The organism is Mesorhizobium sp. M1365, from assembly GCF_040317865.1.
GTDB lineage: Bacteria > Pseudomonadota > Alphaproteobacteria > Rhizobiales > Rhizobiaceae > Mesorhizobium.
In genome coordinates this window covers 1-411988 of the sequence record NZ_JAMYLG010000002.1, presented here as the reverse complement: position 1 = coordinate 411988, position 411988 = coordinate 1, and the positions used below count along the sequence as shown (strand labels likewise).

The window sequence follows — 411988 nt, the reverse complement described above, 5'->3', positions numbered from 1 at the left end:
CGGCGGCAGGCGCCTGGTTCGGCTCGTATTTGCCGGTCAGCACGCCGCGCGCCAGCGGGCTGTAGGAGACGACGCCAAGACCGTAGTAGGCGGCCGCCGGCAGCTGTTCGGCCTCGGCGGTGCGGTTGACGATGTTATAGAGCGGCTGGCTGGCTACCGGCCGGTCGATGCCGAGTTCATCGGCCAGATGCGCGACTTCGGCGATGCGCCAGCCACGAAAGTTGGAGACGCCGAAATAGCGCAGCTTGCCCTGGCGGATCAGGTCGGCGATCGCCCGCACCGGCTCTTCCAGCGGCGCATCGAAGACGGCGCGGTGGAAGTAGAACAGGTCGATATAGTCTGTTCCCAGGCGCCGCAGGCTGTTCTCGACCGTCTGGATCACCCATTTGCGCGAATGGCCGCCGAGATTAGGCCCCTTGTCATGCGAGTTGACGAACTTGGTCGCCACGACCCAATGATCGCGCGTCACCTTGATACCGCGACCGACGACTTCCTCGGACTTGCCGTTGTGGTAGACGTCGGCGGTGTCGATGAAGTTGATGCCTTGCTCGCGCGCCTTGTCGATGATGCGATGCGCGACCGTCTCCTCGGTCGGCCCGCCGAACATCATCGTGCCCAGGCTGAGCGGCGAAACCTTCAGGGCGCTGCGGCCAAGATAGCGGTAGTCGGACATTTTTCTGCTCCGTTGAATTTCAGTTGATGGTTGGTTCGGCGTAGTGGCAGGCGACATGGTGTCCCGGCGCGATCGCTCGGAACGCCGGTTCCTGCGAACGGCACAGATCGGTCGCCAGCGGGCAGCGGGTATGGAAACGGCAGCCGCTGGGGATGTTCTGCGGGCTTGGCAGATCGCCATGGATCGGCGCGGCCTGACGTCGGCGCGCCGGGTCCGGCACGGCATCCATCAGCGCGCGCGTGTAGGGATGCTTTGGCGAGGTCCACAGCGCCGCATTGTCGGCGCTTTCGACAATGCGTCCGAGATACATCACCAGCACCCGGTCGGCGAAATAGCGAACGACTGATAGATCGTGCGAAATGAAGAGATAGGACAGGCCGAGCTGACGTTTCATGTCGACCAGCAGGTTCAGAATCTGCGCCTGGATCGAAAGGTCGAGCGCCGACACCGGCTCGTCGCACACAACCAGTTCCGGATTGAGGATCAGCGCCCGGGCGATGCCGATGCGCTGGCGTTGCCCGCCGGAAAATTCATGCGGGTAGCGGCCAAGCGAATCCCTCGGCAGACCGACACGCTCGATGATGTCCTCGACGATGGTGCGCCGCTCGGCCGTGTTGCCGATGCCATGGACCTTCAGTGGTGCTGTCAGGATGTCGCCGATCGTGTGGCGCGGATTGAGCGATGCGAACGGATCCTGGAAGATCATCTGGATATTACGGCGCGCCGCCTTCAGCCGGCGCGTGTCGAGAACGGTGATGTCGGTGCCGTTGAACTCGATCCTGCCGCTAGTCGGGTCGACCAGCCGCATGATGGTCTTGCCTAGCGTCGATTTTCCGCAACCGCTTTCGCCGACGAGACCAACCGTCTCGCCGCGTCCGACTTCGAGGGATACGCCATCGACGGCGCGCAGCGTGCCGCCCTGGGCGTGGAAATGGGTGGAAAGGTCAGAGACCGAGAGCAGCGCCATGCGCAACCTCCGGAATGAAGCTGTAGGGGCAGGCGACTAGACGATCCTCGCTCACCTCGACGAGGTCGGGTACGAAATGGGCGCAGCTGTCGCGCGCCACCGCGCAGCGCGGGCGGAACGGGCAGCCCTTTTCGCCGGCGGCCGAGACGATACTGCCGGGAATCTCCGTCAGCCTGGCGTCGCGGTAGTGGAGATTGGTCTTCAGCCGCGGCGACGCCGCCAGCAGGCCGCGCGTATAGGGGTGAAGGGGTGTTCTGAACAGTGCGTCCGGCAGCGCCTGTTCAACCTTGCGGCCGGCATACATGACGACGACCTTGTCGGCCCATTGTGCCACGACACCAAGATCGTGGGTGATGAGCATGACAGCCATCGACAGTTCGCGGCGCAGCGTATCGAGCAGGTCGAGCACCTGCGCCTGGATGGTCACGTCGAGCGCCGTCGTCGGTTCGTCGGCAATCAGCAGGCGCGGCCGGCAGGCGACGGCGATGGCAATCATGATGCGCTGGCGCATGCCGCCGGAAAGCTGGTGCGGATAGTCATCGATGCGCCGCTGCGGATCGGGAATGCGAACCAGATTGAGAAGCTCGATGGCACGGTTCCGCGCTGCCTTGCCGCGTATGCCTTCGTGCAGCGTCAGCACCTCGGTGATCTGCCGGCCGATGGTCAGCACCGGATTGAGCGACGTCATCGGCTCCTGGAAGATCATGGCGATCTCGCGTCCGCGCAGGCTCCGCATAGCCTTCTGGTCGAGACCAAGCAGATCCTTGCCGGCGAATTCGATCCTGCCATTGGGTATTTTCGCCGAGCGCGGCAGAAGCTGCATCAGGGCGAGCGCGGTCAGCGACTTGCCGGAGCCTGATTCACCAACGATCGCCAGCGTCTCGCCCTCACCGACCTCGAAGCTCAGCCGGCTGACCGGCTCGGCGGTCGGGAAGCGAACCGTCAGATTGTCGATCCTGAGCAAAGGAGCCGCCATCTCTATCGCTCCTGTGAGAAGCGCGGGTTGAGCGCGTCGTTGAGGCCGTCACCGATCAGGTTCAGCGCCAGCACGGTAAAGACGATCGCCAATCCCGGAAGCGCTGTCAGATACCAAGCGGTGCGGATCAATTCCCTGCCCGCTCCGATCATCGAGCCCCAGCTGACGACGTTGGGATCGCCGAGGCCCATGAAGGACAGCGCCGATTCCATCAGGATCGCGGTCGCCACCATCACCGACGAGGTCACGATCAACGGCGGCAGCGCATTGGGCAGGATCTCGCGGAAGATAATGCGGACATGGCCGTAGCCGAGGCTGCGGGCGGCCATGACGAAATCCTTCTCGCGGATGGCCCGGAACTCGGCGCGGGTCAACCGCGCCACCGTCGGCCAGGTGATGACGGCGATCGCCACTGTCACGACAGGCGCGGTCGGCTGCGCGATCGCCACCATGACGACCAGCAGCACGAAGCTCGGTATGGTCTGAAAGATCTCGATCAGGCGCACCAGCAGGTCGTCGATCCAGCCGCCGAAGTAGCCGGCGGCGGCGCCGACCAGGATGCCGAAGCTGAGGCCGAGCGCGGTCGCCACCAGGCCGACGAACAGCGAAATCCGTGCGCCATGCAGAATGCCCGAAAGCACATCGCGGCCCATGGAGTCCGTGCCCAGTGGGAAGGCTGGGTTCTGGCCCGGCCACAGGAAGGGCCGCGCCACCATCGATAGCGGATCGGCCGGATAGAGGACTGGTGCCAGCAGTGCGGCCAGCACGACCAGTGACAGGAACACAACGCCGAACATGGCGTTGGGATTGCGCAGGAAAACCTTCAGCGCACGCCCGCCAGCGGCTATCGGCACCGACGCTGCCGAAGCGGAGCGTGCGTCGGGCGCGTGGAGATTGCTCCAACTCTTTGCCTCGGGTTCAGGCGGTGCCGCGGGCCCGCGGGCATCGGCATGGAGACGGCGGGAACGGGCATCGCCCGCGGCGAAATCGGTGGAAGCCATCAGCGTACTCCGATGCGGGGATCGAGCCAGGCGTGCAGAAGATCGACGGTCGCGTTGGCGATGATCACCAGCAGCGACGACAACAGAAGGATGCCGAGCAGCACGGTGAAATCGCGGCCCATGACCGCTTCGAAGGCGAGACGCCCGAGGCCGGGCCAGGAATAGACAGTCTCGACAACCACGGCGCCGCCGAGCATGCCGCCGACATGCATGCCGGCCATGGTGGTAATGGGGATCAGCGCGTTGCGCAGGACATGGCGAATGGTGATGATGGCCGGCGGCAGGCCCTTGGCTGCGGCGGTGCGCACGTAGTCCTGCGACTGGACCTCCAGCATCGCCGCTCGTGTCAGCCGCGCATAGATCGCCACGTAGAACAGCGCCAGCGACAGTGCCGGCAGGATCATGTAGCGCGCCCTGTCCCAGAGCCCGGCAAGGCCGGTCAGGTTGCTGCCGATGGTTCCCGAGCCGCCGCTCGGCAGCCAGCCGAGCTTGACCGAAAACAGCACGATCAGCATCAAGCCGATCCAGAAACCCGGGATTGAATAGAACAGCAGCGAAATAACGGAGAGCACACGATCCGGCAGGCGCCCGGCAAACACCGCCATCACCGATCCAAGGGCGAGGCCGAGCACAATGGCGACGGCCAGAGCCACCGCCATCAGCACTAGCGTGCCGGGCAGCCGCTGGCCGATCAGGTCGGCGACCGGCATGCCGTAGCGCGGCGAAAAGCCGAGGCTGAAATGCGCCAGATTGTAGAGATAGTTGAACAGCTGGACGAGAAGCGGATTGTCGAGCCCGAAGCGCTGGCGAAGCGCCGCCATCGTTTCGACAGTGGCCGAGCCAGCCTCGCCGGCCATGACATCGGCGGCATCGCCGGGCGCGAGCTGCAGCAGGAAGAAGTTCAGGATGACGATGCCCAGAACGGTCGGCACCGCCTGGATGGCGGTGCGCCGGAAGGTTCTGCCAATGCGCGTCAGGGTCGACATCGTTTTCGCTATCCCGGCTGTGGCTGACGATGCGGGTTTGCTGTTTCCCGGAAAGTTCCGCGCTTTTTAGTTGACAAGATTTATAGACATTGTCAAACCTGATTTAAGAAATTTTATCCTGCAAATGGCTTCATTGCAGAATAGAATTTTATTTCATACTACAAACTTAGCTGTTTGAAGTATGAAATCTTAAGCGCGGGAGCAGGTCGGCCAAATCTTTTCGCAAACGGGCCCGCTCTTGGAACGACGGATTTTTAGCCTGGCGGCCGACGATCGGCCGATCGGGTCCGGCAGCAAAAAAGGACCAGGACGCTATGTCTCATTTCCTCAGTCCGAACCGCCGCAGGTTCCTCGGCATCTCGGCGGCCGCGCTCGGAGCGACCCTGTTGCCTGCATCGCGCAGCGCCTACGCCGCCGAGCCGAAACAGGGTGGAACGGCGACGCTGGTGCTCTCGGCTGAGCCGCCTGTGCTGACGACCATCGCCCACACGGCATTCAATTCGGTCTACGTCTCGGCAAAGACCACCGAGGGCCTGCTGACCTATGATTTCGATCTCACGCCGCGCCCATCCCTGGCCAGACAATGGTCAGTCAGTGGCGATGGGCTGCAATACACCTTCAAGCTGCGCGAAGGCGTGAAGTGGCATGATGGCCAGCCGTTCACCGCCGCCGACGTCGCCTATTCGATCACCACGATCAGAGAGGTTCATCCGCGCGGCCGCAACACCTTCCTCAACCTTGTAGACATCCAGACGCCGGATCCGCTGACCGTAGCGCTGGTTCTGTCGAGGCCGGCGCCTTACTTGATCACGGCCCTGGCTGCGGCCGAAACGCCAATCGTGCCGAAGCACCTCTATGACGGCACAAAGGCAGCCGAAAATCCGGTCAACGTCGCTCCGGTCGGCACCGGCCCGTTCGTCTTCAAAGAATGGGTGCGCGGCAGCCACATCGTTTACGAACGCAATCCTGACTACTGGGACGCACCGCGCCCCTATCTCGACCGGTTGATCGTGCGCTTCATCCCGGACGCTTCGGCGCGCGCGCTGGCGCTGGAGACCGGCGAGATCGATCTGGCGCCGGCAACGCCGATTCCGTACAGCGATTTGCAGCGTTTTGAGACGCTGCCGCATATCGGCTTCGAGAAGCAGGGCTACCAATATTCCAATGGCATCAGCCGGGTCGAATTCAACCTGGAGAAAGCCTATTTCCAGGATGTTCGCGTCCGCCGTGCCTTCGCCCATGTCATCGACCGCAACGTCATCCGCGAGACGATCAACTATGGCTATGGCGAAACCATTCCAGGCCCGATCAACCCCAATCTGAAGAAGTGGTTCGTCGCCGACCTGAAGACCTATCCGGTCGACACGGCCGCCGCCGATAAACTGCTCGATGAAGCAGGCTTGCCGCGCGACGCCAACGGTACCCGGCTCAAGCTTGTCCACGACTATGTCCCGAGCGGCGAAACCTACAAGCGCGGCGCCGATTACATCAAGCGGGCATTGGCCGCGGTCGGGATCGAGGTCACCGTGCGCAGCCAGGATTTCGCCACCTACACCAAGCGCATCTACACCGACCGCGACTTCGACTTCACCTTCAACGGCATGAGCAATCTGTTCGACCCGACGGTAGGCGTACAGCGCCTCTACTGGTCGAAAAATTTCAAACCCGGCGTGCCGTTCTCCAACGGTTCGAAATACAGCAATGCCAAGGTCGACGAACTTCTTGAAGCGGCCGCCGTCGAGGTCGACCACGAAAAGCGCTTCGAGCAATGGGCCGCGATCCAGCAGATCCTTGTCGAGGACCTGCCCGATATCGGCATCGTCAGCCAACCGGAAATCACCCTCTACAACAGGCGCATAGCCGGTCACACGGTGGGCGCCGAGGGCAATGCCGGCTCCCTCGCAACCGCCCATATCGTCGCCTGAGCCTGACCCGTGCGCGGTCCTTCGCACGGGTTCCCTTCCTCCACCCGAGAAAGTTCGCCATGACGCTCGCCCACAAGCCTGGTTCCATCGTCGGCACGCCCTTCTTCAAGGCGCCGACCGACTATCCGGACAGCCCGCTGTCGAAAGCGCTTCAGCAGCCGGTGCTGCTCGGGCTATTCTTGCCGATCCAGGCCGGTGGCTGGACCAACTCGACCTTGCCGCGCTCGACCGACTGGCGCTTCGACTACAATCGCGACCTGACGTTGAAGGCCGAGGAGCTTGGCTTCGACCTCGTCTTCGCGCTCAGCCAGTGGCTGCCCAAGGGCGGTTATGGCGGTGTCTTCAACGGCCAGGCGCTGGACAGTTTCGTCTCCGTCGCGGCCATGGCCGCGATCACCAAGAAGATCATGCTGATCTCGACCATGCATGTTCTCTACGGTCCCTGGCATCCGCTGCATCTGGCGAAATTCGGCGCCACGCTCGACCACATCTCCGGCGGCCGCTGGGGCATCAACGTCGTCACCGGCCATCGCGCCGTCGAACATGAAATGTTCGGCTGGAACCGCATCGAGCACGACCGCCGCTATGAACTCGCCGCCGAGTTCGTCGAAGTGCTGCAGCGACTGTGGCAGGACGACGAGAATTTCTCATTCTCCGGAGAATCGAGCTGGAAGCTCAATGGCGGCTTCGTCACGCCCAAGCCGAATTACGGCCGGCCGATCCTGGTCAATGCCACCGGCTCCGACGCCGGCATTTCCTTTGCCGGCCGCTATTCCGACATCGTCTTCGTCACCAGCCCGGCCGGCTCCGACATCGCCAGCGCGCTGGAAGCGCTGCCGGCGCATACGAAGAAGGTGAAGGACGCAGCCCTCGGCGTCGGCCGCACCGTGCGCACGCTGCTCAACCCGCTGGTCATCAGCAGGCCGACCGAGAAGGAGGCCTGGGCGGTCGCCGATGAGATCGTCGCTCATGCCGACAGCCGCACGCCGAAAGGCTTCCAGACCTTCAACAGCGATGCCCAGGCCTGGAAAGGACGCGAGGGCCGCGACGATCCCTACGCCAAGGTCGGCGGCAACATCTATCTCATCGGCACGCCCGAACAGATCGTCGACCAGTTCGTCAAGTTGAAGGACGCCGGCATTGACGGCCTGCAGCTGTCCTTCTTCGATTTCAAGCCTGACCTCGAATTCTTCGGCGAGAACATCCTGCCGCTGATGAAGCAGGCCGGCCTGCGCAACACCTAAGGAGCCATCATGACCGCGACTGCGATCTCCGAAATCTGGTACACACGCTGCCCGGTGCCGACGCCTGTCGGGCTCGCCGCACAGCTCGGGCTTCTCGACGAGACCTTTCGCAAGGAGGGGATCGAATTGAAGTCGATCATCGATTCGCCCAATCGCGACATCCGCCAGAGCCATTTCAACCATACGCTCGACTGGTCGTTCCGCCACGGCGGCAACGTGCCGCCGATCCGCGCGCGGTCCGAAGGGCGCAAGACGCGTCTCGTCGGCATCACCTGGACCGACGAATTCCAGGCAATCATCGCCCTGCCCGGTTCCGGCATCAGGACAATCCAGGACCTGAAAGGCCGTCGCTTCGGCATCGCCCGGCGCCCCGAGGGAATCGTCGACTTCATGCGAGCGACGGCGTTGAAGGGACTGGTCTCGGCGCTCTCGCTCGAGGGCCTTGGCTATGGCGACGTCGAGATCGTCGACATAGCGCTGGCCGACAGCGTGCTCGACGGCCAGGAAGGACCGTCGCTGTTCGGCCTCAAGCGCAAGCAGCCCTATGGCGAGGAAGCCGCAGCCCTGATCCGCGGCGAGGTCGACGCCATCTATGTCAAGGGCACGGCCGGGATCAATGTCGCCAATCTGATCGGCGCCATCCAGGTCGTGGAATTCGGCTTCCACCCCGACCCGAACATCCGCATCAATTCCGGTTCGCCGCGCGTGCTGACCGTCGATGAACTGCTGGCGGAACAACGCCCCGATCTGGTCGCGCGACTGATCGAGACCATCCTGCGCGCCAGTGCCTGGGCCGAGGCGCATCCGGAAGAGACGCAGCGCTTTGTTGCCCGCGAAGCCGGGGCCACCGAGGAACAGGTGCTGGCCGCCAATGGCCCGGATGTCCATAAGCATCTCGGCCTCGGACTGCAGCCTGAGCTCGTCGCAGCGGTTTCCCACTACAAGGATTTCCTGCGCGACTGGGGCTTCCTCGCCGGCGATTTCGACGTCGAGCACTGGGTCGATCGCCGGCCGCTCGATCTGGTGAACATTCGGGCCGCCGCCTGAGAGAAAGCCAACGTCATGATGTCGACAATTGCCGAGTTTCCGCAACTCCTCGAGAAAGTGGCCGGCCTCGCCGACGACTTCGCGCTGACCGCCGCGCATCACGACGCGACCGGGGAATTCCCATTCGCCAATTTCGACCGGCTTCACCAGGCGGGGCTGCTTGGCCTGGTCACGGCGCGCGAACATGGCGGCTTCGGTGGCGGGCTGACGGAAGCACAGGCGGTGATCGCCGAGATCGGTCGTGGCGAGCCGTCGACAGCGCTGGTGCTGGCCATGCACTACAACAGCCAGTATGCGATGCGGAAATCCGGAAAATGGCCGCGCCATCTGGTTCAGCGGATTGTCGAGGCCGGGCGCCTTGGCCCTGCCCTGATCAACGCCGCCCAGGCCGAGCCCCGGATCGGCTCGCCAGCTCATGGCAAGCCGCCCGAAACCATTGCCCGGCGGGACGGCAACGTCTGGCGGATATCCGGCCACAAGAACTACGTCACCGGCATTCCTATTCTGAAATGGGTGAACTTGCTGGCGCTGACCGACGAGCCGCAGCCGCGTCTGGCTTCATTCCTGGTGCCGACCGACGCGCCTGGATTTCGCGTCGAAAAGACATGGAACGCCGCCGGCATGCGGGCGACGGCCAGCGACGACATCATTCTGGATAATGTTGCGGTTCCTGCCGAAGACATCACCGAGGCGCAGCCGGCATCCGAGCCGCTGAGGCGCGAGGAAAGCGCGACGGCGTTCTTCTTTTCGCTGATCGGCGCTGTCTACCACGGTGCCGCCCGTGCTGCCCGTGACCGGCTGGTCTCCTTTGTCAGCACGCACGCGCCGGCAAGTCTTGGTGCGCCGCTGTCGACCGTGCCGCACATCCAGTCAGGGCTGGGCGACATAGAGGTTCGGCTTGCGAGCAGCGCGCGGCTGCTGCGTTCACTCGCCGAAGATGTCGACGCCGGCCGGCCTGTGGGCACCGACGGCATGACGGTCAGGCATGTCGTCATCGACAATGCCGTTGCCGTCACCTCGCTGGCGCTGGAGCTTGCCGGCAATCCAGGCCTTAACAGAGATTTCCAGCTTGAGCGCCACCACCGTGATGCGCTGACCGCCCGTTCCCACGCACCGCAGAACCACATGATCCGCACGATCGCCGCCAAGGCGACGCTCAGCCGCCATATCGCCCGGCAGTTGGCCGAGACGCCGGCTATTGCCGCGGGCAAGCCCAAGCTCGCGGCGGTCGGTTGAGCGCCATGACAACAGAACATGTCGAAGTCGCCATCATCGGCGGAGGCCCCGGCGGCCTGACACTGGCGCAAGGCCTGAAGAAGAACGGCATCAGTGTCGCGGTCTTCGAGAAGGACCGCGCCCGCACCGACTATGTCCAGGGTTTTCGTCTGCGCATCCGCCAGCGCGGCATCGATTCCCTGATCGCCAATTTGCCGCCGGAACTCTACGACGCTTTTGTCGCCACGCTCGGCCAGGCGCCGGATCGCAACATCCTGCTCGACGAGAATTTCAACATCCTGGGCGAGGATGCCTGGGGCGGCGGCAACGCGCCGGGCGAGGCCGACGACACGCATATCGAAAAATCGGTAAGCCGTATCACGCTGCGCCAGGTGCTGTTGTCCGGCCTCGACGGCATCATGCGCTATGGCAAGGTCTTCTCTCGCTACGACGAGCAGCCGGATGGTTCGGTCGTCGCGCATTTCGAGGACGGCTCGGCAATCCATGCCGACGTGCTGGTCGGTGCCGACGGCGCCCGCTCGCGGGTGCGCCAGCAACTGGTGCCGCATGCGCGAAGCTTCGACACCGGCGTCAGGCGTCTGGCCGGCAAGATGACGCTGCATGCCGCAGCCCTTCACCAGATCTCGCCGCTGCTACTCGACTACAATGCCGGCGTCAGGCCAACCGAAGGTCATGGGCTTATGGTCACCAGCCACAGGGTCAATGTCGACGCATTCCGAAAGCATGGACTGATCGGGCTGGACGACGCCACCCACAAGGATTTTTCCGGCTTCCATTTCAACAACACCACCAGCTATGTCTGGTGGAACACCGCCTATGAAAAGGACGAACTTGCCACAGACGACGCGCTGGCAAAGCTCTCCGGTTCAGAACTGATTGACCTGCTGATCTCGAAGATCGCCCACTGGCACCCGGAAATCCTCAACCTCATCCGCTACACCGACCCATCGACGGTGGCGCTGCTTCATGTCCACAGCTCCGAACCTGTCGATCCCTGGCCGACGAAACCGGTGACGCTGCTTGGCGATGCCATCCACGCCATGACCTATTTTCGCGCGCTTGGCGGCAACACCGCGATCTACGACGCCGGGCTGCTGGTGCCAGAGCTGGTGGCCGCCAAACGCGGCGACAAGCCGCTTCTCCAGGCGCTGTCGGAGTATGAGGCCAAGATGCTGGAGCACGGCGCCAAAGCCGTGCGGTCTTCGCTGACGGCGATGCAGAAGAACGTGCTGGCGGGCCGTCGCCGCCAATCGGAAGCCGCCGAATAGTGGCCCCCGAAAAAATCGCCTGACAGTGCTCCTGCCCTACGCCGCTTCCACCAGGCTGGTCGACTGGAAGTCGTACAAGAGGATCGCGATCTCGAAGCCGCGCCGCTGCAGCCAATGCGCCGTCGTCGCCGCGCGGACACCGAGCAGATCGTCGATCAGCACGACGCGGGCGCCGCGCACGGCGATGGTGCGATAGGCGACACCGAGCAACTGCCCGCCCTCAGACGCGATCGACCCCGGAATATGCGCTTCGGCGAACTCGTCGGGCGTGCGCACGTCAAGCAGGTAGGTCGTCCGCGTTTCGTCCTTCGCCCAGTTTGCGGCCGTGGCCGCATTGATGCGGGGAAAGCTGTCGCCTTCGGCAAGCTTTGCGATGTGCTCCCCGGCGAAACGCTTGGCATCCTCGCTTGCCGGACCATAGATTGCGGTCTTGCCGGTTTCGAGTGCAAGACCGGCCTCGCGCCATGCCCTGGTGCCGTCGTGCAGATAGGCGACCCGGTTGGGCACGCCGGCATCGATCAGTGTCTGCGCCCCGATGATGGCGCGCGGCAGGCCGGCGCAGGAGACGACAACCTTCGTCTCCGGTGAACGCACCAGGTCGGCGAAGCGTAGCACCAGCTCGGCGCCCGGCACGCTGATGGCGCCCGGCACATGGTCCTTTTCGAACTCCGCCACCGTGCGGCTGTCGAGCACCACCACGTCGGCGCCTCGGCCTCTGAGCACCGCGAGCTCTTCAACGCTGACGACCGGGGTTCCCTTCTCGTCGCGGATCGCCAGCGAAAAATCGACGCCCGGCGTATCGAAGGTCGGCAGGTCTTCAACGCCGCTTTGCGTCCATTCCGGAATTCCACCGTTCAGCGAAAACAGCTGAGTACGGCCATACCCCACCAGTCGTTCGACAAGTTGCTCGGCAACGCCGCTGCCGTCGTCCGCCAGCACGGTGCGCACCGATTTGCGCGGGATGAAGCGGTCGATCTCGGCCTCGACCTGAGCCGCGGGCAGGTTGGTGGCGAACAGCGGCGATGCGTATCCGACAGTCGCGCTGTCGCGAATGTCTAGTACCGCCAGTTCTTCGCCATCCGCCAGCCATTGGCGAAACATTTTCGAATCGATCGTCCTGTCGCTCATGATGCTTTCCTCTCTTGCTGTTCAGCGGCGCCACGGATCGGACGCGCAAGGCCGAGGTTCTCGCGCAACGTCCCGCCTTCGTAAGCAGTCCGGAACAGACGCCGCCGCTGCAGCTCCGGAATGACGAGGTCGACAAAATCGGTGAGGCCCGTCGGCAGGATCGGCGGCATGACGTTGAAGCCGTCCGCCGCGCCACCGGCGAACCACTCCTCCATCATGTCGGCCACATCCTTTGGCGTGCCGACGATCTGGAAATGGCCGCGCGCGCCGGCAACGGCGAGATACAATTGGCGGATGGTCAGGTTCCGGCTCGCGGCCAATTCGGAAACGACTTTCAGGCGGCTCTTCACGGCATCGGAACTGCCCAGTTCCGGCAACGGTCCGTCGAGTGAATGGCCGGAAAGATCGACACCGCCGAGCAATCCTGAAACCAGCGCCACACCAACCACAGGATCGACCAGGCGCTGGATCGCATCGAACTTGTCCTCGGCCTCCGTGCGCGTCGGCGCGACGACCGGGAAGACACCGGGCATGATCTTCAAAGAATCGGCAGAGCGACCAAAGGAGCCCAACCGGCCTTTCAGCTCGCTGTAAAAACCTCGGGCCGATTCGATGGTCGGATGGGCGGTGAAAACCACCTCCGCCGTCTGCGCCGCCAGCTGCTGGCCGGCATCGGAAGAGCCGGCCTGAACGATGACGGGATGGCCCTGCGGCGGGCGGGCGACGTTGAGCGGCCCTTTGACGCGGAAATGCCGGCCGACATGGTCCGGGGCGTGGATGCCGCGCCGGTCGATGGCGATCCCCGAAGCCTTGTCGGCGACGAAGGCATCGTCGTCCCAGCTGTCCCAAAGCTTCTGCGCGACAGCGACGAATTCCTCGGCGCGGGCGTAACGGTCGGCATGAACGGGATGCTGGTCGAGGCTGAAATTCGCCGCCGCCGGCGCATCGGCTGAGGTGACGACATTCCAGCCTGTCCTGCCGCCGCTGAGATGATCGATCGAAGCGAACAGCCGCGCCAAGTGGAACGGCTCCCAATAGGTGGTCGAGGCGGTCGCAACGAGCCCGATCCCTTGCGTGATGGTCGAGAGCGCCGACAAAAGCGTCAGCGGCTCGAAATGCACGACATGGCCGGTGCGCTCGAAGGTCTCGATCGGCTGCTCGCCATTGCGCGCGCTGAGGCTGTCGGCCAGAAACACCATGTCGAACAGGCCACGCTCGGCAGTGCGCGCGGCGTCCGCATAGTGCTGGAAGCTCAGGCCCGGATTGGCAGGCACATCGGGATGGCGCCAGGCAGCGACATGATGGCCCGGTCCGCGAACAAAGGCTCCAAGCCTTATCTTTCGATTTTCAGTCATCAGCGGTTCTCGGGCTGGTCGCAAAGGGCGTTCCTATCTAGCGCCTGCCAAACCCGCTGAGTGAAAGAATGCCTTTCGCCAGCTGGCAATTATTGTTTTTTGACATCGGTTACGGGAAAGCACGATGATCGTTGCCGGGGCGATGGGCTGGAGCCACGACCACCGGCGTCGCAAAGGTTCTTGATGCTTCATACCCCTTCCTCCCCGCTACGCTCGATCCCTCGTTCAATCATCATCGTTGGCGGCGGCTTTGCCGGCGCGGTTACCGCGATCAAGCTGCTCGACCGTTCAACTGAGCCGCTGGCAATCACCATCATCGAGCGCCGGGCCGAGCTTGGTCGCGGCGTCGCCTATAGCACCGTCGATCCACAACACCTCGTCAACGGCGCGGCGCGCATCTTCTCGCTGCATCCGGACGATCCCGATCACCTCGTTCGCTGGCTTATGGCGAATGGGCCGGAGCACGGCTGGACACCGCCCGAGGATGTCCCGGACTCAAGCCCGCCGCGCTGGCTGTTCGGCAGCTATGTCCTGTCGGAACTGACGAGAGCGATCAGAGAAGCAGATCCGCGTTCTTCGCTGCGCCACATCAAGGCATCCGCCGTCGACATGCTGACGGGTCCGTCCGGGGTATGCGTCGGCACCAGCGATAGCCAGCAATTGCTGGCGGATGAGGCGGTACTGGCAACCGGGGTGTTCCAGAGCCAGCCGTCCACCACGGAAGCAGCCGTCGTCGGCGATCCCCGTTATATCGCCAATCCCTGGGATTCGGCGGCGCTCGATCGGCTCGCTGGCAGCAAGGAACTGCTGCTGATCGGCTCCAGCCTCAGCATGGTCGACGTCGTCGCCAGCATGGAAGCGCGCGGCTTCAAGGGCGGTTATCGCGTCGTGTCGCGGCGCGGACAGATCGTCGAACCTCGGCGCAACGTGGAAGCGTGGCGCGATTTCCTCGCCGGGCGGCCGCTGCCGAAAACCACCAGGGCGCTTCTCGCACTGGTCAAGGCCGAACGCCGGGCAATCGAACCCACCGGCCTGGACTGGCAAGGGCTGCCGCTGACGATCCGGCCGTGGATCCTGGCCTTGTGGCAAGGCGCCACCGACAAGGAGCGCTTGAAGTTCGCACGCCATCTGCGCGCCTTCTGGGATGTCACCGCGCACCGCGCGGCGCCACCGAGCTTTGAGCGCGTGGCACTGGCGCGAAGCCAAGGCCGTTGGACGGGTCGAGCGGGACGGGTGCTGGCACTCCATCCGCAGGCAAATGGCATCGTCGCTGAAATCCGCTGGCGTGATACCGGCGCGGTCGAACGGCTGCGCTTCGACGGCGTCGTCAACTGCCGCGGCCATCAGGAGCATGATTGGCGGCGGATCGCCGATCCATTCGTCCAGAACCTGCTCGAGAACGGCATCGTCAGGCCGCATGCGACCGGCTTCGGCATCGACGCGACGCATGACTGCCAGGTGATTTCCCGTGATGGCGAGACCCATGGCAATCTGTTCGCCATCGGCCATCCGCTGCGCGGCGTCGCCTGGGAATCGAGCTCGATCGGCGAACAACTGGCGCAGGCCATAGCCCTTGCCGGCCTTCTGGTCGGCGCCAGCCCAAGGCTGCGTGCTTTGGCCTGAAGTTACCAGCTTTGCGAAATGGAAGAAACGAAAACGGCCGCAGCTCTATGCGGCCCTTCTCTCATGATTGCCCGGCAGATTTAGGCGTTCGGGTCGAGATAGGCGTCGGCGAAATTCGCTGACAGGCCTTCGGCGCCAGGCGCGTAGTTCTTGACGGTTTTGCGGGCGATGATGATGGTCGGTGGCGCGATCAGATTGATGATCGGCAACTCGTCGGCGATGATCTCCTGGAACTTGAAGAAGAGCTGCTTGCGCTTGGCCTCGTCTAGCTCGACCGATGCGGCTTCCAGCAACCGGTCAACCTCCGGGTTCTCATAATGCGCGCCGTTGGAGAACGGCAGCCCTTTCTTGATGTTCTTTGACCAGTAGAGCCGCTGCGCCCCGGCGCTCGGGTCGAAGATGTTGCCGCAAGATTCGGTCGACAGGTCCCAAGTGCGGTCGGTGTAGATGGTTTTGACATAGGTGCCGAAGTCGAACTTCTGGATCTCGGCGTCGATACCGATCTTGGCCAGCGCCTGCTTGAGGAAGTCGGCATAGCCCCACGGATTGTAGGGATTGTTGGTGAGCCTTAGCTTGAAGCGGATGCCGTCCGCTCCTCGCTTGAAACCGGCCTCGTCTAACAGTTTTTCCGACAGCGCCGTATCGACGGTCGCGGCCTTCACGTCGGGATCGAAATACTTCTTGTTGACGACGCTGATCGGTGTCGGCGACACTTGGCCATAGCCGTAGAACACGATGGCGTTGACCGCATCGAGATCGATCGCATGTGCGATTGCCTGGCGGACTTTTTTCTCCTTCAGGATCGGGTTTTCGAGGTTGATGATCAGTTGGTGCAGCGGGCCGCTATAGGCGAAGACCGTGCTGTCGACGACGAATTGCGGCAGCGCCTTGAAACGCTCCAGATCGGCGAAGGCCACCGGGTTCGGTCCGATGTCGACCTCGCCCGTTTCGAGCGCCGCGGCGCGCGCGCCCGGATCGGTGATGAAGCGGAAAATGATCCGGTCGAGATAGGGTTTAGGCGCATCCCAATAGGTCGGATTCTTTTCGACGAGGATGTGGCTGCCCTTTACCCATTCCTTCAGCACGAACGGCCCGCTGCCGATGATCTGCTCGAAGGACGGATCGTCGGCCGGCTTCAGCTTCTCGTAAATGTGTTTGGGCACGACAGGCGATTCCGTCGCGGCCAGCCCCGAAATCAGGGCGGCGGACGGCTTCGACAATTTGATCTTCACGATATGCGGGTCCGACGTGTCGATGTCGGTGACGTTCTGGAAGGTGATGCGACCGCGCGGATGCGCTTCGCGCAGCCGGGAGATAGAAAAGGCCACGTCCTCGGAGGTCAAATCATGGCCATCGCTGAACTTCACTCCCTGGCGCAGCTTGAAGACGTATTCGAGCCCGTCGTCGCTGATCGACCATTCGGTGGCCAGTTGCGGTCGCGGATTGAGATCGTAGTCGTAGGCGAGCAGGCCGTCGAAAATCTTCGGACCGATGGTGGCCGGTCCGCCAGCGCTGGTGTTGATGGAAACGATCTGGTTCGGCTCGGGATAGTAGACGAAATTGAGCGTGCCGCCGGCCACCGGCTTTGCGTCTTCTGCGAATGCCCCGGCGGGAAGTGCAGCACTCGCGCCGGCCAGCAGCAGGAACTGATTGAACAGGCGTCGGTTGATGGTCATGGTCGGTACTCCGAATTGGCGCGATTTGTCTTCATGGAGAAAGTCGGGACCGGAGTTTCACGTGCCGATCCCAACCAGAGGGCTTGCAGAACGCTTAGGCGTTTGGCGCGAGCCATATCTGCGCGAAGCTGTTGTTGATCCCCTGAGCGCCTGGCGCGAAATCCCTGACCTTCTTGTTGGCAACAATCTGGGCGCCGGCGGCGACCAGATCGACCGACACCACGTCGTCATGGATGATGTGCTGGAATTTGTACCAGAGCTCGCGCCGCTTGGTCTCGTCGGGCTCGATCGCCGCCGCTTCGAGGATCTGGTCGACCTCGGGGTTTGCATAGTGGCTGGCGTTGGAGAAGACGAGGCCGATCTTGAAGTTCTTCGACCAGTAGGCGCGCTGGACACCGAGCGTCGGATCGAAGGTGTTCGACAGCGACTCGACGACCAGGTCCCAGGCGCGGTCGGTGTAGACGGTCTTCAGGAACGTCGACAGGTCAAGCTTGAGGATCTCGGCATCGATGCCGACCGTCGCCAACGACTGCTTGATGAAATCGGCATAGGACGCCGGCAGGAACGCGTTGTAGGCAAGCCGGAGCTTGAAGCGCGTCCCATCGGCGCCACGCGGATAGCCGGCGTCGTCGAGCAGCTTCTCCGCCAGTTTGGTATCGGGCTCGCGCGCCTTGATGCTGGGGTCATACCATTTGGGCAGCGCCGTGCTGATCGGGCTCGGCGATACCTGCGCATAGCCGTAGAGCGCGATGTCGACCAGCTTCTGCAGGTCGATTGCGTGGGCGATGGCAAGGCGCACATCGCGCTTGGTCAGGATTTCGTTCTCGTAATTGAAGAACAATTGCTGCTGTGGGCCGGAATAGGCGTAGGTGTTGGTGTCGACGACCAGAGCGGGGTTTGCCTTCAGCCGTTCGATGTCGGCCAGCGGCACGGGATTGGCGCCGATATCGATCTCGCCGGTTTCAAGAGCCGCCGAACGCGCGGCCGGGTCGAGGATGACGTGCAGGACGATGCGGTCGAGGTAGGGCCGAGGCGCGTCCCAATAATCCGGATTGCGGTCGAAGATCAGATGGCTGCCGGGCACCCATTCCTTGAGAATGAAGGGACCGGTGCCGATCGTCTGTTCGAGCTTCGGCTGTTCCGCCGGCTTGAACGTTTCGTAGACGTGCTTCGGCACAATCGGTGATTCCGAGCTGCTCAGTGCCGTGATCAGATAGGGCGCCGGCTTTGAAAGCACGATGATGGCGGTGTGCGGATCGGGCGTCTCGACCGCGGTCACGTTTTGGTAGGTGATGCGGCCGCGCGGATGCGCCTCCTTCAGCCGGAAGATGGTGAAGGCAACGTCTTCCGACGTGAAGTCCTTGCCGTCATGCCATTTGACGCTCTCGCGCAGCTTGAAGGTGTAGCGCAGGCCGTCATCGCTGATCGACCACTCCGTCGCCAGCAGCGGTTTCGGGCTGAGGTCATAGGCGAAATCAAGCAGACCTTCATTCACCTTGGGACCGATCGCCTGGCCGGTGCCCGACGAGGTGTTGATGGCAATCAGCGAGGTGGGGTCGGGATAGTAGGCCCAGTTGAGCGTGCCACCCTGGACCGGCGTTCCTTCGGCAGCGAAGGAAACCCCGGGCAATGCGAAGCTCGCACCGCCAAGCAACAGCAGCTGGTTGAAATGACGACGATTGACAGACATGGCCTTGAGCTCCGGAAAACGGCTACGATGGCATCCGGCGGCCGAACACACTCCGGCGCCTCGACGCGATGATCCCTGCCACGCCGCAAAACCGGAAGAATGATTTTCTATCGTCTGCCGAAAGCACTGCTTCGCACGACCGTTTCATTCCAGGATCTGGCAAAGCTGCTCGACGCCCAAATCAGCGCTCCGATCTTATTTCTACAAGAATTGTAGACATTACGATTTTTTAGATTTCCGTTCCCGCTGCCGCGACGCTGCGGCAAACGAAATTTTCCACCGGGCACTTTGGCGCAAAGCCCGCCCTCGTCGCGCCCGGCCTGAACGTGTTGAATGCGCTCCATGGTCGATCTCATTCGCGCAAAATCAAGGAAGCTGCGGCCGACGCTGGCGAGGCTTCCGCCGCTGACGTCGCTTCGAGCTTTTGTCGCAACCGCCCGCCACCTGAGCTTTACGCGGGCGGCCGAAGAACTCCATGTGACGCCTGCCGCCATCGGCCAGCAGATCCGCCTGCTCGAGGATCACCTCGGTCAACCGCTGTTCCATCGCAACCGTGGCGAGCTTCTGCTGACGTCGGCCGGCCAGGCGCTGATGCCCGGCCTCACCGAGGCTTTCGACGTCGTTGTCGAGTCGGTCGCGCGGATTTCCGGCGACGAGGAGGATGCGCCGATCAAAGTGTCGGTTGCGCCCTCCTTCGCCAGCAAATGGCTGATCCCGCGCCTCGACGCACTGCGCGACGCGGTACCCGGCCTAGAAGTGCTGGTCGACGCATCAACCAGGCTTGCCGACTTTGCCAGCGAAGACGTCGACTGCGTCATCCGCTACGGGTCGGGCGCCTATAGCGGCCTGCTGACGGAACGGCTGTTTTCGGAAGCGGTGCTGCCCGTCTGCAGCCCGGAATTTGCTCGCATGCACGGTCTCTATCGCGGGCCGGAGGGGCTGCGTGACGCACCGATCCTGCATGAGGACGGTCCGGAACGCGATCCAAGCTGCCCTGACTGGAAGGGCTGGCTGAGATCCAACGGCCTGTCCGGCCGCTTTGTCGAGGGCGGTATACGGCTTAGCCAATCGTCACTGGTGCTCGACGCAGCTGCTGCCGGCAAGGGCATCGGTCTCGGCAAATTCCGGCTGGCCGAGCCTGACCTCGCCGCGGGGCGTCTGGTCAGTCCATTCGGCTCACCGCAGCCGGTCGAGTTTTCCTATTATTTTGCGACGACGCCGCACAAGGCGAAGCTGGAGACGGTCGAGCGCTTTCATGGCTGGCTGAAGGCCGAGGCGCGCCAGCTCGGCGCTCTCGACGTCCCACCGCCGGCGGCGCTTCCGGCGCGCATCGCAATTATCGCGGCCGAATAGCCTCGCCGCGGTCTCGCGAGCAGGCGCGCGCCTATTTGAGCTTGAAGCCCAGGGCCTTCAGCACTTCGCCCAGGCGATCACGGCCTTTCAGCGCTACTTTGCTACCGATACGGTTCGAAACCAACTCTGTCCAGTCGACCACAGGCATCGCCTGCTCCTGCTGGAATGAACGAAGCCTCTGGTTGTAGGCTGCAAGATCGTCCGGATCGGGCTCTGATCGATAGCGCTCGCGGTACAGCACCGCAGCCTGCGGCAGTCTGGGCTTGATGTCAGTCGCAGCCAGGAGATCGGGATAGCCGACGGTCAGGCCGAACACCGCCACGGTTTCCGGCGGGAGGCCGAGTTCGCGCGCCACCTCCTGCGGATGATTGCGCATCGCGCCGATGTAGCAGGAGCCGAGCCCGAGCGCGTCGGTCGCCACCACGGCGTTCTGTGCGGCAAGTGCGGCGTCGATCACGGCCAGCAGAAAACTCTCCTGATAATCGAGCCCCTCGCCCACCCGGCCGTTTGCCTCGGCAATGGCGCGCAGCCGCGACAGGTCGGCCAGCCAGACCAGCAGCAGCGGCGCCTGCTCGATATGGCGATTGATCGCCGCCAGTTCGGCAAGCCGCGCCTTGCGCGCCGGATCCTCGACTGCGATGACGCTCCACGCCTGGAGATTGGAAGAAGTCGGCGCCGACTGGGCGGCGGCGACGATCAGTTCCAGCGTCCCTTCGGGAAGAGGCTTGGCGAGATAATTGCGGACCGAGCGATGCGAAAGGATCGCCTCGAGGGCTTCGTTCCAGGTTCCGGTATGCGCGCTTTGCGGCGCTCGATAACGCCGCCGTAGCGCCGCTTCACCACGCAGGTCAGCGTCGGAAGGGCGGATGCTGAAGGCGGCCGGCTGTGACATCGTCTTCCCTACTGGCAATCTGGCTTATCCGGTGTTCTGACGACCCCAGGTCATTCAAGAAGCGCGGCTTAGGCCCCGTTGCGCAAAAGCGGAAGCAACTGATCGCCTTGCCGCTTGATCTCGGAAAGATACGGCGTGTCCGAGAGCACGAAATGCGTGATGCCCAGATCCCGGTATCTGCCGAGCGAGCGGGCGACGTCGGCGGCCGAGCCGACCAGCCAGGTGGTGCCAGCGCCGCCGCCGCCATATTTGCCCGGCGCAGTATAGAGATTGTCGTCCAGCACCTCGCCGCGCGCGTGAAGATCGAGCAGACGCTGCTGGCCCACCGCTACCGCCCGACCGTGATCGTTCCAGCCGGCTCCCTGGCCCTTGGCCATCTCGTCGACCTTCGCCTCGGCGTCCGCCCAGGCCTGCCCAGCGGTGTCGCGGACCAGCGTGGTGACCCGCAACCCGAACTCCAGAGGCGGGAGGTCTCGGTCGAGTTCCCTGCTCAAGGCTTTGAGCCGCTCGATCCGCTCCCGGACACCGTCGAGCGGCTCACCCCAGAAGAGCTGGACATCCGCGTCGCTGGCCGACACCCGCTCCGCCGCCTCCGACGCGCCGCCGAAGTAGAGCTTGGGATGGCGACGATCGCCACGGACATGGATGCGGGGCATCACGGTAGAGCCAGTGACCTGGAAGTGCTCGCCCGCAAAGGTCACGTTCTCTTCAGTCCAAAGTCTGCGAACCAGGCGCATGAACTCTCTGGTACGGGCATAGCGATGTATCTGGTCACCTTCGCTGTCGCCATAAGCAGCAAGGTTGTCCTTGCCTGACACTATGTTGATACGCACGCGACCGGCGGTCAGCTGGTCGAGCGTGGCTACGGCGGATGCGAAGTGCGCCGGCCGCCAGTACCCCGGGCGGATCGCGATGAGCGGCTCGAAGGAGGTGGTCCGCGCGGCGAGCGAGGCCGCGACAGTAAAAGTGTCGGGCCGACCCCAGCCGGTACCGATCAGCGCGCCCTTCCAGCCGTATTCCTCAAGCGCCTTCGCGTGGCTGGTCAGCGTCTCCAGGCTGTTGTGGTCCTCGACGGCCGAGTCGCCGCGGTGACCGGGATCGACTTGGTTCGGGATGTACCAAAGAAACTCGGTATCAGCGCTCATTGTCGGGCCTGTATTTTGGCCGGGCATGAGGTCAATGGCAGGACCTTCCCCTCCGTTGTATTTTGATGACCATTCAATGGGTGGCCTCATGCAGCGCTGGCGCCTTGTGCGGCTGCGGTGCAAAGCGGCTTTCGGGTCTGGCAAGCCCGAGATGGTCGCGCAGCGTGCGCCCCTCATAGTCGGTGCGGAACAGGCCGCGCCGGCGCAGGATCGGCACCACCGTATCGACAAAGACCTCCAGTCCGGTCGGCAGCACGTCCGGCATCAGGTTGAAGCCGTCGGCGGCGCCGGCGACAAACCATCTTTCGATATCGTCGGCGATCTGCTCGGGCGTGCCGACGATGGTGCGGTGGCCGGTGCTGCCGTTCAGCGCCCGGATCAGCTGGCGAACGGTGAAATCGTTGCTGCGCGCGAGCGCGAGCGTGGCCTTGAAGAAGGTGTGGCCGCCATTGGGGGGCAGTTGAATCCCTTCTGGCAGCTTCTCGTCGAGCTTCAGCCGCTCGCGATCGATGCCGAGCACGCCGGACAGCCGGCCAAGGCTGTAGTCGAGCGGGATGCGGTCCCAGAGCTCTCCTTGCCGCCGCTCCGCTTCGGCCTCGGTGCCGCCGATGATGGTGGCTAGGCCGGCGAGGTTGAGCGGCACGCCGCCGGTGCGGCCATAGGCGACGGCACGCGCCTTAAGTTCCCGCGCATAGCCGAGCGCTTCCTCGAAAGACTGCGATGCGGAAAACACAGCTTCGGCGTGGCGGGCGGCGAGGTCCTTGCCGTCATCGGACCCGCCGGCCTGGACGACCACCGGATGCCCTTGCGGCGAACGCGGCACATTGTGCGGCCCGTGCACCGAGAAATGTGCGCCCTTGTGGTCGATGGCGTGAACCTTGGTGGCATCGACGAAGCGCCCGCTGGCGACATCACCGATGAAGGCATCGTCCTCCCAGCTGTCCCACAATGCCTTGACGATGTCAGCGAATTCCGCCGCCCGCTCGTAGCGCCGGCCATGATCGATGGCACCGTTGAGGCCGAAATTGCGGGCCGAGGCGGGATCGGCCGTGGTGACGATGTTCCAGCCGATGCGTCCGCCGCTGACATGGTCGAGCGTCGCGAAGCGCCTGGCGATATTGTAGGGCTCGTTGAAGCTGGTTGAAGCGGTGGCGATCAGGCCGATGCGCTCGGTTGCGGCGGCTACCGTCGCCAGCACGATGGTCGGCTCCAGCGACGTGATCGGACGATAGTCAATGCGGTCCGATATCGCCGCCTGGTCGGCAAGGAATACGGCGTCGAGCTTTGCGCGCTCTGCGATCTTCGCCACCTGCACATAGTGGTCAACGGTGAAGGCGGCATAGGGGTCGACGCCGTCCATCCGCCATGCCGCCGGCGAGAAGCCGGCATGCAGGATGTTGACGTTGAGATGGAGCTGCCGGCCGCTCATCGAAAGACGCCGGGCTCGGGATAAGCGCCGGTCAGATACCAGGTGCCGACAGTGCGGGTCTTGTATTCGGCAGGGTTGTGCAAGGTGTGAATGCGTGCGTTGCGCCAGAAGCGGTCGAAGCCGTATTTGCGCACTGCGGAGCGGGCACCCATCACCTCGAATATCTCGGTCGTGACTTCGAGCGCAACATCGCCTGCCAGCACATTGGCCGCGGCGACGGCAACCGCCGCCTCACCGCGTTCTTGCTCGGTCAGCGCCTTGCCGCGCGCGATCGCATGATCGATCGCCGCCGCCGCGCGATCGGCCAGCGCCGTCGCCGCCCGCGTCTTGACCCAGAGCTCGCCATACTGCCGCTTGATCCATGGATCGTCGATATGGCGCTCGACGCCGGAATACATCCACGGCCGCGAACTGTTGAGCGTATAATCTCGCGCCGCCAGCAGCGCGCCCTGGGCCGTGCCGACAAAGACATTGAGCAACACGCTCTGCTGCTGCAGCGGGCCGATGGTGCGGATTGGCAACGACGCGTCGACCCAACCGCGCACCAACTCGCTGTCGTGGATCCTGACGTCCTTGTAGGCGACCTTGCCGCTGCCGGTCTGCGTCTGGCCGATGCCGTCCCAGTCGTCGAGAACGGTGATGCCTTCGCGATTTGCGGGGATCGCCGCGAATTTCCTCTCGCCGCTGACCTCGTCTTCCCACGAGGTCGAAAGATAGTCGGCGACATGCGAGCCGGAGGCGAAGGGTTTGAAGCCGTTTACGATCGTCCACTCGCCATCTTTGCGGCCGAACAGCGTTTTGGAAAAACTGTTGCCGGTGTTGCCCCAGAACCAGTCGCCGGCAGCCGAACGCCGCAGCAGATCGGCTGAGCGCGGTTCGTCCGAATTGAGCCTGGCGGCGATCAGTGCGCTGAAATGGTAGCCGTAGATATGGCCGATCGAGCCGTCGACCTTGGCGAACTCGCGCCCGATCTTCAGCGCCGTCGAATAGGGTTCCCCGGCGCCACCGAATTCCTTGGGGATCACGATGGTGAGTAGGCCGCTTTGCTTGAGAAGACGTATCTGTTCGGTAGGCCTGCCGCCAAGCTGGTCGCGCTCGACCGCATCGCGGGCAAAGATGTCGCGCAGCTCGACCGCCTTGGCGATCCATGGATTGGACGTATCGGGATCGAAGGTCATCGTCTCACTCATGCAGCTGCGGGAAGCCGTGGCGCTCGGCAAGCAGTGCAAGAATGCGCCTGGTGTCATCGGCGAAGACCTTGCCCTTGGCCGTCGGCAAGTCGGCGGGCGGATCGCTGCCGATGATCAGCACCGGCAGCGACTGGTGCCGTTCGCCGAGCGCGTCGATCACCTTGCCTCTCGGCCTCGAAAACGGCACGCGCTCAACGTCGAGTCTGGCGGCGAGATCGGGAAAGGCTGCGAGCAATCCCTCAACCTGGTTGCAATAGGGGCAGACGAACGTCTGGCCCGGCTGATTTGGGTCGGCGAAACCCGGCTGGATGAGAAAGAGCGTGTCGCGCGCCATTGCCGGCCTATTCCGCAGCTGCCGCGGCATGCCGCGAAAAACGGTTTGCCGGTCGCTTCAGGCCGAGATTGTCGCGCAAGGTGCTGCCCTCATACTCGTCGCGGAACAGGCCACGGCGGCGCAGTTCCGGCACCACCAGCTCGATGAAATCCTTCAGGCCGCCGGGCATGATCGGCGCCATGATGTTGAAGCCGTCGGCGCCGTAATTCTCGAACCGCTCTTCCATGGTGTCGGCGATCTGTTGCGGCGTGCCGACCACCTGCCAGTGGCCGCGGGCGCCGGCGATGCGCAGATAAAGCTGCCGGATCGTCAGGTTCTCGCGCCACGCCAGATCGATCACCAGCGCTTGCCGGCTCTTGCCGGCATTGGTCTCCGGCAAATCCGGCACCGGCCCGTCGAGCGGATAGGCGCTGAGGTCGAAGCCGCCGGCCAGCGCCGAGACCAGACCGAGGCCGACTTCCGGCTGGATGAGATCCTGCAGCTGTTCGAACTTCCCCCGCGCCTCGGCTTCAGTGCGGCCGACGACCGGGAAAATGCCTGGCAGGACTTTCAGGTCATCCTCCGAGCGGCCATATTTGCCGAGCCTGCCCTTGACGTCGGCATAGAAGGCGGTGGCTTCGTCGAGCGTGATCTGCGCGGCGAAAATCGCTTCCGCGGTACGAGCCGCCAGCTCTTTGCCCGGACCCGACGCGCCGGCCTGGACCACGACCGGACGACCTTGCGGCGTTCGCGGCGTGTTCAGGGGACCACGCACCTTGAAGTGCTGGCCCTTGTGGTTCAGCACATGCAGTTTGTCCTTGTCGAAATAGCGCCCGCTTGCTCTGTCGCGCGGGAAGGCGTCATCCTCCCAGCTGTCCCACAGGCCGAGCACGACATCGGCGAATTCCTCGGCGCGGTCGTAGCGCTCGCCATGCTGGATATGCGTCTCGTGACCGAAATTGAACGCTGCCTCCGGATCGGAAGAGGTGACCAGATTCCAGCCTGCGCGCCCGCCGCTCAGATGGTCGAGCGACGCGAACTGGCGGGCCAGATTGTAGGGATCGGAAAAACTGGTCGACGCCGTGGCGATGAGGCCGATGTTCCTGGTCACAGCCGACAGTGCCGACAGCAGCGTGATCGGCTCGAACGGATAGACGCCGCTATGCGCCTTGCGGCTGGCGGCCTCGAGGTTGCTCAGCCGCGCCGCGACGCCATCGGCAAAGAAGATCGCGTCGAATTTGGCCGCTTCCGCCAGCCGGGCAAGTTCGACGTAGTCGCCGAGGCTGGTCCCCTCGCCTGCCGCTGGATGGCGCCAGGCCGCCACATGGTGACCGGTGAAGAGCAGAAACGCTCCCAGCTTGAGCTTGTCCTTGCGCCTGGCCATTTTTTTCGCCTCCTCAGCGGTACAGTCCGCCGGCCGGGAATTCCCCGGTCAGCAACCAGGTGCCGATCGTGCGCTTCTTGTATTCGGCCGGATTGTGCAGCGTGTGCGTGCGCACGTTGCGCCAGAACCTGTCGTAGCCGTTGGCCTTGGTGGCTGAGCGGGCGCCCATCACCTCGAAAACCTCGCTCGACGCGTCGAGGCCGACTTGTCCGGCGTAGACATTGGCGGTGGCGAGATCGATCGCCGTCTGCCCGCGCTGCTCCAGGGTCAACGCCTCGCCCTGGCCATAAGCGGCATCGAGGCTGCATGCTGCTATATCGGCCAGTTCGGCCGCGGCGAGCGTGCGGATATAGAGGTCGCCATATTTGCGTTGCACGAACGGATCGTCGGTATGTTTCTCATAGCCGGAATAGACCCAGGGGCGCGATTGCGAGACCGTATAGTCCCGGCCTTCGCTCAGCGCTCCTTGCGCGCTGCCGACGAACAGGTTGAGCAGGACCGCCTGCTGGAACAGTGACGTCAGCGTCTGGAACGGCGTCAGCGGCACCGCGGGCGAGCCAATCAGTTCGTCGTCGCCGACATGCACGTCCTTGAACGTCACCTTGCCGCTGCCGGTCTGCCGCTGGCCGACACCATCCCAGTCATCCTCGATGACGATGCCCTCACGGTCAGCCGGGATCGCTGCCGCTAGTCTATCCTGGCCGTCCTCCCAGGCAACCTGGATGTAGTCTGCGATGTGGGAACCGGAGGAGAACGGCCGAAAGCCGCTCAGGATCCAGCCCGTGCCGTTGCGCCTGGCCGTCGACGTCTTCGACATGGCGTTGCCGGAATTGCCCCAGACCCAGTTCTCCCTTGCCGAGCGTGTCAGCAGCCGGTCCCTCTGCGCCTGCGTGCCACGGAACAGCACGCCATTGAGCGGCAGATGATGGTATCCGTAGAGATGGGCGAGCGAGCCGTCGGTGCGGGCGAATTCGCGCACGACGCGAAGCACCGACAGCCAGGGTGCGCCCTTGCCGCCATAGCGCTTGGGAATCTGCGCCGACGGCAAACCACTTTCCTTCAGCAGGCGGATCTGTTCGACGGGCCGGCCGCCGGCCTTGTCGCGCGCCACGGCATCCCGATCGAAGATTTCGCGCAGTTCGACCGCCGTGGCGACGAACGGGTCGGAAAGGTCAGGGCTGAAGGTCATCGGCGTTTGTCCATGGAAATGCGTCTATTCCACCGCGATGGTCTGCGCCGGCCGCGAGACGGAAGCGGCATAGGCGTCTTCGCCGAACTCGGCCGGATGGCTCCCGGTTATGCGGCTCTCATGGCTGTCGAGATCGGCGAGGAAGAGATCGCGGCTGATGCGCGCGACAACGGCCGGCACATCGCGCCTGATCGACGGCACATCGCCGATCGGCAGGCCGAAACTGACAAAGCCGCCGGGATTGAAGACATGGATATTCCTCAGGAATGGCGCCTCCCCCGGCGCCTTCTCGAGAAATTCATGGCCGAGGCCGAGATAAGGATGGGCGCCGAAAAATTCATCCAGCTCTGCTTCCGGCGGCGCGTACTGGTCGCGCCATAGCCGGATGGTGGCGGCGAAATCGGCGAACTCAGGCTTGCGCGTCGGGTCGGCGAAATAGCCGGTGCCGGCGACGACGAAGTCGAACGCAAACGTCTCGCCTGCGATATCGGTGACGACCTTGCCGTCTTCGACATCCGCATTTGTCCAGGGGGCACCGAGATGGAGATGAAAATTCTGGTGCCGCACCGCCCGCTCCACCGCATCGAGCGGCGGCGTTGAACCGGCCTCGCGGAAGCGCAATGCCTGGCGCCAGCGCACCGCATCGGGCAGCCGAGGATAATTGTCATAGGCGCCGGGATAGCCGCGCACGCGGTTGATCGGCACACTGGCAATGCTGTTGCGGCGGGCAAAGAGACGCACCGATTTCGCGCCGGCCTCAAGGGCAGCTCCGGCCGCATCGAATGCCGAAGCCGCCGACCCGACGACAGCCATTGCCTTGCCCTTGAGCGAGGCAAAATCGATTGCCGCCGAACTGTGTGCGACAAGGCCCCGCGGCAAGGCGGCAAGTACCGCCGGTATCACTGGACCGCCGCTGCCGCCAAAGCCATTGGCCAGAATGATCTTGCGCGCCGTTTCGACCGATGGCGTGCCGTCGGCTTCGAGGTGGAGGCGAAAAAGCCCGCCGGCCGGCTCGATGCGAATGAGACGCGTGCCGTAACGGATGCCGATACCGAGGAACGCGCGATACCATTTCAGGTAGTTCGCCCAATCCGTCCGTGCGATGCGGTCGAATCCGGCATAGGCTTCCGCACCGTGGCGGGCTTCGTACCAGGACTGAAAGCTCAAGCCCGGCAAGCCGAGTTCCGGCCCCGGCAAGCCCTTTGGCGTTCGCAGCCGGTTCATCCGTGCATGAGTGAACCAGATGCCGGCCTTGCTTTCATCCGATGCCGCGTCGACGACAGTAACCTTGCCGATGCCGGCACGCCTCAACGCGAAGGCAAAGGTCGCCCCCGTCTGCCCACCGCCAACGATGAAGACATTGTGGTCGATGCCTTCCCGGTCCGGCACCCAGTTCTGCGGATCGGGGCCGATCAGCCGGAGCGTCTCCCGGGCGTGGTGATCTGGATCGGTCGGTAAGGCCATTTCGGTCCCGGCTGAAGTTGAGCCTCATCAAACTCCGCCTCGGTCGGCAAACAGTCCAGAAATGTTCGCTTTGATTGGCCGGTAGTTTTTTTCACTTGCATTGCAACGACGCGCTTTCACAGCCGACGAATGGGCGGCGCGTGTGGCCTCCCTGAAGCCGGGGCATCTTTTTGATATTGCAGCGGGCTCAAGCGCACTGGTCATTTTATTTCTTACGGCTCACGCGTAATGCGCCGACGCAGTCGGGCATTGGTGTCGAGCACATCAGCGGCGTCGCGTGGTCAGCGGGATCAAGCTTGATCTTGGTCGACCGACATGGGTGACGTCCGCCATCTGAAAGACGGCAGATCGCGGATACACCAGCAACGGTCCTCGCAGGATAGGACAGCGCAGCTACTCAACAGGCGTCCCAAGAGGCCCGTCGGCTACTCCATCGCAGGAACGAAAACCAGAAGAGTAGCGGACCTTTCGTGTGCAGTTTTTGCACACGATCTCTCATAACATATTGATTTTATGTGTTGATCTGTCCCATCCATCACCGGACATTGCGGAGTATCCTGGTGGAGGTGGGCGGCCGACACGATTCGAACTCTGGCGCGACAGGTGAAATGACTGCCGTTCTCAAAGTTTGTTGGCCGATAGTTGGTGCGGGTGGTCGGGCTCGAACCGACACTCCTTTCGGAACTGGATTTTGAATCCAGCGCGTCTACCAGTTTCACCACACCCGCAAGGCGCTAACTCATTTACCTCTCAACGCTCTCATGCTGCACCTACGCAGAGGGTGGCAGTTCGAGAATTAAGCGGCTCTTAACTCCTAACCCATTGACCTCCAATCCTATTACCCTGCGGGCTGACGGTAGACGCATCCTGATTTTGAGTCGAGCGCGTCTACCAATTCCGCCATAGGGGCTCAGGCCGGGCGGCCTGGATGGGCGCGGACTATACGGTTGGAGGCCTGTTCGTCAACTGGCCAAATCCCGACATCTGGGCTCGCTCAAGCCTCAGCCTTTCGATTTCGTGAAGCAGCTGCCATTGTGCAGCGCGGAAAATCTTTCTAGACAGGCGGCGCATGTCATTGAAGCGCACCTCGTCCGACGAGGTTGATGCTGGGCGCTTCCAAGTCTTGTTTGTACATGTCGTGATCCCAAGACCGCTTCTGGTTTGGGCGTGCATTAGGAGTGCCGATGCTTCGCGGACTTTACGACTGGACCTTGTCGCTGGCGGCGAGCAAATCCGCCGAATGGTGGCTGGCCTTCATCGCCTTCGTCGAGAGCTCGGTGTTCCTGGTGCCGGCCGACGTCCTCTATCTGCCGATGGCGCTGTCGCGGCCGGATCGCGCCTATCGTTACGCGCTGGTCGCCACCGTCGCCTCGGTGCTGGGCGGCATCGCCGGCTGGTTCATCGGCCATTATGCCTATGATGCGATGGCGCGGCCGATCCTCGAATTTTATGGCAAATATGACGAGTTCGAGGCGATGCGCGTCTCATCGGGTGTTGGCTTCATCATCCTGATGCTGGTCACCTCCGGCCTCGCCCATCTGCCGCCGATCAAGGTTGTGACGATCCTGTCGGGCGTCATCGGTGTTCCTTTGCTGCTGTTCATCGTGCTGGCAATCGTGGCGCGCGGTGCTCGCTTCCTGTTTCTCGCGTGGCTCTTGCGCCGCTATGGCGAGCCGATCCGCCACTTCATCGAAAAGCGCCTTGGCCAGATTGCAGGCGCCGCCGCCGCCGCCCTGATTTTGCTCTATATCGTCGTCAAATACGCCGTCTGAACGGCATCGAACCGAATGGACTGAGCCCGATGACAGCGACCGTGAATACCGATACCGGACGCCAGCGGCTGCGCACCGCCCTGTTCCTCGCTGTCGCCATGGCCGCCACGGTCGGCTCGGCGCTGGCCTTCCAGTATCTCGGCGGCTACATCCCCTGCAAGCTCTGCCTCGAGCAGCGCACGCCTTACTACGTCGGCGTGCCCTTGATGCTGCTGGCGGTGCTTGCGTCGGCTCTTCAGGCGCCAGCCTGGGTAAGCCGTGGCCTGCTGGCCATTGGCGGCCTGCTGATGCTCTACGGCGGCTATCTCGGCGTTTATCACTCCGGCGTCGAATGGGCGTGGTGGCCAGGCCCGACCGATTGCACCGCAGCCGCCGGGCCGGTGGACACCGGCGGCAAGGGCGTGCTCGATGCGCTCGACAAATTCGTCCCGCCCTCCTGCGACAAGGCGGCGCTCCGCATCCTCGGCCTGTCGCTGGCCGGCTGGAACGCCATCGCCAGCTTTGTCCTGGCAGTCGTAGCCTTCCGCAGCGCCTTCGCCCGCGACTGATTTAGCGCGACACGAGATCATCCAAGAATTCGGCAGGCTGAGTCGGGTGGAGTGATTGCCGAGAACCGAAGCGGAGCGGACATTGGTCCGTGAGCATCGGAAGCGCAGAAAATCGCTTCAGACGGCCAGCCTCCCGAATTATCGGATGATCTCACGGCTCGAGTTCGACATCCCAGTACAGATAATCCATCCAGCTTTCGTGTAGATGGTTGGGCGGGAACAGCCGGCCGTTATTATGCAAATCATGCACCGTCGGCTGGTAGGGCTTCTGCAGCGGCCACATCTTGGCGTGGGCCGGCATCATGCCGCCCTTCCTCAGATTGCAGGGCGAGCAGGCAGCGACGACATTCTCCCAGGTCGTGGCGCCGCCGCGATGGCGAGGAATGACATGGTCGAACGTCAGATCGTCCGGCGTGCCGCAATATTGGCATTGGAAACGGTCACGGAGGAAGACGTTGAAACGGGTAAACGCCGGATGCCTCGACGGCTTCACATAAGCCTTCAGGCTGACGACGCTCGGCAGCTTCATCGAAAAGGTCGGTGAAGAGACGGCGTGTTCGTATTCGGCGACGATGTTCACCCTCTCGAGGAACACCGCCTTGATGGCATCCTGCCAGGACCAGAGCGACAGGGGGTAATAGCTGAGCGGACGGTAATCCGCGTTCAGCACCAGCGCTGGAAGCCCATCCGGAGATACGGCAACCGTCACGTCGTTGACCTCCTTCACCCTAGAACCGGTCGGCGCGGATACTGTAAGCCCGACATGACAGGGATGTGAAGCGGATTGTCGATCATGCCGGGTCTCAAAAACGCATGATTTCAATGCTTTTTTGCGGATTCAGGCCGGAGGCGCGGCATCCCTGCCCTTCAATTCGCGATAATAAGCCCAGAAAAGCCGCGATGCGACACCGCGCCACGGGCTCCATGATTCGGCAAGCCGGATCAGCATTTTCTCCGGCGGACGCGGGTCGATGCCTAGTGCATGGCCGACCGCGCTCTGCAATGCAACGTCGCGCGCCGGAAAGATGTCCGGGTGTCCGGCGGCAAACAAAAGGTAGACTTCAGCCGTCCACGGGCCGATCCCCGGCACCCTGGTCATGGCCGCGATCGCCTCGCTTGCATCGAGCCGACAGAGGTGATCGAGGTCGAGCCCGTCGGCCACCGCCCGGGCGACGGCAAGCAGGCCGCGCTGTTTGGGTCGCGACAGCCCGGCCTCGCGAAAGATCACCTCGTCGGCGGCAAGTATCGCCTGCGGCGTCAGCGGATCGAGCAGTCTCGTCAGCCGGCCGAAGATGGCGTCGGCGCTCGCGCGGGACACTTGTTGCGAAACGACGATGGAAGCAAGGCTCCTGAACCCCGGCTCCGATAGCCTGAGCGGCACCTCGCCGGCCATGCCGCGCACTCTTTCCAGGCGTGGGTCGAGTAAGCATAGCCTATCCAGCCCTTGCGCAATGTCGTCGAGACTGGCGATGCGTTGCATGTCTGCTTGTTCCAAAATCAAAAGTGCCGCACGCTTCGTCACGTGTCCCTCTGGACGCACGACGCCACCGGCGCAAAGTAGCAATTGGCGAAAGCGCCACACAACCCGATTGCCGCCGGACAATGACACTGCTGACATTCCGCTTCGCGCCGAGCCCGAACGGCGAACTGCATCTCGGCCATGCCTATTCGGCGCTGCTCAATCAGAAATTGGCAAAGGCGACGGGCGGACGCCTGCTGCTGCGCATCGAGGATATCGACACGACACGCTGCACGCCGGAATTCGAGGCAGGCATTTTTCGCGACCTGAAATGGCTGAGGCTTGGCTGGGAGGAACCGGTGCGCCGCCAGTCCGAGCATTTTGCCGAATATCGGGCGATGCTCGAGCGGCTGATCGAGGAAGAACTTGTCTACCCGGCCTTCATGAGCAGAAGTGAGATCCGCGCCTTTATCGCCGACAGCGAGAAGCGTGGCCGCGACTGGCCGCGCGACCCGGACGGCGTGCCGCTCTATCCTGCCGCCGACAAGGCGTTGACGGCGAGCGAACGCAAGCGGCGCCAGGCCGAAAATGTGCCATTTGCCTGGCGGCTGGACGTCGATGCGGCAATAGCGCGCGCCGGCAAGGACCTGTCATGGGCCGAATACACGAACGAGACGCTCTCCGCGACGCGTCGTGTCGAAGCCCATCCGCAGGATTGGGGCGACGTGGTCGTGGCGCGCCGCGAAATCCCGACCAGCTATCACCTCGCCGTCACCATGGACGACGCGCTGCAGGGCGTCAGCCATGTCGTGCGCGGCCAGGATCTCTATTCCGCGACCAGCGTGCAGCGGCTGCTTCAGCAACTGCTTGGCCTGCCGCAGCCGGCCTATTTTCACCATCGCCTGATCCTCGGCCCGGACGGACGAAAACTGTCGAAGAGTCTTGGCGATACCGGCCTTGCCGCCCAGCGTAAGACGGGCGCATCGCCGGACGATGTGAGGCGGCTGGTCGGTCTCTAGCGGCGCCAAAGGCATTCCTTGAATGGAAATGAGCCTATGGATCAACGGTTTGGTTTTGCCTTCCGCTCGGAACGGCATTAGAGCAAGCGCGACAATCAGTCCTCACCGACGCGTGGCCTCCGGAAAAATGCACAGCCTCAAGCGGTTCATCCCCGCCTCTTTCGTCGTCCTGTGGGCGACCGGCTTCATCGGCGCGCGCTATGCCACGCCGTGGGCGGAGCCCTTTACCTTCCTGGCCGCGCGCTTTGTCCTGGCCGCAATCCTGCTTGTCGCTTTGATGGCCGCGCTTGGTTCGAGCCGTGCCACCCGCGACGAGGCGCTGCACGCGACCGGCGCCGGCATCCTGATGCATGGGGTCTATCTCGGCGGCGTGTTCTGGGCCATCCACCGGGGCATGCCCGCCGGGCTTTCAGCCCTGATCGTCGGCCTGCAGCCGCTGATCACGGCAGTGCTCGCCGGCAGGCTTCTCGGCGAGGCCATCCTGCCGCGCCACTGGGCCGGTCTCGGCCTCGGGCTGATCGGTGTGGTGATCGTGCTCTGGCCGAAGCTCGGCGCGCTCGGCGGCGGGGTGACGGCCGAAACACTGGGCGCCTCACTTGTCTCGGTGCTCGGCATGAGCGCCGGCACGATCTGGCAGAAGCGCTTTGCTTCCGGCGGCGATCTGGTGGCTGCCACGTTCTGGCAATATGTCGGCGGCGCATCTGTAATGGCCTTGGCCTCGCTAGCCTTCGAGACGCGAACGGTCATCGTCAATGGCGAACTGATCTTCGCCATGGCCTGGCTCGTGCTGGTGCTGTCGATCGGCGCCATCTTCCTGTTGATGGTGATGATCCGCGACGGCGAAATGTCGAAGGTCGCCTCGCTGTTTTACCTCGTGCCGGCCGTCACCGCGGTCATCGCCTGGGCATTGTTCGGTGAGCACTTGAGCCCGCTCCAGATCGCCGGCATGGCGATCGCGACGCTCGGCGTCGGGCTGGCGACGGCTCAGCCGCCGACGCGGGCACGCGCCTCTAAATAGCGGCTGATCGCGGCGTTGAGCTCGCCACCGAGGATGAAGATCGCTGATACGATGTAGAGGAAGACGACGGCGATCATGATCGAGGCGAGGCCGGCATAGGTCGTCACATAGGACGAGAAATGATCGAGATAGGCGGCGAAGATGGTCGACCCGATGAGCCAGCCGACCAGCGTGAAGATGATGCCAGGCACGATCGAAACGAAGCGGCGCTTGCCGGCTGGCAACCAGAAATGCACGGCGAACAGGCCGCCGATGATGACGACCGAGGCGATGACGTAACGCCACAGCGTGATCGTGCCCATGTAGGGCTTTATCCATTCGAAATGCGACTCGGCCAGCCGTGCCAGCAACGGCGCGAAGACCAGCAGCACGCTGATGGCCAAAAACCCGGCCGTCGCGATCAGCACGAAGATGATGCTCTGCACCCGCCGGTAGATGATGCCGCGCGTTTCCGAGACACGATAGGCCCGGTTGAGCGAGGTGCGCAGCGCCTCGATGCCGTTCGAGGCGAAATATCCGGCAAGCACGATACCGTAGGTCAACAGGTCACTGCGCCGGACGGTAAGCACGTTGAGTACCTCGCGCGCGATCGGTTTGGCGATCTGCTCGGGCCATGTGTCGAACACAAGGTGCACGGCGGTGTCGGCGAAAGCCTGCGCGCCGAAAAAACTCGCCAGCGTCGTGGCGAAGATCAGGAAAGGAAAAAGCGCCATCAGCGCGGTGATCGCCAGATGGCTGGCCATTGCCCAGCCGTCGTCGGTGTTGAAATGGCCGAGCGCGTCGTAGAGGACGCGTTTGAGGGCTACGATCTTCCGCAACAAGAACCGCGTTCCCTTCGATTGTCCCGACGCCGCGAATATGGGAAGGGTTTGCGGTAAATGACAACCCTAGGTCAAACCACCATTCCTCCCGGAGAAGAGTTGCGCACCATCATTGTCACAGGTGCCTCTTCCGGTATAGGCGCCTATTGCGCCCATGCTCTTAAGAGGGAAGGCTGGCGGGTGTTCGCAACGGCCCGAAAGCCCGAAGATATCGCCGCGCTCGAGGCCGACGGCATCGAGGCCTTTTATCTGGACTACACCGAGCCCGGATCGATCGAGGCGCTGGTGGCGTCGGTGCTGGAACGGACCGGCGGCCGGCTCGGTGCGCTCTTCAACAATGGCGCCTACGGACAACCCGGCGCCGTCGAGGACCTGCCGGTCGAGGCTTTACGGCAGCAGTTCGAAGCCAATGTCTTTGGCTGGCATGATCTCACTCGCCGCGTCGTACCGGTGATGCGCCGTCAGGGCCATGGTCGTCTCGTTCATTGCTCATCGATCCTCGGCCTCGCGCCGGTGCCTTTTCGCGGCGCCTACTCGGCATCGAAGCACGCTATCGAAGGGCTGATGCTGTCCCTCTATCAAGAACTCCGGGGTAGCGGCATCCATGTTTCGCTGATCGAGCCGGGGCCGGTGAAATCGAAGATCGCCAGCAACAGCCTTGCGTGGTTCCTGGCAAATATCGATCACGAGAATTCCGTTCATCGCCTTGCCTATGCGGCGCAACTCAAACGGCTGCGGGCCGGCGGCAGCACATCGCGGCTGAAGCCCGGGGCGGAGGTGGTTTATGCCGCCTTGCGCCATGCGCTTCTGTCGCGGCGCCCGCGCCCGCATTATGTGGTAACAGTGCCGGCCAGGATCGGTGTGATCCTTAAACGCATCCTGCCGGCTTCTGCACTCTACCGTCTGCTCGCCAAACGCGCCTGAACGCAATTCAACTGGAACACACCATGGCAACCGTCTTCAACATCCTCGCCGTTCTTGTCATGGTCGCAGTGGTGATCGTGCTGATCCGCGGCCTCATCAACATGATGCGCGGCGGCTCCAGCATGACCTCCAACAAGCTGATGCAGACGCGCGTGCTCTTGCAGTTCGTGGCCTTGGTGCTGATCATGCTGGCGGTGTATTTCACCCGTAAGTGACCCAGCACCAGCCGGGAGGTACCCCGTGGTCAAACTCAACAAGATCTACACCCGCACTGGCGACGATGGCACCACCGGTCTCGGCTCCGGCGAGCGGCGGCTGAAATCCGACCTTCGCATCGACGCCTACGGCACGGTCGACGAGGCCAATGCCTGCATCGGCATGGCCCGCATTCATACCGCGGCAGTAAATCCGGCGATCGATGCGATGCTCGGCCGCATCCAGAACGACCTTTTCGACCTCGGCGCCGATCTGGCAGTCCCCGATAATGGCAAGCCGCTCGACTACGAGCCGTTGCGCATCATCGCCTCGCAGACCGACCGCATCGAACAGGATATCGATCTCCTCAACAAGGACCTTGAGCCGCTCAAATCCTTCGTGCTCAACGGCGGTACGCCGGCAGCGGCTGCCCTTCACCTCGCCCGCACGGTGGCCCGCCGCGCCGAGCGCGTCATGGTTGCGCTGTCGCAAGATCCAGACGAGCAGGTCAACCGCGAGGGGATAAGATACATCAACCGTGTCTCGGACTTTCTGTTCGTCGCCGCACGCGCGGTCAATGACAACGGAAATGCCGACGTGCTATGGGTTCCCGGCAAGAACCGCTGAATCTGCCGGAACCGGGAGAGGCCTGATGTTTATCCCGCTTTACGACACCAACAGGCTGCGGCACATCAAGCTGCAATATGTGACCATCGGCCTGATCGCGCTCAATGTGTTGATCTACCTTATCACTACGCTTGGCGGTGAGGACTTCTCCAACGCCGCGGTGCTGGGCCTCGGCTTCATCCCGTCGGTCGTGCATGACAGCGTCGAGCTCGCTCCGCAATTCGTCGTCATTCCGGAGAGCCTGAGCTACCTGACCTATTCCTTCCTGCACGCAGATATCTTCCACCTCGGCGGCAACATGCTGTTCCTGTGGGTGTTCGGCGACAATGTCGAGGATGCACTCGGCCACATCCGCTACCTCGTCTTCTATCTGCTTTGCGCCATTGCCGGCGCTTTCTTCCAGGGTCTGGTTGCCTGGGATTCGCGGGTGCCGCTGATTGGCGCGTCGGGCGCCATCGCCGGTGTGGTCGCCGCCTATCTGATCCTTTATCCGCGGGTGAAGGTATGGGTGCTGGTCTTCGCGCGCATCCCGTTGCGCATCCCGGCCTTCATCCCGCTGATCCTGTGGATCCTGTTCCAGATCTTCATGTTCTCCCAGGGGGGCGAGGATCAGGTTTCCTGGGCCTGCCATATCGGCGGCATCATCGCTGGAGCCGTGCTGGTGCTTGTCTTGCGCAGCCGCGGCGTACCGCTACTCGCCGGCGCAGACGAGGAGCCGGCCGTGGTCGCCGGTCCGGCGCCCGTAGCCGGGGAGCCGGCGCCAAGCGACCCACAACCTGCGCAGCCGGCGCCGCGCTGGGGCCGGGGAAGCGTTTCCGGTCCGGACTGAACCGATTTGAGTGCTTCGCCGAGGATCCGAGTGCGCCTCGGATATTGACGCGCGGGGTCGCCGCAACTACGGAAGCGCCACCCTACTGGCGTGGCGAAGACCAGAATTCCGTCCGGAATGTCGGCTTTCGACAACTATGAAGAGGTGCACGCTGCTATAGCGCGCCCGACGAGCGTGAAAAGACTATCGTGAAAGAGGTGGCAGGCAAATGAAGATCCTTGTGCCCGTGAAGCGGGTTGTGGATGCGAACGTCAAGGTCCGGGTGAAGGCGGACGGTTCGGCGGTGGAACTCGCCAACGTCAAGATGGCGATGAACCCGTTCGACGAGATCGCGGTCGAAGAGGCGATCCGGCTGAAGGAAGCTGGCAAGGCCGAAGAGATCATCGTCGTGTCGATCGGGCCGCAGCAGGCACAGGAGACCTTGCGCACGGCGCTCGCCATGGGCGCTGACCGCGCCATCCTGGTCAAGACCGACGAGCAGACTGAGCCGCTGGGCGTCGCCAAGGTGCTGAAGGGCGTCGTCGAGGCAGAACAGCCCGGCCTTGTCATTCTCGGCAAGCAGGCGATCGACGACGATTCCAACCAGACCGGCCAGATGCTGGCCGCACTTCTCGGCTGGGCGCAGGGCACCTTCGCCTCCAAGATCGTGCTCGACGGTGACAAGGCCACGGTGACGCGCGAGGTCGATGGCGGCCTGCAGACGCTGGAACTGAAGATGCCGGCGATCGTCACGGCCGATTTGCGGCTGAACCAGCCACGCTACGCTTCTCTGCCCAATATCATGAAGGCCAAGAAGAAGCCGCTCGACGAGAAGAGCCCTGCCGATTACGGCGCCGACGTCAAGCCGCGGCTTAAAGTGATCAAGACCGAGGAGCCGGGCGGCCGCAAGGCGGGCGTCAAGGTCGAGAGCGTCGCCGAACTGGTAGACAAGCTGAAGAACGAAGCCGGCGTGCTCTAAGGAAATCCGATGAGGCCGGCCTGCAAACGGCCGGTTCTCCGCTTCCGGTGCTCACGTACTGAAGTACGCTCCGCTCCGGTTCTCGAAACCAACCGTTTTCGACTCGGCCTGACCGGATTTCAGGAGCCTCGAAGACGAAAGTCAGGAAAACATCATGGCTATTCTTCTGATTGCCGAACACGACAACGCTGCGCTTTCCGACCAGACCGCCAAGGCGCTTTCGGCGGCGCTCCAGATCGGTTCGGACGTGCATGTGCTGGTTGCCGGCAAAGGCGCCAAGCCGGCAGCGGACGCCGCCGCCAAGCTCAAGGGCGTCACCAAGGTACTGCTCGCCGACGCCGACGAACTGACCGAGCGTCTCGCCGAACCGCTGGCGGCACTCGTCGTTTCGCTTGCTGAGCCATACGAGACGATCATCGCGCCGGCGACCTCGTCGGGCAAGAACGTCGCGCCCCGCGTGGCGGCGCTGCTCGATGTCGCCCAGATATCTGAAATCATCGAAGTCGTGTCGCCCGACACCTTCAAGCGCCCGATCTATGCCGGCAACGCCATCCAGACGGTGCAGTCCAGTGACGCCAAGAAGGTCATCACGGTGCGTACCGCTTCCTTCCAGGCAGCGCCCGAGGGCGGTTCCGCGTCGGTCGAGACGGTCCAGGCGGCGGCCAATCCCGGCCTGTCGAGCTTTGTCGAGAACAAGCTCTCCGAGACCGACCGTCCAGAGCTGACCTCGGCCAAGATCATCATCTCGGGCGGCCGTGCGCTGGGCTCCTCCGAGAAGTTCCAGGAGGTCATCCTGCCGGTCGCCGACAAGCTCGGTGCGGCGGTTGGCGCATCTCGCGCCGCCGTCGATGCCGGCTATGCGCCGAACGACTGGCAGGTCGGCCAGACCGGCAAGGTGGTAGCGCCCGACCTTTATATTGCCGTCGGCATCTCCGGTGCCATCCAGCACCTTGCCGGCATGAAGGATTCGAAGGTGATCGTTGCCATCAACAAGGACGAGGAAGCGCCGATCTTCCAGGTCGCCGACTACGGTCTCGTCGGCGATCTCTTCGTCATTCTGCCGGAACTGCAAAAGGCGCTTTGACGCCTTCTGCCAAAGCGTATTAAATTCTGAGGGGTGGGGTAGACGAAGTCGCCCCGCCCTTTTAGTTTGCACTGCACAAAAAACGGGCCGCAAAGGCCTCGACGGGATCGGGTAATGAGCAAGATCGAGACGATCGGCATCATCGGCGCGGGCCAGATGGGTGGCGGCATCGCCCATGTGTCGGCGCTGGCGGGCTATAAGGTGCTGGTTTACGATATTTCGCCCGACCGCATCGAAAAGGGCATCGCTACGATCAGCGGCAACATGGCCCGTCAGGTCGGCTCCGGCAAACTCGAGGAAAAGCTGCGCAATGAGGCGATGGCGCGCATTTCGGCGGCACCGGCCATGGCCGACCTTGCGGGCGCCGATCTGGTGATCGAAGCAGCGACCGAGGACGAGACGGTCAAGCGCAAGATCTATGCCCAGCTCTGCCCGCAGCTCAACCCCGAGGCCATCCTGGCGACGAACACGTCATCGATCTCGATCACACGGCTGGCTTCGCAGACCGACCGGCCGGAACGCTTCATCGGCATACATTTCATGAATCCGGTTCCGGTGATGAAGCTGGTCGAACTGGTGCGCGGCATCGCCACCGAGGACCAGACCTTCGAGGCGGCAAAAACCTATGTGAAGCAGCTCGACAAGACGATCACCGTCTCGGAGGATTTCCCGGCCTTCATCGTCAACCGCATCCTGCTGCCGATGATCAACGAGGCGATCTACACGCTCTATGAAGGTGTCGGCTCGGTCGACGCCATCGATACCGCCATGAAGCTCGGCGCCAACCATCCGATGGGGCCGCTGCAGCTTGCCGATTTCATCGGGCTCGATACCTGCCTGTCGATCATGCAGGTGCTGCATGACGGGCTGTCGGATTCGAAATACCGCCCCTGCCCGCTGCTGGTCAAATATGTCGAGGCCGGCTGGCTCGGCCGCAAGACCGGGCGCGGCTTCTACGACTATCGCGGCGAGCATCCCGTTCCGACACGCTGATCGCCTCGCTACCAGCGCACAAAAAATCGTCCGCCGAGCGCCCCGAGCACGGCAAGGATGGCGACCGCGATCGTATACCAGGTGCCGACGAAAAGCGGCGAATCGTCAAAGCAATGAGCCGCATAGAAGGTCGCCGCCAGCCCGCCGGCAAGCAGGCCCGCGGCCGCACCGGCAAGCACCGGCCTTGTCGGCGCGCCATGGCGCAGCACCGCGAGAAAGACGGCAAGCGGGCCGATCCCGATCAACGGAATGAAGGTCAGGCAGATGACCATGTTCGTGCCGACCAGGCGCGTGCCCCAGTCGGACGCAGGCACGGCGAAGAGTTCGAGAATCACAGCCACAATCACCAGCAGCGGCGCGGCGACCATCCAGCTCACCGCCCGGCCGGTCGATGCACCGGGCGTCGACAGCCCACGCACCAGGACAAAGGCGCTGGCGGCAAGAGCAATCGTGAAGACGAATTTGGACAGGAACCGCATCGTGTGCATGGCGATCGCAATGTCGGGGCGCGGGCCGATCGTCAGCCAGAAAACCGCGGCCGCGATCACGATGGCCGCGCCGGCGGCAAGCCACCAGGCGGTGCCTAGCGGCAGCGCCTTGCTGCGGGCATCGGCGTCAAGCGCCTTGATGAAATCTTCGGTCCTCATGTTATTCCCGCCCCGCCCTGAACCGTTTGGCAATGGCGGCAAGCCCGCGGTGCAGTGACACCCGCACAGCCGTCTCGCTGATGCCGAATTTGGCCGCGGTCTCACCGATTGACCGGCCTTCGACCGATACGGCCGAGACGACGGAACGCTGTGCCGGCGGCAGGCTGTCGAGCGCCCGGTTGACGTCGCGCTCGCTCACCGTCTCCGATTCCGGCTCGGCAAAGGTCTCGGCGATTTCGTCGATCTCGATCTCGATCCGCCGACCGCGCCGCCGGAACGCATCGATCAGCTTGAAGCGGGCTATTGCATAGACCCAAGGCAGCACCGGCGCATCATGGCGCCAGGTGTGTCGTTTCACATGAATGGCCAGCAAGGTTTCCTGCACGACATCCTCGGGATCCACCCCGCCCTGCACGATCTTGCGCCGGGCAAAGCCACGAACGAGCGCGGCGATCCGGTGCAGAAAGTCGGCATAGGCCCTTTCGTCTCCGGCGATCGCGGCCCGCAGCAGCCGTGAAAGCTCGGCTTCGTCCTTGCCGCTCACAAGAGTTCACTCCCCGATATTCGCGTCTCGGCGCTGATTTGTTACGGGGCCGGCGAAATAATGTCCAAGGCAAATTAGCTGAGCATCACGAAAGTTTGCTCCTTTTGAGCGATTGAGTGGGTCAGCAATGTTGACTGCACCAGTCAGGTATTGGTAGGTGCAGCGTGCCAAGCCAAAGACCATCGAAATCGAGGACGACGCCATGAAATATGCTCTTTCCGCCCTTGCCGGCGCGACAGCACTTGCAATCAGCCTGATCGCCGGCCCGGCAATAGCAGAGGACGAGGGCATCGTCGTTTACAACGCCCAGCACGAAAACCTGACCAAGGCCTGGGCGGAGGGATTCACCAAGGAAACCGGCATCAAGGTTACCGTCCGCAATGGCGGCGACAGCGATTTCTCCAATCAGATCGTTGCGGAAGGCACCGCTTCGCCCGCCGATGTATTCCTGACGGAGAATTCGCCGGCCATGGCATTGGTCGAGGCGGCCGGCCTGTTCGCACCGGTCGACACCGAGACGCTGGCCCAGGTTCCGCAGGAGTACCAGCCGGCGAGCGGCAAATGGGTCGGCGTTGCCGCGCGCAGCACCGTCTTTGCCTACAACAAGACCAAGCTGAGCGCCGACCAGCTGCCCAAATCGCTGCTCGATCTCGCCGATCCGAGCTGGAAGGGCCGCTGGGCCGCTTCGCCCTCCGGCGCCGATTTCCAGGCGATCGTCAGCGCGCTTCTGCAGCTCAAGGGTGAGGCGGCGACGGCCGAATGGCTGAAGGCGATGAAGGAGAATTTTACCGCCTATAAGGGCAACAGCACGGTGATGAAGGCGGTCAATGCCGGCGAGGTCGAAGGCGGCGTGATCTATCACTATTACTACTACGGCGATCAGGCCAAGACCGGCGAGAACAGCAAGAACGTCGAGTTGCACTATTTCAAGCATCAGGATCCCGGTGCTTTCGTCTCGATTTCCGGCGGCGGCGTACTGGCCTCGAGCAAGCACCCGAAGGAAGCGCAGGCTTTCCTGAAATGGGTCACCGGCAATCGTGGCCAGGACGTGCTGAAAACAGGCGATTCGTTCGAATACGCAGTCGGCAAGGGCGCCGAGTCCAACCCGAAGCTGGTGCCGCTGGCCGATCTGCAGGCGCCGAAAGTCGACCCGACGACGCTGAACTCGAAAAAGGTGACCGACCTGATGACGGCGGCCGGCTTGCTTTAGCCGGCGTTCGTCCTAAAAGGGCAACCGACTGCGCTCCTGTGGGAATTCGCTTTCCACAGGAGCGCTCTGTTTTCAAGATGGCATTTGCCTATGACCACAAGCTACCCGCGAGATTATCCGCCGCCGATCGTTTCCGCCTCCGGGCGGAGCTGGCGCAACGTCTGATCTGATGCAATCCGCGATCGATCTCGCACGCCCAGGCTTGCCGGCCGACGCCACGGCCGTGCGGGCACGTCGTTGGTCGGTCTCATGGATTGCGTTGGCTGCCGTCTTTGTCTCGCTTTTCGCGCTGCTGCCGCTTGCCTTCATCGTCTGGGTGGCGGTGCAGACCGGCTGGGAAACGGTGGCGGCGCTGGTGTTCAGGCCGCGCGTCGGCGAACTTCTGGTCAACACCAGCCTGCTGGTGGTTCTGGCGGTGCCGATCTCGATCGTGCTGTCGGTCACGCTGGCCTGGCTGACCGAGCGCAGCGATCTGCCGGGTGCCCGCCTATGGTCCTGGCTGTCGGTGGCGCCGCTCGCCATTCCCGCCTTCGTCCACAGTTACGCCTGGATCACCATGGTGCCCAGACTGCACGGCCTGTGGGCCGGCGTGCTTGTGTCCGTCATCGCCTATTTCCCGTTCCTTTATCTGCCGGTGGCGGCGGCATTGCGACGGCTTGATCCCGCTCTCGAGGATGCAGCGGCAGCCCTTGGTCTCGGCCCGTGGCGTGTGTTCAGGCGTGTCGTGCTGCCGCAGCTCCGGCTCGCCATTTGCGGCGGCTCCCTGCTGGTCGGCCTGCATCTCCTGGCCGAATACGGGCTCTATGTCTTCATCCGCTTCGACACCTTCACCACCGCGATCGTCGACCAGTTCCAGTCGACCTTCAACGGTCCCGCCGCCAACATGCTGGCCGGCGTGCTGGTGACCTGCTGCCTTGTGCTGCTCGGGCTGGAGGTGCTGGTGCGCGGCGAGGAGCGCTATGCCCGCGTCGGTTCGGGTGCTGCGCGCCAGCAGCAGCGCACGGGCCTTGGGCGCGCCACCATTCCTTGCCTGCTGCTGCCTGCCATTACCACGCTGCTGGCGCTCGGCGTACCGTTCGCCACTATCGGCCGCTGGCTCATGGCCGGCGGCGCCGATGTCTGGCGGCTCGACGAGATCGGCCTGGCGCTTGGCCAAACGCTGTTCCTAGCAATTGCCGGCGCGCTGCTTGCCACCGTCGCGGCAATGCCGATGGCGTGGATTTCGATCCGCGCGCCGGGGCGGCTGCAACGCGTCCTGGAGGGCTGCAACTATATCGTCGGCGCGTTGCCCGGCGTTGTCATCGCCCTGGCGCTGGTCACCATCGCCGTGCGTATCGCTATGCCGCTCTACCAGACCCTGTTCACCATCCTGGTCGCCTATGCGCTGATGTTCCTGCCGCGCGCCCTGATTAGCCTCAGGGCGTCGATCGCACAGGCGCCGGTCGAGCTCGAACGCGCCGCCTCCAGCCTCGGCCGGTCGCCGCTCAAGGCGCTGTGGTCGACGACCATCCGCCTGTCGGCGCCGGGCGCCGCAGCCGGCATGGCGTTGGTCGCGCTGGGTATCATGAACGAATTGACCGCAACCCAGATGCTGGCGCCCAACGGCACCCGCACGCTGGCCATGGCGTTCTGGTCCTATAGCGGCGAGATCGACTATGCGTCGGCGGCGCCTTATGCCCTGATCATGGTGGCGATGTCGCTGCCTTTGACCTGGTTGCTCTACGTCCAGTCGAAGCGGATGGCCGGGCGATGAGCTTTCTCGAGCTGAGCGGCATCCACAAGCACTACGGGCCCGTGGCAGCACTTGCCGGCGTCGACCTCAGCGTGGCCAGCGGCAGCCGTACGGCAATCGTCGGGCCGTCCGGTTGCGGCAAGACCACCTTGCTGCGGCTGATCGCCGGCTTCGAGGCGCCGGACCAGGGCCGCATCGTGCTTGATGACGAGGTGCTGGCCGATGGCGACACGGCCGTGCCGGCGCATCGCCGCGGCATCGGGCTGGTGGCGCAGGACGGCGCTCTATTCCCGCATCTGAGCATCGCCGCCAATATCGGCTTCGGCATGGGGCGTCACGAGGAAAAGCGCAGTGAGCGCATCGCCGAGCTCGCCTATGTCGTCGGGCTGGACAAAGGTATCCTGAAGCGCCGTCCGCACGAACTCTCCGGTGGCCAGCAGCAGCGCGTCGCGCTCGCCCGCGCCATGGCCATGAAGCCGCGGCTGATGCTGCTCGACGAGCCGTTCTCGGCGCTCGACACCGGCCTGCGCGCCTCGATGCGCAAGGCCGTGGCCGAGCTCCTTGAAACCGCCGGCATCACCACCATCCTGGTCACCCACGACCAGGCCGAGGCGCTGTCATTCGCCAGCCAGGTCGCGGTGATGCGCGACGGCAAATTCTCGCAGGTCGGCACGCCGCGCGAGCTCTATTTCAAGCCGAAGGACAGGATGGTCGCCGAGTTCCTTGGCGACGCCATCGTCCTGCCGGCAAGGATCGCCGATGGCTTCGCCATCTCGCCGCTCGGCCGCATCGCTGTCGACAGCTCGGAGCGGCGCGACGTCGCCCGCATCATGCTGCGGCCGGAGCAGGTGTTGCTTAAGCGCACATCGCGTGAAGGCATGTCCGGCACGCCGGACATGCTGTTCGGCGAGGTGACAGAATCGGAGTTCGCCGGCTCGATGTGCACCATCGCGGTGCGTCTGTTGAACAGCCCCGATCCGCCCGACGCCGCCGCTATCGGCAATACGCCGTTGATCCTGCGCAAGCCGGGCATGGACGCGCCGGCGATCGGCGAGATCGTCCGGCTGACCGTGTCGGGCAAGGCGCATGTGTTTGCCTGAACGGTTTTGCGCAAGGCCGACTTCAATCGACCCGTTTGCCCGCCTGATCGAACCAATGCAGCTTTTCGGACCTGGCCACGACGCGCAATTGGTCGCCTGGCTTGGCGCTGGCGCGGCCTGAGACGCGCACGACGATGCGGTTGCCGGCTGCCACGCAATGGAGAAAGCTTTCGGCACCGACCGGTTCGACCGCTTCCACTGTTGCCGGCAGCGCGAGCGCGCCGGCCGGCGCCTCTGCCGCGAAGGTGATGTCGGCGTCCTCCGGGCGAAAGCCTAGTGTCACTGCCTTGCCCTGTCGAGGCGCCAAGCCAATCACAGTACCGTCCGCCAATACCGAGCTTGGGGAGGCCCCTGTGAGCGCCAGCAGATTCATCGGCGGTGCGCCTATGAACGAAGCGACGAAGGTCGAGGCCGGTTTCTCGTACACATCAAGCGGCGCGCCGGTCTGCTCGACCAGGCCGGCGTTCATGACGACGAGGATGTCGGCCAGCGTCATCGCCTCAAGCTGGTCGTGCGTGACATAAACCGAGGTGACGCCAAGCGAGCGCTGCAGATTCTTGATCTCGATGCGCATCTGCCCGCGCAATTTCGCATCGAGGTTGGACAGCGGTTCGTCGAACAGGAAGACCTTCGGGTTGCGCACGATGGCGCGACCCATGGCGACGCGTTGGCGCTGACCGCCGGAAAGCTCGCGCGGGCGCCGGTCGAGCAGCGCCGAAAGCTCCAGCACCTTGGCAGTCGAGCGTACCCTGCTGTCGATCTCGTCATTCGGCGTGCCGCGGTTGCGCAGGCCATAGGCCATGTTGTCATAGACCTTCATATGTGGGTAGAGCGCGTAGTTCTGGAACACCATTGCGATGTCGCGCTCGGTCGGGCCAATGGCGTTGACCACCTTGCCGTCGATGGCGACTGTACCGGCAGAAATCGTCTCCAGCCCGGCGATCATCCTCAGCAGCGTAGACTTGCCGCAGCCGGAGGGGCCGACCAGCACGCAAAGCTCCTTGTCGGGAATGGCGATGGAAACGCCCTTCACGGCCTCGACGCCGCTGGGATAGATTTTCCTGACATCCTTCAGATCCACGGTCGCCATCGGCTTCTCACTTTTCGGATTCGACCAGACCGCGCACGAACCAGCGTTGCATCAGCACGACCACCAGGATCGGCGGCACGATGGCCAGCATTGCCGTGACCATCACCAGGTGCCATTGGGTGTCGGCATCGGCGAAGGAAACCATCTTTCTCAGCGCGATGACGATGGTATTCATGTCGTTGCTGTTGGTGACGAGCAGCGGCCAAAGATACTGCGTCCAGCCATAGATGAAGAGGATCACGAACAGCGCGGCGATGTTTGTCCGCGACAGCGGCACCAGAATATCGAAAAAGAAGCGCCATGGCCCGGCACCGTCGACACGCGCCGCCTCCACCAATTCGCCCGGTATGGTCATGAAGAACTGGCGAAACAGCAGCGTTGCGGTGGCTGAGGCGATCAGCGGGACGATCAGGCCGGCATAGGTGTCGATCATGCCGAGATCGACCATCACCTTGTAGGTCGGCAGGATGCGCACCTCGACTGGAAGCATCAAGGTGATGAAGATCAGCCAGAAGAAGGTCATGCGCAGCGGAAAGCGAAAGAACACGATCGCGTAGGCCGACAGGATCGAGATGAAGATCTTTCCCACCGCAACGCCGAGCGCCATGATCATGGTGTTGAGGAGCAGCCTGCCGACGCTGACCCCGCCGATACGACCGATGCCGCCGAACAGCGCCTCGCTGTAATTGTTCCATAGCTGGCCGCCGGGCAAGAGCGGCAGGGGCGGCCTGAGGATCGTTTGCAGCGTGTGCGTCGAGGCAACGAAGGTGTAGTAGATCGGAAAAGCCACGATCAATATGCCGAGGATGAGCACGGCATGGGCGATGAAGGTGCGGAGCGGGGACTGGCCGATCATCGCTGCCCTCAGCCGTAATGGACTTTGCGTTCCACATAGCGGAACTGGATCGCTGTGAGCGCAATGACGATGGCCATCAGGATGACCGACTGCGCCGCCGAATCGCCCAGGATCAGATTGACGAAGCCGTCATTGTAGACCTTGTAGACCAGCGTCTCGGTCGTCTTGCCCGGCCCGCCGCCGGTGACGGCATGAACGATGCCGAACGTGTCGAACAGGGCATAGACGGTGTTGACGACCAGCAGGAAAAAGCTTGTCGGCGCAAGCAGCGGGAAGACGATGGTCCAGAAGCGCTTGGTTTCGCCGGCGCCGTCCATGGCCGCCGCTTCGATCAGCGTTTTCGGCACCGCCTGCAGGCCGGCGACGAAGAACAGGAAGTTGTAGCTGATCTGCTTCCAGGCAGCAGCCGACACCAGCAGGATCATGGCGTGGGTGCCGTTGAGCAGCGGGTCCCATACGATGCCGAGGCTTCTCAGCAAATAGGCCAACGAGCCGATCGAGGGATTGAACAGGAAAAGCCAAAGCATGCCGGCAATCGCCGGCGCCACGGCGTAAGGCCATATCAACAGTGTGCGGTAGAGGCCTTTGCCGCGCACGGCCTTCTCGGCCATGACCGCGAGCAGCAGGGCCACAACCATGGCAACGATCGCGGTCGCAAGAGAGAACACTACGGTGACCTTGATCGAGTTGAGGTAGGCCGGATCGGCCAGCACCTTCCGGAAATTGGCAAACCAGACGAACCTGCTCTTCAGCCCGAACGGGTCTTGCCTGAGCATCGACTGGTAAAGCGCCTGACCGGCCGGCCAGTAGAAGAAAACCAGGGTGATGGCGAGCTGTGGCGCCACCAGCAGGTAGGGCAGGATCTTGTTGGGAAATACGACGCGTGGAGACAGGCTGATTTCCCTCGCTATCCAGGTGTCGCCCACGCGAGCCCGCGTGGGCGATATTCCAACCGACTAACCGAGATAATCCCGTCAGTTCTCCAGCGCTTCCTTGATCGCGACGTTGCCGCGCGCAACCGCATTGTCGAGTGCCTGCTGGGCGGTTTGCTGGCCGGCCAGCATCTTCTCCAGCTCCTCGTTCTGGATATCGCGCACCTGCGGCAGATTCGGCAGGCGCACGCCCTTCGAGTTGTCGGTCGGCGCCTTGCCCGTCATCTGCAGGATGGGTGTCTCGCGGCCGGGGTTTTTGTCATAGAAGCCTGATTTCTTCGTCGCCTCATACGCGGCGAGCGTCACAGGCAGGTATCCCGACTTCTGGTGCAGATATTCCTGCACATCGGTCTTGGACAGATAGGCAAAGAAGGCGGCGACACCCTTGTATTCCTCGTCCGACTTGTTGCCGAACACCCACAGGCTGGCACCACCCGGCGTCGTGTTCTGTGGTGCGCCCTTGGCGTCGGTATCATACGGAAGCTGGCCGATGCCATAGTTCATGCCGGACTTGACGATATCGCCGAGGCCGCCCGACGATTCGGTGAAGATGCCGCATTCGCCGGCGAGGAATATCTGCTTGGCTTCGGAGGTGCGTCCGCCATATTTGAACGTGCCGTCCTTGGCCAGGCCAGCGAGCGCCTGGAAGTGGTTGACGAAAATCGGCGCATTGATCTTGAGTTCGACATCACCTCCAGCCAGGCCATTCTGCTGGGTGGCCCAAGGCACGTCATTCCACGCCGCGAAATTCTCCAGGTGGATCCAGGTCAGCCAGGTCGAGGTATAGCCGCAAGGGGCGGCGCCGCTCGTCTTGATCTTCTTGGCAGCTTCCCACACCTCGTTCCACGTCTTGGGCGGATTGTTCACGTCGAGGCCTGCCTTCTGGAAGATGTCCTTGTTGTAATAGAGGATCGGCGAGGAAGAGTTGTAGGGGAACGATAGCATGGTGCCGTCCGGCTTCGAATAATAGCCGACGATGCCGGGCAGATACTGGCTCTTGTCGAAAGTCATCCCGGCGCCGGTCATCACATCGGCCACCGGCTTTATCGCACCCTCGGCCGCCATCATCACGCCGGTGCCGACGTCGAACACCTGGAGGATATCGGGCGCTTGCCCGGCACGAAAGGCAGCGATGCCGGCATTCAGCGTCTCCGGATAGGTGCCCTTGAACACCGGAACGAGCTCATAGTCGCTCTGGCTGGCGTTGAAATCCTTGGAGATCTTGGCGACGACCTCGGCGTTGGCGCCGGTCATGGCGTGCCACCAGCTGATCTGCGTGACGGCGAAGGCGGAGGTGGTGGAAAGCAGGGTCACGGTGGCGGCGATACCGGCCGCAAAGCCGAAGAACTTCATGTTTCATCTCCCGTTTGTCATTGGCGAAAGGGGCACTTCCGCAAAGCCAATATGTGGCGCTGATGACAATCGGACAACGGTTTTATTGCGGATCAATGAACATCATTCCTTCCTAAAGTGCACTCGCTACTGAAACCGGGCGCCAGAAATCACATCACCGTCTTTTTGGGCGCAGCGGCGTCGGTTTTCCCCCGAAAAGACCCGCCGCATGGCCCACGGGTTAACCATTCGTTAAAATCTCCAAGAGCTAATCAGTCACACCTCCCCTGTTAATTTTGGCAGACCGAGTGAACCAGGATGCTGACGGTCTATAATTGTATTGTAAGTCAGCACGATCCGAGACTGGTTGCGCTTGCCGCACTCATCTGTGGAATTTCTTGCTTCTCGGCGGTTAATCTCCTTAAGCATGTCGGCCGATCGACCGAGCGAAACCGGCTTGTCTGGCTGATGATCGCCGCGGCCTCGACCGGGTTCGGCATATGGGCGACGCATTTCATCGCCATGACCGCGTTTACGCCGGGAATACCGAATGCATACAATCCGGGATTGTCCGCCTTTTCGCTTGCCGCCGCCATTATCATGACCGCGCTTGGGATGTGGGTCGCCACCTTGCGCCGCGGCATCGACCATTTCCTCGTCGGTGGCGCCATTCTGGGCGGCGCCATCGCGACGATGCACTACATCGGCATGGCAGCTTTCGAGGTCGAAGGCCGGGTCGCATGGAACCTGCTCCTTGTCGCGATATCGCTTCTGGCCGGCGTGACCCTCGCGGCACTGGCGCTCCTTGTCGTCTTGCGCCGTCCGTCAGCGCTCGCGACTTTCGGCGGCGCCGCGCTTTTGACGCTGGCGATTTGCAGCTTGCATTTCATCGCGATGGCTGCGGTGTCGATCATTCCGGATTCCTCGATTGAAATATCCGAACATTCCATCGAGCCCATTTCCCAGGCCTTTGCCGCAGCGGTCGCCAGCCTGATAATCCTTGTGCTATCGGGTGCCGCGCTGTGGATCGACCTGCGCTTTCGCCGCCAGAAGCTCGAGGCCGATCGCATGCACGATCTCGCCAATGCGGCGGTGGAAGGTCTGATCGTTTGCGATGGCACCCGCATTGTCAGCGCCAATGACAGTATGGCGAAGCTGACCGGAACAGCGACAGCCACCCTGAACACGATGCAATTCGGCGAGCTTTTCGACGGACAGAGCGCAGCCGATATGTCCGGCTTCGGCGAACAGGCGCAGGAAGCGAAGGTAAGGGGCAGCGACGGGGCGAGAATTCCTGTCGAGCTGATCGCCAGGAAAATCACCTACTGCGGCAGGCCTCATACGGTGCTTGCCGTTCGCGACATCCGTGAGCGCAAGAAGGCAGAACAAGAGATCCTCCGCCTCGCGCATTTCGATCCGCTTACCGGGCTTGCCAATCGGCGGAGCTTTTCTTCCCGGCTGGAAGCAGAATTCGCCTCAATGGATCGTGGCGGCAAGGATGGACATCTGGCGCTCCTGCTGCTTGACCTCGACCGGTTCAAGCAAGTCAACGACCTCTATGGCCACGGGGCCGGCGATGCTATGCTGCAGAAGCTGGCGCACTGCATTTCCGGCATCCCGCGCCACGGACAGATGCTCGCGCGTCTCGGCGGCGATGAATTTGCCATCATAGCTCCGAACCTCCCCGACCCCCTGGCCGCAGGCCGGATAGCCGAGGACTTGCTGGCGGCGATCCGGGAGGAAAACAGGGTTTCGGTCGGCTCCGGCCTCGTCTCGGCCAGCATCGGCATCGCCTTCTTTCCGCTGGATGCCGAAGACCAGGCCGGCCTGATCAGCCATGCCGACACGGCACTCCATCGCGCCAAAACCGAAGGCAGGGACACTTATCGGTTTTTCGAGATAGCCATGGGCACCGCGGCCCGCGACAAGCGCGTGATGGAGCATGAATTGCGCCAGGCGATCGCCCGCAAGGAGTTCCACCTCGTCTATCAGCCGCAGAAGGAGATCCGCGGCGGCAGGATGATCGGCTTCGAAGCCCTGGTCCGTTGGCAGCACCCTGAGCGGGGTGACATTTCTCCGGCCGTTTTCATCCCCGTGGCCGAGGACAGTGGCGCTATCGCGCAGATCGGCGACTGGGTGCTGACGACGGCTTGTAACGATGCTGTTCGCTGGACAAACCCGCTGATGGTCGCCGTCAACGTCTCCGCCGTGCAACTTCACAATCCGAATTTCAGCCGCAAGGTGCACGACGCATTGACGAGATCCGGCCTGGCCCCCGGCAGGCTCGAACTGGAGATCACCGAAACGGCCCTGGTGAAGGACATGCCGCGCGCGCTGGCAACCTTGAGGCAGGTCAAGGCGCTTGGCGTGCATGTGGCGATGGACGATTTTGGCACCGGCTATTCTTCGCTGTCCAACCTCAGCGCCTTTCCCTTCGACAAGATCAAGATCGACGGGTCGTTCATCAAATCGGTCGACAAGAACGCCCAGTTCGCGGCGATCGTTCGCGCCGTGCTGGGGCTTGGACGCGGTCTCGGCCTACCGGTTCTGGCAGAAGGCATCGAGACGCCGGGTGAATTGCAGTTCCTAGACGCCGAGGCTTGCGAGATCGGGCAAGGCTACTACCTCGGCAAACCGGCTCCGATCGAGACATTCGGGGAACTGACGGGCGTGGCCGCTCCGGCAATCCGCACCGCCAGCCGACGCGGCGCAAGCATTGCCGTGCTCAAGCCGCGCCTGCGCACGGTCTGAGCCTATCCCGGCTGAAGCGCCGCCTCGACCAGACGCTTGGCATCCGGCCCCGACCATTCGGCCGGGCCATTCATATGGGCGATCAGGCAGCCTTGCCCATCGATCAGCATGGTGACCGGCAGACCGAGCGCCAGGCCGCGCGTCTTGACGTCGTTGAACAGCGCCATCGTGGCATCGCGATAGTAGCCGAGCGACTTGACGCCGGTGTCCTCCAGGAACTTCTTCGGTTTGGCATCGTCGCCGGCATCGACGTTGACGGCAACAACCTGAAACGCATCGCTGCCCATCTCCTTCTGCAGCGCATCGAGCGCGGGCATTTCGGCGCGGCAAGGTGCGCACCATGTCGCCCACAGATTGAGCAGCACCGTCTTGCCGGCATGATCGGCGATCGTCGTCGGCTTGCCGTCGGGGCCGTTGAAGGCAAGGCTTTTCAGCGATTGCGGCGGATCCGCCGGCAAAAGCGCGGCAACCTGGCCGGTGGCAGCGGCGGCGATCTTCTTGGCACGGTCGGTCTTGGCGGCGCAGGCGACGTCGTCCTTGCCGCCGCCGGCGGCCACTTGCGCGGGCGCCTTGTTGCCAGAACTGCTTTCCCTGACATATACCGCGACCGCGCCGGCCAGCACGCCCGCAACCAAAGCGGCGAGGATGAGACGCAAAGCCGGGAAAAATCTATTGCCGTCTGCCATTTTTCAAAAACTGCTCCGGAGCACGGGTTATAGCGATGAACGACAAGAAGGCCAGCAACCAGATGTGGGGCGGACGTTTTGCCTCGGGTCCGGCCGCAATCATGGAAGCGATCAACGCATCGATCTCGTTCGACCGCAAACTCTATGCGCAAGATATTCGCGGCTCGATCGCCCATAGCCAGATGCTGGCGCAAACGGGCATTATTTCGGCGGCCGACCAAAAAAAAATCGCTCACGGGCTGAACACGATCCTGGCAGAGATCGAGGCTGGTACATTTGAGTTTTCGACCAGGCTGGAAGACATCCACATGAATGTCGAGGCCCGTCTGGCCGAGCTGATCGGCCCCGCCGCTGGCCGCCTGCATACCGCCCGCTCGCGCAACGACCAGGTGGCGGTCGACCTCAGGCTGTGGGTCAAGGACGAGTGCTTTCGCGTCACCGAGGCGCTGAAGGGCCTGATCACGGCGTTCCTGGATCGGGCCGAGGAGCATGCGGCAACGGTGATGCCGGGCTTCACCCACATGCAGGCGGCGCAGCCGGTGACCTTCGGCCACCACTGCATGGCTTATGTCGAGATGTTTGCACGCGACCTGTCGCGCGTCCGCGATGCGATTGAGCGGATGGATGAAAGCCCGCTCGGCGCCGCCGCCCTCGCCGGCACCAGCTTTCCCATCGACCGGCACCAGACGGCGAAGGCGCTTGGCTTCCGCGAGCCGATGCGCAATTCGCTCGACAGTGTTTCGGACCGCGATTTCGCGCTCGAGTTCCTGGGCTTGGCGGCGATCTGCGCGACGCATCTGTCGCGGCTGGCCGAAGAGATCATCATCTGGTCGACGCCGCAATTCGGCTTCGTCAGGCTATCGGATAGTTTCTCGACGGGTTCGTCGATCATGCCGCAGAAGAAGAACCCGGACGCTGCCGAACTGGTGCGCGGCAAGACCGGCCGCGTCACCGGCCATCTCGTCGGCCTGCTGACGGTGATGAAGGGCATGCCGCTGACCTATGGCAAGGACATGCAGGAAGACAAGGAATCCGTCTTCGACGCGGCCGAGACGCTCGACCTGATGCTGGCGGCGATGACCGGCATGGTGCGCGATATGACGGTGAACACTGCCGCGATGAAGAATGCGGCCGGCGCCGGCTATTCGACTGCGACCGACCTCGCCGACTGGCTGGTGCGCACGCTCGGCCTGCCGTTCCGCGAGGCGCACCATATCACTGGTCGGGCGGTGGCGCTGGCCGAGGAGAAGAAGGTCGGGCTCGACAGGCTTTCGCTGGAGGATCTGCAGTCCATTCACCCCGGTATCGGCGCCGACGTGTTTTCGGTTCTTGCCGTGCAGAATTCTGTAAAGAGCCGCACGAGCTTCGGCGGCACCGCGCCGTCCGAGGTGCGCAAGCAGATCCGCTACTGGAAAAAGCGGCTCGCCAAGGCGTAAGACGCGGGGTGCAATGGCCGCAAAACTCGGCTAGAAGCGGCTGCGGGCAACAGTTTCGGACGGATGGCACGATGACCGGAAGCAGGATTTTGGTGACGCTGACGCTGCTGGCGGCAATGGCCACCGTTGCGGCCTGCGGCAGGAAGGCTGCGCTCGACACGCCGTACGCGGCAGCCGTGCAGGCCCGCAAGGACGCCGAGAAGGTCAAGCAACCCTTGCCGCCGGAGCCGGAAAAACCTGTCGAGGACAAGAAATTCATCCTCGACCCGCTGCTCTGATTTCGGACCAATCTCGTGAACCATTTCGACTACCGCGACGGCGCGCTGCATGCCGAGGACGTGGCGATATCAGACATCGCCGCCAGCGTCGGCACGCCGTTCTACTGTTATTCGACGGCGACGCTGACCAGGCATTTTCGCGTCTTCACCGAGGCCTTTGCCGGGCTCGATGCTCTCGTCTGCTATGCCATGAAGGCGAATTCCAACCAGGCCGTGCTTAGGGTGCTGGCAAGGCTCGGCGCCGGCGCCGACGTGGTCTCGGAGGGCGAATTGCGCCGCGCTTTGGCGGCCGGCATCCCGGCAAGCAAGATCCTGTTTTCGGGCGTCGGCAAGACCGCGCACGAAATGGATTCTGCGCTCTCGGCCGGCATTCTCTGTTTCAACGTCGAATCCGAACCGGAGCTGGAGCTGCTGTCGGCCCGCGCCACCGCGCTGGGCAAGATCGCGCCGATCTCGCTGCGCATCAACCCGGATGTCGACGCCAGGACGCACAAGAAGATTTCGACTGGGAAGGCCGAGAACAAGTTCGGCATTCCGTGGCAGCATGCGCGGAAGGTCTATGCGCGCGCGGCTGAGCTGACGGGCATCAAGGTCACCGGCATAGACACCCATATCGGCAGCCAGATCACCGAATTGCAGCCCTTCGACGACGCCTTTGCGCTGCTGGTGGAGCTGGTCGGCGCCTTGCGCTCCGACGGTCATGCCATCGAGCACATCGATGTCGGCGGCGGCCTTGGCATTCCCTACCGCGTCGACAACAACCCGCCGCCTTTGCCCGATGCCTATGCCCGGATCGTCAGGAAACATGTTGCCAAACTTGGGCTGAAGGTAATGTTCGAGCCAGGCCGGCTGATCGTCGGGAATGCCGGCATCCTGGTGTCGGAAGTAATCTTCGTGAAGGAGGGCGACGCCAAGAACTTCCTCGTCGTCGACGCCGCGATGAACGACCTGATCCGGCCGACGCTTTACGACGCTTTTCACGACATCAAGCCGGTGGCGCAGCAGCCGGCCGCTGCACCACGCATGAAGGTCGACGTCGTCGGCCCGGTTTGCGAGACCGGCGACTATCTCGGGCTCGACCGTGACCTGCCCCGGCTGAAATCCGGCGACCTGATCGCTGTCTCCACCGCCGGCGCCTATGGCGCCGTTCAGGCCGGCACCTACAATACCAGGCTGCTGGTACCGGAAGTGCTGGTCGACGGCGACCGCTTCCACGTTGTGCGTCCGCGCCAGACCTATGACGAGCTGATCGGACTGGACTCGGTGCCGGACTGGTTGGAGTAGAACTCTGCAGCTACAGCCGGTGCTGAATGAGCGCCCTGATTTCGGCGATTCTGTCCTCATTCCGGCGATAGAATATCCACTGCTTGATGCGCTTGCTGCGCAAAAGCCCTGCCTGGGTGAGCACGCGCATATGCTCGCTGAGCGTAGCCTGGGTGATCCCCAGCCTCTCCGCCATCAGCAGCGCGCAGACGCCGTCCTCGACCAGATCGCCGTCCGTCTGCGGCGGAAAATGCGCCCGCGGGTCCTTGAGCCAATCGAGGATCTGGAGCCTGCGCTCGTTGGCAATCGCTTTGAAAACGTCGACCTCTTGCATTTAGGCACTTTGCCAAGTTACTAAGTAATGTCAACTCTGGGAGTGAAAGCATGCTGCACGGCCACACGATCACACGCGAGCGCATTGCGGCGATAGAACCCCGCATCCGGCCCTTCGTGCGCCACACGCCGGTGCTGCGCGTCGACATGGCCGATTTCGGCCGCCCGCCCCTGCCTGTCGACCTGAAGCTTGAGTGCTTGCAGCATTCCGGCTCGTTCAAGGCACGTGGTGCGTTCACCAATCTCCTCGAACGGCCGGTTCCTGCGGCCGGCGTCGTCGCCGCGTCGGGCGGCAACCACGGTGCCGCCGTCGCCTATGCCGCCATGCGGCTCGGCCACAAGGCGACCATCTTTGTTCCCGAAGTGAGCCCGCAGGCCAAGCTGGACCGCATCCGCGGCTACGGCGCCGAGTTGATCGTCGGCGGCGCCCGTTATGCCGAGGCGCTGGCCGCCAGCGAGAGCTTCGCCGAAAGATCCGGCGCGCTGCAGATCCACGCCTTCAACCAGGAGGAGACGCTGGTCGGGCAAGGCACGCTCGGCCTCGAGATCGAGGCCGACCTGCCGAAGCTCGACACCCTGCTGGTCGCCGTCGGCGGCGGCGGGCTGGTCGGCGGCATCGCTGCCTGGTTTTCCGGCCGCATCAGGATAATCGCGGTCGAGCCGGAGGGTGCGCCGACGCTTCATCGCGCCTTCGAGGCGGGCCGACCCGTCGACGCGCCGGCTGAGGGCATCGCCGCCGATTCGCTCGCGCCAAAGCGTGTCGGCGAAATGATGTTTCCTATCGCCGAGGCATTCGTCGAGCGCTCGATCCTGGTCGGCGACGACGACATTATCGCCGCCCAGGCGGCGCTGTGGGACCGCGTGCGAATCATCTCCGAGCCGGGCGGTGCGGCCGCCTTCGCGGCGCTCCTGTCCGGCCGCTACGCACCGGCTGCAGGCGAGCGCGTTGCCGTACTGGTCTGCGGCGCAAACGCCAATCCGGCGAAATTCTGACAATATCCGGGGCATTATTGTTCACGTTTTGGGGAACCGCCTCGCCTTCGCCGTGTTTGTTGGTATCCTTAGGGCGATGTGCATCCGCTTGGACGCACGGAGTACGCGCTAAGATTTTAGGTCTTCGCATCGTGCTTCCCGAAAATCGACTTTTCGGGCCCATGCGATAGATTCGTGAGGCCTGGGCTATCCCGCCCGGCCAGGAAGGGCCGATGACACAACGACCCATTTTCACCAGCGATCGCAGTCTGGCCAGGCGCCTTGCCTTGAGCCGGCTGGGGACGCAGGTCTCGATAATCGTCGAACGCGGCTGGCCATTGCTGCTGCCACTGATCATCGTCGCCAGCCTGTTCCTCAGCATTTCGTGGCTCGGCCTGTTCCCATTTTTGCCCGATCTGGCGCGGATCGGTCTTATCACGGCATTCGGCGTCGCAGCGCTTGCCGCACTCTATCCACTGCGTTTCTTCCGCACGCCATCCAGTGCCGAGGTCGACCGCCGCATCGAGGCGGCCAACCGATTGCTGCACAGCCCGGTGCAGGTCCAGACCGATCGCCCGAGCGGCAAGGAAAGCATTTTTTCGCAAGCCCTGTGGCGCGAGCATCAGCGGCGCATGGCGGACCGGCTGGGCGAGCTTGGCGGCGACGTGCCGCGCACACGCGTGCCGGAACGCGACGCGTGGGCGCTGCGCGCCGTTGCCGCGCTTTTGTTGGTCACTGCCTTTGCCTTCTCCTTTGGGCCATCGGGCGGCAGGCTGAGCGACGGTTTTGTTGCCCGTGCCGCCCGCGACGTCGTGCCGCCGCGCATTGATGCCTGGGTGACGCCGCCGGCCTATACCGGCAGGCCGCCGGTATTCCTGAACGCCCCGGTCCTGGCCAACAACGCCACTCAAGCGCCGCCGACCTTCACGGTTCCGGAGGGCAGCGATGTGTCGCTGCGCGTCACCGGCGGTTCGGGCGAGGAAACGCTGAGCTACGCCGACACCGGCGGCAACACCCGCGCCATCGATCCGACCGGGCCGCAAGCCGCCAAGACTGAGGCAAGTCCGGCACCGCCTTCCACCGTGCGCCAGTTCAGCGGCAAGTTAACGGCCGACGGCACGCTGACGCTGCAGTCCAGCGACGGCGAGCTCGGCCGCTGGGCCTTCGCCATAATTCCCGACAAGCCGCCGCAGATCCGCTTTGTCGGCGAGCCGAAGCGCGCCGTCAACGGCGCCTTCGAACTCAACTACCAGATCGACGACGACTATGGCGCGGCCTCCGCCAAGGCGGTTTTCGCATTGGCCGATCCGCAAGTGCCCAACGCGCATCCGCTCTATGGCCCGCCGGAAATGCCGCTGACGTTGCCGCGCCGCGGCGGCAAGGCCAATGCCGCTAAGACGACGAAGGATCTGACCGACCATGTCTGGGCCGGTGGCAACGTCAAGCTGTCGCTTGTCGTCACCGACGGTGCCGGACACACGGCGACCAGCGAAACCAAGACGCTGGTGATGCCGGAGCGGCCATTCTCCAACCCGTTGGCGCGGGCTGTGGTCGAGCAGCGCCGCATGCTGGCGCTCGACGCCTATGCCAAGGACCGCGTGCTCGACCTGATGGATGCGATCACGCTCAGGCCCGAAGACACGTTCGACAACATGACGCACTATCTCGCCATCATGAGCGCCCGCACCCGGCTGAAGATGGCCGACAGCGACGACCAGTTGCGCGACGAGGTCGCTTACCTCTGGGAGATCGCGCTCGGTATCGAGGAAGGCAATCTTTCGGCGGCCGAGAAGCGGCTGCGTCAGGCGCAGCAGGCGCTGCAGGACGCGATCAAGAACGGCGCCAGCGACCAAGAGATCGAGAAGGCGATGAAGGAACTGCGCGAGGCGATGAATCAGTTCCTGCAGGAATTCGCGGCGCGGGCGCAGCAGAATCCGAATGCGCCACAGATGCAGCAGAACGGCCAGGAACTGCGCCAGAGCGACATCGACCGCATGATGGACCAGATCGAGAACCTGGCGAAATCCGGCAATCGCGACCAGGCGCAGCAATTGCTGTCGGAGCTGCAGGACATGATGAACAATCTGCAGGCAGGCCGCCAGCAACAGGGCGGTCAGCAGGACAGCGAGATGCGCCAGCAGATGGACAAGCTGGGCGAAATCATGCGGCGCCAGCAGGAGATGATGAACGACACTTTCCGCATGGACCAGATGCAGCGCGGCCAGCAACAGCGCGGGCAGAACCGCGACGAGCAGCTCGGCGAGAACAGTGAGCCAGGCCCGATGGGCGAAGAGGGCAAGCCCGGCCCAGGTGACGACCGCGATCCGCTCGGCCGGCCGAACCCGATGACGCCGCAGGAATTTGCTGACGCGCTGAAGCAATTGCAGGAAGGCCAGGGCAAGCTGCAGAGCGAGCTCGATCAATTGAGGAAGAGCCTCGAAGGCATGGGCCTCGACCCCAATGAGGGGTTTGGCGAGGCCGGCAAATCCATGGGCAATGCCGAACAGGCGCTCGGCGAGGGCGAAGGCGACCAGGCCGTCGGTCACCAGGGCCGCGCATTGGAAGCCTTGCGCAGGGGCGCCAAGGACATGATGAAGCAACTGCAGGCGATGCAAGGCGACCAAGGCGGCAACGGCCAGGGCGGACGCCAGCAGAATGCCGACCGTGACCCGCTCGGGCGGCCCCGCACCAGCGAGGGTCCCGATGACGGAAGTTCGGTGAGAGTGCCTGACGAGATCGATGTGCAGCGTGCCCGCCAGATCCTCGAAGCGATCCGCAAGCGGCTCGGCAACGCACTCAGCCCCGATATCGAGCGCAGCTATCTGGAGCGGTTGCTGGAGCTGAAGTAAGGCTGCCCCCAATATTCGGAAGATCGCCGTGCGGTCCGTGGAGGCCGCCACCGCCGGACTGAGCGGCACGTTTTAACGGTTGGTGAACGCCTCGCGGATCGCCTCTTCCATGCCGTCGATGGCCTCGCCGGAAGCGTTCGGATTGCGCCGCAGCACCACGTTCGAGGAATCGATGTCGCCGAACCCGTCGGCGGCCGTAAGCTCGCGGCAGCCGGCCGGGATGTTGCTGCGCGAGATCGGCGCAATCGCCAACCCGGAGGTGACGGCGAGCCGCAGGCCGCCATTGGTATCGCTGGTATAGGCGACACGATAGGCGAGACCGCGCTGTTCCAGCGACTTTATGGCGAAATCCTTGCACCAACCGGCACGGTTGTAGAGCGCGATCGGCACCGGCCGCTCCTCATGCATGTGATGCAGCTCCGACGTCACCCATACGGTCGGGTCATGCATCAGCACCTCACCGCCTGACAGATCCTGCCATTCGAACACCACCGCCAGATCGAGCTCGCCGGCGGCGAGCGCCGCGATCTGCGCACCGGAATGCGCGTAGCGGACGGTGATGTCGACCTGAGGATGGCGCTTGGCAAAGGCGCCGAGTGCCCGCGACAAGATCGCGTGGCCATATTCCTCCGGGATTCCGATGCGCACCGGCCCGCCAAGCGGCGCCGCGACCATCGATGCCGCCGTCTCGTCGAGCAGTGAAACGATGCGCCTGGCGTTGGCGATGAGTTCGCCGCCGCGCTGCGTCAACACTACACCGCGCGATCCGCGCTCGAACAGGCTGTCGCCGATCATGCCTTCGAGCCTCTTCATCTGCATCGAGACCGCCGACTGGGTGCGGCCGGCCCGCTCCGCCGCTTTGGTGAAATTGCCGGTGTCGGCGACCGCCACGAAGGTGCGCAACAGGTCGCTGTCGAGATTGGGTCGCATGTGCCCGTCATAAGAAAATCTGATTGCTGGCATCATTCCAATTCGTTTGCAACATGTCAAACGGCGGACGATAGTCGCCTTACCCATTGGATATGCGGCCGCGAAATCGGCTGCGGACCAATCAAAAGTCCTCACTCGTACCCGCTGCCCGAAACGGTGGCGGGTTCTTTTTACCTGGATGCAGGCCTGCTTTCGGCCGCGCACGCGGGAGACAGGAGCGCCTATGCAGAATCGGCTTGTGCTCGGCATCCTCAGCCTCTGTCTCGGCGTGCTGGTCTTTTCGCTGCAGGACCCGCTGGTCAAGGCGGTGTCGAGCCACTATCCGGTCACCGAGGTGATGGCGATCCGCTCGATCGTCGCCCTGCCGATCCTGGTTTTCCTCGTCCACGCCGATGTCGGATTGCAGGCGATCCTGTCGAAGCGGTTCGGCATGCTGACGATGCGCGCCTTCATCCAGTTCACCTCCTACACGGCCTACTATCTGGCAATCGCCGCCCTGCCGCTGGCTGACGCGGTGGCGCTCTATTTCATGGCGCCGCTGTTCATCATGGCGCTGGCCGGCCCCTATCTCGGCGAACGCGTGTCCTGGCAGGCGCTCGCCACCGTCCTGGTCGGCATGCTCGGCGTGCTGGTGATGGTGCGCCCGGGCGCCGGCTTGTTCGACTGGGCAGCGCTGCTGTCGCTAGGTTCGGCTCTGCTCTACGGTTTCTCGCAGCTGATGGCACGCAAGATCGGCGACACCGAATCCTCGACTGTCATGGCGTTCTATCAGAACGGCGCCTATCTGGTCGGCGCCGCCTTGGTGGCGGCATTGTTTTGGCTGGCAGGCATTGACCACGCCGTGCATCCGAGCCTCGAATTCCTCGTCCGGCCATGGGTCTGGCCGGCGACGCCGGACCTCCTCAAGATGGGGGCATGCGGCTTCGTTGCCTCGGCCGGCATGATCCTGTTGTCGCAGGCCTACCGGCTGGCGCCCGCCAACAGCGTCGCCACCTTCGAATACACCGGTATCATCTGGTCGCCGCTATGGGGTTTTCTGTTCTTTGCCGAGGTGCCGCGACCAGCGACGGCGGCCGGCGCAGCCCTCATCATCGGCGCCGGGCTTTTTGCGCTCAATGCCGGCCGGCACCGGAGCGGCGTGCCAGCCAATACGGCGACCTGCGACCCTGCCTGAAGGCGGTCGGCCTTGGACTTAGGCGAAGCAGGCGAGCGCCTGTTCGACGCGGGCGCGGATTTCAGCCAGCGTGAACGGCTTTTGCACGACGTCGAGAATAATGCCGTCCAATTCGTCGGCGCGCTCGCGCTGGTCGGCATAGCCGGTCATCAGCATGATCTTCATCGCCGGGAACAGCGCCGCTGCCGCCTTGGCCATCTCGATGCCGTCCATCTCCGGCATGCGGATGTCGGACAGCACAAGGTCATAGCTCCCTTGCGCCGCCCGGATCAGAGAAAGGCCGTGTGCGCCGTCCGCGGCGACAGTGACATTATGCCCGGCGCGCTCGAGCGCGCGAGCGGCGAGAGTGCGGACGGATTCATCGTCCTCGACGATCAGGAGATTTGCCATGGGCAGGATATTTGGCGAGGAAAAGTTGATGTTTCCTGAAAGCCAGGAAGGCCATGAGGCCTTTTCAAAATTCGCTCCGCCGAGTCATATGACGTGGTTTTCGAGACCCGGAGCGGACGTTCGAGTCCGTGAGCACCGGAAGCGCAGAAAACCGCGTCAGATGACCGCCGGAGTAGAATTTTCAAAAGGCCTCAGGCGTCGCCCTTGACGATGCCGACGAACGGCAATTCGCGAAACGCGTGGGCGACGTCCATGCCATAACCGACGACGAAATAATCGGGGCAGTCAAAGCCGACATAGTCGGCGTTGAGCGTGGTCTGGCGGCGCATGCGCTTGTCGAGCAGCACGGCGATGGCACAGCTCCTTGCGCCGCGCGACAGCATGAGGTCGCGGGTGAAACTCAGCGTCTTGCCGGATTCCAGAATGTCATCGATCAAAAGCACATCGCGACCGGCGACCTCGTTGTCGATGTCGCGCAGCACCCTCACCTCACCGCTGGTCGTGCCGGCGCCATAGCTGGAGATGAAGATGAACTCGACCTCCGGCGACAGGCCGACATCGTGCATGGCACGGATAAGATCGGCGGCGAAGATGAACGATCCCTTCAGCACCGAGATTACCAGAAGGTCGTGGTAGTCGTGCCCGGCGATCTCCTTGGCAAGTTCCAGGTTCCGCCGCGCGATGGCGGACGCCGAAAACAGGACTTCGATTTCCTTGCCGCGCACAACTGGCATTGGCTGCCCTTCCAGAATGATCGCCTTTGTAGGCGAAGCCGACCGAAACGGTCTTCAACCCGTTTCTAGGCATGTCGTGCCGTCTGGCAAGGCCAAATCTTTCGCAGGGCACCCGCGAACGGTCGGATGTCCCACCGTCGCGAATCGTTTATCTGGTGACCTGTTGATTTTCTGGCGCCGCTCTAACGAACCAGCGCATGGCCGCCCGAAATCCAGAAGGCGGCAAAGACGGCACCGACGCCGACAATCCAGAAGATCGGCCCACCATGCACCCACAACGGCCGTTCGACGGCGGTTTCGGGCTTGCGCAACATGTCCATGCCTTCGATCGAAGGCATGGAAATCATGCGCGCAGGCGGCGGCGCAAAGTCTTGACGTGTAAAATGGCGGGGCAGCACCTCATAGTCGGCATCGATGACCTCGGCGGTCACGTCGCGCATGATGCGTTCCGGCTCGGCGGCCGGATCGGTCATGATTTCGCCGGAAACCGGGCGCGCGGTTCGATCCTCAGCCATCATGGCCCAACACTACCGCACCTGTTCGCTGTTCGTTTCTTTTGGGTAAACGGAAATGGTTAACGCTTCCCCACCGGAACCCCTGTGACTCGCTCGAAAAGCCCCCAAATTAACCGTCGGTTAACCATGCCGGCCGATGGTCTTTCCACAGAAAGGGCTGGCATCTTGCCGCCGAGAATTTCAGGTCGTCGAAAGTGATCCGCTTCGAAAATGTCGGCCTCCGCTATGGCATGGGTCCGGAGATTCTCCGCGACATCTCCTTGCACATTCCGGAGCGCTCGTTTCAGTTCCTGAGCGGACCTTCAGGCGCCGGCAAGACGACGTTGCTGCGGCTTTTGTTCATGTCGCTGAAGCCGACGCGCGGCCTGATCACCATTTTCGGCAAGGACCGCTCGCGCATCTCGCGCACCGAATTGCCGCATCTGAGACGTCGCATCGGCGTGGTGTTCCAGGATTTTCGCCTGCTCGACCATATGACCACCTACGAGAACGTGGCATTGCCGCTGCGCGTGCGCGGCCGCGAGGAGGCGACCTATCGCACCGACGTCACCGAGCTGCTGAAATGGGTCGGCCTCGGCGAGCGCATGCATGTGCTGCCACCGGTGCTGTCTGGCGGCGAGAAGCAGCGCGCCGCCATTGCCCGGGCGTTGATCGAGCAGCCCGAGATCCTGCTCGCCGACGAGCCGACCGGCAATGTCGACCCGCCGCTGGCGCGACGCTTGCTGCGGTTGTTCATCGAACTCAACCGGCTGGGCACCGCCGTGGTGATCGCCACACACGACCTCGGCCTGATGGAACAGGTCGACGCACGGCGAATGATCCTGGCCGGCGGAAGGCTGGACATCTATGACTGAGCTCTCCGTCGAACATTTCGAGGGTCAGGACGCCGCGGCGGCAAAGCCCCGCGTCCAGCGCAAAATGGCGCCGATCGTGCCGGCGCAGAACATCGCCGGCCGGGCGCTGGTGCTGGTCATTGCCATCATGACGTTTCTGTCCTGTCTGACGTTTGGCGCAGTCACGCTGGTGCGTGACACCGCCTCCGTCTGGGAGAACCAGATCTCGCGCGAAGCGACCATCCAGATCAAGCCGGTCGACGGCCTCGACATGGAGGCCGCACTTGCGCTGGCCTCGCAGATCGCCGGCGAATTCCCTGGCGTGAAAAGCGCCAGGATCATCGATCGCGAAGCAACGGCCCGACTGCTCGAGCCTTGGCTAGGCTCGGGCCTGAACATCGATGAGCTGCCGGTGCCGCGCTTGATCATCATCACCATCGACGAGAATAGTCCGCCCGATTTCGCCGCACTGCGCGCGGCGATCACGCCGAAGCTGCCGAGTGCCTCGCTCGACGATCATCGCACCTGGGTCGACCGGCTGGTTGCCATGGCCCGCACCACGGTAACGATCGGTATTGCAGTGCTGGCGCTGATGCTGTCGGCGACGGTGCTGACCGTTGTGTTCGCAACGCGCGGCGCCATGGCCGGCAATGGCCACATCATCGAGGTGCTGCATTTTGTCGGCGCCGAGGCGCGCTTCATCGCGCGCGAATTCCGCCGGCATTTTCTGGTCACCGGCATGAAGGGCGCCGCGGCGGGCGGCCCCGCGGCGATCCTGGTCTTCATCGTCTTCTCCTGGTGGTCGTCACGCAACATGGCAACGCCGCAGGCCGACCAGGCGACCGCCCTGTTCGGCAATTTCGCCATCGGCTCGGCGGGTTATCTCGGGGTCGCTGTCATGGTGCTGGTGATCGGCGCGCTGACGGCGGCAACCTCCCATTTCACCGTGGTTACCTATCTCAGCGACATCGACATTCGCCAGCCGGACGCCGGCTAAAGGAAAGATCGATCACGGATGAAAACGCATCGTCACGAAAATTGCATTTTTTTCCTACCAAAGGCCGTATTTCGGGATTAACCATTTCATGATGGACGTTCGGGACTCGACCGATACCGCTGGATGCATGCCAGTGCTGGTTGCGCGCCCGCCTGTATTCGCCGAGCCTGATGAATTTGCCAAGCCGGATCAGTTCGCCGAACGTGGGCGGCTGCTGGCAGGGCGCTCCTTGCGCATCTCGGCTCTCCTTCTGCTGGCCTTTATGGCGCTGTTTGTCGCCGGCTTCGGCTGGTTCGCCAATACCGTCAGCCGCCTGACTACGCCCGCCAATCCGGCAAGGGCCGACGCTATCATCGTGCTGACCGGCGGCCAATCGCGCCTCGACGCTGCGATGGGCCTGCTTGCCTTAGGCAAGGGCGAGCGGCTGCTGATCAGCGGCGTCCATCCCTCCGCCAGCCGCCGCCAGCTTCAGGCCGCGACCGGCGGCGACAAGAGGCTGTTTTCCTGCTGCGTCGACATCGACCGCGCCGCGCTCGACACGATCGGCAATGCCGAGGAAAGTGCCAAATGGGTCGAGGACCATGCCTACGGCACCGTCATTCTCGTCACCAATAATTATCATATGCCGCGTAGCCTGCTGGAAATGGGCCGGCTGCTGCACGGCGCAAGGCTCGAGCCCTATCCGGTGGTCAACACTAACCTCGAGAATGGCGGCTGGCTGACCAAGCCGGAAGCGCTGCGCGTGCTGTTCACCGAATACAACAAATACCTGCTGGCGCTGGCGCGCGGCATCATGCCGGTGAAGCAAACCGAGAGCGTCGCGCTGGCCGACGCCGCAGGCGGAAGCTGAACGGCACCGGCACTTTTATTCCCTGGCTCTTATTCCCTGGCTGCTGCATCCGATCGCAAGCGTGCGATCTCCTGTTCGAGCCGTTCGATGCGCTTGTCGCGTTCGCCGAGCGCCGCCGCCACGTCGGCCGCTTCGAAACGCTGCGGGATGTGCTGCGAGCAATTTGAATCCCAAGCCGAAACCGTAAACAGAATGACCTGCTCGGGTCGCGCCTTATAGTCTTGCGGCATCAGCTTTGCCGTCAGCTCGGCATCGCCCTCGACGACTTGCGCTTTGCCCCAGATCTTGATGCGCTGCCGGTGCGCATAATCGATCAGGAATAGGAAAGCCTGTGGGTTGTCGCTGAGGTTGCCCTGGGTGATGAACTGCCTGTTGCCGGAAAAATCGGCAAAGCCGATCGTCCGTTCGTCGAGCACCGTGAGGAAACCGGCAGGCCCGCCGCGATGCTGGATGTAAGGCTGCCCGTCCGCATTGGCGGTCGACAGAAAGACGCTGGTCTGCGCCTCGATGAAGGCGGCGAGATCGGGCGTAATTGCCGCCTGCCAGCCGCCACGCTCCTCGACACGGGCATAGGCCTGGCGCGAGCCCTTGCGCGCCTGAATCGCCTTCACCGTCGGGGTGAAAGCAACATCGCTGGTGTGAGCGTTCATGGAAGCCTCATCAAGCGCCGAGCTGCGCTGCATTGCTAGTCAGGAAAATACGTCCTTCCATCTTCGAGATGCAGATGCCATATCTGCAATCCATCCTTCCGTTTTCCGGAAGGGCAAATTTTCGGGAGAGCTATGGATCGCCTCCAGTCCATGTCGCTTTTCGTTGCCGCGGCGGAGACAGGCAGCCTCTCGGCTGCCGGGCGCCGCTTCGGCATTCCGCTGACGACGGTCAGCCGCAAGGTTTCGGACCTGGAAAAGCACCTGAAGACACGGCTGTTGAACCGCTCGGCGCGGCAGCTGTCGCTGACCGATGCAGGCCACGCCTATCTCGCCGCCTGTCGTCGCATTCTCGATGAGGTCGGCGAGGCCGAGCGAATAGCCGCCGGCGAATACAGCGCCCCGACCGGCGAACTGATCGTCACTGCGCCGATCGTATTCGGCCGCCTGCATGTGCTGCCGGTCGTCACCAGCTTCCTCTCCGCCTATCCTGAGGTGAGTGTGCGGCTGACACTCGCCGACCGGATAACCCAGCTGGTCGAAGAGCACTTCGACCTCGCCGTCCGCATCGGCGAGCTTGCCGATTCGAGCCTGATCGCCACCCGCCTGGGTTCAATCCGCCGCGTCGTTTGCGCGAGCCCGGCTTATCTCGCCGAGCACGGCACACCGAAAACGCCGCAGGAGCTTGCAGCACACAGTGCCATCACCTTCGAAGGGCTCACCGCCGCAGCCTGGAGCTTCGCCACCGGCAAGACCGAATTCAGCGTGCCGATCCGCTCCAGGTTACGGGTCAACACGGCTGAGGCAGCGATCGATGCGGCGATTGCCGGCGTCGGCGTGACGAGGCTGCTTTCCTACCAGATCGCCGCCGCAGTCCGGTCGGGTACGCTGCGCCCGGTGCTGCAAGAGTTTGAGCCAGACCCATGGCCGGTGAGCCTCGTCCATGCCGGCCAGGGGCTACTGCCGGTGAAGCTGCGCGCATTCCTCGACTTCGCCGCCCCGCGCCTGAGACAGCGCCTGCTGCAGGCCGCATGGGAAACGTGACGAAGACGGCCCTCGCAAGGCCGGGCCGATCGCCCGCCTCGCAGCGTTTCCTTTTTGCGGGCGCTTGGTGTAACCAACGCACACCTCCTCACCGGGCACTTGCTGTATGCTGTATTTCCGCTCGCTGGCGTTCAATCTCGCCTTCTACCTCAATTTGATCGTCCAGATGATCCTCTGGACCCCGTATTATTTCCTGTCGCCGCGCCATCGCGCCTGGTTCGTGCCGAAATTCTGGTCGCGCACCAGCATGTGGCTCTACGACAAGATCGCCGGCACCAGAAGTGAGATCACCGGCCAGGAAAACCTGCCTGACGGCTCTTTCATCCTGGCGCCGAAGCACCAGTCCTTCTGGGACACGATCGCTTTCCTGCCTTATCTCGACGATCCCGTTTACATATTGAAACGGGAGCTGACCTGGATCCCGTTCTTCGGCTGGTACATTTTGAAGATGCGGATGATTCCTGTCGACCGCGGCAGCCGCTCGAAGGCATTGAAAATGGTGATCGCCGCGACCAAACAGGAATTGGCGCGCAATCCGCGTCAGCTGATCATCTATCCCGAGGGCACGCGCCGGGCGCCGGGCGACGAGCCGGTCTATAAATACGGCATCGTCGAACTCTACACGCAACTTGGCATTCCGGTGGTCCCGGTCGCCCACGTTGCCGGTCTCTATTGGCCGCGCCGCAAATTCCTGCGCTATCCCGGCACGATCAAGGCGCGCTTCCTGCCACCGATCCCGCCCGGCCTCGGCAAGGACGAATTCATGCAACGGCTGATCGGCGAGACGGAAGCCGCCTGCGACCAGCTTCTCGTCGAGGCGGCACAGACGCCGAACCCGCCGCCGATGCCGCCGACGGCAATGAAACGGCTTGGTGAGCTCGATGCGAAACCTGAATTGAAAGGCTGAGACACCCGCCGCGCATGCCAGAAAGGCTCACGGCAAGGCAGCCAGGGCGGCTGTTGCAACCAGCGTCACGGCAAACACCAGATTGATGATCCGCGACGCCAGCGGTTTGCGCAGCAAATGTGCAAAAGCCGCGCCGGCGAGAAGCCACAAGAGATGAATGGCAGCAATCATCAAGGCGAGGACCGCCAGCTTGGCTGAAATAGCAAGACCGCCCGCGCCAGGAGACGCGCCGGCGAACACGGCGGCAATCGCCACATAGGCTTTCGGATTGGCAACGGCCAGAAGGAACCCGCCCAGGAAAGTGGGAGGTGCCGCCCCACCAATGCGTGCCGCCAGCGGCGGCGCCGTCGCTATCTTGAACGCCAGATAGAGGATGTAGGCTGCTGACGCGACCGCCAACAGCGCCGCGAGCTTCGGCAGCGCGGTGAGAACGGCCATGATGCCCGTCGCCACCACCAAAAGCACGAGAACCGTCCCGACAACGATTCCCGAGGCATAGCGCAGCGAACCGCGCAGGCCGAACGCGGCGCCGATCGCGGTGACGCTTATCGTCGCCGGCCCCGGGCTGCCCATGACGATGGCCGACGCCAACACAAGCGCCAGCAATCGCTCCCATAGCTGCTGATCGAGAAGACCCTGTCCGGTCATGCGGCGTCCCTGCATCCTGCGACGATGCAGGGACGGTAGGGCAAGGCAGCGGCGCCGGTCTTGAACGATCGTGCGCGGCTATGCGCTGGCCTTGTCGAGCTCGGCCAGATCGTCCGGGCTGAGCTGCAACGACGCGGCACGCACCAGGCTGTCGAGCTGGTCGAGCGTCGTCGCGCTGGCAATCGGAGCGGTGACGCCGGGCTGTGCCATGACCCAGGCAAGCGCCACTTCCGCTGGCTTGGCCGAGTGTCTGGCTGAAACAGCATCGAGCGCTGAGAGAATGCGCATGCCGCGGGTGTTGAGATAGCCTTTCACACCGCCACCGCGCGGGCTTTTGCCGAGGTCGGCCTCGCTGCGGTACTTGCCGCTCAGAAACCCCTTCGCGAGGCTGAAATAGGTGATGACGCCGATGTCCTCGGCCGCGCACAGGTCGCGCAGCGGACCATCGAAGGACGAGCGGTCGTAAAGGTTGTATTCCGGCTGCAGCACCTCGTAGCGCGGCAGGCCGCGCAGGCTTGCTACGTCAAGTGCGGCCCGCAGCTGGGCGGCGTCGAGGTTGGAAGCGCCAGCATAACGGATTTTGCCCTTGTCGAGCAGTTTCTGGTAAGCGCCGAGCGTTTCCTCATAAGGGGTCGCCGGGTCGGGGCCAGTGCGACAGATAGAGATCGACGCTATCGACCTGCAGCCTCTTCAGCGAAGCATCGATGGCCTGTTCGATATAGGCGGCGGACAGGTCCCTCTTACCCTGTCCCATATCCGAACCGACCTTGGTGATGACGACAACCTTGTCGCGGTTGCCACGGCTCTTCATCCATTTGCCGATGATGGTTTCGGATTCGCCGCCCTCGTGGCCGGCAATCCAGCGCGAATAGGAATCGGCCGTGTCGATGGCGTTGAGGCCAGCGTCGACAAAGCGGTCGAGCAGGTCGAACGAGGTTTTCTCATCGGCGGTCCAGCCGAACACATTGCCGCCCAGAACCAATGGCGCGATGGATAGGTCGGTGCGACCGAGACGACGTTTCTGCAAGGCTGATCTCCATGGTGATTCATGCTGGGGCGGGTGGGAGCCGCCGACCGAGCTAACCTATGTCGCACCGTGGCAACGTCAAACGCATAGCCTCTTTTCCAGCCCGCCGGCGCTTCACAAAACCGCGACCCGCCGCGCCGTGTCCGGCCCCAAGGCGCTGGTCCCGGGCATCCAAACCGGCAGCCTCTGAAGAAACGATCTGGCAAGTTTGGCACATAGATTGTCAAATCTGCCAATTCAGACCTTTGCCGGCCGGCCATAGGTTCCGCCGCGCCGACGCAAGTCTCGGCACGGCCTGGCCGGGGCTCAGACTGTTGGCCTCGGATTGTTTGTTATGGAGACCGGCATGAAAGCAATTGTATTTGACGCCATCGGTTCGCCGCGCGACGTGCTCTATGTGGATGACCTGCCGATGCCACGGATCAGCGACGGCGAGGTGCTGGTCAGGATGGTCTCGGCCTCGATCAATCCGGGCGACTTCCTGTTTATCCAGAACCTCTATCCCGAACCGAAGAAGCCGCATTTTCCCCGGCAGATCGCCGGAAACCATGGCGCCGGCATCGTCGAAGCCGTTGGCGCGAACGTCGGGTTGGAACCGGGGATGCTTGTCGCGTTCAGCTATTATGGCAGCTGGGCCGAGTACGCCGCCATTCCCGCCGAATGGCTGATCCCGTTGCCTGCCGGCTATCCTGTCGAACGCGCCGGGCAGATGGTGAACCCCATTACCGCGTGGGATCTGCTGGTGGATTCCCGTGTGCGGCCTGGCCAATGGCTGGCTGTCACGGCCGGCTATTCGTCAATTTCGACAATGGTGATGCAGTTCGCCCAACGACGCGGCATCAACGTCATCGCTCTTGTGCGGCGCTCGCACCAAAGCTTCGATCCGAAGACGCTTGGCGCCGCCGCCACTCTTGACCTTTCGGAGTTGAAGACAAGTATCCGGGAAGCCGTGATGGATATCACCGGCGGCGCCGGATTGAACGGGATTATCGACAATGTCGGCGGACCTGTCAGCGGCGAATTGATCCGCACCCTGGCGCTCGGCGGGCAGATGGTGATCAATGGCGGAATGAGTGCCGAGCGCTTCGAACTGCACAATTTCGACGTGTTGCTGAGCGGCGTCGAAATCAGGGCGAATATCTATCGCTACTTCTTTTCGCCGCCTGCCGAAGCCGACCGGCCTGTCCTATGCGAGATTATCGACACCTTCGGCCAGCCCGGCTTCCACGTTCCTGTCGGCGGTCTCCACCCGCTGACCGAGTTCAAGCTTGCCGTGGCAAACAGTCTGGATCGCGCCGATCTTGGAAAACAGATTTTCAGGATGTAGCCCGCGTCACGACACCGAAAACATCATGGTAACGACAAAAGGCGCTACGTCGCGATCCGTCTCGTCACGTCTTCCAGCCAGTGGTCGCTTATACCCAGTGCTTCGAGGTGCTCCAGCGTGCTGAGCACGTAATCCTCATTCCTCCCCGATTGGCCGACGGCGCCGCGAACGACGGCCGCCGCCTCGGCCGGGTCGAGCGCACCGGCATATTGCTCATGGCTGCGGTCCACGACATAGGCGACGGCGTCGACCGTCTTGCCCCCATCCGTTTCACCCTTGTCGAGGCGAACGCTGAGCACACGTTCGAGATAGACGTTGGTGACCAGCTCGCGTTCGCGCAGATAGGTAATGACCTCGTTGCGCAGCTCGCCTGGAACCCGGAACGCCAGCCCGATGCAGGAGCCTCCGCGGTCGAGGCCGAGCACCAGGCCCGGCCGTTCGCGCGTGCCGCGATGCACGAAAGAATAGACGCAGAGCGAACGGCGGTAGCCATGCAGGCGGGCGCGCCGCGTCTCGACATGTGCGAATCCCGGTCGCCAGATCAGTGAGCCGTAGCCAAAAACCCAAAAATCGCCCATATCGCCAAGCCTGATTGTGACGACCACCTCACCGGTGGTGTTTCAGTCCGTCTACCTGTTGGTGCCGCAAGCGACAGCCCGCCCGTGCCACCCCGCGTTAACGAAAGCCGCAGCATGACGTCAAGTGACGAGCGCCCGCCGCCCAGCCAACGTCGCCGCCTGTTGTGGCTTGCCGCTTTCATCCTCGTGCTGTTCGGCATCTACAGCGCCGGCTGGTTCTACCTGGCGGACCTGGTCGAGAGCGCCACCAAAAAGGCGGTCGCCGATCTCGACGACAAAGGCATCAAGGCCGACTGCGCCAATCTCGCGGTCAGCGGCTATCCCTTCAGCTTCACCGTTTCCTGCGACAGCCTGGCTTACGAGGACGACAGCCGCAACGTCGCGGCATCGACAGGCAAGATCAACGCCGCCACGCAGATCACCCGGCTTCTGTCGCCTGCCGCCGAGCTCAGGGGGCCGCTCAGGACCTCTGTTCCCGGCATGACCCCGCTCTGGATCGACTGGGATGATCTGCGGGCCGACATGAAGCTGTCCTGGCCGCTGCCGAGGCGCCTCTCGCTGCAGGCAGAAGGCCTGTCCGGCCAGACCGATCCGGCAGACGACACCGATCCCGTCTCGCTGTTCAGCGCCGGAACCGCCACCGGACAATTGCGCCCAAACGGCCCGGACATCGACTATGCCGGCAATTTCACCGATCTTGAAATCGACGCGGCGGCCATCGACGGGCGCGTCTTGCCGCCGCTCGACGGCAGCGGCGACCTGACGCTGAAGAACGGCGTCACGCTGATCAAGGCAAATCCGAAGAGCCTGCGCGGCCAGGCGGCCGAAATCCACAAGCTCGATCTGTCGTCCGGAACTGCGCGCATCACCGTTTCGGGACCGCTGTCGGTCGATGACGACGGTCTCATAAATGCCGACCTGACGATCAGGCTCAATGATCCAAAGGCCGTGGCGGCAATCCTCGCCACCGCCATCCCCGAGCAGAAGAAACAGATCCAAACCGGCTTTGCCGGACTGGCGCTGCTCGGCAACCAGCCGTCGATGCCGCTGAAGATCGTCAGGGGCAAGGCCTCGCTCGGCTTCATCCCGCTCGGCAAGATCAAGCCGCTCGACTAGAGCAACTCCAGGAAAAGTGTGAAACGGTTTTCCGTCCGGAATTGCGCAAAACAAAGAGATAGAGCGGTTCGGCGTTTCTGTGAAACGATGAACCGCTCTAAGCCGGGCCGGCCTGCGATCGGCCTGCCGCGGCTTATCCCTTCGGCGGGTGTTCGACTGCCTGGCGGCCGAAATCCGGTACGTCGATATCCTGGCCGGCCTCGATGATCGAGCGGCGGACGGCGCGGGTGCGGGTGAACAGGTCGAACAGTTTTTCGCCGTCGCCCCAGCGGATCGCCCGCTGCAGCGAGGACAGATCCTCGGAAAACCGCGCCAGCATTTCGAGAATGGCGTCCTTGTTGTGCAGGCAGACGTCGCGCCACATGGTCGGGTCGGACGCCGCGAGACGAGTGAAGTCGCGAAAGCCGGAAGCCGAGTATTTGATGACCTCGGACTTGGTCACCGACTCCAGATCGTCGGCGGTACCGACGATGTTATAGGCGATGATGTGCGGCAGGTGCGAAACGATGGCCAGCGTCATGTCGTGATGCTGCGGGTCCATCGTGTCGATGTTGGAGCCGCAGCGGCGCCAGAATTCCGAGAGCTTTTCCAGTGCTGCGGGATCGGTGCCGGGCAGCGGCGTGAAAATGCACCAGCGGTTCTCGAACAGTTCGGCAAAACCGGCGTCCGGTCCCGATTTTTCGGTGCCGGCCAAAGGATGGCCGGGGATGAAGTGCACGCCATCAGGCACGTGCGGCTGCATCTGCGCGATCACCGACGCCTTGGTCGAGCCGACATCGGTGAGGATGGCGCCCTTCTTCAGCGCCGGCGCGATCTCCGCGGCGACCGTACCGGAAGAACCGACCGGCACCGAAACGATAACCAGATCAGCATCGCGAACCGCCTCTTTCGCATCCGTCGTATAGGTGTCGCCAAGGCCGAGTTGGCTCGCCCGTGCCAGCGTCGCTTCGCTGCGCGTCGAAATCGCGATTTGGCCGGCGAGCCCCTCGCGGCGGATGACGCGGGCCAGCGACGAGCCGATCAGGCCGATGCCGACCAGCGCGATTTTTTCGAACATCGGTGATGTCATGGTGTTCTAGCTTTTCAGGAATGTCGCGAGTGCTGCGACAACGCCGCGATTGGCCTCTTCGGTGCCGATGCTCATGCGCAGCGCGTTGGGAAAACCGTACCCGGAAACGCGCCGCAATATGTAGCCGCGCGCACTGAGGTAGTCGTCGGCGGCCGCCGCCGAATGCCTTTTGTCCTCGGGAAAGTGGATGAGGATGAAATTGCCGACGCTCGGCGTCACCCGCAGCCCGAGCCCGCTTAGTTGCTCGCTCAGCCAGGCCAGCCAGGTCTCGTTGTGCGCGACGCTGCGTTCGATATGGGCGCGGTCGTGGATCGCCGCGATGCCGGCCTCGATTGCCGTTGCATTGACGTTGAAAGGCCCGCGCACGCGGTTGATCGCGTCGATGACGTGCATTGGCGCATACATCCAGCCGATCCGCGCCCCGCCCAGGCCCAATTTGGAGAAAGTGCGGGTCATGACCACGTTTTCCGCGCTGCCCACCAACTCGACGCCGGCTTCATAATCGTTGCGCCGGACATATTCGGCGTAAGCTGCATCCAGCACCAGAAGCACGTTTCGCGGCAGGCCGGCATGCAGGCGGCGCACCTCCTGGAACGGCACGTAGGTGCCGGTTGGATTGTTTGGATTGGCAAGGAAGATGATCCGGGTAGCCGGCGTCACCGCGGCGAGGATCGCATCGATATCGGCGCGTTCATCGGTCTCCTTGACCGTCACCGGGACGGCACCGGCCGACTGTATGTAGATCTTGTAGACCATGAAGCCGTGTTCGGTGATGATGGCTTCGTCGCCGGGCGCGAGGTAGGTCTGCGCCAGCAGGCCCAGAATCTCGTCGGAGCCGTTGGAGCAGACGATGTTCGCCGGGTTGAGCCCGTGCACCTCGGCGATCGCTTCCCTCAGGCGCCTGGCGCTGCCGTCGGGATAGACCGCGAGCTTGTCGGCGACCGCGCGCGCGGCCTCTATCGCCTTTGGCGAAGGGCCGAGCGGGTTCTCGTTCGCCGACAATTTATGGACCTTGGCGACACCTTCAGGCGCCGCGCTCTTGCCGGGCACATAGGCTTCGATGTCCATGATGCCGGCGCGGGGCTTTGGACGTGTCTGATCCGGTGTCTGGCTCATTTCATGAAATCCGTCGAGAGTGCCTCCATCCGGAAGCCGCAGCGGAAATACAAGCCGTGGCCCGGAATGTCGAGGGGCGGCAATTCGGGATCAAGAACTTGCCGTTGACGAAGCCATGCGCGAGTCATAGAAGAACGGCTACAGTTCCGTGGTGATTTGGCCGGTCGGCTTGCAGCCACGTTAAACAACTTGCTAAAGGGCCGTTTGCATCTTGTAACCGGCTTTGCGAAGGCATGGCCGGTTTTTTGTTGCCAGACCGGTGGACAACTGAAGGCCGGGCAAGGAGATGTGATGGTCGCTTTGCGCGCGCGAAAAACCAACAACGAGGCCGACCAGCCGTCGAGCCCGGTGTTGCGTTTCGGCGCCGACAAGCCGCTCAAGCTCGACGCCGGCACGCTGCTGTCGCCGTTCCAGATTGCCTACCAGACCTATGGCACGCTCAACGACGCGCGCTCCAACGCCATCCTCGTCTGCCATGCGCTGACCGGCGACCAGCACGTCGCCAACACCAATCCGGTGACCGGCAAGCCGGGCTGGTGGGAAGTGCTGATCGGTCCCGGCAAGATCATCGATACCGACCGTTTCTTCGTCATCTCGTCAAACGTCATCGGCGGCTGTCTCGGCTCCACCGGCCCCGCCTCGACCAATCCCGCCACCGCCAAGCCCTACGGGCTCGACCTGCCGATCATCACCATCCGCGACATGGTGCGGGCGCAGTTGATGCTGGTCGAGCATTTCGGCATCGAACAGCTGTTCAGCGTGCTGGGCGGCTCGATGGGCGGCATGCAGGTGCTGCAATGGGCCTCGAGCTATCCCGAGCGCGTCTTCTCGGCGCTGCCGATCGCCACCGGCGCCCGCCATTCCTCGCAGAACATCGCTTTCCACGAGGTCGGCAGGCAGGCGGTGATGGCCGACCCGGACTGGCATGGCGGCAAGTATTTCGAGCACGGCAAGCGGCCGGAAAAGGGGCTGGCGGTGGCGCGCATGGCCGCCCACATCACCTATCTGTCGGAAGCAGCGCTGCACCGCAAGTTCGGCCGCAACCTGCAGGACCGCGAAGCCCTGACCTTCGGTTTCGATGCCGACTTCCAGATCGAGAGCTATCTGCGCCATCAGGGCATGACGTTCGTCGATCGCTTCGATGCCAACTCCTATCTCTACATGACCCGGGCGATGGACTATTTCGATCTCGCCGCCGACCATGGCGGCCGGTTGGCCGATGCCTTCGCCGGCACCAAGACGCGCTTCTGCCTGGTTTCGTTCACTAGCGATTGGCTGTTCCCGACCGAGGAGAGCCGCTCGGTCGTGCACGCGCTGAACGCGGCCGGCGCCTCGGTATCGTTCGTCGAGATCGAGACCGACCGCGGCCACGACGCCTTCCTGCTCGATGAGCCCGAACTGTTCGCCGCCATCAAGGGCTTCATCGCCTCGGCCGCGCGGGCGAGAGGGCTCGGCGCATGACCCCGAAAAGTTGCGGATTGTTCGGATCAGGACCATGTGCCAGGCATCAGCGCATGACCCCGAAAAGTTGCAGGCTTTTCGGATCAGGGTCATGTGCCGAGCAAGAGCCGAAGGCATGAGCGTCAACCGCGCCCAGCGCGTCGACCTCGAAGTCGTCGCCGATCTCATCCCGCCGCAGTCGCGGGTGCTGGACGTCGGTTCCGGCGACGGCCTGCTGCTCGAATTGCTGCAGGAGACCAAGAAGGTCGATGGCCGCGGGCTGGAACTGTCGCAGCGCGGCGTCAACGAATGCGTGGCGCGCGGCCTGTCGGTTATTCAAGGCGATGCCGACAAGGATCTCCAATTCTATCCCGACAAGGGTTTCGACTTCGTCGTTCTGTCGCAGACCTTGCAGGCGACCCGCAATCCGAAGCTGGTGCTCGACGAACTGCTCCGGATCGGCAACCGCGCCATCGTCTCATTCCCGAATTTCGGCCACTGGCGGGTGCGCCTTTCGCTGCTCTTCAACGGCCGCATGCCGGTGACCAAGGACCTGCCCTATTCCTGGTACGACACGCCCAACATCCATTTCTGCACCATTCGCGACTTCGTCAATCTGTGCGACGAGCTTGGCGCGACGGTGGAAAAGGCAACCGCGCTCGACGCCAACGGCCAGCGGATCGGCTTCTCCATGCCTTGGTGGTTCTGGAACTTTTTCGGCCAGCAGGCGGTATTCCTGCTGAAACGATAGGTTTGACAGGCAGAAGCAACGAACCTCAGACCTGCGCAAGAAACCATATTTTCAATTTTCAATCCAATGAAGTTGCCCGGCATTCTTTGTTGCTTTAACAGGTCTCAAACGGGTTGGTTTGGGGGAAGCAATGAAGACGTTAGTATTAGCAACAGCTTTGATGTCGGCCACTTTGATTTCCGGATGCACGACGTCGAAGACCGATTTCCAGAATGGACAAGTCGCGTTGAGCGGCAGCCCGGCGCTGAAACGGCAGGCGATCCAGCGGTGCATGACCAAATTCAAGATGCGGTTCGGCAAGGTTGAAAGGGCAAACCTCGCCGCGCTCATGAACGTCCCGGATGCCGGATTGGAACACACGTTCTGCACGCGATTGATGAACGGCTTCGCGAACGGCAGGATCAACTACTCGGATTACCTGGCTGCATTGTCGCATGGCGACATGTCCAACGCGATCAAGGTGCTGCAGGGGCGGTGAAGCTGCCGATGCAGACGCGATCCAAATTCGGTGCCGCCAGATAGATGGCGGCACCATAGACGCCGGTTGTACCCGATCATTCCCTCTATTCAAGCACGTCCGTGGCCTTGTGCGGGTGCTGGACGCCATCAACGAAGACCACGTCGGACCGGGAATTGCCGGTACGCAGCGGCAATATCTCCTGATAGGCGGGCGAGTCGTACCATGCACGTGCCTGCTGCCGGTTGGGAAACTCGATGACTATGAGATAGCCCGGCCAGGTGTTTTCAACGACTTCCACCTCGCCTCCGTGCACCACGAAGCGGCCGCCAAACGGTTCCAGCGTGGCATCGATCTTGTGCAGGTACTCGACGATCTGCGGTCCCGGCGTGACCTGGCGCATATGGGCGACGGCGTAGGCGGTCATGGCGTAACTCCTTGTGGTCGAAGGCCGGACAACCGGCTTGATGGGAGCAGTTTGCCGAGACGTCGCGCACAGGTCGATTACCCCCGAGGTAATGACACTGAATACAAAACCGACGCGCCGCTGCCGTCAGCTGAAAGATATTTCCGCCTGGCACCGATGATTTCCACCCACCTGCGCTGTCCTTATCGATGAGCGCGCCTGGATGGTCCGGCGGCCGGGAATAGAGAGGTGATCCATGGGATCGTTGCAAAATCAGAATGTCGTCGTCGTCGGAGGCAGCCGTGGTGTCGGCCGCTCCATCGCGGAGGCCGCCCTCAAGGAGAAAGCGACGGTGCTGGCCGTCGCCCGCGGAAAACAGGCCCTGGCGCAATTTGCCTGGGAGGTCTCGGGCGTGAAGACGCTCGCGGCCGATGCTACGATGGACTCCGCCCCGGATAAGGTCTTCGCCGCGCTTGAGCCGGACGTACTGGTGATCTGCGCAGGTGCGCTGGCGCCTTCTGCGCCGGTGCATGAACAGAACTGGAAGGCGTTCTCGGCAAATTGGGACACGGACGTCAAGGCGTCGTTCCTGTTTTGCCGGGCCGCTCTGCGGCGTCCGCTCAAGCCGGGGACCCGGATCGTTCTGATCTCCAGCGGCGCGGCCTTGACCGGCGGACCACCGAACGCCGGCGGCTATGCTGGCGCAAAACGCATGCAGATGTTCCTGGCCGGTCATAGCCAGAAGGAGGCCGACCGGCTTGGCCTCGGCCTGCGCTTCATGGCGCTCGCGCCGATGCGCATCATGCCGGAAACCGGCGTGGGCAAAGCCGGCGTCGACAGCATAGCGGCCTATATGGGCATCCAGCCGGCGGACTTCATCGCCGCCATGACCGACATGCAAACGCCGGCCGATGTCGGACGGGCGGTGGTCGCACTCGCCACCGGCCAGCCGCAAGGCAGTTCCTTCATGGTGAGCGGTAGCGGGCTTGCCCCGGCCGCCTGAGGGGCGCGTAATGCAACGCTCGCTCGTAACCGCACAAGCCACATGACAGACGCTCAACCACCTCTGGAACCATCACGCCAGCCGATCCTCGATCGGCTGGCCTTCGAGAAGGTCACGGCCGCGCATCGCCGCGAGCTCAAGCTGCATTGTTATCGCATGATGGGTTCGCTGCACGAGGCCGACGACCTCGTCCAGGACACGTTGCTTCGCGCCTGGCGCGCAAGATCGGAGTTCGACGGGCGAGGTTCGGTTCGCGGTTGGCTCTACATGATCGCGACCAACGGTTGCCTCAACGCCATCAAGGCGAGGTCGAGGGCGCGTCGCATTCTCCGGGAACCCGGACGGCAGCCCTCGCACGGGGCGGCCATAGGCGGGCCCGTAGCCGACATCGCCTGGCTGGAGCCCTACCCCGACGCCGAGCTTCCAGACGTTGCCAGCAGCGAGCCAGGTCCGGAAGCCCGTTACGAGAGCCGCGAGGCCGTCCAGCTCGCCTTCGTCGCGGCGATCCAGGATCTGCCGCCCAGGCAGCGCGCCGCGCTGCTGCTTGCCGACGTCCTCGGATGGTCGGCTGTCGAGACGGCGCGTTTGCTGGGCGGATCGACGGCTTCGATCAACAGCGCGTTGCAACGGGCCCGCGCAACGCTGGCGACGCGCTATCCTCAGGGACGGCCGGCCAGCCGATCACGGCCCAGCCCCGAAGAAGGCCTGCTGCTCGAACGCTACATGCAGGCCTGGCAGGCCGCCAATCTCGACAGCTTGATCGAGCTGCTGCGTGAGGACGCCATCTACACCATGCCGCCTTGGCGTGAATGGTATCAAGGCCGCGAAGCGATCCGCGGTTTCTTCGAGACCGTCTGGCCGAGGTTTGGCGGCTTCCGCACGCTGGCCACCCGCGCCAATGCCCAGCCGGCGGTCGGGGTTTATTCCCGCAGCCACGATGGCCCTGAATGGCGGGCCCATTCCCTGCATGTGTTCGACGCAGCCGAGGGCGGGATCGCTTCCTTGACGATCTTCATAGGGCCGCTCGGGCCATCTCTGTTCCCGGCCTTCGGCCTGCCACCAGCCTAGCTTACCCCTGGGCCAGCCTTATCGGTCGAGTTCCGGGAAATAGGGGTCCGAGAAAAACCTTCGGTCGCGCTCACCTTGCAGGCAGTCGATCGGTGCGTCGATGCGGATCGTCCTCGGATCCACCTTGGGATACTCGATGCCGCTGACCTCGAGGATCAGTTTGCGGCGAGTGGCGGTGGCGAATTCGGAAGCAGCATAGATCGGCAGCACGAACGAGCCCGGCCCGCCGGTGACGCATTCGGCATAGTACCGGTCGAGATGGCTGAAGGTGGGTGACGGGCTGACCAGGATCGGCAGCCCGTTGATGACGATGCCCTTCGCCAGCGCCGCATCGCGTGCCGTTGTGACCGGCAAGCCGGTGTTGTTTGGGCCGTCCCCCGAGACGTCGATGACGCGGCGTTTGCCGGTGAAGGCCGTGCCGTCGAAAAGCTCGGCGCCGAAAGCCACAGCACCGGAAATCGAGGTGCCGCGAAAGCTCCTGAACGGGCGGGCCGCGATCTTGTCGGCGAAAGCGTTGGCGCTCTCCTTGCTGTCGACGACCTGCCAGGCAATGACCGCATCGTCGCGGATGGTGCCGGCCCATTCGAAATAGGCGATGGCGATGCGGCCGAAGGTACCGGCACGCACGGCGTTGATGAAGTCGGGGTGGCGCAGCGCCGCGACATAGCCGGCGCGCTGCAGGGCAAACTCCCTTTCATCCATCGACTGCGAGATGTCGACGGCCAGCACCAGCTCGACATCGACGGCAATTGCATTGGCCGGCGCGGCCGCAGGTGCCGCCGGGGTGCAGGCAAGGCAGGCGAGCAGGGCGAGTGCGTCAAGCATGGCCGATCGGAACGTTCCCATCTGAAACGATCGCGACAGTTTTTCGCCGCGATCGCGGCGAAATAAAGCTTGCCTTCTATTTCTTTCGGCCGGTCGAGGCGATCGCCGGGGGCGGTTCGATGGCACCTGCCCTGATACGGGCCGGCTTGAGTGGCGGTTGGCCGGCATCCTTGACGATGGTCAACGCCCGCCGGAAAAAGCGGGCATTGTGCTGGCCGCGGCCGATATTGAGGATCGCGGCGTCGGGAAGGCGCTTCTCCAGCATCGACAGCACTTGCCTCAGCGTTGGGCCGTCGAACGCGTCCAGCGCCTCGTCGATGATCACCCATTTCGGCCGTCGCAAGGCCAGCCTGGCAAAGGCCAGCAGACGCTGCTCGTCGTCGCTGAGCTCACGCTCCCAGCGCGCCGAGCGATCGAGCGAGGACGACAGGCGTTGCAGCCCGACATCGGCCAGCACCTCCGAGATCTCGGCATCGCTCGCCTCCGCCGCGCCGTCTGAATGGTTGAGCACCTCGCGCAGCTTGCCGAGCGGGAAATAGGGGGTACGCGGAACAAAGATCGGCGCTTCTCCGGCCGGCATGCCGATCCGTCCGCTGCCCCATGGCCACAGACCGGCAATGGCCCGGAAGAACAGCGTCTTGCCGGCGCCCGGATCTCCGGTGATCATGACCCGGTCGCCGGCGCGGATTTCGACATGCGGCTCGGCAAGCTTGGTGCATCCCTCCGGCGAGGCGACCTCGAGTTTCTCGAAGGTCAGGCTGCCGTCCGGGTTTTCGCCGAACGAAATGCGCCTTTCCGTATGGTGCAGCGCGTCGGTGTCGGCAAGCGCGATGCGGAAGTCGGCGACCCGCATCAGCGTAGCGCGCCAATCGGCGATGCCGCCGATATTGTTGATGAACCAGCGCAGCGACGAATGGACCTGGTTGAAAGCGCCGACTGCCATCATCAAGCCGCCAAAGCTGATATCGCCGGCGAAATAGACCGGTGAGGCGACCAGGATCGGCGCGACGACAGTGATCCAGCCATAGGTGTCGGTAACCCAGGAAAGATTGATCTGGGCGCTGTAGATGCGCCGCATGGCGCCCAGCACCATGCCGAGATCGAATTCGAGCCGGCGCCTGGCATCGGCCTCGCCATGCGCCAGCGCGATGGCATCGACATTCTCGTTGACGCGAACCACCGAGGAGCGCAGCTCCGCTTCACGCGTATAGCGATCGTTGTTGAAGCGGATCAACGGTCGCCCGACCAGCCAGCTCAACCAGGAGGCGGTGCCCGCATAAAGGATCGCCGCCCAGACCATATAGCCGGGTATGGCCAGCGAATGGCCGCCTATGTGGAAGACGAAGCCGGAAGACAGCGACCACAGGACCCCAACGAACGAGGCAAGCAGGATGCAGGACTGCAGCAGGCCGATGCCAAGACCGGTGGAAAGATCGGAGAGATGCCCGGCATCCTGCTGCAGGCGCTGGTCGGGATTGACGCCGATGGCGCCGGCATGGGTCAGCCGGAAGGCACGCGCCGGCCGCATCCATTCGTCGATCAGGTCGAGCGTCAGCGCCTCGCGCAGCTTCAGGCGGAGCATCTGGTCGAGCCAGGTCTGGCCGACATTGAGCACCACAAGCCCGCCGGCGATGCCGGCAAAGACCAGAAGCTGATGCAGGAAAGCCGGCATGTCGCGCCGCGCAAGCGCGTCGTAGAAAGGCTGGTTCCAGCGATTGAGCAGAACCTGCCCGATCGAGCTCGCCACGATGACGGCGACGATGCCGATCGCTGCCCAAAGCAATTGTTTTCGCACTGGCGAGCTGGTCAGTGCCAATTTGATTGTTGCCAGCTGCTCACGCAGGCTGCTGGCTTCGATCGACGTGGCAAGCTTCTGGGCGCTGGCCTCGACATCCGGAAGATCAGCCATGAGTGGATCCTTGCATTCGAAAGCGATGCTGAAACCCGGTCATAGAATCGACCGCGTATGCCTTCAATCCGGCAGCCAACCCGTCCGCGACAGACAATGCATGTCGCGCAAAAGTGTGCAGCGGTTTTGCGATAACGACATGCATAAAACAACAACCTAAAGCGCGTCGTACGAGGCCGGTCTAATGCGACGCGCTTTTGGTGAGAAAAAGCCTGCGTCGGATCACGAACGCGTCATCCTGGCGGTGTCGGACGTCCGGCCCGCGACAGCCCGGCCAAGCGTCGGCGCGCCATGCGGCGAGAGAACCGGCACGAAGACGCGGCGGGACGCGCGCTGGGCAACCGGCACGCCTTGATAGAGCCGCTTCTGCGCCTCGACAACGATAACGCCAGAAAAGATCGGCCAGAAGCGCCGGCCGGCGCGTTCCAGCACATTATGGAACTGCATCATGAAACGTCGCGGCGACGGCGGGAAGAACAGCGCATCGGACCACGCCGCCGGCGTGAAATTCGCTTCGCGCAGCAATTCGGTCAGCTGGCCGCGCGAGAACGGCCGGCCATTGCCGAAAGGCGTATGCTCGAAGCGTGCCCAGACGCCGCGCCGGTTGGGCACGACGATGACGACACGGCCGGCCGGCGACAGCACCCGCCAGATCTCGTTCAGCGTCTCGCGCGGGTTCTCGACATGTTCGAGCGAATGGACGAGCAGCATGCGGTCGATGCAGGAATCGACCAGCGGCAGTTCCTCGTCGAAGACCAGGGCAGTCGCCGTCGGCCCGGTCGCCGGCCAGACCACCGCGCCCTGCGTTGCCGGCATGAAGGCAAAGACGCGCTCGGCATCGCTGCCGAAGCGCTCCAGCCACGGCAAGGTGTAGCCGAGGCCGACCAGCCGCTCGTTGGGCACGACGGCCCATATCGAGGACAGCGCCATGGTGATCGAGCGTTCGGCCAGGCGGCCGAGCGTGGTCGAATAAAACGAACGGAGATCGACAATGTCTGAATGCATGCGCGGAACGGTAGCTTCGAAGCAGTCCAAGTTCAACAAAGGCAGATGACATCGGCTGGCAGGCGCCCTATGTCTGCGGCAATAAAGGGAGAGATGCGATGCCGGTCGAGATCGAACAATTCATGTGCCGCAGCGACAATTTCGGCGTGCTGGTGCACGACCCGAAAAGCGGCCAGACGGCGCTCATCGATGCGCCCGAGGAGGCGCCCATCCTGGCGGCGATCAAGCGCACGGGCTGGACCCCGACGATGATCCTGACCACTCACCACCATCTAGACCATGTCGAGGCCAATCTGGCGCTGAAGGAGCGTTTCAAGCTGCGCATTGTCGGGCCGGAAGCCGAAAAGGCAAAGATTCCCGGCATCGACGAAACTGTCGAGCAAGGCTCGGTGGTCCATCTCGGCGACGAGCGGATCGAGGTCATCGCCACACCCGGCCATACCGCCGGCCATGTCACCTATCATCTGCCGGCGTCGAAAGTGGCATTCGCCGCCGACACGCTGTTTGCGCTCGGCTGCGGGCGGCTGCTCGAATGCAAGCCGCCGGTGATGTACGAATCCCTGAAGAAGCTCGCGGCGCTGCCGGCCGACACGGTCGTCTATTGCGGCCATGAGTATACGCTGGCCAACGCCCGTTTCGCGCTGACCGTCGACCCGACCAATTCGGCGCTGAAAGAGCGCGCCGCGAAAGTCGAGGCGTTGCGCGCCGACGGCAAACCGACGCTGCCGACGACCATCGGCGAGGAACTGTCGACCAATCCGTTCCTGCGCTGGCACGATCCGGCGATCCGCAGGCATCTCGGCCTCGAGAACGCCTCCGACGCCGAAGTGTTCGCCGAGATCCGCAAGCGCAAGGACAATTTCTGAGCGGCGCCAGGAGCTAGGGTCATGACCAGTTCCGCCGAAATCATCGCCCTGCTCGGCCTGAAGCCGCATCCGGAAGGCGGCTGGTATGCCGAGACCTTTCGCGACGGCGCGGCAGGCACGCGCGGCCATTCGACGGCGATCTATTTCCTCCTCGAGAAGGACCAATTGTCGGCCTGGCACCGGGTCAAGGACGCGGCCGAGGTCTGGCATTTCTATGACGGTGCGCCGCTGGCGCTGTCGATACACCGAGAAGGCGGTCCCGTCATCGAGGAGATCCTCGGTACCGCGCTTGCCGCAGGCGAGCGGCCGCAGATCGTCGTGCCGGCGGGCTGGTGGCAGTCGGCGCGCAGCCTCGGCGAATGGACCCTGGTCGGCTGCACCGTGGCGCCGGGTTTCGATTTCTCCGCCTTCGAACTGGCCGAACCAGGCTGGCAGCCGGGAACGCCTAAGGCACCTTAGCCCAGCAGCAAACCCAGCGTGATCGCCAGCTGGCCGACGTAATACAGCGCCCAGACCCCATGGCGCACCCAAATGCGATGCGGCGAGATGGCGGGCAGCAGGAACTTTTCCGCGGCGTGCAGCCCGTCGGACAGCATGAGCAGGACGATGCCGCCAATGACCCAGACGCTGTTCAGGGTGAGCGCCGCAATGCCCATGCCAAGCAACGCCGCGACATGGATGCCAATCGGCAAACGCAAGGCCGGGCCGATGCGGCGCCAGAGCGCGAAAACCATCGCCAGCGCCAACACGGCCATCGCTAGGGCAATAATTCCTCGCCACGGTTCGGCCGAGAGCAGCCCGAGGCCGCTGCCGGCGCGCAGGAACAGCACGACGTAAAGCACATGCGCGGTAAGAAAACTGGCCGTGCCGCCAAGAAATGCCTTCTCGCCGTCGCGCGACAGGAAGGCGTCGCCGATGGCACTGGCGCCCAGCGCGGCGACGAGCAGCCATGGGCCGCCCTGCTGCGCGACCAGCACCGCCAGCATCGCCACCGCCAATGTCCTTGCCGCCGACCGCGAAAGGCGCGGCGGCATGCCGAGGCTGAACGCGTAAATCACCGCCGCCGCCAGCGAAAACAGCAGCGTCGCATTGGCATTGGCATCGATGCCGCCGGAAAACGGCATCACGCGTTTGCCTCGCTCGCGGCCCTCTTGCGCAGCAACAGCGATTTCGCCGCCAGTGCCGCGCCGCCGGTGATCAGCACGCAGGCGGCGAGGATGCGCCATGACGGCTCGGCGAAGCCGGCGGTGATCAGCACCAGGGTGGACAGCAGCGGCGCGGCATAGCTCGCCGCCCCCAGCACCTGGATGTTGCCGCGCTTGACGCCGATGTCCCAGGCATAGAACGCCGCCCCCACCGGCATCAGACCGAGGCCGAGCACGGCCAGCCACTGGCCGGCGCCGTTGGGCAGCACCGTTTCTTCCAGCAACAGATGGCAGACCAGCGAAAGTGCCGCGGTGGCGGCGCAGAACCAGGTGACGATGCTGGTCGGCACCGACGGGAAGCGCCGCGACAACAGCGAATAGGACGACCACAGCACCGCGCAGACGCCGGCCATTGCATAGCCGAAGGCATAACGCGCATCGAAGGCAAGCCCGCCGCCCTTGGTGACGATCAGGACCGTGCCGGCAAGGCCGAGCAGCGCGCCGGCGACGTGGTTCCAGGCCAGCCGCTCGCCCGGCATCAGCGCCGACCCCAGCACGATCAGCAGCGGCCACAGATAGGCGATCAGGCTGGCCTCGACGGCCGGCGCATTGCGCAGCGCGGTGAAATAGAAGAAGTGGTAGCCGAACAGGCCGGCAATGCCGATCGCCCAAACCTGGCGCGGTATCTTCGCGGCGCCATCAGCTGCCGGCATGAACAGCCGGGCAACCAGCCCGACGCAAGTGCCGATCGTAAAGGTGATTGCCGAAAGCAGGAACGGCGGCACGGCGCCCGAAGCATCCGTAAGCAGCGCCAGCAGCGCCCACATGGCGACCGCGGAGAAGCCGATCAGTGTTGCGCGCGCCATACCGGTCGCCCCCTGCCCATCGTTGGCGGCGCACCGTCACGCCTATTCGTTTGCTTCGAACCGCTCCGCGCTGATCGTCAACGGGCCGATTTGCGTGCTGACCGTGGCGCGGATCGGCGCATATACGCCGCTTTGGCCGACCGGTGCAAACGTCACCATGATGCGGCTGCGTTTCTTCAGGTAGTTCAGCGCCTTGCGGTTCTTGCGGTAACCGGCCACCGGCTCGAAGCCCAGCCTGCAGGTGACCGTATCGCCCTTGTAGCCGGCCACCGAGATCGACCCTTTGGACTCGTAGGTCAGTTTCAGATCGGCACGCATTTCGCCGTCATAGAGCTTCACCGTGCGCCCGCAGACCTGGTCGAGGCTGTCGGCATGGATGACGGTGGCGGCCATCGGATCGAGGACCGATACGAGATGGCTGCCGGCCAGCGGTATCCAATTCTCGGGATTGCGCTTCTTCGGTTCAGGCACGACCTTGGTCGAGGTGACGACGCCGTTGGCAAACTGGATGTCGATCATCGATGCCTTCTTGCCGGACGTGTAGTCGGCGTGGAACGCTTGCGGCTGCAACTGCTTGCCCGAAATCTTGCCCTTCGACGAGATCGTGCCCCGCGTATCGTCGAACAAAGTGGCGAGCCCGGCGGCGGAAACGCTGCCCTCGATCGAATAGGTGTCGCCCTCGTAATGGCTGGAGAATTTCGCCTTGGCCACGGAGAGGCCGAGGAACGACACCGAATACTCGCCCGTGAAGGATTGCGGCTCAGCGGCCGAAGCCGTTGTCGGCGGCGCGACGGCCAACAGCACGACCAGGGCATGGAGGAAAGAACGAGGCATGGGCGGGTCCTTGATTGTCGACCGGAGACGGGCGGCTCCGATCTGGCATGTCCCTGTGCGACCGCTTATAGGCTGAATTCCGGCCTTAATGTGAAGGCGGCGTCGGCAGGGACGGTGGGGCTGGTCGACGGCCAAAATAAAAAACCCGCCTCGACGGGCGGGTCGTTGGAGCCAATTAGCACCATACCGAAATTAGTAGCATAGCTGCCGGCACAAAGCAAGAACAAAATGTGGCCACCTGGAAAATCGCGACAGGTTTGCGCAGCCCCTCATCGCCCTGCCGGGCACTTCTCCCCGTATAGGGACGGGGAGAAGGTCGCCTTGCAAACGGTTTCGCCAATTTGCGGAGTTGCAGAAAGCGCCGAGCCTGCGGCCCAGCCCCTTCTCCCCGTCACTATACGGGGGAAGGTGCCGGCAGGCGGATGAGGGGCAGCGCCGGCATCGGTCATCTTTTGATTGATTCCCTTGGCACTAACCAACCCCAAGCTTGACGCCTCGGCGAAATGCAACTATGGAACGCCAACTTTTTCCATAAGGCCGCCTGACCGAAACCGCGCGCCACCCGGCGCGGGTCGAATGTTTGGCCAGGACCGAGAACCGAAGGTTAGAACCATGTCCCGCACCTGCGAACTCACTGCCAAGGCAGTCATGTCCGGCAACAATGTGAGCCACGCCAACAACAAGACCAAGCGTCGCTTCCTGCCCAATCTCGTCAATGTGACGCTGATCTCGGAAGCGCTGAACCAGAACGTGCGCCTGCGCATTTCGGCCAACGCATTGCGTTCGGTCGAGCATCGCGGCGGCCTCGACGCCTTCCTGGCCAAGGCCGATGCCAAGGAATTGTCGCAGCGCGCCCGCCTATTGAAGAAGCAGATCGCCAAGAAGATCGCCGAGCAGCCGGCCGCCTGAGTTTTTCGGCGGCAGCGCCTTCCAGGGCGGGGTCCGAACTCCGGATCGCGTTCCGCTGGTTCCATTACCCAGGATAAAAAAATGATTTTCCTCTCGCGGTACCTGCCCTTCGTGGCGGCCATGGCGCTCGTCGTCGTGGCCTCGAACATCCTCGTGCAGTTCCCGATGCAAGGTTCAATCGGCGGGCTGTCGCTGGCCGACATCCTGACCTGGGGCGCCTTCACCTATCCGTTCTCCTTCCTGGTCACCGATCTCGCCAACCGCCGCTATGGGCCGGCGGTGGCGCGCAGGATCGTCTTTGTCGGCTTCATGACAGCGGTGATCTGCTCGATCGTCATCCCACCGCTGCTGTTTCGCCACGGCCTGATCGAATTCGAGACCGCCGCCGACCGGCTGGTGCGCATTGCCGCTGCCTCGGGCGCCGCCTTCCTCACCGCGCAGTTGCTCGACGTCACCGTATTCAACCGGCTGCGCCGGCAGAGCTGGTGGCGCGCGCCGATCGTCGGCACGCTGGTCGGCTCCGTTTTCGATACGGTGGTGTTTTTCACCGTCGCCTTCGCGGCGGCGTTCGCCTTCGCCGGGCCCAACGACGGCTTTGCGCTGGAAACCGCGCCGCTGATGGGCGTGCTGCCGGTCGAGACGATGCGCTGGATTTCCTGGGCGCTCGGCGATCTCGGCGTCAAGCTGGTCATAGCGGTGGTGGCGCTGATCCCCTACCGGCTGCTTGCCGCCCGCTGGAGCCAACCGGCACTGGCAGCATGATCCCGAACCAAAGGTCCGCGTTAGCGAAAAGTGGGAACCGGTTTTCGGACAAGATCATGCTCAAAGGCTATCGAGCATGATCCCTTGGGTCCAGCTTGATTCGGCAAAAACGCCTGACGGCGGACGGGAACTCCGCCTGAAGCGGCGCGGCGGCGAATTCTCGATCATGCTTGGCGCCAACGAGCTGATGAACAGCCGGCTCAGCGGTTCCGAAGAGGCGCTGGCGAAACTGTCCTGCCAAAGGATTGCCGGCCGCCGGACCCCAAACATCCTGATCGGCGGCCTCGGCATGGGCTTTACCTTGCGCGCGGCGCTGGCCGAGCTCGGCGACGATGCGCAGGTCACCGTTGCCGAATTGGTGCCGGCGGTCGTGGCGTGGGCGCGCGGCCTGATGGCCGAAGTTTTCGACGGTTGCCTTGACGACCGGCGTGTCGGCATTCGCGAGGCCGATGTCGGTCAGCTCATCCGATCGCAAGCTTCGGCCTGGGACGCGATCCTGCTCGATGTCGACAACGGCCCCGAGGGCATCGTCTACAAGGCCAACGATGCGCTCTACGGCGCAGCCGGCCTGATCAGCGCGAGAGCAGCTCTCAAGCCCGGCGGTGTGCTGGCGGTCTGGTCGCAGGGCCCTGACGCAGGTTTCACCCGAAGGCTCAAGCAGGCCGGCTTCACGGTCGAGGAGGTCAAGGTGCGGGCTCACGGCAAGCGCGGCGCCCGTCACATCGTCTGGCTCGCGACCAAGGGGCAATAGGCCACCACCTCGCAATCCGGGCGGGCCTTGGTGGACGCCGCCCGGTACACCCGCGAACCTCTACTTCGCCTTCTGAAGCTCGGCGGCGAGCGCCTGCAGCAGCCCGCGTGTGCCCTCCTCGCGCCCTTGCGCTGAATCGACGCCATCGAAGAACGCACCCTGTTCGGTATAGGTCAGGCGGGTGCCCTCGCCGGAAGGGGCAAGCTCGACCGTGGTGAGCGACGCCGACAGCGGCTGCGCCCCGACCGCCATCCGGTATGAAAATACGATGCGCCGGTCAGGGACGATGTCCTGGAACTGCGCATCGAGCCTGATCTCCGGGCCGCCCTGGTAGCTGAACCGCGAAACCTCGCTGCCGCCGACACGGAAATCGAAGGTGAATTCGGCGATGGTGAAGCCGTCGCCTTCGACGCGCCAGCGCCGCACCGTCGCCTTGTCGGCAAAGGCGAGGAAGACGCTCTCGGGCGATTGCGGGTAGGTCCGCTCGATCGTGAAGCTTGAATGGATGACGGACTGGTCGTTCACGGGGGCAATCTGGTTCATTTCTTGTCGTCCTTTTCCTGGTCGTGGAGTGTTGCGTCCGGTTGGTCAGTCTCCGCCAGGATCTGGCCGAGACGGTCGAGCTGGCGTTCGGCCGGTGTACGGCGCGCGGCGATCCAGTCGGCGAGCGGGGCCAGCCCGCCGGGCTCGATCCGGCAGGTGCGCACGCGTCCGACCTTCTCGCTGCGGATCAGCCCGCACGCTTCCAGCGCCTGGAGATGCTGGAGCACGGCAGCGAAGGTCATGCCGAACGGCTCCGCCAACTGGCTGACGGTGGCCGGCCCGCGGCTCAGCCTTTCCAGGATTGCCCGGCGCGTCGGCTCGGCAAGAGCCCGCAGGATGCTGTCGATCTCGGAACACTTAAGCATGGACTTGAGTATTTCGCCGATGACACAAATTGTCAAGTCACGACTAAAGTATTTTTTCAGATGGTGAGAGCCGGCTGGAAAACCCGCGACGCGGGTCATTGCCAGGGGAAATTGCCTGCGCTGCAAAACGGCGCGGAAATGCCAGCGATGCTGTCAGCCAGCAGGCCTGTCGCGCGTCAATCCTCGTGCAGCACAAATTCCAGGTAAAGATTGCGCTGCAGGATCGAGTGGTTGTCATCGGACATCAGCGACACGATCAGCGCGCCATCGTCGCGGGTCCAGACGTCGAGCGCTTCCATGTTGTCGATCTGGTAGCCCATGTCGGCTTCGAGCAGCACCGGCCCGTCGGCGACGGCGCCCTTCTCGACGCCTTCGCCATAGATGCGCCGCAGCCGCATCTTGACGCCGCCGGCCATCGAAAAACTGCGCTCCAGAAGCAACAGGTCGCCGTCCGGCAGGAAGGCGCCGTCGGTGATGTCGAAATCGCCATTGCGCTTGACGGTGAAGACGCCCTTGTGCGGCCCTTCGATGATCGCGGCAAAGATGTTGCCGGCCTTGTCGAGGCTCTTTTCCGACACCACGACCAGTCCGCCCGCGTGCTGCCCGTTGGGACTGGCGCGGGTGACGGTCTCAAAGCCGCGATTGCGGCGAAGTTCCCAGGCTGGGATCAGGAAGTCCAATTGCCTGAACGGCACCTTCATGCCGTCCGGATCGATCTTGAACTCTGCGATACGGTGATCGCCCTCGAAACCGACCGTGGCAATACCGTCCTTGACCGCGAGGCCTTCGGCATCGACCGCCCATTTCTCGTCGATCGGCTGGCCGGCCGCATCGACCATCTGCTGCATGCGAAAATTCTGGATGCCGGAAGGCCGCTTCTCGGCATCGTGGACGAGGGTGCCGAAGAACCAGAAGCCGGTGTCGGCGACGCCGATGAAATCGCTGCCGGGCTCGAGGAACCGAAGTGCCGACAGCGCGCCGAAATCGCGCGTCGACGAGGTCATTTCGAGCCCGCCGATGAATTCGAGCGGCCCGAACTGTTTGTCCGGCCGGCCGATGTGGAATTCGCTGATCGGCCGTGCCGTGATTTCGGCCGGCTCGACCGAGGCCGGGCCGGCAGCGACAGCTGGCGCCAAACTGATGCCTAACAACGCACTGGCGGCCAAAAGCTTCTGCCAAAAGCCGCCGCGGGAAAAAATCATCCGGCGCGCCGCATGCCGCCGCGCCGCGTGTCGCGCACGGTTTCCTCGGCGAACAGCGAGGCCAGCTGCTCGGTCATGGCGCCGGCCAGTTCTTCGGCATCGACGATGGTGACGGCGCGGCGATAGTAGCGGGTGACGTCGTGGCCGATGCCGATGGCCAAAAGCTCGACCGGCGAGCGCGTCTCGATGAGTTCGATGATGGCCCGCAGATGCCGCTCGAGATAATTGCCGGGGTTGACCGACAGCGTCGAATCGTCGACCGGCGCGCCGTCGGAGATCATCATCAGGATCTTGCGCTGCTCCGGCCGCGCGATCAGCCGGTTGTGCGCCCACAGCAGCGCCTCGCCGTCGATGTTTTCCTTGAGCAGGCCCTCGCGCATCATCAGGCCGAGATTGCGGCGCGCCCGCCGCCACGGGTGGTCGGCGGATTTGTAGATGATGTGGCGCAGATCGTTGAGCCGGCCGGGGTTCGGCGGTTTGCCTTCCTTCAGCCATTTCTCGCGCGCCTGCCCGCCCTTCCAGGCGCGGGTGGTGAAGCCGAGGATTTCGACCGAGACGCCGCAGCGTTCCAGCGTGCGCGCCAGGATGTCGGCGCAGGTCGCGGCGACGGTGATCGGCCGGCCGCGCATCGAACCCGAATTGTCGAGCACCAGCGACACCACCGTGTCGCGGAATTTGGTATCACGCTCCTGTTTGAAGGACAGCGGCTGCATCGGGTCGATGACGACGCGCACCAGCCGTGCCGGATCGAGATAGCCTTCTTCGAGGTCGAAATCCCAGGAGCGGTTCTGCTGCGCCATCAGGCGGCGCTGCAGCCGGTTGGCCAGCCGCCCGACGACGCCGGAAAGGTTGGCGAGCTGCTTGTCGAGGAAGGCGCGCAGCCGGTCGAGCTCCTCCTCCTCGCACAGTTCCTCCGCACCTACGGTCTCGTCGAAGGCGGTCGTGAAGACCTTGTAGTCGATCTCTTTCGGCAGATTGGTGAAGGGATTGTCGTTGCGGCGCGCCTCGCCCGGCGTCTCCGCATCGGCGTCGTCATCGTCGGAGAGATCCTCGGCGGTGGCGTCGGAGGCTTCCGTCTCGGCCGATTGCTCGTCGTCCGACGATGCCTCGGTATCCTCGGATTGCGACTGCTCGGAGCCGGAATCGTCTTCGCCGCCCTCCTCGCTCTGCTCCTCGCCTTGCGGCTGGTTTTCGTCGTTGTCCTCGGAGTCTTCCGTCTCCTGGTCATCGCCGAGCTCCTCGGCCATTTCCATGGAGGCGAGCATCTCGCGCACGACGCGGGCGAACGCCTGCTGGTCATCGAGCTTTGCCGACAGCCCGTCGAGGTCGGCACTGGCCTTTTCCTCGACCCAGGGGCGCCAGAGATCGACCAGCCGTTCGCCGCTCTTCGGCACAGTGCGGCCGGTCAGCTTTTCGCGCACCATCAGCGCCAGCGCTTCCTCGATCGGCGCGTCGGCCTTGTCCTTGACGTCGACGAGGTTGGCCCTGGCGTATTTGTCCTCGAGCATCGAGCCGATATTGTCGGCGACGCCCTGCATGGCGCGGCTGCCGATCGCCTCCACCCGGGCCTGCTCGACCGCGTCATAGATGGCGCGGGCCTGTTTGCCTTCCGGGGCCAGCCTGGTGTGGATGCGCGAATCGTGGCAGGCGCGCTTCAGCGCCATGGAATCGCCGAGCCCGCGGGTGATGGCGATGTCCGCCTTCGACGCTTTCTTCGGCAGTTCCGGCAGCCGGGCGCGGCTGCCGGCCAGCGCCGGCCGATCCTTGGCGAAACCGACCTCGAGATCCTTGTCGCCGGCGATGGCGCGCATGCAGACGGTGACGGCGCGCTTGAAGCTGTCGTTCTCAGCGCCGGTCTTGGATTTGTTTCGCGTATTGTCGCCCGGACCCGCCATCGAGACTCTGCTTAGCCCAGCACCACATTCGCCGCCGATTCCGGCAGATCTTCGCCAAAGGCGCGTTGGTAGAACTCGGCCACCAGCGAGCGTTCCAGCTCGTCGCATTTGTTGAGGAAGGTCAGCCGGAACGCCATGCCGATATTGCCGAAGATTTCGGCATTCTCGGCCCAGGTGATAACCGTGCGCGGGCTCATCACCGTCGACAGATCGCCGTTGATGAAGGCCGAGCGCGTCATGTCGGCGACACGGACCATCTTGTTGACGATCTCCTTGCCCTTGCCGTCGCGATAATGCTTGGCCTTGGCCAGCACGATGTTCACTTCATTGTCGTGCGGCAAATAGTTCAGCGTGGTAACGATCGACCAGCGGTCCATCTGCGCCTGGTTGATCTGCTGGGTGCCGTGGTAGAGGCCGGTGGTGTCGCCCAGCCCAACCGTGTTGGCGGTCGAAAACAGCCGGAAGGCCGGGTGCGGGCGGATGACCCGGCTCTGGTCGAGCAGCGTCAGCCGGCCCGACGATTCCAGCACGCGCTGGATGACGAACATCACGTCCGGGCGGCCGGCATCGTACTCGTCGAAGCACAGCGCGACATTGTGCTGATAGGCCCAGGGCAGGATGCCATCGCGGAATTCGGTGATCTGCAGCCCGTCCTTGACGACGATGGCGTCCTTGCCGACGAGATCGATACGGCTGACATGGCTGTCGAGGTTGACGCGCACGCAAGGCCAGTTGAGGCGGGCGGCGACCTGCTCGATATGCGTCGACTTGCCGGTGCCGTGATAGCCCGACACCATGACGCGGCGATTGTAGGCAAAGCCGGCGAGGATCGCCATGGTCGTGTTCTTGTCGAACAGGTAGTCCGGATCGATGTCGGGGACATGCTCGCTCGTCACCGCATAGGCCGGCACCACCATCTTGGAGTCGAAGCCGAATGTCTCCTTCACCGACACCGTGGTGTCGGGCAGGTTGGCGATGTCGCGATCGACCTTGTTCATCTCTATCAACATCTCCACAAGCGAAACGCCGCGTTTCGCCGGCAATCGATTTTGTTCGGGGGCGGTCTTAGAGCCTTTTCCAACCTTATGAAAGTTGGAAAGCGACACGAACCGTATGGTCGCTCAGCACAAACCTGCCTGCTTGAGCACGCGATACGCCTGGAGCACATCGCGGAACCGGTCTTCCGAACCTCTGTCGCCGCCATTCGCATCCGGGTGGTGGCGTTTCACAAGTTCCTTATAGCGCGCCTTGATATCCTTGCCAGTTGCCTTTGTATCAAGGCCAAGCGTTTCCAGTGCCTTGGCCTCAAGCGGCTTGGCCTTGCGCTCGCGTGCTTCGCGCGGGTCCTTCGGGCCTTTGAACAGGTCGAACGGATCGCGCATGCGATTGTAGTAGCCGGCGCGGCCGGAGCGCGCCTGTGCGAAGTCGGGCGAGGAGCGTGTCGAGGCACCGTTGACGCCCATTTTCCAGGTCGGCCGGTGGCCGGTCATGGCTTCCTTCTGGAAGCGGGCGATCTCGGTATCGGGAACGCCCGAGAAATAATTGAAGCCCTTGTTGTACTCGCGCACGTGATCGAAGCAGAACTGGAAATACTCGCCTTCCTTCATCCGTCCGACCGGGGCACGGTGGGTACCGGCCTCCTTGCAGCCATCCCACTGGCAGATCGGCGAACGCGACTTCAGCTCCGCGTCCTTCTCCGGGCGGATGCGAATCTTCTCGAAATATTTTGGGTACGGCTTCATCTCACCCATTTATGGGCTGTTCGCGGATGCGAAACAAGAATTGACATTTTCGCGATGATCGCCCTAACCGCTGAATCGCGGCATAAAACCGGCGAATTGCGAATTTTGTGCGATGACATAGATGTGGTGAAGGGAAGCGGCGATGTCCATACAGGCAACGATGGAAGACAAGCTGAAAAAGGCGTTTTCGCCGGAACGGCTGGCCGTCATCAACGAAAGCCATCTCCATGCCGGGCATCATCATGTGGATTCCGGCCATCACGCCACCTTCGACGGCACCGGCGAGACGCATTTTCGCGTCCGCATCGTCGCGCCAGCCTTTGCCGGCATGAGCCGCGTCGAACGTCACCGCGCCGTCAACACATTGCTGGCCGAGGAATTGAAATCCGGCGTGCACGCCCTGGCGATCGAGCCGGCGGCGCCCGGCGAAAAGACCCGCTGGTAATTTCAGCCGAAGCTCGCCCTCAGGAAAGCCATCACCGCGGCGGTCAATGCATCGCCCTCGGTGCCGAAGTCGCGATTGATCGACATGTGCGAATAGGCGCTGCCGTCGAACAGCGTGACCCTGGTTCCGGTGGCGCGCAGACGCCCGGCGAAGGCCTGCGCATCCGCCGCGCGGGCTTTCGCGCGCGAATGGGCGATGAAGGTCGGCGGGTGCTTGCGGCCTTCGACGTAGGTGACAGGCGACAGCGCGCGCCACTGCGCCGGATCGGGAAAGGCGCGGGCATAGACCCCTGCCATGCCGCCGCTTCTGGCCAGCGCCTCCAGATCGTAGGCCCTGGTGTCGTCGAGAACCAGCGCCGCGACGCCGGGCAGGCCGCCGCGCAGCCCGGTCAATGCGACGAGATGGCAGCCGGCCGAATGGCCCATGGCGACGATCCGGTCCGGATCGCCGCCATGCCTGGCGATGTTGGCGCGGACGTAACGATAGGCCAGTTCGACATCTGCCGCCTGGGTGGCGACGTCGGCCTTGGGCAGCATCCGGTAGTCGATCGAGACGAAGCCGAAGCCATTGTCGAGCAGGAATTGCGGCTTGGCATTGACGTTGCCGCGGTTGCCGACTCGCCAGGCGCCGCCATGGACGAAAAAGACGACCGGCAGGCCGCTTGCGCCGTCGCGGGAATAAATGTCGAGCTTGGCCGGCCCATAGTCGAAGGTTTCGGGCGACGGCGAACGCAGCCGCAATGCCGCCGCAGCCTGTCCCGGCAGCAGCGCCGCCATCGACGCCAGAAGCAGGCTTCGCCGATCGATCTTCATCAACGCCTGACTGCCCACGGCTGCCACAAGGTGCGCACTGTCATTCTCCAAGCATCGCCGGCTTGATCCTCAGCCGCGCGATACGGTTCTTGTCGCGCTTCATGACGACGAAGCGCTTGCCGTGAAACGTAAAGGCCTGCTTTTCGTCCGGGATCGACTGCGCCTCGTGGATGACAAGGCCGGCGATGGTGGTGGCTTCCTCGTCCGGCAGGTTCCAGTCGAGCGCCCGATTAAGGTCGCGGATCGGCACCGTGCCGTCGACGACGACGGAGCCGTCGGCCTCCTGCTTGACGCCCTGGATGTCGATGTCGTGCTCGTCGGCGATCTCGCCGACGATCTCCTCGATGATGTCCTCCAGCGTCACCAGCCCTTCGACCTCGCCATATTCGTCGACGACGATGGCGAAATGCGCCTTGCGGCGCAGGAAGGCATTGAGCTGCTCCTGAAGCGTCGTGGTGTCGGGCACGAACCACGGTTTCGACGCGATCTTCATCACGTCGATCCTGGAAAAATCGTTGCCGACCTCGTTCAGCGCGCGCAGCAGATCCTTCGCGTGCAGCACGCCGACAATGTTGTCGAGCGAACCCTTCCACAACGGCATGCGGGTGTGCGGGCTCTGCAGGATCTCGCGAACCACCGCTTCGGGCGGGTCGTCGGCGTTGACCGAGCGCATATTGGTGCGGTGGACCATGACGTCCGACACTTCGAGCTCCTCGAGGTCGAACAGGCCGCCGATGCGGGCGCGGTCCTCGCGCACCACCTGGCCGTCGCGGCGGAAATCGTCGACGGCGCCGCGCAGTTCCTCGCGCGCAGAGCGCTGCGGCTCCATGCGTTGCAGCTCGTAGCCGAAGGCGGCGAGCAGGCGCCGGCGCAAGACGAAGCCCAGCACGCCGAGGCCGGCGAGCACGGCAGCCGCGATCCAGCCGGCCTGGCTCATCCCGGCCGGCTTTCCTGCCGACCCGGATGGTTCTCCCGGAGGAACGCCAGCACTTCCGAGGCCGGCACATCCCTGGCGATGAAGGCCTGGCCGACGCCGCGCGTCAGGATGAAGGTCAGCGCGCCGCGCGACACCTTCTTGTCCTGGGTGATGAAGGAGAACAGCGTCTCGGCGTCGGGCAGTTCGCCTGGAATGTCGGCCATCCGCCAGGGCAGACCGACGGCGCGAAGATGCGCCTCGACACGCGCCGCGTCGTCGGGGCTCGCCAAATTGAGCCTTGACGAAAAGCGGTGCGCCAGCGCCATGCCGATGGCGACGCCCTCGCCATGCACGAGCCTTGCGCCGTCATAGCCGATCGCCGCCTCCAGCGCATGACCGAAGGTGTGGCCGAGATTGAGCAACGCGCGGTCGCCGGTCTCGAACTCGTCGCGGGCAACGACGTCGGCCTTGGCACGACAGGCCTCGGCGATGGCCGCAGCCCGCTCCGGCCCGCCGGCAAACACTTGACGCCAGTTTTCTTCCAGCCAGGCGAAAAACTCGGGCCGGTCGATCAGCCCGTATTTGGCCAGTTCGGCATAGCCGGCGCGAAACTCGCGGATCGGCAGCGTGTCGAGCACTTCGGTGTCGGCCAGCACCAGCTTCGGCTGGTGGAATACCCCGACCAGGTTCTTGCCGCGCTTGCTGTTGATGCCGGTCTTGCCGCCGACGGAGGAATCGACCTGCGCCAGCAGCGAGGTCGGAACCTGCACAAAGTTCATGCCGCGCCGCGCGATGCCGGCGGCGAAGCCGGCCAGGTCGCCGATGACGCCGCCGCCGAGCGCGATGACGACATCGCCGCGCTCCAGCTTGGCGGCCAGCACGCCGTCGACCACCTCCTCGAGATGCGCAAAGCTCTTGGTCTTTTCGCCTGGCGGCAGCGTGATGACGGCATGTTGGATGCCACCGCTTGCCAGGCCGGCCGCAAGCGCTGCGAGATGCGCGCTAGCGACGTTTTCGTCGGTGACGACCGCCGCCCGCGTTCCCGGCAGACGGCGCGAGATCTCGGCGCCGGCGCGTGACAGCAGGCCGGGGCCGATCAAAATGTCGTAGGCACGCTCGCCAAGCCCGACTTCGACAGTGACCGTTGCATCAGCGCTCACGACCGCACCTCGTCAATATCGGCAACGCCGAGATGGCCGCGCAGCGCGTCCACCACTTCGGCGGCAATGATCTCCTTGCGGTCGTCGCGGGTCGGCACGATGACATCGGCCGCGGCATAAACCGGGTAGCGTTCCGCCATCAGCCGTTCCAGCACGGCGCGCGGATCGGCGCTTTTCAGCAGCGGCCGGTTCTGTTTCTTGGAAACGCGCTCTATCAACAGGTCGATCTCGGCTTTCAGCCAAACCGAAACGCCATGGCTGGCGATCGCCTCGCGCGTCTGCGCGTTCATGAAGGCGCCGCCGCCGGTCGACAGCACCTGCGGCCCGTGCTCCAGCACACGCAGGATGACGCGCTGCTCCAGTGCCCGGAACTCCGCCTCGCCATAGCGCTCGAACAGGTCCGGGACGCTCATGCGCGAAACAGTTTCGATCTCCTGGTCGCTGTCGATGAAGGGCAGTGCCAGCATCGCCGCCACCTTGCGGCCGATCGCCGTCTTGCCGGCGCCCATCAGCCCGACAAAGACGATGGAACGGCCGCCCAGCCGGCCGAGCAGCGCGGCATGGCTCTCGCCCGGAGGATTTGCTGGTAGCGCGTTCATGCTTCTAGGGCCTCTTTGGCGGCGTATCGACATCAAAAGCCTGTTTGCGTCAAGCGCGGCGCAACCGGGACTATGGGCTTCATCCTTGAATTGGCCGGATTGGCGTCTCATAAGGGCACAGGGTTGGAAATGCAGAATAAGACGACGGGCGAAAATTAATGCCAACACTGTTTCGCTTTGTCGTGACGCTCGCGATTCTGGCCGGCATTGTCTATGGCGCGATGTTCGCCTTGGTCATGTTCGTCGAGCCGAGGAAGGCGGAAATGAGCGTGCGTATCCCTCCAGAAAAGCTCAATCCCAAAAAATGAACAGCGCCGCCCGCATCGAAGCCTTCCTGGAGATGATGAGCGCCGAGCGCGGCGCGGCCGAAAACACGCTTTCCTCCTATCGCCGCGACCTCGAAGACGCTTCCGCCGGGATCGGCGGTGGGCTTGCCGCTGCCACCAGCGCCGACATCCGTGCCTATCTCGACGACATCGCCGCGCGCGGCTTTGCCGCCACCTCGCAGGCGCGCAAATTGTCGGCGATCCGGCAGTTCTTCAAGTTCCTCTACGCCGAAGGCCTGCGCGGTGACGATCCGACCGGCACGCTGGACAGTCCGAAGAAGGGCCGGCCGCTGCCTAAGACGATGAGCGAGGCCGATACCGGCCGGCTGCTCGACCGCGCCGCGCAGGAGGCGATGGACCCCTCCATGCATGACGGCGACAGGCTGGCGGCGCTGCGCCTGCACGCACTGGTCGAGGTGCTCTACGCCACCGGCTTGCGCGTTTCGGAGCTGGTCGGCCTTCCCGTGACGGTGGCACAGCGCGACGACCGCTTCTTCATGGTGCGCGGCAAGGGCAACAAGGAGCGCATGGTGCCGCTGTCGGCCAAGGCGCGCGCGGCGATGCGGACCTGGCTTGCCGCACGGGCAACGGTGCCGGCTTTTGCCGACAGCCCGTTCCTGTTTCCGGCCGCCGCCGACAGCGGCTATCTCTCGAGACAGGTCTTTGCCCGCGAGCTGAAAGCGCTTGCCGCGCGGGCCGGCATTGCCACGGCGAAGATATCGCCGCATGTGCTGCGCCATGCTTTCGCCAGCCATCTGCTGCAGAACGGCGCCGATCTCAGGGCCGTGCAGCAGCTGCTCGGCCATGCCGATATTTCAACGACGCAGATCTACACGCATGTGCTGGAGGAGCGGCTGGTGCGTCTGGTCAACGATCATCATCCGCTTGCCGACTAGGCGTCATATCGCTATGTGAGAACGACGCTCCACCGCGCCCAGCCTGCATTTTCGGGCTTGCGTCAGTCATTGCCTTCCGACTTGCCGGTTCGCCCAAGAATGTACAATTACCTCGATTTCGAAAAGCCTGTGCAGGATCTCGAAGGCAAGATCCTTGAGCTGAAGAAGCTTGCCGAGAACGGCGAGGCGGTCGATGTCGGCGATGAGATCGCCCGTCTCGAGAAGCGCTCGCGCGATGCGCTGCGCGACGCCTACAAGGCGCTGACGCCATGGCAGAAGGTGCAGGTGGCGCGCCATCCGGACAGGCCGCATTGCATCGACTACATCAAGGGCCTGCTTACCGATTTCACGCCGCTTGCCGGCGACCGCAATTTCGGCGAAGACCAGGCGATCGTCGGCGGCTTCGCCCGCTTCCGTGGCGAGCCGGTGGCGATCATCGGCCAGGAGAAGGGTTCCGATACGGCAAGCCGGCTGAAGCATAATTTCGGCTCGGTGCGGCCGGAGGGCTACCGCAAGGCGGTGCGGCTGATGGAACTCGCGGACCGCTTCCAGATCCCGCTGCTGACGCTGGTCGACACGGCCGGCGCCTATCCCGGCGTCAACGCCGAAGAGCGCGGCCAGGCAGAAGCCATCGCCCGCTCGACCTCGGCCTGCCTTGGCCTGAAGGTGCCGTCGATCTCGGTGGTGATCGGCGAAGGCGGCTCGGGCGGCGCCATAGCGATCGCCACCGCCAACCGCGTCTACATGCTCGAACACGCCATCTATTCGGTGATCTCGCCGGAAGGCGCCGCCTCGATTCTGTGGCGCGATACCACGCGGTCCAAGGATGCTGCGACCAACATGAAGATCACGGCGCAGGACCTGCTGGAGCTGAAGATCATCGACGCCATCATCGCCGAGCCGCTCGGCGGTGCCCATCGCGCCCCCGAAACGGTGATCGCCGCCACCGGCGACCTCATCGCCAGGACGATGAAGGAATTCTCCGGCGCCAACACCGACTTCCGCGAGCATCGCCGCGAGAAATACCTGGCGATGGGCCGCAATCTGTAACCAACGCAGACACGCAGCCTGAAATGTGGCGGCGTGAACCAGTTTCGCCACAAAAATGCCGCTGCATTCGGCTCAGTGAGCTTAACGTAAGGGGACGCGCCGCATGCTTGCGGTAAGGAATTTTCAAGGTTAACGGGCTTAAGGTCCGTCAGCGGTCGGTTTAGCAGCTGCGGCATCCGCGGCGCAGAGATGAAGACGATAGCCATATCCATGTTTGCCAAGCTTGCCCGCACCGGAGTTCTGATCGCTGCGATCGGCGTCGCCGGCTGCAATGACGCTTCGATGAAGGATTTTGCGCCGCAAGCCAACAAGCCGCTGCCGGACAAGATCCTGGCCGAGATGAAAGCCAAGGGCATGATCCGCACCTCCTCGGTGATGGCGCGCATCTTCAAGGAAGAAGGCAAGCTCGAAATCTGGAAGGCCAAGACCAACGGCCGCTACGACCTGGTCGCCAGCTACGACATCTGCAAATGGTCGGGCAAGCTCGGCCCGAAATTCACCGAAGGCGACCGCCAGGCACCGGAAGGCTTTTACACGGTCCGCCCGGCACAGATGAACCCGCGGTCGAATTACCACCTGTCCTTCAATATCGGCTACCCGAACGCCTATGACCGCGCCAATGGCCGCACCGGTTCCAACCTGATGGTCCACGGCGCCTGCTCGTCGTCGGGCTGCTATTCGATGACCGACGCGCAGATCGAGCAGATCTACGCTTTCGGCCGCGACGCCTTCCAGGGCGGCCAGACCGAGTTCCAGATCCAGGCTTTTCCGTTCCGCATGACCGCCGCCAACATGGCGCGCTATCGCAACGACCCGAACTACGAATTCTGGAAGATGCTGAAGGTTGGCTACGACAATTTCGAGGTCACCAAGGTGCCGCCGAAAGTCGACGTCTGCGAGAAGCGCTACGTGTTCAACCAGGTTGCGGCCGACGGCTCGACCTTCAATCCGACCGGCCCTTGCCCTGTGACCACCCAGCCCGATTCGCTGAAGAGCGCCATCAACGCCTATCAAAGCACCTATGAGGCGGCCTTCAACGGCGCCATCAAGGCCAGCGTGCCGGCACCCAAGCCGACCATCGCCGGGATCAAGGAAGCCAGCATCGTTTCCGACTGGTCGAAGCGGCGTGCGCGCGGCGAACGCGTTCCGATCGAGCCGCCCTCGCTCAACCCGGACGGCACGGTGGCCGAAACGGCGCGCATGGGCCGCATCGATTCGCCGGCGGGCCGCAAGATGGCAGCGCTCGACGCCGAAAAGGCTGCCAAGCAGAAGGCCGAGGAACAGCGGCTTGCCGCGATAGAAGCGGCGAAGGCAGCGAAAGCGGCAGCCAAGGCACAGGCCTTGGCCGAGAAGGAAGCTGCAAAAGCCCAGGCGCTAGCCGAAAAGGAAGCTGCCAAGACCGCCGCAGAGATGCCTGTCGCCACCGCCACCGTAGCGCCATCGGACGCCGCCCCGGCAGTCGAAACGCAGGCTGCGGACGCCGAAAGCACGGCGACAAGGTTGAAGAAAAAGCTGCTCGGCATGTTTGGCGGCTGAACTTCATGCTTGAGCAAGAAGATGGGGGCCAAGAAGACAGGCCCTCAACCAGCCCCGCCGCCGTCTACGACCTCAAAGGCCTGAACTGCCCGTTGCCCGTGCTCAAGGCAAAAAAGCGCCTGGCCGCAATGCAGCCGGGCAGCCGGCTGTGGCTCGAAACCACCGACCCGCTCGCCGTCATCGACATTCCCGCCTTCTGCGCCGAGAGCGGCCATCGACTGGTCGAAACGGCGGCGGCGGCAGGCGGCCACCGCTTCCTGGTCGAGCGCGGCGGCTGAACGCGTAATCTCCCCCCTTGAGGGGGAGATGGCCGGCAGGCCAGAGGGGGTCGCCGCGCGTGAAGCACCAAGTTTGGTCCCACAGGGGGGTCGCGCCAGCCGAGGCGACCCCCTCTGTCGCCTTCGGCGACATCTCCCCCTCAAGGGGGGAGATCACGATCCGGCAATAGCCAGCGGGTTGCTTTCCAGTGCTGCGCGATCCGGCGTGTCGATCGACGGCCGGTTGGTGAAGGCGGCGAACAGCCGCCGGACATAGTCTTCGGGCATGTCGAGCGTGATCAGCACCAGCCTGGTGCCGCGCTGGCTGTCCGGCCAGGCCGGCAGTTGCACCGGCGGATGCAGGATCTTCTGCACGCCATGGATAACCAGCGGCCGCGACGGGTCTTCTGCAAGCTCGATGACGCCTTTCATCCGCAAAAGGCGCTCGCCATGCGCCGAGCGCAACAGATCGAGAAACATCTCGATTGCCGAAAACGGCACCGGCCCGTCATGAACCAGCGAATACGAACGCACGCGGGAATCGTGCCTGTGGTCATGGTGATCATGGTCGGCATGGTCATGCCCGTCGTGATCATGCCCGCCGTGGTCATGCCCGCCGTGGTCATGGTCGTGGCCGGCTTGTTCGCCGAGCCAACGCTGCACATCGACGGATTTGGTGGCCGGATTGTAGAGGCCGCTATCGAACAGGGTCGCGGTGCTTGCCTCGCCCACGTCGAGCACCACGGCGCCCGGGTTGAGCTGCCTGAGCCGCGCCCGCAACGCCTCGACATCGCCTGCATCCGTGGTCAGGTCGGCCTTGCTGAGCACCATGCGATCGGCGACGGCCACCTGCTTCACCGCCTCGACATGCGCATCGAGCGTCGCATTGCCGTTGACGGCATCGATCAGGGTGATGACGCCGTCGAGCCGGAAGGCCTGGACCAGGGCCGGGTGTGCCATGATCGACTGCAGTACGGGGGCGGGATCGGCGAGCCCGGTGGTTTCGACGATGACGCGGGCAAGCCGGTCGATGCGGCCGGTCTGCAGCCGGTCGACGAGGTCGGCCAGCGTGTCGACCAGCTCGCCGCGCACCGTGCAGCAGAGGCAGCCGTCGGAGAGCTGGATGATGCCGTCGGAGGCCTGCTCGACCAGGAGATGGTCGATCGCCACCTCGCCGAACTCGTTGATGATGACGGCGGTGTCGGCGAGCGCCGGATCCCGGAGCAGCCGGTTGAGCAGCGTCGTCTTGCCGGCACCGAGAAAGCCGGTGAGCACCGAAACGGGGATCGGGAAGCCGGCCATGCGGCTAGTTCAGCGCCTTGGCCGGCTGCTGGACCTGCGCGGCGGTGGCGGATCCGGCCACAACTGGCTCGGCGCCGGCCGGCGGCGCCCGGTCCGGCCGCCATGTCGGCAGCGGCACGTCGGCATATTCCTGCCCGGAGGCGTCGAGCATCGCCTTCGGCTTCGGTCCCGTGGCGCCGCCGAGGCCGACGGCGATCAGCGTCGGTACATGGTCGAGCTTTTCCTGATAGGGCGATTTCGGCACGTCCTTGCCCTTGTCGCCGACGGCGGGTGCGGTTTCCGATTGCTCCTCGACCGGCTTCTTCTTGCAGATTTCGTCGTTCATGTCGTTGGCCGACATGGTGTCGCCATAGGCGGGCAGCGCCGCGACCGTCAGCCAGCTCGGCGCCGGGGTTGCAAAACCCTGGTCGAGCAGTTTCGCCGCCGCCTCGGCGCGGGTGACTGCCGATCGTTCGCCGAGCACCACGGCGACCAGGGTGCGGCCGTTGCGGGTCGCCGAGCCGATCATGTTGAAACCGGACGAGCAGACGAAACCCGTCTTCATGCCGTCGGCACCCGGATAGCGGCCGATCAGCAGGTTGTAGTTGGAGATCGCCTTCTTGCCGACGGCAAGGCCTTCGATCGAGAACCAGGGGGCATATTGCGGAAATTCCTTGCGAATCGCCATCACCAGCAAAGCGAGATCGCGCGCTGTCGTATACTGGTCCGGCGAATAGAGCCCGTTCGGATTGACGAAATGGGACCCGCTCATGCCGAGCCTCTGCGCTTCGGCATTCATGCGTTCGGCGAAAGCCGCTTGCGAACCGCCGATATTCTCGCCGACCGCCATGGCGATATCGTTGGCCGATTTGACCAGCATCATCTTCAGCGCATTGTCCAACCGCATCACCGAGCCCGGCTTGAAGCCCATCTTGCTCGGCGGCTCGCCGGCAGAATGTTTCGTTACCTTGACCGGCGAATCGAGCTGGACCTCGCCCGCGGCAATCGCCCGAAACGCCACATAGGCGGTCATCAGCTTGGTCAGCGACGCCGGGTACCAGCGCCTGAACGCCTCCTGGTGCTGCAGGATCTTGCCGCTGTTCAGGTCGAACAGGATTGTCGGATTGGCCAAGGCAGGCCCGGCCAGCGACGCAAGCACCACCGTGCCCGCCACCAACAGTCTGAGGAAATGCCTGTAGCGCATCATGAAAACCGAAATAGCCTCTTGCCGCAGTCGCACCTGGCTCCGTAAGATTTCGTTACACGATCGCCAGGATAATGGTCCGGCCCTCTGTTCCCGGACCACAGTCGCGGTGCTATTTACTCTATGTGACGTCAACATGGCAAAGTGCTGCCGATCACAATGTGGAAGCAGCAGCACAATGCAAAGCAGCGTGCATGGTTGCAAGGCAGCAGGCACAATTGCAAAGCAGCAGGCCAAGACCGCCTGCTCCAACAGCGAAATGGAACCATCATGCCGATCCTGAACCGAGCCGCCGAAATGCAGGACGAGGTGGCCGGCTGGCGCCGCCATTTGCACCAGACGCCGGAGCTGAATTTCGACGTCTTCAAGACCGCCGCTTTCGTCACCGAGAAGCTGAAGGCTTTCGGCTGCGACGATATCGTGACGGGTTTGGGCAAGACCGGCGTCGTCGGCATCATCCGCGGCCGCCACGGCGAAGGCTCGACCATCGGCCTGCGCGCCGACATGGATGCCCTGCCGCTCAACGAGATCACCGGCAAATCCTATGCCTCGACCGTCCCCGGCAAGATGCACGCCTGCGGCCATGACGGCCACACCGCTATGTTGTTGGGTGCCGCCAAATACCTCGCCGAAACGCGCAATTTCGCAGGCTCCGTCGCGGTCATCTTCCAGCCGGCCGAAGAGGGCGGCGGCGGCGGCAACGAGATGGTCAAGGACGGTATGATGGAGCGCTTCGCTATCTCCAAGGTTTTCGGCATGCACAACATGCCGGGCCTGCCGGTCGGCCAGTTCGCCATCAGGCCCGGCCCGATCATGGCGGCGACCGCCGAATTCACCATCACCGTCAAGGGCCGGGGCGGCCACGCGGCGATGCCGCACGGCACCATCGATCCGATCGTCATCACCAGCCAACTCGTCGGCGCATTGCAGACGATCGCCTCGCGCAGCACAGATCCGGTCGAGGCGGTGGTCGTCTCGGTGACGAAATTCCACGCCGGCGACGCCTATAACGTCATTCCCGAGACTGCCGAGATCGCCGGCACCGTACGCACGCTGAAGAAGGAAGTCGCCAAGAAGGCCGAAGAGCGCATCCGCGCACTTTGCCAAGGCCTGGGCGCTGCCTTCGGCGCGACAATCGAGGTTGATTACAATGCCAATTACCCCGTCACCTTCAACCATCCGGAAGAGACGGTCTTTGCCAGCGACATCGCGGCCGACGTCGCCGGCGACAGCCATGTGCACCGCGCCATCCAGCCGGTGATGGGCGGCGAGGATTTCTCCTACATGCTTGAAGCGCGGCCGGGCGCCTTCATCTTCATCGGCAATGGCGATACCGCCGGCCTGCACAACCCAGCCTACGACTTCAACGACGAGGTCATCCCGCACGGCATGAGCTATTGGGTGAAGCTGGCGGAAACAGCGCTGGCGGCGTAGCCATTCGGCATCGGCGGTGCGGCAACCGCCGCACCTCTGGGCGGCAAAACTGGGCAGGACATGTTCGGCTGGTCACTTCCGGCCGGACGACTTCCGGGCAAGGCCGAAGGCAATGCCCAGAGCGATACCTATACCAATGCCCGTAACAATGTTGTCCAACACGACGCCGATAGCCACGCCGATCACGACGCCGAGTGTGAGGTGTTTGGCATCCATCATGCCCGGTCATGTAGCGTGGAAGGGAAGAGCCGCAACCGCTACGGTCCGCTCTTCGGATCCTCGACCTCCAGCGCCTCCATGACCGGCGCCAGCTCATTGTCATCGGCAGCCTGCGGCTCTTCGCCTGTCCTCGCCTTCGTCAGGGCTGCCTCGATCGCCTCCTGGATATTGCCGAGTTCGTCTTCGCGAACCTCGTGGCCATAGCCGGCAGCATCGGCATCCTGCTCGAATTGCTGCGCCAGGACAGCGACGCTCACCTCGCTCTCGGCCGGCAGATTGCCGACATTCTCCTGCAGCCAGGTCTCAAAGAACTCTTTGGTGGCGCTCATGCGGTCTCTCCTCGGGACACTAAAGCGCGTCGGCATCCCGAAAGTTCCGCTCTCTGAGCCGTCTTTGCGCCCGTTGCCGGCTGCCCCGCAACTCAGCGCGGCCCCGCGGCGGTTGCGCCGCCTGGCTCGGCTGCTTACTGGCTGGCAGCAGTCGTCGGTTCGCACGACACGTTCGGGTTCATGTCCGCGAACGCGCCGGTCGGGTTGCCCTTCCAGGCCCAGACATGCAGCTCGTAGAACGGGCCGAGGCCATAGCGGTTGGGCGCGCTGTTGAAGTTGAACAGATGCCCATCGAGCGAGGCCGGGCCTTTCGAGGTGATGTATTCGACAGCGATCAGTTTTAGCGTGCCGTCGGCCATCGGCTCGTACATCACCGCTTCCGGCTTGGCGACATCGACAGCGTCGTCCTTGAGGTAGCCCGGATTGACGTAGTGGATGCCCATGGCGCCGCCGGTGATGCCGCTGGCGCAGGGGATTGGCGCATAGCCCTCGGCGGTCGCCGCCGCCACATTCTCGAAGCGGCTGTTGGCCGCGCGTACCTTGTCGGCCAGCGGATTGGGACCGGACGCGGGCGCTGCCTGATGCGCCTGCGCCAACGCAGTGCAGGCCGACAGCAGCGCCGCGGCAGCGAGAACTCTATTGCGAAAGTTGATTGTCATAGTCATTCCATTCTTCTTGAAAAGCACAGCCCGGCCGGCCGCCGGAGGTAAGGAGGTCCGGCAGGTGGGCGCTGTGGCTGTTGTTGCTGGGAGATCCCTGTCCCGATGCGACGAATGCAGGGGAAGATCATCCCTTCGGCAGATACGGGATGGTTCCGGCCAGATCGGAGTTGTCGATCAGCTGGAAACGGCTGTCGCTGCCGCCCTGACGGGCCGAAACGAACGGCGCGTAGGCAGGATCGTCGGTGAAGGCGCGCGCCGCGGCCTCGGTCGGGAACGCCATCAAGGCAATCAGCGTGGTGTCGAGCGGCTTGCCTTCGAGCGTCTTCACATTGCCGCTGCGGGACAGATATCTGCCGCCGTGCTTGTGAACGAGGTCGTGGACCGACGCGGCATAGGCCGGCATCCACTTCGGGTCCCTCACCTTGATGTCTGCGATAACGTAAGCGGTCATGGGTCATGTCTCCTGGTCGTGCACAGGGGTATCCCGTGCAGCGGCCAAGGGGTCGCATGGCAGGGCCGGCGCCAGCCAGTCCGCGATCTGTACTGGTGTGGCGAATCCGAAATTCGCATTCACTTTGGAGCAACGCAGCGAGCGAATTTCGGATTCAAAAGCCACACCAGCAAGTGCTTGGATTTCCAGTGTGGTTTTGGATTTGAAGTTCCTAATGCTGATGCCACCCAGAAAGCAGGAACTTCGAATCCACCGCACTGGGCCGGTACAGTTTCTGTACTCGCCGCGTCGCCGGGAAAGGCCTATGGTTCCGGCGGAGTTTGAGGGAAGGCAACATCGTGACCCAGTCCGGATACAAACAGTTCTGCCCGTTATCGATGGCCGCCGAGGTGCTGTGCACCCGCTGGACCATGGTTCTGCTTCGCGAATTGGTGGCGGGATCGACCCGTTTCAACGATTTGCGCCGCGGCGTCCCCAAAATGTCGCCGACCCTTCTGTCGCAACGCCTCAAGGAGCTCGAGCTGGCCGGGATCGTCGAGCGCAAGGAGGTGCGCGGCGAGAAAGGCATCTTCGAATACCGGATGACCGAGGCAGGCAGGGATCTGCGTTCCGTCGTCGAGGCGATGGGTTTTTGGGGCCAGAAATGGGTCGAGTCCCGGTTGTCGCTGAAGAACCTCGATCCATCGCTGCTGATGTGGGACATGCGGCGCAATCTCAACGCGTCGCCGCTGCCCGACGGGCGCACAGTAATACAATTTCTGTATCAGGAGCTCCCCGCCTCCAAGCGGTCATGGTGGCTGATCGTCGAGAAGCACGGCGAGGTCGACCTCTGCTGGTACGATCCGGGCTTCGATGTCGATCTCTACGTCTCGACCGACCTGCACACCATGACCGAAATCTGGATGGGGCTGATCACCGTCGAGAAGGCCGGGCCGAAAGTCATCTTGACGGGCGACCAGGACATCGCGCGCAAAATGCAGACCTGGCTCGGCCTGAGCCCGTTCGCGGTCGAACCCAAGCGAGCGGCCTAGCTGCCTCTTGGCGAAACGTCCCGAAGCGGTTATGTGTCGGGCCGCGTGGTCCCGTAGCTCAGTAGGATAGAGCGGCAGATTCCTAATCTGTAGGTCACAGGTTCGATTCCTGTCGGGATCACCACGCTTTCAACTGGTTACCTGACGGTCGCGTCGGTGCTCGGCTGTGAACGCGTGCGAGGAAGTCGCGCACCAACGCAAGCGCCTCATCGAAATGGGTTTCCAGTAGCCAGTGGCCGGCGCCATTGAGGAGATGGAGCTCTGCTTGCGGCAAGTCGCGCTTGTAGGCGCGGGCCGATGCGGCCGGCATATAGCCATCCTCGGGACCCCAGACGATCAGTGTCGGTGGTTGCCGTTCGCGCAGATAAGCCTGGTATTTCGGGAACCAGTTGAGGTTCGCCTCCAGCTTCTCCATCAGGCCGACCGCAAGCCGCCGACGGGGCGGCGTGTCCATCAGAGGCCAATGGAGTTTCCACAGATCCGGTGGCACGCGCTCGGCCACGGCCTCGCCAACCTCACCGATGAACTCGTGCCGGAAGCCCTCCTCGCTCACCGCTTCTTCCAGCGGGCGATGCTTGTCGGGCGTCTTGTCGTTCCAATACGCCTTGATGGCTGCGTATTTCGGGCCGAGCACGTCTTCGTAGATGTCGCCGTTTTGGATGATAAGCGCGGCAACGCGCTCCGGATAGGCGATGGCGTGGCGCAATCCGATCTGCGAGCCGTAATCGTGCAGCCAGAGCGCATAGTGAGATAGGCCGAGCGCGTCCGCGAAAGCCGCCAAAAACCCGGCATAGGTCTCGAAATCGTAGCCGAATGCAGCCATGTCGGGCGTAGCGCTGTAGCCGAAGCCAGGAAAATCCGGGGCGAACGTGTGCCAGCGATCAGCCAGTCCGGGCATCAGCCTTCGAAACTGATAGGACGAACAGGGATAGCCGTGCGGCAGCAGAAGCACGGGAGCGTCGGCCGGGCCTTCCTCGCGAAAGAAGACAGTAGTTCCGTCAACTCTGATTTGGCGGTGTCGCAACTTTGCCTCCTCGATCGAAAGGCTCCGAAAATGACTGGTAACCCCCGCATCCCGTTGTGAGCGCCTGGATCCGAAACTCATGATCAGGTCGAGGGTTCCCGGTCGCGCCGGTGACAGCGGCCAAGGAACCTGCCGCCGATCAGATCGTTTCGCGGTATCTGGCTAAGGCCAATCGGAGCGGAGGCAGACATGCCGCATGCTCACAATCGCGGGACACCGAACACGGGCCGGCTCTGCCAGTTCGGGGCTTGGCGCGATGCTGCGTGACGATGCTGCGTGACGTCGACTATGTCCTGCAAAAACTCGACTGGATGCGCGCCGAAGGCATCTGGCCCAACGGCTGGCGTTATCTCTGGACCGATGCCTTTGGGGTCGTGCTCTACGTCTCGCTTTATGCGGAAACTGGCGAAGAGCGCTGGCTGGGCGAAGCCGCGCGGCTGGTGGCCGATGTCGAGCGTGTGCTCGGCCGCCGGCGCGGACTGAGGATCGGCGAAGCGGCCGATCGCGACGGCCAGTATTTCCACTATCTGGCGATGTGGCTGTTCGCCCTGGCGCGTCTCGGCGATCTGAAGCCGGAATACCGCAAGCGCGGCATTGCGCTGGCGCGGGACATTCACCCGGCATTTGTGGTCCCTGGCCGCGGCGTGATCTGGAAGATGCAGGAGGATCTGAGCAGCCCATATCCCGGCTACCGTCTCGGCAGCATGGATGCCTATGACGGCGACGTGGCGAAGCGGTTTGACGAACTGGAAAAATGGGCGAGAAAGAACCTTCCGGTCGGCGACGTCGTGGGGCGCTGGTGCAATGAGGATTATGATACGGCCGACAGGATTCCATATGCCGGCGAGCCCGATCCAAAAATGGGCTCGAGCGCGACCCGGCGATCGTAATCATTGCCGCGATCATGCGCGGCGCCGACCCTCCCGCCACGAAGCCAGCAGCCGCATGACAAATTGGGGGGCAGATCACAAGGAGAAATCCCATGCATGCAAAACTCGTGACCGGAGCAATGCTGATCGCGATGTCGGCGCTGCTCCAACCGGCATCGGCGGCACCCGATTGGCAAACAATCGCTAAGGCGCTCGGCAAATCCGGAACCGAGACGCCTGATGGCGTCTACCGGGTCGGGCTGCCGCGAACGGACCTGAAGGTTTCGCTCGACGGCGTGGCCCTGAAACCCGGATTTGCGCTTGGAGGCTGGATTGCGTTCGAACCCATGGGAGATCAGGCAATGGTTATGGGCGACATCGTTCTGACGCAGGACGAGGTGAACCCGGTCATGAAGAAGCTTGAAGAAAGCGGGATCGAGATCACTGCGGTACACAACCACTTGCTGCGCGCGGAGCCAATGACACTCTACATGCACGTCTTCGGCCAGGGCGACCCGGTTACGCTCGCCACAGCGCTTCATGCCGGATTGGCGCTGAGCAAAACACCGATGGGAGGCGGCGCCCAGCCGCAAGCCGCACCACAGATCGAGTTCGACACGGCCGGTGTCGACCAAACCATCGGTTATAAGGGTAAGGCCAATGGCGCGGTCTACCAGTTCACGATCTCGCGCGCTGAGCCGGTCGAGGAAAATGGAATGGAAGTGCCGGCGGCCATGGGCTCGGCAATAGCGATTAACTTCCAATCGACAGGTGGCGGCAAGGCGGCGATCACGGGTGATTTTGTGCTGACAGCAAAGGAGGTCAATCCGGTTATCAAAGCCATGCTGGATAACGGCATCGAGATCACCGCGTTGCATAGCCACATGCTCGATGAGCAACCGCGGCTCTTCTTCATGCATTTCTGGGCGTACGACGATGCGCAGAAGCTGGCGAAAGGACTGCGCGCAGCCCTCGACAAGGTCGCCGTCAAAAAGAGCTAGATTGGGCGTCCGCGCGCGCGTCCAACGGCGGAGTTCGGCCGACTCGGAGCGATCGTCGGCCTTCTTCCCGCCGCCTCGGGAATGGTTCTCTGGCACGGCGTCTCTCCGCCACCAGCATTGCGCCTGAGATCACCTTTCCATCGCACACGAGACTCAAGGGGCGGGCCGGGCTTTTGCGAACTAACGCGTTCGGAACGATCAAAGGTCCGCTTCGTTCTGATCGGATGGACTGGATTAGACTAGGCCTCCTGGCGTTGGCGGGGTTCCTCACCTGGACACTGAACACCCTCTCGGCCGGAGGCGGAGGTCTATTGCTGATCCCCGCCGTGACTTTCATCACAGGGAGCGCGGCGGTTGCGCCGGTCATCACCTTGACCGAGCTCATCGGCAATCCCATCCGCGCCCTGGCCTTCCGGCGCGACATCGATTGGAGCCTGGTCCGTTGGTACCTGCCCGGCGCCATCGCCGGTGCCGCTGCGGGCTCCTGGCTCTTCGCCAACAGTCGGGCGGAATGGCTCCAGATACTCATAGGGATCTATCTGATCAGTGCAGTCTGGGAATTTCGCGGCGGCGCGCGCGAGCGGAGCTACCGAGCCCGCCGCTGGTGGTTCCTCCCGGCCGGCCTGATCGTCGCGCTGTTGTCGGCGCTGATGGGCACGGTGGGACCCGTCTTGAATTCGCTCTATCTGAACTACGGTTCGGAGAAGGAGACGTTGGTCGCCACGAAATCGGTGAACTCGTTTGTGACCGATGTCGTCAAGATCGCGGTATTCACCGGACTCGGCGCGCTCGGTGGTCAGGCGGTCATGTACGGCGCAGCCGCGGGTTTGGGCGCTGCGCTTGCCAATCTGCTGGCCAAGCGCTGGCTCGAACGCCTAAGTGGACGACAGTTCCGCGGCCTTGTGGTCGCGCTCATGGCTGTGAGTGGAGCGCTGATGATCTGGAACCAGCACAGCTTCGTTGTGCAGGCCTGGCGCGCGGCCACAGGAATGTCTTAACAATGTCGATGTTGGCTGGAGCGCTGCGCCGTAGCTTGGTTGACCGGTCGCGCGATACGCAGAAGCTGGCAAAAGGCCTGCGCGCAGCCCTCGACAAGGTCGCCGTCAAAAAGAGCTAGCGCTTCCCGTCCGCGCGCATCATACAGGGCTCTTCGAACCAGCCGACCTAACCAGCTCAGCTTCGAGAAGCTTCGTGAGATTAGATCACGCTCAGGGTCACGGCGGCAAGAACCAGATAGCGGCCGACCTTGGCGGCAGTGACCAGCAAAAGGAAAACCCGAAAAGGCTCGCGCAGGACGCCCGCGACGACGGTTAGCGGATCACCGACAACGGCAGCCAACTCTGCAGGAGCGACCACTTTCCATAGCGGCGATACCACACTTGCGCGCGGTCCAGTTGCGCTTGGTTCATCGGAAACCACCGTTGGCCCCGAAAGCGCTCGATGCCTCGCCCGAGCCGCCAGTTGATCACCGATCCAAGCACGTTGCCGACGCTCGCGACTCCGATGAACAGCCAGGGCGAGTAATCCGCAAGCACGAGTTCGACCAGCACTGCTTCCGATTGCATCGGCAGGATCGTAGCGGCGAGCAAGGCCGCCAGGTACAGACCAGCACAGGCCGCGAGATCGGTCATTGAACCGCATATCCGCCAGTCGACCTAATGATGGTGACCTTCGGGTTCGACCATCTTGAACGGCAGCACCTGTTCGCGATCTTTCGCGGTCAGCACCAGACCTGCCTGGAACTCATGCGGCTCGGCAGGGGCGACGGTGCTCTCAAGGCGGTGATGGTTGTCGCCGACAGGTTCGAGGCGAAGCGTCTCCGGCCCGCCGGGCCGGTCGATGATCACCGTCGCTGCCAGATCGTCGGCCTGGCGATCGATGGTCAGCCGCATCCGCTCGCCGGCCGGTGTGTCGACGATTTCCAACGTCCCCGCAGCCAGGCGACCTTAAAGGGCTCCGGCGCAGCGTCAGTTGCGATACCGGTCCGTGGCCAGCGCAGCGCATCATAATTCTGCTGTTCCTTCAGCCTGCAAAGTCTCCGCGAGAATCGTGAGGGTCGCGCCGGTGAAAGCGGCCAAGGAACCTGCCGCCGATCAGATCGTTTCGGGTATCTGGCTAAGGCCAACCGGAGCGGAGGCAGATATGCCGTATGCCCGCAATCGCATGGAACCGAACATCGGCAAAGTCTGCCGTGGATTCGGGCCTTGGCGCGATGCTGCGTGACGTCGATTATGTCCTGCAAAAACTCGACTGGATGCGCGCCGAAGGCATCTGGCCCAACGGCTTGCGGTATCTGTGGACCGACGCATTCGGGGTCGTGCTCTACGTCTCGCTTTGCACAGAAACTGGCGAACAGCGCTGGCTGGACGCGGCCGAGCGGCTGGTCGTGGATGTCGAGCGTGTGCTCGGCCGCCGGCGCGGACTGAGGATCGGCGAAGCGGCCGATCGCGACGGCCAGTACTTCCACTATCTGGCGATGTGGCTGTTTGCTTTGGCGCGTCTCGGCGATCTGAGGCCGGAATACCGCGAGCGCGGCATTGCGCTGGCGCGGGACATTCACCCGGCGTTTGTGGTCCCTGGCCGCGGCGTGATCTGGAAGATGCAGGAGGATTTGAGCGGTCCTTACCCCGGCTACGGCCTCGGCAGCATGGATGCCTATGACGGCTACGTCTCTTACCGAATGCTCGACGACGAGGAACTGGCGCCCGAGATCGCGCAGATGCGTGCCCTGATGGAGCGCGATTGGCGCAGGCTCGACATCGAGCAGGACCTCGGCCTCGGCATGATGCTGTGGCTCGCCCATTTCTTTCCCGACGAGCCGTGGGCCGAGGCCCAGACGAGGCGTTCGCAGCGAACCCTGGAAACGATGTGGGTCGACCCGCCCGGTTATTTCAGCCGCGCGCCATGGCTGCGCGATACCAAGTTCGCCTTCACCAATTACGGCGTTTCGCTCGGCCTGCAGGCCGCCGGTATCTGGCCGGGGCGTGTCGATAGGCTGAACGCCTTCTTCGAGGACTGGCGCTCCGGCGACGAATACGACCGCGAGGCGATCACCTGGGTGATGGCCTGCACCTCGCACCTTCCCGGCGCTTTTCTGACCCGGGGTGGCGAGACAATGATTGAAAGCGACCAAGCTCGGGAACGTTCCTCCGCCGGCGCGGTTGTCGATGGAAGTGCATGGAGACGCAAGGGGCGCGGTTGAAATGGCCATTCTCTTGGGAAAACCGGGAAGCTGTTGGGTGGCGGCAGCCGCCTCCACGAACTATCCCCAGCTCGAAGGGTCGATCCGTGCGGACGCCGTTGTCGTGGGTGCTGGAATTGTCGGGCTGACGACGGCGCTTCGGCTTTGCGAGGCGGGCCGGTCGGTGGTCGTCCTCGAAGGCCTGCGCACAGGCGGCCAGGTGACCGGCCGCTCGACGGCCAAGATCACCACGCAGCATGCGCTGATCTATCGTCATCTCATCGACAGCGTTGGCCGGGACCTGGCGCAGACCTATGCCGATGCGAATTCCGCCGGCGCGCGCCAAATCCGCGATTGGGTTAACAACTGCGCCATCGCCTGCGATTTCGAGAGCAAGGACGCCTATACCTACACCTGCAGTGAAAGCCGCTGCGCGGAGATTGCGGCCGAGGCGGAGGCCGCGCGCCAGGTCGGGCTGGAGGCCGAGATCCTCGACCGCGCGCCGCTGCCTTTCGTAACGGCCGCCGCGCTACGGTTCCCCGACCAGGCGCAGTTCAATCCGGCGATGTATCTGGTTGGCCTGGCGGAAGCGGTGACGGCCCGTGGCGGTCGGATCTTCGAAAACAGCCGCGCCACCTCGATCGACGAGGCAAGCCGCTGGCGCGTCGTCACCGATGGCGGCGCCGTTGATGCCGGGCACGTCGTCGTCGCCACCAACATGACGGTGAAGAGCCCCGTCGGCATGGCGAACCGGACGCAACCGCGCTGCCACACCGCCATGGCCTTTCGGATCGACGATCCCCTCCCTGTCGACGGCATGTTCATCGGCATCGACGACCCGACGCATTCCATCCGCACGGGCCGTGATGCCGAAGGGCCACTGCTGGTCACGCTCGGCCCCAAGTTCAACACCGGCTGGGACGGCGACGTGGCCAAGCGGTTTGTCGAACTGGAAAACTGGGCAAGAAAGAACCTTCCGGTCGGCGACGTCGCCTGGCGCTGGTGCAATGAGGACTATGATACGGCCGACAGGATCCCATATGCCGGCGAACCCGATCCCGCCAAGGCCGCCGGCTTCCACATTGCCACGGGCTTCAACGCCTGGGGCATCACCAACGGGACGGCCGTGGGCGCGATGATCGCCGACCTGATCTGCGGCCGCCCGAGCCCATGGCAACAACTCTACGATCCGGCCCGGCCCTATCCTGAGGACTTCCACAAGAACGGCCGCAGTCAATCGATCGTCTCGAGCACCCACGACATTGCGCCTGGTATGGGCGGCGTGATCGTCAGGGGAGACGAAAAGATTGCGGCGTGGAGAGACACCGAAGGCGCACTCCAGGCGGTTTCGGCGATTTGCACCCACAAGGGCTGCACCGTAACCTGGAACAATGCGGACCACACCTGGGATTGTCCCTGCCACGGCTCGATCTTCGCCGCCGACGGTTCGGTCATCCACGGCCCTGCCCGAAAACCGCTTGCCCAGATTACATTGTGAAGGCGGCGACCGACACGGCCCGCGTCACGCCGGCCGTTCGTAGGTTCCGACCAGCTCCGTCTCCTCCAATGCGTGTTTCTGGGCTTGCTTCCAGACCTGATGCACGCCCGCCTGTCCTGGTACGCTGAGGCTCGGCACATCGAGCGCGGCCAGCAGGAAGTGGTAATGGTGGACGCCGTGCCCTGCAGGCGGCTGCGGACCATCGTAATACGCATTGCCGAAATCGTTGGTGCCTTGCCTGAGTGCCGACGGGCCGGGCTTGCCGTCTTCGGCCTCGGCTAGTCCCCCGGCATCCGGCGGGATGTTGAACACCGCCCAGTGCCCGAAAATCCCGCTTGGTGCATCGGGATCCCGCACGACAAGAACAAGGCTCTTGGTACCATCCGGGACACCGGACCACTTCAGCGGCGGCGAGACGTTCTGGCCGTCACGCGCATATTTTTCGGGAATTCTTCCGCCTGCCCGGAACGCCGGGCTGATAAGGGTGAGTGGCATTGCTATTTCCCCAAGGAGGTTGCGACCGAGAAGCCCGCGCCTGCGCCGTTCACGCCGCTTGCTGAGCTTCGGCGACGCGTCTTATCTCGCCCGGCAGGGATTCCCAGACCTTGTGCATCTGTCCTTCTCCGACGTGATGGGCGAGTACCTTGGACACGACCCTGAATGCATCCTTGGAATCGACCGGGCGGGTAAATTCCAGCTCCGCCTTGATCTTGGCCAGAAACTCGTCGAGCGACCGCATCTTCTCGGGAGCTTTGGAAGGCTGATATTGGTCATAGAAGGCGCCGCGCACCAGGATCGGCAGCTGCGAGCCGAGGTGGGCTGCAAGATCCGGCTGCATACGGTCGCGCAGGGCGTGCAGCACCGCTCCGAGAACGTGCCAGGCGACCTGCCGATCCGGTCCAATCTCGTCCATGATCTCGTCGAGCCAGATGTTCGTGGTCTGCAGTGTCTTGTCGAATACGTCGAGTCCGGTGGCATTCATCGAAATCCTCCTTCCGTTCAAATCCGACTAGGTGATGTGACCAAACAGCCGTACCTGCCCGTTGTTCCCCCATGCGCATGTCCTGATGCGCATTTATTGTCGGAGGTCCCGTCTGTTGTCGGAGGTCCCGTCATGAGGGAATTCGGGCCGGCTTTTTTGCCGCTGTTTTTCGACCACCTTTCTTGGCCGGCACCGGAACATCCTCATGGGTGGACGAGTTTTGTTTGCCGTCGCCGATCACATGGCGACGAGTGATGCAGACACAAAAAACAGGAGAAGAACCATGGCACATCACGAGTTGGCGCCCCGGACGCCATCGCGCAGCCTCTACCCATCCGCGCGCGACCCGCTCACGTCATTCCACCGGCAGATTGACCGCCTGTTCGACGACTTCTTCGCGCCGATGGCCGAAGCGACTACGGCCGGCGATCTTTGGCCGAGCGTCGACGTACATGAAACAGACCAAGCCTATAAGGTCACCGCCGAATTGCCGGGGCTCGAGCAGAAGGACGTTGAGCTCAAGCTGCGCGAAAACACCCTCTTTATTACGGGCGAGAAGCGTTCGGAGCACAAGGAAGGCGAAGGCGGCCGCACCTACAGCGAACGCAGTTATGGCCGGTTTCAGCGGACCATCCCGCTGGAAGCGGAGATCGATGCCGACAAGGTGCAGGCCACTTTCAGAAACGGCATTTTGGCTGTCGAGCTTCCGAAGAACCCCGCTGCAAAGGACAAGACACGCCGCATAGAAGTGAAAGCGCGATAGTTGCCAAACTGAAGGCTGCCTGAGCAGGCGGCGTTCAGCCCAGATGGAGAAGAACGGCGAGCACGGCGGCAACCGCCCAGCGAGCGTCTAGCGCCGGGGATCGTCCGTTGCCTCGGAAACGCCTTCGAGAGCGATTTTGGCGGCTTCCTTATCGGTCCGCCCGAGGTCGGCCAGGGCAATGACGCCGACGAGGCGCTTGTCGTGATTGATCACCGGAAGACGACGCACCTGATGCTTGGCCATGATCTTCGCCGCATCGGTGATATCGGCGTCATCGAAGCACCAATAGACATGCTCGGACATGACCTCGCGAACGGTCGTGTTGCCGGCTGAGCGCTCCTCGGCGACGCCGCGCATCACGATGTCGCGGTCCGTCACCATGCCGACCAGCCTGTCATTCTCGCCGACCGGAAGGGCGCCGAGATTGTCGGCACGCATTTTCCGGGCGGCATCCCTGATTGTCGTGTTCGGGCCGACCAGTTCGGTCCGACGGCTCATGATCTCCTGAACTTGCATGGGATATTCCTTTCCCTGATTGCTGAGGCAACAAGTCGCCAGACGGCCCTGTTGCCACGCATCGCTAGATTGCCAGCTGGCCGGACGAGGCATGTACGGATCACTATCTTCGATCTTCCCGATCCGCGCTGAGGCGCGTGCCGGTGCCGGCACCTCGCGATCGAAACTATTCTTGGAACGTCCAGGCAGCGAGCGAGTTCCAAAATGGTACCGGTGCCGCAGCCATCCCACGGAATGTGGACGCAGGCTGGTGAAAAAACATCCACCGGGAAAACAGATGCACGCGGATTGAAGGTCATGGCTATCATCTTTTCAGATCGCCGCGAGGCCGGGCGGCAACTCGCCGGGGAACTCGTTCGCTTTGCCGGCCGCGACGATGTGATCGTATTGGCGCTGCCCCGAGGCGGCGTGCCGGTCGGCTACGAGGTCGCGCAGGCACTCAAGGCACCGCTCGACGTCTTCGTCGTGCGCAAGCTCGGCGTCCCCGGCCACGAGGAACTGGCCATGGGGGCGATCGCGCCCTCAGGCGTACGTGTCCTGAACGACGAAATCGTCAACGGTCTCGCGATCCCGCCACATGTCATCGACGCGGTCGCTGCAAGGGAGGAAAAAGAGCTTCTGCGCCGCGAGCACCTCTATAGGGACGGGCGACCCCCACCGCAGTTGAATGGACGAACCATTATCCTCGTGGATGACGGGCTTGCGACCGGATCGACCATGCGGGCCGGGATCAAGGCGCTGCGAAAAAACCACGCCGCCCATATTGTCGCGGCCGTTCCCGTCGGTAGCCCCGACACTTGCGACGCGATGCGGGCGGACGCCGACGAGGTCGTTTGCGCGACGACACCAGAGCCGTTGCTGGGTGTCGGGCGCTGGTACGTGGATTTCTCGCAGACGAGCGATGAAGAGGTCCGCGCGCTCCTCGCCAGGTCCGGGCCCAAGCCCGCCGCTTCCGAAGAGGAATTGGCTGGGCGCGCGGGCGCGGGTCCGGCGCCTGGCACCAGATCGACATAGCGGAGATGGATATGGACCGGGATAGCGAGCACGTCGTGCATGTTCCCGCGGGACCTGTCACGCTTGAGGGCAATCTTTCGTTGCCCTCGGATGCTCGTGGCCTTGTGCTCTTTGCCCATGGCAGCGGAAGCAGCCGCCACAGCCCGCGCAACCGCTACGTGGCAGGAAGGCTGAACGAGGCGAACCTCGCCGCCTTCCTCATCGACCTGTTAACGGCCGAAGAGGAGCGGATCGACCAGGTCACGGCCGAGTTGCGCTTCAATATCGGACTGCTCGCCGACCGGCTGGTCGGCGTCACGGATTGGCTCGGCGCCTCGCCGGAAACATCGGGGTTGCGTCTTGGCTATTTCGGCGCGAGCACGGGCGCCGGTGCCGCCCTGGTGGCGGCGGCCGAGCGGCCCGACCAGGCCGCGGCCGTGGTTTCGCGTGGTGGCCGGCCCGATCTTGCAGCGCACGCCCTGCCGCGCGTCCGGGCGCCGACCTTGCTCGTCGTCGGAGGCGCGGACAAGCAGGTGATCGCGCTCAACCGCTCGGCGCTGGCGGCGCTCCACTGCGAGAAGGAGCTCGCCATCGTCCCTGGCGCGACGCACCTGTTCGAGGAACCCGGCGCCCTGGACGAAGTCGCGGGCCTGGCGAGCCGATGGTTCTTGCGCCATCTGATTTCGGACAGATCGGCGTCGACGTCCTGACAGCTGGGGCTTGGATCACCAGTCCCGGGATCATTTGCGTCCTCAACGCGTTATGATCCTCATAAGACCGCGCGCAGCTGCAACCCGAATGGCTGTCGCAACCCGTATGAGGGAGAAAGACAATGCCGGACAAGAAAACCATCGAGAAGGCCCGAAAGGACAAGCGCGAGGGCAAATCGCCGAGCACACAGGCCGGCGAGTTCGTGCACGAGGAGATCGATAAAATCCGCCGCGGCGAGCACGGCGCGCGCTCGACGCAGCAGGCCATCGCCATCGGGCTTTCCGAGGCAAGACGCGCAGGCGTAGACCTGCCCCCGCCCAAAAAGGGCAAGGTGAAGGAGAGCACGCGCAAAAGCGCCGAATACGCCTATGAGGCCGGCCAGGGTGAACGCACGCCGAAACGCCGCCCGCGGGTGTCGAAAGCCGTCTCCAAGGTGCTCGAGCACGAGCCGAGGAGTACGGCGTCGCACGAGGCGCTGGCGCAGCAGGCCAAGCGTGCGGCCTCGCGCCGGACGGCTGAGGAGCGCTCGGCCGCTGCCAAGAAGGCCGCCGAGACGAAAGGCGCCAGCGGAAGGAAGGCGGCGGCGCAGAAGGCCGCCAGAACGCGCGCGCACCACGCATAGTTCAAAGACGGCAGTTCGCCTCCTGGAAATCCGATATGGCCCAAGCGACCGGTATCGAGATCTGCCCCGGCAGCGCGGGACAACGCCGCTGCCCAAGGCGAGCCTGCATCCGCGGGACAACATCGACTTCGAAATCACCGCTGACGAAACGGTGGCGCTGAACGAGCAATACTCGTCGCTCGCGATGCTGCCTGACGCGTGACACCGACCGGAGGTACACGGCGGCAAGGGCAGCGGGAGACCGGTCAGGAAAGCGCAGCCTGTTTCTTGAGCATGATGCGTATCGCCCATAACGCGGAGAACTCTGATCATGACCTCAGCTGCCAGCACGACAATGCCGCGAGACACCACTCAGACGAGACATATCGCTTTGCTCGGCGCGCCCTCTAATCTTGGGCTGATGCCGCAGGAGGGTGAGCCGGAGCCCGGCGTGTGGAAGGCGCCGGAGACACTTCAATCGCTTGGTCTCGCCGACCGTTTAGGCGCCGGTCCGTTGCGCTCGGTTCGGGCTCCGCCTTATCGGCCTGAGGTGGATCCTGCGACGGGCGTGCGCAATGCCCAGGCCCTGCGCCAGTATTCCAAGACGCTTGCCGAAGCGGTCGACGAGGAGCTGAACTCGGGAGGGTTCCTGCTCATGCTCGGCGGCGATTGCAGTGTGTTGCTTGGCCCTGCGCTCGCGCTACGGCGTCGTGGCCGCTACGGCCTTATCTTCTTCGATGGGCACACCGATTTCAAATTGCCGGATACCTCGCCGTCAAAGGGAGCCGCGGGCATGGATTTGGCCTTCGTGACCGGCCATGGCCCGACGCTCCTGACCGATTTCGGCGAGCACACTCCTTTGGTCCGTGAGGCCGACGTAGTCGCGTTTGGCTATCGCGATGTGCAGGACCCCGCGACTTACACGTCCAAGGCCGTCTTCGACACCGATGTTCACCGGATGGATTTGGCTGAAGTGCGGCGGCGCGGCTTCGCCGATGCGGCACGCATAGCGCTTGACGCGATCGCAGGGCAGGACATCGAGGGTGTATTCGTTCACTTCGATGTCAACGTGCTGGACAGCGAGATCATGTCGGCTGTCGATACGCCGGAGGCCGGCGGTGTCTTGCCCGACGAAGCTGTCGAAGCCCTTCGCACATGGTGCAACGATCCACGCGTGATTGGGATGGAGGTGACGATCTATGATCCCGACCGCGATCCGGATCGTCGCTGTGGCGAGCTGCTGATCGACATTCTGGTCGCTTCCCTTCGCGGCCGGTAGACCAATGGGAGTCCTGCACTTGTGCACAAATGCAATCCGCCGGCACGAATGGCCGTCGGTCTGACGGATCGCCGCGCGCACCCATTCTGTGGTGCTACCTCATCGGGAACCGTTCTCAACGAACATGGTTCGGAGTGTGCGACCGAAGCATTCGGCTTCTTCTACCCGGCTATCGCCAAGGAGATTCGCCATGACCGGCAAAACCCGTCCCACCGTCCTGATCACAGGCAGCAGCGGGTTTCTGGGCCAGGCCATCGCTCGCGGCTTGATGGAGCGCTACGACATCATCGGCCTTGATGTTGCCCGACGATCTTTGCCCGGCGTCGAGACGATCGAGATCGACCTTACCTCGGACGCGAGCGTGGCGAAGGCACTGGCCGAGGTACGCGAGCGGAGCGGCGGCCGCGTTGCCTCGGTGATCCATCTCGCGGCTTATTACGACACGACCGGCGAGGATAATCCGAAATACGGCGCGGTGACCGTCGAGGGAACGCGCCGGCTGCTGAACGCGCTGAGGGGGTTCGAGACGGAGCAGTTCGTGTTGTCGAGCACGCTGCTGGTGCATGCGCCGAGCCCGGCAAAGGGCGCCAGGATCGACGAGCGATCGCCGATCGATCCGGCCTGGGCCTATCCGAGATCGAAGGCCGAGACCGAGACGCTGATCCAGAAGGAGCACGGCGACATCAAGGTTGCGATCCTGCGACTGGCGGGTGTCTATGACGAGGATTGTCACGCGGCCTTCATCGCCCAGCAGATCGCCCGCATTTTCGAGCGCATGCCGACCGCCTATCTTTTCACCGGCGACATCACCACCGGCCGGCCCTACCTGCATCTGGACGATCTCGTCGACGCCGTGGTGCGCACCGTCGACCGGCGTAGCGCGCTTCCCAACGAGACCGTACTGCTGATCGGCGAAGAAGAGACGCCGTCCTACGACGAGATGCAGAAGCAGATCGGGCAGCTCCTGCATGGCGAAACCTGGCGGACCCTGTCCCTGCCAAAAGAGGTGACGAAGCTCGGCGCCTGGATGCAGGAGAAGGTTCTCGACCAGGAGTCCGACATCAAACCATGGATGATCGAGAACGCCGACGATCACTACGAGATCGACATCTCCCGCGCCAGGCGCCTGCTTGGCTGGAACCCGCGGCACAGCCTGACCGCTACCTTGCCGGAAATGATCCGGCGGCTGAAGGCGGATCCTACCGACTGGTATAAGAAGAACAAGCTTGAACCGTCGGCGGCCGCCGCTTCCGCGCCCGAGCTCGACCAGGCCGCCGAACGGCTGCAGCGCCCGCTCGAGCGCTCGGACGACGAGGTCGAGGCGGAAACCGAACGCCGCCGGGCCGCAACGCTCTGGGCGCCGCTGACCAACGTTGCGATCGGGCTGTGGCTCGTGGCGTCGCCCTTCACGCTCGGCCTGTTCGATCCCGCTTCAGCACCGATTCCGCCGGCGCTCGGACATGAGATCGCCTCGCCGGAGACGCGCGACGGCAGGCTCGGCATCAGTGAGATTGTATCCGGCCTCGCCATCCTGTCGCTGGCGCTCGTCGGCATGCGCCGGCGCTGGCACGGGCTGCAATGGATCACCGCCTCGATCGGGGTTTGGGTGATGTTCGCGCCGCTGCTGTTCTGGACCACCAGCGCCGGAGCCTACGCGACCGACACGTTGGCCGGCATGCTGATCGTCGCGTTCGCGGTGATGATCCCGCCGACGCCGGGTATCAGCCGGCGTGCCCTTGCCGCCGATGACGACCGCCCGCTCGGCTGGAGCTATTCGCCCTCCCTCTTCACCCAGCGCATTCCCATAATCGGCCTCGCCTTTGTCGGCCTGTTCGTCTCGCGCTATCTCGCTGCCTATCAGCTAGGGCACATCGACAGTCTTTGGGATCCGTTCTTCGGCCCGGGCGAAACGCCGGCCGGCAATGGCAGCGAGGCGGTGGTCACCTCCTGGGTCTCCAAGGGTTTTCCGATCGCCGATGCCGGGCTGGGCGCCTTCGCCTATGCGCTGGATATCCTCGCGGGCGCGATCGGCGACCGCCGCCGCTGGCGCACCATGCCATGGATGGTGCTGCTGTTCGGCTTGCTGGTCATCCCGCTCGGCGTGGTCAGCGTCGGCTTCATCATCATCCAGCCGCCGCTCATCGGGGCGCTGTGCACGCTCTGCATCGTCCAGGCTGCCGTCACGGTCGTGCTCATCCCCTATTCGGTCGACGAGGTGCTGGCGAGCTGCCAGTATCTTTGGCGTGCGAAACAGGCGGGAGAGCCGTTCTGGCGCACATTCTGGTGCGGCGGCCCGGCGCTTTCGGAGGACCAGACGCCGACGCCGGATCTCGACCGGCCGCTATCGGCAGTGGCGCGGGACTTCGTCACTGGCGGTGTGAATTTCCCCCGGACCCTTGTCGCCAGCACACTCGCCGGCGCCCTGCTGATGATCACGCCGCTTGTCTTCGGCACCAGCCCGCCGCTCTACTTCAGTGACCATGTCACCGGCTGCCTGGTCATCATGATCGCCGTTACGGCGATGGCCGAGGTGGCGCGCGCCGTCCGCTTTGTGAACATAGCGCTTGGAGCCTGGATCGCCCTCTCTCCGTTCATGCTCCCCGGCGGCGCGGCGGCGAGCCTCGCCAATCTGGCGATCGGAGCGCTGCTGGTCGGGCTCAGCCTGCCGCGCGGCACGCGCAGCGCTGCGCATTATGGCGGCTGGGACCGGGCCATCGTCTGAGAATGTTCGGCGGCGCAGGACGGTCGGCCAGGTGGCTGCAAAGATTGATCCGCATCAACCTGTCGAACACATCGAGCGGGAAGTCGGCGAAAGGCGCAAAGGCGGCCGTACCCTTCCAACTTGAATTTTCCGCGTATCTGCATTTCATAAGTCGGCAAATAAATTAGGGAGGAATTTCAACATGATAAAAGGGCAATTCTCTGCGCCGGCATCCTCGCCGCCGGTATGTGGGCCGCGTCGTCATCGGCGTCCGCCGAAAGCCTGACCATGTCTTGCGGCGTTGACGAGGTCTGGTGCCAGCAGACGGCGCGGGCGTTCGAGGAGAAGACCGGCATCACCGTCAATATGACCCGCAAGAGCGCTGGCGAATTCTATGCGCAATTGCGCGCCGAGGCCGCCAACCCAAAGGGAGACATCTGGTGGGGCGGAGCCGGCGATCCGCATCTGCAGGCAGCCGAGGAGGGCCTGACAGTGGAATACAAATCGCCGCTGCTCATGCGGGCCGGTTCTGATCAAAGCTTGAAGGATTGCACGCAGAGCTGGCGGACCTGGGCGAACACGCCGCTGCCGGCGCAAATCACCAGCGCGCCGTTTGCCAGCACCGTCTTTGGGTCGGGCTTGACTATAGTGCCGCCGGCTTCTTCCACCAGCAGCATGCCTGCCAGGCAATCCCAGGCGTTCATATGCTCTTCGACATAGCCGAGCAGCCTGCCGGCGGCCGCATAGGCGAGCATCAACGCGCCGGATGCGTTACGGAAAAACACGCCGCCCTGTGAAAACAGCAAACCGATGAGCGTTGCGACGTTCTGCATTTCGGCGCGGTTGGAAAAGCCGGTGCCCAACGAGCCGTCGGTCAGGCTGGTGGCCGCGCTTGCCCTGATCGGCTTGCCGTTGAGAAAAGCGCCGCCGCCCTTACGGCAATGGAACGTTTCGCCGGTAGAGGGCTCGTGGATGACACCCACGACAGTGTCGCCGTCCTTGGCGCAGGCGATGACCACACACCAGGCCGGAATGCCCCGCACGAAATTCGCGGTGCCGTCGATCGGATCTATCACCCAGACATGCCCGCTAGATCCGGTGACCGAGGCATGCTCCTCGCCGACAATTCCATCGGTCGGGTAAGCGGCTTTCATTGCCGCACGGATGAACAGCTCGACCTCGCGGTCAGCCTGCGAGACCATGTCCTGATGACCTTTGTTCTCGATGGCGAGGCTGTCGAGGTCGCGAAAATACTTCAGGCCGAGCGCGCCGGCGCGCCGCGCGAGATCGATGGCGAACTGTTCGCGCGTTGCTGTGTCGGGTGTCATGAGATCCTTGGGATGGCGAATGTGATCTGAGGAAAATACCCCAGCCAAAGAAGCTTAGCGGTGAAGATAAGAGCGTGCAAATGACGAGCCCTGCCTTTTGCAGGGCGGCCCCGAGGCCGACCGGTCTTCCATGCGCCCGACAGCGACAGTCGCGCTCATACGGGTCCGGGTCATGTCGCCTTCGATATAGATGATCTGGCCGGTCATGAAGCTCGACGCGTCGGAAACCAGGAAGATCGCAGCACCGCCCAGTTCATCGACCTCGCCCACCTTGCCAGCGGCCGACCAATGCCACGGCTTGCCGGCGATAAACGCCTATCCCCGCCAGACATCTTCGCGGCGCAGATCGTCCATCGCGCGCGAAATGCCTTCGCGCAGGATCGACACCATATCGTCGATCTACTGGCGCTTGATGATTAATGGCGGCGACATCACGCACATGTTGATCAGTAGCCGGACCAACAGGCCGAGCTCGTGGCAATGCGCGTCGATGCCGGTCGGCACCTCGATCCGCCTCGCTTATGACCCTGAGGCTCTGCTGGCGATAACCTGAATAATTTTTTGCGCAGCAGTGCGACCGGCGACGATCGCGCCCTCGACATAGCCCGGAAATGACGGCGACAGCTCCGACGAGGCAAAATGCACCGGCGGGGCGCCCGCCCGGATAATGCATTCGGCATCCGTTGCCGCCGCATCGACGATCGAATCGCTGTAACCGCCGCCGCTCCAGTGATCCCCGGTCCAGTCGCGATGGCTGAGATCGGTGACGCCGGCCGCCTCGATACCGAGCGCATCTTGCAGCTTTGATGTCACCGTTGCGCGTAGCGCCGCGCTGTCCATATCCCGCCAGCGCTGCGCCAGCGGCCCGCCGATGAAGACGACAAGTGCTGCATGATCCTCGTCCTTGCTGGCATCGCAGGCAAAAAGTCCGTGCGGCTCCCGCCACATCACCATGCCGCTCAAGCCCCTGTCGCGCCAGAAAGCCTTGGGATAGCGCACCAGCATTTTGATCACCGCGCCGCTTTGCCAGACGCCGAGGGCTCTCTCCAGCGCAGCCGGCAGCGGCGGCACGAAATCCACTCTCGAGGCCATCATCGGCGGTAGCGCGACCAGTACCGCTCGTGCCTCGGTCACGCCGGCAGGCGAAACGACGCGAACCCCTCCCGGCCCGTGCTCAATGGCCTTGACAGCTATATTCAGCCGCAGTCGATCGCCGAGATCCCGCGCAAGATCATCCGCCAGCGAATGCATGGTTTCGCCCACGAAATACTGCAATTCCGACACCTCATTGGTGATGCGGCGATCATTGTCGATCAAGTACCAAAGCGGCAGCGTTTCCATTGCCAGGCACCACAGGCCCTCGATCATCGACCGAAAGGCGGCCTTGGCATCGTCGGGATCGTTCTGGCGATCGAGCCATGCCGCGACTGTCAAGCCGGCGATGGCCGGGTCGGTCGGTGCGATCGCGTTCATCCGCTCGCGCATTCGCATCGCGGTGCCGTAAGTGCGCCCGGCTTGCGCCTCGCTCATTCGCGGCTGTGTGACGAATTCGCCTGCGACATGGGTCTCGACCAATGTCTTGCCGCGCGCTCGCACCAGCGCCATTAATTCCGGCATGTCTTCGCACAAGAACTGGCCGCCGCTGTCGATCCGCTCGCCGAGCCCGTTCTGCACGGCTTCGACGCGGCCGCCGACACGGTCGCGGGCTTCGAGCAGCACGACATCGATGCCGGCGTGGTTCAATTCACGCGCGGCCGACAGGCCGGTGAAGCCGGCGCCGACGATGGCCACATCGGCTCGTTCGATCTTGAACTTCATTGGCCGGCCTTGATCTTCTCGAATGTCAGGCGCCGGATCATTGTCTTCATTGCTGGTCCACCCTCTTTTTGATGGTTCATGCCGGCCTGGCACCGCGGGCTGCTGAGTTCGGATAGTGCTTGGGGAATGCCGCAGACAGGAACTCGTTCGCGGCCTGCAGCGCCGTCTCGCGTGTGGCGTCCTCGGTGCCCATCATCAAATGCAGCCACAGACCATCCAGCATGGCGCTGAGCGCCAGCGCCATGACTTGCGGCTCATAGGCATAGAAGCCGCTCTGCTTGAGCGCCGCGCAAAGATCGACGAATATGTTCTGGTAGACGGCATCACGTGCGCTGCTCAGCGCCTGATATTTCGGTCGCGATTTGGCCTCGCCCCAGAAGGCACACCAAGCAGCCAGCTTGCGCTTGTTGCAGATCGAGCGGTTGAAATCGGCTGCCACCAATGCCTGCAGCTGGCGGGCGGGATCATCGCCGGCCCTTTGCAAGGCGCTGCGCCAATGCGCCGAATACTCGTCATGCATGTATTGCAAAGTGGCGACGAGCAGCTTCTCCTTGCTCTCGAAATGGAAATTGACGATGCCGCGCGACAGGCCGGCGCCGTCGGCGACGTCGGCCATAGTCGTTTCCGAATAACCGCGCTTGGCCAATGAATCGATAGTCGCTTCGATCAGTTGAACCTGCCTTGTCTCTTTCGACGCTTTGCGGCCGCGCTTTTCGGAATCGCTTTTTCGCGCCGGTTCGAGGAGGGCTTCGCGCGCCTCTGTTGTCTTCATCGGGGTGATGGTCTCCAGCATCGCCGGCTAGCCGACCGGCATCGGCCGCGAAGATCAGTGGGACGGTGTTTGCCACTGTCAAGCACCTTCTGCATGGCTGCCCATATTCGAATGTTCTCGTCGAGATTGCATCCTTGGATAAAACGTCGTCGAAGGCATCCGTCGGCGAAAGGCAGCGATCCCGGCGATGGAGACCAGATCAGCGCCGCCGAGCCCGCCTGCAGCGGACCTTGGGTCGAGATCTACGCCGGGCGCGAGCTGCAATATCAAAAGCTGCTGAAGCGTGCCAAACTGGTGCCGCGGCTGGTCGTCAGGCTCGGCCGCCGCACTGCCAATCCGCCTGCGGATTTCTAAATATGGCCGACGACACCGACAGTCCCAAACTCGCCGCCGAAGCCGCCGAACAGTGGCAGCTGATCAACACACCGCTCGGCGAAAAATGGTCGGGCCGCACCCGCTATGCTGCGGCCATGTTCTTCTACAAACGCGGTGAGATGAGCGCTGAAACGCTGGAGGCCTACCGTATTTGTGCCAGGCTGGATTCGACCGATCCGCTGCCGATCATCCGCGACCGCGGCATTGGCCAGGACTGGCTTAAACGCATGGGTTTCGAATAGTCGGCCTCCAAATCGCATTCCGGTCAAGCCGGCATCACCCGCTTAGCCGATGGTCTTTTCCAGCATGCCGAGCCAGTTGCGATAGGCGATCTTCTCGATCAGCGCGCGCCCGAAGCCGCGAGCCGCGAAAGCGTCGAGCAATCTTGGCAGGCCGGCAACGTCGCCTATCACGGCCGGGATCATGGCGCCGTCGAAATCCGAGCCCAGGCCGACGCCGTCTTCGCCCAGCGCCTGCAGCAGCGAATCGACATGGCGCACCATGATGTCGAGACTGGTGTCGGCGTTCATCCTGCCGTCCTCACGCAGGAACCCGGTGGCGAAATTCAGCCCGACCATGCCGCCGGAGTCGCGGATCGCGCCGAGCTGCCATTCGGTGAGGTTGCGCGAATGGCCGCAGATCGCGTGCACGTTGGAATGGGTCGCGACCAGCGGTGCGTCGCTGATCTCGACGACGTCGCGGAAACCTTTTTCGTTGAGATGCGAAAGATCGATCATGATCTTCAGCTGGTTGCAGGCTTTCACCAGCGCCTTGCCGGCATCGGTCAGCCCCGGCCCTGTATCGGGCGACGACGGGAAACGGAACGGCACGCCGTGGCCGAAGGCATTGGGACGGCTCCAGACGATACCGAGCGAGCGCAGGCCGGCTGCGTGGAGGACATCGAGCAGGGTGAGCTCAGGGTCGATCGCCTCGACCCCTTCGATGTGGAAGACCGCCGCGATCGAGCCTTGCGCCATCGCCTTCCTCACATCGCCGGCGGTGCGGCAGACAGTGAGCGCCGAAGCCCGCTCCAGCCTGAACAGGATCGAGGCCATCGCTATGGTGGAGTTGAGCGCATCGGCGCGCGGAACCTCGGGCGGCATGGGCTCGCTGTCGCTCGGCGCCAGCGGCACCGCGCCGCGCTTGGATTTCTCGACAGGCGGCGGGAAGATCGCGAACATGCCGCCGGCAAATCCGCCTTTCTTCGCGCGCGGCAGGTCGATGTGGCCACTCGGCGTCCCCTCGACGAACAGCTTTTCGACGTCCGCATCCTTCGACTGGTAGAGCCTGAGCAGCGTGTCGTTGTGGCCGTCGAAGACGGGAATGAGATCGGATTCGGTCATGGAGGGCCATTCGGTTGAAGTGGTCGGGCCGCGGAGGGCGAGCCGGTTGTTGCCAATACTTAGGCAAGGCGAGCGCTCTGCGCAAATCCCGCATGTTTGCCTTATGTTTGTACGCCGCCAATGGTCGAAGCGGCACGCGGTAAAGCCGCGCACCCTTTGTCCTGTCATTCATCGAGGGGCAGTCTCTTACCGCTTCAGCACGTCCGCCCATTCCGGATGGCGGCGGAACTGAGCATTGGCGAACGGGCAAAGCGGGATGATCGTCTTGCCCGCCGCACGTGCATCCTCGACGGCACGGGTGACGAGGCGAAGTCCCGCGCCCTGGCCGCGAAATGCATCCGGCACTTCGGTATGGTCGATGATGATCTGGTGCTCGCCGACCTTGGTGAAGGTCATCTCCGCCTCGGCGCCGCTCGGCCCACGCAGGAAGTAGCGGCCCTTCGAGCCGCGGTCCTCCAGCTCGATCTCCGGCAATAGGTCAGACATGGCTTGCGGTCCTTTCATCCGGCGCTACGGCGAACAACTGCCGCGCCGCCTCGATCTCGCTCGGCCGCACCTCATGGCCGCCGTCATGCCACTCGACTGTGACATCGGCACCATCGGCGCGCAAATAGGCTTCAAGCCGCGCCGTCAAATCAGGCGGACAGATCGGGTCTCGCCTGCCGGCGGTGACCAGGATGCGGCTGCCGTCAAGGCTGCCCTTGACCTCCGGCTCGAACGGGATCAGCGGATGCATCAGCACCGTTGAGTCGAACAGCGAGGGTTCGGCAAACAGCACCGAGGCCAGGATGTTGGCGCCGTTGGAATAACCGAGGCCTAGCACCAAAGATGGCTTTGCCGCCTCGACATGTGCCTTGACGAAGCCGGCCATCTTGTCCGTCGCTCGCGTGAGATCGCCCATGTCGTAAACGCCCTCGCCGGTACGGCGAAAGAAGCGTGCGGCGCCTTGTTCCGAGACATCGCCGCGCGGGCCGACGATCGTCGCTTGCGGCGCAAGATCGCGCCCAAGCGACAGAAGCTGATCCTCGTCACCGCCAGTGCCATGGAAGACGAAGAGCAACGGTCCGCCCAGCGAACCGGGCAGCACCTTGTGAATATACGAATCCTTGCTCATAACCCTGCCCTCAGTCTTCCAGTTTCTGCAGATGCTGCTCGAGATAGGGCCGCAAATGCTGGTGTTGCGACGGCAGTTTCAGCGCCTCGCCGAGATGGGCGGTATCCTCGTCGCGGTCGAAGCCCGGCTCGTTGGTGGCGACTTCGAACAGCACGCCCCCCGGTGTGCGGAAGTAGATCGCCCAGAAATAATCGCGGTCGATCACCGGCGTCACCTGATAACCTGTATCGAGGAGTGCCTTGCGCACTTCGATCTGCTTGACGCGGTTCTCGACGGCGAAAGCAACATGGTGGACCGAGCCGGCGCCGAGATTGGCGAAGCCGGCCCCTGGCAGCGATTCGATATGGACGACGTCGGCGCCGTTGCCGTTCTTCACCGCCAGCCGCCTGATGTTGCCGGACTTGTCGACCTCCTCATAACCCATGAATTTCAGCAGCTCTTCGGTGGCGCCGCCATCTTTCAGCCTGAGCGACACCGAGTGAAAGCCGCGGATCGCCACGTCGGTGGGAATGCCACCCTTGGCCCATGGCGCACGGTTGTCCGCTCTGTCTTCGACCAGCGCAAACCCGTCGCCGTCGGGACCGGCGAACGCAAGACGCTTCTCGCCGAACGTCTCCTCATGGGACAGCCCGGTGACGCCTTGGTCGGCAAACCGTTTCTCCCAATAGCCGAGCGTGCCCTCAGGCACCGAGTAAGCGGTGGTGCCGACCTCGCCAACGCCATGGCGGCCCTTGCCGATGTTTGGAAACGGGAAATAGGTCATCACCGAGCCGGGTGTGCCGACCTCGTCGCCGTAATAGAGGTGGTAGACATCGGGTGCGTCGAAATTGACGGTTTTCTTGACCCGCCGCAGACCGAGCGTCCCGGTGAAGAATTCATTGTTCTGGCGCGCATCGCTGGCCATCGAGGTGACGTGATGCAGGCCCTTGACCTGGTCGAGCATGTTTCTGCTCCTTTCCTTGTGCCGGTGCGGCCCTTGCCGCTGTCCACGCAAATATGAGCATCCGCCTCCTGGCCGCAAAGGCGGCAAACACAGAATGGACTGTGCTGTTAAAGTGAACGACGAAGCAGGTTTTGTTCACCATTCGGCAAACTGGACCGGCTTGCATACTCGCCGAAATTGCGCTCCATGAGCGACGCATGTAGCCAGCATGAGGATACAGCGGTTGAGTGGAAAACGCCCCAATATTCTCCTGATCACCTGCGACCAGTGGCGGGGCGACTGCCTGTCAGCTGCTGGCCACAAGGTGGTAAGGACACCGAATGCCGACGCGCTGGCTGCCGAGGGCGTTTTGTTCCAGAAGCACTATGGCGGCGCCGCACCTTGCTCGCCGGCGCGCGCCTGCCTCTACACCGGCCTCTACCAGATGAACAATCGTGTCTGCCGCAACGGCACACCGCTCGACGCCCGCCACGGCAACATAGCCCTCTGGGCACGCGCCCTCGGCTATGATCCGACGCTGTTCGGTTATACCGACATGGCGCGCGACCCGCGCACGCTGGCGCCTGGCGACCCGCAGCTGAAAAGCTATGAAGGCGTGCTGCCCGGCTTCACCGTGCGCCAGCTTCTGCCCGAGCACCAGAAGCCCTGGCTGTCATGGCTCAAGGCGCGCGGCGTCGATGCCGGCGCCGGCTCCCCCGCCATTCACCGCCCGGCGGGCGAAATCCTGGAAAACGACGGCGCGATCAGCAACGGTCCGCCAATCTATTCGAAGGACGAGACGCCGTCGGCCTTCCTGGCCGGCGAATTCATCCGCTGGCTCGGCGAGCAGGAGCGCGATGCCCCGTGGTTCGCGCATCTTTCCTTCATCAGCCCCCACCCGCCCTTCATCGTGCCGGCGCCTTACAACGCCATGTACAATCCGGCCATCGGTCCAGCTTTTGACCGCGCGGAAAGCTGGCAGGCCGAAGCAGCAAGCCACCCTTATCTCGCCTATGAACTTAGCCGGCAGGAACGGTCGAAATTCCGTCCCGGCTCGGAGGGCAAGGTGCGCGACTGGGGCGACGACAATTTTCGCCGCATCCGGGCGCTCTATTACGGCATGATCTCGGAGGTCGACGCGCAGCTTGGCCGTGTCTGGCAAGCGGTCAAGGCGGCCGATGCATGGGACGACACCGTCATCGTGCTGACCTCCGATCACGCCGAGATGATGGGCGATCATTTCATGCTGGGCAAGGGCGGCTTCTTCGACGGCAGCTTCCATATTCCGCTGGTCATTCGCGATCCGCGCCGCCACAAGGCGGCCGGCAGCAGTGTCGACCGCTTCACCGAGGCGGTCGATTTGGCACCCACCTTGGTCGAGCTCACTGGGCTCGAGCTCACTGGCGGCGAAGTCCTGCCGCATCTCGACGGCCGCTCGCTGGCGCCTTTCCTGGACGCAACGGAGCCGGACAATTGGCGCGATGCGGCGCATTGGGAGTTCGATTTCCGCTCGATTGCGGATGGTGATGCAGAACGCTATTTCGGCATCGGTCCGCGTCAGTGCAATCTCGCCGTCATCCGCACCCAAAAGTTCAAATATGTGAATTTCGGCGGCGGCCTGCCGCCCTTGCTCTTCGACCTGGAAAAAGATGCCGGCGAGCTGACCAACGTCGCTGACGACCCAGCCTATCTGCCGGTGCGGTTGGAATTTGCCGAGAAGTTGCTCGCCTGGCGGGCCGAGCATCTCGACCAATCTCTGGCGCTCGCCGAATTGACGGACAATGGCGTTGCCGGCCATGTCGCGGGCTTTCCCTCGACATAAACAAAGCCCGCGCCGTTGCCGGCGCGGGCTTCTCTGTCGGCCTGTGTGCTGCTTAGCGCATGATCATGCGCTGTTTGTCGCGATTTTGCGCATAGCTGGCCTTGTCATAGGGAGCCTGCGCCTCAAGCTGCTCCTTGGTGAAGTTCGTGTAGAGATAGCGCTTGCCGTTCTTGTCGGTCATGAATTTCAGGTTGTCCATGCCGACCGCCACCTCCTTCTCGCCGACGCCAAGGAAGCCGCCAACGTCGATGATGACTGCGTCGACCTTCTTGTCGCTGCCCAGAACGATATCGCCGATCTCGCCGACGTTGACATCGTTGGCGCCATAAACGGTGGTTCCAACCAGATCCTCGGCCCGGATTTCGCCCATCGGCATTTCGGTTAGCGTCGACTTGTCGATCGACCCGGTCTTGGTCTGGTCGGCCGTGGAATTAGCCGGAGGCGCCGCTGCCGGAGCGTTTTGAGCCGTCTTGCCGGCCTGGTCAGCGTTGTTAGTCGTTGCGGTGTTGTCGTTCGGCGCAGTGTTGCTGGCCATCACGGTGGGCGTGACGGTAGCAGGCGCATTGGCATCGTTCGACGCAGTGGTTGCCGGCGCCGGATCATAGGCCTTGCGGTTGAAGTCTGGCTGCGCCTGCAGCTCTTCCTTGGTCGTTTGCGCGACCAGCCAGCGATCGCCGTTCCTCTCGGCCCACTGCGCCTTGTCGAAGTCATAGGCGACGTTCTTTTCGCCGATGCCGAGGAAGCCGCCGACACCGATGATCAGCGATTGCGCCTTGGCTTCCTTGTTGATGACGATGTCGTTCACGTCACCGATGTTTTGGGCGTCGTCGCCGGTGCCGTTATAGACGGTCTCGCCGATGATATTGGTGGCGAGATTGCCTTCGGCGCGCTTCACTGGCTCAGCCGGCGCGGCAGGCGCCGGGGTTGTATTTTGCGCGCTGGTGGAAGGGGCGGCAGGCGCCGCATTATCCGCCGAAGCTGGTGGCGGAGTCGGATCGTAAGGCCTCCGGTCGAAATCCGGCTGAGCCGTCAACTCATCCTTCGTCGTTTGCGCTATCAGCCAACGGTCGCCATTTCTTTCGGCCCATTGCATCTTCTTGTAGTCGAAAACGACGTTCTTGGTTCCTATGCCAAGAAAACCGCCAACGCCGATGACGACGGATTTTACCTCGCCGCGCTCGTCGAAGACGACATCGGTGATCTTGCCGATATTCTCTGCATTGTCGCCGGTGCCGTTATAGACCGACTCGCCGATGATATTGGTGACAAGGCTGCCCTCGGCGCGTTGCACCGGAGCGGCTGGAGCGGAATTCTCTACGGCGGGTGGTTGCGCCGGCGCCGGGGTCGTCGCCGACTGCGCAAATGCACCCGTCGCAATCAATGTTGCGACTGCTGTCGTGGTTAAAAGGGTGCGGATCATCTTAGTGTCTCCTCGTCGGTGATTTCGTGCACGCCGTACCCGCCTGGCGTCACTGCGGGCGCAGCGTCTTCTGCATGTTCACAACGTTGTGACCACACTGTTGTTCCGAAAAAAGCCGTGGTGCACCCGGTGCGATGTCAATGGTTCTCGGATTCGCCGCGTTGGTCGAAAGGAACATTTTCTCGGCCGCCCCGTTCCACTCCCGGCTGGGGCTCCGTCCCGGCCCGATAGGTGCTGGAAAATGGAACGGCCATGCGGTTTGCAGCGGTGCTGAACAAGGACGGGGGCACCCTGCGCACCATCGATCTTGAGGCCTTCGCCAGTCGGATGCGCAGCACCCTTGAGAGTGCCGGCCACTCGATTGATATCGAAATCGTCGCCGGCAAGGATATCGTCGCCACGCTGGACGGCGTAGCTTCCAGGCGCGGCATCGACGTCCTGCTGGCTGGCGGCGGCGACGGCACCATTTCGGCCGCGGCAGCCCGTTTGATGAATGGGGAGAAGGCGCTGGCAATTCTGCCGGCTGGCACAATGAACCTTTTTGCGCGCGGCCTCGGTATCCCGCAGACCCTCGATGCGGCACTGAAATCGTTTGCCGACGGCGAGGTGATGGCAATTGACATTGCAACAGCCAACGGCCGGCCTTTCGTACATCAATTCTCGATCGGCATGCACGCCAAGATGGTGCAACTGCGCCAGAAGATGGAATTCGGCTCGCGGCTGGGGAAGATGCGTGCCTCGGTGCGGGCCGCTTGGGCAACGATCAACAACCCGCCGGCCATGAACGTAACGCTGACGGTCGGTGAGGCCGAGATCAGAACGCGGATCACCGGCATCGGCATCACCAACAATCTGTTCGGCGAGGGCCACCTGCCCTATGCCGATAATCCGGCAGGCGGCGTGCTGGGCATCTATGTCACCGTGGCAAGGCGGCGCGGCGAATTGATCAGGTTCCTCTTTGACGTCGCCCGTGGGAAATGGCGCGGCAACGAGCATGTCGAAATCCATCAGGCAAACCGCGCCGTTTTGAAAATCCATTCGACTAACAGGAAAGTTCAGGCCGTCATGGACGGCGAACTGGTAAAGCTCGATCGCGAGACGACCGTCGAAATCCATCCGCGCGCGTTGAATGTTCTCGTCCCGGCGCGCGCTGTCGAGGCAAAGGTTGCCTGACGTGGGATGCGTGATGTGGGGTTGCGTGATGCAAACTGGCGCGAGCGATGGAGAGAACCTAGCCGCTGGGCGTGTTGCCCTGTTCGGTCTTCGGCGTCTCGATCATCCAGCCGTAGATTTCGGCGACGCCCCAGGCGATAAAAGCCAGCAACAGCGCGGCGATCAGGATACGAAGGACATGCCGACCCCGCCGCCCTTGACGGGCTTTGTTTTCAGGAATGGTTTTTGGCATTGTCTGGCTCCATATTTGGCGCCGGCAGGCGTAACTGGCGGGGCGTTGGCTGGTAACGGTCCCCCGCCGCGAAAGTTCCGGCACTGCAAGGCGGCAGACGGGCCGGTTGGCCTGACCAATCAGCGGAGCCGGCCACCGGGGGCATAGTGGACGACAATAGCCAGAACACGCCGGGCCTGCCGGCCGATATTCGCCGTGTGGTGGGCGCCGCGGACCGTCTTGCCGTGCTGCACGGCCTCGACACGCTGGACGGGGCTGCCGACCCTGATTTCGATCGTATCGGCGGTCTTGCCGCTTCGGCGATGCAAACGTCTGTCGCACTGATCACGCTGGTCGATGCCGAGCGGCAGTGGTTCAAGTCCTGTATCGGCCTCGACGAGACCGAAATCGCAACCGAGACATCGTTCTGCGCCTATACCATCGCAGCCGGCGACGTGCCGATGGTGGTGGCCGACGCGGCGGCGGATCCGCGGTTCAAAGCCAATCCGCTGGTCACCGGCGAGCATCATATCCGCTTTTACGCAGGCGTGCCCATCGTAGTCGACGGCGCGCTGATCGGCACGCTGTGCGTGCTCGACCGGAAGCCGCACGCACGTCCCTCCTCTGTCCAGCTCGACCAGCTGTCGGCGCTGGCCGGCCTCGCCGCCAGCCTGTTCACGCTGAAGGATGCAACCCGCAGTGCGGCGATTGCCAAGGCAGCACTGGTTCGAGAGGAAAAGCGGCGCGCTATCGCGCTCGACGCGGCTTCGCTTGCCAGCTGGGCATGGGATATCCGCAGCGATATGATCGACTGCGATGTCCTGCTGTCCGAATTGTTCAACCTGCCGAAGTCGAACAGGCTGAGGGCGCGCGACATCCTGACCGCCATCGACCCGCGCGACGTTCACCAGACCGAAACACGCTTTCGCGACGCGCTGACCGGCAGCGACGATTATTTTGGCGAATACCGTGTCAAAGGCCTCGATCCGCCGCGATGGATCGCAACACGCGGCCGCGTCATAGAACGCGACGGCGATGGCAAGCCGACGCTGATCTTCGGCGTCAACTACGACATTACCGAACGCAAGCTTGGCGACGAACGTCAACGACTGTTGCTGCGCGAGCTCAATCACCGCGTCAAGAACACTTTGGCAACCGTACAGGCGCTGGCGACGCAGACCGTTCGCCATGCCCGCCAGCCAAGCGAATTCCTCGAAGCCTTCAGCGCCAGGCTGCAGGCACTGGGCGTTGCGCACAGCCTGCTGTCGGACCGCGAGTGGCGCGGCATCGGCATCCGCGAGCTGGTGGAGATCGAGCTAAAGCCGTTCCAAGCCGCCGGACAATCGCGCATGGCGATCTCCGGCGCCGATGTCCTGCTCTCACCCGACCAGGCAGTCGGGCTCGGGCTGATCCTGCATGAACTGGCAAGCAATGCACTGCAATACGGGTCGCTCTCGGTTTCCTCCGGAAAGGTCGATCTCGATTGGAGGGTACAAGGCAGGAAGGGCGCACGCCGTCTGTTGCTGGCCTGGCGCGAAAGCGGCGGCCCGCGGGTTGCGCCGCCCGAACGCCATGGCTTCGGCTCGATCCTGATCCGCCGCAGCCTGGCCAAGGTCATTTCCAGCGAGGTGATCCATGAATTCCGGCCGGACGGCGTGGTCGCGGAAATATCGATTCCGCTCGAAGATTTGTGATTTTGCGACCGGCGCCAGAATCGTTTGCCCCGAACTATCCCCTCCGAACTATTCACGTTTGCCGGTATCCGGATCATCGGAGCCGCGCTTCACGTTCTCGCGGTAGATGGCGTAGGCAGCGAGTGCTATCGCCGGGCCGAGAATCGCGCTCAGTCTGGCCTTTCCCGGGCCATCTTTGCCCTTGAGCAGCGCCGGCAGCACGGCGAGTGCCGCAGTGATGCCGATAGCCTTCATGTCAGCGTTGCGTCGCTTCGCCCGGCGCCTGGCGCGCGAGCCGGCCGACATCCGGTAGACGAGCAGGATGAGACCGGCGATTGCGAGAAAGCCGATCCCGAAGCTCAGGGAAGCTGCCATCGGCCCATAGCGGGCCGCCGTCCAGATATAGGCCGCCCCGACCAGGAAGCCGAGGCCGCACAGCGCTACGACCGCTGCGACCGAATAGACAATTGCAGCCACACGCGCGCGTTGCACCGCCGCAATGGTTTCGCCCGAGGCGAGGCCCGAGATCAGCGATGCAAGCATTCCCATGCGTGCAGAACTAGCGGCGCGCGAGAAGCGCGAAGAGGAACCCGACGCCGGCGGCGATCGCCAGCGACGTCACCGGCTTCTCGCGCATATGCGCTATCATCTGCGCCTCGATGTCCCTGGCGTTGCTGCGCAGGCTGTCGAAGGCTGCCTCGCCCTGGGTTCGCAACTGCTCGACGCTTTCGGCGGCGGCTCGCCGCGCTGCCCCGTAGCCATGTTCGCCAGTTTTGGCCAACAGCTTGGTAAGTTGGTCGATGTCGGCCTTCAGTTGTGCGATGTCGGCCTCAATATCGGAATTCGTGCGGGCTTCGTTCGCGGCCTTTCCTGCGGCAGTCGCCATTGCTTCACTCTCCATGCTTTTGCTCGGTCGAAACGCCCGACAGACCCCAAGGTTCCGGCACGAACCTCTTCTAACCCTATCTCCGGCAGCGCGCGTTGCAAATGCCTTGCATGGGCCGAGGCCGACGCATCCGCGCCAGCGCGTCTTTTTTAAATGACAGCATGCCAAATAACGATCATGACTTCCCCCGTTTCACGATCGAGACGAATTTAAGGAGATATTGCTGCGTGCGCGCATCACTCGACGGTTTGCGGATTCTTATCCTGGAAGATGAGTTCCTGATTGCCATGGATATCGAGCAGCTTTGCCGCGACTACGGCGCGCTCAATGTGGTCATCGCCCGTGATCTGACTGAGATCGAACAGCAAGACGTTGCCGCGCAGTTCGATGTGGCCATCGTCGACCTCATGCTGAGCGGCGTTTCGACGCTCCAATTTGCTTCGCGGCTGCGTGAAGCGGGCATCCCGTTCGTCTTTGCCTCGGGCTATTCGGATACGGACGAGATCAAGAAATCCTTTCCCGGCGTCAGACTGGTCACCAAGCCCTATTCGGGAGACGATCTCGTCGAGGCAGTGGCGGCGGCCTGCAGGCGAACGCCTCTCCGCTGAGGCGCGGAGCGGTTCGAACACGCCGCGCTTCACGCAGCCGTCGACCCGGTTACCTGAGCCGAAATTGCGTCCGGGCCATACTCGTCTTCACCGGAGATCTTCAGAATTTCCTGCAGCCGTGTGCGGGCGCGGCTGACGCGGCTCTTGATCGTTCCGACGGCGCAGCCGCAGATCTCGGCCGCTTCCTCGTAGGAGAAGCCCGACGCGCCGATGAGGATAATGGCTTCGCGCTGGTCTTCTGGCAGCAATTCGAGCGCGCCGCGAAAGTCCTCGAGGTCAAGTTGGCCGTGCTGGGCCGGGTGAACGGCAAGCCTGGCCGTCATGACGCCATCGCTGTCCTGCACCTCGCGGCCGCGCTTGCGCATCTGCGAATAGAATTCGTTGCGCAAGATCGTGAACAGCCATGCCTTCAGATTGGTGCCGGGCTGGAAGCTTTCATGCTTGTCCCATGCCTTGACCAATGTTTCCTGCACCAGGTCGTCGGCCTTGTCGGCGTTTTGCGTCAGCGACACGGCAAAAGCCCGCAGGCTCGGGATCGAGCCGAGCAAGTCGGTCTTGAAGCCCTGGGAGACGGCCGCCATGCCTCAGTCCTTCTTTTGTACAGGTTCGGCTTTTTCCAACTGGCTGAGCAGTTGGGCGAAGCGATCCGGCACATTGTCGGAGACCAGCTCGTCGTAGTATTGTTTGAGTTTGCGGCCGATTTCCGAGTTCGGCCCAAGCGGGTCGCGGGAAGCAGCCCGGCGCCCGTTGCCAACGCCACCCATGGTAGCTTTCGTCATGTTCTTCATTTCGCCCTTTTGTCCCAGCCTTAAGCCGCCCTTCAACACATAACGCAAGGCAAGCGGCAGCCTCGTCTGGTTGCCCAACCCGCCCCTAAACGCCAGCCCATATATTTAGTTCCGCATGATCGGAACTTTTTCGCAGAACCCGCGTTTTCAACTCTGGGCTTGCGAACCGTTTTTTAGCTGTAACATGCAATCACGTCATATGAGGGAGACGTCCAATATGAGCCTATCAGCAACCATCGCTCCGCACCTGCCGTTCCTGCGTCGCTTCTCGCGCGCAGTATCCGGATCGCAGGAGAGCGGCGACGCGCTGGTCGCCGCAATGCTCGAGGCCATCATTGCCGATGTCGACATCTTTCCGAACGCATCGAACGACCGCATCGCGCTCTACAAGGTCTTTGCCAAGCTCTTCACCTCAGTGGCCATTCGCGTTCCGCAGGAGCATGCCCAGTCGGCATGGGAACAGCGTGCCGCGGCCAATCTGAATGCAATTGCGCCTCGCCCCCGCCAAGCCTTTCTGCTGGTGGCGGTCGAAGGCTTCAGCGAAGACGAGGCGGCGGAGATTCTCGACGTCGACGAACAGGAATTCTCCGAACTCCTCGCGCAGGCGAGCAACGAGATCTCCCGTCAGGTGGCAACCGACGTGCTGATCATCGAGGATGAGCCGCTGATCGCCATGGACATCGAGGAAATGGTCGAAAGCCTCGGCCACCGCGTCGTCGGAACGGCGCGCACCCACGCCGAGGCGGTGGCGATGTTCGGCAAGGCGCGGCCAAAGATGGTGCTTGCCGATATCCAGCTTGCCGACGGAAGTTCGGGCATAGCGGCCGTGAATGAGATCCTGTCGTCGACCTCGGTACCGGTGATCTTCATCACCGCCTTTCCCGAGCGCCTGCTCACCGGCGAGCGGCCGGAACCGGCATTCCTGGTTACCAAGCCGTTCAATCCGGACATGGTCAAGGCTCTTATCAGCCAGGCCCTGTTCTTTGACCGGCACGCGAAAGCCGCGGCATGAAACAGCGGGCGGCCGAACTGCGGCCGCCGAGACAGCCGCTCCCCAGGATCAGAGGGGAGTGACGCCGGCTCAATTCACTGGCAACCAACTGGGGCAACCAACTGGACCTTTCCACACACCGCGGCAATTCGGGCCCTGAAGATTTTCAGCATCGTCTTTTTCGGAAAATGGTGGAACAAACGGAGGCGAATCACGTTTTCACCGCAGCATTGGAAGGAGATCGATCATGCTTTACTGGGCGCTCGTATTTCTCGTCGTGGCGATCATCGCCGGTGCGCTTGGTTTCGGCGGCATCGCTGGCACCTCGGCCGGCATAGCGCAGATATTGTTCTTCATCTTTCTCGCCTTCCTGATCATATCGCTTATTGCCGGCCTGATCAGACGAGCGTGAATGCCAAGCGGCCATTCAAGCGAACACTGGAAGCCGCACCCCTCAAACGGTTTCCAGCCACCGCCGGGCAGTGTCCTCCAACGGGATGCCGCTCGGCGGACCGCTTTTTAAGGTTTGATACGAACCTCCTCCTTTTGGAACCCATTTTTCCGCGAACCGTTCAGCCCGACATGGGTTGAGCAAATTGACCGATGCGTTCCAGAGTCGGAAAAATGAAAGACCGCGGCCAGAGTGATGAGATCATCGCTTTGCATCCCGCCGAAAGCGGGATGCAGCTTGGTCGGGCCCTTCTCCATGCACTGCACAATGCCGGGATTTCCGTCCTGTACCAGGATCGCGAGATGAAGACGGTGTGGGCGCGCAACATGCGCGCGCCCTGGACTTCCGATGCCTCCGACAACAACGGCATCTTGCCGCCGGCGCAGGCAGAGCGTATCGGCGCCGCCAAGCACGACGTCATCGTCTCCGGCAATCCTCAACATCTTGAGCTCAGTGTGCCGGCCGATGACGGCGCCCGCTGGTTTCAGGTGTGGATAGACGCCGACCGCAGCGAGACCGGCGCGGTGCAGGGCGTCGTGACCACCATGGTCGAAACAACCGAGCAGAAACGCCGGGAGCAGACGTTGAAGGCGCTGCTGCGCGAAGTCAGTCATCGCTCCAAGAACCTTTTGGCCATCATCCAGAGCATCGCCACCCAGACGGGCCGTTATTCCGGCAGCATTGACGATTTCCTGACGCGCTTCCGGGGCCGATTGCAGTCGCTGGCCTCCTCGCAGGATTTGGTTACGTCATCCAACTGGCGGGGAGCGGCGCTGCGCGAGCTGGTTTCCGGTCAGGTCGGCAGGTACGGCGCGGATCCCTTGCACAGCCTACGTTTCCGCGGCGCAAATCCATATCTCAACCCCAATGCCGCCTTGCACATCGGCTTGGCCATGCATGAGCTCGCCGTCAATTCGGTCAGCTATGGCGCACTGTCGCGCAGCGACGGTTTCGTCGAGGTGACGGCCGATCTGACGGCAGCTTCCGCTGGCGAGCCTGCGCTGTCGCTGACATGGGCCGAAGTGATCGGAGCCAACGACAATCAGCGCAGTGAGAAGCGTTTTGGCAGCGTCGCGCTCGAACGCGTCGTGCCCACTTCATTGAATGGAACGGCGACCCTTGAGATCACCGGGAACCGCCTCGAATACCGCCTTGTCGTTCCTCACGGTAATTTCGAGACGGATTAACGAGCGGCGGTCGCCGCGCGAAGGCTTGCTGCGCATCGCCATCTTTAACCGACTGTTCACCATAAAGTCCGATCCTGTGCGAACGTGCCGATCCGCCGGATTGAGTTTGGCACAAAGTGAAGGGATGGGCGTTGACGGCTGCAGACGTGAACAGACTGGAACAGGCCGCTCGCGTCTCGATGGGCGGTTTTCAGGATCCCGACGCGCCCGCAACGCCCGCGCCTCGTGCTTCGCCCCTGCGCTTCGCCGCCGTCGCGCTTATGGCCGCGATCGTCCTGACCGCCGCGTCCCAACTGATCTGAATCGAACTCGCCTCTGCTTGATCGCTTTGAAACCACTGCCCGAGTGCTCGGCCGTGCCCGTTCGCGGTCGCTGACCTGCAGGGCCAGGCCCAACATGTCGGCGCCAGATGCCTTGCCGTCGATCCGGCGCTCGAGAACGACCATGACAGGATCGTCTGGAACGTGCGCCCCAACGGCACGCTCGATGCGTCCTTGGAGATTTCCGGGTTCGTGGTAGCATCGAACGGCGCACGCCCCGAAAAAGACTATCTTAATCAACAATGAAATCGTGCGGGCAAAGGCCGTACTTTCATGCTAAATGGCGGCTGGAGCTTATTAAAGTGAGGACAAAAGTGAGGATGACTCCATGCGGAAGATGATTATTGCCATGGTTGCCGTGGTTGCGGTCAGCGGCTGCACCACCACGGAAGAGAACGTGGGTATCGGCACTGTGGGCGGCGCGCTCATTGGTGGCGCTGTCGGCGGCGGCAAGGGCGCTTTGATCGGCGCCGGCGCTGGTGCGATTGGCGGTCTGCTCGTTCGCCGGCTGCAAAATGGCTACTGCCAATACAGAGATCGTCACGGCCGGATTTACACAGCTCGCTGCAACTAGTTTCGAGCTCCAGGCGAACAGCAAACGCGGAGGCAGGCCACCTGTCTCCGCGTTTGCTCTTTAAAGCGCTGTTGCGATGCGGCCCACGAGACGGCGTTTCAGGCCGGCAGCGGAACCTTGATTTCCACGTTCAAGCCATCTTCGCGAAAATCGCGCCTGATTGTGCCACGCAATTCGCGCGTGACGTTGAGATCGATCAGTCTGGTGCCAAAACCACTCTTTGCCGGTCTCTCAAGCTTCTTCTGACCGGCCTCGCGCCAGTTGAGAGCCAATGTCCGGGTGCCGCTACGGGCTTCGAGCGACCAGTCGACCTTCAGCGCACCGACTGAATTGCCGGCTTCGCCATGCTTCAGCGCATTCGTCGCCAGTTCGTGAAAGACGAGGCCGAGTGCCTGCGTCGTCTTTTCATCGAGAAGAATCTGCGGTCCCGACAGCAGCCCTTCAGGAAGCTCGCTGCCGAACACCTGGCCTAGCTCGATGCGCAGCAGGTCGCCGAGATCGGCTTTCTGCCAGCGTGAGCGCGTCAGCATGTCCTGGGAAGCCGCCATCGCCTGCAGCCGGGCCGAGAAAGAAGCCGAGAATTCCTGGACGTCGGTGGTGTGCGATGCTGTCTGGCGCGCGATTGCCAGCACCCGCGTGATCGAGTTCTTGATGCGATGCTTCATCTCCTGCAGCATCAGGTCTTTTTCCAGCAGGCTCTTTTCGGTCGTTTCGTGAAGCAGCGAGACCGCCTCATAGGCCCGCTCCTGATAGCGGGCCACCAGCGCGATGGCGCCCGCAAGCAGCAGTCCGAACAATCCGAGCATCACCGGGATGGCGCGCGAGGAAGGTTGCGAGAAAGCACTTGTCGGCCTGAACAGGACGACCCACGGCCGGCCGGCGACGGTGACCTTGCGGGTGACCAGCAGCCTGTCGCCGAGGCTCGAAACAGGCGGCGTTTCCGATTGGAACAGCAGGTTGTCGCTGTCCACCGTGCCGTCATAGATCTCGGTGTTGACCGGCAGCAATGGTGCCCGGCTGAGCGCAGCCTGGAACAGATCACGGGCGCGGAAGGCCGCATAAAGGAAGCCGGCAGTCGAGGATCTCGTCGCGTTCACGGCGTCCGGCGCGGTTTCGACATTGAGCCGGACGAAGACGAGGAACCCGGTAAAGGTCTGCGCGGCACCCGTATCCTTGCCGAACTGCACGAGCCCGCTGGCGTGCTGCTGGTCGTCGGCCATCGCCTTTTCGATCGCCTCGCGCCGCGCCGGCCCGGTGAACATGTCGTAGCCGATGCTGGATTTGTTGGACGGATCCAGCGGTTCGAACAGCACGATGGGCGTACGCCACGGTAAGTTCGTGTCGGGATAGATCGGATGGCTTGCGCCGTGATCGTGCAGGATGTCGCGCTCGACCGCCGCCTCGTTGCCAGTTTTCGCCAGGCGGAGGAAACCGATGCCGCGCAGGCCGGCGAAATTATTGTCGACGTCGAGCGCGTTGAAGAAAGCCTTGAACTCGCCCTGCGAGATACCGCCATTGCGTGCGTCGAACAGCGCCCGGGTCGAACGCAGCAGCGACAGGTCCAGGTCGATGCGGCTTTCGATCCGGTTAAGCGCGTCGTCTGCCGTCGCCTCGAATTTAATGCGGGCCGCCTCCTGGGTGGCAAAATAGGCAAAACCCGCCATCGTCAGGCTGATCAGCGCGACGGCGATAAAAGCGACGGTCGGAAAAAGCTTCTTCAATTGCTGATACGTCCCGTGGACGGTTCGGCATCTTTATGGGCAAGTCCTGACGCCAACACAATGGCGAGGCCAAAGCATGGTGACGGCTGGCACATTTTGGCGGCGTGTGATTAGCCGGCTAATTCTCGTTCATGCGGCGATCTTCAGCGCGCCCGGCCCCGGAATGGCGCGGGGTGGGCACTTGCCGAGGATGATCATGCCGAGCACCTCGTCCTGGGTGACGTCGGTTGTGCGCGCCGTTCCGACAACCCGACCGTTCTTCATGACGCAGACACGGTCGGCAAGCTCGAACACGTCGTGAATATCATGGCTGATCAGGAAGATGCCGATGCCGTCGGCCTTGAGCTGCCTGACCAGTTCGCCGACCTGCGCCGTCTCTTGCGGCCCGAGTGCAGCCGTCGGCTCGTCCATGATCAGGATGCGAGCATTGAACAGGATGGCGCGGGCGATCGCCACCGACTGCCGCTGGCCGCCCGAAAGCTTTACCACCGGCTCCTTGAAGCGTTGGAAACGCGGATTGAGCCTGCCCATCACTTTGCGCGCCTCGGCCTCCATGGCGACGTCGTCGAGCGTTCCCCAGCCGGTCATCAGCTCGCGGCCGAGAAACAGGTTGGCGGCCGCATCGACATTGTCGGCCAGCGCCAGCGTCTGGTAGATCGTCTCGATGCCGTACTTCTTGGCGTCGCGGGGATTGGAGATCGAAGCCTCCTCGCCGTTGACCAAAATCTGGCCCGCATCGCGCTTGTAGGCGCCGGACAGGATTTTTATCAACGTCGATTTGCCGGCACCGTTGTGACCGAGCAAAGCCATCACCTCGCCCGGGAAAAGGTCGACAGAGGCATCGTCGACGGCGCGAATGCCGCCGAAAGCGATGGAGATGTTGCGCATGTCGATCAGCGGCGTGCCCGTGGGAGCGGTTTTGTCTGCCATGATCGTTCCTCCTCCCTACACACGTTTGCGATAGACGGTATCGAGCCACACCGCGAGCACCAGCACGGCGCCGACAACGATGCTCTGCAGCGGTGAATCGATGCCGAGCAGCACCATGCCGGACTGCAGCGACTGCATCAAAAGCGCGCCGAGCATGGCGCCGAGCACTGTGCCGGAGCCGCCGGCGAGCGACGTGCCGCCGATCACCGCCGCCGCGATGACCAGCAGCTCGTCCAACGTGCCCAGCGCATTGGTCGACGAGTTCTGCCTGGCTGACGAGATCGCCGCGGCGATCGTCGCCAGCACGCCCATGATCATGAACACCTTCATGGTCACCCAGCGCGTGTTGATACCGGCAAGGTTGGCTGCTTCCGGATTGCCGCCGATGGCGAAGACATAGCGGCCGAAACGGGTACGCTTGGCGATGAAGGTCATGATCAGCCCTACGGCTACAGCCATCAGCACGGGTATGGCGATGCCATGGGCGATGAACAGCCCGCCTTCGGGAACCGTTATATTGTTGGCCGCCGCATATCTGTTCACGATGCCGACCGGCCAAGGATAGGAATTGGCAAGCCATATGGCGCCCATGATGGCAGCGCAGGTGAGGACACCGAGGAACGTCTCGGCCCAGATCGGGCGCAACGGAAAGCGGAACCGCTTGCGCTGCACCCGCCCGTTGAGCAGCATGAACACAACCGCTAGGCACGCGACAATTCCGACGATCCAGCTCCATCGCGCGCCGATCGAACCCGCCGGCCCGCCCCCCATCAGCTGGAAAGTGGCATCAAGCGGCGCAATCGTCTGACCGCTGGCGACCCACCATGCGGCACCCCGCCAGACCAGAAGGCCGCCCAGCGTCACGATGAAGGCCGGCACCTCGAGATAAGCGATGATGTATCCCTGGAACGCTCCGATCAGAAGGCCAAGCGCCAGGCCGATGGCCAGTGCCAGGATCCAGATCCAGGGATTGCCTAATTGCAGACCGATCATTCGCACCAGGAAATGCACCTGCGCAAAGCCCATGACCACGCCGATCAGACCTTCGGCGGAACCGACCGACAGGTCGATATTGCGCATGACGATAACCAGCACCATTCCGGCGGCCATTATGGCCACGGCGGAAGTCTGCACCGACAGGTTCCAGAGATTGCGTGGCGTCAGGAAGGTCCGGCTGTCGAAGTCGAACGGATTGACGCCGAGCCGTACGCTGGAAATGACATGCAGGCCGACCCAGATGACCAGCAGCGCGCCGACCATGCCGAGCATGCGCGTGTCGAGTTCGGTTGCCTTGAGAAATCGGGCAACGATGCCGAGCTCGGATTCCCGTGCCCGGTCTGCCGTGCTGTCGACCGGCGTGTTGGACGTCGTGTCGGTCATGATGTTTCTCCCGCCGGGTTGCCGTCTGCCGCGGATGCCGGAAGCAGCCTAGAAGTTATCCGCCGGAAGCGGAAAAACAACTCTTGTTGAAAAACGCCGCGGCGAGCGGCCGCGGCGTTCGGACTTCTCGGAAACGTCGGCTCAGTTGCAGACTGCAACAGTGCCAGCCGTCACGCCGGCGCAGACCTCTTCTTTCTTGATCCAGCCGGCGTCGATGACGACGTTGAGGTTGTCCTTGGTGATGGCGACCGGGGTCAGGAACAGCGACTTGACGGTATTGCCGCCGGGCGTGGTGAAATCCTTCACGCCGGCAATGTCGGTCATCTGCTTGCCGTCGGCCAGCTGCGAGGCGATCTCGGCGGCATTCTTGCCGAGCTCGCGCGCATCCTTCCACACCGACACGGTCTGTGTGCCGAGCGCGATGCGGTTCAGCGCGGCGTGGTCGCCGTCCTGGCCCGAAACCGGAACCGATCCGGCCAGCCCTTGCGCTGTCAGCGCGGCGACGACGCCGCCGGCAGTGCCGTCATTGGCCGCGACCACGGCATCGACCTTGTTGTCGTTGGCGGTCAGGAACTGTTCCATGTTCTTCTGAGCGTTGGCCGGCAGCCAGCCGTCGGTATAGGCCTCGCCGACATTCTTGATCTTGCCGCTGTCTATTGCCGCCTTCAGCACCTCCATCGAACCGGCAAACAGGAAATCGGCATTCGGATCGGAACCCGAACCCTTGATGAAGACATAGTTGCCTTCCGGCTTCACCTTGAAGACTTCCCGGGCCTGCATGCGGCCGACTTCCTTGTTGTCGAAGGTCAGGTAAAAGACGTCCTTGTTCTCGATCAGCCGGTCGTAGCCGACAACCGGAATACCTTCGTCCAGCGCCTTTTGCACGGCCGGCCCGATGGCCGAGGCGTCCTGCGCCAGGATGATCAGTGCGTTGGCGCCCTGCGAGATCAGGCTCTCGACGTCGGTGAGCTGCTTGCCGGGGTTGGACTGTGCGTCGGCGGAAATATACTTGTCGCCTGCGGCCTCGATGGCCGCCTTCATTGCGGCCTCGTCGGTCTTCCAGCGCTCTTCCTGGAAGTTCGACCAGGAAACGCCGATGACCTTGTCTTTAGCCTGCGCCACCGACGCCAGCGCCAGCGTCATGGCGACACCCGCCAGAATGGCGGTCGTGAATTTCTTCATCATATCCTCCCTGCGCCGCGTACGGCGTGACCAATTGGCTCAAAGACCAGCTTAGAAGCTCTAATTTTTTCGAGCCTCGAAAAAATACTGGTCCGATCTCCGGCTGCTGTCAACATCGATTCTGATGGATTTTGATGACTCTGCGAGTTTTTTCGAGCGTCGGAATAAACGATGACAGCGCCACCTGCATCTGACACTATTTGCCTCATCCGACACTATTTGTCGGACATTACCGACGGCTTCCGGTTCATGAGCGGCCGCGGCAACCGGGAGGAAAGCAAAACAATGTCGGTCGGAATCCGCCATGACGATTTGCGCCGGCGCAACCGGGCGATGGTGATCTCGGCGGTGCGCCGGGCCGGCCAGCCATCGCGTACTGAGATCGCAGCTACCACCGGCCTCAGTCATTCGACCATATCGGCGATTTCTTCCGACCTGATACGGGAAGGCATCCTCGCCGAGAGCAAGCCAAGTGAGCCCGTTTCGTTGAAACGCGGTCGTCCGCAAGTCGGCCTCGCCCTCAACCCGGAAGCGGCGGCGGTGCTGACCGTGGTGTTGTCGCTGAATTTCCTTTCGGCCGCCATTATCGACTACACGGGACAGGTGGTCGCCGAGGAACAGCGCCGGCTGGACACGCTGACTATGCCGCGCGACGAGCTGATCCGTGAATGCATGGCCATCGTCCGGCGCCGGCTGCAGGATCCAGATCTTGACGTCCGCAGTGTCGCCCGCATCGCCCTGGCGATTCAGGGCATTACCGACTCCCCTGCACGCGCCATGCTGTGGTCGCCGATCACGCCGCAGACCGACATCGCCTTTGCCGACATGCTGGAGGACGAATTCGGCATCCCGGCAACGGTGGAGAACGACTGCAACATGATGGCGGTGGCTTTGCGCTGGCGCAATCCGGATCGCTATCGCGATGACTTCATCGCCATCCTGCTTTCGCATGGCATCGGCATGGGGCTGGTGCTGAAGGGCGAACTGTTCACCGGGACGCATTCCTCGGGCGGCGAATTTGGCCACATGATCCATCGTCCGGGCGGCGCGCTCTGCCGTTGCGGGCGGCGCGGCTGCATCGAGGCGTATGCCGGCAACTACGCCATCTGGCGCAACGCCAGGCAGATGAGCGAAGACAGCGAACCGGTCGCCGACGTCAGCGACGCCGACATGCGCGCACTGGCGGCCCGGGCGCGCGAGAAAGATGGGCCGGAACGCGAGGCCTACCGCAAGGCCGGCGAAGCGCTGGGTTTCGGTCTCGGCTCGCTGTTCGCGCTGATCGATCCGGCACCGGTCGCGATGGTCGGCGCCAGTGCCGCCGCCTTCGATCTGATCGAGCCGGCCTTGCGGAAGGCAATCGCCCAGACCGCCGGCGGCCAGCATTCAGGCTCGATCTCCTTCGATACAGAGCCGAACGAATTGCCTCTGATCCGCGAAGGCTGCGCGATGCGGGCGTTAAGCTTCGTCGACCAGGAGATTTTCGCGCCGGGCGCGCAAATGAGGCCCAGCGTCAGAAAGAACGTAGCCTGACCAGGCGGGTCAATCTTCCCTGATCGCATAGCCGGCGCCGCGGATGGTGCGGATGACATCCGGCATCCGGCCGTTGTTGACGGCTTTGCGCAGCCGCCCGACATGCACGTCGACGGTGCGTTCGTCGATGTAGATTGTCTCCCCCCAGACATTATCGAGTAACTGGCTGCGCGAGAAGACACGGCCCGGATGCCGCATCATGAACTCGAGCAGCCGGAATTCGGTCGGCCCGAGCCTGATTTCGCTCTTCTTGCGATAGACCCTGTGCGATTCGCGATCGAGCACGATGTCGCCGACCTTCAGCACGCTGGACAGCACTTCCGGCTTGGCGCGCCGCAGCAGCGCCTTGACCCTGGCCATGAATTCCGGTGTCGAAAACGGCTTGACCAGATAGTCGTCGGCGCCGGTCGAAAGACCGCGCACCCGGTCGCTCTCCTCGCCGCGCGCGGTCAGCATGATGATCGGCAGCCGCTCGGTTTCGGGGCGCACCCGCAACCGACGACAGAGCTCGATGCCGGAAACCGCTGGTATCATCCAGTCGAGCACCAAAAGGTCGGGCACATTCTCCTGCAAACGGATCTCGGCTTCGTCGCCGCGTGTCACCACCTCGACCTGGTAGCCTTCGGATTCGAGATTGTAGCGGAGCAGCACACCCAACGGCTCCTCGTCCTCCACCACCATTATGCGTGGTGCGATCATCGGCTGGGCACCCCCATCATGTCACCGGTGCGGACATTGTCGTTTCGTCCTGCTTCGGACGATTGACCGGCAATTGCTCGCCGGTCAGCACATAATACGCATTTTCGGCGATGTTGGTGACATGGTCGCCGATCCGCTCCAGATTCTTGGCGCAGAACAGCAGGTGCGTGCAAGCGGTGATGTTGCGCGGATCTTCCATCATGTAGGTCAACAGCTCGCGGAACACGGACGTGTATTTAACGTCGATGCGCTCGTCGGCGGCACGAAGCTTGGCCAACGCGGCCGCATCGCCTGCAGCATATTCCTCGATGACACCCTGCACCTGGATGAGAACCAGCTGCGCCATCGCGTCGATGGAATGCGACAGGTCCCGCGGCGTGGCGCTGAGGCCGACCGCACTCACGCGCTTGGCGATATTCTTGGCAAGGTCGCCGATGCGTTCGAGGTCGCCCGCCATGCGGATCGCTCCGACCACATGGCGAAGATCGTGGGCCATCGGCTGGCGTTTGGCGATCAGGGTGATGGCGCGGTCGTCCAGTTCGCGTTGACGCGCATCCATGATGGCGTCGTCGGAAACGACGCGTTGCGCCAGCACGTTGTCGGAATTCAACAGCGCCTTGGTTGCCCCGCCGACCATCGAACCGGCGAGGTCGGCCATGTCGCGGATCAGCTTGCTGATCTGCTCGAGATCCTCGTCGAAAGAAGCGACTGTGTGTTCGCCCATGGTCCTGTCCTCATATGCATGATCGGAACGGCTCAGCCGAAGCGGCCAGTGATGTAGTCCTGCGTGCGCTTCTCGCGGGGCGACGTGAATATCTTCTCGGTCCGGTCGAACTCGACCAGTTCACCCAGATACATGAACGCCGTCTGGCGCGACACGCGCGCCGCCTGCTGCATGTTGTGGGTGACGATGACGATCGTGTAGTCGGCTTGCAATTCGTCGATCAGTTCCTCGATCTTGGCAGTCGACAGCGGGTCGAGCGCCGAAGCCGGTTCGTCGAGCAGAATGACTTCCGGCTTCACCGCCACGGTGCGGGCGATACAGAGCCGCTGCTGCTGGCCGCCGGACAGGCTCAAGCCGCTGGCGTTGAGCTTGTCCTTGACCTCGCTCCACAGCGCGGCGCGCTTCAACGCCTGTTCGACGCGGCCGTCCATCTCGGACTTGCCGAGGTTCTCGTAGAGCCTGACGCCGAAGGCGATGTTCTCGTAGATCGACATCGGGAACGGCGTCGGCTTCTGGAACACCATGCCGATCTTGGTCCTGAGGAGGTTGAGATCCTGCGACCGGTCGAGAATGTTCTTGCCGTCGAGCAGCACCTGGCCCTCGGCCGTCTGTTTTGGGTAGAGCTCATAGATGCGGTTGAACACACGCAGCAGCGTCGATTTCCCGCAGCCCGAAGGGCCGATGAAGGCCGTGACGCTGCGCTCGGGCAGCGACAGGCTGATGTCCTTCAGCGCCTTGCTCTGGCCGTAGTAGAAGTTGAGGTTCTTGACCTCGATCTTCGTCTTCTCGGCGACCGTTTCGGCCATCGTCATGTCTGGGGACAACATCTGTGTCATCTGTCCTCTCTGCGTCCGGTAAGGCTGCGGGCGAGGATGCTCAAGCCCAGAACCGTCAGGGTGATTATGAGTGCGCCGGTCCACGCCAGTTGCTGCCATTCCTCGTAAGGGCTGAGAGCGAACTGGAAGATGGTCACCGGCAGGCTGGCCATCGGCGCGTTGATATTGCTGCTCCAGAACTGGTTGTTGAGCGCGGTGAAGAGCAGCGGCGCCGTCTCGCCGGAAATGCGTGCTATCGCCAGCAATATGCCGGTGACGATGCCGGACAATGCGGCGCGGTAGGCGACCGAACGGATCACCACCCAGCGTGGCGCGCCGATCGCGGCACCGGCTTCACGCAACGCGTTCGGCACCAGGTTGAGCATGTCTTCAGTGGTGCGCACGACCACCGGAATGACCAGGATGGCAAGCGCAACGGCGCCGGCAATGGCCGAGAAATGTCCCATTGGCCGCACCATCAGCTCATAGACAAACAAGCCTATGATGATCGACGGCGCCGACAACAGGATGTCGTTGATGAAGCGGACGACGGTGGTGATGCGCGAAAAGCGTCCATACTCGGCCATGTAGGTTCCCGCCAGCACGCCGATCGGCGTGCCGACGACAACGGCGATGATCGTCATCAGCAGGCTGCCCGTGATGGCATTGAGCAAGCCGCCGGCCTCGCCCGGTGGTGGCGTCATCTCGGTGAAGACCGCGAGCGAAAGCCCGGCTGTGCCCTTATAGACCAACGCGCCGAGAATGAGCGCCAGCCAGGCAAGCCCGATGCCGGCGGCGACGACGCAAAGCGCCATCATCACCGAATTCCTGGCTTTGCGGCGGCTGTGGAGCGATGAGGATGTCGACATCGGTCAGGCTCCCGTACGGGCGTCGATCCGCATCAGCATATAGCGGGCGGCGGCGAGGATCAGGAAGGTGATGACGAAGAGGATCAGGCCGAGCGAAACCAGCGAGGAGGTGTAGAGGTCGCCGTCGGCCTCGGTGAATTCATTGGCGATGGTCGCCGAGATCGTCGTGCCCGGCGCGAACAGGGAGGCACTGATGCGATGTGCGTTGCCGATGACGAAAGTCACCGCCATGGTTTCGCCGAGTGCCCGGCCGAGGCCAAGCATGACGCCGCCCATGATACCGATGCGGGTATAGGGAATGACCACGCGCCGGGTCACTTCCCAGGTCGTGCAACCGATGCCATAGGCCGATTCCTTCAGCACCGCCGGCACCGTATCGAAGACGTCCTTGGTGATCGAGGTGATGAAGGGCAGCACCATGATGGCGAGGATCAGCGCCGAGGTCAGAAGGCCGATGCCGTAAGGAGGGCCGGCGAAAAGGCTGGATAGTCCCGGCACGCCGTGGAAGATGTTGATGATGAAGGGCTGTATCGTCGTCTGCAGGAACGGCGCGAACACGAACAGGCCCCAGATGCCGTAGATGATCGAAGGAATGCCGGCCAACAGCTCGACCGCTATGCCGATAGGACGCCTGAGCGGGCGCGGGCAGAGCTCGGTGAGAAAGATTGCAATGCCGATGCCGATCGGAACCGCGATCAGGATGGCAATGGCCGCCGTCACCAGCGTGCCGTAGATCGGCGCCAGTGCGCCAAATTTTTCCGTAACGGGATTCCAGCTCTCAGTCGTCAGGAAAGAAAAACCGAACGACGACAGCGCCTGCCATGAGCCGGCAAACAGCGAGATGGCGACACCGCCGAGGATGACCAGCACAAGAATTGCGGAAGCGCGGGTGAGTCCGCGGAATATGGCATCTGTGAGCGCGAAGCGCCGCACCGTAGCTTCCCTGGCCCGGGCTGCTGCAGATGATGGCACGGCATCGGAAGCGATGGTCATTGGGTCCTCGCGATTAAAGGCAACAGGGAGGGCGCCATCGACGCCCTCCCTGGAGGAGATTACATAGCCGAGTAGAGCGGCTTGCCGTCGTCGCCGACGACTTCCTTGGCCCACATGGCCTTGACGCTCTCAACCACCTTGTCGGGCATCGGAACGTAGTCCAGCTCGCCGGCCATCTCGTCGCCCTTGTCGTATGCCCAGGCGAAGAATTTGAGCGCTTCGCCGGTGGTCGCGGCATCATCCGGCTTCTTGTAGAGCAGGATCCACGTTGCCGCCGTCATCGGCCAGGACTCGGCGCCCGGCTCGTTGGCGAGGATGACGCCATAGCCCGGCTGCGAGCTCCAGTCGGCATTGGCCGCTGCCGCCGAGAACCCCGCCGCGGTGGGCTCGACCTTCTTGCCGTCCTTGTTGATCATATCGGTGTGGGTGAGCTTGTTCTGCTTGGCGTAGGCATATTCGACATAACCGATCGCGCCGCCGGTCTGGGAGACGTTGTTGGCAACGCCCTCATTGCCCTTGGCGCCGATGCCGACCGGCCATTCCACGGCCTTGTCGACGCCGACCTTTTCTTTCCAGACCGCGCTGACGTCGCCGAGGTAATAGGTGAAGTTGAACGTCGTGCCCGAACCATCGGAACGGTGAACGACCGCGATCGCCTGCGAAGGCAGCTTGACGTCGGGATTGAGCTTCTTGATCGCTTCGTCATCCCAGCTCGTGATCTTGCCGAGGAAGATGTCGGCCAGCGTCGGGCCGTCGAGAACCAACTCGCCCGGCTTGATGCCTTCGAGATTGACGACGGGAACGATGCCGCCCATCACCATCGGGAACTGAGCCAGTCCGGTCGCTTCAAGCTCGTCGCCCTTGAGCGGCGCATCCGAAGCGCCGAAGGTAACGGTCTTGGCCTTGATCTGCTTGATGCCGCCGCCGGAACCGATCGACTGGTAGTTAAGGCCAACGCCGGTGTCTTTCTTGTAGGTGTCGGCCCACTTCGCATAGATCGGGTAGGGGAAGGTGGCGCCGGCGCCGGAGATGTCCGCGGCGAGCGCGGCGGACAGGGTGAGGGTGGTCGTCGCCGCAGCCATTGCAATCGCAACGGCCGCCGAGCGGATGAAATGTCTCATGTGGCCTGCTCCTGTTCGGAATATGGTCTCTCGGCGCCATTCCTCCGGCGCCCGCTGAGGCCAATAGCCCCCGATTATTACAGTCGCATGACAGTTTCATGTCGCTCCGGTAACGACGTCCAGCCGGGTTAAGAAGGAGCGGCCGCGGGCTTTTGTCGGCATGGGCCGCGGTTTGCCGCTGGAATCAGCAGCTTGCGTGAATTCCGGCCGGCATCGTCTGCTCGGCGATCGCAGCCACCGGCTTTAAAAGAAAAAAGCCGGACGGGAGCGCGTTGCATGCAGCCAGAACGTGTCATGGCCGCGCCATCGCCGAAACAGGTCCGTTGGGGTAAATCTGACCCTGTTTCTTGCCGGCGGTCGCTGCTCCCGCCCGTAACTGGAGGAGCGGAACTTCGAATATCCCATTGTCGCCACTGAGCGCGGCTTTGGTATGGTGCGATCGCACCATGGCCTTACGCTGGAAGCGTTGACGAATCGCAAGGTTCTAACTCGCGCTGGACCTCCATCCGCGCCCGACCCGGCGCTCGATCTTCGAGCAACGCCTTCCACTGGAAGTGCGACGACTCTACTTCACGGTATCTACTCCCTTCGCCCTATTCCGCCGGTTGTCGGTTAGGCCGAAGCAGCGTTATAAGCTTGCAGGGGTATTGCTGATGTCTCGACGGATTCTGCCTGTCTTCCTGTGCCTGGCGCTGCCTCTGGGAAGCGGCTGCGCGCGCAGCTATGACGGCACCGTCATCATTCCCAAGCCGCTCGATGTTCGCCGTTTCTGGGACAGGCCTTCGCCGCAGGCGCAAGCCGAACAGTCGCAACTGGAGACCGACGTCTTTCCAGTGGCGCCGCAACCGCCGAAAAGGCCGGCGGTGCGCAGGAGCGCGGCTTCCGTTGCAGCGCCTCGGAGGAGGGTCACCAACAACCCGCCCATGCTGTCGCCGGAGCCGACGAAGCCGCTAACTTGCAAGAATGTCAGCGAGCCCGGCAAACGGGCCCGCATGGTCTGCGAATAGCCAACCGTCCGTCGGTTGATGCGCACGGCTCCAGGCCTTGAAGCGGCTATCCGGCCAGCCGTCTCGGAACATCGCCCGCCTTGGTCAGTCCGCTGGGAAGAAGGCCGGCCCGACCACTCTCACCGGCCGCGCGCCGATCGCTCTTTCGATCGACTGATGCTGGGCAGCCCCCTGCACTTCGGCAGCCTGCGTTTTTGCCTCTGCCGGAGCGGCACCGGCGGTTTCGATCCCGGATTCAGGAATTTCCGCGACGACGCCAAGATCCGGCTTTGCCGTCGGCAACGGTATGATGGCGTTGGTCATGTTGGCCGGTGTCACGGTTCGTGCCCTGAGCTCGGCGACGCGCCGGTAATAGCGCTTGACGTCGCAGGCCTTGAAGTTCGCGTCGTCGCGGTACCGGAACGCGGCAGGTAGCTCCACATAGGGTTTTCCCGACTCGAGCGCGACCATCTCCTCGGTCTCGCGAGTGGCGTCGCTCAGCGTATAGAGGTCGACGCCGGCATCGTCGCAGATGTAGCGACACTGATCGACCGTTTCCCTCTGATCGTCGCTCTTGGCGAACTGCGATTTTGGCGCGGGGAAGAAATATCCGTCCGACAAGCGAACGCAAAACAGCATCCGATTGCCGCCAATTGTTGTGCCTGCGGACTGGGCCTTGGGTGCCGTGCGTTGCTGCGCCGGCTGTTTCTTGGCAGCGGGGGCGGCGCAGCCCAGCGCGACAAACCTGGCCTTCAGTCCGGACGTGTCCCTGCTCGAATTCGACAGTCTGGCGATCTGCCGTTGCACCTCCGCCTTGCTGCTGACCAGGTCGGCGCAGGGATTGAAGAAGAAGCCGGCGGTTTTCGCTGCGCATCTGCGTTGTCTCTCAAGCTTTTGAATCGCGGCGAGTTGCCGGCGCAGTTGGGCAAGCTCGGGGCTGGTCCCGCCGCTGCGCCCCGCCGAAAGCAATTGGCTCCTGATGGCACCGCAGCTATCCGCGTAGGAGAAGGATGTGCCGAGCGCAACGGCTATTGCCGACACCAGCATCAGAATCGTGAGGGGCCAGAAGCGTGTCATTGGAACGACCATTATCCTTGTTGCACCGAGAACAGGATTTCTTTGTCGACTATGGATAAGTACTAGCTAAATCAGTTTTTCCTAATTGAAGTAGATCAAACCGCCACCAGAGACTTTAGCTCTAGTGTATTAGATCCACTCGTGTAAATTCAATATTACATTTTTATTTCAAGATTGAGACGAACCGGCAGCAACGCCGGCGGACGCCCGCCACGGCGAAGTTTGATGCGCGCGGCGGGTTCGGCATCGCGATCAATCCGGCGTTACCGGCCGGCCGTCGCTGAAACCTTAGCCCTGGGATCGGCGTTGAGCGGCCAAAGGAGGAGACCGCAAATGTCGATCCACTTCACTGTCGCGGACCTGACCAGGAATCTGTTCCATTCACTTTGGTTGGACCATGAACGCGCACCGAGGCCACTCGACCACGAGCAGAGGCTTTTGCTGGAGTGCTATCTCGCCGGCCAGATACCGGAATCGGCTTGGAGCGACTATGTCTTCGAGGTGCCGGAACTGGCGCGACATGTCGAGGCGAGACGAAGGCGCCACTAAAGCGCATCGCGGTCGACCGGGCGTCATGCGACGCGCTTAGGTTCTTGTCTAATGCATGTCGTTGTCGCAAAACCGCTGCACGCTTTTGCGCGACATGCATTAGGTCCCGAAAAGTGGAATCCGGTTGTCGGAAAAGATCAAGGCGAAGCCTTCACTCGCGGTGCAGCCTGTTCTTGTTTGGGCGAGTTGAATTGCAGAGTGAACACCTTGCCCGGGATGCCTTCAGCCAGCGCCGGTGAAAAGCTCAACGGCAGGCAATGGTCCACGGCCGCGACCGCCGCGTCGACAAAAGCTTGGCGCGTCTTCTCCTCGCCGGCGACGCGGATGGCGGTCGGCTTGGGCCGGCCGATCAGCGTGCCATCGCGCCTGAAGCTGAAGCTCAGGGTGACGGTGGAATTCCCGGCATTCGCCGGAGGGGTCCAGCACGCCTGGATGGCAGCCCCGACCTCGGGCATGGTGTTGAGCGTCGCTGCATTCGATTGACCGGCTGCACCCGCCAGCATGGCGCCTGCAATCACCATCATTCCAGCAATGCTTTTCATGACAGGGCCTCTGTCCTTGAACCGCCATCGAGGACGGGACTACTTCGATGGTAGGGCCCACATCGGCGATGGCAAGATGCCGGCAACGCGCTTCATCAGCCATTCAGGCGTCGTGAAGCGCCGTCAGCCGCAAACTTCGGCAGGGCTGCAATAAGCAAAGGCCGGCGAGCAGCCGACCTTTGCTTTCCATCCGCGCCAGTACATCCGTGGTCGCAAGCTGGAGGTGGATACCAGTAGAAAGGGTTTCGGTTAACGAAACCTTAAGCTCCCCACATCGTGCAAACAGGGGAGAGTAAGAAAGAATTACCTCAGATCACTACCGGCTCCCGCAGAACGTGCGGACGATCGCCGGCCTGCACGTGCCTCAGGCGTTGGCCTGCGACCGCACATAGGCGATATAGCCGCGCACGTCGCTGGCCGGCTCGGCATAGGCCTTGCCGAGCTTCTTCTCGATCGCCGCCATATAGTCTTTTGCCCATTGGGGCAGCGCGTAGTCGATGACGGCGAGGAATTCGAGCGTCGCCGCCAGGCGGATGTCGGCGATCGACGGGTTCTTGCCGCCGATGAACGGCTTGCCGTTCCTGAAGAAGCTATGAAACACCTCCAGCGGCTCGGCTATCGCTTCTATAGCGGCCTTCTGGGCTTCCGACTTCTTGTCGGGATGAGCGTCGCTGTGGCCGACCTCGCCGGCATATTGCGGGAAATTCAGTACAGGATATGTGGCGCGCGCCACATAGGGGTAGAGCGTGCCGATCAGGTAGAACATGGCGCTGTCGATCATTGCCCGCTTGGCCGGCGCCTTGGGATATAATTTCTCCAGCCCGTGCTTGTTGGCGAGATACTGCATGATGGCGCAGCTTTCCCACAAGACACCTCTCGGCAGGCCCTTGTCCTCGATCATCGGCGTAAGATGGGCCGGGTTTCGCGCCATATATTCGGGCGAGCGCGTGAGGCCCCAAACGTCGGTTTCGGAATGATCGAGCCCGGCGGCGCGTGCAAACACCCGAACGCTCATATTGTTGACGCTGGGCTTCAGCATGCTGAGCGTGAGCGCCGGCTTTTTCGCCGGTTTCGCCTTGGCCTTCGGCGCCAGCTTCTTGGCGGAGACCTTGGCCGCCGGCTTTGCCACTTTCGCCGCTGACTTGCCGGCGGCTTTGGCCGCCGGCTTCGCTCCTGGCCTGGCTGCCTTGGCCGCGGGCTTCGTGGCACTCTTGGTTGCTGTCTTCGCCATTGTATCCTCCCTTTGTTCGGCGTGTCGTCAGTATGGATTTTTCGGTGCGCGATCCTCCGACAACGTCGTGCGCGAGCGCTCGACAAGCGCCTGGATCGCATCGGCAAGGTGCACTTCGGCGATGTTGTAGTCGCCGCGCGCGACGCGGATCTTGTGCGCCTGCATCAGCACGTCGGCATGGGTGAAGCCCGCCGGCGGTTCGAAACGGTAGGAGGCGAGTTCGATCAGCAGGCCGAGCGGATCCTCGAAATAGATCGAGTCCATGAAGCCGCGATCCTTGACGCCGCTGTGCTTGATGGCGCGCTCGTCGAGCCGGGCAACCGCCTGCAGAAAGGTGACGCGCGACACCGCGAAAGCGATATGATGGACGCAGCCCGTGTCGGTCGGCGTGCGCCGCTTGACCGGCGTGCGGCTTTCGTCGGTGAAGACGGTGATCAGCCGGCCGTCGCCCGGATCGAAATAGAGATGGCTTTCGCTTGCCTTATCGAGATTGGGCTGCTCGAAGATGAAAGGCATGCCAAGCACGCCCTCCCAGAAATCGATGGAAGTCTGGCGCCCGGCCCCGACCAGCGTGATGTGATGAACGCCTTGCGATTGCAGCTTTTGCATCTGACTCCTCCCGGCCACGCCGTCTTGCCGCCGAACGGAAGTTCGGATGCCCAGTCGCGCTTGGCATGTGACCGCGCCCGGCCTCGCTCGCCTGCGCTCCGCATTCCGCATCCTGCAGGAGTGCGGCCGGAGCTTTGATGAACGGATGCTAATTCAATCCGCGGCGTTGCGCCAGAAGCGCTGAGTTTCAAGAACTCCACGCAGGCGCCAAGAGCGGCACCGGGATCGCGGACGCCTTCGCCGAGCTCGCTGAAACGACCCGTCGCCGGCAGCTGTAGTGGTGCGGCGGCCCGCAGGTCGCTGGGTTTCCCGAGCGCCGGTTTGGCGACGGCAGGTCAAAGGGGCCCTCGTTGACGCATGCCGCGCCTGGTTCGGATTACGGGCATCCGCGGCCCTTAGACGAAAATCACATATTCTTCATCGGCACGTCGGGATCGACATGTCCCCCATCGGCAGTGATCTTCAGCCTTGAGAGGTAGTGCTCCCATCCCCTTCGGTGGCTGTCACGCTCCTTTGCGTTCGGCAGTCCGCTGTGCGTGAAGCGGATCAGTGTCCCCGCATCCCTCGCGATCAGGTCGATCTCGACATGACTGGAGCCGGGGGGCACGGTCTCGTTGTCTTCCCAGCCAAAACTGTAGGCAAGACGGTGGACCGGGATCACCTCGGTGAACTCACCGCGCGCCATATGGCGACCACCGACATTGACGAGGAACAGACCGCCCGGCGTTGCATCCAAATTCGCTTCGGTCCCGATCCATCGCACAATCTGGTCCGGATCCGTCAAAAGCGCGAACACGGTCGCTTGTGGCGCCGCGACCTCAATCTCTGTGTAAACCGATTCCGCCATCGCTCACTCCAGGTCACATCCGCAGCGAATACCTGCATGATTGAAGCGAATGTGGGGAGTTGCAAGAAGATGTTCGAGGCGTAAGCATAAGCCGGTGCCGAGTGACCTTCTACCCATGCTTCTCGCAAAGTCGCTTTCATTCCTTCTGGACGACGCCGCGCATATTGGCGACGGTGGGCGACTTCTATTGCAGCTCTCAACGCATTTGATTGAAGACGGCTTGCCGATCATCGCCGGCGCGCTGGCGCAGGATGCTCCCGACCCGATTATCTCACGCCGCATCTGGCTCTGGCGAGCGCCTGGGGGTGAAGTGGTCGAGGCTTTGGGGATAGGCGCCGACCGCCAGAATGCCGATCCCCGGCTCGTGCTGCGGGAGTGGCTTGGCACGACGCGGGCGATCGTGTTCGACGAGCGAGCGGGCGGTGTCGCACCGACTTTGGTGTGGGCGTTCGATCATACTCCGGATGAGGCGCAGTCAGAGCTGCTGCGGCAAATCTCCCGGTTTGCTGCGGCTCCGATGACCGCACTCGCAGAACGGTCCGCGAAACGCGCATTGCTCGAGGCATATTTGGGAAAGCGCAGTGCAGCACATGTGCTCAACGGTCATTCTCGTCGAGTAAAGGGAGAGACGATACGGGCTGCGCTTCTGTGCGCGGACCTTCGAGGTTTCACCGATCTATCCGAGGTTCATGATGCAGACGAGATCGTATTGGTACTTGATGCCTGGTTCGATTGCGTCGCCGGCGCGGTGCACGCATTTGGTGGTGAGGTTCTCAAGTTTATAGGTGATGGCGTCCTCGCGATTTTCCCGATTGGCGAGCGCGATGCAAATGCCGCATGTGACGCGGCGGTACGCGCCGTGAAGGCCACGCGCGCCGGGATAGATCATCTCAACCAAACTCGGCGCCGCAATGGCGGCCCTGAGCTCGGATATGGCATTGGCCTGCATGTCGGCGAGATACTCTGGGGGAATATCGGCACTGCCGGCAGGTTGGACTTCACCGCGATCGGCAAGGCTGTAAATCTTGTCAGCCGCATCGAAGGGCTGTGCAAGCCGTTGGGACGGACGGTGCTCGCGTCGACAGTGTTCGAGGCAGAAACTACCGAGCCGATGATCGCCATGGGCAGTCATCCGCTCGGAGGAATAGCAGGCGCGCAAACACTTTTCGGCTTGCCGGAATAGATCGAATGGTTGAGCCCGCCGTGGATGTGTCGTTCGCAGCATATCTTGGTATCGTGCGAAGCCATGACTGAGAGAAATTCGAACGGCAAAGAAGCTACGATACTGCAACTGGAGTATGGCGCGTTTAGAGCCCAGCCATGCGCGTCGCGCGCAGCTTTCGCTGGCCGGTGCTAAGGGCCTTCCCGGCATCCACCCTTCGAGGGAGAGGCGCCTTCGCCGAGTTCGCCAAAACGATCCGCCGCCGGCAGCTGTAGCTCAGGTCGGCTCCAGGCAGTGCCGACCAGCGTGATGGACGCCTTGTGATTGTAGTTTCTGTATCTGGCTCCTCCCCGCGTGGCATCGACTGCCCTGTTCAGCGCGACGTTCTGCGCGCCGCTAACGCTGTGCCTCAAGACCCACGATGCAATGCTAATGCAATCAGCTCCGCTTCACCAGAAGCGGCAATGAGCCAGACCCGCCGCGACCCAAGGCGATGGATCGGATTGATGGTTTGCCGAGAGCTTGGAGAGACTTGGTACGCCCAAGGGGAATCGAACCCCTGTTCCCGCCGTGAGAGGGCGGTGTCCTGACCGCTAGACGATGGGCGCGTTCAAGAACCGGCGATATAGGCTGACGGCTGGCAAAAAGCAACTAGGCTTAAGGCTGCCGATCGCGCCGGTGAAGTATCCGCTGCAAGCCTAGCGTTTTGGCTCGATCAGGTCCCAGAGATTTCCATAGAGATCTGCGAAAACCGCCACAGTGCCATAGGTCTCGTGCCGGGGCGCCTCACGGAACTCAACGCCCTTTTCGAGCATCAGCGCATAGTCGCGGGCAAAATCGTCGGTTTCGAGGAACAGAAAGACCCGGCCGCCGGTCTGGTTGCCGATGGCGTGCCTTTGCGCATCGCCGGATGCCTCGGCGAGAAGCAGCCGCGCACCCTGTCCGTTGCACGGCGTGATCGTGACCCAGCGTTTGCCGCCGCCGAGATCGACATCTTCGGCGAGCACAAAACCCAGCCGGTCGACATACCACGAGATCGCCTCGTCATAATTTGCGACGACAAGCGCGACCGTGGCAATGCTGCGGTATTCGGCAAAACCGGTCATTTGTTCCTGATCGAAAAATGGCCAACGATGCGGCGCTCGGTGATGTCATAGACGAAGATGGCGCGGCTGCCGTCGGGCAGCTCTGCGTCGATCGACAGGTGATTGCCGGACAGCGATTGGCTGATCACCCTGGCGCCGACCGGCAGCACGATGTCGCCGTTGACCGTCTCGCCGATCGGCACCTGGATGTCGCTGCTTAGCGGAGGGGCGGCAGGCGGCGCGTTGCGCGCTTTGTAGACAAGTGCCGCGATCACCACCATAAGGGCGAGGAACAGCAGGCCGAGATTGATGGCGACGAAGCGGACGAGCTTCCTCCGCACCTTTTCGACCTCGGGGTCGAGCGGCTTTTCCTCGTCTTCGTCGGCAAGCGGCCGGGCCATGGCAGCAGATTCCGGAACTGTTTTCGATGAGCGCTCATAACGAAGTGGTCAGACAATTAATAGGGGCCGGACCGATCGTCCTGGAGGCGGGCGCTGATGCGGCCGGCCAGCGGCTCGACCAATGGCTGGCGGCCAGGCTCGGCCCCGACATGTCGCGCAGCCGGGTACAGATGCTGATAAAGCAGGGCGCCGTCAGGATCGGCGGCAAGCCAGCCAGCGAAACGAAGCGCAAGATGGCGCAAGGTGACAGCGTGTCGGTTGATATGCCGGAGCCGGAACCGGCGGCGCCGCAAGGCGAAGATATTGCGCTGGACGTCCTCTACGAGGACAGCGAGCTGATCGTCATCAACAAGCCGGCCGGGCTGGTCGTTCATCCCGGCGCCGGCAACTGGACCGGCACGCTGGTCAACGCGCTGATCCATCATTGCGGCGACAGCCTGTCTGGCATCGGCGGGGTGAGACGGCCGGGCATCGTCCATCGCCTCGACAAGGAGACCAGCGGCGTCATGGTCGTCGCCAAGACCGATCGCGCCCACAAGGCGTTGTCGGAGGCCTTTGCCGACCACGGCCTGACCGGCGATCTCGAGCGGGCCTATCTGGCGTTGGTCTGGGGCATACCGGCAAGGCCGACCGGGACCGTCGACGCGCCGCTCGGCCGCGCCGCCGACCGGGTACGCCGCGCCGTGGTGCCGCAAGGCCGCGACGATGCCCGCCACGCCGTCACGCATTTCACCGTCGTTGAGCGCTTTGGCGAGCAGCAGCAGGAATTCGCCATGGCGAGCCTGGTCGAATGCCGGCTGGAAACCGGTCGCACTCACCAGATACGCGTCCACATGGCCCATATCGGCCATCCGGTGATTGGCGACCCCGAATACGGTCAGGCTTTCCGCACCAAGGCCAATCGGTTGCCCGAGCCGCTAAGAAGCAAGGTAAAGGCGTTTCCGCGACAAGCTTTGCACGCCCGCCTCCTTGCATTTCGCCATCCCGATACCCATCTAACGATGAGGTTCGAAGCACCGATACCGTGGGACATGGAGGAACTCGTCGACGGCTTCCGCAAGCTCTGAACCAGCCACCTGAAAACCTGACCGGCGTTGTTCACTTCAACGTGACACACTGTTTCGTGTTGAACAAATGCCTGTCTTTCTGGTTTTGTTCCTATATATGTCGGTTGGCGCGAATGTGCCTTTGGCATTCGCGCCACATGCCCGCCGCGTTTCGGGGGCATCACTCCAATAGAGAGGGGGCGCTATCATGGCCCAGTCATTACCCAGTATCGTTTCCGGCGAAGGCGGTCTCAGCCGCTACCTGGAAGAAATCCGCCGCTTTCCGATGCTTCAGCCGCAGGAAGAGTACATGCTCGCCAAGCGCTACGCCGAGCATGAGGACACGACGGCTGCGCACAAGCTCGTCACCAGCCACCTTCGGCTCGTCGCCAAGATCGCCATGGGCTATCGCGGTTACGGCCTGCCGATCGGCGAGGTGATCTCGGAAGGCAATGTCGGCCTGATGCAGGCCGTCAAGAAATTCGAACCGGAGCGCGGCTTCCGTCTCGCCACCTATGCGATGTGGTGGATCAAGGCCTCGATCCAGGAATACATCCTGCGCTCGTGGAGCCTGGTCAAGATGGGCACCACCGCCAACCAGAAGCGCCTGTTCTTCAACCTGCGCAAGGTGAAGGGCAAGATCCAGGCGCTCGATGAAGGCGATTTGAAGCCGGACCAGATCACCGAGATTGCCACCCGGCTGAACGTCTCGGAAGCGGAAGTCGTGTCGATGAACCGCCGCCTGTCGGGCGACGCCTCGCTCAATGCGCCCATCCGGGCCAGTGAAGGCGAGTCCGGCGAATGGCAGGACTGGCTGGTCGACGACCACGAAAGCCAGGAAGAGATGCTGATCGAGCAGGACGAGCTGGAAAACCGGCGCGGCATGCTGTCGGGCGCTCTTGCCGTGCTCAACGACCGCGAACGCCGCATCTTCGAGGCGCGCCGCCTCGCCGATGAGCCGTTGACGCTTGAAGAGCTGTCGGCCGAGTTCGATATCAGCCGCGAGCGCGTGCGCCAGATCGAGGTGCGCGCCTTCGAGAAGGTGCAGGACGCGGTCAAGGCCGCAGCCAAGCGCCAGACGCAGGCGCTGCGCACCATCGAGGCGCAGCCGGCGGCGTAAGGCCTTCCGGTAGAAACAAATAACGGCGGCGTCAGGTAACTGGCGCCGCCGTTTTTTTCTAAAGCGCGTCGCGTTCGGGCCGGCCTTGTGCGGCGCGCTTTAGATTCTTGTTTTTATGCATGTCGTTATCGCAAAACCGCTGCACACTTTTGCACGACATGCATTAGCGGGTTGCCGGTTCCGCGGCGCCTTCGCGGATGTCCGATCCGTCGCCCTAACTGCTCAGTAGCCTTGCCAGGCGTCCCCAGACGATCTCATTGATAGCGGCATTGTCGCAATTTTCCCCAAGCCCTGAAAACCGCAAGGCTGCAAGCTGTGGCGGCAATGTTGCGGCGCCGACCGCGGCATTCCACAACCCGGCGCTTGCGGCAGGCGGGCGCGACAACGGTCCGTCGGGCAGTTGAGTTCGTCTATTGGAAACGAAAGGCAGTGTGATGATGACGATTTCTCCGTTTCTGGCCGCCCTCGGATCCGACGGTCCGCCAGCCGATCGAGCGAAAGACATGGCCCTGTATGGATGGCTAATTGGAAGCTGGGAGATGGACTCGGTCCACTACCTCGACGACGGCACAATCCAGAAATGGGATGGCGAATGCCATTTTGGCTGGGTGCTCGAAGGCCGCGCGATTCAGGACGTTTGGATCAGGCCCAAGCGCCCTGCTCCGTCCGCGATGTATGGCACAACCTTGCGCATCTTCGACCCTGGGATCGATGGCTGGCATATCATATGGAACGACCCGCTCAACCGGGATCACTCGCGCCAGATCGGGCGGGCCGAGGGTAAGGACATTGTCCAGCTCGGCAATGACTCGCGCGGTCTGCAAACTCGATGGCGTTTCACCGAGATCACTGCCACCAGCTTCCATTGGATCGGCGAGGAAAGATCTTCCGAGAGCGATCCTTGGCAAATCATGTATGAACATTTAGCCCGCCGAACAAAACCCTGACGCTCGACTGGCTGGCGTCTGCGCTGCTCCTCATCCGGCTGCCGCCACCGTCGTCCCGCATAGACCTATCGGATTCAAACATCGCAAAAATCGAATCAGGATCAATAGCTTGGATGACCATCGCAGAACGATGAGGGCGGCGCCGAGTCTGAATGGCATTGTAGTGCCAGCGACCCATCCTCTCACAGGCAATCGAGCGGAAACTTCAGATAGCGCTGCCCGTTGGATTCCGGTTCCGGCAGGCGTCCGCCATTCATATTGACCTGCAGCGCGTGCAGGATCAGCCGCGGCATCGGCAACGTCCTGTCGCGGGCTTGGCGGAGCGCGACGAAGTCGGCTTCCGTCTTGCAGCCGGCAACATGGATGTTGCCGGCTTTCTGCTCCGCGACCGTGCTTTCCCACCGCGCTTCGCGACCGCCCGGCTGGTAGTCGTGACCGACGAACAGACGTGTCTCGTCCGGCAGCGCCAGGATGTCCTCGATCGAACGCCAGAGCCGCTCGGCACTGCCGCCCGGAAAGTCTGTCCTTGCGGTGCCGCTGTCCGGCATGAACAGCGTGTCGTGGATGAAGGCGGCGTCGCCAATGACGTAAGTGATCGAGGCCAGTGTGTGGCCCGGCGAGAACAGCACTCTTGCCGCAATGCCGCCGACCGAAAAAGTTGCGCCGTTGGCGAACAGCCTGTCCCATTGCGAACCGTCGGCGGGGAATTCCGGCCAGTTGTAGATCACCTTCCACAATTTCTGGACGTTGATGACCTTCTCGCCGATTGCCGTCGGCGCTCCGGTTCTCCCCCTCAGATAATGGGCGGCGGAGAAATGATCCGCATGCGGATGCGTGTCGAGGATCCACTCGACCTCCAGCCCGCTTTCCCTGACGAAGTCGAGCAGGGCGTCGGCGTTTTTCGTTGCCGTTGCACCGGACCTTTCGTCGAAGTCGAGCACCGGATCGATGATAGCGCATTTGCGGGTCGCCATGTCGGCGACCACATACTGGACGGACCCGCTCGGCTTGTCATAGAAGCCGGTGACCTGCGACCTGGCCGATAATGCGTCCAATCCAGCCTCCTTCGCCCCTCACCACGGCAGGAAGGATTTTCTCTGCCACGGCAAATTAAAGGCATGGTTGTCCGTCAACCAGGCATCGTCAAGCACCCCATGCTCACACGGCCAGGAAAACCGAAAACTCTCTGTGCCGCCTCTGCCTGCTCAGGCGGAAGGCTGCTTGGTTTTCCTGAGATATGGCAGGATCGTCTCATAGGCGCCGAAGCGCTTGATGGCATCCTCATTCGAGACGGCAGCGGTGATGATGACGTCCTCGCCCTGCTTCCAGTTCGCCGGCGTCGCCACCTGGTGCTTGGCGGTCAGCTGCATGGAATCGATGGCGCGCAGGATTTCGTCGAAGTTGCGGCCCGTCGTCATCGGGTAGGTGAGAACCAGCTTGATCTTCTTGTCGGGCCCGATGACGTAAACCGAACGCACCGTGGCATTGTCGGCGGGCGTGCGGCCTTCCGAGCTCTCGCCGGCACCCGCCGGCAGCATCTCGTAAAGCTTGGCGACCTTGAGATCCTTGTCGCCGATCAGCGGGTAGTTCACCGAATGACCGGTCGCGGTCTTGATGTCGTTCTGCCACTTTTCATGGCTTTGGACGGGATCGACCGAGATGCCGATGATCTTGACGTTGCGCTTCCTGAACTCGCCTTCGAGCCCGGCCATTGTGCCGAGTTCGGTCGTGCAAACCGGCGTAAAGTTCTTCGGATGGCTGAACAATACCGCCCAGCCGTCGCCGATCCATTCATGGAAGCTGATCGGTCCTTGCGTGGTCTCAGCGGTGAAGTCCGGTGCGATATCGTTGATGCGAAGGCTCATGACGTGTCCCTTACCCTGTGCGTGCAGATCGCAGCCGGCGTTGCCCGGCGCTGCTTTTGCCTTTCTATCACTCCGGCGTCATCCTTCAAACGCCTGTTGCGCCGGCATCAAGGCCGGCGGCGAAATATTTTCATTGCTTCTCGGCAAATGCAGCAGGAATTTTCGCTGCGCTGGTTCAGGCCTTGTTCACTGCCAGCGTCGTCGCCAGGTCTTCCATGCGCTGGGCCAGTGCGCCGAGCGCCCCGGTCAGCACGGAATCGTTCTTGTCGGCCTTGGTCAGTGCGTCGTCGCGCGTCTTGCGCAGCGTCAGCACTTCGCTTTCCATGCCCTTGACCCGCTTCTGCAGTTCCGAAAGCTCGTCCATGACCATGATGCCGGCCATCACGGTCAGCCGCTGGTCGCCGATCTCGCCAAAAGAATCCTTCAGATGCGAGACATAGCGGTCGAAGCGCTCGGCAAGATCGATCAGATGCTCTTCCTGGCCCTCGTCGCAGGCCATCCGATACTGCTTGCCGTCGATGGAAACCGTGACTTGTGCCATTGGCCTACCTGTCCAGTACCGCGCGGATGGTTTCCATAGCTGTCACCAGCCTTCGCGACACTTCCTTGTTGGCATCTTCCAGCCGTTCGGCGCGGGCCTCGGAATTGTCGAGCTCCTGCGCCAGCCGCGAGCGGTCGGCGTTCATCCGCTGCACTTCGGCCTCGGCTTCCGAATAGTCCCGCTCATGCTCAAGCTTGGCCGCGACGGCGTTTTCCAGCCCTTCGATGGCCTTACCCAGCCTGGCAATGACTTCCTTGAGGGTCGTTTCCCCGGTCATGGCTTTCGTCCTGCGCCCTGCCCATCACCGAATCATCCACGTTCAGAACGCGTTATCCCTGAAACATTACGCGTCGTGTGAACCGCACGTCAATAAAGCTGTCGCGACTGTCCCCTGCTAACGCTAATGTAAGTCGCGCACGGCCATCACAAGACCGGCAAAAGCACACCGATTTGTTGACTAAAAGGCCGCGCCTGCTATGTGTCGCGCACCCTTTTCAAGGGCTTTCCCAAGGCCCAAACCCCCATTTTGGAGGAAGCATGACCTCGCGCGAACAACATGACCGGATGGCCAATGCGATCCGTTTTCTCGCCATGGACGCCGTCGAGAAGGCAAATTCCGGCCACCCCGGACTGCCCATGGGCTGCGCCGACATCGCCACGGTGCTGTTCACCCGCTTTCTCAAATACGATCCGAAAAACCCGCATTGGCCGGACCGCGACCGCTTTATCCTGTCGGCCGGCCACGGATCGATGCTGCTTTACTCGCTGCTCTATCTGACCGGCTACGAAGACATCACCATCGACCAGATCAAGCAGTTCCGCCAATTGGGGTCGAGGACGGCGGGCCACCCGGAATACGGCCATGCCGCGGGCATTGAGACGACGACCGGCCCACTCGGCCAGGGCCTTGCCAATTCGGTCGGCTTCGCGCTCGGCGAGCGCATCATGAATGCCGCTTTCGGCAAAGATCTCGTCGACCACTACACCTATGTGCTGGCCGGCGACGGCTGCCTGATGGAAGGCGTATCCCAGGAAGCCATCGCGCTTGCCGGGCATCTGAAACTGAACAAGCTGATCGTCTTCTGGGACAACAACAACATCTCGATCGATGGCCCGGTGTCGCTCGCCGATAACACCGATCAGGTCGCCCGCTTCCAGGCGTCCGGCTGGAATGCCAGCCATATCGACGGCCAGGACCCGGAAGCGATCGCCTATGCCATCGAAGCGGCCCGCCACTCCGACAAGCCGACGATGATCGCCTGCAAGACGACCATCGGCTTCGGCGCGCCGACCAAGGCCGGCACCAACAAGGCGCATGGCTCGCCGCTCGGCGCCGAGGAAATCGCTGGCGCCAGAAAATTCTTCGGCTGGGATTATCCGCCCTTCGAGGTTCCGGCCGATATCCTCGACGCATGGCGTACCGCCGGGCGGACAGGCGTCAAGGCGCGCACTGACTGGGAAAGCCGCCTTGCCAAGGCTGATGCCAAATTGCGCAGCGAGTTCGAACGCCGCATCAGTGGCACGCTGCCGGCCAACTTCGACGCCGTCATTGGCGATTACAAGAAGAAGCTCGCCGCCGACAAGCCGAAGGTCGCCACCCGTAAGTCATCGGAAATGGCGCTGGAGGTCATCAACGGCGCCGTGCCCGAAACCATCGGCGGCTCGGCCGATTTGACCGGCTCCAACAACACCAAGACCAGCCAGACCAAGAACATCACCGCCGACGATTACGGCCAGCGCTACGTTCATTACGGCGTTCGCGAGCACGGCATGGCGGCCGCGCTCAACGGGCTGACATTGCATGGCGGCATTATCGCCTATGGCGGCACTTTCATGTGCTTTTCCGACTATGCCCGTCCGGCGATGCGGCTTGCTTCGCTGATGGGCATCCGCTCGATCTTCGTCATGACCCATGATTCCATCGGCCTTGGCGAAGACGGCCCGACCCATCAGCCGGTCGAGCATCTGGCAGCACTTCGCGCCATTCCGAACCACAATGTCTTCCGCCCCGCCGATGCGGTGGAAACCGCGGAATGCTGGCAGTTGGCCATTGAGTCGGAAAAGACGCCTTCGACATTGGCGCTGACCCGGCAGAACCTGCCGACGGTACGCAACGACTTCGTTGCGGAAAACCTCTCCAGCCGCGGCGCCTATGAACTTGCCGCCGCCAGTGGCGAGGCGGCGGTGACGATCTTCGCGTCGGGCTCCGAGGTCGAGATCGCGCTGGCCGCCCGCGAGGCCTTGGAAAAGCACGGCCACGCGACCCGCGTCGTCTCGGTGCCGTGTTTCGAATTGTTCGACAAGCAGAGCGCCGACTATCGCAGCAGGACGATCGGCAATGCGCCGCTCAAGATTGCCATCGAAGCCGGCATCCGTCAGGGCTGGGATCACTTCATCGGCACCGACGGCATCTTTGTCGGCATGACCGGCTTCGGCGCCTCCGGCACCATCGAACAGCTCTACCCGCATTTCGGCATCACAGCCGAGGCAACGGTGAAGGCGGCGGAAGCCCGTCTGCATGGCAAATGAAAGTGAGCCCCGCCCGGCAAAGGCTGGCATAGCGGTTTTGCCGGGCGGTGGAACACTAATCGATTTAAATCCACGCCTCGGCGGCTGGATTCTTTGCCCGTCCGCCGTTATGAAGCTGCGGACTTGATCTTCGGCCTCCAACTCCCAGGGAGAGAACAATGACCGTCAGAGTTGCCATCAACGGATTCGGCCGCATCGGCCGCAACATCCTGCGCGCCATCCATGAATCCGGCCGCAAGGACATCGACGTCGTCGCCGTCAACGACCTCGGTCCTGTCGAGACCAACGCGCATCTCTTGCGCTACGACAGCGTGCATGGCCGCTTCCCGCATGAAGTGACGGTCTCCGGCGACCAGATCACCGTCGGCAAGGAAAAATTCAAGGTCACCGCGATCAAGGATCCGACGCAGCTGCCGTGGAAGGAACTCGGCATCGACATCGCGCTCGAATGCACCGGCATCTTCACCGCGCGCGACAAGGCCGCCGCGCACCTGACTGCCGGCGCCAAGCGCGTCGTCGTCTCGGCGCCGGCCGAGGGCGCCGACCTCACTGTCGTCTATGGCATCAACCACGACAAGCTGACCAAGGACCACATCGTCATCTCCAACGCGTCCTGCACCACCAACTGCCTGGCGCCGCTGGCGGCCGTGCTGCACGACGCCGTCGGCATCGAAAAGGGCATGATGACTACGATCCACTCCTACACCGGCGACCAGCCGACGCTGGACACCATGCACAAGGATCTCTACCGCGCCCGTGCCGCGGCCCTGTCGCAGATCCCGACCTCGACCGGTGCGGCCAAGGCGATCGGGCTGGTGCTGCCCGACCTCAAGGGCAAGCTCGACGGCATCTCGATCCGCGTGCCGACCCCCAACGTGTCGGTCGTCGACTTCAAATTCATCGCCAAGCGTTCGACCACCGTGCAGGAAATCAACGAGGCGGTGATCGCCGCTTCCAACGGCAAGCTGAAGGGCATTCTCGGCGTCACTCACCATCCGAATGTCTCGATCGACTTCAACCACGATCCGCGTTCCTCGGTCATGGCGCTCGACCAAACCAAGGTCATGGATGGCAACTTCGTTTCGGTCCTGTCCTGGTACGACAATGAATGGGGCTTCTCCAACCGCATGGGCGACACAGCGGTCGCCTTCGGCAAGACCATCGCCTGATCTTCCCCATCGCGACCTGAAACGCCCGGCTTCGTCCGGGCGTTTTTGTTGGAGCAGGACCGCCCCACGCTTTGGTCGGCGCGATTGCGCTCCGGGCGTCAAAACCTGCGAAAATCAGCGGCATAGACCAAAAAGCCACCCTCCCGCCTTGCACTGGTCACGTCTTCGCCTCACTCTCCCGCAATTCGAGAGGGACACGAATGTGAGGGGCAAATTCGGATGGAGCATGCGATCTATCTCGTAACGCTGGTCGGCACCGCGCTCGTCGTTGCCGCCGCGTTTTCGAGCCTGATCGCCTTCCGCTTCGGCGCCCCTCTCCTGCTGCTGTTTTTGTGCATCGGCCTCGCCACCGGAACCGACGGCCTCGGCATCGAGTTCGACAATGCGCGGCTGGCTTATTTTGCCGGCTCATTGGCGCTGGCCGTCATCCTGTTCGATTCCGGTTTCGGCACGCCGCTCAACGCCTTGCGGCAGGCGGCAGCACCGGCGCTGTCGCTGGCAACCTTCGGCGTGTTGCTGACCACCGGCCTGTTCGGTGCCGCCGCCCACTATTTTCTCGATCTCACCTGGCTGGAATCCTTCCTGCTGGGTGCTGCCGTCGCCTCGACCGACGCGGCAGCGGTCTTCTTCCTGCTGCGCGCCGGCGAGATCAATCTGCGCGAGCGTGTGCGCTCCACGCTCGAAGTGGAGTCCGGCACCAATGATCCGATCGCCATCTTCCTGACCATCACCCTGGTCGAGATCATCGCGGCTCACGCCAACCCTGAAGCCAAGATGCTGGTTACCGACCTTTTCCTCGGCTTCCTCATCAGTATGGGGCTTGGCGCCGTTGTCGGCGTGCTCGGCGGCCTCGCCATCGTGCGCCTCGTCGACCGGCTCAATCTCGATCACGGCCTGCTGCCGATCTTCGTGCTGACCTTGTCGCTGATGGTGTTCGCCGCCGCCGGCGCCATTGGCGGCTCCGGCTTCCTGGCGGTCTATCTCGCCGGCCTGGTTGCCGGCAATTCCGACATCCGCGCCGTCACCATCCTCAAGCGCTTTCAGGACGGCATGTCGTGGCTGGCGCAGATCATCATGTTCCTGATCCTCGGCCTGTTCGCCACGCCGTCACAATTTCCGGCGCTCCTGGTGCCGGCGGTGCTGCTCGGCCTGTTCCTGATCTTCGTCGCGCGGCCGATCGCCGTCTGGCTCTGCCTGATCCCGTTTCGCCTGCCGCGCCCCGAGATCGCCTTCATCTCCTGGGTCGGCCTGCGCGGCGCCGTGTCGATCCTGCTCGCCATCACCCCGATGCTCGGCGGCCTGGAGAACGGCCGCTTCATCTTCAACATCGCCTTCATCGTCGTGCTGGTCTCGCTGGTCGTGCAGGGATGGACCGTCGGCCCGCTGGCGCGCCGCCTCGGCCTGATCGTGCCGGCCCGCCTCGGGCCGCTGGACAAGGTCGAACTCGAACTGCCGGGTTCCGCCCATCACGAGCTGCTTGCCTACCGCGTGGCGCCCGGCAGCCCGGTGGCGCGCGGCGAGCGCATTCCGCGCTGGGCGCGGCCCTCGCTGGTGCTGCGCGACGGACGCTCGATGCGCTTCCAGGACATGGGCAGGCTGACCGCCGGCGACCATGTCTACATCTTCGTGCCGGACCGCTATCCGCGCCTGCTCGACAAGCTGTTCGCTAGCCGTGCCGTGGTCGATCCCGAGGACGCTGATTTCTTCGGCGCCTTCGCCGTCGATCCGTCACGCCCCGCCGAGGAACTGGAGACCGCCTACGCGCCGGGCCTGACCGAAGCGGAACGCAAGCTCAGCATTGGCGACCTGGTCACTACCCGGCTCGGCGGCCACGCCGAATACGCCGACCGCGTGCTGCTCGGTCCGATCGAGCTGATCGTCCGCGACGTCGACGACAAGGGCAGGATCACCGGCCTTGGCCTGTCCTTTGAGCCGACCGCGCCGGTGGCGCGCGTTCCGGTGTTTCTCAGCGCCGGCGAAATCCGCGACCGCATCGCCGCCTTCATCCGCAACCGGCGCAAGCCGGCCGAGGCGCGGGCGGTCGAGGCGGCGGCCGAGATGGAACCGGTTCCGCAGCCCGTGGTGGAAAAGACAACTGGCGAAGGCTGACCGCTGTCCACCCGAGCCGCGGAACCCTGCCGCGAGGCTGAAGAATGGCTCGGCAACTGGTGTGGCGGGTCCATGTGGTCCGACATCGCCGGAAATGATCCCGATCGGCCGGTTGCGAGGACGTTCGGCCGATCAGTCGCCAATTCTCCGGCGCGCCATAGGGGCGCGCTTAATTGTTGCGGGCCGCTACGAACTGCGCCGCTTGTTTCAGAAGCGCAGCTTGCTCGCCAAAAGGTTCGAGCAACGCATGAGCCTGGTCAACGAGGCCATGGAGCTGGCCCCGCGCCCAGTCCGGTCCGTGCAGCGCGACCAGCGTCGCCTTGCCGGCCGCGGCATCCTTGCCGGTCGCCTTGCCCATCTGATGCGCGTCGGCGGTCAGGTCGAGCAGATCGTCGGCAAGCTGAAAGGCAAGCCCGATCGCCGAGCCGAACTCGGCCAGCCTTTCGCGGTCGCCCGACGGCGCGCCGGCAAGGATAGCGCCCGCTTCGCAGGCAAAGCGGATCAGCGCACCGGTTTTCATCGCCTGAAGCCGGATGATGCCGGCCTCGTCCGGCCGGCTTTGTTCGGCTTCGAGATCGAGCATCTGGCCGCCGACCATGCTTCCCGCCCCGGCGGCGCGGGCCAGTGCCAGCACCAGCGTTGCCCTGCGCTCGGCCGGCAGCATTGTCGCCTCGTCGGCAAGGATGTCGAAGGCAAGTGTCAGCAAGGCGTCGCCCGCAAGAATGGCGGTCGCCTCATCGAAAGCCCTGTGCACGGTCGGCTGGCCGCGGCGCAAATCGTCGTCGTCCATGGCCGGCAGATCGTCATGGATGAGCGAATAGCAGTGCACGCATTCGAGCGCCGCCGCGACGCGCAGCGCCGCCTCGCCGTCGGCTGAAAACAGTGCAGCACTTTCCATGACCAGGAAGGGACGCAGTCGTTTGCCGCCGTTCAGCACGCCATGTCGCATTGCCGCCATCAGGCGTTCGGGCCGCGCGACCTCGCCCGAAAGCGTCCGTCCGTCGAGCAACCGCCTCAGCAGCGCCTCGAGCGGAACTGCCCGGGCAATAAGTGCAGCTTCGAACGCCATTTGGTCGTCTTTCGTCATGGTCGGGAGCGGTAGCCGACACTCAGACATTGCGCAAGAAGCCAAGCGCCATTATGCCGGGGGCAGGGAGTAGCGCGGACTGGGTGGCTTGGCGGAACCGATCGTCGATCACGAAACCGAAGGGTTGGACATGGCGAGACCGAGACGCGGCAGCCGCATCGGTCTTCAACGCTGGGTCCGGCGCGGCATTGCCGTCGCCGTCGTGCTGGCGTTGGTGCCGGTGGTGCTGACCTTCCTGTATCTGCCGTCATTCGTGCATCCGGTGTCGACATTGATGCTGAAGGACCTGGCGACGTTTTCCGGCTACGATCGGCGCTGGGTTTCCATCGACGATGTCGCGCCGGTGCTGGCATATTCGATAATCATGTCGGAGGACGGGCAGTTCTGTTTCCATCGCGGCGTCGATCTGGGCGAGTTGCGCGGCGTCGTCGACGATGCGCTCGCCGGCGAGATGACACGTGGCGCCTCGACCATCACCATGCAGACGGTAAAGAATCTTTATCTATGGTCGCGGCCGTTGGGCTCGGTCCGTAAGGTCGTCGAACTGCCGCTGGCCGTCTATTTCGATGCGGTGCTGTCGAAACGGCGGATCATGGAGATCTACCTCAACATCGCCGAATGGGGACCGGGCATCTACGGCATCGAGGCCGCCGCCCAGCATCATTTCGGCGTCTCGGCTAAACAGCTGTCGCGCCGGCAGGCAGCGCTGCTTGCCGTCACCTTGCCGAATCCGATCGTGCGCAATCCGGCGAAGCCCGGGCCGGGACTGAGGCGGCTTGCCGCGTTGATCGAACGGCGCGCCGGCCGCGCCGGCGCCTATGTCGGTTGCCTGCGATAGTGTCAAAAAAAAACACGGCGACGCTGGCCAAAACGCCGTCGGGCGTGTATAGGCACCCGACTTTCTCAGATTCCGGCCCCTGATGTGGCCCTTTCACGAGGGCCGCCGGGGCGTTTTGACCATGTAGTGGAGCATATCCATGGCCGTTCCGAAACGAAAAACCTCTCCGTCGAAGCGCGGCATGCGCCGTTCTGCCGACGCACTGAAGGCCCCGACCTATGTCGAGGACAAGAACTCCGGCGAGATGCGCCGTCCGCACCATATCGACCTGAAGACCGGCATGTATCGCGGTCGCCAGGTTCTGGAGCCGAAGGAAAGCTGATAGAGCTTTCGACGGTTTATTGGGTTGCGAAGCGACCGGCCATTGGCCGGTCTTTTTGCGTTTGCGACAACTGATCGTATCAGCCGGGCCTGACATTGTTGTTTCACGCCGTCTTTGTCCGTGTTTATCGGCCGCACGAAAATTCTTGACGGCGAACGCCGGGCGCACTCTACAAAGATCAGTCCAACCGGAGCCGCCACATGTTCGGTGCCATCCCGCTGCTGATCGTGCCTTTCATCCTCTACAATCTTGGGCTTCTGGGAATATTCGGCAGCGGCGACGATCCGTGGGCCACCGAAATGTTTTCGGTCCGGATGATGTCGGGTGGCGTGTTCTCGATGACCCTCGGCGACCTCATCGTGCTGATCGCACTGATCTTCTTGTTCGTCGAAGTGGTGAAGTCGACGCGCACGACAAGTGCCTCGATCATGGACCATCTTTTGTCGACCTTCGTCTTTGTGGCCTATCTGGTCGAGTTCCTGCTGGTGAAGGGCGCCGCCCATTCCGTCTTCTTCACACTGATGGTCATAGCGCTGATCGACGTGCTGGCCGGCTTTTCGGTGTCGATGCGGTCGGCCACCCGCGACATCAATATGAATTAAGGATCCCGGCTCAGCCCGGGTCAGCGGTGAAGCCAGCCGCCTCGAGCCGGCGATGGCTGCCGTTTCATCATTGTCGAACGTGTCGCCGGAAATACCGATGGCGCCGATGATCGTGCCGGCGTTGTCGCGGATCAGCACGCCGCGCGCGCGCCCGACACGTCGGAGATGTCGGCGATCAGATGCGGGCGCTCCTTGGCGAAAGCTTCCACCCGGCGCGGGCCCATGCCGATAGCGAGCGCGCCATAGGCCTTGCCGGCCGACATTTGCGGACGCAGGAACGAGGCGCCGTCCTGACGCTGGAACGCGACCAGATGGGCGCCGGCGTCGAGCACCGAGACGCCAAGCGCCTGAGCTTGAGCTAGGCACCCTTGGCAAAGGCGGCGGCGTTGATTTCAAGGGCTTTGTCGAGCGTCAGTGCGGTCATGGCCGTCTCCTGAACGCGCCAGTTATCAGCCGTCAGAACAGACTCCGAGTGAACTGTTTCGCGTGCGGAAGGAAGCATGGATTCTGGGAGCGCCGGCCTATTTCTTCTTGGCGCGAGGCTTCTTCACCGGGGCCGGAGGCGCATTGGCCAGGTCTTCCGCTTCCTTGGCGAGGCGCAGCGCCCGCAGCTTGTTGGTCTTGGCTTGGCGAGCGTCGCTCTCGGCGACATATTCCGCCATCGCCTTCTGGCGAACCGTGGCTGCCTCTTCCTGTTTCTTGAAACGCAAATCGGCCCGCGCACGGGCAGTGTCCTTAGAGTTCTCGACCAAGAGCGTTATCCAATCCGTAAATTATCTTCAGTCCCTTGATAGCAGAGCCAGCCCGCAATTGGGAAAATAAGTTGGTCATGGCGCCGGATCGCAGCCAACTCGCTCCGCCTTGCGGGCGACTACCGCATCGTATCCGGCCTGCAAAGTCGCGCGGACGGTGGGTCCAGATGGGGCGGGAGACGCACCCAGATGCTCGTGGCGCAACTCGTTCATGAACTTATCCCACATCGGCGGGCCGCCTTTTTCCAGAAGCTCGGCACGGATAGAGAGATCTTCGCTGACCGGCAGCCAGACGCGGCCCCAGGCGCCGAGATGCGCCAGGATCGGCACCAGCGTAATCGCCATTTCGGTCAGGCTGTAGATCGCCTTTTGCTTGTGGGAGGGATCGTCCGCCTTGGTCAGCATGCCGAGCTCCATCAGCCGCTTCAGCCGGTCGGCGAGGATGTTGGAGGCGATGCCCTCCATCGAGCCGTTGAGCAGTTCGCGAAAGTGGCGTCTGCCGCCGAAGATGATGTCGCGAAGGATGATCAGGCTCCACCGGTCACCGAACACTTCGAGCGACAGGTTGATGGGGCATCCGGACCGACGATCGATGTTCATGCGAATCTCCAAAAACCGGTTGCATTATCGTATCGGTTTTAATATCGTGCAACTGATTGCAAAATGCAATCGGATTGGAAGCCCAAGGAGGAAAGCCATGAAAAACGCCGAACACCCCGAAATCGCATCCCAGACGTTCGGCGATCCGGCCCATCCGGCGGTGTTGTTGATCATGGGCGCGATGGCTTCCATGCTTTGGTGGCCCGAAGCGTTTTGCCGGAAGCTGGCCGGCGAGGGTCGCTTCGTGATCCGCTATGACAATCGCGATACCGGCCGTTCGACCAAATACGCGCCGGGCGAGCCGCCTTATACATTCGACGACATGGTGGACGATGCCGTCCGCGTCCTTGACGACCAGGGAATCCGAAAGGCGCACGTGGTCGGCATGTCGATGGGCGGCATGATCGCGCAGCTCGTTGCGTTGAAATACCCGTCGCGTGTCACTTCGCTGACGGTGATCAGCAGCTCGCCCTTGGGCATCGATACGTCGCATTTGCCCGGAACCACCGAGGCCTATAGGAAACATTCGGCCGAAGGCGCGAAGGTCGACTGGTCTGACCGTGGCCAAGCGGTCGATTTCATGGTCAAAAACGCGCGTGCGCTCGCCGGCACCGCGCATCCGTTCGATGAGGCGCGGACGAGAGCGTTCGTGGAACAGGACTACGACCGGTCCGGCGGCTTTCTCAGCGCGACCAATCACTTCATGCTCAAGGGCGGCGAAGATCGGAGCGGCGAGGACTGGACGGGGCGGCTGCACGAGATGAAGATTCCGCTCCTCGTTGTCCACGGCACCGACGATCCGATCTTTCCAGCCGAGCATGGCGCCGCTCTTGCCGACGCGGTCGCCGGTGCAAGACTGGTCCGGATCGAGGGCGGCGGCCACGAGCTGCATCCCGACGATTGGGCCGCGATCATCGATGCGATCGTCGCCCACAGCCGGGCCACGTAGCAGCGGGCCGAACCTTGACACCGGATGCCCGCGAGACGAAGCACCAAAGATAGGAGCAAAAATGTCCCTGACGATGCATCTTCATCCGCTGGCCTCCTTCTGCTGGAAACCGCTGATCGCGCTCTATGAGAACGGCACGCCATTCACATCGGTCGTTGTCGATCTCGGCAATGAACAGTCGCGCGCGGCGTTTCTGAAATTGTGGCCGCTCGGCAAGATGCCGGTGCTGCGCGATGAAGCGCTGGACCGGACCGTGCCGGAATCGACGATCGTCATCGAATATCTCAACGCGTATTATCCTGGGCCGGTCGAACTGATCCCCGCCGATCTCGATCTCGCTCGCCAGACCCGGCTTGCCGACCGCTTCTATGACTTCTATGTCCAGGAACCGATGCAGAAGATCGTTGGTGACCGGCTGCGGCCGGAGGGCAAGACCGATCCGTTCGGCGTCGAGCAGGCCCGCGCCCAGCTGCGCAGCTCCTACGCCATCATTGAACAGGACATGCAGTCGACGACATGGGCGGTGGGTGCGAGCTTCACCATGGCCGACTGCGCTGCCGCCCCCGCGCTGTTCTACGCCAACAAGGTCGAGCCGTTCGGAGACGAATATCCTGCGGTCAGGCGCTATCACGACCGGTTGCTGCAACGCCCCTCGGTTGCCCGTGTGATCGAGGAAGCGCAGCCGTATTTCAAGCTCTTCCCCTACAACAATGGCTAGAGTGGTTCATCATCCTCGCAAACGCACTACTCAGGGACAATCGGACCTGGACACCATCTCTCCCTTGACCAACACGGATACTCTAGGCCCGATGCTGCATAGTTGCTCGACGCGCTGACGATGCCTCTCAGCTTCCGGGTGAACCGAGCTGCTCCGCATCCCAGAACTGGTCAAGCCAGATGTTGAGCTTCAGGAAGCCGGCATTGCTGACCGTATAGACGCGCCTGGTGCCTTCCGGCTTGGCGTTGACCAACCCCGCATCAAGCAGCACCTTCAGGTGCTGCGAAACGGCCGGGCGGGACACCGGCAAGCCGGATGCCAATTCGTTGACGGTCTTCGGTCCGCGCCGGAGCTCTTCCAAGAGATGGCGCCGGTTGGGATCGGCAATCGCCATGAAGGCGTCGGAAAGCATCATGCCTTATTTGTGGGGCAAAGCGCCTCGAATCTCAACTGTCGGCTTCAGCTTTTCTGCGCGGGTCGAGCCGCAACGCTTCCGGCGTCACCGAGCGATCGGCGGGCTGGGTCTTGAAGGCATCGCGGCCTTCGATCGGCACCGGCGCGCGACGGCTGATGCGCAGCAGCGTATAGCCAGCCAGGCTGAGATGCGCGAGCGCAGTGGCCAGGAACAGCCCCTCAGGGCGCATCCAGCCCATCAGGCCGGCGGCCACCAGCGGACCGATCATCGTGCCGAAGCCATAAAGCAGCAGCAGGCCGCCCGACACTTTGACGAAGTCCTCCGATCGCGCATGGTCATTGGCATGCGCCACCGCGATCGAATAGAGCGTGTAGGCGAAGGCGCCGTAGGCGGCGGTGCAGACGATGACGAAGACGCCGGAGCGCGGTTCGAACAGGAAGATGGCGATGGCAAACAGCGCAGCGCCGCAGGCCGCGCCCGCCAGCACGAAACGACGGTCCGTCGTGTCGGAGAGCCGCCCGGCCGGAAGCTGCATGGCAGCGCCGGCGATGACCACGAGGCTCATCATCAGCGCGATCTCGGCTGTCGAGATGCCGATGCGCGCTCCATAGACGGCACCAAGTGTACCCCAGGCGCCGTTGGCGATGCCGATCAGCACGCAAGCGATCGCCGACACCGGCGAATTGACGTAGAGCCCCTTGACGTCAAGCGACACGTCCTGCAGCGGCTTGGGGTGAGACGCCGTCGAGACCGCTGTCGGGATCAGCGACAGGCAGAACAGAATGCCGGTGATCATGAACAGCGACGCCGATCTCACATCGCCGCCGGCAACGATCATCTGACCGCCCATGATCGAGGCATAGGTGACCATCATGTAGAGGCCGAAGACGGTGCCGCGGTTTTCGTTGGTGGCCTTCTCGTTGAGCCAGCTTTCGATGACCATGAAGGCGCCGGCCATGGTGAAGCCGGTGAAGGCGCGCAGCAGGATCCAGGTATATTCGTCGATGATCAGGCCGGTGAGCAGTGCGACGATCGCTCCCGATGCGGCAAAGGCGCCGAAAGCCCTGACATGACCGGCGCGGCGCACGATGCGTGGCGCAAAGAAGCAGCCGGTGACGAAGCCGCCGGCCCAAGCCGTGCCCATCAGGCCGAGCGATGCCGTCGAGAAGCCCTCCACCTGGCCGCGCAGCGGCAACAGCAGACCGTGCAGTCCAGATGCCGCCAACAGGAACGCGGTGCCGCGCAGCAGCGAGAGGATCGGTCTGTAGCTTGCGAACATTTTTCAATCCGGCTGGGGTTTTGGGCACAAGTCTGGAGACAGCGGCATTCGGGCTTTTCGGCGGCGTGCCCGAGCTTTTGGAATTACCCGCAGTAACTACCCGCGGCGAAACAGCGCCTCTGCCGCCGACTTAGTCGAGCCCTTGGTCTTGAGCTCGGCTTCCAGCCGGGCGATCTCGTCGCGCAGGATGCCGATCCGTTCGGACAATTCATCGACGGAAAGCAGCGACAGATCCTGCCCGATCTCGTGCGGGCGCGCTTTCTTCTTGGGTTCGTCGTCGAAGATCGCCATCGTCGCTCCTCCGTGATTGCCCATTTGCCTGATTTGCCAATGAGCATACATAGGGCAAGGGTATGGATGCAAATGGCGGGCAAGAGCTGGCACGAGAAACCGGCGGAGCACGACGGGAAAATTCATGGCGAACGCACAGAAAATTCCGGCGAAGATGATGGCGATCGCCATATCGGAACCGGGCGGGCCGCGGGTGCTGAAACCGGAAACCCGCGACGTACCGGTTCCCGGTCCCGGCGAGATCCTGATCCGGGTGCGGGCCGCCGGCGTCAACCGGCCGGACGTGCAACAGCGCAAGGGCGCCTATCCGCCACCGCCGGGAGCGTCGGATCTGCCGGGGCTGGAAGCAGCAGGCGAAGTCGCTGCCCTTGGTGACGAGATATCGCGCTGGCGCGTCGGCGACCGGGTCTGTGCGCTGACGGCGGGCGGCGGCTATGCCGAATATGTCAGAGTGCACGCCGGCAGCGTGCTGCCGCTGCCCGCCGGCTTTACCTACACCGAAGCGGCGGCGCTGCCGGAAAACTACTTCACTGTTTGGCACAATGTCTTCGAGCGCGGCGGCCTGAAGAGCGGCGAGACACTGCTCGTGCATGGCGGCTCGTCGGGTATCGGCACCACGGCGATCCAGCTTGCTGCTGCTTTCGGCGCCTATGTCGTCACCACCGCCGGCAGCAAGGAGAAATGCGACGCCTGCCTCAAGCTCGGCGCCGACCGGGCGATCAACTACCGCGAGGAGGACTTCGTCGCCGCAGTCAAGGAGGCAACCGGCGGCAAGGGTGCCAATGTCATCCTCGACATGGTCGGCGGCGACTATGTGGCGCGAAACTATGAGGCTGCAGCCATGGAAGGCCGCATCGTCCAGATCGCGACGCAGGGCGGGGCAGTGGCGAGCGCCGATTTCTTCAAGATCATGGCCAAGCGGCTCGTGCACACAGGATCGCTGCTCAGGCCACGCACCGTGGAGTTCAAGGCGGCAGTTGCGGCTGCGCTCGAGGCGCAGGTTTGGCCGCTGCTCGGCACGCGCAAGGTTGCGCCGGTGATGGATACGATCTTCCCGCTCAAGGAAGCGTGGCGGGCGCATGAGCGGATGGAGGAGGGTGAGCACATCGGCAAGATTGTGCTCGATGTCGCCTGACGGCCCGCAAACAGGCTGAACGAAAGCTTAATGGTGCAATGCAACAAACGCATTGCGGCCATGCAAAAGCGTCTGTTCAATTTTTCATCGCCGATGCCTATTTACGCGGCATCAAAACGATGGAGGACTATCATGAACCCGATCCGCGCTTTCCGTAACTGGCGCATGTACAACGAAACCGTGCGCGAACTGAACCGGCTGAATGCTCGTCAGCTCAACGACCTCGGCATCAACCGCGGCGACATCGAGAGAATCGCCCGCAAAGGGCTTTGATCTCGAGCACGATCCCGCTCGAAGACCGGGCGCCGCTTTTCGGCAACGCCGAGCCGCGGTTCGGGATCAAGCTTTAGAAGCCAGAGCCGCAGCAGACGGATTTCCGTCGCCGGTTCCGAGCCCGCCCGACCTTGGTCTGGCGGGCTTTGTCTTTTTGAAGGTTTCGACTGCATGGCGTCATCTGCCGACCCTTCGCGGTCTGCTGGTCGCGCTGCCGTGCCGTCCTTGACGCGCGCCTGCCAAAAACATTGCGAAACGGCGAGCGAGCGGTTATATAGACCGCGATTTTCCCATTTTGGTGGCTCTAAACCACCGCCCGCGCGGGAACGCGGGCGAACGAGAAGGATTTTTGTAATGGCCAATACGCTGCTGATGCCAAAGGCGACCGCCGTCTGGCTGGTTGACAACACAGCGCTTTCCTTCGAGCAGATCGCGCAGTTCTGCGGACTGCATCCGCTTGAGGTCAAGGCGATCGCCGACGGCGAGTCGGCGCAAGGCATCAAGGGCATGGACCCGATCATGACCGGCCAGCTCACTCGCGACGAGATCGCGCGCGCCGAGAAGGACGCCAACCACCGGCTGAAGCTCTCCGATCCCAAGGTGCGGGTGCCGGAATCCAAACGCAAGGGTCCGCGCTACACACCGCTGTCGAAGCGCCAGGACCGGCCCAACGCCATCCTCTGGCTGGTGCGCAACCATCCCGAGCTCAAGGATGCGCAGATTGCCCGCCTTGTCGGCACAACGAAGTCGACGATCGACCAGATCCGCGACAGAAAGCACTGGAACTCCGCCAATCTCCAGCCGATGGATCCGGTGACGCTCGGCCTGACGTCGCAGATCGACCTCGATATGGAAATCAACCGCGCCTCGCGCGGCCGCGAGCAGGCGCAGCCGGTCGGCGATACGCTGCTGCCGGCCGCCTTGACCGAACGGCTGGTGCCGGCGCCCGAAAAGCCGAAGGACGAGGACCGCGAACTTGACGCCAACGCCGTCTTCGCCAAGCTTTCGGCGCTGAAGTCGAAGGACAAGGACGCCGACGAAGAGGAATAGGTCTGGCATCCAAAACTAAAAGCCCGCTTTCAAGCGGGCTTTTTTTGTGATCTTCCGTGTCAGCTTCGCGCCGCCCGGTCCGGCGCCATGCCGTAATCCTCGCTGCGCTCCACCGCGCGATAGAAATCAGCGAGCTGCTTGCCGCGCTCCGGCTTGAAGGTGCGGCCGGCGATGACCACCGAGGCGATGCGGTCGATGCGGAAGGCGCGGAAATCGCCGCGCATCTCACACCAGGCGACCAAGGTCCACACCTTGCCCCAGAACCACAGGCCGAGCGGGCGGATGTCGCGCGCGGTGCTGCGGCCGGCCTCATCCGAATAGTCGATGGTCAGCACCTGACGTTTCTCGATGGACCGCTCGATCAGGTCGATGGCTTCGCGGGCGGCATCGCTTACCACCCACATCGGCGTGTGGATCTCGGTACGGGCGATGCGGTCCTTTTCGGCGTCGGGCAACACGGCGCCTATCTTGACCAGCGCCTCGTCGGCGGCTCGCGCCATGGCCGCGCCGCCAAAGGCGCGCACCATGCGGGCGCCGGCGACCAGCGCGACGATCTCGTCACGCGTGAACATCAGCGGCGGAAGATCGAAACCCTCCCTCATCATGTAGCCGACACCGGCCTCGCCGTCGATCGGCACGCCGGTCGACTGCAGGTCTGCGATGTCGCGATAGATCGTCCGCTCGGAAACCTCGAGCCACGTGCCCAGCTTCTGGGCGGTGACCAGACGACCACCACGCAGATGCTGCACGATCTGGAAGAGCCTGTCGGCGCGGCGCATCGTATGGTCCCTCGGCGTCTATCGTTCCAGCCCTTCGCGCTTGCGCTGCGCGGCGACGAAGGCCGCGCCGAAGGACAGTTTACTCGTTGTCGGCGGGTTTGCGCCGACCACCCGCCAGAACGGCGCAACGTCGCCCAGCGCCATACCACCCTCAAGATCCTCGTTGGCGGCCTCGGCGACGGTGCGCAGATGATAGCCGATGGTGACCGGACATGTCATCTCGGCACCGTGCTCGATGGCGAGAGCGGTGCGCAAAGCGCGGACATTCATGTCCATGCCTTCGGGGATGGAGCGGATGAATGCATGGACCTGGCGAGCTGTAGGAACCAGCATCGGCTGGCCTTCGATGACGTCGCCGATGGTGCGTGGCGACGGTGTTATGCCGTTGATGCCAGGCGTGTTCAGCCTGTCGTTCCAGCTTTTCATCGATCGTCCTCTCGGCCATCCGGCTCCGGCGGCCATCGCACTATGGCACGAGCCTCCTGACACCATACTGTCAGGAGGCTTCAGCATGCCCATTTCAGCTCGTCGCCAGGTCGCATCCAAACGCCACGCAGAAAGCTTGCCTCAATTGCCGCCATTGCGGCGGTCGCCATACATGTCCGGCCAACCAATATCCTTGCGGATGTCCGCAGGCAGGGTGTTCATGAATCGCTGGGTGCGGATCTCATTGCGGATCGTCCGGATCTTGCCGACATAGTGCTGCACGCTACGCAGAATGGTAATACCGTTCATGGCTGGTCTCCTCTCTTTCGATGCAGGCACTATCGCACACCCCTGCTGACAGCAGTCTGTCAGGAGGGTGCGGCTCTCATGACCGGCGTTCCGATTTATCCATCGAAGTGACAAGGCAGTGCTGAAAAGAGGCTTGCCGCAGTGGAAGCCGGCGATCCCGGAGCCGCTTTGACAGCCAGCCGCGATGCTGATCAAAGGCTGCATGTCGAAACTTCTCGCGCTCGTCATCATCTTCATGATGGTCATCCAGCTCATCAAGCCGCTCGGCTGGCCCGGGCTGAAGCGGCGCAGCGATTTCTGGAAGCTGGCGCTGCTGGCGATGGCGGCGATTTCGATTACGGCGGTGCTCGGGCACTGGACGTAATGCATGTCGCGCAAAAGTGTGCAGCGGTTTTGCGACAACGACATGCATAAAAACAAGAACCTGAAGCGCGTCGGATGAGGCCAATCGAATGCGACGCGCTTTAGTGCGGGCGGCCCGCTACGCGACGCCCGGTTCGTTGGCGAGCACCAGGCTGACCAGATGTTCCGCCCAGGCTCGGTAGCCGGCTTCCGAAGCGTGAAATCCATCCGATGCGAAGCCGGCATCGGCATCCGTGATCGGCAGCCGGGGCGCCGGTATGGCGCCGCGTTCGAGGCAAAGGCGCTCGCCCATCCGGTTCACCTCGACGGCGCGGATTTCGAGGATCTTGCCGAGCAATGGCGGCATTGCCGGAGCCCGGGTGAACTCCAGCACCGGCGACCACACCACGCGCGCTTCCGGCCATTTGGCGCGCAGCGCGTAGAGCAGGCCGCCAAACTCGCGCTTGAAGCGCGGTACCGAATGAAAATTCTTGGTGTCGTTGGTACCGACGGCCAGCACGATATGCGTCCACGGATCGGCCGATAGATTGGGCAGCACATGATCGCGGATCTGGCCAGAGGTTGCCGAGTTGAAGCCGGCCGCCCGCCAGCGCACGGTGCGGCCGGTGCGTTGCGCAATCAGAACTGCCAGTTGCGCGGCCAATCCGTTTTCGGAATTGCCGATGCCGACCGAGGCGGCGGAGGAATCGCCAAGCACCAGAACCGAGATTGCTGGCGCCAGGCCAGATATCTCGTGCATGACCGGACCTTGTGCCGGCAGCATGCGGGCGGTGCGGCGACGCACGCCAAGTCCTTGCCAGACATAAACCGGAAAGGCGAGCCAGGTGAGAAGGGTCGGAAAGCGCCGCATGGCAAGTCCCTTTTAGGGCATAGCGAACAGCACTTAGCGCATGTCGGGCCGAAGGCGAAAGACCTTGGGTGACCGCCCGTCGTCAATGGCAGCAGCTGTCCTGCATCTCGGGCGTATCCGCATATTCGTCGTGCAGCCGCACCCAGTCCACCAGGCTATGGTGGGGACCGGTTTCGTTGCGACCCTTCGGCGTCAGGTCGAGATAGTGATAGGCGCCGATCAGCGGATCGCCGCCTCTGGAGCGCGAGATAAAAGTCAGGAAGATGTCGCCTTTCTCGTCGCGATAGAACACGCTGGTGCCGGGAAGATCCTTCGATTGCCGCGCGCGCCGCTCGAAATTGTAGGTCGTGTCGCCGGCCGCGATCTGCTTGTCGGTGAATGACACCTGCATGTCGAAGTTGAAGTCCGAAGCGTACGACGACACCCAGTCGAATTTCCAGCCCATGCGCTGCTTGTAGGGCAGAAGCTCGGCCAGCGGCGCCCGCGCAACCACCACGAGCGAGACGTCGTGGTGCCTGAGATGCTGGTTGGCACCGTCGATGTGGTCGGCAAGGAACGAGCAGCCCTCGCAACGATAGTCGGCACCGGGGCCGAACATGAAATGGTAGATGATCAGCTGGCTGTTGCCGCCAAACAGGTCAGGCAGTTTCTTTGGCCCCTGCTCGGTCTCGAAGACGTAGTCCTTGCGGATCTTCAGCCACGGCAGTTCGCGGCGTTCGGCGGCGACGCGGTCGCGAAAGCGCGTCAATTCCTTTTCGCGCGCCAGATGCGCCTTGTGCGCCTGAAACCATTTTTCCTGCGATACGGTCTTGTTGTTTGGCATAGGTCTGCTCCTCTTTTCACGGAGGACGATCGGCAGCGAGGAATGCCGACACAGAGCTGCATTTTTAGTTGCAGGAAATCGCAGACCTTGCTGCTTTCAAACAAACCCGGGCACATGGCCCGGGTCGGAGGGAACGCAACCTGAATTCCGTCAGGCGGCTTGCTCCAGCGTCGGCTGCCATTGTCCAAGCGCTGCCAGATGGTTCATGTGGGCGCGATGGGCGAAGGCGGCCTGTGCGGCGGCGACGTTCGCCGGCTTGCCGCTCCAGGCCTTCTGCGGAGCGGCCTGCAAGGCGCGGCCGTAGGAGAAGGTCAGCTTCCACGGATGCGGGCCGATAGCGTTGATGGCATTGAGGTTGGCGGTCGCCTGCTCGTCCGTTTGTCCGCCTGACAGGAAGGCGATGCCTCCGATCGCGGCCGGCACCGTCTCGCGGAACAGTTTTATGGTCTTTTCGGCGACTTCCTCGGGGCTGCTGACCTTGCCCGATTTCTTGCCGGCAAGGACCATGTTCGGTTTCAGGATGGTGCCTTCGAGCACGACGCGGGCCGCATAGAGCTCGGTGTACAACTTTGTCAGTGTCGCCTTGCTGATCTCGTAGCAGGTGTCGATGTCGTGGGCGCCGTCCATCAGCACCTCCGGCTCGACGATCGGCACGATGCCGGCCTCCTGGCAAAGCGCGGCGTAACGGGCGAGCGCATGGGCGTTCGAGCCGATCGACGTGGCGGAAGGCACGCCCTTGGCAACATCGATGTCGATCACCGCGCGCCATTTGGCAAAGCGGGCGCCGAGCTTGTAATAGTCGGCAAGGCGTTCGCGCAGGCCGTCGAGGCCCTCGGTGATGGTGTCGCCGGGAAAGCCGGCCAGCGGCTTGGCGCCGGCGTCGACCTTGATGCCGGGGATAGCGCCTGATGCCTTGATGATGTCGACCAGCGGTGTGCCGTCGGCGGCCTTCTGGTGAATGGTCTCGTCGTAGAGGATGACGCCGGAAATGTACTTGGTCATTGCATCGCTGGCGCGGAACATCATCTCGCGATAGTCGCGGCGACTGTCGGCGGTCGACTCGACACCGATGACGTCGAAGCGCTTCTTGATGGTGCCGGAGCTCTCGTCGGCAGCCAGCAGGCCTTTGCCATTGGCCACCATCGCGGCAGCAATGTCCTCGAGACGTTCGCTCATCGTGCTTCTCCTGAAAGAATTGATCCGTGCCCAGCAGACCACCAGAGCAACGCAGGTTCAAGTCGAACAATTTCACCGGGTAGGCGCGAATCGATTGAAAGTCGCGGGCGCCCTCTTTCGCGCTGTTATTGCTGCCGCGCTCAGCGCTTCAAGATGTCGACGCCGGGCAAGGGCTTGCCTTCCATCCACTCCAGGAAAGCGCCGCCAGCCGTCGAGACATAGGTGAAGTCGTCGGCTACGCCGGCATGGTTGAGCGCCGCCACCGTATCGCCGCCGCCGGCGACCGAGATCAGTCTGCCGGCCCTGGTGCGCGCTGCCGCGTGCCTGGCCGTCGCCACCGTTGCGTGGTCGAATGGCTCGATCTCGAAGGCGCCGAGCGGCCCGTTCCAGACCAGCGTCGCGGCGCGGTCGATCCATTCGGCAATGGTTTTCACGGTCTTTGCGCCGACGTCGAGGATCATGCCGTCGGCCGGCACGTCTGCTATGGCGACGGTCTCGCTGGCGGCGCCGGCCTTGAACTCCCTGGCGACAACGCCGTCGGCGGGCAGGATGATGGCGCAGCCGGCCTCGGCCGCCTCGATCATGATCTGCTTGGCGGTGGTCGCGAGATCACGCTCGCACAAGGATTTCCCGACGTCGGTGCCGCGTGCCGCGAGAAACGTGTTGGCCATGCCGCCGCCGATGACCAGCGCGTCGACCTTCTTCACCAGGTTCATCAACAGGTCGATCTTGGTCGAGACCTTGGCCCCGCCGACGATGGCGACAACCGGACGGACGGGATTGCCAAGACCCTTTTCCAACGCGTCGAGCTCGGCCTGCATGGTGCGGCCGGCGAAGGAAGGCTGCACATGCGCCAACCCTTCCGTCGACGAGTGGGCGCGGTGCGCAGCAGAGAAGGCGTCGTTGACGAAAATGTCGCCGTTGGCGGCGAGCTTTTCGGTGAAGGCCGGATCGTTCTGCTCCTCGCCCTTATGGAAGCGGGTGTTCTCGAGCAGCAGCACGTCGCCATTATTCATGGCAGCAATGGCATTTCCCGCCTTGTCGCCGATGCAGTCGGCGGCAAAGCCAACCGGGCGGCCGAGCACTTCCGCCGTCGCCTTGGCGATCGGCTCGAGCGAGAATTCCGCCGCCGGTCCATCCTTCGGCCGGCCGAAATGGGCAAGCAGGATGACCTTGGCGCCCTTGCCGGAGAGCTCGGCAATGGTCGGCGCAATGCGCTCGATGCGGGTGGCGTCGGTGACCTTGCCCTCGGCGACGGGAACGTTGAGGTCGACACGCACCAGCACACGCTTGCCGCTGATATTGCCGATGTCGTCCAGTGTCTTGAAGCCGGCCATGCTGATCCCTTTCGCGAAAAATCGCGGGGACCTTACCCCGCATCGACGACGATGCAAGACCTGCCTAACGGTTCACCGAAAATATGATTCACGTATCGAGGACGAAGTGCCCACGGGGAGCGAGATGGGCAGCAATGGCGCAAAACGCACCGACATATGGCTTTACCGGTTGCGCACCACGATGCAGGCGCCGCCGACGCTTTGCAGCTTGTCGCAGATCGTGTCGGCCTTGGCTCTGCTATCGGCGCCGATCCGCACGGCATAGATGCCGCGCCTGCCGATCGGTGTGCGGACCCGGCTGACCACCGGATCGTGGCCGGCAAGCAGTGCCGGGAACCGGCTTTTCACTCTCAGCCACTGGTTGAGCGCCGCGGCGCGGCGAAAATTGCCGGCCACCTGCACGCCCCACGGCTTGATGTTGATCGACGACATCGGCACGGTTCTGGACATGATCACCGGCAGCTCGCGGCAAGCGGCAGCGAAACTCGCCTTCTTGTCGAGCGGCCGGATGACGCCGGCGTAGGCGGTATTGGTGAAGTTGTCGGCCGGCTCGCCCATGACGTCCAGAACGTAGCTTTCGGTCTCCATCGGCAAGAAGCCGCCGGAATTCAGCCAGCGCGTCACCCGGCTCTCGCCGGCATTGTAGGCGGCGGCGGCGAGGCCGAGATTGCCGAAACCGGATTTCATTTCGGCGAGGTATTTTGCCGAGGCCGGGATCGCCTGTTCGATGTCGAAGGAATTGGCGAGCCCGCGCATCCTGGCGGTGCCCGGCATGAATTGGGCGATACCCTCGGCGCCGACGGGGCTGACCGCATTGGGATCGAAACGGCTTTCCTTCCAGATCAGCCGGGCAAAGAAATCCCGGGGCAGGCCATTCTGGTCGGCATGCGTCTCGATAAGATCGCAAACTCGATCAATCAGCTTCTGCTTGGCGGGCCGCGGCGGATCGGCCTGGACGGCTGTCGCCCAGCCCAGCCCGCAAATGACAACCAGCGTCGCCCCAAGCAAACGCCGCATCGAACTACTCCGCCGCGGCTTTGCCGTGTTGCCCAAACCGCCGTTCGATGTAGTCGGAAACCATTTTTTCGAAATCCGCGGCGATCGACGGGCCGCGCAGGGTCGCCGCCTTCTTGCCGTCGACGAACACCGGGGCGGTCGGTGTCTCACCGGTGCCGGGCAGCGAAATGCCGATATCGGCATGTTTGGATTCGCCCGGACCGTTGACGATGCAACCCATCACCGCGACCTTGAGGTTCTCGACGCCGGGATATTGTTCGCGCCACACAGGCATGTTCTTGCGCAGGTCGGCCTGGATGTTCTGGGCAAGCTCCTGGAACACGGTCGAGGTTGTGCGGCCGCAGCCCGGGCAGGCGGCGACGATCGGCACGAACTGCCGGAAGCCCATGGTCTGCAACAGTTCCTGCGACACCTGCACCTCGCGCGTGCGGTCGCCGTTCGGCTCCGGCGTCAGCGAAATGCGGATGGTGTCGCCAATGCCTTGCTGGAGCAGGATGCCCATGGCAGCGGACGAGGCGACGATGCCTTTCGAGCCCATGCCGGCCTCTGTCAGGCCGAGGTGCAGCGCATGGTCGGATCGGGTGGCAAGCTCGGTGTAGACGGCGATCAGATCCTGCACGCCGCTGACCTTGGCCGACAGGATGATTTTCTCGCGCGCAAGGCCGATCTCTTCGGCCATTCCGGCCGACAGGATCGCCGATTGCACGATTGCCTCGCGCGTCACTTCCTGCGCCGTCAGCGGAAAGCCCTGGGCCTGGTTGTCGTCCATCAGCCGGGTCAGCAGCTCCTGGTCAAGCGAACCCCAATTGACGCCGATGCGCACCGGTTTGTCGTATTTGATCGCCATCTCGACGATCGCCGCGAACTGCCGGTCTTTCTTGTCCTTGAAGCCGACATTGCCGGGATTGATACGGTATTTGGCCAGTGCCTCGGCACAGGCCGGGTGGTCGGCCAGGAGCTTGTGGCCGATATAGTGGAAATCGCCGACCAGCGGCACGTCGATGCCGAGCCGTTCCAGCCGCTCGCGGATAGCCGGTAGGGCCGCAGCGCTTTCGTCGCGATCGACGGTTATGCGCACGATCTCGGAGCCGGCACGATGCAGCGCCGCCACTTGCGCGACCGTCTGGTCGACATCGGCCGTATCGGTGTTGGTCATTGACTGTACGACGACCGGCGCACCGCCGCCGACCATCACGCCGCCGACATCGACACCGACCGACCTGCGGCGTGGGAAGGGTGAGGAAAAATATCCGGTCATGCCGGCTGCCTTTAATCTTGAAGGTCCGGGCATGAGGTGGAGGAGCAAAGATGGCTTGTCAATGGCGACTGGCGCGCAGGCCCAGCAAATCGGAAATGACAAGACGGCAGCTTGCCGCAAATCCACGAACGTTTCCGGTAGCATAGCGATGCCACCGGAAAGATCGCGCGCCGGGCGGCGCTTCTAGTCCTGGAAGGGCTTCAGTGCGTCGTCGGTTTCGCCTTCAGTTTTTCAATCTCGTCCTTGAGCGCCAGCTTGCGCCGCTTGAGATTCACGATTTCGAGGTCGTCTACCGATGGATGGGTCATCGCATCATCGATTTCGCGTTCGATGTCGCCGTGTTTCCGCTGCAGCTCATCAAGATGGGATGCAAGAGACATGATTGGTTCTCCCTTTCATGGTTTCCTCGGATTGCAGCCGTCATGGCACGTCCACCGCAGGCTCGCTTCTATGACGGCATAATGACAGTGTGCCACCATCGCGCACCGATGTCGAATGCTGCGTGGTAGCATTCCACGCCAATATGAAATGTGATATGGGCTGCGCGCCGGTGCAAGAAGGCCCGGTCCCGCCCAATCAGGCCCATAGTTTGGGCGCCGCAGACGTGCAGACGGTAAAAAATGTCCGATCAGGAACAGGCAGATATCCGCCTCGAATATTCCCGGCTGAAGCAGGAACACGCCGATTTCGACGCGGCCATCAATGCGATGATCGCCATGAATTGCGACCCGCTGCAAATCCAGCGCATGAAGAAAAAGAAGCTTTTCCTGAAGGACAGGCTGATGGCGCTGGAAGACAAGATCATTCCAGATATTATTGCTTGAACGAACGCCATTGCTTGAACGAACGCCGGCGCCGGCTTGCTGGAAAAGCGGTTATGCCGCGATCGAAAGCCGTGCGGCGCGCTCGCGCAACAACGCTATCAGGTCGTCGGTCTTTTCGGTCGAGGTATCGATCGGAACCACCAGGCACATCGTCGCCTCGACCCTGCCCGGCGCTGAGAAGACCGGCGCGGCCAGGCATTTGGTGTAGGCATCGACAAGGCCGGAGGTGACGCAGTAGCCGGCCGACTTGGCGACGGCGATGTCGTCTATGAAATCGTCGAGTTGCAATCTGCGGCCGTCGGGCAGCACGAGATCGTCCTCGGAGACCATATCCTCGATCGCTGCCCTGTCGAAGCCGGCGAGGAGCAGTCGCCCGGAAGCTGTCCAGGGGAGCGGTATTTGCAGACCGGTCGCCGAGCTGATCCGGAATGGCCTCGTCCCCGGGCTTGAATGGACGATGGTGTAGCGGCCGCTTTGCAGCATGCACAACTCCGAGGTCTCGCCGGTCTCGCGTGACAGATGGTCGACTTCTTGGCGCCCTCGCCTGAGCAGGTCGTTGCCCCGCACATAGTCCATTCCGTAGAGATAGAGCTTCTTTCCGAAATAAACCCGATTGCCGTCTCCGGCCATTTCCAGCAGACCTGCGTCGACCAGCGAGCGCACAAGCGTATAAGTCGTCGAACGCGGCGCGTTTACCCCCTTGGCAAGATCGCCGATGCCGATCGCGCGCTGGGTCGCGTGAAGAAACTCCAAAATCTGGAGGACCCGGTTGAGGCCCTTCTCCCGAGAAGCCGAGTTCTTGTCTTCGTCCAGACCGGCGTCCGGTCGAGCGGCCAAGGCATTACCTTCTTGCATTATCGATCCCTGATGTTAATCTGTCTTGTACAGAGTACAGGCGTCTCTTGTAAGGGACAATGACGTCAGTTGCAACCGATGCCTGTACTGCTGCTCCAAAGGGGAACACAACACGAAAGGAGGTCGCCGTGAACGACACATCCAAAAGGCGTGAATTTCTGAAACTGGGAATGGCCGGGCTTGCAACGGCCGGAGTGATGAGCGCCGCTACCGCGGTCGACGTTCAGAAAGCGGCGGCCCAGGCAGCGCCGGACAGCCTGCTGCGCACCGTCCTCGAGCGCGGCAAGGTGATCGTCGGCACCGGCAGCACCAATGCGCCCTGGCATTTCGAGAACGACGCCGGCGAACTGGTGGGCATGGACATCACCATGGGTCGCATTCTCGCCAAGGGGCTTTTCGACGATCCGACCAAAGTGGAATTCGTCATGCAGGATCCGGCTCAGCGCATTCCGAACGTGACCACCAACAAGGTCGACATCACCATCCAGTTCATGACCATGACCGCCCAGCGCTCGCAGCTGATCCACTTCTCCCGACCCTACTACGTCGAAGGCATCGCCTTGCTGACCCTTCCGAACGCCGAAAACAAGACCTTCGACAAGCTGCTTGCCGGCGGTTCGGCGACGCGGATTTCCATCCTGCAAAATGTCGATGCCGAGGCTAACGTGCATATCGTCCTGCCGGAGTCGCAGGTGATGCAGATAGACACGCAGGCCAACGTGCTGCAGGCCCTGGAATCGAAGCGCGTCGACGCCGCCGCGGTCGATCTGTCAACGGTGCGCTGGCTCGCCTCGCGCAATCCGGACAAATACTTCGATGCCGGCAAGAGCTGGTTCTCAATGCTTTATGGTGCCGCGCTTCGGCAGGGCGACCTCGACTGGCTGACCTTCGTCAACCAGACCTTCACCATCGCCATGTTCGGTCATGAAACGGCACTCTACGACGCTGCGTTCAAGGATTATTTCGGACAGGAGCCGCCGGCGCGCCATCCCGGTTTCCCAGTCATTTGATGCAAGCGGGCGGAAGGACAACGTCCATCCGCCTTCTCTCATCACAGCCCTCCATGACGAGGACGCATGGGTTATACTCTCAACTTCAACCTTATCTGGCGGCATTTCGACAAGCTCTGGGGCGGACTGCTGCTAAGCCTCGAACTGGCCGTCATCTCGATCGCGATCGGCATCGTCATCGGGCTCGTTCTGGCGGTCTGGTACGTGTCGGCCGGACGTGCGGTGCGGACCATCATCGCGGGGTATGTCGAGTTCATCCGCAACGTGCCGCTGATCCTGCTCGTCTATCTGGTCTTCTACGGCTTGCCGACGGTGGTCGACATTGCCTACAGCGCGCAAACCTCATTCATTGCCACGCTGTCGCTCTACAGCGGCGCCTACCTGGTCGAGGTGTTTCGCTCGGGGCTCGAGGCGGTGCCGCGCGGTCAGCTCGACGCCGGCAAGGCAATCGGCCTGACACCATGGCAAAGGCTGCTCGATGTGCGCCTGCCGACGATGCTGCGCATAACCCTGCCGGCGCTTTCCAACACATTCATATCGCTCTTCAAGGATACGTCCGTGGCGTCGGTCATCTCGGTACCCGAACTCACCTATGGCGCCCAGTGGATCAACTTCAACACGTTCCGCATTGTCGAAGTCTATCTGGTGGTGACGGCAATGTACCTGTTGACCGGCTACACGCTGCTTTTCGCGCTGCGGCTCGTCGAGCGCCGGTTCAAGGCGGCGCGCTGACATGCTGAGCCAGATCATCTACGCCTTGCCGTTCCTCGCCGAAGGCTTTGCCGTAACCTTGTGGGTGTCGCTGCTGGTCGTGGTGTTATCGCTCATCGCCGGCGTGCTGATGGGTGTCGGCCTTGTCTATGGTCCTTCTCCGCTGCGCTGGGCAGTGCGCATCTTCAGCGACACCATCCGCGGCATTCCGATCCTGGTGCTGATCTTCTTCGTCTATTACGGCCTGCCCGCGGTGGGGCTGCATCTGGAATCCTTTTGGGCGGCCGTGTTCGCCCTCACCCTCTTCAAGACCGCACAAGTGGTCGAGTATCTCAGGGGCGCTGTCGGCTCGATTCCCAAGGGTCAGTCCGAGGCGGCGCTGGCGATCGGACTGACCTTTCGCCAGCGGCTGGCCTACGTCATTTTTCCGCAGGCGTTCAGGCGTTTCCTGCCACCCTGGATCAATGGCGTCACCGACGCGGTAAAGGGTAGCGCGCTGGTCTCGCTGCTCGGCATCACCGACCTCATGCAGGCTATCAACCAGGTCATCGGCCGCACCTATGAGGCGATGCCGCTCTACATTCTCGGTGCGCTCGTCTACTTCGCCGTCAACTACGCCCTCTCCTTGGCCAGCCGGCGCCTGGAGCGGCGTTTCTCCTTCATCCGGGAATAGCACGATGTCCAATGCCTCGCAGCAGAATCCGGCACTTCTCGATGTCACCGAGGTTTCCAAAGCCTTTGGATCCGTCGAGGTCCTGCGCTCCGTCAGCCTGCAAGTGACACGCGGCGAGGTCGTGACTATCATCGGCCCCTCCGGCAGCGGCAAGACCACGCTACTGCGCTGCGTCAACTTCCTGGAGAGCTACGACAGCGGCTCGATCCGTATCGACGGCAAAGAAGTCGGCTATCGCGAGACGGGAACACGCCAGCGACGCAGCGAGCGCGACCTGGCGGCGATGCGAGCCGAGACCGGAATGGTGTTCCAGAGCTTCAATCTGTTTCCGCATTTGACTGCGGCCGGCAACATCATGCTTGGCCTGCGCAAGGTGCGCGGCAAGAGCAATGCCGAGGCCCGCACCATTGCCGAGCACTGGCTCAGCCGCGTAGGCCTCGCCCACAAAGCCGACAGTCTGCCGGCCGAGCTTTCCGGCGGCCAGCAGCAGCGCGTCGGCATCGCCCGCGCCGTGGCGATGGAGCCGAAGATATTGCTTCTCGACGAGATAACCTCGGCGCTCGACCCCGAACTGGTTGGCGAGGTGCTCGAGGTCGTGCGCAGCCTCGCCGAAGACGGCATGACGATGCTGATGGTCACACATGAAATGGCTTTTGCGCGCGACGCATCGAGCCGCATCGTTTTCATGGCGGATGGCGGCGTCAGTGCCGTCGGACCACCCGCCGAGATTCTGGCGGCGGGGTTCGACAATGAACGCCTTCGCAGTTTTCTGGCGCGGTTTCGCGCCTCGCATTTTTGACATCGGACGGCGAAAGCTGTCGCAAGGAGCTTTTATGACGCCTTACACCCGGCTCGCGGAATTGGGCCTGACACTGCCCGAGCCGCCGAAGCCCATCGCCAACTTCGTCACCTATGCCGAGAGCGGACGGCTGATCTTCCTCTCCGGCCAGGGGCCGTTGCGCGCCGATGGCGCGCTCTGCACCGGCAAGGTCGGCGAGGATGTCAGCGTTGAAGAGGCCTACGGGCATGCGCGTCTGACCGGCCTGAACCTGCTCGCCGTCATGCATGCGGCGGCCGGCGACCTCGGCCGCATCGTGCGCGTCGTCAAGCTGCTTGGCTTTGTCAATGCGACGCCGACATTCAGCGAGCACCCCAAGGTGGTGAACGGCTGTTCCGATCTTTTCGCGGCCGTCTTTGATACGCTTGGCGGACATGCCCGTTCCGCGATCGGTGTCGGCTCGCTGCCGGGCAACATCACAGTTGAAATCGAGGCGGTCGTCGAGATCGCCGCCTGAAATCTTAAACAGGATCTACAGAGATGACGACCTATGCCGCTGACCGTTCCAACACGACAATCCGCGAACGACTTGGCCTTCGCCCAATCATCAATGTCTCCGGCACGATGACGGCACTCGGTGCTTCGATCATCGTGCCAGAAGCGATTGCCGCAATGTCGGAAATGGCCTCGCAATGGGTCGAGATGGACGATCTGCAGCGCGCCGCAAGTAGGGTGATTGCACGCCTTACCGGCGGCGAGGCCGGCTTCATCACCGCATGCTGCGCCAGCGGCATAACAATGGCAATTGCCGGCGCGATGACCGGGACCAGCCTTCTTGCGATCGAGCGGCTGCCGGACGACACCGAGGGCCTCAAATCGGAGGTCATCGTTCAGCTTGGTCACATCGTCAATTACGGCGCGCCGATCGACCAGTCGATCCGGCTTGCCGGAGCCAAGGCAGTGCCTGCCGGCACGGTCAGCGTCACCCAGGATTATCATGTTGCCGAGGCGATCCGGGACCGGACGGCGGCAGCCCTCTACGTCGTTGCGCACCACACCGTGCAATACGGCATGCTCTCGCTTGAGGAGTTCTGCGAGATTTGCCACGCCAAGGGCGTGCCGGTGATCGTCGACGCCGCCTCGGAATACGATTTGCATGGCTTTCTGGCGCGCGGCGCCGACATTGTTGTCTACAGCGGGCACAAATTTCTCTCAGGGCCGACAAGCGGCATCGTTGCCGGCCGCAAGGATCTGGTACGGGCCGCCTATCTCCAGAACCGCGGCGTTGCGCGCGCCATGAAGGTCGGCAAGGAGAGCATTGCCGGCACCATGGCGGCCCTGGAAGCCTGGGAGCGGCGCGACCATGCCGGCATTCGCCAGCGGGAAGAAGCCGCACTGCATCTGTGGCAAACCGCATTGCAGGACCTGCCTGGCATCGAGGCACGTATCATTCCAGATCCGACCGGAAATCCTCTCGACCGCCTGCAGGTGTTTGTTGCGCCGGAAAGCCGCTTCACCGCCGCCGGCCTCGCCTCGGCGCTTGCGGCGGGTTCGCCGCCCGTGATCGTGCGCAACCACGAGGTCGAGCGCGGTCACTTCTTCCTTGATCCGTGCAATCTCCATCCCGGCGAGGCGGAGATCGTTGCCGAACGCCTGCGGGCGGTATTGATTGCTGCCGATCGGCCCACCGATGCGATGAAACCCGCTCGCAAGCAGTCCGCCGGAGCGCTGCGCTGGCCGGACTAGACATCGCCAGAGCGTGGTCGAGCCAGTGCCTTCCAGCACCGGCTTCGCATCGGGCCAGTGCGCCATCACGGCAGTGTGAATGAACTTTTAGTCTTCGGGCGGAATAAACCACCCCGCCCATTGGTCTCCCAAACAGACGCCATTTCCGGCGTGCAGGAGACCGGTATGATCCACCACCACGACAATGAAGCTGACGGCATCAGCCGCCGTCATGCACTGGAATGCATGATCTGGGCCGGCACGGGAGTGCTGTGGACAATTTCGGCCGGCGTGCCGGTCTCGCTCAGCCTGCTCGGTGCGTCGCAAGCCGCCGAGGCCTTGGCCACCGGCTTCACTTTCCTCCAGATCTCCGACAGCCACATCGGCTTCGACAAGGCTGCCAACCCGCACGCCATCGACACGCTGAAGGAGGCCATCGGCAAGATCCAGGCGTTGCCGCAAAAGCCCGCTTTCATGATCCACACCGGCGACATCACCCATTTGTCGAAAGCCGCGCAGTTCGACAACGCTGCCCAGATCATCGGCGGCGCAGGCTTCGACGTGCATTATGTGCCCGGTGAGCACGACCTGATCGATGACGGCAATGGCCAGGCCTATCTCGACCGCTACGGCAAGGGCACCAAGGGCGCTGGCTGGTATTCGTTCGACCAGAACGGCGTCCATTTCATCGGGCTGGTCAACGTCGTCAACCTGAAGGCTGGCGGGCTGGGCAATCTCGGCGCCGACCAGTTGGCATGGTTGGCCGATGATCTGAAGGCGGTCACCGCCTCGACGCCAATCGTCGTCTTTGCCCATATCCCGCTATGGGCTGTTTATCCCGAATGGGGCTGGGGCACCGACGACGCGGCGCAGGCCTTGGCGCTGCTCAAGCGCTTCGGCTCTGTCACCGTACTCAACGGCCATATCCACCAGATCATGCAGAAGGTCGAAGGCAACGTTACCTTTCATACCGCGCGCTCGACCGCTTTCCCGCAACCGGCGCCGGGCACCGCAGCCTCACCCGGGCCGATGACGGTACCTGCCGGCCAGTTGCGCAGCCTGCTCGGCACAAGCAGCGTGACAGTCAAGCAAGGCGGGCAGGACCTCGCCATCATCGACAGCACGCTGGCCTGAGGGGAAATGCGATGATCCGCTTCCCATCCCGCGTCTTGGTCGTATCCCCTGTCACGTTCGGTTTGGCGGCGATCCTGATAATGGTTGCCATGCCACTGAACGCAGCAGGCCAGCCAATGGTCAAGATCGAGAACTTTGCCTTCACGCCGGCGGTGCTGACGGTAAAGCAGGGCACTACCGTGACCTTCGAGAATGACGACGACATCCCGCATCTGGTGGTCGCCAACGATGCCTCGTTTCGCTCCAAGGCGCTTGACACCGGTGACACATATGCCTTCACCTTCACCAAAGTGGGCGACTATGCCTATTTCTGCGGGCTTCACCCGCACATGCAGGGCAGGATCACCGTCGCTCCGTGAGGATTTTCGGAAGGTTCTGCCCGGGATGCCGGGCGATGCGACGGTGTTGAACCAAGAGGCCGCGACCGAGCGCTTTCGCGAGGTGGTTCTGCCCCATCTCGCGGATGCGCTTGCGCTTGCCCGCTGGCTGACCGGCAACGCCGCCGACGCGGAGGATGTGGTGCAGGAGGCCTGTTTGAAGGCGCATGCGGGCATCGCCGGCTATGCCGGCGGCAATGCGCGCGCCTGGCTGCTGGCGATCGTGCGCAACGCCTCTTACTCCTGGCTGGCGCGCAACCGGCCGCGCAGTATCGTCGCCGTCGGCGACCTGAGCGACCTCGATGACATGACGGCTGCATATGGCGCCGGCCTGCCGGATACGGATAGTCCTGAGGCAAGCCTGATCGCCAAGGCCGACACGGCCGCACTCGAGGCGGCGATCGCCGCGCTGCCGCACCAATTTCGCGAGACTGTGGTGCTGCGCGACATCAACGGCCTCAGCTATCGCGAGATCGCGACGCTGCTTGGCGTGCCGCTAGGCACGGTGATGTCGCGACTGGCGAGGGCGCGCGGTCTGCTGATATCCCAACTTGGGAGGGCGCCATGAGCGCGCACAACGATGGACTGCCCGATGACCCGGCGGGCGTGGAGCTGATGATCCATGCCTTGGTCGATGGCGAGCTCGACGCAGCAGCAGCATTGGCTGTCGAGCGACGCATCGCGGCCGATCCGGCGCTCGCCGCCGAGCATGCCCGCATCGCTGCGCTGCAGACGGTCGTCAGCGGGCTGCCGAGGCTCGATGTCCGTGAGGATTTCAAGGCTCGCATCGCTGCAATCGGGACAGCCGGTACGGAGAAAGTGCTGCCGGCGCCGGCGCCCGTCGCTCGAGTGCCGCCGGCACACAGAGCGGTGCACCGATTTGGCGCGTTCGACTGGCGCGCGCTGGCGGCGTCGATCATCGTTACCGCCGTGCTGGCCAGCGGTGCGACGCAATGGATGATGCTGAGCAGGGCGCCCGACAGCTTTGCCGCCGCGGTCGCCAGCGGCCATCGCCGCAGCCTGCTGGCAGCCAGCCCCGTGGACGTCGTCTCGTCGGACCGGCACACGGTCAAACCCTGGCTGGATGGCAGGGTCGGCCTGTCGCCGCCGGCACCTGACCTTGCCAGTGACGGCTTCGCGTTGCTCGGCGGCCGGGTCGAGGTGATCGCCGACCAGCCAGTGCCGGCACTGGTCTACAGGCACCGCGAGCACCTGATCACTCTCGTCGCCGCGCCCGAGGAAACCGGCTCGACAGCCGGACCGGTCGATCTTTCTGCTGGTGGCTTCTCGCTGGTCCACTGGAGCGACAGCGCCTTTTCCTACTGGGCGATTTCCGATACCGAACGGCCTGAACTTGACGACTTCGTCAACCGCTTCCGAGCAGCGGCCGCCCGATGACAGACCGACCCTGTCCATGTGCGTAGCCACGGAGACGGCACAAGCGGCTTTGCCGTTTCCGGCCATCCTTGCGGCTCCCCTCGATTTCAGCTAATGCGCGCTTTTGCCGCCGGAGAGCAGAAGCTTGGACGATCACCGCGCCGACGTCGCCATCATCATGGGCAGCCAGTCCGACTGGGCGACGATGCGCCACGCCGCCGAAACGCTGGAGGCGCTTGGAATTCCGCACAAGCGGCTGATCGTCTCGGCCCACCGCACGCCCGACCGGCTCTATGACTTCGCCAAGGGCGCCAAGGCGGCCGGCTACAAGGTGATCATCGCCGGTGCCGGCGGTGCGGCGCATCTGCCCGGCATGACGGCGGCGATGACGCCGCTGCCGGTGTTCGGCGTGCCGGTGGAATCAAAGACGCTGTCGGGCCAGGACTCGCTGCTATCAATCGTGCAGATGCCGGCCGGCATTCCGGTCGGCACTTTGGCCATCGGCAAGGCCGGCGCCGCCAACGCTGCCCTTCTGGCCGCCGCGGTGCTGGCGCTGAGCGACGAAAAGCTCGCCGCCCGGCTGGATAGCTGGCGCGCCGCGCAGACCGCCAAGGTGGCCGCCGAGCCCACGGACGCGCCGTGAGCCTGCCGGCGGGATCGAGCATCGGCATCATCGGCGGCGGCCAGCTTGGCCGCATGCTGGCGATGGCCGCGGCCCGCCTCGGCTACCGCATCGTCGTGCTGGAGCCGCAGCCGGATTGCCCGGCGGCACAGGTCGCCAACCGGCAGATCGTCGCCGCCTATGACGACGCGGCCGCGCTTAGCGAGCTGGCTGCGGCCAGTGCCGTCGTTACTTATGAATTCGAGAACGTACCGGTCGCGGCCGCCGCGGCACTTGCCTCTACGGTGCCGGTCTATCCGCCGGCACGCGCACTGGAAGTGGCGCAGGACCGGCTGGCGGAAAAGAAATTCCTCAACGGCACCGGCATACCGACCGCGGATTTCAGCCCCGTCGACAATGACGAGGAACTGACGGCTGCGCTGAAACAGTTCAACGGCAGCGGCATATTGAAGACGCGCCGCATGGGCTATGACGGCAAGGGCCAGCGTGTCTTCCGCAACATGGAAACAGGCGGCTTTGCCGGCACTTGCGAGGCGATGGGCAACGTGCCGTTGATCCTGGAATCCTTCGTCACCTTCGAGCGCGAGATTTCGGTGATCGCCGCGCGCGGCAGCGACGGCTCGCTCGCCGCCTACGATCCAGCGTGGAATGTCCATCGCAACGGTATTCTTCACAGCTCGACGCTGCCGGCCGGAGTAAAATCCGAGACGGCGGCTGCGGCTCAAACGGCGGCGGCAGAGATCCTTGCAGCGCTCGACTATGTCGGCGTCATCGGCGTCGAATTCTTTGTCCTTGCCGACGGTTCGCTGTTGGCCAACGAGATAGCGCCGCGCGTCCACAATTCCGGCCACTGGACGGAGGCCGCCTGCACCATCTCGCAATTCGAGCAGCACATCCGCGCCGTCGCCGGCCTGCCGCTGGGAAATCCCGCCCGGCAGTTCGACTGCGTGATGGAAAACCTGATCGGCGACGATGTCAGGCGCGTTCCTGAGCTACTCGCCGAGCCCGATCTGATGCTGCACCTCTATGGCAAGGCCGAGGCGCGGCCCGGCCGCAAGATGGGCCATTTTACGCGCGTGAGCCGCCGCAGCTAGAGCATGATCCCGAACCGAAGGTCCGCGCTAGCGAAAAGTGGAATCCGGATTTCGGAAAAGATCATGCTCAAACACAAAGTTAGAACCTACGCTTACTGGATTTCGCCGCTCTCGTCCTCGTCGGGGCTGGCGCAGCTAACATCGCCTTCCGCGCAGGTCGAATCGGCGGTGAGCTGCTTGGTGCGATCGTCGGTCAGCCGCGTCAGGCATTCCGATATCAGCATCGGATAGATCGAGCCGCCTTCGCTGTCCGCGGCCGAATAGCTGCATTCCGCGTCGCGAAAAGCGATCCAGGCGCGCTGCGCCGTCTGCAACAGCTTCCTGGCTTTTGCGTCAGTTCCGCCGATGATTTCCTGGTAGGCCTTGTTGAGCTTGGCGTCGGCGGATTTGTAGTCCGCGTCGGCGCAGATGTTCATCATCTGCTGGCTGTCGTCGTTGCGGTCGCATTCCTGCGCATAGGCAACAGAACCTGCCGCGAGGACGACAAGACAGGCGGACACAAGAATTCGGCGCATGACGATCTCCAATTCGCAACCGCATCATTCCAGCCGTCTCAAGCCTGCGCAACGCCAGTGACGGATATTTGATGATACGAAACGGTCCGTATCGTTTAGGCAACGCGCTTGCGGTTGACACGGGCAACGCTCCTCGTCTATGAGCCACGCACAGTTCAAAGGCGCGTCTGTGGGCGCGCCTTAATAATTCGGCCCGTGACCGGGCCCAGACCGACGGGCAAGACCATGAAAATCAAGAATTCGCTCAAGGCGTTGAAGGCGCGTCACCGCGACAACCAGCTGGTTCGTCGCAAGGGCCGCGTCTACATCATCAACAAGACCGCGCCGCGCTACAAGGCGCGCCAGGGTTGAGTTTTCGACGGAGGCTGCGCGCCTCCGTTCGCATGATACGACTCTCACGCTAAATTCAGTTTGACGATCCGGCGTCGGGGGCTAGATTCCCGCGATGCGGATTCTTTTTGCATTTTTCACGGCCTTCCTCGTTTCCGGCGCTGTCTCGCTGCCGGCGTGGGCTGAAGATCCGACCACAACTCCGCCGGCAGCACCTCCGGTCGTCAAGACGAAACAGGCGCGGCTCGATCAGCTGTTTGCCGATCTCAAGCGCGAACGCAATGAAAAGGCGGCCGAGCGCATCGCCGGACGGATCGGCAGCGAGTGGTCCCAGTCGGGCAGCGCCTCTATCGACCTGATGATGCAATGGTCGCAGAAGGCGATCGAAAACCAGAAATTCGATGTTGCACTCGATTTCCTCGATCAGGTTGTGACTTTGCAGCCGACCTATGCGGAAGGCTGGAACCGGCGCGCCACTGTTCATTTCATGATGAAGAACTACGGGAAGTCGATGGCGGACATCGACCGCACCCTGCAGCTCGAACCACGCCATTTCGGCGCGCTTTCGGGCCTGGCTCAGATCATGGCCGAAACCGGCCACAAGCAGTCGGCACTTGAGGCCTGGCAGCGCGTGCTCGGCATCTACCCAATGATGCGCAGCGCCCAGGACCAGGTCGCCGCACTTTCCGAGGAGCTTGCCGGCGAAGGCATTTGAGACCAGTAAGGGAGTAGGGGGAATAGGGTAGTATGTGAGAGGTGCAGATTGCACTGTGGAACACATGCGCCCTACTCCCCTACTCCCCTACTCCCCTATAGGCCCGATCTATGCCGTTTGCTTCTGTGACGAGTTTCTCCACAAGGGCGGCGGCCGGCATCTCCCGCAGCTTCGCAACGCCCTGCCCGGCCCAAGTGGGCAAGAAGTCAGCCCGCTTGCTTTCATCCTTTGCCATCGAAAGCGGCATGACCAGACTCGCCTGCAGCGGAAACGCCAACGCTGCATCTTCCTCACCAGCCATTTCCATCACAAACCGGTTGCGCACCACGCGCGCTGGGCGGCCAGTGAAGCAGCGAGTCACCGACGTGCTCTCGTCGTTGGCCGAGCGCAATGCTACGCGATAGACTGGCTGCACATTGGCTTCAGGACAGGCCAGGAAAGCCGTGCCGATCTGCACACCAGATGCACCAAGTGCAAAGCTGGCAGCAATGCCGCGACCGTCGAAGATACCGCCGGCGGCAATTACAGGCACCCGCACGGCATCAACAATCTGCGGTACGAGTGCCATAGTGCCGGCTGTGCCGATAGCAGGGTCGCCAGTGAATGTGCCGCGATGCCCACCCGCCTCGTATCCCTGGGCGATAATGGCGTCCACCCCTCCTGCCTCAAGCTGGCGCGCTTCCGAGACGGTGGTGGCCGAACACAAGACAGTACAGCCGGCCGCCTTCAACTGCTGCACAATTGCGGTGTCGGGTAGACCGAAGTGGAAGCTGACCACCTTGGGGCGCAGCTCGAGCACAATTTCGAGACGCTCACGATCGAAGGTGGGGAAGGGCTCGCCCGGCTCGGGCACCGGTCCGAGGCCGACCTCCTCATAGGAGCCGCGAAGGCGGTCTCGCATACTTTGGGCTGCCGCATCATCGTGTATCGGCGCCGGGTGCGCAAAGAAGTTGACGTTGATCGGACGATTGGTGGCGTGCTGTGTCGCCGTGAGCTGCTCGCGGATAGCCGCCGCAGGCAGAATGCCGCATCCGAGCGAGCCAAGCGCCCCGGCATTGCTGACTGTCGCCGCCAGTTCCGGCGTGGTGATGCCGCTCATCGGCGCCTGGATTATCGGGTGCTCAATGCCGAGGAGTTCCAGAAGATCAGTGCGCATCCACATTGGATCACCCTCCTCTTTCTCCCAGGAGAGATTACCTTAACTGACTTCCAGCTCAAGATCGGATAGGGCCTTCGAACCGCTTCACGGCCGGCCACAGGCTGATGCAAGCTGGCGGAGTTCGGCGTTGATCGCAGCCCAACTGCCGTCAATGCACCGGGCCGCCGCGTTTACGACGCGCCATGCAGCCGGCCTATCCGGCAGCCGCGGCCGACATTAGCGGCCGACTTCCGATCCGACATAGGCGATGCGCAGCATGTTGGTCGAGCCCGGCGTCCTCAACGGCACGCCGGCCGTGATGATGACGCGGTCGCCCGGCTTGCCGAAACCTTCATCGAAGGCGATGCGGCAGGCGCGGTCGACCATGTCGTCGAGGTCGCTGGCGTCGGGGGAAACGACACAATGCGTGCCCCACAACAGCGACAGCCGCCGCGCCGTGTTGAGGATCGGCGACAGCGCCACGATCGGCACTTGCGGCCGCTCGCGCGCGGCGCGCAAGCCGGTCGTGCCGGACGCGGTATAGGTGATGATCGCCGACAGCTTCAACGTCTCGGCTATTTCGCGGGCGGCGAGCGAGATCGCGTCGGCTCCGGTCGCTTCCGGTTCCGAGCGTTGCGCGTTGATAATGCCGGCATAGGTCGGGTCGGTTTCGACCTTGGTGGCGATCCGGTTCATCATCGCCACCGCCTCGACCGGATAGGCGCCGGCGGCGGACTCCGCCGAAAGCATGATCGCGTCGGCGCCTTCAAACACGGCGATCGACACGTCCGACACCTCGGCCCGCGTCGGCACCGGCGCGGTGATCATCGATTCCAGCATCTGCGTGGCGACCACCACCGGCTTGCCGGCACGGCGCGCGGCGCGGGTGATCTGCTTCTGAATGCCAGGCACGGCTTCGAGAGGCATCTCGACGCCGAGATCGCCGCGGGCGACCATCAGCGCATCCGAAAGCTCGATGATCTCGGCCAGCCGGGCGACGGCCTGCGGCTTTTCGATCTTGGCCATGATCAGCGCCCGGCCGCGTGCGATCTTGCGCGCTTCGGCCAGGTCCTCGGGCCGCTGCACGAAGGACAGCGCCACCCAGTCGACGCCGGTCGCCAGAACCGCGTCGAGATCCCGGCGGTCCTTTTCCGTCAGCGCGCCGACCGGCAGGTCGGTGTCGGGCAGGCTGACGCCCTTCTTGTCGGAAATGGTGGTGCCGGCGACGACGGTGCAGACGATCGCCTTGCCGTTGCTGCTGACCGCCTTGAGCTCGAGCTTGCCGTCGTCGATCAGCAGGCGATGACCAGCCTCGACCGAACGCAGGATTTCGGGATGCGGCAGGTAGACCCTCGTCGAATTGCCGGGCTCGGGATTGTCGTCGAGCGTGAAGGTCTGACCGACGGTCAGCACCTCTTTGCCGTTGGCGAACTTGCCGACGCGCAGCTTTGGCCCTTGCAGGTCGGCGAGAACGCCGATCGGCCGGCCGACCGCCTCCTCGACGGCACGAATGCGGCCGACAAGCGTCCGCATCAATTCATGGTCGGTGTGGCTCATATTAATGCGGAACACGTCGGCGCCGGCTTCGAACAGCTTCTTCAGCATCTCCTCGGACGAGGAGGCCGGACCGATGGTGGCGAGGATCTTGACCTTGCGGCTGCGTCTCATTGACTGTTTGTTCCCGGGGCGGCTGGAGCGCCATCCGTTGCGGGCTCGTCAGTCAGCTGGACCATCCAGCTTGCCTGCTCGCCCGTGTCATATTCCTGGAATCCGGCGCGCTGAAAGCCCCGGGCGACGCAATCGGTAACGCCGGCGATCTTGAACTCTTTTTCGGCCACGCACATGTTGATCGGGCCATCCCAGCGTCCGCCGCGCTCGGCGTCTTCTGCATAAAGATAGTAAAACCTTGATGACAACGGTCCCTCGATCAGCGTCTTGCAGCTCGATCCTTCGATGTGCCACCAGCCTTCGGTGATCCAGCCGGCCTTGGCGCGATAGCCGATGCCGACACCGACCAGGTTCTGCGTGGCGTTGCAGACCCGGAAATCGGCCCGTGCCGGCGAGGCCGAAATCACCGCGAAAAGAGCCATGGCCGGTACCAGGAGCGGCATGGCCAAGGCGTGGCGCACACGCAGCCTGCCGGCGAAACCCATCCTGAAACCCCTCAAGAACCACATTTGCATCTCTCAACGCCCCTTTTCGGAAAAGTCCGTACGCATGTCAACGCGCCGATCTGTCCAATTCCAATCGATTTAGAAGGCTCTGGCGCGCTTGCGGTCGCCCCTGCTCAGTTTTTTGGCAGAAACCGTGGCCAAACAACGGCATTGCGCAAGCGTTCTCTTCGTGGAATGACGATACCACCCTCCCCGAAAGCCAGCGAACAGACCTTTCCCGCCAATGACCCGATCCACAGTTTTCGCGCCTTTCGATATCGTCGAAGGCGATCGCAAGCGCGGCATGGTGCTTCTGGCCGATCACGCCCGCCGCGACCTGCCGGAGGAGTATGGCAGTCTCGGCCTGCCGGCGGCGGAGTTCGACCGCCACATCGCCTACGACATCGGCGTCGAGACTGTAACCCGCGAACTCGCAAGTCTGCTCGGCGTTCCGGCCGTGCTTGCCAATTTTTCGCGACTGCTGATCGACCCCAATCGCGGCGAAGACGATCCAACGCTGATTCGTCAGCTCTATGACGGCACCATCATCCCGGGAAATTATCCCATTGCCCCGGAGGAGCGCGAAAGACGGCTGGACCGCTTTTACCGCCCCTATCATGATGCCGTCAGCGCCATGATCGCCTCTGTGGCGCGAGCATCCGCGCAGGCACCCTTCATCTTTTCGGTGCATTCCTTCACACCGACCATGCAGGGATTCGTGCGGCCGTGGCACGCCGGCATATTGTGGGACCTGGACGACCGCGTTGCGCGGCCGCTGATCGACATACTCGCCGAGGACAAGAGCCTCATCGTCGGCGACAACGAACCCTATGACGGCGCACTGCGCGGCGATACCATGTTCAGGCACGCCATCGTCAACGGCTTTGCCCATGCGCTGCTCGAGGTCCGCCAGGACCTGATCGCCGACCGCAAGGGTGCCCTCGCCTGGGCCGAACGGCTGGCGCCGGTCGTTGACGCGATAGATCGACGTGCCGATATACATGCGGTGAAAATATTCGGCTCTCGCACCGGGCCGGTATGATGAGGCCCAAGGGAGGCCAACATGACATGACCGAACTCAGCGACGAACAAAAGCGCGATTTCGAAGCCGCTGCCTTCCGCCGGCTGGTCGCGCATCTGCGCGAGCGTTCCGACGTACAGAACATCGACCTGATGAACCTCGCCGGCTTCTGCCGCAACTGCCTGTCCAACTGGTACCGCGATGCGGCGCAAGCCGAAGGTGTCGAACTCAGCAAGGAACAGTCGCGCGAGATCATCTACGGCATGCCCTATGCCGAGTGGCAGGCACTGAACCAGGTCGAAGCCTCCGACGCCAAGAAGGCCGAGTTCGAGGCAAGGCGCCCTAGGGATCACTAGGGAGGACGCCGTGCCTAAGATTGACGTTGCCGACGTGCCCGGACGCAAGGGCTCATCCTATCCACCGCCGTTCGATGCACCCTGTGCCGAACGCGTGCGCCAGCGGCTAGGCAACGCAGGCGGGCTCACCGACTTCGGCATCAATCTCATGCGCCTGCCGCCGGGCAACTGGTCGAGCCAGCGCCACTGGCATTCGCACGAAGACGAATTCGTCTACGTGCTTGAAGGCGAGCTGACGCTCGTCGAAGATGCCGGCGAGACGGTGCTGCGCGCCGGTGATTGCGCGGCCTTTCCGAAAGGATCAGGCAACGGCCATCACATGATCAATAAATCGGGCGGGATGGCGATCTATCTCGAAGTCGGTTCGCGCTGGCCCGACGACGTCGCCACCTGCTCCGACATCGACATGATGAGCACCAACGCTGACGGCCGGTTTGTGCACAAGGATGGCGCGTCTTATCTCGAGCCGTAGGGATTTCGGAGTGGACCGCCGAGATGGTTGGCCGACGCGAGAGGACGTAGCGTCTGGTCCAAGCACTTTCGGCGAAGAGCGCTTGACTGTGAATTGAATCGATCTAATTTGCCGCGCAACGCCATTTCCGGACCGGATTCTACCCAATGGACGCGCAGAAAATCACGCAGATCGCGATTCGTGGACGCTGGGCAGTGGCCGGCATCTTCCTTGCCAACGGCTTCTTGACCGGCAGTTGGGCGCCGCAGATCCCGGTGTTCCTGACGCGACTCGACATTTCGAGGTTCACGCTCGGCTTGCTGATTCTGTTGTTCGGTGCCGGCGCCGTCACTGCCATGACCTGGTGCGGCCATCTGATCTCGAAGCATGGCTCGCGCACGGTGCTGCGCTGGTTCGGACTTGCCGGCAGCTTCGGCCTTTTGGTTGTGGCTCTGGCCCCCAACGTGCCCCTTGCAGCCATCGCCATGTTCATCTTCGGCGGTTCGATCGGCGGCATGGACGTCGCCATGAATGCCAATGCAGTGGCAGTCGAACGGCGGCTGTCCCGTGCCATCATGTCGTCCTCGCACGGCTTCTGGAGCCTTGGCGGTTTCGCTGGCGGCGCTTTGGGCGGTTTCGCCCTCCAGAACTACGGTCACCTCGCCCATGCGACAGTGGTGACGGCTCTTGCCTTTGCCGTAATCGCCGTTGCGATCCGCTACCTGATCGCCGAGGACAAGCACCCGGTCGCCGAGCACCACAAATTCGCGCCGCCGGCAAACCCGCTGGTCTATCTGGTCGGACTTATGGCGCTGCTGACGATGATCTCCGAAGGCGCGGTACTCGACTGGGCAGCGCTGTATCTCCGGCAGGAACTCGGCGCCGATCTTGCCGTCGCAGGCCTGGCCTATGCCGCCTTTTCCGGTGTCATGGCCGTCATGCGCTTCCTCGGCGATGGCGTCCGCAACCGTTTCGGTGCCGTTACGACGTTGCGCGCCTCGGCCCTTGCCGCTGCTGCCGGCATGCTGGTGGCCGGGCTGGCTCCCTCGCCTTGGCTGGCCATTGCCGCCTTTGCCTTTTGCGGCCTCGGCATTGCCAACATGGTGCCGATCATCTTTTCGGCCGGCGGCAACCAGGAGGGCATGGCGTCCGGCACCGGCATGAGCGTCGTCACCACAATGGGTTACTCAGGCATTCTGGTGGCGCCGTCGGCGATCGGCTTCATCGCCGAGCACTCGAGCTTCGGCCCGATCTTCGTCGCTCTGTCCGGGCTGCTGGTCGTCGTGCTGGTGATGGCCGGCCTCGCTCACCGTGCCGAATTCGCTGCCGAGCCTGCACCGGCTGAATAGCGCTTGAACTCTTCGTAGAGGAAATCCGCCGCCAATGGCCGCCTCGGCCGCACGGTGGCCAAGGCCTTCATCGATGCCGGCTACGATGTCCGTGCCATCACCCGCAGCGGCAAGGTGCCGGCCGAGCTCAAAGGCGCCACGGCGATCGCCGGCGACGCGCTCGACCGTGCTGCGCTGATCCGCGCGACCGAAGGCGTCGATATCATTTTCAACGGCCTCAACCCGCTCTACACCGACTGGAGCAAATGCCTGCCGATGGCCGAGAATGTGATGGCTGCCTGCCGGGCGAACGGCGCGCTGCATCTCTTCCCGGGCACCGTCTACTATTACGGCTCGCAGATGCCGGCGGTGATCGCCGAAGACACGCCGTTTCGCCCGACGACGGAAAAGGGCCGTATCCGCGTCGCCATGGAAGATCTGTTTCGCCGCGAGGCTGATGCAGGTCTGGTGCGCACGATCCTGCTGCGCGCTGGTGATTTCTTCGGCGGCACCGGCAGCGGATCGTGGTTCGATCTGGTTGTTGCCGCCAAGATGACCAAGGGCGTCTATACCGCCCCAGGGCCGGTCGATCTCGTGCATGAATGGGCCTATCTGCCCGACCTGGCCAAGGCCTTCGTCGGGCTGGCTGACAATCTCGACAAACTCGGCTTCTACGAGGCGCTGAACTTTCCCGGCCATGCGGTGACCGACCTGCAGATCAAGGCGGCCGCGGAGAAGGCGCTCGGGCGCTCGCTGAAACTGACGTCGATGCCGTGGTGGGTGCTGCGTGCCGGCGGCCCGTTCGTGGCGATGTGGCGCGAGATCGTTTCGATGTCCTATCTCCGCTTCGAGCCGCACCGGCTGGTTTCAGGCAGGCTGGAAAGCGTTATCGGTACGATCCCGCACACGCCGCTGGAAAATGCAGTGTCGAAAGCGCTCGAGGATATCGGCATCGCCACGATCAAAACGACGCAAAAAGTTGCCTGACAACAAACCAAAAAAAGGCGGATGGCCTCACGGTCATCCGCCGCTGGTCGGGGAGGAAGGTTGCGCTCAGATCCGGCCCATCAACAGCAGCACCAGGACAACGATCAGGATGACGCCGACGATGCCTGATGGTCCGTAACCCCAGGACCGCGAATGCGGCCACGCCGGAACCGCGCCGATCAGAATAAGAATAAGGATAAGGATGAGAATGGTGCTGATCGTCATCAGAAAATCCTCGCTTTGAGGTTGCAATGACGGAACAATGCAGAAGGCCGCCCATTGTTCCCGGGCGGCCTTGCTTGATCAGGACCGCGATCCGGACTCTATTCGGCGGCCTTCGGGAAGGCGATCGCCGGTTCGGCGCCCAGATCGGCGTCCAGGCCTTTCGACGGGGTTTCGGCCTTGCGACGCCCGAACAGGCGGCTGAACCAGCCCCGACGCGCACCGGGTTTGACCTTGGCGCGAGTGAACACCATCAGCATCGACGGCGTCACCACCAGCGTCAGCACGGTGGCGAAGGACAGCCCGAAGACGATCGCCGAGGACAGCGAAATCCACCATTGCGTCGACGGCGCGTTGATCGTCGTCTCGTGATGAAAGATTTCGAGGCCGAGGCCGAAGGCGATCGGCAGCACGCCGAGGATCGCCGACACCGCCGTCAGCACCACCGGGCGGGCACGCTCGCGGCAGGTCTGCAGAACGGCCTCGTATTTGTCCCAGCCCTCTTCGCGCAACCGGTCATAGGTGTCGATCAGCACGATGTTGTTGTTCACCACCACCCCGGCCAGCGCGATGACACCGATGCCCGACATGACGATGCCGAATGCCTCTCCCGTCAGCAGCAGCCCGAGGAACACGCCGATCGTCGCCATGACCACGCAGGACAGCACCAGCCAGACGCTGGTGAACTTGTTGAACTGCGCCAGAAGCACGATGAAGATCAGGAAGATCGCCGCACCGAAGGCTTTGCTGAGGAAGGCACCAGCCTCCGCGCTGTCCTCATTCGAACCGGCAAGCTTCCAGCGAATGCCGCTGCCGAGGTTCATGTCGGCGACAGCTTTGGTGACCTCCTGCTGGACGGCAGCCACCTGGGCGCCGGCGGCGACGTTGGCCTGGACGACGACCGTTCGCGCACCGTCGATGCGGTTGAGGATACCGACCGTCGGCTCCGGCTTGCGCACGACGAAGTTCGAGATCGGCACCGAGCCTTGCGCGGTCTGCACCCTGAGTTCGTCGAGCGTCGACAGCGTGCGCCGATCCTCGGGCAGGCGCAGCCTGATGTCGACTGCATCGTCGGCGCCGGCGGGCCGGTACTCGCTGAGCTTCAGCCCGTTGGTCACCAATTGCACGACCGTCCCGACCGCGGTTGGGCTGATGCCGTACTGCGCCGCCTTGGCGCGATCGACCTCGAGCGCCCAGTCGACGCCGGGCGGCGCCAGGCCGTCGGAAATATCGATGACGCCGGGCACCTTGGCTATGCGCGCGGCGACGGCGCGGGCCTTGTCGTCAAGGCCCTTCGGATCGACGGCCGAAAGCCTGATCTGGATCGGCTTGCCGGTAGGCGGGCCGGCTTCCGGCACGCGAACCTCGACGTCAACACCGGGAATGCCGGCCATAACGCCGCGCAGTTCGTCCAGGATTGAGTTCGCCGATTTACGCTCGCGCCAGTCGACGAATTCGTACTGGATCACGCCAACCACGTCTTCCGGAACATCCTGGCCGCCGCCCTGCGTCTTGCCGACGCGGGTATAGACAGACTTCACGCCCGGCCAACCGAGCAGGCGATTTTCCGCGGTCTTGGTGGCCGAGTCCATTTCGGCAAGCGAAAGATTGCCGCGGGCGTGGACGTAGAGCAGGCCGTAGTCAGGCTCGACATTCGGGAAGAATTCGACGCCGGCGCCGAATTTCGAATAGGCGTAGCCGACGCCGAACAACAGCGCCACAGTGAGGACAAGCACGGTGATGGGATAATGCACCGCCTGCTTGACCACGGCCATGTACCAGCCGTCGCGATTGTCGTCGGGGTGATGGGCCGGCGCCTTGGCAAATATCGCGCCCAGCGTCGGCGCGAAGACCAGCGCATAGAGCATCGAGGCCGAGAGCGTCACGATCAGCGTGATCGGCATGTACTTCATGAAGTCGCCGATAATGCCCGGCCAGAACAACAGCGGCGAGAAGGCGGCAATGCGCGTCATCGTCGCCGCGATGACCGGGCCGGCCATGCGCTTGGCGGCAAGCGCGAACGCTTGCTCCTTCGGCATGCCCTCGCTCATGCGTCGCTCGGCGAATTCGGTGACGATGATGGCGTCGTCGACCAGCATGCCGACCGCCAGGATGAGGCTGAACAGCACGATCATGTTGATCGTGTAGCCCATCATTGCCAGCAACAGGATGCCGATCAGGAAGGATGATGGGATGGCCAATCCGATCAGCAGCGAGGCACGGCCAGACAGCGCGTAGAGAATGACGATGAACACCAGGATGACGGCGATCATCACGTGGTTCTGCAGGTCGCCGAGCAACTGGTTCACGAAGACCGACTTGTCTTGCGTGTAGGTGACGTGCATGCCCTCCGGCATCGTCTTGATGAAGGCGTCGGACACCTCCCTGACCTTGCCAATCGTATCGATCAGGTTGGAGCCGATGCGCTTCTTCACCTCGATGGCGATCGCCGGCTTGCCGTCGAGGCGGGTGACCGTCTCGGCGTCCTTGAATGTGGAGCGGATGGTGGCAATGTCCTTGGCCTGCACCACCGCATTGGGGCCGGCGACGACCGGAAGCGCCGCCACATCCTCTGGTGTCTCGATAAGCGAGGGCACCTTGACCGCGTATTTGCCCTCGGATCCTTCGATGTTGCCGGCGGCGACAAGACTGTTGGAAGCGCCGACCGCACCGATCAACTGGTCGAGCTGCAGCCCGTAGGAAGACAGCTTCATCGGATCGATGACCACTTCGACGAGGTCGTCGCGCGCACCCTGCAGCGAGCCCTCGAGCACGCCAGGCACTTCCTCGATGCGGTCGCGCAGCTCGCGCGCCGCCGCCGTCAGCACACGCTCAGGCACCTCGCCCGACAGCGTCACGACCAGGACGGGGAACTCGGAGATGTTGACCTCGGAGACCACGGGCTCCTCAGCCGCTTGCGGCAGGTCGGCCTTGCCGTCCTGCACCTTGCTGCGCGTGTCCTGCAGCGCCGTGGCGAGATCCGTCTGTGGCTGGAATTCAACGAGCACATAACCGCCGCCCTGGAAGGCGGCCGAGCGCATCTCCTTGAGGCCTTTCAGGCTCTTCAGCTTGGCTTCCATCGGCCGCAGCAGGAGGCGCTCGGAGTCTTCCGGCGAGATGCCCTGGTAGATCAGACTGACATACATCATCGGAATCGGAACGTCGGGTTCCGCTTCCTTCGGCGTCGACTGGTAAGCGACCGCACCAGCAAGGATGAGAAAGACCAGGACCGAAATGGTCAGCCGGGCATTGCTGATTGCAAGTTTGACGATGTCCATGATTACTGCGTCCCGGTCGTCGCTTCGCCCAACAGCTTTTGGATGGTCGCCTGGTCGGCTTCGACCGGCTTGACCACTTCGCCTTCCTTCACCAGTTCCTGGCCGGCGACGATGATGCGGGCGTCGGCCGGAATGCCGCCGAGCACCAGGCCGGTCGGCGTGTCGTCGACCAGGTCGATCGGGAAGAACACGACCTTGTCGTCCTTGTCGACGGCGCGAATGCCGAGATCGCCCTTGTCGCCGAGCGTCACCACCGAGCGCGGCAGCATGACGGCGTCGGTCGGCTGGGCGCTGAGCGCAATTTCTGCCGTCATGCCGGCCGGTACGGAACCATCGGCGTTGGGGATGGCGACTTCGACGCGGAAGGTACGGGTTGCCGAAGATGCATCGCGGCTGATGTAGCGCACCGTGCCCTCGACATTCTGGCCGCTGACCAGACGCACATCGGCCTTGTCGCCGATCTTCAGATAGCCGAGATCGCGTTCGCTGACTTCGCCGCGGGCGATCACCGGATCGAGCTTCAGAATGGTCGCCACCTCGCCGCCCTGCATCACGGAACTGCCAAGCTCCACCGGTACCCGGTCGATAACGCCGTCGAAGGGCGCCTTCACCTCGTTGCGGTCGAGTTCGGCTTGCGCTGCGTCCAGTAGCGACTTGGCCAGCGTCAGGTTGGAGCGGGCTGTGTCGAGCTGCAACTTGGGCAGATTGCCGGTTTTCATCAGCCCCAGGGCCGCAGCCAGCTCTGCCTCACGTTGCACGACAAGCTGCTTGGCATTGTCGACCGCCGAGATTTTTTCCTCGGCGGCAAGCATCAGGATCAGGTCGCCGGTCTTGACGTGCTGGCCCTGCTTGACCGGCAGCTTGTCGATGACGCCGGCGACGCGTGTCGCCAGGACGGCGCGCTTGTCGGCTTCGGTCAGTCCGGAAATGCGGATAGCGCGTGCATAGGTGCGCCGCGGCGGGGCTATGACCGCGACCGTGCGCAACGGCGCCTTGGGCTGTTCCGCCTCGGCGGTCCCCGGCTTGGCAGCCCCCTGTTTACCAGTTTGGGGCTTGCCTGCGTCGGCTGCCTTGGGCTGCTCGACCTCTCCTGCCTTGGGCTTGTTGTCGGCGGACGCGCTGCCGACGGACGAGAACTCGCCTGTCGCCATCCAGCCGGCGAACCCGATGAGCACAACAATGGCTGCAAGCTTGTGAAACCTGAATTTCGGCATCGTCATTTTTTCCAGTGCGCGGGGTTCGGCCAGGCCGCATCTTCTACTTGGGGCGCGTCGCCGATATGGGTGCGCGCGAGGCCGTATTCAAATTGCCGTGATCGGCGAAGCGCGCTTCTACCTCAAAGTTGCATCGCAATATAGTCAGAAAAGTTGATGGATTGTTGCTTTGTCCGCAAAGATGCGGCCGCAGCATCGGCTGTTGATTGCCAAAACAGCGGCATGGCAGCAAGTGTCAGGATGATTGGACAGATTGCGAATGCCATCTGCTTTGCGAAGCAGCTAGGCCGGACGGCGGGCGGCCTAGGGCTGCTTGCGCGCCGCAAGAAACTCCTTGACCCGCCGACCCGGCGCCGGCCCGCGCAAAGGCTTCAAGCCGTCGTCGAGTTCGCCGGACAGATCGATCGTCGGCCGCTTGCCGACGGCGTCATAATTTTCTTCCAGCCAATCACTGGCTGCGGTGCGGCCGAGGTCGCGCAGATAGGCAAGGAACGCCCATTCGGCATTGACCTTGGACGATGCCGACAGATCCTTGAACGCTTCGTCGGCATCGATGCGGTGCATGCGGATGTCGCGATATTCGCCGTGCGGCAATCGGCCGGCGGCGATCAGTTCCTTGACGAAGGCGATCGAGCGGAATTCGCGCAACAGCCCGGCGTTGAAGGTGATCTCGTCGATGCGGTTCTGGATCTCATTGGCGCTCTTCGGCGTTCCCTCGCGGACCACCGGATTGATCTGCACCAAAAGCACGTCCTCGGTGGCCGCCGTCTTGAAGAACGGGAACAGTGCCGGGTTGCCGCCATAACCGCCATCCCAATAGGGCACGCCCTTGATCTCGACGGCACGGAACAATTGCGGCAAGCAGGCCGACGCCATCACTGTGTCGAGGTCGATCTCGCCGTCCGAGAAGACCCGCAACTGGCCGGTCTCGACATTGGTAGCGGAAATGAACAGTTCCATCGACTTGCAGGCGCGCACATTGTCGAAATCGATCTCACGTTCGACCACGTCGCGCAGCGGATTGATGGCGAGCGGATTGGCGACATAGGGCGAAAATACCCGAGACATCGTATCGAACAGGAAATAGCCGGGCGTGTTCTCGATCGACCAATTGCCCCAGGCGACGTCCCAGGGCATGCGCTGTACCGGGCTGAAGCGGCCCTTTGCCGCCACCGCACGCCAGAAATCGTCGAGCTTCCGCCGCGCGCCCTCGACACCGCCGCGGACAAAGCCGTCGGCCAGCGCCACGGCATTCATGGCGCCGGCGCTGGTGCCCGAAACCGCCGTTATGTCGAGGCGCCCGTCCTCGAGCAGCCGATCGAGCACGCCCCAGGAAAACGCCCCGTGCGAGCCGCCGCCTTGCAGCGCGACATTGATCTTCTTTGGCTCTTCCGCCTTGCCGTTTTTCGGCATGGCGTGGCCCTTGACCGCTGGAAGCCTCACTAAGCGGTCCAGCCGCCGTCGACAGAGATGTGCGTGCCGTTGATCTGCGCCGCCGCATCCGAGCATAGGAACACCGCGGCCGCCGCAACCTGCTCGACGGTGACGAACTCCTTGGTAGGCTGCCTGTCGAGCATGACCTCACGGACCACCGTCTCGCGGTCCATCTTGTTGGCCTTCATCTGGTCGGGGATCTGCGCCTCGACCAGCGGCGTCAGCACATAGCCCGGACAAATGGCATTACAGGTGATCTTGTCGCGCGCCAGCTCCAGGGCGACAGTCTTGGTCAAGCCCATAATGCCATGCTTGGCCGAGACATAGGCCGACTTGAACGGCGAAGCGACAAGGCCGTGGGCCGAGGCGACGTTGACGATCCGGCCGCCACCGGCCTGTTTCATCAACGGGATGGCGGCTGCGATGGTGTGGAAGGCCGATGACAGGTTGATGGCGATGATCGCATCCCATTTCTCGATCGGGAAGCTTTCGACCGGCGCGACATGCTGGATGCCGGCGTTGTTGACCAGGATGTCGACCGAGCCGAATGCCTCGGCTGCCTTCGCCACCAAAGCCCGGCACTCGGCCGGCTTCGACATGTCGGCCTTGACGTAGACGGTCTTCACCACGTGGTGCTTCGCGATCGCGTCGGCGATGGCGTGATCGTCGGCGGTGTCGGAAAAGGAATTGACGACGACGTTGCAGCCTTCGGCCGCGAGCGCGTGGGCAATGGCCAGGCCGATGCCCGAGGTGGAACCGGTGACGATGGCGGTTTTTCTGGCGGTCAAGGCGGCTTTATTCCTTTCGAGGCGGGCTCCCGTGAACCATGCTGCACTGCAACATATAGGCTCTCTGTCACCCAAGAACAGCGGATGTGTGGAGCAATGACATGAAATTTTTGTCATGTAGACCTCTCTCGTCCCGACGAGAGAGGTGTTCGGCACCGGCTGTTGCGACCGGTTTTCGCAAGTATGCGAGGGAAAAATCCTCAGGCGACGAGGTCCGGCACCGGCCCGATATAGCGCGACTGCGGCCGGATCAGCCGTCCGCTCGTCTGCTGCTCGCGCGCATGGGCAATCCAGCCGGCGACGCGCCCGGCAGCAAAGACGTTGGTGAACGCCTCTTTCGGAAAGCCCGCCGCTTCCAGCAGGAGCGCTGTGAAGAACTCGACATTGGTCTGGAGCGAGCGCGACGGCTTGGCGATGCGGAGCACTTCGAGCGCCGCCTGCTCCACGCTTTCGGCAAAGGCCAGCCGGTGGCCGCTTTCGCCCCTGGCGCCGAGCTGGCGCACCACCGCTTTCAGCACGTCGGCACGCGGATCGCGCACGCGATAGATGCGATGCCCGAAGCCCATGATGCGGCGGCCACGCGCGATCTCGCTACGCAGCCAGCCGGCGGCGTCGCCATGCGCCTCGATCGCATCCAGCATCTCGATCACCGGACCTGGCGCGCCGCCATGCAGCGGCCCCTTGAGCGCTCCGAGCCCGGCCAGCACCGCCGAAGTAAGCCCGGCCTGCGTTGAAGAGACCACGCGCGCGGCGAAGGTCGATGCGTTGAGGCCATGGTCGCAAACCGTCACGAAATAGGCATCGAGCGCCTTCGCCAATTTAGGCGAGGCCGCAATGCCGGTCAGCATCCGCAGCATGTCGGCGGCATGATCGGCCTTGCTATCGGGCGCAATCGGGCGTTCGCCGCGCTGCAAGCGCAGCAAGGCCGGCGTCAGCACGGCAGGTGCCGCAACCAGCCGCAGCGCGTCCGACAATTTGTCACCATCCGGCAGCAGGGCAATACCGGCGCGCATCGCGCTGTAGATATCGACGGATGTGAGAAACGGCAGCAAGGGTTTGATCTGCTCGAACACTTCGCTGCGCGCCCGACCGATCGCGTTCGCCAGCTCCCTGCCGTCGGGAAGATCGTCGAAAAAGCCGTCGAACAGCAGATGAACCACCTCGGCGTATTTCCAGCGACCTGCCAGTTCGGGCAACGAATGGCCCCGGATGGTCAGGCGGCCACCAAGACCGTCGACATCGGAGAGCACCGTTTCCGCCGCCACAACATCATCGAGCCCATTCGCCATCGGTTTTCTCCTTGACCCTTTCCGGGTGGTAGATAAGGGTTGGTGACTGGACCATCAATCTTGATCAATGGAATCAACATGACAAGGCTGACATGACGGAGTGGCTGACGCGGGACGAAGCCCTGAAGCGTCTCAAGGTGCGAGCCCAGACCCTCTATGCCTATGTCAGCCGCGGGCGCATCGGCGTGCGGCCGGACCGGGCGGATCCACGCCGCAGCCAGTATCGCGCCGACGACATCGCGGCGCTGGCGAGTCGCCGGGCTCGTGGCCGAAATCCGCAGGCAATCGCCGAAAGTGCAATTGCCTGGGGTGAGCCGGCGATCGCCACCACGATCTCGACCGTTTTGCATGGCCGCCTTGTCTATCGCGGCCAGGATGCGGTTGCTCTCTGCGAGGCTGCCACGCTGGAGCAGACGGCAAACCTGCTTTGGGCATCTGACGCACCGGTGTCGTTCGTCTCGGCGAGCCGCCATGGCAACGGCGCAACTGGCCGGCCGGCTGCCTTCGCGGAATTGGCCGCGTTGGCGGCCAACGGCCGGCCTTCGCTCGGCCGAAGATCGGCTTCGCTCAACCACGATGCGGCCGGCGCCATCGCCGCTTTGGCCCAGGCGCTCGGCGCGATTCCCGGAACTGGTGCCGTGCACGAAAGGCTGGCGCGGGGATGGTCGCTCGATGCGGCCGGCGCAGACTTGATCCGCCGCTCACTGGTACTGTTGGCCGATCACGAATTGAACGCATCGACCTTCGCCGCACGGGTCGCCGCGTCCACCGGCGCACCTGTTTCGGCCTGCCTGCTTGCCGGCCTCGCCACGCTCTCCGGGCCGCGTCATGGCGGCGCCGCGGAGGCGGTCATGATGCTGGCGGAAGATGCGCAGAGATTGGGGCCGGACGCGGCTGTCGGACGCTGGCTCGGTCACGACAGGCCGCTGCCCGGATTTGGCCATCCGCTTTATCCCGACGGCGATCCGCGTGCGGAACCGTTGCTGGCCGCGATAGATGTCGATGATGGGCTGTTACGGCTTTGCGATGCGGCCTTTGCGGCAACGGGCATGCGCCCGAACGTCGATTTCGCTTTGGCCGCGCTGACGCGCGGTCTCCGTTTGCCGTCCGATACGCCGTTCCGCCTGTTCGCGCTCGGCCGCAGCGTCGGCTGGGCCGCGCATGCCGTGGAGCAGGTGACGAGCAACGGCCTGATCCGGCCACGCGCCCGCTACCAGGGACCGCTGCCGGAGCAGCTCTAGTCTAGCCGCGCTGCTTGCGAAGTCTCAGCAGCACCTGAAGGAAGGTCCGACGCTGCACTTCGCCAGCCGGCAGTCAGGACATCGTGTCGAGCTTGCGCTGCATCGCGGCGATCTGCTCCTTCAGCTCCTGAAGGTCGTCGGGTTTTTCCGGCGTTTCCTTCCTGGCCGGTTCGGCCGGCGCTGCTGCCGGCGCCGAGCCCGCGGGCGGGAACGGCGTGAACAGCCGCATGGCGTTCTGGAACATTTCCATGTTGCGCCGCGTCTGCTCCTCCAGCACCTTGATCGGCGTAGCGATCTTCATCATGTCCATCGGCGACTTGCCGAGCGCATCTTTCATCTGCTCGCGAAAGCGCTCCTGCTCCTTCGAGAAGGCCAGCATCGACTGTTCGAGAAAGCTCGGCACGATCATCTGCATCTGGTCGCCGTAATAGGCGATGAGCTGACGCAGGAACGGGATCGGCAGCATGTTCTGCCCGTCCTTGTTCTCCAGCTCGAAGATGATCTGGGTCAGTACCGGATGCGTGATGTCGTCACCGGTCTTGGCGTCCTGGACAGTAAAGTCCTCGCCTCTTTTGACCATTTCAGCGAGATCCTCGAGCGTCACATAGGTGCTGGTGCCCGTATTGTAGAGACGGCGATTGGCATATTTCTTGATAACAATAGGTTCGTCTTTTGCGGCCATCTGCATCCTCCCCGGACACCGGGCAGCTTAAGTAAGCCGCCGGTAACGATTGCGCCTTTTTAAAGGATATGCGCAAAAGCGTCATGAATCCAAGCAGTTTGTGCAGTGCGGGAACATTTTATGCTGCGCAGCACGGACGGGCCGCCGTTGCAGCGACGGGCGGCATACTTGCGGGAGTGGGACGCCATGCCCATTTCGGGTTTGACTCGGGTTGTGGAAAGGGCAAGAAAAGTCCCCGACGGCACCCGAAATCATTCCCCGAAAGCCTGGAGAAGAACATGTCCGCTTCCAACGCCATCGTTGTCGCCAGTGCAGCGCGCACGCCCGTCGGCTCCTTCAACGGCGCCTTCGCCAACACCCCAGCCCATGAATTGGGTGCCGTCGCCGTCAGGGAAGCGCTGGTCCGTGCCGGCGTCGACGGCAAGGAGGTGGACGAGGTCATTCTCGGCCAGATTCTGACCGCGGCTCAAGGGCAGAACCCGGCGCGGCAGGCGGCAATGGCTGCCGGCGTACCGCAGGAGGCGACCTCCTGGGGCCTGAACCAGCTCTGCGGCTCGGGCTTGCGCGCTATCGCGCTCGGCATGCAGCAGATCGCCCAGGGCGATGCAAAAATCATCGTTGCCGGCGGCCAGGAATCGATGTCGATGGCTCCGCATGCGCAACATCTGCGCGGTGGCGTCAAGATGGGCGACTTCAAGCTGATCGACACCATGATCAAGGACGGCCTGACCGATGCCTTCTACGGCTATCATATGGGCAACACCGCTGAGAACGTCGCCCGCCAGTTTCAGATCACCCGCGACGACCAGGACCAGTTCGCACTGGCTTCCCAGAACAAGGCCGAGGCCGCGCAGAAAGCCGGGAAATTCAAGGACGAGATCGTTGCCTTTACAGTCAAGGGCAGGAAGGGCGACACCGTAGTCGACCAGGATGAATACATCCGCCACGGCGCGACAATCGATGCCATGACCAAGCTCAAGCCCGCCTTCGACAAGGAAGGCACGGTGACGGCTGCCAATGCTTCCGGCATCAACGACGGCGCCGCCGCCGTGGTGCTGATGACCGAAGCGGAAGCCGCAAGGCGCGGCATCACACCGCTGGTGCGTATCGTTTCCTGGGCGACCGCCGGTGTCGACCCGCAGATCATGGGGACGGGACCGATCCCCTCCTCGCGCAAGGCGCTGGCCAAGGCCGGCTGGTCGGTTGGCGACCTCGATCTGGTCGAAGCCAACGAGGCCTTTGCCGCGCAGGCCTGCGCCGTCAACAAGGACATGGGCTGGGATCCGGCCATCGTCAACGTCAATGGCGGCGCCATCGCCATCGGCCATCCGGTCGGCGCCTCGGGCGCCCGCATCTTCAACACGCTGGTCTACGAGATGCGCCGCAGAAGTGCCAAGAAAGGCCTTGCCACGCTGTGCATCGGCGGCGGCATGGGTGTTGCCATGTGCGTGGAAGCATTGTGATGAGATAAGCGATACGAATAGGATGCTGGCGCAAAGCGAGTAGGGAATAGGGGGCAAACCCCACCGCTTCAACGCTCAGTCATCTGCATTTCCCGGGAGGACATATGACAAAGGTTGCAATCGTCACAGGCGGGTCGCGCGGCATCGGCGCGGCGATATCGGTCGCCTTGAAAAGCGCCGGCTATTCGGTCGCCGCAAACTACGCCGGCAATGAAGAAGCGGCGGCAAAGTTCAAGGCCGCGACCGGCATCCCGGTCTATAAATGGTCGGTCGCCGACTACGAGGCCTGCGCCGCCGGCATCAAACAGATCGAAGCCGATCTCGGTCCCGTCTCGGTGCTGGTCAACAATGCCGGCATCACTCGCGACGCGATGTTCCACAAGATGACCCGCGAGCAATGGAAAGAGGTCCTCGACACCAACCTTTCCGGCGTCTTCAACATGACGCATCCATTGTGGGGCGGCATGCGCGACCGCAAGTTCGGTCGCATCATCACCATCTCCTCGATCAACGGCCAGAAAGGCCAGGTCGGCCAGGTCAATTATTCGGCCTCGAAGGCCGGCGATATCGGCTTCACCAAGGCACTGGCCCAGGAAGGCGCGCGCGCCGGCATCACCGTCAACGTCATTTGCCCCGGCTACATCGCCACCGAGATGGTCAAGGCAATGGACGAGAAGGTCCTCAACGAGCGCGTCATCCCGCACATCCCGGTCGGTCGTCTCGGCGAGCCGGAGGAGATCGCGCGCTGCGTCGTCTTCCTCGCTTCCGACGATGCCGGTTTCATCACCGGCTCGACCATATCAGCCAATGGCGGCCAGTACGTCGCCTGATCGTTTGTCTTTACGTTGAGACAGATCCGCGCTTGGACGAACGGGCCTGCAAAACGGCCCGTTTCTATAGCGGTCTTCCCGTTGCAAGATCTCGATGCAGCACGCTGCCCCAATCCGGCACGCAAAGGTTAACGGCAAACTCGCAGCTTGTGCAAAAGCCGCCCGGCAGCCTGTGGATTCTCGGTGGAAAAGCTGTCCACAACACAACATGTTGCGGTGAACAAACCAAGAAACTTCGGCTATCTCTGATTCGTCGCCGATTCGTTCCGGCTTTGAGCGGAACGTTAACGGCGAGAGCTGAAAACACCCTCGAAATGATTAAAGCGCGTTAGGAAACATCAATAATTTCATAACGTTGTGCGAAGCAGATTGGCCGGCCACGACCATTCGCCGGCAAAGGTTAACCGCAGTGCTCGCTTGGATGCCGCCTGCATAAATCGGGCCAGTTTCCGTGATTCAGCATGTGGTGAGGTACGCCGACAGAAAACCCAGATGTAGCCGTGAACAAACCCTGAATCAGCGCGAGTCAGTGATTCGTCGCTGATTCGTTCCAGACTCGTTCCAACTGTTAATCGGGAACAGATTTTCTGGCTTCGAACCAACCAATCGGCCTGCCCTCGGCATATTCCGCTTTCGCTTCGCGCCCGAAATCCCTATGTGTCGCCTGTCATACGCGGCCAATATGGGCGCGCTCCCGACAATGCGAGGCAGAGAGCCTTATTTCCAGGCCGATGAACATCCATCCGAAACACACTGAACCGCTGATCCTGTCGGGTCGAGACGTGACGGCCGTGCTCGGCCCGACCAACACCGGCAAGACCCACCTCGCCATCGAACGCATGGTGGCGCATGAAAGCGGCGTCATCGGCCTGCCGCTCAGGCTGCTTGCCCGCGAGGTCTATACGCGCGTCTGCGAGAAGGTCGGCGCCCATAAGGTGGCGCTCATCACCGGCGAGGAAAAGATCCAGCCGGCGGGCGCGAAATACTCGGTCTGCACCGTGGAAGCGATGCCGCGCGAGACCGACGCCGCCTTCGTTGCCATCGACGAGGTCCAGCTCGCCGGCGATCTCGAACGCGGCCACATCTTCACCGATCGCATCCTGCATCTGCGCGGCCGCCAGGAGACTCTGCTGCTGGGCGCGGCCACCATGCACGGCATTCTGCAGCGCCTGCTGCGGGGCGTGTCGGTGGTGACGCGACCACGCCTCTCGCATCTTGCCTATGTCGGTTCGAAGAAGCTGACCCGCCTGCCGCGGCGCACGGCGATCGTCGCCTTCTCGGCCGACGAGGTCTATGCCATCGCCGAGCTGATCCGCCGCCAGCAGGGCGGTGCCGCCGTCGTGCTCGGCGCACTCAGCCCGCGCACCCGCAACGCCCAGGTGGCGCTGTTCCAGTCGGGCGACGTCGACTACCTCGTCGCCACCGACGCCATCGGCATGGGCCTCAACCTCGACCTCGACCACGTCGCCTTCGCCCAGAACCGCAAATTCGACGGCTACCAGTACCGCAACCTGACGGCGGCCGAGCTCGGCCAGATTGCCGGCCGCGCCGGCCGGCATCTGCGCGACGGCACCTTCGGCGTCACCGGCCAGGTCGATCCGCTGGATGATGAACTGGTCAACAAAATCGAGGCGCATGATTTCGACCCGGTGAAAGTACTGCAGTGGCGCACCGCGCATTTCGATTTCGCCAACCTTGATGCGCTGAAGCGCTCGATTGAGACCAACGCTCCGGTCGAAGGCCTGACGCGCGCGCTGCCGGCCGTGGACGCGCAGGCGCTCGAGCATCTGTCGCGCGACGAGGACGTCCGGGCACTCACCACCGATGCCAGGCGCGTGGCGCTGCTGTGGGAAGCCTGCGCGCTGCCCGACTACAGGAAGATCGCGCCGGCCCAGCACGCCGACTTGATTGCCTCCATTTACATGGACCTTGCCAGGCATGGCCATGTCGACGAGAACTACATGGCCGAGCAGGTGCGCCGTGCCGACACAACCGAAGGCGACATCGACACGCTGTCGCACAGGATTGCCCAGATCCGCACATGGACCTTCGTTTCCAACCGGCCCGGCTGGCTGGCCGATCGGGCACACTGGCAGGAAAAGACGCGCGAAATCGAAGACAGATTGTCGGATGCGCTGCATGAGCGGTTGACGAAACGTTTTGTAGACCGCAGGACTTCCGTCCTCATGCGGCGCCTTAGAGAAAACACGATGCCTGAAGCCGAAATCAGCCCAACCGGAACCGTCCTCGTCGAAGGCCATCACGTCGGCGAGTTGCAAGGTTTCCGCTTCACCGCCGACCAGAGCGCCGGCGGCGAAGACGCCAAGGCGGTGCGGGCGGCGGCGCAGAAGGCGCTTGCCGCCGAGTTCGAGGCGCGGGCCGAGCGCTTCGGCGCCTCGGCCAATGGCGACATCGCGCTGGGTTCGGATGGCACGCTGCGCTGGATCGGCGCGCCGATCGGCACGCTGGTCGCCGGCGAAGACGCTTTGAAGCCGCGTCTGGTTCTGCTGGCCGACGAGCAACTCACCGGCCCGGCCCGCGACAAGGTTGCGGCGCGCGCCGAGCGCTTCGTCAACTTCCAGATCGAATCCCTGCTGAAGCCGCTGGTCGATCTCAAGAATGCCGAGCAGATCACCGGCATCGGCCGCGGCATCGCTTTCCAGCTTGTCGAGCATTTCGGCCTCATCAACCGTCGCGACATCGCCGACGAGATGAAGTCGCTCGACCAGGAAGGCCGCGCGGCGCTTCGCCGTCTCGGAGTGCGCTTCGGCGCCTACCATGTCTTCGTGCCGGCGCTGATCAAACCGGCGCCGGCCGGGCTGATAACGCTGCTGTGGGCGCTGAGAAACGACGGCAAGGACAAGCCCGGCTTCGGCGATGTCGTTCACGCACTGGCCTCCGGCCGCACCTCGGTGGTCATCGATCCGACCTTCGACAAGACCTTCTACAAGCTTGCCGGCTACCGCAATCTTGGCCGGCGTGCTGTACGCGTCGATATTCTCGAACGGCTGGCCGACCTGATCCGGCCGGCGACCAACTGGAAGCCGGGCCTCGGCCCTCGCCCCGACGGCGCCTATGACGGCCAGTCCTTCATGGTGACGCCGCCGATGATGTCGATTCTCGGCGCCACCGCCGACGACATGGAAGAAATCCTGAAGGGACTCGGCTATCGCGCCGATGCCAAACCGGCGGCCGAGGTCAAGGCGCGGATCGAAGCACAGGACAATGCCGCGCGTGAAGCTGCCGCTGCAAAGCAGGCGGCGGAAGAGACTGCGCGCGTCGAGCAGGCGAGGATGGCGGAAGCATCTGCCGCGGCAGAGCCGCCGGCGGAGGCTTCGGAACCTGTGTCGGATGCGGCTCCTGTTGCGGAGGCGGCGGCCGAAGCTGTGACCGAAGCGACGGCAGAGCCTGTCGCGGAAGCTCCAGCCCCTGAAGCTGCGGCAGAAGTCACGCAAGAGACCCGGCCCGCCGCGGAGGCGACTGCTGAAGCGCCTGCGGAACCAGCGGCCGAGCCAAGGGCGGAACTTGGGGCGGAAACTGAGGCTGCGGCACCGGCAGAGCCGCCGGTTTCCGACACTACGGAAGCATCGCCGGCCGAACCTGCAGCGACGGCAGGAGCCATCGCCGGCGAAGCTGCTCCAGAAGCCGAGGAGCCAAAACCCATCCTGTTGTGGCGGCAGGGTCGTTTCGACCAGCGCCCGCGTCATCGCCAGCATGACAACCGCCCCCGGGACAATCATCGGGACAATCGCGCGCGCAGTGGTCAAGCTGCGCCGGACAGCCGCAGCGATGCGCCGACAGATGCCGGCGGGCAAGCGACGCCGGGCGACCGGCCCGCCCGTCAGGGGCGCCACGACCAGCGCGACGGCGCCGGCAAGCCACGCTTCGATCGCAGCAAGTTCAAGCCCAGGCCGCAAGGCGACGCGGCAGATCAGCGCGCCGGCAAGCCGCAAGGTGAACGCCCGGACCGGCGCGAAAACCGGCCCGACTGGAAGGCTGGCCGGCAGGACGGCAAAGGCGGCGCCCAAGGCGCAAAGCCGGCGTTCCAGCCAAAGCCGCGTGAGGAACGCCCGGTCCGCTTCGATCCGGACTCGCCCTTCGCCAAGCTCGCCGCGTTGCGCGACCAGCTGAAGAAGTAAGCTGCTCGTCCAATGGTCACTGATGCCCGCCAGCGCATCGACAAGTGGCTGTTCTTCTCGCGCGCGGTAAAATCGCGCACGCTGGCAGCCAAGCTGGTCGTCGCCGGACGCGTCCGCATCAATCGCGACAAAGCAGCGCAGGCCTCCGATACGGTCCGGCCGGGCGACGTTTTGACCATCACGCTGGAGCGGCGGATCTTCGTCTGGAAAGTCCTTGGCACCGGCGTACGGCGTGGCCCGGCCGAAGAGGCCCGCCTGCTCTACGAGGACATGTCGCCGCCCCCCGCGCCCAAGGGCGAGGCGCTTCCGGATGCGGTGCCGCCGTTGCGCGAGGCCGGCAGCGGTCGCCCGACGAAGAAGGAACGCCGCCAGACCGACCACCTGCTCGGCGACGATTGAGCAAGGTCGAACGCCCGCTTTGCCGGCCTTCCGGAATTCCATTCCGGAAACCGCGGCACCGCTGGCAGGGGCCGCCCTTGCCACCGGCGGACAAAGGCGTTACCTCACCAAAAAAGCCCAACAAAATGGGACGTCCCGGAGCCGACCAATGACCTACGTCGTGACCGACAATTGCATAAAATGCAAATACATGGACTGCATCGAGGTCTGTCCGGTCGACTGCTTCTACGAAGGTGAGAACATGCTCGTCATCCACCCGGACGAGTGCATCGATTGCGGTGTCTGCGAACCGGAATGCCCGGCCGACGCGATCAAGCCCGACACCGAGTCGGGCCTCGACAAATGGCTGCAGATCAACACCGAATATGCCGACAAATGGCCCAACATCACCGCCAAGAAGGAGCCGCCGGCCGACGCTAAGAATTTCGATGGCGAAACTGGCAAGTTCGAGAAATATTTCTCCCCCGAGCCCGGCGAAGGCGACTGACGAGCCTGCCGGCTGCGGCGGCCTGACGCCGCGTAACAGCCGTGATACATTAACCGCCTTGACAGGCGGCGACGGCGCGTGGCCTTCGCGCGTGCAGCAAAACCTTGATTCTTCCGACTTTTTGTGTTATATCAACCAAACATGCCGGTGACACAACGTCGATTTATGGCGCAAACGCCCCAAATCACTGAAAGGTGAATTTCTCAATCCGGACCAGAGCGATCTGGGGCAGGCGGTCGCAATGTTGCGATTTGCCGGTCCTGGCCTTTCCGGTGAGTTCATCGTTGTGTGGCTGAGGACCGGTCACCCCGGTCGCACGAGTTCGGGCCGGCACGATGCCGGTACCACAACAAGGAGTTCAGGGCGTAATGGCAACGATCACCCCGCAGAAGAAGTCCACCGCAGCGCGCCACGGTTTCAAGACCGGCGAGTACATCGTTTATCCGGCGCATGGTGTCGGCCAGATCGTCTCGATCGACGAGCAGGAAGTCGCGGGCCACAAGCTGGAGCTGTTCGTCATCGACTTCCAGAAGGACAAGATGCGCCTCAAGGTGCCGGTCGCCAAGGCGACCTCGATCGGCATGCGCAAGCTGTCGGAAGAGGATTATGTCGAGCGCGCGCTGAAGGTCGTGCAGGGCCGCGCCCGCGTCAAGCGCACCATGTGGTCACGCCGTGCCCAGGAATATGATGCCAAGATCAACTCCGGCGATCTGATCTCGATCTCGGAAGTGGTGCGCGACCTTTACCGCGCCGATAACCAGCCGGAGCAGTCCTATTCCGAGCGCCAGCTCTACGAGGCGGCCCTCGACCGCATGGCCCGCGAGATCGCGGCCGTCAACCGCATGTCGGAGACCGAAGCGGTCCGCCTCATCGAGGTGAACCTCAACAAGGGCCCGAAGCGCGGCGCCAAGGCCGACAACGAGGAAGCCGAGCAGGAAGAAGCTGCCTGAGCCTTTTCGCCCAGGAAACATGGAAAACCCGGCCTCGCGCCGGGTTTTTTGTCTTAGCTGACCGGCGACGCGCATATCTAACCTTCGCCGCCCTCCCTTTCCGCCTCGTGCTTCAGCGTGGCGATGAACCGCTTGGTCCGCTGGCGTTCCGGGTTGCTGAACAGCACCGCGGCCGGGCCTTGTTCGACGATGTTGCCGGCATCGAGGAACACCACTTCCCGCGCGATCTTGGAGGCGAGCCGCAGGTCATGCGTCGCCATCACCATGGTCGTGCCCTCGCTGGCGAGCTTGCCGAGCACGTCAACCACCTCCTGCGCCAGTTCCGGATCGAGTGCCGAGGTCGGCTCATCGCAGAGCAGGACCTTCGGCGAAGGCGCCAGCGCCCGGGCAATCGCCACGCGCTGCTGCTGGCCGCCCGACAGGGTCGCCGGCCAGGCATCGGCCTTGTGCGCCATGCCGACTTTTTCGAGCAGGGCCAGCGCCCGTTCGCGCGCCCTCTCCTTGGGCCATTTCAGCACCGTCACCAGCCCCTCCATGATGTTCTCGATCGCAGTACGATGCGGAAACAGCTGGAAATTCTGGAACACCATGCCGGTCTGCAGCCGCAGCCGCTGGATATCCCTGGTCGAGACCCTGCCGCCGGGATGGAATTCGAGTGCATCGTCGCCGATCCGTACCGTGCCTGAAGTCGGCAGCTCGAGCAGGTTGATGCAGCGCAAAAGCGTGCTCTTCCCTCCGCCCGACGGCCCGACAAGCGCCGTAACGCTGCCTTCCTCGATCGTGACGGTGACGCCCTTCAGCACCAAATTGTCGCCGAAACGCTTTTCGATGTTGGTGAGGCCGATCATGCGCGCGCCTCCAGGAAGCCGCCATAACCGTTGAGCCGCGTTTCCAGCCGCGCCTGCAAGGCCGACAGCACGGAGCTCATGATCAGATAGAGGGCCGCTGCCTCGACATAGAGGATCAGCGGCTCATAGGTGGTGGCGACGATGCGCTGCGCTGCCTGGAACATCTCCGGCACGGTGATGGCGGCGGCGAGCGAAGTGTCCTTGACCAGCGAGATGAAGGTGTTGGACAGCGGCGGCACGGCGACGCGCCCCGCCTGTGGAAGAATGGTGCGCCGCATTGCCTGGGCCCAGGTCATGCCGATCGAATAGGCCGCTTCCCACTGACCCTTCGGCACCGAACCGATGACGGCGCGGATGATTTCCGACGAATAAGCACCGATGTTCAAGGTGAAGCCGATCAGTGCTGCCGGAAAGGCGTCGAGCAGGATGCCGACCGATGGCAGGCCGTAGAAGATAAGGAACAGTTGCACGAGAAGCGGCGTGCCGCGGAATATCCAGACGTAGAAGCGGACCACGGCGACCAGCGGTTTGGGACCGAACAGCCGGACAAGCGCCACAACCAAGCCTAGGACAAGACCGAATGCAAACGACAGCAGCGTCAGCGGCACGGTGAAGATCAGTGCAGCCCATAGCAGCGTAGGCAGGGATTCCAGCATCAATTGCAGCCAGTGCGGCACGAAGGCTCCTCCTTGCCAGATTGCCGTCGCTCATATCACGCGAAAGCGGCGGGCCGTCAAAAGACAGCTCGCCGCGATATGAACGACGCGGGCCGGCGTTCGGCCCACACGAGAAAGCCGTTTTACTTCGAAACGTCCTGGCCGAAATAGGTGTCGGCGATTTTCTTGTAGGTGCCGTCGGCCTTGATGTCGGCCAGCGCCTTATTGATGGCGGCCACCAGTTCCGGATCGCCCTTGCGCACGATGACGCCGGAATAGTCGGCGTTTTCTTCCTGGGCGGCAATCTTCACATTGGCGTCGGGCTTGTGCTTCTTGAAGTCGAGGAAGGACAGGCTGTCGTTGATGGTGGCGTCGGCGCGGCCCGTAAGAAGCAACTGGATCGACTGGTCGAAGCCGTCGGTGCCGACGAGTTCGGCGCCGTTGGTTTCAGCCAGCTTGCCGAAGTTCGAAGTCAGCGATTGCGCCGCCTTCTTGCCCTTGAGATCGGCGAAGCTCTTGATATCGGTGTTGTCGCCGCGCACGATCAGCACCGCCTTGGAGGCGATGTAGGGATCCGAAAAGTCATATTTGGCCTTGCGCGCCTCGGTGATGCCGACCTCGTTGATGACGGCATCGTAGCGGTTGGCATCGAGACCGGCGATCAGCCCGTCCCATTTGCCTTCGAGGAACTGGGCTTTGACGCCGAGGCGCTCGGCGATGGCCCGCGCGATCTCGACGTCGAAGCCGACCAGCGCGCCGGAAGCATCATGATAGGTGAAGGGCGCATAGGTTCCTTCTGTGCCGACCTTGAAGACGCCGGACTGCTTGATCTGGTCGAGATTGGCGCCGGCGTGACCGGCGGCGATGGCCAGAACCTGCAGCGTTCCGGCGATGATGAGCGATTTGAGCCATTTCATTTTTCTGTGATCCGTCCTTGGCCGTATCCGGCGTCATTGCGAGTGCCGGAAAATGACAGATGCGCGATGCCAGAATAAGAAACTGAATTTCAAAAATCTCCCGCCCTTGAAATCCAATTCTCAACCAGCATCTCCCGGCGCCATCCGGCTGAGTCAAGGCCGGCGGCGAATCGCCTGGAACAGCGCAATCGACATGACAGTCCGGGGGAACATTCCCCCGCATGGCACGTTCTTCGCTGTTGTAGGGCGCGGCGCCGCCATTTCAACCATCGGCGCCAACTCACGATTCGATCGCACCGCAACGCCTGGAGCAGGAGCGCGGCATGATGGAAGACAGTGCAGGACGGACCATGGTTCGCGCGGCGATGAAAGCCCCTTATCTGGAACGTGACGAAGAGCATCTCCTGGCGCTGCGCTGGAAGGAAAACAATGACCAGCACGCGCTGCACCGCATCACCGTCGCGCATATGCGGCTGGTCATTTCCATGGCGTCGCGGTTTCGCCACTACGGCCTTCCGCTGGGCGACCTGATCCAGGAAGGCCATGTCGGGCTGCTGGAGGCCGCGGCCCGTTTCGAGCCCGAGCGCGAGGTGCGGTTCTCGACCTACGCGACTTGGTGGATTCGCGCCTCGATGCAGGACTATATCCTGCGCAACTGGTCGATCGTGCGCGGCGGCACCAGCTCGGCGCAAAAGGCGCTGTTCTTCAACCTGCGGCGTCTGCGCGCCCGCCTGGCAAACGGCGCCGAGCAGACGTCGAATGCCACGCTCTACCGCGAAGTGTCGGCGGCTCTCGGGGTATCGGAGGCCGATGTGGCGATGATGGATTCCCGCCTTTCGGCGCCGGACAGCTCGCTCAACACACCGCTAGCCGACGATGCGGGCGCAACCGAGCGGATGGAGTTCCTGGTTTCGGATGACCCGCTGCCCGATGAGGTCGTCGGCGATACGATCGACGTCGAACGCCGCTCGGTGTGGCTGAAGACGGCACTCGGCGCTCTCAATGCGCGCGAGCTCAGGATTATCGAGGAACGCCGGCTGAGCGACGAGGGCGCGACGCTCGAAGCGCTCGGCGAGACGCTCGGCATCTCCAAGGAACGTGTCCGGCAGATCGAGGCGCGCGCCATGGAAAAGCTCAAGGCGGCGCTGGTAAAGCAGAATCCGGAATTTCTCGCAGCCTGAATCGCGTCGCCTGCTATTTGTCGGTGACGATCTTGACCTTGTCGCCGGCCGAAACCGCGGCACCCGGCGACAGCGCGTTGAGCACCCTGAACAAATCCAGCTTGCGGTCGACGCCGACCATCTGCGCGGCCAGGGAGCCCATTGTCTGGCCGGGCTGCACCGTGACGATGCGGATACGCAGCGGCTTCAACGCCGCCTTCTCGGCAGCACTCAGGATGCGGAACGAGCCGCTGACCGAGCGCGCCACCGTGCTCAGCGAGGTGCTGGCCGACGGTGCAGCAGTCAGCAAGCGGTAGACCTGGCCGCCGGCGCGGATCACCGCAATGTCGAATTGCCAGCCATCGGCGCCGGCATGCGCGGTTGCCGCTTCGTTGCCGTTGATCGTCTCCTGGCGCACGCTGCTGTCGTCGAGGCCGGCAACCCAACCGCTGCGGATGTAGTCGGTCAGCGAGCGGTTCTTGTCGATCGAAACGCCGTCGAAGCGGATCGCCATGTCGCCCGGGCCGGTCGCCGTCACCGCCGCCGCCGAATTGTCGATGACGAAACCGTTGGGCACCGAGAACGACACGCCGAGGCCAGGGTGCAGGAAGGTTTCGCCGCGCACGTAGCCTTCCTCCGGCGTGTCGCCGTAAAGCAGCCCGTCTACGCCGGCAAGAAATGAATCGCGGTCGCGCGACCCGACACCGGGCGCGCCGAACTGGCGGGCGTGGCGCTGCGCGAGATCGATTCGCTGCGGCGTGTTGGGGTGCGTCGCCAGGAAGTCGAGGCTGGCGTCGGTGGCGCCGCTGATCGAGCGGAAATCGGTATAGGCCGACATCGACTGCAGGAAGCGGCCGGCGGCGTAGGGATCGAAACCGGCTTCGCCGATCGACTTGATGCCGATGGCGTCCGCCTCCAGCTCCTGATTGCGCGAGAACTGGGCCAGCCTCAGCTTGCCGCGGATCAGCGCCGCCTTGGCCGTCGGGTTGTCGCCGAGCACGTCCGAAACGACCTTGGTCGCCAACCCCTCTTCGGCTTCCAGCTGCTGGCGCTGCAGGCCGTGGTTGGCGGTAACGTGGCCCATCTCATGCGCGATGACGGCGGCAAGCTCGGCGGAATCGTTGGCCAACGCAAGCAGGCCGCGGGTGATGTAGAGATAGCCGCCCGGCAGCGCGAAGGCATTGACGTTGGGCGAGTTGAGGATGGTGATGCGGTAGGTCTGGGTTGGGTTGGCCGACACCACGGTCAGTCTGCCGACGACCTTGGCCACCATGCGCTCGAGCTTGGGGTCGGAATACTCGCCGCCATAGGTGGCGAGGATGCGCGGGTGCTGCGCCTTCGCCAGTTGGGCGAGCTTGCTGTTGGCGGCGACATTGTCGACCGTGATCGGCTTGTCGGAGGGCTGGAAGCCCGATTCCTGCACGTCGGGAGGCGTGAACATCTGGCAGCTTGCCAGCGCCACGGCAAGACCGGCCAGCGCCAGAAAGCGCGCCAGCGGTTTCACCCTCCGATTGTCGATGCCGGTCGGCAGATCGGCTTCCTTTCAAGTCCTGGCACGTGACCGCGAAAATCGGGCGCGATTTCCGAAAAGCATCACGCGCAAAGTCAAGTGCTATGGCGTCCTTCGTGCGTCCGACGGATACGAGACAGCAACGGCAAATCACGCTCTAGGCCGGACCAGCTCCTGGCGGACCTAGCCACACTACCTCGACCATGGCAAGCAAGCGCCGCTTCGCCTTCCGCCGGTTTGACCATAAATTATGTCCGCTTCCGGGCAACATCTCGTGATCCAGCCGCAAACGGACCCGAGCCGATATAGCGTCGGAATGCCTCCGGTCCAGCCCCGACGAAAAAATCGGCGGCGGTGCCGGTCGCGGCAACCGTGCCACCATCCAGGAAAACCATGTTTTGGCCGATACGGCGCGCATCGTCCGGCTGGTGCGTGACGAATAGCACCGTCATGCGCTGCTCCGAATGAACGTCGGCTACCAGATCGAGCATGTCATCGCGCAGTGCCGGTCCGAGCGAAGCGAACGGCTCGTCGAGCAACAGCACCGGCCGGTCGCGCACCAGGACCCGGGCGAGCGCGACGCGCTGCCGCTCGCCGCCGGAGAGTTCGCGCGGCAGCCGGCTTTCCTTGCCGGCAAGACCGACGCGCCTCAGCGCTGCGGCGATTGCGGCGCGGTCAGCCTCGCTCAGCCTGAGCGAAGGCGAGCGGCCGAGCCCGACATTCTGCTCGACCGACAGATGGGCAAACAGGTTGTTTTCCTGGAACACCATCGATACCGGCCGCGCTGATGGCGGCGCAGTGCTGACGTCGGCGCCGCCGATCAGCACGCGGCCCGACCGCGGCGTCTCGAAACCGGCCACCAGATTGAGCAGCGTCGACTTTCCCGAACCGCTCGGCCCCATGATGGCGGTGATTTCCGACACCGGGAAATCGACATCGAATATAAGCGGCGTTTCACCATAGCTGAACGAGACATTATCGAGCCGCACGGCCGCGCCTTTTTCCACCGAAATGGACCGTTCCGGGCTTATCGGCATCATGATTTCTCCCTCCTTCCCAGCCAGTCCGCGGCCAACACCAGCGCCAGGCAGACAAGGCCGAGCAGCAGCGCCAGGCCGGCGGCATCCTCGGTGCGGTAACTGCCCATGCGCGCCAGCAACAGATAGGGCAAGGTCTGCACGGAATCGCTGCCGAACAGCGCAATGACGCCGAGATCGCCGAGCGACAGCGCCATGGCGAACGCGAAGCCGGTGGCGAGCGGCCGCCGCAGCGACGGCCAATCGACCAGCCGCAACCGGTTCCAGCCCGAGATGCCAAGCTGTGCGCAGAGCCGTTCGTGGCGTTCGCTCGCCGCGTCATAGGCAGGGCGGATGGCGCGGATGGCGAACGGCATCGCCATCACCGCATTGACCGCAACGACGATGACAGGGGCGATCGCAAAGACATCGCCGACGGTGCGCAGGAGCAAGAACCAGCCGGCACCGATGACGATGGGCGGCACCACCAGGACGAACCCCGCACCGGTGTCGGCCAGGTGTTCGAGCAGCGTCCTCCTGCCGCTCCGCCGGGTGAGCGCCAGCGCCCGGCGCGCCATCACCAGCGACAGCGACAACGCCACAGAGAGCAGCGCCGACAGGAGGGAGAGCACGGCACTGGTCGCCGTCGCTTGCCGCACCGCGCTCTCGCCGGCCAGGCGGCCGAGATCGGCGCCAAGCCCGGCTGCCAGCGTGGCCGCCATCGGCCCGGCGACAAACAGCAGTGCGAGCCCGATCGCCAGCGCGTTCAGCACGGTCTCGGCCGCACCGGCTGAAAAATACCGGCGCGGCGCCACCGGCAGATTGGCGTCGCCGGTCATATTGGCGCCAAGCCGCGTCAGTGCCAGCACGACGACGAAGGTCAGGGCAATCTGCAGCAGGGTCAGCGTCACAGCCCGCGCCGGGTCGAAGTCGAAACGCAGCGCCTGGTAGATGGCAACCTCGAGCGTCGTCGCGCGCGGCCCGCCGCCGAGCGTAAGCACGATGGTGAAGGAGGTGATGCACAGCATGAAAACGAGCCCGGCAACGCCCGGCAAGGCCGCACGCAGCGGCGGCCATTCGATCAGCCGGAAGGCCGGCGCAGCACCCATGCCAAGCTGGCTCGCCAGCCGCCATTGGTTAGCCGGCACGGTCTGCAACGCCTCCAGGAACAGCCGCGTCGCCAGCGGCAGGTTGAAGAAGACATGCGCAACGAGTATGCCCGACAGGCCATAGATGCCGGGCCAGCTCTGGCCGCCTAGCGCGCCCAGCGTGCCGGCAAAATAGCCGGCGCGGCCATAGAGCGCCAAGACACCGAGTGCGGCAACAATGGCCGGCAGCGCCAGTGGCACGGCGAAAAGCTGGAGGATGAAGCCTCGCCCGAAAAAACGCGGATGCCGCGACAGGGCGCGCGCGACGAACAGCGCCGGTGCAACGGAGAGCAGGGTCGACAGCAGACCCTGCCAGAGCGTGAAACGGACGACGCGCAAGAGATAGGAATCGAAAGCGGAGGCGGCGCCGGACAGGTCGCGTGTGGCTTCGACGACGAGCCCGGCGAATGCACCGCCGATCAGCAGCGCGATGGCGGCGAGCGCGACGATGCCGGCAGTGACGCGGGGATCGGCCGGATGACGCGTAGGCATGTCGCGCTACCCGACACTACGACAGGCGTAGATCGAAGGAAATACCTGGCAAAGGCCGAGCCCACCCCTCTCTGGCCTGCCGGCCATCTCCCCCTCAAGGGGGGAGATTGCGCACTCAGCCGCCTTCGCCAATCTCACAAGTGGCAGGACGAGGAGAGGCGACAAAGCTGCCGATCTCCCCCTTGAGGGCAGGGCTATCGCATTTGGATTCTTACGAAGTTGGACCCCCACCCTAACCCTCCCCACAAGGGGGAGGGAACGCTGCCGCATGCCCTTACTTCCCCTTTTGGCGCCGAAAGGCAGACAATTTGCCGAGGTCAGTGCCAACGGAAGTCTCCCTCCCCCTTGTGGGGAGGGGTTAGGGGTGGGGGTACGTCGTAGAGCGAAAGCCTCGGCGTTCCATCTGCGATAGCCGTGCCCTTGAGGGGGAGATGGCCGGCAGGCCGGAGGGGGGTGGCTTGGCGCAAACATCCGACGAGGCTTGAGCCCTACCTGCTCATCGCCGCAAGCCACTCATCGACCCAGGCCTTGCGGTTGGCCGCGACGTCTTCCGGGCTGAACAGCAAGGTCTTGGTCGGCTTGACCAGCTTGTCGAACGCCGGGTTGAGCGGCTTGTCGGTTTTGCCGGCCGGGAACATCCAGTTGGTTTCGGGAATGACATCCTGGAATTTCGGTCCGGTCATGAAGGCAATGAACTTTTCCGCCAGCGGGTTCTTCGCGCCCTTGGTGGTGATCCCCGCAACCTCGATCTGCAGATATTCGCCCTCCTCGAAGGACGCCGCCTGGTAGCGCTCGGTGTTTTCGGCGACCATGTGGTAGGCCGGCGAGGTCGTGTAGGACAGCACCATCGGCGCCTCGCCCTTGGTGAACAGGCCGTAGGCCTCGCTCCAGCCCGGCGTTACCGTCAGCACCTTCGCCTTGAGTTTGGCCCAGGCTTCCGGCGCCTTGTCGCCATAGACCGACTTGACCCACAGCAGCAGGCCAAGGCCCGGCGTCGAGGTGCGCGGATCCTGGATGACGATCTTCTCTCCGGCATCGCCCTCGACCAATTCCCTGAGGCTCTTCGGCGGGCTCTTCAGTTTTTCGGTGTCGTAGACGACGGCGAAATAGCCATAGTCGAACGGCACGAAAATATCGTCGCTCCAGCCGCCCGGTACATTGACGCCCGAGACGGCGCCGTGCGGCGAAAACAGGCCGGTTGCCTTGGCGTCGGCGGTTAAGTTGGTATCGAGGCCAAGTACGATATCGGCCTTGGTCGCGGCGCCTTCCAGCTTCACACGGTTGAGCAGCGCCACGCCGTCGGCGACCGAGACGAATTCGACGACGCAGCTGCATTCGACCTCGAAGGCCTTCTTCACCGCCGGTCCCGGACCCCAATCGGCGGTGAAGCTTTCATAGGTATAGACCGTCAGTCTATCCTGTGCCGATGCCTGCCCCGGCAGGGCGACCGCGGATGCCGCAAGCAGGACAATTGAGACAAGAGAGTGGAAAAAACTGCGCATCGGCGCCTCCTTCGTTCGCGTTGAAAGGAATTGAGGCGTCGGGCTGTCCGAAACGTCTAATCCCTCCGCCGGTACAAACCGGATCAGGTTCAGCGGGTTGGCAGTCTTGCCTCTCAGCCGGTCCGCGAAAATCGCGTCCGGCACCCCGTTAGAGCGTTGCGACACATAGGCCCGGCCGAAGTGCTGCGCAAGCGGAAGTTTGCCGGGCATCCAAAGCCCAGCCTTCCGTTTCGTCTGCCGTTTCATCTTCCGTTTCCGGGGCAGGGCTGGTAAGGGCCACGAGATATGAGCACATTCACCATCCTGCTTGGCGGCGATCTCATCCGCACACCGCTGCTCGACCGCCAGGTCGAAGGCTCGCGCGTCATCGCCGCCGACGCCGGCATCGGTCATGCCCGCATGCTGGGCCTGAGGCCGGAACTCTGGGTCGGCGATTTCGATTCCGTGCCTGCCGAGTTGCCGGAGGATCTGGCCGCCGTGCCACGGCAGGTATTTCCTGCCGAAAAAGACAAGACCGACGGTGAACTCGCTATCGCCGCCGCGCTCGAACGCGGTGCGACAAGCCTTGTGCTCGCAGGCGCCTTCGGCGGCAAACGTACCGACCACATCTTCCTGCATCTGGCGCTGAGCGTCCGGCTGGCGGAAGGCGGAACGGAAGTGCTTTTGACCAGCGGCGCACAGGAAGGCATTCCTTTGCTGCCTGGAAAGACTGGCTTCGACTATGCCGACGGCACGCTGTTTTCGGTGCTCGGCTTCTCCGATCTCGCCGGCCTGACAGTCACCGGCGCCAAATGGCCGCTCGACCATGTCGAGGTTGCGTTCGGCTCGTCGCTGACCATTTCCAACGAGGTCAGGGGCCGGCTGGAAATCGCGCTGGCCAGCGGCCGGGCGCTGCTGCTCGCGCATCCCTACCCTCTTCCGGAAAGCTGAGCCCAGAAAGCTGATATGGCGCCGCCGCTTCTCAATCTCGACGGGATAAAGCTGACCTTTGGCGGCACGCCGTTGCTCGACGGTGCCGCCCTGACGGCCTCGGCTGGCGACAAGATCGCCCTGGTCGGCCGCAACGGCTCTGGTAAGTCGACGCTCCTCAAGATCGCCGCCGGGCTGATCGAACCGCAGGATGGCGAAGTCTTCCGCCAGCCCTCGGCAACCGTGCGCTACTTGCCGCAAATGCCCGACATGGACGGTTTTGCGACCGTCCGCGCCTATGTCGAGGCGGGGCTCGGGCCCGCCGACGATCCCTACCGCGCCACCTATCTGATGGAGCATCTCGGCCTGACCGGCGAGGAACGGCCGAACGACCTTTCCGGCGGCGAGGCGCGGCGCGCCGCCCTCGCCCGCGTCATGGCGCCGGAGCCCGACATTCTCCTCCTCGATGAGCCGACCAATCATCTTGACCTTTCGGTCATCGAATGGCTGGAGGAGGAGCTTGCCCGCACCTCCTCGGCACTGGTCGTCATCTCGCATGACCGCCGTTTTCTCGAGCGCGTGTCACGCGCCACAATCTGGCTCGACCGCGGCCAGACCCGCCGTCTCGACAAGGGCTTTGGCTATTTCGAGGAATGGCGCGACACGGTGCTGGAGGAGGAAGAGCGCGAGCAGCACAAGCTCGGTCGCCAGATCGTGCGCGAGGAGCACTGGCTGCGCTATGGCGTGACAGCGCGGCGCAAGCGCAACATGCGCCGGCTCGGTGAGTTGCAGACCATGCGCCAGCGCTTTCGTGGTCATCGCGGCGCCGAGGGTGCGGCGACGATGACAGCCAGCGACGCCGCCGAATCCGGCAAGCTGGTGATCGAAGCCAAGAACATCGAGAAGACCTTTGGCGATCTGACCGTGGTCAAGGGATTCTCGACCCGAATCCAGCGCGGCGATCGCGTCGGTCTGGTCGGGCCGAACGGCGCCGGCAAGACGACGCTGTTGAAGATGCTGACCGGCGAATTGAAGCCGGACGCGGGCACGGTGCGGCTCGGCACAAATCTGGAGATCGCCACGCTCGACCAGAAGCGCGAAGCCGTCGACCCGCAGGAGACATTGGCGCAGTATCTCACCGACGGGCGCGGCGAGAACCTCGTCATCAATGGCGAGCAGCGCCACGTCGTCTCTTACATGAAAGACTTCCTGTTCAAGCCGGAACAGGCGCGCACGCCGGTGCGCGAGCTTTCGGGCGGCGAGCGGGCGCGGCTGATCCTCGCCCGCGTTTTGGCGCGGCCGGCAAACCTGCTTGTGCTCGACGAGCCGACCAACGACCTCGACATGGAGACGCTGGAGCTGCTGCAGGAATTGGTCGCCGGCTTTGCCGGCACGGTGATCCTGGTCAGCCACGATCGCGATTTCCTCGACCGCACCGTGACCAGCATCATCGCGCCGGATGGTGACGGCCGCTGGATCGAATATGCCGGCGGCTATTCCGACATGCTGGCGCAGCGCGGCGGCACCAGACTGGACGACCGCAAGGCGCGACCAAAGGCCGAGACGGGCGACGCGACGGCGGCAAGCAGGAACGAAGCGGCCGCACCGAAGGGCCCGGCCAAGAAACTGTCGTTCAAGCAGAAATTCGCGCTGGAATCGCTGCCCAAGAAGATCGAGGCGGTGTCGGCCTCGATCTCGCGGCTGGAGAACAACATCGCCGATCCGGCCTATTACGAGCGCGATCCGGCCTCGTTCCAGAAGACGATTGCCGCGCTCGACAAGGAGCGCGTCACACTGGCAGCGCTCGAGGAGGAATGGCTGGAACTGGAAATGCTGCGCGAGGAGATGGAGGGGTAATTCACGAGTTCAAGCATCTTGTCATTGCGACTAGAGAGGAATGCGCATATATTATGCGCATACTGCGGAGGTGATCATGCGCAAGATAGCTGTGAATGCGGTTCGCCAGCCGGCAAATCTGTCGATCGACTCAAAGCTCATGAAGGAAGCCAAGGGGCTCGATGTGAATGTCTCGCGCGCCGCTGAAGCCGGCATCGCCGAGGCCGTGGCCGCCGAAAAGACGCGGCTGTGGAAGCTTGAGAACCGCGCGACGATAGATGCCTGGAACGAATATGTCGAAAAACACGGTATTCCGCTGGCAGAACATCGGCAATTCTGATGGCGCGCTACGACGTCTTCGCGGGTAGCATCGAAGGCGGCTATCTCCTCGACGTCCAGGCCGATCTGCTAGACCATTTCAAGACCCGGGTGGTCGTCCCGCTTCTGCCGGCTGCGATGGCGCCATCACCAATGCGAAAGCTCCATCCGATTTTCGAGATCAATGGTCGGAAATTGGTCATGGCCACCCATTTGATCGCCACGGTTGCGGCGACGGAACTGGGCGAGAGCCGACTGAATCTGACGAGGCATCACGACGAGATCGTGGCCGCGCTCGATATGCTGTTCCAGGGCTTCTGAACTGCTGGGGAGCTTCGGGGTGGCGGACCGTCTTCACCCCGCCGTCTTAGTCTGCCAGGCCTTAAGCGCCTCGTCGAACACCTTCTCGCCTGGAATGCCCTTTTCCATGGTGAGCAGCGCCCGCCGCCCGGTCTTGTAGACGACCGGCACGTCGATCCAGTCCTGACCTCTGAGCAAGGTCAGATTGGCGTCTTCATCCGCCTTGGTATCGTTGAGCGCAACCAGGAAGAAACCGTCGGCGATCTTGGCCGGGATGCCGATCAGCGGGCTTCCGGCATCCTGCTCGGAGCCCTTCATGGCGACACGCAGGATGTTGTCGACGCCGCCGCCCTCGAAGCCGTCAGGCGTCAGGAAGATCATCTCGATAATATGGCTGGCCGGCAGCGTCTGGTCGGTGTTGCGACGGATCGTCATGCGCAACTGGATATCCTTGCCTGGAATGGTCGCCTCGGCGCGGATCGCCGGCTCGGGCGGCAGGTCGCCGCCGGGCGATTCCTGCACCAGCGACCAGACGATGTTGCCGGGCTCGGCCGAGCCTTGAGCGGTGCTGGTGCGCTCCTCGTAGAAGATCGCCTTCTGGCCGACGGCCAACGTGGCTTGCGGCGGAACTGCCGTTGGTGCCGCTGCCGGTGCTGGCGGCGGGGCGGCCGCTGCAGGCGCTGCTGCCCCGTTGGCGGGCGGCGTTGCGGGAGTTGGTGCAGCGGACCCATCGACTGCTGGAGCATTGGCCGTGGCTTGCGTGTCGGCGGGTGCGGCCGGAGCCGGCGCGGCCGGTGCCGGGGTGGTCGGCGCTTGTGCGGCCGATGGCGGCGTGGTCAGTGCGGCGACGGATTCGCCTTCGCCGATGCCCGCCTGCCCGGCCGCGGGGCCGGGATCGACTTCGTGCCCCTCGGGCGTCAGGCGCTGCGTGAACTTCGCGCCCTCGCCGGCATCCGTCGGAGGCGCGGCGGCCGGTACGGCCGCATCGGCCACCGGCTTGGCCGGGGCTGGTTTTACCAGCGGTTCGGTGGCGACGGCTGTGGTCGAGTCGAGGCCGAGCATGCTGCCGAACGCATCCTTGTTCAGCCAGATGCCATAGCCACCACCGGCAATGACGAGCAAGGCAATGGCGGCGGCGATCACACCGCCATAGCTGCGCCTGCGCTCCGCAGGATAGAGCCGCTGGAACCTGTCCTCCGCGGGGCCGCCGTCGTTGGAAAAGTCGTCGCCCGGAAAAACGCCGTCTTGGCCGTCAGCCGTCGGAAGTTCCATATCGGACGGCGGCGGACCAGCGCGCTCCTGAGAAAGAGCGACGGGCTGCGGCTTTTGCCAGTTCGGCGCCGCCTTAGCGGGCGTGGGCTGCCAGGCCGGCCCAGTCTTTGCTGGCTCCGTCTTTGCCGGCTCGGTCTTGGCCGGCTGCCATGCCGGCTCCGTCTTTGCCGGCTGTCGGATATGGCTGGACTGGTTCTTGTTGCGGTCGATGGAGGAGAAGATGTCCTCCAGTTCCGCCAGCGGGTCGGGTGGCGGCGCAGGCTTGGCATAGTCCCGCTCGACTTTGGCGATGGCGTCTTCCAGTGCACGCATCTGCCGGTCGACATCGGAAGGCGTCATCGTGGCCTTCTCTGCGAGTTGTTTCGCGATTGACGAACGGGCCCTGTCATAGACCCTGGCGCGCACTTCCGCCGACGGCTCACCGAGTTTATCGAGCGCCTTTTTCAGAATAGGAACAAAATCTACCATACGTCAGTCGACCTGCATTTGTTTCTGGGCCGGCCCCCGCAAATCAGCCGCAATGCCCGGAAAGGCTGAGAAACTAGTCTTGAAACGGATCGGTCACAAGTATCGTGTCGTCCCGCTCAGGGCTGGTGGAAAGGAGTGCGACCGGCGCGCCGATCAGCTCCTCGATGTAGCGGACGTACTTCACCGCCTTGGCCGGCAGGTCGTTCCAGCTGCGCGCGCCGGCAGTGGTGCCTTTCCACCCCTCCAGCGTCTCGTAGACCGGTTCGACGCGGGCCTGCGCACCCTGGCTGGCCGGCAGGTAATCGATCGCCTCGCCGTCGAGTCGGTAGCCGGTACAGACCTTGATCTCGTCCAGCCCATCGAGCACATCGAGCTTGGTCAGCGCAATGCCCTTGATGCCGTTGACGGCGACGGCCTGGCGGACCAGCACGGCATCGAACCAGCCGCAGCGGCGCTTGCGGCCGGTGACGACGCCGAATTCATGGCCGCGCGTGCCCAGGAACTCGCCGATCTCGTTCTTCTGTTCGGTTGGAAACGGGCCTTCGCCGACGCGCGTCGTATAGGCCTTGGTGATGCCGAGTACATAACCGATGGCGCCCGGCCCGACACCCGACCCGGCGGCGGCCTGGCCGGCAACCGTATTGGACGAGGTGACGAACGGATAGGTGCCGTGGTCGATGTCGAGCAACGTCCCTTGCGCGCCCTCGAACAGGATGCGCTCGCCGGCGCGGCGCTTGTCGTCGAGGATTTTCCAGACGCGGTCCATATAGGGCAGGATCTCGTCGGCCACCGAGATCAGCTCGCTCATGATCGCCTCGTGCGTGACCTCGGCATGGCCGAGCCCGCGCCGCAGCGCATTGTGGTGCGTCAGCAGCCTGTCGACCTTCAAGGGCAGCGTTTCCAAATCCGCCAAATCCATCACCCTGACCGCGCGCCGGCCCACCTTGTCTTCATAGGCGGGACCGATGCCGCGACGGGTCGTGCCGATCTTCGTTCCGGAATTGGAAGCGGCGTCCTCGCGAAATCCATCCAGCTCCCGGTGCAAGGACAGGATAAGCGCGGTGTTTTCGGCTATTTTCAGGCGGTCTGGCGTCACCTCGACGCCCTGCGCCTTCAATTTCGCAACCTCCGCGACGAAAGCGTGCGGATCGAAGACGACGCCATTGCCGATGATGGACAGCTTGCCTTGCCGCACCACGCCGGACGGCAGCAGCGACAGCTTGTAGACCTTGCCGTCGACGACCAGCGTATGGCCGGCATTGTGGCCGCCCTGGAAGCGCACGACAACATCGGCGCGCTCCGACAGCCAGTCTACGATCTTGCCTTTGCCCTCATCGCCCCATTGCGAGCCGACGACCACCACATTGGCCATATTTCTTTTCCCTTGAGACGCCGCACGAGCAGCTTGAAACAGTTCGAAACGACAGGCCTCTATCGCATCGGCCCCCAAAATCGGAATCGATTTTCGGAAAGCACGACGCGAGGATTAAAGCCTTCCGACGCGTACTTTGTAGCGTCCAATTGCACGCACGTCGTTCTATAGCGTCAAGACCCGGCGAGCGCGACCACTCTTTGCCGCCCAAAACGCTCCGAGGCACAACAATTTTCGCCTTTGACATCATTTACTTGGGCTGGCGGTCGCAATAGGCCCACACCGACCGTCAAATTCCCTCTGCCTGGCCGGGAGTTCACGATGCATCGAGCCGCCTATCTGTTCCTGCTGTTCACCACCTTGCTGTGGGGCGGCAACTCTGTGGCGGGAAAGCTGGCGGTCGGTCATATCTCGCCGATGACGCTGGTCTTCCTGCGTTGGCTGCTGGCGGTTCTGATTCTGCTGCCGATCGGCTGGGGAACGCTACGCCAAGACTGGCCGGTGGTGCGCAGGCATTGGTTGCTGCTTGGCGGGCTCGGCGCTTGCGGCTTCGCCTTTTTCAATGCGATCTTCTACACGGCGCTCAACTACACCACGGCGATCAACGTCTCGATCGAGCAGGCGGCGATACCGATCGTGATCATCATCGCCAATTTCGTGCTGTTTCGCCTGCGGGTGAACCGGGTGCAGATCGCTGGCGTCGTGCTGACCATCATTGGCGTCGCGGTGACGGCGAGCCATGGCGACCTGCGCCAGCTTCTCAAGCTGGATCTCAACTTTGGCGACGCGATCATGCTGGTCGCCGTGCTTTGCTACTCCTTCTATTCGGTGGGGTTGCGGCTGAAGCCGGTCATCCGCTGGCAGAGCCTGATGCTGGCGCTGTCGGTTGCCGCACTCGTCACATCGCTGCCTTTCTTCCTGTGGGAGATTGCCGCCGGCAAAGTCATCGTCCCCGATGCCCGCGGCTGGGCGGTCGCGTTCTATACCGCCATCGGTGCTTCGGTCATCTCGCAGATCTTCTATATCAGGGGCAATGAGCTGATCGGCGCCAACCGCGCCGGCCTGTTCATCAATCTGGTGCCGATCTTCGGCACGCTGCTATCGGTGCTGATTGTCGGCGAGACATTCCAGCTCTATCAGGCGCTGGCTCTCGCGCTGGTGCTCGGTGGCATCAGCCTCGCCGAATACAGCGGACGGAAGATGGCGGCATCCGCTGCTGAATGAAGTCGCTTGCCGCGACGTTCCACCGCCCCGCGTGCTGCTGCACACGGGGCGACCGAATTTCAGGCTATCCCAACATCGAAATGCAGCCGCTTGGCAGAGTCGATCGACTTGTGCGAGCGCACCTGCGCCAACACGTTTTCCGGGAATGGCGCATCGAGATAGAGCAATGCGATGGCATCACCGCCCGGCCGGTTGCGGCCGAGCTGGAAATTGGCGATGTTGACGCCGTTCTCGCCGCACACCGTGCCGAGCAGACCGATGATGCCGGGCGCGTCGGCATTGGTCGTGTAGAGCATGTGCTGGCCAACCTCGGCGTCGAGATTGATGCCCTTGATCTGGATGAAGCGCGGCTTGCCGTCCGAAAAACACGTGCCGGCGATCGAGCGCGTCCTGTGCTCGGTCTTGACCGTCAGCTTGATATAGCCGTCGAACACGCCCGACTTGTCGCGCTTGACCTCGGCGACGATGATGCCGCGCTCCTTCACCATGATCGGCGCCGACACCATGTTGACGTCGGAGACCTGCGGCCGGATCAGCCCGGCAAGAGTGGCGCTGATCAGCGCCCGCGTGTTCATCGTCGCGGTCGAGCCGTCGAACAGGATCTCGACCTCCTTGATCGGATCCTCGGTGACCTGGCCAACAAAGGCGCCGAGCACTTCAGCGAGCTTGACGAAAGGTTTCAGCCGCGGCGCTTCCTCGGCGGTGATCGATGGCATGTTGATGGCATTGGAAACGGCGCCCTTGATCAGATAGTCCGACATCTGCTCGGCGACCTGCAGCGCGACATTCTCCTGCGCCTCCATCGTCGAGGCCCCCAGATGCGGCGTTGCCACCACGTTCTCCATGCCGAACAGTGCGTTGCTCTCCGCCGGTTCGACCTCGAACACGTCGATGCCGGCGCCGGCCACCTTGCCGCTCTTCAGCGCCGCGATCAGGTCGGCCTCGACGATCAGCCCGCCACGGGCGCAGTTGATGATACGCACGCCGGTCTTCATCTTGGCGATCGCCGCGGCGTCGATGATGTTGCGCGTCTTGTCCGTCAGTGGCGTATGCAGCGTGATGAAGTCGGCGCGGGCGAACAGCTCGTCGAGCTCGACCTTTTCGACGCCGAGCTCCTCGGCGCGGCTGTCCGACAGGAATGGATCGAAGGCGATAACATGCATCTTCAGGCCGACGCCGCGCGTAGCGACGATCGAACCGATATTGCCGCAGCCGATGATGCCCAGCGTCTTGCCGGTGATCTCGACACCCATGAAGCGGTTCTTTTCCCATTTGCCGGCATGCGTCGAGGCGTTGGCCTCCGGTATCTGGCGGGCCAGCGCGAAGATCATGGCGACGGCATGCTCGGCGGTGGTGATCGAATTGCCGAAGGGCGTGTTCATCACGATGATGCCCTTGCGGCTCGCCGCCGGTATGTCGACATTGTCGACGCCGATGCCGGCGCGGCCCACGACCTTCAGCCTGGTCGCAGCATTGATCAGCTTCTCCGTGACCTTTGTCGCCGAGCGGATGGCCAGCCCATCATACTGGCCGATCACTTCGAGCAGTTTTTCCTTGTCCTTGCCGAGATCCGGCAAATAGTCGACCTCGATGCCGCGATCCCTGAAGATCTGCACGGCGGTGGTGGAAAGTTTGTCTGAGACGAGAACGCGGGGCATTGGCTTGGTCCTTTGCGATTGGCGTCCCTCCCCCTTGAGGGGAGGGTCGGCGCGAAGCGCCGGGGTGGGGTCATTGCGGCCGGATGCGGCCAAATCTTTTTCTTTCTGGATGGCGGATCGTTGAACGGGTGGAGGCGACCCCACCCGGCCCTTCGGGCCACCCTCCCCTCGAGGGGGAGGGAGTCAGGCCGCCGCTTTGAGCGACGCCTTTTGCGCCGCAAAGGCCCAGTCGAGCCAGGGCAGCAACGCTTCGAGATCGGAGGTCTCGACTGTCGCGCCGCACCAGATGCGCAGGCCGGGCGGTGCATCGCGGTAGGCACCAATGTCGTAGGCGACGCCTTCCTTGTCGAGCGCCGAGACAATTGCCTTGGCGAACGCAGCCTGTCCATCGGCGTCGAGTGCAGCGACTTGCCGGTCGGTGAAGGAAAGGCAGACCGACGTGTTCGAACGCGTCGCCGGGTCTACGGCAAGATGGCCGAGCCAGGAAGATTTTCTGACAAAGCGATCGAGAACAGCGGCATTGGCATCCGCTCTGGTGACCAGCGCGTCGAGGCCGCCGATCGACTTCGCCCAACGCAGCGCGTCGAGATAGTCCTCGACGCACAGCATCGACGGCGTGTTGATAGTCTCGCCCTTGAAGATGCCTTCGATCAGCTTGCCGCCCGAGGTGAGGCGGAAGATTTTCGGCAACGGCCAGGCCGGCTTGTAGCTTTCCAGGCGTTCGACGGCGCGCGGGCTGAGGATCAGCATTCCGTGCGCGCCCTCACCGCCCAGCACCTTCTGCCAGGAGAAGGTGACGACGTCGAGCTTCCTGAAATCGAGCTGTTGCGCAAAGGCCGCCGAAGTCGCGTCGCAGATGGTCAGGCCCTTGCGGGTGGCCGGGATGAAATCGCCGTTCGGCACGCGCACACCCGACGTCGTGCCGTTCCAGGTGAAGACCACGTCGCGGTCGAAGTCGATTCTGGTCAGGTCCGGCAGTGCGCCGTAGTCCGCCTCTAACCTGCGAACATCGGCGAGCCTCAGCTGCTTGACCACATCGGTGACCCAGCCGGAGCCGAAGCTCTCCCAGGCGACCATGTCGACGCCGCGTTCGCCGAGCAGCGACCACAGCGCCATTTCGACCGCGCCGGTATCCGAGGCCGGCACGATGCCGATGCGGTAATCCGCCGGAACCTGGAGGATTTCCCGGGTCAGCTCGATCGCTTGTTCGAGCTTGGTCTTGCCGATCTTGGCGCGGTGCGAGCGCCCGAGCGCGGCATTTTTGAGCGCCTCGACCGACCAGCCGGGGCGTTTTGCACAGGGACCTGAGGAAAAATTGGGATTTGCCGGACGGAATCCGGGCTTCGCATGCGTGGTCATCGTGGTCTATCCTTCCAGATAGTGGCCCCTCGTTGGGGAGGGGTGGCCCACGGATGGCGATATGCGTTCAGACTTTCGGCGTCAAGGGGAAAGTTTTTGTCGCTGTCAGGATATTGCCGGGGGCGAAACGCAAACGGCGGGCCTGCGACCCGCCATTGTCAACGCCTCGGCTTCGATCGAGCCTACCAGAGATCGTAGCGTAGTCCGACTTTGACTTGATGATTGTTGATCCCTTTGCGGATCGGAAAAGAAGTCAGACTCTCGGCAGTCACATATTCGGCGTCTGGCGCGGAAAAATACTGATAGCCCAGATCGACCGAGACGTTCTTGGACACTTGGTACGCAAGCCCGGCATTCAGCGTGTAGGCGAAGGAGTACTGGGTCTTGTTGTCACGCCGGACGAAATCGTCGGTGGGGTCGGCGTTGTCGGTGAAGTAGCTCGCCGACAGGCGACGCTTGCTCTGCACGACACCGACACCGGCGCCGAGATAAGGTGTGATTCCGACATAGGTGCCAAGGTCGACATAGCCGTTGAGTATGCCTGAGAAGGCATAGTTCTTCAGGGTCGCCGATGCCACGGTCGTTCCGTCGTTATAGCCGACGTCGATCTTGTTGCCGGGAAGATAGCCGACATTGAGATCGGCGCGCAGATAGTCGTTGAAATGGTAGCCGAAGCCGATGCTGGCGAAGATGGGATCTTCCTTTTCGTCGAAGCTCGCGGGTGTAAAGGCGAAATGCTCATCCTTGAAGCTCTTCTGCACCAGATAGGAGACATCGCCGCGCAGATACCATCCCGAGCCAACCTCGACCGGTACATAGTCGGGCGCCTGGTCGACATAGACCGGCGGTTCGTAATCGGCGCCAAGCGCCGGCGTCAGCGGCACCAGGACGACTGCTGCAAGCGCCAGTGCTATAGGCGATTTGAATGTCATGGTCCTCGGCTCCCGAACTTGGCGCATTCGCGATCGCGCGCGCCGTTTCAGACAGCATTGTTAACCATAGTGGTTAAGTGCGGGTTAAGGATAACAAGGCGTTAGCAATTGATTTGATCCGTTTTCGCTCCTCGAGCCGGACGGTGTTACAGGGCAACGCAGCATCTTTAGGCAGCCAAACGAAACCGCCCGGCATCAGCCGGGCGGTCGACGAATTCCTCGATTTCGAAGCGACTACTTCGTGTAGACGGGCTCGGGTTCCGGGACGTAAGGCTCCGGCGGCGCACAGTCCGACCTGCCGAACTGGTAGCGCAGGCCGCCGCGCACTTCGTGAACGTTGATACCTTTGTCATAGCCGGGGCCGACATTGGGGAGGGAGGCATAGTCGAACATCTTACCGCCGTTGATGTGGCTGAAGCGGTAGCCGACATCTAGTTTGACGCGGTCAGTCAGGCAGTAGGATGCGCCCGCCATGGCAGCATAGGCAAACCGCCAGCCCTTGCCACCGGCATGATCAAATGAACCGTCGCTGTCCACGTTGTGCAGTTCATCCCACTTGACCCAGGCACCGCCGATGCCGGCGCCGACGTAAGGCGTGATCCCATGCCAGGTGCCGATATCGACATAGGCGTTGGCCAAGAGCAGCAGCGCCGAATAGGACGAGGTATCGACGGACGTGCAAGGCGTTTGCTGTGGGCCGCAGAAGCCGTTGGTCGAGCCGCGGAATTTGGACTTGCTCATCCAGTCCAGGGTGAGATCGGTGCGGAAATGCTCGTCGATCTGGTAACCAACACCGCCGCCGGCCGAGAAGGCGCCATCCAGCTTGCCTGTATCGAACTTGCCGGGATTCTGGGGCGCCACACCGTAGGTGATGTACTCGCCACCACGAAACTTCGACCAGTGATAGTCGATGTCGCCGCGGATATACCAGCCGCCGAATTCGGCCGGCTGCTCATAGGCAACCGGTGGCGGTGCCTCCTCGACGACGGGCGGCTCGACGAAATCGGCGGCGAATGCCGGTCCGACGCCGGCAAACAGCGCGGCCAGAAGAGCCATTCTAGCTGTGTTGAACATGCTTATCACCCCTGAGAACCCTCGAACGGCGAACGCGCCCGAAATGTGATTGACCTCAGTTGTGGATAATGAATCGGAAAGGTTAAAAGGCGTTTAACCGTATTGATTAACCACGAATCTCTAAAAGTGGAGCAATCTGGCGGCCGTTGCTGCAGGCGGAGCTGGCCGCGACCCAATAAAAAAGCCCGCCGGCAAGGCGGGCTTTTGAACCGATGTTGGAGGGAGATCAGGCGGCGCTACGCGTTTCCGAAATGACCTCGACGATGTCGTTGACCACGGACTCGACAAGCTGCGGGTCGTCGCCCTCCGCCATGACGCGGATGAGCGGCTCCGTGCCGGATGGCCGGATGACCAGGCGCCCGGCCTTGCCGAGGCGATTGCGCGCATCTTCGATCGCCGCCTTGACCGGCGCCTCCTCCAGCGGCTTGCCGCCGGAAATATGCACATTCTTCAAAAGCTGCGGCACCGGCTCGAATTTCTTCGACAGTTCGCTGACCGGTCGGTTATGCCGCTTGATGCAGGCGAGCACTTGGAGCGCCGAGACGAGGCCGTCGCCGGTGGTCGAGAAATCGGACAGCACGATGTGGCCCGACTGTTCGCCGCCGACATTGAGTCCATGGGCACGCATGTGCTCGACGACATAGCGGTCACCGACCTTGGTGCGATGCAACTGCAGGTTCATGTCGCCGAGGAAGCGTTCGAGGCCGAGATTGGACATCACCGTCGAGACGACGCCGCCGCCGGCCAGCCGTCCGCTCTGCTGCCAGGATTCGGCGATCAGCGCCATGATCTGGTCGCCATCGACGATCGCGCCGTTCTCGTCGACAATGACGACACGGTCGGCATCGCCGTCGAGAGCAATGCCGATATCGGCGCGCACCTCGTGCACCTTCTTTTGCAGACCGGCCGGATGAGTCGAGCCGCATTCCTTGTTGATGTTGAAGCCGTTGGGCTCGACATTGATGGCAACGACCTCGGCGCCGAGTTCCCACAGCGCGTCGGGCGCCACCTTGTAGGCGGCGCCATTGGCGCAATCGACGACGATGCGCAGGCCCGACAGCGACATCGAGCGCGGCAGCGTGCGCTTGGCGAATTCGATATAGCGGTCATGCACGCCGTCGACGCGTTTGGCGCGGCCGAGCCCATCGGAATCGGCGAGCGCCAGTTCGATATCCTTGTCGAGCATCCCCTCGATACGCTCCTCGATCTCATCGGACAGCTTGTAGCCATCGGGGCCGAACAGCTTGATGCCGTTGTCGTAATAGGGGTTGTGCGAGGCAGAGATCATCACGCCGATATCGGCGCGCAGCGAGCGCACCAGCATGGCAACAGCCGGCGTCGGGATCGGGCCGAGCAGGAAGACATCCATGCCGGCGGCGCACAGGCCCGACACCATGGCGTTCTCGATCATGTAGCCGGAAAGCCTGGTATCCTTGCCGAGCACGACGCGGTGGCGGTGGCTGCCGCGCTGGAACGAGAGGCCGGCGGCCATGCCGACCCGCATGGCGACCTCCGCCGTCATTGGAAACTTGTTGGCGCGCCCACGAATGCCGTCCGTACCGAAATAATGTCCTGCCATGTTCGCCAGCTTCCCGATGGTTCTTTCCGAGCATCTCATGCCATAAAATGGCCCAAGCCCCGTCATCACATTGTATGATTATGGACGACCAATCCTTAGAAAATTGTTGTTTTGTGTGTTTTACGTCACGCTAGTGTGTTGATTTTCAAGTTCCGAGCCCTTGTTGCGGTAGCAGCATCAGAAACGTCAACTCAAACCTCATCTGGTTCCTTTGGGCTGTGGCAGTGTGGCCTTGAACCCGAATCCGCATCGTGCTGCTCCAGACAGCGGTGGCTCAGGTCCGCCGCAGCCGCCGATTTGACTGGCTGTCATTCGACGCAGTGTCCTCGCTGGGAACCAGCCATAGGCGCGCGCTCCGTGCAATGCACCCGGACGAACTTGGCGGGGAGACGGTCCCGGCAACGAATTCATCACCTTAAAGAAAAGAATGCACTTCTAAATTTGTCTCTACGCTACTTAGCATCTGGCGCAACCAGCCGTTGAGCGCTATTGCTGCACTGGGACATATCATGAACCGCCGCAGGGAGAAAACGCATGCTCATCCACCGACTTGCCACTTTGACGGGTCTTGCCGTCGCGACCTTATTCCTGGCGGCGCCTGCCAGCGCGCTGACCATGGCCGAGTGCAGCACCAAGTATAACACGGCCAAGGACGCGGGAACGCTTGGCGGGCAGAACTGGAACCAGTTCCGCAAGGCCCAATGCGGCACCGATGCTTCCGCCGCTACAACCGAACCCGCGCCAGCCAAAGCCACGGCCAAGGCTGCCGACACGACCAAGGCAGCCGCCGCCGACGATGCGGCGCCGGGCCTGACGGCGAAGGAGTGCAGCACCAAATACCAGGCCGCCAAGGCTGCCGGCACGCTCAACGGCATGAAGTGGAACGATTTCCGCAAGACCCAGTGCGCCGCCGGCGCGACGGCAGCCGCACAACCCGCCGCCAAGACCAAAGCAGCGGCGGCCAGCAGCGATGACGCAGCGCCTGGGCTGACGGCCAAGGAATGCAGCACCAAATACCAGGCCGCCAAGGCTGCCGGCACGCTCAACGGCATGAAGTGGAACGACTTCCGCAAGAGTGAATGCGCCGCCGGCGCAAGTGCAGCCGCACAACCCGCCGCGGCACCTGCCAAGGCGACGACAGCCGCCGCGACCGATACCGGCAAAGGCGTCAGCATGGCGGATTGCAGCGCCAAATATCAGGCTGCCAAGGCCGGCAACACGCTGAACGGCATGAAGTGGAACGACTTCCGCAAGAGCCAATGCGGCGCCGGCGCAGCCGACGACGACACCCTGCCGGCTCCCGATGCCAAATACACCGGCGATCCGCAACCGCCGACCATCACCGCCCCCCAGGGCGTGAAATTCCCGACGGCGATCTCCAAGAAGTATGCAACCGAGACCCCGGCCAAGGGCCGCATGCACACCTGTCTCGACCTCTACTACGCCAACAAGGACGCCAACACGCTGGGCGGCCTCAGGTGGATCCAGAAGGGCGGCGGCTTCTACAGCCTCTGCAACGCCAAGCTGAAGAGCTGACCGGCGCCACCATCCGACGACATGAGCCCGCGAGCCGCAAGGTTCGCGGGCTTTTTGTTGCTGCCGAACAAGTGAGAGGGCCTTCCGAGGTCGAACCAACTGTCAGATCGTGTTTCTTGGCTCTGTCCGGCCGACATCGATCTCGGCACCACCGGAACTCTCATAGCCAGAAGCAGAAAACCCGCCTCGGCGGGCGGGTCATTCAGCGCCAATTGGCACCACACCCAAATTGATAGCATAGCTGCCGGCACAAAGCAAGAACAAAATGTGGCGCCGCCGGCAAAAAATGCGAGCTTCATTCTCCGGCGCGCCTTGTCGATCTTCCCGAAGTCGTCAACGAGGCCGATAGAAGGCTCCATTCCTTCGCGCCTCTCTCTGTCCTGCCGGACATCCCCCCGCGAGGCGGGAGATTGGCCGTCATCGTCACTTTCGCCAATTTCCTGCGATGCAGGAAGGGTCGCATTCCCCAAGAGAAAACGCCGCGGTTAGAGCCGCGGCGTTTCGAAGTCGATCTGTGCCGGGCCGGAGCCTAGCTTGACGGCTGAGGTTCCATGCCGCCTTCGGGCTCGGGGCCTTTCTTGCGGCGGCCGGACTTCGGCACGGCCGAGCCGCGGCTCGGCGGCGTGTCGTCGCCAAGGTCGCGCGCGGGCTTATTGCCGGCGATCAGCTGCTTGATCTCCTCGCCGGACAGCGTCTCGTATTCGAGCAGGCCCTGCGCCAGCGCGATCCATTCCTTCTTTTTCTTGGTCAGGATAGACCTTGCCGTCGAATAGGCCTCGTCGATCAGCCGGCGCACTTCGGCGTCGATGATTTGCGCCGTCTCTTCCGAGATGTTCTGCGTGCGCGCCACCGAATGGCCGAGGAACACCTCCTCCTGGTTGTCGCCATAGGCGACATGGCCGAGCTTGTCGGAGAAGCCCCAGCGCGTCACCATGGCACGCGCCAGCTTGGTCGCCTGCTCGATATCGGAGGAGGCGCCGGAGGTGATGTTCTCCTTGCCGAACTTGAACTCCTCGGCGACACGGCCGCCCATCATGATGGCGAGGCGCGAGATCATGTATTTGTAGCTCATCGAATAGCGGTCGCCTTCCGGCAGCTGCATGACCATGCCGAGTGCCCGGCCGCGCGGAATGATGGTCGCCTTGTGCAGCGGATCGGCCGACGGCACGTTGAGCGCCAGGATGGCATGACCAGCCTCGTGATAGGCGGTCAGCTCCTTCTCGGCCTGTGTCATCGCCGACGAGCGGCGCTCGGCGCCCATCATGATCTTGTCCTTGGCGTCCTCGAATTCGGCCATGGTGACGAGGCGCTTGTTGCGCCGCGCCGCCATCAGGGCGGACTCGTTGACCAGGTTCATCAGATCGGCGCCGGAAAAGCCCGGCGTGCCGCGCGCGATCACCTTGAGGTCGACATTGGGCGCCAGCGGCACGTTGCGCACATGCACCTTCAGGATCTTCTCGCGGCCGACGATGTCGGGGTTCGGCACCACCACCTGGCGGTCGAAGCGGCCCGGCCTCAGCAGCGCCGGATCGAGCACGTCTGGCCGGTTGGTGGCGGCGATCAGGATGATGCTTTCGTTGGATTCGAAGCCATCCATCTCGACCAGCAGCTGGTTCAGCGTCTGCTCGCGTTCATCATTGCCGCCGCCCAGGCCGGCGCCGCGATGGCGGCCGACCGCGTCGATTTCGTCGATGAAGATGATGCAAGGCGCGTTCTTCTTGGCCTGGTCGAACATGTCGCGAACGCGGCTTGCGCCGACGCCGACGAACATCTCGACGAAGTCCGAGCCCGAAATGGTGAAGAACGGCACGTTGGCTTCACCCGCGACCGAGCGGGCGAGCAGCGTCTTGCCGGTTCCAGGAGGACCGACGAGCAGCACACCGCGCGGGATCTTGCCGCCGAGCCGCTGGAATTTCTGCGGGTCGCGCAGGAACTCGACGATCTCTTCCAGATCTTCCTTGGCTTCGTCGACGCCGGCGACGTCCTGGAAGGTGACGCGGCCATGTGCTTCGGTCAAAAGCTTGGCCTTCGACTTGCCGAAGCCCATGGCGCGGCCGGAACCGGACTGCATCTGGCGCATGAAGAATATCCAGACGCCGAGGATGAGGATCATCGGCAGCCAGGAGATCAGGGTGCCGAACAGCGAATTGGAGCCGTCGGATTCAGGACGCGCGTTGATGGTGACGTTCTTGTCCTGCAGCCGCGAAACCAGTGACGGGTCCCCAGGCGAATAGGTCTGGAAGCCGTTGGAACTGTCCGTGTAATTGCCGGAGATACGGGCGCCGGCGATGGTCACCGACTTGATCCGTCCCGCCGCGACTTCCTGCAGGAACTGCGAATAGGGAACATCGCTCGAGGCTCCACGCGTCTGCGGCGTCTGGAAAAGATTGAAGAGAGCGATGAGCAGGACCGCTATGATCGCCCAGAGCGCGAGGTTGCGATAATTCGGATTCATCAATTGTCCCGTTGGCGCCCGCTGGGCGGACACGCGTCGTGAGAGGAAACTTGGCCCTAACATAGGGAGAGCGTCTCCCATTGCCAAGCATAACAGCAGGTCTCGGTTAAGCTTTCGCCCGTGGTAGGCCGGCATTGTGGCCGCCGAACGGCACGGCTGGAACGGGCGCCGCGCCAAGCAACGCGGCGACGGCATCGGCCGGCGCCAGATCGAAGGACGGCAGGAAACGGGCGAAGGGCGCGACTGCCGGATATGCGGCGACAGCCGCCGGCATCGGGCCTTCCCCGGGCAAACCCGGGCCTTCCCCCAGCAAACCAAGGCATTCGCCATCCCGCCAGAGCGCCGGCTCGGCGGCCAAGGCGGCACGCACAAGGCTTGCCGGCGTGCCATGCCCGGCAATTGCCCGCTTTGCGGCAAGAGCCGCCCCGAGCGGTGCTATCAACAGCGGCGCGATCATCAACAATGCACCTGGACTGTCGCCCAATGTGATCCGTCTGCGGCCGTCCCACAGGGCATTGCCGGAAACCGCAACAGCGGGCGGCAGATCGCGCAATTCGCGGTGCAGAAAGATGCCGGTACGCCGGGCATCGATCACGGTCCGCGACAATGTGGCACAAAGCGGCCCGGTGCGGAACCGGCCGAAAAGGGCTTCGCTGCGGGCCTGGTCGGGAAGAAAGGCGGTGCCGCCGGTCGCCGCCAGCAGGATGCGCAGCGCATAAATGGCCGACCGGCTGTCGGCGGCCGTCGCAAAATCCCGATCGAGCCGGACGAGGCCGGCGGCCGGCCTGGAGGCCAAGCTGTGGATCAGCATGGCCGCGCGATGTCCCAGCTGCTCACGCTCGACCGCCGCCTTGCTGGCCAGCGCTATCGCTTCAGCCACGCTAGGCGTACCATCGCCTTCGGCAAGTGCTGCGCGGACGCGCGGCCGCTCGAAAGCGGTGTCGGCATTGGTCGGATCTTCGATCCAGGCAACCTGTTCACGCCGCAGGAATTCGCGCAGCTCAGCACGCCGCACGCGGAGCAGCGGCCGCACGATCCAGTGCCGCCACTCGTAGAGGGTTGCCGGCGCCATGCCGGCAAGGCCCCGCGCTTCGTCGCGCGGCCTCTCCTCACCTGGCCCGTCGTCACGTGCTTGCCGCATCAGCACGGTCTCGGCCTGGTCGTCGGCGGTGTGGCCGGTCAGGATCAGGCCGATGCCTGCCGCTTCGGCGGCCTCGGCGAGCAGCCGGTAGCGGGCTTCGCGCGCGGCGGCGGGCAGGCCGGTCGATGGTTTGTGCCCCGACCAGGCGAGGATGCGATGGGCAATGCCGCGCGCCGCGCACAGCCTGGCCACGGCTTGCGCTTCCGCTGCCGCTTGCGGCCGCAATTGATGATCGATCGTTACCGCCAGCAATTTCGTTGCCGGGGCGTTACGATCGAGATGGGCTTTGAGGAGGAGGAGAAGGGCGGTCGAGTCGCTGCCGCCGGACACGGCCGCAACAGCGCCGTTGGAAAAGTCGATCCGCGAAAAATCCGAAAGGTCAGGCTCGCTGTCGAGCGTCATGCATGTCGCCCAAGCGTGGGCCCGGTTTTGCGGCAACGACACGCAACGGAAAAACTAGCACGCCGCGAGTGCCCTTTCCTGCTTGACCCGCTCCTTGAGCGCGCCGGAAATATCGGGGTAGCGCTTGCCGATCTCGCTGAAAGTGGCACAGGCCACGTCGCGCTGCTTCAGCCCGACCAGTGAAACGCCGAGCTTCAGCAGCATGTCGGGCGCCTTCTTGGCCTTGGGATAGTCCTTGCTGGCTGCGAGGAAAATCTCGGCCGCATCGCGGTATTTCTGCTGGCCGAGCAGCGATTCACCGAGCCAGTAATGCGCGTCCGCTGCTTTGGCGTCCTTGGGAAAACGGGCGATATGGTCGCGGAAGCCCTGTTCGGCGGTGCTGTAGTCGCCCGACAGGATGAACTGGTAAGAGTTGCGGTAAAGCTCCTCCGGATCGTTGGTCGACGGGAGTGCCGCAACCACCGTATCGTCGGATTTACCGGCCTTGTTGCCGGCTGCGCTGGCGCCGTTGGCTGGGGCCGTATTCTGCTGCGGCGCATTCGCTTGCGCATTGCCATCGGCTTCGACGACATTGCCGTTTTTGTCGACGGTGATGGTGCCGAACGTCTTGGGCGGCGCGCCGGGGATCAGCTTGCCGGGATCGCCGTTGGGCGATTCGACGATGACGTCCTCGACGCTCTTGTCGCCGTCTGCCGCCTTGCCCGCATCGGCCGGAGCCGGCGTCCCCGGCGCCTCCGCCACGTTACTGTCGCCGTTGGGGCTGTCGCTGCTGGGCGCGGCCTCGGACTTCTTCTGCTCGGCCGGCTGCTGCGCGCCTTGCGGACCGCCTTCCAGCTGCTGGAAGCGGAATTCGTTGTCTTCCTGCTGCTTGCGGATCTGCTCCTGCATCTGCAGGACCTGGAAATTGAGTTCCTCGATCTTGCCATTCATCTGCCGGAGCTGTTCCTCCAGCGCCGGAGTGCCGGTACCATCCTGCTGCGCGAATTGAACCTGATCCGGCTTTTTCTTTTCGCCGAAAATGCCGGGCAGTTTGATCGTCGGCAGGTGGAAGGAAAAACCGCTTTCCGATGACTGCCCGGTGCCGTTTGCCCCGTCAGCAAGTGCCGCGATACTTGATACGAGCAGCAGCGCAAGCGTGCCGCTCAAGACCGATCTGAAATGCATGTGCCTCTCGCCGTGAAACCGTTAGCCTGTTGCGCGCCCTTGCCAACCGAAGTGGCCAGGCGCCCTCGGCTCTTAACAGGACGTGAGACTTCGGCCAAATTTTGTTTGGAGCGGGCAGATATGAAAAAGGCGGCCTTTTGGCCGCCTTTCGCACCAAGTGTTGCATTTATGCCGATCAAGAACCGGCGCCGCCCAGCGTGGTTACGGCGCGGCGGTTCTGCGACCAGCAGGAGATGTCGTCGCAAACCGCGACCGGACGCTCCTTGCCGTAGGAAATGGTCTTCAGGCGCTGCGCCGAAACGCCTTTGGCGACCAGGAAGTCGCGTGTGGCGGCAGCACGGCGGGCGCCGAGCGCCAGATTGTATTCGCGCGTGCCGCGCTCGTCGGCATGGCCTTCGATGACGATGGCATACTGCTTGTACTGGTTCAGCCACTGCGCCTGGCGCGACAGCGTCGTCTGCGCATCGGCGCGGATCGAGGACGAATCGGTGTCGAAGAAGATGCGGTCGCCGATGTTGACGGTAAAGTCCTGGGCCGATCCGGGCGTTGCCGCGCCGGCGCCGTTGAGGCCGAGATCGGCGGCGCTGTTCGGCGTCTTCTTCGAGGCGCAACCGGTGATCGCGAGCATCGCGACCAGCGCGATCATGACCGGGTTTGTGGTAAGTGCTGCGATACGGCCCATGCCGCCTCTCCTTCGCAATTCGAGTGATTTCATTGATCGTCCAGTAACCACGTTTGGGTTAACCGGCGCTCAAGAAACACGGTTAAAATTTGGTTTTCGGCTGCCGTCCGCAACCGTTCTGCCGAGGGGCGACAATGAGCGCGGACCGTAGGCGGAAATGCGGCTAAAACATGAAAAAGAGGGAATTGAGGAACTGAAGAACCGAGGAATTGAGGAATCGAGGAATTGAGCAAAGAGATCACCTCAGCTTCTCTCTGAGATTGACCAGCACTCCGTAGATACGGGCATAGGATTGCAACCAATGGTCGCGTTGCGCCTGTGTGATGTACTCGAGGTCGAACGCATACGAACTCCAGGTCTCCACCTCACTGCATGATCCTATGGCCATTGAAATGAAGCGTGCGAATTCGGGCTTGGAGTGAGCCTGTTTGGCAAAGCCTTCGGCCAAATTGGCGCAGATCGCCTTGCTGGAACGACGTAGTTGATCGGCGAGCGCGTATTGCTCCATTTTCGGAAAAGCAAGCGTGGCTCTGTGTACCCCAAGGGAAACCGCACAGGCACGCTTATAGACTTCTAAATCCCTCGCGTGCTCGATGTAGACCCCTCTGCCTTCTCCATTCTTCAGTTCTTCAACTCTTCAACTCCTCAGTTCTTCAACTCCTCAGTTCTTCTTCCATCACTCCAGCAGCGGCGACCAGGCCGGATCCGAGGCGAAGTTCGCCGTGGGGATCGACTGTTCGTTGCGGCCGGTGAGATCGACCGAAACAAGTTTTGGTCCACCATTGGAATCGCGGAAGAACATCAGCACCCGGCCGTTGGGCGCCCAGGTCGGCCCTTCCTGCTGAAAGCCGGTGGACAGGATGCGCTCACCCGAACCGTCGGTGCGCATGACGCCGATCTGGAATTCGCCGCCGGTCTGCTTGGTGAAGGCGATGAGATCGCCGCGCGGCGACCACACCGGCGTCGAATAGACGCCGTCGCCAAACGAGATGCGGGTCTGGCCCGAGCCGTCGGCGCCCATCACATAGATCTGCGCGCGGCCGCCGCGATCCGAGGTGAACACCACCTTGCTGCCGTCAGGCGAGTAGGACGGTGAGGTGTCGATGGCGGTCGAATTGGTGAGCCTGGTCGTCGAGCGGCTTCTCAGATCCATGGCGAAGATGTTGGAATTGCCGTCATCGCGCAGCAGGCTCATGATCACCTTCTGGCCGTCCGGCGAAAAGCGCGGCGCAAACGTCATGCCGGGGAAATTGCCGACCAGCTCGCGCTGCCCCGTCTCGATCTGCAGCAGGTACACCCGCGGCTGACCGCTTTCATAGGACATGTAGGTGATTTCCTGCCGGTTCGGCGAGAAGCGCGGCGTCAGCACGATCGATTTGCCGTTCGAGAGATAGCGGACGTTGGCGCCGTCCTGGTCCATGATGGCTAGCCGCTTCTTGCGCGCATTCTTGGCACCGGACTCGTCGATGAAGACGACGCGCGTGTCGAAATAGCCCTTCTCGCCGGTCAGCCGCTCGTAGATCGCATCGGCGATGATATGGGCGACGCGCCTGGTATTGGCGTCGTTGGCGAAGAACTGCTCGCCCGACATCTGCTGGCCGGCAAACGTGTCCCACAACCGATACTGGGCGCGAATGCGGCCGTCAGCCTCCTTGCCGACACTGCCGGTGACCAGCGCCTGCGCATTGATCACCTTCCAGTCTTCGAAGCGCGGCGTGGCATCCGGGTTCGAGATCTTTTCGATGAAAGCGCTTTTGTCGATCGGCGCGAACAGGCCGGAGCGTTTCAGGTCGGCACTGACGATGCCAGAAATCTCGGCGCCGAGCGCATCGCCGCCCTGGAAGTCCGTGATGGCGATCGGCAACGGCTCGACATTGCCCTTATTGACGTTGAGCTCAACGAGCGCCCGCGCCGGCAGGGTGACAGCAACGGTCATACCCAGCGCCATCGCTGCGATCGTCAGGAGCGGCTTGAGGATGGATTTCATGTCTTCTCGCTTCTTTCGCTGATTCTGTGAGCGCCAGGCCTAAAGACCGAGCATCTCCCTGGGGTCAAAAGTGACCCGAACGTCGGACCAGATGTCTTGCTTGCCCGCCGGAACCTGCAAGCCGGCCACATCGCATTTCTGAACCGCGCGCACTGCACTTTCGTCAAACGGGCGGTTTCCGCTCGACTTTTCAACGCTCGGCCGGCCATCCAGCTTGCCGGAGGCGTCCAGATTAAACCGGACCACGACGACGAAATTCTCCGAACCCTCGAGCCCTGCCGGAAGCGTCCAGCAACCACCAAGCTGGGCCTCCAATGCCCCCTGCTCCGATTTCGAAAGCTTCTGGCCCTGATCCTTCTCGCCGCCGAGCGATGCCTGCTGGGTCGAGCGCTTGGCGCCGCCGCCGGACGGCTTCCGCTTGTCAAGCAGAGCCGAAATCTCGTCGGCGTTGAATTGCTTGTCGTCCGATTTCGGCCTGGATGAGGCTTCCTTGACCGGCTTGTCGGCGTCCTTGCGCTCCGGTGCCTTCGCGCTCTCGGCCTGGGCCGGCTGCGGCTTTGGCCGAGCCTCGGGTGCCGGCGCCGAGTCGGGAAGCTGCGCCTCCTCGGTTGGCGGTTGCTTGGCAATCGCCTCGGCGACGGCATCCGGCTTGACCTCGGGCTGCGGATCGATCGCGGCAGTCTTGTCCTGCGGCGGCGTGGGCGTCGGCTCCTTGGCCGGCGTCGGCTTGGGCTCGGTCTGCTTGACAGGTTCGGGCTTGACCTCTTCCTTCGGCTGCGGCACCGGCGCCACCTCCGTAGCAGGAATAGGCTTCGGCTCTTCCTTCGGCTTCGGCACGTCCTCGGGCTTGGGCTTTTCGACCGGCGTCGGCGCGGGTGGCGGAGCCGCCGTCATGTCGACTGGCTGGGGCTTGGGCTCAGGTGTCGGCGGCTTGTCGGTGTCGACGCTGTTATCGCCGACTTTCTGGGCATCGGGAACGATGTCGGGACGCTGCGTCGGTACCGGCGCCGGCTTGTCGTGCATTACAGCTTTCTTGTCGCCTTGCAGGACCTGTGCCGTCGCTTCCATCGGCACGATCTCGACCGACACCGATTCCGCATCGGACGCAGGCATCGCAGGCGGCGAGGACAACGTGAACAGCCCGAAGGCGATCGCCACCGTATGCAAGATCACCGATGTGGTGAGGCCGGTCCTCATCTTGCGTCTACTGATCCTGTTCCTGCAGTGAAACCAGGCCGATATTCTTGTAGCCAGCAGCCGAGATGCGGGCCATCACCTTCATGGCAGTGCCATAGTCGGTGGACTTGTCACCCCTGATGAAAATGCGCTCGTCATAGCCGGTCTTCGAGATCGCCTGCAGCTTTGCCACCAGCTCCTCGATCGGGATCTCGGTTTCCTGGAGGTAGATCTGACCGGCCGAGTTGATGGACACGGTTATAGGCTGCGTATCGGCGTTCATCGCTTTGGCCTGGGTATCCGGCAGGTCGATCGGCACGCCGACCGTCAGCAACGGCGCCGCGACCATGAAGATGATCAGCAGCACCAGCATCACGTCGACCATCGGCGTGACGTTGATCTCCGATATCAAGGCGTGATGGCGGCCGCGCCGCCTGTGGCCTCGACCACCGCGTCCTCCGCCACCCGCGCCTACAGACATTCCCATGATCGTTCCTCAGGCCTTCTGCGCGACTTTTTCATCGATTTGGCGCGAGAGTATGGCGGAGAACTCATCCGCGAACCCTTCCATGCGGACGGCGATCTTGCTCGCGTCGGACGACAGCTTGTTGTAGGCGATGACGGCGGGGATGGCGGCGAGCAGGCCGATGGCCGTCGCCAGCAGCGCTTCGGCGATACCGGGCGCGACCACCGACAGGCTGGTGTTCTTCGAAGCGGCGATCGCCTGGAACGAGGTCATGATGCCGATCACGGTGCCGAACAGGCCGATGAAGGGCGCCGCCGAGCCGGTGGTGGCGAGGAAGCCGAGCCGCCCTTCCAGCTTTTCCATCTCGCGGGTCAGCGCCAGATCCATAGCCTTGTCGATGCGGGTCTGCAGGCCGAGCGGCGATTTTGCGCCCTTCTCGAAGCTCTTCTTCCATTCGCGCATGGCGGCGACGAAGATCGCGCTCATGCCGGTCGTCTTGCGGTCGGCGAGCGTGCGGTAAAGCTCTTCCAGCGACTGCCCCGACCAGAACACCTGTTCGAAGCGGTTGAGCGCCAGCCGCATGCGGGCATAGGCGACGAGCTTGTCGACGATGATCGCCCAGGTCCAGATCGAGGCACCAAGCAGCCCGATCATGACCAGCTTGACCACCCAACCGGCCTGCATGAACAAGGCCCAAATCGATAAATGCGCGCCCGGTTCGGCGAGAGCGATGTTTTCCATGTTACGTCCTTAAAGATTTTCCGGGCGTGGCTGGCGGCTGGCCCATGGGCATCCCTTGTGGTCCGTTCGCGTTAAGCTTGCGGAATAACCCCAAATGCACCGTTGGCGGCCTTTTCGGGGCAAATATTGGTGAAAGGAAGGCGCTTGGATTCTTCCAATCTTAACCAATCCCTTCATGGACCGTTATGGTTAAGGATGGGTTAGGACGTACAGCGCGGCGCATTGCCGCGCCCCGACGACCAGCCCGGCGATCCTCGCCTCGACCGGGAGCTCCGGATCTTCCGCCTCTGAACTCTTATTTGCGCGTTCCGGGCATGAAGGCTGCCACCCAATCCTTGGGAAAGCGCCGCGGCCGGCCGTTCTCGCCGACGATCGCCGCTTCGACCCGCGCCTCGACCAGCACTTCGCTGCCGCGTTTCAACTGCTGCGCCATGACGATGCGGGCGCCGGAAATGTCTTCGGTGCGCGTATCGATGGTCAGGATGTCATCCATGCGGGCCGAACCGCGGAAATCGATCTCCATGCGCCGCACCACCCAGACTATTTTCTCGCCATGCTTGCCGTCGGCAAGCTCGGTGTGGTGGACGCCGGCCAGCCGCAGATAGTCGGACCGGCCGCGCTCGAAGAATTCGAGATAGCGCGCGTGGTAGACGACGCCGGAAAAATCGGTGTCTGCATAATAGACCCGCGCCATCAATCGATGGCCGAATTCCGTGAGCGCGCCGGAAAGTCCGGCGGACAATGCCGATTCACCGTGATCGTCCATTGCGCTGTCCTTTTGGCCCGACAGGCCCTGTTTCAAGCAACACCTGTTTTGCGCATAGACCGGCGATGATCAAGACCTGGAGGGCTGGGCCGGGGACTGCCAGCACCGAAGCCATAAACAGCGGAACTTAGGGTTCTTCCTGGAACAGGCTGATCTGCTGCTGCGCCAGGTCCTTTGGCGCGTCGAGGCCGAGATGCCGCCAGGCATTGGCCGCCAGCACGCGGCCGCGCGGGGTACGCATGATGAAGCCTTGCTGGATCAGAAAGGGTTCGATGATGTCCTCGATGGCATCGCGTGGCTCGGAAAGCCCGGCGGCGATTGTCTCGATGCCGACCGGCCCGCCGCCGAAATTCCGGGCGATCATCGACAGATAACGGCGGTCGAGCGCGTCGAGGCCGAGCCCGTCGACCTCCAGCCGCGTCAGCGCCTCGTCGGCGATCTTGCGGTCGACATGGCCGTCGCCGGCAACGCTGGCGAAGTCGCGCACCCGGCGCAACAGCCGGCCGGCGATGCGCGGCGTGCCGCGCGCCCTCCGGGCGATCTCCAAAGCACCGTCGTCGCCGAGCGGCATGGCAAGGATGCGGGCGCCGCGCCGCACGATCTGCTCGAGTTCCTCGACCGAGTAGAAATTGAGCCGCACCGGAATGCCGAACCGGTCGCGCAGCGGGTTGGTCAACAGGCCGAGCCGGGTGGTGGCGGCGACAAGCGTGAAGCGGGCAAGGTCGATCTTGACCGAGCGCGCCGCCGGCCCCTCGCCGATGATCAGGTCGAGCTGGAAATCCTCCATCGCCGGATAGAGGATTTCCTCGACCGCCGGGTTGAGCCGGTGGATCTCGTCGATGAACAGCACGTCGCGGTCTTCGAGGTTGGTGAGCAGCGCCGCGAGATCGCCGGCCTTGGCGATGACCGGACCCGAGGTCGAGCGGAAATTGACGCCAAGCTCGCGCGCCATGATCTGCGCCAGCGTCGTCTTGCCGAGGCCGGGCGGGCCGACGAACAGCACATGGTCGAGCGCTTCGCTGCGCCCCTTGGCGGCCTCGATGAACACTTTGAGATTGGCCCGCACCGCCGCCTGGCCGACGAAGTCGCCAAGCGTCTGCGGCCGCAAGGTCTGCTCGGCGTCCTCGCCGCGTCTGTCGGGAGCAATGAGGCGTGGCGAAAGGCTCATGCCGCCTTCCTTGCATATGGCAAGGGACCGGACAAGCAACGTCTCACCGTGCCAGCTCCTTCAGCCCGAAGCGGATCAGCTTCGAGGCGTCCGCCTCCTCGCCTGCCGTCTTCAGCGCTGCCGCCACCGCATTGGCCGCGGTGTCGCGCGAATAGCCGAGATTGACCAGCGCCGAGACGGCGTCGGTGATCGGCGCCGAGGCGACGCCCTCGCCGAGCTCCTGCTTCAGGCCGATGGTGCCGGAGGCAGTGCCCGCATAGGCCGGCGCCTTGTTCCTCAATTCGGTGACGATGCGCTCGGCGACCTTCTTGCCGACGCCGGGAGCACGGCTGACCATGGCGATATCGCGCAGCGCAATCGCATTGGCGAGGTCGGCCGGCGCCAGCGTCGACAGGATGGCCAGCGCCACCTTGGCGCCGACGCCTTGCACATTGTTCATCAACAGCCGGAACCATTCGCGCTCCAGCACCGACTGGAACCCATAGAGCCGCAGCATGTCCTCGCGCACATAGGTCTCGATGAACAGCACCACCGCCTCGCCGGGCGGCGGCAATGCCGCCAGCGTGCGCGCCGAGCAATAGGCAACGTAGCCGACGCCATGTACGTCGATGATGCAGAAATCCTCGTCGATCTCGTCCAGCGTGCCTTTTAGCTTGCCGATCATTTGAGCGTGCCGATCATGCCGGGTGGGTTTCCGGAGAGATGATATCGAGGTCCGGGAAGTAGCTGCGATAGCGCGCGGCATCGCGCGTCAGCAGCCGATGCCCGGCGACAACCGCATGGGCGCCGATAAAGAAATCCGGCAGCGTTCGTTCGCCAATGCCGCCGGCGCGGCGATAGCGGGAATGCGTGACACCAGCGAGGAAGGCTGCCTCCCACGGCAGGAATTCGCGATCCATCTTGAGCATGTCGACTGCTTGGCGAAGGGCCTGTTCGGTCGCAATCAACGGCGCGAGCTCGGACCAGACGATTGCATTGATTACGAGTGCGCCGTCGCGCCGGCATGCGGTAATCGCGGATGCCGACCATTTCGTCTCCCGTCCGGCAGGACCCCAAACGTCGATCAGGACATTTGTGTCAATCAATGTCGAGATCTTCACGTGGGCCCCTCAGCCATTCCATATATTCGTTCGCCGTCATGCCTCCCAGATCCAGCGTACCGGCCATACGGCCGAGCATCTGGCTGAATCTGCGCGAGGCTTCCTCCTCCGACATGTTTTCGTCGACCGCAATAACACGAGCCCCGTCCTCGGTGGGGACGAACTCCACCTCCGAGCCCGGGCCGATACCCAGATGATCCCGTATTTCCTTCGGGATGGTCACTTGGCCCTTGGTGGTAACGCGCATGGTAATACCTCGTTGGTATTACTTATTGCCGATGGAGAACAAGTCAAGAACATACTTATCCGGCCAGCGCCGCCATCCTGTAGGCGATGCTCTGCCGGTGATGCGCGTGACAGATGGCGATGGCCAGCGCGTCGGCGGCGTCATCGCTGTCGAACGTCGCCTTCGGCATCAGCACCTTGACCATCATGTGGATCTGCTTTTTGTCGCCATGGCCGACGCCGATCACCGCCTTTTTGACGGCGTTTGGCGCATATTCGGCAACGACAAGGCCGGCACGCGCCGGCACCAGCATGGCGATGCCGCGTGCCTGGCCAAGTTTCAACGTCGCCGCCGCGTCCTTGTTGACGAAAGTTTGCTCGACCGCCGCCTCGTGCGGCATCGCGGCATGCAGGACCTCGGCGAGCCCGTCATGCAGTTGGCAAAGACGCACCGCCAGCGCGGCCTTGTCGTCGGACCGCACCGTGCCGGAAGCGACGAAGCGCAGCGAATTGCCGAGGCTCTCGACGATGCCCCAGCCGGTGCGCCTCAGCCCCGGATCGATGCCGATGATGCGAATCGCTTCCCCCATCCGTCAAGTCTACCTTCGGGGGGACAGCGATGCCAGCGAAATGTGAACAAACCAGAAACAGCAAGCCGAGTCTGTTTAGAGAATGTTTGAGAGTCGCTCTGGCGAGACAGATGGCTTGGTTTTCGAGAACCGGAGCGGAGCGTACATAAGTACGCGAGCACCGGAAGCGCGGAAAGCGGCGCTAGTCTCGTCGTTTGAATAACTGTTGGCGCGAGCGACAGACGGTCCTCTGATCCTTTGGCGGATGTGACAGCCATCTCGGTTTCAACCGCGCAATGCTGCCGCAACGACGCTCTCCAGTGGCGTTGTCGGTCGACCGATTAGCCGGCTCATGGCGCCGCCGTCATCGAACAACGCTCCGCGTGAGGCTGCAATGTCGGCATCGGCCAGGATAGCGGCGAGATCGGCGGGCAGCCCGGCGCCTGTCAACACGCCCTCATAGGCCACCCCGGCAAGATCGTTGTAGGCGATCGCCTTGCCCGATTGCCGCGAGACCTTCGCCGCAAGCTCGGCGAGCGTGAACGCTTGGTCCGCCGCGAGCTCGTAAATCCTCCCTGCTTGATCCTCGCTCGTCAGCACCACGGCCGCGGCCTCGGCATAATCCTGCCGCGCCGCGGACGAGAAGCGCCCCTCATTTGCGGCGCCGATGAAGGCGCCGTGCTCCAGAGCCGCCGGGAGCGCCATCAGATGGTTCTCGGTGTACCAGCCGTTGCGCAGGATGACGGCGGGTAGGCCGGAGGCCGCGATGACCTCCTCCGTCTGCCGATGTTCGACCGCGAGCCTCGCGGGAGACGTGTCCGCATGCAGCATGCTTGTGTAAGCGATCAGCGAAACCCCCACCCGTTGGGCGGCCGTGATCACTGACCGATGCTGCGGCAAGCGGCCGCTGACTTCGGTCGAGGAAATCAGCAGCAGTCTATCGACGCCGGCCAGCGCCATCGGGAGCGTGTCGGGACGATCATAGTCCGCCTCCCGCACGACTACGCCGCGTTGGACAAGATCGCTGGCGTTTGCCGGATCACGAACCGCCGCAACGATCCGGCTGGCCGGAACTGTCTTCAGCAGTGCGTCGATCACGAGACGGCCAAGCTGTCCTGTTGCTCCAGTTATTGCGTACATCGTTCTGTCCATTTCGTGGTTGGATGGATTGAGAGCCTCAGATAGCGGCTCTCGTTACCCGCGGAAACCACGTATCTTGTAGTTACCATCATTTTCCGGTAACCAACTGGAAACTCTCATGGAAGATGCGCGATGGTCCTCAGGATGCGAACGAAGGTGAAGGCGCTTCCCGGCTGCCCCATGTCGAGGTGCATGGCGCTGCTTGGCGGGTGCTGGACACCCGAGGTGCTCTGGTCCTTGAGCGACGGCCCGCGCCGGTTCTCCGAATTGCGCCGCGATATCCCAGCCATTTCGGCGAAGGTGCTGACCGGCAGGTTGCGCGATCTCGAGGAGCGTGGCGTCCTCGCACGCCACGTGATGCCGACATCGCCGCCGACCGTGGAGTATGATCTGACGTCATTGGGGCAGGAGCTGCTCCCAGCGATCAGGTCTATCGTGGAGGTCGGATCGCGCCTGCTGCTGCGTGATTCTCCCCGCCTGATGATCGCGAGCCCATCCCTTCGCGGTTAGTCTAGATGGCCGCCGGAGTAGAATTATGAAACGGTCTCTCAGCCGCGGGCGAAAGCCGTGTTGAGCAGCGTGATCTGGTCGGAGACCGGATTGAGGCGACGGCTCGACGGCGGCACCTCGGCAAGGCCGCCATAGATCTCCTCGTCCATCCGGCGCACCAACGCCTGCAGCCGCAGCGAACGGTTGACGAGGTCGATGAAATCCTTCGGCAGCTCGGCCCAGCCGGGCGCCTCGTCATGCGCCGAGGCAGTGTCGAGACGCACCTTGGATTTTTCTGAGGCCACCTGATCGCGGGTCATCTCGCCGGAATTCGCCGCCCGCTGCAAAAGCAGCCACGAGGCGACCTGCATCAGCCTGGTGGTCAGCCGCATCGATTCGGCCGCATAAAGCGTCGCCGCCAGCCTCGACAGCTTCTTGGCCTCGGCGCGGCCCTTGCCGTCGAGATATTCGGCCGCCTGCTCGACCAGGCCCATGCCTTCCTGATAGAGCGGCTTGAAGGATTGGGAGAAAACCCGGCGCTCCGCCAGCTTGATGGTTTTCGCGCTCGCCTTCGAAGGCTCGTTCATCGCTACGCCCCTGCACTTGCCTGACAGCCGGCCGATTCGGCTCTTGGCCGCCATATCCGGCAGCCTAAACGACTGAAGCTTGAAAATGCGCTTCGCTGCCAGCGAAGGCAAGCACATGTTTAACAAACGGTTAACGGCCGCATTTAGCCGGAAGGACGCCCATGCCGGCGGACAAAAAAAGAGCCGCGGATAAGGCGGCTCTCAGGAGTTTAACAGGGAGGCGTCAAACAAAGTGGCTCCAACCACTCGGTAAGAATCCAGATCACTGGATGGACATAGTAAACGCCTGTAAAGCTTAACGAAGCCTTAACGCGGGGCATATTTTTCGATCAAGAACCCAGCATCTGTGCCGTAACAACACAGCTGACTGGCCACGGCGCCGTTCACACCACCGCCTGGAAAGTCGGGGCGACGCGCTTGCGCCATGGTTTCCTCCAAATGGTGACCGGCTTACCGAAACAAAACGGCACTGCGCGCGACATCGTTCCGAAACAGGCGCCGCGCTAAACGCCCGCTCCTCGCAACGAGGCGGAGCAAACCTTGCGCTCCGGCAAATCATCAAATCTCTCAAGGAGCGAATAATGGACTGGTACTCGGCCGTTAAATTTCTGCATATCGTCTCGGCGATCCTCTGGGTCGGCGGCGGCTTCACGCTGATGCTGCTCGCAGTACGCGCCGACCGCGCCGGGAACGTCGAAGGCATGCTGCAGGCGATGCGCGCCACCGGCGAGCTCGGCAACCGGTTCTTCGCGCCGATGTCGATGCTGACATTGCTTTTCGGCCTCATCATGTGCGGCCTCTGGGTCGGCTTTTCCGATCTGTGGGTGCTGATCGGCCTTGCCGGTTATGCGACGACCTTCTGCATCGGCATGTTCATCTTCAAGCCGACTGCCGACCGCATGGCAGGCATGATCGCCAAGGAGGGTGTGACGCCGGCAGTGCTTGCCCAGGGCCAGCGCGTCCTCAGCGCCGCGCGCTTCGACTATTCGGTGATGCTGGTGATCATCGCGGACATGGTGCTGAAGCCGACGCTGCACGACATCACCATTCTGGGCTGCATGGCGCTCGTACTGGCAACCGGCATTGCCCTGGCGCTTGGCAGGACGCGGCAGTTGCTGCCGAGTGCCGCCTGAGGTGTAAGGATATCCGGCGGCGGCCGAATGGGGCCGCCGTCTTACAGGAGGCCGGCGATGCCGTCCCACAGAAGCTTGACCGCGACGACCGCTACGGTCGCATAGGTGAAGGGATAGAACAGCTCCGGCCGCATCCGCCGCACCAGCCAGGCGCCGGCGATGGTCGACAGCGGCGCCAGCGGCATCAGCACCGCCGATGCGGTCAAATTGGTGGTGTCGAACTGGCCGAGCGCGAAATAGGGGATGAGCTTCAGCGCGTTGGTGACGGCGAAAAAGATCGCCGCGGTGCCCGACAGCACCTTCGGATCGAGCCTGATCGGCAGCGCATAGACCTGAAAAGGCGGCCCGCCGACATGGGCGACGAAGCTGGTGAACCCGGCAACAGTACCCCAGAAGCCGGCGGCGACGCGGTTGGGCTCCGCCGCGTGGCCGGCACCGTGGCGGAGTTGCAAATAGAGCCAGCGCAGCACGAAGATCAGGGCAACCGCGCCGACGATCAGCCGCACCATCTCTTCGGTTACAAGTGCCGCCGTCAGCCAGCCAAGGGCGATGCCGATCACGGCGCCCGGCATCATGTCGGCCAGCATCTTGCGGTCGAAGATGCCCCACCACGTCCATACCGAGACAATGTCCATCAGGCACAGAATTGGCAGAAGGATTGCGGCAGCCTGAACCGGCGGCATGGTCAGCGCCATCAACGGCACGCCGACAAAGCCGACGGCGCCGCCGAAGCCGCCTTTCGACAGGCCGACGAGGATGACGGCCGGAATGGCCGCGGCATAGAACCAGGGATCGACGAGCAGGCCTGACATGGGGAAGGGACGCTGGAGGGAAAGTTGAACTCTGGAATAGACCAGAAATGGCCAGACCGCGACCGCAAATATGTGGGCCACGCCACCGAAACCCGTCACATGTTTGGCATGTCGAGCGGCGGCGGGCGTCTCCGGATCGGCTGCGCCTTGATAATGGCGGTGCTGGTTTCGGCCTTGTCGGCGATGCGGTCGAGAATCCCGTCGAGCTCGCCGATCGAGCGGACGAACAGCCGGGCAACGAAGCAGTCATCGCCCGTCACCTTGTCGCATTCGCCGAATTCCGGGATTTCCTCGATCAGCTTCTGGACGATGTGCAGCTTGCCCGGCAATGGCCGGATGCGAACGATCGCCTGCAAGGCGTAGCCGAGCGCCTGCGGATCGATGTCGATGGTGAACGCGCGGATGACGCCGCGATCCTCAAGCCGCCGAAGCCGCTCCGAAACGCTTGGCGACGACAGCCCGACCTGCAGCGCCAGTTCCTTCAGCGAGGTCCGTGAATCCTTGACCAGGATATCGAGGAGCTTTCTGTCGAGCTCGTCCAGCATTTTACAATTCCAAGAAAAAAGCCGATGTCTACCTAATTAAATGAGGTTCGTCCTGCATATCACCAGCTGCAAGTCATGGAAATACCCGATCCGCCGTGGGATTATAAAATCTCAACGGGTTTCAGGAGCATCCATGGACAACACGGTACGCGGCACGATCGAAATGACGGCGGCGATGGCGATCCTCGGCACGATCGGCTGGTTCGTCGTCCTTTCCGGCCAGCCCATCATGGACGTGGTGTTCTGGCGCTGTGCTTTCGGGGCGGTAACGCTGCTGATCATCTGCGCGGCGCTGGGACTGCTGCGTGGCAGGCTGTCGCTTCGCATCGTCGCGATCGCGGCTCTCGGCGGTGCTGCCATCGTTATCAACTGGCTGTTGCTGTTCAGCGCGTTTTCCCGCGCGTCGATCTCGATCGCCACGGCCGTTTACAACACGCAGCCCTTCATGCTGGTGGGTTTTGGCGCGCTCTTCTTCTCCGAACGGCTGACGGTGACCAAGCTGACCTGGCTCGGCATCGCCTTCGCCGGCATGCTGCTGATCGTGCAGGCCGCGCCCGATGCAGGCGATCATGGTACGGATTACTTTACCGGCATTGCGATGGCGCTGGCCGCGGCTTTCTTCTGGGCCGTTGCGGCTATCGTCACCAAGAAGCTCAAAGGCACGCCGCCGCACCTGATCGCCCTGATCCAGGTCTGCGTCGGCGTTCTCATGCTGGCACCCGTCGCCAATCTCACCCACCTTCCCGCCGATGCGCGGAGCTGGGTCATGCTGGCGACACTCGGCATCGTCCATACCGGCCTGATGTACATCCTCATGTACGGCGCCATCCAGAAGCTGCCGACGCATCTGCAGGGATCGCTGTCCTTCATCTATCCCGTCGTCGCCATCCTCGTCGATGTCGTCGCCTTCGGCCATCGGCTGCATCCGGCGCAGATCGTCGGCGCCGCCGCCATCCTGGTCGCCGCGGCCGGCATGAATCTCGGCTGGTCGCTGTGGAAATCGAAGGTGCCTGCGTAGGGCCGCAGGCGACCAGGCGAGGAGAATTTCGGCCAACGGCAGTCATGCGCCGAGCCCTATGGAATCGTTGACGGCAATCGTGATCCCCCTGCCGCCTGTTCAATCCCCGCACTTTGCTCTATGCCGCAATGCAACCATCTTCGCCCGGCATAGGCGATAACCGGGATCGAACACCAATGAATGACGCAACGCCGCCCAACCGCTGCCGTATCGTGCTGATCGCGCCGCCGAACGTGCCGGCCGAGCGCATCGCCGCGGCCTTCGAGGGCGGTGACGTCGCCTCGCTTATCCTGCCGGAAAACGGTATGGACGAGGCCTCTTTCCAAGCCTTTGCCGAGCAGATCGTGCCGGTGGCGCAAGCGGCCGGCATTGCCGTCATCATTGCCGGCGACACCCGCATCGCCGGCCGCGTCCAGGCCGACGGCATTCATGTCGAGGTCGGCAAGGACGAGCTCGCCGAAACGATCCAACACTTCCAGGCCAGGATGATGGTCGGCACCGGCGGCGCCAAGACCCGCGACGATGCGCTGGAACTCGGCGAAGTCAGGCCTGATTACATTTTCTTCGGCCGTTTCGGCTACGACAACAAGCCTGAGCCGCACCCGCGCAACCTGTCGCTCGGGCAATGGTGGGCGGACGTCATCCAGATCCCCTGCATCGTCATGGCCGGATCCGATCTTGCCTCGGTGGAAGCGGTCGCCGCCACCGGCGCTGAATTCGTGGCGCTGTCCAGCGCCGTCTTCGCCGACGACGTCGATCCGAAGATGGCGGTCGCCGCCGCCAACGCGCTGCTCGACGAAACCGCGCCGCGCTTCGAGGACTGACGTGCTCTCGCGGAAAATCCTTTTCAGCGCCTTTCTTGCAACGGCCGTGACGCAGGCGATAGCGGCGGAACCCGTTCCGCTGCCGCAGCCCAGGCCGGATTCCAGCGAACCTGCCGACAAGCCGATCGCCGCACAATTGCCGCAGCCCGCCACCACCACCCCGTTGCCGTCGGCCGACACCATCAACCCCGACCGCTTCGGCGCAAAGCCGTCCGACGCTGCCTATGGCGCCTTTCAGCGCGGACTCTACAAGACGGCCTACAACCTTGCGCTTTCGCGCGCTCAAAACGGCGATCCGGCGGCACAGACGCTGGTGGCCGAGATATTGTCGCGCGGCCTCGGCGTGCCGGTCGACGCGGCAGGGGCGGCGAAGTGGTATGCGCTTGCCGCCGAGCAGGGCGTCCCGGAATCGCAATTCCAGTATGCGCTGATGCTGCTCGACGGCCGCTACGTCAAAAAGGACGAGAAGGAGGCCTATGCGCTGATGCAGGCCGCCGCCGAGGCCGGCAACCGCCTGGCGCAGTTCAATTTTGCGCAGCTGATGGTCGAACAAGAGCCCGGCGATGCCGGTATTGCCAAAGCCGTATCCTATTACGAGCGCGCTGCCGCGACCGGGCTTGCCGACGCACAATATGCGATGGCACAGGTCTACGCCAATGGCGCCGGCGGCAAGCCGCGCGACGATGTCCGCGCCCGCAGCCTGCTGGCACAGGCCGCGCGGCAGAACTACGACACGGCACAGATCGATCTCGCAACCTGGATGATCGAGGGGCGCGGCGGCGCCCGCGACCTGAAATCCGGCTTCAACTGGATGAAGCAGGCCGCCGAGGGCGGCAATGTCGCCGCCCAGAACCGTCTCGCCAAGCTCTACATGAACGGCATCGGCACCGACCCGGATCTGATCCTCGCTGGCGCCTGGTATGTTGTCGCCCGCCGCGCCGGGCTCATCGACCAAGAGATGGACGATTTCCTGCAGGGCCTGACCGACGACCAGACGCAGCAGGCGCTGCAACGGGCCAACCGCCTGCCCTGACCGCGGTCTCGAGACTCATCGCACCGGGCTCGTCAGGCGGGCTCATTGGGTATGATCGAGCACGACCTTGCCGAAGGGCGAGCCGTGTTCAAGGTACCGAAAGGCTTCGGCGGCCCGGCTCCATGGCACGACCCGGTCGATCACCGGTCTCAACCGGTTGACGACAATGGCTCGGTTCATCGCCTCGAAGGATTCGCGTGAGCCCACCGGTATGCCTCGCGCCCGGACCTGCCGGCGGAAGATGTCGAGCGGGTTGATGGCGCCGTCACTGCCGCCGAGATAGCCGATGACGTTGATCTGGGCGCCGCGCGCCGCTGCCCTCAGCGATTGTGCAAAACTCTGCGGTCCGCCAACCTCGATGATATGGTCGGCCCCGCGGCCATCCGTCAATCCCAGCACGGCCGATGCCCAGTCGGGGACGCTGCGATAGTTCACGCCGTCCTGCGCGCCAAGTTGCCTCGCCCGCGCAAGTTTCTCGTCGCTGCTCGACGTCACGATGACGCGCGCGCCGGCAGCGGCGGCGAACTGCACCGCAAACAGCGAAACGCCGCCGGTGCCGAGGCAAAGCACGGTGTCGCCGGGTTTGACGCTGCCCTCCGTAAACAGCGCGTGCCATGCCGTCACGCCGGCGCATGGCAGCGTCGCCGCTTCGGGGTCGCTCAGATTGGCCGGCGCCAGCACCGCCGCCTGTTCGTCGAGCCGGGCAAATTCGCTGAGCAGCCCGTCGATCGGGCCGCCGCGTTGATAGGAGGGCTCGGCCATCGCGAAACTGCCGCCGACCCAGCGTTGCCAGAACGTGCCGCAGACCCGGTCGCCGATCTTGAACCGGCTGACCTCGGCGCCGATGGCAACGACTTCGCCGACGCCGTCCGACAGCGGCACCAGCGGCAATGCAAACTTCGTGTGATAGCTGCCGCGGACGATCTCGGCATCGCGGTAGTTCAGCGCCGTCGCCTTGACCTTCACAATCATCTCCTGGCGCCCTGGCTCAGGCATCGGCCGCTCGACCATTCTAAGGTTCTCGAGGCCGCCCGGGCTCTGCAATTCGATCGCCTTCATCGTCGTTCCTTTCCAGCTGGGTCCTGCCAGAGGAAAATCGCTTGCCATCCATCGGATTTCAAATTCATAATGTTCAGGATAATTATGCTTCTCTGACATGTTCGGGTGTGTCGTGCTTGAAGAACTGAAAACACTGGCGCTCTTTGCCGAGGAGGGTTCGATTCAGAAGGTGGCGCAACGCCTGCCATTGACGCAGCCGGCCGTCACCCGCCAGATCCAGCGGCTGGAGGAGATGCTCGGCACGGAATTGCTCGACCGCCGGCTAAAGCCGTCGCGACTGACCCCGGCCGGCGTAGAGGTGCTGGCACGCGGCAAGGACATTCTCGCCGCCGTCGACGCGCTGAGATCATTCGCCAAGGGCGACGAGCCGGGGGGCCTGCTGCGGCTCGGCCTCGCGCATGGACTTTGCGACAAAGCCGTGGCCGCCGCCATTGGTGATGCCGTGGCGCGGTTTCCGAAGGTCTCGCTGCGTCTGAAGAGCGGCTGGAGCCTTGAGCTGGCCGACCAGCACAAGCGCGGACAGCTTGACCTCGCCGTCATCCTGGACGGCAGCAATTCCAAAGCTGGCGACGGCGTTGTCGGAACCGAGGCCCTCGGCGTCATCGCTGCCGAAAGCACTGTCCGGCAAGCCGACGTCAAGACCATGCCCTGGATCCTCAGCCCTGAGCCTTGCGACGCGCGCCGGCGGCTGGCGGCTGCCCTGGCCGAGGGCGGCCACAGGTTGATGGTCGGCGCCGAGATTCAGGACAGCGCGCTGCAGATCGACTGGGTTCGTCGAGGCCAAGGCCTTGGCCTGCTGCCCAGGCGGCTGCTGCGGGAAAAGCTGCCGCAGGGCATTGCCCTGGTCGACGCTCCCGGCCTCGAGCTGTCGCTGCGAATTGTCGTCCTGCGTTCGCCGCACCTGCATCTTTTGAGAGAGGTCGCCGACGCAGTGACCGAGGCCGTCACCGCGACTGTCAGGACGGACTGAGGCCGCCACGCCGCGCTGCCGGGCCAGCTTCGTTCCCGCTTCATCGGAAGGCGCTCCTTGCCTCTGCTGGCGATTTGTGGTCTTGGAGGCGCCAAATTGCCCTTTGCGGCGATCATCTCATTTCCGGATCACCTCACCATGGCCAAGATCAATGGCAACGAAATCCGTCCCGGCAACGTCATCGAGCATGATGGCGGCCTTTGGGTGGCGGTCAGGACCAACACCGTCAAACCCGGCAAGGGCGGCGCCTACAACCAGGTCGAACTCAAGAACCTGATCAACGGCACCAAGCTCAACGAGCGCTTCCGTTCGGCCGAGACGGTCGAGCAGATCCGGCTCGATCTGAAGGATTTTTCCTTCCTCTACGAGCAGGGCGACGCGCTGGTGTTCATGGACACCGAAAGCTACGAGCAGCTCGAATTGCAAAAGGAGTTCGTCGGCGATCGCGCCGCCTTCCTGCAGGACGGCATGATGGTGACGGTCCAGCTCTATGACGAAAGGCCGATCGGCATTTCGCTGCCCGACCAGGTGACGCTGACCATCACCGAGGCCGACCCGGTGGTGAGGGGCCAGACGGCAGCCTCGTCCTACAAGCCGGCGATACTCGAAAACGGCATCCGCGTGCTGGTGCCGCCGTTCATCGGCTCGGGCGAGCGCATCATCGTCGATACCAACGAAATCACTTACGTGCGCCGCGCCGACTAAGGCGTGATCCCAAAGAGTTGCAGACTTTTTGGATAAGATCATGCGTCAAGGCAAATAGGCGCAGCGACAGGAAGAACAGCAATGGCGCGTTCCGCGATCCTCAATGTCATGGTCCAGGCCGCAATGAAGGCCGGCCGCTCGCTGTCGCGTGACTTCGGCGAAGTGCAGAACCTGCAGGTCTCGATGAAGGGGCCGGGCGACTATGTCAGCCAGGCCGACCGCAAGGCCGAAGACATCGTCTTTGCCGAACTCTCCAAGGCGCGGCCCGGCTACGCCTTCCTGATGGAGGAACGCGGCGTGATCGAGGGCGACGACGGCCAGCACCGCTGGATCGTCGACCCGCTCGACGGCACCACCAATTTCCTGCACGGCATTCCGCTCTTTGCCGTTTCGATCGCGCTGGAGCGCCAGGGCCAGATCGTCGCCGGCGTCGTCTACAATCCGGCGATGGATGAGCTCTATACCGCCGAGCGCGGCGGCGGCGCTTTCATGAACGACCGCCGGCTGCGCGTCGCCGGCCGCACCAAGCTGGTCGATGCGGTGATCGGCTGCGGCATGCCGCATCTCGGGCGTGGCCAGCACGGCAATTTCCTCATCGAGTTGCGCAATGTCATGGCCGAGGTCTCTGGCGTCCGCCGTCTCGGCTCCGCCTCGCTCGATCTCGCCTACGTCGCCGCTGGCCGCATGGACGGGTTCTGGGAAACCGGCCTGTCGGCCTGGGATGTCGCCGCCGGCATTTTGCTGATCCGCGAGGCAGGCGGTTTCGTCTCCGATTTCGCCGGGGGACAGGATGTGCTGAACGCCGGTTCACTGGTCGCCGGCAACGAACTCATCCAGCGCGCGCTGTTGAAGACTATCAAAAGGCCACTCTCAGCCGGCTGATAGAGGCACGCCGCGCTGAACCGCCGCAGTCGCAAAACCGCAACCAAAGCTTGAAATACTGTCCCGCTGCCGCCCAGATAAGGTGGCGCAGGATCATCGATGACGAACAGCCGGCCCCAACCCCAGAGCGAACTCTCCCAGCTCGACATTCCCTTCATGGGGCGCTGGCATTACTCGCGCGCCGAGATCATCGCCGACGGCATTGTCCACGCCGTGGGCATCGTGCTGGCGATCGCTGCCGGCTCGACGCTGCTGGCACTGGCCGCCTATCGAACCGGCCCCGGCGAATACATCGCCGCCGCCTTCTATGTAGTCTCGCTGCTCACCGTGCTGTCGGTTTCGCTGGCCTACAATGTCTGGCCGGTGTCGTCGCCGGCAAAATGGATATTGCGGCGCTTCGACCATGCCGCGATCTATCTGCTGATCGCTGCCACCTACACGCCTTTCCTGGCGCAGCTCGGCGGCGCGCCGCTGGCCGTTTCCATGATCGTCCTGGTCTGGACCGCCGCGGCGGTCGGCATCGCCATCAAGGTCTTTCTTCCCGGCCGTTTCGACCGGCTGGCTATCGTCTTCTACCTAGCCATCGGCTGGAGCGGTATCGTTCTGGTGGAGCCGCTCGTGCGGACGCTGCCGGCGACATCGATCGCGCTCATCGTTGCCGGCGGCATCGTCTACTCCTGTGGCGTGATCTTCTTCGCCTGGAAGGGCCTGCGCTTCCACAATGCGCTGTGGCATGGCTTTGTCGTCACCGGCGCCGGCCTGCATCTGGCCGCAATGGTCGACTGCCTGGTCATCAACCGGCTTTGACCTCCGGTCGCGGACAGTGGCAATATTGCCAAGCGCCATTCAATTTCGTCACAATTCCGTTTAGAGTCGCAAACACAAATTGATCGGCGGCGACGGCATCGGAAACGGGGCACGGATGACTCTTCTCAGATCCTTCGGCATGGGCAGGCGCTCCGACGTTCTGATCTACGACCCGCACAAATTGTCGAGCCCTCAGGTGTTTCTGCTGACCATGGTGATCTTTCTGTTCATCGTGGCCTTCATCGCCGCCATCCTGACCCGCCAGATCTCGACCGCCTTCGTCACCAATCCCGGCCTCAACGGCCTGATCATCGGCGTGCTGGCGGTCGGCATCCTGCTGGCCTTCGTCCAGGTCGGCCGGCTGTTCCGCGAGGTGCGCTGGGTCAACTCGTTCCGCGCCGGTTCCGAAACCACCGAACCGGTGCTGCTGGCGCCGATGAAGGCGATGATCGGCCGCTCCTCGACGATTGCCTTCTCGACCAGTTCGATGCGCACCATGCTGGATTCGATCGCCACCCGGCTCGACGAAAGCCGCGACACGTCGCGCTACCTTGTCGGACTGCTGGTGTTCCTCGGCCTGCTCGGCACTTTCTGGGGCCTGCTCAACACGATCGGCTCGATCCGCGAAACCATCGAGTCGCTCGACCCCGGCACCGGCGATGCGGCGGCCGTGCTCGAATCCCTGAAGCAGGGGCTTTCCGCTCCGTTGGCCGGCATGGGCACCGCCTTCTCGTCCTCTCTGTTCGGCCTCTCCGGCTCGCTGGTGCTCGGCTTCCTCGACCTGCAGGCCGGCCGCGCCCAGACGCGCTTCTATACCGAACTCGAAAACTGGCTATCCTCGGTCACCGACCTGTCCTCCGACATCGTCGTTGCCGACTCGGCCAAGACCGAACCCTCCGAGGAAATCCGGCTGTTGTCGGAAAAGCTGCGCACCCTGCAGGAGAATGGCGGCGGCTCCAATCCGCGCGTCGCCACCGCCATGGCCAATCTCGCCGACGGCATTTCCGGCCTGGTCAAGAACATGCGCTCGGAACAGCAGATCATGCGCGACTGGGTCGAGGCCCAGTCGGACGAGCAGAAGGCGATGCGCAACACCCTGGAGAAGATCGCCGACGCCTTGAAGAAGCCTGGAGTGCATTGACGTGGCGTTGGCACGAGGCCGGCGCTCCGACCGCCGCATCGATTACTGGCCGGGGTTCGTCGATGCGCTGTCGACGCTGCTGTTGGCGATCATGTTCCTGCTGACTGTTTTCGTGCTGGCGCAGTTCCTGCTCGGCCGCGAGATCTCCGGCAAGGACACGGTGCTCAACCGCCTCAATTCGCAGATCAACGAGTTGACCCAGCTTCTGGCGCTGGAACGCTCGACGACGCAGGACAAGGAGGACACCCTTGCCAATTTGCAGGCATCGCTGTCTGCATCGGAGGCGGAAAAGAGCCGGCTCGAGCAATTGCTGGCGCAAGGCGCCGGTGCCGGCGATGCCGCCAACCAGCGCGCGACGGCACTTTCCGGCGAGCTCGACAGCCAGCGCCAGATCAGCCAGCAGGCGTTGAGCCAGGTCGAGATCCTCAACCAGCAGATTTCGGCGCTGCGCAGGCAGATCGCAGCGCTCGAACAAGCGCTCGACGTGTCCGAAACGCGCGACCGCGAATCCAACACCAAGATCGCCGATCTCGGCCGCCGCCTCAACGTCGCACTGGCGCAACGCGTGCAGGAGCTGAACCGCTACCGCTCCGATTTCTTCGGCCGCTTACGTGAAATTCTTGCCGACCGCGAGAACATCCGCATCGTCGGCGACCGCTTCGTCTTCCAGTCGGAAGTGCTTTTCCCGACCGGCTCCGAGGTGATCAACGATGCCGGCAAGGTCGAGATGAAGAAGCTTGCCGATGCCATCATCGAATTGCAAAAGGAAATCCCGCCGGAGATCAACTGGGTGCTGCGCGTCGATGGCCACACCGACAACAAGCCGCTCTCCGGCACCGGCCGCTACCGCGACAATTGGGAATTGTCGACGGCGCGCTCGACATCGGTGGTCAAGTTCCTGATCGAGAACGGCGTGCCGGCCAACCGGCTGGTCGCGGCCGGCTTCGGCGAATTCCAGCCGCTCGACCCCGCCGATACCGAAGAGGCGCGCAACAAGAACCGCCGCATCGAGTTGAAGCTGACCGAGCGGTGATCTGCAAGCCTTTGGCTTGTATCATGCGCCAGGTCGGGCCGGCTCGAGCCGGCTCAAGTCGGCGGCATTTAGGGCACTGGTGCGGCAGCGGCAAGAGCTGAAAAAATTACCATTTTTTAATTACACTTTGCCGCCGTGGCCTTTAGCCTTGGTCATGGGCCGAGAACCGCCGGCGGTGGAACCGCTCATCGCGACGCGACGGAACCTGACGGCCCGCGGCCGGAAGGCAGGACCCTCCCAACCACCGCCTTCCCCAGTAAAGGAGACGCAACCATGCGCTTCTTCGCTCCCAGGAATCTCAGGACTGCTACGCTCGCCACACTTTTCCTCGCCGTTCCGTTTGCTGGCGCTTACGCCGGCCCGCGTGCGACGGCCTTGATCAATCAGATCCAGAGCGTGGAGACGGGTATCCAGGGCGCCATCCGGGCGAACAAGCTCGAGCCGGGCGAGGCGCGCGACTTGCGCACGCAGGTCGCTCAACTCGATCGGGCCGCCCAGAGGGCCGCTCGCCGTGGAACGATGCCGAGCACGCAATATCAGCAGTTGATGGCGCAGCTCGACGATGTCAGCCAAAAGCTGCGCGCTGACACCGGCAGTGCCTTCCTCATCGGCAACGGCGCCGATGGCGGATACTATCCCAACGGCTATGGCCCAACTTATCCAGGCGGCTGAAATCGGCCGCAATGCCCGGCGCTGTGGTAATTGATTTTGCCCATGATCCTTTTCCAGCTTTCGGTTCAGGGATCATGCGCTAGTCCAACGCCAGCGCAAATCAGCGCCAGTACTGCCGGCACTGTCTCGATGAACAGGGATTTTGCGCCCGCCGTTGCCGCCGTAAAGGCCGGCGACGGCGACGCAGAGCAAGAAGAAGACTACTGAAAACCGGCTTCGCCGAGGTAAAGCCCCAGGTCAGGCCGGCTGCGAGAAAGCCGTCGTAAAGCCCTGATTGGCCGCAAGCACTTTCGAGGCCCTGGCGAATTCCGGCGTCAGCCTGAACACCATGTGGCCGCGCGGCGTGTCCCACAGCACCATCTCCAGATAGGCGATGCAGAGGTGGATCACGGCCACCAGCCCGACCAGCACATTGGCGATCATTTTTCGTCTCCCCCATCGCGGTCTGCCGCCGCCGGACGACATTGATCACGCACGCCACCGCTTCCGCGAGGTGCCTTTCGACCGTTGCGGCCGGCAGTCGATGCATCGGTCGCGGACGGTCTTCAGGGGTTGCCAACAGTTTTGCATTGGTATCTTTTCCCGCCGTCAAATCAGCGGAACCCACAATGTCCTTTCAAAAACTCGACGACCTCGGCCACAAGCTCGAAGCACTGGAACACGCCCTCGCCATCCTCGGCGCCGACGAGGCGACCCATATGGCGGTCGGCGGCGGCGAGAAGCGCGCAGAGGCAATGTCGGTGCTTGCCGGCATGCACCATGCCCGGGCGACTGCGCCGGAGATTGCCGACTGGATCGCGGCGGCCGAGCAGGAGGCGCTGAACGAAGAGCAGCAGGCCGCGGTCAGGGAATTCCGCCGGCAATATACCAACCTGACCTGCCTGCCGGTCGAGTTCGTCGAGCGCCAGACGACCGCGCGCATGCGCTCCGAGCAGCTCTGGCGCGACCTGCGGGCCAAGAACGACTGGGCCGGCTTCCTGCCGGCGCTGGAAGGCGTCGTGGCGCTGGTCCGCGAGGAGGCGGCCCTTCGCGCCGAGGTGCTCGGGCTCGAGCCTTACGACGCGCTGATGGAGCAATATGATCCGGGCAATCGCACCGCCGACGTCACGCCTGTGTTTGTCGAGTTGAAGACCTTCCTGAAAGGTTTCGTGCCGGAGGCACTGGCCGTGCAGGAAGAGCGGCTGGCGAAACATCCGCTGAAGCCGCTTTCCGGCAGCTACCCCTTGGACAAGCAGCGCGAGCTCGGCCTCGCCATGATGGCGGCAGTCGGCTTCGACCTCACCCACGGCTCGCTGGCGGTTTCGCACCATCCGTTCTGCGGCGGCGTGCCGAGCGACGTGCGCATCACCACCCGCTACAAGACCTCGGATTTCCTGTCGGCGCTGATGGGCGTGCTGCACGAGACCGGCCATGCGCTGTACGAGCAGAATCTGCCGAAGGCGTGGGCGCACTGGCCGCTGGGCAGAGCGCGCGGCATGGCGGTGCATGAAAGCCAGAGCCTGTTCGTCGAAAAGCAGATCGGCCGCAATCCAGAATTCTGGCGCTGGGCGCTGCCGGTGGTCGAAAGACACCTCGGCGAGCGCTCGACAATCGACGATATCCTGCCGCATGTGCACCGGGTCGAGCGCGGCCTGATCCGCGTCGATGCCGACGAGGTCACCTATCCGCTGCACGTCATCCTGCGCTACGAGCTGGAGCAGGAGCTTGTCTCGGGACGGCTGGAAGCAGCCGACCTGCCCGAAGCCTGGGATGCCAAGATGCGCGATTATCTCGGCCTGTCGACATCAGACAATCCGGCTGACGGTCCGATGCAGGACGTCCACTGGCCGGGTGCCGCTTTCGGCTATTTCCCCTCCTACACGCTGGGCGCCATGATGGCGGCGCAGCAATGGGCGGCGCTGACCAGGGATCATCCTTCAGCCGACGAAGACCTCGCCAAGGGAGATTTCGCCGCGATCAACGACTGGCGCCGCAAAAGGATCTGGTCGCAAGGCTCGCGCTGGTCGACACCGGAACTGCTCGAACGCGCCACCGGCGAAAAGCTCAATGCCGTGCATTTCACCGATCACCTGAAGAAGCGGTACGGGAACTGAGCCGCTTCGTCTATTCCAGGTTCTTGCCGCGGTGACTGCAGAAATCCGCGAAACTGGCCTTTACTTTGGTGGGAAAGCCTCTGAAAAAGGAGTTCTTCCAAGTTGGGCGAGCGTAGATGTCTGTCTGTTACAGTTTTCATAGGATGAAGTCTTTCTGGCCCCGCTTGGTATTTTTCATCTTATTGATCGGCCTGAGTTCTCCGGCCATGGCCGACGACATGGTTCTCAAGGGTCCGGCAGAAAGCTGGGTAAAGCAGCTTGATATTCCGGCTGCCGATCCCACCCGATCGGATCAAATCAAGAATGGCGTTTCATGGCTGCTCTCGGACGACCAGATCAAGCATCGCGCCGGCGGCTATGTCGAGTACTCGCGCACCGTCTATAAAATCGTCGACCGTCCCGGCCTGGATCGTGGCGCGAGTATCGATCTGCAGTTCGATCCGTCCCGGCACAAGGTCACGCTCAACCATCTTCACATCATCCGCGATGGCGCCGTTTTGGACCGGCTGGAAGGTGTCGAATTCGACATCTTCCGCAGGGAAAGAGACGCCGAGAAGGGTGTCTTCGACGGCTGGCTGACAGCACATGTCAACATCGATGATGTGCGCACCGGCGACATCGTCGACTACGGGTCGACCTATGAGATAACGCCGCTGGTCGGCAAGGACCTTTTCTTCAAGAATTTCTCCACCGAATGGGAAGAGCCGGTAGCGCTTATCCGCACAAGCATCATTTGGCCTTCGGACCAGCCGCTCCAGATCAAGACACGGGGAACCCGACTCAAGCCCTCAATCTCCCCGACTGGACCGGACACCACCTATCTGTGGGAGATTCCAAACCCGAAACCGGTCAATGTCGAGGACAACCTGCCCGTGACCTATCCAGGCTGGGGCTCCATCGATGTCGCGTCTACCGCGAATTGGCAAAGTGTGGTCGATGCCGTTGCGCCCTATTACAAGCCAGCGACCGTTTTTCCCCCGGCTTTTGCCGCAAAGCTCGACGACATCGCTCTGCGGCATCCGGTGCCCGAAGACCGGATGGTCGAGGCAATGCGGCTGGTGCAGGACCAGATCCGCTATGTAAGCCTGTCGATGGGTGCCGGTTCCTACGTTCCGCGTGATCCCGCGACGGTCATCCTGAGCGGGTTCGGTGACTGCAAGGACAAGGCCCTGCTGCTGGTTTCGTCGCTTGTGCGGCTTGGCATTGCTGCCGAGGTCGCCTTGGCCGATCTCGACGAGGGACGGGCCCTGGACCAGCATCTGCCGGCGCTCCGCGATTTCGACCATGCCATCGTCAAGGCAAGGATCGGAGCAAAGACATATTGGCTGGACGCCACGAACTATCTTCAGGGCGGCAGGGCGCACAATCTCGCACAGCCCGACTACGGCTTCGCGCTGCCGCTTTCCAGCACCGGCGGGTTGGAGAAGATGCCGAGCCCTGTGCTTACCAGCCCATCGATCCAGATCGCCGAGGAATTCGACTTTCCGCGGAAACCGGGCGATCCCCTCGTGCTGACGGTCTTCTCGACATATGAGGACGCCGATGCCGATTGGATGCGCGGCAATTTCGCCAGCCGGTCGCTGAGCGAGGTGTCGGACGCCTACCTGAAATACTACAACAAGCAATATCCGGGCATCCAAACCATCGCCAAGCCGGAAATCGTGGATCGCCGCGACGGCAACATAGTGAGCGTGAAGGAAAGTTATCGCTTGCCGGCGGAGGCGCTGGCGGCCAACGATCTGGCAAAGAATTTCCCGATCCGCGCGGCCGATCTCGGCAACAACTCTCTTCCAACCCCGACAATTGTCGACCGAACCGGGCCCGTCTCCCTCGGCCCCCAGTTCTATCGCCGCCACAAGGTGACCGTGCGCAACCTCAAGGCGAGGTTTTCCGGCGAGTCGATGAAAAACGTCGTGACACCCTATCTGTCTCTCAAGGCATCCTGGTCCAACACGCCCACCGAATTTCAAGTTGAATGGAATTTTCAGACGCTGGCGACTGAAGTACCGGCCAAGGCGATTGCCGATTATCTGAAAACCGTCGATGACCTCGCAGACCAGGTTCGCTGGCAGTACGATTTTACCTATGAAGAGCCGCCTGCCGATGTGCAGCTCAGCGATCCGGCAAAGGAGCAGCGACAGACCGTCGCCAGCATGCTTTTGTTGTCGTTGCTTGTCGGCGTTCCCCTGTTCATCGCCTATCGACGTGGCAAACGCCGAGCTTTCGGTAGCTGAAGAATCTCGGCGGCCGCTGGGCACCATGACCCCGAAAAGTGGCTGCCGGTTTTCGGAAGAGATCATGGTCAAACAAGAAGATGGAGCCTCATCTCGATTTCATCGGGATGAGCGATGCTACTCTGCCGCGCCCCTGAAAGCATTCGCCCCGGTATCGAACTGCAGCTTGGCCAGCCGCGCATAGATGCCGCCCTTGGCGACCAGGCTCTGATGCGTGCCTTCCTCGACGATGCGGCCGCCATCCATGACCAGGATGCGATCGGCCTTCAGCACGGTTGCCAGCCGATGGGCGATGACGATCGTGGTGCGGCCCTGCATCAGCCGGTCCAGCGCCGTCTGCACCAGCGTCTCGCTTTCGGCATCTAGCGCCGAGGTCGCCTCGTCGAGCAGCAGGATGGGCGCATCGCGCAAAATGGCGCGGGCGATCGCCACGCGCTGGCGCTGGCCGCCCGACAGCGTCACGCCGCGCTCGCCGACCTGGCTGTCATAGCCCTTTTCGAGTTTCAGGATGAACTCGTCGGCAAGCGCGTCCTTCGCCGCCGCCTCGATCTCGGCCTGGCTGGCGCCAGGCCGGCCAAAGCCGATATTGTCGCGCGCGCTTGCGGCAAAGATGGTGACGTCCTGCGGCACGATGGCGATGCGCGCGCGGATCGCCGCCGGATCGGCCTCGCGCAGATCGACCCCGTCGATGATGATCCCGCCGGACTCCGGATCGTAGAAGCGCAGAAGCAGCGAAAACACGGTGCTCTTGCCGGCGCCCGAGGGTCCGACGATCGCCACCGTCTCGCCGGGTTTGACCTGAAAGCTCAGGCCATGGACGGCGGCGCGGTCGGGCCGGGCCGGATAGGAGAAGGAGACATCGTCGAAGCTGATCGCACCTCTCGCCTTTGCCGGCAGCGGCTTCGGATCGGCGGGCGCCTGGATCGCGGGTTTCTCGGCCAGGATCTCGGTCAGCCGTTCGGCAGCGCCCGCTGCCTGGGACAGTTCGCCCCAGACCTCCGACAGGGCGCCGAGCGCGCCGGCGGCGAACACCGAATAGAGCAGGAATTGACCGAGCGTGCCCGGCGACAGCGTGCCGTCGAGCACGTCGCGCGAACCGAACCACAGCACCGCCACGACTGAGGAAAAGATCATGAAGATGGCAAAGAAGGTGAGAAAGGAGCGGGCAAAGATCGAGGCCCGCGCCGCTTCGAACGCTGCTTCCACGGCGGACGAAAAATATCTGGTTACAAGCTTCTCGTTGGTGAAGGCCTGCAGGGTGCGCACCGCGCCGATCTGCTCGCTGGCATAGGCGGTGGCATTGGCAAGCGTATCCTGCGCCAGCCGTGACTTGCGCCGCACCGAGCGGCCGAAGGCGACCAGCGGCAGCACGATTAGCGGAATGGCCGCGATGACCAGGCCGGACAGTTTTGGGCTGGTGAAGACCATCATCGCCACGGCGCCAAGGCCGAGGATGACGTTGCGCAAAGCCACCGAGGCGGTAGCACCGACGGCCGATTTGACCTGTGTCGTGTCGGCGGCGAGCCGCGAGACGATCTCGCCCGACTGGGCTGTATCGAAGAACGAGGGCGACAGCGTGGTGACGTGGGCAAAGACATCGCGGCGGATATCGGCAACGACGCGCTCGCCGAGCGTGATGACGAAATAGTAGCGGCTGGCCGATGCCGCCGCCAGCACGGCGGCCATCACCACCAGCATGGCGAAATATTCGGCAATGAAGCTGGAATCGGAAGCGGAAAAGCCGTGATCTATCATCCGCCGCACGGCCAGCGGCAGCGCCAGCGTCGTCGCCGCCGCGACGGCCAGTGAGACGATCGCGCCGATGACCATTTTGCGGTAATGGGTGATGTAGGGAAACAGGCGCTGCAGCGGCTTCAGCGAGCGCCTGCGCTCGTCTGCATCGCCGCTGATGTTCGCCATGACCGTTTCCTTTGGCCCTTTGAGGCTTGCGCCATCAATATGCGCTTGCCGCGGCCTTGTGATTCAATTCCGGCTGATGTATAGGCTCGCCGACCGTTTTAGAAGCCGTGGCTCCTCAATAGCTGCGGCTTCGAGTTTTAAAAAGGGGCGCATCGACGCATGCTTCAGCCCGTCGGCAGCACCCGGCAAGCCAGGAACAGACCCATGAAGACCGATATCCATCCCGACTACCACACCATCAAGGTCGTCATGACCGACGGCACCGAATACATGACCCGTTCGACCTGGGGCAAGGAAGGCGATACGATGAACCTCGATATCGACCCCACCACCCATCCGGCCTGGACCGGCGGCCAGCAGACCCTGCTCGACCGCGGTGGCCGCCTGTCGAAGTTCAAGAAGCGTTTCGAAGGCTTCGGCCTCTAAGCCGCATTGGCATTTCGCAGATCGAGAAACCCGCCTTCGTGGCGGGTTTTTTGTTGGGAAAATACGGCCCTACCCGCCGAGCAACTCGCGCAGGGCCATCCGCTTGTAGGCAGCAACCAGCCGGTCGCCTTCTTGCCGCCCGACCGAGATCGCCAGCCGCATTGCGGCCTCGCCCATCTGCCAGATGAGAAACGCCGTCGTTTCGAGCGCTTCCGGATCGGCGGACGGCCGCAGCCGTTTCAGCACGGCCGTAAGGAATTCGGCGTTGGCCCGGCTGTCGGCGAGCTCGAGTTCGCGCAGCGCCTTGTCGGCCTGCGTGCCCGACCAGATGTCGCGCATCACCGGCTCCGCCAGGAACATTCCGTAGTAGATATCCACCAGTTCCGAAAATGCCCGGCGCAGGCCTTCGGCGTCATTGACCTCGGCTAGCGCTGCCGCAATGCAGGCCTGGCTTTCGGCGGTGTAGCGTTCGGCCAGCGCCCAGATGATCGCCCTCTTGTCGGGGAAGAACTGATAGAGCGAGCCGATCGACACACCGGCCCTCTCGGCCACCTCGCCCATGCGCATGGCGTCGCTGCCTTGCTCGGCGATCAGCGCCGAGGCGGCGGCCAACATCCGCTCGACCCGCTCGCGGCTGCGCTGCTGGCTCGGTGCCCGGCGCGGCGATGCGATCTGCTCGTTGCGGGAACCCGGTGCAGCGGTGCCTTCCATGACTGTCTCCAGAAAAATGGCTTGACTGAGAAAATACGAGGGTTTATCACGTTTTGCAAATGTGAGGATCATTCATATTTTTAGACGACACACCAATCGAACTGCTCGAATCTGAAGCCGGAGGAACTGACATGATCATGAAACTGCTTCCCACCCTCACCTTCGTCGCTGCCATTGGGTCAGGCGTTGTCGGCGGCGTTTTCTTCGCCTTCTCCAACTTTATCATGCCGGCGCTCGCCCGCTTGCCTGCCGGAGGCGGCATCGCCGCCATGAATTCGATCAACATCACCGTGATTACGCCGGCATTCATGACCGCGCTTTTCGCCACCGGGCTGGTCTGTCTTGTCCTTGCCGCCGGCGCTCTTATCGGCTGGAGCCAACCGGGTTCGTTCTGGCTCCTCGCCGGCGCCCTGATCTACCTCGTCGGCAACCCGATCGTGACGATGATGTTCAACGTGCCGCTCAACAACGCCCTGGCCGCGGTCGATCCGGCAAGCGCCAACGGCGCCGCGGTATGGGCCACCTATCTCAGGGACTGGGTGATGTGGAACCATGTCCGCACCATCACCGCCATCGTGGCGCTGGGCTGCTTCATCTTCGCATGGCGGTGAATGCAGGACGGAAGTCCTAAAAGGCCGTCAGGCAGGGTCTTTTGACTTATGGCCCTTGCGGTCGGCATGGCCCAGATCGCGATCCGGATCGATGACGTCGCGAACCAGTTGCTTGAGCTTTGCGGCGTCGGGAAAACCGCCGTCACGCTTGCGGTCCCAGACCAGCGTGTCATTGCAGGAAATGGTGAAGATGCCGCCGGTGCCGGGCACCAGCGTCACTTCGCCCAGATCGGTGCCGAAGGTGGACAGCAGCTCCTGCGCCATCCAGCCGGCCCTGAGCAGCCACTGGCACTGGATGCAATAGGTGATACGGACTGTGGGCAGCGCGTGTTGGATCATGCCGCGCTGAGCTTTGCCAAGGTCTCCTCGTCGACCTCGAAATTGGCGTAGACGCTCTGCACGTCGTCGTCGTCCTCGAGCGTCGCGACCAGCTTCATCAGTGATTGTGCCCGCTCCTCGTCGACCGCGATATTGGTCTGCGGCTTCCAGATCGGCTTCACCGATTCAGCCTCGCCAAGCGCGCCTTCCAGTGCCTTCGACACCTCGCCGAGATTCTCGAAGGCGCAGTAGATCGTGTGCCCGTCCTCGTCCGACTGGACGTCGTCGGCGCCGGCCTCGATCGCCGCGTCCATCACCTTCTCGGCGCTGCCGGCCGATGCCGGATAGTAGATCTCGCCGACGCGGTCCCACATGAACGATACCGAGCCGGTCTCGCCCATCGCCCCGCCCGCCTTGGTGAAGGCAGCGCGTACATTCGACGCCGAGCGGTTGCGGTTGTCGGTCAGCGCCTCGACGATCAGCGCGACGCCGCCTGGCCCGTAACCCTCGTAGCGCACGGCTTCGTAGGTCTCGGCATCGCCCATCGACGCCTTGTTGATGGCGCGCTGGATATTGTCCTTCGGCATCGACACCGCCTTGGCGTTCTGCACCGCAAGGCGCAGGCGCGGGTTCATCGATGGATCGGGCGTGCCGCTCTTGGCGGCGACGGTGATTTCGCGCGCCAGCTTGGAAAACATTTTCGACCGCACCGCATCCTGGCGGCCCTTGCGGTGCATGATGTTCTTGAACTGTGAATGGCCAGCCATGGCACCCCTGTCATCTTCTCGGCTAGAGCATCTGCCGCCTGGTGAACCACCCGGCATCTTGCAAAAATGCTCGAATTCAAAATTTCAGAACGTCCTGCTGCGTCCCTGACGGACGGACGGCGCTCGCTGTCGGAATGGCCGGCTTATAGATAAATCGGCTCAATTCGTCCAGCCGCGCCATTGCTGCCGGCACGCAAGGCTTTCAAGATCCGAAAATCGGCAGGCTTCGGCAAACCTTTCATCCCTCAAGATCGGATTTCAGCCGGTCGAGGATGCCGATCGCGTGCGTGGCATATTGACTGATCCAGCGGTCGTGGATGTGCTTGATCGGCAGCGCGTTGAGATGGTTCCAGCGTTCGCGCCCCTCGCGCCGCGCCACGACCAGGTCGGCCTCCTCCAGCACCTTCAGGTGCAGCATGACCGTGCAACGGTCCATGTCGGGGAAGGCATCGCACAACATGCCGGTGGTCTGCGGCGCATCCTTCAGCCGGTCGAGCAACGCACGCCGGCGCGGATGCGCCAGCGCCTTGAAAACATTGTCGTCCCGCGATTGGCTTGACATGTTATATTTCTATAACATATCTTTGTGCCATTCAAGGAAGGAGCTGTGGATATGTCTCTTGGATTCAGGGTTTCTGGCCGCATCGGCAAACCCGTCGCCGAAGTCTTCGATGCGGTCGTCAATCCGAAGAAACTTAGCGGCTACTTCACCACGATCGGCGGCGCCAGCGCACTGCTGGTGGCGGGCGCCACCGTCATCTGGTGGGGCAAGGTTCCCGTCGAGGTCGACGAGGTGAAGAAAGACAGCCGCATCGTGCTGCGCTGGGATGCCACCGACGCCGACGGCAAGCCAGCCTACAAGACCCGCATCGAGATGAATTTCGAGCCGCTCGACGATGGCGGCACCTTCGTCACCATCGCCGAAACCGGCTGGCACGAGAACGCGGTCGGCCTGAAGAAATCCTACCTCAATTGCGAGGGCTGGTCGCAGATGCTGGCCTGCATGAAGGCCTATGTCGAATACGGCATCAATCTGCGCGACGGCTATTACCGCAGCGAGATGAAGGGCGAGCCGGCCAACGAGAACAACATCTGAGAGCAAATGGAGTAAGAATGACCGCGAAGATCACCGGCGGCATCAACATCGCGATGAAGGTCCCGCCACATCAATACCAGGCAACGATCGCCTTCTATCGCGACGTCATCGGCCTGAAGCCATTCACGGCCAAATCGCCGGCCATCGGGTTCGAACTCGGTCCCAATCGACTGTGGATCGACGAGGCGCCGATGATGAGCCAGGCCGAGATCTGGCTGGAACTGTTCACCGATGATTTTCCAGGCGCGGCGGAGCATCTCGCCGAGGCCGGCGTCGTGCGCTGCGATGCCATCGAGGCACTGGGTGAAGGCTTTCGCGGCGGCTGGATCACCAATCCGGCCAACATCATTCACCTCGTACGCGAACCCGATGCCTGGTGAACAGGGCGGCGCCGTGGAAAGGAGGACGCTATGAAAATCCGTGAAACACCGACCGCCGAAGCCGGCATGCTGATAAGGCGGCCGGTCGCCGACGTATTCGAAGCCTTCGTCGATCCGGCGATCACGACGAAGTTCTGGTTCACCCATGGCAGCAACAGGCTGGACAGCGGCAACAAAGTTCGCTGGGAATGGCGCATGTATGGCGTCTCGACGACGATCAATGTCAGTGAGATCGTCGATAACAAGAAGATCGTCATGCAATGGAGCGATCCGCCGACTACGGTGGTCTGGACTTTCGAGGAGATGCCGGGCAACACGACCTTTGTCGAGGTCCGCAATTTCGGCTTTGCCGGCAGCCCTGACGAGCAGGTCAAGCAGGCGATCGGCTCGACCGGCGGTTTTGCGCTGGTGCTCGCCGGCGCCAAGGCGTGGCTGGAGCAAGGCGTGATGCTCGGCCTGATCGGCGACCGCCACCCGAAGGACGTTCCAGCAAATTAAGTAACGGCGAGCCAAGATCGGCTGGCAACAGACCGCGAATGCTCAGGAACGCCGCTTTTCCTGCTCTAGCACATGACGGCGGAGCACGCGGTTGATCTCCGTTTGATAGCCACCGCCTTCGACATGCTCCTTGAACCAGGACAGCACATCAGCGTCAAGCCGAATGGTCACCGGCTGCTTTAGTGGCCGGTAGAGGTGCCCTCGGCGAGCATGAACCCAATTCTCGGCCGAAGTTTCCGGAATGTCGGACGTGTCAATTTCGCTGTCAGGCAAATCTGCCAAATTGGCGAGCTGGTTGCGCTGATCTTGGCTAAGTTCCTTCCTGCTCATAGCGCCTCCATTCATGCGGCGTTGCTTTCCGGACACCGACAATCCGAATTCGTTCCTCATCTTCGAGATCGGGATAAGTGTGAACAACGAGCAGTACCACCAGCCCTCATCCCGATCGCATGCCACCTTTGCTCGCCATCTTCAAACCGGTCAGGCACAATCAGATGAAGCGGATCCTTGAAGACATCTTTGGCGAGATCGAACGCAACACCATGCTTCGCACGGTTGCGCTTGGCCTTCTCGGGATCCCATCCAAATCGCAATATGGCGGCACCGTTATTTACAAAATTGTACGCACAATTCTGTAAGAGTCAAGTCAATGCCCGCCCCCGCCCTTTGCCTTCTTCCGCCGCCGAGCCAGCATGTTGAGCCCTTCGACCAAGGCCGAAAAACCCATGGCGGCGTAGATGTAGCCTTTCGGCACGTGGTAACCCATGCCGTCGGCGATCAGCGTCATGCCGATCATCAGCAGGAAGCCGAGGGCCAGCATGACGATGCTGGGGTTCCTGGCGATGAAATCGGCCAGCGGCCCGGCCGCCAGCATCATCACGCTCACCGCCACGATCACCGCGATGTACATGATCGCGATTTCGTCGGTCATGCCGACGGCGGTGATGATCGAGTCGATCGAGAAGACGAGGTCGAGCAGCAATATCTGGAAAATCGCGCCGGCCAGCGAAAGCTGCAGCGTCTCGCCCATCATGGTGTCCTGGTGATCATCGAGATCAACCGTGTGGTGGATCTCCTTGGTCGCCTTCCAGACGAGAAACAGGCCGCCGGCGATCAGGATCAGGTCGCGCCATGAAAAGCCGTGGCCGAAGGCGGTGAATATCGGCGTCGTCAGTTGGACGATGATCGAGATGGTGGCCAGCAGGATCAGCCGCATCACCAGCGCGGCGGATATGCCGAGCCGCCGGGCGCGGGCCCGCTGCGCTACCGGCAATTTGTTGGTCAGGATCGAGATGAAGATCAGATTGTCGATGCCGAGCACGACCTCCAGCACGACCAGCGTCAGCAGCGCGACCCATGCCGTCGGGTCGGAGACAAAGGCGAAATGCGGCGCCAGGAATTCGACTAGCTGCATGGAGGTCGTCCCCTCTACGATCTAGAGCAGTTTCGCCGGCAATTGGGTACTGCAAGCGTCCATATCAATGTCACGACCAGAAGGATGGCGCCGTTTCCTCCAGCCGCGGGCCGCGGCGAAACGGCGCGATCCGTTCGGTCAGGCCGCTACGGTCGGAAATGTCGACGCCGACGCCGCACAATGTCGCCGGTCCGCTCGACGCCTCGAAGCGGCCTTTCGGCACCTTGGACAGGAACCGGTTGAGCGGCTCCTCCTTGTCCATGCCGAGCGAGGAATCGTAATCGCCGCACATGCCGGCATCGGAAATATAACCGGTGCCGCCATTGAGGATCTGGTGATCGCCGGTCGGCTGATGCGTGTGGGTGCCGACAACAAGGCTGGCACGGCCGTCGACAAAGTGGGCGAAACACATTTTTTCCGAGGTCGCCTCGGCATGGAAATCGATGACGATCGCATCGGCCTGCTCACCAAGCGGACAAGCGGCAAGTTCGCGCTCGCCGGCCTGGAACGGATCGTCGAGCTCGGGATGCATGAACACCCGGCCCATGATGTTGGCGACCAGCACGCGCGCGCCGTTCCTGGCGACGTAGACGCCTGAGCCGCGCCCCGGCGTACCCTTGGGGAAATTGGACGGACGCAGGAAGCGCTCTTCGCGCGGCGCGAAAATCAGCGCATCGCGCTGGTCCCAGACATGGTTGCCGGTGGTGACGACATCGGCGCCGGCCGAGATCGTCTCGCGAAAAATTTCCTCGGTGATGCCGAAGCCGCCGGCGGCGTTCTCGCCATTGACGATGACGAAGTCGAGTTTGAAATCCGAGATCAGGCCGGGCAGTTGTTCCCACACCGCCGTACGTCCTGTCTTGCCGACCATGTCGCCGAGGAAGAGAAGTCTCATATAAGCGTGATCCCGAACCGAAGGTCAGCGAAGCAAAAAGCTGCATGACTTTCGGAAAAGACCATGCGTCCAGGAACTTATCTACAATTTCGGCGCGAACCGGCGCAACCCGCTCTCGGTGAGTATTTCCGGAATGATCACGTCATGCGGCTCGTCCGGCACCAAGGCCACCTCCTGGCAGTCGAAGGCAATGCCGATCAGCCGCGGCTGCTGCCCCTTGTCGGCCAGCCGCGCGATCGCCCGGTCATAATAGCCGGCGCCGTAACCGATGCGGTGGCCGCGCGCATCGAAGGCGGCAAGCGGCACCAGCATCATTTGGGGATCGAGCACCTCGGCTTCCTCATGCGGCCCGACGGTGCCGAAGCCCATGTCGATCATCGGCGCGCCGCGCACCAGTTCGCGAAAAACGATGGTGGTCTTGTTGAGGATGGCCGGCAGGCAGAGCCTTGCCCCCTTTTCGCGCAAGGCAAACATCAGCGGCCGGACGTCGACTTCCGAGCGCATCGGCCAGAAGCCTGAGACGATCTGGGCCGGCTCGACCGTGATCCGGTCGCGCGCCGTCTCGGCCATTTCGAGTGCTGCCTCCACCCGCCAGAAAGGATCGAGCGCGTCGCGGCGCCCGAGGGCTTGGTTGCGGAGAGTTTTTTTCAGGTCTTTTGGGGATGTCATGCGCCGACGTTAGAAAAGGTCAGATTTGGATGGAGTTTTACGAGCGACGTTTTGGAGGAGCGGGGCGAGCTTTCGTTCGTGAGAGCACCGCACAAAGCGGCGCGACGACAAGATCCGCCAGACATTGCCTTTTCGACAGGTGACGATCCACACAACCGGTGGAGAGAGCGATCCCGGGAACCTACAAAGTAGGTGGGCGCCGTATGAGAAAACCCACGGGTCTTCCCAGGGACAGCTCCCTAGGGATCATTAAGGCCCCGGGGAAAATGTTCTCCTGCCGGGAAGCGCAGACCGTCTCCGCCAATATAGGCAGACGGCAGACCAAGCGCCAGAGAGACGACATGTTTCGAGTCTTAAATCGACGCAGAACCGCTCGACGAGGGTCGCGCCGGCAAGATCCCCGCTTTGCCAGCAGCGCCTTGCACAGCGAAGGCCGCCTCCTTAGGGTCGCGCGATGAACCCGGGAGCAAAAATGCGTTTTGAAGGCACGGCAGCCTATGTCGCCGACAAGGATCTGATGGTGGCGGTCAACGCGGCGATCGCGCTCGAGCGGCCGTTGCTGGTCAAGGGCGAGCCCGGTACCGGCAAGACCGAACTTGCCCGCCAGGTGGCGGCGGCGCTCGGCATCGATCTGATCGAATGGCATGTCAAATCGACCACGCGGGCGCAGCAGGGCCTCTATGAATATGATGCCGTCTCGCGGCTGCGCGACAGCCAGCTCGGCGACGAGCGCTTCAACGACATCCGCAATTACATCAAGCGCGGCAAGCTGTGGGACGCCTTTGCTGCCGGCAAGAAAGTCGTGCTTCTGATCGACGAGATCGACAAGGCCGATATCGAGTTCCCCAACGATCTGTTGCAGGAACTGGATCGGATGGAGTTCTTCGTCTACGAGACCGGCGAGACCATCCGTGCCACAGTCCGGCCGATCGTCATCATCACCTCCAACAACGAAAAAGAGCTGCCGGACGCCTTCCTGCGCCGCTGCTTCTTCCACTACATCCGCTTTCCCGACGTCGAGACGCTGCACAAAATCGTCGACGTGCACTATCCCGGCATCAAGCAGAACCTGGTGCGCGCCGCACTCACGCAATTCTATGAAATCCGTGACGTGCCGGGCCTCAAGAAGAAGCCGTCGACCTCCGAGGCACTCGACTGGATCCGCCTGCTGGTCGCCGACGAGATCGCGCCCGAGGACCTGCGCGCCGACCCGAAGAACGTGCTGCCCAAGCTGCATGGCGCGTTGCTGAAGAACGAACAGGACGTGCATCTGTTCGAGCGCCTGGCCTTTATGGCGAGACGGCAGGGGTGAGGGGCGGTCGGCCGGAAGCCGCCGGACAGCGCTTTCCCTTCGCTGGACCGTTGCAGCCAGCGAGGCGTGAAGGCAGCTTCGGGTTGCCGACTTCAGAGGGAAATGAAATGACCGAGATCACCGTCCGCCCGCTTGTGCAATCCGACCACGCCGATTGGCGGCGTCTTTGGACCGCCTATCTCACCTTCTACGAAACCAAGCTGCCGGAAGAGGTTTACGCCGTCACCTGGAAGCGGCTGTTCACGGCGGGCGAGTTCGAGCCGAAAGGCTTCATCGCCACCCTCGACGGCAAGGCCGTCGGCCTGACGCACTATCTCTACCATCGCTCCTGCTGGTCGCAGATAAACAACTGTTACCTGCAGGACCTGTTCGCCGACCCCGATGTACGCGGCAAGGGCGTCGGCGCCGCCCTGATCGAAGCGGTCAAGCAGGAAGCCGGCAAGATCGGCGTCAAGAACGTCTACTGGATGACCCACGAAACCAACACCACCGCGCGCAAGCTCTACGACCACGTGGCGCGCAGGACCGGCTTCATCGAATACGATCTGCTATGATGAGGCCAACGATTGAAATAATCACCTGTGCGCAATATATTGCACATGATCAGGGGCGACAGTGCCGCTGATCGAGACCAACACGCGCAAGATTGTCACGAGGCTTTTACGTGACGGCTGGGTGAACGTAGGCGGCGGCAAACACGAGAAGTACGAGCATCCGGAAAGGCCGGAGATCATGATTATCGTGCCGCGGCATCGCGAACAATCTCTGGGTGTTGCGCGGTCGATCGCCCGGCTTGCTGGATGGATTTAAGGACGAATCATGACGCACTATGTCGGAATTCTTGACGGCGCAGATGAAGTCTGGGGAGTGCGGGTGCCTGATCTTCCCGGATGTCACGGCGGTGGCGCAAGTCCCGAAGAGGCGATAGCCGATGCGACTTCTGCCGTTCGCGAATGGGCAGAGACACGAATGGCGAAGAACTTGCCCTTGCCCGCGGCGCGCACTGTGGCAGATCTGCTCCGACTGGGCGAAGTCGATAGCGCTGCCGGTGAATCCGCCGTGATGATCCCTGTGCTGATCGATTCCGGACGGCCTGTCCGGGCCAATCTGTCGCTCGACGCAGGTCTTTTGGCGGCAATCGACGAAGAAGCGGGTCGGCGTGGTCTGACGCGTTCCGCCTTTATCGCCAGCGCCGCACGGGAGAAGATCGAGGGACACAGATAAAGTCGGACCATGTTCATCCCCTTCTTCCTCGAACTGAAGGCAGCGCGGGTTCCGGTCTCGCTCCGCGAATATCTGTCGCTGCTGGAGGGGCTGGAGGCCGGGCTGGTCGACTATGATGTCGAGGGCTTTTACTATCTCGCCCGCGCCGCTCTGGTGAAGGACGAGCGCCACATCGACCGCTTCGACCAGGTCTTTTCGCACATCTTCAAAGGTGTCGAGGCGCAAGCTGGCGAAAACGCGGTCGATGTCGCAAACATCCCGGAGGAATGGCTGCGGAGGCTCGCCGAAAAGCACCTGACCGACGAGGAGAGGAAGCTGATCGAGGCGCTGGGCGGCTTCGGAAAGCTGATGGAGACGCTGAAGAAGCGGTTGGAGGAGCAAAACGGCCGGCATCAGGGCGGTTCGAAATGGATCGGCACCGGCGGCACCTCGCCCTTCGGCGCCTATGGCTACAATCCCGAAGGCGTGCGCATCGGCCAGCACGAAAGCCGCAACCGCCGCGCGGTAAAAGTCTGGGACAAACGCGAGTTCAGGAATTTCGATGACGCCGTCGAACTCGGCACCCGCAACATCAAGGTCGCGCTGAAGCGCTTGCGCCGCTGGGTGCGCGAAGGCGCCGAACAGGAATTCGACCTGCCCGGCACCATCCACGCCACCGCCGAGCACGGTTATCTTGACGTTAAGACACAACCCGAACGTCGCAATGCCGTGAAGCTGCTGATGTTCTTCGATGTCGGCGGCTCGATGGACGACCATGTCAGGAGTGTCGAGGAGCTGTTTTCGGCCGCCCGCGCCGAGTTCCGCCAGCTCGAATATTTCTATTTCCACAACTGCCTCTACGAGGGCGTGTGGAAGGACAATCGCCGCCGCCATGCCGAGGTGATTCCGACCTTCGATCTCCTCCATAAATATGGCCCCGACTACAAGGTGATCGTCGTCGGCGACGCCTCGATGAGCCCCTATGAGATCGCTCAACCCGGCGGCTCGGTCGAGCATTGGAACAAGGAGGCCGGCGCCGTCTGGCTCGGCAGGCTGCTGCAGCAATGGCCGAACGCCATTTGGCTCAATCCGGAAGACGCGAAGAACTGGGGTTTTACCCATTCGATTGCCATGATCCGCGATATTTTTGGCGGCCGCATGTTTCCGCTGACGCTCGCCGGCCTCGAAGCCGCGACGAAGCAACTTTCAAGGAAGCACTGAATGGATCCACGCAAAACAGGACGGTCGACCTGTTTCCTTTGCCTGCAATGCGGTGTCCAGTTCGCGGCGACAGCGACGCCGCCGCGACATTGCCCGATCTGCGAGGACGAGCGGCAATATGTGCGCTGGGAAGGTCAGGCCTGGACCACGCCGGAAGAGCTCGCCGCCGGCCATCGGGTCGTGATCAAGGATGATGCCGGCGTGCTCGCCTTCGGCATCGAGCCACGCTTCGCTATCGGCCAGCGCGCATTGCTGGCGCAAACGCCGCACGGCAATGTGCTGTGGGACTGCATCTCGATGGTCAGCGACGAGGCGGTGGCCGAGATCAACCGCCGGGGCGGCCTGACCGCCATCGCCATTTCGCACTGCCATTATTATTCGGCAATGGTCGAATGGAGCGGGGCGTTTGGCGGCGTGCCGATTTATCTGCACGCCGATGATCGTCAGTGGATCATGCGGCCGCATCCGGCAATCATCAGTTGGGAAGGCGAGATGCGCGCCATAAACCCGTCGCTGACGCTCATCCGCTGCGGCGGCCACTTTGCCGGTGGCCAGGTACTGCACTGGAAGCGCGACCGCGGCAATGCCATCCTGGCCGGCGACATCCTGCAGGTGACGCCGACCCGCCGTCATGTCAGCTTCATGTACAGCTATCCGAACTATATCCCGCTCAACGCGACGAAAGTGCTCGGCATCAAGGCCGCGCTGGAGCCTTTCGCGTTCGACCATATCTACGGCGCATGGTGGAACCAGAACGTCATCGGAGATGCAAAGGCAGCATTTTCAGCATCGGTTGCGCGCTATCTCGCGGCCATCGCCTGAGGGATTCTTCGCAGCAGGACAGGAAATACGAGCAAACGCCGTAACAAATGCCTATTTCAGGCGAAGTTGCGAAGGCAACCCAAATAGCGACATAAGCTAAGAGGAAAAAATGGACAGCCACACCTACCCCGTTACCCGCACCGATGCCGAATGGCGCGCCCGGCTGACGCCTGAGCAATATGCGGTGATGCGCAACCACGGCACCGAGCGGCCGGGAAGCTGCGCCCTGCTGCACGAGAAGCGCGCCGGCACCTTCTCCTGCGTCGGCTGCGACCAGCCCTTGTTTGAATCCAAGCTGAAATTCGAGAGCGGCACCGGCTGGCCGAGCTTCAACGACCCAGTGCCGGGTTCGGTCGAGACCACCGTCGACCGCAGCTACGGCATGGTCCGCACCGAATGCCATTGCGCCCGCTGCGGCAGCCATCTCGGCCATGTCTTCGAGGACGGCCCGCCACCGACCGGTCTGCGCTATTGCATCAACGGCGTGGCGCTCAAATTCGAGCCGGCCGCCTGATCGTCAGGCCACAACCACCAGGATCAGCCACAACGTGGCGCCAAGAGTCATCAGCGAGGCCATGACGCCACTCGATTTTCCGGCAGTTCGCCAAACGGCAAAGGTCAGGAAGATATTGTAGGGAACCGGCGCGAAATGCACCGCCAGGACGAGCGCAAGCGGCAGCTTCAATCCTAGCAGAATGAGCGCCGCCACCGACGACGCGACGTTGATCGCTGTGCCGACAACGACCAGGTCGCGCCAGAACAGCCGATCGAGCGGCACGCCGCCGAACCAGCGTGAGCGGAAGAAAGCGGCAACGCGCGACATGATCGTCATCGATCGACCGGCTCCCTGGCTGCTCACCAGAGCAACCCTTCCACAAGGATTGCGTCTGGAAACCCTGCTTTATTCCTGACCCAGAACGTCGGCAATCGCGCGCTCGAAACGTGAGGCTTCCGTCACCAGCCAGTCGGTCATCGCCGGCCAATTGTCCTCGGCAAAACAATTCACCCGCCACATCGAATTGATGCCGAGGCCGTCGCAACTTTGTTCTGGCCTGAGCTTCAGCCTGTCTTCGATGGCCGGCTGGAACGGCTTCAACCGCGACCAGGCTTGCGTGGCACCGAACTTCTCGTTGCGGCCGAAGAAGACGCCGACATGATTGTGCGCAGGCGCGACATACATGGAAAGGACCAATGCGAAATCGGGCAGCCCACGCTGCCAGAACCACGGTCCGCGCCTCGCCAACAGAGCCCTTTCATCCGGATGCCGTTCCGCGAACAGCGTCCAGAAGCTGCGTTGGCGGAATTCAGAGGCGCGGCGGGCGCCAAAATCGAATTCGCTCATGGCTGGAATCCATGGTCAGAACCGCTTCTCCCGCGATCGTCTCCGGCGCCGAGGCCGGCCTTTACACCATGCCGAGCGCAGCCTTGTACAGATCGAGGATGGACTCCTCTTCCTGCCGCTCGGCCTGGTCCTTCTTGCGCAGCCGGATGATCGACCGCATCGCCTTGGTGTCGAATCCGGTGCCCTTGGCCTCGGCGAACACTTCCTTGATGTCGTCGGCAATCGTCTTCTTCTCTTCCTCGAGCCGCTCGATTCGTTCGATGAAGGCGCGCAGCTGGCCGGCGGCAACAGTCTGGCTGGTCTCGGTGATGTCGTCGGCCATATTCTTCTCTCCGCGTCGTTTCTCGCCGCGACTCGGGGTGACCCGAGCGGCGAATTGCAGCGGTTCGATGCCCGACCGGGCGCGGCGGGTCAAGGTACTATCGATGCGGCATGAAGGGCTGCTGCCAGGCGCCGACAAGTCTCTCTGATGCCGGCCTGTTTCACCCGAACGCGATCAGCAGATCCTTGGCATCGATCTGGTCGCCGGCCTTGACCAGCACCTCGGCTATGGTGCCGTCGCGTTCGGCATGCAACGCCGTTTCCATCTTCATCGCTTCGATCGACAGCAGCACGTCGCCGGCCTTCACCGCCTGGCCGGCAGCGACCGCAAGCGCCGAGACGACGCCAGGCATCGGCGCGCCGACATGCGCCTCATTGCCCGGCTCCGCCTTGCGCCGTGCCTTGGCAGCGGACGCGCCATGGGCCCGGTCCGGCACCTTCACCCGGCGCGGCTGCCCGTTGAGCTCGAAGAACACGGTGACCATGCCCTTTTCGTCGACATCGCCGATGGCAAGGCAGCGCACCACCAGCGTCTTGCCTTTTTCGATGTCGACGAAAATCTCGTCTTCCGGCTTCATGCCGTAGAAATAGGTCGGCGTCGGCAGCACGCTGACCGGCCCGTAGGTCTCCTGCGCGGCGGCAAAATCGGAAAACACCTTCGGATACATCAGCCACGACGCGAATTCGAACCCGCTGAGCTTGCGCTCGAGCTTTTCCTCGACCTCCGCGCGACTGGCCTTGAGGTCCGCCGGTTTGAGCAGCGAACCCGGCCGCACCGTGATCGGCTTTTCGCCCTTCAGCACCTTCTTCTGCAATGGCTTTGGCCAGCCGCCCGGCGACTGGCCGAGATCGCCGCGCAACATCGACACCACCGAATCCGGGAAGGCGATGTCCCTCGCCGGATTCTCGACGTCGGCGACGGTCAGGTCCTGGCTCACCATCATCAGCGCCATGTCGCCGACGACCTTGGACGACGGCGTCACCTTGACGATGTCGCCGAACATCAGATTGACGTCGTGATAGGTCTGCGCCACTTCGTGCCAGCGTGTCTCCAGCCCGAGCGAGCGCGCCTGTTCCTTGAGGTTGGTGAACTGACCGCCCGGCATTTCGTGCAGATAGACCTCCGATGCCGGCCCCTTCAGGTCGCTTTCGAAGGCTGAATACTGGTTGCGCACCGCCTCCCAGTAGAACGAGATGTTCCTGATCCACTGCGGGTCGAGGCCCGGATCGCGCTCGGTGCCCTTCAGCGCCTCCACGATCGAACCCAGGCACGGCTGCGAGGTGTTGCCCGATAGCGAATCCATCGCCGCGTCGATGGCGTCGACGCCGCTCTCCACCGCCGCCAGCACGGTTGCCGCCGACAGGCCGGATGTGTCGTGGGTGTGGAAGTGGATCGGCAGGTCCGTCGCCTCGCGCAGTGCCTTGAACAGCGCGCGGGCAGCGCTCGGCTTTAGAAGCCCAGCCATGTCCTTGACGGCGATGATGTGGGCGCCTGCCGCCTGCAATTCCCTGGCCAGGCCGACATAGTATTTCAGATCGTATTTCGCCCGCGCCGGATCGAGTATGTCGCCGGTATAACAGATCGCCGCTTCGATCAGTCTGCCCTCGGCGCCGACCGCATCCATGGCCACGCGCATGTTCTCGACCCAGTTCAGGCAGTCGAAGACCCGGAACAGGTCGATGCCGCCGGCAGCGGCCTGGCGGACGAAATGCTGGACGACATTGTCGGGATAGTTGGTATAGCCGACGCCGTTGGCACCGCGCAGGAGCATCTGCAGCAGAAGGTTGGGTGCTGCCTCGCGCACCAGCGACAGCCGCTCCCATGGGTCTTCGGTGAGAAAGCGCATGGCGACGTCGAATGTGGCGCCGCCCCAGCATTCGAGCGACAAAAGCTGCGGCAGAGCACGCGCATAGGTGCCGGCAATTCCGGCAATGTCATAGGTGCGCACACGCGTCGCGAGCAAGGATTGATGCCCGTCGCGCATTGTCGTGTCGGTGACCAGCACCTCTTTTTGCTCGCGCATCCACGCGGCGAATTTCTCCGGCCCGAGCACGTCGAGCTTCTGCTTGCTGCCTTGAGGCACATTGCCGTTGAGATATGGCACTACCGGTGGCGCCGCATCGGCCTTTGGCTGCGGCCGGCCGCGCGTCTCGGGATGACCATTGACCGAAACGTCGGCAAGGTAGTTGAGCAGCTTGGTCGCGCGGTCCTGCCGCTTCACACTGGCGAACAGTTCCGGCGTCGTGTCGATGAACTTGGTGGTGTAGGAATTGTCGGCGAAGCTCGGGTGATTGATGATCGCCTCGAGGAACGTGAGGTTGGTCGCCACGCCGCGGATGCGGAATTCGCGCAGCGCCCGGTTCATGCGGGCGATGGTCTCGGCCGGCGTCGGCGCCCACGCCGTTACCTTTTCCAGCAGCGGATCGTAGAAGCGGGTGATGACCGCGCCCGAATAGGCGGTGCCGCCATCAAGGCGGATACCGAAGCCGGTGGCACCGCGATAGGCGGTGATGCGGCCATAGTCGGGGATGAAATTATGCTCGGGATCTTCCGTGGTGATGCGGCACTGCAGCGCGTGGCCGTTGAGCCTGATGTCCTTCTGCGCCGGAACGCCCGATTCCGCCGTGCCGATGGCAAAGCCGTCGAGGATATGGATCTGCGCCTTGACGATGTCGATGCCGGTCACCTGTTCGGTGACCGTGTGCTCGACCTGGATACGCGGATTGACCTCGATGAAGTAGAATTTTCCGGTATCGGCATCCTGCAGGAACTCGACCGTGCCGGCGCCGATATAGCTGGTTTCGCGCGCGATCCTCAGCGCGTAGCCGCAAAGCTCCTCGCGCTGTGACATTTCGAGGTAGGGCGCCGGCGCCCGCTCGACCACTTTCTGGTTGCGGCGCTGGATCGAACAATCGCGCTCGAACAGGTGCACGGCGTTGCCATGAGTGTCGCCCAGCACCTGCACCTCGACATGGCGTGCGCGCTCGATCAGCTTTTCGAGATAGACCTCGTCCTTGCCGAAAGCCGCCTTCGCCTCACGCTTGCCTTCCATGACCTCGCGCGCGAGATCTGCCTCGGAGCGGATGGCGCGCATGCCGCGGCCGCCGCCGCCCCAGGATGCCTTGAGCATCACCGGGTAGCCGATCGTCTTGGCGAGTTCCTTTACCGCCTCCATGTCGTCCGGCAAGGGATCGGTGGCGGGAATTACCGGCACGCCGACTTCGATCGCGAGGTTGCGAGCGGCGACCTTGTTGCCTAGCCTGCGCATCGTATCCGGCTTTGGCCCGATGAAGATGATGCCGGCCGTGGCGCAGGCCTCGGCGAATTCCGGGCTTTCCGACAGCAGGCCGTAGCCTGGATGGATGGCATCGGCGCCCGATAGCCTGGCGACGCGGATAACCTCCTCGATCGACAGATAGCTTTCTATCGGCCCCATGTCCCTGGCCAAATGCGGCCCGCGCCCGACCTGGTAGCTTTCGTCGGCCTTGAAGCGATGCAGGGAGTATTTGTCCTCCTCTGCCCAGATCGCCACGGTTTTGAGGCCGAGCTCATTGGCCGCGCGGAAGACGCGGATGGCTATTTCGGAGCGGTTGGCGACAAGGATCTTCGAGATTGCCAAGGACAGGGCTCCGGACGCGGGAAAGGGAACTGCTGGACATGATTAGCGCGAAAATGCTGCAGTGCAAACAAAAATGGAGACGTCGGCTAAACCGATTTAAATCCTTGCGGCTATGCGATGAAGCAAAAGACAAATGAAAAATGCCCGGCGCGAGGCGCCGGGCATTTTTTGGGCTGCAGGCGTTTGCCGGCTTATTGTTCGAAGTAGGTGTACTTGCCGTCGTCACCCTTCTTCCAAGTGTAGATGACGTAGTCGGGACGGGTGATGTCGCCCTTTGCGTCATAGCCGATGTCGCCGATGGCGGTCTTCCACGGGCCACTCTTCTTGATCTCTTCCGCAACCTTCTGCGCGTCATCGGAAGAGCCGACCTTGTTGGCGGCGGCGGCGACGATCTGCAGCGCGGCATAGGAGTAGAGCGTATAGGCTTCAGGCTCGAAACCGGCGGCGCGGAACTTCTCCACGAGTTCCTTGGCGTTCGGGTTCTTGCGCGGATCGGGAGCGAACGTCATCAGCGTGCCGTCGACGGCATCGCCGGCGATGGAGGCCAATTCGTTCGACACGATGCCGTCGCCGGACATGAACTGGGCCTTGAGACCCTGATCGGCGAGCTGGCGCATAATCAGGCCGGCCTCGGTGTGCAGGCCGCCATAGTAGACGACGTTGACGCCGGCATCCTTCATCTTGGCGATCAACGCCGAGAAGTCCTTGTCGCCGACATTGATGCCCTCATACATGGCTTCGGTCACGCCATCAGCATTGAGTGCCTTCTTGGTTTCGTCGGCGAGACCCTGGCCGTAAGGCGTCTTGTCGTGGACGACGGCGATCTTGCCGTCCTTAAAGTGCGCGGCGAGGTAGTCGCCGGCAACCTTGCCCTGCTGATCGTCGCGTCCGCAGGTACGGAACGTGTTCCACAGGCCCCGCTCGGTCAGCTTCGGGTTGGTCGCGGAAGGCGTGATGACGAGAATGCCGTTCTCGGCATAGACCTCTGACGCCGGAATGGTGACGCCCGAATTGAAGTGGCCGACGACATATTTGACGCCATCGGCGACAAACTTGTTGGCGACCGAGATGCCCTGCTTCGGATCCGACACGTCGTCGCCGACCTCGATCTTGATCTGCTCGCCGTTAATGCCGCCAGCCGCGTTGATATCGGCGGCAGCCTGTTCGGCGCCCTTCTGCAACTGCGCGCCGAATGCTGCGTTCGGGCCAGTGATCGGACCGGCAACGCCGATCAGGATGTCAGCCCACGCGCTGCCGCTGAACGCGACAAGCGCGGTCAGGGCGACGGCGGACAAAAGTGACTTTTTCATTGAAACGCTCCCATTTACCGAGTGGGCGTGGATGTTGCTTTCATGCGATGCCCACTCTTGCTCGCAGAAAGAGTACTTTGCCGATTTTCAGGCACTTGTCACGCCGATTCATCCCTGAAGCGCCGTTAATGATAAATGTCAACCTTTTGGTTTCCAGCTCAAAAGAGAGGCTCTTTCGTAAAGCCAATTATACTGCGTTACCATCTGGTTGGTGCGCGTGTATTGGTAGCCAATGAAGCCCAATATCATCAGCACGATGGTGTCGACCACGTAGTAATGCAGCGAAAACATCGTTCCGCCGAACAGCGCATGATGGATGAATCTTACGCCGATGCCGAGCCCCAGCATGTAGGCGAACAACTGGGCGAAGCTGCGCCACGTCTGCGCACATGCCTTGCCCGTCATCCACGCCGCCCAGCCGCCGAGCAGGCAGGTGACGAAGAAGAACTGCCAGATCGAGGGTTCCTCATAGACAATGCCCTGCATGATTGATGTCTCCTGAAACTCAGTGATGGCCGCCTTCGAGATAGGCGGCGCGCACCTCCGGATTGGCGAGCAACTCCTTGCCGGTGCCGCTCATCGTCACGTTGCCGTTGACCATGACATAGCCGCGCGTGGCGAGCTTCAGAGCGCCGAAGGCGTTTTGCTCGACCAGGAACACGGTCAGTCCCTGCGTGCGGTTCAGCTCCCGGATAGCGTCGAATATCTGCTTGACGATCAGCGGCGCCAGGCCAAGCGACGGCTCGTCGAGCAAAAGCAGCTTCGGCCGCGCCATCAGCGCGCGCCCGATCGACAGCATCTGCTGCTCGCCGCCGGACAGCGTGCCACCACGCTGGGCAATGCGTTCCTTCAGGCGTGGAAACAGCGTGAACACCTTCTCGACGTCCTCGTCATAATGCTCGAGGTTGTCGAGGCTGGCGCCCATTTGCAGGTTTTCCATCACCGTCATGCGCGGGAAAATGCGGCGCCCTTCCGGCGACTGGGCGATGCGCATGCGCGCGATCTCGTGGGTCGGCATCTGGGTGATGTCGGTACCGGCGAATGTGATGGTACCCGCGCGGGCGCGGGGAGCACCGAAGATGGTCATCATCAGCGTCGACTTGCCGGCGCCGTTGGCACCGATCAGCGCTACGATCTCACCTTGCTTGACCGTGACATCGACGCCGTTCAGCGCCCTGATGTTGCCGTAGTAGGTCTGGACGCCCTTGATATCGAGCAGCGTTGTGCCGGCCATTATTTCCGCCCTCCACGCCGATTAGAGGTGCCGGGAGTTTTTGACTTCACCGGAGCCTTGGAGGCCGGCTTTGCAGTGGAAGATTTTGCGGCAGAAGATTTCGCGGCCGATTTGGCTTTGGCCGGCGATCCGGACTTTGCCGCGGCACTCGACCTTGCATCGATCTGCCCGGCTTTCGAAGCGCCCTTTGACACGGTGACGCGTTCGCCCTCGCTGTGGCCAACCGTGTCGGCAACCGGTCCGGCGAGATACGAAGACGACGTGCCTGGGCCGTGGGCCGCATCCGGACCCGTATCCAATTGCTCGATGACGTCTTCGTCGCCGACTTCGGTCAGCACCGTCTCGACGTCCTCGTCTTCGACGCCGAGGTAGGCAGCGATGACGCGCGGGTCGGTCCGCACCGATTGCGGGTTGCCGTCGGAGATCTTGCGCCCGTATTCGAGCACGACGACATGGTCTGAAATCTGCATAACCACCGCCATATCATGCTCGATCAAAAGGATCGACGTGCCGGTGTTGTCCTTGATGTCCATCAGCAGTGCATTGAGCGCCGCCGATTCCTTCGGATTAAGGCCGGCGGCCGGCTCGTCGAGGCACAGAAGCTCAGGGCCGGTGCACATGGCGCGAGCAATTTCGAGCCGTCGCTGCGCGCCATATGGCAGATCGCCGGCAGGATCGTCGGCGCGGTCGACGAGATCGGCCTTTTCCAGCCAGTGCTCGGCCAGTTCAACCGATTCCGCCGAAGCCTGTCTGTATCCGCTATAACCGAACAGGCCGAGAATGGTATAGCCGGACGCTTTCATCAGCTTGTTGTGCTGGGCCACCAGCAGGTTCTCCAGCAGCGTCATGCCCGAGAACAGGCGGATGTTCTGGAAGGTGCGCGCCACCTTGGCCCGCGCCGGGATTTCATGGTTCGGCAAACGTTCGAGCAGGAAGGTCGAGCCGTCGCGCCGATTGAGCGTGATCATGCCTTCCGACGGTTTGTAGAAACCGGTGATGCAATTGAACACGGTGGTCTTGCCGGCGCCGTTGGGACCGATCAGCGCGGTGATCTCGCCGCGTTTGGCCTGGAACGACAGGTCGCCGATGGCGACGAGACCGCCGAACTTCATCGACAAATGATCGACCTGCAGGATGGCATCGTTCACGGAGGGACTCGCGTTCATCAGCCGTGTCCCTCCTTGGTGAAGGACCCCGACACCGCCCTGCGCACCTTGAGGAAGGCTGTCGGCTCGCGGCTGCCGACGAAGCCGCGCGGCTTCCACAGCATGACGATGACCATGGCCATGCCGAACAACAGCATGCGATAAAGCTCCGGCGTGAAGTCGGGGCCGAACCCGGGTATAACCTTGATGTTGCCCCAACTCAGGCCGGTCTTGAGGAAATCCAGTTCGCGCAGGATTTCGGTGCCGCCGATCATCACCATCGCGGCGACGGCAATGCCGACCAGCGAGCCCATGCCGCCAAGCACGACGATGGCAAGGATGATCGCGGATTCCAGGAAGACGAAGGATTCCGGGCTGACGAAGCCTTGCCGCGCGGCAAAGAACGAGCCGGCGAAGCCGCCAAACATCGCGCCCGTGGCAAAGGCCGTGAGCTTGGTGGTGGTGGTGTTGATACCGAGCGAGCGGCAGGCGATCTCGTCCTCGCGCAGCGCTTCCCAGGCGCGGCCGACCGGCAGACGCCTGAGCCTCACGGTGACGAAGGCCGTCAGCAGACAGAGCCCAAGGATCAAATAGTAGAGGAATATCTTGTAGTAGGCACCCGATTGGGCGATGCCGAGCACCTTCGAGATGTAGTTCGGATCGGAGACGTTGAACGACATCAGGCCGAAGAAAGACACCTTCGGGATGCCGGAAATGCCGGCCGAGCCGTTGGTCACCTCGCGCCAGTTGATGATCACCAGCCTTATGATTTCGCCGAAGGCGAGCGTCACGATCGCCAGATAGTCACCGCGCAGGCGCAGCACCGGGAAGCCGAGCATCACGCCCCAGAACGCAGCCATCAGGCCAGCGGCGGGCAGCAGGATCCAGAAGGAGAGGCCGAAATGCGTGCCGAGCAGCGCATAGGCGTAGGCACCGACGGCGTAGAAGGCGACATAGCCGAGATCGAGCAAGCCGGCCAAGCCGATAACGATATTCAGCCCCCAAGCCAGCATCACGTAGATCAGGATCTGGATGCCGTAATTGTCGACATATTTCAGCGAGCCCTGGAAACCGGCGGCCATCGACCCGGCATATAGAGCCAGCACCAACACCACGATAATCGGGTAGAGCGCCAGTGCGGTTATGCCCAATGCCGAGAAATGAGCGTGAATGAAGGCCCGGAACCGATATATCAGCCAAGCCAGCGCATAGATGATTGCGAGCGCCCGCAGGAACCGCACAAAATCGGAAAGTTCCGGCCCTAAGGCCTCGGTCAGAAAGCTGCTGAGCGCGAGCAGAATAACGGCGACGGCGAGCGCCACGATGAACGCGGGAAGGCGGAAGAATCGCGAAGCCAAGCTGACCGGCAGCAGGCCGGTGGCGACGTCGACGATCTTCTGGTTCGCCAGGAAGGGCTGGCCATAGGCGACATAGAGGAAGCGTCCTGCCATGGTGGCGATCACGACGCCGGCGAGCAAGCCCCAGCGTTGCACCAGGATCAGTTCGTTGGAGATATTCTGGTCGGTTTTCAGGCCGATAAACAGCACGAACAGGCCAAGCGAGATGGCGCCGGCATAGAGCGCTTCGCGAAAAGCGCGCTGGACCGGGGTGGCGACGACGGTGCTTTCCGGAGACACGGTAACCGCCATGATCTCAGACCTTTTCGACTTCTGGCCGGCCGAGAATGCCGGAAGGCAGGAAGATCAGCACGATCGCCAGGATGGAGAAGGCGGCGACGTCCTTGTAGTCGATCGAGAAATAAGCCGACCACATGCTTTCGATGAAGCCAATCATCAGCCCGCCGAGCACGGCGCCGGGCAGTGAGCCGATGCCGCCGAGCACCGCGGCAGTAAACGCCTTCACACCGGGCGTAAAGCCGTCGGAAAACACAACAACGCCGTAATACATCAGGAACAACGTGCCGGCGACAGCGGCAAGGGCGGCGCCCATAATGAAGGTGATCGAGATGGTGCGATCGACGTCGACGCCGAGCAGCGCGGCCATCTTGCGGTCCTGCTCGCAGGCGCGCTGCGCCCGGCCGAGCGAGGTCTTGTTGACCAGGTACCAGAACAGCGCGAGCAGGACTATGGTGACCAGGACAATGATGATCTGCTTCAGCGAGACGCTGATGCCTTCGATGTTGTAGACCTTGGACACCATTGGCGGGACCGGCTTGTTGCGCGGCCCTTGCGTCACCTGGACGAAATTGGACAGCGCAATCGACATGCCAATCGCGGTGATCAGCGGCGCCAGCCGGAATGAACCACGCAAAGGCCGGTAGGCCACCTTCTCGATCGTCCAGTTATACAGGCTGGTCAGCAGCATCGCGACGATCATCATGATCAGCAGCGCAACGACGATCGGCAGCGAATAGAACAACGCACCGAGGATAAGGAAAACGATGAGCGCGGTGAAAGCGCCGATCATGAAAATGTCGCCATGGGCGAAATTGATCATGCCGATGATGCCGTAGACCATCGTATAGCCGATCGCTATCAGCCCATAGATCGATCCCAGCGTCAGCCCGTTGATAAGCTGCTGGACAAAATACTGCATGCTGTCGTGGCTCCCCTGGAATGTCGCCCATGCAGACGCATTCCTTTTCGTATTTTCCCTAGTCGTAAAGTTTCGAGCCCGGATTGCAACGTGATTTTTCGATCATTACGCGTGTTTTCGCCGCACGTCGTCCGATTGCCCGTTTTGTTCCGGTGCGCCCCCTGGACCATCGCGGACCCTACCATTGGCCTAACGCAATGTCTTTGACGATTCAATCGCAGCATGCGACCCATTTCGAAGAAATCGCCGTCAAAATAAGTTGATGAGCGGGATCGTTGCGCCGTCGAAGGCAATCCGTTTGCGCTCTCTTTCTTTCGCTTGCGTCTGCGTTTTCTCTATTTGACGACGAAGCCGTGCGCGAACGGGTCGCGGTCGTCGATGAAGATCGTGTTCAATCCGGTCATCCGCGCCCACCCGCCGATCGACGGAATGATTGCCGGCTTGCCGGCGACGGTGACCTCTTTCTCCACCCTGCCCTTGAACAGCGACCCGATGATCGATTCGTGGACGAAGTCGTCGCCGACCCCAAGCTTGCCCTTGGCGTGAAGCTGCGCCATCCGCGCCGAGGTGCCGGTGCCGCAGGGCGAGCGGTCGATTGCCTTGTCGCCGTAGAAGACGGCGTTGCGGGCATCGGCTTGCGGGTTGGTCGGCGCCCCGGTCCACAATATGTGCGACAGCTTATCGATGCCGGGATTCTCCGGGTGGACGAAGGAATATTTCTCGTTGAGCCGCTGCCGCATCACCGGGCTCCAGGCGATCAGTTCGCCGGCCGAATGGTCGGCCATGTCGCGATAGGTTTTTTGCGGTTCGACGATGGCGTAGAAATTGCCGCCATAGGCGACATCGACGCTGATCTCGCCGAGCCCGGGGCATTCGACCGTCAGAGCCTCGGCATAGAGGAAGGAAGGCACATTGGTGATGCGCACCTCCTCCACATAGTCGCCGACTTGGCTGTACTCCGCTACGACCAAGCCCGCCGGCGTATCCAGCCTGAGCACGCCCGGTGTCTTCGGCTTGATCAGCCCATGCTCGACGGCAAAAGTTACCGTGCCGATGGTGCCGTGGCCGCACATCGGCAAGCAGCCCGAGGTTTCGATGAACAGGATGGCGATGTCGCAATCTTCACGCGTCGGCGGATAGAGGATCGAGCCGGACATCACGTCATGGCCGCGCGGCTCGAACATCAGCCCGGTGCGGATCCAGTCATATTCGGCCAGGAAATGCGCTCGCCGCTCCATCATCGTCGAGCCCTTGAGCAAAGGCCCGCCGCCGGCGACCAGCCGCACCGGATTGCCGCAGGTGTGGCCGTCTATGCAGAAGAAGGAATTCTTGGCCATGCCGGCTCCCAACTGACTGTCTTCGAACTCAAAACCGTTGCGGGCTGAACGGGCCGAGATCGAGCGATGGATTCTGCCCGAGAACGAGCTCGCGGATCAAGCGCCCGGTCACCGCGGCCTGGGTCAGGCCGAGGTGACCGTGGCCGAAACCATACACCACCGACGGCGTTTGTTGCGACCGCCCGATCACCGGCAGCGAATCCGGCAGCGACGGCCGGAACCCCATCCATTCGCGTCCATTGGCCGGATCCAGTCCCGGCAGGAATTTCTGCGCCTTTTCGAGCAGCGCTTTCGAGCGCGCATAATTGGGCGGCCTCTCAAGGCCGCCGAGTTCGACCGCGCCGCCGACGCGCAGGCCCGTCTCGAGCGGCGTGATGACGAAGCCATGTCCGGAGAAGATCAATTGCCGCTTTACGTCGAAGGCAGTCTTCGGCAACGTCGTGTTGTAGCCACGCTCGGTCTCCAGCGGGATTCCGTCGCCGAGATGTCTCGCCAGCAGATGCGACCAGGCCCCGGCAGCGATGACGACGTGCTTCGCCCGTCGCCGCGTGCCGTCGGCCGTGGTCAGGATCGCGCCGTCCTGTCCCGCCTCGACACGCTCGATCCGGGCCCTTTCGAACCCGGCGCCCAACCTCTCGGCATAGGCCCACAAGGCCTTTCCAAGCAGCTTGGGATCGGCAACGGTTTTCCACCCCGGCACGAACGTTCCCTTGACGAAGCGCGGCGACAGACCGGGCTGCAGGGCTGTGAGAGCGCTCCCCTCGACATGGCTGAAGCCGATGCCGAAGCGCTGCCTTGCCGCCCAGCCGGGCAGTGAAGCCTTGAACTCGGCCTCGCTGTCGTAGAGTTCGAGCGAGCCGTCCTCACGCAGCATCGGCCGTGTGCCGGAACGGTCGAGCAAGCCCATCCATTCCGCCTCGGCGAGCTTCATCATCCCGGCCTGCGCGGCAAGGCCGCCTTCATAGCGGTCGCTTCGGCCGGCGCGCCAGAAGCGGACCAGCCAGGGCAGCAGCTTCGGCAGATACGCGGGTGGGATGCTGAGCGGGCCGAGCGGGTCGGCGAGCCATTTCGGCAACTGCTTGATCATGCCCTTGTGGGCGAGCGGCAGCACATCGGAGAAGGCAAAGGCAGCGGCATTGCCGGAACTGGTTTCCTCACAGATCCCCGTCCGATCGAAGATCGTCACGTTTCGCCCCGCCTCTGCCAGAAAGGCGGCGGCGCAGATGCCGATGATGCCGCCACCAATGATGGCGACATCGAGCGTAGCATTATCATTCATTGCCATGCGCCGCGCTGCACATCTGCAAATGCCTTCAAAGCGACTGGATCAGAATGTCGGCAGCTCTGGCCGCACCGCCAGCGCATCCCTGACGATCTTTTCGACTGCCTTGCGCCGCTCGCCCGACAATGGCTGGCGCGGCATGCGCACGCGGTCGTTGGTGTTGATCGCCAGCACTTCGGCAAGCTTGATGTTCTGCACCAGATAGGTCGAAACGTCGAGGTCGAGCAGCGGCCGGAACCAGCGGTAGATCTTCAACGCCTCCTCGCGGCGGCCCTGTCGCATCAGCTGGTAGATGGCGACGGTCTCGCGCGGGAACGCGGTGACCAGGCCCGCCACCCAGCCGATGGCGCCGACCGACAGCGCCTCGAAGGCGAGATTGTCTACGCCGGTGAACAGGTCGTAGCGGTCGCCGAGGCGGTTGATGATCTCGGTCGAGCGGCGGATGTCGTCGGAGGACTCTTTTATGGCGACGAAGCGTTGGTCCTTCGCCAACTCCTCCATCTGGTCGACGGTGACGTCGACGCGGTAGGCAAGCCGGTTGGAGTAGATCATCACCGGCAGGTCGCCGGCCGCGGCGACGGCGCTGAGTGCCGCGACCGTCTCCTCGGCATTGGTATGGTAGATCGGGCTCGGCACCACCATCAAACCGTTGGCGCCTTCCTTGGCGGCGCGGCGCGCGATCGCCGCCGCCTCGCGTGTACCGGCCTCGTTGACCGTCAACAGCACCGGTTTCTTGCCGGCGATCTTCTGCGCGGTCTTCAGCACCGCGATCTTCTCGTCGTGCGACAGCATCGGGCCTTCGCCGAGCGACCCGCAGACGATGATGCCGTCACAGCCGGCCTCCATCTGCAGCGCAAAGCAGCGCTCCATCTCGGCATGGTCGAGGCCGTCGTCCTCGGTGAATTTGGTCGTAACGGCGGGGAAGACTCCGGCCCACATGTCGATCGCTCCATCTGATATATCAGTCGTATATTTCTTAAGAAGCCGGCTGTCAACGTTGAATCTGATATGATATATCAACAATATATCAGGAGATGCCGCATTGGTATATGACAGCCCGGGCTCCGAGCCGGCAACTGCGAAGGCCTACCGCAGGCTCGAGCACATGATCGTAACTCTCGAACTGGCGCCGGCGAGCTTCATCACCGAGGGGGCGCTGATTGACAGGCTCGGCCTCGGCCGCACCCCGGTTCGCGAAGCAATCCAGCGGCTGGCCTGGGAGGGGCTGCTCGAGGTCCGGCCGCGCGCCGGCATCGCCATCGCGCCGCTTCACCCCGGCGACTGGCTGCGTGTCCTCGACGCCCGCCGTGGCGTCGAGGTGGTGCTTGCCCGCTCGGCCGCCCGCTTCGTTACCCGCGAGGCCGCCGACCTGTTCCATGACGCTGCCCTTGCCATGCAAAAGGCGGTGATTTCGGAAAATGTGTTCTACTTTATCCAGGCCGACAAGGCGCTTGACGAGGCGCTGGCGCTGGCTGCCGACAACCCGTTCGCCGCGCGCCTGGCGGCACCCTTGCAAACCCATAGCCGTCGCTTCTGGTTCCGCTACAAGGCCGATACCGGATTGGCCGAATCCGCCGAGCACCATGTCGCACTGATCCGTTCGATCCTCGCCGGCGACGAAGATGCCGCGGCCAAGGACGCCAAGCGCCTGATGGCGCTTTTGCGCGGCCATGCCGAGGCAGCTGCCACACGCTGAGCCTGCCATTTCGTCATGCGCCCTGGCCGGGCAGGGCCATCACGTTTTCCCAATTGTCGCCGGCCGCGACGATGCAGCTTCTGCCGGCGATATCGGTGACGACGATGGTCCAGGTTCCGGTCTCGGCGACAAAGACTTCCATGACCGCCTCATGACCGATCAGCCCCAAAGCAAACTGCCTTTCCTGGAACTTCTCGCTCAAATGGGCGACGAGCTCGCCATGTTCAACGCAGTGTTGATATTGCGCGCCTGCGGTGTTCGTACCCACCGCCAATGCGCCAGCAAGAACCAGGGTTTTCACCCATCTCAACAGCGATTTGCGTGCCATAGGGCACCTCCTTTGCCATCACGTTCCGGCAAAGGAGGGGTTTGACGGCCTCATTTTGCCGGAGCGATCCAGGCCGGTTCCGACGTCATCATCATCGCGTCGTTCCTTTCTGTGTTCCGGTCTGCCATTGGTGGGAACGATTTAAGATGTTCCCATTATGTTCTCGATATATGGTATCGATAATGGAAAAGCGCAAGCAGGCGCCCAAGCGGGCGCCTGCAGATCCGTTTTACGGCTGTCGCCGAAAGAATGAGCCACAGGCCGCGCGGCCATGCCGAGGCGCGCAGACCCGTGATAAATCGTTCAGGTGCCTGGCAGCGCCGCTTTCGTCATCGCGCTCTCCCAGCCTTCGCCGACTGAAATCACGCAGCTTTGACCTTTTGTGTCGCTGGCGAGGATGGTCCATGTGCCCTTGTCGGAAACGAAGACTTCAAGCACCACATTCGGATTGACGACGCCGACCGCGCTCGGGTTTTCATGAAACTTCTCGCCGAGCGCCTTGACCATATCGGCGCGTGCCGCACATTGCTCGGCAGCCATTGCCGGGACGGCGGAAAGGGCCATCGCAGCGCAAGCTATAGTCGCCATGAGACGTGCCATCTGACACCTCCTTTGCGCCGGACGATATCCCCCGGAGCCGTCACCAGCGCCGTTGGTTGATCTGCCAGCATCTCCTTCGCGGCAGGACTGCAACCTAAGAAGATTGCTGCCTTCTTGGTTCCATCACATTAGTGTTCATGCCGATGAAGACCGCGGCAAAAAGGCCCGAGCTTGGTGCCCGGGCCTTTTCTTGCTTTCTGCGATTTGGATCAGTTCATCGTCGGGGTGACGAATTCGGCGCCATCCTTCACGCCGGCCAGCGCGCCCCAAGCCGAAGGCGAGGACGCGCTGACAGAAACCGTTCGGTCAGTTCATCGTCGGGATGACGAACTCGGCACCGTCCTTCACGCCGGACGGCCAGCGCGACGTTACCGTCTTGGTCTTGGTGTAGAAGCGGAACGCGTCCGGCCCGTGCTGGTTGAGGTCGCCGAAGGAGGACGCCTTCCAGCCGCCAAAGGTGTAGTAGGCGATCGGCACCGGGATCGGCACGTTGATGCCGACCATGCCGACCTGAACCCGCGAGGCGAAGTCGCGCGCCGCGTCGCCGTCGCGGGTGAAGATGGCGACGCCATTGCCCATCTCGTGCTCGTTGGCGAGCTTGATGGCGTTCTCGTAGGTCGGTGCGCGAACGACCGAGAGCACCGGCCCGAAGATCTCTTCCTTGTAGATGCGCATGTCGGCGGTCACATTGTCGAACAGGCAGCCGCCCATATAGTAGCCGTTCTCGTAGCCCTGCATGGAGAAGCCGCGGCCGTCGACGACCAACCTGGCGCCTTCCTTGACGCCGGTGTCGACATAGGACTTGACCCGCTCCAGCGCCTGCGCCGTGACCAGCGGGCCGAAATCGGCGGAAGAATCCGTCGACGGACCGACCTTCAGGCTCTCGACGCGCGGCACCAGTCTTTCCATCAGCCGGTTGGCGGTGTCGTTGCCGACCGGGACGGCCACCGAGATCGCCATGCAGCGCTCGCCGGCCGAGCCGTAGCCGGCGCCGATCAGCGCGTCGACGGTTTGGTCCATGTCGGCATCCGGCATGATGATCATGTGATTCTTGGCACCGCCGAAGCACTGCACGCGCTTGCCGGCAGCGCAGCCGCGCGAATAAATGTACTGGGCGATCGGTGTCGAGCCGACGAAACCGATGGCCTTGATGTCAGCATCGTCGAGGATGGCGTCGACCACTTCCTTGTCGCCATTGACGACATTGAGGATGCCCGCCGGCAGACCGGCCTCGATGAACAGTTCGGCAATGCGCATCGGCACGCCCGGGTCGCGTTCGGACGGCTTGAGAATGAAGGCATTGCCACAGGCGATGGCCGGCGCGATCTTCCACAGCGGGATCATCGCCGGAAAATTGAACGGTGTGATGCCGGCGACGACGCCGAGCGGCTGGCGCATCGAATAGACGTCGATGCCGGGGCCGGCGCCATCGGTGAACTCGCCCTTCATCATATGCGGCGCACCGATGCAGACCTCGACCACTTCGAGGCCGCGCTGGATGTCGCCCTTGGCGTCGGCGATGGTCTTGCCGTGTTCGCGCGCCAATATCTCGGCCAGCGCGTCATACTCCTTGGCGACCAGCTCGAGGAACCGCATCAGGACGCGTACGCGCCGCTGCGGATTGGTCGCCGCCCAGCCGGGCTGTGCGGCCTTGGCGTTTTCGACCGCCGCACGCAATTCCGCCTGCGAAGCCAGCGCCACCGTGCCGCGCACCGTGCCGTCCATCGGCTGCATGACGTCCTGCTTGCGGCCGCTGGTTCCGGCGACGCGCTTGCCGCCGATGAAATGACCGTATTCGATCATGGTCTCTCTCCCTGGTTCGTGATGAGGCATTGTCCGCCTTTGCGGGAGCGATGGCAACGCGAGCGAAAACGCAACCGTTGTGCAGAAAATAGATAGCGGTTGACGGCAGAGCATCAATTCTCGCAAATAGGAAGAATGCAGGTCCCCAGCAGCAAGGATTGAGATTGAGTTCCTTCACCGCCCCCCTCTGTCCTGCCGGACATCTCCCCCTCAAGGGGGGAGATTGGCTGTCACGCCCGCCTTCGGAAATCTTCACCGCGGCAAGAAAGACGCCTGCGGCGAAACTGCCAATCTCCCCCCTTGAGGGGGAGATGTCCGGCAGGACAGAGGGGGGCGCGAAGGAACGCGGTTTTGATCGTTATCGCCAGGACCCTCATGAACTGGGATGATGCCCGTATCTTCCTTGCCGTAGCGCGGGCCGGCCAGATCCTCGGCGCCGCCAGGCGGCTGGAGCTTAATCACGCGACCGTCTCGCGCCGCATTGCCGCCCTCGAGGCAGCGCTCAGGACAAAACTGTTTCGCCGGCTTACCACCGGCAGCGAGCTGACGCCGGCGGGCGAGCGTTTCCTCGAGATTGCCGAACGCATGGAGGGCGACATGATCGCCGCGCGCTCGACCGTTTCAGGCGAAGGCGACGACATCTCGGGCACCGTGCGCATCGGCGCGCCGGACGGCTTTGGCGTCGCCTTCCTGGCCAGGCGCCTCGGCGCGCTGACCGCTCTGCACCGTGAGCTCACCATCCAGCTGGTGCCGGTGCCACGCTCCTTCTCTTTGTCCCGGCGCGAGGCTGACATTGCCATCACCGTCGAACGGCCGACGGAAGGCCGCCTGGTGGCGGGAAAGCTGGTCGACTACACGCTCGGCCTGTTCGCGTCGCGTGCCTACGCCGACACCCATGGCCTGCCCGGAACCGCCGCCGAGCTAGGCCAGCATACGCTGATCGGCTACGTGCCGGACCTGATCGTCAGTCCCTCGCTCGACTACGCGGCCGAATTCAGCCCCGACTGGCGGACCAGCTTCGCCATTTCCTCCGCGCTCGGCCAGGCCGAAGCGGTGCGTTCCGGCGCCGGCATCGGCATCCTGCACACCTTCGTTGCCCGCTCGATGCCGGAGCTGGTGCCTCTCGATATCGTCGCACCCATCCGCCGCGCCTACTGGCTGGTCTATCATGAATCGGTCAGGCCGCTGCGCCGCGTCCAGGTCGTCGCGAGCTTCATTACCAAGGCCGTCGAACGGGACAGGGGTTTGTTCGCGTGAGCCTGCCGGCCGCTGGCTGTCTTAGCTGGTGGGCGTCTTACTTGGCGTATCGTCCGGGCCCGAGATCGCCGACGTCGATGTCGGGCACCCGGCTGGAGATGATGTCGGCCAGAACTTTGGCCGAGCCGCAGGCCATGGTCCAGCCGAGTGTGCCATGGCCAGTGTTGAGATAGAGATTGGAGAAATCGGTGCGGCCGATCAGCGGCGGCCCGTCCGGTGTCATCGGCCGCAGCCCGCACCAGAAGGTCGCCGATCGCATGTCGCCGCTGCCCGGAAACAGGTCGCCGACCGAATGTTCGAGCGTGCGGCGCCGCGATTCATGCAGCCGCAGGTCGAAGCCGGAAATCTCCGCCGTGCCGCCGACCCGGATACGGTCGCCGAGCCGGGTGATCGCTACTTTGTAGCTCTCGTCCATCACGGTCGAGACCGGTGCAGCGGCGGCGTCCTTGATCGGCAGGGTGATCGAATAGCCCTTGACCGGGTAGACCGGGATGGGCCGCTTCAGCATGCGCATGAACCGTGCCGAATAGCTGCCCATCGCCATCACATAGGCATCGGCGACCATCCAGCCCTTGCTGGTGCTGATGTTGGTGATGCGATCGCGCTTCTTGACGACGCGCCGTATCTCCGTGTCGTATTCGAAGGTGACGCCGCGTGCTGCGCAAAGCTCGGCAAGCCTGTCGGTGAACATCTTGCAGTCGCCGGTTTCGTCGCCGGGCAACCGCAGGCCACCGACGAATTTTTCGCGCACGCCGGCCAGCCCAGGCTCGGCCGCAATGCAGCCGTCGGGGTCGAGGACCTCGTAGGGGACGCCATAGGCCTTCAGCACCTCGACATCGCCGCCGACGCCGTCGAGCTGCTTTTGCGTTCGGAAGAGCTGCAGCGTGCCCTTGGCGCGCTCGTCATAGGCGATGCCGGTCGCCTCGCGCAGCGCCTTCAGCGTGTCGCGGCTGTACTCGGCCAGCGGCACCATGCGCGCCTTGTTCAGCGCGTAGCGTTCAGCCGTGCAATTGCGCAGCATCTTGACCAGCCATATCCACATATGCGGATCGAGGGCCGGTCGCACCACCAGTGGACCGTGCTTCATCAAAAGCCATTTGATGGCTTTCAGCGGAACGCCGGGCCCGGCCCAGGGCGAGGCATAGCCGGGCGAGATCTCGCCGGCATTGGCAAAGCTGGTTTCCAGCGCCGGGCCTTTCTGGCGATCGATCACCGTCACCTGATGACCGGCCTCGGCAAGAAAATAGGCGGTGGTGACCCCGATCACGCCGCCGCCCAGCACGAAGATCTTCATCGTTTGGTTCTCCGCGGCGGCATCTCGTCGGGATTCGAGACCGGGATCATCGCCGCCTCATGTCTGCCGGATTCTGTGGCGTCAGCCAAGTGCCGATGCTTAGGGAAAAGACATGCGTGAGGACAACAACCTTGCGTCCTAGCCATTCACATAGCGCCGGTGGAAACGGTGGCCGAGGCTGGTCAAGACCTCATAGCCGATGGTGCCGGCCTGGCCGGCTACCTGGTCCACCGTCTGCGACGACGGTCCGATGAGTTCGACGAGGTCGCCGGCCTTCAGCCTGCCGGGCGGCAATGCGGAAATGTCGAGGATGATCGAATCCATCGAAACCCGGCCGACGAAGGGCAGCCGCACATTTTCGAGCCAGGCGGCGGAAGCGGCGCGTCGATGCCAGCCATCGCCGTAGCCGAGCGAAATCGTCGCCGCGGCAAGCGGGGCCTTGGCGTGGAAAGTGTGACCGTAGCCGACACCGGCGCCGGCCTCCAATATCCGCGTCTGGATGACCTTGGCCTGCAATCGCACCACCGGCAGCATCGGATTGTCCTTCGCCGGCGTCGGATTGACACCATAGAGAGCGGCACCCGGACGAACGAGGTCGTAGTGATAGCGCTGCCCGAGAAAAATGCCTGATGAATTGGCAAGGGAAGCCGGCGCTTCCGGCAGCATCCGGCGCAGCCGTTCGAATTCCAGCCGCTGCCGCTCGTTGGCCGGCTGCTCGGGTTCATCGGCGCAGGCGAGATGGCTCATCACGAAGGTCAGTTCGACACCGTCGAAAGCCTGCGGATCCTGCGCAACTGCCTTCACCTCGGATGGCGTCATGCCGAGCCGCGACATGCCGCTGTCGACCTGGAGGGCGGCCGGCAACTTACGGCCCACCCGCCCGGCCATCTCGCGCCATGCCGCGAGTTGGCTGGCGCTGTTGAGTACGGTGCAAAGCCCTGCCACAACCGCTTCCGTTTCCGCACCCGGCGGAATGCCGTTCAGCACATAAATGGCCGGATCTGAGCCGAGCGCCTTGCGCAGCAAGATGCCGCCGGCCAAATGCGCAACAAAGAAAGTATTACAGCCCTCACCCATCAGCGCCGCCGCCACCGGCGCCGCGCCAATCCCATAGCCGTCGGCCTTGACCACTCCAGCACAGCCGACGCCGCCCAGCCGCGCCTTCAGCCGCCGGTAGTTCTCACGGACGGCGCCGAGATCGATGGTCAGGATCGCCCCTGCCGCGGCTTCGCTGATCGGTTCGCTCAGGGTGACGGTCGGCGGAAGAGATTTGCTGGAGATGTTGTTCATGCCGACCTGTTTTAACGGAAGGCCGGCGGCTACGCCACCAGGTGCCGGAACGCCGCCACCACGTCTTCGTAGACCTTGCGCTTGAACGGCACGATCAGGCCCGGCAATTCCAGCATCGGCCGCCACGCCCACCGGTCGAACTCGGCCTTGTGGCCACCCGGCGGCGGATTGATCGCGATCTCGCTTTCGTCGCCGTGGAAACGGAAGGCAAACCATTTCTGCGTCTGGCCGCGATATCGTCCCTTGAAGGCGACGCCGACCAGATGCGCCGGCAGGTCGTATTTGATCCAGTGCGGCGCCTCGGCCAGCAGCGACACCGAGCGCATGCCGGTCTCTTCGTAAAGTTCACGCGCCGCCGCGGGCAGCGGCTCCTCGCCATCATCGATGCCGCCCTGCGGCATCTGCCAGAGCTGCGTCGTTCCAGCGAATTCGCTGTCCGGCTCGGCAATGCGACGGCCGACCCAGACCAGGCCGGCCTCATTGAGGACCATCACCCCTATGCAGGGCCGGTAGGGCAGCGTCTCGGGCTCAACGAGCTTGTTCTTTGTCATCTCAGCCTTTTTCCGGATCTATGGCCACCGCCGAAACCGGCACGATCTCGATGCCGCGCTTCTTGGCCTCGGTCACCCAGGAAGACACGGTATCCACCGTCAGGTCGAAAGCCGAGCCGATGCCGACGGCAAATCCTTTCGCCCGTGCCGTCGCTTCCAGCCCATCCAGTTTCTTCAATATGGCGCCGCGGTCCTGCACCGCATCGATCGCCGTATCGCCGCCGACGAACGGCACGCCGTCCTTCAGCGCCAGTTCGGGTGCCAGGCTGCGCGCCGACGAACCGTCGTCGACATAGGCCAGACCACGCTTGCCAAGCTCGGCCATCAACGGCCCCATCGCCGTCGCGTCGGCCGAAAAGCGGGCGCCCATATAGTTCATGACGCCGGTGTAGTTGGTCGTTCGCGACAGCGCCCAGCGTAAATTCTTCAAATTCTCGTCCGGCGTTGCAGCCACGGTCAGCGTGTTACGGCCGGGATTGACGTTCGGATAGTCGAACGGCTCAAGCGGTACCTGCATGATGACCTCATGGCCGCTCTGCCGCGCCACCTGCATCCAGCGGCCGATGCTGTTGCCTTGCGGCGCGAAGGCCAGCGTCACTTCCGCCGGCAGCTTGGCGATGGCTGCCTGCGTGCCGGTCTGCGACACGGCAAGCCCGCCGATGACGAGCGCGACGCGTGCACCGCGAGCCCCGGACCACGGCCGCGCATAGACATCGAACGGGCGCCTGCCGTCGGCGGCGCGGATCGGCAACGGACCGGTTTCGCTGGCCTCGACCAGCGCCTTGTCGGGAATATGCGCGATCCTGAGGTTCTGGCCGATCGTCGAAGGGTCGCGAATGACTATGGCCGCCTCGGGTGGAGCGTCGCCCCCCTCGGTCTGGACATGGATGATCTGCGGACCGCCCGTCTTCGGCCCGCTTATGTTGGTCCCGCTTGCGTTGCTTGGCGCAGCCATTTCGGGTGTCGCCTTGGCGGGCGCGGCGGCGGTATCCGCCGCCGGCGTCTTCGGCGTCGAAACGGCTGCTTCTTGCAGCTTCCGGAACGGCTTGTCTCGCAAGGCGATGGCGCTGGAGACGCCGACCACGGACAGCACGACAAGCGCGGCCGCGACCGTACCGGCGCTGATCCCGCTGCCTGAGCGCGGCAGCCGGATCGCCTGTCCGAGAGGTCGTTCTATGTCCTTGCCGATATCAGCCAAGCCCGCATCCCCGGCGCGCATCCCCGAAGTGAAACCTTCTCCGGAGGCGCAAAATCCAAAATGTCGGCGCGTCCCCTTGCTTCACTGGACGCGCAGCATGCCGGCCGCGGCCCCCGAATCAAACTGCCGGAGCCTCGCGGCCCCGGCAGCATCGCATCGCTTCGCCCAGGCAGCCAGACCTGTTTGGCCCGGCTTGCCTGCCCTTACTGGTTCAACACGGCCTTTTGCGGATTCGGCGGGAACGCCGGATCCGTCTTCTGGCCGCGCAGCAGCTGCTCGGCATAGATGAGCTGCAAATCGTCCTTCGGTTCCGGCGGCACATAGGCTGCCGAACCCGAACCGGTCGTGCTTTCGTCGGCGCCCTTGATATGGCCCTTGAGGTCAGATTCGCCGCGCGTCAGGTCCCTGCCCTGCAGTTCCGCCGGCAGCGGCTGGTCGACCTTGATGTCGGGCGTGATGCCCTTGCCCTGGATCGACTTGCCGGACGGCGTGTAATAGAGCGCCGTCGTCAGCCGCAGCGCCCCGTTCTCGCCAAGCGGGATGATGGTCTGCACCGAACCCTTGCCGAAGGATTGCGTGCCGACCACCGTGGCGCGGCGCAGATCCTGCAGTGCGCCGGCGACGATTTCCGAGGCACTGGCCGAGCCGCCATTGACGAGCACGATCAGCGGCTTGCCGCCGATGTCGTCGCCGGCCCGCGCGTCGAAGCGGGTGACGTCCTTCGGGTCGCGGCCGCGCGTCGAGACGATCTCGCCACGGTCGAGGAAGGCATCCGACACGCTCACCGCCTGGTCGAGCAAACCGCCCGGATTGAGGCGCAGGTCGAGCACGTAGCCCTTGAGCTTGTCGTTCGGCACCTGCTTCTTGATGGTGTCGATGGCATTCTCGAGGTCGTCATAGGTTTTTTCGGTAAAGGAGGTGATCTTCATGTAGCCGATGTCGTTTTCGACCCGGAACTTGACCGCCTTGACCTTGATGATGTCGCGCACGACCGTCAGTTCGATCGGCTTGTCGGCGCCCTGGCGCAGGATGGTGAGCTTGATCGGCGTATTGACCAGCCCGCGCATCTTCTCGACGGCGTCGTTGAGCGTCAGGCCGCGGACCTCCTCGCCGTCGATCTTGGCGATATAGTCGCCGGCGAGCACGCCTGCCTTGGCGGCCGGCGTATCGTCGATCGGCGTGATCACCTTGACCAGGTCGTTCTCCATGGTGACCTCGATGCCGAGGCCGCCGAATTCGCCCTTGGTCTGCACGCGCATGTCCTGCGCTTCTTCGGCATTCATGTAGGAGGAGTGCGGGTCGAGCGACGACAGCATGCCGTTGATGGCATTTTCAACCAGCGACTTGTCGTCGGGCGGCGTCACATAATTCGCCCGCACCCGTTCGAAGATATCGCCGAAGATCGCCAGTTGCTTATAGGTCTCGGAGCCCGCAGCTTTCGCTGTCGAGCCGGGCGCGCCATAGACCAGGCTCATCGCCGATGCACCCATCAGCGCACCGGCAAACAGAAGCGACAGTTTCCGCATCATTCACGTCCTTCCAGAAAAACGGTCCGCCCACCATGGGGCCGGATCGACGGGTTTTCCATCCTTGCGGAACTCGACATAGAGCTCCGGCGTGGCATTTCCATTCTTCGATGCCGAGGTGCTCGCCACCCGGGCCTCTCCCATCGCGCCGACCGGCTCACCTGCGAGCACCGACTGGCCAGACGCGACGCTGATTCTGCTCATCCCCGCCAGGACGACATGATAGCCGTCACCCGCATTCAGGATCAAGAGTTGACCGTAAGAGCGGAAAGGCCCCGCATAAAGCACATTTCCATCCGCCGGCGCTGTGACGATGGCTCCCGATTGTGTCGCAACCATGTCACCGAGCATCATCGCGCCGTTACCGTCGTCGGCCCCGAAGCGCCGCTTGATCCTGCCGGTGACCGGCAGCGCGATCTGCCCTTGAAGCGCGGAAAACGGCGCGGCAGCGGTGAGCCTGTTGCTCTCCGGCACCGGCAGCGAGGCCAATTCCGTCGGCGCCGCAGCCGATACCGGGCCCTTGTCGGCGTCGGCCGTCTTTTGCTCGGCTGCCTTGGCCGCATCCGCCGCCTTGCGGGCTCTGTCGGCCTCGAGCGAGGCGATCAGTTCTTTCAGGCTGCCGGCCTTGGCCGCCAGCGTCGCGGACCGCTGCTTTTCGACGGCCAGCGCGGTTTGCGTATCGGCGGCGAGCTTCTGCTTCGCTTCGAGCAGCATGCCGAGCCGCTTTTTTTCCGCCGCCTGCTCGCCGACAGCTGCCGTCAGCCGCGCCCGCTCGGCCTCGATCGAGGCCGTCACCCGCGACTGCTCCTTGAGGTCGGCCAGCAACATGTCGGTCTGCTGGCGCAGTTCCGGCACCACGGCACCGAGCAGGATGGCGCTGCGCACCGACGACAATGCGTCCTCCGGCTTGACCAGGATCGCCGGCGGCGGATTGAGCCCCATGCGCTGCAGCGCGCCGAGGACTTCGGCCAGAACGTCGCGTCTGGCGGCCAGTGAGGCGCGGATCTTCTGCCCCTGCGCCTTCAGCCCTTCCAGCTTGCCGCCGATGTCCTCGATGTCCTGGCCGAGCTTCTGCTCGGTCATCGCCGACTGGATCAGCGCCGCGGTGATCGAGGCGTGGTCCTTCTTGACCGCCGCTATGTCGGCTGCGAGCTTGGCCAGCCGCTCGGACGACAGCGTGATCTCTTTCGATACTTTTTCGTATTCGGCGCGGCTCTGGTCCGGGTCGGGCGCCAGGTCGAGCGTGTTCTCGGCCCGCGCGACGCCGAGCGAAAGCGCGATCGTCGCCACGGCGATGCCGTAGCGCACGCGCCAGGAGCCCGTTCGTGATTTCCAGTCTTCAGACATTGAAGCCTAACTCTATGCGCGGCTTCGTTAACGAACCATCAACCATGTTCGAGCCCCGGCCGCCATCCGCAAACCCCATGAGCCCAAACTGTCGATGAGCATTGGGGCAAAAATCCGGGCGGCTGGCATCAATTCGCCGACGGAGCCGACTTCATGAACGATGGTAGGGGTGACCGGAAAGGATCGTGGCCGCCCGGTAAAGCTGCTCGCCCAGCATCACGCGGACCAGCTGATGCGGCCAGGTAAGCGCGCCGAGCGACACCGTCAGATCAGCCAGGTCGCGCAGTGACTGGTCATGGCCGTCGGCGCCGCCAATGGCGATCACCAGCGCCTTGCGCCCGCCATCGCGCAGCGAACCTATGCGGCCGGCGAAATCCTCGGAGGAAAGGTTCTTGCCGCGCTCATCCAGCAGCATCAGCGCCGTGCCCGGTTGCAAGTGCGTCTGCAGCTTCTGGCCTTCCTCGCGCCGGCGCTCATCGGCCGTCTGCGCGCGACCTTCCGCAATCTCGACGATCCCAGCGAATTCGAGGCCTACGGCAGGACCGCTCCTGGCAAAACGCTCGAAATAGCGGTCGGCCAACTGCTTCTCGGGGCCGGCTTTCATTCGGCCCACGGCATGAACCGTAATCTTCATCCCTGCCTCGAAGAGCCGCTGATGCATGTCGGACGACGACATGCATCAAGACGAGTACGGCTCAGTGGAGGGTCTCCTCCTCGAGATCAGGCGCCTGCCACATCTTTTCGAGATTGTAGAAGTCGCGGACCTCGGGACGGAAGACATGGACGATGATGTCGCCCGAATCGATCAGGACCCAGTCGGCGCCAGCCAGCCCCTCGACGCGCGCAGTGCCGAGCCCGGCATCCTTGAGCGCCTTAAGGAGATGATCGGCAACAGCCGAGACATGACGGTGCGATCGGCCAGACGCGACGACCATGTAGTCGCCGAGGCTCGATTTCCCCTGAATGTCGATTGAGACGATATTTTCGGCCTTGGAGTCTTCCAGACTGGCAAGGACTGTCTTGATGGCGCGGGACACGGCGTCGTTTACGCTGATCCCGGCCGGCGAAGGCACGATGTCGGCCTTCTTCCGCAGTGCTGTTCTCAGTGTATTTCCTTTCGCAGCAAGAACAACCAAATCACCTCTGAAATCAGGTGACACTGCTTAGATAGGCAGAGTTAGGTTGCAGTTTCAAGACACCGCTCGCAAGCAGGCACCCGGCAGCGGCCGAATATCCGGCTTTTCGGGCCAGAAAATCGGAACCGCCTCGCCCCGCAGCGGTTATCGGCTCATCCACGAACCGGAATCCCGACATGCCGATCGATCCCCAGAACGCCCTCCTCACCGTGCAATCCGGCCTGGCGCAACTCAGCACGCTGATCGTCTCCTACTCGCTTTCGGCGGTCGGCGCCGTCATCCTGCTGGTCATCGGCTACATCGTCGCCGGCCTCGCCGAGCGTTCGATCTATGCCGGCCTCGGCCATATCAGCGGCTTCGACGAAACGCTCCGCCATTTCTTCTCGCAGGTCGTCCGCTACGCCATCCTGGGACTGGTCGTGATCATGGTTCTCGGCCAGTTCGGCGTGCAGACGGCTTCGATCATTGCCGCTATCGGTGCCGCCGGCCTGGCCATCGGCCTGGCGCTGCAAGGCACGCTGCAGAACATTGCCGCCGGCATCATGCTCCTGGCGCTGCGGCCGTTCCGCATCGGCGAATATGTCGAAGTCGGCGCGATATCCGGCACCGTCGAGGAGATCGGGCTGTTTGCCACAACGCTGAGGACGGTCGAAGGCGTCTACGTGCTTGCACCCAACTCGACCCTGTGGAACCAGCCGGTCCGCAACTTCACCCGCAACGGTGTGCGGCGCGGCGACATCACGCTCAGCATCGGCTCCTGGAACGACATCGATTTTGCGCAGAAGACCATGCTTGGCGTTGCCGCCGCCGACCGGCGCGTCAGGCGGCAGCCTGCGCCGATCGCCTTTGTCGCGACCGTCGGCGACAGCACCGTCGCCATCAGCTTGCGCTACTGGACGGCGGCTGCCGATTTCTTCGCCGCCCAGATCGACCTCACCAAAGGGGTCAAGCAGGCGTTCGATGCCGAAGGTCTTTCAATTCCGGCGCCGGCGCCGCAAGCGCCGCAGCCGGAGGCCTCAGCCACGCAGCAATAGAGCGTTGCAGCCAGCTGGCAGGATGCCCCTCAAAGCTCTCCGCGCCCGCGCTGATCTTCAGGCGCGAAGGCGAGATCGACAGGCAACGGCGCCTGCGCCGTCATTGGCGCGAAACTGCCGGTCTCGGTGGCGGGCACCGGCCGCACCATGACGACGCGCCAGAGAACGAACAGGCAGTAGGCGGCGGCAATGACGATTGCCACATAGATGAAGGCCTGCGTGCCGTAGACGGCGGAAAGTCCGGTCACAATGCCGGGTACGACGAAGCCGGAAAGCGACCAGGCAAACAAAAGCGAGCTCGACAGCGCCACCATGTCGTCCTTGCCGGCGCGGTCACCGGCATGGGCGCTGGCCAGCGAGTAGATCGATTCCGAGGCGCCGTCCCAGACCACATAGATGACAAGCAGAGCCGCCAGCGCGCCGCCGTCGAAACCGAGGGCAAACAGGCCCGCCGCGGCGGCAAGCGCCGACGCCGCGATCAGCACAAAGCGCCGGTCGGTGCGGTCGGAAATCCAGCCGAGCGGAATCTGCAGGATCAGCGTGCCGACCGGCATTGCCGAAAGCAGCAAGGCGACGTCGGCCTGGCTGTAGCCCTTGGTCGTGGCATGGATCGGCGCAAAACCCGAGATCGTCATCGACAGGCCGCCGACGGCAAGCATGCCGGCAACGCCGACCGGGGAGATCCGCCAGGCGCGGCCGAGCGCCACGGACGCCGCTTGCGGCGCCGGCGGCTGCGCGAGCCGCGTCAGCCCGACGGGAAGGATCGACAGCGCGGTAAAGGCAATGCCGATCAGCGGCGCATCGGCCGCGCGGATATCGATCAACGCCAGCGTCGAATAACCGACGCCGAGCCCGGCGACATAGGCAACGTAGAAGATGGCCATGACCCGGCCGCGGATGGCGTTGGCGACGACATCGTTCAGCCAGCTCTGCGCGACGATGAACAGGCCGCATATGGCAAAGCCGTAGAGTGCCCGTGCAGCGATCCATGGCAAGGGGTGCGGCCCGGCGCCGACCGCGGCGTTGGACAGCACGATCAGTGCCGACAGCACCATGAACACGCGGGCATGGCCGACACGCCGCACCAGCGGCCCGGTCAGGATGCAACCGGCAAGGCCGCCAGCCGAAAGGCCGGTGACGATCAGCCCCGCCCATGTCGGATCGAAGCCCTCGGCGCCGAGCCGGACTGGGATATAGGCGAACATCAGCCCATTGCCGACGGCGATCAGCGCCATCGACAAAAGGATGCTGGCAATGGCGATCGACGGCGCCAGCTGCCTTAGGCCGCTCTTGTCCTGGTCGCGCTCGAGAATCGTCATGACCGAGGATCGCCCATCAAGCAGGTCAAGGCAGCGGCAAAAGCGACATCACCGGACTTGCCTTCTCCCCTTGTGGGAGAAGGTGGATCGGCGCGCAGCGCCGAGACGGATGAGGGGTGCTGGAAGAAATGCAGCGTAAAAAGACCGACGGATTTTAAGTGCTTAGTTCTTCAAGCTAGCGATCATTCCAGCACCCCTCATCCGACCGAGCTTCGCTCGGCCACCTTGTCCCACAGGGGGGAGAAGGAGACTCCTATCCCTTTGCCACCTTGCGGATCGCGCTCGACGACAGCGACGAACGCGGGCCGTGGATGAAGGTCCAGGCCGGCGCCGTCATGCGGGCGAGCCGCGGTGCGTCGCCCTCGTCGACGCGAGCATAGTCGAAGGTCTTGGCGACCACCGACGACAGGAACGACAGCGTCGCACCTGGCCGGTCGACCACCGCGATCGGGAACGTCATGACGATGCGGCGCCAGCGCTGCCAGCGGTGGAAGTCGCGAAGCGAGTCGGCGCCCATGATCCAGACAAAATCGACGCCCGGGTTACGCGCCTTGACCAGCGCCAGCGTGTCGGCGGTGAAGCGGACGCGGTGGGCCGCCTCGAATGCGGTGACCTTGATCTTCGGGTTCTTGGCGATCTTTTCGGATAGCTGCAGCCGCTCGGCCAGCGGCGCCAGGTCTCCGGCATTCTTGAGCGGATTGCCGGGCGTCACCATCCACCACAGCTGATCGAGCGCAAGGCGTCTGAGTGCGATCTCGGCGACCAGCGCATGGCCGGCATGCGGCGGGTTGAACGAACCGCCGAACAGCCCGACCGCCACGCCTTTCCCGGCATGCGGCATGTGCAGATAGTGGGAGGATACGGATTCCTTACCCTCCCCCTTGTGGGGAGGGTCGATCCGCGAAGCGGAGCGGGGTGGGGGTGTTGCAGAGTTCAGCGTCGCACCCCCACCCGGCTCGCGATGCTCGCCACCCTCCCCACAAGGGGGAGGGTAAGACCGGCGCTCAAGGCCTCACCTGTCCCGACCCGCGTACGCGGTATTTGAACGAGGTCAGTTGCTCGACGCCGACCGGCCCGCGTGCATGCATCTTGCCGGTGGCGATGCCGATCTCGGCGCCCATGCCGAACTCGCCGCCATCGGCAAACTGGGTCGAGGCGTTGTGCAGAAGGATCGCCGAATCGACCTCGTTGAAGAACCGGTCGACCGCTGTGGCGTCCTCGGCGATGATCGCCTCGGTGTGATGCGAGGAAAACGTCTCGATATGCTCGATGGCGCCGCCAATGCCGTCGACCAGCTTCACCGCAATGATGGCATCGAGATACTCGGTCACCCAGTCTGCATCGGTCGCGGGCTGGGCATCGGCATAAAGCCTCAGCGCCTCGGCATCGGCATGGATCTCGCAGCCTGCCGCCCGCAAGGCCTCGAGGATCGGCACCAGGTGCGTGCCGGCGGCGGCACGGTCGACCAGCAGCGTCTCGGCAGCACCGCACACCCCGGTGCGCCGCATCTTGGCATTGACCGCGATCTTGACCGCCATGTCGAGATCAGCCGATCGGTCGATATAGAGATGGCAGATGCCCTCGAGATGCGCGAAGACCGGCACCCGTGCCTCGTTCTGCACACGCTCGACCAGGCTGCGGCCGCCGCGCGGAATGATGACCTCGAGATTGCCGGAAAGTCCTTTCAGCATTTCGCCGACGGCGGCGCGATCGGTGGTCGGCACCAATTGTATGGCATCCTCCGGCAGCCCGGCTGCCTTCAGCCCCTCGACCAGGCAGGCATGGATAGCGGCGGAAGAATTCGCCGAATCCGAGCCGCCGCGCAGGATCACCGGATTGCCCGCCTTGAGGCAGAGCGCGCCGGCATCGGCGGTCACGTTAGGCCGGCTCTCATAGATGACGCCGACGACGCCGAGCGGCGTGCGCACCCGTTCGATATGCAACCCGTTCGGCCGGTCCCATGCGGCAATGACATCGCCGACCGGATCGCGTAACCCGGCGATCTCGCTGATACCGTCTGCCATGGCGCGGATGCGGGCGGGATCGAGCTTCAGCCGATCCATCGACGCTGCCGATAGGCCAGCCTCCCTGCCATTTCTGATGTCGATGGCATTGGCGTCGAGGATGTCCTGCTCATGCCGAAGGATCGCCTGAGCCATGCCGAACAGCGCCGCGTGCTTGCGCTCGGCCGCAGCTATGGCCAGCGGGCGGGCCGCGGCACGCGCGCGGCGGCCGATATCGGCCATCAGCGCCACGGTATCATCCCGGGATTTTTCATGCAGCGTCAGCATGGCTCATCCTCCGCTATGTAACCTGGTCACCGACTACTTGCTCGCCACCGGCATGGCTCACCACAAGATCGTCGCGGTGGATCATCGCCGAACGCGCCTCGTAGCCGAGCACCGTTTCGATCTCGGTCGTCTTCAGGCCAGCGATCCTTACGGCATCGGCGGCATCATAGGCAACCAGCCCGCGCGCGATCTCGCGGCCCTCGGGCGACAGGATCGCCACCGTGTCGCCACGCGCAAAATTGCCGCTGACCAGTTTGACGCCGGCCGGCAGCAGCGACTTGCCCGAGAGCAGCGCGCCGATGGCGCCGGCATCGACGGTCAGCCGGCCGGCCGGTTCGAGCTGCCCGGCGATCCAGGTCTTGTAGCCCTTGACCGGATTGGCGCTCGGCCGGAAGAAGGTGGCGCGCTCGCCGCGCTCGATTGCCAGCAACGGCGACAGCCGCGTGCCTGATGTGATGATCATGGCGGTGCCGGCGGCGGTCGCGATCTTGCCGGCGTCGAGCTTGGTGCGCATGCCGCCGCGCGACAATTCCGAAGCAGCGGCACCCGCCATCGCCTCGATGTCAGGGGTGATGCGGTCGACGACCGGAATGAATCGGGCTTGCGGGTCGCGCGCCGGCGGCGCCGTGTAGAGCCCGTCAATGTCGGAAAGCAGCACCAAAAGATCGGCGCCCATCATGGTGGCGACGCGCGCCGCCAGGCGGTCGTTGTCGCCATAGCGGATTTCGGAGGTGGCCACCGTATCGTTCTCGTTGATGACCGGCACCGCCTTCATTTTGAGCAGTGTCGAGATCGTCGCCCGTGCGTTGAGATAGCGGCGACGCTCTTCGGTGTCGCCGAGCGTCAGCAGGATCTGGCCCGATTTCAAGCCATTCTTGCCGAGCGCATCCGACCAGGCGCCGGCCAATGCGATCTGCCCGACGGCGGCCGCCGCCTGGCTCTCCTCGAGCTTCAGCGCCCGCTTGCCGAGACCGAGGATGGTGCGGCCAAGTGCAATCGCCCCGGAAGACACGACGAGAATTTCGGCGCCGCCACTGGCCAGCATGGCGATGTCGTCGGCAAGCGAGGCCAGCCAGTCGCGCTTCAGGCCCGTCGTGCGGTCGACAAGCAGCGCCGAGCCGATCTTGACGGCAATGCGCCGATAATTTTTCAGCGATTGCGCGGCCATGGCTATGTGTTCCAGCGCGTCTCGACCGGCGCAGCGACCGCCTCGCGTGCATCGGCCACCACAGCGATCAGCGCGCGCAACACCGCCTCGACGCCTTCGCCGGTGACCGCCGAAAGCAGCATCGGCGCGCGGCCGGCGGCACGTTTCAGCGAGGCGGTCTTTTTCTTGCGTGCGTCGGCATCGAGTATGTCGACCTGGGAAAGCGCGACGATTTCGACCTTGTCGGTCAGCCCATTGCCGTAGGCTTCGAGCTCGGCACGCACGGTCTTGTAGGCATTGGCCGGATTTTCTTCCTGCGCCGAGACAAGATGCAGAAGGACACGCGTGCGCTCGACATGGCCAAGGAAGCGGTCGCCGATGCCGACACCTTCATGCGCGCCTTCGATCAGGCCCGGGATATCGGCAATGACGAATTCGCGACCGTCGATGCGGGCCACGCCAAGGCCGGGATGCAGCGTGGTGAAGGGATAGTCGGCGATCTTCGGCTTGGCCGCGGTGACCGCCGCCAGGAAGGTCGACTTGCCGGCGTTGGGCAGCCCGACGAGGCCGGCATCGGCGATCAGCTTCAGCCTGAGCCAGATGTTGAGCTCTTCGCCCGGCAGTCCGGGATTGGCGCGGCGCGGCGCCTGGTTGGTCGAGGTCTTGAAGTGCTGGTTGCCGAAGCCGCCATTGCCGCCCTTGGCCAAAAGAAAGCGCTGGCCGACGACCGTGAGATCGCAGATCAGCGTCTCATTGTCCTCGGCAAAGACCTGCGTTCCGGCCGGCACTTTCAGCGTCACGTCGGCACCCTTGGCGCCAGTCATGTTGCGGCCCATGCCGTGCGTGCCGGTCTTGGCCTTGAAATGCTGCTGATAGCGATAGTCGATCAGCGTATTCAGCCCATCGACCGCCTCGACCCAGACATCGCCGCCGCGGCCACCGTCGCCGCCGTCGGGGCCGCCGAACTCGATGAACTTTTCGCGCCGGAACGACACCGAACCGGCGCCGCCGTCGCCGGAGCGGATGTAGACCTTGGCTTGATCGAGAAATTTCATCGGATTGTATGGTTTCTGTTATTGGCTTTGCGGGATTGCTCTAAAGCAAGGCGGGACGAAGGGCGAGGGCCGTTTTTGCTACTGTAACGTCGCGCGTAGCTCTGGACGCGTAGCATTTGGTTGACCCTTGCCGAAAATCGATCTTCGGCTTTCCAAGCGCGAGATGTCGGAATGAAACTGGTAACTTACAATATCCACTACGGCGTCGGTCTCGACGCCCGCTACGATGTCGGCCGTATCGCCGATGCCGTGCGCGGCGCCGACGTGATCGCGCTGCAGGAGGTCACCCGCGCCAACCCGAAGAATGGCGGCCGCGACATGGTGGCCGACCTCGGCGAGGCGCTGCCCGACTATTTTGCCGTCTACGGCAGCAATTTCGAAGCCGACGCCGGCTCGCGCCTGGAGAACGGCCGCGCCATCACGACCACCTTCCAGCTCGGCAACATGGTGCTGTCGAGGACGCCGATCCATCTGTCGCGCAATCTCCTTTTGCCGCGCAGCCGCAGTGTCGAAGCGATGAACTTCCAGCGCGGCGCGCTGGAGGCGCTGATCGAAACGCCGCTTGGTCCGATCCGCTTCTATTCCACCCATCTCGACCATCGCAGCCCGGTTGAACGGCTGAGCCAGATCCGCTTTCTGCGCCAGCGCCTGTTGAACTACCCGCTCGAGGGCGGCGGGCTCTCCGGCGTCGCCGAGATCGGCTTGCCGGACCTGCCTTGTCCCGAAGCCTTCGTCGTCATGGGCGACTTCAACATGCTGGCCGGATCGCCGGAACATGTCGAACTCGCCGGTCAGGCTGACCATGAATTCGGCATGCCGGTGACCGCCGACCTCGCCATCGATGCTGCCACCCGCCTCGGCGCTGGCGGCGCCGATCTCGTCACCTGGGTCGACCCCAAGCGGCCGGACGATACCAGCCGCTACAAGCGCATCGACTACATCTTCACCAGCGCCTCGCTTGCCAAGTCGCTGAAGCGCCTGTGGGTCGACCGGCAAGCGGCCGGTTCGGATCACTTGCCGGTCTGGCTCGAGATGACGTGAGCCGCACCCATCAAAAATGCACCCAGTTCCGCAGGCTGGTCCAGGTCTTGCGATCGAGGCGGTAGCGTTCGACCGGCACCTGACCGGCAACGATCGAGTTCAGCATGCCCTGGCCGGCATACTGGAAGCCGCATTTGTGGATGACCCGGCGCGAGGCCGGATTGATAACCCGCGTCGAGGCGTGCAGCACCTGGATCGTGGTTCTCTGGAAGGCAAGGTCGACCAGTGCGTGCGCTGCTTCCGTCGCGTAGCCGCGTTTCCAGTGCGGCTCGCCGATCCAGTAGCCGAGCTCCAGCCCACGATCCGTGGTGTTGAGCCCGGCACAGCCGACGAAGGTCTCGGTGCCGGCCAGCGTCAGCGCATAGGCGATTCCGGCCCGGCGCGATGCCGTCATGGCCAGGAAAGCGCGTGCCTCGGCCTCGCCATAGGGATGCGGCATGCGAGCCAGCATTTCCGCGACATGGCGGTTGTCGGCGAGCGCCACCAATTGCTCGATGTCGCTTTCACGCGGGGCACGCATGACCAGCCGCTCGGTCGCGAGCACCGGGCAATCTATCGTGTAACTTTCGTCGTCTGAGTCTTCCGCTTCGGCAACCATATCAAAGTCCTCCAGGCACAAGAAAAAGGGGAGATGGAAACCCATCTCCCCTGATCCATTTCCTGGCTTGGCCAGACACCGGTCCCGAGATGGGTGCCGGTGTTCTCGTGCGGAACCGGCTACTCCGCTGCCTTCGTCATCGGGTTCACCGATACGTAGGTTCGGCCATTGGCTTTTTTGTTGAAGGTGACTGCGCCAGCTTCGAGCGCAAACAGCGTGTGGTCCGTGCCAATGCCGACATTGGTGCCGGGATGCCACGTCGTGCCACGCTGACGAATGATGATGTTGCCCGGAATCACGGCTTCGCCGCCGAACTTCTTCACGCCGAGCCGCTTGGAATGGGAGTCGCGACCATTGCGCGACGATCCGCCAGCTTTCTTGTGTGCCATCTAACTACTCCGATGCGCCGCGAGGCGCCTAAACGATCTTATGAACGCGTTCGCGTTCCGTTTCAAGTCCGATCCGGCGACGATTGCGTCGGTTCGTTCTACTTCTTCGCCAATTCCTTGGCCTGCTCACGCCAGTCCTTGATCTGGTCGGCGCTGAACGGCATGTGCTCGTCGATCTTGGCGACGTCCTTGTCGGACAGCTTGGCGATCTGGGCAAAGGTGGTGATGCCCTGTTCGTTGAGCTGGCCGGCGGCGACCGGGCCGATGCCCTTGATCACGGTCAGGTCGTCCGGCTCGCCCTTCGGCGCCTTGAACAACGGTGCGGCGGCTTCGGCAGCCTTGTCCTCGGTCGTCTCGGCCTTGGCTTCCTTCTTCGGCGCAGCCTCTGCCTTCACTGCTGCCTTCGGCGCGGCTTCAGCCTTCGCCTCGGTCTTGGCTGCAACTTCAGCCTTCGCTTCGGTCTTGGCGGCGGCCTTCTTCGCCGGCTTGGCGCCACCCAGCAGGATCTCGGCGATCCTGACGGTGGTCAAAAGCTGGCGATGGCCGATCTTGCGGCGCGAATTCTGCCGGCGGCGCTTCTTGAAGGCGATGACGGTACGGTTCTTGCCCTGCTCGACGACTTCGGCGGTGACCATCGCACCATCGACGAACGGCGCACCGAATGTGACGTTCTCGCCTTCGCCATGCGCGAGCACGTTACCGATCTCGACGATGTCGCCGACATTGGCTTCGAGTTTTTCGATCTTCAGGAGATCGTTGGCGGCAACGCGATACTGCTTGCCGCCCGTTTTGATGACTGCGAACATTTTTTGCCTTTCGCTGTTCGGTCGGCCTTGATGAACCGCTTCAGGCGGTTCGGCCGTCTTTTTGTCAGTCTGCGGGTTCAAAAAACAAGCGGCGCGGAAGATCCCTCCACGCCGATTGCGCGCTGTCCCTAACCGAAGGTTCGGCTTGAGTCAAGGCAAGCGCCGCGGGCAAGCTGCGAATGGGTTGAGCCCAGACCTTGCAAATATCGAGCAGTGACCACCGGAGCCTCGAAGAAGCACGGACAGAAGCTGCGGCGCCGGGGCAGATTGGCCCTTGTAACCTGCCTGTCCAGCCGTTATCTAGTGCGCCGCGCCGGCAACGGCGGACCATGACCGCGGAGAGGTGGCAGAGTGGTCGAATGCACCGCACTCGAAATGCGGCATGGGTGCAAGCCCATCGGGGGTTCGAATCCCTCCCTCTCCGCCACTTCGGAATTGTCCATTCCGGACCCATAGGTAACAGCATCTCTCATCGCGCCGGTAATGGCTTAAGACGGCACGCTATGCAGCCTTCCGCCGCAATTGGCTCACGCTCAGCCACACCGCCGAAACCAGGAAGTAGAGGGCGCCTACTGCGGCATAGCCGGCCACGTTGGTGATCGATGGCGGCATCGGCATCCGCGCCTGTGCGATGAAAAACGTGCCTGCCAGTGCTGACTGCCCTCCGCTCAGGACCATCGCCCACTGCGCACCAGAGCTCTTCCAACGGCGGACAGCGGTACCGAGTTGAAGCAGGCCGGACAGGATCGCCCATAGGCCGAACACGCCCAGCACCCAGTTCATGCTCATCTTCTGCGCAACAACGACCGCGAACGTTGTCGCCACACTGACCACGACGTTGATGGCCTGGGTGCGATTCTGTCCCAATCCTCCGCTGCGCGATGCGTCGACAAAATTGGCCAGGGCATCCCATGCAGGATAAGCCACGAGCAAAACCGCCGCGACCACCCCGGAATGCTGTCCCACCGTAAAGGCAGCCCCCACCCAGACAGCCGAGAACGTCGTCCGAGCGAAGTAATAGAGCTTAAGCCATTGTTCCTGGCTGGCGCGGGAGAGATCGCCACTGTGAACCGTCATTGGATTGTCCTTTCGACTAGGTAGGGGCTCTCGACGAACGTCGCGGAGTGATCGCTAGTATGGTTAGTTGAGATCTAGGCTGGTATCCGGGGGGAAGCGCGGAGCCGCTCCAGGAGCGGGCCGGTCACGACGGCGAATATCTTCGGATCGCCATAGGCCCGTGCTGAAAGCATCGCGCCGTGAACGGTCGCCATGAACGCTTCAGCCTCGGCACGAGGGGTACTCATCAGTCGAAATTGGCCGTGCCGCGCACCGCGCTCCATCACGGATGTCAGCCAAGCCGACAGCGAGCGGAAATGCGCCCGGACCTCAAGGCTAACTTCCTCGGGCAGCACGGGGAGCTCGCTTGCCAACAGCGCGCAGATACAAAACGGGGCGCTGGCGTTCGCGATGCAGGCTTCCCAATACCCGGCATAGATCCGCAACTGTTCGAGCGGATCGGATTCGTGAAGTTCGACATTTGCAATCCCCGCTTCAGTTTCTTCGCGATACCGCGCAACCAGCGTCCGAACCAGATCGACCTTGCTTGGGAAATGGTGATGGATGCTCGCCTTACGGATCCCGACCACATCAGCAACGTCGGCATAACTGAAACCGTTGTAGCCGCCAGCCACGATCAGCGAACGCGCACAAGCCAGGATGTCGTCAGAGGTGGTAGACAAGTTGCTCATGCTTTTACCTACCTTCTGGTAGGATGGCAGTCAAGCCTCCTTGCAACGCGAGTAGCGTGAAATTGCGTGGCTATGGCGTAGACGTCATTCGATCTTCATTGTTTTCGGCCCTCCAATTCAGAAAACTCCGGGTGCTTGTCGATCGAGGTAGCCATCCCACTTCGAGGACGAGACAACACCCTCCGGCCGACCGGACCACCGCTAGTCGCCGTGCGGCACTAGGCGTTTGCACCGACTGCGCTATCTCCCCATCGTCAGCTTGTTCTATCGCTGGTTGAAGACTGGGAGGTTTCCATGGATCGGCGACTATTTTTGACAGGAATGTTTGGCATTGCCGGGGCCGCGGCCCTTGCAAGCACGGTTCGGCCAATCAATGCGGTGGCCGGCGTTCCAACTGCCAGAAGGGGCATTCTCGATGAACTCGAGGCGCCGGATGTCGAGACCTTCGACGACGACGAAACTCAAGCAGAGTTGCAACCAGTCTATCATCGCCGGTGGCACATGCCGCGCCGGCGCCGCCGGCGCGCCTGGAGAAGGGTCTGTCGCGTTTACTGGCGAAACGGCTATCGGCGCAGGCGGTGCTTCCGCAGGCGCGTTTGGGTCTGGTTTCGATTCTAGCAACTGGCCGGCTTGAACCCTGGCCATCGCGGCCGGGGTTTTCGCCTCAGGCGGCCGTTAGCGCCCTTACGGAGCTTTCCTAAGGGCGCGGAGGAAGCTGACGGTGTTTGCAGGTTTCAGAGCCACCAGCCTACGACTGGACGATACGACGATTTTCGCAAGGGTCGGAGGCACCGGTCCGCCGCTGCTGCTTCTTCACGGTTTTCCAGAAACGCATCTGATGTGGAGGGATATCGCCGCAGCCTTGGCGCCCCGCTTCACGGTCGTCGCCGCCGACCTTCGAGGCTATGGGCAAAGCGGATGCCCGTTTTCCTCTGCCGATCATAGCCCATACGCCAAGCGCGCCATGGCCGGCGACATGGTTCAGGCCATGAAGCAAGTGGGGTTTGAGCGGTTCATGGTTGCCGGGCATGATCGTGGCGGGCGGGTTGCCTATCGCCTGGCGCTGGACCATTCCGACAAAGTGCTCAAAATCGCCGTCCTCGACATCATCCCCACCGCCGCAACATGGGATCGGGCGGATGCCAGACTGGCGCTTGGCTTCTGGCCCTGGAGCCTTCTTGCCCAGCCGGAGCCCCTGCCGGAGCGTCTGATCGGAGCGGCTCCCGATGCTGTCGTCGACGATGCAATAACGCAGTGGGGATCGTCAGCGAAAATGGTCTCCAAAGAGGTCAGGAACGCCTATGTTGATGCGCTTCGCGATCCCGCGCATATTCATGCCATCTGCGAAGAGTATCGCGCCGCTGCGACGATCGATCGTGAACATGACGCGTTGGACCGCGCAAACGGTCGTCGCATCGACTGTCCGCTACTGGCGCTATGGAGTGGCGAAGGCGCCCTGGAGAACTGGTATGCGCAAGAAGGCGGGCCGCTGGCCATCTGGAGGAAATGGGCCGACAGAGTGGCAGGATGCGCTGTCCAAGGCGGGCACTTTTTCCCGGAAGAGCACCCCGACAAGACGGCAGCGACTCTCTCGGAATTCTTTGAAGACAAACAGGTCGGTCAGCACAGAGTATTGTAGAGGTCACATGCTTCAGTTACGCGGAACCTCGGGAGCGCTTCGCCGCCTGAGATCGAGAACCCTCCGGAAATCCGCCCGTCCGGCATCAATGTGCTTGATAAGGGAATGAAGGCGATCTCCACGGCCACGCCTCTGATATGCAGCCTCATGTTTGTCGGAAGTTGCGCATCGCCTTTGCCGGCATCCTTTGATGCTGCGAAATACGACAAGATGAGTTGCGTCGAGCTCAACGTGGCGATGGGCGCTGTCGCCGACGAAATGTCGGCGACAGCCATCGCTCGTGGCAAAGTCGTCCACACCAACATTCCGGGCTGGCTGTTGGGAGGGCAGCGTGTCGCTTCGACCGTGGCTGCCCGCCAGAGTGCGAAGATCGAGCGCTTGCGGCAGCAGGAGGCTGCGATTGCGGCGGCGAGACGAAGCCGGTGCTGATTGCGTCACTGAAGTGGGTCTTCAGCCCGCCACCCCGGATTGATGCGCAGCGATCGCGCCGAGGAATATCTCGCCGAAATCCTTGAGCTTGGCGGCGCCGACGCCGTTGACCGCGGCGAAGGCGTCCAGATCACGCGGGCAGCGTTCGGCCATATCGATCAGTGTACGATCCGAAAAGATCACGAAGGCCGGCACCTGGCGTTCCCGGGCAAGACGCAGCCGTACAGCCTTGAGCGCGGCCAGCAGCGCCGAATCCAGACCTTCCGTGCCCGCTGCGGTATCTTCAGGACGTATCTTGCCTCGCGATGACTGGCGCGCGTCCACGCGATACCGGAACGAAGCCTCGCCCCGAGCCAGCGCACGGCCCTTCTCGGCAATGGCGAGGCCGCCATGGCCGGCTGAGTCCAATGTCAGGAACCCGCCCGCGACGAGTTGGCGGAGCAGCGACAGCAAGAAACTCTTTTTATGCGCCACACCGGTGCCGAAGCTGGCAAGCCTGTGGTGGTTCCTGTCCAGGACCTTCTCGGTTTCATGGCCGAGCAGGACATCGACGACATGGGCGACGCCGAAGCGCTCGCCGGTCTGTGCGATCGCCGCCAGGATGATCCGCGCCTCCGCCTCGCCATCCGCATGCGGCGCCTGGTCGAGGCAGTTGTCGCAATTGCCGCAAGGCGAAGCACTTTCGCCGAAATAGCCAAGCAGGATCTGGCGCCGGCACTGCGTCGTCTCGCAATAACCGATCAGCGTTTCGAGCCGGCCATGCGCGCGCCTTTTGTGCTCAGCCGGCGCGTCCTCGTCTTCGATGAAAAGCCGGCGCATGCGGATATCGCCGAGACCGAACAGCATATGTGCCTCGGCCGCCCGCCCGTCGCGGCCCGCGCGCCCGATTTCCTGATAATAGGCCTCCAAGCTGCCCGGCAGGTCGGTGTGGAAGACATAGGCGACGTCCGGCTTGTCGATCCCCATGCCGAAGGCGATGGTCGCCACCATCACCACGCCGGACAAGGTCATGAAAGCGTTTTGATTCGCTTCACGCGCGTCCTTGCTCATGCCGGCGTGATAGGCGAGCGCGCGTACGCCGTTCCGCTCGAGGAACGCCGCCATCTCTTCGGTCTTTTTGCGTGACAGGCAATAGACGATCCCGCTGCGGCCCGCATGGCGCTGCACGAAGTTTAGTAATTGGCGCTTGCTGTCCTGCTTGGGCTCAATGCCTAGCTTGATGTTCGGCCGGTCGAAGCCGAGCACCACGGTATCGACGCGCCCGTCGAACAGTTGCGCGGCAATGTCGGTGCGCGTCGTTTCGTCCGCCGTCGCCGTCAACGCAATGATCGGCACTTTCGGGAAGATATCACGTAGTCTCGACAATTCTTCGTATTCGCGCCGGAACGCTGGTCCCCATTGGGAGATGCAATGTGCCTCGTCGATGGCGATCAGCCGGACATCGAGCTTGGTCAACGCCTCGAGCATTCGCACGGTCATGAGCCGCTCCGGTGCAAGATAGAGCAGGCGCGTCTGGCCTGCCGCGACACGGCGCCATGCAGCGACATTGGCATCGCGGTCGAGCGAGGAATTGATCGTATCGGCCGCCACGCCGGCAAGGCGCAATGCGGCGACTTGATCCTGCATCAGGGCCACCAGCGGCGAAACGACAATGGTGAGCCCGCCCAGGACCAGCGCCGGGACCTGGTAGCAGAGCGATTTGCCGGCGCCGGTCGGCATGACAGCCAGCACATGATGCCCGGCCAGCAGCGCCTCCATCACGGCCGCCTGGCCGAGACGAAAATCATCGAAGCCGAATACATCTTTCAGGACGCGCCGCTTGGAATCCTCTGCCGGGATGCTCGCTGCAACCTGCATTACAGAACTTTCGGGGATACGACCTGCCGAAATTCGCCGGCGAATCGCCAGGTGATTGCCTGGACAGCAGATTCGAACATTTATCGACCCCTCTGGTCCTGTCCGCGGCACCGCCTGAGGCGAACTTCTCTCTCATTGGCCGATATCAGACCGTCGTTCCAGCCCCTATTCGCTTTGGCTGTGAATATCGCAACGCCTCGGAGCGGTTAATCCTATCTTCACCATCATTCGGCAGGTTCAGGTTCTGCGGTGATGTTTTGAGTACCGCGGCGCCACAAGCGCCCAGGCAACACGCCCGCGTCTCTCCGGAGGCGCGGGTTTTTTCGTTCCGAGAGCCGGCTGCCTGAACTTCGGGCCCGCAGCTCAGTCGAGGAAATCGGCGCGGTGCGGCGTGAAGCTGTCGACCAGTCGTCCCGCCTCCAACGCCCTGACACCATGGACCAGATTGGACGGAACGATGAAACTGCTTCCCGTCTCCAGGATTTCGGTCCTGCCGTCGATGGTGACTTCGAAGCGGCCTTCGGCGACGTAGCTTGCCTGGACATGCGGGTGCGAGTGCAGCGCGCCGACGCCGCCCTTGTCGAAACCGAACTCGACCATCATCAGTTCGTCGGTGTGCAGGAGCACGCGCCGGCGGTTGCCGTCGGGCGTCGGCGTCCACGCACCCTCGCCGGCATGCGAGAAGATTTTGGTTCCGGTCATCGTCAGACTCTCATCGTCGCTGTTCATCGTGCCAGCCAGCCGCCGTCCACCGGCACCACCGCGCCGTGCATGTAGTTGGACGCCGGCGCCAGCAGGAAGACGGCTGCGTCGCCGATGTCTTCCGGCGCGCCCCAGCGGCCGGCCGGAATGCGCGCCAGGATCGAAGCGCTGCGGTCGGGATCGGTGCGCAGCGCCTCGGTGTTGTTGGTCTCGATATAGCCCGGCGCAATGCCGTTGACGTTGATGCCCTTTGCCGCCCATTCACATGCCAGCAGGCGGGTGATGCCGAGCACGCCGTGTTTGGAGGCGGTGTAGGAGGCGACGCGAATGCCGCCCTGAAAGCTCAGCACCGAAGCGATGTTGACGATCTTGCCACGCCGTCCAGATTCGGCAAGCACGCGCCTGGCAAAACTCTGGCTGAGAAAGAACACCGTCTTCAGATTGACGCCCATGACGTCATCCCAGTCGGCTTCGGTGAGGTCAACCGCATCGGCACGCCGGATGATGCCCGCATTGTTGACCAGGCCATCGAGTGGTCCGGTGCCGTCCCAGACGCGGTCAAGCATCGCCTGGGCAGCTGCATCATCACCAAGATCGCAGCGGACCGCCTCGAAGCGGCCGCCGACAGCCGCAATCTTCTCCGCCGTCTCGTCCATCGCCGACCGGCCGACGCCGACGACCGCGCCGCCTGCGCGCGCGATCGACACGGCGATGCCTTGGCCGATGCCGGTATTGGCGCCGGTGACGAGGATGCGCTTGCCGGCAAGGCTGAAGGCCGAGAGATCGCTCACTTGAGCTCCTCCATCGCCACCAGGTCGACATCGGTATAGTCGACATTATCGCCGGCCATCGCCCAGATGAAGGCGTAGTTGGAGGTGCCGGCGCCCGAATGGATCGACCATCCCGGCGACAGCACCGCCTCCTCGTTGCGCATGACGAGATGGCGCGTTTCGTCCGGCTCGCCCATGAAATGAAACACCCGCGCCGCCTCCGGCAGATCGAAATAAAGATAGGCTTCCATGCGCCGGTCATGCACATGGCATGGCATGGTGTTCCAGACCGAACCGGAGGCAAGCTGCGTCATGCCGACCACAAGCTGACAGGTCTTTACCCCATCGGCATGGATGAACTGGAAGATCGAGCGCTCGTTGGAGGTTGCCTGGCTGCCGAGATCGAGCCGCTTGGCATCGCCGATGCGGATCAGCCGGTTGGGATGGCTCTGATGCGCCGGCGCGCTGAGCAGGTAGAACTTAGCCGGCTCAGCCAGATTGGTCGCAGCGAACGACACCTCATCGGTGCCCATGCCGAGATAGAGCATGTCGCGTGCCTGCAGCTCGTAGGATTGGCCGCCGGCTTTGACGACGCCTGCACCGGCGATGTTGACGATGATCATCTCACGGCGGTCGAGAAAATTCTTGGTCCCGGTCGGCTTGATCGCCTGCAGCGGCAGCGGTGTACCAGCGGGCATGGCGCCGCCGACGATCATGCGGTCGTAATGGGTGTAGGTCAGGCCGATGCGGCCGGGCTGGAACAAGTCCTCGATCAGGAAATTGTGCCGCAGCTCGTCCGTTCCCATGGCTGCGGCAGAAACAGGATCGATGGCGAAGCGAGAGGTGAAATCCGTATGCTTGTCAGTGTGATTCATTGCTGTCCCATGGCGCTGCCTCAATTGCTTATTCAGTTGCCGCGGCCTTGACCGAGTCGGCATAAAAAACCTGGCGCGCGTGCAGGCGCTCGCGATAGCGCTGCTGGCTGGCACCGAGATGCGCGCGCATCGCCTCCCGCGCCGCTTCGGCATCGCCTGCCGAGATGGCGTTGAGGATCATCAGGTGTTCGCGCTGCAGGCCGCGCTGGTAGGCGTCGGACTGTGCGAACTCGGTCGACCAGGGCGAGGTCACATCGCAAGGAATGGCGCGCCGGCCGAGCACGTCGAGCATCTCGACATAGAACGGATTGTTGGTGGCGCTGGCGATTGCGCGGTGGAAGGCAAGGTCGGCCGGTCCAGTCGGCTCGCTGTTGAGGAGCAGCCGTTCGAACTCGAAGAAGGCTTCCTGGATTGCCGCTTCCTGCGCGGCGTTGCGCCGGATGGCGGCGAGCCCGGCGGATTCGATCTCGATCGCCAACCTGACTTCGAGCACGTTGAGGGCGATCGAATCCTTGCTGCCCATCTCCGCTGCCAGAGCACCGAACGCTGTCGAGATATGCTCGGTGACGAAGACGCCGGCGCCTTGGCGCGGTTCGACCAGGCCGTCCGCGGCAAGCTTGGCCAGCGCCTCGCGTATCACGGTGCGGCTGACCCCGAAGGTTTCAGTCAGCTGACCCTCGGTCGGCAGCTTTTGCCCGGGCTGGATCTCGCCCGCCTGCAACTGCTTGCGGATCGCAGCGACAACGGTTTCCGAAAGCTTCGGTCTTCGTTCGACGCGGAGCCCGACTGCGGTATCCGAAGCCATGTCGCACCCCTATTTGAAGACACTCGGCAGCCATAGCGAAATGGCCGGAATGTAGGTGACGAGCGCCAGCACCACGAGGCCTGCCGCATAGAACGGCCAGATCGAGCGCATCGATTCCCAGACGGATATCTTGCCCACTGCACACGCCACGAACTGCACCGCGCCCACCGGCGGCGTGTTCAGTCCGATGCCGAAATTGAGGATCATGATGACGCCGAAATGCACCGGATCGACGCCGTAGGCCTGCGCCACGGGCAGGAAGATCGGCGTGCAAATGATGATCGTCGGCCCCATGTCCATGAACGTGCCGAGGAACAGCATCAAGAGGTTGAGCAGGAGAAGCACAACCAGCGGATCGTCCGAGATCGCGTTCATGGAGGCTATCAACGCTGCCGGCACTTTCAGGAAGGCCATCAGCCACGAGAACGCCGCCGCCATGCCGATGATGAGCAGCACCATGGCCGTGGTGCGCACGGCGCCATGGGTAGCATGAACGAACCCTTCCCAGGTCATCTGCCGGTAAACGAAGACGGTCACGAGCAGCGCATAGATGACGGCGATACAGGAACTCTCGGTGGCGGTGAAGACGCCCGATCGCACGCCGCCGAAGATGATCGCGATCAACAGCAGGCCGGGCACGGCGACGGCGAAAAGATGCGCGACCGCGGTGAAGCCCGGAAACGCCTCGGTCGGATAGCCGCGGGAGCGCGCCACGATATAGGCGGTGACCATCAGCGACAGGGCCAGCAGCAGGCCCGGGATGATGCCGGCCGTGAACAGATCGGCGATGGAGATCTTTCCGCCTGCCGAGATCGAGTAGATGATCATGTTGTGCGACGGCGGCAGCAGCAGCGCGATCAGTGCCGCCATCGACGTGACGTTGACGGCGTAGTCCGCTCCATATCCACGCGCCTTCATCTGCGGGATCATCAGGCCGCCTACCGCCGCTGCCTCCGCCACCGCTGAGCCGGAAATGCCGCCGAACAGTGTAGCGGTTGCAATGTTGACCTGCCCGAGGCCGCCGCGCAAATGGCCGACGAGCGAGCCGGCGAAGGCAACGATCTTGCTGGCGATGCCGCCGCGCACCATCAAGTCGCCGGCGTAGATGAAAAACGGAATGGCCAGCAGTGAAAAGACGCTCATGCCGGAATTCAGGCGCTGGAACACGATCAGCGGCGGCAGGCCCATATAGAGGACGGTGGCGAGGCTTGCGACGCCGAGGCAGAAAGCGATCGGCGTGCCGATAAGCATCAGCAGGGTGAAGACGCCGAAGAGAATCCACAGTTCCATGGCGTCAGACCTTCACGTTGGCGGTGTCGAGTTCGGCCGCGACTTCGGCCGGCGGCAGTTCATCGAGGGCATCGTCGATCGGCGCGCCGGAGAGGCGAAGCACAATGCGCTCCAGCGTGAAGAGCACGATGAGCGCGCCTCCCGCCACAAGCGGGACGTAGTCCCAGCCCCCCGATATGCCGAGCGACGGCAAGACAGAGCCCCAGGTCAATGCGACCAGCTGACTGCCGTACCAGATCATGCCGATGCCGAAGGCGAGCGCGACGAGGTCCGAAATCATCCGCAGCCAGCGCTTGCCGCCTTTCGGCAGCACGTAGAGCAGGACGTCAAAGCCGAGGTGATAGTTCTCGCGCACGCCGACGGCAGCGCCGAGGAAAATGAACCAGCTCATCAGCATCACCGAGCCCGGCTCGGTCCAGCTCGGCGAACGGTTCAGAACATAACGGCCGAATACCTGCCAGGCGACGAAGGCGGTCATCAGCACCAGCCCGATGCCGGCGATCGACAGCGCCGCCGTGCTGACGCGCGACATCACTTGCGCGACGCCGGACAGAAGCGGTGTTGGTCTTGGGCTGGAAGTCACCGGTTTTCTCCCCAGGAGGATGGCGGCACGGAATGTCCGCGCCGCCGCTTGATCACTGCACGGCCTTGATGGCTTCGACCATGGCCTTCAGCTTGTCGTCCTTGACGTGCTTCTCGTAGACCGGCCCCATCGCGTCGATGAAGGGCTGCTTGTCCGGCGTCGTGATCTGCGAACCGGCCGCCTCGACCTTGGCGCGCGATTCCTTGACCTTGGCGGTCCACAGCTCGCGCTGCTTGGCGACGCTCTCCTTGGCGGCCGCCTTGAAGATCGCCTGGTCTTCCGGCGTCAGCTTGTCCCAGCTCGACTTCGCCATGACGAAGGCTTCCGGCACCATCGTGTGCTCGTCGAGCGAATAGTATTTGGCGACTTCCGCGTGCTTGGCGGTGTCGTAGCTCGGAAAATTGTTCTCCGCGCCGTCGATCACCCCGGTCTCGATCGCCGAATACACTTCGCCATACGGCATCGGCGTCGCGTTGGCGCCAAGTGCCGCCACCATGTCGACGAAGATGTCGGACTGGATGACGCGGAACTTCATCCCGGCCATGTCGGCTACGGTGTTGATCGGCTTCTTCGAATTGTAGAAGGAGCGCGAGCCGCCGTCGTAAAAGGCGAGCAACACCAGCCCGACCTGGTCGAACGCCGCCGCGATCTGGTCGCCGATCGCCCCGTCCATGACCTTGTGCATATGCTCTTCCGAACGGAAGATGTAGGGCAGCGAGGGCACGGTGGTCTCCGGGATGAGCCCGTTGAACGGCGCCATCGAGACGCGGTTGAGATCGATCACGCCGGTGCGCACCTGCTCGATCGTGTCCTTTTCCTCGCCAAGTTGCGCGGAAGGATAGATCTCGACCACATAGCGGCCGGCCGTGCGCTCTTTCACCAGCTCGCCGAAATATTTGACCGCCTCGACCGTCGGATAGCCGTCCGGGTGGGTGTCGGACGAGCGCAGAACCGTCTGAGCGCTTGCCGTTCCGGCCAGCAGTGCGGCGGCAACTAGCGTAGCCCCCGCCAGTCTCGAAAAATGCAGCATTGGTTTCCTCCCGTTTGAACGATGGCGGCAAGCGCCGTTAGAGCCGGTACGCCTTTTTCGCGAGCGTATAGGCAAGTTCCTGCGCCAGCTCGTGCGCCTCGTCCTCGCCGAGCCGATGCTCGGCGACGAGACGCGCCAGAAAAGCGCAATCGACCCGGCGCGCCACATCATGGCGGGCCGGTATGGATGGAAAGGCGCGGGTATCGTCGTTGAAACCGACGGTGTTGTAGAAACCGGCGGTTTCGGTGGTCATCTCACGGAACCTGCGCATGCCTTCGGGGCTGTCGTGGAACCACCAGGCCGGCCCGAGCTTCAATGCCGGGTAGACGCCGGCGAGCGGCGCCAGCTCGCGCGCATAGCTGGTCTCGTCGAGGGTGAAGAGGATGATGGTGAGGTCGCGCTCCAGCCCGACGCAGTCGAGCAGCGGCTTCAGCGCCGTCACATAGTCGGTTCGCGTCGGAATATCGAAGCCTTTGTCCCTGCCGAACTTCCGAAAGATAGCCGGCGAATGATTGCGCCAGGAGCCGGGATGGATCTGCAGGACCAGCCCGTCGTCGCGGCTCATCTTGGCCATCTCGGTCAGCATCTGGGCGCGGAACAGCTTTCGCTCGCGCTCGTCGTCCGAGCCCCGGCGGATGCGGTTGAACAGCTTCTGCGCGGCGGCATCCGAGAGATTGGCGGTTTCGGCCGTCGAATGGCCGTGATCGGAGGAAGTCGCGCCAAAGCTCTTGAAGAAGGCGCGCCGCTGGCGATGCGCATCGAGATAGCCGGCCCAATTGCCGGTGTCGCAGCCGGTGATCTCGCCAAGCCGGTCGAGATTGGCCGAGAACCCTTCGAAGTCGGGATCGACGATCGCATCCGGCCGATAGGCGGTGACGACGCGGCCGTCCCAGCCGCTGTCGCGGATCATCTGGTGCCATCTGAGATCGTCGAGCGCGCCTTCGGTCGTTGCGATGACTTCAATATTGAAGCGCTCGAACAGCGCTCGCGGGCGAAAATTCTCCCACTGCAGCAAGGTCGAGATCATATCGTAATGGCGGTCGGCGGTTGCGGCCGTCAGCGGCTCGTCGATGCCGAACAGATGGGCAAGCACATGGTCGAACCACAGCCGGGTCGGCGTGCCGCGGAACAGGTAATAATGCTCGGCGAAGCACCGCCAGATCGTTCTGCCGTCGGTTTCAACCGGCGAGCCGTCAAGCGTCGGCACACCAAGCTCCTCAAGCCGAACGCCCTGGCTGAACAGCATGCGGAAAATGTAGTGGTCCGGCACGATCAGCAACTGCGCCGGATCGGGAAACGCCTCGTTGAGCGCATACCAGCGCGGATCGGTGTGGCCGTGCGGGCTGACGATCGGAAGGTCTTTGACCGCGGCATAGAGATCGCGGGCCAACGAACGCGGGCGCGCCTCGGCGGCAAACAGCAAGTCCGGATCCGTCAATGCGGCCACGTGAATCCTCCCAATCCGAACATCGGTAGGGTTGGAAAGAAATAATGTCAACATACAAAAACTGGGTTGTTGTATGATGACTTTTCGTCGGCCATTGCCCATTGTGCGTGACGGCATCGGGTGTTACGCCGCCTGCCAGCAGTGACCCAACAATCTCGATCAGACACGTGGCGCAATGACCAATAGACGCCTTTCCAACAGCACGCTGAAGGCACTGCCGGCTTCGGTCGCGGTCCCGCGCTACGCCCGCGGCGCTATTGCACCGGGCATCGTCCATCTCGGCGTCGGTGCCTTCCATCGCGCCCACCAGGCGGCCTATGTCGACGACTGCCTGGCGGCGGGCGAGGCGGACTGGGGCATTGTCGGCGTGTCCTTGCGCAGTCCTGACACGCGCGACGCACTGGCGCCGCAGGATGGCCTCTACACGCTGGCGATCAGGAGCAGCATCGGCGAAGAGCTGCGCGTCGTCGGCTCGATCCTGTCGCTGCTGGTGGCACCGGAAGATCCGGCTGCGGTGCTCGCCGCCCTGACCGATCAGCGCACCCGCATCGTCACGCTGACGATCACCGAAAAGGCCTATTTGAGGGCAGCCGGCGGCGGCCTCGACAATACCCACCCCGACATCGTCCATGATCTGGCCAACCCGCAAATGCCACGGACGGCGCATGGTTTCCTGACCGAGGCGCTGTCGCGCCGCCGTGCCGCAGGCATCCAGCCTTTCACCGTGCTCTGCTGCGACAACCTTCCGGTCAATGGCGCCACGCTGCACCGCCTGCTGGTCGAATTCGCCGCACTGCGCGATGCCAGGCTCGCCACTTCAGGCGATGCCAGGCTCGCCGCCCACATCGCCGACGGCGTCGCGTTTCCGTCGAGCATGGTCGACCGCATCGTGCCGGCGACTACCGACGCCGACCGGGCGCGTATCGCCGTCGAGCTCGGCGTCGAGGATGCCTGGCCGGTGATGACCGAGCCGTTCTGCCAATGGGTGGTCGAAGACGATTTCCCGGCTGGCAGGCCGGCCTGGGAAAAGTTCGGCGTCACCATGGTCGGCGACGTCGGGCCCTTCGAGGACATGAAGCTGCGGCTGCTCAACGGTTCGCATTCGGCAATCGCCTATCTCGGCCTGCTCAGCGGCTACGACACGGTCGACCGCGCCTTTGCCGATCCGGCGATCCGGCAATTCGTCGACGGACTATGGGCCGAGGCCATCCCGACGCTGCCGCAGGACGCCGGGCTCGATACGGCCGGCTACACGGCCCAGCTCGCCGAACGCTATTCGAACACCGCGCTCGCCCATCGCACGGCGCAGATCGCCAATGACGGCAGCCAGAAGCTGCCGCAGCGCATCGTCGCCTCTGCCCTCGATCGGCTGGGCGCCGGTGACCTGCCCGCGCATCTCATGCTGGTGGTGGCGGCTTGGATCACCGCTTGCGAGGCGCGCGGCAAAACCTTGCCGGAAGCCCATTTTACCGACCCGATCGACGCTCGGCTTACGGCGCTCGGCAGCCGGCCGGCTGATGAAACGGTGACAGCGATATTCGATCTCGCCGGCTTCGCCAAGGACCATTCCCACCGCATGACACTGATCGATCTGACGGCAGCCCATCTCGAGCGCCTGCGGCGGGGCGGACCTGCCGCTGCCTTCGCGGCGCTTGGCATAGGGAGTGAGAAGCCATGAGACAGACCTGGCGCTGGTTCGGGCCGGACGATCCGGTGACGCTTGCCCATGTCCGTCAAGCCGGCGCCGTCGGCATCGTCAGCGCGCTGCATCACCTCAATGACGGCCGCGCCTGGCCGGCGGACGAGATCGCCAGGCGCAAGGCCGACATCGAGGCAGCAGGCCTGACCTGGGATGTGGTCGAGAGCATCGTCGTCCATGAGGACATCAAGACCCGCAGCGGCAACTGGCGCACCCTGATCGACAATTACAAGGCGTCGGTCCGCTCCGTCGCCGCCGCCGGGATCAATACCGTCTGCTATAATTTCATGGCGATCACCGACTGGACGCGCACCGACCTCGATTATCCCATGCCGCATGGCGGCACCGCGCTGCGCTTCGATGTCGTCGAGCTCTGCGCCTATGACGTCTTCATCCTTGAGCGAGAAGGGGCGGAGGCCGATCACCCACCGGTCCGTATCGAGGCCGCGCGTGCGCGGCTGCAAGGGATGAGCGACAGCGACAAGGCAAGGCTGGAGCGCAACCTGATCGGCTGGGTGCCGGCGCGCGAATTCATCTTCGATCGCGCAAGCTTCCGCCGCGCCCTCGACCTCTACAAGGACGTCTCCACCGAAGGCCTGCGCGAAACCCTGTTTGCCTTCCTGCGCGAGATCGTGCCGGTGGCCGAAGAGGCCGGCGTCAGGATGGCGATCCACCCCGACGATCCGCCCTTTTCGCTGTTCGGCCTGCCGCGCATCGTTTCCAACGCCAATGATGCCCGCGCGCTGCTCGACGCGGTCGCTTCGCCGGCTAACGGGCTGACGCTGTGCACCGGCTCCTACGGCGCGGGCGCGCAGAACGATCTGCCCGCAATGGCCAAGGCCTTCGCCGAAAACATCCATTTCGCCCATCTGCGCAACGTCACCAAGGAGCCAGACGGCTCCTTCCACGAAGCCGAGCACCTCGACGGCGACACCGACATGGTGGCGGTCGTGTCGGCGCTGATTGGCGAAGAGCGGCGGCGCAAGGCGGCAGGCAGGGCGGACTGGCAGGTGCCGATGCGTCCGGACCATGGCCACGCGATCGTCGACGACATCGGCAAGAAGGTGAACCCCGGCTATTCCTGCATCGGCCGCCTGAAGGGCCTCGCCGAACTGCGCGGCGTCATGCGCGCAGTAGAGGCACTGACAGTTTGAGCTACTTGCTCGCCTGGCCGTTCAGCGTCTGTCGAGACGAATAATCGGTACCTTTGGAATTCCAGAACAGCCGCACGGCCTTGCCGACCAGATTTTCATAGGGAACAAACCCGACACTGAACCGGCTGTCGGAGGCATTGTCGCGATTGTCACCAAGCACGAAGTAGTGGCCTTCGGGCACCTCAAACACACGCGTATTGTCGCCGATCGAGTTGTCGGTAAGGTTGAGGACGGAATGGGTGGTGACGCCCCCCGGCAGAGTTTCGCGTTGAAGTTTGGCTTTCGAGAACTCGTCGGACGAAAAAGTGCCGATATCGTCGAGTCCCACTGCGACATCGTTGATGTGAAGCACCCCGCCGATGATCTGGATCTTCTCGCCGGGAAGGCCGACGATCCGCTGGATGTAGTCCACGCTCGGATCGGGCGGGAACTTGAAGACAACCAGATCTCCCCTTTTGGGTTCCGCGCCGAATATACGTCCATCAACGGGAAGCAAGTTGAACGGCACGCTGTAGCGGCTGTAGCCGTATGCCATTTTGGAGACGAAGAGATAGTCGCCTCCCTGCAACGTCGGCACCATGCTGCTGGAGGGAATCGAAAAAGGCTGGAGCAGGAACGCGCGTATTGCGAATGCAGCCGGATACGAAGTCAGAAAGACGAGCACCAGCACCGAAAGCCCACGCGCGTACCATCTGTCCGGCTTGAACCGGTGCGCGAAGGGAACAACGATCGCTGCCCACAGGGCCATCAAACCGATCCCTGAAAAATTGGCCCACCAAGCAAGATCGACGCCAGGCAATACCGGAAAGCCAATGTAAACAAGCGCGAAAACGACGGCGCTGATCACCACCAGGCTAGCGACCGCCAGTTTGCCGCTGCCGATCCAGAGGAACCCGCCAAACGGGCCGCCAAAGGCCGACACCAGGGCCGTCGACCATCTGGATCGCGAGATAGTTTCTTGTTGCACTGCTTGTTTTGTCATCGGCCACCCCCCACGCCAAGGCAGCCAGACTGTCCACCAAACAAAAAAGCGGGGCAAGCCCGCTTTTTCAGTTAGTCATTTGAGCGAACCTCAAGCCGGCAGGATGGCGCCTTCGAGCGTGGTGAGCTGGTTGAGGAACTGCTCGGCCTTGCTGCGGGTCTGGTCGTCCTTGGCGTCGGCGGCGTCTTCCCTCGCCTCCTGGATGCGGCGGGCAAGGTCGGCGCGGTCGATGTCGCCGACGGCCACAGCCGATTCGGCGAGCAGCGTGCAGCCGGCCGGAACGATGTCGGCAAAGCCGCCGAACACCACATAGCGCTCTTCCTTGCCTTGCGCGGTCTTCAGCGTAACGACGCCCGGCTTGATTGTGGTCATGACCGGTGCGTGATGCGCCATGACAGTCATCTCGCCTTCGGCGCCCGGGATGACGACGGATTCGACCTGCTCGGAAACCAAGAGGCGCTCCGGCGAGACCAGTTCGAATTTGAAAGCTTCAGGCATGATCAATCTAGCGACTGGTGAATGGTGAATGGTGAACGGTCAGAAAGAATGACCTTCACTCAGCCCCGATTTCCTATCCGCTACTCCCCATTCACAATTCACTATTGACCATTCACCATCAGGCCGCTTCAGCGGCCAGGCGCTGTGCCTTCTCGACCGCTTCCTCGATGCCGCCGACCATGTAGAAGGCGGCTTCTGGCAGATGGTCGTAGTCGCCGTTGCAAAGGCCCTTGAAGCCCTTGATGGTGTCGGCGAGGTCGACCAGCTTGCCCGGTGCGCCGGTGAACACTTCGGCGACGAAGAAGGGCTGCGACAGGAAGCGCTCGATCTTGCGGGCGCGGGCCACGGTCTGCTTATCCTCTTCCGACAGCTCGTCCATGCCCAGGATGGCGATGATGTCCTGCAGCGACTTGTAGCGCTGAAGGATCGACTGCACCTGGCGGGCGACCTGGTAATGCTCTTCGCCGACAACCATCGGGTCGAGCATGCGCGAGGTCGAATCGAGCGGATCGACCGCCGGATAGATGCCCTTTTCCGAAATCGCACGGTTGAGCACGGTCGTCGCGTCGAGGTGGGCGAACGAGGTCGCCGGTGCAGGGTCGGTCAGGTCGTCGGCCGGCACATAGATCGCCTGCACCGAGGTGATCGAACCCTTGGTCGTCGTGGTGATACGCTCCTGCAGCGCCCCCATGTCGGTAGCCAGCGTCGGCTGGTAGCCCACGGCCGAAGGAATGCGGCCGAGCAGCGCCGACACTTCCGAGCCCGCCTGCGTGAAACGGAAGATGTTGTCTACGAAGAACAGCACGTCCTGGCCCTGATCGCGGAAATATTCGGCAACCGTCAGCCCGGTCAGGCCGACGCGGGCGCGGGCGCCCGGCGGCTCGTTCATCTGGCCATAGACGAGCGCGGCCTTGGAGCCTTCGCCGCCGCCCTTCTTGTTGACGCCGGACTCGATGAACTCGTGATAGAGGTCGTTGCCTTCGCGGGTGCGCTCGCCGACGCCGGCGAACACCGAGAAGCCGCCATGCGCCTTGGCGACGTTGTTGATCAGTTCCTGGATCAGCACCGTCTTGCCGACGCCGGCGCCGCCGAACAGGCCGATCTTGCCGCCGCGGGCATAGGGGGCCAGCAGGTCGAGCACCTTGATGCCGGTGACCAGGATCTGCGCTTCCGTCGACTGCTCGACATAGGTCGGCGCCGGCTGATGGATCGAGCGCATCTCGATGCCGTCGACCGGGCCTGCCTCGTCGACCGGCTCGCCGATGACGTTGATGATGCGGCCGAGCATGCCCGGGCCGACCGGCACGGTGATCGGAGCGCCGGTATCATAGACGTCCTGGCCACGGACCAAACCTTCGGTCGAGTCCATGGCGATGCAGCGCACGGTGTTTTCGCCCAGATGCTGGGCCACCTCTAGCACCAGGCGATTGCCGACGTTGATCGTCTCAAGCGCGTTCAGGATCGCCGGTAGATGTTCGCCGAACTGGACGTCGACAACGGCGCCGATGACCTGGCGAACCTTGCCTGCCAGGCCGGTTTTCTTGATGGTGGCGGCCGGCGCATTCACAGCGGCGACCTTGGTTGCTGCCGCTTTCTTGGCCGGAGCGGCCTTTGCTGCTGCCGGAGCCTTCGCTGGTGCCGCGGTCTTCGGGGCTGCCGTCTTCGGGGTCGCTGCTTTCGCCATCGTCCTTACCCTTTTCGTCTCTTTGTTTCTCACACGCTTGAGGTCGATGACCTCCTTGTGAGCGTGCCTAGAGCGCCTCGGCGCCCGAAATGATTTCGATCAATTCCTTGGTGATCTGCGCCTGCCGCTGGCGGTTGTAGGTGATCGACAATTTGTTGATCATGTCGCCGGCGTTGCGCGTCGCATTGTCCATGGCGCTCATCTTGGCGCCCATCTCGCCGGCAGCATTCTCGAGCAGCGCGCGAAAAACCTGCACGGAAATGTTGCGCGGGATGAGATCGGAGAGGATCTCGCCCGGCTCCGGCTCGTATTCGTAGACGGCGCTGCCGCCATCCCTCACTTCCGCGCCAGCCGCAGGCGCGCCCGCCGGGATAATTTGCTGCGCCGTCGGGATCTGGCTGATCACCGACTTGAACTGCGAATAGAACAGCGTGCAGATATCGAAGCCGCCTTCGTTGAACAGGTGGATCACCTTCTTGGCGATGGCATCGGCATTGACGAAGCCCAGCGTCTTGACCTCGCGCAGGTCGACACGCTCGATGATCAGCGCGCCGTAGTCGCGGCGCAATATGTCAAACCCCTTCTTGCCGACGCAGATGATCTTGACCTGCTTGCCGTCGGCCAGAAGCTTGCGGATGTGGTCGCGGGCAAAACGGGCGATCTGCGAATTGAAGCCGCCGCACAGGCCGCGTTCGGCCGTGCAGACAACAAGCAGATGCACGTCGTCCTTGCCGGTGCCGGTCATCAGCGCCGGGGCATCGCCGCCGCCGCCGATCGCCTGGGTGATATTGGCCAGCACCGCGCCCATGCGCTCCGAATAGGGACGCGCCGCTTCCGCCGCTTCCTGCGCGCGACGCAGCTTCGCCGCGGCGACCATCTGCATCGCCTTGGTGATCTTCTGCGTCGCCTTGACCGAGGCGATACGGTTACGAAGGTCTTTTAACGAAGGCATGCTTCAAACCTGATCCCGTCCGTCCTGCTCAAGCAAAGGTCTTGGCGAAGGCGTCGATTTCTGCCTTCAGCCTGGCGCGCAGATCGTCGGACAGCGCCTTCTCCTTGCGGATGCCGTCGAGCACGTCCTTGCCGGCCGAGCGCATATGCGACAACAGGCCATGCTCGAACTTGCCGACCTGGTTGATCGTCAGCTTGTCGAGATAGCCGTTGACGCCGGCGAAGATCACCGCGACCTGCTCCTCGACCTTGAGCGGCGAGAATTGCGGCTGCTTCAACAGCTCGGTCAGGCGCGAGCCGCGGTTGAGCAGGCGTTGCGTGGCGGCATCGAGGTCGGAGCCGAACTGCGCGAAAGCAGCCATTTCGCGGTACTGCGCGAGCTCGCCCTTGATCGATCCGGCAACCTGCTTCATCGCCTTGATCTGCGCCGAGGAGCCGACGCGCGACACCGAAAGGCCGACATTGACCGCCGGGCGCACGCCCTGGAAGAACAGATTGGTTTCCAGGAAGATCTGGCCGTCGGTGATCGAGATGACGTTGGTCGGGATATAGGCCGACACGTCGTTGGCCTGCGTTTCGATGATCGGCAGCGCAGTCAGAGACCCACCGCCATTTTCGTCATTAAGCTTGGCGGCGCGCTCGAGCAGGCGCGAGTGCAGGTAGAAGACGTCGCCGGGATAGGCCTCGCGGCCCGGCGGACGGCGCAGCAGCAGCGACATCTGGCGATAGGCGACGGCCTGCTTCGACAGGTCGTCGTAGCTGATCAGCGCGTGCATGCCGTTGTCGCGGAAATATTCGCCCATGGTGCAGGCGGTGAACGGCGCCAGGAACTGCATCGGCGCCGGATCGGAGGCGGTCGCGGCGATGATGATCGAATAGTCGAGCGCGCCGCGCTCTTCCAGGACCTTGACGAACTGCGCCACCGTCGAGCGCTTCTGGCCGACGGCGACATAGACGCAGTACAGCTTTTCCTTCTCAGGGCCGTTGTCGTGCACCGATTTCTGGTTGAGCATGGTGTCGAGGATGATCGCGGTCTTGCCGGTCTGGCGGTCGCCGATGACCAGCTCGCGCTGGCCGCGGCCGACCGGGATCAGCGCGTCGATGGCCTTGAGGCCAGTCGACATCGGCTCGTTCACCGATTTGCGCGGGATGATGCCGGGCGCCTTGACGTCGACGCGCTTGCGTTCGGTGGCCTGGATCGGGCCTTTGCCGTCGATCGGGTTGCCGAGCGCGTCGACGACGCGGCCGAGCAGGCCCATGCCGACGGGCGCATCGACGATGGCGCCGGTGCGCTTGACGGTGTCGCCTTCCTTGATGTCGCGGTCGGCGCCGAAGATGACGACGCCGACATTGTCGGCTTCGAGGTTGAGCGCCATGCCGCGGATGCCGCCGGGGAACTCGACCATCTCGCCGGCCTGGACATTGTCGAGGCCGTAGACGCGGGCGATACCGTCACCGACGGACAGCACCTGGCCGACTTCGGAGACCTCGGCCTCCTTGCCGAAATTCTTGATCTGGTCTTTCAGAATTGCGGAAATTTCCGCGGCGCGGATGTCCATCAGCCGACCTCTTTCAGTGCAAGCTTGAGCGAATTGAGTTTGGTTTTGAGCGACGTATCGATCTGGCGCGAGCCGATCTTGACCACCAGTCCGCCGAGCAGCGACGGATCGACGGTGACCGTGATCGCCACGTCCTTGCCGGCGACGCTTTTCAGCGCTGCTTTCAGCTCGGTTTCCTGGGCAGGCGTCAGCGCATGCGCCGAGGTGACCTCGGCAGCGGTCTCGCCGCGGTGTTCGGCGGCGATCTGGCGGAACGCCTTGATCATGCCGGGCACGGCGAACAGCCGGCGATTCTGGGCAACGACGCGCAGGAAATTGCCGGTGAGGCCGGTAATCCCTGCTCTGTCGGCGATCGCGGCGATCGCCTTGGCCTGGTCCTCGCTGGAGAAGACAGGGCTCCTGATCAGCCGCGAAAGGTCAGCGCTGCCTTCGAGCATCGTTTCGAACCTGTTGAGGTCGGCCTCGACGCCGGCGACCGAATTGGCCTGCAGCGCGAGTTCGAACAGCGAACCCGCATAGCGTTCTGCGACACCTGAGATTGGCGATGACGATTGGGCCACGGACCGTCTTTTCTCTTGTCTGACAGGCCGCAGATTGTTGGCGCGAGCAAAAACGCTGGCTAAATCTTTGACCTTACTGCATTTTTCCAAGCACGGAGGCGCGGCTTCCGCTATCCCCGGTCGAAAGTCGATTGCCGTCTAGCACAGGCATTTTCAGACCGCAATGCGTCGTCCGGCATGGTTTTCAGGCACTATTGTCGCATCCGCCGGGCGAGTTCAGCAACCAACCCCGGATTGATCCCTGATTCAGGGCAAAAAGCCGAAGGCGAAGGCAAGCGGCAGCGCCGCCAGCACCAGCTCGACGACGATGGAAGCCCAGTTGAACGGCGTGTTGGCGCCGTCCGACATCATCGATAGCAGCCGGCCGAAGGCGGTGAACAGCCAGGAGAAGCCGAGCGCCATATAGAGCAGCGGCTGCGCCAAGAGGATGCAGCACAGGCTGACACCGAGATAGAAGCCCGACATCCTGCCGCGACCTTCGGCGATCGCCGCCGCCTTCTCGGGCTTGACCTGCAGCCTGAGAATCCGGAAGGCCAGCCCTGGCGCCAGGAACAGCAGCAGCCCGAAAAGCAAGGTCACGACGGCGCTTGACCATGCCAGCCACTCGCCCTGGCTCATCGGCCATGGAAACGCAAATTCCATCCTTGTCCCCTCGTAAATGGATATTCAAAATTTTCGGGCATTCTAGCGAAGCAAGAGACATGCGCCAGATGGGCCGTCGCAATTTACGGCGCGTCAGCCCAACGCGAGCCCGACCGTTGTCTCGACCGGGCTAACAGGACGTTACACAACGCGCTGTTTTTTGTGCACAATTCCCATATTGTGACTACATGAGACCACAAGGGTTCCGGGCATGAAGACGATGCAACTACGAGAGGCAAAGGCCAGCCTTTCCGCACTTGTGAAGGCTGCCGAGAACGGTGAGCCCACGGTTATCACCAAGCACGGCAAGCCCGCAGTCATGGTGGTGCCAATCGGTGAGGGACGGAAACTTTATCCGCAGAACAGCCAAAAAGACTTCGTGGATTTCCTGCTTCAGTATCCAGGCGGCATTGAGCTTGAGCGAAACGAATCGCCGTCGCGGGAAGTGGAGTTTTGACCGGCTATCTGCTTGAGACGTCTTTTCTCTCGGCATTTGCACCCGGTCGGCCTTTGTTTCCGTCACACGTGCAGAACTGGGTTGCCGACCAAGGAGAACGCGGCTCTTGGCAGCTCTCGTCGATCGTCATCTTGGAGGTGGAACGAGGAATCGCGAAACTGAAGCGGGCGGGCGGGCATATGAAGGCAGAGCGCATCAATGAGTGGTTCGAAAGGTTGCTTCTAGAGTTCAACCAGCGAATCCTTCCCATCGATTTAGCAATCGCGCGAGAAGCCGGAAAACTGGAAGACGCCACGATCGCCAGAGGCGCCAATCCGGGTCTGGCGGACGTTCTGATCGCAGCTACTGCCCGTTTGCACGGCCTGTCAGTTTTGACGGCCAACACCCGGCATTTTGCGATTCTCGACGTGCCTTACCTGAACCCATTCACCGAACGCGCCTCGAAAGGGTAATTCGACAGCTTACAAAAAGCTCTGCGGGTCGATGTCGACCTGGACTCGCACCGAGCCCCTTATCTTCGGTCCCTCGGCCAGCATGGTGCGAATGAACCCTTGCATGTCGGCGCGCCGCTCGCCCTGGATCAGCAGGCGAAAGCGATGGCGGCCGCCGATCAATGACAGCGGCGCCTCGGCCGGGCCGAGCACGAATAGGTCGGCGGCTTGCGGCGCGGCGCGACGCAGGCCACGGGCGTGCCCTTCGGCTTCGGCCCGTGTCGCCGCGCTGACGATGACGCCGGCGAGCCTGCCGAAGGGCGGCAGCCCCGCCCGCTCACGCTCGGCGATCTCGCGCTCGTAGAAGGCCTCGGCATCGCCTGAGACGATCGCGCGCATCACCGGGTGGTCGGGTTGGAAGGTCTGCAGCAGGCCGAGGCTTTTCTTGCCGGTGCGACCGGCGCGGCCGGTCACCTGGCTGAGCAGTTGGAAGGTGCGCTCGGCGGCGCGCGGGTCGCCATTGGCAAGGCCGAGATCGGCATCGACCACACCGACCAGCGTCATGTTGGGGAAATTATGGCCCTTGGCGACGAGTTGCGTGCCGATGACGATGTCGGCCTCGCCATTGGCGATGGCTTCAAGCTCGAGCCGCAGCCGCCGCACGCCGCCCATCAGGTCGGACGACAGTACGATGGTGCGGGCATCGGGGAAATGCGCGACGACCTCCTCGGCGATGCGCTCGACGCCCGGCCCGCAGGCGACCAGATGATCGAGCGTGCCGCATTCCGGACAGGCTTCGGGCCGGCGTTCATTGTGCCCGCAGTGGTGGCAGACGAGCTGGCCGCGAAAGCGGTGCTCGACCAGCCAGGCCGAGCAGACCGGACAGCCGAAGCGATGGCCGCAGACCCGGCAGAGCGTCAGCGGCGCATAACCGCGCCGGTTGAGGAACAGCAGCGACTGTTCCTTTCTTTCCAGCGTCTGCCGTATATGGCCGAGCAGTACAGGCGACAGGAAGCCGCCGCGTGCAGGCGGCGCGCGGCGCATGTCGATCGTCTTGAGATCGGGAAGTGCCGCCTCGGCAAAGCGCGCCGAAAGCACCGCCCTGCTGTAGCGGCCCTGGCTGGCATTGACCCGGCTTTCGACCGACGGTGTCGCCGAGGCGAGCACGACCGGAAAGCCGCCGATATGGCTGCGCACCACGGCCATGTCGCGCGCGTTGTAAAAGACGCGATCCTCCTGCTTGTAGGCGGGATCGTGCTCTTCGTCGACTACGATCAATCCAAGCTCCCTGAACGGCAGGAACAGCGCCGAGCGCGCGCCGGCGACGACCCGCACGCCGCCTTCCGCTACCTGCCGCCAGACCTTTTCGCGCATCCTTGGCGGCAGATCCGAGTGCCATTCCGCCGGCTTGGCACCGAACCGCTCCTGGAAGCGTTCGAGAAAAGCGTGGGTCAGCGCAATTTCCGGCAGCAGGATCAGCACCTGCTTGCCGCGATCGAGCGCGGCCGCAACCGCCTCGAAATAGACCTCCGTCTTGCCGGATCCGGTTACACCATCGAGCAGGGTGACGCCGAATGTGCCGGTCGCGACGTTGGTGCGCAGCATCTCGGCTGCTTCGCTCTGGTCCGGCATCAGTGAAGGCACGGCGTAGCCGGGATCGGGTGCTGCGACCACCGGCCGCGGCGGGATCATCACCGTCTGGAATACGCCCTGCGCCCGCAGCCCGTCCACCACCGTCGACGACACGCCTGCCGCATGCGCCAGGCCGGATCGTGTCCAGGCAAGTCCGCCTTCGGCTGTCTCCAGCACGCGCATCCTCGCCTCCGTCATCCGGTCGGGCTTGGCGAAGGTGCGCTGCAGCCCTTCGATCCACGGCTCCGGATCGAACGCCTCCGGCGCCCTGAGCAGCATGCGCGCCACCATGCCGGGCGGCGACAGCGTGTACTGCGCCACCCAATCGACAAAACGCCGCATCGCGCGGTCGATCGGCGGGCAGTCGAAAACCTGCTCGATCGGCCGCAATTTCTTCGCGTCGACCTTTTCGACGGCGCCGTCCCAGACGATGCCGGCGACCTGGCGGGGCCCAAGCGGAACGCGCACGATCGAGCCCGGCACGACGCGCATGCCAGCCGGTACGGCATAGGTGTAGGGGCGCTCGGCGGGCATCGGCACCAGCACCGGTGCGGCCGCGACAAAGGGCGAATCTTCGATCATGAGGCGTGACCTTGCCCCGACTTTGGTCTAGATCAAAGTCCGACCCCAAATGTGCATGACGTGCACATGAAAAATCTTCAGGAGACCGCCATGAAATTTTTTGTCGACACCGCCGATGTCAAGGAAATCCGCGAGCTGAACGATTTGGGGCTGCTCGACGGCGTAACCACCAATCCGTCGCTGATCCTGAAATCCGGCGGCAAGATCGCCGACGTCACAAGAGAGATCTGCGAGATCGTCAAGGGCCCAGTCTCGGCCGAAGTCGTCGCCACCGAATACAAGGACATGATGGCGGAGGCCAAGATCCTGGCCAGGATCGCCGACAATGTCTGCATCAAGGTGCCGCTGACGCTCGACGGCCTGAGAGCCTGCAAGGACATCCGGTCGGACGGCCGCATGGTCAACGTCACGCTGTGCTTCTCGGCCACCCAGGCGCTGCTCGCCGCCAAGGCCGGCGCCTCCTTCATCTCGCCCTTCGTCGGCCGCATCGACGACAGCGGCTGGGACGGCATGGAGCTGATTGCCGATATCCGCACCATCTACGACAATTATGACTTCCAGACTGAAATCCTGACCGCTTCGGTGCGTACCGTGAACCATGTCAAGCAGGCGGCGCTGATCGGTGCCGATGTCATCACCGCGCCGCCGGCGACGCTCAAGGCGCTGGTCAAGCACCCGCTGACCGACAAGGGCCTGGAACTGTTCCTCGCCGACTGGGCAAAGACCGGGCAGAAGATCGGCTGAAGCGACTGTCCTACGAACAAAAAAGGCCGAGCAATCGGCCTTTTTTTGCAGATTGCGCACTCTGGAAAGACCTAGCTTGCCGCCGGCCTGCCGTGCTTGATCAGATCCTGGGCAATCGACAGCCGCAGCACATCTGCCAGCTCGCGCGCCGCACGGTTCTCGGCGTCGATCTGGGCCCGGTATGACGCGAATTCCTGGCGCGGCCTGTCGTATGACGACGGAATCGAGCGCTTGCCCCTCGCTATGACCGTGCCCGTCTTGGCATCGCTGAGCACATAGTTGGCAGTCAGCGTCACAGTGCCGGCGGTCGGCTCGTCCTCGTCGGTCGTGACCTGCTCGATTGCCGCCGATTCGACGAGTTCGGAGACGCCGAGATCAAGCGAATAGACCGGCGAAGCCGGCTCGCCGGCGCCCTGGCCGAGCGCGAAGATCAAATTGTTGCGGACCTGCTGGGCGTAGCGGGTCTTGACCGGCTTGACCGAGATCGATGCCAGCTCGGCAGCGGCGCCGACCTGCGAGCCGGCGATCAGCGGCGCGCTCGAATAGAGCGGCCGCACCGTGCAGGCGGAAACCAGCGCCACCGAGGCGAGCAGCCCGTAAAGCACGACACGGCGCAGCGTCAGCTCCGCTTTTTTCGGATCAGGCAACGACATTGACGATCCTCTGCGGCACGATGATCACCTTGCGCGGCGCCTTACCTTCGAGCGCTTTCTGCACGAACTCGAGAGCCAGAACCGCTTTTTCGACCGCACCTTGGTCCGCGTCGCGGGCAATTGTCAAATCACCGCGCTTCTTGCCGTTGACCTGGACCGGCAGCACGATCTCGGCGTCGACGACAAGCGAGGCATCGTAGTCCGGCCAGGGCCGTTCGGCGACAAGGTCGGTGCCGCCGAGCGTCTGCCAGCACTCCTCGGCCAGATGCGGCATGACCGGCGCGATCAGGTGCACCAGGATCTCGACGGCCTCACGGCAGGCCGCTTGCAGGGCCGGACCGGCCTTGCCCTCTGCCGCCTCGTTGAGCGGTACGGTCAAGGCATTGGCGAGCTCATAGATGCGGGCGATGGCGCGGTTGAAGGCGAGCTTTTCGATATCCTCGCCGACCAACTTCAGGATCTTGTGCGCGGCCTTGGACACTGTCCCGGCCTCGCCGTCCTTCGCCGCCTCTGGCCGGACTCCGGCGAGCGATTCGGCAGCCGTCGACACCAGGCGCCAGATGCGCTGGATGAAGCGATGCGCGCCGGCCGCACCCTCGTCGGTCCATTCGACATCGCGCTCGGGCGGCGAGTCCGACAGCATGAACCAGCGCGCCGTATCGGCGCCGTAGCCGTCGGTGATCTCTTCCGGACTCACCGTATTCTTCTTCGACTTCGACATTTTTTCGAGCGGACCGATCACCGCCTCTTCGCCGGTGGCGATTTCGAAGGCGCGGCGCTTGCCGTCGGCGTCTTCCAGCCTGACCTCGCTTGGCGCAAGCCAGCGGCCGTTCGAGGCGCCGCCAACCCGATAGGTCTCGTGTACCACCATGCCTTGCGTGAACAGGCCCCTGAACGGCTCGGCGAGATCGACATGGCCGGTCTCGCGCATGGCGCGGGTGAAAAAGCGCGAATAGAGCAAATGCAGGATCGCATGCTCAATACCGCCAATATACTGGTCGACCGGCAGCCATTCAGTCGCGGCCTCGGGATCGGTCGGATCGTTTGCCCACGGCGCGGTGAAGCGCGCGAAATACCACGAAGAATCGACAAATGTGTCCATCGTGTCGGTTTCGCGCCGCGCATCCTTGCCGCAACGCGGGCATTTGACGTGCCGCCATGTCGGATGGCGATCGAGCGGATTGCCCGGCCGGTCGAACTCGATGTCGTCCGGCAGCTTGACCGGCAGGTCGGCTTTCGGCACCGGCACCACGCCGCAATCCTCGCAATGGATCATCGGGATCGGGCAGCCCCAATAGCGCTGGCGCGAAATGCCCCAGTCGCGCAGGCGGAAATTCACCTTGCGCTCGGCCATCGGCCGGTTGCCGATGGTCCTTTGTTCCAGCAGCTTCGCCACCTCGTCGAATGCCTGATCCGGCTTCATGCCGTCGAGGAAGCGCGAATTGATCATCGCGCCATCATCGACGTAAGCCTCGTCGATGACCTGGAAGCTTCCTTGATTCTCGCCTTCCGGCATCACCACCGGAATGACCGGAAGGCCGTATCTGTTGGCGAAGTCGAGGTCGCGCTGGTCATGTGCCGGGCAGCCGAAGATGGCGCCGGTGCCATAGTCCATCAGCACGAAATTGGCGACGTAGACGGGTAGCGTCCACCTCTCGTCGAACGGATGGACGACGCGAGTGCCGGTATCGAAACCCTTCTTCTCGGCCGTCTCCAAGGCCGCCGCCGAAGTGCCCATATGGCGGACTTCGTCGATGAACTTTGCCACCGCCGGATTGTCCTCGGCGGCCTTTTTGGCCAGCGGATGGTCGGCCGCAATCGCCATGAAGGACGCGCCGAAGATGGTGTCGGGCCTGGTCGTATAGACTTCGAGCTCATGCTCGCCGGCGATTGGCTTGACCAGCGGCCAGCGGATCAGCAGCCCTTCTGAACGGCCGATCCAGTTCGCCTGCATCAGCTTCACTTTTTCCGGCCAGTCGTCGAGCTGATCGAGCGAATCCAGCAGATCCTGCGCATAATCGGTGATCTTGAAGAACCACTGCGTCAGCTCGCGCTGTTCCACCAGCGCGCCTGAGCGCCAGCCGCGTCCGTCGATGACCTGCTCGTTGGCAAGCACCGTCATGTCCTCCGGATCCCAGTTGACCTTGGAGGATTTGCGCGTCACCAGCCCCTTCTCGACGAAATCGAGGAACAGCATCTGCTGGCGGTGATAGTAGTCGACATCGCAGGTGGCGAACTCGCGCGCCCAATCGAGCGACAGGCCCATGACCTTGAGCTGCTCGCGCATGGCGGCGATGTTCTGATAGGTCCAGTCCTTGGGATGGACCTTGTTCTGCATCGCCGCGTTTTCGGCTGGCATGCCAAAGGCGTCCCAGCCCATCGGGTGCAGCACATTGAAACCCTTGGCCCGCTTGTAGCGCGCCACCACATCGCCCATCGTATAGTTGCGGGTATGGCCGATATGGATGCGCCCGGACGGATAGGGGAACATCTCCAGCACGTAGTATTTCGGGCGCGGGTCGTCATTGTCGGCTTCGAACAGCTTCTTGGCGTCCCAGGCCTTCTGCCATTTGGGCTCTGACGCGCGCGGATTGTATCGTTCGGTTGCCATCGGGTGTTTTTCACTTAAAAGCATGCGCGAGCCGCCGGACAATGCCCGGGCGGCTCAGGAAATGTCGTCGCGGTGTTCACCATGGATTGCCGGACCCGTCAACTGCGGCGATCCGGCGAAAAGCCAAACACAGGCAGGATATAGGCATGGCGAGCGCCGCCGAACAGCTTTTCACGGTCAAGGCAAGGATCGCTGCCGCCGAGCGCGAGGCAGGCCGTGAGGCCGGAGCGGTGACGCTGGTCGCGGTCTCGAAAACCTTCGACGCCGCCGATATCCGCCCCGTCATCGAGGCCGGCCAGCGCGTCTTCGGCGAAAACCGCGTCCAGGAAGCACAAGCCAAATGGCCGGCACTGCGGACGGCGTTTCCCGACGTCGAGCTGCATCTGATCGGTCCGCTGCAATCGAACAAGGCCAAGGAAGCGGTGGCATTGTTCGACGTCATCGAAACCATCGACCGTGAAAAGATCGCCGCAGAGCTGGCCAAGGAAATCGCCAGGCAGGGCAGGACGCCAAGGCTCTATGTCCAGGTCAACACCGGCTCCGAGCCGCAAAAGGCCGGCATCGAGCCACGCGAGGCTGTCGCCTTCGTCGCCCGCTGCCGCTCGGTTCACGCCCTCGCCATCGAAGGGCTGATGTGCATTCCGCCGGCCGACGAGAACCCCGGTCCGCATTTCGCGCTGCTGGAAAAGCTTGGGCTCGAGGCCGGCGTCGACAAGCTCTCCATGGGCATGTCCGGCGACTACGAAACCGCGATCGCCTTCGGCGCGACCAGTGTCAGGGTTGGATCGGCGATTTTCGGCGCCAGATGAGGCGCAGCCGACCTTAGGCCACAGGCTGACATTGACTAAGCCAGCGTATAGAAACGGAACGTTTCGTTCCTATATGGGTCGAGTTATTCTCAACCCGTCTGGAGCCACCATGCGTTACAATCAACTTGGAAATACGGGGATGTTCGTCTCCGAACTTTGCCTCGGCACGATGACGTTCGGCGCGGCCGGCGACAATGCCCAATGGGGCCTGATCGCCAGCCTCGACCAGAAGGGCGTCGACGAGATCGTTGCCCGCTCCCTCGCCGCCGGCGTCAATTTCTTCGACACGGCGGATGTCTATTCCTTCGGCGCCTCGGAACGGCTTCTCGGCCAGTCGCTCAGGAACCTTGGCGTCAACCGTCAGGACGTGATCATCGCCACCAAGGTTCATGGCGCCATGGGCGGCGGCCCGAACCAGCGCGGTTCCTCGCGCGGCCACATCATGGATTCGGTCGAGAGCAGCCTCGAGCGGCTACAGCTCGATCACATCGATCTCTACCAGCTGCACGGCACCGACACGGTGACGCAGATCGACGAAACGCTGCGGGCGCTCGACGACCTGGTTGCCGCCGGCAAGGTCCGCTATGTCGGCGTCTCGAACTGGCAGGCCTGGCGCATCGCCAAGGCGCTGGGTATTGCGGAGCGCAAAGGCTTTGCCCGCTTCGAGACCGTGCAGTCGTATTATTCGATCGCCGGCCGCGATCTCGAGCGCGAAATCGTGCCGCTGCTCAACGAGGAGAAACTCGGGCTGATGGTCTGGTCGCCGATGGCTGGCGGCCTGCTCTCCGGCAAATACGGACCGGGCGCCCCCGGCAATGGCGAGGGCCGTCGCGCCAGCTTCAATTTCCCGCCGGTCAATGAGGACCGTGCCTGGGCAGCGGTCGCTGTCATGCGCGAGATCGCCGTCAAGCACGGCGTCAGCGTCGCCACGGTGGCGCTCGGCTATGTCCTGGCCAAGCCATTCGTGATGAGCGTCATCATCGGCGCCAGCCGCATGGAGCAGCTGGAACAGAACCTTGCAGCCACCGAGTTGCAGCTCGATGCCGATGATCTTGTTCGCCTCGACGAAGTCAGTGCCCTGCCCGCCGAATACCCGGGCTGGATGCTGGAGCGTCAGGCGGCCGGCCGGCGGCCGGCGCCCTTTGTGCCGAAAAAGTAGTTCAATTTACCTTCGATTTGATGCTTCGGGAGCCGGCAGGCTCCCTATCTTTTTTTGGGCTCAAGTCAGCCGGACAGTCTCGACCAAAAAGTCCAAAAACGCCCGCACCCGCGCCGGCAGATACTTGCCTTGGCCGACATAGACGGCGTGGGTGAGTTCCTCGTCGCCGGGATTGAACTCTTCCAGCAGCGGCAGCAGCCGGCCGGCGGCAATGTCGGCCTCCACATGCCAGCGTGCCAGCCGGGCGATGCCCGCCCCCGAGAGCGCCATCAGCCGCATCGCCTCGCCGTCGCTGACCAGCGTATTTCCGATGATCGACAGGGTGATCGGTTTGCCGGCCGCGTCGATAAAAGGCCAGCCCTCGAGGTGACGAACGAAACGGAATCCCATCCGGTTGTGACGATCGAGGTCGGCGGGCGTCTTGGGCGTGCCACGCGCTTCGAGATACGATGGCGCCGCAACGACGACCACCCGGCTCTGCCCGAGCTTGCGCGCCACCAGCCGTGATTCGCCGAGCGGCCCGGCGCGGATGGCGACGTCAGCGCGCTCCTCCATCAGGTCGATGACATCGTCGGTCAACACCAGATCGACCGAGATTTCGGGGTAGCGCTCTAGGAAACGCGGCAAAAGCGGGATCAGCCGATGCTGCCCGAAAGGCACGTAGCTGTTGATCCGCAGCCGGCCACGCGGCGCGGCACCCGCCGCTGCCTCGCGCTCGGCCGCCGCCATGTCGGCAAGGACGCGCACGCCGCTGTCGAAGAACGCCGCCCCCTCCGGCGTCAGTTGCAGCTTGCGCGTCGAACGGCTGACCAGCCGCGCACCAAGCCGCGCCTCCAGCCGCGCGATCAGCTTGCTCACCGCCGACGGCGTCATCCGCAACGCGCGGGCAGCGGCTGAAAAGCTGCCCGCCTCGACGACGCGGACGAACACTTCGATCTCGCCGGAGCGATTGATGTCGGGCCTGGCCATTGGTGAATCTATTTCACAGACGATGTGCCCGATGCAAGGCTGGTTCACAGCACATCGCGGCACGATCTTCCGGATCGGGGCGTGGGAGGACACGGCGCCCGTCGTCAAAACTGGTCGTCATCGAAGTGGGAACCGCCATGCCCCTTGCTCTTTACGCTCTTGCCGCCGGTGCCTTTGGCATCGGCGTCACCGAATTCGTCATCATGGGCCTGCTGCTCGACGTCAGCACCGATCTCGGCGTCTCGATCTCAGCTTCCGGCCAGCTGATTTCTGGCTATGCGCTGGGCGTCGTCATCGGCGCGCCGCTGCTGACGATCGCGACCGGCCGTTGGCCGCGCAAGACCGTGCTTCTGGCGCTGATGGCGATCTTCACGCTGGGCAACCTCGCTTGTGCGCTTGCCCCAGACTACTGGACGCTGATGGGTGCGCGCGTACTGACCGCCTTCGCCCACGGTACCTTCTTCGGCGTCGGCTCGGTCGTGGCGACCGGACTGGTGGCGCCCAACAAGAAAGCCTCGGCGATCGCCCTGATGTTCACCGGCCTGACCATCGCCAACATCCTCGGCGTGCCCTTCGGCACATGGCTCGGCCAAGCCTTCGGCTGGCGCGCGACCTTCTGGGCGGTGACCCTGGTCGGCATCGCCGCCTTTACCATCATTCTGCTGCTGGTGCCGCGCAGCCGAACAGAGCCTGAGAAGAGCAATTTGCGCGCCGATCTCGCCTTGCTCGGCCGCGCGCCGGTCCTGCTTGGCTTTGCCACCACCGTGCTTGGCTATGCCGGCGTCTTCGCCGTCTTCACCTACATCGCCCCGTTGCTGACCGAGATCACCGGTTTTGACGAGACAGCGGTGTCGCCGATCCTGCTGGTCTTCGGCGGCGGCCTCATCGCCGGCAACCTCGCCGGCGGCAAGTTCGCCGATCGCTGGCTGGTACCGTCCGTTCTCGGCAGTCTCGTCGTGCTGGCGCTGGTGCTCGGCACCATGACCTTCGCCCTGCACAGCCAGGTCATGGCCGTTATCTATGTCGGCCTGCTCGGCGCCGCCGCCTTCGCCACCGTCGCGCCGCTACAGTTATGGGTGTTGCAGAAGGCGCAAGGCGCCGGCCAGAGCCTAGCTTCATCCTTCAACATCGCCGCCTTCAACCTCGGCAATGCGGCCGGCGCCTGGCTCGGCGGCGTGGTCATCGCCCATGGTCCCGGCCTCGGTGCCGTCACCTGGGTCGCGGCGCTGTTGCCACTTTCAGCGCTTGCCGTAGCGGCGTTTGCGCTGCGTCTCGACCGAGATCCTGTCCTCGCTACACCGGAAATCGCGCGGTCATAGAACGCAAACCTGAGCCAATCTTTGAAACAGCCATCCTTCCACAAGGAGCAAACCCATGGATTATCGAAATCTTGGCGCATCAGGCCTGAAGGTTCCGGTGCTCTCGTTCGGCGCTGGAACCTTCGGCGGTTCAGGCCCGCTGTTCGGTGCCTGGGGCAACAGCGATGCGGCGGAAGCACGGCGGCTGGTCGACATCTGCCTTGAGGCCGGCGTCAACCTGTTCGACACCGCCGATGTCTATTCGAATGGCGCTTCCGAACAAGTGCTCGGCGCTGCCATCAAGGGCCGCCGCGACGCCGTGCTGATCTCGACCAAGACCTCGCTGCCGATGGGCGACGGTCCCAACGATGCCGGCTCGTCACGTTCACGCCTGATCAAGGCCGTCGAAGACGCGCTGAAGCGTCTTGGCACCGATTACATCGACCTGCTGCAACTGCACGCCTTCGACGCCGCAACACCGATCGAGGAGGTGCTGTCGACGTTGGACAGTCTCGTGCGCGCCGGCAAGCTGCGTTATGTCGGCGTCTCCAATTTTTCCGGCTGGCAAGTGATGAAGTCGCTCGGCCTGGCGGATAGACATGGCTATCCCCGATACGTCGCCCATCAAGTCTATTACTCGCTGGTCGGACGCGATTATGAATGGGAGTTGATGCCGCTCGGCCTCGACCAGGGCGTCGGTGCGCTGGTGTGGAGCCCACTCGGCTGGGGCCGCCTGACCGGCAAGATCCGCCGTGGCCAGAAGCTGCCTGAGAAAAGCCGGCTGCACGACACGGCAAGCTTCGGACCGCCCGTCGAGGATGAGCATCTCTATCGGGTCGTCGACGCGCTTGATGTTGTCGCCGAGGAAACCGGCAAGACCATACCGCAGATCGCCATCAATTGGCTGCTGCAGCGGCCGACCGTCGCCTCCGTCATCATTGGCGCGCGCAATGAGGAGCAGTTGCGCCAGAATCTCGGCGCCGTCGGCTGGTCCTTGACAGCCGAGCAGATGAAGAAGCTCGACACGGCAAGTGAGGTCACCGCACCCTATCCGTATTTTCCCTATCGCCGGCAGGAGGGTTTTGCCCGGCTGAACCCGCCCGCAGTCTGACGCTCCAAAAGCTGGGCGGCGGCTCCCAGACTGCCGCCCGCCCGGCTAATGCAGAACGAACTCGCCGTCGACCTTGCGCCATTCGTTCGGCGCGATCAGCTTCTGGTGCGTGTAGCTGACCGAATGCAGCGGGCCTTCGAGCTTGGCCTTCCAGAACTCGATGAAGCGGATCAGCACGGGAAATTTCGGGGCGATGTCGTAATCCTGCCAGATGAAGCTCTGCAGCAGATGCGGATGATCTGGGAAGTGATAAAGAATCTTGGCCGTGGTCAAGCCATAGCCCTTGAGCATCAGGTCCATTTCTGAATGGTCGCGCATTGCCGGTCCCCTGGTTGATTCTCCTTCCTCCCAGCCTGAAATTGTGCACCCCATTTGCTTATTCGTCTATTGATATTTCTACGATCAAATCAGATTCCTCCCGCAAAAACATGCGCTTAGCAGCCGCCTCACGAGAGTGCTGACACCGCCGGGCAAGGCACCTGCGGCATCCCGCCGCGCGAATCCAACGTCTAATGTTGCCGTCACCGCCGAACTGTTAATAATGCGCGCGAATTCGCGGCCGCATCGCCGCGATCCTGCCGGCGGTCAAGCCGGCGGTTTGGTTTTGGGGAGGAAGGCGAAGAAATGTCCGATGTTCATGTCCATCGCGTCCAGCCGGCGTGGAAGAAGAACGCGCTGATTGACAATGACGCCTACCTGAAATGGTACGCCGACAGCGTCAACAACCCGGACAAGTTCTGGGGCAAGCACGGCAAGCGCATCGACTGGTTCAAGCCCTACAGCAAGGTCAAGAACACGTCCTTCGACGGCAAGGTTTCGATCAAATGGTTCGAGGATGGCCAGACAAACGTTTCGTGGAACTGCATCGACCGGCATCTGAAGAAGCGCGGCGAACAGACCGCCATCATCTGGGAAGGCGACAATCCCTACGACGACAGGAAGATCACCTATAACGAACTTCACGCACATGTCTGCCGCCTCGCCAATGTGATGAAGAAGCACGGCGTTAAGAAGGGCGACCGCGTCACCATCTACATGCCGATGATCCCGGAGGCCGCTTATGCGATGCTCGCCTGCACGCGCATCGGCGCCATTCATTCGGTTGTCTTCGGCGGCTTTTCGCCGGATGCGCTGGCCGGACGCATCGACGACTGCAAGTCGACCTTCGTCATCACCGCCGACGAAGGCCTGCGCGGCGGCAAGACTATCCCGCTGAAGGAGAACACCGACAAGGCGATCGAGATCGCCGCCAAGGCCGGAACGAAAGTCGAAAAGGTCTTGGTCGTGCGCCGCACCGGCGGCAAAACCGGCTGGGCCGCCGGGCGCGACGTCTGGTACCATGACGAGGTCGCCACGGTTAAGGCCGAATGCAAGCCCGAGAAGATGAACGCCGAGGACCCGCTGTTCATCCTCTACACATCCGGCTCGACCGGCAAGCCGAAGGGCGTGCTGCATACCACCGCCGGCTATCTCGTCTATGTCTCGATGACCCACCAATATGTCTTCGACTATCATGAGGGCGATATCTACTGGTGCACCGCCGATGTCGGCTGGGTCACCGGCCACAGCTATATCGTCTACGGGCCGCTCGCCAACGGCGCCACCACGCTGATGTTCGAAGGCGTGCCGAACTACCCGTCGCAGTCGCGTTTCTGGGACGTGATCGACAAGCACAAGGTCAACATCTTCTACACGGCGCCGACGGCGCTGCGCGCGCTGATGGGCGCCGGCGATGCCCATGTCACCAAAACGTCGCGCAAGTCGCTGCGCGTGCTCGGCACCGTCGGCGAGCCGATCAATCCGGAAGCCTGGGAGTGGTATTTCAACGTCGTCGGCAACGGCAAGGTGCCGATCGTCGACACCTGGTGGCAGACCGAGACCGGCGGCATCATGATCACGCCGGTTCCGGGCGCCACCCACCTCAAGGCGGGTTCGGCGACGCGGCCCTTCTTTGGCGTCAAGCCGCAGCTGGTCGACGCCGACGGCAAGGTACTGGAAGGCGAAGCCAGCGGCAACCTTTGCATTGCCGACTCATGGCCGGGCCAGATGCGCACCGTCTATGGCGATCACGACCGCTTCGTACAGACCTATTTCTCGACCTACAAGGGCAGGTACTTCACCGGCGACGGCTGCCGCCGCGATGCTGACGGCTACTACTGGATCACCGGCCGCGTCGATGACGTCATCAACGTCTCCGGCCACCGGATGGGCACCGCCGAGGTCGAATCGGCGCTGGTTTCGCATGAGAAGGTCTCGGAGGCCGCCGTCGTCGGCTACCCGCACGATATCAAGGGCCAGGGCATCTACTGCTATGTCACGCTGATGGCCGGCGAGACGCCAAGCGAGGAATTGCGCCAGGAGCTCGTCGCCCATGTCCGCAAGGAGATCGGCGCCATCGCTTCGCCCGACAAGATCCAGTTCGCGCCCGGCCTGCCGAAGACCCGTTCCGGCAAGATCATGCGGCGCATCCTGCGCAAGATCGCCGAGGATGATTTTGCCGCGCTCGGCGACACCTCGACGCTCGCCGACCCGGCAGTCGTCGACGACCTGATCGCCAACCGGCAAAACAAGAAGGGCTGATGCAACCCGCATTGGGCGCCGTCACCGAGCTTTGGCGCTATCCCGCGAGCTCGCTCGCCGGCGAGTTTCAGGAGGCGATCTCCGTCGACTGGTATACCGTCGAAGGCGACCGCCTGTTTGGTCTTGTCGATACCTCGACCGATGAAATCGCGCGGCCCGACCGCGAAGCGAAATGGCACAAGGTGCCCCGCATCCGCACCCGGCTGTCGCAGGCCGGCAGGCTGGAGGTCGCCATCCCCGACGGACGCTGGCTTTCGGCACCTGGCGCGCAAAGTGATCGCGCGGTTTCCGCGTATCTCGGCTTTGCGGCTTCCATCCGGCCGTTCCGCCGGGAAAATGCGGCTCCGGATTACCTCGGCCCCCTGCTGACGGAACGCTACGTCAAAACCCCTATTCATCTGCTGACCACCGCCTCACTGGCGCGTTTGAAAGTGCTGCATCCAGAGGGCGCCGCCGACGCGCGCCGCTTCCGCCCCAACATCGTCGTCGATATGCCAGAGGTCGAGGGGTCGTTTCCCGAGACGGAATGGATCGGGTGCAAGCTGGCAATCGGCGACCTGCTCCTGACCATCTCCGAGCCGTGCCGCCGCTGCGGCTTCACCATCATTGGCCAGAACGGGTTCGACCACGACCCGGCAATCCTGCGCAGCCTGGTCCGCCACAACGCCCATAACCTCGGCGTCTACTGCACCGTCGACCGACCGGCCCGCGTCGAGATCGGCGCCACGATGCGCCTCCTGTAGCTATCGATACAAATCCGCCCGCGTCGGCGGCAGGCCGCTCGGGCCGCGCGCGCGCCTAGTGACAACGGTCTGGAAGATCTGCGCCGAGGCGCGTTCGAAGGTGATCGAGCAACCGGTCAGATAAAGCAGCCAGAGCCGCGCCTTGGCTTCGCCGACCTCGGCGATGGCTTCGTCGAAGCGTGCGTGGAGACGCTCTGCCCATAGCCTGCAGGTGCGCGCATAGTGCTCGCGCAAGTTTTCGACGTCGTAGACGAGGAAGCCGTGCGCCTCGAGATTGCCGAGCGTCATGCCGATCGTATCGAGTTCGCCGCCCGGAAAAATGTATTTGATCAGCGCCTTGAATTCCGGCCCCTTGCGCAGCGTCTTCTTCAAGCTGCCCTTGTCGCGCCGGGTGATGGCGTGGTGCAGATAGATGCCGCCGGGCTTGAGCAGGCGATGGATCCTCGAGAAATAGGCCGCATGGTTGGCAAGCCCCAGATGCTCGAACATGCCGATCGAGGAGATCTTGTCGAAGGAGCCGGACAGCTCGGCATAGGACTTGATCTCGATGGTGATGCGGTCCTCCAGCCCGGCGGCGCGGATGCGTTCACGGGCGAGTTCGGTCTGTGCTTCCGATAGCGAAACGCCGTGGCCGACGACGCCATAATTCTTCACCGCATGGATGAGCATCGCTCCCCAGCCGCAGCCGATGTCGAGCAATCTGTCGCCGGGCTTCAGGCGAAGCTTGCGGCAGATATGGTCGAGCTTGTCTCTCTGGGCCTGATCGATATCGTTGGCGAAATCCTTGAAGTAGCCGCAGCTATAGACCATGCGCTCGTCGAGGAAGAGCCGGTAGAATGCGTTGGAAATGTCGTAATGATGCTGGATCGCCTCCTTGCTCGAACCGCTGACGAAAGGATTGCGGCCGGAAAGATCGGTTCGCGTCGTCATCTGTTTTCGCGAAAACAGCACCGCCGGCAGGTCGCGCAGGATCGCCAGCTTCGGCAATGTCTTGAGCTTCGTCCTGAGCTTGCCGTGCGTGGGCAAGGCGTAGAAATCGAACAGCGATCCGTCTTCGACGTCGACCGCCTTGGCAATCCACATCTCGATCAGCGTCGATAAAGAGGGCCGACGTACGATCTGCCAGACGATGTCCTGGTCGTTGATAGTGAGCACCGGGCCGGTAGCCGGGCCGATCCGCTCGCCTGTCCACAGCCTCACCGCGAAACCCGGCTTCAGCGTCTCGATGACCGTCCGAACAATCCGGGCCGCTCTCTCGGCTGCCTCCATCCCCGTCCTCCCTTACCCGGCAAATAACGGCCCGGAACAATCGCGGCTCGATCTTGCCTGCCCGATCGGCCGGCCGCAAGCCGCCCGAGTGCACAAGCACGCTTGTTCAGGATTTTCGAGTGCCGCGCCTTGCCATTTGCCGGATGACACCCCATCATGAGGAAGTGTTCAACAAATCGAAAGGAGGTGATCCGATGTCGAGTGATTTCGTTTTCCAGAACGTGGCCTCAGCGGATCGCACTTTCGGGAAGCAGTCTTCCCGTTAAGGCGCGAGATGCGCGGCTGGCGACCAACCGTCGCCGCCAGGAGCCGCGCCATGGACGGAAACACGGAAGGCCGCCGACTTCGCGAGAAGCGGCGGCCTTTTCCTTTTTGGGCTGTTGTCCCTTATTTGGTTACGGTCAACATCTCGACGTTGCGCGCTATGTCCTGGAAAGCCTGGTTGAGTTCGGTTCCATTGGCAGCTTGGTAGAAGTGCTTGATCTTGGCGGTGTCCGGGCTCGCGCAATCCTGGAGCGTCGCCTTGGCATTCGTTTCGTTTAGGTCAAACCCAATAGTGAAGATCTCGATGCCGTTGTCGCGCATGGCAGCGCAAAGTTTCTTGGCGGCCGTGCGGGTCGGCTCCTTGCCGGCGTCATTGTAGACGTCGCTCACCGTGCTCGCATCGAAGTAGGACAGGTTGAATTCGCCGTCGGTCATCAGGATCGCGATTTTGGCGACCTTTCTTGGATCCATCTTGGCCGGCCGCTGCGAAGTCCTCATGATGCCCCCCCAGTTCTCCGAGAGCATGTACCAGGTCCACTGCACGCCGATATGGCCGGCAGTGCCGCCGGAGGCGACGAAATTCTTGATGACAGTCTTGAGCGCCGTCGCATCCGCCGTCAGCGGCATCAGCGTGGCGGCCGGGCAGGCGGCGGTGCCGGTTTGCCAGGCGAAGGACGACAGCAGGTAGTCGCGGTTGACCATGCTGGCGTCGGGGCCTGCGTCCGAATATTGGTAGGTCCCCTTGCGTTCGGTGGCGCAATTGTCAGGACGGATGAGCCCCGAGACATACTGCACAGCGTCATTGGCCGGCGCCTGTTTGCGTTGGCTGGCGGTGGTTTCCACATAGACGCTGCTGGCGGCAAGTGTACCGGCATTCACCGAATTGGCATAAGGTACGATGGCAACCCGCACGCGCGGTTTGGAGGTGTCCTGACCGCCCAGAAAACTGTCGACGGCATTCGCCGCAGCCGTCCGCAGATCGATGATTTTCTGGCCTGCCATCGAGCCGGTCACATCGAGCATCATCGCGACTTCGATCTGCTTGTCCGAATAGAGAGCCGTCGTCGATGCGGGAACGCGCTGCATGCTACCCGTGCTGAAAAGCGGGAAATAATAGCTGACATTGACATGAACGTCCGCCTGAACGGTCCTGGCGGTCTGGTCGACGGTCAGTTTGTCGAGAACGATCTGATTGTCCTGCAGGATACCCGCCGTGCTGTTGGCATCGAGAAAGGCCTGCACCGATTTGCTGGCTTCGGCCTCGCTGATGACGCCGGTCGTCAGGTCGCGGGCCGTCGAGGTGACCGCAGCGTCGACGACGCCTTGCAGGCTCGATTTCACATTGTAGAGTTGGGATACATTGACGGCAAAGCCGACACTCAGCGCCAGTACTAAGCCGATTATACCAAACAGGACCGCGAAATTTCCGCTGCGATCCCCGGCAAAGCCGCCGATCGCCTGAACAAGACCCCCGAAACGCCGCATTCTTTCCGCCTCCATTCGCTACAGCCTGCAGCTGTCCGAACGCGCATTGCAGGAATCCGACCGGATCGCGCCGCCGGGCGCGGGAAAGCGAGCGGCCCCCGCTCAGGCCATTGTTTCCAAACGGTTTCGAGCGGCGACAAGGTAAACAGCGGGTAAACGAAAGCCGCGTCGGCACGGCTTTGTTCAAAAAGCGCTTACCAAGATTCGGGCTCGCAATTCGAGACGGCTGGACTGCGTCCCAATCCGGTACAGACGAGATGTATCGAACAGGATCAGTGCTGCCGCAGTGGCGGCAGGTGGAAATCCGGACTGCGAATGTGTCCGAAGATCAGGCCAGCATCCGTGCGCTGACGGTCTTGTCGACGCCGCGATAGGGCGGCTTGAACAGATTGCCTTCCTGCTCGTGGGTCCAGACCTTGAACAGGCTGAGCCGATGCGGGCCGAAACTGTGCAGCAGCGGCACGTCGGTGGCGTCGCGGCCGCGGGCTATGACGACGCGGCCGATCCTCGGCACATTGTGGCGAGGATCGAAGGTGTACCATCTGCCGTCGAGGAACACTTCCACCCAGGCCGAGAAATCCATCGGCGCCGGATCGGCGGGCACGCCGATATCGCCGAGATAGCCGTTCACGTAGCGGGCCGGGATGTTCATGCAGCGGCAGAGCGTGATCGCCAGATGGGCAAAGTCGCGGCAGACGCCGACGCGCTCCTCATGCGCCTGCGCCGCCGTGCGGGTCGAGCGCGCATAGCCGTAGCCGAAGGACAGGCGGTTGTGGACATAGTCGACGATCGCCTGCACCCGCGCCCAGCCCGGCGGAAGCTGGCCGAAAAGTTGCCAGGCCAGGTCGCCGAGATGGTCGGTCTCGCAGTAACGGCTGCCGAGCAGATAGCCGAGCACCCCGTCCGGCAATTCGGCAACCGGGACTTCCCCGGCCAGCGTGCTGACTTCGTCCATCTCGCCGCTGTCCTCGACCACCGCGTCATAAAGGATGCGAAAGCTTCCGGCCGGAGCCGTGAAGCGGCGGCAGCTATTGCCGAAAAGATCGTGGTAGACCCTGGTCGGAACCGACGGCGACGTCAGCACGCGCGTCTGCCGCTTGATGTCGGCCTGGCGATCCCGATGGATCTCGAGCAGCGAAACAATCGGCGTGGCTGCAGCGCATTCAATGGCAATTTCATAGCCGAGCCTGATCAGCATCGCCGTCCCCCTACGATCGTCATGGAAGATAGTGGTGGTCAACGCAGGAGAGTGTGCGGCGGTTCCTTGCAAACGTCGAAAACGACGCCTCGCGGCTTCCCATACGGACGCGGCAACGTTACGGTCGATCGACACGCGTCTTTTGACATAATCCCTCCAAGATGACCCGGGAAAGCCGATGTTCGCAGGCAGAAAATTCGCGGCCTTACTGTTCGATATGGACGGCACGATTCTCAATTCGATCGCCGCGGCGGAAAGGGTCTGGGCAGCGTGGGCGCATCGGCAAGGTCTTGACGTCGCCGCATTCCTGCCGACCATCCACGGCGTGCGGGCGATCGAGACCATCGGCCGGCTGGCGCTCCCAGGCGTCGATCCTGCCCGCGAAGCCGAATCGCTTTTGCAGGCCGAGGCGGCCGATGTCGAGGGCATTCGCCCGATTGCCGGCGCCGCGGCCTTCTTGGCGTCGCTGCCGCCTGGAAGCTGGGCGATCGCCACTTCGGCACCGCGCGAACTTGCCTTGCTGCGCCTGCAGGCCGCCGGCATTCCGGCTCCCGCCGTGATCGTCGCGGCGGAGGACGTGGCTCGCGGCAAGCCGGCGCCCGACTGCTTCCGGCTGGCGGCCGCACGGCTCGGCGTCGATGTGCGCGACTGCCTCGTCTTCGAGGACGCGCCGGCCGGCATAGCGGCAGCCGAAGCCGCGGGCGCTGCAATCGTGGTGATCAGCGCCACGCACCGGCATCCGTTGCAGACGCCGCATGCCGCCATCACCGGCTATGGCGTGATCGGCATCGCCGTCGATGACAACGGCTGGATTGCCATCGAAGCGGAACGGACCGCACAGCCTGCTTAACTAGCATCCTGCTTGCGCTAAAAGTCGCTGGTCAGGCCCTTGACCTCCCAGTCGCCATAGCGGCCAGGCTCCTTGCCGCCGCGCCCGCCGATCTCCCTCGGCAGCGTGGCTTCCTGCTCGCGATATTTCTCCCGCCGGGCCTCGGCCTCGACCAAGGCGCGCCTGGCTGCCGGGGTCAGCGGCTTTTGCGGCGAGCCGTTAGCATGCGTTTGGCTGGTTTTGTCGATCATGCGATCTTCCGCTAGATTGAAACAGGCCCGATTGAAACGGGAACGGCTGTTTCCCATCATATAGCGATGCGCCCACAAGGATCGACCCCTTTGTTGGGCCCAAATGGAGCAGACGATGAACACCCTTCGCACCGCCATGCTTTTGGCCGCAATGACGGCCCTGTTCATGGGCGTCGGCTATCTGGTCGGCGGATCCGGCGGCATGATGATCGCCTTGCTGATTGCCGCCGGCACCAATTTGTTCAGCTATTGGAACGCCGACAAGATGGTGCTGTCGATGCACCGTGCGATCGAAGTCGACGAACGCAACGCGCCTGAATATTACGCCATCGTGCAGGGTCTCGCCCAACGTGCCGGCCTGCCGATGCCGAGAACCTATCTCATCGACAATCCGCAGCCCAATGCCTTCGCCACCGGCCGCAATCCGCAAAATGCCGCTGTCGCCGCCAGCACCGGCCTGCTCGAGCGGCTATCGCATGAAGAAGTCGCGGCGGTGATGGCGCACGAGCTCGCCCATGTGCAGCACCGCGACACGCTGACCATGACGATCGTCGCCACCTTTGCCGGCGCAATTTCGATGCTCGGCAATTTCGCCTTCTTTTTCGGCGGCAACCGCGACAACAACAATTCCTTCGGCATCGTCGGCGTGCTGGTGGCAATGATCGTCGCGCCTTTGGCCGCCATGATCGTGCAGATGGCGGTGAGCCGCACCCGCGAATATGAGGCCGACCGGCGCGGTGCCGAAATCTGTGGACACCCGCTGTGGCTCGCCTCGGCCCTTGACAAGATCGCGCGGGGCGCCGAACGCATCCGCAACCCGGATGCCGAGCGCAATCCGGCAACCGCCCATCTCTTCATCATCAATCCTCTTTCCGGCGAGCGCATGGACAGTTTGTTTTCCACTCACCCGAGCACAGAAAACCGCATCGCCGCGTTGCAGAGGATGGCGAGCGAAATGGCCGGCGCACCCGAAGCGGCCGCGACGTCAAGGCCGGCGCCGGAAGCGACCGGGCAGCAGCCGTCTGGTTCGTGGGACAGGGCCGCGCGGCCCGAGAGGCCGCCTGAGCCGGCCAAGCCGAGACCCAATCCCTGGGGACGCAATCCGACCGGCCCCAAAGGTCCGTGGTCGTGACGAGCGCGACAGACAAAAAAGGCGGGATCTCGCTGGCGGAAATGCGCGATCTTTGTGCAAGGCACTGGAACCCTATCGGCATACCGATGGCGAGCATAGCAACATCAAGTGACCTGGGCTTTCGCCCACTTCCTGAAGATGAATATGACACCTATCTCCGCCACATCGTCCGACTTGTCGGGGATGGTGCATCTCCAAAGCAAGTCGCGGACTATGTCGGCACGGTTGAGAAAGACTACATTCAGGTGATCTCACCCCTAGGAAGTAAAGAAGATTTTGTCAGCGCCATATTTAAACTAGTCAACCGATCGCCGACACAATGAGGCCAACTCACAGTGAGGCTTCAGAAGCTCGCGGTCTCGCCGCGCGCAAGGCAGCCGCGCGGCTGCTTGCCGCTGTCATCGACGCGAGGACGCCGCTCGACGGGCTGACCGACCATGAGAACGGCCATCCACAATACAAGGCGCTCGACCTGCGCGACCGCGCTTTGGTGCGCGCCATTCTGGTCACCGCCCTGCGCTACCGCATGACCATATCAGGCCTTTTGGCCCGTCGCCTGGAAAAGCCGCTACCGCCCAACGCCACGGCGCTTTCGCACATTTTGCATGTGGCGGCAGCGCAGATCCTGTTCCTCGATGTTCCCGACCGCGCCGCCGTCGACCTCGCCGTGACACACGCCAAGTCCGATCCGCGCACGGCGCGCTTTTCCGGCCTCGTCAACGGCGTGCTGCGCACGCTGGCGCGGGCCAAGCAGGACGAGCTCGCCGCAGCACTTGCCGCTACCGACGAGGCGCCAAAATGGTTTTCCGACCGTTTGAAAACAGTCTACGGCCTCGACAAGGCCAGGCAGATACTGCTCGCCCATCGCCATGAGGCACCGGTCGATTTCTCGGTCAAGTCGGACCCGGCGCTGTGGGCCGAACGGCTCGGCGGCTTTGTCCTGCCGACCGGCACGGTGCGGGTGGAAAAGCTCAGCGCTTCCGTGACCGAACTGCCCGGCTTTGGGGAAGGCGCCTGGTGGGTTCAGGATGCAGCGGCCAGCCTGCCGGCCCGGCTGTTCGGCGACATCAATGGTTTGCGAATCGCCGACCTCTGTGCCGCGCCGGGCGGCAAGACCGCCCAGCTGATCCTCGCCGACGCCCACGTCACCGCGCTCGACATGTCCAAAACGCGGCTGGCACGGCTGACGCAGAACCTCGAACGGCTCGGTCTGGCCGCCGAGATCGTCCAGGCCGATCTGCTCAAATACGAGCCGAAGGACCTCTTCGATGCGGTCCTCCTCGACGCACCTTGCTCTTCGACCGGCACGGTGCGGCGGCATCCCGACGTCCCCTGGACGAAGACGGCGGCCGACGTCGAAAAACTGGCCAACCTGCAACGCCGGCTGCTTGCCCGCGCCGTCACCCTGGTCAAGCCTGGTGGACGCATCGTCTTTTCCAACTGTTCGCTCGATCCACTGGAAGGCGAAGAGCTCTATCGCGACTTTCTCGCCGGCAATGCGGAGATTGTCGACGACCCGCTTCGGCCGGGTGAGATCGCCGGCATCGACCCGTTTCTGACGCCGCAAGGCACGTTGCGCACCACGCCTGCCGATCTGGAGCTAGGCTCGCCGGGCCGCTCCGGGCTGGACGGCTTCTTCGCCGCCCGCATGCGCAGAGCCGGCTAAGGGCCGATCTTGAAGCGCCGTCCGGCTTCTTGGGGCGAGGAGGCATGGAAAACAGGCTGAACGGCCCCACTGCCGCGGAATTCGCCTTCGCACAAGTTCTTGAATCATATAAACTTGTGCCTGGGTGAGGACGATCAGGAGGGGTTTTGGCAATCGCTGCCGGTAACACGACGCGTCTGTGGACGCTTGTCGCGAGGGAGTTCTGGCGCAAGACGCGCCGGCGCTTGCGCGCCGGGCCACTCTATCGCTGGCGCTACTCAGGCCGCACGCCGGAGCGCGTCCTGATCGCCCCACCGGACCTGCGGCTCGCCGATCCTCAGATCGCGCTCGAGATCTATTACGGCCGCTATCCGCTTTCGGGGCATCTGGTCGAGACCGGCGGCAAATCGCCCTTCCAGATCGACGTGCCCAATCCCGGCTGGCAAAAAACGCTGCATGGCTTTCGCTGGCTGCGGCATATGCGTGCCGCCGGCACCGAGCTAGCCGCCGCCAACGCGCGGGCGTTGGTTTCCGACTGGATTGCAATCCATGGCAGCCATATTTCCGGCGTCGCCTGGGAGCCCGGCACGACGGCCAAGCGTGTCATTGCCTGGCTGCAGCATTCCTCGATCGTGTTGCAGGGTGCCGAATTTCCGTTCTACCGCGCGTTCTTGAAATCGCTCGCCGTCCAGATCCGCTATCTGCGCGCCATGGTGCGCGAGATGCCGGACGGCAAGGACCGGCTGCGCGCCCGCATTGCGCTGGCCTTTGCCGCTTTGTCGCTGCCGGCGCCGGCCTCGGCGCTACGCGGTGCTACCCGCAATCTCGCCGAGGAGCTCGACCGCCAGATCCTGCCTGACGGCGGCCATATCTCGCGCAATCCGATGGCCGTGCTTGAAATCCTCGCCGACCTTCTGCCGTTGCGCCAGACATACGCCAATCAGGCCGAGACACCGCCGGCCGCCCTGATCGGCGCCATCGACCGGATGCTGCCGGCATTGCGCTTCTTTCGCCATCAGGACGGCAGCCTTGCCCGCTTCAACGGCATGGGCGCCACCATTCACGACCGTATCGCCAGCATCCTGCATCACGACGACACCGCCGGCGCACCGTTGCTGCACGCGCCGCATTCGGGTTATGAGCGCCTGTCGATGGGCGGTGTCACTGTGATCGCCGATACCGGCCCGCCGCCCCCTGTCGACGTATCCAATGCCGCTCACGCCGGATGCCTCGCCTTCGAATTGTCGTCGGGCCGCCAGCACTATATCGTCAACGCCGGAATAGACACTTATGGCGCCGCCGAGTTCCGGCCGCTTGCCCGCGCCACCGCCGCCCACTCGACCGCCACCATCAACGACACGTCGTCGGCGCGCTTCAATCACTCCTTGCGCGTCAACGACCTGCTCGGCACGCCTTTGATCGGCGGGCCGCAGCATGTGCCTTGCAAGCGCACCGACCAGAAGGGCAGCCAGGGCTTCATCGCCCGCCATGACGGCTATGCAGCGCGCTTCGGCTTCCTGCATGAGCGCGAGCTGAAATTATCGACCGAAGGCAATGTGTTTGCCGGCAGGGACCGTTTCCTGCGCCCGGGCGGCGCTTCTATCCGCAACAATGGCCGTGACTTCGTCACGGTGCGTTTCCATGTCCATCCCGATATTAGCCTGCTCCAGGATGAGCATGACCGTCTGGTGCTGGCCGCCGACCATGCCGACACCTGGGTGTTTACCTCTACCGAAGTGGTGCCCGAGGTCGAGGAATCGATCTATTTCGCAGGGCTTGGCGGCCCGCGCCGCAGCCGCCAGATCGTGCTTGCGTTCAAGGCCTCGGAAACTTCGGAGGTCCACTGGCAATTGACGCGCACCATCATCGCCGGCCGTCCGGAAAAAGCTGAAGCCGGTGGCAACGGCAGACACTGATCAAGTCTTGCGGCTTGATTTCCGGGCCTCATATGCTACGGCCCGCGGACGCTCTCCAACCAGAACTGGAAAGGCCGCCAGCCCATGGCCGTCGCCGCCAAGAACATTCCCGCGCCCGACCTTGTACCCATCCGTCGCGCGCTCCTTTCCGTCTTTGATAAGACCGGCCTGATCGATTTCGCCAGGGCGCTGGCTTCGGCCGGCGTCGAGCTAGTCTCGACCGGCGGCACCGCAAGGGCGCTTGCCGAGGCAGGCATGGCGGTGCGCGACGTGTCCGAGCTCACCGGCTTTCCCGAGATCATGGACGGCCGCGTCAAGACGCTGCACCCGTCGGTGCATGGCGCACTGCTTGGCGTGCGCGACGATCCCGAGCACGCCGCAGCGATGCGCGACCACGGCATCGAGCCGATCGATCTCGTCGTCTCCAATCTCTATCCGTTCGAAGAGGTGCGTCGCTCCGGCGCCGACTACGCGGCGATCGTCGAGAACATCGACATCGGCGGCCCGGCGATGATCCGTGCCTCGGCCAAGAACCACGCCTATGTCGGCATCGTCACCGATCCCGATGACTATGCCTCGGTGCTCAACGCGCTGGAGATGAATTTCGGGTCGTTGTCGCTGGATTTCCGCAAGAAGCTGGCAGCCAAGGCCTTTGCCCGCACCGCCACCTACGATGCGGCGATCTCGGGATGGTTCGCCGAGGCGCTTGAGATCGAGCATCCGACATGGCGCGCCTTCGGCGGCAAGCTGCAGTCGGTGATGCGCTATGGCGAAAACCCGCATCAGGGCGCCGGCTTCTATGTCAACGGCGACAGGCGGCCGGGCGTTGCCACGGCGCGCCAGCTTCAGGGCAAGCAGCTTTCCTACAACAACATCAACGACACCGACGCTGCCTTCGAGCTGGTCGGCGAGTTCGACCCGTCGCGCTCCGCAGCAATTGCCATCATCAAGCACGCCAACCCGTGCGGCGTCGCTGAGGACGCTTCGCTGCAGGCGGCCTATGCCAAGGCGCTGGCCTGCGATCCGGTCTCGGCCTTCGGCGGCATCGTCGCCATGAACCGCATCCTCGATGCCGGAACCGCCGAAGAGATCGTCAAGACCTTTACCGAGGTGATCATCGCACCGGAGGCGTCCGAAGAAGCAGTCCGCATCATTGCCGCCAAGAAGAACCTACGCCTGCTGGTCACCGGCGGCCTGCCCGACCCGCGCGCGGCGGGCCTTGGCTTGAAATCGGTTGCTGGCGGTTTGCTGGTCCAGGGCCGCGACAACGCGGTGGTGGATGACCTCGAGCTGAAAGTGGTGACCAGACGCGCTCCGACGCCGGCCGAATTGGCCGATCTGAAATTCGCTTTTCGTGTGGCAAAGCACGTCAAGTCGAACGCCATCGTCTATGCCAGGGATGGCGCTACAGTCGGCATCGGCGCTGGCCAGATGAGCCGGGTCGATTCCTCGCGCATCGCGGCGCGCAAGGCGCTCGACGCCGCCGAGGCTGCCGGCCTGACGGAGCCCTTGACCGGGGGCTCGGTCGTCGCCTCGGATGCCTTTTTCCCGTTCGCGGATGGGCTTTTGTCGGCAATCGAAGCCGGCGCCACAGCCGTCATCCAGCCCGGCGGCTCGATGCGCGACGACGATGTCATCGCCGCCGCCGACGCTCACGGCATTGCCATGGTCTTCACCGGAGTGAGGCATTTCCGGCATTGAACGCGTTACCCCCGCTGTGGGAGAAGGCAAGAGCAGCTCACTCCGCCGGCCGATCCGCCGGATAGGGCGTGCCGATCAGGATCGCCATGCCGGCGCCAAGGAACAGCACGATCGCCGCCATGCCGAGCCGCGCCGAGCCGCTGGCCAGGGTGATCGTGGCCACCATGAAGGGTGCGGCAAAACTGGTTGCCCGGCCGGCCAGCGCATAGATGCCGAAATAGCGGCCCGATTCGGCAGCGGAGACGCTGCGCGCCATGTAGGAGCGCGACGATGCCTGCACCGGCCCGAAAGCAAGCCCGATCAGCAGGCCGTAGAAAATGTAGGCTTTTTCCGCCGCCGTGCCGAACAATCCGCCGCCGTCCAGTCCGGGCATCATCATCCAGGCGCCGAACAGCGTATAGCCCGGGCCGGTCGAGACGATGCCGAGCGTAGCGATGCTTAGCATGACCAGCGAAATCATCACTATGGTCTTGGAACCCAGTGCTGTGTCGAGGCGTGCGGCAACCAGGCAGCCGACGATGGCAACGACGTTGAGGATGATGCCGAACAGGCCGATCTCGGTAATCGACCAATGGAACATTGCCGCCGCAAACGTTCCGCCCAGCGCCAGCAGTGCATTGACGCCGTCCTGATAGATCATGCGGGCGACGAGAAAGCGAAAAATGCCGCTGCGCTTGCGCACTTCGGCCAGCGTCGACTTCAGTTCCGACAGGCCTTCGCGCACCGCCGGCCCGATTGGAATGCCTTTGATCGCATCAGGCGTGAAGAAGAACATCGGCAGGATGAACAGGAAATACCAGGCCGCCGACAACAGTCCGGTGGCGCGCGCGTCCTCGCCGAGCCTGGGGTCGAGGCCGAAGATCGGGTCGAGCCCAACGACGGTCTTGCCGGTTTCAGGCGAGCCGGCCATGACGGTAACGACGAAGATCAGTGCGATCATGCCGCCGAGATAGCCGAGTCCCCAGGCCATGTTCGAGATCCTGCCGATGTCGCTCTTCGGCACCAGGCGGGGCATCATCGAATCGTTGAACACAGTCGAGAATTCCGCCGCGACCGACGCCAGCGAGAACAACGCCACGACCAGAAAAAGATTAGAGCCGGGCGCGGCGAACCACAGCAGGGTGAGGCAGGTGATTTTAACCGCGGCGAAGAAGGCTATCCACGGTTTGCGTGGTCCAGTCTGATCGGCGATCGAGCCGAGGACCGGCGACAAAACGGCAATGACGACGCCGGCGGCGGCAATGCCGTAGCCCCAGGCCGCTTGCCCGGTCTCTGGATTGCTGGCCATGCGCGAGACGAAATAAGGACCGAAGATGAAGGTGGTAACGACCGTGAAAAACGGCTGTGCCGCCCAGTCGAACAGCATCCATCCCCAGATGCCGCGTCCCGATGCCCGCTGCACTGCCATCTCAGCCATGTCCCCTCCGCTGGAGCTTGCTCCATGCCGATCGAATCGGAATGATGCTCCGTCTTGTTGTTGAGCACGATCTTGTCCAAAAGCCGATCGTCACTTTTTGGGATCATGCTCCGGCGCCCCCCAACGCAGGGCGCCGTTCGCTCAATAGCGCAGTTCTTCCCGGCAATCCCGCGCGATGTGGAAGACGTCTCACAGCCCTGTCAGATCGCTCATCAGGCCGGACGCCACCGACAGCCGCGACACGGTGATGTCGCCGCCCTCGGTCAGAGCCTGCAGCCGCTCGCGGATGCGTCCGACCCGTTCGCCGCCCGCCTCCAACCATGCTGTCACCGGATCCGCCGCCTCGGCATGACTGGTGAGTGCCGCCACCGCGATGCCGCGCCTGGCCGCGCCGATTGTGTCGGTGGCGCGCGAAAGCGCCAGTTGATCGTAATAATCCGAGGGCGTGATCGACCGCGCCGCATCTTCGACGCGCGGTATGCGGAAGACATCGCTGACTGCAAAAAACGCCTTGGCGGCAGCGACGATGCCGGCAGTTGCCGTCCGCGCCGTCAGCGCAATGTCGGGGATGAGTTCCGCCACATCGGTCAACGCCAGTTGCTCGGCCAGGCTCTCGGGCGCGCCGCCCTTCGACAGGCTGTGCCGCCGCTCCTCGATCCGCTCGCGCGAGAAGGCCGGCAACAGCGCAACGAGCTTCGGCTCCAGCGCCTTGCGCGCATCCTGCAACTCGGTGATCCGCTGCCCGAGCGGTGCGGTGCCGGCATCGTTCTTCAGGTACCAGCCGCTGGTCACATAGATCAGCCGGCTGACCGCCTGATAGAGGTCGAGCTGGATCTGTCCGTCGATCAGGTTGTCGAGCGCGTCGATCTGGCGATAGAGCGCCGGCAGCGCAAAGCCATCCCGCACCACGGCGAAGGTGCGCACGACATCGGCGGCACTGCGCCCGGTCGCTTCCTGCAGCCTGTTGACGAAGGACGGGCCGCCGCGATTGACCAGGTCATTGGCGACGGCACGGGCGATGATCTCGCGGCGCAGGCGATGGCCGTGGATTTCCGCCGCATATTTCTTTGCCATGCGGTCGGGAAAATAACCCATCAGGTCGCGGTCGAAATGCGGATCGTCCGGCACGTCGCTGGCGACGATATCGGAAAACAGCACGATCTTGGCATAGGCAAGCAGCACGCCGAGCTCGGCCCGGGTGAGCGGCTCGCCGCGCGCGTCGCGCTCGGCAAGAGCCGCCGGCGACGGCAGCGTCTCGACGGCACGGTCGAGCAGCCCGCGCGCCTCGAGCGCCTCCATGAAGCGGCTCTGATGGGCAATGTCGGCAAGGCCGCGCTTGCGAGCAAGGGACAGCGCCAGCGTCTGCTGGTAATTGTTGGACAGCACCAGGGCGCTGACCTCGTCGGTCATCTCGGCCAGCAATTTGTTGCGCGACGGCCGCGTCAGCGATCCCTTCCGCATGGCGGAAGCCAGCGCGATCTTGATGTTGACCTCGACGTCTGAGCAGTTCACGCCGCCCGAATTGTCGATCGCATCTGAGTTGCAGCGGCCGCCATTCAATCCGAATTCGATGCGCGCCCGCTGTGTGACGCCGAGATTGGCGCCTTCACCGATGACCTTGGCACGCAGGTCGAGCGCGGTGATGCGGATCGCGTCATTGGCACGGTCGCCGACGTCCTGGTTGGTCTCGCCCGATGCCCTGACATAGGTGCCGATGCCGCCGAACCACAAAAGATCTGCCGGCGCCTTGAGGATGGCACTCATGATCTCGACCGGCGTGGCCGTTGTCTTGCCGAGGCCGATAGCTGCAGCCGCGGCAGCCGGCAAGGTGATCGACTTCTGGCTGCGCGAGACGATGATGCCGCCTTCGGACAGCTTCGTCTTGTCGTAATCCTGCCAGCTTGAGCGGGCGAGAGCGAACATACGCCGGCGCTCGGCCATCGAAGCGGCCATGTCGGGATCGGGATCGATGAAGATGTCGCGATGATCGAAGGCGGCGATCAGCCGGGTCTGCTCCGACAGCAGCATGCCGTTGCCGAACACGTCGCCCGACATGTCGCCAACGCCGACGACGGTGAACGGCGTGGTTTGGATGTCGCGGTTCATCTCGCGGAAATGCCGCTTGACCGCTTCCCAGGCGCCCTTGGCGGTGATGCCCATCTTCTTGTGGTCGTAGCCGGCCGAACCGCCGCTGGCGAAAGCGTCGTCGAGCCAGAAGCCGTGCCTTTCGCTGATGGCGTTGGCGATGTCCGAGAAGGTCGCCGTGCCCTTGTCCGCGGCGACGACGAAATACGGATCATCCTGATCGCGCCGCACGACGCCGGCTGGCGGGATGACGCCATCCAGCCCGATATTGTCGGTGATCGACAACAGGCTGGAAACGTAATTCTTGTAGGCGGCCGTGCCGGCCTCGAAAATTGCGTCGCGCCCGGCGCTCATCGGCAGCTTTTTCGGGTAGAAGCCGCCCTTGGCGCCAACCGGCACGATCACCGCATTCTTGACCTGCTGTGCCTTGACCAGGCCGAGCACCTCGGTGCGATAGTCCTGCGCACGGTCCGACCAGCGCAGGCCGCCGCGCGCGACCGGGCCGAAGCGCAGATGCACACCCTCGACCTCGGAGCCGTAGACGAAGATCTCCCGCCATGGCCGCGGCGCCGGCAGCCCGTCGACCGATTGCGAATCGAGCTTGATCGCCAGCGATTGGCCTTTCTGTTTCGTATCGGCAACGAAATGATTGGTGCGCAGCGAGGCTTCGATCAGGTTCAGATAACGGCGGATGATGGTGTCGTCGTCAATGTTGGGAACGTCTTCCAGCGCATCCGTGATCTTGGCTTTCAGATGTTTGGCCTGAACGACGCCTTCCGTCTCGGCCGTCGCGCCGAGGCGGGCGACAAACAGCGCATGCAGGCCGCGGGCGATCTCGGGATAACGGTTGAGCGCGGCGGCGATGAAATCCTGGCTCTGCGGGATGCCGGCCTGCTGGAGATAGCGGCCATAGGCGCGCAGGACGGTGATCTCGCCCGACCACAGGCCGGCGGTCTGGGCAAGGCCGTTATAGCCGTCATTGTCGACATCACCGCGCCAGACGGAAAGGAACGCATCCTCGAACAGCGCGCCGCCATTGCCGAGGTCGATCGGCCTGCCGTAGCTGTTCTCGAGTTCCATGTCGTGGATGAAGACCATGCCGGGCTGATCACTATTGATCGTGCCGGATTGATTGTCGCCGACCTCGAAAGTGCGCTCGCTGATGACGCGGAAACCAATGTTTTCCAGCACGGGCACGCGCCGCGACAGCGCCACCGGGCTGCCATGGTGATAGATCTTCAGTGCCGCCTGATGCGGCTTCTGGTCGGCGTGACGGTAATAGTCGATGGCGATCGGATTTGACGCATCGAGCTTGGCGATGCGCCCGGCATCGGCCAGCGCCACGCCCGGCCGAAAACTGTCGCGATAGCTTTCCGAAAAACGCGAGGCGATGGCCGTGAGTCTCGCATCGGCGCCGGTCTCGGTCGCGGTCTCGCGCAGGGCATCGTCCCAAGTCCGTACGATGTCGCGGATCGCCGCCTCGATCGTTGCCTGCTCGACCTTCGGCGTCTTGCCGCCGGAGCGGCCGATGATGAAATGGACGCGCGCCAGCCCGCCTTCCGGGAAGGCCGGGTAATAGGCGGACAGCCGGCCTTCGAAGACGGTCTTCAGATAGGTGCCGATCTTCTCGCGCACGACGCTGTCGTAGCGGTCGCGCGGCACGAAGACGAGCACGGAGACGAAGCGGTCGAACTGGTCGACACGCACCAATGCCCTGACGCGCGGCCGCTCGATCAAGCCCAGTATGGCTTCGGCATGCTTGCGCAGGATCGGCACCGGAACCTGGAACAGCTCGTCGCGCGGATAGCTCTCCAGCACGTTGATCAATGCCTTGCCGGAATGGTCGCTTGGATTGAAGCCGGATTTGGCGATGACGGTTTCCGCCTTCGAGCGCAGATAGGGGATTTTCATCACCGAGCGCGTATAGGCAGTCGAGGTGAACAGGCCGACGATACGGAGCTCGCCTGAAAGCACGCCTTTGCCGGTGTAGGTCTTGACGCCGATGTAGTCGAGGTAGATGCGGCGGTGCACCGACGACTTGGCGTTGGCCTTGGTGACGATCAGCGGTTCCGGCCCATGCAGGAAGGCGCGGATTTCCGGCGTCGTGCTCACCGCTTCGGTGCCGCGTCTGAGCACCAGCACGTCGGGATCGGAAAGGATGCCGAGGCCGGGCTTTTCGGCGCGCTCGAGCATGCCGCTCGTCTCGCCGCCGGTATAGTTGAATTCGCGCATGCCGAGAAAGGTGAAGTTGTCGTCGCGCAGCCATTCGAGGAAGGCGATCGCCTCGGTGACATGGGCCTTGTCGAGCGGCACTGGCGAGTAGCGGAATTCCGAGATCGCCTGGTCGAGGCGGGCAAGCATCGGCTTCCAGTCGGTGACGGCGGCTCGCACCTGGCCGAGCAGTTTCGTCAGGCGTGCGGCCAGGCCTTCGGCCTGCTCGGCCGAAAGGCGGCCGATATGGACATGGATGACGCTCAGTCGGTCATGGCTGTGGTCGCCCTTGGCATAACCGCCATCGCCGAGGATTTCCTCGACGCCGTTCTTGCCGTGCCTGACGACTATGACTGGATGGGTAACCAGCAGCGGCTCGCCGGCGCTTTCTGTAATCTCGCCGAGGACGGAATCGAACAGGAACGGCATGTTGTCGTTGACGACAGTGATCACCGTCATCGGCCGGCCCTGGCGGACGACACCGGAATCGACGTCTATGGCAACGACGCAGTCGTCCTTCTTGTGCCTGGCCACTGCGCGGCCGGCGAGTTCGGCAGCGCGTTCGAGATCGATGACGTCGTAGGCGGCGACATCTTCGGCCGGAGCTCGGGCCAGCAGGTAGTCGGCAAGCCTGCCGGGCTTTTCACCACCCGCGGCTTCACCCCTCGTCAGGCCGGCTTTTTTCAACCGGCTCGCTGACTTTACGCTGGCCATGAGTCCCTCCCGTCACATGTTTTTGCGGCTATGCTAACAGATGACGGGTATTTGGCGACAAAGGTTTGACGGCTTGCGACGAAATGTCGGAATTCACCGGCAGCCTGGCGAAAAAGAGGAGAGATCCGCCATGACGGACAAAATCACCGCGCTTGACCTGGCACCGGCGGAGCTGAGCGACGCGACCAAGGCCTATTTCACCAAGTGCCGGGAGAAGCTCGGCCTCGTTCCCAACGTGCTGCTCGCCTATGCCTTCGACGAGAAGAAGCTGCGCGCTTTCACCGACATGTACAATGATTTGATGCTGGGTGAATCCGGCCTGTCGAAACTCGAGCGCGAGATGATCGCGGTGGCCGTCTCATCGGTCAACCATTGCTACTATTGCCTGGCCGCGCATGGCGCGGCGGTGCGCCAGCTTTCCGGCGACCCAGCCTTCGGCGAGATGATGGTGATGAATTTTCGCGCCGCCAAGCTGTCGGACAGGCAACGCGCCATGCTCGAATTCGCGGTGAAGCTGACCGGGCAGCCGGCAAAGATCGTCGAAGCGGACCGGGCGGCGTTGCGGCAAGTCGGCTTTTCCGACCGCGACATCTGGGACGTCGCCTCGACCGCGGCGTTCTTCAACATGTCGAACCGGCTGGCATCGGCAATCGATATGCGGCCGAACGATGAATACCATGCGATGGCGCGATAGGGCACCGCCGTTGCGAGCCAACGGCATATTATATTAGCTACTTCGCATTCTCGTTGCTTGTTTGCCGGTTTGGTCCGATGATCGGCATGCGGCATGACCGCATGCCGGTTCGATGCCGCCGATCAGAGGAGGAGAACATGGCGAAATTTCTCTACGTCTATCACGGCTCGGGCAAGATGCCGACCGAGGAGGCCGAACGGAAGGCAGCGATGGATGCCTGGAACGGCTGGTACGGCAAGCTTGGTTCAGCGGTGGTCGACGGTGGCAATCCAGTCGGCATGTCGAAGACCCTGCTGCCTGGCGGCAAGGTCGAGAACAATGGCGGCAGCAATCCGACCGCCGGTTACACCATCATCGAAGCAAAGGACATCGACGATGCCGTCGGCAAAGCCAAAGATTGTCCTATCTTGACGGACCCGGGTTTCAGCGTCGAGATCGCACCGATAATCGAAATGGGTTGACGCCGGCTCAAGACCGCGCGGCGATCGCCGCCGCAGCGCCGGCCATGGTACCGGCGCTGATGCGGTTGGCGATTTTCATCGCCCGCTTGCTCCTCAAGAGCTTGCGCGCCTGCGATGCGGCGAGCACCCATGTCAAATCGATGGCGACCAGGACCACTGCCATGGTCGCCGTCAATTCGATCCAGCCCACCATGCTGACCGAACCGAGGTCGATGATGGTCGGCAGCAGCGCCAGATAGAACATCATGATCTTGGGGTTGCCGAGTGTCACCGCCATGCCGGCAAAGAACAGTCTGACGGGCGAATCTTCGCGCGGCAGCGCGCCTTCCTTGGCCTCGACCGGTGCCGTCCACATCTTCCAGGCAAGCCAGCCGAGATAGGCGACGCCGACCCACTTCACGACGACAAAGGCAAAGTGGAACGTCTGCGCCACCACGGCGAGGCCAAACACCGCCAGCGACAGCCAGATCGCTTCGCCGATCCACATCGCAAGCAGGAACGGGAACACGTCGCGAAACCCTTTTGCGATGACCCGCGCCACAAGAGCGGCGATCGATGGGCCGGGCGAGCCGGCGGCAACAAGCAGGGCGCCGGCAAAAATCAGAAGCGATGTGAAATGCATGACGCGGATCCCGTTTGAAATGTTTGGGTCGTTCAAGATAACCCAACTGGTCCGACGACAGTAGCGTCCACCGAAAGAAGGCTTGTCGGCCAGGCACCTCGCGGCTAGAAATGTCGTCCCGACATCATTTCGAGCTTCACTTTGCCTTCGTAACCGCCGGTCTCGTCAACTCCCCCAACACAGAGCAGGGCGTCGCAGTCGCGATGCCTATTTTCACATCATGTGTTCCTCGGGTGGCGGTTCGAGACCGGTTTGGCACTGCTGAACCGCTGTCGCGCATAACCACCCGCGACACCTGATTTCCAACTGCCGCAGTCTCTCGCCACGCCGTGCCCGCATGGGTTCTCGATATCGCCGATCTGACGAACTTCCCGACGGGAAGGGCTTTTCGGCATGCCTTCGATACTGCGTATCCGCTGGACGATCACACCCAAGACCGCACCTCGACCTCACCTCAACTGCAATCGCTGCGGCGGCCTGAAAGCCTATCGCTGCAGCGGCAAATTCCGGGTCAATGCCAACGGCAAGCGCATTGACGCCTGGTTGATCTACCGCTGCATCGACTGCGACAATTCCTGGAATTTCGGCATTCTGGAGCGCTGCAGCCGCCGCGATATCGAACCGACAATATTGCAGGCGCTCGAAAGCAACGATCCGGTCCTGGCGCGGCGCCATGCCTTCGATGTTGCCGCATTGCGAAGCAGTATCGGGCGCGTCGAGGAGTTTCCCGAAGCCGTCGTTCATAAGCAGGCGCTCGGGGATAGACCGGAAAATACCAGCGCGCTCGAACTTCGGCTCTGGCTCGAAATGCCGACAGCGCTGCGGCTCGACCGGTTGCTCGCCAACGAACTCGGTGTCTCGCGATCGCGGCTTCAGGTTTGGGAAGAGAAACGATTGCTGGTGGTTGGTCCGGACGGAGCCAAAGCCTTGCGCAAGCCAGCGCGGGCGGGAACGGCGATCCAGATCCACCTGTCTGGCGAACCAGACCGGGACAAAATCATTTCGGCTGCAGGTGAATGAGGCAACGGCAGGGAATCCGTACGGCCAGGGGTCAGTTGCCCTCTTTGGAGGCCGAGCCAATCAAACCCTTGGCCGCATCGAGATCGCAGTCGGCGACTTGCACATGGATCAAGCCAAGCCTGCCCGTGTCGAGAAGATAATTCGCGAGAGCATAAATTCCATACGCGTCGAGCATCGACACGCAAACTTCGGCCTCGGGTCGATTGTCGTATATGACAGCCGTGACGAGTTTACCGCTCATTGCGCGGTATTGCCCTTTACGCCGCGCCGACCACTTTCGCCGACTTCTCAAAACGCTTGCGCTCATTCGGATCGAGATAGAGCTTGCGCAGGCGGATGGTCTTCGGCGTCACTTCGACCAGCTCGTCGTCCTGGATCCAGGCCAGCGCGCGTTCCAGCGTCATGCGGATCGGCGGTGTCAGCTTTACCGCCTCGTCCTTGCCGGCGGCGCGGATGTTGGTCAGCTTCTTGCCCTTGAGCACGTTGACTTCGAGGTCGTTGTCCCTGGAATGGATGCCGATGATCATGCCCTGATAGACCTTGACGCCCGGGTCGATGACCATCGGGCCACGGTCTTCCAGGTTCCACATGGCGTACGCCACCGATTCACCCTGTTCGTTGGAGATCAGCACGCCGTTGGTACGGCCCGGCAGCTCACCCTTGTAAGGTTCATAGGCATGGAACAGCCGGTTCATCACAGCGGTGCCGCGCGTGTCGGTCAACAGTTCCGACTGGTAGCCGATCAACCCGCGCGTCGGCGCGTGGAAGACGATGCGCTGGCGATTGCCGCCCGAAGGGCGAAGCTCGACCATCTCGGCCTTGCGCTCCGACATCTTCTGCACGACGACGCCGGCATGCTCCTCGTCGACGTCGATGACGACTTCCTCGACCGGCTCCAGCAATTCGCCGCTATCGCCCTTCTGCATGACGACGCGCGGCCGCGACACGGCGATCTCAAAACCTTCGCGGCGCATCGTCTCGATCAGCACGGCCAGCTGCAATTCGCCGCGGCCGGAAACGAAGAACGAATCCTTGTCAGGTGATTCCTCGATCTTCAGCGCGACATTGCCTTCGGCCTCGCGCAGCAGGCGGTCGCGGATGACGCGGCTGGTCACCTTGTCGCCTTCGGTACCGGCCAGCGGCGAATCGTTGACGAGGAAAGACATCGTCACAGTCGGCGGATCGATCGGCTGCGCGTGCAGCGGCTCGGTCACCGACAGGTCGCAGAAGGTGTCGGCGACAGTGCCTTTCGACAGGCCGGCGATGGCGACGATGTCGCCCGCCTGCGCCTCGTCAATGGGCTGGCGCTCGAGCCCGCGGAAAGCAAGGATTTTCGAGATTCGGCCGGTTTCGACCTGGGTGCCGTCATGGTGCAGCACCTTGACCGCCTGGTTGGATTTCAGCGTGCCGGATTCGATACGGCCGGTGATGATGCGGCCGAGGAAAGGATTGGCTTCCAGGATGGTGCCGATCATGCGGAATGGGCCGGGATGAACGGTCGGGGCCGGCACGTGCTTGATGACGAGGTCGAACAGCGGCGCCAGAGCCTGGTCCTTCGGACCTTCGGGGTTTTCCGAGACCCAGCCGTCGCGGCCTGAACCGTAAAGGATAGGGAAGTCGAGCTGCTCGTCGGTAGCGTCAAGTGCTGCAAAAAGATCGAACACCTCGTTGACCACTTCGACGTGGCGGGCATCTGGCCGGTCGATCTTGTTGATGACGACGATCGGCTTCAGTCCAACCTTGAGTGCCTTGCCGACCACGAATTTGGTCTGCGGCATCGGCCCCTCGGCGGCGTCGACCAGCACGATGGCCGAATCCACCATCGACAGAATGCGCTCGACCTCGCCGCCGAAGTCGGCGTGGCCGGGCGTGTCGACGATGTTGATGCGGGTGTCCTTCCAGTCGACCGAGGTCGCCTTGGCCAGGATGGTGATGCCGCGTTCCTTTTCGAGGTCGTTCGAATCCATGGCGCGCTCGGCGACGCGCTGGTTGTCGCGGAACGAGCCGGACTGTTTCAGAAGCTGGTCGACGAGGGTGGTTTTTCCATGGTCGACGTGCGCGATGATCGCGATATTGCGGATTTTCATGTTTTGGTCTCGGGAGCGTTGCAGGCAGCAGGCCAAAAGGCGCTGCCTCTTTCGGTTGGGCGGCTCATACAGGGTTTTTCGCAATTGCGAAAGAGGAGGCGAGCCACCAAATAAAGTCACCAAATCTTAAATGTCTTGGTGTGAAGTGGAATTATTAACCAAGGCGGAACCTTTCATGGTCCGGACAGTTCGAATTTCATGATCGAGATAGGCATCAAACTCCGGCCGATTTTGGCATGTACCGCGCTCGCCGTCCTCCTCGCGGCCGGCGCGGCGCAATCGGCGGCGTCGTTCAAGGAGACGCGGTCTGCTTTGCCGTCCGACAAGCCGTCGGCGGAGCAGCTTTTTGCCGATGCTCCCGATGGCGTCGATCCGGTGGTGACCGGGCCGGTCAGCGCCGCCTTCAAGCAGCGGCAGCAAAATGCCGGATGCGACAGCGCCGTCTGGCCCAACATTCCCGTCGTCTGCTATCCCGATTGATATACGTTCCTACCCTCGGGCTGGCCCGAGTGTAGTGGCGCCGTCGCTCACGCCGACCGCACCGGATCGAGCGTGACCTTGTAGAGTTCGCTGTCGTCGCGATCCATCAGCCGCACCGTCAACTGTTCGGTGGCGCCATCGATCTCGACGAGCCCGAAGAACTGCAGGCCGGCCGAAGGCGCCAGGTTTTGACCCTGTTCGGCAGTTGGTGCCTTTATGAACTTCAGCTCCGGGCCGAATGTCATATCGAAACCATTAGGCCCGAACGTCCCGGAATGGATCGGACCCGAAACGAATTCCCAAAACGGATCGAAGTCCTGGAACTGCGCCTTGTCCGGATTGTAGTAATGCGCGGCTGTGTAATGCACGTCTGCGGTGAGCCAGACAGTGTTGCTGATACCCGCATTCTTTATATAGCGAAGAAGGTCGGCAATTTCCAGCTCACGCCCTTTGGCCGGGCCATTGTCGCCATTGCTGACCGCCTCGGCCCCTACCTTCTTGGTGCCGTCGTTCCAGACGACGAGGCCGAGCGGCATGTCGGCGGCGATGATTTTCCAGGTTGCGTTGGAATTCGCCAGTTCACGCTTCAGCCACTTGATCTGCTGTTCACCGAGGATGCGCGATTGCGGCGTCATCGTCTCCTGCATATCCGGACCGTTGGGGCCGCGGTAGGAACGCATGTCGAGGAAGAACACGTCGAGCAGCGGACCATAGGCGATCTTGCGGTAGACGCGGCCGGGCTCCGACGGCTCGTAACGGATCGTCGTCATTTCGTGGAAGGCGCGCGCCGCACGTGCCGCCAGCACATGGATGGATTTTTCAGTGTAGCGATCGTCGGCGCTCAGGTCCTTCGAGTCCGACCAGTTGTTCAGCACCTCGTGGTCATCCCACTGATAGAAGGTCGGACAGATGGCGCTGAGCGCCAGCACATGCCTGTCCATCATGTTGTATTTCCACTGCGCCCGGTATTCGTCCAGCGTCTCGGCAACCTTGCGCTTCTCGTCGATCAGCACTTTGTTTTTCCACTTGCCGCCGTTGGGCAGGTCGACCTCGTCCTTCATCGCACCATCGGCATAGATCGTATCGCCCGAATGCAGGAAGAAGTCGGGCGTGTGCTTGGCAATGGTGGCGTAGGTCTTCATGCCGGTCTCGTCGATGCCCCAACCTTGGCCGGCGGTGTCGCCCGACCAGGCAAAGCGAATGTCGCGCTTCGAGGCAGGTGCCGTGCGGAAGCGGCCGACGACCGGCTCGGAAACGGCGTTGATGTCGGCAAGATCGGCCGCGACCATGCGGTAGAAGATGTCCTGGTCGGAGGCGAGATCGGTAAGCAGCCGCTTCACCGTATAATCGCTGGCCGGCGAGGTATCGAGCGGCGCGAGGCGGACGGCATTGGTGAAGCTTTCGGTCGGCGACACCTCGAACATGACGCGCGACGGCCGGTCGGTGCGTGTCCAGACCATGCCGCTGGTGGCGTCGACGTCGCCGGACTGGATGCCATGGGTGAAAGCCGGGCGCTGATTGGCGCGCGAGTAATAGGGGAGGGCGAGGCCCGAGGCGCCGACCAGGCCAACGGCGCTGGCCGACGTGACGAAAGCGCGCCGCGTCATCGAAATCTTGTTCATGGCTGTCTCCTGGATGGCGTTGAACGTAGCCGCCAAGCTCCAGCTTCAATGTTTCAGGCACATTTCGAAACGATGAAGGTTTGATAACAGTGAACAGGCTGGCGAATCTCCCCCCTCGAGGGCAGGGCTATCGCATATGAGTGATGGCATTGATGAGATAGTCGTCGTTCCAGGCGCATTTCTTGATGCGATGGCTGATGGG

The 411988-nt window shown here is 63.1% G+C and carries 420 protein-coding genes, 4 tRNA genes, 1 other RNA gene, 7 pseudogenes and 2 riboswitches; of the genes and pseudogenes, 184 read left to right on the top strand and 248 right to left on the bottom strand.

Annotated features, from left to right (window positions below):
* The 5 genes from NKH04_RS04235 to NKH04_RS04215 form a co-directional block, all read right to left on the bottom strand.
* On the bottom strand, nucleotides 1–673 hold a 673-nt coding region (locus tag NKH04_RS04235), incomplete at its 3' end, for an aldo/keto reductase (protein WP_353044027.1).
* 19 nt (nucleotides 674–692) lie between these two features.
* On the bottom strand, nucleotides 693–1640 hold the full coding sequence (locus tag NKH04_RS04230; RefSeq protein ID WP_352471355.1) for an ABC transporter ATP-binding protein: 948 nt from the start codon (nucleotides 1638–1640) through the stop codon (nucleotides 693–695).
* Nucleotides 1618–2616, bottom strand: coding sequence for an ABC transporter ATP-binding protein (locus tag NKH04_RS04225; RefSeq protein WP_352471356.1), 999 nt, complete (start codon nucleotides 2614–2616; stop codon nucleotides 1618–1620). The genes NKH04_RS04230 and NKH04_RS04225 overlap by 23 nt, the downstream gene beginning before the upstream one ends.
* A 2-nt stretch (nucleotides 2617–2618) precedes the next feature.
* Nucleotides 2619–3617 carry an ABC transporter permease gene (locus NKH04_RS04220; protein WP_352471358.1) on the bottom strand — a complete coding sequence of 333 codons (999 nt, stop codon included), beginning with the start codon at nucleotides 3615–3617 and terminating at the stop codon, nucleotides 2619–2621.
* Nucleotides 3617–4603, bottom strand: coding sequence for an ABC transporter permease (locus tag NKH04_RS04215; protein ID WP_352449708.1), 987 nt, complete (start codon nucleotides 4601–4603; stop codon nucleotides 3617–3619). The genes NKH04_RS04220 and NKH04_RS04215 overlap by 1 nt, the downstream gene beginning before the upstream one ends.
* 314 nt (nucleotides 4604–4917) lie before the next feature.
* Between NKH04_RS04215 and NKH04_RS04210 the strand changes: the two genes are divergently transcribed.
* The 5 genes from NKH04_RS04210 to NKH04_RS04190 are packed head-to-tail and all read left to right on the top strand — an operon-like array spanning nucleotide 4918 to nucleotide 11323.
* Entirely contained in the window at nucleotides 4918–6528 is a 1611-nt protein-coding gene (locus tag NKH04_RS04210; RefSeq protein WP_353044026.1) for an ABC transporter substrate-binding protein, read from the top strand.
* A 59-nt stretch (nucleotides 6529–6587) separates the two neighbouring features.
* Nucleotides 6588–7772 (top strand): LLM class flavin-dependent oxidoreductase, encoded by a 1185-nt coding sequence (locus NKH04_RS04205; RefSeq protein WP_352471360.1) that lies wholly within the window; start codon nucleotides 6588–6590, stop codon nucleotides 7770–7772.
* Nucleotides 7773–7781: 9 nt separating this feature from the next.
* The gene (locus tag NKH04_RS04200) at nucleotides 7782–8819 is read left to right on the top strand and encodes an ABC transporter substrate-binding protein (protein ID WP_352820131.1); all 1038 of its coding nucleotides are present in this window, start codon (nucleotides 7782–7784) and stop codon (nucleotides 8817–8819) included.
* An 18-nt stretch (nucleotides 8820–8837) separates the two neighbouring features.
* Complete coding sequence (locus NKH04_RS04195; RefSeq protein ID WP_352820148.1) at nucleotides 8838–10055, top strand: acyl-CoA dehydrogenase family protein; 1218 nt, start codon at nucleotides 8838–8840, stop codon at nucleotides 10053–10055.
* A 5-nt stretch (nucleotides 10056–10060) separates the two neighbouring features.
* A complete protein-coding gene (locus tag NKH04_RS04190) occupies nucleotides 10061–11323 on the top strand; it encodes an FAD-dependent oxidoreductase (RefSeq protein ID WP_352616956.1) in 1263 nt (420 codons plus the stop codon).
* Nucleotides 11324–11359: 36 nt separating this feature from the next.
* Here NKH04_RS04190 and NKH04_RS04185 read toward each other — a convergent pair whose 3' ends face one another.
* The gene (locus NKH04_RS04185) at nucleotides 11360–12451 is read right to left on the bottom strand and encodes a rhodanese-like domain-containing protein (RefSeq protein ID WP_352616960.1); all 1092 of its coding nucleotides are present in this window, start codon (nucleotides 12449–12451) and stop codon (nucleotides 11360–11362) included.
* Nucleotides 12448–13809 (bottom strand): LLM class flavin-dependent oxidoreductase, encoded by a 1362-nt coding sequence (locus NKH04_RS04180; protein ID WP_352616995.1) that lies wholly within the window; start codon nucleotides 13807–13809, stop codon nucleotides 12448–12450. Before NKH04_RS04180 ends, NKH04_RS04185 begins: the two co-directional genes overlap by 4 nt.
* Before the next feature lie 180 nt (nucleotides 13810–13989).
* Here NKH04_RS04180 and NKH04_RS04175 point away from each other — a divergent pair, with 180 nt between their 5' ends.
* On the top strand, nucleotides 13990–15429 hold the full coding sequence (locus NKH04_RS04175; protein ID WP_352831690.1) for an FAD/NAD(P)-binding protein: 1440 nt from the start codon (nucleotides 13990–13992) through the stop codon (nucleotides 15427–15429).
* Nucleotides 15430–15509: 80 nt separating this feature from the next.
* Here the strand turns inward: NKH04_RS04175 and NKH04_RS04170 are convergent, their stop codons facing one another.
* On the bottom strand, nucleotides 15510–17105 hold the full coding sequence (locus NKH04_RS04170; protein ID WP_352820129.1) for an ABC transporter substrate-binding protein: 1596 nt from the start codon (nucleotides 17103–17105) through the stop codon (nucleotides 15510–15512).
* A 94-nt stretch (nucleotides 17106–17199) separates the two neighbouring features.
* Nucleotides 17200–18795: an ABC transporter substrate-binding protein gene (locus NKH04_RS04165; protein ID WP_352831688.1), complete on the bottom strand. Its 1596-nt coding sequence runs from the start codon at nucleotides 18793–18795 to the stop codon at nucleotides 17200–17202.
* Nucleotides 18796–19137: 342 nt separating this feature from the next.
* On the opposite strand from NKH04_RS04165, the gene gcvA reads away from it, so the two are divergent.
* A complete protein-coding gene (gcvA, locus tag NKH04_RS04160; RefSeq protein WP_352471368.1) occupies nucleotides 19138–20148 on the top strand; it encodes a transcriptional regulator GcvA in 1011 nt (336 codons plus the stop codon).
* A 31-nt stretch (nucleotides 20149–20179) separates the two neighbouring features.
* Here gcvA and NKH04_RS04155 read toward each other — a convergent pair whose 3' ends face one another.
* From NKH04_RS04155 to NKH04_RS04115, 9 genes are all read right to left on the bottom strand, one after another.
* Complete coding sequence (locus NKH04_RS04155) at nucleotides 20180–21040, bottom strand: NADPH-dependent oxidoreductase (RefSeq protein ID WP_352831687.1); 861 nt, start codon at nucleotides 21038–21040, stop codon at nucleotides 20180–20182.
* A gap of 68 nt (nucleotides 21041–21108) precedes the next feature.
* A complete protein-coding gene (locus NKH04_RS04150; RefSeq protein WP_352831685.1) occupies nucleotides 21109–22185 on the bottom strand; it encodes an LLM class flavin-dependent oxidoreductase in 1077 nt (358 codons plus the stop codon).
* A gap of 73 nt (nucleotides 22186–22258) precedes the next feature.
* The gene (locus tag NKH04_RS04145) at nucleotides 22259–23614 is read right to left on the bottom strand and encodes an LLM class flavin-dependent oxidoreductase (protein ID WP_352872535.1); all 1356 of its coding nucleotides are present in this window, start codon (nucleotides 23612–23614) and stop codon (nucleotides 22259–22261) included.
* Nucleotides 23611–24804 carry an acyl-CoA dehydrogenase family protein gene (locus NKH04_RS04140; protein ID WP_353044025.1) on the bottom strand — a complete coding sequence of 398 codons (1194 nt, stop codon included), beginning with the start codon at nucleotides 24802–24804 and terminating at the stop codon, nucleotides 23611–23613. Before NKH04_RS04140 ends, NKH04_RS04145 begins: the two co-directional genes overlap by 4 nt.
* On the bottom strand, nucleotides 24797–25138 hold the full coding sequence (locus NKH04_RS04135) for a DUF3088 domain-containing protein (RefSeq protein WP_352616979.1): 342 nt from the start codon (nucleotides 25136–25138) through the stop codon (nucleotides 24797–24799). The genes NKH04_RS04140 and NKH04_RS04135 overlap by 8 nt, the downstream gene beginning before the upstream one ends.
* A 7-nt stretch (nucleotides 25139–25145) precedes the next feature.
* A complete protein-coding gene (locus tag NKH04_RS04130; protein WP_352471376.1) occupies nucleotides 25146–26501 on the bottom strand; it encodes an LLM class flavin-dependent oxidoreductase in 1356 nt (451 codons plus the stop codon).
* Between the two features lie 13 nt (nucleotides 26502–26514).
* Nucleotides 26515–27690, bottom strand: a complete 1176-nt coding sequence (locus tag NKH04_RS04125; protein ID WP_352540175.1) for an acyl-CoA dehydrogenase family protein — start codon at nucleotides 27688–27690, stop codon at nucleotides 26515–26517.
* Between the two features lie 24 nt (nucleotides 27691–27714).
* The gene (locus tag NKH04_RS04120; protein ID WP_352831683.1) at nucleotides 27715–29154 is read right to left on the bottom strand and encodes an NAD(P)-binding domain-containing protein; all 1440 of its coding nucleotides are present in this window, start codon (nucleotides 29152–29154) and stop codon (nucleotides 27715–27717) included.
* Nucleotides 29155–29797: 643 nt separating this feature from the next.
* Nucleotides 29798–29882 (bottom strand) — tRNA-Leu (locus tag NKH04_RS04115).
* Between the two features lie 456 nt (nucleotides 29883–30338).
* Between NKH04_RS04115 and NKH04_RS04110 the strand changes: the two genes are divergently transcribed.
* A complete protein-coding gene (locus tag NKH04_RS04110) occupies nucleotides 30339–30926 on the top strand; it encodes a YqaA family protein (RefSeq protein WP_352471381.1) in 588 nt (195 codons plus the stop codon).
* A 29-nt stretch (nucleotides 30927–30955) separates the two neighbouring features.
* The gene (locus tag NKH04_RS04105) at nucleotides 30956–31474 is read left to right on the top strand and encodes a disulfide bond formation protein B (RefSeq protein WP_352471383.1); all 519 of its coding nucleotides are present in this window, start codon (nucleotides 30956–30958) and stop codon (nucleotides 31472–31474) included.
* Between the two features lie 151 nt (nucleotides 31475–31625).
* Here the strand turns inward: NKH04_RS04105 and NKH04_RS04100 are convergent, their stop codons facing one another.
* Together NKH04_RS04100 and NKH04_RS04095 are read right to left on the bottom strand one after the other, a co-directional pair.
* Nucleotides 31626–32183, bottom strand: a complete 558-nt coding sequence (locus NKH04_RS04100) for an HNH endonuclease (RefSeq protein WP_023677956.1) — start codon at nucleotides 32181–32183, stop codon at nucleotides 31626–31628.
* Between the two features lie 129 nt (nucleotides 32184–32312).
* Nucleotides 32313–32954, bottom strand: coding sequence for a DNA-3-methyladenine glycosylase family protein (locus tag NKH04_RS04095; protein WP_352471385.1), 642 nt, complete (start codon nucleotides 32952–32954; stop codon nucleotides 32313–32315).
* A 122-nt stretch (nucleotides 32955–33076) separates the two neighbouring features.
* Between NKH04_RS04095 and gluQRS the strand changes: the two genes are divergently transcribed.
* Both gluQRS and NKH04_RS04085 read left to right on the top strand, forming a co-directional pair.
* The gene (gene gluQRS, locus NKH04_RS04090; protein ID WP_352768048.1) at nucleotides 33077–33952 is read left to right on the top strand and encodes a tRNA glutamyl-Q(34) synthetase GluQRS; all 876 of its coding nucleotides are present in this window, start codon (nucleotides 33077–33079) and stop codon (nucleotides 33950–33952) included.
* Between the two features lie 127 nt (nucleotides 33953–34079).
* Complete coding sequence (locus NKH04_RS04085; protein WP_352831681.1) at nucleotides 34080–34970, top strand: DMT family transporter; 891 nt, start codon at nucleotides 34080–34082, stop codon at nucleotides 34968–34970.
* Here NKH04_RS04085 and NKH04_RS04080 read toward each other — a convergent pair.
* Nucleotides 34937–35791: a YihY/virulence factor BrkB family protein gene (locus NKH04_RS04080; RefSeq protein WP_292656768.1), complete on the bottom strand. Its 855-nt coding sequence runs from the start codon at nucleotides 35789–35791 to the stop codon at nucleotides 34937–34939. The genes NKH04_RS04085 and NKH04_RS04080 overlap by 34 nt on opposite strands.
* Before the next feature lie 57 nt (nucleotides 35792–35848).
* On the opposite strand from NKH04_RS04080, the gene NKH04_RS04075 reads away from it, so the two are divergent.
* From NKH04_RS04075 to NKH04_RS04045, 7 genes are all read left to right on the top strand, one after another.
* Complete coding sequence (locus tag NKH04_RS04075; protein ID WP_352831679.1) at nucleotides 35849–36715, top strand: SDR family oxidoreductase; 867 nt, start codon at nucleotides 35849–35851, stop codon at nucleotides 36713–36715.
* A gap of 23 nt (nucleotides 36716–36738) precedes the next feature.
* A complete protein-coding gene (locus NKH04_RS04070; RefSeq protein WP_023677950.1) occupies nucleotides 36739–36930 on the top strand; it encodes a twin transmembrane helix small protein in 192 nt (63 codons plus the stop codon).
* A 25-nt stretch (nucleotides 36931–36955) separates the two neighbouring features.
* Nucleotides 36956–37537 carry a cob(I)yrinic acid a,c-diamide adenosyltransferase gene (locus NKH04_RS04065; RefSeq protein WP_352540181.1) on the top strand — a complete coding sequence of 194 codons (582 nt, stop codon included), beginning with the start codon at nucleotides 36956–36958 and terminating at the stop codon, nucleotides 37535–37537.
* Between the two features lie 25 nt (nucleotides 37538–37562).
* Nucleotides 37563–38366: a rhomboid family intramembrane serine protease gene (locus NKH04_RS04060; RefSeq protein WP_352831677.1), complete on the top strand. Its 804-nt coding sequence runs from the start codon at nucleotides 37563–37565 to the stop codon at nucleotides 38364–38366.
* Between the two features lie 208 nt (nucleotides 38367–38574).
* On the top strand, nucleotides 38575–39324 hold the full coding sequence (locus tag NKH04_RS04055; RefSeq protein ID WP_352831675.1) for an electron transfer flavoprotein subunit beta/FixA family protein: 750 nt from the start codon (nucleotides 38575–38577) through the stop codon (nucleotides 39322–39324).
* A 154-nt stretch (nucleotides 39325–39478) separates the two neighbouring features.
* Nucleotides 39479–40408 carry an electron transfer flavoprotein subunit alpha/FixB family protein gene (locus NKH04_RS04050; RefSeq protein ID WP_352831673.1) on the top strand — a complete coding sequence of 310 codons (930 nt, stop codon included), beginning with the start codon at nucleotides 39479–39481 and terminating at the stop codon, nucleotides 40406–40408.
* A gap of 114 nt (nucleotides 40409–40522) precedes the next feature.
* Entirely contained in the window at nucleotides 40523–41401 is an 879-nt protein-coding gene (locus tag NKH04_RS04045) for a 3-hydroxybutyryl-CoA dehydrogenase (RefSeq protein WP_023677945.1), read from the top strand.
* An 8-nt stretch (nucleotides 41402–41409) separates the two neighbouring features.
* Here NKH04_RS04045 and NKH04_RS04040 read toward each other — a convergent pair whose 3' ends face one another.
* Together NKH04_RS04040 and NKH04_RS04035 are read right to left on the bottom strand one after the other, a co-directional pair.
* The gene (locus tag NKH04_RS04040; protein WP_352831671.1) at nucleotides 41410–42048 is read right to left on the bottom strand and encodes an NrsF family protein; all 639 of its coding nucleotides are present in this window, start codon (nucleotides 42046–42048) and stop codon (nucleotides 41410–41412) included.
* A gap of 1 nt (nucleotide 42049) precedes the next feature.
* On the bottom strand, nucleotides 42050–42592 hold the full coding sequence (locus NKH04_RS04035) for a sigma-70 family RNA polymerase sigma factor (protein ID WP_023677943.1): 543 nt from the start codon (nucleotides 42590–42592) through the stop codon (nucleotides 42050–42052).
* A gap of 202 nt (nucleotides 42593–42794) precedes the next feature.
* Here NKH04_RS04035 and NKH04_RS04030 point away from each other — a divergent pair, with 202 nt between their 5' ends.
* The 3 genes from NKH04_RS04030 (at nucleotide 42795) to NKH04_RS04020 (ending at nucleotide 46634) form a co-directional block, all read left to right on the top strand.
* Nucleotides 42795–43802, top strand: a complete 1008-nt coding sequence (locus tag NKH04_RS04030) for an iron ABC transporter substrate-binding protein (RefSeq protein ID WP_352831736.1) — start codon at nucleotides 42795–42797, stop codon at nucleotides 43800–43802.
* A gap of 169 nt (nucleotides 43803–43971) precedes the next feature.
* Entirely contained in the window at nucleotides 43972–45555 is a 1584-nt protein-coding gene (locus NKH04_RS04025; RefSeq protein WP_352831669.1) for an ABC transporter permease, read from the top strand.
* Nucleotides 45552–46634, top strand: coding sequence for an ABC transporter ATP-binding protein (locus NKH04_RS04020; RefSeq protein WP_352615997.1), 1083 nt, complete (start codon nucleotides 45552–45554; stop codon nucleotides 46632–46634). The genes NKH04_RS04025 and NKH04_RS04020 overlap by 4 nt, the downstream gene beginning before the upstream one ends.
* Before the next feature lie 22 nt (nucleotides 46635–46656).
* Here NKH04_RS04020 and ugpC read toward each other — a convergent pair whose 3' ends face one another.
* The 4 genes from ugpC to ugpB form a co-directional block, all read right to left on the bottom strand.
* Nucleotides 46657–47724, bottom strand: a complete 1068-nt coding sequence (ugpC, locus tag NKH04_RS04015; RefSeq protein WP_352831667.1) for a sn-glycerol-3-phosphate ABC transporter ATP-binding protein UgpC — start codon at nucleotides 47722–47724, stop codon at nucleotides 46657–46659.
* A gap of 7 nt (nucleotides 47725–47731) precedes the next feature.
* The gene (ugpE, locus tag NKH04_RS04010) at nucleotides 47732–48580 is read right to left on the bottom strand and encodes a sn-glycerol-3-phosphate ABC transporter permease UgpE (RefSeq protein WP_352540185.1); all 849 of its coding nucleotides are present in this window, start codon (nucleotides 48578–48580) and stop codon (nucleotides 47732–47734) included.
* A gap of 8 nt (nucleotides 48581–48588) precedes the next feature.
* Nucleotides 48589–49473 (bottom strand): sn-glycerol-3-phosphate ABC transporter permease UgpA, encoded by an 885-nt coding sequence (gene ugpA / locus NKH04_RS04005; protein WP_352678081.1) that lies wholly within the window; start codon nucleotides 49471–49473, stop codon nucleotides 48589–48591.
* An 81-nt stretch (nucleotides 49474–49554) separates the two neighbouring features.
* Entirely contained in the window at nucleotides 49555–50865 is a 1311-nt protein-coding gene (ugpB, locus tag NKH04_RS04000) for a sn-glycerol-3-phosphate ABC transporter substrate-binding protein UgpB (protein WP_352489428.1), read from the bottom strand.
* 297 nt (nucleotides 50866–51162) lie between these two features.
* Here ugpB and NKH04_RS03995 point away from each other — a divergent pair, with 297 nt between their 5' ends.
* Nucleotides 51163–53595, top strand: a complete 2433-nt coding sequence (locus NKH04_RS03995; RefSeq protein WP_352849983.1) for a bifunctional diguanylate cyclase/phosphodiesterase — start codon at nucleotides 51163–51165, stop codon at nucleotides 53593–53595.
* 2 nt (nucleotides 53596–53597) lie between these two features.
* On the opposite strand, the gene tlpA is transcribed toward NKH04_RS03995, so the two are convergent.
* Nucleotides 53598–54281: a thiol:disulfide interchange protein TlpA gene (tlpA, locus tag NKH04_RS03990; RefSeq protein ID WP_023677933.1), complete on the bottom strand. Its 684-nt coding sequence runs from the start codon at nucleotides 54279–54281 to the stop codon at nucleotides 53598–53600.
* Nucleotides 54282–54316: 35 nt separating this feature from the next.
* Between tlpA and argH the strand changes: the two genes are divergently transcribed.
* The 3 genes from argH to lysA all read left to right on the top strand — a co-directional run bounded on the left by argH (nucleotide 54317) and on the right by lysA (nucleotide 57279).
* Nucleotides 54317–55717 (top strand): argininosuccinate lyase, encoded by a 1401-nt coding sequence (gene argH, locus NKH04_RS03985; RefSeq protein WP_352540187.1) that lies wholly within the window; start codon nucleotides 54317–54319, stop codon nucleotides 55715–55717.
* A gap of 71 nt (nucleotides 55718–55788) precedes the next feature.
* On the top strand, nucleotides 55789–55995 hold the full coding sequence (locus NKH04_RS03980; RefSeq protein ID WP_352831665.1) for a hypothetical protein: 207 nt from the start codon (nucleotides 55789–55791) through the stop codon (nucleotides 55993–55995).
* Nucleotides 55996–56010: 15 nt separating this feature from the next.
* Nucleotides 56011–57279 carry a diaminopimelate decarboxylase gene (gene lysA / locus NKH04_RS03975; RefSeq protein ID WP_352831663.1) on the top strand — a complete coding sequence of 423 codons (1269 nt, stop codon included), beginning with the start codon at nucleotides 56011–56013 and terminating at the stop codon, nucleotides 57277–57279.
* A 10-nt stretch (nucleotides 57280–57289) separates the two neighbouring features.
* Here lysA and NKH04_RS03970 read toward each other — a convergent pair whose 3' ends face one another.
* Nucleotides 57290–57592 carry an ArsR/SmtB family transcription factor gene (locus NKH04_RS03970; protein WP_352471409.1) on the bottom strand — a complete coding sequence of 101 codons (303 nt, stop codon included), beginning with the start codon at nucleotides 57590–57592 and terminating at the stop codon, nucleotides 57290–57292.
* 50 nt (nucleotides 57593–57642) lie between these two features.
* Between NKH04_RS03970 and NKH04_RS03965 the strand changes: the two genes are divergently transcribed.
* The gene (locus NKH04_RS03965; protein ID WP_352540190.1) at nucleotides 57643–58584 is read left to right on the top strand and encodes a threonine/serine dehydratase; all 942 of its coding nucleotides are present in this window, start codon (nucleotides 57643–57645) and stop codon (nucleotides 58582–58584) included.
* 212 nt (nucleotides 58585–58796) lie between these two features.
* On the top strand, nucleotides 58797–61412 hold the full coding sequence (locus tag NKH04_RS03960; protein WP_353044024.1) for a TIGR02302 family protein: 2616 nt from the start codon (nucleotides 58797–58799) through the stop codon (nucleotides 61410–61412).
* 72 nt (nucleotides 61413–61484) lie between these two features.
* Here the strand turns inward: NKH04_RS03960 and NKH04_RS03955 are convergent, their stop codons facing one another.
* Complete coding sequence (locus tag NKH04_RS03955; RefSeq protein ID WP_352831662.1) at nucleotides 61485–62342, bottom strand: LysR substrate-binding domain-containing protein; 858 nt, start codon at nucleotides 62340–62342, stop codon at nucleotides 61485–61487.
* Between the two features lie 223 nt (nucleotides 62343–62565).
* Here NKH04_RS03955 and NKH04_RS03950 point away from each other — a divergent pair, with 223 nt between their 5' ends.
* Nucleotides 62566–63516, top strand: coding sequence for a DMT family transporter (locus NKH04_RS03950; RefSeq protein WP_352471417.1), 951 nt, complete (start codon nucleotides 62566–62568; stop codon nucleotides 63514–63516).
* A gap of 18 nt (nucleotides 63517–63534) precedes the next feature.
* Here the strand turns inward: NKH04_RS03950 and NKH04_RS03945 are convergent, their stop codons facing one another.
* The 3 genes from NKH04_RS03945 to NKH04_RS03935 all read right to left on the bottom strand — a co-directional run bounded on the left by NKH04_RS03945 (nucleotide 63535) and on the right by NKH04_RS03935 (nucleotide 65155).
* On the bottom strand, nucleotides 63535–63906 hold the full coding sequence (locus NKH04_RS03945) for a response regulator (protein WP_352540192.1): 372 nt from the start codon (nucleotides 63904–63906) through the stop codon (nucleotides 63535–63537).
* A 191-nt stretch (nucleotides 63907–64097) separates the two neighbouring features.
* Complete coding sequence (gene hpt / locus NKH04_RS03940; RefSeq protein WP_352616025.1) at nucleotides 64098–64640, bottom strand: hypoxanthine phosphoribosyltransferase; 543 nt, start codon at nucleotides 64638–64640, stop codon at nucleotides 64098–64100.
* Nucleotides 64641–64822: 182 nt separating this feature from the next.
* On the bottom strand, nucleotides 64823–65155 hold the full coding sequence (locus tag NKH04_RS03935; RefSeq protein WP_353044023.1) for a hypothetical protein: 333 nt from the start codon (nucleotides 65153–65155) through the stop codon (nucleotides 64823–64825).
* 194 nt (nucleotides 65156–65349) lie between these two features.
* On the opposite strand from NKH04_RS03935, the gene ftsE reads away from it, so the two are divergent.
* From ftsE to NKH04_RS03920, 3 genes are all read left to right on the top strand, one after another.
* Complete coding sequence (ftsE, locus tag NKH04_RS03930) at nucleotides 65350–66009, top strand: cell division ATP-binding protein FtsE (RefSeq protein ID WP_023677923.1); 660 nt, start codon at nucleotides 65350–65352, stop codon at nucleotides 66007–66009.
* Complete coding sequence (locus tag NKH04_RS03925) at nucleotides 66002–66985, top strand: cell division protein FtsX (protein WP_353044022.1); 984 nt, start codon at nucleotides 66002–66004, stop codon at nucleotides 66983–66985. The genes ftsE and NKH04_RS03925 overlap by 8 nt, the downstream gene beginning before the upstream one ends.
* A gap of 262 nt (nucleotides 66986–67247) precedes the next feature.
* Nucleotides 67248–67835, top strand: a complete 588-nt coding sequence (locus NKH04_RS03920; RefSeq protein WP_502898558.1) for a YdcF family protein — start codon at nucleotides 67248–67250, stop codon at nucleotides 67833–67835.
* A gap of 29 nt (nucleotides 67836–67864) precedes the next feature.
* On the opposite strand, the gene NKH04_RS03915 is transcribed toward NKH04_RS03920, so the two are convergent.
* A complete protein-coding gene (locus tag NKH04_RS03915) occupies nucleotides 67865–68485 on the bottom strand; it encodes a pyridoxamine 5'-phosphate oxidase family protein (protein ID WP_352471424.1) in 621 nt (206 codons plus the stop codon).
* Between the two features lie 132 nt (nucleotides 68486–68617).
* Here NKH04_RS03915 and NKH04_RS03910 point away from each other — a divergent pair, with 132 nt between their 5' ends.
* Together NKH04_RS03910 and NKH04_RS03905 are read left to right on the top strand one after the other, a co-directional pair.
* Nucleotides 68618–69526 (top strand): LysR family transcriptional regulator, encoded by a 909-nt coding sequence (locus tag NKH04_RS03910; RefSeq protein ID WP_352831656.1) that lies wholly within the window; start codon nucleotides 68618–68620, stop codon nucleotides 69524–69526.
* A 106-nt stretch (nucleotides 69527–69632) separates the two neighbouring features.
* On the top strand, nucleotides 69633–70433 hold the full coding sequence (locus NKH04_RS03905) for a lysophospholipid acyltransferase family protein (protein ID WP_352831654.1): 801 nt from the start codon (nucleotides 69633–69635) through the stop codon (nucleotides 70431–70433).
* A gap of 27 nt (nucleotides 70434–70460) precedes the next feature.
* Here NKH04_RS03905 and NKH04_RS03900 read toward each other — a convergent pair whose 3' ends face one another.
* Complete coding sequence (locus NKH04_RS03900; RefSeq protein ID WP_352831652.1) at nucleotides 70461–71081, bottom strand: LysE family translocator; 621 nt, start codon at nucleotides 71079–71081, stop codon at nucleotides 70461–70463.
* A 78-nt stretch (nucleotides 71082–71159) separates the two neighbouring features.
* A pseudogene (locus NKH04_RS03895) lies at nucleotides 71160–72108 on the bottom strand (aldo/keto reductase).
* Nucleotides 72109–72454: 346 nt separating this feature from the next.
* On the opposite strand from NKH04_RS03895, the gene NKH04_RS03890 reads away from it, so the two are divergent.
* The gene (locus NKH04_RS03890; RefSeq protein WP_352831648.1) at nucleotides 72455–73435 is read left to right on the top strand and encodes a quinone oxidoreductase family protein; all 981 of its coding nucleotides are present in this window, start codon (nucleotides 72455–72457) and stop codon (nucleotides 73433–73435) included.
* A gap of 44 nt (nucleotides 73436–73479) precedes the next feature.
* On the opposite strand, the gene NKH04_RS03885 is transcribed toward NKH04_RS03890, so the two are convergent.
* Nucleotides 73480–74013, bottom strand: coding sequence for a gamma-glutamylcyclotransferase (locus tag NKH04_RS03885; protein WP_352616048.1), 534 nt, complete (start codon nucleotides 74011–74013; stop codon nucleotides 73480–73482).
* A 114-nt stretch (nucleotides 74014–74127) separates the two neighbouring features.
* Between NKH04_RS03885 and NKH04_RS03880 the strand changes: the two genes are divergently transcribed.
* Nucleotides 74128–75129, top strand: a complete 1002-nt coding sequence (locus NKH04_RS03880) for a DUF2125 domain-containing protein (protein ID WP_352452468.1) — start codon at nucleotides 74128–74130, stop codon at nucleotides 75127–75129.
* 133 nt (nucleotides 75130–75262) lie between these two features.
* On the opposite strand, the gene NKH04_RS03875 is transcribed toward NKH04_RS03880, so the two are convergent.
* Both NKH04_RS03875 and hisC read right to left on the bottom strand, forming a co-directional pair.
* Nucleotides 75263–76198, bottom strand: coding sequence for a prephenate/arogenate dehydrogenase family protein (locus tag NKH04_RS03875; protein ID WP_352471433.1), 936 nt, complete (start codon nucleotides 76196–76198; stop codon nucleotides 75263–75265).
* A gap of 6 nt (nucleotides 76199–76204) precedes the next feature.
* Entirely contained in the window at nucleotides 76205–77314 is a 1110-nt protein-coding gene (gene hisC / locus NKH04_RS03870; RefSeq protein WP_352831646.1) for a histidinol-phosphate transaminase, read from the bottom strand.
* A gap of 138 nt (nucleotides 77315–77452) precedes the next feature.
* Nucleotides 77453–77530, top strand: a riboswitch (SAM riboswitch).
* A 75-nt stretch (nucleotides 77531–77605) separates the two neighbouring features.
* On the opposite strand from hisC, the gene metX reads away from it, so the two are divergent.
* Nucleotides 77606–78775, top strand: a complete 1170-nt coding sequence (gene metX, locus NKH04_RS03865; RefSeq protein ID WP_292661143.1) for a homoserine O-acetyltransferase MetX — start codon at nucleotides 77606–77608, stop codon at nucleotides 78773–78775.
* Nucleotides 78776–78890: 115 nt separating this feature from the next.
* Complete coding sequence (metW, locus tag NKH04_RS03860) at nucleotides 78891–79505, top strand: methionine biosynthesis protein MetW (protein ID WP_352471435.1); 615 nt, start codon at nucleotides 78891–78893, stop codon at nucleotides 79503–79505.
* A 51-nt stretch (nucleotides 79506–79556) separates the two neighbouring features.
* On the opposite strand, the gene NKH04_RS03855 is transcribed toward metW, so the two are convergent.
* Nucleotides 79557–79778 carry a hypothetical protein gene (locus tag NKH04_RS03855; protein ID WP_352616055.1) on the bottom strand — a complete coding sequence of 74 codons (222 nt, stop codon included), beginning with the start codon at nucleotides 79776–79778 and terminating at the stop codon, nucleotides 79557–79559.
* On the opposite strand from NKH04_RS03855, the gene NKH04_RS03850 reads away from it, so the two are divergent.
* Complete coding sequence (locus NKH04_RS03850; protein WP_352483502.1) at nucleotides 79777–79983, top strand: hypothetical protein; 207 nt, start codon at nucleotides 79777–79779, stop codon at nucleotides 79981–79983. The genes NKH04_RS03855 and NKH04_RS03850 overlap by 2 nt on opposite strands.
* Before the next feature lie 85 nt (nucleotides 79984–80068).
* Here the strand turns inward: NKH04_RS03850 and NKH04_RS03845 are convergent, their stop codons facing one another.
* Nucleotides 80069–80389 (bottom strand): DUF1330 domain-containing protein, encoded by a 321-nt coding sequence (locus NKH04_RS03845; protein WP_352540204.1) that lies wholly within the window; start codon nucleotides 80387–80389, stop codon nucleotides 80069–80071.
* A 235-nt stretch (nucleotides 80390–80624) separates the two neighbouring features.
* Between NKH04_RS03845 and NKH04_RS03840 the strand changes: the two genes are divergently transcribed.
* Nucleotides 80625–81371, top strand: coding sequence for an SDR family NAD(P)-dependent oxidoreductase (locus NKH04_RS03840; protein WP_352683094.1), 747 nt, complete (start codon nucleotides 80625–80627; stop codon nucleotides 81369–81371).
* A gap of 42 nt (nucleotides 81372–81413) precedes the next feature.
* Nucleotides 81414–82439 (top strand): RNA polymerase subunit sigma-70, encoded by a 1026-nt coding sequence (locus NKH04_RS03835; RefSeq protein ID WP_352831644.1) that lies wholly within the window; start codon nucleotides 81414–81416, stop codon nucleotides 82437–82439.
* An 18-nt stretch (nucleotides 82440–82457) separates the two neighbouring features.
* Here the strand turns inward: NKH04_RS03835 and NKH04_RS03830 are convergent, their stop codons facing one another.
* The 3 genes from NKH04_RS03830 to NKH04_RS03820 all read right to left on the bottom strand — a co-directional run bounded on the left by NKH04_RS03830 (nucleotide 82458) and on the right by NKH04_RS03820 (nucleotide 86178).
* A complete protein-coding gene (locus tag NKH04_RS03830) occupies nucleotides 82458–83264 on the bottom strand; it encodes a DUF1194 domain-containing protein (protein WP_352616064.1) in 807 nt (268 codons plus the stop codon).
* 76 nt (nucleotides 83265–83340) lie between these two features.
* Nucleotides 83341–85173, bottom strand: a complete 1833-nt coding sequence (locus NKH04_RS03825; protein ID WP_352768121.1) for an ABC transporter ATP-binding protein/permease — start codon at nucleotides 85171–85173, stop codon at nucleotides 83341–83343.
* Nucleotides 85174–85395: 222 nt separating this feature from the next.
* Nucleotides 85396–86178 (bottom strand): class I SAM-dependent methyltransferase, encoded by a 783-nt coding sequence (locus NKH04_RS03820; RefSeq protein ID WP_023677904.1) that lies wholly within the window; start codon nucleotides 86176–86178, stop codon nucleotides 85396–85398.
* 98 nt (nucleotides 86179–86276) lie between these two features.
* On the opposite strand from NKH04_RS03820, the gene gloB reads away from it, so the two are divergent.
* Nucleotides 86277–87044, top strand: a complete 768-nt coding sequence (gene gloB, locus NKH04_RS03815) for a hydroxyacylglutathione hydrolase (protein ID WP_352831641.1) — start codon at nucleotides 86277–86279, stop codon at nucleotides 87042–87044.
* 21 nt (nucleotides 87045–87065) lie between these two features.
* Nucleotides 87066–87503: a cupin domain-containing protein gene (locus tag NKH04_RS03810; protein ID WP_352831639.1), complete on the top strand. Its 438-nt coding sequence runs from the start codon at nucleotides 87066–87068 to the stop codon at nucleotides 87501–87503.
* On the opposite strand, the gene NKH04_RS03805 is transcribed toward NKH04_RS03810, so the two are convergent.
* The 3 genes from NKH04_RS03805 to NKH04_RS03795 are packed head-to-tail and all read right to left on the bottom strand — an operon-like array spanning nucleotide 87500 to nucleotide 89889.
* Entirely contained in the window at nucleotides 87500–88168 is a 669-nt protein-coding gene (locus NKH04_RS03805; RefSeq protein WP_352831637.1) for a lysoplasmalogenase family protein, read from the bottom strand. The two genes, NKH04_RS03810 and NKH04_RS03805, sit on opposite strands and share 4 nt — an antisense overlap.
* The gene (gene yddG, locus NKH04_RS03800) at nucleotides 88168–89055 is read right to left on the bottom strand and encodes an aromatic amino acid exporter YddG (RefSeq protein ID WP_352831635.1); all 888 of its coding nucleotides are present in this window, start codon (nucleotides 89053–89055) and stop codon (nucleotides 88168–88170) included. The genes NKH04_RS03805 and yddG overlap by 1 nt, the downstream gene beginning before the upstream one ends.
* Nucleotides 89056–89097: 42 nt before the next feature.
* Nucleotides 89098–89889, bottom strand: a complete 792-nt coding sequence (locus tag NKH04_RS03795; protein WP_352831633.1) for a DUF3108 domain-containing protein — start codon at nucleotides 89887–89889, stop codon at nucleotides 89098–89100.
* A 612-nt stretch (nucleotides 89890–90501) separates the two neighbouring features.
* On the opposite strand from NKH04_RS03795, the gene rpmB reads away from it, so the two are divergent.
* From rpmB to NKH04_RS03780, 3 genes are all read left to right on the top strand, one after another.
* Nucleotides 90502–90798 (top strand): 50S ribosomal protein L28, encoded by a 297-nt coding sequence (gene rpmB, locus NKH04_RS03790; RefSeq protein WP_352505075.1) that lies wholly within the window; start codon nucleotides 90502–90504, stop codon nucleotides 90796–90798.
* 81 nt (nucleotides 90799–90879) lie between these two features.
* Nucleotides 90880–91560, top strand: coding sequence for a queuosine precursor transporter (locus tag NKH04_RS03785; RefSeq protein ID WP_352505074.1), 681 nt, complete (start codon nucleotides 90880–90882; stop codon nucleotides 91558–91560).
* 76 nt (nucleotides 91561–91636) lie between these two features.
* Entirely contained in the window at nucleotides 91637–92311 is a 675-nt protein-coding gene (locus NKH04_RS03780; RefSeq protein WP_352831631.1) for a spermidine synthase, read from the top strand.
* 60 nt (nucleotides 92312–92371) lie between these two features.
* On the opposite strand, the gene NKH04_RS03775 is transcribed toward NKH04_RS03780, so the two are convergent.
* The 6 genes from NKH04_RS03775 to NKH04_RS03750 all read right to left on the bottom strand — a co-directional run bounded on the left by NKH04_RS03775 (nucleotide 92372) and on the right by NKH04_RS03750 (nucleotide 98067).
* Nucleotides 92372–92854 (bottom strand): SRPBCC family protein, encoded by a 483-nt coding sequence (locus NKH04_RS03775; RefSeq protein ID WP_352831629.1) that lies wholly within the window; start codon nucleotides 92852–92854, stop codon nucleotides 92372–92374.
* A complete protein-coding gene (locus NKH04_RS03770; RefSeq protein WP_352831734.1) occupies nucleotides 92851–93219 on the bottom strand; it encodes an ArsR/SmtB family transcription factor in 369 nt (122 codons plus the stop codon). Before NKH04_RS03770 ends, NKH04_RS03775 begins: the two co-directional genes overlap by 4 nt.
* 176 nt (nucleotides 93220–93395) lie before the next feature.
* Entirely contained in the window at nucleotides 93396–94421 is a 1026-nt protein-coding gene (locus NKH04_RS03765) for an esterase-like activity of phytase family protein (protein ID WP_352849976.1), read from the bottom strand.
* Nucleotides 94418–96316: a cobaltochelatase subunit CobT gene (cobT, locus tag NKH04_RS03760; RefSeq protein ID WP_352816737.1), complete on the bottom strand. Its 1899-nt coding sequence runs from the start codon at nucleotides 96314–96316 to the stop codon at nucleotides 94418–94420. The genes NKH04_RS03765 and cobT overlap by 4 nt, the downstream gene beginning before the upstream one ends.
* An 11-nt stretch (nucleotides 96317–96327) precedes the next feature.
* Entirely contained in the window at nucleotides 96328–97314 is a 987-nt protein-coding gene (cobS, locus tag NKH04_RS03755) for a cobaltochelatase subunit CobS (protein WP_352451201.1), read from the bottom strand.
* Nucleotides 97315–97437: 123 nt separating this feature from the next.
* Nucleotides 97438–98067 carry a J domain-containing protein gene (locus tag NKH04_RS03750; protein WP_036238769.1) on the bottom strand — a complete coding sequence of 210 codons (630 nt, stop codon included), beginning with the start codon at nucleotides 98065–98067 and terminating at the stop codon, nucleotides 97438–97440.
* Between the two features lie 133 nt (nucleotides 98068–98200).
* On the opposite strand from NKH04_RS03750, the gene NKH04_RS03745 reads away from it, so the two are divergent.
* Nucleotides 98201–98503: a BolA family protein gene (locus NKH04_RS03745; RefSeq protein WP_352471452.1), complete on the top strand. Its 303-nt coding sequence runs from the start codon at nucleotides 98201–98203 to the stop codon at nucleotides 98501–98503.
* A 2-nt stretch (nucleotides 98504–98505) separates the two neighbouring features.
* Here the strand turns inward: NKH04_RS03745 and NKH04_RS03740 are convergent, their stop codons facing one another.
* The 4 genes from NKH04_RS03740 to NKH04_RS03725 are packed head-to-tail and all read right to left on the bottom strand — an operon-like array spanning nucleotide 98506 to nucleotide 101990.
* Complete coding sequence (locus NKH04_RS03740) at nucleotides 98506–99315, bottom strand: alpha/beta hydrolase (RefSeq protein WP_352471492.1); 810 nt, start codon at nucleotides 99313–99315, stop codon at nucleotides 98506–98508.
* Between the two features lie 40 nt (nucleotides 99316–99355).
* A complete protein-coding gene (locus NKH04_RS03735; RefSeq protein ID WP_352471453.1) occupies nucleotides 99356–100252 on the bottom strand; it encodes an HlyC/CorC family transporter in 897 nt (298 codons plus the stop codon).
* Complete coding sequence (aroB, locus tag NKH04_RS03730; protein WP_352831624.1) at nucleotides 100249–101391, bottom strand: 3-dehydroquinate synthase; 1143 nt, start codon at nucleotides 101389–101391, stop codon at nucleotides 100249–100251. Before aroB ends, NKH04_RS03735 begins: the two co-directional genes overlap by 4 nt.
* Nucleotides 101388–101990, bottom strand: coding sequence for a shikimate kinase (locus tag NKH04_RS03725; protein WP_352831622.1), 603 nt, complete (start codon nucleotides 101988–101990; stop codon nucleotides 101388–101390). The genes aroB and NKH04_RS03725 overlap by 4 nt, the downstream gene beginning before the upstream one ends.
* Nucleotides 101991–102148: 158 nt before the next feature.
* Here NKH04_RS03725 and NKH04_RS03720 point away from each other — a divergent pair, with 158 nt between their 5' ends.
* From NKH04_RS03720 to NKH04_RS03700, 5 genes are all read left to right on the top strand, one after another.
* Nucleotides 102149–102298 (top strand): hypothetical protein, encoded by a 150-nt coding sequence (locus NKH04_RS03720; protein WP_023677884.1) that lies wholly within the window; start codon nucleotides 102149–102151, stop codon nucleotides 102296–102298.
* Entirely contained in the window at nucleotides 102295–103212 is a 918-nt protein-coding gene (locus NKH04_RS03715) for a site-specific tyrosine recombinase XerD (protein WP_352831620.1), read from the top strand. Before NKH04_RS03720 ends, NKH04_RS03715 begins: the two co-directional genes overlap by 4 nt.
* Nucleotides 103213–103311: 99 nt before the next feature.
* Nucleotides 103312–104262, top strand: a complete 951-nt coding sequence (locus tag NKH04_RS03710) for an acetyl-CoA carboxylase carboxyltransferase subunit alpha (RefSeq protein WP_352471457.1) — start codon at nucleotides 103312–103314, stop codon at nucleotides 104260–104262.
* 210 nt (nucleotides 104263–104472) lie between these two features.
* Nucleotides 104473–105798 (top strand): L,D-transpeptidase family protein, encoded by a 1326-nt coding sequence (locus NKH04_RS03705; protein ID WP_352831732.1) that lies wholly within the window; start codon nucleotides 104473–104475, stop codon nucleotides 105796–105798.
* Nucleotides 105799–105803: 5 nt separating this feature from the next.
* Nucleotides 105804–106076, top strand: a complete 273-nt coding sequence (locus tag NKH04_RS03700) for a sulfurtransferase TusA family protein (RefSeq protein ID WP_352451194.1) — start codon at nucleotides 105804–105806, stop codon at nucleotides 106074–106076.
* 153 nt (nucleotides 106077–106229) lie between these two features.
* On the opposite strand, the gene NKH04_RS03695 is transcribed toward NKH04_RS03700, so the two are convergent.
* Nucleotides 106230–107357, bottom strand: coding sequence for a CobW family GTP-binding protein (locus NKH04_RS03695; RefSeq protein WP_352831453.1), 1128 nt, complete (start codon nucleotides 107355–107357; stop codon nucleotides 106230–106232).
* 4 nt (nucleotides 107358–107361) lie between these two features.
* Nucleotides 107362–108540: a D-alanyl-D-alanine carboxypeptidase family protein gene (locus NKH04_RS03690; RefSeq protein ID WP_352831457.1), complete on the bottom strand. Its 1179-nt coding sequence runs from the start codon at nucleotides 108538–108540 to the stop codon at nucleotides 107362–107364.
* A 270-nt stretch (nucleotides 108541–108810) separates the two neighbouring features.
* On the opposite strand from NKH04_RS03690, the gene NKH04_RS03685 reads away from it, so the two are divergent.
* Nucleotides 108811–109974: a M20 aminoacylase family protein gene (locus tag NKH04_RS03685; RefSeq protein ID WP_352616115.1), complete on the top strand. Its 1164-nt coding sequence runs from the start codon at nucleotides 108811–108813 to the stop codon at nucleotides 109972–109974.
* A 72-nt stretch (nucleotides 109975–110046) separates the two neighbouring features.
* On the opposite strand, the gene NKH04_RS03680 is transcribed toward NKH04_RS03685, so the two are convergent.
* The 4 genes from NKH04_RS03680 to NKH04_RS03665 all read right to left on the bottom strand — a co-directional run bounded on the left by NKH04_RS03680 (nucleotide 110047) and on the right by NKH04_RS03665 (nucleotide 111635).
* Nucleotides 110047–110193, bottom strand: a complete 147-nt coding sequence (locus NKH04_RS03680) for a glycine zipper domain-containing protein (protein WP_352831451.1) — start codon at nucleotides 110191–110193, stop codon at nucleotides 110047–110049.
* Nucleotides 110194–110231: 38 nt separating this feature from the next.
* The gene (locus NKH04_RS03675) at nucleotides 110232–110522 is read right to left on the bottom strand and encodes a hypothetical protein (protein WP_352451191.1); all 291 of its coding nucleotides are present in this window, start codon (nucleotides 110520–110522) and stop codon (nucleotides 110232–110234) included.
* Nucleotides 110523–110656: 134 nt separating this feature from the next.
* Entirely contained in the window at nucleotides 110657–111187 is a 531-nt protein-coding gene (locus NKH04_RS03670) for a hypothetical protein (protein WP_352570595.1), read from the bottom strand.
* A gap of 121 nt (nucleotides 111188–111308) precedes the next feature.
* The gene (locus NKH04_RS03665) at nucleotides 111309–111635 is read right to left on the bottom strand and encodes a DUF1330 domain-containing protein (RefSeq protein WP_023677873.1); all 327 of its coding nucleotides are present in this window, start codon (nucleotides 111633–111635) and stop codon (nucleotides 111309–111311) included.
* Between the two features lie 338 nt (nucleotides 111636–111973).
* On the opposite strand from NKH04_RS03665, the gene NKH04_RS03660 reads away from it, so the two are divergent.
* Both NKH04_RS03660 and NKH04_RS03655 read left to right on the top strand, forming a co-directional pair.
* Nucleotides 111974–112666 carry a winged helix-turn-helix transcriptional regulator gene (locus NKH04_RS03660; protein WP_352457625.1) on the top strand — a complete coding sequence of 231 codons (693 nt, stop codon included), beginning with the start codon at nucleotides 111974–111976 and terminating at the stop codon, nucleotides 112664–112666.
* Between the two features lie 47 nt (nucleotides 112667–112713).
* Nucleotides 112714–112790: transfer RNA gene (locus NKH04_RS03655), tRNA-Arg, on the top strand.
* Here NKH04_RS03655 and NKH04_RS03650 read toward each other — a convergent pair.
* Entirely contained in the window at nucleotides 112785–113690 is a 906-nt protein-coding gene (locus NKH04_RS03650) for an alpha/beta fold hydrolase (protein WP_352831450.1), read from the bottom strand. The genes NKH04_RS03655 and NKH04_RS03650 overlap by 6 nt on opposite strands.
* A 269-nt stretch (nucleotides 113691–113959) precedes the next feature.
* Between NKH04_RS03650 and NKH04_RS03645 the strand changes: the two genes are divergently transcribed.
* From NKH04_RS03645 to NKH04_RS03635, 3 genes are all read left to right on the top strand, one after another.
* Entirely contained in the window at nucleotides 113960–114580 is a 621-nt protein-coding gene (locus NKH04_RS03645) for a hypothetical protein (RefSeq protein WP_353044021.1), read from the top strand.
* Nucleotides 114581–114672: 92 nt separating this feature from the next.
* The gene (locus NKH04_RS03640) at nucleotides 114673–115560 is read left to right on the top strand and encodes a DUF1259 domain-containing protein (protein ID WP_352471465.1); all 888 of its coding nucleotides are present in this window, start codon (nucleotides 114673–114675) and stop codon (nucleotides 115558–115560) included.
* A 224-nt stretch (nucleotides 115561–115784) separates the two neighbouring features.
* The gene (locus NKH04_RS03635) at nucleotides 115785–116558 is read left to right on the top strand and encodes a sulfite exporter TauE/SafE family protein (protein ID WP_352471466.1); all 774 of its coding nucleotides are present in this window, start codon (nucleotides 115785–115787) and stop codon (nucleotides 116556–116558) included.
* A gap of 199 nt (nucleotides 116559–116757) precedes the next feature.
* On the opposite strand, the pseudogene NKH04_RS03630 reads toward NKH04_RS03635, so the two are convergent.
* Nucleotides 116758–117191, bottom strand: a pseudogene (locus tag NKH04_RS03630) (YqaA family protein).
* Between the two features lie 24 nt (nucleotides 117192–117215).
* The gene (locus tag NKH04_RS03625; protein ID WP_352872869.1) at nucleotides 117216–117485 is read right to left on the bottom strand and encodes a hypothetical protein; all 270 of its coding nucleotides are present in this window, start codon (nucleotides 117483–117485) and stop codon (nucleotides 117216–117218) included.
* 266 nt (nucleotides 117486–117751) lie between these two features.
* On the opposite strand from NKH04_RS03625, the gene NKH04_RS03620 reads away from it, so the two are divergent.
* Nucleotides 117752–118762 (top strand): hypothetical protein, encoded by a 1011-nt coding sequence (locus tag NKH04_RS03620; protein ID WP_352564563.1) that lies wholly within the window; start codon nucleotides 117752–117754, stop codon nucleotides 118760–118762.
* Between the two features lies 1 nt (nucleotide 118763).
* On the top strand, nucleotides 118764–120239 hold the full coding sequence (locus NKH04_RS03615) for an FAD-dependent oxidoreductase (RefSeq protein WP_352831444.1): 1476 nt from the start codon (nucleotides 118764–118766) through the stop codon (nucleotides 120237–120239).
* 24 nt (nucleotides 120240–120263) lie between these two features.
* Here NKH04_RS03615 and NKH04_RS03610 read toward each other — a convergent pair whose 3' ends face one another.
* Together NKH04_RS03610 and NKH04_RS03605 are read right to left on the bottom strand one after the other, a co-directional pair.
* On the bottom strand, nucleotides 120264–120734 hold the full coding sequence (locus NKH04_RS03610) for a YbhB/YbcL family Raf kinase inhibitor-like protein (protein ID WP_352471470.1): 471 nt from the start codon (nucleotides 120732–120734) through the stop codon (nucleotides 120264–120266).
* 49 nt (nucleotides 120735–120783) lie between these two features.
* Nucleotides 120784–121221, bottom strand: coding sequence for a DUF2267 domain-containing protein (locus NKH04_RS03605; protein WP_023677864.1), 438 nt, complete (start codon nucleotides 121219–121221; stop codon nucleotides 120784–120786).
* A 283-nt stretch (nucleotides 121222–121504) separates the two neighbouring features.
* On the opposite strand from NKH04_RS03605, the gene NKH04_RS03600 reads away from it, so the two are divergent.
* Entirely contained in the window at nucleotides 121505–121984 is a 480-nt protein-coding gene (locus tag NKH04_RS03600) for an Hsp20/alpha crystallin family protein (protein WP_352831442.1), read from the top strand.
* A gap of 87 nt (nucleotides 121985–122071) precedes the next feature.
* Here NKH04_RS03600 and NKH04_RS03595 read toward each other — a convergent pair whose 3' ends face one another.
* Nucleotides 122072–122482: a CBS domain-containing protein gene (locus tag NKH04_RS03595; protein WP_352458287.1), complete on the bottom strand. Its 411-nt coding sequence runs from the start codon at nucleotides 122480–122482 to the stop codon at nucleotides 122072–122074.
* A 252-nt stretch (nucleotides 122483–122734) separates the two neighbouring features.
* On the opposite strand from NKH04_RS03595, the gene NKH04_RS03590 reads away from it, so the two are divergent.
* The 6 genes and pseudogenes from NKH04_RS03590 to NKH04_RS03565 form a co-directional block, all read left to right on the top strand.
* Nucleotides 122735–123514, top strand: a complete 780-nt coding sequence (locus NKH04_RS03590) for a phosphoribosyltransferase (protein ID WP_353044020.1) — start codon at nucleotides 122735–122737, stop codon at nucleotides 123512–123514.
* Between the two features lie 5 nt (nucleotides 123515–123519).
* On the top strand, nucleotides 123520–124203 hold the full coding sequence (locus NKH04_RS03585; protein ID WP_353044019.1) for a dienelactone hydrolase family protein: 684 nt from the start codon (nucleotides 123520–123522) through the stop codon (nucleotides 124201–124203).
* A gap of 122 nt (nucleotides 124204–124325) precedes the next feature.
* Nucleotides 124326–124826, top strand: a complete 501-nt coding sequence (locus NKH04_RS03580; RefSeq protein ID WP_352451168.1) for a DUF6496 domain-containing protein — start codon at nucleotides 124326–124328, stop codon at nucleotides 124824–124826.
* A 310-nt stretch (nucleotides 124827–125136) separates the two neighbouring features.
* Nucleotides 125137–126084: an arginase family protein gene (locus NKH04_RS03575; protein ID WP_353044018.1), complete on the top strand. Its 948-nt coding sequence runs from the start codon at nucleotides 125137–125139 to the stop codon at nucleotides 126082–126084.
* A 190-nt stretch (nucleotides 126085–126274) separates the two neighbouring features.
* Nucleotides 126275–128806, top strand: a complete 2532-nt coding sequence (locus NKH04_RS03570; RefSeq protein ID WP_352850291.1) for an NAD-dependent epimerase/dehydratase family protein — start codon at nucleotides 126275–126277, stop codon at nucleotides 128804–128806.
* Between the two features lie 225 nt (nucleotides 128807–129031).
* Nucleotides 129032–129298, top strand: a pseudogene (locus tag NKH04_RS03565) (substrate-binding domain-containing protein); the annotation flags it as partial.
* A 20-nt stretch (nucleotides 129299–129318) separates the two neighbouring features.
* Here NKH04_RS03565 and NKH04_RS03560 read toward each other — a convergent pair.
* The 5 genes and pseudogenes from NKH04_RS03560 to betI form a co-directional block, all read right to left on the bottom strand.
* Nucleotides 129319–130113: an inositol monophosphatase family protein gene (locus tag NKH04_RS03560; RefSeq protein ID WP_352540227.1), complete on the bottom strand. Its 795-nt coding sequence runs from the start codon at nucleotides 130111–130113 to the stop codon at nucleotides 129319–129321.
* A 54-nt stretch (nucleotides 130114–130167) separates the two neighbouring features.
* Entirely contained in the window at nucleotides 130168–130383 is a 216-nt protein-coding gene (locus NKH04_RS03555; protein WP_352831437.1) for a hypothetical protein, read from the bottom strand.
* A 45-nt stretch (nucleotides 130384–130428) separates the two neighbouring features.
* Nucleotides 130429–130620: pseudogene (locus NKH04_RS03550) on the bottom strand (aspartate aminotransferase family protein); the annotation flags it as partial.
* 12 nt (nucleotides 130621–130632) lie between these two features.
* Nucleotides 130633–131931, bottom strand: a complete 1299-nt coding sequence (locus NKH04_RS03545; protein ID WP_352831435.1) for a flavin monoamine oxidase family protein — start codon at nucleotides 131929–131931, stop codon at nucleotides 130633–130635.
* Nucleotides 131932–132007: 76 nt separating this feature from the next.
* A complete protein-coding gene (gene betI / locus NKH04_RS03540; protein ID WP_502898552.1) occupies nucleotides 132008–132724 on the bottom strand; it encodes a transcriptional regulator BetI in 717 nt (238 codons plus the stop codon).
* A 105-nt stretch (nucleotides 132725–132829) separates the two neighbouring features.
* Here betI and NKH04_RS03535 point away from each other — a divergent pair, with 105 nt between their 5' ends.
* Entirely contained in the window at nucleotides 132830–133057 is a 228-nt protein-coding gene (locus NKH04_RS03535) for a hypothetical protein (RefSeq protein ID WP_352979348.1), read from the top strand.
* A 2-nt stretch (nucleotides 133058–133059) separates the two neighbouring features.
* Nucleotides 133060–133320 (top strand): hypothetical protein, encoded by a 261-nt coding sequence (locus tag NKH04_RS03530; RefSeq protein WP_352814978.1) that lies wholly within the window; start codon nucleotides 133060–133062, stop codon nucleotides 133318–133320.
* A 42-nt stretch (nucleotides 133321–133362) separates the two neighbouring features.
* Here the strand turns inward: NKH04_RS03530 and NKH04_RS03525 are convergent, their stop codons facing one another.
* The 4 genes from NKH04_RS03525 to NKH04_RS03510 all read right to left on the bottom strand — a co-directional run bounded on the left by NKH04_RS03525 (nucleotide 133363) and on the right by NKH04_RS03510 (nucleotide 136478).
* Nucleotides 133363–134421: a dipeptidase gene (locus tag NKH04_RS03525; RefSeq protein WP_352500772.1), complete on the bottom strand. Its 1059-nt coding sequence runs from the start codon at nucleotides 134419–134421 to the stop codon at nucleotides 133363–133365.
* A gap of 186 nt (nucleotides 134422–134607) precedes the next feature.
* Nucleotides 134608–134907 (bottom strand): GNAT family N-acetyltransferase, encoded by a 300-nt coding sequence (locus NKH04_RS03520; protein ID WP_352451160.1) that lies wholly within the window; start codon nucleotides 134905–134907, stop codon nucleotides 134608–134610.
* Nucleotides 134900–135535, bottom strand: a complete 636-nt coding sequence (locus NKH04_RS03515; protein WP_352821307.1) for an alpha/beta hydrolase — start codon at nucleotides 135533–135535, stop codon at nucleotides 134900–134902. Before NKH04_RS03515 ends, NKH04_RS03520 begins: the two co-directional genes overlap by 8 nt.
* A gap of 10 nt (nucleotides 135536–135545) precedes the next feature.
* Nucleotides 135546–136478, bottom strand: coding sequence for a VOC family protein (locus NKH04_RS03510; protein ID WP_352831431.1), 933 nt, complete (start codon nucleotides 136476–136478; stop codon nucleotides 135546–135548).
* Between the two features lie 208 nt (nucleotides 136479–136686).
* Between NKH04_RS03510 and NKH04_RS03505 the strand changes: the two genes are divergently transcribed.
* Complete coding sequence (locus NKH04_RS03505) at nucleotides 136687–138279, top strand: alkaline phosphatase family protein (protein ID WP_352831429.1); 1593 nt, start codon at nucleotides 136687–136689, stop codon at nucleotides 138277–138279.
* A 52-nt stretch (nucleotides 138280–138331) separates the two neighbouring features.
* Here the strand turns inward: NKH04_RS03505 and NKH04_RS03500 are convergent, their stop codons facing one another.
* On the bottom strand, nucleotides 138332–139699 hold the full coding sequence (locus NKH04_RS03500; RefSeq protein ID WP_352540232.1) for a PRC-barrel domain-containing protein: 1368 nt from the start codon (nucleotides 139697–139699) through the stop codon (nucleotides 138332–138334).
* 252 nt (nucleotides 139700–139951) lie between these two features.
* Here NKH04_RS03500 and NKH04_RS03495 point away from each other — a divergent pair, with 252 nt between their 5' ends.
* The gene (locus NKH04_RS03495; RefSeq protein ID WP_352821302.1) at nucleotides 139952–140872 is read left to right on the top strand and encodes a diacylglycerol/lipid kinase family protein; all 921 of its coding nucleotides are present in this window, start codon (nucleotides 139952–139954) and stop codon (nucleotides 140870–140872) included.
* 58 nt (nucleotides 140873–140930) lie between these two features.
* On the opposite strand, the gene NKH04_RS03490 is transcribed toward NKH04_RS03495, so the two are convergent.
* Complete coding sequence (locus NKH04_RS03490; RefSeq protein WP_292659198.1) at nucleotides 140931–141104, bottom strand: hypothetical protein; 174 nt, start codon at nucleotides 141102–141104, stop codon at nucleotides 140931–140933.
* 146 nt (nucleotides 141105–141250) lie between these two features.
* On the opposite strand from NKH04_RS03490, the gene NKH04_RS03485 reads away from it, so the two are divergent.
* Nucleotides 141251–142777 carry a sensor histidine kinase gene (locus NKH04_RS03485; RefSeq protein WP_352613535.1) on the top strand — a complete coding sequence of 509 codons (1527 nt, stop codon included), beginning with the start codon at nucleotides 141251–141253 and terminating at the stop codon, nucleotides 142775–142777.
* A 48-nt stretch (nucleotides 142778–142825) separates the two neighbouring features.
* Here NKH04_RS03485 and NKH04_RS03480 read toward each other — a convergent pair whose 3' ends face one another.
* Entirely contained in the window at nucleotides 142826–143305 is a 480-nt protein-coding gene (locus NKH04_RS03480) for a hypothetical protein (protein WP_352540234.1), read from the bottom strand.
* 10 nt (nucleotides 143306–143315) lie between these two features.
* The gene (locus tag NKH04_RS03475) at nucleotides 143316–143642 is read right to left on the bottom strand and encodes an ElaB/YgaM/YqjD family protein (protein ID WP_023678546.1); all 327 of its coding nucleotides are present in this window, start codon (nucleotides 143640–143642) and stop codon (nucleotides 143316–143318) included.
* Between the two features lie 110 nt (nucleotides 143643–143752).
* On the opposite strand from NKH04_RS03475, the gene NKH04_RS03470 reads away from it, so the two are divergent.
* Nucleotides 143753–144250, top strand: a complete 498-nt coding sequence (locus NKH04_RS03470) for a response regulator (protein ID WP_352821300.1) — start codon at nucleotides 143753–143755, stop codon at nucleotides 144248–144250.
* A 29-nt stretch (nucleotides 144251–144279) separates the two neighbouring features.
* Here NKH04_RS03470 and NKH04_RS03465 read toward each other — a convergent pair whose 3' ends face one another.
* On the bottom strand, nucleotides 144280–144831 hold the full coding sequence (locus NKH04_RS03465) for a sigma-70 family RNA polymerase sigma factor (RefSeq protein ID WP_023678544.1): 552 nt from the start codon (nucleotides 144829–144831) through the stop codon (nucleotides 144280–144282).
* A gap of 3 nt (nucleotides 144832–144834) precedes the next feature.
* On the bottom strand, nucleotides 144835–145038 hold the full coding sequence (locus NKH04_RS03460) for a NepR family anti-sigma factor (RefSeq protein ID WP_023678543.1): 204 nt from the start codon (nucleotides 145036–145038) through the stop codon (nucleotides 144835–144837).
* A gap of 217 nt (nucleotides 145039–145255) precedes the next feature.
* On the opposite strand from NKH04_RS03460, the gene NKH04_RS03455 reads away from it, so the two are divergent.
* From NKH04_RS03455 to NKH04_RS03435, 5 genes are all read left to right on the top strand, one after another.
* Nucleotides 145256–146050 carry a response regulator gene (locus NKH04_RS03455; protein WP_352471123.1) on the top strand — a complete coding sequence of 265 codons (795 nt, stop codon included), beginning with the start codon at nucleotides 145256–145258 and terminating at the stop codon, nucleotides 146048–146050.
* Between the two features lie 226 nt (nucleotides 146051–146276).
* Entirely contained in the window at nucleotides 146277–146441 is a 165-nt protein-coding gene (locus NKH04_RS03450; protein ID WP_023678541.1) for a DUF1328 domain-containing protein, read from the top strand.
* A 191-nt stretch (nucleotides 146442–146632) separates the two neighbouring features.
* Nucleotides 146633–147667, top strand: coding sequence for a sensor histidine kinase (locus tag NKH04_RS03445; protein ID WP_352451150.1), 1035 nt, complete (start codon nucleotides 146633–146635; stop codon nucleotides 147665–147667).
* Nucleotides 147668–147798: 131 nt separating this feature from the next.
* Nucleotides 147799–147969, top strand: coding sequence for a hypothetical protein (locus tag NKH04_RS03440; protein ID WP_352685923.1), 171 nt, complete (start codon nucleotides 147799–147801; stop codon nucleotides 147967–147969).
* 346 nt (nucleotides 147970–148315) lie between these two features.
* Entirely contained in the window at nucleotides 148316–148561 is a 246-nt protein-coding gene (locus tag NKH04_RS03435) for a YMGG-like glycine zipper-containing protein (RefSeq protein ID WP_006328050.1), read from the top strand.
* Between the two features lie 98 nt (nucleotides 148562–148659).
* On the opposite strand, the gene NKH04_RS03430 is transcribed toward NKH04_RS03435, so the two are convergent.
* From NKH04_RS03430 to xylF, 4 genes are all read right to left on the bottom strand, one after another.
* Complete coding sequence (locus tag NKH04_RS03430; RefSeq protein WP_352821298.1) at nucleotides 148660–150282, bottom strand: CHASE domain-containing protein; 1623 nt, start codon at nucleotides 150280–150282, stop codon at nucleotides 148660–148662.
* A 129-nt stretch (nucleotides 150283–150411) separates the two neighbouring features.
* A complete protein-coding gene (locus NKH04_RS03425; protein WP_352831427.1) occupies nucleotides 150412–151212 on the bottom strand; it encodes an ATP-binding cassette domain-containing protein in 801 nt (266 codons plus the stop codon).
* A gap of 15 nt (nucleotides 151213–151227) precedes the next feature.
* A complete protein-coding gene (locus tag NKH04_RS03420; protein WP_352821295.1) occupies nucleotides 151228–152592 on the bottom strand; it encodes a sugar ABC transporter permease in 1365 nt (454 codons plus the stop codon).
* Nucleotides 152593–152733: 141 nt separating this feature from the next.
* Nucleotides 152734–153774 carry a D-xylose ABC transporter substrate-binding protein gene (xylF, locus tag NKH04_RS03415; protein WP_352685929.1) on the bottom strand — a complete coding sequence of 347 codons (1041 nt, stop codon included), beginning with the start codon at nucleotides 153772–153774 and terminating at the stop codon, nucleotides 152734–152736.
* A gap of 285 nt (nucleotides 153775–154059) precedes the next feature.
* Between xylF and NKH04_RS03410 the strand changes: the two genes are divergently transcribed.
* Nucleotides 154060–155304 (top strand): ROK family protein, encoded by a 1245-nt coding sequence (locus NKH04_RS03410; protein WP_352685931.1) that lies wholly within the window; start codon nucleotides 154060–154062, stop codon nucleotides 155302–155304.
* Between the two features lie 9 nt (nucleotides 155305–155313).
* Here NKH04_RS03410 and phoB read toward each other — a convergent pair whose 3' ends face one another.
* The 6 genes from phoB to pstS are packed head-to-tail and all read right to left on the bottom strand — an operon-like array spanning nucleotide 155314 to nucleotide 160525.
* A complete protein-coding gene (gene phoB / locus NKH04_RS03405; protein WP_031212149.1) occupies nucleotides 155314–156003 on the bottom strand; it encodes a phosphate regulon transcriptional regulator PhoB in 690 nt (229 codons plus the stop codon).
* A 16-nt stretch (nucleotides 156004–156019) separates the two neighbouring features.
* The gene (gene phoU / locus NKH04_RS03400; protein WP_023678534.1) at nucleotides 156020–156727 is read right to left on the bottom strand and encodes a phosphate signaling complex protein PhoU; all 708 of its coding nucleotides are present in this window, start codon (nucleotides 156725–156727) and stop codon (nucleotides 156020–156022) included.
* A gap of 32 nt (nucleotides 156728–156759) precedes the next feature.
* Nucleotides 156760–157563: a phosphate ABC transporter ATP-binding protein PstB gene (gene pstB, locus NKH04_RS03395; RefSeq protein ID WP_352451144.1), complete on the bottom strand. Its 804-nt coding sequence runs from the start codon at nucleotides 157561–157563 to the stop codon at nucleotides 156760–156762.
* Nucleotides 157560–158411 carry a phosphate ABC transporter permease PstA gene (gene pstA, locus NKH04_RS03390; protein WP_352613520.1) on the bottom strand — a complete coding sequence of 284 codons (852 nt, stop codon included), beginning with the start codon at nucleotides 158409–158411 and terminating at the stop codon, nucleotides 157560–157562. The genes pstB and pstA overlap by 4 nt, the downstream gene beginning before the upstream one ends.
* A 3-nt stretch (nucleotides 158412–158414) precedes the next feature.
* Entirely contained in the window at nucleotides 158415–159404 is a 990-nt protein-coding gene (pstC, locus tag NKH04_RS03385) for a phosphate ABC transporter permease subunit PstC (RefSeq protein WP_352831423.1), read from the bottom strand.
* A 59-nt stretch (nucleotides 159405–159463) separates the two neighbouring features.
* Nucleotides 159464–160525, bottom strand: a complete 1062-nt coding sequence (gene pstS / locus NKH04_RS03380) for a phosphate ABC transporter substrate-binding protein PstS (protein ID WP_352685935.1) — start codon at nucleotides 160523–160525, stop codon at nucleotides 159464–159466.
* A 653-nt stretch (nucleotides 160526–161178) separates the two neighbouring features.
* Here pstS and NKH04_RS03375 point away from each other — a divergent pair.
* Nucleotides 161179–161532 (top strand): hypothetical protein, encoded by a 354-nt coding sequence (locus tag NKH04_RS03375; protein ID WP_352831421.1) that lies wholly within the window; start codon nucleotides 161179–161181, stop codon nucleotides 161530–161532.
* 84 nt (nucleotides 161533–161616) lie between these two features.
* Here the strand turns inward: NKH04_RS03375 and NKH04_RS03370 are convergent, their stop codons facing one another.
* Nucleotides 161617–162588 (bottom strand): DUF2865 domain-containing protein, encoded by a 972-nt coding sequence (locus tag NKH04_RS03370; RefSeq protein WP_352831419.1) that lies wholly within the window; start codon nucleotides 162586–162588, stop codon nucleotides 161617–161619.
* 333 nt (nucleotides 162589–162921) lie between these two features.
* Here NKH04_RS03370 and NKH04_RS03365 point away from each other — a divergent pair, with 333 nt between their 5' ends.
* The gene (locus NKH04_RS03365) at nucleotides 162922–163137 is read left to right on the top strand and encodes a hypothetical protein (protein ID WP_352768213.1); all 216 of its coding nucleotides are present in this window, start codon (nucleotides 162922–162924) and stop codon (nucleotides 163135–163137) included.
* 137 nt (nucleotides 163138–163274) lie between these two features.
* Here the strand turns inward: NKH04_RS03365 and tolA (NKH04_RS03360) are convergent, their stop codons facing one another.
* The 4 genes from tolA (NKH04_RS03360) to NKH04_RS03345 form a co-directional block, all read right to left on the bottom strand.
* Entirely contained in the window at nucleotides 163275–163679 is a 405-nt protein-coding gene (tolA, locus tag NKH04_RS03360; protein ID WP_352471136.1) for a cell envelope integrity protein TolA, read from the bottom strand.
* 364 nt (nucleotides 163680–164043) lie between these two features.
* Nucleotides 164044–164910 carry a glutathione S-transferase family protein gene (locus NKH04_RS03355; protein WP_352831418.1) on the bottom strand — a complete coding sequence of 289 codons (867 nt, stop codon included), beginning with the start codon at nucleotides 164908–164910 and terminating at the stop codon, nucleotides 164044–164046.
* A gap of 27 nt (nucleotides 164911–164937) precedes the next feature.
* On the bottom strand, nucleotides 164938–165519 hold the full coding sequence (locus NKH04_RS03350) for a VOC family protein (protein ID WP_352540244.1): 582 nt from the start codon (nucleotides 165517–165519) through the stop codon (nucleotides 164938–164940).
* Between the two features lie 406 nt (nucleotides 165520–165925).
* Nucleotides 165926–166366 (bottom strand): SRPBCC family protein, encoded by a 441-nt coding sequence (locus NKH04_RS03345; protein WP_008873905.1) that lies wholly within the window; start codon nucleotides 166364–166366, stop codon nucleotides 165926–165928.
* 115 nt (nucleotides 166367–166481) lie between these two features.
* On the opposite strand from NKH04_RS03345, the gene NKH04_RS03340 reads away from it, so the two are divergent.
* Nucleotides 166482–167549 (top strand): adenylate/guanylate cyclase domain-containing protein, encoded by a 1068-nt coding sequence (locus NKH04_RS03340; RefSeq protein ID WP_352540245.1) that lies wholly within the window; start codon nucleotides 166482–166484, stop codon nucleotides 167547–167549.
* A gap of 512 nt (nucleotides 167550–168061) precedes the next feature.
* On the opposite strand, the gene NKH04_RS03335 is transcribed toward NKH04_RS03340, so the two are convergent.
* The 3 genes from NKH04_RS03335 to NKH04_RS03325 form a co-directional block, all read right to left on the bottom strand.
* Nucleotides 168062–168136 (bottom strand) — tRNA-Glu (locus tag NKH04_RS03335).
* 90 nt (nucleotides 168137–168226) lie between these two features.
* The gene (locus NKH04_RS03330; RefSeq protein ID WP_352817759.1) at nucleotides 168227–168634 is read right to left on the bottom strand and encodes a VOC family protein; all 408 of its coding nucleotides are present in this window, start codon (nucleotides 168632–168634) and stop codon (nucleotides 168227–168229) included.
* Complete coding sequence (locus NKH04_RS03325; RefSeq protein WP_352540246.1) at nucleotides 168631–169014, bottom strand: fimbrial protein; 384 nt, start codon at nucleotides 169012–169014, stop codon at nucleotides 168631–168633. The genes NKH04_RS03330 and NKH04_RS03325 overlap by 4 nt, the downstream gene beginning before the upstream one ends.
* 26 nt (nucleotides 169015–169040) lie before the next feature.
* Here NKH04_RS03325 and NKH04_RS03320 point away from each other — a divergent pair, with 26 nt between their 5' ends.
* From NKH04_RS03320 to NKH04_RS03310, 3 genes are all read left to right on the top strand, one after another.
* Nucleotides 169041–170081, top strand: a complete 1041-nt coding sequence (locus NKH04_RS03320; protein ID WP_352540247.1) for an RluA family pseudouridine synthase — start codon at nucleotides 169041–169043, stop codon at nucleotides 170079–170081.
* A 187-nt stretch (nucleotides 170082–170268) separates the two neighbouring features.
* Complete coding sequence (gene rpoH, locus NKH04_RS03315; RefSeq protein ID WP_023678514.1) at nucleotides 170269–171180, top strand: RNA polymerase sigma factor RpoH; 912 nt, start codon at nucleotides 170269–170271, stop codon at nucleotides 171178–171180.
* 434 nt (nucleotides 171181–171614) lie between these two features.
* Nucleotides 171615–172127 (top strand): hypothetical protein, encoded by a 513-nt coding sequence (locus NKH04_RS03310; protein ID WP_352540248.1) that lies wholly within the window; start codon nucleotides 171615–171617, stop codon nucleotides 172125–172127.
* Nucleotides 172128–172309: 182 nt separating this feature from the next.
* Here the strand turns inward: NKH04_RS03310 and NKH04_RS03305 are convergent, their stop codons facing one another.
* The 4 genes from NKH04_RS03305 to NKH04_RS03290 all read right to left on the bottom strand — a co-directional run bounded on the left by NKH04_RS03305 (nucleotide 172310) and on the right by NKH04_RS03290 (nucleotide 174810).
* Nucleotides 172310–173182 (bottom strand): MBL fold metallo-hydrolase, encoded by an 873-nt coding sequence (locus NKH04_RS03305; protein ID WP_352831393.1) that lies wholly within the window; start codon nucleotides 173180–173182, stop codon nucleotides 172310–172312.
* A 150-nt stretch (nucleotides 173183–173332) separates the two neighbouring features.
* On the bottom strand, nucleotides 173333–173992 hold the full coding sequence (locus tag NKH04_RS03300) for a peroxiredoxin (protein WP_023678511.1): 660 nt from the start codon (nucleotides 173990–173992) through the stop codon (nucleotides 173333–173335).
* Between the two features lie 175 nt (nucleotides 173993–174167).
* Entirely contained in the window at nucleotides 174168–174533 is a 366-nt protein-coding gene (locus NKH04_RS03295; RefSeq protein ID WP_254816554.1) for a cell division protein ZapA, read from the bottom strand.
* A gap of 4 nt (nucleotides 174534–174537) precedes the next feature.
* The gene (locus NKH04_RS03290) at nucleotides 174538–174810 is read right to left on the bottom strand and encodes a DUF4164 domain-containing protein (RefSeq protein WP_006200774.1); all 273 of its coding nucleotides are present in this window, start codon (nucleotides 174808–174810) and stop codon (nucleotides 174538–174540) included.
* 260 nt (nucleotides 174811–175070) lie between these two features.
* Between NKH04_RS03290 and tkt the strand changes: the two genes are divergently transcribed.
* From tkt to NKH04_RS03275, 3 genes are all read left to right on the top strand, one after another.
* Nucleotides 175071–177062 carry a transketolase gene (tkt, locus tag NKH04_RS03285; protein ID WP_352613495.1) on the top strand — a complete coding sequence of 664 codons (1992 nt, stop codon included), beginning with the start codon at nucleotides 175071–175073 and terminating at the stop codon, nucleotides 177060–177062.
* A 158-nt stretch (nucleotides 177063–177220) separates the two neighbouring features.
* The gene (gap, locus tag NKH04_RS03280) at nucleotides 177221–178231 is read left to right on the top strand and encodes a type I glyceraldehyde-3-phosphate dehydrogenase (RefSeq protein ID WP_352831391.1); all 1011 of its coding nucleotides are present in this window, start codon (nucleotides 177221–177223) and stop codon (nucleotides 178229–178231) included.
* 219 nt (nucleotides 178232–178450) lie between these two features.
* A complete protein-coding gene (locus NKH04_RS03275) occupies nucleotides 178451–180340 on the top strand; it encodes a potassium/proton antiporter (RefSeq protein WP_352831389.1) in 1890 nt (629 codons plus the stop codon).
* Between the two features lie 169 nt (nucleotides 180341–180509).
* Here NKH04_RS03275 and NKH04_RS03270 read toward each other — a convergent pair whose 3' ends face one another.
* Nucleotides 180510–181427 carry a polyprenyl synthetase family protein gene (locus NKH04_RS03270; RefSeq protein WP_352457948.1) on the bottom strand — a complete coding sequence of 306 codons (918 nt, stop codon included), beginning with the start codon at nucleotides 181425–181427 and terminating at the stop codon, nucleotides 180510–180512.
* 79 nt (nucleotides 181428–181506) lie between these two features.
* Here NKH04_RS03270 and NKH04_RS03265 point away from each other — a divergent pair, with 79 nt between their 5' ends.
* The 3 genes from NKH04_RS03265 (at nucleotide 181507) to NKH04_RS03255 (ending at nucleotide 183189) form a co-directional block, all read left to right on the top strand.
* Nucleotides 181507–182265, top strand: a complete 759-nt coding sequence (locus NKH04_RS03265) for a biosynthetic peptidoglycan transglycosylase (RefSeq protein ID WP_352817821.1) — start codon at nucleotides 181507–181509, stop codon at nucleotides 182263–182265.
* 139 nt (nucleotides 182266–182404) lie between these two features.
* Nucleotides 182405–182587 (top strand): 50S ribosomal protein L32, encoded by a 183-nt coding sequence (gene rpmF, locus NKH04_RS03260; protein ID WP_006203806.1) that lies wholly within the window; start codon nucleotides 182405–182407, stop codon nucleotides 182585–182587.
* A 200-nt stretch (nucleotides 182588–182787) separates the two neighbouring features.
* The gene (locus tag NKH04_RS03255) at nucleotides 182788–183189 is read left to right on the top strand and encodes a hypothetical protein (RefSeq protein WP_352500775.1); all 402 of its coding nucleotides are present in this window, start codon (nucleotides 182788–182790) and stop codon (nucleotides 183187–183189) included.
* A gap of 10 nt (nucleotides 183190–183199) precedes the next feature.
* Here the strand turns inward: NKH04_RS03255 and NKH04_RS03250 are convergent.
* The 3 genes and pseudogenes from NKH04_RS03250 to NKH04_RS03240 all read right to left on the bottom strand — a co-directional run bounded on the left by NKH04_RS03250 (nucleotide 183200) and on the right by NKH04_RS03240 (nucleotide 184541).
* Nucleotides 183200–183613 (bottom strand): annotated as a pseudogene (locus NKH04_RS03250) (GlcG/HbpS family heme-binding protein).
* Nucleotides 183614–183710: 97 nt separating this feature from the next.
* Nucleotides 183711–183941, bottom strand: coding sequence for a hypothetical protein (locus NKH04_RS03245; protein WP_023678501.1), 231 nt, complete (start codon nucleotides 183939–183941; stop codon nucleotides 183711–183713).
* 75 nt (nucleotides 183942–184016) lie between these two features.
* Nucleotides 184017–184541, bottom strand: coding sequence for a winged helix-turn-helix transcriptional regulator (locus tag NKH04_RS03240; protein WP_353044017.1), 525 nt, complete (start codon nucleotides 184539–184541; stop codon nucleotides 184017–184019).
* Between the two features lie 97 nt (nucleotides 184542–184638).
* Between NKH04_RS03240 and NKH04_RS03235 the strand changes: the two genes are divergently transcribed.
* Both NKH04_RS03235 and NKH04_RS03230 read left to right on the top strand, forming a co-directional pair.
* Nucleotides 184639–185490: an alpha/beta fold hydrolase gene (locus NKH04_RS03235; protein WP_352613489.1), complete on the top strand. Its 852-nt coding sequence runs from the start codon at nucleotides 184639–184641 to the stop codon at nucleotides 185488–185490.
* Nucleotides 185491–185551: 61 nt separating this feature from the next.
* Nucleotides 185552–186208, top strand: a complete 657-nt coding sequence (locus NKH04_RS03230; RefSeq protein ID WP_352613487.1) for a glutathione S-transferase family protein — start codon at nucleotides 185552–185554, stop codon at nucleotides 186206–186208.
* Between the two features lie 127 nt (nucleotides 186209–186335).
* On the opposite strand, the gene NKH04_RS03225 is transcribed toward NKH04_RS03230, so the two are convergent.
* From NKH04_RS03225 to NKH04_RS03215, 3 genes are all read right to left on the bottom strand, one after another.
* Entirely contained in the window at nucleotides 186336–186623 is a 288-nt protein-coding gene (locus NKH04_RS03225) for an ArsR/SmtB family transcription factor (RefSeq protein ID WP_023678497.1), read from the bottom strand.
* A 31-nt stretch (nucleotides 186624–186654) separates the two neighbouring features.
* Nucleotides 186655–187902, bottom strand: coding sequence for an MFS transporter (locus NKH04_RS03220; RefSeq protein WP_352683429.1), 1248 nt, complete (start codon nucleotides 187900–187902; stop codon nucleotides 186655–186657).
* 96 nt (nucleotides 187903–187998) lie between these two features.
* The gene (locus NKH04_RS03215) at nucleotides 187999–188193 is read right to left on the bottom strand and encodes a DUF1192 domain-containing protein (protein ID WP_023678495.1); all 195 of its coding nucleotides are present in this window, start codon (nucleotides 188191–188193) and stop codon (nucleotides 187999–188001) included.
* Nucleotides 188194–188317: 124 nt separating this feature from the next.
* Here NKH04_RS03215 and NKH04_RS03210 point away from each other — a divergent pair, with 124 nt between their 5' ends.
* From NKH04_RS03210 to NKH04_RS03200, 3 genes are all read left to right on the top strand, one after another.
* On the top strand, nucleotides 188318–189328 hold the full coding sequence (locus tag NKH04_RS03210) for an NAD(P)H-quinone oxidoreductase (RefSeq protein WP_352454845.1): 1011 nt from the start codon (nucleotides 188318–188320) through the stop codon (nucleotides 189326–189328).
* Between the two features lie 132 nt (nucleotides 189329–189460).
* Complete coding sequence (locus tag NKH04_RS03205; protein ID WP_023678493.1) at nucleotides 189461–189601, top strand: DUF1127 domain-containing protein; 141 nt, start codon at nucleotides 189461–189463, stop codon at nucleotides 189599–189601.
* Between the two features lie 354 nt (nucleotides 189602–189955).
* Nucleotides 189956–190651: a DUF1013 domain-containing protein gene (locus tag NKH04_RS03200; RefSeq protein WP_023678492.1), complete on the top strand. Its 696-nt coding sequence runs from the start codon at nucleotides 189956–189958 to the stop codon at nucleotides 190649–190651.
* Nucleotides 190652–190710: 59 nt separating this feature from the next.
* On the opposite strand, the gene NKH04_RS03195 is transcribed toward NKH04_RS03200, so the two are convergent.
* The 3 genes from NKH04_RS03195 to NKH04_RS03185 all read right to left on the bottom strand — a co-directional run bounded on the left by NKH04_RS03195 (nucleotide 190711) and on the right by NKH04_RS03185 (nucleotide 192165).
* Nucleotides 190711–191430: a helix-turn-helix transcriptional regulator gene (locus tag NKH04_RS03195; protein WP_023678491.1), complete on the bottom strand. Its 720-nt coding sequence runs from the start codon at nucleotides 191428–191430 to the stop codon at nucleotides 190711–190713.
* Nucleotides 191431–191448: 18 nt separating this feature from the next.
* Nucleotides 191449–191856 carry a hypothetical protein gene (locus tag NKH04_RS03190; protein ID WP_352831387.1) on the bottom strand — a complete coding sequence of 136 codons (408 nt, stop codon included), beginning with the start codon at nucleotides 191854–191856 and terminating at the stop codon, nucleotides 191449–191451.
* A 141-nt stretch (nucleotides 191857–191997) separates the two neighbouring features.
* On the bottom strand, nucleotides 191998–192165 hold the full coding sequence (locus tag NKH04_RS03185) for a hypothetical protein (protein ID WP_023678489.1): 168 nt from the start codon (nucleotides 192163–192165) through the stop codon (nucleotides 191998–192000).
* Nucleotides 192166–192367: 202 nt separating this feature from the next.
* Between NKH04_RS03185 and NKH04_RS03180 the strand changes: the two genes are divergently transcribed.
* Nucleotides 192368–192529 carry a hypothetical protein gene (locus tag NKH04_RS03180; RefSeq protein ID WP_352540257.1) on the top strand — a complete coding sequence of 54 codons (162 nt, stop codon included), beginning with the start codon at nucleotides 192368–192370 and terminating at the stop codon, nucleotides 192527–192529.
* A gap of 117 nt (nucleotides 192530–192646) precedes the next feature.
* Here the strand turns inward: NKH04_RS03180 and NKH04_RS03175 are convergent, their stop codons facing one another.
* The 7 genes from NKH04_RS03175 to NKH04_RS03145 form a co-directional block, all read right to left on the bottom strand.
* Nucleotides 192647–193378, bottom strand: coding sequence for an SGNH/GDSL hydrolase family protein (locus tag NKH04_RS03175; protein WP_352767667.1), 732 nt, complete (start codon nucleotides 193376–193378; stop codon nucleotides 192647–192649).
* Between the two features lie 82 nt (nucleotides 193379–193460).
* The gene (locus NKH04_RS03170) at nucleotides 193461–194201 is read right to left on the bottom strand and encodes a DUF899 domain-containing protein (protein ID WP_352831385.1); all 741 of its coding nucleotides are present in this window, start codon (nucleotides 194199–194201) and stop codon (nucleotides 193461–193463) included.
* Between the two features lie 150 nt (nucleotides 194202–194351).
* Complete coding sequence (locus NKH04_RS03165) at nucleotides 194352–195377, bottom strand: class I fructose-bisphosphate aldolase (protein ID WP_352831383.1); 1026 nt, start codon at nucleotides 195375–195377, stop codon at nucleotides 194352–194354.
* Between the two features lie 140 nt (nucleotides 195378–195517).
* On the bottom strand, nucleotides 195518–196714 hold the full coding sequence (locus NKH04_RS03160; RefSeq protein WP_352540261.1) for a phosphoglycerate kinase: 1197 nt from the start codon (nucleotides 196712–196714) through the stop codon (nucleotides 195518–195520).
* A gap of 162 nt (nucleotides 196715–196876) precedes the next feature.
* A complete protein-coding gene (locus NKH04_RS03155; protein ID WP_352831381.1) occupies nucleotides 196877–197731 on the bottom strand; it encodes a transglycosylase SLT domain-containing protein in 855 nt (284 codons plus the stop codon).
* 4 nt (nucleotides 197732–197735) lie between these two features.
* A complete protein-coding gene (gene ispG / locus NKH04_RS03150) occupies nucleotides 197736–198989 on the bottom strand; it encodes a flavodoxin-dependent (E)-4-hydroxy-3-methylbut-2-enyl-diphosphate synthase (RefSeq protein ID WP_352831380.1) in 1254 nt (417 codons plus the stop codon).
* Nucleotides 198990–199189: 200 nt separating this feature from the next.
* Nucleotides 199190–199369, bottom strand: a complete 180-nt coding sequence (locus tag NKH04_RS03145; RefSeq protein WP_023678481.1) for a YdcH family protein — start codon at nucleotides 199367–199369, stop codon at nucleotides 199190–199192.
* A gap of 240 nt (nucleotides 199370–199609) precedes the next feature.
* On the opposite strand from NKH04_RS03145, the gene NKH04_RS03140 reads away from it, so the two are divergent.
* Nucleotides 199610–199813, top strand: coding sequence for a YdcH family protein (locus NKH04_RS03140; protein ID WP_023678480.1), 204 nt, complete (start codon nucleotides 199610–199612; stop codon nucleotides 199811–199813).
* Between the two features lie 51 nt (nucleotides 199814–199864).
* On the opposite strand, the gene NKH04_RS03135 is transcribed toward NKH04_RS03140, so the two are convergent.
* Nucleotides 199865–200650: an IclR family transcriptional regulator gene (locus NKH04_RS03135; RefSeq protein WP_352471159.1), complete on the bottom strand. Its 786-nt coding sequence runs from the start codon at nucleotides 200648–200650 to the stop codon at nucleotides 199865–199867.
* Between the two features lie 146 nt (nucleotides 200651–200796).
* Here NKH04_RS03135 and NKH04_RS03130 point away from each other — a divergent pair, with 146 nt between their 5' ends.
* The 12 genes from NKH04_RS03130 to NKH04_RS03075 all read left to right on the top strand — a co-directional run bounded on the left by NKH04_RS03130 (nucleotide 200797) and on the right by NKH04_RS03075 (nucleotide 210169).
* Nucleotides 200797–201678 (top strand): transporter substrate-binding protein, encoded by an 882-nt coding sequence (locus NKH04_RS03130; protein WP_031212143.1) that lies wholly within the window; start codon nucleotides 200797–200799, stop codon nucleotides 201676–201678.
* Between the two features lie 66 nt (nucleotides 201679–201744).
* Nucleotides 201745–202410 (top strand): amino acid ABC transporter permease, encoded by a 666-nt coding sequence (locus NKH04_RS03125; protein ID WP_023678477.1) that lies wholly within the window; start codon nucleotides 201745–201747, stop codon nucleotides 202408–202410.
* Between the two features lies 1 nt (nucleotide 202411).
* Complete coding sequence (locus tag NKH04_RS03120) at nucleotides 202412–203062, top strand: amino acid ABC transporter permease (protein WP_352831376.1); 651 nt, start codon at nucleotides 202412–202414, stop codon at nucleotides 203060–203062.
* Nucleotides 203063–203066: 4 nt separating this feature from the next.
* Nucleotides 203067–203861, top strand: a complete 795-nt coding sequence (locus tag NKH04_RS03115) for an amino acid ABC transporter ATP-binding protein (protein WP_352831375.1) — start codon at nucleotides 203067–203069, stop codon at nucleotides 203859–203861.
* 34 nt (nucleotides 203862–203895) lie between these two features.
* A complete protein-coding gene (locus tag NKH04_RS03110; RefSeq protein WP_352817731.1) occupies nucleotides 203896–204357 on the top strand; it encodes a RidA family protein in 462 nt (153 codons plus the stop codon).
* Nucleotides 204358–204380: 23 nt separating this feature from the next.
* The gene (locus NKH04_RS03105; protein WP_352831373.1) at nucleotides 204381–205586 is read left to right on the top strand and encodes an aminotransferase class V-fold PLP-dependent enzyme; all 1206 of its coding nucleotides are present in this window, start codon (nucleotides 204381–204383) and stop codon (nucleotides 205584–205586) included.
* Between the two features lie 168 nt (nucleotides 205587–205754).
* The gene (locus NKH04_RS03100; RefSeq protein ID WP_352452518.1) at nucleotides 205755–206699 is read left to right on the top strand and encodes a metallophosphoesterase family protein; all 945 of its coding nucleotides are present in this window, start codon (nucleotides 205755–205757) and stop codon (nucleotides 206697–206699) included.
* Nucleotides 206700–206788: 89 nt separating this feature from the next.
* Nucleotides 206789–207058: a cupredoxin domain-containing protein gene (locus NKH04_RS03095; RefSeq protein WP_502900047.1), complete on the top strand. Its 270-nt coding sequence runs from the start codon at nucleotides 206789–206791 to the stop codon at nucleotides 207056–207058.
* A 25-nt stretch (nucleotides 207059–207083) separates the two neighbouring features.
* Entirely contained in the window at nucleotides 207084–207644 is a 561-nt protein-coding gene (locus NKH04_RS03090) for a sigma-70 family RNA polymerase sigma factor (protein ID WP_352817726.1), read from the top strand.
* A complete protein-coding gene (locus NKH04_RS03085) occupies nucleotides 207641–208474 on the top strand; it encodes an anti-sigma factor family protein (protein WP_352831371.1) in 834 nt (277 codons plus the stop codon). Before NKH04_RS03090 ends, NKH04_RS03085 begins: the two co-directional genes overlap by 4 nt.
* A 124-nt stretch (nucleotides 208475–208598) precedes the next feature.
* Entirely contained in the window at nucleotides 208599–209096 is a 498-nt protein-coding gene (purE, locus tag NKH04_RS03080; RefSeq protein WP_023678468.1) for a 5-(carboxyamino)imidazole ribonucleotide mutase, read from the top strand.
* Nucleotides 209093–210169: a 5-(carboxyamino)imidazole ribonucleotide synthase gene (locus tag NKH04_RS03075; protein ID WP_352831369.1), complete on the top strand. Its 1077-nt coding sequence runs from the start codon at nucleotides 209093–209095 to the stop codon at nucleotides 210167–210169. The genes purE and NKH04_RS03075 overlap by 4 nt, the downstream gene beginning before the upstream one ends.
* A gap of 92 nt (nucleotides 210170–210261) precedes the next feature.
* On the opposite strand, the gene NKH04_RS03070 is transcribed toward NKH04_RS03075, so the two are convergent.
* The gene (locus NKH04_RS03070; RefSeq protein ID WP_352817722.1) at nucleotides 210262–210684 is read right to left on the bottom strand and encodes a lysozyme inhibitor LprI family protein; all 423 of its coding nucleotides are present in this window, start codon (nucleotides 210682–210684) and stop codon (nucleotides 210262–210264) included.
* 225 nt (nucleotides 210685–210909) lie between these two features.
* Here NKH04_RS03070 and ykgO point away from each other — a divergent pair, with 225 nt between their 5' ends.
* Together ykgO and NKH04_RS03060 are read left to right on the top strand one after the other, a co-directional pair.
* A complete protein-coding gene (gene ykgO, locus NKH04_RS03065; protein WP_006327841.1) occupies nucleotides 210910–211035 on the top strand; it encodes a type B 50S ribosomal protein L36 in 126 nt (41 codons plus the stop codon).
* Between the two features lie 94 nt (nucleotides 211036–211129).
* Nucleotides 211130–211729, top strand: coding sequence for a tetratricopeptide repeat protein (locus tag NKH04_RS03060; protein WP_352489294.1), 600 nt, complete (start codon nucleotides 211130–211132; stop codon nucleotides 211727–211729).
* 79 nt (nucleotides 211730–211808) lie between these two features.
* On the opposite strand, the gene NKH04_RS03055 is transcribed toward NKH04_RS03060, so the two are convergent.
* The 3 genes from NKH04_RS03055 to NKH04_RS03045 form a co-directional block, all read right to left on the bottom strand.
* Nucleotides 211809–212891, bottom strand: coding sequence for an NAD(P)H-dependent flavin oxidoreductase (locus NKH04_RS03055; RefSeq protein WP_352471169.1), 1083 nt, complete (start codon nucleotides 212889–212891; stop codon nucleotides 211809–211811).
* Between the two features lie 213 nt (nucleotides 212892–213104).
* Nucleotides 213105–214535: a pyruvate kinase gene (gene pyk / locus NKH04_RS03050; protein WP_352454861.1), complete on the bottom strand. Its 1431-nt coding sequence runs from the start codon at nucleotides 214533–214535 to the stop codon at nucleotides 213105–213107.
* On the bottom strand, nucleotides 214532–214978 hold the full coding sequence (locus NKH04_RS03045; RefSeq protein WP_352489443.1) for a DUF1036 domain-containing protein: 447 nt from the start codon (nucleotides 214976–214978) through the stop codon (nucleotides 214532–214534). The genes pyk and NKH04_RS03045 overlap by 4 nt, the downstream gene beginning before the upstream one ends.
* Nucleotides 214979–215264: 286 nt before the next feature.
* Between NKH04_RS03045 and NKH04_RS03040 the strand changes: the two genes are divergently transcribed.
* The 5 genes from NKH04_RS03040 (at nucleotide 215265) to NKH04_RS03020 (ending at nucleotide 219163) form a co-directional block, all read left to right on the top strand.
* Entirely contained in the window at nucleotides 215265–216062 is a 798-nt protein-coding gene (locus NKH04_RS03040; RefSeq protein WP_352831367.1) for an N-formylglutamate amidohydrolase, read from the top strand.
* A 26-nt stretch (nucleotides 216063–216088) separates the two neighbouring features.
* A complete protein-coding gene (locus tag NKH04_RS03035) occupies nucleotides 216089–216397 on the top strand; it encodes a DUF1244 domain-containing protein (protein WP_292663476.1) in 309 nt (102 codons plus the stop codon).
* Between the two features lie 10 nt (nucleotides 216398–216407).
* Nucleotides 216408–216869 (top strand): cupin domain-containing protein, encoded by a 462-nt coding sequence (locus NKH04_RS03030; RefSeq protein ID WP_352831365.1) that lies wholly within the window; start codon nucleotides 216408–216410, stop codon nucleotides 216867–216869.
* Between the two features lie 146 nt (nucleotides 216870–217015).
* Complete coding sequence (locus NKH04_RS03025; protein ID WP_353044016.1) at nucleotides 217016–218197, top strand: MFS transporter; 1182 nt, start codon at nucleotides 217016–217018, stop codon at nucleotides 218195–218197.
* 54 nt (nucleotides 218198–218251) lie between these two features.
* Nucleotides 218252–219163: an SDR family oxidoreductase gene (locus NKH04_RS03020; RefSeq protein ID WP_352817712.1), complete on the top strand. Its 912-nt coding sequence runs from the start codon at nucleotides 218252–218254 to the stop codon at nucleotides 219161–219163.
* 66 nt (nucleotides 219164–219229) lie between these two features.
* On the opposite strand, the gene NKH04_RS03015 is transcribed toward NKH04_RS03020, so the two are convergent.
* The 7 genes from NKH04_RS03015 to NKH04_RS02985 form a co-directional block, all read right to left on the bottom strand.
* A complete protein-coding gene (locus tag NKH04_RS03015; RefSeq protein WP_353044015.1) occupies nucleotides 219230–219388 on the bottom strand; it encodes a DUF3309 family protein in 159 nt (52 codons plus the stop codon).
* A gap of 98 nt (nucleotides 219389–219486) precedes the next feature.
* On the bottom strand, nucleotides 219487–222663 hold the full coding sequence (locus NKH04_RS03010) for an efflux RND transporter permease subunit (protein WP_352831361.1): 3177 nt from the start codon (nucleotides 222661–222663) through the stop codon (nucleotides 219487–219489).
* A 2-nt stretch (nucleotides 222664–222665) separates the two neighbouring features.
* The gene (locus NKH04_RS03005) at nucleotides 222666–223877 is read right to left on the bottom strand and encodes an efflux RND transporter periplasmic adaptor subunit (protein WP_352817707.1); all 1212 of its coding nucleotides are present in this window, start codon (nucleotides 223875–223877) and stop codon (nucleotides 222666–222668) included.
* 122 nt (nucleotides 223878–223999) lie between these two features.
* Nucleotides 224000–224143, bottom strand: a complete 144-nt coding sequence (locus NKH04_RS03000) for a hypothetical protein (protein WP_352452504.1) — start codon at nucleotides 224141–224143, stop codon at nucleotides 224000–224002.
* A gap of 37 nt (nucleotides 224144–224180) precedes the next feature.
* On the bottom strand, nucleotides 224181–225290 hold the full coding sequence (locus tag NKH04_RS02995) for a patatin-like phospholipase family protein (protein ID WP_352817817.1): 1110 nt from the start codon (nucleotides 225288–225290) through the stop codon (nucleotides 224181–224183).
* A gap of 29 nt (nucleotides 225291–225319) precedes the next feature.
* Nucleotides 225320–226099: a 3-hydroxybutyrate dehydrogenase gene (locus NKH04_RS02990; protein WP_352831359.1), complete on the bottom strand. Its 780-nt coding sequence runs from the start codon at nucleotides 226097–226099 to the stop codon at nucleotides 225320–225322.
* A 200-nt stretch (nucleotides 226100–226299) separates the two neighbouring features.
* Nucleotides 226300–227388, bottom strand: coding sequence for a citrate synthase/methylcitrate synthase (locus NKH04_RS02985; RefSeq protein ID WP_352452506.1), 1089 nt, complete (start codon nucleotides 227386–227388; stop codon nucleotides 226300–226302).
* 92 nt (nucleotides 227389–227480) lie between these two features.
* On the opposite strand from NKH04_RS02985, the gene NKH04_RS02980 reads away from it, so the two are divergent.
* The gene (locus tag NKH04_RS02980; protein ID WP_352849960.1) at nucleotides 227481–228629 is read left to right on the top strand and encodes a citrate/2-methylcitrate synthase; all 1149 of its coding nucleotides are present in this window, start codon (nucleotides 227481–227483) and stop codon (nucleotides 228627–228629) included.
* A gap of 73 nt (nucleotides 228630–228702) precedes the next feature.
* Here the strand turns inward: NKH04_RS02980 and phaR are convergent, their stop codons facing one another.
* Nucleotides 228703–229311: a polyhydroxyalkanoate synthesis repressor PhaR gene (gene phaR / locus NKH04_RS02975; RefSeq protein WP_023678449.1), complete on the bottom strand. Its 609-nt coding sequence runs from the start codon at nucleotides 229309–229311 to the stop codon at nucleotides 228703–228705.
* 278 nt (nucleotides 229312–229589) lie between these two features.
* Between phaR and NKH04_RS02970 the strand changes: the two genes are divergently transcribed.
* The 6 genes from NKH04_RS02970 (at nucleotide 229590) to NKH04_RS02945 (ending at nucleotide 237579) form a co-directional block, all read left to right on the top strand.
* The gene (locus NKH04_RS02970) at nucleotides 229590–230774 is read left to right on the top strand and encodes an acetyl-CoA C-acetyltransferase (protein ID WP_352452508.1); all 1185 of its coding nucleotides are present in this window, start codon (nucleotides 229590–229592) and stop codon (nucleotides 230772–230774) included.
* Nucleotides 230775–230878: 104 nt separating this feature from the next.
* On the top strand, nucleotides 230879–231604 hold the full coding sequence (gene phbB, locus NKH04_RS02965) for an acetoacetyl-CoA reductase (RefSeq protein ID WP_352767641.1): 726 nt from the start codon (nucleotides 230879–230881) through the stop codon (nucleotides 231602–231604).
* Between the two features lie 731 nt (nucleotides 231605–232335).
* Nucleotides 232336–235743: a helicase-related protein gene (locus NKH04_RS02960; RefSeq protein ID WP_352831355.1), complete on the top strand. Its 3408-nt coding sequence runs from the start codon at nucleotides 232336–232338 to the stop codon at nucleotides 235741–235743.
* Nucleotides 235744–235755: 12 nt separating this feature from the next.
* Nucleotides 235756–236142, top strand: a complete 387-nt coding sequence (locus NKH04_RS02955; RefSeq protein WP_023680553.1) for an RNA-binding S4 domain-containing protein — start codon at nucleotides 235756–235758, stop codon at nucleotides 236140–236142.
* A gap of 148 nt (nucleotides 236143–236290) precedes the next feature.
* A complete protein-coding gene (gene fdxA, locus NKH04_RS02950) occupies nucleotides 236291–236629 on the top strand; it encodes a ferredoxin FdxA (RefSeq protein WP_352452512.1) in 339 nt (112 codons plus the stop codon).
* A gap of 368 nt (nucleotides 236630–236997) precedes the next feature.
* Entirely contained in the window at nucleotides 236998–237579 is a 582-nt protein-coding gene (locus NKH04_RS02945; RefSeq protein WP_006327799.1) for a CarD family transcriptional regulator, read from the top strand.
* 77 nt (nucleotides 237580–237656) lie between these two features.
* On the opposite strand, the gene NKH04_RS02940 is transcribed toward NKH04_RS02945, so the two are convergent.
* From NKH04_RS02940 to NKH04_RS02930, 3 genes are all read right to left on the bottom strand, one after another.
* On the bottom strand, nucleotides 237657–238427 hold the full coding sequence (locus NKH04_RS02940) for an amino acid ABC transporter ATP-binding protein (protein WP_352452513.1): 771 nt from the start codon (nucleotides 238425–238427) through the stop codon (nucleotides 237657–237659).
* On the bottom strand, nucleotides 238424–239104 hold the full coding sequence (locus NKH04_RS02935) for an ABC transporter permease subunit (RefSeq protein WP_353044014.1): 681 nt from the start codon (nucleotides 239102–239104) through the stop codon (nucleotides 238424–238426). Before NKH04_RS02935 ends, NKH04_RS02940 begins: the two co-directional genes overlap by 4 nt.
* Before the next feature lie 122 nt (nucleotides 239105–239226).
* The gene (locus NKH04_RS02930; protein ID WP_352454874.1) at nucleotides 239227–240000 is read right to left on the bottom strand and encodes an amino acid ABC transporter substrate-binding protein; all 774 of its coding nucleotides are present in this window, start codon (nucleotides 239998–240000) and stop codon (nucleotides 239227–239229) included.
* Between the two features lie 323 nt (nucleotides 240001–240323).
* On the opposite strand from NKH04_RS02930, the gene NKH04_RS02925 reads away from it, so the two are divergent.
* Entirely contained in the window at nucleotides 240324–241181 is an 858-nt protein-coding gene (locus NKH04_RS02925) for an RNA polymerase factor sigma-32 (protein WP_254816490.1), read from the top strand.
* Nucleotides 241182–241194: 13 nt separating this feature from the next.
* Here the strand turns inward: NKH04_RS02925 and NKH04_RS02920 are convergent, their stop codons facing one another.
* The 4 genes from NKH04_RS02920 to thiB all read right to left on the bottom strand — a co-directional run bounded on the left by NKH04_RS02920 (nucleotide 241195) and on the right by thiB (nucleotide 246828).
* Nucleotides 241195–242664, bottom strand: coding sequence for a M48 family metalloprotease (locus tag NKH04_RS02920; protein ID WP_352831352.1), 1470 nt, complete (start codon nucleotides 242662–242664; stop codon nucleotides 241195–241197).
* Between the two features lie 254 nt (nucleotides 242665–242918).
* Nucleotides 242919–243710: a thiamine ABC transporter ATP-binding protein gene (gene thiQ / locus NKH04_RS02915; protein ID WP_352831350.1), complete on the bottom strand. Its 792-nt coding sequence runs from the start codon at nucleotides 243708–243710 to the stop codon at nucleotides 242919–242921.
* Nucleotides 243707–245326: a thiamine/thiamine pyrophosphate ABC transporter permease gene (thiP, locus tag NKH04_RS02910; RefSeq protein WP_352831348.1), complete on the bottom strand. Its 1620-nt coding sequence runs from the start codon at nucleotides 245324–245326 to the stop codon at nucleotides 243707–243709. Before thiP ends, thiQ begins: the two co-directional genes overlap by 4 nt.
* A 488-nt stretch (nucleotides 245327–245814) precedes the next feature.
* Nucleotides 245815–246828 carry a thiamine ABC transporter substrate binding subunit gene (gene thiB, locus NKH04_RS02905; RefSeq protein WP_352817678.1) on the bottom strand — a complete coding sequence of 338 codons (1014 nt, stop codon included), beginning with the start codon at nucleotides 246826–246828 and terminating at the stop codon, nucleotides 245815–245817.
* Between the two features lie 43 nt (nucleotides 246829–246871).
* Nucleotides 246872–246986: riboswitch (TPP riboswitch) on the bottom strand.
* 127 nt (nucleotides 246987–247113) lie between these two features.
* Here thiB and NKH04_RS02900 point away from each other — a divergent pair.
* The 4 genes from NKH04_RS02900 to NKH04_RS02885 all read left to right on the top strand — a co-directional run bounded on the left by NKH04_RS02900 (nucleotide 247114) and on the right by NKH04_RS02885 (nucleotide 250212).
* Nucleotides 247114–247758: a thiamine diphosphokinase gene (locus NKH04_RS02900; RefSeq protein WP_352831346.1), complete on the top strand. Its 645-nt coding sequence runs from the start codon at nucleotides 247114–247116 to the stop codon at nucleotides 247756–247758.
* Between the two features lie 15 nt (nucleotides 247759–247773).
* Nucleotides 247774–249594, top strand: coding sequence for an ABC-F family ATP-binding cassette domain-containing protein (locus tag NKH04_RS02895; protein WP_352831344.1), 1821 nt, complete (start codon nucleotides 247774–247776; stop codon nucleotides 249592–249594).
* Between the two features lie 76 nt (nucleotides 249595–249670).
* Nucleotides 249671–249913: a type II toxin-antitoxin system CcdA family antitoxin gene (locus NKH04_RS02890; protein WP_254816484.1), complete on the top strand. Its 243-nt coding sequence runs from the start codon at nucleotides 249671–249673 to the stop codon at nucleotides 249911–249913.
* Nucleotides 249913–250212 carry a CcdB family protein gene (locus tag NKH04_RS02885; protein ID WP_352450813.1) on the top strand — a complete coding sequence of 100 codons (300 nt, stop codon included), beginning with the start codon at nucleotides 249913–249915 and terminating at the stop codon, nucleotides 250210–250212. Before NKH04_RS02890 ends, NKH04_RS02885 begins: the two co-directional genes overlap by 1 nt.
* A 33-nt stretch (nucleotides 250213–250245) precedes the next feature.
* Here NKH04_RS02885 and NKH04_RS02880 read toward each other — a convergent pair whose 3' ends face one another.
* Both NKH04_RS02880 and NKH04_RS02875 read right to left on the bottom strand, forming a co-directional pair.
* Nucleotides 250246–251931, bottom strand: a complete 1686-nt coding sequence (locus NKH04_RS02880; protein ID WP_352831342.1) for a hypothetical protein — start codon at nucleotides 251929–251931, stop codon at nucleotides 250246–250248.
* Nucleotides 251932–252004: 73 nt separating this feature from the next.
* Nucleotides 252005–253303, bottom strand: a complete 1299-nt coding sequence (locus NKH04_RS02875) for an adenylosuccinate synthase (protein ID WP_352831340.1) — start codon at nucleotides 253301–253303, stop codon at nucleotides 252005–252007.
* Nucleotides 253304–253624: 321 nt separating this feature from the next.
* On the opposite strand from NKH04_RS02875, the gene NKH04_RS02870 reads away from it, so the two are divergent.
* Nucleotides 253625–254527, top strand: a complete 903-nt coding sequence (locus NKH04_RS02870; RefSeq protein WP_352454884.1) for a DMT family transporter — start codon at nucleotides 253625–253627, stop codon at nucleotides 254525–254527.
* 59 nt (nucleotides 254528–254586) lie between these two features.
* Here the strand turns inward: NKH04_RS02870 and serA are convergent, their stop codons facing one another.
* The 5 genes from serA to glmM all read right to left on the bottom strand — a co-directional run bounded on the left by serA (nucleotide 254587) and on the right by glmM (nucleotide 261129).
* A complete protein-coding gene (gene serA, locus NKH04_RS02865; RefSeq protein WP_352918478.1) occupies nucleotides 254587–256185 on the bottom strand; it encodes a phosphoglycerate dehydrogenase in 1599 nt (532 codons plus the stop codon).
* Nucleotides 256186–256368: 183 nt separating this feature from the next.
* A complete protein-coding gene (locus tag NKH04_RS02860; RefSeq protein ID WP_352814910.1) occupies nucleotides 256369–257544 on the bottom strand; it encodes a phosphoserine transaminase in 1176 nt (391 codons plus the stop codon).
* A 182-nt stretch (nucleotides 257545–257726) separates the two neighbouring features.
* Complete coding sequence (locus NKH04_RS02855) at nucleotides 257727–258476, bottom strand: outer membrane protein (RefSeq protein ID WP_352613401.1); 750 nt, start codon at nucleotides 258474–258476, stop codon at nucleotides 257727–257729.
* Nucleotides 258477–258710: 234 nt separating this feature from the next.
* Entirely contained in the window at nucleotides 258711–259550 is an 840-nt protein-coding gene (locus NKH04_RS02850) for an outer membrane protein (RefSeq protein WP_352814908.1), read from the bottom strand.
* A gap of 226 nt (nucleotides 259551–259776) precedes the next feature.
* Nucleotides 259777–261129, bottom strand: coding sequence for a phosphoglucosamine mutase (gene glmM / locus NKH04_RS02845; protein WP_352471193.1), 1353 nt, complete (start codon nucleotides 261127–261129; stop codon nucleotides 259777–259779).
* Between the two features lie 873 nt (nucleotides 261130–262002).
* Between glmM and NKH04_RS02840 the strand changes: the two genes are divergently transcribed.
* Complete coding sequence (locus tag NKH04_RS02840) at nucleotides 262003–262665, top strand: hypothetical protein (RefSeq protein WP_502893708.1); 663 nt, start codon at nucleotides 262003–262005, stop codon at nucleotides 262663–262665.
* A 529-nt stretch (nucleotides 262666–263194) separates the two neighbouring features.
* Here the strand turns inward: NKH04_RS02840 and ftsH are convergent.
* The 16 genes from ftsH to NKH04_RS02760 all read right to left on the bottom strand — a co-directional run bounded on the left by ftsH (nucleotide 263195) and on the right by NKH04_RS02760 (nucleotide 277847).
* Complete coding sequence (ftsH, locus tag NKH04_RS02835; protein ID WP_023677989.1) at nucleotides 263195–265120, bottom strand: ATP-dependent zinc metalloprotease FtsH; 1926 nt, start codon at nucleotides 265118–265120, stop codon at nucleotides 263195–263197.
* Nucleotides 265121–265226: 106 nt separating this feature from the next.
* Complete coding sequence (tilS, locus tag NKH04_RS02830) at nucleotides 265227–266663, bottom strand: tRNA lysidine(34) synthetase TilS (RefSeq protein ID WP_352471195.1); 1437 nt, start codon at nucleotides 266661–266663, stop codon at nucleotides 265227–265229.
* Nucleotides 266664–266717: 54 nt separating this feature from the next.
* Entirely contained in the window at nucleotides 266718–267827 is a 1110-nt protein-coding gene (ybgF, locus tag NKH04_RS02825; RefSeq protein WP_352831338.1) for a tol-pal system protein YbgF, read from the bottom strand.
* A gap of 175 nt (nucleotides 267828–268002) precedes the next feature.
* Entirely contained in the window at nucleotides 268003–268509 is a 507-nt protein-coding gene (pal, locus tag NKH04_RS02820) for a peptidoglycan-associated lipoprotein Pal (RefSeq protein WP_023677992.1), read from the bottom strand.
* 238 nt (nucleotides 268510–268747) lie between these two features.
* Nucleotides 268748–269104 carry a four helix bundle protein gene (locus NKH04_RS02815; protein ID WP_352831455.1) on the bottom strand — a complete coding sequence of 119 codons (357 nt, stop codon included), beginning with the start codon at nucleotides 269102–269104 and terminating at the stop codon, nucleotides 268748–268750.
* Nucleotides 269105–269185: 81 nt separating this feature from the next.
* On the bottom strand, nucleotides 269186–270457 hold the full coding sequence (gene tolB, locus NKH04_RS02810) for a Tol-Pal system beta propeller repeat protein TolB (protein ID WP_245274748.1): 1272 nt from the start codon (nucleotides 270455–270457) through the stop codon (nucleotides 269186–269188).
* 78 nt (nucleotides 270458–270535) lie between these two features.
* Nucleotides 270536–271693, bottom strand: coding sequence for a cell envelope integrity protein TolA (tolA, locus tag NKH04_RS02805; protein WP_352768348.1), 1158 nt, complete (start codon nucleotides 271691–271693; stop codon nucleotides 270536–270538).
* A gap of 7 nt (nucleotides 271694–271700) precedes the next feature.
* On the bottom strand, nucleotides 271701–272159 hold the full coding sequence (tolR, locus tag NKH04_RS02800; RefSeq protein ID WP_352831336.1) for a protein TolR: 459 nt from the start codon (nucleotides 272157–272159) through the stop codon (nucleotides 271701–271703).
* 9 nt (nucleotides 272160–272168) lie between these two features.
* Nucleotides 272169–272879 (bottom strand): protein TolQ, encoded by a 711-nt coding sequence (gene tolQ / locus NKH04_RS02795; protein ID WP_023677997.1) that lies wholly within the window; start codon nucleotides 272877–272879, stop codon nucleotides 272169–272171.
* A 295-nt stretch (nucleotides 272880–273174) separates the two neighbouring features.
* Nucleotides 273175–273645: a tol-pal system-associated acyl-CoA thioesterase gene (gene ybgC, locus NKH04_RS02790; RefSeq protein ID WP_352471199.1), complete on the bottom strand. Its 471-nt coding sequence runs from the start codon at nucleotides 273643–273645 to the stop codon at nucleotides 273175–273177.
* 127 nt (nucleotides 273646–273772) lie between these two features.
* Nucleotides 273773–274813 (bottom strand): Holliday junction branch migration DNA helicase RuvB, encoded by a 1041-nt coding sequence (gene ruvB, locus NKH04_RS02785; RefSeq protein WP_352454896.1) that lies wholly within the window; start codon nucleotides 274811–274813, stop codon nucleotides 273773–273775.
* A gap of 43 nt (nucleotides 274814–274856) precedes the next feature.
* On the bottom strand, nucleotides 274857–275477 hold the full coding sequence (ruvA, locus tag NKH04_RS02780; protein WP_352471200.1) for a Holliday junction branch migration protein RuvA: 621 nt from the start codon (nucleotides 275475–275477) through the stop codon (nucleotides 274857–274859).
* Between the two features lie 13 nt (nucleotides 275478–275490).
* Nucleotides 275491–275913 (bottom strand): type II toxin-antitoxin system VapC family toxin, encoded by a 423-nt coding sequence (locus tag NKH04_RS02775; RefSeq protein WP_352471201.1) that lies wholly within the window; start codon nucleotides 275911–275913, stop codon nucleotides 275491–275493.
* A complete protein-coding gene (locus NKH04_RS02770) occupies nucleotides 275891–276160 on the bottom strand; it encodes an AbrB/MazE/SpoVT family DNA-binding domain-containing protein (RefSeq protein WP_352471202.1) in 270 nt (89 codons plus the stop codon). Before NKH04_RS02770 ends, NKH04_RS02775 begins: the two co-directional genes overlap by 23 nt.
* 55 nt (nucleotides 276161–276215) lie before the next feature.
* Nucleotides 276216–276728, bottom strand: coding sequence for a crossover junction endodeoxyribonuclease RuvC (gene ruvC, locus NKH04_RS02765; RefSeq protein ID WP_352471203.1), 513 nt, complete (start codon nucleotides 276726–276728; stop codon nucleotides 276216–276218).
* Nucleotides 276729–276992: 264 nt separating this feature from the next.
* Nucleotides 276993–277847 carry an SDR family oxidoreductase gene (locus NKH04_RS02760; RefSeq protein ID WP_352471204.1) on the bottom strand — a complete coding sequence of 285 codons (855 nt, stop codon included), beginning with the start codon at nucleotides 277845–277847 and terminating at the stop codon, nucleotides 276993–276995.
* 192 nt (nucleotides 277848–278039) lie between these two features.
* Here NKH04_RS02760 and NKH04_RS02755 point away from each other — a divergent pair, with 192 nt between their 5' ends.
* The gene (locus NKH04_RS02755; protein ID WP_352831331.1) at nucleotides 278040–278357 is read left to right on the top strand and encodes a winged helix-turn-helix transcriptional regulator; all 318 of its coding nucleotides are present in this window, start codon (nucleotides 278040–278042) and stop codon (nucleotides 278355–278357) included.
* Nucleotides 278358–278395: 38 nt separating this feature from the next.
* Here NKH04_RS02755 and rcdA read toward each other — a convergent pair whose 3' ends face one another.
* Nucleotides 278396–278923, bottom strand: a complete 528-nt coding sequence (gene rcdA / locus NKH04_RS02750; protein WP_352450833.1) for a protease adaptor protein RcdA — start codon at nucleotides 278921–278923, stop codon at nucleotides 278396–278398.
* A 581-nt stretch (nucleotides 278924–279504) separates the two neighbouring features.
* Between rcdA and NKH04_RS02745 the strand changes: the two genes are divergently transcribed.
* Nucleotides 279505–280056: a DUF2269 family protein gene (locus NKH04_RS02745; RefSeq protein WP_352831329.1), complete on the top strand. Its 552-nt coding sequence runs from the start codon at nucleotides 279505–279507 to the stop codon at nucleotides 280054–280056.
* Nucleotides 280057–280097: 41 nt separating this feature from the next.
* Here NKH04_RS02745 and NKH04_RS02740 read toward each other — a convergent pair whose 3' ends face one another.
* Complete coding sequence (locus NKH04_RS02740; protein WP_352450835.1) at nucleotides 280098–280868, bottom strand: sulfite exporter TauE/SafE family protein; 771 nt, start codon at nucleotides 280866–280868, stop codon at nucleotides 280098–280100.
* Between the two features lie 95 nt (nucleotides 280869–280963).
* Nucleotides 280964–281413 (bottom strand): Lrp/AsnC family transcriptional regulator, encoded by a 450-nt coding sequence (locus tag NKH04_RS02735; RefSeq protein WP_023678010.1) that lies wholly within the window; start codon nucleotides 281411–281413, stop codon nucleotides 280964–280966.
* A gap of 133 nt (nucleotides 281414–281546) precedes the next feature.
* Here NKH04_RS02735 and NKH04_RS02730 point away from each other — a divergent pair, with 133 nt between their 5' ends.
* The 3 genes from NKH04_RS02730 to NKH04_RS02720 all read left to right on the top strand — a co-directional run bounded on the left by NKH04_RS02730 (nucleotide 281547) and on the right by NKH04_RS02720 (nucleotide 284288).
* On the top strand, nucleotides 281547–282431 hold the full coding sequence (locus tag NKH04_RS02730; protein ID WP_352831327.1) for a DMT family transporter: 885 nt from the start codon (nucleotides 281547–281549) through the stop codon (nucleotides 282429–282431).
* Between the two features lie 176 nt (nucleotides 282432–282607).
* On the top strand, nucleotides 282608–283255 hold the full coding sequence (locus NKH04_RS02725; protein ID WP_352737793.1) for a thiamine phosphate synthase: 648 nt from the start codon (nucleotides 282608–282610) through the stop codon (nucleotides 283253–283255).
* 1 nt (nucleotide 283256) lies between these two features.
* Nucleotides 283257–284288 carry a tetratricopeptide repeat protein gene (locus NKH04_RS02720; RefSeq protein WP_352683356.1) on the top strand — a complete coding sequence of 344 codons (1032 nt, stop codon included), beginning with the start codon at nucleotides 283257–283259 and terminating at the stop codon, nucleotides 284286–284288.
* A gap of 42 nt (nucleotides 284289–284330) precedes the next feature.
* Here the strand turns inward: NKH04_RS02720 and NKH04_RS02715 are convergent, their stop codons facing one another.
* Entirely contained in the window at nucleotides 284331–285395 is a 1065-nt protein-coding gene (locus NKH04_RS02715) for a zinc-dependent alcohol dehydrogenase family protein (protein ID WP_353044013.1), read from the bottom strand.
* A gap of 49 nt (nucleotides 285396–285444) precedes the next feature.
* On the opposite strand from NKH04_RS02715, the gene NKH04_RS02710 reads away from it, so the two are divergent.
* The 7 genes from NKH04_RS02710 (at nucleotide 285445) to NKH04_RS02680 (ending at nucleotide 291557) form a co-directional block, all read left to right on the top strand.
* Entirely contained in the window at nucleotides 285445–286317 is an 873-nt protein-coding gene (locus tag NKH04_RS02710; RefSeq protein ID WP_353044012.1) for a LysR family transcriptional regulator, read from the top strand.
* 138 nt (nucleotides 286318–286455) lie between these two features.
* On the top strand, nucleotides 286456–287022 hold the full coding sequence (gene efp, locus NKH04_RS02705) for an elongation factor P (protein WP_023678016.1): 567 nt from the start codon (nucleotides 286456–286458) through the stop codon (nucleotides 287020–287022).
* An 81-nt stretch (nucleotides 287023–287103) separates the two neighbouring features.
* Entirely contained in the window at nucleotides 287104–287904 is an 801-nt protein-coding gene (locus tag NKH04_RS02700; RefSeq protein ID WP_023678017.1) for an inositol monophosphatase family protein, read from the top strand.
* 99 nt (nucleotides 287905–288003) lie between these two features.
* Complete coding sequence (gene trhA, locus NKH04_RS02695; RefSeq protein WP_352849965.1) at nucleotides 288004–288711, top strand: PAQR family membrane homeostasis protein TrhA; 708 nt, start codon at nucleotides 288004–288006, stop codon at nucleotides 288709–288711.
* A 115-nt stretch (nucleotides 288712–288826) separates the two neighbouring features.
* Nucleotides 288827–289852 carry a MotA/TolQ/ExbB proton channel family protein gene (locus tag NKH04_RS02690; RefSeq protein ID WP_352831320.1) on the top strand — a complete coding sequence of 342 codons (1026 nt, stop codon included), beginning with the start codon at nucleotides 288827–288829 and terminating at the stop codon, nucleotides 289850–289852.
* Between the two features lies 1 nt (nucleotide 289853).
* Entirely contained in the window at nucleotides 289854–290885 is a 1032-nt protein-coding gene (locus tag NKH04_RS02685) for a peptidoglycan -binding protein (RefSeq protein ID WP_023678020.1), read from the top strand.
* Nucleotides 290886–291158: 273 nt separating this feature from the next.
* On the top strand, nucleotides 291159–291557 hold the full coding sequence (locus tag NKH04_RS02680) for a hypothetical protein (protein WP_352831319.1): 399 nt from the start codon (nucleotides 291159–291161) through the stop codon (nucleotides 291555–291557).
* A 65-nt stretch (nucleotides 291558–291622) separates the two neighbouring features.
* On the opposite strand, the pseudogene NKH04_RS02675 reads toward NKH04_RS02680, so the two are convergent.
* Nucleotides 291623–291980, bottom strand: a pseudogene (locus NKH04_RS02675) (DUF1304 domain-containing protein).
* Between the two features lie 185 nt (nucleotides 291981–292165).
* On the opposite strand from NKH04_RS02675, the gene NKH04_RS02670 reads away from it, so the two are divergent.
* Nucleotides 292166–293650, top strand: coding sequence for a carboxypeptidase M32 (locus tag NKH04_RS02670; RefSeq protein WP_352872740.1), 1485 nt, complete (start codon nucleotides 292166–292168; stop codon nucleotides 293648–293650).
* Between the two features lie 206 nt (nucleotides 293651–293856).
* A complete protein-coding gene (locus NKH04_RS02665) occupies nucleotides 293857–295884 on the top strand; it encodes a DUF3857 domain-containing protein (protein WP_352831315.1) in 2028 nt (675 codons plus the stop codon).
* A 117-nt stretch (nucleotides 295885–296001) separates the two neighbouring features.
* Here NKH04_RS02665 and NKH04_RS02660 read toward each other — a convergent pair whose 3' ends face one another.
* Nucleotides 296002–297804, bottom strand: a complete 1803-nt coding sequence (locus NKH04_RS02660) for an ABC transporter transmembrane domain-containing protein (protein ID WP_352831313.1) — start codon at nucleotides 297802–297804, stop codon at nucleotides 296002–296004.
* A gap of 204 nt (nucleotides 297805–298008) precedes the next feature.
* On the opposite strand from NKH04_RS02660, the gene rpmE reads away from it, so the two are divergent.
* Complete coding sequence (gene rpmE, locus NKH04_RS02655; RefSeq protein ID WP_006327661.1) at nucleotides 298009–298230, top strand: 50S ribosomal protein L31; 222 nt, start codon at nucleotides 298009–298011, stop codon at nucleotides 298228–298230.
* 69 nt (nucleotides 298231–298299) lie between these two features.
* On the opposite strand, the gene NKH04_RS02650 is transcribed toward rpmE, so the two are convergent.
* Nucleotides 298300–298941 carry a TetR family transcriptional regulator gene (locus NKH04_RS02650; protein WP_352831311.1) on the bottom strand — a complete coding sequence of 214 codons (642 nt, stop codon included), beginning with the start codon at nucleotides 298939–298941 and terminating at the stop codon, nucleotides 298300–298302.
* Nucleotides 298942–299072: 131 nt separating this feature from the next.
* On the opposite strand from NKH04_RS02650, the gene NKH04_RS02645 reads away from it, so the two are divergent.
* Nucleotides 299073–299552: an anthrone oxygenase family protein gene (locus NKH04_RS02645; protein ID WP_352831309.1), complete on the top strand. Its 480-nt coding sequence runs from the start codon at nucleotides 299073–299075 to the stop codon at nucleotides 299550–299552.
* Nucleotides 299553–299579: 27 nt separating this feature from the next.
* On the opposite strand, the gene NKH04_RS02640 is transcribed toward NKH04_RS02645, so the two are convergent.
* The 3 genes from NKH04_RS02640 to NKH04_RS02630 all read right to left on the bottom strand — a co-directional run bounded on the left by NKH04_RS02640 (nucleotide 299580) and on the right by NKH04_RS02630 (nucleotide 301199).
* Nucleotides 299580–299891 (bottom strand): Rdx family protein, encoded by a 312-nt coding sequence (locus tag NKH04_RS02640; protein WP_352540319.1) that lies wholly within the window; start codon nucleotides 299889–299891, stop codon nucleotides 299580–299582.
* Nucleotides 299888–300637 (bottom strand): YebC/PmpR family DNA-binding transcriptional regulator, encoded by a 750-nt coding sequence (locus NKH04_RS02635; RefSeq protein ID WP_352540320.1) that lies wholly within the window; start codon nucleotides 300635–300637, stop codon nucleotides 299888–299890. Before NKH04_RS02635 ends, NKH04_RS02640 begins: the two co-directional genes overlap by 4 nt.
* Nucleotides 300638–300875: 238 nt before the next feature.
* Nucleotides 300876–301199 (bottom strand): ArsR/SmtB family transcription factor, encoded by a 324-nt coding sequence (locus tag NKH04_RS02630; protein WP_352471223.1) that lies wholly within the window; start codon nucleotides 301197–301199, stop codon nucleotides 300876–300878.
* Between the two features lie 51 nt (nucleotides 301200–301250).
* Between NKH04_RS02630 and NKH04_RS02625 the strand changes: the two genes are divergently transcribed.
* The 3 genes from NKH04_RS02625 to NKH04_RS02615 are packed head-to-tail and all read left to right on the top strand — an operon-like array spanning nucleotide 301251 to nucleotide 302611.
* Nucleotides 301251–301733, top strand: coding sequence for an SRPBCC domain-containing protein (locus tag NKH04_RS02625; protein WP_352574684.1), 483 nt, complete (start codon nucleotides 301251–301253; stop codon nucleotides 301731–301733).
* Nucleotides 301734–301750: 17 nt separating this feature from the next.
* Nucleotides 301751–302113, top strand: coding sequence for a VOC family protein (locus NKH04_RS02620; protein WP_352540322.1), 363 nt, complete (start codon nucleotides 301751–301753; stop codon nucleotides 302111–302113).
* A gap of 30 nt (nucleotides 302114–302143) precedes the next feature.
* The gene (locus NKH04_RS02615; RefSeq protein WP_352831307.1) at nucleotides 302144–302611 is read left to right on the top strand and encodes an SRPBCC family protein; all 468 of its coding nucleotides are present in this window, start codon (nucleotides 302144–302146) and stop codon (nucleotides 302609–302611) included.
* Between the two features lie 42 nt (nucleotides 302612–302653).
* Here NKH04_RS02615 and NKH04_RS02610 read toward each other — a convergent pair whose 3' ends face one another.
* The 6 genes from NKH04_RS02610 to ssrS all read right to left on the bottom strand — a co-directional run bounded on the left by NKH04_RS02610 (nucleotide 302654) and on the right by ssrS (nucleotide 305885).
* On the bottom strand, nucleotides 302654–302941 hold the full coding sequence (locus tag NKH04_RS02610; protein WP_352450852.1) for a BrnA antitoxin family protein: 288 nt from the start codon (nucleotides 302939–302941) through the stop codon (nucleotides 302654–302656).
* A 56-nt stretch (nucleotides 302942–302997) separates the two neighbouring features.
* Complete coding sequence (locus NKH04_RS02605) at nucleotides 302998–303204, bottom strand: BrnT family toxin (RefSeq protein WP_352768394.1); 207 nt, start codon at nucleotides 303202–303204, stop codon at nucleotides 302998–303000.
* Between the two features lie 53 nt (nucleotides 303205–303257).
* The gene (locus NKH04_RS02600) at nucleotides 303258–304025 is read right to left on the bottom strand and encodes a TerC family protein (RefSeq protein ID WP_352454918.1); all 768 of its coding nucleotides are present in this window, start codon (nucleotides 304023–304025) and stop codon (nucleotides 303258–303260) included.
* A 70-nt stretch (nucleotides 304026–304095) separates the two neighbouring features.
* Nucleotides 304096–304920, bottom strand: coding sequence for a TIGR00282 family metallophosphoesterase (locus NKH04_RS02595; protein WP_352872747.1), 825 nt, complete (start codon nucleotides 304918–304920; stop codon nucleotides 304096–304098).
* 81 nt (nucleotides 304921–305001) lie between these two features.
* On the bottom strand, nucleotides 305002–305589 hold the full coding sequence (locus NKH04_RS02590) for a 5-formyltetrahydrofolate cyclo-ligase (RefSeq protein WP_352450855.1): 588 nt from the start codon (nucleotides 305587–305589) through the stop codon (nucleotides 305002–305004).
* Nucleotides 305590–305729: 140 nt separating this feature from the next.
* Nucleotides 305730–305885, bottom strand: a non-coding RNA gene (gene ssrS / locus NKH04_RS02585) — 6S RNA.
* Between the two features lie 176 nt (nucleotides 305886–306061).
* Here ssrS and NKH04_RS02580 point away from each other — a divergent pair.
* From NKH04_RS02580 to msrB, 7 genes are all read left to right on the top strand, one after another.
* Nucleotides 306062–306901: an AAA family ATPase gene (locus NKH04_RS02580; protein WP_352540325.1), complete on the top strand. Its 840-nt coding sequence runs from the start codon at nucleotides 306062–306064 to the stop codon at nucleotides 306899–306901.
* Between the two features lie 107 nt (nucleotides 306902–307008).
* Nucleotides 307009–307455, top strand: a complete 447-nt coding sequence (locus NKH04_RS02575) for a GNAT family N-acetyltransferase (RefSeq protein ID WP_352814863.1) — start codon at nucleotides 307009–307011, stop codon at nucleotides 307453–307455.
* A gap of 61 nt (nucleotides 307456–307516) precedes the next feature.
* Complete coding sequence (locus NKH04_RS02570) at nucleotides 307517–307711, top strand: type II toxin-antitoxin system HicA family toxin (RefSeq protein ID WP_126104508.1); 195 nt, start codon at nucleotides 307517–307519, stop codon at nucleotides 307709–307711.
* A 9-nt stretch (nucleotides 307712–307720) separates the two neighbouring features.
* Entirely contained in the window at nucleotides 307721–308125 is a 405-nt protein-coding gene (locus NKH04_RS02565; protein ID WP_254816428.1) for a type II toxin-antitoxin system HicB family antitoxin, read from the top strand.
* Between the two features lie 9 nt (nucleotides 308126–308134).
* On the top strand, nucleotides 308135–309325 hold the full coding sequence (locus NKH04_RS02560; RefSeq protein WP_352831303.1) for a vWA domain-containing protein: 1191 nt from the start codon (nucleotides 308135–308137) through the stop codon (nucleotides 309323–309325).
* On the top strand, nucleotides 309326–310147 hold the full coding sequence (locus NKH04_RS02555; protein ID WP_352768406.1) for an MBL fold metallo-hydrolase: 822 nt from the start codon (nucleotides 309326–309328) through the stop codon (nucleotides 310145–310147).
* Nucleotides 310148–310256: 109 nt separating this feature from the next.
* A complete protein-coding gene (msrB, locus tag NKH04_RS02550; protein WP_027152870.1) occupies nucleotides 310257–310661 on the top strand; it encodes a peptide-methionine (R)-S-oxide reductase MsrB in 405 nt (134 codons plus the stop codon).
* Nucleotides 310662–310664: 3 nt separating this feature from the next.
* On the opposite strand, the gene NKH04_RS02545 is transcribed toward msrB, so the two are convergent.
* The 13 genes from NKH04_RS02545 to NKH04_RS02485 all read right to left on the bottom strand — a co-directional run bounded on the left by NKH04_RS02545 (nucleotide 310665) and on the right by NKH04_RS02485 (nucleotide 325233).
* Entirely contained in the window at nucleotides 310665–310979 is a 315-nt protein-coding gene (locus NKH04_RS02545; RefSeq protein ID WP_023678043.1) for a hypothetical protein, read from the bottom strand.
* A gap of 69 nt (nucleotides 310980–311048) precedes the next feature.
* Nucleotides 311049–311489, bottom strand: a complete 441-nt coding sequence (locus tag NKH04_RS02540; protein ID WP_352683328.1) for a hypothetical protein — start codon at nucleotides 311487–311489, stop codon at nucleotides 311049–311051.
* A 61-nt stretch (nucleotides 311490–311550) separates the two neighbouring features.
* A complete protein-coding gene (locus NKH04_RS02535; protein ID WP_023719653.1) occupies nucleotides 311551–311811 on the bottom strand; it encodes a DUF2312 domain-containing protein in 261 nt (86 codons plus the stop codon).
* A gap of 160 nt (nucleotides 311812–311971) precedes the next feature.
* Nucleotides 311972–315430: a pyruvate carboxylase gene (pyc, locus tag NKH04_RS02530; RefSeq protein ID WP_352768410.1), complete on the bottom strand. Its 3459-nt coding sequence runs from the start codon at nucleotides 315428–315430 to the stop codon at nucleotides 311972–311974.
* 191 nt (nucleotides 315431–315621) lie between these two features.
* Nucleotides 315622–316740, bottom strand: coding sequence for a branched-chain amino acid ABC transporter substrate-binding protein (locus NKH04_RS02525; protein ID WP_352471237.1), 1119 nt, complete (start codon nucleotides 316738–316740; stop codon nucleotides 315622–315624).
* Nucleotides 316741–316878: 138 nt separating this feature from the next.
* A complete protein-coding gene (locus tag NKH04_RS02520; protein WP_352471238.1) occupies nucleotides 316879–317226 on the bottom strand; it encodes a DUF6867 family protein in 348 nt (115 codons plus the stop codon).
* Between the two features lie 19 nt (nucleotides 317227–317245).
* On the bottom strand, nucleotides 317246–317974 hold the full coding sequence (locus tag NKH04_RS02515) for an ABC transporter ATP-binding protein (protein WP_352471239.1): 729 nt from the start codon (nucleotides 317972–317974) through the stop codon (nucleotides 317246–317248).
* A complete protein-coding gene (locus NKH04_RS02510) occupies nucleotides 317974–319140 on the bottom strand; it encodes an ABC transporter ATP-binding protein (protein ID WP_352540330.1) in 1167 nt (388 codons plus the stop codon). Before NKH04_RS02510 ends, NKH04_RS02515 begins: the two co-directional genes overlap by 1 nt.
* Complete coding sequence (gene livM / locus NKH04_RS02505) at nucleotides 319140–320768, bottom strand: high-affinity branched-chain amino acid ABC transporter permease LivM (protein WP_352767577.1); 1629 nt, start codon at nucleotides 320766–320768, stop codon at nucleotides 319140–319142. The genes NKH04_RS02510 and livM overlap by 1 nt, the downstream gene beginning before the upstream one ends.
* 4 nt (nucleotides 320769–320772) lie before the next feature.
* Nucleotides 320773–321675 carry a branched-chain amino acid ABC transporter permease gene (locus tag NKH04_RS02500; RefSeq protein WP_352454929.1) on the bottom strand — a complete coding sequence of 301 codons (903 nt, stop codon included), beginning with the start codon at nucleotides 321673–321675 and terminating at the stop codon, nucleotides 320773–320775.
* A gap of 335 nt (nucleotides 321676–322010) precedes the next feature.
* Nucleotides 322011–323012, bottom strand: coding sequence for a 4-hydroxyproline epimerase (locus tag NKH04_RS02495; RefSeq protein ID WP_352767576.1), 1002 nt, complete (start codon nucleotides 323010–323012; stop codon nucleotides 322011–322013).
* Between the two features lie 28 nt (nucleotides 323013–323040).
* Complete coding sequence (locus NKH04_RS02490) at nucleotides 323041–324291, bottom strand: NAD(P)/FAD-dependent oxidoreductase (RefSeq protein ID WP_352831299.1); 1251 nt, start codon at nucleotides 324289–324291, stop codon at nucleotides 323041–323043.
* 48 nt (nucleotides 324292–324339) lie between these two features.
* Nucleotides 324340–325233, bottom strand: a complete 894-nt coding sequence (locus tag NKH04_RS02485) for a dihydrodipicolinate synthase family protein (protein ID WP_352471244.1) — start codon at nucleotides 325231–325233, stop codon at nucleotides 324340–324342.
* Nucleotides 325234–325399: 166 nt separating this feature from the next.
* Here NKH04_RS02485 and NKH04_RS02480 point away from each other — a divergent pair, with 166 nt between their 5' ends.
* Entirely contained in the window at nucleotides 325400–325990 is a 591-nt protein-coding gene (locus NKH04_RS02480; RefSeq protein ID WP_502893709.1) for a GntR family transcriptional regulator, read from the top strand.
* Between the two features lie 13 nt (nucleotides 325991–326003).
* Here NKH04_RS02480 and NKH04_RS02475 read toward each other — a convergent pair whose 3' ends face one another.
* From NKH04_RS02475 to NKH04_RS02465, 3 genes are all read right to left on the bottom strand, one after another.
* A complete protein-coding gene (locus NKH04_RS02475; protein WP_352471246.1) occupies nucleotides 326004–326318 on the bottom strand; it encodes a hypothetical protein in 315 nt (104 codons plus the stop codon).
* Between the two features lie 303 nt (nucleotides 326319–326621).
* Nucleotides 326622–326918, bottom strand: a complete 297-nt coding sequence (locus NKH04_RS02470) for a hypothetical protein (RefSeq protein WP_352471247.1) — start codon at nucleotides 326916–326918, stop codon at nucleotides 326622–326624.
* 306 nt (nucleotides 326919–327224) lie between these two features.
* On the bottom strand, nucleotides 327225–328721 hold the full coding sequence (locus NKH04_RS02465; RefSeq protein ID WP_352831297.1) for a CoA-acylating methylmalonate-semialdehyde dehydrogenase: 1497 nt from the start codon (nucleotides 328719–328721) through the stop codon (nucleotides 327225–327227).
* 375 nt (nucleotides 328722–329096) lie between these two features.
* On the opposite strand from NKH04_RS02465, the gene NKH04_RS02460 reads away from it, so the two are divergent.
* Nucleotides 329097–329978 (top strand): LysR family transcriptional regulator, encoded by an 882-nt coding sequence (locus tag NKH04_RS02460; protein WP_352613322.1) that lies wholly within the window; start codon nucleotides 329097–329099, stop codon nucleotides 329976–329978.
* Between the two features lie 37 nt (nucleotides 329979–330015).
* Here NKH04_RS02460 and NKH04_RS02455 read toward each other — a convergent pair.
* The 8 genes and pseudogenes from NKH04_RS02455 to rsfS all read right to left on the bottom strand — a co-directional run.
* Nucleotides 330016–331293, bottom strand: a pseudogene (locus NKH04_RS02455) (D-amino acid dehydrogenase); the annotation flags it as partial.
* A gap of 117 nt (nucleotides 331294–331410) precedes the next feature.
* Nucleotides 331411–332562 (bottom strand): alanine racemase, encoded by a 1152-nt coding sequence (gene alr, locus NKH04_RS02450; RefSeq protein WP_352833988.1) that lies wholly within the window; start codon nucleotides 332560–332562, stop codon nucleotides 331411–331413.
* A 29-nt stretch (nucleotides 332563–332591) separates the two neighbouring features.
* Complete coding sequence (locus NKH04_RS02445; RefSeq protein WP_352833990.1) at nucleotides 332592–333113, bottom strand: RNA pyrophosphohydrolase; 522 nt, start codon at nucleotides 333111–333113, stop codon at nucleotides 332592–332594.
* Nucleotide 333114: 1 nt separating this feature from the next.
* Nucleotides 333115–334311 (bottom strand): divergent polysaccharide deacetylase family protein, encoded by a 1197-nt coding sequence (locus NKH04_RS02440; protein ID WP_352849967.1) that lies wholly within the window; start codon nucleotides 334309–334311, stop codon nucleotides 333115–333117.
* Between the two features lie 203 nt (nucleotides 334312–334514).
* A complete protein-coding gene (locus NKH04_RS02435) occupies nucleotides 334515–335840 on the bottom strand; it encodes a S41 family peptidase (RefSeq protein WP_023678065.1) in 1326 nt (441 codons plus the stop codon).
* The gene (locus tag NKH04_RS02430; protein WP_352817575.1) at nucleotides 335841–337184 is read right to left on the bottom strand and encodes a murein hydrolase activator EnvC family protein; all 1344 of its coding nucleotides are present in this window, start codon (nucleotides 337182–337184) and stop codon (nucleotides 335841–335843) included.
* A gap of 151 nt (nucleotides 337185–337335) precedes the next feature.
* Nucleotides 337336–337818, bottom strand: coding sequence for a 23S rRNA (pseudouridine(1915)-N(3))-methyltransferase RlmH (gene rlmH, locus NKH04_RS02425; RefSeq protein ID WP_352833994.1), 483 nt, complete (start codon nucleotides 337816–337818; stop codon nucleotides 337336–337338).
* A gap of 61 nt (nucleotides 337819–337879) precedes the next feature.
* Nucleotides 337880–338257, bottom strand: coding sequence for a ribosome silencing factor (rsfS, locus tag NKH04_RS02420; protein ID WP_023678068.1), 378 nt, complete (start codon nucleotides 338255–338257; stop codon nucleotides 337880–337882).
* Nucleotides 338258–338496: 239 nt separating this feature from the next.
* Between rsfS and NKH04_RS02415 the strand changes: the two genes are divergently transcribed.
* The gene (locus NKH04_RS02415; protein WP_352471253.1) at nucleotides 338497–339354 is read left to right on the top strand and encodes a mechanosensitive ion channel family protein; all 858 of its coding nucleotides are present in this window, start codon (nucleotides 338497–338499) and stop codon (nucleotides 339352–339354) included.
* A 29-nt stretch (nucleotides 339355–339383) separates the two neighbouring features.
* Here NKH04_RS02415 and NKH04_RS02410 read toward each other — a convergent pair whose 3' ends face one another.
* The 5 genes from NKH04_RS02410 to obgE all read right to left on the bottom strand — a co-directional run bounded on the left by NKH04_RS02410 (nucleotide 339384) and on the right by obgE (nucleotide 345166).
* Nucleotides 339384–340673, bottom strand: coding sequence for an MFS transporter (locus tag NKH04_RS02410; protein WP_353044011.1), 1290 nt, complete (start codon nucleotides 340671–340673; stop codon nucleotides 339384–339386).
* 253 nt (nucleotides 340674–340926) lie between these two features.
* A complete protein-coding gene (locus NKH04_RS02405) occupies nucleotides 340927–341514 on the bottom strand; it encodes a nicotinate-nucleotide adenylyltransferase (RefSeq protein ID WP_031212055.1) in 588 nt (195 codons plus the stop codon).
* A 163-nt stretch (nucleotides 341515–341677) separates the two neighbouring features.
* Entirely contained in the window at nucleotides 341678–342964 is a 1287-nt protein-coding gene (locus NKH04_RS02400; protein ID WP_023678072.1) for a glutamate-5-semialdehyde dehydrogenase, read from the bottom strand.
* A gap of 13 nt (nucleotides 342965–342977) precedes the next feature.
* Nucleotides 342978–344132, bottom strand: coding sequence for a glutamate 5-kinase (proB, locus tag NKH04_RS02395; protein ID WP_352834000.1), 1155 nt, complete (start codon nucleotides 344130–344132; stop codon nucleotides 342978–342980).
* Between the two features lie 2 nt (nucleotides 344133–344134).
* Nucleotides 344135–345166 (bottom strand): GTPase ObgE, encoded by a 1032-nt coding sequence (gene obgE, locus NKH04_RS02390; protein WP_352450880.1) that lies wholly within the window; start codon nucleotides 345164–345166, stop codon nucleotides 344135–344137.
* Nucleotides 345167–345337: 171 nt separating this feature from the next.
* Between obgE and NKH04_RS02385 the strand changes: the two genes are divergently transcribed.
* Complete coding sequence (locus tag NKH04_RS02385; RefSeq protein WP_352834002.1) at nucleotides 345338–346207, top strand: endonuclease/exonuclease/phosphatase family protein; 870 nt, start codon at nucleotides 345338–345340, stop codon at nucleotides 346205–346207.
* A gap of 10 nt (nucleotides 346208–346217) precedes the next feature.
* Here NKH04_RS02385 and NKH04_RS02380 read toward each other — a convergent pair whose 3' ends face one another.
* The 3 genes from NKH04_RS02380 to NKH04_RS02370 form a co-directional block, all read right to left on the bottom strand.
* Nucleotides 346218–346805, bottom strand: a complete 588-nt coding sequence (locus NKH04_RS02380; protein ID WP_352834005.1) for a GNAT family N-acetyltransferase — start codon at nucleotides 346803–346805, stop codon at nucleotides 346218–346220.
* Between the two features lie 119 nt (nucleotides 346806–346924).
* A complete protein-coding gene (rpmA, locus tag NKH04_RS02375) occupies nucleotides 346925–347194 on the bottom strand; it encodes a 50S ribosomal protein L27 (RefSeq protein ID WP_023678077.1) in 270 nt (89 codons plus the stop codon).
* Between the two features lie 98 nt (nucleotides 347195–347292).
* Complete coding sequence (locus tag NKH04_RS02370) at nucleotides 347293–348000, bottom strand: 50S ribosomal protein L21 (RefSeq protein WP_352834007.1); 708 nt, start codon at nucleotides 347998–348000, stop codon at nucleotides 347293–347295.
* Nucleotides 348001–348337: 337 nt separating this feature from the next.
* Between NKH04_RS02370 and NKH04_RS02365 the strand changes: the two genes are divergently transcribed.
* Nucleotides 348338–348427, top strand: a tRNA-Ser gene (locus tag NKH04_RS02365).
* 74 nt (nucleotides 348428–348501) lie between these two features.
* Here NKH04_RS02365 and NKH04_RS02360 read toward each other — a convergent pair.
* The 3 genes from NKH04_RS02360 to NKH04_RS02350 all read right to left on the bottom strand — a co-directional run bounded on the left by NKH04_RS02360 (nucleotide 348502) and on the right by NKH04_RS02350 (nucleotide 350213).
* Nucleotides 348502–349077, bottom strand: a complete 576-nt coding sequence (locus NKH04_RS02360; RefSeq protein ID WP_352873475.1) for a DUF308 domain-containing protein — start codon at nucleotides 349075–349077, stop codon at nucleotides 348502–348504.
* A 74-nt stretch (nucleotides 349078–349151) separates the two neighbouring features.
* The gene (locus NKH04_RS02355) at nucleotides 349152–349748 is read right to left on the bottom strand and encodes a TetR/AcrR family transcriptional regulator (protein WP_352834012.1); all 597 of its coding nucleotides are present in this window, start codon (nucleotides 349746–349748) and stop codon (nucleotides 349152–349154) included.
* 306 nt (nucleotides 349749–350054) lie between these two features.
* Entirely contained in the window at nucleotides 350055–350213 is a 159-nt protein-coding gene (locus NKH04_RS02350; protein WP_353044010.1) for a hypothetical protein, read from the bottom strand.
* A 256-nt stretch (nucleotides 350214–350469) separates the two neighbouring features.
* On the opposite strand from NKH04_RS02350, the gene NKH04_RS02345 reads away from it, so the two are divergent.
* Nucleotides 350470–351387, top strand: a complete 918-nt coding sequence (locus NKH04_RS02345) for an alpha/beta fold hydrolase (RefSeq protein WP_352849969.1) — start codon at nucleotides 350470–350472, stop codon at nucleotides 351385–351387.
* A 210-nt stretch (nucleotides 351388–351597) separates the two neighbouring features.
* Nucleotides 351598–351816 carry a hypothetical protein gene (locus tag NKH04_RS02340; RefSeq protein ID WP_245274746.1) on the top strand — a complete coding sequence of 73 codons (219 nt, stop codon included), beginning with the start codon at nucleotides 351598–351600 and terminating at the stop codon, nucleotides 351814–351816.
* Nucleotides 351817–351837: 21 nt separating this feature from the next.
* Here NKH04_RS02340 and recQ read toward each other — a convergent pair whose 3' ends face one another.
* The 9 genes from recQ to uxaC all read right to left on the bottom strand — a co-directional run bounded on the left by recQ (nucleotide 351838) and on the right by uxaC (nucleotide 361175).
* A complete protein-coding gene (gene recQ, locus NKH04_RS02335; protein WP_352834018.1) occupies nucleotides 351838–353673 on the bottom strand; it encodes a DNA helicase RecQ in 1836 nt (611 codons plus the stop codon).
* 363 nt (nucleotides 353674–354036) lie between these two features.
* A complete protein-coding gene (locus tag NKH04_RS02330) occupies nucleotides 354037–354375 on the bottom strand; it encodes a cupin domain-containing protein (RefSeq protein WP_352540932.1) in 339 nt (112 codons plus the stop codon).
* A 23-nt stretch (nucleotides 354376–354398) separates the two neighbouring features.
* The gene (gene kduD / locus NKH04_RS02325; protein ID WP_352613289.1) at nucleotides 354399–355166 is read right to left on the bottom strand and encodes a 2-dehydro-3-deoxy-D-gluconate 5-dehydrogenase KduD; all 768 of its coding nucleotides are present in this window, start codon (nucleotides 355164–355166) and stop codon (nucleotides 354399–354401) included.
* On the bottom strand, nucleotides 355163–356020 hold the full coding sequence (gene kduI, locus NKH04_RS02320) for a 5-dehydro-4-deoxy-D-glucuronate isomerase (protein ID WP_352834024.1): 858 nt from the start codon (nucleotides 356018–356020) through the stop codon (nucleotides 355163–355165). Before kduI ends, kduD begins: the two co-directional genes overlap by 4 nt.
* A 28-nt stretch (nucleotides 356021–356048) precedes the next feature.
* Nucleotides 356049–356825 carry a FadR/GntR family transcriptional regulator gene (locus NKH04_RS02315; protein ID WP_352621452.1) on the bottom strand — a complete coding sequence of 259 codons (777 nt, stop codon included), beginning with the start codon at nucleotides 356823–356825 and terminating at the stop codon, nucleotides 356049–356051.
* A 9-nt stretch (nucleotides 356826–356834) separates the two neighbouring features.
* Nucleotides 356835–358115, bottom strand: coding sequence for a TRAP transporter large permease (locus NKH04_RS02310; protein WP_292656436.1), 1281 nt, complete (start codon nucleotides 358113–358115; stop codon nucleotides 356835–356837).
* Nucleotides 358116–358119: 4 nt separating this feature from the next.
* Nucleotides 358120–358647 carry a TRAP transporter small permease gene (locus NKH04_RS02305; RefSeq protein WP_023719697.1) on the bottom strand — a complete coding sequence of 176 codons (528 nt, stop codon included), beginning with the start codon at nucleotides 358645–358647 and terminating at the stop codon, nucleotides 358120–358122.
* Between the two features lie 103 nt (nucleotides 358648–358750).
* Nucleotides 358751–359728 carry a TRAP transporter substrate-binding protein gene (locus NKH04_RS02300; protein ID WP_352834027.1) on the bottom strand — a complete coding sequence of 326 codons (978 nt, stop codon included), beginning with the start codon at nucleotides 359726–359728 and terminating at the stop codon, nucleotides 358751–358753.
* A 37-nt stretch (nucleotides 359729–359765) separates the two neighbouring features.
* Complete coding sequence (gene uxaC / locus NKH04_RS02295; protein WP_352873480.1) at nucleotides 359766–361175, bottom strand: glucuronate isomerase; 1410 nt, start codon at nucleotides 361173–361175, stop codon at nucleotides 359766–359768.
* Nucleotides 361176–361350: 175 nt separating this feature from the next.
* Here uxaC and NKH04_RS02290 point away from each other — a divergent pair, with 175 nt between their 5' ends.
* Both NKH04_RS02290 and uxuA read left to right on the top strand, forming a co-directional pair.
* A complete protein-coding gene (locus tag NKH04_RS02290) occupies nucleotides 361351–362853 on the top strand; it encodes a mannitol dehydrogenase family protein (protein ID WP_353044009.1) in 1503 nt (500 codons plus the stop codon).
* Nucleotides 362850–364028: a mannonate dehydratase gene (gene uxuA / locus NKH04_RS02285; RefSeq protein ID WP_352834032.1), complete on the top strand. Its 1179-nt coding sequence runs from the start codon at nucleotides 362850–362852 to the stop codon at nucleotides 364026–364028. The genes NKH04_RS02290 and uxuA overlap by 4 nt, the downstream gene beginning before the upstream one ends.
* A 1-nt stretch (nucleotide 364029) precedes the next feature.
* On the opposite strand, the gene lepB is transcribed toward uxuA, so the two are convergent.
* The 7 genes from lepB to NKH04_RS02250 all read right to left on the bottom strand — a co-directional run bounded on the left by lepB (nucleotide 364030) and on the right by NKH04_RS02250 (nucleotide 370904).
* The gene (gene lepB, locus NKH04_RS02280; RefSeq protein ID WP_502896518.1) at nucleotides 364030–365010 is read right to left on the bottom strand and encodes a signal peptidase I; all 981 of its coding nucleotides are present in this window, start codon (nucleotides 365008–365010) and stop codon (nucleotides 364030–364032) included.
* Between the two features lie 90 nt (nucleotides 365011–365100).
* Nucleotides 365101–365508: a F0F1 ATP synthase subunit epsilon gene (locus tag NKH04_RS02275; protein WP_352489184.1), complete on the bottom strand. Its 408-nt coding sequence runs from the start codon at nucleotides 365506–365508 to the stop codon at nucleotides 365101–365103.
* A 118-nt stretch (nucleotides 365509–365626) separates the two neighbouring features.
* Nucleotides 365627–367192 (bottom strand): F0F1 ATP synthase subunit beta, encoded by a 1566-nt coding sequence (gene atpD, locus NKH04_RS02270; protein ID WP_352834035.1) that lies wholly within the window; start codon nucleotides 367190–367192, stop codon nucleotides 365627–365629.
* 67 nt (nucleotides 367193–367259) lie between these two features.
* A complete protein-coding gene (locus NKH04_RS02265) occupies nucleotides 367260–368144 on the bottom strand; it encodes a F0F1 ATP synthase subunit gamma (protein ID WP_352471280.1) in 885 nt (294 codons plus the stop codon).
* A gap of 28 nt (nucleotides 368145–368172) precedes the next feature.
* The gene (gene atpA / locus NKH04_RS02260) at nucleotides 368173–369702 is read right to left on the bottom strand and encodes a F0F1 ATP synthase subunit alpha (protein ID WP_352471281.1); all 1530 of its coding nucleotides are present in this window, start codon (nucleotides 369700–369702) and stop codon (nucleotides 368173–368175) included.
* Nucleotides 369702–370262 carry a F0F1 ATP synthase subunit delta gene (locus tag NKH04_RS02255; protein WP_352504886.1) on the bottom strand — a complete coding sequence of 187 codons (561 nt, stop codon included), beginning with the start codon at nucleotides 370260–370262 and terminating at the stop codon, nucleotides 369702–369704. Before NKH04_RS02255 ends, atpA begins: the two co-directional genes overlap by 1 nt.
* 246 nt (nucleotides 370263–370508) lie before the next feature.
* Complete coding sequence (locus tag NKH04_RS02250) at nucleotides 370509–370904, bottom strand: AGROH133_08824 family phage infection protein (protein ID WP_352500793.1); 396 nt, start codon at nucleotides 370902–370904, stop codon at nucleotides 370509–370511.
* A 211-nt stretch (nucleotides 370905–371115) separates the two neighbouring features.
* Between NKH04_RS02250 and NKH04_RS02245 the strand changes: the two genes are divergently transcribed.
* Both NKH04_RS02245 and NKH04_RS02240 read left to right on the top strand, forming a co-directional pair.
* Entirely contained in the window at nucleotides 371116–371361 is a 246-nt protein-coding gene (locus tag NKH04_RS02245; protein WP_352834039.1) for a type II toxin-antitoxin system Phd/YefM family antitoxin, read from the top strand.
* On the top strand, nucleotides 371358–371813 hold the full coding sequence (locus NKH04_RS02240) for a type II toxin-antitoxin system VapC family toxin (RefSeq protein WP_352834042.1): 456 nt from the start codon (nucleotides 371358–371360) through the stop codon (nucleotides 371811–371813). Before NKH04_RS02245 ends, NKH04_RS02240 begins: the two co-directional genes overlap by 4 nt.
* A 9-nt stretch (nucleotides 371814–371822) precedes the next feature.
* Here the strand turns inward: NKH04_RS02240 and NKH04_RS02235 are convergent, their stop codons facing one another.
* Nucleotides 371823–374006, bottom strand: coding sequence for a primosomal protein N' (locus NKH04_RS02235; protein ID WP_352834045.1), 2184 nt, complete (start codon nucleotides 374004–374006; stop codon nucleotides 371823–371825).
* Between the two features lie 90 nt (nucleotides 374007–374096).
* On the opposite strand from NKH04_RS02235, the gene fsa reads away from it, so the two are divergent.
* A complete protein-coding gene (gene fsa, locus NKH04_RS02230; protein ID WP_023678103.1) occupies nucleotides 374097–374750 on the top strand; it encodes a fructose-6-phosphate aldolase in 654 nt (217 codons plus the stop codon).
* Between the two features lie 71 nt (nucleotides 374751–374821).
* Here the strand turns inward: fsa and NKH04_RS02225 are convergent, their stop codons facing one another.
* Both NKH04_RS02225 and leuS read right to left on the bottom strand, forming a co-directional pair.
* Complete coding sequence (locus NKH04_RS02225; RefSeq protein ID WP_352613270.1) at nucleotides 374822–375403, bottom strand: LPS assembly lipoprotein LptE; 582 nt, start codon at nucleotides 375401–375403, stop codon at nucleotides 374822–374824.
* Nucleotides 375390–378014: a leucine--tRNA ligase gene (leuS, locus tag NKH04_RS02220; protein WP_352834048.1), complete on the bottom strand. Its 2625-nt coding sequence runs from the start codon at nucleotides 378012–378014 to the stop codon at nucleotides 375390–375392. The genes NKH04_RS02225 and leuS overlap by 14 nt, the downstream gene beginning before the upstream one ends.
* A 146-nt stretch (nucleotides 378015–378160) precedes the next feature.
* On the opposite strand from leuS, the gene NKH04_RS02215 reads away from it, so the two are divergent.
* Nucleotides 378161–378823, top strand: coding sequence for a YggS family pyridoxal phosphate-dependent enzyme (locus NKH04_RS02215; RefSeq protein ID WP_352834051.1), 663 nt, complete (start codon nucleotides 378161–378163; stop codon nucleotides 378821–378823).
* A gap of 109 nt (nucleotides 378824–378932) precedes the next feature.
* Nucleotides 378933–379982: an aldo/keto reductase gene (locus NKH04_RS02210; RefSeq protein WP_352834054.1), complete on the top strand. Its 1050-nt coding sequence runs from the start codon at nucleotides 378933–378935 to the stop codon at nucleotides 379980–379982.
* Between the two features lie 60 nt (nucleotides 379983–380042).
* On the opposite strand, the gene NKH04_RS02205 is transcribed toward NKH04_RS02210, so the two are convergent.
* Nucleotides 380043–380951 carry a LysR family transcriptional regulator gene (locus tag NKH04_RS02205; RefSeq protein ID WP_352767523.1) on the bottom strand — a complete coding sequence of 303 codons (909 nt, stop codon included), beginning with the start codon at nucleotides 380949–380951 and terminating at the stop codon, nucleotides 380043–380045.
* 137 nt (nucleotides 380952–381088) lie between these two features.
* Between NKH04_RS02205 and NKH04_RS02200 the strand changes: the two genes are divergently transcribed.
* Entirely contained in the window at nucleotides 381089–382270 is a 1182-nt protein-coding gene (locus tag NKH04_RS02200; protein ID WP_352471291.1) for an MFS transporter, read from the top strand.
* Nucleotides 382271–382325: 55 nt separating this feature from the next.
* Nucleotides 382326–383360: an aldo/keto reductase gene (locus tag NKH04_RS02195; RefSeq protein ID WP_352683663.1), complete on the top strand. Its 1035-nt coding sequence runs from the start codon at nucleotides 382326–382328 to the stop codon at nucleotides 383358–383360.
* A gap of 45 nt (nucleotides 383361–383405) precedes the next feature.
* Here the strand turns inward: NKH04_RS02195 and NKH04_RS02190 are convergent, their stop codons facing one another.
* Nucleotides 383406–383678: an usg protein gene (locus NKH04_RS02190; protein WP_023678111.1), complete on the bottom strand. Its 273-nt coding sequence runs from the start codon at nucleotides 383676–383678 to the stop codon at nucleotides 383406–383408.
* A 306-nt stretch (nucleotides 383679–383984) separates the two neighbouring features.
* On the opposite strand from NKH04_RS02190, the gene acs reads away from it, so the two are divergent.
* Together acs and NKH04_RS02180 are read left to right on the top strand one after the other, a co-directional pair.
* Nucleotides 383985–385940: an acetate--CoA ligase gene (acs, locus tag NKH04_RS02185; protein WP_352817506.1), complete on the top strand. Its 1956-nt coding sequence runs from the start codon at nucleotides 383985–383987 to the stop codon at nucleotides 385938–385940.
* Nucleotides 385940–386683, top strand: coding sequence for an MOSC domain-containing protein (locus NKH04_RS02180; RefSeq protein WP_352817503.1), 744 nt, complete (start codon nucleotides 385940–385942; stop codon nucleotides 386681–386683). Before acs ends, NKH04_RS02180 begins: the two co-directional genes overlap by 1 nt.
* On the opposite strand, the gene NKH04_RS02175 is transcribed toward NKH04_RS02180, so the two are convergent.
* The 3 genes from NKH04_RS02175 to NKH04_RS02165 form a co-directional block, all read right to left on the bottom strand.
* Nucleotides 386684–387952: a class I SAM-dependent methyltransferase gene (locus NKH04_RS02175; protein ID WP_352471295.1), complete on the bottom strand. Its 1269-nt coding sequence runs from the start codon at nucleotides 387950–387952 to the stop codon at nucleotides 386684–386686.
* Between the two features lie 387 nt (nucleotides 387953–388339).
* Nucleotides 388340–389701 (bottom strand): pilus assembly protein TadG-related protein, encoded by a 1362-nt coding sequence (locus tag NKH04_RS02170; RefSeq protein ID WP_352834057.1) that lies wholly within the window; start codon nucleotides 389699–389701, stop codon nucleotides 388340–388342.
* A gap of 328 nt (nucleotides 389702–390029) precedes the next feature.
* The gene (locus NKH04_RS02165) at nucleotides 390030–390899 is read right to left on the bottom strand and encodes a transglutaminase-like domain-containing protein (protein WP_352834059.1); all 870 of its coding nucleotides are present in this window, start codon (nucleotides 390897–390899) and stop codon (nucleotides 390030–390032) included.
* 178 nt (nucleotides 390900–391077) lie between these two features.
* Here NKH04_RS02165 and NKH04_RS02160 point away from each other — a divergent pair, with 178 nt between their 5' ends.
* Nucleotides 391078–391749 carry an HAD-IA family hydrolase gene (locus NKH04_RS02160; protein ID WP_352834062.1) on the top strand — a complete coding sequence of 224 codons (672 nt, stop codon included), beginning with the start codon at nucleotides 391078–391080 and terminating at the stop codon, nucleotides 391747–391749.
* Nucleotides 391750–391766: 17 nt separating this feature from the next.
* Here the strand turns inward: NKH04_RS02160 and NKH04_RS02155 are convergent, their stop codons facing one another.
* The gene (locus tag NKH04_RS02155; protein WP_352451229.1) at nucleotides 391767–391979 is read right to left on the bottom strand and encodes a DUF1674 domain-containing protein; all 213 of its coding nucleotides are present in this window, start codon (nucleotides 391977–391979) and stop codon (nucleotides 391767–391769) included.
* Nucleotides 391980–392094: 115 nt separating this feature from the next.
* Here NKH04_RS02155 and htpX point away from each other — a divergent pair, with 115 nt between their 5' ends.
* The 5 genes from htpX to purH all read left to right on the top strand — a co-directional run bounded on the left by htpX (nucleotide 392095) and on the right by purH (nucleotide 398373).
* The gene (gene htpX, locus NKH04_RS02150) at nucleotides 392095–393111 is read left to right on the top strand and encodes a zinc metalloprotease HtpX (RefSeq protein ID WP_352817489.1); all 1017 of its coding nucleotides are present in this window, start codon (nucleotides 392095–392097) and stop codon (nucleotides 393109–393111) included.
* The gene (locus NKH04_RS02145; RefSeq protein WP_352451231.1) at nucleotides 393108–393434 is read left to right on the top strand and encodes a hypothetical protein; all 327 of its coding nucleotides are present in this window, start codon (nucleotides 393108–393110) and stop codon (nucleotides 393432–393434) included. The genes htpX and NKH04_RS02145 overlap by 4 nt, the downstream gene beginning before the upstream one ends.
* Nucleotides 393431–394777 (top strand): RsmB/NOP family class I SAM-dependent RNA methyltransferase, encoded by a 1347-nt coding sequence (locus tag NKH04_RS02140; protein WP_352817486.1) that lies wholly within the window; start codon nucleotides 393431–393433, stop codon nucleotides 394775–394777. The genes NKH04_RS02145 and NKH04_RS02140 overlap by 4 nt, the downstream gene beginning before the upstream one ends.
* 146 nt (nucleotides 394778–394923) lie before the next feature.
* Entirely contained in the window at nucleotides 394924–396672 is a 1749-nt protein-coding gene (locus NKH04_RS02135) for a heparinase II/III family protein (protein ID WP_352474667.1), read from the top strand.
* Between the two features lie 84 nt (nucleotides 396673–396756).
* Complete coding sequence (gene purH / locus NKH04_RS02130) at nucleotides 396757–398373, top strand: bifunctional phosphoribosylaminoimidazolecarboxamide formyltransferase/IMP cyclohydrolase (RefSeq protein ID WP_352540907.1); 1617 nt, start codon at nucleotides 396757–396759, stop codon at nucleotides 398371–398373.
* A 37-nt stretch (nucleotides 398374–398410) separates the two neighbouring features.
* Here purH and NKH04_RS02125 read toward each other — a convergent pair whose 3' ends face one another.
* Nucleotides 398411–399790 carry an MFS transporter gene (locus tag NKH04_RS02125; RefSeq protein WP_352834066.1) on the bottom strand — a complete coding sequence of 460 codons (1380 nt, stop codon included), beginning with the start codon at nucleotides 399788–399790 and terminating at the stop codon, nucleotides 398411–398413.
* Between the two features lie 189 nt (nucleotides 399791–399979).
* The gene (locus NKH04_RS02120; protein ID WP_353044008.1) at nucleotides 399980–404800 is read right to left on the bottom strand and encodes an NAD-glutamate dehydrogenase; all 4821 of its coding nucleotides are present in this window, start codon (nucleotides 404798–404800) and stop codon (nucleotides 399980–399982) included.
* A gap of 130 nt (nucleotides 404801–404930) precedes the next feature.
* Between NKH04_RS02120 and NKH04_RS02115 the strand changes: the two genes are divergently transcribed.
* Nucleotides 404931–405494: a peroxidase-related enzyme gene (locus tag NKH04_RS02115; protein ID WP_352683681.1), complete on the top strand. Its 564-nt coding sequence runs from the start codon at nucleotides 404931–404933 to the stop codon at nucleotides 405492–405494.
* Nucleotides 405495–405631: 137 nt separating this feature from the next.
* Nucleotides 405632–405955, top strand: coding sequence for a YciI family protein (locus NKH04_RS02110; protein ID WP_023678126.1), 324 nt, complete (start codon nucleotides 405632–405634; stop codon nucleotides 405953–405955).
* A 7-nt stretch (nucleotides 405956–405962) separates the two neighbouring features.
* Here the strand turns inward: NKH04_RS02110 and NKH04_RS02105 are convergent, their stop codons facing one another.
* On the bottom strand, nucleotides 405963–406577 hold the full coding sequence (locus tag NKH04_RS02105; RefSeq protein ID WP_352834068.1) for a LysE family translocator: 615 nt from the start codon (nucleotides 406575–406577) through the stop codon (nucleotides 405963–405965).
* Nucleotides 406578–406970: 393 nt separating this feature from the next.
* Here NKH04_RS02105 and NKH04_RS02100 point away from each other — a divergent pair, with 393 nt between their 5' ends.
* Entirely contained in the window at nucleotides 406971–407597 is a 627-nt protein-coding gene (locus NKH04_RS02100) for a DUF1062 domain-containing protein (protein WP_352834071.1), read from the top strand.
* Nucleotides 407598–407628: 31 nt separating this feature from the next.
* Here the strand turns inward: NKH04_RS02100 and NKH04_RS02095 are convergent, their stop codons facing one another.
* On the bottom strand, nucleotides 407629–407838 hold the full coding sequence (locus NKH04_RS02095) for a hypothetical protein (protein WP_352772143.1): 210 nt from the start codon (nucleotides 407836–407838) through the stop codon (nucleotides 407629–407631).
* 16 nt (nucleotides 407839–407854) lie between these two features.
* Nucleotides 407855–409684, bottom strand: coding sequence for a translational GTPase TypA (typA, locus tag NKH04_RS02090; protein WP_352451241.1), 1830 nt, complete (start codon nucleotides 409682–409684; stop codon nucleotides 407855–407857).
* Nucleotides 409685–409882: 198 nt separating this feature from the next.
* Between typA and NKH04_RS02085 the strand changes: the two genes are divergently transcribed.
* Complete coding sequence (locus NKH04_RS02085; protein WP_352451242.1) at nucleotides 409883–410164, top strand: hypothetical protein; 282 nt, start codon at nucleotides 409883–409885, stop codon at nucleotides 410162–410164.
* Between the two features lie 47 nt (nucleotides 410165–410211).
* On the opposite strand, the gene NKH04_RS02080 is transcribed toward NKH04_RS02085, so the two are convergent.
* Entirely contained in the window at nucleotides 410212–411786 is a 1575-nt protein-coding gene (locus tag NKH04_RS02080) for an alkaline phosphatase D family protein (RefSeq protein WP_352540899.1), read from the bottom strand.
* Nucleotides 411787–411988 lie beyond the last annotated feature (202 nt).

Bases quoted from the DNA above. Each gene is read 5' to 3' on its own strand.
- NKH04_RS04230 (WP_352471355.1), bottom strand. From the start codon at position 1,640: ATGGCGCTGCTCTCGGTCTCTGACCTTTCCACCCATTTCCACGCCCAG.
- NKH04_RS04225 (WP_352471356.1), bottom strand. From the start codon at position 2,616: ATGGCGGCTCCTTTGCTCAGGATCGACAATCTGACGGTTCGCTTCCCG.
- NKH04_RS04220 (WP_352471358.1), bottom strand. From the start codon at position 3,617: ATGGCTTCCACCGATTTCGCCGCGGGCGATGCCCGTTCCCGCCGTCTC.
- NKH04_RS04215 (WP_352449708.1), bottom strand. From the start codon at position 4,603: ATGTCGACCCTGACGCGCATTGGCAGAACCTTCCGGCGCACCGCCATC.
- NKH04_RS04210 (WP_353044026.1), top strand. From the start codon at position 4,918: ATGTCTCATTTCCTCAGTCCGAACCGCCGCAGGTTCCTCGGCATCTCG.
- NKH04_RS04205 (WP_352471360.1), top strand. From the start codon at position 6,588: ATGACGCTCGCCCACAAGCCTGGTTCCATCGTCGGCACGCCCTTCTTC.
- NKH04_RS04200 (WP_352820131.1), top strand. From the start codon at position 7,782: ATGACCGCGACTGCGATCTCCGAAATCTGGTACACACGCTGCCCGGTG.
- NKH04_RS04195 (WP_352820148.1), top strand. From the start codon at position 8,838: ATGTCGACAATTGCCGAGTTTCCGCAACTCCTCGAGAAAGTGGCCGGC.
- NKH04_RS04190 (WP_352616956.1), top strand. From the start codon at position 10,061: ATGACAACAGAACATGTCGAAGTCGCCATCATCGGCGGAGGCCCCGGC.
- NKH04_RS04185 (WP_352616960.1), bottom strand. From the start codon at position 12,451: ATGAGCGACAGGACGATCGATTCGAAAATGTTTCGCCAATGGCTGGCG.
- NKH04_RS04175 (WP_352831690.1), top strand. From the start codon at position 13,990: ATGCTTCATACCCCTTCCTCCCCGCTACGCTCGATCCCTCGTTCAATC.
- NKH04_RS04170 (WP_352820129.1), bottom strand. From the start codon at position 17,105: ATGACCATCAACCGACGCCTGTTCAATCAGTTCCTGCTGCTGGCCGGC.
- NKH04_RS04165 (WP_352831688.1), bottom strand. From the start codon at position 18,795: ATGTCTGTCAATCGTCGTCATTTCAACCAGCTGCTGTTGCTTGGCGGT.
- gcvA (WP_352471368.1), top strand. From the start codon at position 19,138: ATGGTCGATCTCATTCGCGCAAAATCAAGGAAGCTGCGGCCGACGCTG.
- NKH04_RS04155 (WP_352831687.1), bottom strand. From the start codon at position 21,040: ATGTCACAGCCGGCCGCCTTCAGCATCCGCCCTTCCGACGCTGACCTG.
- NKH04_RS04150 (WP_352831685.1), bottom strand. From the start codon at position 22,185: ATGAGCGCTGATACCGAGTTTCTTTGGTACATCCCGAACCAAGTCGAT.
- NKH04_RS04145 (WP_352872535.1), bottom strand. From the start codon at position 23,614: ATGAGCGGCCGGCAGCTCCATCTCAACGTCAACATCCTGCATGCCGGC.
- NKH04_RS04140 (WP_353044025.1), bottom strand. From the start codon at position 24,804: ATGAGTGAGACGATGACCTTCGATCCCGATACGTCCAATCCATGGATC.
- NKH04_RS04135 (WP_352616979.1), bottom strand. From the start codon at position 25,138: ATGGCGCGCGACACGCTCTTTCTCATCCAGCCGGGTTTCGCCGACCCA.
- NKH04_RS04130 (WP_352471376.1), bottom strand. From the start codon at position 26,501: ATGGCCAGGCGCAAGGACAAGCTCAAGCTGGGAGCGTTTCTGCTCTTC.
- NKH04_RS04125 (WP_352540175.1), bottom strand. From the start codon at position 27,690: ATGACCTTCAGCCCTGACCTTTCCGACCCGTTCGTCGCCACGGCGGTC.
- NKH04_RS04120 (WP_352831683.1), bottom strand. From the start codon at position 29,154: ATGGCCTTACCGACCGATCCAGATCACCACGCCCGGGAGACGCTCCGG.
- NKH04_RS04110 (WP_352471381.1), top strand. From the start codon at position 30,339: ATGCTTCGCGGACTTTACGACTGGACCTTGTCGCTGGCGGCGAGCAAA.
- NKH04_RS04105 (WP_352471383.1), top strand. From the start codon at position 30,956: ATGACAGCGACCGTGAATACCGATACCGGACGCCAGCGGCTGCGCACC.
- NKH04_RS04095 (WP_352471385.1), bottom strand. From the start codon at position 32,954: ATGCAACGCATCGCCAGTCTCGACGACATTGCGCAAGGGCTGGATAGG.
- gluQRS (WP_352768048.1), top strand. From the start codon at position 33,077: ATGACACTGCTGACATTCCGCTTCGCGCCGAGCCCGAACGGCGAACTG.
- NKH04_RS04085 (WP_352831681.1), top strand. From the start codon at position 34,080: ATGCACAGCCTCAAGCGGTTCATCCCCGCCTCTTTCGTCGTCCTGTGG.
- NKH04_RS04075 (WP_352831679.1), top strand. From the start codon at position 35,849: ATGACAACCCTAGGTCAAACCACCATTCCTCCCGGAGAAGAGTTGCGC.
- NKH04_RS04070 (WP_023677950.1), top strand. From the start codon at position 36,739: ATGGCAACCGTCTTCAACATCCTCGCCGTTCTTGTCATGGTCGCAGTG.
- NKH04_RS04060 (WP_352831677.1), top strand. From the start codon at position 37,563: ATGTTTATCCCGCTTTACGACACCAACAGGCTGCGGCACATCAAGCTG.
- NKH04_RS04055 (WP_352831675.1), top strand. From the start codon at position 38,575: ATGAAGATCCTTGTGCCCGTGAAGCGGGTTGTGGATGCGAACGTCAAG.
- NKH04_RS04050 (WP_352831673.1), top strand. From the start codon at position 39,479: ATGGCTATTCTTCTGATTGCCGAACACGACAACGCTGCGCTTTCCGAC.
- NKH04_RS04045 (WP_023677945.1), top strand. From the start codon at position 40,523: ATGAGCAAGATCGAGACGATCGGCATCATCGGCGCGGGCCAGATGGGT.
- NKH04_RS04040 (WP_352831671.1), bottom strand. From the start codon at position 42,048: ATGAGGACCGAAGATTTCATCAAGGCGCTTGACGCCGATGCCCGCAGC.
- NKH04_RS04030 (WP_352831736.1), top strand. From the start codon at position 42,795: ATGAAATATGCTCTTTCCGCCCTTGCCGGCGCGACAGCACTTGCAATC.
- NKH04_RS04025 (WP_352831669.1), top strand. From the start codon at position 43,972: ATGCAATCCGCGATCGATCTCGCACGCCCAGGCTTGCCGGCCGACGCC.
- NKH04_RS04020 (WP_352615997.1), top strand. From the start codon at position 45,552: ATGAGCTTTCTCGAGCTGAGCGGCATCCACAAGCACTACGGGCCCGTG.
- ugpC (WP_352831667.1), bottom strand. From the start codon at position 47,724: ATGGCGACCGTGGATCTGAAGGATGTCAGGAAAATCTATCCCAGCGGC.
- ugpE (WP_352540185.1), bottom strand. From the start codon at position 48,580: ATGATCGGCCAGTCCCCGCTCCGCACCTTCATCGCCCATGCCGTGCTC.
- ugpB (WP_352489428.1), bottom strand. From the start codon at position 50,865: ATGAAGTTCTTCGGCTTTGCGGCCGGTATCGCCGCCACCGTGACCCTG.
- NKH04_RS03995 (WP_352849983.1), top strand. From the start codon at position 51,163: ATGCTGACGGTCTATAATTGTATTGTAAGTCAGCACGATCCGAGACTG.
- tlpA (WP_023677933.1), bottom strand. From the start codon at position 54,281: ATGGCAGACGGCAATAGATTTTTCCCGGCTTTGCGTCTCATCCTCGCC.
- argH (WP_352540187.1), top strand. From the start codon at position 54,317: ATGAACGACAAGAAGGCCAGCAACCAGATGTGGGGCGGACGTTTTGCC.
- NKH04_RS03980 (WP_352831665.1), top strand. From the start codon at position 55,789: ATGACCGGAAGCAGGATTTTGGTGACGCTGACGCTGCTGGCGGCAATG.
- NKH04_RS03970 (WP_352471409.1), bottom strand. From the start codon at position 57,592: ATGCAAGAGGTCGACGTTTTCAAAGCGATTGCCAACGAGCGCAGGCTC.
- NKH04_RS03965 (WP_352540190.1), top strand. From the start codon at position 57,643: ATGCTGCACGGCCACACGATCACACGCGAGCGCATTGCGGCGATAGAA.
- NKH04_RS03960 (WP_353044024.1), top strand. From the start codon at position 58,797: ATGACACAACGACCCATTTTCACCAGCGATCGCAGTCTGGCCAGGCGC.
- NKH04_RS03955 (WP_352831662.1), bottom strand. From the start codon at position 62,342: ATGCGACCCAATCTCGACAGCGACCTGTTGCGCACCTTCGTGGCGGTC.
- NKH04_RS03950 (WP_352471417.1), top strand. From the start codon at position 62,566: ATGCAGAATCGGCTTGTGCTCGGCATCCTCAGCCTCTGTCTCGGCGTG.
- NKH04_RS03945 (WP_352540192.1), bottom strand. From the start codon at position 63,906: ATGGCAAATCTCCTGATCGTCGAGGACGATGAATCCGTCCGCACTCTC.
- hpt (WP_352616025.1), bottom strand. From the start codon at position 64,640: ATGCCAGTTGTGCGCGGCAAGGAAATCGAAGTCCTGTTTTCGGCGTCC.
- NKH04_RS03935 (WP_353044023.1), bottom strand. From the start codon at position 65,155: ATGGCTGAGGATCGAACCGCGCGCCCGGTTTCCGGCGAAATCATGACC.
- NKH04_RS03925 (WP_353044022.1), top strand. From the start codon at position 66,002: ATGACTGAGCTCTCCGTCGAACATTTCGAGGGTCAGGACGCCGCGGCG.
- NKH04_RS03920 (WP_502898558.1), top strand. From the start codon at position 67,248: ATGGCGCTGTTTGTCGCCGGCTTCGGCTGGTTCGCCAATACCGTCAGC.
- NKH04_RS03915 (WP_352471424.1), bottom strand. From the start codon at position 68,485: ATGAACGCTCACACCAGCGATGTTGCTTTCACCCCGACGGTGAAGGCG.
- NKH04_RS03910 (WP_352831656.1), top strand. From the start codon at position 68,618: ATGGATCGCCTCCAGTCCATGTCGCTTTTCGTTGCCGCGGCGGAGACA.
- NKH04_RS03905 (WP_352831654.1), top strand. From the start codon at position 69,633: ATGCTGTATTTCCGCTCGCTGGCGTTCAATCTCGCCTTCTACCTCAAT.
- NKH04_RS03900 (WP_352831652.1), bottom strand. From the start codon at position 71,081: ATGACCGGACAGGGTCTTCTCGATCAGCAGCTATGGGAGCGATTGCTG.
- NKH04_RS03890 (WP_352831648.1), top strand. From the start codon at position 72,455: ATGAAAGCAATTGTATTTGACGCCATCGGTTCGCCGCGCGACGTGCTC.
- NKH04_RS03885 (WP_352616048.1), bottom strand. From the start codon at position 74,013: ATGGGCGATTTTTGGGTTTTTGGCTACGGCTCACTGATCTGGCGACCG.
- NKH04_RS03880 (WP_352452468.1), top strand. From the start codon at position 74,128: ATGACGTCAAGTGACGAGCGCCCGCCGCCCAGCCAACGTCGCCGCCTG.
- NKH04_RS03875 (WP_352471433.1), bottom strand. From the start codon at position 76,198: ATGACATCACCGATGTTCGAAAAAATCGCGCTGGTCGGCATCGGCCTG.
- hisC (WP_352831646.1), bottom strand. From the start codon at position 77,314: ATGAGCCAGACACCGGATCAGACACGTCCAAAGCCCCGCGCCGGCATC.
- metX (WP_292661143.1), top strand. From the start codon at position 77,606: ATGGTCGCTTTGCGCGCGCGAAAAACCAACAACGAGGCCGACCAGCCG.
- metW (WP_352471435.1), top strand. From the start codon at position 78,891: ATGAGCGTCAACCGCGCCCAGCGCGTCGACCTCGAAGTCGTCGCCGAT.
- NKH04_RS03850 (WP_352483502.1), top strand. From the start codon at position 79,777: ATGACCAAATTCAAGATGCGGTTCGGCAAGGTTGAAAGGGCAAACCTC.
- NKH04_RS03855 (WP_352616055.1), bottom strand. From the start codon at position 79,778: ATGCACCGCTGGATCGCCTGCCGTTTCAGCGCCGGGCTGCCGCTCAAC.
- NKH04_RS03845 (WP_352540204.1), bottom strand. From the start codon at position 80,389: ATGACCGCCTACGCCGTCGCCCATATGCGCCAGGTCACGCCGGGACCG.
- NKH04_RS03840 (WP_352683094.1), top strand. From the start codon at position 80,625: ATGGGATCGTTGCAAAATCAGAATGTCGTCGTCGTCGGAGGCAGCCGT.
- NKH04_RS03835 (WP_352831644.1), top strand. From the start codon at position 81,414: ATGACAGACGCTCAACCACCTCTGGAACCATCACGCCAGCCGATCCTC.
- NKH04_RS03830 (WP_352616064.1), bottom strand. From the start codon at position 83,264: ATGCTTGACGCACTCGCCCTGCTCGCCTGCCTTGCCTGCACCCCGGCG.
- NKH04_RS03825 (WP_352768121.1), bottom strand. From the start codon at position 85,173: ATGGCTGATCTTCCGGATGTCGAGGCCAGCGCCCAGAAGCTTGCCACG.
- NKH04_RS03820 (WP_023677904.1), bottom strand. From the start codon at position 86,178: ATGCATTCAGACATTGTCGATCTCCGTTCGTTTTATTCGACCACGCTC.
- gloB (WP_352831641.1), top strand. From the start codon at position 86,277: ATGCCGGTCGAGATCGAACAATTCATGTGCCGCAGCGACAATTTCGGC.
- NKH04_RS03810 (WP_352831639.1), top strand. From the start codon at position 87,066: ATGACCAGTTCCGCCGAAATCATCGCCCTGCTCGGCCTGAAGCCGCAT.
- NKH04_RS03805 (WP_352831637.1), bottom strand. From the start codon at position 88,168: ATGCCGTTTTCCGGCGGCATCGATGCCAATGCCAATGCGACGCTGCTG.
- yddG (WP_352831635.1), bottom strand. From the start codon at position 89,055: ATGGCGCGCGCAACACTGATCGGCTTCTCCGCGGTCGCCATGTGGGCG.
- NKH04_RS03795 (WP_352831633.1), bottom strand. From the start codon at position 89,889: ATGCCTCGTTCTTTCCTCCATGCCCTGGTCGTGCTGTTGGCCGTCGCG.
- rpmB (WP_352505075.1), top strand. From the start codon at position 90,502: ATGTCCCGCACCTGCGAACTCACTGCCAAGGCAGTCATGTCCGGCAAC.
- NKH04_RS03785 (WP_352505074.1), top strand. From the start codon at position 90,880: ATGATTTTCCTCTCGCGGTACCTGCCCTTCGTGGCGGCCATGGCGCTC.
- NKH04_RS03780 (WP_352831631.1), top strand. From the start codon at position 91,637: ATGATCCCTTGGGTCCAGCTTGATTCGGCAAAAACGCCTGACGGCGGA.
- NKH04_RS03775 (WP_352831629.1), bottom strand. From the start codon at position 92,854: ATGAACCAGATTGCCCCCGTGAACGACCAGTCCGTCATCCATTCAAGC.
- NKH04_RS03770 (WP_352831734.1), bottom strand. From the start codon at position 93,219: ATGCTTAAGTGTTCCGAGATCGACAGCATCCTGCGGGCTCTTGCCGAG.
- NKH04_RS03765 (WP_352849976.1), bottom strand. From the start codon at position 94,421: ATGATTTTTTCCCGCGGCGGCTTTTGGCAGAAGCTTTTGGCCGCCAGT.
- cobT (WP_352816737.1), bottom strand. From the start codon at position 96,316: ATGGCGGGTCCGGGCGACAATACGCGAAACAAATCCAAGACCGGCGCT.
- cobS (WP_352451201.1), bottom strand. From the start codon at position 97,314: ATGAACAAGGTCGATCGCGACATCGCCAACCTGCCCGACACCACGGTG.
- NKH04_RS03750 (WP_036238769.1), bottom strand. From the start codon at position 98,067: ATGGGTGAGATGAAGCCGTACCCAAAATATTTCGAGAAGATTCGCATC.
- NKH04_RS03745 (WP_352471452.1), top strand. From the start codon at position 98,201: ATGTCCATACAGGCAACGATGGAAGACAAGCTGAAAAAGGCGTTTTCG.
- NKH04_RS03740 (WP_352471492.1), bottom strand. From the start codon at position 99,315: ATGAAGATCGATCGGCGAAGCCTGCTTCTGGCGTCGATGGCGGCGCTG.
- NKH04_RS03735 (WP_352471453.1), bottom strand. From the start codon at position 100,252: ATGAGCCAGGCCGGCTGGATCGCGGCTGCCGTGCTCGCCGGCCTCGGC.
- NKH04_RS03725 (WP_352831622.1), bottom strand. From the start codon at position 101,990: ATGAACGCGCTACCAGCAAATCCTCCGGGCGAGAGCCATGCCGCGCTG.
- NKH04_RS03720 (WP_023677884.1), top strand. From the start codon at position 102,149: ATGCCAACACTGTTTCGCTTTGTCGTGACGCTCGCGATTCTGGCCGGC.
- NKH04_RS03715 (WP_352831620.1), top strand. From the start codon at position 102,295: ATGAACAGCGCCGCCCGCATCGAAGCCTTCCTGGAGATGATGAGCGCC.
- NKH04_RS03710 (WP_352471457.1), top strand. From the start codon at position 103,312: ATGTACAATTACCTCGATTTCGAAAAGCCTGTGCAGGATCTCGAAGGC.
- NKH04_RS03705 (WP_352831732.1), top strand. From the start codon at position 104,473: ATGTTTGCCAAGCTTGCCCGCACCGGAGTTCTGATCGCTGCGATCGGC.
- NKH04_RS03700 (WP_352451194.1), top strand. From the start codon at position 105,804: ATGCTTGAGCAAGAAGATGGGGGCCAAGAAGACAGGCCCTCAACCAGC.
- NKH04_RS03695 (WP_352831453.1), bottom strand. From the start codon at position 107,357: ATGGCCGGCTTCCCGATCCCCGTTTCGGTGCTCACCGGCTTTCTCGGT.
- NKH04_RS03690 (WP_352831457.1), bottom strand. From the start codon at position 108,540: ATGCGCTACAGGCATTTCCTCAGACTGTTGGTGGCGGGCACGGTGGTG.
- NKH04_RS03685 (WP_352616115.1), top strand. From the start codon at position 108,811: ATGCCGATCCTGAACCGAGCCGCCGAAATGCAGGACGAGGTGGCCGGC.
- NKH04_RS03680 (WP_352831451.1), bottom strand. From the start codon at position 110,193: ATGATGGATGCCAAACACCTCACACTCGGCGTCGTGATCGGCGTGGCT.
- NKH04_RS03675 (WP_352451191.1), bottom strand. From the start codon at position 110,522: ATGAGCGCCACCAAAGAGTTCTTTGAGACCTGGCTGCAGGAGAATGTC.
- NKH04_RS03670 (WP_352570595.1), bottom strand. From the start codon at position 111,187: ATGACTATGACAATCAACTTTCGCAATAGAGTTCTCGCTGCCGCGGCG.
- NKH04_RS03665 (WP_023677873.1), bottom strand. From the start codon at position 111,635: ATGACCGCTTACGTTATCGCAGACATCAAGGTGAGGGACCCGAAGTGG.
- NKH04_RS03645 (WP_353044021.1), top strand. From the start codon at position 113,960: ATGCTGCGTGACGTCGACTATGTCCTGCAAAAACTCGACTGGATGCGC.
- NKH04_RS03640 (WP_352471465.1), top strand. From the start codon at position 114,673: ATGCATGCAAAACTCGTGACCGGAGCAATGCTGATCGCGATGTCGGCG.
- NKH04_RS03635 (WP_352471466.1), top strand. From the start codon at position 115,785: ATGGACTGGATTAGACTAGGCCTCCTGGCGTTGGCGGGGTTCCTCACC.
- NKH04_RS03615 (WP_352831444.1), top strand. From the start codon at position 118,764: ATGGCCATTCTCTTGGGAAAACCGGGAAGCTGTTGGGTGGCGGCAGCC.
- NKH04_RS03610 (WP_352471470.1), bottom strand. From the start codon at position 120,734: ATGCCACTCACCCTTATCAGCCCGGCGTTCCGGGCAGGCGGAAGAATT.
- NKH04_RS03605 (WP_023677864.1), bottom strand. From the start codon at position 121,221: ATGAATGCCACCGGACTCGACGTATTCGACAAGACACTGCAGACCACG.
- NKH04_RS03600 (WP_352831442.1), top strand. From the start codon at position 121,505: ATGGCACATCACGAGTTGGCGCCCCGGACGCCATCGCGCAGCCTCTAC.
- NKH04_RS03595 (WP_352458287.1), bottom strand. From the start codon at position 122,482: ATGAGCCGTCGGACCGAACTGGTCGGCCCGAACACGACAATCAGGGAT.
- NKH04_RS03590 (WP_353044020.1), top strand. From the start codon at position 122,735: ATGTGGACGCAGGCTGGTGAAAAAACATCCACCGGGAAAACAGATGCA.
- NKH04_RS03585 (WP_353044019.1), top strand. From the start codon at position 123,520: ATGGATATGGACCGGGATAGCGAGCACGTCGTGCATGTTCCCGCGGGA.
- NKH04_RS03580 (WP_352451168.1), top strand. From the start codon at position 124,326: ATGCCGGACAAGAAAACCATCGAGAAGGCCCGAAAGGACAAGCGCGAG.
- NKH04_RS03575 (WP_353044018.1), top strand. From the start codon at position 125,137: ATGACCTCAGCTGCCAGCACGACAATGCCGCGAGACACCACTCAGACG.
- NKH04_RS03570 (WP_352850291.1), top strand. From the start codon at position 126,275: ATGACCGGCAAAACCCGTCCCACCGTCCTGATCACAGGCAGCAGCGGG.
- NKH04_RS03560 (WP_352540227.1), bottom strand. From the start codon at position 130,113: ATGACACCCGACACAGCAACGCGCGAACAGTTCGCCATCGATCTCGCG.
- NKH04_RS03545 (WP_352831435.1), bottom strand. From the start codon at position 131,931: ATGAAGTTCAAGATCGAACGAGCCGATGTGGCCATCGTCGGCGCCGGC.
- betI (WP_502898552.1), bottom strand. From the start codon at position 132,724: ATGCTGGAGACCATCACCCCGATGAAGACAACAGAGGCGCGCGAAGCC.
- NKH04_RS03530 (WP_352814978.1), top strand. From the start codon at position 133,060: ATGGCCGACGACACCGACAGTCCCAAACTCGCCGCCGAAGCCGCCGAA.
- NKH04_RS03525 (WP_352500772.1), bottom strand. From the start codon at position 134,421: ATGACCGAATCCGATCTCATTCCCGTCTTCGACGGCCACAACGACACG.
- NKH04_RS03520 (WP_352451160.1), bottom strand. From the start codon at position 134,907: ATGTCTGACCTATTGCCGGAGATCGAGCTGGAGGACCGCGGCTCGAAG.
- NKH04_RS03515 (WP_352821307.1), bottom strand. From the start codon at position 135,535: ATGAGCAAGGATTCGTATATTCACAAGGTGCTGCCCGGTTCGCTGGGC.
- NKH04_RS03510 (WP_352831431.1), bottom strand. From the start codon at position 136,478: ATGCTCGACCAGGTCAAGGGCCTGCATCACGTCACCTCGATGGCCAGC.
- NKH04_RS03505 (WP_352831429.1), top strand. From the start codon at position 136,687: ATGAGGATACAGCGGTTGAGTGGAAAACGCCCCAATATTCTCCTGATC.
- NKH04_RS03500 (WP_352540232.1), bottom strand. From the start codon at position 139,699: ATGATCCGCACCCTTTTAACCACGACAGCAGTCGCAACATTGATTGCG.
- NKH04_RS03495 (WP_352821302.1), top strand. From the start codon at position 139,952: ATGCGGTTTGCAGCGGTGCTGAACAAGGACGGGGGCACCCTGCGCACC.
- NKH04_RS03490 (WP_292659198.1), bottom strand. From the start codon at position 141,104: ATGCCAAAAACCATTCCTGAAAACAAAGCCCGTCAAGGGCGGCGGGGT.
- NKH04_RS03480 (WP_352540234.1), bottom strand. From the start codon at position 143,305: ATGGGAATGCTTGCATCGCTGATCTCGGGCCTCGCCTCGGGCGAAACC.
- NKH04_RS03475 (WP_023678546.1), bottom strand. From the start codon at position 143,642: ATGGCGACTGCCGCAGGAAAGGCCGCGAACGAAGCCCGCACGAATTCC.
- NKH04_RS03470 (WP_352821300.1), top strand. From the start codon at position 143,753: ATGGGCCGAGGCCGACGCATCCGCGCCAGCGCGTCTTTTTTAAATGAC.
- NKH04_RS03465 (WP_023678544.1), bottom strand. From the start codon at position 144,831: ATGGCGGCCGTCTCCCAGGGCTTCAAGACCGACTTGCTCGGCTCGATC.
- NKH04_RS03460 (WP_023678543.1), bottom strand. From the start codon at position 145,038: ATGAAGAACATGACGAAAGCTACCATGGGTGGCGTTGGCAACGGGCGC.
- NKH04_RS03455 (WP_352471123.1), top strand. From the start codon at position 145,256: ATGAGCCTATCAGCAACCATCGCTCCGCACCTGCCGTTCCTGCGTCGC.
- NKH04_RS03450 (WP_023678541.1), top strand. From the start codon at position 146,277: ATGCTTTACTGGGCGCTCGTATTTCTCGTCGTGGCGATCATCGCCGGT.
- NKH04_RS03445 (WP_352451150.1), top strand. From the start codon at position 146,633: ATGCGTTCCAGAGTCGGAAAAATGAAAGACCGCGGCCAGAGTGATGAG.
- NKH04_RS03435 (WP_006328050.1), top strand. From the start codon at position 148,316: ATGCGGAAGATGATTATTGCCATGGTTGCCGTGGTTGCGGTCAGCGGC.
- NKH04_RS03425 (WP_352831427.1), bottom strand. From the start codon at position 151,212: ATGGCAGACAAAACCGCTCCCACGGGCACGCCGCTGATCGACATGCGC.
- NKH04_RS03420 (WP_352821295.1), bottom strand. From the start codon at position 152,592: ATGACCGACACGACGTCCAACACGCCGGTCGACAGCACGGCAGACCGG.
- xylF (WP_352685929.1), bottom strand. From the start codon at position 153,774: ATGAAGAAATTCACGACCGCCATTCTGGCGGGTGTCGCCATGACGCTG.
- NKH04_RS03410 (WP_352685931.1), top strand. From the start codon at position 154,060: ATGTCGGTCGGAATCCGCCATGACGATTTGCGCCGGCGCAACCGGGCG.
- phoB (WP_031212149.1), bottom strand. From the start codon at position 156,003: ATGATCGCACCACGCATAATGGTGGTGGAGGACGAGGAGCCGTTGGGT.
- phoU (WP_023678534.1), bottom strand. From the start codon at position 156,727: ATGGGCGAACACACAGTCGCTTCTTTCGACGAGGATCTCGAGCAGATC.
- pstB (WP_352451144.1), bottom strand. From the start codon at position 157,563: ATGACACAGATGTTGTCCCCAGACATGACGATGGCCGAAACGGTCGCC.
- pstA (WP_352613520.1), bottom strand. From the start codon at position 158,411: ATGTCGACATCCTCATCGCTCCACAGCCGCCGCAAAGCCAGGAATTCG.
- pstC (WP_352831423.1), bottom strand. From the start codon at position 159,404: ATGACCATCGCTTCCGATGCCGTGCCATCATCTGCAGCAGCCCGGGCC.
- pstS (WP_352685935.1), bottom strand. From the start codon at position 160,525: ATGAGACATTTCATCCGCTCGGCGGCCGTTGCGATTGCAATGGCTGCG.
- NKH04_RS03375 (WP_352831421.1), top strand. From the start codon at position 161,179: ATGTCTCGACGGATTCTGCCTGTCTTCCTGTGCCTGGCGCTGCCTCTG.
- NKH04_RS03370 (WP_352831419.1), bottom strand. From the start codon at position 162,588: ATGACACGCTTCTGGCCCCTCACGATTCTGATGCTGGTGTCGGCAATA.
- NKH04_RS03365 (WP_352768213.1), top strand. From the start codon at position 162,922: ATGTCGATCCACTTCACTGTCGCGGACCTGACCAGGAATCTGTTCCAT.
- tolA (WP_352471136.1), bottom strand. From the start codon at position 163,679: ATGAAAAGCATTGCTGGAATGATGGTGATTGCAGGCGCCATGCTGGCG.
- NKH04_RS03355 (WP_352831418.1), bottom strand. From the start codon at position 164,910: ATGGCGAAGACAGCAACCAAGAGTGCCACGAAGCCCGCGGCCAAGGCA.
- NKH04_RS03350 (WP_352540244.1), bottom strand. From the start codon at position 165,519: ATGCAAAAGCTGCAATCGCAAGGCGTTCATCACATCACGCTGGTCGGG.
- NKH04_RS03345 (WP_008873905.1), bottom strand. From the start codon at position 166,366: ATGGCGGAATCGGTTTACACAGAGATTGAGGTCGCGGCGCCACAAGCG.
- NKH04_RS03340 (WP_352540245.1), top strand. From the start codon at position 166,482: ATGCTTCTCGCAAAGTCGCTTTCATTCCTTCTGGACGACGCCGCGCAT.
- NKH04_RS03330 (WP_352817759.1), bottom strand. From the start codon at position 168,634: ATGACCGGTTTTGCCGAATACCGCAGCATTGCCACGGTCGCGCTTGTC.
- NKH04_RS03325 (WP_352540246.1), bottom strand. From the start codon at position 169,014: ATGGCCCGGCCGCTTGCCGACGAAGACGAGGAAAAGCCGCTCGACCCC.
- NKH04_RS03320 (WP_352540247.1), top strand. From the start codon at position 169,041: ATGAGCGCTCATAACGAAGTGGTCAGACAATTAATAGGGGCCGGACCG.
- rpoH (WP_023678514.1), top strand. From the start codon at position 170,269: ATGGCCCAGTCATTACCCAGTATCGTTTCCGGCGAAGGCGGTCTCAGC.
- NKH04_RS03310 (WP_352540248.1), top strand. From the start codon at position 171,615: ATGATGACGATTTCTCCGTTTCTGGCCGCCCTCGGATCCGACGGTCCG.
- NKH04_RS03300 (WP_023678511.1), bottom strand. From the start codon at position 173,992: ATGAGCCTTCGCATCAACGATATCGCACCGGACTTCACCGCTGAGACC.
- NKH04_RS03295 (WP_254816554.1), bottom strand. From the start codon at position 174,533: ATGGCACAAGTCACGGTTTCCATCGACGGCAAGCAGTATCGGATGGCC.
- NKH04_RS03290 (WP_006200774.1), bottom strand. From the start codon at position 174,810: ATGACCGGGGAAACGACCCTCAAGGAAGTCATTGCCAGGCTGGGTAAG.
- tkt (WP_352613495.1), top strand. From the start codon at position 175,071: ATGACCTCGCGCGAACAACATGACCGGATGGCCAATGCGATCCGTTTT.
- gap (WP_352831391.1), top strand. From the start codon at position 177,221: ATGACCGTCAGAGTTGCCATCAACGGATTCGGCCGCATCGGCCGCAAC.
- NKH04_RS03275 (WP_352831389.1), top strand. From the start codon at position 178,451: ATGGAGCATGCGATCTATCTCGTAACGCTGGTCGGCACCGCGCTCGTC.
- NKH04_RS03270 (WP_352457948.1), bottom strand. From the start codon at position 181,427: ATGACGAAAGACGACCAAATGGCGTTCGAAGCTGCACTTATTGCCCGG.
- rpmF (WP_006203806.1), top strand. From the start codon at position 182,405: ATGGCCGTTCCGAAACGAAAAACCTCTCCGTCGAAGCGCGGCATGCGC.
- NKH04_RS03255 (WP_352500775.1), top strand. From the start codon at position 182,788: ATGTTCGGTGCCATCCCGCTGCTGATCGTGCCTTTCATCCTCTACAAT.
- NKH04_RS03240 (WP_353044017.1), bottom strand. From the start codon at position 184,541: ATGAACATCGATCGTCGGTCCGGATGCCCCATCAACCTGTCGCTCGAA.
- NKH04_RS03235 (WP_352613489.1), top strand. From the start codon at position 184,639: ATGAAAAACGCCGAACACCCCGAAATCGCATCCCAGACGTTCGGCGAT.
- NKH04_RS03230 (WP_352613487.1), top strand. From the start codon at position 185,552: ATGTCCCTGACGATGCATCTTCATCCGCTGGCCTCCTTCTGCTGGAAA.
- NKH04_RS03225 (WP_023678497.1), bottom strand. From the start codon at position 186,623: ATGATGCTTTCCGACGCCTTCATGGCGATTGCCGATCCCAACCGGCGC.
- NKH04_RS03220 (WP_352683429.1), bottom strand. From the start codon at position 187,902: ATGTTCGCAAGCTACAGACCGATCCTCTCGCTGCTGCGCGGCACCGCG.
- NKH04_RS03215 (WP_023678495.1), bottom strand. From the start codon at position 188,193: ATGGCGATCTTCGACGACGAACCCAAGAAGAAAGCGCGCCCGCACGAG.
- NKH04_RS03210 (WP_352454845.1), top strand. From the start codon at position 188,318: ATGGCGAACGCACAGAAAATTCCGGCGAAGATGATGGCGATCGCCATA.
- NKH04_RS03205 (WP_023678493.1), top strand. From the start codon at position 189,461: ATGAACCCGATCCGCGCTTTCCGTAACTGGCGCATGTACAACGAAACC.
- NKH04_RS03200 (WP_023678492.1), top strand. From the start codon at position 189,956: ATGGCCAATACGCTGCTGATGCCAAAGGCGACCGCCGTCTGGCTGGTT.
- NKH04_RS03195 (WP_023678491.1), bottom strand. From the start codon at position 191,430: ATGCGCCGCGCCGACAGGCTCTTCCAGATCGTGCAGCATCTGCGTGGT.
- NKH04_RS03190 (WP_352831387.1), bottom strand. From the start codon at position 191,856: ATGAAAAGCTGGAACGACAGGCTGAACACGCCTGGCATCAACGGCATA.
- NKH04_RS03185 (WP_023678489.1), bottom strand. From the start codon at position 192,165: ATGAACGGTATTACCATTCTGCGTAGCGTGCAGCACTATGTCGGCAAG.
- NKH04_RS03180 (WP_352540257.1), top strand. From the start codon at position 192,368: ATGTCGAAACTTCTCGCGCTCGTCATCATCTTCATGATGGTCATCCAG.
- NKH04_RS03175 (WP_352767667.1), bottom strand. From the start codon at position 193,378: ATGCGGCGCTTTCCGACCCTTCTCACCTGGCTCGCCTTTCCGGTTTAT.
- NKH04_RS03170 (WP_352831385.1), bottom strand. From the start codon at position 194,201: ATGCCAAACAACAAGACCGTATCGCAGGAAAAATGGTTTCAGGCGCAC.
- NKH04_RS03165 (WP_352831383.1), bottom strand. From the start codon at position 195,377: ATGAGCGAACGTCTCGAGGACATTGCTGCCGCGATGGTGGCCAATGGC.
- NKH04_RS03160 (WP_352540261.1), bottom strand. From the start codon at position 196,714: ATGGCCGGCTTCAAGACACTGGACGACATCGGCAATATCAGCGGCAAG.
- NKH04_RS03155 (WP_352831381.1), bottom strand. From the start codon at position 197,731: ATGCGGCGTTTGCTTGGGGCGACGCTGGTTGTCATTTGCGGGCTGGGC.
- ispG (WP_352831380.1), bottom strand. From the start codon at position 198,989: ATGACCGGATATTTTTCCTCACCCTTCCCACGCCGCAGGTCGGTCGGT.
- NKH04_RS03145 (WP_023678481.1), bottom strand. From the start codon at position 199,369: ATGTCTCTTGCATCCCATCTTGATGAGCTGCAGCGGAAACACGGCGAC.
- NKH04_RS03140 (WP_023678480.1), top strand. From the start codon at position 199,610: ATGTCCGATCAGGAACAGGCAGATATCCGCCTCGAATATTCCCGGCTG.
- NKH04_RS03125 (WP_023678477.1), top strand. From the start codon at position 201,745: ATGGGTTATACTCTCAACTTCAACCTTATCTGGCGGCATTTCGACAAG.
- NKH04_RS03120 (WP_352831376.1), top strand. From the start codon at position 202,412: ATGCTGAGCCAGATCATCTACGCCTTGCCGTTCCTCGCCGAAGGCTTT.
- NKH04_RS03115 (WP_352831375.1), top strand. From the start codon at position 203,067: ATGTCCAATGCCTCGCAGCAGAATCCGGCACTTCTCGATGTCACCGAG.
- NKH04_RS03110 (WP_352817731.1), top strand. From the start codon at position 203,896: ATGACGCCTTACACCCGGCTCGCGGAATTGGGCCTGACACTGCCCGAG.
- NKH04_RS03105 (WP_352831373.1), top strand. From the start codon at position 204,381: ATGACGACCTATGCCGCTGACCGTTCCAACACGACAATCCGCGAACGA.
- NKH04_RS03095 (WP_502900047.1), top strand. From the start codon at position 206,789: ATGCCACTGAACGCAGCAGGCCAGCCAATGGTCAAGATCGAGAACTTT.
- NKH04_RS03090 (WP_352817726.1), top strand. From the start codon at position 207,084: ATGCCGGGCGATGCGACGGTGTTGAACCAAGAGGCCGCGACCGAGCGC.
- NKH04_RS03085 (WP_352831371.1), top strand. From the start codon at position 207,641: ATGAGCGCGCACAACGATGGACTGCCCGATGACCCGGCGGGCGTGGAG.
- NKH04_RS03070 (WP_352817722.1), bottom strand. From the start codon at position 210,684: ATGCGCCGAATTCTTGTGTCCGCCTGTCTTGTCGTCCTCGCGGCAGGT.
- ykgO (WP_006327841.1), top strand. From the start codon at position 210,910: ATGAAAATCAAGAATTCGCTCAAGGCGTTGAAGGCGCGTCACCGCGAC.
- NKH04_RS03060 (WP_352489294.1), top strand. From the start codon at position 211,130: ATGCGGATTCTTTTTGCATTTTTCACGGCCTTCCTCGTTTCCGGCGCT.
- NKH04_RS03055 (WP_352471169.1), bottom strand. From the start codon at position 212,891: ATGTGGATGCGCACTGATCTTCTGGAACTCCTCGGCATTGAGCACCCG.
- pyk (WP_352454861.1), bottom strand. From the start codon at position 214,535: ATGAGACGCAGCCGCAAGGTCAAGATCCTCGCCACCATCGGTCCGGCC.
- NKH04_RS03045 (WP_352489443.1), bottom strand. From the start codon at position 214,978: ATGCCGCTCCTGGTACCGGCCATGGCTCTTTTCGCGGTGATTTCGGCC.
- NKH04_RS03040 (WP_352831367.1), top strand. From the start codon at position 215,265: ATGACCCGATCCACAGTTTTCGCGCCTTTCGATATCGTCGAAGGCGAT.
- NKH04_RS03035 (WP_292663476.1), top strand. From the start codon at position 216,089: ATGACCGAACTCAGCGACGAACAAAAGCGCGATTTCGAAGCCGCTGCC.
- NKH04_RS03025 (WP_353044016.1), top strand. From the start codon at position 217,016: ATGGACGCGCAGAAAATCACGCAGATCGCGATTCGTGGACGCTGGGCA.
- NKH04_RS03015 (WP_353044015.1), bottom strand. From the start codon at position 219,388: ATGACGATCAGCACCATTCTCATCCTTATCCTTATTCTTATTCTGATC.
- NKH04_RS03010 (WP_352831361.1), bottom strand. From the start codon at position 222,663: ATGGACATCGTCAAACTTGCAATCAGCAATGCCCGGCTGACCATTTCG.
- NKH04_RS03005 (WP_352817707.1), bottom strand. From the start codon at position 223,877: ATGCCGAAATTCAGGTTTCACAAGCTTGCAGCCATTGTTGTGCTCATC.
- NKH04_RS03000 (WP_352452504.1), bottom strand. From the start codon at position 224,143: ATGGCATTCGCAATCTGTCCAATCATCCTGACACTTGCTGCCATGCCG.
- NKH04_RS02995 (WP_352817817.1), bottom strand. From the start codon at position 225,290: ATGCCGAAAAACGGCAAGGCGGAAGAGCCAAAGAAGATCAATGTCGCG.
- NKH04_RS02985 (WP_352452506.1), bottom strand. From the start codon at position 227,388: ATGGCGAATGGGCTCGATGATGTTGTGGCGGCGGAAACGGTGCTCTCC.
- NKH04_RS02980 (WP_352849960.1), top strand. From the start codon at position 227,481: ATGACGGAGTGGCTGACGCGGGACGAAGCCCTGAAGCGTCTCAAGGTG.
- phaR (WP_023678449.1), bottom strand. From the start codon at position 229,311: ATGGCCGCAAAAGACGAACCTATTGTTATCAAGAAATATGCCAATCGC.
- NKH04_RS02970 (WP_352452508.1), top strand. From the start codon at position 229,590: ATGTCCGCTTCCAACGCCATCGTTGTCGCCAGTGCAGCGCGCACGCCC.
- phbB (WP_352767641.1), top strand. From the start codon at position 230,879: ATGACAAAGGTTGCAATCGTCACAGGCGGGTCGCGCGGCATCGGCGCG.
- NKH04_RS02960 (WP_352831355.1), top strand. From the start codon at position 232,336: ATGAACATCCATCCGAAACACACTGAACCGCTGATCCTGTCGGGTCGA.
- NKH04_RS02955 (WP_023680553.1), top strand. From the start codon at position 235,756: ATGGTCACTGATGCCCGCCAGCGCATCGACAAGTGGCTGTTCTTCTCG.
- fdxA (WP_352452512.1), top strand. From the start codon at position 236,291: ATGACCTACGTCGTGACCGACAATTGCATAAAATGCAAATACATGGAC.
- NKH04_RS02945 (WP_006327799.1), top strand. From the start codon at position 236,998: ATGGCAACGATCACCCCGCAGAAGAAGTCCACCGCAGCGCGCCACGGT.
- NKH04_RS02940 (WP_352452513.1), bottom strand. From the start codon at position 238,427: ATGATCGGCCTCACCAACATCGAAAAGCGTTTCGGCGACAATTTGGTG.
- NKH04_RS02930 (WP_352454874.1), bottom strand. From the start codon at position 240,000: ATGAAATGGCTCAAATCGCTCATCATCGCCGGAACGCTGCAGGTTCTG.
- NKH04_RS02925 (WP_254816490.1), top strand. From the start codon at position 240,324: ATGATGGAAGACAGTGCAGGACGGACCATGGTTCGCGCGGCGATGAAA.
- thiQ (WP_352831350.1), bottom strand. From the start codon at position 243,710: ATGATGCCGATAAGCCCGGAACGGTCCATTTCGGTGGAAAAAGGCGCG.
- thiP (WP_352831348.1), bottom strand. From the start codon at position 245,326: ATGCCTACGCGTCATCCGGCCGATCCCCGCGTCACTGCCGGCATCGTC.
- thiB (WP_352817678.1), bottom strand. From the start codon at position 246,828: ATGCGCAGTTTTTTCCACTCTCTTGTCTCAATTGTCCTGCTTGCGGCA.
- NKH04_RS02900 (WP_352831346.1), top strand. From the start codon at position 247,114: ATGAGCACATTCACCATCCTGCTTGGCGGCGATCTCATCCGCACACCG.
- NKH04_RS02895 (WP_352831344.1), top strand. From the start codon at position 247,774: ATGGCGCCGCCGCTTCTCAATCTCGACGGGATAAAGCTGACCTTTGGC.
- NKH04_RS02890 (WP_254816484.1), top strand. From the start codon at position 249,671: ATGCGCAAGATAGCTGTGAATGCGGTTCGCCAGCCGGCAAATCTGTCG.
- NKH04_RS02885 (WP_352450813.1), top strand. From the start codon at position 249,913: ATGGCGCGCTACGACGTCTTCGCGGGTAGCATCGAAGGCGGCTATCTC.
- NKH04_RS02880 (WP_352831342.1), bottom strand. From the start codon at position 251,931: ATGGTAGATTTTGTTCCTATTCTGAAAAAGGCGCTCGATAAACTCGGT.
- NKH04_RS02875 (WP_352831340.1), bottom strand. From the start codon at position 253,303: ATGGCCAATGTGGTGGTCGTCGGCTCGCAATGGGGCGATGAGGGCAAA.
- NKH04_RS02870 (WP_352454884.1), top strand. From the start codon at position 253,625: ATGCATCGAGCCGCCTATCTGTTCCTGCTGTTCACCACCTTGCTGTGG.
- serA (WP_352918478.1), bottom strand. From the start codon at position 256,185: ATGCCCCGCGTTCTCGTCTCAGACAAACTTTCCACCACCGCCGTGCAG.
- NKH04_RS02860 (WP_352814910.1), bottom strand. From the start codon at position 257,544: ATGACCACGCATGCGAAGCCCGGATTCCGTCCGGCAAATCCCAATTTT.
- NKH04_RS02855 (WP_352613401.1), bottom strand. From the start codon at position 258,476: ATGACATTCAAATCGCCTATAGCACTGGCGCTTGCAGCAGTCGTCCTG.
- NKH04_RS02850 (WP_352814908.1), bottom strand. From the start codon at position 259,550: ATGTTCAACACAGCTAGAATGGCTCTTCTGGCCGCGCTGTTTGCCGGC.
- glmM (WP_352471193.1), bottom strand. From the start codon at position 261,129: ATGGCAGGACATTATTTCGGTACGGACGGCATTCGTGGGCGCGCCAAC.
- NKH04_RS02840 (WP_502893708.1), top strand. From the start codon at position 262,003: ATGAAGTGGAACGATTTCCGCAAGACCCAGTGCGCCGCCGGCGCGACG.
- ftsH (WP_023677989.1), bottom strand. From the start codon at position 265,120: ATGAATCCGAATTATCGCAACCTCGCGCTCTGGGCGATCATAGCGGTC.
- tilS (WP_352471195.1), bottom strand. From the start codon at position 266,663: ATGACGCTCGACAGCGAGCCTGACCTTTCGGATTTTTCGCGGATCGAC.
- ybgF (WP_352831338.1), bottom strand. From the start codon at position 267,827: ATGCATTTCAGATCGGTCTTGAGCGGCACGCTTGCGCTGCTGCTCGTA.
- pal (WP_023677992.1), bottom strand. From the start codon at position 268,509: ATGGGCCGTATCGCAGCACTTACCACAAACCCGGTCATGATCGCGCTG.
- tolB (WP_245274748.1), bottom strand. From the start codon at position 270,457: ATGGCGCTGGGTATGACCGTTGCTGTCACCCTGCCGGCGCGGGCGCTC.
- tolA (WP_352768348.1), bottom strand. From the start codon at position 271,693: ATGAGGACCGGCCTCACCACATCGGTGATCTTGCATACGGTGGCGATC.
- tolR (WP_352831336.1), bottom strand. From the start codon at position 272,159: ATGGGAATGTCTGTAGGCGCGGGTGGCGGAGGACGCGGTGGTCGAGGC.
- tolQ (WP_023677997.1), bottom strand. From the start codon at position 272,879: ATGGAAAACATCGCTCTCGCCGAACCGGGCGCGCATTTATCGATTTGG.
- ybgC (WP_352471199.1), bottom strand. From the start codon at position 273,645: ATGGACGATCACGGTGAATCGGCATTGTCCGCCGGACTTTCCGGCGCG.
- ruvB (WP_352454896.1), bottom strand. From the start codon at position 274,813: ATGAGCCTTTCGCCACGCCTCATTGCTCCCGACAGACGCGGCGAGGAC.
- ruvA (WP_352471200.1), bottom strand. From the start codon at position 275,477: ATGATCGGCAAGCTAAAAGGCACGCTGGACGAGATCGACGAGGATTTC.
- NKH04_RS02770 (WP_352471202.1), bottom strand. From the start codon at position 276,160: ATGCGCGTTACCACCAAGGGCCAAGTGACCATCCCGAAGGAAATACGG.
- ruvC (WP_352471203.1), bottom strand. From the start codon at position 276,728: ATGGGGGAAGCGATTCGCATCATCGGCATCGATCCGGGGCTGAGGCGC.
- NKH04_RS02760 (WP_352471204.1), bottom strand. From the start codon at position 277,847: ATGTACGCAATAACTGGAGCAACAGGACAGCTTGGCCGTCTCGTGATC.
- NKH04_RS02755 (WP_352831331.1), top strand. From the start codon at position 278,040: ATGGCGCTGCTTGGCGGGTGCTGGACACCCGAGGTGCTCTGGTCCTTG.
- rcdA (WP_352450833.1), bottom strand. From the start codon at position 278,923: ATGAACGAGCCTTCGAAGGCGAGCGCGAAAACCATCAAGCTGGCGGAG.
- NKH04_RS02745 (WP_352831329.1), top strand. From the start codon at position 279,505: ATGGACTGGTACTCGGCCGTTAAATTTCTGCATATCGTCTCGGCGATC.
- NKH04_RS02740 (WP_352450835.1), bottom strand. From the start codon at position 280,868: ATGTCAGGCCTGCTCGTCGATCCCTGGTTCTATGCCGCGGCCATTCCG.
- NKH04_RS02735 (WP_023678010.1), bottom strand. From the start codon at position 281,413: ATGCTGGACGAGCTCGACAGAAAGCTCCTCGATATCCTGGTCAAGGAT.
- NKH04_RS02730 (WP_352831327.1), top strand. From the start codon at position 281,547: ATGGACAACACGGTACGCGGCACGATCGAAATGACGGCGGCGATGGCG.
- NKH04_RS02725 (WP_352737793.1), top strand. From the start codon at position 282,608: ATGAATGACGCAACGCCGCCCAACCGCTGCCGTATCGTGCTGATCGCG.
- NKH04_RS02715 (WP_353044013.1), bottom strand. From the start codon at position 285,395: ATGGCAAGCGATTTTCCTCTGGCAGGACCCAGCTGGAAAGGAACGACG.
- NKH04_RS02710 (WP_353044012.1), top strand. From the start codon at position 285,445: ATGTTCGGGTGTGTCGTGCTTGAAGAACTGAAAACACTGGCGCTCTTT.
- efp (WP_023678016.1), top strand. From the start codon at position 286,456: ATGGCCAAGATCAATGGCAACGAAATCCGTCCCGGCAACGTCATCGAG.
- NKH04_RS02700 (WP_023678017.1), top strand. From the start codon at position 287,104: ATGGCGCGTTCCGCGATCCTCAATGTCATGGTCCAGGCCGCAATGAAG.
- trhA (WP_352849965.1), top strand. From the start codon at position 288,004: ATGACGAACAGCCGGCCCCAACCCCAGAGCGAACTCTCCCAGCTCGAC.
- NKH04_RS02690 (WP_352831320.1), top strand. From the start codon at position 288,827: ATGACTCTTCTCAGATCCTTCGGCATGGGCAGGCGCTCCGACGTTCTG.
- NKH04_RS02680 (WP_352831319.1), top strand. From the start codon at position 291,159: ATGCGCTTCTTCGCTCCCAGGAATCTCAGGACTGCTACGCTCGCCACA.
- NKH04_RS02670 (WP_352872740.1), top strand. From the start codon at position 292,166: ATGTCCTTTCAAAAACTCGACGACCTCGGCCACAAGCTCGAAGCACTG.
- NKH04_RS02665 (WP_352831315.1), top strand. From the start codon at position 293,857: ATGGCCGACGACATGGTTCTCAAGGGTCCGGCAGAAAGCTGGGTAAAG.
- NKH04_RS02660 (WP_352831313.1), bottom strand. From the start codon at position 297,804: ATGGCGAACATCAGCGGCGATGCAGACGAGCGCAGGCGCTCGCTGAAG.
- rpmE (WP_006327661.1), top strand. From the start codon at position 298,009: ATGAAGACCGATATCCATCCCGACTACCACACCATCAAGGTCGTCATG.
- NKH04_RS02650 (WP_352831311.1), bottom strand. From the start codon at position 298,941: ATGGAAGGCACCGCTGCACCGGGTTCCCGCAACGAGCAGATCGCATCG.
- NKH04_RS02645 (WP_352831309.1), top strand. From the start codon at position 299,073: ATGATCATGAAACTGCTTCCCACCCTCACCTTCGTCGCTGCCATTGGG.
- NKH04_RS02640 (WP_352540319.1), bottom strand. From the start codon at position 299,891: ATGATCCAACACGCGCTGCCCACAGTCCGTATCACCTATTGCATCCAG.
- NKH04_RS02635 (WP_352540320.1), bottom strand. From the start codon at position 300,637: ATGGCTGGCCATTCACAGTTCAAGAACATCATGCACCGCAAGGGCCGC.
- NKH04_RS02630 (WP_352471223.1), bottom strand. From the start codon at position 301,199: ATGTCAAGCCAATCGCGGGACGACAATGTTTTCAAGGCGCTGGCGCAT.
- NKH04_RS02625 (WP_352574684.1), top strand. From the start codon at position 301,251: ATGTCTCTTGGATTCAGGGTTTCTGGCCGCATCGGCAAACCCGTCGCC.
- NKH04_RS02620 (WP_352540322.1), top strand. From the start codon at position 301,751: ATGACCGCGAAGATCACCGGCGGCATCAACATCGCGATGAAGGTCCCG.
- NKH04_RS02615 (WP_352831307.1), top strand. From the start codon at position 302,144: ATGAAAATCCGTGAAACACCGACCGCCGAAGCCGGCATGCTGATAAGG.
- NKH04_RS02610 (WP_352450852.1), bottom strand. From the start codon at position 302,941: ATGAGCAGGAAGGAACTTAGCCAAGATCAGCGCAACCAGCTCGCCAAT.
- NKH04_RS02600 (WP_352454918.1), bottom strand. From the start codon at position 304,025: ATGCAGCTAGTCGAATTCCTGGCGCCGCATTTCGCCTTTGTCTCCGAC.
- NKH04_RS02595 (WP_352872747.1), bottom strand. From the start codon at position 304,920: ATGAGACTTCTCTTCCTCGGCGACATGGTCGGCAAGACAGGACGTACG.
- NKH04_RS02590 (WP_352450855.1), bottom strand. From the start codon at position 305,589: ATGACATCCCCAAAAGACCTGAAAAAAACTCTCCGCAACCAAGCCCTC.
- NKH04_RS02580 (WP_352540325.1), top strand. From the start codon at position 306,062: ATGCGTTTTGAAGGCACGGCAGCCTATGTCGCCGACAAGGATCTGATG.
- NKH04_RS02575 (WP_352814863.1), top strand. From the start codon at position 307,009: ATGACCGAGATCACCGTCCGCCCGCTTGTGCAATCCGACCACGCCGAT.
- NKH04_RS02565 (WP_254816428.1), top strand. From the start codon at position 307,721: ATGACGCACTATGTCGGAATTCTTGACGGCGCAGATGAAGTCTGGGGA.
- NKH04_RS02560 (WP_352831303.1), top strand. From the start codon at position 308,135: ATGTTCATCCCCTTCTTCCTCGAACTGAAGGCAGCGCGGGTTCCGGTC.
- NKH04_RS02555 (WP_352768406.1), top strand. From the start codon at position 309,326: ATGGATCCACGCAAAACAGGACGGTCGACCTGTTTCCTTTGCCTGCAA.
- msrB (WP_027152870.1), top strand. From the start codon at position 310,257: ATGGACAGCCACACCTACCCCGTTACCCGCACCGATGCCGAATGGCGC.
- NKH04_RS02545 (WP_023678043.1), bottom strand. From the start codon at position 310,979: ATGACGATCATGTCGCGCGTTGCCGCTTTCTTCCGCTCACGCTGGTTC.
- NKH04_RS02540 (WP_352683328.1), bottom strand. From the start codon at position 311,489: ATGAGCGAATTCGATTTTGGCGCCCGCCGCGCCTCTGAATTCCGCCAA.
- NKH04_RS02535 (WP_023719653.1), bottom strand. From the start codon at position 311,811: ATGGCCGACGACATCACCGAGACCAGCCAGACTGTTGCCGCCGGCCAG.
- NKH04_RS02525 (WP_352471237.1), bottom strand. From the start codon at position 316,740: ATGAAAAAGTCACTTTTGTCCGCCGTCGCCCTGACCGCGCTTGTCGCG.
- NKH04_RS02520 (WP_352471238.1), bottom strand. From the start codon at position 317,226: ATGCAGGGCATTGTCTATGAGGAACCCTCGATCTGGCAGTTCTTCTTC.
- NKH04_RS02515 (WP_352471239.1), bottom strand. From the start codon at position 317,974: ATGGCCGGCACAACGCTGCTCGATATCAAGGGCGTCCAGACCTACTAC.
- NKH04_RS02510 (WP_352540330.1), bottom strand. From the start codon at position 319,140: ATGAACGCGAGTCCCTCCGTGAACGATGCCATCCTGCAGGTCGATCAT.
- livM (WP_352767577.1), bottom strand. From the start codon at position 320,768: ATGGCGGTTACCGTGTCTCCGGAAAGCACCGTCGTCGCCACCCCGGTC.
- NKH04_RS02500 (WP_352454929.1), bottom strand. From the start codon at position 321,675: ATGCAGTATTTTGTCCAGCAGCTTATCAACGGGCTGACGCTGGGATCG.
- NKH04_RS02495 (WP_352767576.1), bottom strand. From the start codon at position 323,012: ATGGCCAAGAATTCCTTCTTCTGCATAGACGGCCACACCTGCGGCAAT.
- NKH04_RS02490 (WP_352831299.1), bottom strand. From the start codon at position 324,291: ATGAATGATAATGCTACGCTCGATGTCGCCATCATTGGTGGCGGCATC.
- NKH04_RS02485 (WP_352471244.1), bottom strand. From the start codon at position 325,233: ATGTGGGCCGGAGTCTTCCCCGCCGTTACGACCAAATTCACCGAGGAC.
- NKH04_RS02480 (WP_502893709.1), top strand. From the start codon at position 325,400: ATGATCGTAACTCTCGAACTGGCGCCGGCGAGCTTCATCACCGAGGGG.
- NKH04_RS02475 (WP_352471246.1), bottom strand. From the start codon at position 326,318: ATGGCACGCAAATCGCTGTTGAGATGGGTGAAAACCCTGGTTCTTGCT.
- NKH04_RS02470 (WP_352471247.1), bottom strand. From the start codon at position 326,918: ATGGCACGTCTCATGGCGACTATAGCTTGCGCTGCGATGGCCCTTTCC.
- NKH04_RS02465 (WP_352831297.1), bottom strand. From the start codon at position 328,721: ATGATCGAATACGGTCATTTCATCGGCGGCAAGCGCGTCGCCGGAACC.
- NKH04_RS02460 (WP_352613322.1), top strand. From the start codon at position 329,097: ATGAACTGGGATGATGCCCGTATCTTCCTTGCCGTAGCGCGGGCCGGC.
- alr (WP_352833988.1), bottom strand. From the start codon at position 332,562: ATGAACAACATCTCCAGCAAATCTCTTCCGCCGACCGTCACCCTGAGC.
- NKH04_RS02445 (WP_352833990.1), bottom strand. From the start codon at position 333,113: ATGACAAAGAACAAGCTCGTTGAGCCCGAGACGCTGCCCTACCGGCCC.
- NKH04_RS02435 (WP_023678065.1), bottom strand. From the start codon at position 335,840: ATGATGCGGAAACTGTCGCTTCTGTTTGCCGGTGCGCTGATGGGTGCA.
- NKH04_RS02430 (WP_352817575.1), bottom strand. From the start codon at position 337,184: ATGTCTGAAGACTGGAAATCACGAACGGGCTCCTGGCGCGTGCGCTAC.
- rlmH (WP_352833994.1), bottom strand. From the start codon at position 337,818: ATGAAGATTACGGTTCATGCCGTGGGCCGAATGAAAGCCGGCCCCGAG.
- NKH04_RS02415 (WP_352471253.1), top strand. From the start codon at position 338,497: ATGCCGATCGATCCCCAGAACGCCCTCCTCACCGTGCAATCCGGCCTG.
- NKH04_RS02410 (WP_353044011.1), bottom strand. From the start codon at position 340,673: ATGACGATTCTCGAGCGCGACCAGGACAAGAGCGGCCTAAGGCAGCTG.
- NKH04_RS02405 (WP_031212055.1), bottom strand. From the start codon at position 341,514: ATGCCGCATGCCGGGAAAGGCGTGGCGGTCGGGCTGTTCGGCGGTTCG.
- NKH04_RS02400 (WP_023678072.1), bottom strand. From the start codon at position 342,964: ATGCTGACGCTGCATGAAAAATCCCGGGATGATACCGTGGCGCTGATG.
- proB (WP_352834000.1), bottom strand. From the start codon at position 344,132: ATGGCCGCGCAATCGCTGAAAAATTATCGGCGCATTGCCGTCAAGATC.
- obgE (WP_352450880.1), bottom strand. From the start codon at position 345,166: ATGAAATTTCTCGATCAAGCCAAGGTCTACATCCGCTCCGGCGACGGC.
- NKH04_RS02385 (WP_352834002.1), top strand. From the start codon at position 345,338: ATGAAACTGGTAACTTACAATATCCACTACGGCGTCGGTCTCGACGCC.
- NKH04_RS02380 (WP_352834005.1), bottom strand. From the start codon at position 346,805: ATGGTTGCCGAAGCGGAAGACTCAGACGACGAAAGTTACACGATAGAT.
- rpmA (WP_023678077.1), bottom strand. From the start codon at position 347,194: ATGGCACACAAGAAAGCTGGCGGATCGTCGCGCAATGGTCGCGACTCC.
- NKH04_RS02370 (WP_352834007.1), bottom strand. From the start codon at position 348,000: ATGTTCGCAGTCATCAAAACGGGCGGCAAGCAGTATCGCGTTGCCGCC.
- NKH04_RS02360 (WP_352873475.1), bottom strand. From the start codon at position 349,077: ATGACGGTTCACAGTGGCGATCTCTCCCGCGCCAGCCAGGAACAATGG.
- NKH04_RS02355 (WP_352834012.1), bottom strand. From the start codon at position 349,748: ATGAGCAACTTGTCTACCACCTCTGACGACATCCTGGCTTGTGCGCGT.
- NKH04_RS02340 (WP_245274746.1), top strand. From the start codon at position 351,598: ATGAGTTGCGTCGAGCTCAACGTGGCGATGGGCGCTGTCGCCGACGAA.
- recQ (WP_352834018.1), bottom strand. From the start codon at position 353,673: ATGCAGGTTGCAGCGAGCATCCCGGCAGAGGATTCCAAGCGGCGCGTC.
- NKH04_RS02330 (WP_352540932.1), bottom strand. From the start codon at position 354,375: ATGACCGGAACCAAAATCTTCTCGCATGCCGGCGAGGGTGCGTGGACG.
- kduI (WP_352834024.1), bottom strand. From the start codon at position 356,020: ATGAATCACACTGACAAGCATACGGATTTCACCTCTCGCTTCGCCATC.
- NKH04_RS02315 (WP_352621452.1), bottom strand. From the start codon at position 356,825: ATGGCTTCGGATACCGCAGTCGGGCTCCGCGTCGAACGAAGACCGAAG.
- NKH04_RS02310 (WP_292656436.1), bottom strand. From the start codon at position 358,115: ATGGAACTGTGGATTCTCTTCGGCGTCTTCACCCTGCTGATGCTTATC.
- NKH04_RS02305 (WP_023719697.1), bottom strand. From the start codon at position 358,647: ATGTCGCGCGTCAGCACGGCGGCGCTGTCGATCGCCGGCATCGGGCTG.
- NKH04_RS02300 (WP_352834027.1), bottom strand. From the start codon at position 359,728: ATGCTGCATTTTTCGAGACTGGCGGGGGCTACGCTAGTTGCCGCCGCA.
- NKH04_RS02290 (WP_353044009.1), top strand. From the start codon at position 361,351: ATGACCAATAGACGCCTTTCCAACAGCACGCTGAAGGCACTGCCGGCT.
- uxuA (WP_352834032.1), top strand. From the start codon at position 362,850: ATGAGACAGACCTGGCGCTGGTTCGGGCCGGACGATCCGGTGACGCTT.
- lepB (WP_502896518.1), bottom strand. From the start codon at position 365,010: ATGACAAAACAAGCAGTGCAACAAGAAACTATCTCGCGATCCAGATGG.
- NKH04_RS02275 (WP_352489184.1), bottom strand. From the start codon at position 365,508: ATGCCTGAAGCTTTCAAATTCGAACTGGTCTCGCCGGAGCGCCTCTTG.
- atpD (WP_352834035.1), bottom strand. From the start codon at position 367,192: ATGGCGAAAGCAGCGACCCCGAAGACGGCAGCCCCGAAGACCGCGGCA.
- NKH04_RS02265 (WP_352471280.1), bottom strand. From the start codon at position 368,144: ATGCCTTCGTTAAAAGACCTTCGTAACCGTATCGCCTCGGTCAAGGCG.
- atpA (WP_352471281.1), bottom strand. From the start codon at position 369,702: ATGGACATCCGCGCCGCGGAAATTTCCGCAATTCTGAAAGACCAGATC.
- NKH04_RS02250 (WP_352500793.1), bottom strand. From the start codon at position 370,904: ATGGAATTTGCGTTTCCATGGCCGATGAGCCAGGGCGAGTGGCTGGCA.
- NKH04_RS02245 (WP_352834039.1), top strand. From the start codon at position 371,116: ATGAAGACGATGCAACTACGAGAGGCAAAGGCCAGCCTTTCCGCACTT.
- NKH04_RS02235 (WP_352834045.1), bottom strand. From the start codon at position 374,006: ATGATCGAAGATTCGCCCTTTGTCGCGGCCGCACCGGTGCTGGTGCCG.
- fsa (WP_023678103.1), top strand. From the start codon at position 374,097: ATGAAATTTTTTGTCGACACCGCCGATGTCAAGGAAATCCGCGAGCTG.
- NKH04_RS02225 (WP_352613270.1), bottom strand. From the start codon at position 375,403: ATGTCGTTGCCTGATCCGAAAAAAGCGGAGCTGACGCTGCGCCGTGTC.
- leuS (WP_352834048.1), bottom strand. From the start codon at position 378,014: ATGGCAACCGAACGATACAATCCGCGCGCGTCAGAGCCCAAATGGCAG.
- NKH04_RS02215 (WP_352834051.1), top strand. From the start codon at position 378,161: ATGGCGAGCGCCGCCGAACAGCTTTTCACGGTCAAGGCAAGGATCGCT.
- NKH04_RS02210 (WP_352834054.1), top strand. From the start codon at position 378,933: ATGCGTTACAATCAACTTGGAAATACGGGGATGTTCGTCTCCGAACTT.
- NKH04_RS02205 (WP_352767523.1), bottom strand. From the start codon at position 380,951: ATGGCCAGGCCCGACATCAATCGCTCCGGCGAGATCGAAGTGTTCGTC.
- NKH04_RS02200 (WP_352471291.1), top strand. From the start codon at position 381,089: ATGCCCCTTGCTCTTTACGCTCTTGCCGCCGGTGCCTTTGGCATCGGC.
- NKH04_RS02195 (WP_352683663.1), top strand. From the start codon at position 382,326: ATGGATTATCGAAATCTTGGCGCATCAGGCCTGAAGGTTCCGGTGCTC.
- NKH04_RS02190 (WP_023678111.1), bottom strand. From the start codon at position 383,678: ATGCGCGACCATTCAGAAATGGACCTGATGCTCAAGGGCTATGGCTTG.
- acs (WP_352817506.1), top strand. From the start codon at position 383,985: ATGTCCGATGTTCATGTCCATCGCGTCCAGCCGGCGTGGAAGAAGAAC.
- NKH04_RS02180 (WP_352817503.1), top strand. From the start codon at position 385,940: ATGCAACCCGCATTGGGCGCCGTCACCGAGCTTTGGCGCTATCCCGCG.
- NKH04_RS02175 (WP_352471295.1), bottom strand. From the start codon at position 387,952: ATGGAGGCAGCCGAGAGAGCGGCCCGGATTGTTCGGACGGTCATCGAG.
- NKH04_RS02170 (WP_352834057.1), bottom strand. From the start codon at position 389,701: ATGCGGCGTTTCGGGGGTCTTGTTCAGGCGATCGGCGGCTTTGCCGGG.
- NKH04_RS02165 (WP_352834059.1), bottom strand. From the start codon at position 390,899: ATGCTGATCAGGCTCGGCTATGAAATTGCCATTGAATGCGCTGCAGCC.
- NKH04_RS02160 (WP_352834062.1), top strand. From the start codon at position 391,078: ATGTTCGCAGGCAGAAAATTCGCGGCCTTACTGTTCGATATGGACGGC.
- NKH04_RS02155 (WP_352451229.1), bottom strand. From the start codon at position 391,979: ATGATCGACAAAACCAGCCAAACGCATGCTAACGGCTCGCCGCAAAAG.
- htpX (WP_352817489.1), top strand. From the start codon at position 392,095: ATGAACACCCTTCGCACCGCCATGCTTTTGGCCGCAATGACGGCCCTG.
- NKH04_RS02140 (WP_352817486.1), top strand. From the start codon at position 393,431: ATGAGGCCAACTCACAGTGAGGCTTCAGAAGCTCGCGGTCTCGCCGCG.
- purH (WP_352540907.1), top strand. From the start codon at position 396,757: ATGGCCGTCGCCGCCAAGAACATTCCCGCGCCCGACCTTGTACCCATC.
- NKH04_RS02125 (WP_352834066.1), bottom strand. From the start codon at position 399,790: ATGGCTGAGATGGCAGTGCAGCGGGCATCGGGACGCGGCATCTGGGGA.
- NKH04_RS02120 (WP_353044008.1), bottom strand. From the start codon at position 404,800: ATGGCCAGCGTAAAGTCAGCGAGCCGGTTGAAAAAAGCCGGCCTGACG.
- NKH04_RS02115 (WP_352683681.1), top strand. From the start codon at position 404,931: ATGACGGACAAAATCACCGCGCTTGACCTGGCACCGGCGGAGCTGAGC.
- NKH04_RS02110 (WP_023678126.1), top strand. From the start codon at position 405,632: ATGGCGAAATTTCTCTACGTCTATCACGGCTCGGGCAAGATGCCGACC.
- NKH04_RS02105 (WP_352834068.1), bottom strand. From the start codon at position 406,577: ATGCATTTCACATCGCTTCTGATTTTTGCCGGCGCCCTGCTTGTTGCC.
- NKH04_RS02100 (WP_352834071.1), top strand. From the start codon at position 406,971: ATGCCTTCGATACTGCGTATCCGCTGGACGATCACACCCAAGACCGCA.
- NKH04_RS02095 (WP_352772143.1), bottom strand. From the start codon at position 407,838: ATGAGCGGTAAACTCGTCACGGCTGTCATATACGACAATCGACCCGAG.
- typA (WP_352451241.1), bottom strand. From the start codon at position 409,684: ATGAAAATCCGCAATATCGCGATCATCGCGCACGTCGACCATGGAAAA.
- NKH04_RS02085 (WP_352451242.1), top strand. From the start codon at position 409,883: ATGATCGAGATAGGCATCAAACTCCGGCCGATTTTGGCATGTACCGCG.
- NKH04_RS02080 (WP_352540899.1), bottom strand. From the start codon at position 411,786: ATGAACAAGATTTCGATGACGCGGCGCGCTTTCGTCACGTCGGCCAGC.